This is a genomic window from Actinomadura fulvescens (assembly GCF_039533225.1).
GTDB classification, from domain to species: domain Bacteria; phylum Actinomycetota; class Actinomycetes; order Streptosporangiales; family Streptosporangiaceae; genus Spirillospora; species Spirillospora fulvescens.
Window position 1 is genome coordinate 169,715 of the sequence record NZ_BAAATD010000007.1, and the last position, 378,302, is coordinate 548,016.

350 protein-coding genes, 4 tRNA genes and 8 pseudogenes are annotated in these 378,302 nt (G+C 69.7%); 187 read left to right on the forward strand and 175 right to left on the reverse strand.

Annotated elements, in window-relative coordinates; all coding sequences use genetic code 11:
• The first annotated feature begins 8 nt into the window (after positions 1-8).
• The 5 genes from ABD333_RS25805 to ABD333_RS25825 all read left to right on the forward strand — a co-directional run bounded on the left by ABD333_RS25805 (position 9) and on the right by ABD333_RS25825 (position 5,729).
• Positions 9-242 carry a hypothetical protein gene (locus ABD333_RS25805; RefSeq protein ID WP_344544950.1) on the forward strand — a complete coding sequence of 78 codons (234 nt, stop codon included), beginning with the start codon at positions 9-11 and terminating at the stop codon, positions 240-242.
• 100 nt (positions 243-342) lie between these two features.
• Positions 343-1,362, forward strand: a complete 1,020-nt coding sequence (locus ABD333_RS25810; RefSeq protein WP_344544952.1) for a LacI family DNA-binding transcriptional regulator — start codon at positions 343-345, stop codon at positions 1,360-1,362.
• The gene (locus tag ABD333_RS25815; protein ID WP_344544954.1) at positions 1,359-2,900 is read left to right on the forward strand and encodes a sugar ABC transporter ATP-binding protein; all 1,542 of its coding nucleotides are present in this window, start codon (positions 1,359-1,361) and stop codon (positions 2,898-2,900) included. The genes ABD333_RS25810 and ABD333_RS25815 overlap by 4 nt, the downstream gene beginning before the upstream one ends.
• A complete protein-coding gene (locus ABD333_RS25820) occupies positions 2,890-4,824 on the forward strand; it encodes an ABC transporter permease/substrate-binding protein (RefSeq protein WP_344544956.1) in 1,935 nt (644 codons plus the stop codon). Before ABD333_RS25815 ends, ABD333_RS25820 begins: the two co-directional genes overlap by 11 nt.
• 20 nt (positions 4,825-4,844) lie before the next feature.
• Positions 4,845-5,729 carry a ribokinase gene (locus ABD333_RS25825; protein ID WP_344544958.1) on the forward strand — a complete coding sequence of 295 codons (885 nt, stop codon included), beginning with the start codon at positions 4,845-4,847 and terminating at the stop codon, positions 5,727-5,729.
• Between the two features lie 9 nt (positions 5,730-5,738).
• Here ABD333_RS25825 and ABD333_RS25830 read toward each other — a convergent pair whose 3' ends face one another.
• Positions 5,739-6,332, reverse strand: a complete 594-nt coding sequence (locus tag ABD333_RS25830; protein WP_344544960.1) for a TetR/AcrR family transcriptional regulator — start codon at positions 6,330-6,332, stop codon at positions 5,739-5,741.
• 76 nt (positions 6,333-6,408) lie between these two features.
• Here ABD333_RS25830 and ABD333_RS25835 point away from each other — a divergent pair, with 76 nt between their 5' ends.
• Positions 6,409-6,825, forward strand: a complete 417-nt coding sequence (locus ABD333_RS25835) for a VOC family protein (RefSeq protein WP_344544962.1) — start codon at positions 6,409-6,411, stop codon at positions 6,823-6,825.
• Between the two features lie 22 nt (positions 6,826-6,847).
• Here the strand turns inward: ABD333_RS25835 and ABD333_RS25840 are convergent, their stop codons facing one another.
• Positions 6,848-7,354: a DedA family protein gene (locus tag ABD333_RS25840; protein WP_344544963.1), complete on the reverse strand. Its 507-nt coding sequence runs from the start codon at positions 7,352-7,354 to the stop codon at positions 6,848-6,850.
• Between the two features lie 82 nt (positions 7,355-7,436).
• Positions 7,437-7,853, reverse strand: coding sequence for a PH domain-containing protein (locus ABD333_RS25845; RefSeq protein WP_344544965.1), 417 nt, complete (start codon positions 7,851-7,853; stop codon positions 7,437-7,439).
• A gap of 69 nt (positions 7,854-7,922) precedes the next feature.
• Between ABD333_RS25845 and ABD333_RS25850 the strand changes: the two genes are divergently transcribed.
• Positions 7,923-8,852, forward strand: a complete 930-nt coding sequence (locus ABD333_RS25850) for a Ppx/GppA family phosphatase (protein ID WP_344544967.1) — start codon at positions 7,923-7,925, stop codon at positions 8,850-8,852.
• A 111-nt stretch (positions 8,853-8,963) separates the two neighbouring features.
• A complete protein-coding gene (locus ABD333_RS25855) occupies positions 8,964-11,204 on the forward strand; it encodes a protein kinase domain-containing protein (protein ID WP_344544969.1) in 2,241 nt (746 codons plus the stop codon).
• 110 nt (positions 11,205-11,314) lie between these two features.
• Here ABD333_RS25855 and ABD333_RS25860 read toward each other — a convergent pair whose 3' ends face one another.
• The 5 genes from ABD333_RS25860 to ABD333_RS25880 form a co-directional block, all read right to left on the reverse strand.
• Complete coding sequence (locus tag ABD333_RS25860; protein WP_344544971.1) at positions 11,315-13,468, reverse strand: MMPL family transporter; 2,154 nt, start codon at positions 13,466-13,468, stop codon at positions 11,315-11,317.
• A 163-nt stretch (positions 13,469-13,631) separates the two neighbouring features.
• Positions 13,632-17,219 (reverse strand): error-prone DNA polymerase, encoded by a 3,588-nt coding sequence (locus ABD333_RS25865; protein WP_344544972.1) that lies wholly within the window; start codon positions 17,217-17,219, stop codon positions 13,632-13,634.
• Positions 17,220-17,260: 41 nt separating this feature from the next.
• Complete coding sequence (locus ABD333_RS25870; protein WP_344544974.1) at positions 17,261-18,823, reverse strand: DNA polymerase Y family protein; 1,563 nt, start codon at positions 18,821-18,823, stop codon at positions 17,261-17,263.
• A complete protein-coding gene (locus ABD333_RS25875) occupies positions 18,820-19,644 on the reverse strand; it encodes a hypothetical protein (RefSeq protein ID WP_344544976.1) in 825 nt (274 codons plus the stop codon). Before ABD333_RS25875 ends, ABD333_RS25870 begins: the two co-directional genes overlap by 4 nt.
• Before the next feature lie 693 nt (positions 19,645-20,337).
• Entirely contained in the window at positions 20,338-20,895 is a 558-nt protein-coding gene (locus tag ABD333_RS25880; RefSeq protein ID WP_344544978.1) for a hypothetical protein, read from the reverse strand.
• 189 nt (positions 20,896-21,084) lie between these two features.
• Between ABD333_RS25880 and mtnA the strand changes: the two genes are divergently transcribed.
• A complete protein-coding gene (gene mtnA, locus ABD333_RS25885; protein WP_344544980.1) occupies positions 21,085-22,107 on the forward strand; it encodes an S-methyl-5-thioribose-1-phosphate isomerase in 1,023 nt (340 codons plus the stop codon).
• 67 nt (positions 22,108-22,174) lie between these two features.
• Entirely contained in the window at positions 22,175-23,152 is a 978-nt protein-coding gene (locus tag ABD333_RS25890) for an NAD-dependent epimerase/dehydratase family protein (protein WP_344544982.1), read from the forward strand.
• Between the two features lie 484 nt (positions 23,153-23,636).
• Here ABD333_RS25890 and ABD333_RS25895 read toward each other — a convergent pair whose 3' ends face one another.
• On the reverse strand, positions 23,637-25,730 hold the full coding sequence (locus ABD333_RS25895) for a M28 family peptidase (RefSeq protein WP_344544983.1): 2,094 nt from the start codon (positions 25,728-25,730) through the stop codon (positions 23,637-23,639).
• Between the two features lie 176 nt (positions 25,731-25,906).
• Positions 25,907-26,962, reverse strand: a complete 1,056-nt coding sequence (locus ABD333_RS25900; protein WP_344544985.1) for a glycosyltransferase family 2 protein — start codon at positions 26,960-26,962, stop codon at positions 25,907-25,909.
• Positions 26,963-27,220: 258 nt separating this feature from the next.
• Here ABD333_RS25900 and recD2 point away from each other — a divergent pair, with 258 nt between their 5' ends.
• Positions 27,221-30,085 (forward strand): SF1B family DNA helicase RecD2, encoded by a 2,865-nt coding sequence (recD2, locus tag ABD333_RS25905; RefSeq protein WP_344544986.1) that lies wholly within the window; start codon positions 27,221-27,223, stop codon positions 30,083-30,085.
• A 19-nt stretch (positions 30,086-30,104) separates the two neighbouring features.
• On the opposite strand, the gene ABD333_RS25910 is transcribed toward recD2, so the two are convergent.
• Positions 30,105-31,637, reverse strand: coding sequence for a peptide ABC transporter substrate-binding protein (locus ABD333_RS25910; RefSeq protein ID WP_344544987.1), 1,533 nt, complete (start codon positions 31,635-31,637; stop codon positions 30,105-30,107).
• A 231-nt stretch (positions 31,638-31,868) separates the two neighbouring features.
• Here ABD333_RS25910 and ABD333_RS25915 point away from each other — a divergent pair, with 231 nt between their 5' ends.
• Positions 31,869-33,314 carry an LVIVD repeat-containing protein gene (locus tag ABD333_RS25915; RefSeq protein WP_344544989.1) on the forward strand — a complete coding sequence of 482 codons (1,446 nt, stop codon included), beginning with the start codon at positions 31,869-31,871 and terminating at the stop codon, positions 33,312-33,314.
• A gap of 284 nt (positions 33,315-33,598) precedes the next feature.
• Positions 33,599-34,711 (forward strand): M14 family zinc carboxypeptidase, encoded by a 1,113-nt coding sequence (locus ABD333_RS25920; RefSeq protein WP_344544991.1) that lies wholly within the window; start codon positions 33,599-33,601, stop codon positions 34,709-34,711.
• 108 nt (positions 34,712-34,819) lie between these two features.
• Here ABD333_RS25920 and ABD333_RS25925 read toward each other — a convergent pair whose 3' ends face one another.
• Complete coding sequence (locus tag ABD333_RS25925; protein WP_344544992.1) at positions 34,820-35,401, reverse strand: CGNR zinc finger domain-containing protein; 582 nt, start codon at positions 35,399-35,401, stop codon at positions 34,820-34,822.
• A 113-nt stretch (positions 35,402-35,514) separates the two neighbouring features.
• Between ABD333_RS25925 and ABD333_RS25930 the strand changes: the two genes are divergently transcribed.
• Together ABD333_RS25930 and ABD333_RS25935 are read left to right on the forward strand one after the other, a co-directional pair.
• Positions 35,515-35,700 carry a hypothetical protein gene (locus ABD333_RS25930; RefSeq protein WP_344544994.1) on the forward strand — a complete coding sequence of 62 codons (186 nt, stop codon included), beginning with the start codon at positions 35,515-35,517 and terminating at the stop codon, positions 35,698-35,700.
• 55 nt (positions 35,701-35,755) lie between these two features.
• Complete coding sequence (locus ABD333_RS25935; protein WP_344544996.1) at positions 35,756-37,270, forward strand: Nramp family divalent metal transporter; 1,515 nt, start codon at positions 35,756-35,758, stop codon at positions 37,268-37,270.
• A 13-nt stretch (positions 37,271-37,283) separates the two neighbouring features.
• On the opposite strand, the gene ABD333_RS25940 is transcribed toward ABD333_RS25935, so the two are convergent.
• Positions 37,284-38,723, reverse strand: a complete 1,440-nt coding sequence (locus tag ABD333_RS25940; protein WP_344544998.1) for a type I glutamate--ammonia ligase — start codon at positions 38,721-38,723, stop codon at positions 37,284-37,286.
• A gap of 91 nt (positions 38,724-38,814) precedes the next feature.
• Here ABD333_RS25940 and ABD333_RS25945 point away from each other — a divergent pair, with 91 nt between their 5' ends.
• From ABD333_RS25945 to ABD333_RS25980, 8 genes are all read left to right on the forward strand, one after another.
• Positions 38,815-39,978, forward strand: coding sequence for an amidohydrolase family protein (locus ABD333_RS25945; protein WP_344545403.1), 1,164 nt, complete (start codon positions 38,815-38,817; stop codon positions 39,976-39,978).
• A 46-nt stretch (positions 39,979-40,024) separates the two neighbouring features.
• Positions 40,025-41,419 carry an FAD-dependent oxidoreductase gene (locus ABD333_RS25950; RefSeq protein WP_344545000.1) on the forward strand — a complete coding sequence of 465 codons (1,395 nt, stop codon included), beginning with the start codon at positions 40,025-40,027 and terminating at the stop codon, positions 41,417-41,419.
• A 71-nt stretch (positions 41,420-41,490) separates the two neighbouring features.
• Positions 41,491-42,207, forward strand: a complete 717-nt coding sequence (locus ABD333_RS25955; RefSeq protein ID WP_344545001.1) for a PadR family transcriptional regulator — start codon at positions 41,491-41,493, stop codon at positions 42,205-42,207.
• A gap of 185 nt (positions 42,208-42,392) precedes the next feature.
• Positions 42,393-43,397 carry an ATP-binding cassette domain-containing protein gene (locus ABD333_RS25960; RefSeq protein WP_344545003.1) on the forward strand — a complete coding sequence of 335 codons (1,005 nt, stop codon included), beginning with the start codon at positions 42,393-42,395 and terminating at the stop codon, positions 43,395-43,397.
• Complete coding sequence (locus ABD333_RS25965) at positions 43,394-44,173, forward strand: ABC transporter permease (protein WP_344545005.1); 780 nt, start codon at positions 43,394-43,396, stop codon at positions 44,171-44,173. Before ABD333_RS25960 ends, ABD333_RS25965 begins: the two co-directional genes overlap by 4 nt.
• Positions 44,174-44,244: 71 nt before the next feature.
• Positions 44,245-44,583, forward strand: coding sequence for a nuclear transport factor 2 family protein (locus ABD333_RS25970; RefSeq protein WP_344545007.1), 339 nt, complete (start codon positions 44,245-44,247; stop codon positions 44,581-44,583).
• A gap of 93 nt (positions 44,584-44,676) precedes the next feature.
• Positions 44,677-45,063, forward strand: coding sequence for a DUF6325 family protein (locus ABD333_RS25975; RefSeq protein ID WP_344545009.1), 387 nt, complete (start codon positions 44,677-44,679; stop codon positions 45,061-45,063).
• The gene (locus ABD333_RS25980; RefSeq protein ID WP_344545011.1) at positions 45,060-45,251 is read left to right on the forward strand and encodes an SHOCT domain-containing protein; all 192 of its coding nucleotides are present in this window, start codon (positions 45,060-45,062) and stop codon (positions 45,249-45,251) included. The genes ABD333_RS25975 and ABD333_RS25980 overlap by 4 nt, the downstream gene beginning before the upstream one ends.
• A 17-nt stretch (positions 45,252-45,268) precedes the next feature.
• Here ABD333_RS25980 and ABD333_RS25985 read toward each other — a convergent pair whose 3' ends face one another.
• Positions 45,269-45,790: a TetR/AcrR family transcriptional regulator gene (locus ABD333_RS25985; RefSeq protein WP_344545013.1), complete on the reverse strand. Its 522-nt coding sequence runs from the start codon at positions 45,788-45,790 to the stop codon at positions 45,269-45,271.
• A 47-nt stretch (positions 45,791-45,837) separates the two neighbouring features.
• On the reverse strand, positions 45,838-46,398 hold the full coding sequence (locus tag ABD333_RS25990; RefSeq protein ID WP_344545015.1) for a hypothetical protein: 561 nt from the start codon (positions 46,396-46,398) through the stop codon (positions 45,838-45,840).
• A gap of 159 nt (positions 46,399-46,557) precedes the next feature.
• Here ABD333_RS25990 and ABD333_RS25995 point away from each other — a divergent pair, with 159 nt between their 5' ends.
• From ABD333_RS25995 to ABD333_RS26005, 3 genes are read left to right on the forward strand one after another with little or no spacing between them, the layout of a single operon-like run.
• Positions 46,558-47,736, forward strand: coding sequence for a hypothetical protein (locus ABD333_RS25995; protein WP_344545017.1), 1,179 nt, complete (start codon positions 46,558-46,560; stop codon positions 47,734-47,736).
• The gene (locus ABD333_RS26000) at positions 47,733-49,232 is read left to right on the forward strand and encodes a substrate-binding domain-containing protein (RefSeq protein ID WP_344545019.1); all 1,500 of its coding nucleotides are present in this window, start codon (positions 47,733-47,735) and stop codon (positions 49,230-49,232) included. Before ABD333_RS25995 ends, ABD333_RS26000 begins: the two co-directional genes overlap by 4 nt.
• The gene (locus tag ABD333_RS26005; protein WP_344545021.1) at positions 49,219-49,989 is read left to right on the forward strand and encodes a hypothetical protein; all 771 of its coding nucleotides are present in this window, start codon (positions 49,219-49,221) and stop codon (positions 49,987-49,989) included. Before ABD333_RS26000 ends, ABD333_RS26005 begins: the two co-directional genes overlap by 14 nt.
• A gap of 2 nt (positions 49,990-49,991) precedes the next feature.
• On the opposite strand, the gene ABD333_RS26010 is transcribed toward ABD333_RS26005, so the two are convergent.
• The gene (locus ABD333_RS26010) at positions 49,992-50,933 is read right to left on the reverse strand and encodes an MBL fold metallo-hydrolase (protein WP_344545023.1); all 942 of its coding nucleotides are present in this window, start codon (positions 50,931-50,933) and stop codon (positions 49,992-49,994) included.
• A gap of 122 nt (positions 50,934-51,055) precedes the next feature.
• Between ABD333_RS26010 and ABD333_RS26015 the strand changes: the two genes are divergently transcribed.
• Positions 51,056-53,032, forward strand: coding sequence for a hypothetical protein (locus tag ABD333_RS26015; protein WP_344545025.1), 1,977 nt, complete (start codon positions 51,056-51,058; stop codon positions 53,030-53,032).
• A 2-nt stretch (positions 53,033-53,034) separates the two neighbouring features.
• Here the strand turns inward: ABD333_RS26015 and ABD333_RS26020 are convergent, their stop codons facing one another.
• Entirely contained in the window at positions 53,035-53,427 is a 393-nt protein-coding gene (locus ABD333_RS26020; RefSeq protein WP_344545027.1) for a nuclear transport factor 2 family protein, read from the reverse strand.
• Positions 53,428-53,611: 184 nt separating this feature from the next.
• Between ABD333_RS26020 and ABD333_RS26025 the strand changes: the two genes are divergently transcribed.
• The 4 genes from ABD333_RS26025 (at position 53,612) to ABD333_RS26040 (ending at position 57,404) form a co-directional block, all read left to right on the forward strand.
• Complete coding sequence (locus ABD333_RS26025) at positions 53,612-53,785, forward strand: TetR/AcrR family transcriptional regulator (protein ID WP_344545029.1); 174 nt, start codon at positions 53,612-53,614, stop codon at positions 53,783-53,785.
• 206 nt (positions 53,786-53,991) lie between these two features.
• The gene (locus tag ABD333_RS26030) at positions 53,992-54,996 is read left to right on the forward strand and encodes an NADP-dependent oxidoreductase (RefSeq protein ID WP_344545404.1); all 1,005 of its coding nucleotides are present in this window, start codon (positions 53,992-53,994) and stop codon (positions 54,994-54,996) included.
• Positions 54,997-55,004: 8 nt separating this feature from the next.
• A complete protein-coding gene (locus ABD333_RS26035; protein WP_344545031.1) occupies positions 55,005-55,832 on the forward strand; it encodes an aldo/keto reductase in 828 nt (275 codons plus the stop codon).
• A gap of 114 nt (positions 55,833-55,946) precedes the next feature.
• Positions 55,947-57,404, forward strand: coding sequence for a beta-N-acetylhexosaminidase (locus ABD333_RS26040; protein WP_344545405.1), 1,458 nt, complete (start codon positions 55,947-55,949; stop codon positions 57,402-57,404).
• Here the strand turns inward: ABD333_RS26040 and ABD333_RS26045 are convergent.
• The 6 genes from ABD333_RS26045 to ABD333_RS26070 all read right to left on the reverse strand — a co-directional run bounded on the left by ABD333_RS26045 (position 57,392) and on the right by ABD333_RS26070 (position 65,527).
• On the reverse strand, positions 57,392-59,572 hold the full coding sequence (locus tag ABD333_RS26045) for a glycoside hydrolase family 15 protein (RefSeq protein WP_344545032.1): 2,181 nt from the start codon (positions 59,570-59,572) through the stop codon (positions 57,392-57,394). The genes ABD333_RS26040 and ABD333_RS26045 overlap by 13 nt on opposite strands.
• Positions 59,573-59,611: 39 nt before the next feature.
• Complete coding sequence (locus ABD333_RS26050) at positions 59,612-61,417, reverse strand: choline/carnitine O-acyltransferase (RefSeq protein ID WP_344545034.1); 1,806 nt, start codon at positions 61,415-61,417, stop codon at positions 59,612-59,614.
• A gap of 38 nt (positions 61,418-61,455) precedes the next feature.
• Positions 61,456-62,280, reverse strand: a complete 825-nt coding sequence (locus tag ABD333_RS26055) for a class I SAM-dependent methyltransferase (RefSeq protein WP_344545036.1) — start codon at positions 62,278-62,280, stop codon at positions 61,456-61,458.
• Between the two features lie 30 nt (positions 62,281-62,310).
• Positions 62,311-63,156: a HalD/BesD family halogenase gene (locus tag ABD333_RS26060; protein ID WP_344545038.1), complete on the reverse strand. Its 846-nt coding sequence runs from the start codon at positions 63,154-63,156 to the stop codon at positions 62,311-62,313.
• A 175-nt stretch (positions 63,157-63,331) separates the two neighbouring features.
• Positions 63,332-63,949, reverse strand: a complete 618-nt coding sequence (locus ABD333_RS26065) for an SAM-dependent methyltransferase (RefSeq protein ID WP_344545040.1) — start codon at positions 63,947-63,949, stop codon at positions 63,332-63,334.
• Positions 63,950-64,000: 51 nt separating this feature from the next.
• Entirely contained in the window at positions 64,001-65,527 is a 1,527-nt protein-coding gene (locus tag ABD333_RS26070) for a vWA domain-containing protein (protein ID WP_344545042.1), read from the reverse strand.
• 153 nt (positions 65,528-65,680) lie between these two features.
• Here ABD333_RS26070 and ABD333_RS26075 point away from each other — a divergent pair, with 153 nt between their 5' ends.
• Positions 65,681-69,007: a S8 family serine peptidase gene (locus ABD333_RS26075; RefSeq protein ID WP_344545044.1), complete on the forward strand. Its 3,327-nt coding sequence runs from the start codon at positions 65,681-65,683 to the stop codon at positions 69,005-69,007.
• A gap of 31 nt (positions 69,008-69,038) precedes the next feature.
• Here the strand turns inward: ABD333_RS26075 and ABD333_RS26080 are convergent, their stop codons facing one another.
• The 9 genes from ABD333_RS26080 to ABD333_RS26120 all read right to left on the reverse strand — a co-directional run bounded on the left by ABD333_RS26080 (position 69,039) and on the right by ABD333_RS26120 (position 80,859).
• Positions 69,039-69,701, reverse strand: coding sequence for an ATP-dependent Clp protease proteolytic subunit (locus tag ABD333_RS26080; protein ID WP_410556466.1), 663 nt, complete (start codon positions 69,699-69,701; stop codon positions 69,039-69,041).
• Entirely contained in the window at positions 69,691-70,941 is a 1,251-nt protein-coding gene (locus ABD333_RS26085; RefSeq protein ID WP_344545048.1) for a cation:proton antiporter, read from the reverse strand. Before ABD333_RS26085 ends, ABD333_RS26080 begins: the two co-directional genes overlap by 11 nt.
• Before the next feature lie 7 nt (positions 70,942-70,948).
• Entirely contained in the window at positions 70,949-71,431 is a 483-nt protein-coding gene (locus ABD333_RS26090) for a cation:proton antiporter regulatory subunit (RefSeq protein WP_344545050.1), read from the reverse strand.
• A 93-nt stretch (positions 71,432-71,524) separates the two neighbouring features.
• Positions 71,525-72,115, reverse strand: coding sequence for a hypothetical protein (locus ABD333_RS26095; RefSeq protein WP_344545052.1), 591 nt, complete (start codon positions 72,113-72,115; stop codon positions 71,525-71,527).
• Entirely contained in the window at positions 72,112-72,426 is a 315-nt protein-coding gene (locus tag ABD333_RS26100; RefSeq protein ID WP_344545054.1) for a hypothetical protein, read from the reverse strand. The genes ABD333_RS26095 and ABD333_RS26100 overlap by 4 nt, the downstream gene beginning before the upstream one ends.
• Positions 72,419-77,179 (reverse strand): HD domain-containing protein, encoded by a 4,761-nt coding sequence (locus ABD333_RS26105; RefSeq protein WP_344545056.1) that lies wholly within the window; start codon positions 77,177-77,179, stop codon positions 72,419-72,421. Before ABD333_RS26105 ends, ABD333_RS26100 begins: the two co-directional genes overlap by 8 nt.
• 84 nt (positions 77,180-77,263) lie before the next feature.
• Positions 77,264-78,349 carry a serine hydrolase domain-containing protein gene (locus ABD333_RS26110; protein WP_344545058.1) on the reverse strand — a complete coding sequence of 362 codons (1,086 nt, stop codon included), beginning with the start codon at positions 78,347-78,349 and terminating at the stop codon, positions 77,264-77,266.
• 124 nt (positions 78,350-78,473) lie between these two features.
• Complete coding sequence (gene glpK / locus ABD333_RS26115) at positions 78,474-79,991, reverse strand: glycerol kinase GlpK (RefSeq protein ID WP_344545060.1); 1,518 nt, start codon at positions 79,989-79,991, stop codon at positions 78,474-78,476.
• A gap of 37 nt (positions 79,992-80,028) precedes the next feature.
• Positions 80,029-80,859 carry an MIP/aquaporin family protein gene (locus tag ABD333_RS26120; RefSeq protein WP_344545062.1) on the reverse strand — a complete coding sequence of 277 codons (831 nt, stop codon included), beginning with the start codon at positions 80,857-80,859 and terminating at the stop codon, positions 80,029-80,031.
• A gap of 283 nt (positions 80,860-81,142) precedes the next feature.
• Here ABD333_RS26120 and ABD333_RS26125 point away from each other — a divergent pair, with 283 nt between their 5' ends.
• Positions 81,143-81,913, forward strand: a complete 771-nt coding sequence (locus ABD333_RS26125; protein WP_344545064.1) for an IclR family transcriptional regulator — start codon at positions 81,143-81,145, stop codon at positions 81,911-81,913.
• A gap of 32 nt (positions 81,914-81,945) precedes the next feature.
• The gene (glpK, locus tag ABD333_RS26130) at positions 81,946-83,457 is read left to right on the forward strand and encodes a glycerol kinase GlpK (protein WP_344545066.1); all 1,512 of its coding nucleotides are present in this window, start codon (positions 81,946-81,948) and stop codon (positions 83,455-83,457) included.
• 50 nt (positions 83,458-83,507) lie between these two features.
• Here glpK (ABD333_RS26130) and ABD333_RS26135 read toward each other — a convergent pair whose 3' ends face one another.
• On the reverse strand, positions 83,508-85,160 hold the full coding sequence (locus ABD333_RS26135; RefSeq protein WP_344545406.1) for a glycerol-3-phosphate dehydrogenase/oxidase: 1,653 nt from the start codon (positions 85,158-85,160) through the stop codon (positions 83,508-83,510).
• Between the two features lie 129 nt (positions 85,161-85,289).
• On the opposite strand from ABD333_RS26135, the gene ABD333_RS26140 reads away from it, so the two are divergent.
• Positions 85,290-86,057, forward strand: a complete 768-nt coding sequence (locus ABD333_RS26140; protein ID WP_344545068.1) for an IclR family transcriptional regulator — start codon at positions 85,290-85,292, stop codon at positions 86,055-86,057.
• Positions 86,058-86,080: 23 nt separating this feature from the next.
• Here the strand turns inward: ABD333_RS26140 and ABD333_RS26145 are convergent, their stop codons facing one another.
• A complete protein-coding gene (locus tag ABD333_RS26145; protein ID WP_344545070.1) occupies positions 86,081-86,485 on the reverse strand; it encodes an STAS domain-containing protein in 405 nt (134 codons plus the stop codon).
• Between the two features lie 200 nt (positions 86,486-86,685).
• Between ABD333_RS26145 and ABD333_RS26150 the strand changes: the two genes are divergently transcribed.
• Positions 86,686-87,915: a lipase family protein gene (locus ABD333_RS26150; RefSeq protein ID WP_344545072.1), complete on the forward strand. Its 1,230-nt coding sequence runs from the start codon at positions 86,686-86,688 to the stop codon at positions 87,913-87,915.
• Positions 87,916-87,955: 40 nt separating this feature from the next.
• Here ABD333_RS26150 and ABD333_RS26155 read toward each other — a convergent pair whose 3' ends face one another.
• Together ABD333_RS26155 and ABD333_RS26160 are read right to left on the reverse strand one after the other, a co-directional pair.
• Positions 87,956-88,771: a transporter substrate-binding domain-containing protein gene (locus tag ABD333_RS26155; RefSeq protein ID WP_344545074.1), complete on the reverse strand. Its 816-nt coding sequence runs from the start codon at positions 88,769-88,771 to the stop codon at positions 87,956-87,958.
• A 75-nt stretch (positions 88,772-88,846) separates the two neighbouring features.
• A complete protein-coding gene (locus ABD333_RS26160; RefSeq protein ID WP_344545076.1) occupies positions 88,847-89,533 on the reverse strand; it encodes a TetR/AcrR family transcriptional regulator in 687 nt (228 codons plus the stop codon).
• 145 nt (positions 89,534-89,678) lie between these two features.
• Between ABD333_RS26160 and ABD333_RS26165 the strand changes: the two genes are divergently transcribed.
• The 4 genes from ABD333_RS26165 (at position 89,679) to ABD333_RS26180 (ending at position 93,791) form a co-directional block, all read left to right on the forward strand.
• Positions 89,679-90,647: an AurF N-oxygenase family protein gene (locus ABD333_RS26165; RefSeq protein ID WP_344545078.1), complete on the forward strand. Its 969-nt coding sequence runs from the start codon at positions 89,679-89,681 to the stop codon at positions 90,645-90,647.
• 29 nt (positions 90,648-90,676) lie between these two features.
• The gene (locus ABD333_RS26170) at positions 90,677-92,203 is read left to right on the forward strand and encodes an FAD-dependent oxidoreductase (protein WP_344545079.1); all 1,527 of its coding nucleotides are present in this window, start codon (positions 90,677-90,679) and stop codon (positions 92,201-92,203) included.
• A gap of 560 nt (positions 92,204-92,763) precedes the next feature.
• Positions 92,764-93,321 carry an RlpA-like double-psi beta-barrel domain-containing protein gene (locus ABD333_RS26175; RefSeq protein ID WP_344545081.1) on the forward strand — a complete coding sequence of 186 codons (558 nt, stop codon included), beginning with the start codon at positions 92,764-92,766 and terminating at the stop codon, positions 93,319-93,321.
• A 95-nt stretch (positions 93,322-93,416) separates the two neighbouring features.
• Positions 93,417-93,791, forward strand: a complete 375-nt coding sequence (locus ABD333_RS26180; protein ID WP_344545083.1) for a hypothetical protein — start codon at positions 93,417-93,419, stop codon at positions 93,789-93,791.
• A gap of 28 nt (positions 93,792-93,819) precedes the next feature.
• On the opposite strand, the gene ABD333_RS26185 is transcribed toward ABD333_RS26180, so the two are convergent.
• Complete coding sequence (locus tag ABD333_RS26185; protein WP_344545085.1) at positions 93,820-94,167, reverse strand: YciI family protein; 348 nt, start codon at positions 94,165-94,167, stop codon at positions 93,820-93,822.
• Between the two features lie 213 nt (positions 94,168-94,380).
• Between ABD333_RS26185 and ABD333_RS26190 the strand changes: the two genes are divergently transcribed.
• Positions 94,381-94,830, forward strand: coding sequence for an NUDIX hydrolase (locus ABD333_RS26190; protein WP_344545087.1), 450 nt, complete (start codon positions 94,381-94,383; stop codon positions 94,828-94,830).
• A 584-nt stretch (positions 94,831-95,414) separates the two neighbouring features.
• Here the strand turns inward: ABD333_RS26190 and ABD333_RS26195 are convergent.
• On the reverse strand, positions 95,415-96,233 hold the full coding sequence (locus ABD333_RS26195; protein WP_344545088.1) for a hypothetical protein: 819 nt from the start codon (positions 96,231-96,233) through the stop codon (positions 95,415-95,417).
• Positions 96,234-97,378: 1,145 nt separating this feature from the next.
• On the opposite strand from ABD333_RS26195, the gene ABD333_RS26200 reads away from it, so the two are divergent.
• The 3 genes from ABD333_RS26200 to ABD333_RS26210 all read left to right on the forward strand — a co-directional run bounded on the left by ABD333_RS26200 (position 97,379) and on the right by ABD333_RS26210 (position 99,045).
• Positions 97,379-98,086 carry a hypothetical protein gene (locus ABD333_RS26200; RefSeq protein WP_344545090.1) on the forward strand — a complete coding sequence of 236 codons (708 nt, stop codon included), beginning with the start codon at positions 97,379-97,381 and terminating at the stop codon, positions 98,084-98,086.
• Positions 98,087-98,568: 482 nt separating this feature from the next.
• Positions 98,569-98,850: a hypothetical protein gene (locus ABD333_RS26205; RefSeq protein WP_344545091.1), complete on the forward strand. Its 282-nt coding sequence runs from the start codon at positions 98,569-98,571 to the stop codon at positions 98,848-98,850.
• 45 nt (positions 98,851-98,895) lie between these two features.
• Positions 98,896-99,045, forward strand: a complete 150-nt coding sequence (locus ABD333_RS26210) for a hypothetical protein (protein ID WP_344545093.1) — start codon at positions 98,896-98,898, stop codon at positions 99,043-99,045.
• A gap of 60 nt (positions 99,046-99,105) precedes the next feature.
• Here ABD333_RS26210 and ABD333_RS26215 read toward each other — a convergent pair whose 3' ends face one another.
• The gene (locus ABD333_RS26215; protein WP_344545094.1) at positions 99,106-99,936 is read right to left on the reverse strand and encodes an NAD(P)H-binding protein; all 831 of its coding nucleotides are present in this window, start codon (positions 99,934-99,936) and stop codon (positions 99,106-99,108) included.
• An 83-nt stretch (positions 99,937-100,019) separates the two neighbouring features.
• Between ABD333_RS26215 and ABD333_RS26220 the strand changes: the two genes are divergently transcribed.
• Positions 100,020-100,988: a helix-turn-helix transcriptional regulator gene (locus ABD333_RS26220; RefSeq protein ID WP_344545096.1), complete on the forward strand. Its 969-nt coding sequence runs from the start codon at positions 100,020-100,022 to the stop codon at positions 100,986-100,988.
• 108 nt (positions 100,989-101,096) lie between these two features.
• Here the strand turns inward: ABD333_RS26220 and ABD333_RS26225 are convergent, their stop codons facing one another.
• Positions 101,097-101,354 (reverse strand): DUF4873 domain-containing protein, encoded by a 258-nt coding sequence (locus ABD333_RS26225; RefSeq protein WP_344545098.1) that lies wholly within the window; start codon positions 101,352-101,354, stop codon positions 101,097-101,099.
• A gap of 370 nt (positions 101,355-101,724) precedes the next feature.
• Between ABD333_RS26225 and kdpF the strand changes: the two genes are divergently transcribed.
• From kdpF to ABD333_RS26255, 6 genes are read left to right on the forward strand one after another with little or no spacing between them, the layout of a single operon-like run.
• Positions 101,725-101,814: a K(+)-transporting ATPase subunit F gene (gene kdpF, locus ABD333_RS26230; protein ID WP_344545100.1), complete on the forward strand. Its 90-nt coding sequence runs from the start codon at positions 101,725-101,727 to the stop codon at positions 101,812-101,814.
• Complete coding sequence (kdpA, locus tag ABD333_RS26235) at positions 101,814-103,481, forward strand: potassium-transporting ATPase subunit KdpA (protein ID WP_344545102.1); 1,668 nt, start codon at positions 101,814-101,816, stop codon at positions 103,479-103,481. Before kdpF ends, kdpA begins: the two co-directional genes overlap by 1 nt.
• Positions 103,481-105,661: a potassium-transporting ATPase subunit KdpB gene (gene kdpB / locus ABD333_RS26240; protein WP_344545103.1), complete on the forward strand. Its 2,181-nt coding sequence runs from the start codon at positions 103,481-103,483 to the stop codon at positions 105,659-105,661. Before kdpA ends, kdpB begins: the two co-directional genes overlap by 1 nt.
• A complete protein-coding gene (locus tag ABD333_RS26245) occupies positions 105,661-106,578 on the forward strand; it encodes a potassium-transporting ATPase subunit C (protein WP_344545105.1) in 918 nt (305 codons plus the stop codon). Before kdpB ends, ABD333_RS26245 begins: the two co-directional genes overlap by 1 nt.
• Before the next feature lie 35 nt (positions 106,579-106,613).
• Positions 106,614-109,235, forward strand: a complete 2,622-nt coding sequence (locus ABD333_RS26250; RefSeq protein ID WP_344545107.1) for an ATP-binding protein — start codon at positions 106,614-106,616, stop codon at positions 109,233-109,235.
• Positions 109,232-109,909, forward strand: coding sequence for a response regulator (locus ABD333_RS26255; RefSeq protein WP_344545108.1), 678 nt, complete (start codon positions 109,232-109,234; stop codon positions 109,907-109,909). The genes ABD333_RS26250 and ABD333_RS26255 overlap by 4 nt, the downstream gene beginning before the upstream one ends.
• Before the next feature lie 10 nt (positions 109,910-109,919).
• On the opposite strand, the gene ABD333_RS26260 is transcribed toward ABD333_RS26255, so the two are convergent.
• Together ABD333_RS26260 and ABD333_RS26265 are read right to left on the reverse strand one after the other, a co-directional pair.
• Positions 109,920-110,408, reverse strand: coding sequence for a hypothetical protein (locus ABD333_RS26260; RefSeq protein WP_344545109.1), 489 nt, complete (start codon positions 110,406-110,408; stop codon positions 109,920-109,922).
• Between the two features lie 182 nt (positions 110,409-110,590).
• A complete protein-coding gene (locus ABD333_RS26265; protein ID WP_344545111.1) occupies positions 110,591-111,283 on the reverse strand; it encodes a TetR family transcriptional regulator in 693 nt (230 codons plus the stop codon).
• Positions 111,284-111,356: 73 nt separating this feature from the next.
• On the opposite strand from ABD333_RS26265, the gene ABD333_RS26270 reads away from it, so the two are divergent.
• The 3 genes from ABD333_RS26270 to ABD333_RS26280 all read left to right on the forward strand — a co-directional run bounded on the left by ABD333_RS26270 (position 111,357) and on the right by ABD333_RS26280 (position 113,689).
• Positions 111,357-112,232, forward strand: a complete 876-nt coding sequence (locus tag ABD333_RS26270; RefSeq protein ID WP_344545113.1) for an alpha/beta hydrolase — start codon at positions 111,357-111,359, stop codon at positions 112,230-112,232.
• A gap of 238 nt (positions 112,233-112,470) precedes the next feature.
• Positions 112,471-112,767 (forward strand): PadR family transcriptional regulator, encoded by a 297-nt coding sequence (locus ABD333_RS26275; protein WP_344545114.1) that lies wholly within the window; start codon positions 112,471-112,473, stop codon positions 112,765-112,767.
• Between the two features lies 1 nt (position 112,768).
• Positions 112,769-113,689 carry an HD domain-containing protein gene (locus ABD333_RS26280; RefSeq protein ID WP_344545116.1) on the forward strand — a complete coding sequence of 307 codons (921 nt, stop codon included), beginning with the start codon at positions 112,769-112,771 and terminating at the stop codon, positions 113,687-113,689.
• A gap of 56 nt (positions 113,690-113,745) precedes the next feature.
• Here ABD333_RS26280 and ABD333_RS26285 read toward each other — a convergent pair whose 3' ends face one another.
• Positions 113,746-114,183, reverse strand: a complete 438-nt coding sequence (locus ABD333_RS26285) for a MarR family winged helix-turn-helix transcriptional regulator (RefSeq protein ID WP_344545118.1) — start codon at positions 114,181-114,183, stop codon at positions 113,746-113,748.
• Positions 114,184-114,248: 65 nt separating this feature from the next.
• On the opposite strand from ABD333_RS26285, the gene ABD333_RS26290 reads away from it, so the two are divergent.
• The 5 genes from ABD333_RS26290 to ABD333_RS26310 all read left to right on the forward strand — a co-directional run bounded on the left by ABD333_RS26290 (position 114,249) and on the right by ABD333_RS26310 (position 118,891).
• On the forward strand, positions 114,249-115,349 hold the full coding sequence (locus tag ABD333_RS26290) for a substrate-binding domain-containing protein (protein WP_344545120.1): 1,101 nt from the start codon (positions 114,249-114,251) through the stop codon (positions 115,347-115,349).
• Positions 115,350-115,475: 126 nt separating this feature from the next.
• Positions 115,476-115,757, forward strand: a complete 282-nt coding sequence (locus tag ABD333_RS26295; RefSeq protein ID WP_344545122.1) for a zinc ribbon domain-containing protein — start codon at positions 115,476-115,478, stop codon at positions 115,755-115,757.
• Between the two features lie 14 nt (positions 115,758-115,771).
• The gene (locus tag ABD333_RS26300; RefSeq protein ID WP_344545124.1) at positions 115,772-116,401 is read left to right on the forward strand and encodes an AmiS/UreI family transporter; all 630 of its coding nucleotides are present in this window, start codon (positions 115,772-115,774) and stop codon (positions 116,399-116,401) included.
• Positions 116,402-116,479: 78 nt separating this feature from the next.
• Entirely contained in the window at positions 116,480-117,727 is a 1,248-nt protein-coding gene (gene fmdA / locus ABD333_RS26305; RefSeq protein ID WP_344545126.1) for a formamidase, read from the forward strand.
• A 150-nt stretch (positions 117,728-117,877) separates the two neighbouring features.
• On the forward strand, positions 117,878-118,891 hold the full coding sequence (locus ABD333_RS26310) for an alpha/beta fold hydrolase (RefSeq protein ID WP_344545128.1): 1,014 nt from the start codon (positions 117,878-117,880) through the stop codon (positions 118,889-118,891).
• Between the two features lie 59 nt (positions 118,892-118,950).
• Here the strand turns inward: ABD333_RS26310 and ABD333_RS26315 are convergent, their stop codons facing one another.
• On the reverse strand, positions 118,951-119,910 hold the full coding sequence (locus tag ABD333_RS26315; protein ID WP_344545129.1) for a TAXI family TRAP transporter solute-binding subunit: 960 nt from the start codon (positions 119,908-119,910) through the stop codon (positions 118,951-118,953).
• Positions 119,911-119,954: 44 nt separating this feature from the next.
• Positions 119,955-120,686, reverse strand: coding sequence for a FadR/GntR family transcriptional regulator (locus tag ABD333_RS26320; protein ID WP_344545131.1), 732 nt, complete (start codon positions 120,684-120,686; stop codon positions 119,955-119,957).
• Positions 120,687-120,813: 127 nt separating this feature from the next.
• On the opposite strand from ABD333_RS26320, the gene ABD333_RS26325 reads away from it, so the two are divergent.
• Genes ABD333_RS26325 through ABD333_RS26335 form a run of 3 tightly spaced genes read left to right on the forward strand, consistent with a single transcriptional unit; the run spans position 120,814 to position 123,692 of the window.
• Positions 120,814-121,803 carry a hypothetical protein gene (locus ABD333_RS26325; protein WP_344545133.1) on the forward strand — a complete coding sequence of 330 codons (990 nt, stop codon included), beginning with the start codon at positions 120,814-120,816 and terminating at the stop codon, positions 121,801-121,803.
• 34 nt (positions 121,804-121,837) lie between these two features.
• Positions 121,838-122,938 (forward strand): zinc-dependent alcohol dehydrogenase, encoded by a 1,101-nt coding sequence (locus ABD333_RS26330; protein ID WP_344545135.1) that lies wholly within the window; start codon positions 121,838-121,840, stop codon positions 122,936-122,938.
• 40 nt (positions 122,939-122,978) lie between these two features.
• On the forward strand, positions 122,979-123,692 hold the full coding sequence (locus tag ABD333_RS26335; protein ID WP_344545136.1) for a dienelactone hydrolase family protein: 714 nt from the start codon (positions 122,979-122,981) through the stop codon (positions 123,690-123,692).
• A gap of 48 nt (positions 123,693-123,740) precedes the next feature.
• On the opposite strand, the gene ABD333_RS26340 is transcribed toward ABD333_RS26335, so the two are convergent.
• Positions 123,741-124,367 carry a GntR family transcriptional regulator gene (locus tag ABD333_RS26340; protein ID WP_344545138.1) on the reverse strand — a complete coding sequence of 209 codons (627 nt, stop codon included), beginning with the start codon at positions 124,365-124,367 and terminating at the stop codon, positions 123,741-123,743.
• 158 nt (positions 124,368-124,525) lie between these two features.
• Here ABD333_RS26340 and ABD333_RS26345 point away from each other — a divergent pair, with 158 nt between their 5' ends.
• The 5 genes from ABD333_RS26345 to ABD333_RS26365 all read left to right on the forward strand — a co-directional run bounded on the left by ABD333_RS26345 (position 124,526) and on the right by ABD333_RS26365 (position 129,362).
• Positions 124,526-125,245 carry a PIG-L deacetylase family protein gene (locus ABD333_RS26345; protein ID WP_344545140.1) on the forward strand — a complete coding sequence of 240 codons (720 nt, stop codon included), beginning with the start codon at positions 124,526-124,528 and terminating at the stop codon, positions 125,243-125,245.
• On the forward strand, positions 125,242-125,943 hold the full coding sequence (locus tag ABD333_RS26350) for a 4-carboxy-4-hydroxy-2-oxoadipate aldolase/oxaloacetate decarboxylase (protein WP_344545142.1): 702 nt from the start codon (positions 125,242-125,244) through the stop codon (positions 125,941-125,943). Before ABD333_RS26345 ends, ABD333_RS26350 begins: the two co-directional genes overlap by 4 nt.
• Positions 125,940-126,932, forward strand: coding sequence for a PrpF domain-containing protein (locus ABD333_RS26355; protein ID WP_344545143.1), 993 nt, complete (start codon positions 125,940-125,942; stop codon positions 126,930-126,932). Before ABD333_RS26350 ends, ABD333_RS26355 begins: the two co-directional genes overlap by 4 nt.
• Before the next feature lie 3 nt (positions 126,933-126,935).
• On the forward strand, positions 126,936-127,898 hold the full coding sequence (locus tag ABD333_RS26360) for a VOC family protein (protein WP_344545145.1): 963 nt from the start codon (positions 126,936-126,938) through the stop codon (positions 127,896-127,898).
• Between the two features lie 261 nt (positions 127,899-128,159).
• Positions 128,160-129,362: an MFS transporter gene (locus ABD333_RS26365; RefSeq protein ID WP_344545147.1), complete on the forward strand. Its 1,203-nt coding sequence runs from the start codon at positions 128,160-128,162 to the stop codon at positions 129,360-129,362.
• An 80-nt stretch (positions 129,363-129,442) separates the two neighbouring features.
• Here the strand turns inward: ABD333_RS26365 and ABD333_RS26370 are convergent, their stop codons facing one another.
• On the reverse strand, positions 129,443-130,912 hold the full coding sequence (locus ABD333_RS26370) for an alpha/beta hydrolase domain-containing protein (protein WP_344545149.1): 1,470 nt from the start codon (positions 130,910-130,912) through the stop codon (positions 129,443-129,445).
• Between the two features lie 50 nt (positions 130,913-130,962).
• Here ABD333_RS26370 and ABD333_RS26375 point away from each other — a divergent pair, with 50 nt between their 5' ends.
• Both ABD333_RS26375 and ABD333_RS26380 read left to right on the forward strand, forming a co-directional pair.
• On the forward strand, positions 130,963-132,003 hold the full coding sequence (locus tag ABD333_RS26375; RefSeq protein ID WP_344545151.1) for an Lrp/AsnC family transcriptional regulator: 1,041 nt from the start codon (positions 130,963-130,965) through the stop codon (positions 132,001-132,003).
• Between the two features lie 54 nt (positions 132,004-132,057).
• The gene (locus ABD333_RS26380) at positions 132,058-132,297 is read left to right on the forward strand and encodes a hypothetical protein (protein ID WP_344545153.1); all 240 of its coding nucleotides are present in this window, start codon (positions 132,058-132,060) and stop codon (positions 132,295-132,297) included.
• Here the strand turns inward: ABD333_RS26380 and ABD333_RS26385 are convergent.
• The 5 genes and pseudogenes from ABD333_RS26385 to ABD333_RS26405 form a co-directional block, all read right to left on the reverse strand.
• Positions 132,243-132,977 carry a class I SAM-dependent methyltransferase gene (locus ABD333_RS26385; protein WP_344545155.1) on the reverse strand — a complete coding sequence of 245 codons (735 nt, stop codon included), beginning with the start codon at positions 132,975-132,977 and terminating at the stop codon, positions 132,243-132,245. The two genes, ABD333_RS26380 and ABD333_RS26385, sit on opposite strands and share 55 nt — an antisense overlap.
• 2 nt (positions 132,978-132,979) lie before the next feature.
• A complete protein-coding gene (locus ABD333_RS26390) occupies positions 132,980-133,435 on the reverse strand; it encodes a nuclear transport factor 2 family protein (RefSeq protein WP_344545156.1) in 456 nt (151 codons plus the stop codon).
• Positions 133,417-134,346, reverse strand: coding sequence for an aldo/keto reductase (locus ABD333_RS26395; protein WP_344545407.1), 930 nt, complete (start codon positions 134,344-134,346; stop codon positions 133,417-133,419). The genes ABD333_RS26390 and ABD333_RS26395 overlap by 19 nt, the downstream gene beginning before the upstream one ends.
• Positions 134,347-134,457: 111 nt before the next feature.
• Positions 134,458-135,477, reverse strand: a pseudogene (locus ABD333_RS26400) (type III polyketide synthase); the annotation flags it as partial.
• 185 nt (positions 135,478-135,662) lie between these two features.
• Positions 135,663-136,214: an EF-hand domain-containing protein gene (locus ABD333_RS26405; protein WP_344545158.1), complete on the reverse strand. Its 552-nt coding sequence runs from the start codon at positions 136,212-136,214 to the stop codon at positions 135,663-135,665.
• A gap of 319 nt (positions 136,215-136,533) precedes the next feature.
• Between ABD333_RS26405 and ABD333_RS26410 the strand changes: the two genes are divergently transcribed.
• Complete coding sequence (locus ABD333_RS26410; RefSeq protein WP_344545159.1) at positions 136,534-137,496, forward strand: aspartyl protease family protein; 963 nt, start codon at positions 136,534-136,536, stop codon at positions 137,494-137,496.
• A gap of 214 nt (positions 137,497-137,710) precedes the next feature.
• Here ABD333_RS26410 and ABD333_RS26415 read toward each other — a convergent pair whose 3' ends face one another.
• The 3 genes from ABD333_RS26415 to ABD333_RS26425 all read right to left on the reverse strand — a co-directional run bounded on the left by ABD333_RS26415 (position 137,711) and on the right by ABD333_RS26425 (position 140,316).
• Complete coding sequence (locus ABD333_RS26415; protein WP_344545161.1) at positions 137,711-139,015, reverse strand: right-handed parallel beta-helix repeat-containing protein; 1,305 nt, start codon at positions 139,013-139,015, stop codon at positions 137,711-137,713.
• A gap of 309 nt (positions 139,016-139,324) precedes the next feature.
• The gene (locus tag ABD333_RS26420) at positions 139,325-139,627 is read right to left on the reverse strand and encodes a hypothetical protein (protein ID WP_344545162.1); all 303 of its coding nucleotides are present in this window, start codon (positions 139,625-139,627) and stop codon (positions 139,325-139,327) included.
• Positions 139,597-140,316, reverse strand: coding sequence for a hypothetical protein (locus ABD333_RS26425; RefSeq protein ID WP_344545164.1), 720 nt, complete (start codon positions 140,314-140,316; stop codon positions 139,597-139,599). The genes ABD333_RS26420 and ABD333_RS26425 overlap by 31 nt, the downstream gene beginning before the upstream one ends.
• Positions 140,317-140,384: 68 nt before the next feature.
• On the opposite strand from ABD333_RS26425, the gene ABD333_RS26430 reads away from it, so the two are divergent.
• Positions 140,385-141,242, forward strand: coding sequence for an arginase family protein (locus ABD333_RS26430; protein WP_344545408.1), 858 nt, complete (start codon positions 140,385-140,387; stop codon positions 141,240-141,242).
• Between the two features lie 58 nt (positions 141,243-141,300).
• On the opposite strand, the gene ABD333_RS26435 is transcribed toward ABD333_RS26430, so the two are convergent.
• The 4 genes from ABD333_RS26435 to ABD333_RS26450 all read right to left on the reverse strand — a co-directional run bounded on the left by ABD333_RS26435 (position 141,301) and on the right by ABD333_RS26450 (position 146,057).
• Entirely contained in the window at positions 141,301-143,427 is a 2,127-nt protein-coding gene (locus tag ABD333_RS26435; protein ID WP_344545166.1) for an MMPL family transporter, read from the reverse strand.
• Positions 143,428-143,606: 179 nt separating this feature from the next.
• Positions 143,607-144,260, reverse strand: a complete 654-nt coding sequence (locus ABD333_RS26440) for a response regulator transcription factor (RefSeq protein WP_344545168.1) — start codon at positions 144,258-144,260, stop codon at positions 143,607-143,609.
• Complete coding sequence (locus ABD333_RS26445) at positions 144,257-145,414, reverse strand: sensor histidine kinase (RefSeq protein WP_425546937.1); 1,158 nt, start codon at positions 145,412-145,414, stop codon at positions 144,257-144,259. The genes ABD333_RS26440 and ABD333_RS26445 overlap by 4 nt, the downstream gene beginning before the upstream one ends.
• Positions 145,415-145,526: 112 nt before the next feature.
• Positions 145,527-146,057, reverse strand: coding sequence for a hypothetical protein (locus ABD333_RS26450; RefSeq protein ID WP_344545172.1), 531 nt, complete (start codon positions 146,055-146,057; stop codon positions 145,527-145,529).
• Positions 146,058-146,320: 263 nt separating this feature from the next.
• On the opposite strand from ABD333_RS26450, the gene ABD333_RS26455 reads away from it, so the two are divergent.
• The 4 genes from ABD333_RS26455 (at position 146,321) to ABD333_RS26470 (ending at position 151,242) form a co-directional block, all read left to right on the forward strand.
• Positions 146,321-147,199 (forward strand): glycerophosphodiester phosphodiesterase, encoded by an 879-nt coding sequence (locus ABD333_RS26455; RefSeq protein WP_344545174.1) that lies wholly within the window; start codon positions 146,321-146,323, stop codon positions 147,197-147,199.
• 800 nt (positions 147,200-147,999) lie between these two features.
• Positions 148,000-148,584: a dihydrofolate reductase family protein gene (locus ABD333_RS26460; protein ID WP_344545175.1), complete on the forward strand. Its 585-nt coding sequence runs from the start codon at positions 148,000-148,002 to the stop codon at positions 148,582-148,584.
• A gap of 140 nt (positions 148,585-148,724) precedes the next feature.
• On the forward strand, positions 148,725-148,889 hold the full coding sequence (locus ABD333_RS26465; RefSeq protein ID WP_344545177.1) for a hypothetical protein: 165 nt from the start codon (positions 148,725-148,727) through the stop codon (positions 148,887-148,889).
• Between the two features lie 1,171 nt (positions 148,890-150,060).
• A complete protein-coding gene (locus ABD333_RS26470) occupies positions 150,061-151,242 on the forward strand; it encodes a serine hydrolase domain-containing protein (protein ID WP_344545179.1) in 1,182 nt (393 codons plus the stop codon).
• Between the two features lie 462 nt (positions 151,243-151,704).
• Here the strand turns inward: ABD333_RS26470 and ABD333_RS47575 are convergent.
• Positions 151,705-152,070, reverse strand: a pseudogene (locus ABD333_RS47575) (IS30 family transposase); the annotation flags it as partial.
• A gap of 20 nt (positions 152,071-152,090) precedes the next feature.
• On the opposite strand from ABD333_RS47575, the pseudogene ABD333_RS26480 reads away from it, so the two are divergent.
• The 3 genes and pseudogenes from ABD333_RS26480 to ABD333_RS26490 form a co-directional block, all read left to right on the forward strand.
• Positions 152,091-152,280, forward strand: a pseudogene (locus ABD333_RS26480) (IS5/IS1182 family transposase); the annotation flags it as partial.
• A gap of 199 nt (positions 152,281-152,479) precedes the next feature.
• Complete coding sequence (locus ABD333_RS26485) at positions 152,480-153,322, forward strand: sulfotransferase domain-containing protein (RefSeq protein ID WP_344545181.1); 843 nt, start codon at positions 152,480-152,482, stop codon at positions 153,320-153,322.
• 83 nt (positions 153,323-153,405) lie between these two features.
• Positions 153,406-154,662: a glycosyltransferase gene (locus ABD333_RS26490; protein WP_344545183.1), complete on the forward strand. Its 1,257-nt coding sequence runs from the start codon at positions 153,406-153,408 to the stop codon at positions 154,660-154,662.
• A 467-nt stretch (positions 154,663-155,129) separates the two neighbouring features.
• On the opposite strand, the gene ABD333_RS26495 is transcribed toward ABD333_RS26490, so the two are convergent.
• The 3 genes from ABD333_RS26495 to ABD333_RS26505 form a co-directional block, all read right to left on the reverse strand.
• Positions 155,130-156,041, reverse strand: a complete 912-nt coding sequence (locus ABD333_RS26495; protein ID WP_344545185.1) for a sulfotransferase family protein — start codon at positions 156,039-156,041, stop codon at positions 155,130-155,132.
• Positions 156,042-156,120: 79 nt separating this feature from the next.
• The gene (locus ABD333_RS26500; protein WP_344545187.1) at positions 156,121-157,386 is read right to left on the reverse strand and encodes a beta-ketoacyl-[acyl-carrier-protein] synthase family protein; all 1,266 of its coding nucleotides are present in this window, start codon (positions 157,384-157,386) and stop codon (positions 156,121-156,123) included.
• The gene (locus ABD333_RS26505; RefSeq protein WP_344545189.1) at positions 157,352-157,597 is read right to left on the reverse strand and encodes an acyl carrier protein; all 246 of its coding nucleotides are present in this window, start codon (positions 157,595-157,597) and stop codon (positions 157,352-157,354) included. The genes ABD333_RS26500 and ABD333_RS26505 overlap by 35 nt, the downstream gene beginning before the upstream one ends.
• A 545-nt stretch (positions 157,598-158,142) precedes the next feature.
• Between ABD333_RS26505 and ABD333_RS26510 the strand changes: the two genes are divergently transcribed.
• Positions 158,143-159,246 (forward strand): SDR family oxidoreductase, encoded by a 1,104-nt coding sequence (locus ABD333_RS26510; protein ID WP_344545191.1) that lies wholly within the window; start codon positions 158,143-158,145, stop codon positions 159,244-159,246.
• Positions 159,247-159,882: 636 nt separating this feature from the next.
• On the opposite strand, the gene ABD333_RS26515 is transcribed toward ABD333_RS26510, so the two are convergent.
• Together ABD333_RS26515 and ABD333_RS26520 are read right to left on the reverse strand one after the other, a co-directional pair.
• Positions 159,883-161,073, reverse strand: a complete 1,191-nt coding sequence (locus tag ABD333_RS26515; protein ID WP_344545193.1) for a cytochrome P450 — start codon at positions 161,071-161,073, stop codon at positions 159,883-159,885.
• A gap of 345 nt (positions 161,074-161,418) precedes the next feature.
• Positions 161,419-162,060 carry a putative immunity protein gene (locus ABD333_RS26520; RefSeq protein ID WP_344545195.1) on the reverse strand — a complete coding sequence of 214 codons (642 nt, stop codon included), beginning with the start codon at positions 162,058-162,060 and terminating at the stop codon, positions 161,419-161,421.
• A 260-nt stretch (positions 162,061-162,320) separates the two neighbouring features.
• On the opposite strand from ABD333_RS26520, the gene ABD333_RS26525 reads away from it, so the two are divergent.
• Entirely contained in the window at positions 162,321-162,743 is a 423-nt protein-coding gene (locus ABD333_RS26525) for a hypothetical protein (RefSeq protein ID WP_344545416.1), read from the forward strand.
• Between the two features lie 66 nt (positions 162,744-162,809).
• Here ABD333_RS26525 and ABD333_RS26530 read toward each other — a convergent pair.
• Positions 162,810-163,516: pseudogene (locus ABD333_RS26530) on the reverse strand (IS256 family transposase); the annotation flags it as partial.
• A gap of 341 nt (positions 163,517-163,857) precedes the next feature.
• On the opposite strand from ABD333_RS26530, the gene ABD333_RS26535 reads away from it, so the two are divergent.
• The 4 genes from ABD333_RS26535 (at position 163,858) to ABD333_RS26550 (ending at position 165,159) form a co-directional block, all read left to right on the forward strand.
• Positions 163,858-164,085, forward strand: coding sequence for a hypothetical protein (locus tag ABD333_RS26535; protein ID WP_344545197.1), 228 nt, complete (start codon positions 163,858-163,860; stop codon positions 164,083-164,085).
• Positions 164,086-164,208: 123 nt separating this feature from the next.
• Positions 164,209-164,460 carry an ATP-binding protein gene (locus ABD333_RS26540; RefSeq protein WP_344545199.1) on the forward strand — a complete coding sequence of 84 codons (252 nt, stop codon included), beginning with the start codon at positions 164,209-164,211 and terminating at the stop codon, positions 164,458-164,460.
• Complete coding sequence (locus tag ABD333_RS26545) at positions 164,457-164,690, forward strand: ATP-binding protein (RefSeq protein ID WP_344545201.1); 234 nt, start codon at positions 164,457-164,459, stop codon at positions 164,688-164,690. The genes ABD333_RS26540 and ABD333_RS26545 overlap by 4 nt, the downstream gene beginning before the upstream one ends.
• Before the next feature lie 58 nt (positions 164,691-164,748).
• On the forward strand, positions 164,749-165,159 hold the full coding sequence (locus ABD333_RS26550; RefSeq protein ID WP_344545202.1) for an HIT family protein: 411 nt from the start codon (positions 164,749-164,751) through the stop codon (positions 165,157-165,159).
• A gap of 296 nt (positions 165,160-165,455) precedes the next feature.
• Here ABD333_RS26550 and ABD333_RS26555 read toward each other — a convergent pair whose 3' ends face one another.
• Positions 165,456-165,890, reverse strand: coding sequence for a hypothetical protein (locus ABD333_RS26555; protein ID WP_344545204.1), 435 nt, complete (start codon positions 165,888-165,890; stop codon positions 165,456-165,458).
• Positions 165,891-166,080: 190 nt separating this feature from the next.
• On the reverse strand, positions 166,081-166,386 hold the full coding sequence (locus ABD333_RS26560; RefSeq protein ID WP_344545206.1) for a DUF1330 domain-containing protein: 306 nt from the start codon (positions 166,384-166,386) through the stop codon (positions 166,081-166,083).
• 188 nt (positions 166,387-166,574) lie between these two features.
• Between ABD333_RS26560 and ABD333_RS26565 the strand changes: the two genes are divergently transcribed.
• A complete protein-coding gene (locus tag ABD333_RS26565; protein ID WP_344545207.1) occupies positions 166,575-167,477 on the forward strand; it encodes a LysR family transcriptional regulator in 903 nt (300 codons plus the stop codon).
• A 645-nt stretch (positions 167,478-168,122) separates the two neighbouring features.
• On the opposite strand, the gene ABD333_RS26570 is transcribed toward ABD333_RS26565, so the two are convergent.
• Together ABD333_RS26570 and ABD333_RS47580 are read right to left on the reverse strand one after the other, a co-directional pair.
• Positions 168,123-168,383, reverse strand: coding sequence for a hypothetical protein (locus ABD333_RS26570; RefSeq protein WP_344545208.1), 261 nt, complete (start codon positions 168,381-168,383; stop codon positions 168,123-168,125).
• Positions 168,380-168,787 carry a Tn3 family transposase gene (locus tag ABD333_RS47580; RefSeq protein ID WP_425546938.1) on the reverse strand — a complete coding sequence of 136 codons (408 nt, stop codon included), beginning with the start codon at positions 168,785-168,787 and terminating at the stop codon, positions 168,380-168,382. Before ABD333_RS47580 ends, ABD333_RS26570 begins: the two co-directional genes overlap by 4 nt.
• A 175-nt stretch (positions 168,788-168,962) precedes the next feature.
• Here ABD333_RS47580 and ABD333_RS26575 point away from each other — a divergent pair, with 175 nt between their 5' ends.
• Complete coding sequence (locus tag ABD333_RS26575; RefSeq protein WP_344545209.1) at positions 168,963-169,745, forward strand: DUF1963 domain-containing protein; 783 nt, start codon at positions 168,963-168,965, stop codon at positions 169,743-169,745.
• A 212-nt stretch (positions 169,746-169,957) separates the two neighbouring features.
• Here ABD333_RS26575 and ABD333_RS26580 read toward each other — a convergent pair whose 3' ends face one another.
• Positions 169,958-171,307 (reverse strand): Ig-like domain-containing protein, encoded by a 1,350-nt coding sequence (locus tag ABD333_RS26580; RefSeq protein ID WP_344545210.1) that lies wholly within the window; start codon positions 171,305-171,307, stop codon positions 169,958-169,960.
• A 357-nt stretch (positions 171,308-171,664) separates the two neighbouring features.
• Positions 171,665-171,865 (reverse strand): hypothetical protein, encoded by a 201-nt coding sequence (locus ABD333_RS26585; RefSeq protein WP_344545211.1) that lies wholly within the window; start codon positions 171,863-171,865, stop codon positions 171,665-171,667.
• A gap of 505 nt (positions 171,866-172,370) precedes the next feature.
• Here ABD333_RS26585 and ABD333_RS26590 point away from each other — a divergent pair.
• Positions 172,371-172,994 (forward strand): hypothetical protein, encoded by a 624-nt coding sequence (locus ABD333_RS26590; RefSeq protein ID WP_344545212.1) that lies wholly within the window; start codon positions 172,371-172,373, stop codon positions 172,992-172,994.
• A gap of 201 nt (positions 172,995-173,195) precedes the next feature.
• A complete protein-coding gene (locus tag ABD333_RS26595; RefSeq protein ID WP_344545213.1) occupies positions 173,196-173,573 on the forward strand; it encodes a transposase in 378 nt (125 codons plus the stop codon).
• A 190-nt stretch (positions 173,574-173,763) separates the two neighbouring features.
• On the opposite strand, the gene ABD333_RS47585 is transcribed toward ABD333_RS26595, so the two are convergent.
• Complete coding sequence (locus tag ABD333_RS47585; RefSeq protein ID WP_410556433.1) at positions 173,764-174,336, reverse strand: hypothetical protein; 573 nt, start codon at positions 174,334-174,336, stop codon at positions 173,764-173,766.
• A 378-nt stretch (positions 174,337-174,714) separates the two neighbouring features.
• Between ABD333_RS47585 and ABD333_RS26605 the strand changes: the two genes are divergently transcribed.
• Together ABD333_RS26605 and ABD333_RS26610 are read left to right on the forward strand one after the other, a co-directional pair.
• Positions 174,715-176,472: a serine/threonine-protein kinase gene (locus tag ABD333_RS26605; protein WP_344545409.1), complete on the forward strand. Its 1,758-nt coding sequence runs from the start codon at positions 174,715-174,717 to the stop codon at positions 176,470-176,472.
• Complete coding sequence (locus tag ABD333_RS26610; RefSeq protein WP_344545214.1) at positions 176,472-178,667, forward strand: FHA domain-containing protein; 2,196 nt, start codon at positions 176,472-176,474, stop codon at positions 178,665-178,667. Before ABD333_RS26605 ends, ABD333_RS26610 begins: the two co-directional genes overlap by 1 nt.
• Positions 178,668-178,719: 52 nt before the next feature.
• On the opposite strand, the gene ABD333_RS26615 is transcribed toward ABD333_RS26610, so the two are convergent.
• The 4 genes from ABD333_RS26615 to ABD333_RS26630 all read right to left on the reverse strand — a co-directional run bounded on the left by ABD333_RS26615 (position 178,720) and on the right by ABD333_RS26630 (position 180,985).
• A complete protein-coding gene (locus tag ABD333_RS26615; protein ID WP_344545215.1) occupies positions 178,720-178,920 on the reverse strand; it encodes a hypothetical protein in 201 nt (66 codons plus the stop codon).
• Positions 178,921-179,016: 96 nt separating this feature from the next.
• Entirely contained in the window at positions 179,017-179,835 is an 819-nt protein-coding gene (locus tag ABD333_RS26620; RefSeq protein ID WP_344545216.1) for a hypothetical protein, read from the reverse strand.
• A gap of 173 nt (positions 179,836-180,008) precedes the next feature.
• Positions 180,009-180,671 (reverse strand): fibronectin type III domain-containing protein, encoded by a 663-nt coding sequence (locus ABD333_RS26625; protein WP_344545217.1) that lies wholly within the window; start codon positions 180,669-180,671, stop codon positions 180,009-180,011.
• Positions 180,668-180,985, reverse strand: coding sequence for a fibronectin type III domain-containing protein (locus ABD333_RS26630; RefSeq protein WP_344545218.1), 318 nt, complete (start codon positions 180,983-180,985; stop codon positions 180,668-180,670). Before ABD333_RS26630 ends, ABD333_RS26625 begins: the two co-directional genes overlap by 4 nt.
• Before the next feature lie 52 nt (positions 180,986-181,037).
• Here ABD333_RS26630 and ABD333_RS26635 point away from each other — a divergent pair.
• Together ABD333_RS26635 and ABD333_RS47590 are read left to right on the forward strand one after the other, a co-directional pair.
• Positions 181,038-181,219 (forward strand): annotated as a pseudogene (locus ABD333_RS26635) (protein kinase domain-containing protein); the annotation flags it as partial.
• 39 nt (positions 181,220-181,258) lie between these two features.
• Complete coding sequence (locus ABD333_RS47590; protein WP_410556481.1) at positions 181,259-181,597, forward strand: STAS domain-containing protein; 339 nt, start codon at positions 181,259-181,261, stop codon at positions 181,595-181,597.
• Here ABD333_RS47590 and ABD333_RS26640 read toward each other — a convergent pair.
• Positions 181,591-182,427 (reverse strand): transporter substrate-binding domain-containing protein, encoded by an 837-nt coding sequence (locus tag ABD333_RS26640; RefSeq protein WP_344545219.1) that lies wholly within the window; start codon positions 182,425-182,427, stop codon positions 181,591-181,593. The two genes, ABD333_RS47590 and ABD333_RS26640, sit on opposite strands and share 7 nt — an antisense overlap.
• Before the next feature lie 58 nt (positions 182,428-182,485).
• Positions 182,486-183,160, reverse strand: coding sequence for a hypothetical protein (locus tag ABD333_RS26645; RefSeq protein WP_344545220.1), 675 nt, complete (start codon positions 183,158-183,160; stop codon positions 182,486-182,488).
• A 1,107-nt stretch (positions 183,161-184,267) separates the two neighbouring features.
• Here ABD333_RS26645 and ABD333_RS26650 point away from each other — a divergent pair.
• Positions 184,268-184,432, forward strand: coding sequence for a hypothetical protein (locus tag ABD333_RS26650; RefSeq protein WP_344545221.1), 165 nt, complete (start codon positions 184,268-184,270; stop codon positions 184,430-184,432).
• A gap of 96 nt (positions 184,433-184,528) precedes the next feature.
• Here ABD333_RS26650 and ABD333_RS26655 read toward each other — a convergent pair whose 3' ends face one another.
• Positions 184,529-184,852: a dihydrofolate reductase family protein gene (locus tag ABD333_RS26655; RefSeq protein ID WP_344545222.1), complete on the reverse strand. Its 324-nt coding sequence runs from the start codon at positions 184,850-184,852 to the stop codon at positions 184,529-184,531.
• Positions 184,853-185,578: 726 nt separating this feature from the next.
• On the opposite strand from ABD333_RS26655, the gene ABD333_RS26660 reads away from it, so the two are divergent.
• Together ABD333_RS26660 and ABD333_RS26665 are read left to right on the forward strand one after the other, a co-directional pair.
• On the forward strand, positions 185,579-185,932 hold the full coding sequence (locus ABD333_RS26660; protein ID WP_344545223.1) for an ArsR/SmtB family transcription factor: 354 nt from the start codon (positions 185,579-185,581) through the stop codon (positions 185,930-185,932).
• Positions 185,929-186,591, forward strand: coding sequence for an SRPBCC domain-containing protein (locus tag ABD333_RS26665; protein ID WP_344545224.1), 663 nt, complete (start codon positions 185,929-185,931; stop codon positions 186,589-186,591). The genes ABD333_RS26660 and ABD333_RS26665 overlap by 4 nt, the downstream gene beginning before the upstream one ends.
• A gap of 66 nt (positions 186,592-186,657) precedes the next feature.
• Here ABD333_RS26665 and ABD333_RS26670 read toward each other — a convergent pair whose 3' ends face one another.
• Positions 186,658-186,990 (reverse strand): hypothetical protein, encoded by a 333-nt coding sequence (locus tag ABD333_RS26670; RefSeq protein WP_344545225.1) that lies wholly within the window; start codon positions 186,988-186,990, stop codon positions 186,658-186,660.
• A gap of 93 nt (positions 186,991-187,083) precedes the next feature.
• On the opposite strand from ABD333_RS26670, the gene ABD333_RS26675 reads away from it, so the two are divergent.
• Entirely contained in the window at positions 187,084-187,230 is a 147-nt protein-coding gene (locus ABD333_RS26675; RefSeq protein WP_344545226.1) for a hypothetical protein, read from the forward strand.
• On the opposite strand, the gene ABD333_RS26680 is transcribed toward ABD333_RS26675, so the two are convergent.
• Together ABD333_RS26680 and ABD333_RS26685 are read right to left on the reverse strand one after the other, a co-directional pair.
• Positions 187,217-188,302: an FAD-dependent oxidoreductase gene (locus ABD333_RS26680; RefSeq protein ID WP_344545227.1), complete on the reverse strand. Its 1,086-nt coding sequence runs from the start codon at positions 188,300-188,302 to the stop codon at positions 187,217-187,219. The two genes, ABD333_RS26675 and ABD333_RS26680, sit on opposite strands and share 14 nt — an antisense overlap.
• A gap of 394 nt (positions 188,303-188,696) precedes the next feature.
• Positions 188,697-189,857 carry a GDSL-type esterase/lipase family protein gene (locus ABD333_RS26685; RefSeq protein ID WP_344545228.1) on the reverse strand — a complete coding sequence of 387 codons (1,161 nt, stop codon included), beginning with the start codon at positions 189,855-189,857 and terminating at the stop codon, positions 188,697-188,699.
• A gap of 113 nt (positions 189,858-189,970) precedes the next feature.
• Between ABD333_RS26685 and ABD333_RS26690 the strand changes: the two genes are divergently transcribed.
• On the forward strand, positions 189,971-190,555 hold the full coding sequence (locus tag ABD333_RS26690; RefSeq protein WP_344545229.1) for a TetR/AcrR family transcriptional regulator: 585 nt from the start codon (positions 189,971-189,973) through the stop codon (positions 190,553-190,555).
• Between the two features lie 9 nt (positions 190,556-190,564).
• Positions 190,565-190,816, forward strand: a complete 252-nt coding sequence (locus ABD333_RS26695; protein ID WP_344545230.1) for a hypothetical protein — start codon at positions 190,565-190,567, stop codon at positions 190,814-190,816.
• A 38-nt stretch (positions 190,817-190,854) separates the two neighbouring features.
• Here the strand turns inward: ABD333_RS26695 and ABD333_RS26700 are convergent, their stop codons facing one another.
• From ABD333_RS26700 to ABD333_RS26740, 9 genes are all read right to left on the reverse strand, one after another.
• Positions 190,855-192,354: an alpha/beta fold hydrolase gene (locus ABD333_RS26700; protein ID WP_344545231.1), complete on the reverse strand. Its 1,500-nt coding sequence runs from the start codon at positions 192,352-192,354 to the stop codon at positions 190,855-190,857.
• A gap of 192 nt (positions 192,355-192,546) precedes the next feature.
• Positions 192,547-192,621 (reverse strand) — tRNA-Val (locus ABD333_RS26705).
• A 20-nt stretch (positions 192,622-192,641) separates the two neighbouring features.
• Positions 192,642-192,712 (reverse strand) — tRNA-Cys (locus ABD333_RS26710).
• Positions 192,713-192,743: 31 nt separating this feature from the next.
• A tRNA-Gly gene (locus ABD333_RS26715) sits at positions 192,744-192,816 on the reverse strand.
• A 31-nt stretch (positions 192,817-192,847) separates the two neighbouring features.
• Complete coding sequence (locus ABD333_RS26720) at positions 192,848-193,813, reverse strand: CHAP domain-containing protein (RefSeq protein WP_344545232.1); 966 nt, start codon at positions 193,811-193,813, stop codon at positions 192,848-192,850.
• A 175-nt stretch (positions 193,814-193,988) separates the two neighbouring features.
• A complete protein-coding gene (locus tag ABD333_RS26725) occupies positions 193,989-194,804 on the reverse strand; it encodes a universal stress protein (protein WP_344545233.1) in 816 nt (271 codons plus the stop codon).
• A 75-nt stretch (positions 194,805-194,879) separates the two neighbouring features.
• Positions 194,880-196,079, reverse strand: a complete 1,200-nt coding sequence (locus tag ABD333_RS26730; protein ID WP_344545234.1) for a M20 metallopeptidase family protein — start codon at positions 196,077-196,079, stop codon at positions 194,880-194,882.
• Positions 196,080-196,143: 64 nt separating this feature from the next.
• Positions 196,144-196,668: a DinB family protein gene (locus ABD333_RS26735; RefSeq protein WP_344545235.1), complete on the reverse strand. Its 525-nt coding sequence runs from the start codon at positions 196,666-196,668 to the stop codon at positions 196,144-196,146.
• Between the two features lie 42 nt (positions 196,669-196,710).
• The gene (locus tag ABD333_RS26740) at positions 196,711-197,478 is read right to left on the reverse strand and encodes a maleylpyruvate isomerase family mycothiol-dependent enzyme (RefSeq protein ID WP_344545236.1); all 768 of its coding nucleotides are present in this window, start codon (positions 197,476-197,478) and stop codon (positions 196,711-196,713) included.
• 94 nt (positions 197,479-197,572) lie between these two features.
• Between ABD333_RS26740 and ligD the strand changes: the two genes are divergently transcribed.
• Positions 197,573-198,535 (forward strand): non-homologous end-joining DNA ligase, encoded by a 963-nt coding sequence (ligD, locus tag ABD333_RS26745; RefSeq protein WP_344545237.1) that lies wholly within the window; start codon positions 197,573-197,575, stop codon positions 198,533-198,535.
• Positions 198,536-198,576: 41 nt separating this feature from the next.
• Here the strand turns inward: ligD and ABD333_RS26750 are convergent, their stop codons facing one another.
• Positions 198,577-199,545: a GlxA family transcriptional regulator gene (locus ABD333_RS26750; RefSeq protein ID WP_344545238.1), complete on the reverse strand. Its 969-nt coding sequence runs from the start codon at positions 199,543-199,545 to the stop codon at positions 198,577-198,579.
• 71 nt (positions 199,546-199,616) lie between these two features.
• Here ABD333_RS26750 and ABD333_RS26755 point away from each other — a divergent pair, with 71 nt between their 5' ends.
• The 4 genes from ABD333_RS26755 to ABD333_RS26770 are packed head-to-tail and all read left to right on the forward strand — an operon-like array spanning position 199,617 to position 203,542.
• Positions 199,617-200,930 carry an MFS transporter gene (locus tag ABD333_RS26755; RefSeq protein ID WP_344545239.1) on the forward strand — a complete coding sequence of 438 codons (1,314 nt, stop codon included), beginning with the start codon at positions 199,617-199,619 and terminating at the stop codon, positions 200,928-200,930.
• Positions 200,931-200,939: 9 nt separating this feature from the next.
• On the forward strand, positions 200,940-201,848 hold the full coding sequence (locus ABD333_RS26760) for a Gfo/Idh/MocA family protein (protein ID WP_344545240.1): 909 nt from the start codon (positions 200,940-200,942) through the stop codon (positions 201,846-201,848).
• A complete protein-coding gene (locus tag ABD333_RS26765; protein ID WP_344545241.1) occupies positions 201,845-202,759 on the forward strand; it encodes a helix-turn-helix domain-containing protein in 915 nt (304 codons plus the stop codon). Before ABD333_RS26760 ends, ABD333_RS26765 begins: the two co-directional genes overlap by 4 nt.
• 45 nt (positions 202,760-202,804) lie before the next feature.
• Positions 202,805-203,542: a TetR/AcrR family transcriptional regulator gene (locus tag ABD333_RS26770; RefSeq protein ID WP_344545242.1), complete on the forward strand. Its 738-nt coding sequence runs from the start codon at positions 202,805-202,807 to the stop codon at positions 203,540-203,542.
• A gap of 24 nt (positions 203,543-203,566) precedes the next feature.
• Here ABD333_RS26770 and ABD333_RS26775 read toward each other — a convergent pair.
• Positions 203,567-203,641 (reverse strand) — tRNA-Gly (locus tag ABD333_RS26775).
• Between the two features lie 147 nt (positions 203,642-203,788).
• Here ABD333_RS26775 and ABD333_RS26780 point away from each other — a divergent pair.
• The 7 genes from ABD333_RS26780 (at position 203,789) to polA (ending at position 213,136) form a co-directional block, all read left to right on the forward strand.
• Complete coding sequence (locus ABD333_RS26780) at positions 203,789-204,865, forward strand: DUF6745 domain-containing protein (RefSeq protein ID WP_344545243.1); 1,077 nt, start codon at positions 203,789-203,791, stop codon at positions 204,863-204,865.
• A gap of 10 nt (positions 204,866-204,875) precedes the next feature.
• Positions 204,876-205,358 (forward strand): hypothetical protein, encoded by a 483-nt coding sequence (locus ABD333_RS26785; protein ID WP_344545244.1) that lies wholly within the window; start codon positions 204,876-204,878, stop codon positions 205,356-205,358.
• A gap of 116 nt (positions 205,359-205,474) precedes the next feature.
• Positions 205,475-206,311, forward strand: a complete 837-nt coding sequence (locus ABD333_RS26790; protein WP_344545245.1) for a metallophosphoesterase family protein — start codon at positions 205,475-205,477, stop codon at positions 206,309-206,311.
• A gap of 103 nt (positions 206,312-206,414) precedes the next feature.
• Entirely contained in the window at positions 206,415-207,233 is an 819-nt protein-coding gene (locus ABD333_RS26795) for an ABC transporter ATP-binding protein (protein ID WP_344545246.1), read from the forward strand.
• An 89-nt stretch (positions 207,234-207,322) separates the two neighbouring features.
• Positions 207,323-208,315, forward strand: coding sequence for an ABC transporter substrate-binding protein (locus ABD333_RS26800; RefSeq protein ID WP_344545247.1), 993 nt, complete (start codon positions 207,323-207,325; stop codon positions 208,313-208,315).
• Between the two features lie 6 nt (positions 208,316-208,321).
• Positions 208,322-210,385, forward strand: coding sequence for an iron ABC transporter permease (locus ABD333_RS26805; protein WP_344545248.1), 2,064 nt, complete (start codon positions 208,322-208,324; stop codon positions 210,383-210,385).
• Between the two features lie 51 nt (positions 210,386-210,436).
• Positions 210,437-213,136, forward strand: a complete 2,700-nt coding sequence (gene polA, locus ABD333_RS26810; RefSeq protein WP_344545249.1) for a DNA polymerase I — start codon at positions 210,437-210,439, stop codon at positions 213,134-213,136.
• Positions 213,137-213,148: 12 nt separating this feature from the next.
• On the opposite strand, the gene ABD333_RS26815 is transcribed toward polA, so the two are convergent.
• The 4 genes from ABD333_RS26815 to ABD333_RS26830 all read right to left on the reverse strand — a co-directional run bounded on the left by ABD333_RS26815 (position 213,149) and on the right by ABD333_RS26830 (position 219,141).
• Positions 213,149-214,570, reverse strand: coding sequence for a hypothetical protein (locus ABD333_RS26815; RefSeq protein WP_344545250.1), 1,422 nt, complete (start codon positions 214,568-214,570; stop codon positions 213,149-213,151).
• A gap of 59 nt (positions 214,571-214,629) precedes the next feature.
• Entirely contained in the window at positions 214,630-218,193 is a 3,564-nt protein-coding gene (locus ABD333_RS26820; RefSeq protein WP_344545251.1) for a protein kinase domain-containing protein, read from the reverse strand.
• 68 nt (positions 218,194-218,261) lie between these two features.
• Entirely contained in the window at positions 218,262-218,573 is a 312-nt protein-coding gene (locus tag ABD333_RS26825; RefSeq protein ID WP_344545252.1) for a MerR family transcriptional regulator, read from the reverse strand.
• 121 nt (positions 218,574-218,694) lie between these two features.
• Positions 218,695-219,141: an Hsp20/alpha crystallin family protein gene (locus ABD333_RS26830; protein ID WP_344545253.1), complete on the reverse strand. Its 447-nt coding sequence runs from the start codon at positions 219,139-219,141 to the stop codon at positions 218,695-218,697.
• A 199-nt stretch (positions 219,142-219,340) separates the two neighbouring features.
• Between ABD333_RS26830 and ABD333_RS26835 the strand changes: the two genes are divergently transcribed.
• The 3 genes from ABD333_RS26835 to menC all read left to right on the forward strand — a co-directional run bounded on the left by ABD333_RS26835 (position 219,341) and on the right by menC (position 224,860).
• A complete protein-coding gene (locus tag ABD333_RS26835; protein ID WP_344545254.1) occupies positions 219,341-220,624 on the forward strand; it encodes an APC family permease in 1,284 nt (427 codons plus the stop codon).
• A gap of 157 nt (positions 220,625-220,781) precedes the next feature.
• Positions 220,782-223,691, forward strand: coding sequence for a M36 family metallopeptidase (locus tag ABD333_RS26840; RefSeq protein ID WP_344545255.1), 2,910 nt, complete (start codon positions 220,782-220,784; stop codon positions 223,689-223,691).
• A gap of 68 nt (positions 223,692-223,759) precedes the next feature.
• Positions 223,760-224,860 carry an o-succinylbenzoate synthase gene (menC, locus tag ABD333_RS26845; RefSeq protein ID WP_344545256.1) on the forward strand — a complete coding sequence of 367 codons (1,101 nt, stop codon included), beginning with the start codon at positions 223,760-223,762 and terminating at the stop codon, positions 224,858-224,860.
• Here the strand turns inward: menC and ABD333_RS26850 are convergent.
• The 3 genes from ABD333_RS26850 to ABD333_RS26860 all read right to left on the reverse strand — a co-directional run bounded on the left by ABD333_RS26850 (position 224,857) and on the right by ABD333_RS26860 (position 228,293).
• A complete protein-coding gene (locus ABD333_RS26850) occupies positions 224,857-225,867 on the reverse strand; it encodes a GlxA family transcriptional regulator (protein WP_344545257.1) in 1,011 nt (336 codons plus the stop codon). The genes menC and ABD333_RS26850 overlap by 4 nt on opposite strands.
• 80 nt (positions 225,868-225,947) lie before the next feature.
• Complete coding sequence (locus ABD333_RS26855; protein WP_344545258.1) at positions 225,948-227,618, reverse strand: FAD-binding dehydrogenase; 1,671 nt, start codon at positions 227,616-227,618, stop codon at positions 225,948-225,950.
• 18 nt (positions 227,619-227,636) lie between these two features.
• Positions 227,637-228,293, reverse strand: coding sequence for a TetR/AcrR family transcriptional regulator (locus ABD333_RS26860; RefSeq protein ID WP_344545259.1), 657 nt, complete (start codon positions 228,291-228,293; stop codon positions 227,637-227,639).
• Positions 228,294-228,456: 163 nt separating this feature from the next.
• On the opposite strand from ABD333_RS26860, the gene ABD333_RS26865 reads away from it, so the two are divergent.
• From ABD333_RS26865 to ABD333_RS26875, 3 genes are all read left to right on the forward strand, one after another.
• On the forward strand, positions 228,457-229,719 hold the full coding sequence (locus tag ABD333_RS26865) for a YncE family protein (RefSeq protein ID WP_344545260.1): 1,263 nt from the start codon (positions 228,457-228,459) through the stop codon (positions 229,717-229,719).
• A gap of 75 nt (positions 229,720-229,794) precedes the next feature.
• Positions 229,795-230,007 (forward strand): hypothetical protein, encoded by a 213-nt coding sequence (locus ABD333_RS26870; RefSeq protein WP_344545261.1) that lies wholly within the window; start codon positions 229,795-229,797, stop codon positions 230,005-230,007.
• A 158-nt stretch (positions 230,008-230,165) separates the two neighbouring features.
• Positions 230,166-231,404: an MFS transporter gene (locus tag ABD333_RS26875; protein WP_344545262.1), complete on the forward strand. Its 1,239-nt coding sequence runs from the start codon at positions 230,166-230,168 to the stop codon at positions 231,402-231,404.
• A 5-nt stretch (positions 231,405-231,409) separates the two neighbouring features.
• Here the strand turns inward: ABD333_RS26875 and ABD333_RS26880 are convergent, their stop codons facing one another.
• The 3 genes from ABD333_RS26880 to ABD333_RS26890 all read right to left on the reverse strand — a co-directional run bounded on the left by ABD333_RS26880 (position 231,410) and on the right by ABD333_RS26890 (position 232,793).
• On the reverse strand, positions 231,410-231,814 hold the full coding sequence (locus ABD333_RS26880) for a hypothetical protein (RefSeq protein WP_344545263.1): 405 nt from the start codon (positions 231,812-231,814) through the stop codon (positions 231,410-231,412).
• A 2-nt stretch (positions 231,815-231,816) separates the two neighbouring features.
• Positions 231,817-231,972 carry a hypothetical protein gene (locus ABD333_RS26885; RefSeq protein ID WP_344545264.1) on the reverse strand — a complete coding sequence of 52 codons (156 nt, stop codon included), beginning with the start codon at positions 231,970-231,972 and terminating at the stop codon, positions 231,817-231,819.
• A gap of 536 nt (positions 231,973-232,508) precedes the next feature.
• Positions 232,509-232,793, reverse strand: coding sequence for a hypothetical protein (locus tag ABD333_RS26890; protein WP_344545265.1), 285 nt, complete (start codon positions 232,791-232,793; stop codon positions 232,509-232,511).
• A 188-nt stretch (positions 232,794-232,981) separates the two neighbouring features.
• Here ABD333_RS26890 and ABD333_RS47595 point away from each other — a divergent pair.
• Positions 232,982-233,575: pseudogene (locus ABD333_RS47595) on the forward strand (protein kinase domain-containing protein); the annotation flags it as partial.
• 94 nt (positions 233,576-233,669) lie between these two features.
• Positions 233,670-234,236, forward strand: a complete 567-nt coding sequence (locus ABD333_RS26900) for a hypothetical protein (protein WP_344545267.1) — start codon at positions 233,670-233,672, stop codon at positions 234,234-234,236.
• Between the two features lie 63 nt (positions 234,237-234,299).
• Here the strand turns inward: ABD333_RS26900 and ABD333_RS26905 are convergent, their stop codons facing one another.
• Entirely contained in the window at positions 234,300-235,862 is a 1,563-nt protein-coding gene (locus ABD333_RS26905) for a DHA2 family efflux MFS transporter permease subunit (protein WP_344545268.1), read from the reverse strand.
• 328 nt (positions 235,863-236,190) lie between these two features.
• Between ABD333_RS26905 and ABD333_RS26910 the strand changes: the two genes are divergently transcribed.
• Both ABD333_RS26910 and ABD333_RS26915 read left to right on the forward strand, forming a co-directional pair.
• Positions 236,191-236,790, forward strand: coding sequence for a superoxide dismutase (locus ABD333_RS26910; protein ID WP_344545269.1), 600 nt, complete (start codon positions 236,191-236,193; stop codon positions 236,788-236,790).
• A 214-nt stretch (positions 236,791-237,004) separates the two neighbouring features.
• Positions 237,005-237,973, forward strand: a complete 969-nt coding sequence (locus tag ABD333_RS26915) for an NAD-dependent epimerase/dehydratase family protein (RefSeq protein WP_344545270.1) — start codon at positions 237,005-237,007, stop codon at positions 237,971-237,973.
• Positions 237,974-237,976: 3 nt separating this feature from the next.
• Here the strand turns inward: ABD333_RS26915 and ABD333_RS26920 are convergent, their stop codons facing one another.
• The 5 genes from ABD333_RS26920 to ABD333_RS26940 form a co-directional block, all read right to left on the reverse strand.
• The gene (locus ABD333_RS26920) at positions 237,977-239,800 is read right to left on the reverse strand and encodes a TIM-barrel domain-containing protein (RefSeq protein ID WP_344545271.1); all 1,824 of its coding nucleotides are present in this window, start codon (positions 239,798-239,800) and stop codon (positions 237,977-237,979) included.
• A gap of 107 nt (positions 239,801-239,907) precedes the next feature.
• The gene (locus ABD333_RS26925; protein WP_344545272.1) at positions 239,908-240,723 is read right to left on the reverse strand and encodes a sulfotransferase; all 816 of its coding nucleotides are present in this window, start codon (positions 240,721-240,723) and stop codon (positions 239,908-239,910) included.
• Complete coding sequence (locus ABD333_RS26930) at positions 240,720-242,267, reverse strand: carbamoyltransferase C-terminal domain-containing protein (protein WP_344545273.1); 1,548 nt, start codon at positions 242,265-242,267, stop codon at positions 240,720-240,722. The genes ABD333_RS26925 and ABD333_RS26930 overlap by 4 nt, the downstream gene beginning before the upstream one ends.
• 45 nt (positions 242,268-242,312) lie before the next feature.
• Positions 242,313-243,299, reverse strand: a complete 987-nt coding sequence (locus ABD333_RS26935) for a TIGR03621 family F420-dependent LLM class oxidoreductase (protein WP_344545274.1) — start codon at positions 243,297-243,299, stop codon at positions 242,313-242,315.
• The gene (locus ABD333_RS26940) at positions 243,296-244,240 is read right to left on the reverse strand and encodes a phytanoyl-CoA dioxygenase family protein (RefSeq protein ID WP_344545275.1); all 945 of its coding nucleotides are present in this window, start codon (positions 244,238-244,240) and stop codon (positions 243,296-243,298) included. Before ABD333_RS26940 ends, ABD333_RS26935 begins: the two co-directional genes overlap by 4 nt.
• Before the next feature lie 262 nt (positions 244,241-244,502).
• Between ABD333_RS26940 and ABD333_RS26945 the strand changes: the two genes are divergently transcribed.
• The 6 genes from ABD333_RS26945 to ABD333_RS26970 are packed head-to-tail and all read left to right on the forward strand — an operon-like array spanning position 244,503 to position 250,484.
• Positions 244,503-245,450 carry a phytanoyl-CoA dioxygenase family protein gene (locus ABD333_RS26945; protein WP_344545410.1) on the forward strand — a complete coding sequence of 316 codons (948 nt, stop codon included), beginning with the start codon at positions 244,503-244,505 and terminating at the stop codon, positions 245,448-245,450.
• A 53-nt stretch (positions 245,451-245,503) separates the two neighbouring features.
• Entirely contained in the window at positions 245,504-245,902 is a 399-nt protein-coding gene (locus tag ABD333_RS26950; RefSeq protein ID WP_344545276.1) for a PPOX class F420-dependent oxidoreductase, read from the forward strand.
• Positions 245,895-247,259: a pyridoxal phosphate-dependent aminotransferase gene (locus ABD333_RS26955; RefSeq protein WP_344545277.1), complete on the forward strand. Its 1,365-nt coding sequence runs from the start codon at positions 245,895-245,897 to the stop codon at positions 247,257-247,259. Before ABD333_RS26950 ends, ABD333_RS26955 begins: the two co-directional genes overlap by 8 nt.
• A 12-nt stretch (positions 247,260-247,271) precedes the next feature.
• A complete protein-coding gene (locus tag ABD333_RS26960) occupies positions 247,272-248,828 on the forward strand; it encodes an amidase (RefSeq protein WP_344545278.1) in 1,557 nt (518 codons plus the stop codon).
• Positions 248,829-248,868: 40 nt separating this feature from the next.
• Positions 248,869-249,630 (forward strand): class I SAM-dependent methyltransferase, encoded by a 762-nt coding sequence (locus ABD333_RS26965; RefSeq protein WP_344545279.1) that lies wholly within the window; start codon positions 248,869-248,871, stop codon positions 249,628-249,630.
• Positions 249,627-250,484, forward strand: a complete 858-nt coding sequence (locus ABD333_RS26970) for an SDR family NAD(P)-dependent oxidoreductase (RefSeq protein ID WP_344545280.1) — start codon at positions 249,627-249,629, stop codon at positions 250,482-250,484. Before ABD333_RS26965 ends, ABD333_RS26970 begins: the two co-directional genes overlap by 4 nt.
• On the opposite strand, the gene ABD333_RS26975 is transcribed toward ABD333_RS26970, so the two are convergent.
• Positions 250,458-252,695, reverse strand: a complete 2,238-nt coding sequence (locus ABD333_RS26975) for an MMPL family transporter (protein WP_344545281.1) — start codon at positions 252,693-252,695, stop codon at positions 250,458-250,460. The two genes, ABD333_RS26970 and ABD333_RS26975, sit on opposite strands and share 27 nt — an antisense overlap.
• Positions 252,696-252,884: 189 nt before the next feature.
• On the opposite strand from ABD333_RS26975, the gene ABD333_RS26980 reads away from it, so the two are divergent.
• Both ABD333_RS26980 and ABD333_RS26985 read left to right on the forward strand, forming a co-directional pair.
• On the forward strand, positions 252,885-254,099 hold the full coding sequence (locus tag ABD333_RS26980) for a sensor histidine kinase (RefSeq protein WP_344545282.1): 1,215 nt from the start codon (positions 252,885-252,887) through the stop codon (positions 254,097-254,099).
• The gene (locus ABD333_RS26985; protein ID WP_344545283.1) at positions 254,096-254,794 is read left to right on the forward strand and encodes a response regulator; all 699 of its coding nucleotides are present in this window, start codon (positions 254,096-254,098) and stop codon (positions 254,792-254,794) included. The genes ABD333_RS26980 and ABD333_RS26985 overlap by 4 nt, the downstream gene beginning before the upstream one ends.
• Before the next feature lie 94 nt (positions 254,795-254,888).
• On the opposite strand, the gene ABD333_RS26990 is transcribed toward ABD333_RS26985, so the two are convergent.
• Both ABD333_RS26990 and ABD333_RS26995 read right to left on the reverse strand, forming a co-directional pair.
• Positions 254,889-255,569 carry a hypothetical protein gene (locus ABD333_RS26990; RefSeq protein ID WP_344545284.1) on the reverse strand — a complete coding sequence of 227 codons (681 nt, stop codon included), beginning with the start codon at positions 255,567-255,569 and terminating at the stop codon, positions 254,889-254,891.
• 384 nt (positions 255,570-255,953) lie between these two features.
• A complete protein-coding gene (locus tag ABD333_RS26995; RefSeq protein WP_344545417.1) occupies positions 255,954-256,244 on the reverse strand; it encodes a hypothetical protein in 291 nt (96 codons plus the stop codon).
• Between ABD333_RS26995 and ABD333_RS27000 the strand changes: the two genes are divergently transcribed.
• Genes ABD333_RS27000 through ABD333_RS27015 form a run of 4 tightly spaced genes read left to right on the forward strand, consistent with a single transcriptional unit; the run spans position 256,164 to position 264,895 of the window.
• Positions 256,164-259,514 (forward strand): amino acid adenylation domain-containing protein, encoded by a 3,351-nt coding sequence (locus tag ABD333_RS27000; protein ID WP_344545411.1) that lies wholly within the window; start codon positions 256,164-256,166, stop codon positions 259,512-259,514. The two genes, ABD333_RS26995 and ABD333_RS27000, sit on opposite strands and share 81 nt — an antisense overlap.
• Entirely contained in the window at positions 259,511-263,152 is a 3,642-nt protein-coding gene (locus ABD333_RS27005) for a type I polyketide synthase (RefSeq protein WP_344545285.1), read from the forward strand. The genes ABD333_RS27000 and ABD333_RS27005 overlap by 4 nt, the downstream gene beginning before the upstream one ends.
• On the forward strand, positions 263,149-264,618 hold the full coding sequence (locus ABD333_RS27010) for an amino acid adenylation domain-containing protein (protein ID WP_344545286.1): 1,470 nt from the start codon (positions 263,149-263,151) through the stop codon (positions 264,616-264,618). Before ABD333_RS27005 ends, ABD333_RS27010 begins: the two co-directional genes overlap by 4 nt.
• 22 nt (positions 264,619-264,640) lie before the next feature.
• Positions 264,641-264,895 carry a phosphopantetheine-binding protein gene (locus ABD333_RS27015; RefSeq protein WP_344545287.1) on the forward strand — a complete coding sequence of 85 codons (255 nt, stop codon included), beginning with the start codon at positions 264,641-264,643 and terminating at the stop codon, positions 264,893-264,895.
• Here the strand turns inward: ABD333_RS27015 and ABD333_RS27020 are convergent.
• Entirely contained in the window at positions 264,892-266,097 is a 1,206-nt protein-coding gene (locus ABD333_RS27020) for a metal-dependent hydrolase family protein (RefSeq protein WP_344545288.1), read from the reverse strand. The genes ABD333_RS27015 and ABD333_RS27020 overlap by 4 nt on opposite strands.
• 403 nt (positions 266,098-266,500) lie before the next feature.
• Between ABD333_RS27020 and ABD333_RS27025 the strand changes: the two genes are divergently transcribed.
• Entirely contained in the window at positions 266,501-267,709 is a 1,209-nt protein-coding gene (locus tag ABD333_RS27025) for a histidine decarboxylase (RefSeq protein WP_344545289.1), read from the forward strand.
• A gap of 209 nt (positions 267,710-267,918) precedes the next feature.
• On the opposite strand, the gene ABD333_RS27030 is transcribed toward ABD333_RS27025, so the two are convergent.
• Positions 267,919-268,641 carry a hypothetical protein gene (locus ABD333_RS27030; protein ID WP_344545290.1) on the reverse strand — a complete coding sequence of 241 codons (723 nt, stop codon included), beginning with the start codon at positions 268,639-268,641 and terminating at the stop codon, positions 267,919-267,921.
• A 189-nt stretch (positions 268,642-268,830) separates the two neighbouring features.
• Between ABD333_RS27030 and ABD333_RS27035 the strand changes: the two genes are divergently transcribed.
• Positions 268,831-270,084: an FAD-dependent oxidoreductase gene (locus ABD333_RS27035; protein WP_344545412.1), complete on the forward strand. Its 1,254-nt coding sequence runs from the start codon at positions 268,831-268,833 to the stop codon at positions 270,082-270,084.
• Positions 270,085-270,156: 72 nt separating this feature from the next.
• Here the strand turns inward: ABD333_RS27035 and ABD333_RS27040 are convergent, their stop codons facing one another.
• On the reverse strand, positions 270,157-270,939 hold the full coding sequence (locus tag ABD333_RS27040; protein WP_344545291.1) for an AfsR/SARP family transcriptional regulator: 783 nt from the start codon (positions 270,937-270,939) through the stop codon (positions 270,157-270,159).
• Positions 270,940-271,323: 384 nt separating this feature from the next.
• Between ABD333_RS27040 and ABD333_RS27045 the strand changes: the two genes are divergently transcribed.
• Both ABD333_RS27045 and ABD333_RS27050 read left to right on the forward strand, forming a co-directional pair.
• Entirely contained in the window at positions 271,324-272,097 is a 774-nt protein-coding gene (locus ABD333_RS27045; RefSeq protein WP_344545292.1) for a HisA/HisF-related TIM barrel protein, read from the forward strand.
• Positions 272,098-272,111: 14 nt separating this feature from the next.
• Positions 272,112-272,393, forward strand: coding sequence for a hypothetical protein (locus tag ABD333_RS27050; RefSeq protein WP_344545293.1), 282 nt, complete (start codon positions 272,112-272,114; stop codon positions 272,391-272,393).
• A gap of 269 nt (positions 272,394-272,662) precedes the next feature.
• On the opposite strand, the gene ABD333_RS27055 is transcribed toward ABD333_RS27050, so the two are convergent.
• A complete protein-coding gene (locus ABD333_RS27055; protein WP_344545294.1) occupies positions 272,663-273,520 on the reverse strand; it encodes a universal stress protein in 858 nt (285 codons plus the stop codon).
• A gap of 3 nt (positions 273,521-273,523) precedes the next feature.
• Positions 273,524-274,498, reverse strand: coding sequence for a zinc-dependent alcohol dehydrogenase family protein (locus ABD333_RS27060; RefSeq protein ID WP_344545295.1), 975 nt, complete (start codon positions 274,496-274,498; stop codon positions 273,524-273,526).
• 238 nt (positions 274,499-274,736) lie between these two features.
• On the opposite strand from ABD333_RS27060, the gene ABD333_RS27065 reads away from it, so the two are divergent.
• The 3 genes from ABD333_RS27065 (at position 274,737) to ABD333_RS27075 (ending at position 277,551) form a co-directional block, all read left to right on the forward strand.
• Entirely contained in the window at positions 274,737-274,913 is a 177-nt protein-coding gene (locus ABD333_RS27065; protein ID WP_344545296.1) for a hypothetical protein, read from the forward strand.
• 77 nt (positions 274,914-274,990) lie between these two features.
• Entirely contained in the window at positions 274,991-277,000 is a 2,010-nt protein-coding gene (locus ABD333_RS27070) for a S9 family peptidase (RefSeq protein ID WP_344545297.1), read from the forward strand.
• Positions 277,001-277,254: 254 nt separating this feature from the next.
• The gene (locus ABD333_RS27075) at positions 277,255-277,551 is read left to right on the forward strand and encodes a response regulator transcription factor (RefSeq protein WP_344545298.1); all 297 of its coding nucleotides are present in this window, start codon (positions 277,255-277,257) and stop codon (positions 277,549-277,551) included.
• Here ABD333_RS27075 and ABD333_RS27080 read toward each other — a convergent pair.
• From ABD333_RS27080 to ABD333_RS27090, 3 genes are all read right to left on the reverse strand, one after another.
• Entirely contained in the window at positions 277,500-280,583 is a 3,084-nt protein-coding gene (locus ABD333_RS27080) for an amino acid adenylation domain-containing protein (RefSeq protein ID WP_344545299.1), read from the reverse strand. The two genes, ABD333_RS27075 and ABD333_RS27080, sit on opposite strands and share 52 nt — an antisense overlap.
• A gap of 49 nt (positions 280,584-280,632) precedes the next feature.
• Positions 280,633-281,298, reverse strand: coding sequence for a hypothetical protein (locus ABD333_RS27085; RefSeq protein ID WP_344545300.1), 666 nt, complete (start codon positions 281,296-281,298; stop codon positions 280,633-280,635).
• Between the two features lie 65 nt (positions 281,299-281,363).
• Positions 281,364-282,056, reverse strand: coding sequence for a hypothetical protein (locus ABD333_RS27090; RefSeq protein ID WP_344545301.1), 693 nt, complete (start codon positions 282,054-282,056; stop codon positions 281,364-281,366).
• Between the two features lie 252 nt (positions 282,057-282,308).
• On the opposite strand from ABD333_RS27090, the gene ABD333_RS27095 reads away from it, so the two are divergent.
• Both ABD333_RS27095 and ABD333_RS27100 read left to right on the forward strand, forming a co-directional pair.
• Positions 282,309-283,616 carry an FAD-dependent oxidoreductase gene (locus tag ABD333_RS27095; protein ID WP_344545302.1) on the forward strand — a complete coding sequence of 436 codons (1,308 nt, stop codon included), beginning with the start codon at positions 282,309-282,311 and terminating at the stop codon, positions 283,614-283,616.
• 55 nt (positions 283,617-283,671) lie between these two features.
• Positions 283,672-284,442 carry a HisA/HisF-related TIM barrel protein gene (locus ABD333_RS27100; RefSeq protein ID WP_344545303.1) on the forward strand — a complete coding sequence of 257 codons (771 nt, stop codon included), beginning with the start codon at positions 283,672-283,674 and terminating at the stop codon, positions 284,440-284,442.
• A gap of 44 nt (positions 284,443-284,486) precedes the next feature.
• Here the strand turns inward: ABD333_RS27100 and ABD333_RS27105 are convergent, their stop codons facing one another.
• Positions 284,487-284,651, reverse strand: coding sequence for a hypothetical protein (locus ABD333_RS27105; protein WP_344545418.1), 165 nt, complete (start codon positions 284,649-284,651; stop codon positions 284,487-284,489).
• On the opposite strand from ABD333_RS27105, the gene ABD333_RS27110 reads away from it, so the two are divergent.
• From ABD333_RS27110 to ABD333_RS27120, 3 genes are read left to right on the forward strand one after another with little or no spacing between them, the layout of a single operon-like run.
• Positions 284,604-285,893, forward strand: a complete 1,290-nt coding sequence (locus ABD333_RS27110; protein ID WP_344545413.1) for an aspartate aminotransferase family protein — start codon at positions 284,604-284,606, stop codon at positions 285,891-285,893. The two genes, ABD333_RS27105 and ABD333_RS27110, sit on opposite strands and share 48 nt — an antisense overlap.
• On the forward strand, positions 285,890-288,991 hold the full coding sequence (locus ABD333_RS27115) for a non-ribosomal peptide synthetase (RefSeq protein WP_344545304.1): 3,102 nt from the start codon (positions 285,890-285,892) through the stop codon (positions 288,989-288,991). Before ABD333_RS27110 ends, ABD333_RS27115 begins: the two co-directional genes overlap by 4 nt.
• The gene (locus ABD333_RS27120; protein ID WP_344545305.1) at positions 288,991-289,743 is read left to right on the forward strand and encodes a thioesterase II family protein; all 753 of its coding nucleotides are present in this window, start codon (positions 288,991-288,993) and stop codon (positions 289,741-289,743) included. The genes ABD333_RS27115 and ABD333_RS27120 overlap by 1 nt, the downstream gene beginning before the upstream one ends.
• An 85-nt stretch (positions 289,744-289,828) precedes the next feature.
• Here the strand turns inward: ABD333_RS27120 and ABD333_RS27125 are convergent, their stop codons facing one another.
• On the reverse strand, positions 289,829-290,497 hold the full coding sequence (locus tag ABD333_RS27125; protein WP_344545306.1) for a hypothetical protein: 669 nt from the start codon (positions 290,495-290,497) through the stop codon (positions 289,829-289,831).
• Between the two features lie 568 nt (positions 290,498-291,065).
• Here ABD333_RS27125 and ABD333_RS27130 point away from each other — a divergent pair.
• Complete coding sequence (locus tag ABD333_RS27130) at positions 291,066-291,479, forward strand: nuclear transport factor 2 family protein (RefSeq protein WP_344545307.1); 414 nt, start codon at positions 291,066-291,068, stop codon at positions 291,477-291,479.
• 46 nt (positions 291,480-291,525) lie between these two features.
• Positions 291,526-292,038 carry a hypothetical protein gene (locus ABD333_RS27135; protein WP_344545308.1) on the forward strand — a complete coding sequence of 171 codons (513 nt, stop codon included), beginning with the start codon at positions 291,526-291,528 and terminating at the stop codon, positions 292,036-292,038.
• A gap of 95 nt (positions 292,039-292,133) precedes the next feature.
• Here ABD333_RS27135 and ABD333_RS27140 read toward each other — a convergent pair whose 3' ends face one another.
• Entirely contained in the window at positions 292,134-293,771 is a 1,638-nt protein-coding gene (locus tag ABD333_RS27140) for an amidohydrolase (protein WP_344545309.1), read from the reverse strand.
• Positions 293,768-295,231: an APC family permease gene (locus ABD333_RS27145; RefSeq protein WP_344545310.1), complete on the reverse strand. Its 1,464-nt coding sequence runs from the start codon at positions 295,229-295,231 to the stop codon at positions 293,768-293,770. The genes ABD333_RS27140 and ABD333_RS27145 overlap by 4 nt, the downstream gene beginning before the upstream one ends.
• A 102-nt stretch (positions 295,232-295,333) precedes the next feature.
• Here ABD333_RS27145 and ABD333_RS27150 point away from each other — a divergent pair, with 102 nt between their 5' ends.
• The 9 genes from ABD333_RS27150 to ABD333_RS27190 all read left to right on the forward strand — a co-directional run bounded on the left by ABD333_RS27150 (position 295,334) and on the right by ABD333_RS27190 (position 303,859).
• The gene (locus tag ABD333_RS27150) at positions 295,334-295,993 is read left to right on the forward strand and encodes a TetR/AcrR family transcriptional regulator C-terminal domain-containing protein (RefSeq protein ID WP_344545311.1); all 660 of its coding nucleotides are present in this window, start codon (positions 295,334-295,336) and stop codon (positions 295,991-295,993) included.
• Positions 295,994-296,087: 94 nt separating this feature from the next.
• Positions 296,088-296,768 carry a GntR family transcriptional regulator gene (locus ABD333_RS27155; RefSeq protein WP_344545312.1) on the forward strand — a complete coding sequence of 227 codons (681 nt, stop codon included), beginning with the start codon at positions 296,088-296,090 and terminating at the stop codon, positions 296,766-296,768.
• On the forward strand, positions 296,765-297,577 hold the full coding sequence (locus tag ABD333_RS27160) for a carbon-nitrogen family hydrolase (protein ID WP_344545313.1): 813 nt from the start codon (positions 296,765-296,767) through the stop codon (positions 297,575-297,577). The genes ABD333_RS27155 and ABD333_RS27160 overlap by 4 nt, the downstream gene beginning before the upstream one ends.
• Entirely contained in the window at positions 297,574-298,257 is a 684-nt protein-coding gene (locus ABD333_RS27165; protein ID WP_344545314.1) for a DUF2848 family protein, read from the forward strand. Before ABD333_RS27160 ends, ABD333_RS27165 begins: the two co-directional genes overlap by 4 nt.
• Complete coding sequence (locus ABD333_RS27170; protein ID WP_344545315.1) at positions 298,257-299,711, forward strand: 4-hydroxyphenylacetate 3-hydroxylase family protein; 1,455 nt, start codon at positions 298,257-298,259, stop codon at positions 299,709-299,711. The genes ABD333_RS27165 and ABD333_RS27170 overlap by 1 nt, the downstream gene beginning before the upstream one ends.
• Positions 299,712-299,725: 14 nt before the next feature.
• Entirely contained in the window at positions 299,726-300,070 is a 345-nt protein-coding gene (locus tag ABD333_RS27175; protein WP_344545316.1) for a cupin domain-containing protein, read from the forward strand.
• Positions 300,071-300,086: 16 nt separating this feature from the next.
• Complete coding sequence (locus tag ABD333_RS27180; protein ID WP_344545317.1) at positions 300,087-300,632, forward strand: flavin reductase family protein; 546 nt, start codon at positions 300,087-300,089, stop codon at positions 300,630-300,632.
• Positions 300,633-300,793: 161 nt separating this feature from the next.
• A complete protein-coding gene (locus ABD333_RS27185) occupies positions 300,794-302,122 on the forward strand; it encodes an MFS transporter (RefSeq protein WP_344545318.1) in 1,329 nt (442 codons plus the stop codon).
• 30 nt (positions 302,123-302,152) lie between these two features.
• The gene (locus tag ABD333_RS27190; protein ID WP_344545319.1) at positions 302,153-303,859 is read left to right on the forward strand and encodes an amidohydrolase; all 1,707 of its coding nucleotides are present in this window, start codon (positions 302,153-302,155) and stop codon (positions 303,857-303,859) included.
• Between the two features lie 71 nt (positions 303,860-303,930).
• On the opposite strand, the gene ABD333_RS27195 is transcribed toward ABD333_RS27190, so the two are convergent.
• From ABD333_RS27195 to ABD333_RS27225, 7 genes are all read right to left on the reverse strand, one after another.
• Positions 303,931-304,560, reverse strand: coding sequence for a hypothetical protein (locus ABD333_RS27195; RefSeq protein WP_344545320.1), 630 nt, complete (start codon positions 304,558-304,560; stop codon positions 303,931-303,933).
• 44 nt (positions 304,561-304,604) lie between these two features.
• Positions 304,605-305,207 carry a hypothetical protein gene (locus ABD333_RS27200; RefSeq protein WP_344545321.1) on the reverse strand — a complete coding sequence of 201 codons (603 nt, stop codon included), beginning with the start codon at positions 305,205-305,207 and terminating at the stop codon, positions 304,605-304,607.
• Complete coding sequence (locus tag ABD333_RS27205; protein WP_344545322.1) at positions 305,207-305,464, reverse strand: acyl carrier protein; 258 nt, start codon at positions 305,462-305,464, stop codon at positions 305,207-305,209. Before ABD333_RS27205 ends, ABD333_RS27200 begins: the two co-directional genes overlap by 1 nt.
• 116 nt (positions 305,465-305,580) lie before the next feature.
• Complete coding sequence (locus tag ABD333_RS27210) at positions 305,581-307,236, reverse strand: tannase/feruloyl esterase family alpha/beta hydrolase (protein ID WP_344545323.1); 1,656 nt, start codon at positions 307,234-307,236, stop codon at positions 305,581-305,583.
• 52 nt (positions 307,237-307,288) lie between these two features.
• On the reverse strand, positions 307,289-308,650 hold the full coding sequence (locus ABD333_RS27215) for an MFS transporter (RefSeq protein ID WP_344545324.1): 1,362 nt from the start codon (positions 308,648-308,650) through the stop codon (positions 307,289-307,291).
• Between the two features lie 169 nt (positions 308,651-308,819).
• Positions 308,820-309,461, reverse strand: coding sequence for a CoA transferase subunit B (locus ABD333_RS27220; protein ID WP_344545325.1), 642 nt, complete (start codon positions 309,459-309,461; stop codon positions 308,820-308,822).
• Positions 309,461-310,228 (reverse strand): CoA transferase subunit A, encoded by a 768-nt coding sequence (locus ABD333_RS27225; RefSeq protein ID WP_344545326.1) that lies wholly within the window; start codon positions 310,226-310,228, stop codon positions 309,461-309,463. The genes ABD333_RS27220 and ABD333_RS27225 overlap by 1 nt, the downstream gene beginning before the upstream one ends.
• A gap of 367 nt (positions 310,229-310,595) precedes the next feature.
• Between ABD333_RS27225 and ABD333_RS27230 the strand changes: the two genes are divergently transcribed.
• Both ABD333_RS27230 and ABD333_RS27235 read left to right on the forward strand, forming a co-directional pair.
• Positions 310,596-311,510, forward strand: a complete 915-nt coding sequence (locus ABD333_RS27230; protein ID WP_344545327.1) for a 3-hydroxyacyl-CoA dehydrogenase family protein — start codon at positions 310,596-310,598, stop codon at positions 311,508-311,510.
• 45 nt (positions 311,511-311,555) lie between these two features.
• Positions 311,556-313,439 carry a helix-turn-helix domain-containing protein gene (locus tag ABD333_RS27235; protein ID WP_344545328.1) on the forward strand — a complete coding sequence of 628 codons (1,884 nt, stop codon included), beginning with the start codon at positions 311,556-311,558 and terminating at the stop codon, positions 313,437-313,439.
• Between the two features lie 268 nt (positions 313,440-313,707).
• Here ABD333_RS27235 and ABD333_RS27240 read toward each other — a convergent pair whose 3' ends face one another.
• A complete protein-coding gene (locus ABD333_RS27240) occupies positions 313,708-314,664 on the reverse strand; it encodes an esterase/lipase family protein (RefSeq protein WP_344545329.1) in 957 nt (318 codons plus the stop codon).
• 414 nt (positions 314,665-315,078) lie between these two features.
• On the opposite strand from ABD333_RS27240, the gene ABD333_RS27245 reads away from it, so the two are divergent.
• Complete coding sequence (locus tag ABD333_RS27245; protein ID WP_344545330.1) at positions 315,079-315,474, forward strand: hypothetical protein; 396 nt, start codon at positions 315,079-315,081, stop codon at positions 315,472-315,474.
• Positions 315,475-315,625: 151 nt separating this feature from the next.
• On the forward strand, positions 315,626-316,324 hold the full coding sequence (locus tag ABD333_RS27250; protein ID WP_344545331.1) for a hypothetical protein: 699 nt from the start codon (positions 315,626-315,628) through the stop codon (positions 316,322-316,324).
• Between the two features lie 60 nt (positions 316,325-316,384).
• Here the strand turns inward: ABD333_RS27250 and ABD333_RS27255 are convergent, their stop codons facing one another.
• From ABD333_RS27255 to ABD333_RS27265, 3 genes are all read right to left on the reverse strand, one after another.
• Entirely contained in the window at positions 316,385-317,164 is a 780-nt protein-coding gene (locus ABD333_RS27255; protein WP_344545332.1) for an alpha/beta fold hydrolase, read from the reverse strand.
• Between the two features lie 49 nt (positions 317,165-317,213).
• On the reverse strand, positions 317,214-317,711 hold the full coding sequence (locus ABD333_RS27260) for a hypothetical protein (protein ID WP_344545333.1): 498 nt from the start codon (positions 317,709-317,711) through the stop codon (positions 317,214-317,216).
• A 349-nt stretch (positions 317,712-318,060) separates the two neighbouring features.
• A complete protein-coding gene (locus tag ABD333_RS27265) occupies positions 318,061-318,513 on the reverse strand; it encodes a VOC family protein (protein WP_344545334.1) in 453 nt (150 codons plus the stop codon).
• Positions 318,514-318,618: 105 nt separating this feature from the next.
• Here ABD333_RS27265 and ABD333_RS27270 point away from each other — a divergent pair, with 105 nt between their 5' ends.
• Positions 318,619-319,659 carry a helix-turn-helix transcriptional regulator gene (locus ABD333_RS27270; protein WP_344545335.1) on the forward strand — a complete coding sequence of 347 codons (1,041 nt, stop codon included), beginning with the start codon at positions 318,619-318,621 and terminating at the stop codon, positions 319,657-319,659.
• A 105-nt stretch (positions 319,660-319,764) separates the two neighbouring features.
• On the opposite strand, the gene ABD333_RS27275 is transcribed toward ABD333_RS27270, so the two are convergent.
• Positions 319,765-321,129: an aminotransferase class V-fold PLP-dependent enzyme gene (locus tag ABD333_RS27275; protein WP_344545336.1), complete on the reverse strand. Its 1,365-nt coding sequence runs from the start codon at positions 321,127-321,129 to the stop codon at positions 319,765-319,767.
• Positions 321,130-321,794: 665 nt separating this feature from the next.
• Between ABD333_RS27275 and ABD333_RS27280 the strand changes: the two genes are divergently transcribed.
• A complete protein-coding gene (locus tag ABD333_RS27280) occupies positions 321,795-322,436 on the forward strand; it encodes a Rid family hydrolase (RefSeq protein ID WP_344545337.1) in 642 nt (213 codons plus the stop codon).
• Positions 322,437-322,470: 34 nt separating this feature from the next.
• On the opposite strand, the gene ABD333_RS27285 is transcribed toward ABD333_RS27280, so the two are convergent.
• Both ABD333_RS27285 and ABD333_RS27290 read right to left on the reverse strand, forming a co-directional pair.
• Positions 322,471-322,809 (reverse strand): SCO4225 family membrane protein, encoded by a 339-nt coding sequence (locus tag ABD333_RS27285; protein ID WP_344545338.1) that lies wholly within the window; start codon positions 322,807-322,809, stop codon positions 322,471-322,473.
• Between the two features lie 43 nt (positions 322,810-322,852).
• Positions 322,853-323,425 (reverse strand): phospholipase A2, encoded by a 573-nt coding sequence (locus ABD333_RS27290; RefSeq protein WP_344545339.1) that lies wholly within the window; start codon positions 323,423-323,425, stop codon positions 322,853-322,855.
• Positions 323,426-323,489: 64 nt separating this feature from the next.
• Between ABD333_RS27290 and ABD333_RS27295 the strand changes: the two genes are divergently transcribed.
• Complete coding sequence (locus tag ABD333_RS27295) at positions 323,490-323,612, forward strand: hypothetical protein (RefSeq protein ID WP_344545340.1); 123 nt, start codon at positions 323,490-323,492, stop codon at positions 323,610-323,612.
• A gap of 808 nt (positions 323,613-324,420) precedes the next feature.
• On the opposite strand, the gene ABD333_RS27300 is transcribed toward ABD333_RS27295, so the two are convergent.
• The gene (locus ABD333_RS27300; protein ID WP_344545341.1) at positions 324,421-325,413 is read right to left on the reverse strand and encodes a M24 family metallopeptidase; all 993 of its coding nucleotides are present in this window, start codon (positions 325,411-325,413) and stop codon (positions 324,421-324,423) included.
• 164 nt (positions 325,414-325,577) lie between these two features.
• Here ABD333_RS27300 and ABD333_RS27305 point away from each other — a divergent pair, with 164 nt between their 5' ends.
• Positions 325,578-325,790, forward strand: a complete 213-nt coding sequence (locus tag ABD333_RS27305) for a hypothetical protein (RefSeq protein WP_344545342.1) — start codon at positions 325,578-325,580, stop codon at positions 325,788-325,790.
• A gap of 1 nt (position 325,791) precedes the next feature.
• Here ABD333_RS27305 and ABD333_RS27310 read toward each other — a convergent pair whose 3' ends face one another.
• Positions 325,792-326,640, reverse strand: a complete 849-nt coding sequence (locus ABD333_RS27310; RefSeq protein WP_344545343.1) for a helix-turn-helix transcriptional regulator — start codon at positions 326,638-326,640, stop codon at positions 325,792-325,794.
• Between the two features lie 138 nt (positions 326,641-326,778).
• Here ABD333_RS27310 and ABD333_RS27315 point away from each other — a divergent pair, with 138 nt between their 5' ends.
• Both ABD333_RS27315 and ABD333_RS27320 read left to right on the forward strand, forming a co-directional pair.
• Complete coding sequence (locus ABD333_RS27315; protein WP_344545344.1) at positions 326,779-327,558, forward strand: NAD(P)H-dependent oxidoreductase; 780 nt, start codon at positions 326,779-326,781, stop codon at positions 327,556-327,558.
• A 723-nt stretch (positions 327,559-328,281) separates the two neighbouring features.
• Positions 328,282-328,707, forward strand: a complete 426-nt coding sequence (locus ABD333_RS27320) for a VOC family protein (RefSeq protein ID WP_425546940.1) — start codon at positions 328,282-328,284, stop codon at positions 328,705-328,707.
• Positions 328,708-329,072: 365 nt separating this feature from the next.
• Here the strand turns inward: ABD333_RS27320 and ABD333_RS27325 are convergent, their stop codons facing one another.
• The 8 genes from ABD333_RS27325 to ABD333_RS27360 all read right to left on the reverse strand — a co-directional run bounded on the left by ABD333_RS27325 (position 329,073) and on the right by ABD333_RS27360 (position 338,268).
• Entirely contained in the window at positions 329,073-330,437 is a 1,365-nt protein-coding gene (locus ABD333_RS27325; RefSeq protein WP_344545346.1) for an ankyrin repeat domain-containing protein, read from the reverse strand.
• 297 nt (positions 330,438-330,734) lie between these two features.
• Positions 330,735-332,264, reverse strand: a complete 1,530-nt coding sequence (locus tag ABD333_RS27330; RefSeq protein WP_344545347.1) for an amidohydrolase family protein — start codon at positions 332,262-332,264, stop codon at positions 330,735-330,737.
• A gap of 730 nt (positions 332,265-332,994) precedes the next feature.
• The gene (locus ABD333_RS27335) at positions 332,995-333,582 is read right to left on the reverse strand and encodes a HEAT repeat domain-containing protein (protein WP_344545348.1); all 588 of its coding nucleotides are present in this window, start codon (positions 333,580-333,582) and stop codon (positions 332,995-332,997) included.
• Between the two features lie 117 nt (positions 333,583-333,699).
• The gene (locus ABD333_RS27340) at positions 333,700-334,392 is read right to left on the reverse strand and encodes a substrate-binding domain-containing protein (RefSeq protein ID WP_344545349.1); all 693 of its coding nucleotides are present in this window, start codon (positions 334,390-334,392) and stop codon (positions 333,700-333,702) included.
• Between the two features lie 117 nt (positions 334,393-334,509).
• Positions 334,510-335,784: a 3-oxo-tetronate kinase gene (otnK, locus tag ABD333_RS27345; RefSeq protein WP_344545350.1), complete on the reverse strand. Its 1,275-nt coding sequence runs from the start codon at positions 335,782-335,784 to the stop codon at positions 334,510-334,512.
• Positions 335,781-336,455 carry an aspartate/glutamate racemase family protein gene (locus tag ABD333_RS27350; protein ID WP_344545351.1) on the reverse strand — a complete coding sequence of 225 codons (675 nt, stop codon included), beginning with the start codon at positions 336,453-336,455 and terminating at the stop codon, positions 335,781-335,783. Before ABD333_RS27350 ends, otnK begins: the two co-directional genes overlap by 4 nt.
• Positions 336,452-337,282 (reverse strand): hydroxypyruvate isomerase family protein, encoded by an 831-nt coding sequence (locus ABD333_RS27355; protein WP_344545352.1) that lies wholly within the window; start codon positions 337,280-337,282, stop codon positions 336,452-336,454. The genes ABD333_RS27350 and ABD333_RS27355 overlap by 4 nt, the downstream gene beginning before the upstream one ends.
• A gap of 11 nt (positions 337,283-337,293) precedes the next feature.
• Positions 337,294-338,268, reverse strand: coding sequence for a phosphoglycerate dehydrogenase (locus tag ABD333_RS27360; protein WP_344545353.1), 975 nt, complete (start codon positions 338,266-338,268; stop codon positions 337,294-337,296).
• Positions 338,269-338,389: 121 nt separating this feature from the next.
• Here ABD333_RS27360 and ABD333_RS27365 point away from each other — a divergent pair, with 121 nt between their 5' ends.
• Entirely contained in the window at positions 338,390-339,073 is a 684-nt protein-coding gene (locus ABD333_RS27365; protein ID WP_344545354.1) for a GntR family transcriptional regulator, read from the forward strand.
• Between the two features lie 17 nt (positions 339,074-339,090).
• On the opposite strand, the gene ABD333_RS27370 is transcribed toward ABD333_RS27365, so the two are convergent.
• The 3 genes from ABD333_RS27370 to ABD333_RS27380 form a co-directional block, all read right to left on the reverse strand.
• Positions 339,091-339,369 carry a hypothetical protein gene (locus tag ABD333_RS27370; RefSeq protein ID WP_344545355.1) on the reverse strand — a complete coding sequence of 93 codons (279 nt, stop codon included), beginning with the start codon at positions 339,367-339,369 and terminating at the stop codon, positions 339,091-339,093.
• Between the two features lie 14 nt (positions 339,370-339,383).
• Positions 339,384-340,730 carry a TRAP transporter large permease subunit gene (locus tag ABD333_RS27375; protein WP_344545356.1) on the reverse strand — a complete coding sequence of 449 codons (1,347 nt, stop codon included), beginning with the start codon at positions 340,728-340,730 and terminating at the stop codon, positions 339,384-339,386.
• A 196-nt stretch (positions 340,731-340,926) separates the two neighbouring features.
• Positions 340,927-342,081, reverse strand: coding sequence for a PucR family transcriptional regulator (locus tag ABD333_RS27380; protein ID WP_344545357.1), 1,155 nt, complete (start codon positions 342,079-342,081; stop codon positions 340,927-340,929).
• Positions 342,082-342,183: 102 nt separating this feature from the next.
• Here ABD333_RS27380 and ABD333_RS27385 point away from each other — a divergent pair, with 102 nt between their 5' ends.
• From ABD333_RS27385 to ABD333_RS27400, 4 genes are all read left to right on the forward strand, one after another.
• Positions 342,184-343,059: an alpha/beta hydrolase family protein gene (locus ABD333_RS27385; RefSeq protein ID WP_344545358.1), complete on the forward strand. Its 876-nt coding sequence runs from the start codon at positions 342,184-342,186 to the stop codon at positions 343,057-343,059.
• Positions 343,060-343,084: 25 nt separating this feature from the next.
• On the forward strand, positions 343,085-344,251 hold the full coding sequence (locus ABD333_RS27390; RefSeq protein WP_344545359.1) for a PucR family transcriptional regulator: 1,167 nt from the start codon (positions 343,085-343,087) through the stop codon (positions 344,249-344,251).
• 96 nt (positions 344,252-344,347) lie between these two features.
• A complete protein-coding gene (locus ABD333_RS27395) occupies positions 344,348-344,917 on the forward strand; it encodes a CGNR zinc finger domain-containing protein (protein ID WP_344545360.1) in 570 nt (189 codons plus the stop codon).
• The gene (locus tag ABD333_RS27400) at positions 344,914-345,459 is read left to right on the forward strand and encodes a GNAT family N-acetyltransferase (RefSeq protein ID WP_344545361.1); all 546 of its coding nucleotides are present in this window, start codon (positions 344,914-344,916) and stop codon (positions 345,457-345,459) included. The genes ABD333_RS27395 and ABD333_RS27400 overlap by 4 nt, the downstream gene beginning before the upstream one ends.
• 120 nt (positions 345,460-345,579) lie before the next feature.
• Here the strand turns inward: ABD333_RS27400 and ABD333_RS27405 are convergent, their stop codons facing one another.
• The 5 genes from ABD333_RS27405 to ABD333_RS27425 form a co-directional block, all read right to left on the reverse strand.
• On the reverse strand, positions 345,580-347,172 hold the full coding sequence (locus ABD333_RS27405; protein ID WP_344545362.1) for a molybdopterin-binding protein: 1,593 nt from the start codon (positions 347,170-347,172) through the stop codon (positions 345,580-345,582).
• Positions 347,169-347,837 carry a hypothetical protein gene (locus ABD333_RS27410; protein WP_344545363.1) on the reverse strand — a complete coding sequence of 223 codons (669 nt, stop codon included), beginning with the start codon at positions 347,835-347,837 and terminating at the stop codon, positions 347,169-347,171. Before ABD333_RS27410 ends, ABD333_RS27405 begins: the two co-directional genes overlap by 4 nt.
• Positions 347,834-348,433 carry an RNA polymerase sigma factor gene (locus ABD333_RS27415; protein WP_344545364.1) on the reverse strand — a complete coding sequence of 200 codons (600 nt, stop codon included), beginning with the start codon at positions 348,431-348,433 and terminating at the stop codon, positions 347,834-347,836. The genes ABD333_RS27410 and ABD333_RS27415 overlap by 4 nt, the downstream gene beginning before the upstream one ends.
• 137 nt (positions 348,434-348,570) lie before the next feature.
• Entirely contained in the window at positions 348,571-349,248 is a 678-nt protein-coding gene (locus tag ABD333_RS27420) for a TetR/AcrR family transcriptional regulator (protein ID WP_344545365.1), read from the reverse strand.
• 43 nt (positions 349,249-349,291) lie between these two features.
• Positions 349,292-351,175: a bifunctional sugar phosphate isomerase/epimerase/4-hydroxyphenylpyruvate dioxygenase family protein gene (locus ABD333_RS27425; protein ID WP_344545366.1), complete on the reverse strand. Its 1,884-nt coding sequence runs from the start codon at positions 351,173-351,175 to the stop codon at positions 349,292-349,294.
• A 64-nt stretch (positions 351,176-351,239) separates the two neighbouring features.
• Here ABD333_RS27425 and ABD333_RS27430 point away from each other — a divergent pair, with 64 nt between their 5' ends.
• Both ABD333_RS27430 and ABD333_RS27435 read left to right on the forward strand, forming a co-directional pair.
• Complete coding sequence (locus ABD333_RS27430) at positions 351,240-352,136, forward strand: shikimate dehydrogenase (RefSeq protein ID WP_344545367.1); 897 nt, start codon at positions 351,240-351,242, stop codon at positions 352,134-352,136.
• The gene (locus tag ABD333_RS27435) at positions 352,133-353,548 is read left to right on the forward strand and encodes an Nramp family divalent metal transporter (protein ID WP_344545368.1); all 1,416 of its coding nucleotides are present in this window, start codon (positions 352,133-352,135) and stop codon (positions 353,546-353,548) included. Before ABD333_RS27430 ends, ABD333_RS27435 begins: the two co-directional genes overlap by 4 nt.
• A gap of 178 nt (positions 353,549-353,726) precedes the next feature.
• On the opposite strand, the gene ABD333_RS27440 is transcribed toward ABD333_RS27435, so the two are convergent.
• Positions 353,727-354,983, reverse strand: coding sequence for a PucR family transcriptional regulator (locus ABD333_RS27440; protein WP_344545369.1), 1,257 nt, complete (start codon positions 354,981-354,983; stop codon positions 353,727-353,729).
• A gap of 98 nt (positions 354,984-355,081) precedes the next feature.
• On the opposite strand from ABD333_RS27440, the gene ABD333_RS27445 reads away from it, so the two are divergent.
• Complete coding sequence (locus ABD333_RS27445; RefSeq protein ID WP_344545370.1) at positions 355,082-356,374, forward strand: MFS transporter; 1,293 nt, start codon at positions 355,082-355,084, stop codon at positions 356,372-356,374.
• A 22-nt stretch (positions 356,375-356,396) separates the two neighbouring features.
• Positions 356,397-357,698 carry an alkyl sulfatase dimerization domain-containing protein gene (locus ABD333_RS27450; RefSeq protein ID WP_344545371.1) on the forward strand — a complete coding sequence of 434 codons (1,302 nt, stop codon included), beginning with the start codon at positions 356,397-356,399 and terminating at the stop codon, positions 357,696-357,698.
• A 1,036-nt stretch (positions 357,699-358,734) separates the two neighbouring features.
• On the opposite strand, the gene ABD333_RS27455 is transcribed toward ABD333_RS27450, so the two are convergent.
• The 3 genes from ABD333_RS27455 to ABD333_RS27465 all read right to left on the reverse strand — a co-directional run bounded on the left by ABD333_RS27455 (position 358,735) and on the right by ABD333_RS27465 (position 361,066).
• Entirely contained in the window at positions 358,735-359,205 is a 471-nt protein-coding gene (locus ABD333_RS27455) for a DUF305 domain-containing protein (RefSeq protein WP_344545372.1), read from the reverse strand.
• Between the two features lie 185 nt (positions 359,206-359,390).
• Positions 359,391-359,924 carry a hypothetical protein gene (locus ABD333_RS27460; RefSeq protein WP_344545373.1) on the reverse strand — a complete coding sequence of 178 codons (534 nt, stop codon included), beginning with the start codon at positions 359,922-359,924 and terminating at the stop codon, positions 359,391-359,393.
• 698 nt (positions 359,925-360,622) lie between these two features.
• On the reverse strand, positions 360,623-361,066 hold the full coding sequence (locus tag ABD333_RS27465) for a peptidase inhibitor family I36 protein (protein WP_344545374.1): 444 nt from the start codon (positions 361,064-361,066) through the stop codon (positions 360,623-360,625).
• Between the two features lie 451 nt (positions 361,067-361,517).
• Between ABD333_RS27465 and ABD333_RS27470 the strand changes: the two genes are divergently transcribed.
• Positions 361,518-362,420, forward strand: a complete 903-nt coding sequence (locus ABD333_RS27470; protein ID WP_344545375.1) for an AfsR/SARP family transcriptional regulator — start codon at positions 361,518-361,520, stop codon at positions 362,418-362,420.
• A gap of 100 nt (positions 362,421-362,520) precedes the next feature.
• Here the strand turns inward: ABD333_RS27470 and ABD333_RS27475 are convergent, their stop codons facing one another.
• Complete coding sequence (locus tag ABD333_RS27475; protein ID WP_344545376.1) at positions 362,521-362,664, reverse strand: hypothetical protein; 144 nt, start codon at positions 362,662-362,664, stop codon at positions 362,521-362,523.
• A 190-nt stretch (positions 362,665-362,854) separates the two neighbouring features.
• On the opposite strand from ABD333_RS27475, the gene ABD333_RS27480 reads away from it, so the two are divergent.
• The 3 genes from ABD333_RS27480 to ABD333_RS27490 all read left to right on the forward strand — a co-directional run bounded on the left by ABD333_RS27480 (position 362,855) and on the right by ABD333_RS27490 (position 364,353).
• Positions 362,855-363,223 (forward strand): MFS transporter, encoded by a 369-nt coding sequence (locus ABD333_RS27480; RefSeq protein WP_344545377.1) that lies wholly within the window; start codon positions 362,855-362,857, stop codon positions 363,221-363,223.
• Positions 363,224-363,316: 93 nt separating this feature from the next.
• A complete protein-coding gene (locus ABD333_RS27485; protein ID WP_344545378.1) occupies positions 363,317-363,817 on the forward strand; it encodes a carboxymuconolactone decarboxylase family protein in 501 nt (166 codons plus the stop codon).
• A 62-nt stretch (positions 363,818-363,879) separates the two neighbouring features.
• Positions 363,880-364,353 carry a carboxymuconolactone decarboxylase family protein gene (locus tag ABD333_RS27490; protein WP_344545379.1) on the forward strand — a complete coding sequence of 158 codons (474 nt, stop codon included), beginning with the start codon at positions 363,880-363,882 and terminating at the stop codon, positions 364,351-364,353.
• A 333-nt stretch (positions 364,354-364,686) separates the two neighbouring features.
• On the opposite strand, the gene ABD333_RS27495 is transcribed toward ABD333_RS27490, so the two are convergent.
• Both ABD333_RS27495 and ABD333_RS27500 read right to left on the reverse strand, forming a co-directional pair.
• Complete coding sequence (locus ABD333_RS27495; RefSeq protein WP_344545380.1) at positions 364,687-364,845, reverse strand: hypothetical protein; 159 nt, start codon at positions 364,843-364,845, stop codon at positions 364,687-364,689.
• A gap of 35 nt (positions 364,846-364,880) precedes the next feature.
• Positions 364,881-365,369 carry a hypothetical protein gene (locus ABD333_RS27500; RefSeq protein WP_344545381.1) on the reverse strand — a complete coding sequence of 163 codons (489 nt, stop codon included), beginning with the start codon at positions 365,367-365,369 and terminating at the stop codon, positions 364,881-364,883.
• Between the two features lie 56 nt (positions 365,370-365,425).
• Here ABD333_RS27500 and ABD333_RS27505 point away from each other — a divergent pair, with 56 nt between their 5' ends.
• On the forward strand, positions 365,426-365,737 hold the full coding sequence (locus ABD333_RS27505) for a hypothetical protein (protein WP_344545382.1): 312 nt from the start codon (positions 365,426-365,428) through the stop codon (positions 365,735-365,737).
• A gap of 271 nt (positions 365,738-366,008) precedes the next feature.
• Here ABD333_RS27505 and ABD333_RS27510 read toward each other — a convergent pair whose 3' ends face one another.
• From ABD333_RS27510 to ABD333_RS27540, 7 genes and pseudogenes are all read right to left on the reverse strand, one after another.
• A complete protein-coding gene (locus ABD333_RS27510) occupies positions 366,009-366,176 on the reverse strand; it encodes a hypothetical protein (protein WP_344545383.1) in 168 nt (55 codons plus the stop codon).
• An 86-nt stretch (positions 366,177-366,262) separates the two neighbouring features.
• Positions 366,263-366,397 (reverse strand): hypothetical protein, encoded by a 135-nt coding sequence (locus ABD333_RS27515; protein ID WP_344545384.1) that lies wholly within the window; start codon positions 366,395-366,397, stop codon positions 366,263-366,265.
• An 80-nt stretch (positions 366,398-366,477) separates the two neighbouring features.
• Positions 366,478-366,765: a hypothetical protein gene (locus ABD333_RS27520; protein WP_344545385.1), complete on the reverse strand. Its 288-nt coding sequence runs from the start codon at positions 366,763-366,765 to the stop codon at positions 366,478-366,480.
• A gap of 119 nt (positions 366,766-366,884) precedes the next feature.
• On the reverse strand, positions 366,885-367,034 hold the full coding sequence (locus tag ABD333_RS27525; protein ID WP_344545386.1) for a hypothetical protein: 150 nt from the start codon (positions 367,032-367,034) through the stop codon (positions 366,885-366,887).
• 251 nt (positions 367,035-367,285) lie between these two features.
• Positions 367,286-367,546 carry a hypothetical protein gene (locus ABD333_RS27530; RefSeq protein ID WP_344545387.1) on the reverse strand — a complete coding sequence of 87 codons (261 nt, stop codon included), beginning with the start codon at positions 367,544-367,546 and terminating at the stop codon, positions 367,286-367,288.
• A gap of 320 nt (positions 367,547-367,866) precedes the next feature.
• Positions 367,867-368,034: pseudogene (locus ABD333_RS27535) on the reverse strand (chaplin family protein); the annotation flags it as partial.
• Between the two features lie 26 nt (positions 368,035-368,060).
• Entirely contained in the window at positions 368,061-368,210 is a 150-nt protein-coding gene (locus ABD333_RS27540; protein WP_344545388.1) for a hypothetical protein, read from the reverse strand.
• Positions 368,211-368,326: 116 nt separating this feature from the next.
• Between ABD333_RS27540 and ABD333_RS27545 the strand changes: the two are divergent.
• Positions 368,327-369,094 (forward strand): annotated as a pseudogene (locus ABD333_RS27545) (AMP-binding protein); the annotation flags it as partial.
• Between the two features lie 277 nt (positions 369,095-369,371).
• Positions 369,372-369,659, forward strand: a complete 288-nt coding sequence (locus tag ABD333_RS27550) for a thioesterase domain-containing protein (RefSeq protein WP_344545415.1) — start codon at positions 369,372-369,374, stop codon at positions 369,657-369,659.
• 545 nt (positions 369,660-370,204) lie between these two features.
• Here ABD333_RS27550 and ABD333_RS27555 read toward each other — a convergent pair.
• Both ABD333_RS27555 and ABD333_RS27560 read right to left on the reverse strand, forming a co-directional pair.
• Positions 370,205-371,338, reverse strand: coding sequence for a hypothetical protein (locus ABD333_RS27555; RefSeq protein WP_344545389.1), 1,134 nt, complete (start codon positions 371,336-371,338; stop codon positions 370,205-370,207).
• A gap of 1,038 nt (positions 371,339-372,376) precedes the next feature.
• Complete coding sequence (locus ABD333_RS27560; RefSeq protein ID WP_344545390.1) at positions 372,377-372,841, reverse strand: hypothetical protein; 465 nt, start codon at positions 372,839-372,841, stop codon at positions 372,377-372,379.
• Positions 372,842-373,095: 254 nt separating this feature from the next.
• Here ABD333_RS27560 and ABD333_RS27565 point away from each other — a divergent pair, with 254 nt between their 5' ends.
• Positions 373,096-373,527, forward strand: a complete 432-nt coding sequence (locus ABD333_RS27565) for an STAS domain-containing protein (RefSeq protein WP_344545391.1) — start codon at positions 373,096-373,098, stop codon at positions 373,525-373,527.
• On the opposite strand, the gene ABD333_RS27570 is transcribed toward ABD333_RS27565, so the two are convergent.
• Positions 373,495-373,806 carry a hypothetical protein gene (locus ABD333_RS27570; protein WP_344545392.1) on the reverse strand — a complete coding sequence of 104 codons (312 nt, stop codon included), beginning with the start codon at positions 373,804-373,806 and terminating at the stop codon, positions 373,495-373,497. The two genes, ABD333_RS27565 and ABD333_RS27570, sit on opposite strands and share 33 nt — an antisense overlap.
• 704 nt (positions 373,807-374,510) lie before the next feature.
• Between ABD333_RS27570 and ABD333_RS27575 the strand changes: the two genes are divergently transcribed.
• A complete protein-coding gene (locus ABD333_RS27575; protein ID WP_344545393.1) occupies positions 374,511-375,131 on the forward strand; it encodes a DUF6294 family protein in 621 nt (206 codons plus the stop codon).
• 209 nt (positions 375,132-375,340) lie between these two features.
• On the opposite strand, the gene ABD333_RS27580 is transcribed toward ABD333_RS27575, so the two are convergent.
• The gene (locus ABD333_RS27580; protein ID WP_344545394.1) at positions 375,341-375,991 is read right to left on the reverse strand and encodes a hypothetical protein; all 651 of its coding nucleotides are present in this window, start codon (positions 375,989-375,991) and stop codon (positions 375,341-375,343) included.
• Positions 375,992-376,606: 615 nt separating this feature from the next.
• Here ABD333_RS27580 and ABD333_RS27585 point away from each other — a divergent pair.
• The 4 genes from ABD333_RS27585 (at position 376,607) to ABD333_RS27600 (ending at position 378,160) form a co-directional block, all read left to right on the forward strand.
• Positions 376,607-376,870, forward strand: coding sequence for a hypothetical protein (locus tag ABD333_RS27585; protein WP_344545395.1), 264 nt, complete (start codon positions 376,607-376,609; stop codon positions 376,868-376,870).
• A 57-nt stretch (positions 376,871-376,927) separates the two neighbouring features.
• Entirely contained in the window at positions 376,928-377,242 is a 315-nt protein-coding gene (locus ABD333_RS27590) for a hypothetical protein (protein ID WP_344545396.1), read from the forward strand.
• Positions 377,239-377,472: a hypothetical protein gene (locus tag ABD333_RS27595; protein ID WP_344545397.1), complete on the forward strand. Its 234-nt coding sequence runs from the start codon at positions 377,239-377,241 to the stop codon at positions 377,470-377,472. Before ABD333_RS27590 ends, ABD333_RS27595 begins: the two co-directional genes overlap by 4 nt.
• A gap of 382 nt (positions 377,473-377,854) precedes the next feature.
• Complete coding sequence (locus ABD333_RS27600; RefSeq protein ID WP_344545398.1) at positions 377,855-378,160, forward strand: hypothetical protein; 306 nt, start codon at positions 377,855-377,857, stop codon at positions 378,158-378,160.
• The last annotated feature ends 142 nt before the right edge of the window (positions 378,161-378,302 follow it).

Below are 378,302 nucleotides of genomic sequence, written 5' to 3' on the forward strand. Positions count from 1 at the left end.
TTGATCTCATGGAGAGTGATCGGGGGCAGTCGCGCTGCTGGGCGGGTCCGGGGGCGTTACGGGTGACCGGTGTCCGCCTGGTGGGCGCGCACCGGGTCTGGGCCGACTTCGCGGGGATCTCGCCCGACGTGACGAGCGCGTTCCTGGTGACCGCCGAGGGCGGGCTCGTCGGGCGCGGCTACTACGCGTCCGTCGAGGAGCTGGCGGACGTCGTCGATCTCTCGGCGCTGTCGCCCTGCTGAGCCGGGTGGGACGGGGCGCACTTGCGGGATGAACGAGATGCGTGTAAACGTTTACACGAAGGACGATGTAATCGTTTACACGGCGGTCCGGGAGGTGGGGATGGCGAGCGTCAAGGACGTCGCCCGGCTGGCGGGGGTCTCCGTCGCCACGGTCTCCCGCGTCCTCAACGACAGCGCGCCCGTCACGCCGGAGACCCGGGACCGGGTCCTCGCGGCGGTGGCGGAGCTCGGCTACCGGCCGAACGCCGTGGCCCGGTCGCTGCGCACCGACGCCACCCGGACGATCGGCCTGATCATCGGCGACATCCTCAACCCGTTCTTCACCGAGCTGGCCCGGGCGGTGGAGGACGAGGCGCGCGGGCTCGGCTACTCGGTCGTGATCGGCAACGCCGACGAACGCCCCGAGCGCCAGGACCACTACGTGCGCACGTTGCTGGAGCAGCGCGTGGACGGCCTGCTGCTCTGCCCCACCGCCGAGATCACTCCGCTCGTCCGCGACATGGTGGGGGACGGCAAGCCGCTGGTGTTCCTCGACCGGACGCTGCCCGGGCTGGACGTGCCCACGGTGCGCGCGGACGGGACGGCGGCCATCGGCGAGCTCGTCGGGCATCTGCGGCGCCTCGGGCACCGGCGGATCGCGTTCATCTCGGGCCCGGCGTTCCTGTCCACCGGACGCGAGCGCACGGCAGCGTTCGCCGCCGCGCTGCGCGACCACGGGCTGCCGGTCCGGGACGAATACCTGGAGGCGGGCGACTTCCAGGCGGCGAGCGGCCGGGCCAGCGCGGCGCGGCTGCTCGACCTGCCCGAGCCGCCCGAGGTCATCGTCGCCGGCGACAACCTGATGGCCCTCGGCGCCCTCGACGAGATCCGGTCGCGGGGGCTCGCGATCCCGGGCGAGGTCGCGCTGGCCTCCTACGACGACCTGCCGTGGTTCACCCACGTCGACCCGCCGATCACGGCGATCGGCCAGCCCGTCCAGGAGCTCGGGCGCCGGGCCGTCCGCGGGCTGGTCGAGCGCGTCGGCGGCGGCGCGGGGGAGTCGGTGGTGCTGTCGGCACGGCTGGTGGTGCGCCGCTCATGCGGCGAGCACGACTCGATGGAAGGGAGCGGCCCGCAATGACGGACGAATCCACGACGCCGGGCGAGATCCTGCGGGTGCACGGCCTGCGCAAGGCCTTCCCCGGCGTGGTCGCGCTGGACGGGGTCGACTTCGACCTGCGGCCAGGCGAGGTCCATGTGCTGCTCGGTGAGAACGGGGCCGGGAAGAGCACCCTCATCAAGACGCTCTCCGGCGCCTACCGGCCCGACGCCGGACGCATCGTGGTCGACGGCGAGGAGACCGCGATCCGGTCGGCGCAGGACGCGCAGGATCTCGGCATCGCGACCATCTACCAGGAGTTCAACCTGGTGCCGGAGCTGACGGTCGCGGAGAACCTGTTCCTCGGCCGCCCGCCGCGCCGGTTCGGGCTCGTCGACAGGCGCGCGATGGACGAGCACGCCCGCGCGCTGCTCGACCGGGTGGGCGTGGACGCCGACCCGCGGCGGCGCATGGGCGACCTCGGCATCGCCCGCGCGCAGATGGTGGAGATCGCCAAGGCGCTCGGCCAGGAGGCGCGGGTGCTCATCATGGACGAGCCCACCGCCGTGCTGACCACGAGCGAGGTCGACAAGCTCTTCGCGATCGTCCGCCGGCTGCGCGAGCGGGGCGTGGCGATCGTCTTCATCACCCACCACCTGGAGGAGATCCCGCGGATCGGCGACCGGGTGACGGTGCTGCGCGACGGCCGGTCCGTCGCGCGGGTGCCCGCGGACACCCCGCGCGACGAGCTCGTCCGGCTGATGGTCGGGCGTTCGATCGAGCAGCAGTACCCGCGCGAGCCGACGGACGCCGGGGAGCCGCTGCTCCAGGTGCGCGGGCTCAGCCGCGCGGGCGCCTTCGCGGACGTCTCGTTCGAGGTCCGGGCGGGTGAGGTCGTGGGCCTGGCCGGGCTGGTCGGCGCCGGCCGGACCGAGGTGGCCCGCGCGATCTTCGGCGCGGACCGGTACGACGGCGGCGAGGTCCTGGTCGACGGGAAGCGGCTGCGCGGCGGCGACGTGCACGCCGCGATGGAGGCCGGGATCGGCCTGGTCCCCGAGGACCGCAAGGGCCAGGGCCTCGTGCTCGGCGCCGACGTCCGCGAGAACCTCGGCCTGGTGACCCTCGGGCGGGCCAGCCGCGGCGGGTTCGTCGACCGCGGCGGGCAGGCCCGCGCGGCCGGGGAGATCGCCGGGAGGCTGAACGTGCGGATGAGCGGGCTGGGCCAGGAGGCGCGCACGCTGTCCGGCGGCAACCAGCAGAAGATCGTGATCGGCAAGTGGCTGCTCGCCGACGCGAAGGTGCTCATCCTCGACGAGCCGACCCGCGGCATCGACGTCGGCGCCAAGGTCGAGATCTACCAGCTCATCAACAGGCTCACCGCCTCCGGGCACGCGGTGCTCATGATCTCCAGCGACCTTCCCGAGGTGCTGGGCATGAGCGACCGGGTGCTGGTGATGGCGCGCGGGCGGCTGGCCGGCGAACTCGCGGCCGGCGAGGCGACACAGGACGCGGTGATGGCGCTCGCCGTCACCGACGTGAACGGCGGCACGGCCGCGGTGGAGGGAACCGATGTCCACTGACACGCTGCGCAAGCGGCCTTCTTCGCAGAACGGCGGGTCCGGGCGGACCGCCGCGCGGCTGCTCGGCGAGAACGGGGCGCTGGCCGGCCTGGTCATCCTGGTGGTGGCCCTGGCCCTGCTGTCCGGCGACTTCCTGACCGTCGACAACCTGCTGAACGTCGGGGTCCAGGCGGCCGTGGTCGCCATCCTCGCGTTCGGCGTCACGTTCGTCATCGTCACCGGCGGCATCGACCTGTCGGTCGGCGCGGTGGCCGCGCTGTCGGCCGTCGTGCTCGCCTGGACCGCCACCGAACACGGCGTGCCCTGGCCGGTCGCGCTCGTCGTCGCCATCGCCGTCGGCATCGCCGCGGGCCTGGTCAACGGCGCGCTCATCACCTACGGCAAGCTGCCGCCGTTCATCGCCACGCTCGCGATGCTCGGCGTGGCGCGCGGCCTGGCGCTCGTCATCTCCGAGGGCAGCCCGATCGCGGTGCCGGACGCGGTGACCCACGTCGGTGACACGATCGGCTCGTACCTGCCCGTCCCGGTCATCGTCATGGCGGCGATGGGACTGCTGACCGCGCTCGTGCTGGCCCGCACCTACAGCGGGCGCGCGATGTACGCGATCGGCGGGAACGAGGAGGCCGCCCGCCTGTCGGGCATCAAGGTCTCCCGGCAGAAGCTCGTCACCTACGCCCTGTCCGGCGCGTTCGCCGCCGTCGCGGGCATCGTGCTCGCCGCCCGCCTCTCCTCCGCCCAGCCGCAGGCGGCCTCCGGCTACGAGCTGGACGCCATCGCGGCCGTCGTCATCGGCGGCGCGAGCCTGTCGGGCGGCAAGGGCAGGGCGTTCGGCACCCTCGTCGGCGCGCTGATCCTCGCGGTGCTGCGCAACGGCCTCAACCTGCTGTCGGTGAACGCGTTCTGGCAGCAGGTCGTGATCGGTGTCGTCATCGCGCTGGCCGTGCTGCTCGACACCCTGCGCCGCCGGGGCACCTCGTTCAGCCCGCGCCAGCTCTACGCCGGGGGAGGCGTCGTGGTCGCGGCCGTCGCCGCGCTGGCGATCGCCGTCGCGGTCAACGGCGGCGGCTCGGGCACGGGCGGTGGCGGCACCAAGATCGGCCTGTCGGTCTCGACGCTCAACAACCCGTTCTTCGTCCAGCTGCGCCAGGGCGCCGAGGCCGAGGCCAGGCGGCAGGGCGTCGACCTCACCGTCGGCGACGCGCAGAACGACGCGTCCCAGCAGGCCAACCAGCTGCAGAACTTCACCACCCAGGGCATGAAGGCGATCATCGTCAACCCGGTCGACTCCGACGCCGCCTCGCCCGCCGTCCAGGCAGCCAACAAGGCCGACATCCCGGTGATCGCGGCCGACCGCGGTGTGAACAACGCCAAGGTCGCCCAGCTCGTCGCGTCCGACAACGTCGCGGGCGGCCGGGACGCGGCCAAGACGCTGGCCGAGGCGATGGGCGGCAAGGGCGAGGTCGCCTGGATCCAGGGCCAGGCGGGCACCTCGGCGTCGCGCGAACGCGGTCAGGGTTTCGCGGAGGGCATGAAGGCCTTCCCCGGCATCAAGATCGTGGCCAGGCAGCCCGCGGACTTCGACCGAACCAAGGGCCTGGACGTCATGACCAACCTCCTGCAGTCCAACCCGGGCATCACCGGGGTCTTCGCGGAGAACGACGAGATGGCCCTCGGCGCGGTGAAGGCCCTGGGCGGCAAGTCAGGCGGTCAGGTCAAGGTCGTCGGTTTCGACGGCACCCCGGACGGCATCAAGGCCGTCCAGGCGGGCACGATGACCGCGTCGGTCGCCCAGCAGCCCCGGCTGCTCGGCCAGATCGCCGTGCGGAGTGCCATCGCGGCCGCGAAGGGTGACAAGATCGAGTCAATGCACGCCGTGCCGGTGAAGGTCGCGACCAAGGCCAACGCCTCCGAGTTCGCGTCCTAGTCCGACCAGTGGGAGTTCAGGTGACGCACGAAGTAGTCGTCGTGGGGTCGGTCAACGCGGACCTGGTGGTCAGCGTCGACCGGCGGCCCGCCCCGGGCGAGACGGTGCTCGGCTCGGACCTCGCCACCTATCCGGGCGGCAAGGGCGCCAACCAGGCCGTCGCCGCCGCCCGCCTCGGCGCCCGGACCGCCATCCTCGGCCGGATCGGCGACGACGGCCACGGCGACCTGCTGCGGGCCGCGCTCTCCGAGGCCGGGGTCGACCTGGGGCATCTCCTGGTCACCCCCGGTCCGAGCGGCGTCGCCCTCATCACCCTCGATCCGGACGGCGACAACAGCATCATCGTCTCGCCGGGCGCCAACGCCCGCCTGGCCCCCTCCGACGTCGACGCCGAGCTCCTGTCGGCCGCCGTCGTCTCGTTCCAGCTGGAGATCCCCCTCCCCACGGTCGAGGCCGCCGCCCGCGCCGCCGACGCGGGCGGCGCCCGCGTGGTCCTCAACCTCTCGCCGGCGCGGGCCGTTCCCGACGACCTGCTGGCGCTCTGCGACCCGCTGGTCGTCAACGAGCACGAGGCCGCGTACCTCCTGGGAGCCGGCGACGAGCCCGAAGCGATGGCCACGGCGCTCCTGGCGCGCGGCCCGCGTTCGGTGGTCATCACCCTCGGCGCCGAGGGCGCCCTCACGGCCGACGCCACGGGCGTCACCGCCGTTCCGTCGCCCAAGGTCGAGGCGGTCGACACCACGGGCGCCGGCGACGCGTTCACCGCCGCCCTCTGCCTCCGCCTCGCCCGCGGCGACACCCTCGCCGACGCGGCCCGCTACGCGGTACGTGTGGGCGCCGCCGCCGTCCGCAAACCCGGTGCGCAGAGCTCCTATCCGGCCACCGACGAGGACCTTCCCGTCTGAGGCCGACGCCTATGGCGCCGGTTGCGGGCCACTGCGGAGGGCGTCGAGCATCCGGGTGAGGGCGGCCCGAGTGTCGTCGAGGGACTCGGGGGAGCTCGCGAGCCATAGGGCCGCTTCGTTCATGGCGCCCGACAGCAGGTGGGTGAGCGGGGCGACGGGCTGGCGGGCGAGAAGACCGGCCTCGATCAGCTCGGCGAGCGCCTCGGCCAGGTGGCGGGCCGAGCCGGCCTCGTCCATGGCGCGCCACTCGGTCCAGCCGAGCACGGCCGGGCCGTCGATGAGCATGATCCGCTGGATGTCCGGGTCCGTGGTCGCGGTGAGGAACGCCTGGCAGCCCGCGGTGAAGCTGTCCCAGGGGTCGGTGCGCGCGTCGGCGGTCGCGGCGACCGTGCCGGCGACCTCGCGCTGGACCTCGGCCAGGACCGCGCCGAACAGTTCGGCCTTGCTCTCGAAGTGGTGGTAGAGCGCGCCCTTGGTGACGCCGGCAGCCCGGACGATCTCCGACAGGCCCACGGCGGCATAGCCCCTCGTCGCGAACAGGCGTCTGCCCTCGCGTACGAGCGCCCGCCGTGTCCGTTCCCGCTGCTCCGCTCTGGTCGCCATGCGCGCTCCCGTTGACATACCGATGGTAGGTCAACTAGCGTACTTCACATACCGCTGGTACGTGAAGGGAATCCCCATGAAATTGACCAGTTTCTATCCGGTCCTCGGCTCCACCCGGCTGGCCGAGTCCCGCGACTTCTACACCCGGCTGTTCGGGTTCGAGGTCACGTTCGAGGCCGACTGGTACATCAGCCTGCGGCGCGGGGGCGACCGGCCGTACGAGCTGGCGCTGCTCGACCACACCCACCCGACGGTGCCCGAGGCCTACCGCAGGCCGGTCCAGGGACTGCTGCTCAACTTCGAGGTCGAGGACGTCGACGCCGAATGGGAACGGCTCGTCGTCACCGAGGGGCTGACGCCCGAGCTCGCCATCCGCACCGAGGAGTTCGGGCAGCGGCACTTCATCGTCGCCGACCCGGACGGCGTGCTGGTCGATGTGATCAAGGAGGTTCCGCCCACCGGCTCGTACGCGGGCAACTACGCCGGTCAGTGACGTTCGATGAACCAGGTCGCCGTCAGACGTGTGCTCCGTCCTTGTCCGGGGTCTCGGCGGAACGTGCGTGACCGCGGCGCCGGTAGGCGAGGTAGGCGCCGAGGAGACCGAGCACGGCGACGCCGACGACCGCGGCGATGAGGGGAGAGCGGGCCGCGATCTCCAGCCAGCCCCAGACGAGCGCGTAGCCGCCGAGCATGACCATGGAGGTCCACAGGATCGAGCCGAGCGCGCTGGCGATCAGGTAACGGGGGAGCGGCATGCGCGTCCCGCCCGCGCAGATCGGGATCGCGTGCCGGAGCCCCGCGACCCAGTGGGCGGCGAAGACGGCGAGGGCGCCCCGGCGCGCGACCAGGGCCTCGACCCTGCGCAGGCGCCGCTCGCCGATCCGGCGGCCGGCCCGGGAAGTGTAGATCTTGGCGCCGAGCCCGCGGCCGATCCAGTAGTACGCCTGGCCCCGCACGAAGATGATCAGTATCGCGACGGCGAGCGCCGCCCACAGCGGCAGGCCAAAGAGATCGTCGGGCATGGCGCGGGCTGCCTCGTTTCGGTCGGCGGCGGCTCCTTCGAGCTTAGGTGACCCTAACTCACCGGCGGAAGAGCCGCCGCGGTCAGTCGCGGGCGCTGAGGCGCAGGAGTTCGGCCTCGACGTCGCGGACGTCTTCGCCCAGGTCGAAGGTGCTGAGCAGATGCAGGTCGTCCCGCGTCTCGATCTCCAGCAGGCGAGTGCGCATGAGGAGCCGCTGACGCTCGTCCACCCGGACCGCCGTCACGTCGGGCCAGGGTACGCGGCGCTTGCCCGCGTACCCGCTCACCACGGTCAGGCCTTCGGCGTCGGCCGTCAGGCGCACGGGGGCCAGCAGGTCGCGCAGGGCCAGCGCGCCGGCGCCGAGCGCGGCGATCCCGGCGAGGAAGACCAGCTGCGGATCGCCCGTCGACAGGACGGCCAGCGCCGCCAGCACCACCGTCGCGGCGCACTTCACCGCGGTCTGGGGCAGCGGTACGCGCCAGCTGCGCAGGTCGTTCACGCACGCAACGGTATCCGAGGCGGGTTCCGAGGCGGCCGACGGTGCGCCGGTTCGATAGCGTCATGGTCCATGCGACTGGGAGTGCTTGACGTCGGCTCGAACACGGTGCATCTGCTGGTGGTGGACGCCTACCAGGGAGCGCGCCCGCTGCCGGCGTTCTCGCACAAGGCCGAGCTGCGGCTGGCGGCCCATCTCGACGAGCACGACCGGCTCTCCACCGAGGGCGAGGAGCGGCTCGGCGCCTTCGTCGAGGAGGCGCTGCGGATCGCCGAGGACAAGGGCGTGGAGACCCTCGTCGCGTTCGCGACGTCGGCGGTGCGCGACGCCGCCAACGGCGAGGAGGTGCTCGACCGGATCCGGGAACGCTTCCAGGTCGACATCAACGTCCTGTCGGGCCCGGACGAGGCCAGGCTGACCTTCCTGGCCGTGCGGCGCTGGTTCGGCTGGTCGTCCGGGCGGCTGCTGGTGGTCGACATCGGCGGCGGCTCGCTGGAGATCGCGGCGGGCATCGACGAGGACCCGGACGTGGCGATCTCGCTGCCGCTGGGCGCCGGGCGGCTCACCCGTGACTGGTTCACCGCCGATCCGCCGTCCGCCGACGAGGTGCGCAAGCTCCGCCGCCATGTGCGCGCCGAGATCGCCCGCCATGTCGGTGAGGTGGCGCGGTACGGGGCGCCCGACCATGCGGTGGCCACGTCCAAGACGTTCAAGCAGCTCGCCCGCATCGCCGGGGCCGCGCCCTCGTCGGAGGGACCGTTCGTGCGGCGTACCCTCCGGCATGACGCGCTGACCGAGTGGGCCGACAAGCTGGCCAAGATCAGCCCGGTGGAACGTGCCGATCTCCCGGGCGTCTCCGAACGCCGCGCGGGCCAGCTTCCCGCGGGCGCGATCGTCGCCGACGCCGCCATGGACCTCTTCGGGCTGGCCGAGCTGGAGGTCTGCCCCTGGGCCATGCGCGAGGGGGTCATCCTCCGGCGCCTCGACATGATGGCGACCTGACCTGTCCTGACATCTGGCCTGAAAGGCGCCTCTCTGCCATCGTGTGGGCACGGGGTGGGGACCGCGGCGCCGCACGGGCGGGCGGCCCCCGGGGTGCAAGGGGTTGATGGCATGTCGGACCGGCGGTCTCGGCCAGGGGCCGGGTTGCGCGACCTGCGTTCCGACGACCCGACGCGGGTCGGACCGTACGAGCTCGAAGCCAAGATCGGCGAGGGCGGGATGGGCGCGGTCTACCTGGGCCGTGCCCCCGGTGGCCAATTGGTCGCGGTCAAGGTCGTCCGGCCGGAGCTGGCCGAGGATCGCGCGTTCCTGTCGCGGTTCAACGACGAGATGGCCAACGCCGAACGGGTCGCCTCGTTCTGCACCGCGCAGGTCCTCGACCACGGCGAGGACCTCGGCATGGCGTACATGGTCACCGAGTACATCGACGGCCCGTCGCTGCTCCAGCACATCCAGGAGGACGGGCCGCTGTCGCCGGGCCTGCTGCACGGCGTGTCGGTCGGCGTGGCCGCCGCGCTCGTCGCCATCCACTCGGCCGGGCTGGTCCACCGCGACCTCAAGCCGAGCAACGTGCTGCTGTCGATCTCGGGGCCGCGCGTCATCGACTTCGGCATCGCCCGCGCGCTCGACGCCGCCACGTCCCACACCAAGACCGGCCAGGTCGTCGGCACCCCCGGCTACATCGCGCCCGAACAGGTCCTCACCCAGCAGATCTCACCCGCGGTCGACGTCTTCGCGTGGGGGTGCCTCGTCGCGTACGCGGCGAACGGCCGCAACCCGTTCGGCACCGGCTCGTTCCAGATCATGGTGGGCCGTGCGCTGCACGCCGAACCCGAGCTGGGCGCCCTCACCGACCCGCTGGCCTCGCTCGTCCGGGCCGCGCTCCACAAGGAACCGGAACGCCGTCCCTCCGCGCGAGAACTGCTCCTTTCGCTGGTGGGCGGGACGGGCGGCGAGGCCGAGATCACCACCCAGCTGGGCGAGGCGTTCGCCGCCCCGCCCGAGCCGGAGAGCCCGCGGCCTTCTCCGGCGGCGACCGCAGGATCACAGCCGCCGCCCGCGCGACCGCCGGGTCCACCGCCTGCCGCCGAGCACTGGGCGAACGCGGCGGACGTCACCGAGGCGAAAGAGGCTCTTCCTGGAGCCAACGGCGCGCCCCCGGCACCTTCCCCGTCGTGGCGGGGCGGGCCTGAGCACACGAACCCCGCCGGGGAGACGGTGACCGATCCGGGGATGCGACAGCGTTCTCCGTTGCCGCCGCCCGGTCCGATGCCCGCGATGCCGCCCGGTCCGACGCCTGCGATGCCATCCGCTCCGATGCCCGCGATGCCGCACGCGGCCGAGGCGCCGACCGAACCGCCCGCCACACGGCCGGTCAGCGAGCAGCCGCGGACCCGCGCGGAACGGCCGAAGCGCCGTGGGCTCGTCGTTGCGGGCGCGGCCGTGCTGACCCTGGTCGCGGCGACGGGGGCCGGTGCCACGCTCTGGATCATGCAGTCGGGCGACAAGAAGCCCGGAGGTGACTCGGCCGCCGGACCCGCGCCGCTGCCGACCGCCGCGATGTACGTGCGTATCGACACCAAGAAGGGCTGGCCTGGCAAGTGCCACGGCGACATCGGCCGTTTCACGCCCGGGTCAGGGAAGGTCGAAACGCTGGTCGGCGGACCCCAGTGCGACATGCTGCCCGAACGTTCGCCCGTCGGCGACAAGGTCGCGTTCACCCGCAGGACCGCCGGCGGGCACGAGGCCTGGATCATGAACGGCGACGGGAGCGGCCGGCAGCGGCTGAGCACCGAGCTGGCGGGCGGCCGGCTGACCTGGTCGCCGGACGGCACCCGGCTGGCGGGCATGGGCGAGTACGACGGTCGCAAGCAGATCGTCATCATGAACGTCAAGGACGGGACGACCCGGCAGCTCACCACCGACGGCTCCGAGAAGGACGACCCCATGTGGTCGCCCAAGAGCGACACGATCGTGTTCTGGAGCAAGCGGGACGGGGATCAGGCGATCTACACGCTGAACGTCAACGACCCGGGCACGTGGACGAAGCTGAGCGAGGACAGGATCAGGACCAACGACCCCGAGTGGTCACCGGACGGAACGAAAATCGCCTACACGCGCGGTGAGTACCCGAACAGCGACATCTGGGTGATGTCCTCCGACGGCGCACAGGACAGCCGGGTCACCAAAGGCTCCGAGCACGAGATGGATCCGAACTGGTCCCGCGACGGCAAATGGCTCGCCTACGTGAGCGGCCCGTACAGCGTCCCCCGCATCCGGGCCGTCCGGCTTGACGGCACCGGCGACGTGGCCGTCACCGGCGACAGGGACATCGGTCACCCCAACTGGTAGCCCGGCCCGGCCGATGGGGTGTGCGAGAGGGGACGGCGCGCGCCGGGGAAGCCGTGTGGGACGGCGCGCGCCGTGCTCATCGGGAGACCGTGCTCATCGAAAGACCGCGATCAGCGGGGTACGGCAGCGGTCTCGTCCTCGGCGGTGTCGGCCGGGCGCGGCGTCGTCTCGCGGGCCAGGGCGCTCGGCCACCACATGCGCGGCCCCAGATCGAGGTTGAGCGCCGTGACCAGGACCGACCGCACGATGAACGTGTCGAGCAGCACGCCGAACGCGACGGCGAAGCCCAGCTCGGTGACGAACACCAGGGGCAGCGAGCCCAGCGCGGCGAACGTGCCCGCGAGCACCGCGCCCGCCGAGGTGATGACGCCTCCGGTCGCGGCCAGCCCGATGAGCGCGCCGCGCCGCGTGCCGTGCTGCTTGGCCTCCTCGTGGACGCGGGTCATCAGGAAGATGTTGTAGTCGGTCCCGAGGGCCACGAGGAACACGAACGCCCACAGCGGGAAGGACGGATCCGAGCCCGCGAAGCCGAAGAGGTGGGTGAACACCAGCGCGCTCACGCCGAGCGCCGCCGCGAACGACAGGACCACGGTCGCGACCAGGATCAGTGGCGCGACGAGGGCGCGCAGGAGCACCGCGAGGATTCCGAAGACGACCAGGAGCACGATCGGGATGACGAGGTTCTGGTCGTGCCGGGACGCGTTGTTGATGTCCAGGGTGACGGCGCTCGCGCCGCCGACCTTGGCGTCCGCGCCCGGAACCCGGTCGACCGCCGCGCGGGCCCGTTCGACGATCGAGAAGCCGGCCTGGGTGTCGGGTGGCGCGTTCAGCGTCCCTTCGAGGTAGACCAGCCCGTCCACGGGCCGGCCGGCCGGTTTGACGTCGGTGAGGTTCGGCACCCCGGTCAGCGCAGCCTGCACGCCGCTCGCCGTCGGCGCCTTCGCGATCACCTGGATCGGGGAGCCGGTGCCGGCGGGGAAGTGCGCGACGAGGACCTCCTCGCCCGCGACCGAGTCGGGTTTGCCGGCGCTGAAGGAGTCCTTCTGCGCCAGGTAGTCGGTCTTGAGCCCGGCCAGGCCGAGCGCCATGCCTCCGAGGACGACCGCGGTGACGAGCCAGGTCAGGCGCGGATGGGGGGTGATGAACGTGCCCACGCGCGCCCAGAACCCGCGTTCGGCCGGCTCCTGCGAGCCGTAACGCGGCCGGACCGGCCAGAACATCCACCGGCCGAAGATGACCAGGAGCGCGGGCAGCAGCGTGACCATCGCGGCGAGCGCCACCGCCACGCCGATCGCCATCACCGGTCCCATGCTCTTGGTCGAGTTGAGCATCGCCATGAGCAGGCACAACATGCTCAGCGCCACGGTGGAGCCGCTGGCGATGATCGCGGGTCCCGCGCGGTGCAGCGCGAACGCCATCGCCTCGTGCCGGTCGCTGTGCCTGCGGAGCTCCTCGCGATAGCGGGCGATGAGGAGCAGCGCGTAGTCGGTGCCCACGCCGAACACCATCACGGTGAGGATGAACGCGGCCTGCCCGTTCACGGTGAGCCCGGCGTGCTCGGCGAGCAGGTAGACCACCGCCTCCGCCGCCTGCAGCGAGATCGCCACGCAGATCAGCGGCACCAGCCACAGCACCGGGCTGCGATAGGTGATCAGCAGGATGACGATCACGATGGCCGCGGTGATGTAGAGCAGGGTCGCGTCGAAGCCGGAGAAGACGTTGCTGAAGTCGCCGCCGTAACCGGCCGGGCCGGTGACGTGCGCTTCGAGCCCGGCGCCCCCGGACTGGACGACGTCACGGAAGTCCTTGACCGCCGGGCCGAGGAGTTCCCAGCCGTCGTCGCCGACCTTGACGTTGACGATCGTCTGGAGCGCCTTGCCGTCCTTGGACGGCCGCGGCCCCTGCACGCTCTGCACGATCTTGCGAGCCGGGGCGTCGCCGGGCGGGTCGCCGGTCACCTGCGCCAGCCTGGCCGCGTCGGCCGTGGCCTTGGCGCGGTCCGCGGCGGTGATCGCGGCGCCGTCGCGGTGATGGACCACCACGGCGGGGAACGTGTCGCTCGGGACGAACTTCTCCGCCAGCTCGACGACCTGGGTGGACTCGGCGTTCTTGGGCAGCCAGGCGGACGCCTCGTTGCTCTGGGCGTCGGTCAGCTTGGACGCGAGCATGATGGCGGGGACGAAGAGCAGGAGCCAGACAACGAGGACGACCCACTTGCTGACCCGTCCGCACGGGATGGACGAGAACCGGTACTCGCCGAACATGGAGGTACTCCCCGGGGTGTGCGCCGCCGCCCGCATCCCCAGACCTACGTCCGCCCCCGGCCGTCGTCAAGACATATCGCGTTATTGGAAGTTTCGCCAAAAACGACATTCCATGCCAATGCCCAGGTCAGCGAGCATGCGACCGGATCCGGACACGGCGTCGTCAGTGGAAGTTGCGCGCCCGGACCCTGCCCGGCACCGGAAGCCGCCGCAGCCGCGTCGCCCGGACACTGGTCACCCCCTCGGCCTTCTCCAGGCGCCCGCTCACCAGCAACGCCTGGGAGTCGACGGCCAGCGCCCGGTAACGCTGGAACACCTGTGGCGGGCACGTCACGTTGATGATCCCGGTCTCGTCCTCCAGCGAGATGAACACGATGCCGCCCGCCGTCGGAGGCCGTTGCCGATGGGTCACGAGGCCCGCCACCACCACGTTGGTCTCGCCGGGCGCCGTCGCCAGCCGCTTGGACGACAGTGCGCCGAGCTCGTCCAGCGCCTCCCGTACGTGCGCCATCGGGTGGGTGTGCGAGACCCCCGTCGCCCACAGATCCGCCAGCGTCTCCTCGACCGGCGTCATCGCCGGCAACCCGGGCGGCGCGGCCGCGCCGGGCGTGACGCCTTCCAACTGCCCCGCCCCGGCCCCCGCCAAGGCCCCCGCCGCCCACAGCGCCTCCCTGCGGCTCAGACCCCTCCCTTGATCGCCAGCCTGCCGCCACCGCCGCTCGTCGTCGGCAACCCTTGGCTCATCTACCCGCTGCCGCTGGTCGTCGTCGGCAACCCTTGGCTCGCCCGGCTGCTGCCGCTGGTCGTCGTCGGTGAGCCTTGGCTTGTCTGCCTGCTGTGATCGGTCGTCTGCCTGCTTGAGGCCGTTCGGCTGCTGTTGCGGGTTGGTGTCGGCGGGCTTTGGAGCGGTGCCGCCGACCGCTGTGAGGGAGTCCTGGCGCCAGTGGGTTACGGCGTGTGCGGTGGGGGTGCGGACTCCGAGGTTGGTGAAGGCGCCCGCGGTGGCCAGGGACTCCAGGGCCGCCGACGAGAGGGGAACGCGGCGGGCCAGGTCCTCCATGCTCGCGTACGGGCGGCCGGCGGCGATCGCCTCCGCCACGTCGTCGCCCAGGTTGCGAATGCCGGTGAGGCCCATCCGGATCGCGGGCTGCGGCTCCCCGGGCGCGTGCGGGTGGTCGCTCTCGACCGGGACCGGCTCTTCGAGGGTCGGATGGGCGCCGCTGGCGTTGATGTCCACGGGGCGTACGACCACGCCGTGGCGGCGGGCGTCGGCGTAGAGCGACTGGGTGCTGTAGAACCCCATCGGCTGGTTGCGGACGAGCGCGGCCGTGAAGGCGGCGGGGTGGTGCCGCTTGAGCCAGGAACTCGCGTACACCAGGTGGGCGAAGCTCTGCGCGTGCGACTCGGGGAAGCCGAACCCCGTGAAGCCCAGGATCTTCTCGTAGATGTCCTCGGCGATGTCGGCGGGGATGCCGCGTTCGGCCATGCCCTCCAGGAGGCGGGTGCGCAGCCGTTCCACCCGTTCGGGCGCGCGTTTGGCGCCCATCGCCTGCCGCAGCAAATCGGACTCGGCCGGTGAGAAGCCCGCGCAGTCGACCGCGAGCTGCATCATCTGCTCCTGGAACAGCGGAACGCCGAGGGTGCGGGCGAGCGCGTTCCGCATGAGCGGATGGGGGCAGTGCGGCGGCTCGGCGCCCTTGCGGCGGCGCAGGTACGGGTGGACCGAGCCGCCCTGGATGGGGCCGGGCCGGATCAGCGCGACCTCCACGACCAGGTCGTAGAACTCGCGCGGCTTGAGCCGGGGCAGCGTCGCCATCTGCGCCCGCGACTCCACCTGGAACACCCCGACGGTGTCGGCGTCGCACAGCATGTCGTAGACGAGCGGGTCTTCGGACGGGATCGACTGCAGGTCGTAGCGTTGGCCGTGATGCTCGGCGACCAGGTCGAACGTGTCATGCAGCGCCGCCAGCATGCCGAGGCCCAGAAGGTCGAACTTCACCAGACCGGCCGCCGCGCAGTCGTCCTTGTCCCACTGCAGGACGCTGCGGTCGGCCTTCGTGGCCCACTCGATCGGGCAGACCTCGCCCACGGGCCGATCGGCGATCACCATGCCGCCCGAGTGGATGCCCAGGTGCCGGGGGAGCTTCAGCATGCGGCTCGCCAGCTCGGTCACGGCGGTCGGGATCTCGGCCTCGGCGCCGACGGGGTCGCGCGGGTCGATGCCCTTCGACCAGGCGTCCTGCTGGCCGGGGGAGAAGCCGAGCGCGCGCGCCGCGTCGCGGACCGCCATGCGCGGCCGGTAACTGATCACGTTGGCCACCTGCGCCGTGCACTTGCGCCCGTACTTGTCGTAGACGTACTGGATGATGTCCTCGCGGCGGCGGTGCTCGATGTCCAGGTCGATGTCGGGCGGCCCGTCGCGGCCCGGCGACAGGAACCGTTCGAAGAGCAGCCCGTGCTGGACGGCGTCGACGCCGGTGATGCCGAGGGCGTAGCAGACCGCCGAGTTGGCCGCCGACCCGCGCCCCTGGCAGAGGATGTCGCGGTCTTCGCAGGCCTTGACGATGTCGTGGACGATGAGGAAGTAGCCCGGGAATCCGAGCGCCTCGATGACGTCGAGCTCCTTGGCGATCTGGGCGTACGCGCCGGGTGTCTTCTCGCGTTCGGGCGGCCCGTACCGTTTGCGCGCGCCCTCGGCCACCAGCTGCCGCAGCCAGCTCGCCTCGTCGTGCCCCTCGGGTACGGGCCAGTCGGGCAGCTTCGGCGCCACGACCTTGAAGTCGAACACGCACGAGCGCGCCAGCTCGACGGTCCGTTCGCGCACGCCGGGGAAGCGGGCGAGCCGGGCCGCCATCTCCGCGCCGGTGCGCACGTGCGCGGTGCCGCCCGCGGGCAGCCAGCCGACCATGTCGTCGAGGCCGCGCCGCGCCCGCACCGCCGCGAGGGCCTGGGCCAGCCGGGCGTCGGGGCCGGGCGCGGCGAAGTGCACGTTGTTGGAGGCGACGACGCCGAGGCCGGTACGGGACGCCAGCTCGAAGAGCAGGTCGTTGCGGACGTCGTCGTCGGGCTGGTCGTGGTCGACGAGCTCGACGAACACGTTGTCGCGGCCGAACATCTCCGCCAGGCGGCGCAGCTCGCGTTCGGCCGCCGCCGGGCCGCCGGACTCCAGCGCCGCCGGCACCGCGCCCTTGCGGCAGCCGGTCAGCACCGCCCAGTGCCCGTCATGCGCGCTCGCCAGCTTGCCGACGTCGTAGACCGGACGGCCCTTCTGCCCGCCGTCCAGCTGCGCCGCCGTGATCGCCGAGCAGAGCCGCCCGTAGCCGGCGGCGTCGCGGGCGAGGACGAGCAGGTGTTCGCCGGCCGGATCGGGTTCGCCGGTCTGCGGGCCGGGCAGGCCGAGGCTGAGCTCCGCGCCGAAGATCGTGCCGACGCCCAGCTCGTTCGCCGCCTGGGCGAACTGCACCGCGCCGTACATCCCGTCGTGGTCGGTGATCGCCATCGCCTCCACGCCCAGCCGCGCCGCCTCCTCGGCCAGCGCGGCCGGTTCGCTCGCCCCGTCCAGGAAGCTGAACGAGGAGTGGCAGTGCAGCTCCGCCCACGCGATCTCAGGCTCGGAACGGCGGACGGCCGCGGCCCGAGCGGCCTCCGGGCGCTCCTCCACCTCGTCGCGGGGACGTTCTTCGCCGTCGGATCTCCAGGAGAGCCGTTTCTCGAAGTCCCGCCAGGAGATCGGCGGGTTATGCCATCCCACGGGACGTCCTCTCAGTCCTAGGCCGCTCAGTCCTAGGCCGCTCAGTCATAGGCCGCCTCCACCTGCCAGCGGCCGCCCTCCACGGCCAGCAGGAACGCGCGGCCGTCATCGGTCACCACCTGGAAACGCGCGCGCCGCCGCGCGCGGGCGGGGTCCCACCAGCGTTCGTCCACCGGCCACGGACCGGTCCAGGAGGTCACCGCGGCGGCCGGTCCGCCGCCGAACGAGACGAGCGCGGGCGGCGCCGACACGGTGCAGCGCGCGGAGACCACCACCGGAGTGCCCGCCGCGTCGGTGACCCGCGCGGCCAGGGACACCGGCGGCACGCAGGCGGGCGCGGGCGCGGGAATCGCGCCCGGCCACGGGCCGTCCGGGACGCCGCCGGGCACCAGATCACCGACCGGCACCTTCGTCACCCGCTCGCCCGGCCCCCGCCCGCCGGTCACCACCGGACGCGTGATCCCGCGGTGGCCGAGCAGCGCCTGGATCCGGTCGGCGGCCCGGGCGATCCTGTCGGTCACCGAACTCTGTCCCCAGAGCGCCTGCTGCCTGCCCTCGTCCGGAACGAGCTGGTCGGGGGTCAGCTCCAGCCACGCGACGCCGCCCCACACCGCCTGCTCGTCCCCGGGAAGCTCGATGCCGTCGGCGTCCGTGCCCGGCGTGGGCCGTTCCGACCGCCACGCCGACAGCTGCCACCGCACCCGTTCGGCGATCGCCAGCGTGGACAGCAGCCCGTCGTGCCGCCACAGCCGTTCCAGCACCTGCCCGTCCGCGAAGCCGATCTCCACCGCGAGCCGGACGCAGGTCAGCCCGCCCGCGCCGAGACCCTCGTGCAGCTCACCGGCCAGGCGCTTGGCCGCGAACACCACCTGCTCGGCCTGCGCGGCGGGCGGGTCGAACTCGTCCCGCACGGACAGGTCCACGGCCGAACGCCCCGGCGCCAGCGGCCGCGGCTCCTCGCCCCTGGCGAGCCGCTGGGCCAGCGCGCCATCGGCGCCGAACCGCCCCGCCACATGCCCGGACGGCAACGCCGCGAACGCGCCCAGCGTCCGCACGCCCAGCCGGTTGAGCAGGTCGGCGAGCTCCGGCCGGCCCAGGACCGACAGCGGATAGGGAGCCAGGAAAGCCGCCGCCCCGCCCTGCGGAACGACCGTCCCGCCGTCCTCGGTGCGGGCGGCGAGCTCGGCGGCGAACAGGCCGTCCGCGATGCCCGCGCCGCAGTCGAACCCGGCCTCGACCACCGCGTCCTGCACCATCACCCGCAGCGACTCCTCCCCGCCGTAGAAGCGCGCCGCGCCCCGGGCGGCGATCGCGCACAGCCCCGGCCGGACGACCTCCACCTTGGGCGTCAGCGCCGCCACCGCGTCCACGACCGTCTCGAACAACCGCCCCTCAGCGTCGGTGTCACGCTCACGCACGACCAGGTCAGGGCAGCGCCGCTGGGCATCCCTGATCCGCTGCCCCCGCCGTACGCCCACGGCCCGTGCCGCCGCCGTGCACGCCGCGACCTGGCCTTGCACGACCACGGCCCCGGCCGTGGCCGCCTCCACCCCGGCCGCCGTCACGGGCCAGTCCGGACACCACACCACCAACGTCCGGCTCATGCGCCCTCCGCCTCCGGCTCACGCACGACCTCCAATACCGGCCGCCCCCCGCCGTCGCCGGGCGGGTCGCTTGCGGTGCTGCCTGGGCGCAGCTCGCTTGTCACGCCGTTGGCTCGCAGCTCGACCGGATGCAGATGGCCGCCGGTGGACGCGGGCTCGTAGGTGGTCACTCCGCCGTCGGGGCCGGGCAGCCACACCCAGGTACGACGGCCCGTGCCCGGGGCCCCGCGCCCTTCGGCGACGATCTGCGCGCGGCGCCCGCGCAACCGGCCGTGCCCCTCGCCGAGGCCGATCCATTCGGCCTGGTCGACCCGCAGCCGGACCGCGGTGCCCGGCCAGTCGTGCCCGGTGACGGTGAGCACGCAGCCGTGCTTGCGCGCGAGCGCCGACAGGCGCCGTACGGGGGCGGAGCCGGGCGGCTCGGGCGGCCGGACCAGAACGAGATCGACCGCCTCGATCAACGCGGCGACCACGTCGGGCCAGCGTCCGTCCGGCTCGTCCACCAGAAGCAGCCGTTCGGGCTCGGCGCCCATCCCCACGGCGGCGGCGATACCGAACTCAGGCATCCCGACCACCGCGCACCACCCTCCCGTCCCGTTCTCCCCGCCGTGCCGGGAGACGCCCGCCACGAGCGCGAGCCCGAGGGAGGCCGCGCCCATCCCCGCCAGCCCCACGACCGACCCGGGCCGGAGCCCGGAGACCACCGGACGCAGGGCCGGAAGGACCGGCACGAGGTCGAGCCGGGAGGCGGTGTCGAGCCCGAGGCCTTCCAGGGCCGTCGCGTTCGCTAGCGTGGCCTTGGCCAGCGCCGCGTCCGCCACAGTGCCTCCCTACGACGTCGCTTCGAGCCCTCCTACAATCTCGAACACAAGTTCGAACATGTCAAGTTGTTGCAGGTCACAGCCTGGACAAGAGGGAGCGGATCGCCCGGTGCGAGGTGCCCGATCGCCCTGTGGCACAAGGGAATCCGGCCGATCCGAAGAAACATGATCACCCCCCGGCTTGGGGGTGCCAGGGCAGTCGGGCCGCTCGACCGGCGCCCGGTTCGAGCTCGTGAGCGTTGCGACGGGCGATCTTCGCGGTTCGTCTACAGGTTGTCCAGTTCGGCTACATCTTCGCAGCCGCCCAAAACCCACCTTGGGATGATCTTGTGAGTGGTGGGGCGGGCAGACCACCGGACGGCCGAACCACGACGGAAGCTGCTCGCTGAACGCCGCCGTCAAGAGCGGTATCCGCTTCCCTCGTTGGATGGTCGGTGTATCCGGTCTCGCCCATATACATCACGTGCCTCACCGGCACCGAGTTGAGCGGCGCCGACACGCAGCCGTTCACCCGGCTCCTTACTGCCGTCGGCGGGCGGCGCGCGACAGTCGTTCACCCGGCTCCTTGCCGCCCGCGGCGAGTGGCGCGCCGACAGTCGTTCACCCGTTTCCTTGCCGCCCTCGGCGGGCGGCGGTCCGCGGGCCACGGCAGCCGGGCTGCCGGTCTCGGCCGGTGGGGTGCTCCTGTGGCCGCTAGGGGTGGTCGCGGACGGGGGCGTTGCCAGGGAGCCCGAAGCTGCGGCGGGCGCGCTGGGAGAGGCCGTCGCGTTCGAACGGGCCGCCCGAGCCGATGAAGTCGAAGACCCTGCGTTCGCCCGCTTTGCTGAACATGCGGCTCACCGTGGGCCCGAATCCGGCTCCGTCCAAGGGCTTTTCGACCGACGCGACCGCTCCTGAGCGAACCGTGATCCGCATCGGTGAGACAAAGCCGGTCCCGGCCAGGAGCGAGGGGCCCATCCTGGCGAACTCCTGGCAGGCTGTGTAAACACCGGTCAGCAGGTCGGGACCGCGCCGTTCGGTCTCGATCAGTTCGAGGTCGCACAGCCATCGGCTCTTCAGTTCGGGCTGGTCGTTCAGGGCGCCGCCGAGGTCGGCCTTGGTCTCAAGGTGGGCCTGGATCAGCGGGACCAGTTGGGTGCGCAGTCGCCCGTCGACCGACGGCGGCCTCGGGTCCGGCCACGCCATGATCCCGGCGGCGGCACCACCGGCGACGAGCACCGTCCCGACGATGAGCCAAGATCGCCTGCGCATCGCACCACCTTAGGGCTGGAACACCGAATTGCGCCGCGTTCATTGCAAAAGCCGGACGTTCATGGTGAACAGGCCTTCCGGACATGACAATCCGCGCCGACGCAAATCGTTCTTTGGTAACAACGCATCCCTCCAGTCGTGCTTCGCCGCGACGGGGGCGGAGTGTGGTGGGATTCGTATGCTGCGGTCATGGCGGACGACGTGCGTGCGGTCGAGTGGACGGGGGAGGGGCTGCGGCTCGTCGACCAGACCCGGCTCCCCGGACGGCTGGAGTACCTCGACATTCGCGACGTCGAGGGACTCGTCGGCGCGATCCAGCGGTTGTCCGTACGAGGCGCCCCGGCGATCGGCGTGGCGGGCGCGTTCGGCGTGGCGATCGCCATGATCCAGGCCGCACGGGAGGGCTGGGACGGGACGGCCCTGGCGGCGGCCGTCGAACGGGTCCGGGATGCCCGGCCGACGGCGGTCAACCTCGCGGCGGGCGTGGACCGGGTGATCCCGTTCATGGCCGAGAGCCTGGACGCCGTGGTCGCCGAGGCGAAGGCCCTGCTCGACGAGGACGTGCGCGGCAACCGGGCCATCGGCGCGTTCGGCGCCGACTGGCTGCTGGAACGATCCAGCGACCGGCCCCTCCGTGTGATCACCCACTGCAACACCGGAGCGCTCGCCACCGCGGGCTGGGGGACCGCGTTCGGCATCGTCCGCGAACTGCACACCCGCGACAGGCTCGACGTCGTCTACGCCGACGAGACCAGGCCGCTCCTCCAGGGCTCGCGCCTCACCGCCTGGGAACTCGACCGCCTCGGCATCCCGCACTTCGTCCAGGCGGACGGGGCCGCGGCCAGCACCGTACTGCGCGGCCTCGTCGACGTCGCGATCATCGGCGCCGACCGGATCGCCGCCAACGGCGACACCGCCAACAAGATCGGCTCGGTCGGGCTGGCGCTGGCCTGCGCCGACGCGGGCATCCCCTTCATGGTCGCCGCTCCCTGGAGCACGATCGACCTCGCGACGGCCTCCGGCGCCGACATCCCCATCGAGGAACGCGCGGCGGAGGAGATTCTCGGCTGGGGCGACGTCCGGGCGGCACCGGCCGGCTCCCGCGCCCACAACCCGGCGTTCGACGTCACGCCCGCCCGTTTGGTGAGCGCGCTCGTGACCGAAACCGGTGTGATGGAGATCTCGGCGGGCGAGACCCCTGGTCAACGCTGACCGTTCCGGCCGCCTGCGTGTGGCGCGTCAGACTGCGGGCACATCCCGGCCGACGCGAGGAGAACCCATGGGACTGACGGTTGCGGTGACCGGGCCGACCGGTGAGATCGGCACGGCGGCGGTACGCGCGCTCGAGGACGACGATCGGGTCGAACGGATCGTCGGAATGGCGCGCAGGCCGTTCGACCCGGCCAGCCGGGGCTGGCGGAAGACCACCTACCACCAGGGCGACATCCAGGATCGTTCCGCCGTGGACGCGCTGGTGGCGCAGGCCGACGTGGTGCTGCACCTGGCGTTCATCATCATGGGCTCCCACCAGGAAAGCGAACGGGTCAACCTGGCCGGCACCCGCAACGTCTTCGAGGCGACCCAGGCCGCCGAACGGCCGTCGCGTCTCGTCTACACCTCGTCCGTCGCCGCGTACGGCTACCACGCCGACAACCCGGTGCCGCTGACCGAGGACGTACCGCCCCGGGGGTCGGACGCGCACTACTACTCCGCGCAGAAGGCCGCATGCGAGCACCTCCTCGCCGAGACCACCAAGGACCTGGACGTCTTCGTCCTGCGTCCCTGCATCGTCGCGGGCCCTGAGGCGACCCTCCTCCTCCGCAACCTGCCGTGGGAACAGGCCCCCGATCCGCTCCGCCGCCTCCTCGGCGCGGTGCCCGGCCTGCGTCCGGTCCTTCCCGATCCCGGGGTGCGCTTCCAGCTCGTTCACCATGACGATGTGGCCGCCGCGCTGGCCGCCGCCGTCGCGGGAGACGGCCCGCCCGGCGCGTACAACCTGGCCGCCGACGGCGAGCTGACCGTCGGCGACCTGGCCCGGGCCATCGGCGCCTACACGGTCCCCGTCCCCGCCGACCTGATAACACTGACCGCCGAGCTGATCAAGCTCCTGCCGCTCGTGCCCTCCCAAGCCGAATGGATCCACGCCGTCCGGCACAAGATGATCGTGGACACCGCCAAGGCCCGGCGCGACCTCGGCTGGACCCCGCGCCACAGCGCCCACGAGACCCTCCAGGCCATGGCCAAAGCCCACCACTGACCACCCCCATCCCGGCGCCGGACGAATGCCCGAACCAGCCGTAAAGGCCCGAAGTACCCCCCGGCAGCACACGCCGCCCGATCCACAACCACTCACGCAAAGTCGGCAGCACAGCCCCACACCGCGCCCAGGCCACGCCGCCGTCCGTCCGTATCGCCGGACAGGCCCCTCCGGGACCGAAGCGACAACACGATCCACTCGACGGCACTGCGCCTGTGCCACAGGCGCCAGCCAGCCGCAGCATGGGAGTGCTGCGGCGGTGACGGCGCGGTGGCCCGCTGCCGCGGGCGCCAGCGCGGCCTGTGGTGGCGCGGTGGCTTGCGTTGGGAAGCGGCCTGCATTGGGGAGCGGCTGGTGCCGCTGTATGGGGGTTGTGGTGGGGGCGGCACGGTGAGGCCGTTGCGGTTTGTGGTGGCTTGTGTTGGGGGTGGCCTGCGCCGCAGCAGTTTGGGGTGCTGCGGCGCAGGCCGCCTGGAGTGGGGTTTTAGGGGGTCAGGGTTCGGGTGGCGGCGCGGAGGCTTGTGTAGAGGTGGGCTTCGTAGGTTTTGGCCGTTCGGATGTCGTTGTTGAGGATCAGTGCGTCGTTGAGGGCGGGCAGGCGTTGGGTCGCGTAGCCGGTGTCGATGCCGGGGGCGTAGATCTGGTGCCGGTACCAGGGGCGGCCCGGCAGGCCCACCCGGGTGAGCAGGTCGCGTTCGGCTTGCATGATCTTGTCGTTGAGGCGGCGGAACGCGGCGGTGTCGCCGGTGCGGAGCGCGGCGTCGGCGCGGGCCTGGAGCGCCTGGGCGGCCCGCTGCCACGCCTTGGCCTGCGCGATGTCACGGGAGACGTCGACTACGACTCGCCCGTACTTCCGCCGTTGCTGCTCGGTGAAGTCACTCAGGTAGGTCGCGGTCTCCGACGCGTACGGCTGGTAGCGCATGGCGACGACATCGGCATTGGCGAGGCGGAGGACGGCGATCCCGACCAGCCGCGACATGGCCGCGTGGTATTCGAAGGACGGATCGCCGAAGCGGCTCGTCCAGTAGAAGTCGTCGCACGCGCAGTGGTAGCTCCCGGCCGTCCCGGGGCTGGCTGAGCCCAGGTCCATCGCCGGTACGCCGAAGCGCTGGAAGAACGGCTGGAAGTCGGAGCCGCCGCCGATGCGTTCGATGGGTGTCTTGCCGTTGTTCTGCTGTTTCCAGACTTCGTACAGGGATTTGCCGGTGCGGGGCCAGCGCACTTCCTTGGTGGCGTCGATGACCGACTGGTCGAGGGCGGGTGTCGCCGAGGCACCGAATTCTGAGCCGCCGGCGCCGTCCATGTTGACGTACGCCACGGCGTTGCGGAGTTGCCTGCCGCGTTCCTCGGCGTACTCGGTCGAGCCGTAGATGCCGTACTCCTCGCCGTCCCACGTGGCGAGAACGATCGTGCGCTTGGGGCGCCATCCCTTCTTGAGCAGCTGCCCCAGGGCACGTCCGATCTGCAGGACGTTCTCGGTGCCGGACAGGTTGTCGACGCTGCCGTACGTCCAGGAGTCGTGGTGGGCGCCGAGGATGACCTCCTGGTCGGGTCGCTCCTTGCCGGGAATCCGCACGGTCACGTCCCAGATCGGCTTGATCTTGTAGTCGTGCCGTACGTCCAGGCGCACCCGCGTGCCGCCCGGGCCGAATCTGTAGGCGAACGGCAGCCCGCCCTGCCACTCTTTGGGCACCTGATCGCCCTTGAGGCCGCGCAGCAACGGCTCCGCCGCGCCGTACGAGATCGGCGTCGTGGGCACGAGCCCGCGCAGCATCGGAGCCTCGGACGGCTTGAGCCGGCGAGCGTTCTTGGTCGCGACCCAGCCCGGCGTGAGCGGGTCACCCGCGGCGAGCATGATCTGCGCGACGCTGCCCCGCTGGATGCCGTCCGCCGCCCGCCAGGGACCCTGCGGATAGACCTTGCCCCGGGTGAAGCCGTCGTCGGCCGGGTCGGAGTAGATGAGCACGCCCTTGGCCCCGTACTTGGCGGCCTCGCGTGGCTTGACGCCTCGGAAGACCTGGCCGTAGCGGGCGAGGGCTATCTTGCCCTTGACCGAGATGCCCTTCTTGGCGAGGAGCTCGAAGTCCTGTGGCCGCCCGTAGTTGACGTACACGACCTCGCCCTCGGCCTTACCCGACGGCGACAGACCGTTGTGGCCCGGGATGACGTCCTTCCAGTGCTGCTGCCAGGGACGCCGCTTCTCCTTGATGGGCAGCACCTTCCGGCTCGGCGCCGTCATCTCGACCTTGAGCCGGTCAGGCAGCGACAGGTAGGTGTAGTACGTCTTCACCTCGGGCTTGAGCCCGTAGGAACGGAGCTCCCGGACGATACGTGCGACGCGGCGCCGGTCGCCGGTCGTTGTGGCGAGCCCTGGTTCACTCGCCAGCTCCGCGTCGAGCCGCCGGCCCTTCTCGCCGGACGGTATGGCGCTGAACAGCCTCTCCAGTTGCCGCTGCCGTTGCGCGTTGTCGGCGGTGAAGCCCGGGATGGAAACGGCGGAGGCCGCCGGGGGAGCGGAGACCAGAGTCAGGGCGGTGGCGACACCGGTCGCCAGCGCCAGGGAGCGGGAACGGAACATCAGCGAAACCTCCTGGCACTCGTGATGCGCGTGCGCCCGGACCGTACGTCGCGATCACGTCGAGATCCAGATCGCCTACCGGAACCGGCCACGGTGCCCCTCCTCGATGAGGCTATGGCTGTCGCCAAGGCGTTCCCCCGGGCCTTGCTGGTCCGGGGGATTGCTTTGGCTGAGGCTTAGGTTGCTCTGCCCTTCTCGTAGACGGTGAGGGTTTTGGCCAGGCCCAGGGGAACGAGGATCAGCTCGACCAGCAGGCCCTTCCAGGCGTAGTACGTGTTGACGGCCCTCGTCGGATATGCGAACGGGATGTTGGCCAGTACGCGGAGGACGGAGAGTCTTCGGCGGTGCGCCGCGTACACCAGTGTTGGAATGAAGAGCAGCAGCTCAGCGCCGAGCCACCAGGCGAGGGTCTCGGCCGCCGGGAGCTGCCAGACAAGGGTGAGGACCAGCGGGGTCGTCCACCACAGCGGGGCGAGGAGGATTTCGAGGACGGCCAGAACGACCCACAGGGCGAGCATGGGCTTGCGTCTCGCCATCGGGCGAAGGTGCAGGCGTACGTTCTGGAAGAACCCGGCCATCCAGCGCCACACCTGCTTGCGAAGGTAGGTGAGGGTCTCGGGGTCGGCCGCCCAGGCCACCGCGTCGGAGACGTAGACCGCCTTACGACCGCCGATCTGCCAGGACCAGGTGACGTCCATGTCCTCGACGATCGTCCGCTCCGGAAATCCGCCGAACGCGACGAGGGTCTCGCGGCGGAACGCCGAGCAGCAGCCGGAGCAGACCATCGGGCTCGCCGCCCCGGCCTGAATGGGCCGATGGAAATGAAAGCCGAAGAGGTACTCGATCGAACGGCCGCGTTCCCAGATCGTACGGGTGAAGCGTGTCTGCACGTTGCCCGCCGCGATCACGACGTCGGGATCGTCGAACGCGGGTTTCAGGCGTTCGACGTAGTCGGGTGCCAGGACGGTATCGGCGTCGACGGCCACCACTAAGTCGGTCTGGCAGTGGGGAAGGGCATGGTTTTGCGCGCGCGCCTTGCTGCCGAGATTGTGCTCGGGGCGCAGCACGGTGACGCCGTACGATCTGGCGACCTCTCCGGTGCGGTCGGACGAGCCGTCGTCCACGACGATGATTTCCTCGGCCGGCGCGGTCTGCCTGAGCAGGGACTCCAGCGTCGCGGGCAGCCCCCGCTCCTCGTTGTGCGCCGGAACGATGATGGTCACGGTGGTCATCGCCGCCCCCTCAGGCGGAGGAGCGCGCGGCCGCCGGTGGTGGCGAGCCAGACCGCGCCGTAAACGAGGGTGCTCAGCCCGAGCCCGGGCATTGCGCCATGCATTCGGTGCCCCTTTCTTCGTTCGGGAAGGCAATCGTGGGCTCGCCGGCCGGCTGAATTCCAGAGTCCGGCTGATCTGTGGATAACTCCGTCGCGGCGTTGTCCACAGATTTCAGTTGGCTTGGATGCCTCGGCGCGGAGCCGACATCATGGATCCATGACCCCGAAACCGGCGGTGCTGGAGGCCGTCCTCGAACGCGTGACCTATGTCAACGAGGACACCGGCTACACCGTCGCGCGCGTCGCCACCGAGCAGACGGGGCGCGACCTGCTGACCGTCGTCGGTGCGCTGCTCGGAGCCCAGGTCGGAGAGAGCCTGAGGCTCCAGGGCCGCTGGCGGTCCCACGCGAAGTACGGGCGGCAGTTCGAGGTCGAGTCCTACACCACCGTCCTTCCGGCCACCGTGCAGGGGATCCGGCGCTATCTCGGCTCAGGGATGATCAAAGGCATCGGCCCGGTCATGGCCGACCGGATGGTGGAGCACTTCGGGCTCGACATCCTGCGGATCATCGAGGAGGAGCCGGAACGCCTGGTCGAGGTGCGCGGCCTCGGCCGCAAGCGCACCCAGCGGATCGCCGACGCCTGGGAAGAGCAGAAGGCCATCAAGGAGGTCATGGTCTTCCTACAGGGAGTCGGCGTGTCGACCTCCCTCGCCGTCCGCGTCTACAAACAGTACGGCGACGCCTCGATCGACACGGTGCGCCGCGAGCCCTACAGGCTGGCCGCGGACGTCTGGGGCATCGGGTTCAAAACGGCCGACACCATCGCGCAGGCCGTCGGCATTCCCCACGACAGCCCCGAGCGCATCATGGCGGGCCTGCAATACACCCTGTCCGAAGCGGCCGACGCCGGGCACTGCTTCCTGCCGGAGCCCAACCTCATCACCGACGCCGAGAAGATCCTCACGGTCCCCCGCAGCCTGATCGCCCCCGCCCTCGACACCCTCGCAGAAGAGGGCCGGGTCATCCGCGAGCGCGTCTCCATACCGACCGCCGACCGCGCCGGCATCCCCGTACTCGAAGACGCCGACACTGCTGCCGCACCCTCCAGTGGCACACCGGAGCAAGGCCCGGCGATACCAGCGCCCCTCACGGCGAACGGTGACAGACCTACGCCAACCGTCGACTCCGTCCCAGCCCCAGACCGCACGTCCCCGGAGCGCACGTCGCCGGAGCGCACGTCGCCAGGCCGCACATCGTCTGAGCTGACGTCGCTTGAGCGGACGTCGCCGGGCCGCACGTCGTCTGAGCGCACGTCGCTTGACCGCACGTCGCTTGACCGCACGTCATCTGACCGCACGTCGTCTGAGCGGACGTCGCCGGACGGCACGTCGTCTGAGCGGACGTCACTGGGCCGGACGTCGTTTGAGCGGGCGTTGCCTGAGCGGGCGTTGCCTGAGCGGGCGTTGCCTGAGCGGGCGTCGTCTGACCGCACGTCGCCTGAGGGGGCGCCGTCTGACCGCACGTCGTCTGACCGCACGTCGTCTGACCGCACGTCGTCTGAGCGGACGTCGTCTGAGCGGACGTCGTCGGACGGCGCGTCGCTTGAATGCACGTCGTTTGAGCGGGCGTCGTCTGGGCGGGTGTCTGCGGAGCGCGTGTCGGCAGGCCGCTTGCCTGCGGGGGGCGTGTCTGTGGAGAGAGCGTCTGGGAAGCGGGCGTTTTCTGAGGGGGAGGTGACGGTTCCGGCTGTTTACCTTCTCCCGTTCTATCGGGCTGAGCGGTCGTTGGCTCGGGGGGTGCGGGAGTTGCTGGACGCCCGCGATGACCGGCTTGGGGCGTTCAAGGACGTTGACTGGGGCAAGGCGCTCGCCTGGCTCAGGCGGCGCACCGGCACCGAGCTGGCCGCTGAGCAGGAGGCGGCGGTCAGGCTCGCGCTGACCTCCAAGGTCGCCGTGCTCACCGGCGGGCCCGGCTGCGGCAAGAGCTTCACCGTGCGGTCCGTCGTGGAGCTCGCCGCGGCCAAGAAGGCGAAGATCGTACTTGTGGCGCCCACCGGGCGGGCCGCCAAGAGGCTGGCGGAGCTCACCGGGCACGAGGCGGCGACGATTCATCGGCTGCTCCAGCTGCAGCCCGGCGGCGACGCCAAATACGACCACGACAAACCCCTGGACGCCGACCTGGTCGTGGTGGACGAGAGCTCGATGGTCGATCTCGTCCTCGCCAACAAGCTGGTGAAGGCGATTCCACGGGGTGCTCATCTGCTCCTGGTCGGCGACGTCGACCAGCTGCCTTCGGTGGGCGCCGGGGAGGTGCTCGCCGACCTGCTCAACTCGGAGGTCGTCCCGCGGGTCAGGCTCACGAAGGTCTTCCGGCAGGCCCAGGAGTCGGGCATCGTCGTGAACGCCCACCGCGTCAACCGGGGCGAACACCCACGCGCGTTCAAGGACTTCTTCCTCTTCCCCAGCGACGACGCCGAGGAGACCGCGGAGCTCACCGTGGACGTCGTCGTCAACCGGATCCCGCGCAAATTCGGGCTCGACCCGCGGCGCGACGTGCAGGTGCTGACCCCCATGCATCGGGGTCCGGCCGGGGCGGGATCGCTCAACGGGCTTCTGCAGGACGCGCTGACGAAGGAAGAGGGTCCGGAAAAGCGGTTCGGAGGGCGCGTCTTCCGGGTCGGTGACAAGGTCACGCAGCTGCGCAACAACTACGACAAGGGCGAGGCGGGGGTCTTCAACGGCACCGTTGGCGTGGTCACGGCCGTCTCCGCCGAGGAGCACACGCTGACGGTGAGGACGGACGAGGACGAGCTCGTCGACTACGGCTTCGACGAGCTCGACGAGCTCACGCACGCGTACGCCATCACGATCCATCGGTCGCAGGGCAGCGAGTACCCGGCCGTGGTCGTGCCCTTGACGACGAACGCGTGGATGATGCTGCGGCGCAACCTCCTCTACACCGGCATCACCCGCGCCAAGAAGCTCGTGGTCCTGGTCGGCTCCCGGCGCGCTCTCGCCGTCGCGGTGCGCACGGCGGGTGCGGGCCGCCGTTTCACCGCGCTTGCCCACTGGCTGGCGTGACGCCGGCCGCGCCAGGCGGTCAGTCTCTGATCGTCAGGCGGTCCAGGCGGACGCCGGTGAAGGCGTCGGCGGTGACGCCGCGAAGGCGTTCCGACCAGACCAGGTGGTCGTGGAGGCTCCACAGCGGCACCGCGGGCATGTCGCGTAGCAGGGCGGTCTCCGCCAGCCGCGCGGGTGTCACGGCCTCGTCCGGCGTGGCCGCCCCTTCGGCATCGCCGATGAGGTCGAGGATGTAGTCCTCGGCATAGCCGGTGCGCGCGTCCAACAGCGGTGTCAGGGCCGCGATAGGAGCGGGGTAGGCGGGGGCCGCCTTGAAGACGAACGGCCCGTCGACCTTGCGATCCTCCAGCGCCGACCGGAGCTCTGCCGCGGGCACCGCCTTGGGCCGGGCGTCGAGCTTCAGCTGCTTGCGCAGTTGGTCCGCGACGGCCTTCACCCATGCGTCGTCGCCCGCGCCCGCCTCGTACCAGATCGGCAGCGGCCCGCTGAGCCCGCCGGCGCCGGTGAACGTGGCGGCGGAGGCCGCCGGGTCGTGGACGCACGGACGGCACTGGCCCTCGTCGCGGCGGCCGGGCAGCACTCCCGGCGGGACCAGGGCGTTGGCGGGGCTCGTCTGGTAACCGAGGGGGCCCTCCGAGACCGCCTTCCGGTCGATCGCCATGGACATGGCCTGCCGGATCGTCGGATTCGTGAGGCGCTTCTCCCACTGAGGGAACGCCAGGTACGTCATGGCCCGGCCGGGAACGATGAGGTGCCGGCGGCGGAAGTCGGCCTCCATCGACTCGTGCCGGTTCGGCGGCACCGCCGTGGCCAGGTCGAGGTCGCCCGCCTGCGCCGCCGCGTACTGTGCCGCCGCGTCCGGCATCGCCTTCACCACGATCGTGCGGGCGCCGGCGCGGTCGAGGACGGTCTCGCGCTGGTCGTGGGCGCGCACGCGGTACGGGCCGTTGCCGATCGGCCGTCTCCCGTACGAGGCCCAGTCGCGCGAGGCCAGCACGGAGTCCGGCATCGGCGCGAACGCGGGGTCGCCCAGCAGCGCGGGGAACCCGTTCAGCGGCCGGTCGAGGGTGACCTCGAACGTACGGTCGTCGACGACCTTGAGCCCGGCCACCCGTTCCCGCTTCACCTTGGCACCCTTGACGCGCGCCACCTCGGTGAACAGCCGCGCCCCGGCCCATCCCTCGCGCAGCACGGCGCCCCACGCGCCGGTGAACGAGCGGGCGGTGACCGGCGAGCCGTCGTGGAACCGGCCGCCCGCCTTCAGCCGGACGGTCCAGACCTTGCGGTCGTCGCTCGTGACGGACTCGGCGGCGGCGTTCACGGGCACGCCCGTACGAGGGTCGTACGCGACCAGGCCGGTCCAGACGGCAGCGGCGATCATGCGGCCCGTGCCGTCCCGGACATCGCCGGGCACGAGGGTGGCGGCGGGCGCCGCGCCGACCGAGATCCGCGGATCGGCCGGATCGCTGAGGGCTCTCATGGCGACGACCGGGCTCACGAGCATCACCACGGCCCCGGTGAGCAGTGCGGCGGTACGGGTGCTGCTCTTCACGCCGGTGAGCGTACGGCACCACCGCCGCCGAAGGCCACGAGCCCGTCGGCGGCCCAATGCGGCCATGGCCCGGCAGGGCCGAACGCGGGGCCGTCCCACCCCCTGGGGGCGGGCCTTCAGTCATCTGCTCACATGCGGGGACGGCTTTCCTTGTGACACTTAGCCCCTTGATCACCTTGATCGCCCAGTTCAGACTGGCCTGGGTGACATCCGCGTGACCTGGAGGCACGAATGTTGCACCGATATCGTACGAGGCGTGTCTTCTCCGGCAGCGTCGCCGTGGCGACCGCCGTGGTGCTGGCCGCAGGGACCGCATGGGCGTGCCCGCCCGACTCGGGCACCTCGAAGACGGGAGCTGCGCAGTCCGCCGGGGAGGGACGCGACCTCAACACCCACGCGGGACACGGCCCGGCCCCCGAGAAGGCCGGGACGTCCACCAAGGGCACCGACGCCGTCAAGGGCGTCGAACGGGTGGGGACCGTGCCGGGTGCCAAGGAGGGCACCTCCCTGGAGTTCATCGACTACGGCCGGGGCCGGCACAAGCGCACGATCATGTTCATCAGCGGCCGGTTCGGGCTCAAGGCCTACGACGTGTCCGCCGACCCGCGCAGCCCCAAGCTCGTCGGCAGCTTTGACCTCCCCGGCTTCTGGCAGGGCGAGGACACCGAGGCCGACCACAAGCGCAAGATCATCTACCTGTCCCGGGACCCGCGCGCGTTCGGCGCCGACGTGACGGTCGGCGAATCGGGCGTGTACATCATCGACGTCTCCAAGCCCGAGAACCTCAGGCAGCTCGCCTACCAGGTCCTCCCGGCGGGCCACACCACCTCTTGCATCAATGACTGCAAGTACCTGTGGACCGGAGGCCCGGCCAAGGCCAGCTGGATGCCCGCCGACTGGGGCGGCCGTCCTGTCTGGGTGACCGACGTGCGCAACCCGCGCAAGCCGAAGGTCTTCAAGAACCCGATCGACACCGGCCGCAACGACGGCAAGACCGACTACACCCACGACATCCAGATCGACGCCAAGGGCATCGCCTGGGCGTCCGGACGCGGTGGTGTACGCGGCTACTACACCTACGGCTACCGCTACGACCCGGTGCTGAAGAGGCGCCGTCTGGCGACCCCCTGGAACCCGGTCCCGTACGCGGGCGGCGGCATCGACGAGGCGACCGTCTTCTCCTCGTTCATGCACAACAGCTTCCGCCCGATCGGCCGCACCGCCGACCAGGGCCCGGACCCGCGCAAGTGGGGTTACGGGCAGACCATCCTCGTCACCGAGGAGACCTTCAACGACGGATGCAGCGCCGACGGGCTCCTGGTCATCGCTTCCCTGAAGGGCTCCTACAACGGCCAGGGCTGGCGCTCCACGCCGCAGAACCCCTTCCGCCTCCGCACGCTCGGCACCTGGGGCGCCGCGGGCAAGGAAGGCAGCGATCCCAACCCCATCAAGGACAGCTGCTCGGCGCACTACTTCGACGTCAAGAACGGCATTCTCGCCCAGGCGTTCTACCACCAGGGCACGCGGTTCCTCGACGTCCGCGACCCGACCAACATCAAGCAGGTGGCCTACTTCCGGCCGGACGACGCCCGCACCTGGGCCGCCTACTACCACGGCAAGTACGTCTACGTCGTCGACCACAACCGCGGCATCGACATCCTGAAGACCACGTTCTGAGCGTTCCACACGCCCGAAGCGTGAACGATCGAAGGGCCGCCCCTAGCCGGGCGGCCCTTCGCCTACGCGGCCCTTCGCCTACGCGGCCCTTCGCCTACGCGGACCCTTCCGCCACCGCAGCCAAATCGCATACAAATCACGCCCGGCTCCTGAACGGCACAAAAGGCAATTAAAGGGATGGGGGCGTCGCCAAACGGCAGTGCGATCGGATAGCGTCCGATCGAGATGATCAACGGGTCGCGCGGGGGAGACCCGGCCGTCACCGATGCCAATGGAGGCAGCTCGTGACCTCGCTCCCGGGCCGTACGGCCCGTCCTCTCGCCGGCCTCGCCGCGTTCGCGCTCACCGCCGGGGGCTTCGCCGCCCCGGCCCACGCCGCGTCCTCCGCCGCGCCTGCCGCCCCCGCCGCATCAGCCGCGTCCGGCGCGGCGACCGCACCTCAGCGGGCGGCGGCGGACCGCAACGGCGGCGTACGGCTCCACACCAATGCCGAGCTGGCCAAGGCCCTGAAGCGGATCGAACGCGCGAGCCACGGCCGGGTCCGCGTCCGCAGCGTCGGCAGGAGCAACGAGGGCCGCCCGCTGTGGTTCGCCACGCTCGGCAGCGGGTCCAAGCGGCTGATGTACGTGACGCAGCAGCACGGCGACGAGCCCCTCGGCACGGAGTCGGCGCTGAAGGCCCTCACCGCGCTCGGCGTCCGCAACGACCGTGACGCCCGCCGCGTGCGTTCGAAGATCACGCTCGGCATCCTGGTGCGCGCCAACCCCGACGGGCACCAGCGGCAGTGGCGCTACAACTACGACCCGGACGCCAAACCGGAGTACGGCGAGCCGGGCAAGGGCTACGACATCAACCGCTACCACAACCCCTCGATGCGCCCCGCCGACAACCCGGTGCCCGAGGCGGCCGCGATCCGCCGGACGTTCGACCGGTTCCGGCCGTCGATCATGGTCGACTACCACATGCAGGGCCGGTACGCGTTCCCGCCGCCGGACGGCCGGGAGATCACCACGTCGATCCTGTGGCCGACCAATACCACCGTCCCGGCGGGCGCGCTGCGCCGGTCCAAGCAGGTCGGCGTCCGCGTCTACAAGTCGTTCACCCGCGCCGGCGCGGTCGTCTCCCAGTATCCCGGCGGCGACTACGAGGGCATCGCCCGCAACGCCTACGGCATCCTCGGCGGCGCCTCGCTGCTCGTCGAGCTGAGCGACCTGCCGCCCGAGCGGCAGCGCTTCCAGGTCCACACCGCGTACGTGTCGATGGTCGATCTCGCGAGGGCCGCCGCGTACCGGCGGCTGGACGGCATCGACCCGGCCGCCGCGGACAAGATCCCGCTGCGCGGGCCCGAGCTGCCCGGCGCGAGGACCCTCCACGCCGAGCACGACCACGAGAGCTGAGCCCCGGCTCGCTCGCCTACCAACCGCCGCCTTGCTCGCCACGTCCGCGAGTCCGCGTCCGCGAGTCCGCGTCCGCGAGTCCGCGTCCGCGAGTCCGCGAGCGCGCCGTCAGCCGTGGCTGGTGCCCGGCTCCTGGCCGGCCTTGTCCGGGACGGTGCGCTTGCGGGCGCGGAAGGCGGCGACGTTGGTGCGGTTGGCGCACGCCTCCGAGCAGAAGCGCCGCCGCCCCGCCTTGGACGTGTCGGCGTAGACGTTGTCGCACCCGTCCGCCGCGCACACACCCGTACGGCCGAGCCCGTACTGGCAGACCAGCTCCGAGAGCTTCATGAGGGTCGCCGCCCGGAAGCGGTCCGGCAGCCGCGACGACGGCGGCGCGTAGTGCATGTGCACGCCGTGCGGCTCGTGGTTGGAGATGTGCGGATGCATCGGGATGCGCAGCATCAGGCCGTTGAGCAGCTCCGCGGCGTCCACGAGCTCCTCGGCCTCGAAGAACGGCCGCAGCGTCCGGCCCCACTCGCGGAGCGCCTCGACGTCGCCGGACTCCAGTTGCCGCCAGAAGAACTCGTTGGCGCGCAGGATCTCGCGCAGGGCGTCCTCGCTGTCGTCGCCCTCCGCCGTGGTGACCGCGTTCACCAAAGCGACCGCCGCGGCCACGGCCTTGCTCTTGTATCCGGTGATCTGCGTTGCCATCGCCCCGACTATCCCACATACGAACGATCGTAAGTGTTAATGTATGTACGGCTCTTACACAAGTTTACCCCTTACACCCCGGCAGGGCGCCCGGGAGAAGCGACGGGATCACGGTGGACGACTGCCCGCGGTGCGGCTGGCCCGAGGACGAGACCTACCAAGTGCTGTCGAGGCACCTGACCTCGGACGGCGTCGTCACCTACACGCGCTGTGCGTGCGGCGAGGTGCAGCTGCGCTTCCAGCCCTACGACCTCGGTCAGATCGTCTCCGCCGGGGGGTTGTCGCGGCCGTCCCCCTGACGGATCATCCGGGTGACCGATCGATTCGGGGGCCGGTACGACTGGGAGGCGATCCATGGCCGACCCCACCCCCGATGTCCCGGCGGCTCCCGCGACCCGTCCCCTCGGCGTCAGCCGTCCCGACCTGACCGTCGCCGACCTCCCCACCCCCGAGGAGGTGTTCGGCGTACGCCGGATCGGCCCGAAGGAGCTGTTCCGGTACGCCCTCGGCCCGAGCCTGATCGCGCTGGGGATCTCGGTCGGCAGCGGCGAATGGCTCCTCGGCCCGCAGGCGGTCGGCAAGTACGGCTTCGAGGGCGTCGGCTGGATCATCGTCGTCTCGGCCGTCCTGCAGACGCTCTACAACATCGAGTGTTCCCGGTACGTGGTCGCGACCGGCGAGGCGCCCGTCGTCGGCTGGGGCCGCGTCCCGCCCGGCTGGTTCCTGTGGGTGCCGCTGTCGGTCTTCGTCGTCATCTTCGCGTTCATCGCCGGTGGCTGGGCCGCCTCCGCCGGGCAGGGGATGTACGCGCTCGTGCACGGCGAGGTGCCCGGCAAGGACGCCGAGGAGCCGCGGCTCTGGGCGATCGCGCTGCTGGTGGTCGTCTTCCTCATCACCGCCGCCGCCCGCCGGATCTCCCGCGCGCTGGAGCTGGCCAACTGGCTGATGGTCGGCACGATCCTCGCCGCCCTGCTGCTCATCGACCTGTTCATCGTCCCGTTCAGCGGCTGGTGGGAGGGCATCAAGGGCTTCGTCACCCCGGCGGCGCCGCCCGACGGCATCACCGCGACCGAGCTCGGCGGGCTCGCCGGGTTCACCGCGCTCGCGTCCGGGCTCAACTGGTACGTGATGGGCCACTACCGCGACAAGGGCTACGGGATGGGACACCGCACCGGGTTCATCTCCGGGCTCCGCGGTGAGCGGGTGAAGCTGCTGGACAGCGGCGTGACCTTCCCCGACGACGAGAAGAACGCGGCGCTGTGGAAGCGCTGGTACCGGCTGCTGCGCACGGACATGTGGGGCATCTTCTTCGTCGGCGCCATGCTCGGCATGCTGCTGCCCACGATCCTGATGGCGCGCGCGGTCGAGCTGTCCGGCACGCGGCCGACGCAGGCGAACGTGCCGACCTTCGTGGCGGCGGCCCTCGACGAGGAGTACGGCCGGTGGCTCTTCTACGCCGCGCTGCTGCTGGGCGTGCTGATCCTCTTCTCCACCCAGCTCGGCATCTTCGAGGCGATGGTCCGGGTGACGACCGACGCCGCCCACGCCACCAGCCCGCGGTTGCGGGCGCTGCTGGAAGGCGATCCGCGCCGCTTCTACTACCCGTTCATGCTGGTCCTGCTGGTGATCATCTCGGTCATCCTGCATCTGGCGCTGCCGGTGAGCCTGGTGCAGTGGTCGGCGAACATGGTCAACCTCGGCGCCCTGATCTACCCGTTCATGCTCATGTACCTCAACACCAGGCTGCCGCGCGCCGCCCGGCCGAGGCTGTGGCACCACGTGGTCCTGGTGCTCAACTTCCTGTTCTTCGGGTTCTTCTTCGTGAACTTCGTCGCCGACTTCGCGGGCGACCCGTTGATCACGTTCTGATCCGCGCTCCGGGTCAGTGGCGCCAGCGGGTGGTCGCGGCGATCTCCTCCGGCGACGCGCCCTCGAACAGGGCGAGCTCGCCGCGCCGCACGGTGGCGATCGTGTCGCTGAGCGCTTCGCCGAAGGCGACCGGGAGCACCGGGTCGGACTCGAAGGCCGCGACCGACTCGGCCAGCGAGGACGGCAGCGCGCTGATGCCCAGATCGGCGCGTTCCCCGGGATCGAGCGTGGCCGGGTCGACGTCGACCGGCGCGGGCAGGGCCGCCTCGCCGGCGATGCCCGCGCGCCCGGCGGCGAGCAGCCCGGCCAGGGCGAGGTACGGGTTGGCGGAGGAGTCGAAGGGCTTGACCTCCAGATTGGCGGCCGAGGCGCGTTCGCCCAGCGCACCGGTGACGAAGCGCAGCGCTGCCTCCCGGTTTTCCAGGCCCCAGCAGGCGAACGCCCCGGCCCAGTGGGACGGCACGAGCCGCAGGTAACTGGCGACGGACGGAGCGCCCACGGCGAGCAGCGCGGGCAGGTGGTCCAGGATGCCCGCGGCGAACGCCTCGCCCGCCGCGCTCATGCCGTACGGGCCGTCGCCGCCCGACATCAGGTTGACCGGCCCCTCCGCGGGGTCGTCCCGCCACAGGCTCAGGTGGACGTGCCCGCCGTTGCCGACCGACCCCGCGAGCACCTTGGGGGAGAACGACGCGGCCAGCCCGTGTTCGAACGACACCGCGCGGATCGTCTCCCGTACCAGTACGGCGGTGTCGGCCGCGCCGACCGGATCCGCCGCGGCGACCGAGAGCTCCAGCTGCCCCTCGGCGTACTCGGGATGGATCTGGTCGACGGAGACGCCGGACGCCGCGAGCGCCTTGAGCAGGTCCCGCAGATAGCCCGACAGTTCGGAGATGCGCGTCATCCCGTACGCGGGCCCGTTGCACGCGGGGGTGAAGTCCTCCCCGTCCCCGCCGCTCTCGTCGTCGCCGTCCGACACCGCCCATTCGATCTCGAACGCGGCGCGGACCGAGAATCCCTGTCCGGCGAGCCGGGCGACCTCGCGCCGCAGCGTCGCCCGTGCGTCCACGGGATACTCGGCGCCCTCCTGGGTGAACCGGTCGGCCGGGGCCCACGCCCATCCCGGCAACGCCGCCAGCGGGACGAGACGGTCGAGATCGGGGTGCAGGCGCAGGTCGCCGGTGGGCCCGCCCACGTACCGGCCGGAGACGATCGAGTCGTCGAGCAGGAAGACGTCGAAGACCGGCGACATGCCGACGCCCCACGAGGCCGCGTGCTCCAGACGCGCCACCGGCACCGCCTTGGTGCGGGTGATGCCGCTGACGTCGACCCAGGTCATGGCGACCGCGACGACGTCACCGCGGTCCAGGTCCTTCGCCAGCTCCGCGGCCCGCGCACCGCGACCGGCGCGCTCGCCGGCGTCCAGGACGGGCTGGACGTCCAGGCTGGTCTCCATGTGCGCTCCCCGCTGGTGATCGCGTTGGGTAATCCTTCGGTACGGGCATCGTACGGAGACGACCGCCCCGTTTCACGGAGGAGAAGGCGTGATGCTGGAACGGCTGGAAGCACTGCGGCTGGTCGACCACCACTGCCACGGAGTGCTCGATCGCGACCTCGGGCCCGCGGAGTTCGAAGCCCTGCTCACCGAGGCGGACGAGGTGGACGAGGCGGGCATCGAGCTGCGCGGAAGCATGTGGGACACGCAGGCCGGCTTCGCCGTGCGCCGTTGGTGCGCGCCTGTGCTCGGCCTGCCCGCGCACGCCTCACCCGGCGCCTACCTGGCGCGCCGCGCGGAGCTGGGCGCGGACGAGGTCAACCGGCGGTTCCTCGCGGCGGCCGCCCTCGACGTCCTCTGCGTCGATACCGGCTTCACGCCCCAGGCCCTGCTGGAGCCCCCGGCTCTCGGCCGGCTGGCCGGCGCCCGTTCCTACGAGATCGTGCGGCTGGAACGGCTCGCCGAGGACGCGGTCGCGGACGGCGTCGGCGCGGCGGCCTTCGCGGGCGAGGTGCGGTCGCGGCTGAACGCGAAGGCACGCTCGCGGGACGTCGCCGGCTGCAAGTCGATCGCCGCCTACCGGGCGGGCCTGGAGCTGGCGGGGGAGCGGCCGGCGGCGGCCGACGTCACCGCGGCCGCCGGACGGCTGCTGCGCGAGGCCGAGCGTGCCATGGCGGGCCGCAGCGCGCCGCCGCGCGTGTCGGACGAGGTCCTGCACCGTTTCCTGGTCTGGTGCTCGGTCGACGAGGGGCTGCCGGTGCAGTTCCACGTCGGGTACGGGGACGCCGACGCCGATCTGCGGCGCGGGGACCCGCTGCTGCTCACGAGCCTGCTCCGGACGGTGGCGCCGACGGGCGTGCCGGTGATGCTGCTCCACAACTACCCGTTCCACCGGCAGGCCGGGTATCTCGCGCAGGTCTTCCCGAACGTGTTCGTGGACGCCGGGCTCGCCACCCACAACCTCGGCCACCGTTCGCCCGCGCTGATAGCCGAACTGCTGGAGCTGGCTCCTTTCGGGAAGGTCCTCTACTCCTCCGACGCGTTCGGGCTGGCCGAGCTCTTCCACCTGGGCGCGCTGCTGTTCCGGCGGGGGCTCGCCGCGTTCCTGGGCTCCGGTGTGCGGGACGGCGCGTGGACCGGGGAGGACGCGGTGCGGGTGGCCGAGCTCATGGCCTCCGGCAACGCCCGCCGTGCGTACCGTCTTCCGGGTACGTAGGATGCGGAGACCAAGATCGTTGACGGTTCAATGGGGAGACGATCGAATGAGTGATCACGGGGCGCCGCGCGGGCGCGAGCGGCTGGTCGTCATCGGGGGCGACGCGGCGGGGATGAGCGCGGCCTCCGCGGCCCGGCGCGGGCGCGGCCCGGGCGAGCTGGACATCGCGGTCTTCGAGCGCGGCGGCCACACCTCCTACTCCGCGTGCGGCATCCCCTACTTCGTCGGCGGCCACGTCGCCGCCGTGGACGACCTGGTCGTGCGGACCCCCGCGGAGTTCCGTTCGAAGCAGCACATCGACGTCCGCACGCGGCACGAGGTCACCGCGATCGATCTCGACCGGCGGGCCGTGCGCGTCCATGACCTCGACGGCGGAGCCGAACGCTGGGAGGGCTTCGACCAGCTGCTGGTCGCCACCGGCGCCGTCCCGCGCCGGCCCCGGCTGCCGGGGGCGGACGCCGAGGGCGTGTACGGCGTCCAGGTCCTGGACGACGGGATCGCGATCCGCCGTGCCCTGGACGAGGGCAGGCCGCGGCGCGCGGTCGTGGTCGGCGGCGGATACATCGGGCTGGAGATGGCCGAGGCGCTCGTTCAGGCGGGGCTGGAGGTCAGCCTGGTCGACGGCGCGCCGCAGCCGATGCGGACCCTGGACCCCGACATGGGCGCGCTCGTCGCCGACGCGCTCCGCGGTGTCGGTGTCAGCCTCTACCTGGGGGAACGGGTCGACGCGTTCGAGACCTCCGGCGGCCGTGTCCGGGCGGTCGTCACGCCGGACCGCACCCTCGACGCCGACCTCGTCGTCCTCGGCCTGGGAGTGCGGCCGGCCAGCGAGCTGGCGAAGGACGCCGGAATCGAGGTCGGCCCGACCGGCGGGATCGTCACCGACCGCCGCATGCGCACCCGCACGGAGGGCGTGTGGGCCGCCGGGGACTGCGTCGAGACACGCCACCTGGTGTCGGGGGAGCGGGTGGCGATCGCGCTCGGCACGCACGCCAACAAGCAGGGCCGCGTCGCGGGGCGCAACCTCGGCGGCGGGTACGCGACGTTCCCCGGTGTCGTCGGCACGGCCGTGTCGAAGATCTGCCATGTGGAGGTCGCCCGTACCGGGCTGAACGAGGCCGAGGCCGCCGCGGCCGGGTTCGAGGCGCTGAGCGTGGTGGTGGAGTCGACGACGCGGGCCGGCTACTACCCGGGCGCCACGCCGATGAAGACCAAGCTCATCGCCGAAAGGCGGTCCGGCCGCCTGCTCGGCGCGCAGATCGTGGGCGAGGAGAACGCCGCCAAGCGCATCGACGGCCTGGCCATCGCGCTCTGGAACCGCATGACCGTCGAGGAGATGAGCGGGCTCGACCTGGGCTACGCTCCGCCCTTCGCGCCCGTCTGGGATCCCGTGCTGATCGCTGCGCGCAAGGCCGCCGACATGGTCGAAGGGAACCGCTGAGCCACCCCGCCGGGAGGCTTGCCGGGCCGCGCCGTCCCATCGTATATTCGTGGACGAATATACGAGTACGGATGGACGGAACGATGCCGGGACGACGTACGAGCACGAGCCCGCTGGCCCTCGCCGTGTTGTCCACGCTGGTCGAGCGGCCGATGCATCCGTACGAGATCGCGCAGCGGCTCAAGCACCGCGGCAAGGACCAGAGCATCAAGATCCGGTACGGGTCGCTCTACACCGTCGTCCAGAACCTCGCCGACCGCGGGCTCGTCGAGGCCGAGGGAACGGCGCGGGCCGGGCGGCGCCCGGAGCGCACCGTCTACCGGATCACCGCCGCCGGCCGGGCCGAGCTGGTCGAGCGCCTGCGCGAGCTGGTCCGCACGCCCGCCAAGGAGTATCCGCTGTTCGAGGCGGCGCTCTCCCTGGTGATCGTGCTGTCCCCGGACGAGGCCGCCGGCCTGCTCTCCGAACGGCTGCGCGTCCTGGAGAAGGAGATGGCCGCGGCCCGTGCCGCGCTGGCCGACCTCATGGTCGCACAGGGCATGCCGCGGCTCTTCCTCCTGGAAAGCGAGTACGCCCTGGCGCTCAAGCAGGCCGAGGCCGGCTGGGTGCGCGCCATGGTCACCGAGCTGGCCGACGGCTCCTTCGACGGGCTCGCCATCTGGCGCGCCTGGCACGAGACGGGCGAGGTGCCCGCCGAGATGCGGCAGGCCGACTGGTTCAGGGCCGACCAGGAGCTGGACGGTGCCGGTCAGACGCCGCTCGACCAGGAAAGCGAGGACTCCGCCTGACGCGAACCCCCGCATAGACCAGAAATCCCCCGGCACGGCGCACATCTCCGCCAAGATCCGAGCACCGCGCCGGGGCCGCGACACCACCGAGCTCATCCGATGGCGTGCCGCTCCAGACTATCCGGGGGCGTCCTCCACCGGTGGCTCGATGTACCCACACCATCGAACGGAGCAGGGGCAGAGCCATGCCATCCTCAGCCGCCATCGAGGCGCGCGGCCTCGTCAAGACCTATGCCGTACGCGGTGACAAGGACGGCGTCCGGGCCCTCGACGGGCTCGACGTCACCGTCCCGCGCGGAACCGTCTTCGGGCTCCTCGGCCCGAACGGCGCCGGCAAGTCCACCACGATCAAGATCCTCACGACGCTCGCCCGTCCCGACGCGGGCACGGCTGCCGTCGAGGGCGTCGACGTGCTCCGGCGCCCCGACCGGGTCCGACGCGTGATCGGCGTCGTCGCGCAGCGTTCGGGCACCGATCCCGGAGCCACCGGCCGCGAGAACCTCGTCCTGCAGGGACGCCTGTACGGGCTCGGCGCGGCCGCGCCGTCCCGCGCCGACGAGCTGCTCGCCCGCTTCGGCCTGACCGACGCGGCCGGGCGGCTGGTGAAGACCTACTCCGGCGGCATGCAGCGCCGCCTGGACGTGGCTCTCGGGCTGGTGCACCGGCCCGAGGTGCTCTTCCTCGACGAGCCGACCACCGGGCTCGACCCGGAGGCGCGCGCCGCGATGTGGGCGGAGATCTCCCGTCTCGCCGGGGAGGACGGCATGACCGTCCTGCTGACCACCCACTACCTCGACGAGGCCGACCGGCTCGCGGGCCGCATCGCCATCGTCGACCACGGCCGCGTCGTCGCCGAGGGCTCGCCCGACGAGCTCAAGGGCGCGCTGCGCGGCGACGTCGTCCACCTGGAGCTGGCGGCGGAGACCGACCCCGCCGCCGCCCGTTCGGCCCTGGGAGATCTGCCGGGCATCCGGGACGTCGTCGTCGCCGGCGACGCCATCAGCGCCCGGAGCGACGACGGCGCCTCGGCCGTGCCCGGCATCCTCGCCGTGCTCCAGGCGGCGGGCGCGCCCGCCGCCTCGGTGACCGTCGCCCGCCCGTCGCTCGACGACGTCTACCTGCGCCTCACCGGACGCCGCTACGGTGACGCCGACGCCGGGGAACTCGCCGCCGAGGGGGCCACCCGATGATGACCTCGGCCCTCACGCACACCTGGTACCTCAGCGGACGCCGGCTGCACGCCATCGCCCGGCAGCCGTTCGTCATCGTGGGCAACGTCTTCCAGCCGGCGATCTGGCTGTTCCTGTTCGGCCAGCTGTTCGAGCGGGTCGTCGAGATCCCGGGCTTCGGCGGCGGCTCGTACCTCGACTACCTGATCCCGGGCGTCATCGCCATGAACGCGATGAACGCCAACATGTTCGCGGGCATGGGCACGCTGGACGAGATCGACCGCGGCACGCTCAACCGCTTCCTGGTCTCCCCGGCCAGCCGCGTCGCGCTGATGAACGCGAACGTGGTGGAGCAGGCCGTCACGACCGCGCTCCAGTCGGTCATCATCCTGCTCCTCGGTCTCCTCGCGGGCGCCGAGCTGCCGGGCGGTCTCGCGGGGTGCGCCACGGTCGTGGTGGCGGCCGTCCTGGTCGGCATCGTGTTCGGCTCGCTGTCGAACGCGGCGGGCATGCTGTTGCGGCAGCGCGAGGCCATCATCGGGATCTACATCGCCTTCATGCTGCCGGTCACGTTCCTGTCGTCGGCGTTCATGCCGACCCGGCTCATGCCCGCCTGGCTGCGGCACGTCGCCGCCTGGAACCCGCTCGACTGGGCGGTCCGCGCCGGCCGCTCGGCGCTCGGCGCCGATCCGGCCTGGGGTGAGGTGGCCGTCCGGCTCGGCGGGCTCCTGGCGCTCGCGGTGGTCTGCGTGGTCGTCTCGGTCGCCACGTTCCGCTCGTACCAGAAGAGCGTTTAGCCCGTCTGGGGCCGATGTCGGTAGCGCGGTCTAGCGTGCGGGGAGACGCGGAGGAACGAGGAGGTGCGCCCATGTCGAACGTCGACGTGGTCCGGGCGTTCTTTGAGAGCTACCTGAGCCAGGACCGGGAGGCCGCCGAGCGGCTGGTGGCACCCGGTTTCGTCTTCACCAGCCCGCAGGACGACCGGATCGGCCGTGCCGCGTTCTTCGAGCGGTGTTTTCCCACCACCGACCGTCTGGAGTGGCAGGAGCTCCTCCAGGTCGTGCCCGGCGAGGGCGATGACGTCTTCGTGCTGTACGAGTACGAGCTGACCACCGGGGAGCGCTACCGGAACGCCGAGGTGATCACGGTGCGCGACGGCGCGGTCGTGGAGACCCAGGTCTTCTTCGGCGGCCGCGCCCACGACTGACCCGCCGGCCCCCGCGCGGCGAAATGGGAGGTCGGCCCGCAGCCTTGGCCGGAGGATTTCCCTCCCTTTGCCTCGCGCGGGTACGTGACCGGCATGAGCTGGGGACCACTGGAATTCCTCGTGCTGGCCTTCCCGGGCTCCGCGCCCGGGAAGGCCGCCGCGGACGCCCTGGCGGTCCTCCACCGGCCCGGCGTCGAGATCGTCGACTCCCTTCTCGTGACCAAGGGCGCGGACGGCGCGGTCACCAGCACCGAGCTCGCCGATCTCCCCGAATTCCGCGAGGTCATGACGCGGCACGACCTGATCGCCGCCGAGGACGCCGACGAGGTCGCCGCGGGCCTCGATCCCGGGACCTGCGCGCTTGCGGTCCTCATCGAGCACGCCTGGGCCCGGCAGGCCGCCGACGCCGTCGAGCGCGCGGGCGGGCGCCTCGCCGCCTCCGTCCGCATCCCCGCCGACCACGTCCCGGAGGAGCCATGAGCCGACGCCGGGGAACGCCGCTCCTGCGCGGCGCCCTCACCACCAGCCGGGCGGCCGACGCACCCGTCCAGATCTCGGTCCGCACGGCCTCGCTCGCCGACCAGCTCCTCCAGCTGGGCCAGCTGATGCAGCAGGGCCTCCTGACGGAGGAGGAGTACGCCGCCGCCAAAGCAGACCTCCTGACCTGAATCGTTCGGAGGGCGGCTCAGGATGTTCCCTGGCGCAGGAAGCGCAGGAGACGACGGGTCTGGTCGGCGTCGGCGCTGGCCAGGGCTATTCCGTTCGCCATGGCGAGGAGGTCTGACACCGTCAGGTCCGCGCGGACGGCACCGGCGCGTTGCGCGCGTGTCAGCAGGGCGGAGGCGGTCGCGTGCATGGACTCGTGCCACTCGTCGAAGAGCCGTGAGCGCGGGCCGTCGCGGGTCAGGGCCAGCTCGCGCTTGGTGGCGACGTGCCTGATGAACGAGCGCAGCCAGCCGAAGAGCGCGTCGGCGGGGGACCGGGCTTCGAGGAGGGCCTCGCCCTCGGCGGCGAGCGCGGCCACCTCGTCGGCGTAGACGGCGAGGAGCAGGTCGCGGCGGGTCGGGAAGTGGCGGTACATCGTGGCGTTGCCGATCCCGGCGCGCCGTGCGACGTCGTCGAGCGGGGCGTCCGCGCCGAGTTCGTCGAAGACCTCGCGGGCGGCGGCCAGCAGGCGGTCGTGGTTGCGCCGCGCGTCCGCCCGCATCGTCCCTCCCGTACCAATCGGGGACTTCCCCGCTTAGCGTACAGGAGCTAGAGGGAGCTTGTCCCGCTTTGGGTGCTCGACCAGGGCCGGACGTGGTCCTTGTCCAGGAGGTCCGGGCGTTCGAGCCGGTCGAGCATCACGTGAACGGCCTGGCGCGCGTCACGGGTCCACGCGAAGCACTGCTCGGCGGACGTGCACTCGGTGGCCGCGCGCCGGCGGGCGGCTTCGACGATCTCGGGCGCGTCCGCGCGAATGTCCGCGGCGTCCCCGGCCGTGGGCAGGTCGGCGAGCCGGTCCTGGAGCCACTCCCAGGGGTCCTCCCGCAGGTAGTGGCGTTCGCTCGGCTCCGGGCCGGTGAAGTGCGGATGGAAGTGGGCGGCCGCGAAGTTGCCGGGCGGCCCGTCGAGCCGGTCGAACAGGTCGGCCCGCCAGAGCGGCCGGTCGATGACGATCTTCTGGGCGGCCGACTCGGTGCCGCGCCGCTCCTGCGGTACGAGCCGCCGCAGTTCCAGGCGGGCCCCGTGCTCCAGATGGCTGTCGTCCAGGTCGATCTCGAACCAGTGCCGGACGAGGATCGCCACCTCGTCATAGACGAACGCGTGCTGCACCGCGCCTCCTTTGATCGTTTGTGACGACGTCCGCATCTTAGGCGGGACGCACGGAACCGTAGGGAGGGGCCGGCCCTCTAATCGTTGGCCGAGATGCATGGATTCGTGGCATACGCGGCCTATAGCGTGAGCGGGCAGCCCTCGGCGCATGGAGGAACCATGGAACCGACGCTGAACGTTTCGCGCCGGCCGGGCCCCTCCTTCCTCCGGCGGCGCTTCCTGCTCAGATTCGCCGCCCTCGCGCTGGCGCCGGTGGTCGGGCTGGGCGTGCTCGGCGGGCACGACAAGATGTTCCTGCCGTTCGAGCGGATCGTCGTGATCAAGGGCAAGCTGGCCTCCAAGGGCGACTACTTCGAGGACGCGAAGGTCCAGCGAATCCTGATGCGGCGCGGCATCCGGGTGCAGATCACCAAGTCGTCCTCCCGGGAGGTCGCGGTCAACTCGCTCGGCGGGTACGACTTCGCGTTCCCCTCGGGGCAGCCGGCGGCGCGGCTGATCCTCGACCAGCGGAACGCGCGGGGCCTGCGCGCCAAGCAGTACCGGCCGTTCGTCAGCCCGATCGTGCTGGCGACGTTCCGGGAGTACGCGGAGACGCTGGCGCGCGCGGGCGTCGCGCGGCGCCAGGAGAGGGCGGGCCCGCTCTACTACGACCTCGACATGAGGGGCTTCCTCGACCTGATCAAGAACGGGCGGCGCTGGAACGACCTCGGCATCGGGCGGCACGGGATGGCGAACGGCAACCTCGTGCTCGCGCAGACGCCGGATCTGTGCGCGGCCAATTCGGCGGCGACCTACATGGGGCTGATCGCGTTCGTCGCGAACGGCGACAAGGCGGTCGGCAGCGCCGAGGAGGCCGTCGCGCTGGCCAGGCGGATCAAGCCGTTGTTGACCGAGCAGGGGCTGCCCACCTCGGAGATCTTCAAGACGTACGCCGCGCCCGAGGGACGCCAGATCGCCCCGATCATCGTGGTGTACGAGCACCAGTTCCTGGCCTACCAGCTCGATCGCCGCGTCGACGGCGACCGGGTGCTGATGTATCCGCAGCCGGGCTTCTTCCCGCTTCCGGAGCTCATCTCGTTCAACGACAAGGGCGACCGGCTCGGCGAGCTCATCGTCAGCGATCCCGAGTTGCGGCGGCGGGCCGTGGAGCTGGGCTACCGCCTGCTCGACGGCCCGGGCGCGCCGCCCGGCAAGCAGCTCGGGGCGTTCCTCGCCGAGAGACGGATCCCGGCGCCCGCCATGACGGCGCCGGACCTCACCAGGACCGTCCTGCCCTCGGTCGCGAACCTGGAGAAGATGCTCGTCGAGGTCGGCTGCACCGAAAGCAAGCCCTCGTGAGGGCGCGCCGGGGGTTTCTGGCCGCCTGCGTGCTGCTCGCCGGGTGCAGCCTGGGCGGTGCCTCCGACCGGACGGAGCTGACGGTGCTGGCTGGGTCGGAGCTCGCCGACATGGCGCCGCTGCTGGAGGAGCTCGACCGCGACACCGGCGTCAAGCTGCGCATGGACTACCGGGACGACACGCTTGAGCCGGGTCGCTATCACCACGATCTGGCCTGGTTGCCGTCCGACCGTTACTTCCGGCTCAGGATGAAGGCGGGGGCAGGCGGCGAACCGCCGCTCAGCACCAGGACGATGTTGTCGCCGGTGGTCATCGGGCTGAAGCCGGAGACCGCGGCGCGGCTTCCCAAAGACCCCTCGTGGGCCGACATCGCCGACGCGGCGGGACAGGGAAGGCTCCGCTTCGCGATGGCGGACCCGAGGACCAGCGGGAGCGGCCTCGGGGCACTGGTCGGGGTGGCGACCGCCGCGCGGGGCGGCGCCCTGCGTCCCGAGGACGTCACCTGCGACCGGCTCCGCGGCTTCTTCGCCGGACACACCCGTGCCGCCGGAAGCTCGCCGAAGCTGGTCGAGGAGTACGTGGCGAACCAGGACCAGACCGAGGGCCTCATCGCGCACGAGTCGACGTTGCTCTCCCTCAATGCCACGGGACGGCTGAGGCGGCCGCTGACGGTCGTCTATCCGCGGGACGGCATGGTGATGTCGGACTATCCGCTGCTGCTCCTGGACCCCGCCAAGCGCGCCGCCTACGACAAGGTCGTCGGCTGGCTCACGAGCCGCACCGGCCAGCAGAAGATCATGCGGCGGACGCTGCGCCGCCCGCTGGGACCGGACGTGCCACGCGATCCGCGGCTGCGGGCCACCGTCGGCAACGCGCTCTACTTCCCCGGCCAGAAGCAGGTGATCGACACCCTGCTGGCGAACTACGACGACCCGGCCGGACGCAAGCCGGACCGGGTGGTGTTCCTGCTCGACTTCTCCCGTTCCATGGCGGGCTCCCGCATCGCGGCCGTGAAGTCGGCCTTCGCCGGTCTCGGCGGCGCCGACGGCTCCTCGGTGGGCCGCTTCGTGCGCTTCCACACGTCCGAAGAGATCACGGTAGTCCGCTTCGGCGGACGGGTCCTCGGCAGGAAGACCTTCACTGTGGGCGCGCCCGGCGCGATGGACCGGCTGCGCGACTTCATCGCCCGGGACGACTTCGACGGTAGCACCGCCATCTGGTCGGCCCTGGACGGCGCGTACGCGCTGGCCGGGGACACCACCCGGCGGACGTCGATCGTTCTCATGACCGACGGACGCAACAACGCAGGCATGACCCTCGACGCCTTCCTGCGCCATCGGCGCCCGCGCGCCGTTCCCACGTTCACCGTCGCCTTCGGCGCCGCCGACCGGGCCGACCTGCGCCGGGCGGCGACCGCCACCGGCGGCCGGCTCGTCGACGGCGATACCCGGCCGTCCCTGCTCGAAGCCCTCAAGGAGATCCGTGGGTGTCGCTGACAGCCTGTGGCGGAGCATCCATCTGCCCTGGATGCTCGTATGGCTCGCCACGTTCGCCTCGCTCGCCGGCCTGGCCGTCTACGCGGCCGTGGCCTACCGGCGCTGGCGCCGGTCCCGGTCCGCGCAGAGCCAGGGCCTGATCGACATCTGCGTCTACCTCAACGCCCGTTCGGTGATGGGCATCTACCAGACCAGCCAGGCCCGTCCCGCCCTGGTCCGGCAGGTCGTCGAGCGCACGACCCAGAGCAGGTCACGCGAGGCCTGGGGCACGCTCTACGGCCTCGGCGGGGGCGGCGGCAAGGAGGTGAGCGACGAACGGCTCCTCAGCTACATCGAGGAGAAGGAGCCGATCAGCGTCATCTCCGAGGTCATGAGCCTGCTCGAAGAGCGGGGCGGCGTCGTCTACGCCGACCTCACCGACGGCACGATCCTGCCAGGCCCCGCCGTGACCAAGGTGCTCGGCGGCAATGCCCGCTCCCTCCGTCTCAGCGATCTGCGCGGCTACTACGTCTCGGTGACCGGCCTCTTCCAGCTGTCCGATCCGGCCGGCGACAAGGTGACGTTCCTCGCGCCGTACGGGACCGCCCCGAGCGGCGGCGAGGCTCCCGCGCACGTCAGGATGACCTGTTCGGCCGGCGGGATGCAGGACGAGGACGAACGCGTCGAACGATTCCACGCCCGCTGCCTCGGCAAGGTCAACGGCTGGGATCCCGAGACCCGCGTCCTCGACCTGCACCCGGTCGCGATCTTCCGCTGAGGTCAGGCGCGGCAGGTCAGCGGCCGTCCGCCGTTGAACGCGACCATGTCGTCCAGCGCGGCGACCAGGTCGATCGGCGCGCCCGGCGCGGCGCCGTCGAGCTCGGCGTAGGCGCGGTAGAGGTTGCCGACGATCCGTTCGGAGTCGCTGAGCTCCGCGTACGGGCCGAGGTCGGTCTCGCGCGCGAGCTCCAGCGGCGAGAGCCCGGCGGCCCTGCCCTTCTCGGCCGTGGCGAGGACGAACCGTGCGTAGTCCACGACGCGTCCGATCAGCTCGGGTCCGCCGACCGGGCCGTGGCCGGGCACGATCGTCTCCGCGCCGAGCGGCGCGACCACCTCGTCGAGCACCTTGATCGCTCCCGTCACCGACCCCTGCATCAGGAACGGCGTGCCCCCGTTGAACAGCAGGTCGCCGGAGAAGAGCACCCGCCGGTCCGGGATCCAGACGATCGAGTCGTTCGTCGTGTGCGCCGGGCCGCCCACGTGCCGGACCTCGCACCGCAGGTCGTCGACCCACACCGTGACCCCCTCGGTGTAGGTGAGGAACGCGGGCTCGATCTCCACCCCGCCCCATTCGACCTTGGTCCAGTACGGCTCGTCGAACGGGCGGCCCCACGCGATCGCGCCCTCGCGCGTGCCCTCGTGGGCGACGATGGTGGCGCCCTCGAAGAGGTAGTTGCCGAACGTGTGGTCGCCGTGGTGGTGGGTGTTGACGAGAGTCCGCACCGGCTTCGACGTCACCGAGCCGATCGCCGCCAGGTACGCCCGGGTCCGGCGCTCGGTGGAGCACGCGTCGACGCTGACCACGCCCCGCGAGCCGGCCAGGAATCCGGTGTTGTTGATCCACCAGGTGCCGTCCGGCTGGATGTAGCCGAAGACGCCCTCGCTGACCTCCTCCAGGCGAGGCGGTGCCGGGGTGGAGACGTCGTTCGCGGTACTGCTCATGGCCAGTGGTCCCCTTGCCAGAGGTGTCGTATGCCCCGCCAACCTACGCTCAGCGGGAGGGGGTACTAAGTCTGTCGTTCACGGCGATTGCACGGTTACTCCGGAGTCTGCATGATCCCGGCATGACACGGCTGCTCGCTGCCTTCGCGGTCCCGCTCCTTCTCGCGACGCTGGTCGGCGTTCCGGCACCGCCCGCGCGCTCGGCCGTGACGACCGGGCCGCCCGGCGGCTGCGACCCGATCGCGCCCGCCGAATGCCTGCTGCCGTTCCCCAACGACTGGTACACCCGCGCCGACAGTACGAGCGGCACCGGCCGCCGCGTGGCGTTCGGCCGTGACGTCATCCCGCGCCCGCTGCTCGGCGGCCCGGTCGATCCCGCACCCTGGAACCGCGCCGACGGGTTCTCGCCCGGCTCGGCCCTCATCGCGCAGGTGCCCGGGATCGACCTGACGGTGACCGGAGCCGCCCCGGTCACCGACATCGGGCGGTCGCTGCGCGCCGACGCGCCCATCGTGATCCTCGACGCGGCGACCGGTGAGCGATGGCCTCACTGGGCGGAGCTCGACGCCAACGCGCCGCGGGACGACCGCAGGGCGCTGCTGATCCGCCCGGCCCGCAATTTCCTCGACGGGCACCGGTACGTCGTGGCGCTGCGCGGCCTGAAGGACTCCGCGGGCCGGACGATCCCGCCGTCCGCCGCGTTCGCGAAGGTCGCCGGGGCGGATCTGGGGGAGACCGACCCGCTGTACGAGCGGCAGCGGCGGCTGAGGCCCGCGCTCGCCCGCCTCGCCGAGGCCGGGATCGACCGGGGATCGCTCACCCTCGCGTGGGACTTCACGGTCGCGAGCACCCGCGGCCTGACCGGCGATCTCCACGCCATCCGGGACGACGCGTTCCGGCGGCTCGGAGACCGTGCCCCGAGCGTGCTCATCACCAAGGTCACCGATGTCGCGCCCGAGGCCGACCCGCGCGTCGGCCGTGAGGTCGAAGGGGTCGTCGCCGTCCCGAGCTATCTCGACACCCCGGGCGGCCTGCCGGGTTCGAGGTTCCACCGGGACGCGAACGGCAGGCCGAGCCGCCTGCTTGCCAACACGCAGGCGGCGGCGTTCCGGTGCGAGATCCCGCGCCGCGCGTTCACCGAACCCTCCAGCCCGGCCCTCTACGGACACGGCCTCCTCGGCAGCCGCAACGAGGTCGGCGCGGGCAACGTCAAGGCGATGGCCGCCGAGCACAACTTCACGTTCTGCGCCACTGACTGGATCGGCATGGCGCAGGAGGACATCCCCAACGTGGTCTCCGCGCTTCTGGACCCCGGCCGCTTCGTCACGATTCCCGAACGGACGCAGCAGGGGATGCTCAACGCGCTCTTCCTTGGCCGGAGCCTCACCCACGCCAAGGACGGCCTGGTCACCCAGAAGGCGTTCCGCACGGCCGACGGCCGCCCGCTCATCGATCCCGGTCAGGGGCTGGTGTTCGACGGCAACAGCCAGGGCGGCATTCTCGGCGGCGCCCTCGTCGCGGCCTCCGACGACATCAGGCGCGGCGTCCTCGGCGTGACCGCCATGAACTACAGCCTGCTGCTCAACCGCAGCTCGGACTTCCCGGTGTACGGGCGGATCCTCGACGTGTCCCAGCCCGACAAGCTCCGGCAGCAGATCCTCCTGGGGCTCTTCCAGATGCTCTGGGACCGGGGAGAGACCAACGGCTACGCCAACCACCTGACCGACAAGCACGAGGTGCTGATGCACATCGCCTACGGCGACCACCAGGTGGCCAACGTCGCCGCCGACGTGCAGGCGAGGACGATCGGCGCGCGCCTGGTCGAACCCGCCGTGGTGCCCGGACGCAGCCCCGACCGCGTTCCGTACTGGGGCATTACGCCCGCCGGAGGGCTGCCCTACAGCGGATCGGCAATGGTCGTCTGGGACAGCGGCACGCCGTCGCCGCCGACCACCAACACCCCGCCGACCCAGGGCGAGGACCCGCACTCGGACCCGCGCAACATGCCGGAGGCGCGACGGCAGAAGGCCGTCTTCCTGCGCACGGGCCAGGTCATCGACGTGTGCGAGGCGGCACCGTGCAAGGCGGACCCGAGTTAGCGTCAGGCCACTCCGGCCTCGCGCTTGATGTCGTCGAACTGCGCCGTCATCGCCTCCGCGAGGGCGTTGGCGGCCGAGAGCGGGCGGACCATCACGCAGAAGCGGTCGATGAGCCCGTTCTCGTCCAGGTGCAGAAAGTCGCAGCCGTGCACCTCGCGGCCGTTGACCGTCGCCTTGAAGACCAGGTGGACGTCACGGCCGTCCGCGTCGTGGAGCTCGTTGACGTAGTGGAGGTCCTCGAAGACCCGCATGACCCCCCGCAGGATCGCGGCGACCATCTCCCGGCCGACATACGGCTTGAACGCGACGGGGCTCAGGAACTCGACGTCCTCGGCCAGCAGGAGCGGGAAGCCTTCGACGTCGCGGCTTTCCACGGCCGCCCGGAACGGGTGCATCGGGCCTCCTAGTCATATTATTGAATAGGTAAGGATGCTAGTCCCGGTGCCGGGACCTTGTCCAGTTCTCACCACGATGGCCCGGCTCGCAGCAGCTGATCCCGGACCACCGACACGTGCGGGTTGTCGTGGGCGCCCGCACGCCAGGCCAGGAAGCCCGTGTTGATCGGCGGATCGGACGACCATGGATGACATCGCCCGTGAAGCGGGTATCTCCCGGTCAGCGGTCTACCAGTACGTCCGCACCAAGGACGACGCCTTCCGCCGGCTCGCCGAGCGTCTGCACAACGACGCGTTCGACCGGGCCCGCGGGTCCGGCTGTTCGCGGACGTCTGCGCGCGGTTCGTCACCGAACTGAAGTCCCTGCTGGCCGGGGTGTTCGCCGAGGCGGGCGTGATCGGCTCGATCACCCCGGCGCAGGCCGCCGACATCTGCATAGCCCTCGTCATGGGCCTGGAGGCGCCGCCGGACGGCACCCGCCTCCTCCAGCCCGCCTCGGACGCGCTGATCAGCGGCCCGCTGACCGCCGGGGCGGTCCCCATCGATCTTCTTGGAGGTTCAGTCATGCCCGTCAGGAGCAGCGAGGTCCACCTGGTGGCCCGGCCCGAGGGAGAGCCCGAGCCGTCGGACTTCGCCCTCGTCGAGACGACCGTGCCGGATCCGGGACCGGACGAGGTCCTCGTCCGCAACGACTGGATCTCCGTCGACCCGTACATGCGCGGCCGGATGAACGACGCGGAGTCCTACGTCCCGCCGTTCGAGCTGGACGAGGCCATGACCGGCGGCGCGGTCGGCACCGTGGTCGAGTCCAACCTGGACGGCGTGCCCGCCGGGACGACCGTCCGGCACTTCCTCGGCTGGCGGGAGCACGCGCTGCTGGGCAAGGGGCGGTTCGAGGTCGTGGACGCCTCGATCGCGCCGCCGCAGGCGTACCTCGGCGTTCTCGGCCTGACCGGCCTGACCGCCTACGCCGGTCTCAAACGCATCGCGCCGGTCGGCGAGGGCGAGGTCGTCTTCGTCTCCGGCGCGGCCGGGGCGGTCGGCAGCACCGCCGCCGTGCTCGCCAAGTGCCTGGGAGCCTCGCGGGTCATCGGCTCGGCGGGCGGGCCGGAGAAGACCGGGCGGATCGTCGAGGAGTTCGAGTACGACGCCGCGGTGGACTACAAGAAGGGCGACGTCGAGGGGCAGCTCAGGGCGGCCGCTCCGGACGGCATCGACGTCTACTTCGACAACGTCGGCGGCGACCACCTGCGCGCGGCGCTGGCCGTGCTCCGCACCGACGGGCGGATCGCGATGTGCGGCGCGATCTCCCAGTACAACGCCACCGAGCCCGTACCCGGCCCGGACAACCTCTTCCTCGCCGTCGGCAAGCGGCTGACGCTGCGCGGCTTCATCGCGGGCGACCACGGCGACTTGGCGCCCGAATACACCCGGCTGGCCGCGAAGCTGCTGCGCGAGGGAAGGCTGCGCAGCGAGGAGACCGTGGTCGAAGGCATCGGCAACGCCGTGGACGCCTTCCTCGGCCTGCTCCGCGGCGCCAACACCGGCAAGATGCTCGTACGACTCTAAGGACGATCATGGAGAACATCGCTCTCAACAACGGTGTCGTGATGCCGCAGATCGGCTTTGGCGTGTGGCAGGTCCCCGACGACGAGGCCTACACCGCCGTCACCGAGGCCCTGGGCGCCGGTTACCGCAGCATCGACACCGCCCGGATCTACGAGAACGAGGAAGGCGTCGGCCGCGCCGTCGCCGCCTCGGGAGTGCCGCGCGACGAGCTGTTCATCACCACCAAGCTCTGGAACACCGACCACGCCCACGACGACGTGCTCCGCGCGTTTGACGCCAGCCTGTCCCGTCTCGGCCTGGACTACGTGGACCTCTACCTCATGCACTGGCCGGTGCCGAGCGAGGACAGGTACGTCGAGGCGTGGCGGGCCATGGAGAAGATCTACGCCGACGGCCGCGCCAAGGCGATCGGCGTCTCCAACTTCACCGCCGAGACCCTGACCCGGCTGCTCGACGAGACCGAGACCGTCCCGGCGGTCAACCAGGTCGAGCTTCACCCCTACCTCGCGCAGAAGGAGCTGCGCGTCCTCCACGCCGAGCACGGCATCGCCACCGAGGCGTGGAGCCCGCTCGGGCAGGGCAAGGGCCTGCTCGACGACCCGGCGCTCAGGCCGATCGCCGACAGGCACGGCAAGTCGCCGGCCCAGGTGGTGCTGCGCTGGCACCTGCAGAACGGCGAGATCGCGATCCCGAAGTCGGTGACCCCGTCGCGCATCAAGCAGAACATCGACGTGTTCGACTTCGAGCTGGACGCCGCCGAGATGGGGACGATCGACGCTCTGGACAAGGGCAGGCGCTTCGGTCCCGATCCCGCCACGTTCAACTGGATGGGCTGAGAAACACCTGGCAGGGCCACAACTGACGGGCCGCTCCCGATAGGAGGAGCGGCCTTCTGGTCAGTGGTGACCCAGCTTTTCATGACAAAGGATGCAGGGGTGGACAAGGTGAATGTGGTCCCTTCGCCCCGCACGATCGAATATCGGGGCGGGTCCGGGCCGTTCGGCGGGGAGGTCCGCGCCCGCGTCGACCCAGGGCTGGGGAACGAGGCGTACCGGCTGACCGTGGGAGCGGACGGGGCCGAGATCGTGGGCGGCGACGAGGCGGGGATCTTCTGGGGCCGCCAGACCCTGCGTCAGCTGCTCGGGCCCGACGCGTTCCGGCGGGCCGCGATCGGCGGGCCGCCGGTCGTCCCGTACGTGACCATCGAGGACGCGCCGCGCTTCGGGTGGCGGGGCTTCATGCTGGACGTGGCGCGGCATTTCATGCCCAAGGACGGCGTGCTGCGCTATGTCGACCTGCTGGCGGCGCACAAGCTGAACGTGCTGCACCTGCATCTGACCGACGACCAGGGGTGGCGCGTCGAGATCGAGCGGTATCCGCGGCTGACCGAGGTGGGGTCGTGGCGGCGGCGCAGCCAGCGCGGGTGGGGCTGGCCGGCCCAGTGGGACTACCGGCCCCACGGGGGCTTCTACACCAAGGACGACCTGCGCGAGATCGTCGCCTACGCCGCGCAGCGGCACATCACCGTGGTGCCCGAGATCGACATTCCGGGGCATTCGCAGGCCGCCATCGCCGCGTACCCCGAGCTCGGCAACGGTGACGTCATCGACGTGGCGGCCCTTGAGGTGAAGACGGACTGGGGCGTCAACCCGAACGTGCTCAACGCCGAGGAGCCGACGCTGCGCTTCTACGAGGGCGTGCTGGAGGAGGTCCTGGAGGTCTTCCCGAGCACGTTCGTGCACATCGGCGGCGACGAGTGCCTGAAGGACCAGTGGCGCCGGTCCCCGGCGGCGCAGGCGCGCATCGACGAGCTCGGAGTCGAGGACGAGGACGGCCTGCAGAGCTGGATCATCCGGCACTTCACCGGCTGGCTGGCCGGGCGCGGGCGCAGGCTCGTGGGGTGGGACGAGATCCTGGAGGGCGGGCTCGCCGAGGGCGCGACGGTCGCCTCGTGGAAGAACTACGAGGCCGGGATCATCGCGGCCGAGGAGGGGCATGATGTGGTGATGTGCCCCAGGAGCGCGGTCTACCTGGACTACCGGGAGTCCGAGGACCCCGGCGAGCCGGTGCCCTCGGGCAAGGTGACCACCTTGGAGGACGTCTACCGGTTCGAGGTCGTGCCGCCGCGGCTGGCGGGCACGCCGCATGCGGAACGGGTGCTCGGGGCGCAGGCGAACATGTGGACCGAGGTCGCCGAGACCCCGCAGCGCGTGGACTACCAGACCTTCCCGCGGCTGGTCGCCTTCGCCGAGGTCGTGTGGTCGCACGAGCACGACTTCGAGTCGTTCCAGCGGCGGCTGCACGCGGCGCACTACGCGCGGCTGGACGCCATGGGCGTCGACTACCGCCGCCCCGATGGTCCCCGGCCGTGGCAGTCCCGGCCGGGCATCCCCGGCTATTCGAGGTAGCGGCGGGCCACCACCGACGGTGTCTCGACAGGGCGTCCGGCGGTGATGGATTGCGCGAGGCGCACGTACTGTCCCTGGGCCCAGGCGAGGGGAGCGGCGGAGCCCGTCGGCCCGCCGAAGACGAACCCGAACTGGTCGGGCCGGTCCCACGCCTGCTCGGGGATGAGATGGCCCTGGTTCGCCGAGTCGGCCATGGCCTGCAGGTACGACCCGGCCGGACGTCCGGCGGCGAGCTCGTACTCGCCTCGCTCGCCCGAGAGAAGCGGCCAGACGCGGCCGGTGAGGCGGCCGTGGTTCGCGGGCCAGCCCGTTCCGTCGTCCTGGCTCTCGCCGTACGAATCGTGGTTGTAGCGGTGCCAGTAGACGGCGCCGCCGGGCGTCGTCACCGAGGTCACCCCGTCCAGCTCCGGCAGCGAGGCGGTCACCTTGTCGTGCGAGGCGGGACGGATGCCCAGCCGGACCAGCTCCAGGAAGCCTCCGTCGACGATGTCGCGCTCCCACCACGTGCCGTCGCGGAACGTGCGGGCGTGCGTGTCGTCCGGGTCGGTGCCGTGCTCGACGCGTTCGTAGTAGCGGTGGTCGCCGAAGTGTCCGGTGCTGGTGAACGTCCAGCCGTCGAGGCCGTCGCGCCAGGAGTCGGCCGTCGACTCGTAGCGGGCGGCGCTCGCGGTGTCGCCGTTGCGGCGCGCGATGTCGGCCGCGCAGACCAGCCCGGCGATCTCGGCGGCGACGGTCGAGGGCGAGATGCCGTCCTGCTCCTCCCAGCGTTCGCCCGGTGTGCGCGGCCCGATGTCCACGAGGTGGTCGGCGGTGAGCTTGATCCTGTTCCAGACGGCGGCGTCGGTGAGGCCGGTCTGCCAGGCGAGCACGATGGCGAAGGCGTCCTGGTCGAGCTGCTCGCAGCAGCCGAGCTGCCGCGGCGTCGCGCCGCCGACGCCGCTGACCGGCGAGTAGCGCGGGAACGAGCCGGGGCCGTACCAGACGCCGTCGCCCTGGGTCCACGCGGTGATCTGCTGCCGTTCCCACAACCAGACCGCCATGCGCCTGGCCTGGGCGGTGTCACCGGCCGCCAGCAGCGCGGTCGCCTGCTGGTAGAGGTCGCGGCCCCAGACGCGGTGGTAGCCGTCGTTGAGGGCGTCGCCGTTGACGTAGTCGCCCCACGGCGTGGACAGCGACGCGACGTTCGCGCCACGGTACGTCTTGTCTTCGGCGGCGTGCAGGCCCATGACGCTCACGTTGTACGTGCGGCGGCGCTTGGCGTCACCTGAGACGCTCGCGGGCACCGGCTTGGCCAAGCCGTCGAGGTAGCCGTGCCAGCCCGTCCGGTAGGCGGTCTCCACGGCGGGGAATCCGGCGTTGAGGGAGGCGGTGGCAGCGGCGGTGGCGGCGGCCCGGTTGGGGCCGAACCCCAGGGCGAGCGTGAACGTGCTGTCGGCGCCGACCGGGATCTGCGCGGTCTGGACGATGTTGCCGCCGCTCGTCGCGTCGTACTCCGCGGTCAGCCGCCTGTTGGCCTGCAGGTCGCGGTAGCCGTCGCTGGCCGTCCCGCTGTAACCGGTCGACCTGCGGGCGAATCCGGCCGAGGACTTCAGCGCCGCGGCGACCGTGCCGCCGAAGACCGGCCGCGGGTCGCTCGCCACCAGGGCGCCGTTCGCCGCGTCCCAGGCGCCGGTGTCGTCGCCGCCGCCACCGGCCAGCGACGGGTTGTGGAGCACGTACAGCTGGTACGAGCCGCCGTCGAGCGACTGGAAACGGGTCCGCACCAGCAGGGTGGAACGGGCGGGATCGGTCACGTAGGTGCTGGTGATCCGGTAGCGCCCGCTGCGCGCCGTGTTGGTCACCGTGTACTCCAGCGCCTTCTCGTCCGGCATCGACACCGCGTGCGCGGTCGCGTCACGTTCGAGGTCGGTGAACGAGGAGCCGTCCGTCACGACGTACTGCAGGTCCTGGACGTTCGCGACGTCGGCACGCGGATAGAACACCTCCGACGTGACGCCCTTGGCCACGGTGAACCAGACCTTGGAACCGGTCGTGGTCGCCGTGCCCAGGGCGGACTTGTCGCCGGTGGTCCACGACGAGGCGGCGCCGGGCGCCCCCGGCGCCTCCGGGGGCGCGGCCCACGCCGACGAGGGGACCACCAGCGGCAAGATCAGGATGAGCGCTGCCACCACCCGCATGCTTCGAGCTTCCTACAGCGCCGCGCGTGGTCAAGGGGTGGTGAGAAGCTCCCGGAGCTCGGCCACCGCCTCCCGGAGCCGGTCGGCGAAGGCGTGCATCGCGTCGGCGACCGCCGCCGGCGTGCTCAGGTAGACGTTGAAGCGGTCGGGGAGCAGGACGTAGCCGACCCCGATGCACTGGGTGCTGGTCGACCCGAAACCGAAGTAGCGGATGTTGGTGGACGGCGCGGAACTGGTGCTCAGGTAGTCGTCGCGCATCTTGACCCAGCCGGGGGAGCCGAACAGCGCCATCGGCTCGGTCACGCCGAGCTCCTCGCCGCGCCGCTTCTGGATCAGTTGCAGCTCCCAGAGGTGCTGCTCGGGCACCTGGCCCGCCTGGCACGCCTTCGCGCGTTCGACGTGCTTGTCGGCGGCGGCCCGGAAAGCCGCGCGGCGCGTGCCGGCGTCCGCGCCCGGGTCGTCCATGGCCTCGACGAACCGCAGCACCTCGGGCGTGACGACGCGCATCGCCTCGGTGCGCCCGCGCCGGTACTGGCGCGTGGCGATCGACTCGTACGTGGCGCCCACGAACCCCTTCGAACGCTTGTGGGCGAGCTGGTAGGCCAGCTGGACGAACGCGTCCGGCGACATGCGCAGCCGTTTGGCGTCACTGGCGCCGAAGTCGTCGAACGACACCGTCGTGGTGGCGGTGTCGGCCGCGTACCGCGCGAACGACGCGGCCGCCTCGCGCACGTCGGCGCGCAGCGCGTCGTCGAGGACGAACTCGATGGTGTCGACGGCGGGCGCGCCCTGCGACCGGGCCTCCGACTGCCGGGAGTGCTCCTCGGCCGGTTCGCCCATCAGCGCGTCGACGAAGCTCAGGATCGTGGTGCCGTCCAGTTCGCAGTGCTCCACGTTGATGCCCGCCGTGCCGTCGGCGAAGACGACGAACGACACCGCCTTGTCGAACCACCGGTTGCCGCTGTCGCCGTGCAGCAGCCGGTCGCACGCGTCGAGGTCGTCGCGCGGGGCGGTGTCCTCCAGGCAGACGCAGAACAGGGCCGTCTCGACGTCGTAGAGCCGCGCCGCGTTCCCGGGATCGGCGGCGAGCAGCGCCTCCCGGCTCGCCGCCCACTCCGCCCGGGCCTTGGTGGTCAGATGGCCGGCCGGGGCCGCCGCCGGTACGTCGTTCTTCATGATCTCGCCGAGCCCCGCGGCGAGCTCGTCGAGCGTGTGGGGCCGTCCGGCCGGGCCGATCACGTCCATGCGGACCATGTGGCCGCGGAAGAACACCACGATGTGGCGGGCCTGGGAGGGCCCGGGCCACTCGTCGGAGTAGGGGGAGCGCACGGTGTCCTGCACGGCGCCGGGGATCCTGGTCGTGGAGAACAGGAACTTGTTCTGCTCCATCGTGAGCGGCCGGCCACGCTGGACGATGGGCGGGACACGCTCATCATCCAGCCGTGCCTTGTAGTTGAGCGCCGCCGCGATGAGCCCGGCCGCCCGCTCGACCTGCCCCTGGCCGGACTCCCGGAACAGGAAGAAGAAGTTGGCGTTGAGCGCGATGCGGTCGCGGCGGCCGAGATACCGGTAGGGCCAGAACGTGTCGAGCCAGCTGTGCACGCCCGGGCTCGCGTCGTACTCCGCGAGCGCCTCGTGCAGCCTGCGGCCGGGACCGTCCGGGCGCAGGAACGCGGCCAGCGCCCGCTCGGTCTCCGCGAGCTCGTCCGGGGTGAGCAGCGGCGCGCACCACTCGATGAAGCGCCTGCCGCTGTCGTCGAGGGAGGGCAGCGGTACCCGCGGCAGGTGGTCCTCGTTGCCGAAGGTGCGGGAGGAGGTGCTCTGGCTGCTGGTCAACTCGGATCCTCGATCTGGGCTTGAAGGGTCGGAGGAAGTCAGGTGAACACGCGTCCGCCGCCGTCACGCGGACGGGACACGAAGAGCTCCGCGTAGAACCAGCCGTCGGTCTCCAGGCCCCGCGGATCCACGTCGATGCCGGCGAGCCTGTCCAGGACGAGGGACTGCTCTTCGGGCGTCGCGAAGCGCCGCTGCTTGAAGACACCCTCATGGCGGACGGTCTCGTACCCGGCCTCGGCCAGGACCTCGGTCACGGGATCGAACGGGAACATCCGCAGCACGAAGTGTGCCATCCACGGTTTGCGGCCGCCATGGACCGCGACGATGCGGGAGATGGTCCGCTCGGTGACATAACCCACGCAGCCGGTGGAGATGACCAGGTCCACCCCGGCGAGCCGTTCCCGCTCGTGCGGGGTCGGGTCGCGGGCCTCCAGGTCCGCGTGCATCGCGCCGTCGATGAAGCCGGCCTGCAGCGCGTACTCAAGGGCCTGGTACGAGGCGTCGAGCCCGAGGAACCGGGTGCGTTTCAGGCGATCATGCGAGTCGACGAGCTCGCGGTCGCCGGCCAGCAGCTCGCCCCGGTCGGCGTCCTCGGCGTCCCCGTACCGGTCGTACAGCTCCTTCATGGTCGTGTCGCATCGCAGCAGCGCGGCGTTGATGCCGTAGGAGCAGCCGATGTCGAGCACGGTCGGGATCGAGACGTCCCGGACGTCCCGGTATTCACCGATGAGCTCGGCGAAGAACGGTTTGGCGAGGTCAGGGATGGTGTAGCCGAGCCCGCGCAACGTGCCGAAGTAGGCGCGTGGGTCGGGCTGGGTGTAGATGTGGTCGAGTGAGATCTTCCCGGTGGTATCGACGCGCACGGCAGGTCCCCTAGTCCAAGAGTTGGCCGACTAGTCCAAGAGCTGGTCGACCCGTACGGTCCCGGCCTCCAGATGCACGGGCAGCACGCGCCCGAACAGTTGCCGCGTCCGCGCCACGCTGCCGATGACGCCGGGCCGCTCGCTGTAGGCGAAGATCGCTGAATGGCGGGCTCGCGTACCCTCGACTGCGCTCACGCGATGCAGCGAGTAGCGGCCCTTGAACAGTTGCAGGTCGCCCGGCCTCAGGGGCAGCCGCCGCACGAGCGGCTCTCCGCGCCCCTCCAGGACGCTCCGGACGTCGTCGAAGTTCTCGGCGTCCGCGGATCTGATGCCGGGGCAGTACTCGAAGACGCCGCCGGACTCGGGCTCCTGCGTGAGCATGCTGACGGTGAACTCGTTGGTGTCGAAATGCCAGGGGTGCTCCCTGCCCGGTTCGAGGACGTTCAGGCAGAGCCCCGACAGCGGGTCGGCGAGCTCGAAAACGCGCGGCAGGCCGAAGCACCTGGCGACGAACCGCTGAAACGGTTCGCTGGAATAGAGCTGCTGAATAACGGAGGCGGGGGGAATCCGGTCCCGGGCGACAAAGGCGTTCCCGCGCTCGAACGTCTTCCGTCCCGGGTGCCCTTCCGGGAGCTCGGAATCGACCGCGATGTTATAAACATTTACGGTCTCGACGTCATAGTGTGCCAACGGGGCGACGGCCGCGCCCTCACGGCCCAGGGTGTCGCGCACCGCGGGCCGGATGAAGTCGCGGAGCACACTGCACCCGGATTCCCGCAGGTCGGCCTGGACTCGGCGGACGAGTGGCGCCCACTGATCCGGTTCCGCCAGCGGATAGCGGGCCGTGTTGACCACCCGTTCGACCGATGTGCTCATGAAGACCCTCTCGCCCGGACCTGAGAAAGTCTTAGCACATCAATTAGTGCTAATTCATCGCAGCATTTACGGTCGTGCCTTATCGGCCGTCCGCAGAATTGGGGCGGTGACCTGCGCTTTTGATGGTCCTCGGGGGTGGTCGCACAACGGCCCCTTCGGTGTGGTGTGGGCCAGATCACGTCCTCCGTGCGAGCGTTCGCCGCTTGCCGCCCGCGACGTCCTCCTGCAGGACAACGGCGAAATCCCGGGGAAGCAGCGAAGCGGGCTGACCGGCCTCCAGGCACCATCGCGCCGGCAGGCGCGGCCGCTCGGCCCGGGCATCGAGCGTGAACGCCTCCCAGCCGAGTGCACCGCCGGGCGCGACGGCGTCCACCACGCCCTCGAACACGGCCCGATCCCAGAACCCGGTGCACAACACCACCGCGAAGGGCTCCTCCGCGCGCCACGTTCCCAGGTCGGCGTGCACGAGGGTGAGAAGCTCCCGGACGCCTCGCCGCCGCGCCTCCCGGTCGAGCAGGTCCAGCGCCACCTCCGAGACGTCCACCGCCGTCACCCGCCGCCCGTTCGAGGCCGCGAGCAGCGCGCTGCCCGAAGGCCCGCACGCCAGATCGAGCACCGGCCCCTCGGGCGGCGAGAGCGCCAGCGCCGCCTCCGCCACCGGATGCGCCCGGAAGGATCCGCCCGCGCCGTCCTGCTTCTCGGCGTTCTTGGCGTTCTTGGCGTACTTGGCGTACTTGGCGTTCCAGCGCAGCCGGTCCGGATGACCGCCCAGCTCACCTCCCAGTTCACCCATGCCGCGGACCCTACCCCCACCGTGCGCCGCGGTGGGGGTGCGTGAGGGCGGTCAGACCGTGGTGGCGCGGGACATCAGGTCGGCGAGCTCGCGGACGTCCCGGTCCTCGGTGGCGGAGCCGAGCGCGGTCACCTGGCGGATCAGCTCGGGAAGGTCGGCGACCTGCTCGCCGGGGACGCGGCCCTGGCTGATGAACGGGCCTTGCGACGGCGTGGTGTAGGGGCTCTGGGCGCCGTGGCCGGGGTCGCGGTCGCGGAGGTGCTCGGCGAAGTAGGCGGCGGCCACCGCGACCCGGAGCCGCGGGGTGCCGCTCTCCCACAGGTCGGGCGACAGGTCGCCGACCGTGATCGTCCGGCCCTGCTCGGCCGCCCGGCCGGAGTCCGGGTCCTGCCAGCGCACGGTGACGTCGGCGAGGTGACCGGAGGCGCCGGGACGCAGGCGCACCGCGTAGAGCGCGGTGACCGAGTGGCCCGGCCCGATCTCGCCGCCGTCGACGGAGTCGTCGCGCAGGTCCTGCGGGCGCAGGCCGCGGTTGTCGTAGCCGATCAGCCGGTAGGTGTCGACCTGCCGGGAGTCGAAGGCGACCTGCGCCTTGGCGTCGCGTGCCCGGACCTCGACCGTGGCCGGCAACTGCTCGACGAACAGGCGCTTGGCCTTCTCGGCGTCGGAGATGTAGACGGCCCTGCCGTTGCCGTGGTCGGCGAGCTCCTCCATCAGCTTGTCGCCGTAGTCACTGCCCACGCCGACGCACAGCAGCGAGATGCCGGTGCCCGCTTCCTCGCGGACCTTGCTCAGGATCGGCCGCGACGTGGTGGCGCCGGTGTTGGCCAGGCCGTCGGACGCGAGGATCACGCGGTTGGTCACGCCTTCGCGGAAGCCGCGGCGGGCCTCCTTATAGCCGAGCGTCATGCCCGCTTTGAGGTTGGTGCTGTCGCCGGTGTCGAGCGAGTCGATGGCGCGGTGGAGTTCGGCGCGGCGCGAGACCGGCGTCATCTCGCGGACGAGGGTCGCGTCGCTGTCGTAGGCCACGATCGCCACCGAGTCGCTCGGCCGGAGCCGGTCGATGAGCGCGTGCAGCGCGGTCTTCAGCAGGTCGAGCCGGCCGGGCTCGCCCATCGAGCCGGACGTGTCGACGACGAACGTCAGGTTGGCGTCGCGGCGTGCGCCCCCGGTGGCACGCCGGGTCTGCAGGCCCACGCGCAGGAGCCGGACGTCGCCTGCCCGGCCGCCATCGGCCGACACCGCGAAGCCATTGCCCTCGGGTTCGGCGTAGCCCTGCTTGAAGTGGTTGACGAACTCCTCAGGACGCACTGTCGCGGGGTCGGGGCGCCGCCCGTCGAGCAGCGCCCGGCGGGCGTAGCCGTAGGACGCGGTGTCCACGTCCAGCGCGAACGTCGAAAGGTAGGAGGAGGGCTGCTGTTCGAGGAGCCGGTCCTCCGGGACGGTTCCGGGGTGGGCACGGCCGATCGGTTTCTGGTTCCCGTCGCCCGCGGATTTCGATTCGCCGGCACTGCACGCGCTGGTCAGGAGAGCAACACCAAGTGCGGCCGCTGCCAGGGCTTTGCCTCGGTTTCTCATGACCGCGTAGACGGCCCCGAGGCAGGGCCCGGATCCGCATGCTATGCACCCGTGCCCCAACCGAGACAAACCGTTCATCTGGCATCGAATTGCCGAACCGTGCCACTATTGGCTGGCGCTGTTGGGAGAGGGGTGGCCACCGTGGTGAGAGCGGTGCGGGGGAGAGCGGCGTTCCGGTGGACCTGTGCCTCGATCGCAGTGATCGCGGCCGCGACCGTGTCCGGCGCGGGAACCGCCGTGGCGGAGCCGCCCGTACCACCGGACGCGACGGCCGCGCCCGCCGGGGCACCGCCGCGGACGGTCACCCTCGTCACCGGTGACCAGGTCACGGTCGTCCCGCGGACGGGCCGGCCGCCCTCGGTCTCCGTCACCTCCGGGCCGGGGCGCGCGGCGTCGTTCTCGACCGTGGTCACGAAGGACCGGATCACGGTGCGCCCCTTCGACGTCCAGCCGCTGATCGCCGCGGGCCGGCTCGACCCGCGGCTCTTCGAGGTGGACCGGCTGCTCGCCGAGGGGCATGACGACGCGCGCCGCGATCGGCTGCCGCTGATCGCGCGGCGGCCGGGCGGCGCGCTCAGGGCACAGGCGCGGTCCGCCCGCACGATCGCCGGTACGGGCCTCACGGCACTGCAGGCCGACAAGTCGAGGCTGCCCGAGCTGTGGCGGGACTTCGTCGCCGACCCCGACGCCCGGCTCTGGCTCGACGCTCAGATCAAGGTCGCGACGGACGGCAGCGTGCCGCGGATCGGCGCGCCGGTGGCCTGGCAGCGCGGCCTCACCGGCAAGGGCGTCAAGGTGGCCGTGCTGGACTCCGGCGTGGACCGCGCGCACCCCGACCTGAGCTCGGCCGTCACCGAGAGCCGCGACTTCACCTCGTCCGGGTCCGCCGACGACAAGGTGGGCCACGGTACCCACGTCGCCTCGATCCTGGCGGGCTCCGGCGCCGCCTCAGGAGGGAAGTACCGCGGCGTCGCGCCGGACGCCGAGATCGTCAGCGGGAAGGTCGTCGACGACGCGGGGCAGGGCCAGGAGTCGTGGGTGCTCGGCGGCATGGCGTGGGCCGCCCGGGAGGCCCGGGCCAAGGTCGTCAACCTGAGCGTCTACTGCTTCTGCGACTCCACCGCGGTCGATCCGGTCGAGCAGGCGGTCGAGGAGCTGTCGGCCGAGACCGGCACGTTGTTCGTCGCGGCCGTCGGCGACTACTGGTTCCCCGCGCCGGGGCTCGTGGGCCTGCCCGCCGCAGCCGGGTCAGCCCTGGCCGTCAGCAGCGTCGACCGCGAGGACCGCCCCTGGGTGACGGCGCAAGGACCGCGTCCCCAGGACTACTCGGTGAAGCCCGAGGTCCTCGCGCCGGGCGAGGGCATCGTCGCGGCCCGGGCGAAGAACACCCGGGCAGGCTCGCCCGTGGACGACCACTACACCCGCCTGTCCGGCACGTCGGCCGCCACACCGCACGTGGCCGGCGCGGCGGCGATCCTCGCGCAGCGGCACCCGGACTGGACGGGCGAACGCCTCAAGGCCGCTCTCATGGCCGCGGCCAAGAACCTGCCCGGCGTCGACACCTACACGCAGGGCTCGGGGCGGGTGGACGTCGCCAAGGCCGTCTCACAGGAGCTCACCACGTCGCCGGCGAGCGTGCACGCCACCGTTCGATGGAGTGACGCGGGCGAGGCCCCCGTGGTGACGAGGAAGATCACCTACACCAACGACGGGGACGCGCCGCTCGGCCTGACCCTCGGCGTGGCGCTGGTCGCGCAGCAAGGGGGCGCGCCGCTTCCGGCCGAGTCCGCCACGCTCGACAGGGAGCGGATCACCGTCCCGGCGGGCGGCCGGGAGACCGTCACGCTGACACTGCGCGGCCTGAGCGCCACCGGAGGGATCAAGGCCGGGGCGTTCAGCGGCTACCTCACCGCGACGGCCGCCGACGGCACACCGGCCCTCAGAACGCCGGTCGGCGCGTACGTCGAGCCGCCCACCACCTCGCTCAGGCTGCCGATCACCGACCGGGACGGCGATCCGGGCAACGCGGGCAACTCCTTCGTCACGATCGTCAACGTCCAGACGGGCGACTACGTCTACCCCCAGCCGGACGACGACGGCGTGGTGAGCGCGCGGGTGCCGGCCGGGACGTACCTGATCTCCGGCGCCGTGGACACCAAGGACACCTGGACCACCGGTTTCACGCAGGTGTACGACCTCGCGCCCGGAACCCGCGAGATCCCGCTCGACGCGCGGCGCACCGCCCCGGTCGAGCTCACCAACGACCAGCCGGACGCCGTGCTGACCGGAGCCGCGGCGCAGCTCATCTGGCAGCGCGGAACGGCGGGATCCTCGCTCCATCTTCGCGGGGACGCGCGGCGGCGGATCTCCGTGCAGCCCGCGGCCGGTCCCGGCCTCGGCTACGACGTCTCCACCCTCTGGGAACGCGAGGGTTCCGGCCCGGAGCAGCCGAGCCCCTACGTCTTCCGCGACTACAGGTACGCCGACGGCGCCATCCCTTCCGACCCCGGACTGCGCACCCGGCGGGCCGAGCTCGCGCGCATCCTCACCGACGTGCGTTCCCAGGGAGCCGCCACGCGGGGCTGGTTCCGGTGGTCGGCCTCACATCCCGGCTCGGGCCTGTTCGGCGGGGAGGCGATGGGGGTGACGCGGCCCGTGCCCGGGTCGTTCACCCTCTACCTGAGGGCGGGCAGGGACGTCGCCTGGCACACGAGCCTCTGGCAGTTCGAGAACGATCCCCTCGACGGCGGTATCCGGATCAGCCGGGGGCCGCGCAGCTATCGGGCGGGGCCGCAGGCCGACCTGATCAACGCGGCGGTCCTGGGGCCCGTGCCGGACGGCGGAAGCACCCGTACGGGCGACGCGCTGCGCGCCGAGACCGGCTGCCCGTTCACCGGCGCGCTGGACGGCTGCGGCATGGACGGCACGCTCGGCGGAACGCTGCGGCTCAGCAGGGGCGGCACGGTGATCGCCGAACGGCGTGTTCCACAGGGATGGAACTGGTACTGGCTCGACGCCACCCTCGCGCCGGAGGCGGCGACCTACACCCTCCAGCAGTCGCTGACCCGCGACGACCCGCTCGCGACGCTGTCGGCCAAGGTGGACTCGACCTGGACCTTCACCTCGTCCCGCACGGCGCCCGGGGAAAAGCGGGTGCTGCCGCTGTTGTCGGTCGCGTACCTGCCCACCGGCCTGAACGGGCACAACGCCGCGCCGAAGGACCGGGCGACCATCGTCCCGGTCTGGGTCAGGCGGAGTGCGGGCGCGCCCGGCGCCGTGCCGAAGACCCTCACGGTCGAGGCGTCGTTCGACGACGGTGCCACGTGGCGGCCGCTCCGGCTGACCGGCTCGGCGGTCTTCGGCAGCGTCACGATCCGGCCGCCCGCCGGCGCCGAGTACGTGTCGCTCCGCGCCACCGCCACCGACTCCGCGGGCAACGGCGTCGTGCAGACCGTCACCCGCGCCTACCGCCTCGGGTGAGCCCCGCGGGCGGCGTTGGATGCCCGGAACGTCACCTGCGGTTGGGGCTGGGCGGCCGCATCACGCGGTTGGACACCACGTCGTCGACGATCCCGTACTCCTTGGCCTCGTCGGCGCTGTAGAACCGGTGCCGTTCGAGGTCCGTGCGGATCTGGCCGACCGGCCTGCCGGTGTGCTTGGCGAGCGTGTCCTCCATCAGTTCCCGCATCCGCAGGATCTCGTTCGCCATGATCTCCAGGTCGCTGGACTGCCCGCGGGTGCCCTCGATGCCCGGCTGGTGCAGCATGATCCGGCAGTGCGGCAGCGCCAGCCGCTTGCCCGGGGTGCCGGCCGCGAGCACCAGTGCCGCCGCCGCGGCCGCCTGCCCGAGGCACACCGTCTGGATCTCGGGGCGGACGAAGTTCATGGTGTCGTAGATGGCGGCCATCGCGGTGAACGAGCCGCCGGGGGAGTTGATGTAGATGCTGATGTCGCGGTCCGGGTCCAGCGTCTCCAGGGTCAGCAGCTGGGCGATGACGTCGTTGGCCGACGTGTCGTCCACCTGCACCCCGAGGAAGATGATCCTTTCCTGGAAGAGCTTGTTGTACGGATCCATCTCCTTGACGCCGTAGGAGGTCCGTTCGGTGAAGGACGGCAGTACATACCGTCCCTGGATCTGCTCGGCGGCCCGCATACCGGCGACGCTATCTCTCATTTGGGATATCACCAAGTAGCGGCTGATCGTTCTGCTCGATGGACGGCGCCGGGCTCGGATCCAGGCGGCCGGCGGCCCGGCGTTCGCGCGCCGTCCGGAGGGACCGGGCCAGCGGTTCGGCCGTACGGGCCAGCAACGGGCCGGCGATGGCCAGGATGAGGACGTAGGCGGCGGCGAGCGGACCGAGCCTGGGATTGATCCCGGCGGAGACCGCCAGACCCGCGATGACGATGTTGAACTCGCCGCGCGGGACGAGCGCCGCCCCGGCGCGGAGCCGTCCGGTGGTGGCGACGCCCGCGCGGCGTGCGGCCAGCCATCCGGTGCCGAGCTTGGTGGCGATGCCCGCGGCGGCGAGCGCCGCCGCGATCCCGAGGACGGGCGGCAGGTCGGCCGGATCGGTGTGGAGCCCGAAGAAGACGAAGAACACGGCGGCGAACAGGTCCCGCAGCGGGGCGAGCAGGTCCCGCGCGGTGTGCGCGAGCGGGCCGGACAGCGCGATGCCGACCAGGAACGCGCCGACAGCGGCCGAGACCTGCAGCTGCTGGGCGAGCCCGGCGACGAGCAGGGTCAGGCCGAGTACCTTGAGCAGCAGGACCTCGTCGGTGGGGCTGGCGACGAACCGTTCGACCAGCCGCCCGTGCCGCAGCGCGATGAAAAGGATCACCGCGATCGTCAGCGCGGCGATGCCGAGCGTGGTCGCGCCCGCGAGCAGTGAGGCCCCGGCCAGGACGGCGGTGAGGATGGGCAGGTAGGCGGCCATCGCCAGGTCCTCGAACACGAGGATCGACAACACCGCCGGCGTCTCCCTGTTGCCCAGCCAGCCGAGGTCGCCCATCACCTTGGCGGTGATGCCGGACGACGTGACATAGGTGATGCCGCCGAGGGCGACGGCGGCCACCGGCCCCCAGCCGAGGAGCAGGGCCGCCAGCACGCCCGGTGTGGCGTTGAGCAGCAGGTCGGCCACGCCCACGGGGGCCGACGACCGCAACGTGCCCACCAGCTCGCCCGCGGTGTATTCGAGGCCGAGGGTGAACAGCAGCAGGATCACCCCGACCTCGGCGCCGATCGCGACGAAGTCCTCGCTGGCGCCCAGCGGGATGATCCCGCCGGAGCCGAACGCGAGGCCCGCCACGAGGTAGAGGGGGATCGCCGAGATGGAGAACCGGACGGCGACCGCGCCCAGCAGCCCGAGGACGAGGACGATGGCGCCGAGCTCGATCAGTTGGACCGCACCGTGCATCCGCCCGTCACCCGCTGGCCAGGATGTCGGCCACCGCCGCGGTGCCCTCGCCCGTGCCGACCGCGACCACGATGTCGCCGGCCGCGAAGACGAAGTCCGGCCGCGGGCTGGCGATCACGTTCCCGGCGCGGACCACCGCCACGATCGACGCGCCGGTGCGGGTGCGCGCCTGCGTGGCGGCCAGCGGCCGGCCGGCGAACGGCGATCCGGCCGCGATCGGGAGCTGCTCGGTGACGAGGCCCTCGACCTGCCGGTGCAGCTCGGCGAGCCGCTCCACCACCCGGTCGCTGTCCAGCAGCTCGGCCAGCCCGTTGGCCTCCTCGCCGGTCAGCGCGACCGACACCACGCAGGTGTCGGGATCGTCCTTGTCGTAGACCACCAGGTCCCGGCGGCCGGTGCGGTGCGACACCACTCCGAGCTGCCGCCCGCGTTCGGTGGTGAACACGTGCCGCAACCCGATGCCCGGCAATGAGGTCCGCTCGACGTCCATGACTCCTCCACTTCGCGACGATCACCATGATGACATGCGAAAACAGTACTTTCGTTCCCTATGTCCCTATCTGCAGCGACCCCGCGCACCGGGCTACTTGCAGGAGCGCACCGGCTTCATGGAGATGACCGCCGACAGGGGGACCACGGTCGGCGTCGCCGTCTTGATGATCAGTTGGCGGCCGTCGGCGCCGGTGATCTCACCGCACACGTGGCCCGCGTCGTGACGGACGTCCATCAGCGTGCCCGCCGGCCTGGCCTCGGGGCCGAGCCAGGTGAGGCCGATCGCCAGCGCCAGGCAGGCGATCGCGGTCGTCGCCAGCCAGGCCGCGAGGCGGATCGCGCCCGCGACCCGCCTGACCTCGTCGAGCGTCCACGAGCGGAGCGTTTCGCCGCTGAGCAGGATGTCCTGTCCCGGCCTGCCCGCCGCCGCGCGGACCGTGAGCAGCGTCGCCGCCACGAGCATGCCGAGCCCGGCGGCGAGGAGCAGGACGACGCCCCACCGGAACCCGGGGGTCAGCGAGCTGATGGTGTCGCGGCCCTTGACGATGAGGACCACGCTCAGCAGGGCGGTGAGGCCGCCGAGGCCCGTCCGCCAGCCGTCGGCCTGCTTGCGCGCCGCGTCGAGCTGGGTGAACTTCAGTTCCTGGGCGCGCTGCGCCCACCGCTTGCGGTCGATGCTCACTGGAGTTCGACGCTCCAGAAGGCGCCGCAGCCGTTGTCGGCGGCGTCCTCGGGACGGTCGGCGTGCATGTGCCCGCACACGCAGAAGACCGTCACGGTGCGCGGCGGCTCGGCGGCCCTGCGCGGACGGAACCAGCCCTTGGTGCCCTCCGGGCTGCCGCGTTCGAGCGTCAGGCGCGTCCGGCCGCCGCACGCCGGGCAGTTGCCGGAGATCTCAAGGCCGTCGGGACGCGCCGTGACGGTGAACGCCGTCTGCACGTCGAACTCGGTCTCGACGTAGCCGATCTCGCGGTGGTGGTCGATGTCAGGCAACGGGGGGCTCCAGGTCGAGGGCGAACAGCGGGGCGTAGTGACGCAGACGTTCGGCGATCCAGGCGGGGGACTCACCGGTCGCCTCGGCGGCACGCTCGACGTGGTCACCGGTCACCCGCCCCGACACGGCGGGCGCGTGCCCGTCCAGGTGCTCGGTCAGCAGCAGCAGGTCCTGCCAGCGGACGATCTCCGCGGGCGGCGCCGCGATGGGATAGTCCTGCCGGACGCCGATCGCCGTCAGCGCCGACAACCGCCGGTGGGTCTCGGCGGGCGTCCAGCCCAGCCGGCCGGAGATCTGGACGAGCCGGAGCGGATCGATCTCCGAGATGTAGAAGTCGTAGTTCATGTGGCCGGAGACCGTGAGCATGTCCTCGTCGTACTCGTCGGGGAACACCTCACCGAGCTGGGCGCGGACCTCGGCGGAGAGCTCGGGGACGGGGGCGCCGAGTTGGCGATAGGGCTCGATCATGCTGAGGAAATCGCCGATGGACCGTCCGAAGGACACGGCGCCGCTGACGATGTCGCCCGGCTCGATCTGCCAGGTCACCGGCCCCTTGCGTCCCCAGCGTGTCAGGTCCAGGAGGACCGGGGCGATTTCGAAGTGCGCGTAGAGGGACTCGCACGCCGGGGTGACGTCCGGCACGTCAGCCTCAGGGTAGGCGTCCAGCACGGCGTTCCGCGCGTCCGCGATGGAGCAGTAGTACTCCCGCGCCAGATTCACGAGTTCGGGGTAGGTGACCGGTTCGGTAGGCGACGCGAAGGGCACGAGAGCGGCTGCCCGTGCGATGGATCTCTGGGACGTGCGCCGCGCTTTGAGGATCATGGCGAGCCGGCCGCACGGCTTCTCGCGGATGAACCTGCGTCGGCGCAGTGCGGGCGTGTACTCCATCAAGTGCGTCTCGATGAAATCCAGGTCCTCGGCCTTCGGCGCGTAGTCCGGCAGGGCGGTGATGTCGGGGAGCCGCACCAGACCGAGGTCATCGAGCCTGCGCAGCCCTTGATGCGCGTCGGCCAGCGTCCCTCCTACCTTGGCAGCGACCATCAGAAGCTGGAGGGGCACCAGCGGCGTGCCCGGGGAGTACACGTGCCGGAGGGCCTCGATCTCCATGGCGGTCGGCTCCGCCGGGTACGCGTCGCGGGCCGCCACCTCGACCCCGAGAGGCGCGAAAGTGTCGCACATCGTCAACACCTGGCTGACCTCGCGGCCTGTGGCCGCGCTGGCCGCGACGATGTGCGAGGGCGTCAGCGGCTCCTCTGCCCAGGGCGGGATGCCGTCCAGGTCGGTCGAAAGGAGCTTCGCGTCCGCGCTGGTGCACGTGTACTCAGCGAGCGTGCCGAGCACGATGTCCGGGGCCGACCAGCCGTCCGGCATGTGATCGGAGGCCCGGGCGAGCACCTGACCGAGCGGCAGGTCGAGTTCGGCAGAGGCCTTGACCAGCCAGCCCGCCACCCGGCGCCGTGGCGGCGAACCTGGCGGTGACCAGGCGGCGAGGGCCCGGACCAGCGGGAAATCCTCCTTCTTCGCCAGCGTCAGCGCGACAGGGGGACAGGAACGAATCTCGCCGATGGGCAGTCCCGTGATGGCGAAGCGGCGAAGTCTGCGGAGCCGGTCCGACAGCGGCTGATCGGTGTGCACGGCCGCGAGCAGGAGCTCGTCGACGTACAAAATCCCGTCGTTGTGCAGGTGGTTCAGGTTGCTCAGAAGTTCCGCGTCGGTCGGATCGACGGCCGGCAGCCCTTCGCCGTTGACGACGTGCGGTGCCGTCATCGCATGGGGTCGGGATCCGACGAGCCGTGCCCAGCGGCCCGCACGCCAGGCGGAGAACCAACGGGCGTAATAGCGGGCCCAGTTCTCGGGGTTGAAGAGCTCCCCGTCTTTGGGAAAGCATCCCATGTCTCCCACGGCCACTCTGGCGCCGTGACCCCAGACGCTGCCGACCGGAATGGAGGCGTTCTCCCTCACCAGATAGTCGAAGATCTGCTGGGCGACCTCGGGCGCCGACTCGGTCACCTGCCACAACCAGGACAGCGTGAGCCCTGGCCAGTTGAGCAACTTGGGCAGGGACCTTTCGATGCAGGCCCGCACCCACTTCTTGTCCCAGTTGCGGAGCTTCTTGCGGTCGACGGTGAACTGCGGCCTGCGGGTGTCGCGCAGGTTGAGGATCAGGCCGAAGATCTCCTCGTTGGTGCGGATGCCGTCGGCGGCGAGCCCGCCCTCGTCCGACACCCACCACAGGTCCTCGCCGCACTTCAGCGACACGGCCGTCTCGTCCTGGTAGCGCAGCTCCCGGGGTTTCCAGACCTCGGTCGCCGAGTCGTGGGCCGTGACCTCGACCCGGTAATCGGAGATCCACAGCAGCTTGCGCATGGTCGTGAGGACGTTGACGCGCTCGTCGTTCGCCGTCATGTAGAGGCGCACGCGCGTGCCACCCGCGGGCAGGACGTCCGCGGTGGTGATCTGGAAGAGGCTCCCGTTGCTGGCGATGTCGACGCGGTGCGCCCGGTCGGACGCGATGCCGTTCAGGCCGACCGGCCGCGTCAGGACGGTGATCTCGTCGGCGAGCATGAAGTAGCTGAAGACGCCGACGCCGAACTGGCTGTTGGAGACCAGCTGCAGCGGCGGGTCGAGCTCCTGCCAGGCCGCCTGCTCGGCACGGAACGACTCGCGGTACACGAACCGCTCGCCCGCGCTCGCGAAGACCTGCTTGAGCGTCTCGGTGTCCATGCCGACACCGTTGTCCTCGCACTCGATGTACTCGCGCCCCTCCTCGAACCCCTGGCGGAACACGATCCGGCCGTTCCAGCCGCCTGGATCACGGCGGGAAAGGCGCAGGCCCTCCAGCCGGGTGTCGCGGTAGCGGCAGGCGTCCAGCGCGTTCTGGTAGAGCTCGCGGATGGCCAGCGCGGGGTCGTCGTAGAGCTGACGGCCCATCAGCAGCTCGCGGACCTTGTCCTCGGCGAGCCGGAACCGCGACAGCGGCACCTCGAAGGCGGCCGTGTCGTCGGGGCGCCGCTCCGGGCGCAGACCCCGGTCGGTGAAGCGGGCGGGCAGCGCGGCCGCGATCTCCTTGTCCAGGGCGAGCCCGGCGATCGTCGTGCGGGCGGCCGCGGCGCACGCGACGACGTCCTCGAACGCGGCGTGCTGCGCGGGATGGTCGCAGGACATCTGGAGTTCGAGGGCGTCCTCCCGGCGGGCCCAGGTCAGCCGGTCGGCCGCGTTCTTCATCGCCGACAGGGGCAGCTCCATGCGCGTGCCGATGTGGTCGGCGATGACCGGCGGCATCCGGCGCAGGTCCGCGGCCATGATGCCGCCCAGCCACAGCACGGCGGCCAGCGCCCGCCACCGGTCGTCCACGTAGGCGGCGCCGAGGCGTTCCACGACGATGGGATCGCCGGGCCGGGCGCCGACCGCGCGCAGGAGCGCCTCGGTGAGCTTGGGCAGCTCGCGGGCCGTCAGCCCGGTGGCGTGGCCGTCCAGCAGCCGGGCGCCGCGCTGGTAGCAGTCGGCCGCCGCGGCGCCGTGCCAGAGCGACTGCCGGGTCGCGAGCCACTGGTGCACCAGCCACATCGCCAGCGCGTCCCGTTCCTTGGTGAGCCCCCGGCGGTCCAGGCCCTCCGCACGGCGCAGCACCTGCTGGTGCATCTCGTGCGTGATCTCCAGGTCGGTGCGCGGGCCTTCCCGGTACGTACGGGTGAAGTCGGTGGGCGCGATGCCGGCGGTGAGCCGGATGCCCTCGGCGAGCACGACCTCGCGCAGGAACGGCGCGGCGATGAGGGCGGCGACCTCTGCCGGGCCCAGCCGGGTCGCGTCGCCGAGCAGCATCGTCATGCGCTCCAGCGTCCGGATCGGATGGTTCTGGTCGAACCAGGGATCGTCGATGCCGACCCGCTCGCGCAGCGTCCCGTACGCCTCGCCGCATCGGCGGGCCGATCCCTCGACCAGCGCGAGCACCGCCTCGCGGGCGGAGTCCTCCTGGTCGCAGCGCTGCCAGAGCTCGGTGTCGCCGGCGGCCCTCCGCCATGCCCCGGTCAGCTCGTCGCCGTCGCAGACGACGACGTCCTTGGCGTCCATGAGCATCGTGCGGTGGCGGACGTCGGGCGACTGCCGCAACGCCTCGTTCCGCGCGGCCCGCCGCCGGATCTCCAGCGAGACCTCGTCGATGACCTCCACGAGCGTGCGCGCGGGGTGCCGCCGGTCGAGCACCTGCGCCAGCGCCTGCGTGAAGACGCTCCCGGTCTCGGTGTAGTGACAGCGCTGGCCCGCCTCGCACCCGGTGACGAGCACGAACGAGCCGTCGGCCGGATAGGGGACGACCCCGCCGACCGCGCCCGGCTCGCGTTCCTGCGCCGGGTCGTCCCGGCAGGCGTCGACGAAGAAGACCACCAGCCGGGCGCGGCACTCGGCCAGGTCCGCCGGGACGACCGGCACCAGGTCGGCGGTGCCGCCGTCCCGGTCGGCGTCACTGGGGACCAGGTAGTCCTGCCCGCCGACGCTGACGCCGTGGCCGGAGAAGTAGAGCAGCAGCACGCCGTCGCGCGGCGCCTGCCGGCACGCGGTGTCGATCGCGCGCCTGAGGCGGGTGCGGCTGGGCTCCGGGCCGCCGTCGGTGCCGAACGTGGTCACCGAATAGCCGGACTGCTCCAGGGCCCGCCGCATGCTGCGGACGTCGTTGCGCACGACGTCGCCGATCTCGCTGAACCGGTCGTCGTCACACTGGGGGACTCCGATGAGCAGCGCATGACGCCCCGTCACAGCAACCCCCACAGCTCTTCGGTTTTCGGCATCCGTGGCACGACATTATCGACCAGTCTCGCCACTCTTCGCCGCAAACCTGACTCAGCGGGTGGCGGCCACCTCGGCGGCCGTGGCGCGCATGGCGGGGAGGGTCTCGTCCTCGTGCACGCTGTAGAGCGTGGTCTTGACGATCACGACGCGGTGCCTGGTCGAGACGTAGACGATCTGGCCGCCGAACCCGCCGTACCAGTAGCCGTCCGAGCCGTCGAGCACTCCGCCGGTCACGTCGTGGTCGGGCTGCAGGGGGTTGGGCGTGGAGGCGTAGGCCAGCCAGGAGGCGGGGATCACCTGGCGTCCGTTCGCCTGGCCGCCGCGCAGCAGCGTCAGGCCCCAGCGGGCGAAGTCGCGGTCGCGGGCGTAGTAGCAGCAGTAGCCCATGGCGTTGCCGTGTGAGTCGTTGCCGACGAACGCCGTGGAGGCCATCCCGGCCGGTCCCCAGATCTTGTCCTGGACGTACTGGTGGTACGGGCGGCCGGTCGCCCGGGCGAGCACCAGGGCCAGGACGGCGCTGTTCATGCTGTTGTAGTTGTACGTGGTGCCCTGCGGCACGGCGCTGGTCTGGGCGGCGGCGTACTTGAGGGTCGTCGTCCAGCCCATGCTGAGGACGACCTGGAGCGAGATGTCGTCGAGCTGGCCGTCCCACTTGATGCCGGAGGTCATCCGTAGCAGGTTGCGGATGGTGACCGGCCCGTAGGCGTGCCGGGCGAGCTCGGGCACGTACGTCGCGACCGGGTCGTCCAGTGAGCCGATCTTGCCTTCGGAGATGGCGATGCCGATCGCGTGGGCGGTGAATCCCTTGGCGATGGACCACGACTGGAACACCGAGTCGGCGGAGTAGCCCGGCGCGTACCACTCCTTGACGACCTGGGTGCCGTCCAGGACCACCAGGCCCTGCGCGGTCCGGTGGAGATAGTCCTGGAGGGTGTGCGTCTTCCCGTTGTGGGTGTAGCTGACGTTCAGCGGACGCGGAGAGCTCGTCAGCCGTACGGGGTCGGCCGACGGCTGGAGGCGGTCGAAGTTGGGGAGCGGGACGTCGGCCCTGGCGGCCGTCAGGTCGCCGGCGAGCACGGTGGCGAGCACGGTGGCGGTGAGGAGCAGCGACAGGAGGATGCGGCGCAGGTAGCTCACTCAAACAACGGTATCTATTTGCCAGCGCCCGCTTCCACTCCGCGCGTGACAAGGAATTCGCCAGTGCTGACGGAAAGGGCCGGGCATGATGCGGGGGTCCATGCCCGGCCCCTCTGCCGGCCCGTTACGGAACGTCCACCCAGTCCAGGGTGCGGCTGACCGCCTTTTTCCAGCCCGCGTAGCCGGTCTCGCGCTGGTCGCCGCTCCACTCGGGCTGCCAGCGGCGGTCCTCGTTCCAGTTCTGCTTGAGCTCGTCGGTGGACTCCCAGAACCCGACCGCCAGACCCGCCGCGTAGGCCGCGCCGAGAGCGGTCGTCTCAGCGACGACCGGCTTGGAGACGGGGACGCCGAGGATGTCGGCCTGCAGCTGCATGCACAGCTCGTTGGCTGTGACTCCGCCGTCCACGCGGAGCACGTCCAGGGTGACCCCGGAGTCCTGGCGCATGGCCTCGACGACGTCGCGCGTCTGGTAGCAGATGGATTCAAGGGTGGCGCGGGCGAGGTGGGCGTTGGTGTTGAAGCGCGAGAGGCCGACGATGGCGCCGCGGGCGTCGCTGCGCCAGTACGGGGCGAACAGGCCGGAGAAGGCGGGCACGAAGTAGACGCCGCCGTTGTCCTCCACCTGACGGGCGAGGGACTCGCTCTGCGACGCGCCGGAGATGATGCCGAGCTGGTCGCGCAGCCACTGCACGGCCGACCCGGTGACCGCGATCGAGCCTTCCAGGGCGTAGACGGGCTTCTCCGAGCCGAACTGGTAGCAGACCGTGGTGAGCAGGCCGTTCTTGGAGCGCACCAGCTCGTTGCCGGTGTTGAGCAGCAGGAAGTTGCCGGTGCCGTAGGTGTTCTTGGCCTCGCCGGGGGCGAAGCACACCTGCCCGACGGTGGCGGCCTGCTGGTCGCCGAGGATTCCGGAGATCGGCACCTCGCCGCCGAGCGGGCCGAGCCGCTGGGTGAGGCCGTACGGCTCGGGGGTGGAGGACGGCTTGATCTCCGGGAGCATGGCGCGGGGGACACCGAAGAACGACAGCAGCTCGTCGTCCCAGTCGAGCGTCTCCAGGTTCATCAGCATGGTGCGGCTGGCGTTGGTCGGGTCGGTGACGTGCACGCCGCCGTCGGGGCCGCCGGTCAGGTTCCACACGATCCAGGTGTCGGTCGTGCCGAAGATCGCCTCACCCGCCTCGGCGGCCTCGGCGACCCCCTCGACGTTCTCCAGGATCCACTGGATCTTCCCGCCGGAGAAGTACGTCGCCGGAGGCAGTCCCGCCTTGCGGCGGATGACCTCGCCGCGGCCGTCCCGGTCGAGGGCGGCGGCGATGCGGTCGGTCCGGGTGTCCTGCCAGACGATCGCGTTGTAGTACGGGCGCCCGGTCCGGCGGTTCCAGACGAGGGTCGTCTCGCGCTGGTTGGTGATGCCGAGGGCGGCGAGGTCGGCCGCGGTGAGGTCGGCCTTGTTGAGGGCGGTCTGGATGACGGCCCGGGTGCGTTCCCAGATCTCGGTGGGGTTGTGCTCGACCCAGCCGGCCTGGGGCAGGATCTGCTGGTGTTCGAGCTGGTGGCGGGCGATCTCGTTGCCGCCGTGATCGAAGATCATGAAACGGGTGCTGGTCGTTCCCTGGTCGATCGCTCCGACGAAGTCCGGCATGCGTGTCACCTTGTCTGATCGGGGTCGGTTGGCTGGTTCAGGCGGTCTTGGCCGCGGGCTCGGCGGGGACGGGCGCCGCCGGCTCCGGCTCCGGCTCGTCGGGCAGGAAGCGGCCGATGAGCGCCTGGTAGAGGCCCGCGCCGACCAGGGCCCCGATCAGCGGGCCGACGATGGGCACCCAGAAGTACAGTTCGCCGTACTGGTCTCGCCAGGCGCCCCCGTACCCGGTGATGAACGAGGCGAGCCGCGGCCCGAAGTCGCGCGCCGGGTTGATGGCGTAGCCGGCGTCGGTGCCCCATGCCATCCCGATCGCCACCACGACCAGGCCGATGAGGAACGGGGTGAGGTTGGCGAGCGGCGGCGAGTTGCGCAGGTCGGTGAGAACGAGGATCAGGAAGAGGAGGATGGCCGTGCCGATGATCTGGTCGCGCAGCGCGCCCCAGGTGTGGACGGGCAGCGTGCCGTTGCCGGGCAGGGTGGAGAAGACGCCCTGGGTCTTGATGGTGTGGCCGGGGTCGACCTTGGCGAGCACCTCGGTGTAGTTCCACCGGACGATGAGCGCGGCGACGAACGCGCCCGCGGTCTGGGCCAGCATGTACGGCAGCACCTTGCGCCACGAGAAGCCCTTGAAGACCGCCAGCGCGAACGTGACCGCCGGATTGAGATGCGCGCCGCTGAGCCGGCCCGCGACGTACACGCCGAGCGTGACGCCGAGGCCCCAGGCCCACGCGATGCTGTCGTGGTCGCCGATCCCGCCCGCCGCGACCTGTGCCACGACACCGACTCCGAACAGGATGAGGATCATCGTCCCGGCGAACTCGGCGGCGAGTTCCGCCGCGGGCCCCGGGATCTTCGGTCGCTCCGCCATGCTTCCTCCTCGACGTGACGGTCCCCGGCGCCGCACGCCGGGCGACCGGTCCGTGAGGTGGGGTGATCTGCCTCACGGCCGCACCCGGACGTTAGGTCGCCCCCTGGAGCCGGTCAAGGAACGAGTGTCGGCATTGTCGAACAAAGATCATCCGAGTATCACTTACCGAGACTGTTGTGGTGACCCACCTCACAGCTCAACGAACATTCGGGTCCCTTGTCTCGCTCCTGCCGGATGAATGCCGACATTGTCGAATGAACTTTGACGTGGTTAGGTGGGCGGCGTGCCGGGACCCGTGCAGTCGATCGAACGGGCGGCAGCCATCCTGCGGCTGCTCGCCCGCGGTTCCGGACGCCACAGCCTCGGTGAGGTCGCGGGCTCGCTGGGGCTGGCCCGCGGTACCGCCCACGGCATCCTGCGCACCCTGCAGGGAGTCGGCTTCGTCGAGCAGGACGAGGCCACCGGCAAGTACCAGCTCGGCGCCGCCCTGCTGCACCTGGGCACGAGCTACCTGGACGTCAACGAGCTGCGCTCCCGCGCGATCAACTGGGCGGACGCGCTGGCGGCGCGCAGCGGCGAGGCGGTCCGGATCGGCACGTCGCTGGACGGCCAGGTCCTGGTGGTGCACCACGTGTTCCGCCCGGACGACACCCTGCAGGCGCTCGACGTCGGCACGCTCGTTCCGCTGCACGCGACGGCGCTCGGCAAGGTCCTGCTCGCGTACGACACGAGCGTCGCGGCGGAGCTCGCGGCGAAGCCGGAGCTCACCGCCTACAGCCGGCACACGATCACCTCGCCGCCCGTCCTGACCCGGGCACTGAAAGAGATCCGGGACCGCGGGTGGGCGGCCGAGGCCGAGGAGTTCACCGTCGGCGACGCCGGCGTGGCCGCGCCGATCCGCGGTCACGGCGGCCTGGTGGTCGGTGCCATCGGCATCTCGGGGGCGGTGGAGCGGATCTGCGACGTCCGCGGCCGTCCCCAACCGAAACTGGTGACCTTCGTGCGCGACGCCGCGCGCGCGGTCTCCCGAGACCTCGGAGCCTCCCGGTGGTGAAGCCCACCTACCCTATGTGGGAGTAGGAATCCATGACAGAGCGTTACGTGATGGCCATCGACCAGGGCACCACCTCGACCCGGTGCATCCTGTTCGACCACAGCGGCCGGCTCGTGTCGGTCACCCAGCGCGAGCACAAGCAGCACTTCCCGCGGCCCGGCTGGGTGGAGCACGACGCCATGGAGATCTGGCGCAACGTCGAGCGCATCGCGCCCGAGGCCATCGCGCAGGCCGGCGCCACCCCGGACCAGGTCGCCGCGATCGGCATCGCCAACCAGCGCGAGACGACCCTGCTGTGGGACCGCCGCACCGGCGAGCCGATCGGCCGCGCGATCGTCTGGCAGGACACCCGCACCGACGCCCTGGTCGAGGAGATGGCCGCCGAGCCGTTCGCCGAGGAGATCCACCGCCGATGCGGCATCCCCGTGGCGACCTACTTCTCCGCCCCGCGCATCCGCTGGTTCCTGGACAACACTCCGGACCTGCGGGAACGGGCCGAACGCGGGGACGTGCTGTTCGGCACGATGGAGAGCTGGCTGATCTGGAACCTGACCGGCGGCCCGGACGGCGGCCGTCACCTCACCGACGTCACCAACGCCAGCCGCACCCTGCTGATGGATCTGGCGACGCTCGCCTGGGACGACGAACTGCTGGCCTACTTCGGTGTCCCGCGCGCCATGCTGCCCGAGATCTGGCCCTCCACGGCCGTCTACGGCACCGCCACCCGGGTCGTGCCGGGCGTACGGATCGCCGCGGCGCTCGGTGACCAGCAGGCCGCGCTGTTCGGGCAGACGAGCTTCGCCCCCGGCGAGGCCAAGTGCACCTACGGAACGGGCAGCTTCCTGCTCCTCAACACCGGCACCGAACCGGTCGTTTCGACGCACGGGCTGCTCACCACGGTCGGCTACCAGATCGGCGACGAGCCCGCCGTGTACGCGCTGGAGGGCTCCATCGCCATCACCGGCGCCCTGGTCCAGTGGTTCCGGGACGGGCTGGGCCTGATCGCCACCGCCCCCGAGATCGAGACCCTGGCCCGCACGGTCGACGACAACGGCGGCTGTTACATCGTTCCCGCGTTCTCCGGGCTGTTCGCGCCGCACTGGCGCAGCGAGGCGCGCGGCATCATCGTCGGCCTCACCTCCTACATCACCAAGGGGCATCTGGCCCGCGCCGTGCTGGAGGCGACCGGCTGGCAGACGCGCGAGGTCGTCGACGCCATGAACGCCGACTCCGGCATCGCCCTCAAGTCGCTCAAGGTCGACGGCGGGATGACCGCCGACAACCTGCTCATGCAGTTCATCGCCGACGTCCTCGACGTCCCGGTGGTGCGGCCGATGGCGGCCGAGACGGTCTCGCTCGGCGCCGCGTACGCGGCGGGCCTGGCGGTCGGCTACTGGCCCGACCTGGAAGGACTGCGCCGCAACTGGCACCGGGCCGGCCAGTGGCTGCCCGCGATGGACCCCGGGCACCGGGAGACCGAGTACGACAACTGGCGCCGGGCGGTCGAGCGCACCTTCGACTGGATCAGGCCCGGCAAGCACTAGCGCGGCGAGTCGTCCACCCATGGACGGTGGACGACTCGACGGCGGACGGGCTAGGCGACCTTCTGGCCGCCGGCCCGCATGGTCACCGCGGCCTGGTCGTCGGGCTCTTCCTCGGCGCGGCGGTCGGCCTCCACCTGCCGGACGTAGGCGGCGGCCTCGTCGGCGATCCGCTGCGCGTCCCAGCCGTGAACGCCGCCGATCAGGGACGCGGTCACCTCGGCGGACGCGGTGCCCCGGTCGCGGGACTCGATGGAGACGCGCGTCCGGCGGGCGAGCACGTCCTCGACGTCGCGCGCGCCCTCGTGCGTGGCCGCGTAGACGACCTCAGCCCGCAGGTAGGCGTCGCCGCTCGGCAACGGCTCGGCCAGCGACGGGTCGGCGGCGATGAACTCCAGCACCTCGTCGACCAGCGTGCCGTACCGCCGCAGGAGCTGCGCGATCCGGCGCACCGGGAGGCCGGCCTGCCGGGCGAGGGCCTCCCGGCGGTTCCACACCGCCTTGAAGCCGTCCGCGCCGACCAGCGGCACGTCCTCGGTGACCGACTCCGGCACGTCCTCGTCGCCGAGTCCGCGCACGGCCTCGTCGACAGCGTCCTTGGCCATCACGCGGTAGGTGGTGTACTTGCCGCCCGCGACGACGACGAGCCCGGGCACGGGCGTGCCGACGAGGTGCTCGCGCGACAGCTTGGCGGTCTGGTCGGAGGCGCCGGACAGCAGCGGCCGCAGCCCCGCGTACACGCCCTCGATGTCGTCCTTGGTCAGGGGATCGGCCAGCACGCGGTTGGCGTGCTCCAGCAGGTAGTCGATGTCGGCGGCGGTGGCGGTGGGGTGGTCCTTGTCCAGGTCCCAGTCGGTGTCGGTGGTCCCGACGATCCAGTGCCGCGCCCACGGGATGACGAACAGCACGCTCTTCTCGGTGCGCAGGATCAGCCCGCTGGTCGAGTCGATGCGGTCGCGCGGCACGAGCAGGTGAACGCCCTTGGACGCGCGGACGTGGACGCTGGCGGCCTCGGCCAGCGCCTGGGTCTCGTCGGTCCACACCCCGGTGGCGCCGATGACCTGCCGGGCCCGTACCTCGAACTCCTCGCCGGACTCCTGGTCGGTCACGACCGCGCCGACGACGCGTTCACCGTCGCGCAGGTAGCGCACGACGCGGGCGCGGTTGGCGACGAGGGCGCCGTAGGACGCCGCGGTGCGCACCAGCGACATGGTGTGCCGGGCGTCGTCGACCTGCGCGTCCCAGTACTGGACGGCGCCGACGAGGGAGTCGGGGTCGAGGCCGGGGGCGACCTTGAGCGCCCCCTTCTTGGACAGGTGGCGGTGGTGCGGCATGCCCCGCGAGATCCGCCCGGAGGCGCTCATCGTGTCGTACAGCAGAACGCCCGCCCCGACGTAGGGGCGCTCCCAGACACGGTGGGTCAGCGGATAGAGGAAGGGCACCGGCCGGACGAGATGCGGGGCGAGCCGCTGGACCATCAGGCCGCGTTCGCGCAGCGCCTCGTGCACCAGGGCGAAGTCCATCATCTCCAGGTAGCGCAGGCCACCGTGGATCAGCTTGCTGGCCCGGCTCGACGTGCCCGAGGCCCAGTCACGGGCCTCGACCAGCCCGACGTTCAGCCCCCGGGTCGCGGCGTCCACCGCCGACCCCGCGCCGACCACCCCGCCTCCGACGACCAGGACGTCGAGCTCCTGGCCCGACCCCATCTCACGTAGCGCTCGCGTCCGCTGGGCGGGCGACAGTTCGACCGGCTTCACCGTTCAGCTCCTCGTGCTCGGGGACGCTGTTGAATTGAGTATGACAATGTCGAACAATGTACACGCTACGCTATGGGGATGCCAGGGAGAATCCAATCGGTGGAACGGGCCGCGATGATCTTGCGGCTGCTCGCGTCCGGTCCCCGGCAACTGGGTGTGGTGGAGCTGGCCGAGGCCATGCAGCTGCCCAAGGCCACCGTCCACGGCATCCTGCAGACGCTGCAGCACGTCGGCTTCGTCGAGCAGGACAGGTCCGGCGGCAAGTACCGCCTCGGCGCCACCCTGCTCCACCTCGGCAACAGCTACCTGGACGTCAACGAGCTGCGGACCCGGGCGATCAACTGGGCCGACTCCCTGGCCTCACGCGCGCGTGAGAGCGTCCGGATCGGATCGCTCCACGAGGGCCAGGTGCTGATCGTCCACCATGTCTTCCGCCCCGACGACAGCCTGCAGACACTGGATGTGGGCGAGCTGCTGCCCATCCACGCCACCGCGCTCGGCAAGGTGCTCCTGGCGTTCGACCTGCAGTACGACGCGTTGCTGGCCGACGTCGACACCAAGAGCTACACCCGCAACACGATCGCGTCCAAGGACGATCTGGCCGCCGACCTCGACCAGGTCAGGGCGCGGGGCTGGGCCGCCGACATCGAGGAGCTCGTCCAGGGCGAGGTCTCCATCGCCGCGCCGATCCGTGACGACCGGACGGTCGTGGTCGGCGCGATCGGCATCTCCGGGGCGATCGAGCGGCTCTGCGACGCGGGCGGGCGTCCCCATGTCGAGTTGGTGGCCGCGGTGCGCGACGCCGCACGCGCCGTGTCCCGCGACCTTGGCGCACGCCGCTGGTGAGTGTTCGACAATGTCGAACGGCGTCAGGCGTGTTCTCCGGGCTTGAAGGCCAGCCGGCTCTGCCCGGTCTCCAGCCAGTCCACCGCGCTGTCGACGTCCGAGCGCACGAACATCTCCTGTTGCAGCCCGGTCATCGTGAAGACGTTCTCGACCCGGCCATGGAGCCCCGTCACCACCAGTGAGATCCCGCGCATGCGGGTCTCGCGGATGACGCGCGCGAACACGCGCAGCCCGGCGGAGTCGCAGAAGTTCACCGCGGCCATGTTCACGATCAACGCGACCCGGGTCAGCTCCAGCGCCTCGGTCAGCCGCTCGGCGAGCCGCTCGTGCGAACCGAAGTCGATCGCCCCCCCGACCGTCACCACCGCGTAGACCGAGAGCCGGTCGACCTGCACCGACATGCCGCCGGACGGCCCCTGGTGTGTCACGGTCCGACCCTGTCACACCCGGAGATCGCATGGCTAGCCGACCCCGCTCCCACCGGCTATGACGGTCGTCACCGCCGCACCGGTTTGTCAGTGATCTGTGGGTTGGGAAGGCGGGATGTGAGGACGCGGGTCTAGACCGGAGGATCGCGGCACGCCAGAGTTCAGGCGTCGAGACCGGATTCCCGCCCCTGGAGCCCCCGATGCGTGCTGTCCCGTTCCTCCGCCGGAGTGCGTCCGCGCTGCCGGTGGCCGCCCTGCTCGCGACCGTGCTCGCGGCGCCCGCCCACGCCGCCGGCCCGCCGCCGCCCGGGTCGGTCCCGCCCGACCAGGACCCGTTCTACGCCGCGCCCGCCGACATCGGCTCCTACCGGGCCGGCCAGATCGTGGGCAGCCGGAAGATCACGCCGAAGGTCGGCGACCTGGACTCCAAGGCCGACGTCTGGCAGCTCTCGTACCGCAGCAACGACTCGCATCTGGCGCCGCAGCTCGTGGTCACCAGCCTCATCGTGCCGAAGAAGGCCTGGACGGGGAACGGGGCGCGGCCCGTCGTGTCGGTGCAGGCCGCCGAGGACGCCACCGGCACCCAGTGCGCGCCGTCCTACGGGCTGACGTCCGGCAGCACGATCGCCGCGTGGTCCGCCGTGTGGTCCACGAAGCTGCTCGACAAGGGCTGGGCCGTCGCGCTGCCGGACCACGAGGGGCCCAAGTCGGTGTTCATGGCGGGGCCGCAGGCGGCGCACGCCGTGCTGGACGGCATCCGCGCGGTCAAGGACTTCACCGGCGCGCCGGGAATCGGCAAGGACAACCCCTGGACGCTCAACGGTTACTCCGGCGGAGCGCAGGCCACCGGCTGGGCCGCGCAGACGCAGCCGTCCTACGCGCCGGACGTCGAGCTCAAGGGCGCCGCCATGGGCGGAACCCCGGCCGATCCCGAGGCCGTGGCCCGCTTCCTCGACGGCGGCCCGTTCTCCGGCTTCGAGGCCGCCGCCGCTGCCAGCCTCGCCACCGAGTTCCCCGAGATGAACATCGACGCGATCATGAACGAGGCGGGCCGCAAGGCCATCGCCCAGGCCCGCGGCAAGTGCCTGACCGAGATCCTGGGAGCGTTCGCCTTCAAGAAGCTGTCGCAGTACAGCACCGTGCCCGACCCGCTGTCGGCCCCGACGGTCAGGCCCGTGCTCAAGCTCAACACGATGGGCGCCGCGGCCCCCACCACGCCGATCTTCAACTACCACGCCAACACCGACGAGATCGTTCCTGTCCGCCAGGCCGACAAGCTCGTCAAGGACTGGTGCGCGAAGGGCGCCAGGGTGCACACCGTCCGGTCGTGGATCGGCGAACACGCCCTGGAGATGCTGTTCAAGAACGGCGAGGTCATGACGTTCCTGGCCGACCGCTACGCGGGAAAGCCCGCCAAGAACACCTGCTGAGCCGGTATCAGTGACGGCCCCGCTCCCCGCGGCGGGGCCGTCACAGACAGCCCTCGAACTCCGGGACCTCGATGACCGACAGGTCCAGCCCCGCTCCCCCGAACCACTTGCGCATCAGCTTGGCCATCGTGCCGTCCTGGTACATCTGGGTGATGGCCTTGTTGACGGCCTCGCAGCCATCGGTGTCGTCGCGGCGCATCCCGATCCCGGTGCGCTGTTCCCCGAACTTCGCGTTCAGCAGGCGGAAGTCCTGGCCCTGCCGCAGCTTGATGCCCGCCAGGATCGTGTCGTTCGTAGTGATGGCGTCGATGTTCCGGCTCCGCAGCATGGCCGCGCACTCGTCGTAGGACCGCGCGGACACCTGCTCGGCGGCGACGCCGCGTTCCTTGGTCACCTGGTCGGCGGCCCCGGCTCCCCGGACGGCACAGATCCTGCGGCCCTTGAGGTCCCGCACACCGCGGATCGCGCGTTCGTCGGCGCGGACGAGGATGTCCTGGTACGAGGGGTAGTAGGGGCCGGCGAACGTGAGCCGCAGCTTCCAGTCGGGCCGCACCCAGAACGTGAGCACCAGGTCGGCGCGCCGCTCCAGCAGCAGCCGCTCACGGTCGGCGGCGAACGACTGGACGAACTCCACCCGCTTGCCGAGCCGCGCGCCCACCTGCCGGGCCACATCGACGTCGAACCCCGCGAACGCGCCGTCGTGGCCCTTCAGCCCGATCCCCGGCAGGTCCGGCCGCACCCCGGCGACCAGCGTGTCCTTGTCCATGATCGACGACTCGTCCGCGCCACCGCACCCGGCGAGCGCCGCGCACGCCACCATCGCCACGACGACCAGCGCGTTAGACGAAAACCTCATCGAGCCGCCTTCCGATACCGGCCGGCGTGCCACCGGCACCGAGAATTCTCCCCGATCAAGGCACGCCCCGGCGAGTCACTCTTCGGCTGGTGGCTGTGGTGGTGTGGTGCGGAGGTCGGCTACGGCTGTGAGGGCGAAGTCGAGGTAGGTGCGCAGGGTGGCGGGGTCGTCCAGGTCCAGCGGGCCTCGGATCAGGATGAGGGAGACCGCGACGCGGAAGAGGGCGTCGATGAGGAGCGGGAGGTCCACGGGTGGGATGCGGCCGGTGTCGATGTGCTCCTGGGCCAGTGGCGTGAGCAGCGTCGAGATCCGTTCGATGGTCTCGCCGGCGTTGACCGTGAAGACCGGGAGGATGATCTCGGGGATGTCGCGCAGGGCGGCCTGCAAAAGTGGGTGGGACCGGCCGTAGCCGACGATGAACACCAGCACGTCGACCAGGTCGTCGCCCGACCAGCCCGCGTCGCGCAGGCGGGGGATCAGCTCCTCGGCGAACGTCGTGATCTCGCGGCGGACCAGCGCCTCGCGGATGTCGTCGACGTTGCCGCCGTACTTGTAGAGGGTGGGGCGCGAGATCCCGGCGCGGCGGGCGATGGCCGACAGCAGGCGGCCGTTGGCGAAGCCGCCGTCGACCAGGCACTCGGCGGCGGCGTCGAGGATCAGGTCGTGGATCTCCTCGGCGGTGCGGCCCGCGGTGGTGCCCCGGGACCGGCGGGGCACGGCGGCCCGGTCCGGTGCGGCGGTCACGAGGTTCCCTGCTGTCATGCGCCTTCCCGGCGGCGGTGTATGGCGCATCCCACTATAGGAGCCATCGACCTTGACCAAGGGGTCACTTACTATTTACAGTCCAGGGCGCAATCGTAAATCATTCCGCGCCGCGGTGACGCGGAACCCCCGGAGGTGGCCACGCATGATCATCGACCAGGAGTACCGGGACCTGCTGCGAACCCTGTCCGAGGGTTCGGTCGCGCGCCGCTTCGACCCCTACCTCGACATCGACTGGGACTCCCCGGAGTTCCAGATCGACCCGAAGGACCCGCGGTGGATCCTGCCGGACGACGTCGACCCGCTCGGCGCGCACCCCTGGTACCAGGCGCAGCCAGAGGAGCGGAAGATCGCGATCGGGCTGTGGCGGGTGGCCAACATCCAGAAGGTCGGCCTGCAGTTCGAGAGCGTCCTGATCCGCGGGATGATGCAGTACGCGATGCGGATGCCGAACCAGTCGCCGGAGTTCCGCTACTGCCTCCACGAGATGACCGAGGAGTGCAACCACATCCAGATGTTCCAGGAGCTGGTCAACCGGACCGGCGTCGACGCGCCGGGGATGCGCGCGGACTACCGCGCCACCTCGCACTTCTGGCATCTGGCCGCGTACGCCCCGATCCTGTTCTTCATCGGCATCCTGGCGGGCGAGGAGCCGATCGACCACTTCCAGAAGGACGTCATCCGGCGCGGCGACGACCGTCCCCCGGCGCTGCTGCGCACGATGCAGATCCACATCGCCGAGGAGGCGCGGCACATCTCGTTCGCGCACCGCTTCCTCACCGAGCGCGTCAAGCGGCAGAGCAGGGCGGGCCGCGCGGTCACCTCGCTGGCCTACCCGATCGTCATGCGCTGGCTGGCCGGGGCGATCATGGCGCCGCCGCGCGACATGGCCAAGGAGTTCGACATCCCGCGCCAGGTGATGCGCGAGGCGTTCTGGCGCAACCCCAAGTCGCGGGAGCTGATGCGCAACTACTTCGGCGACGTGCGCATGCTCGCCGAAGAGCTCGGCCTGATGAACCCGGCCGCCCGCAAGGTGTGGAAGGCGCTCGGCATCGACGGCGACGTGTCCCGCTACCGCGGTGAGCCGCACCGCGTGGCCCAGCGCGCGTCCTGACATCCCGAGCACGAAGAGAGAACCCCCCGATGCCCCACGTGGTCACGCAGTCCTGCTGCAACGACGCGTCCTGCGTCCATGCCTGCCCGGTGAACTGCATCCACCCCACGCCGGACGAGCCGGACTTCGCCACCGCGGAGATGCTCTACATCGACCCGCGGACGTGCGTCGACTGCGGGGCCTGCGTGAGCGCGTGCCCGGTCGGGGCGATCGTGCCGCAGCACCGGCTCGGTGACGCCCAGCTGCCCTTCCTGGAGATCAACGCCGACTTCTACGGCGGTGCGCCGCGCGGCGAGCAGCCGATCCTGGCGAAGGTCCCGCCGCCGCTGACGGTCGTCCAGCGGCCGGTGCCGCCGCGCGTGGCGATCGTCGGGTCCGGCCCCGCCGCGATGTACGCCGCCGACGAGGTCCTGACGGTCCCCGGCGCGCGCGTGGACGTGTACGAGAAGCTGCCGGTGCCGTACGGCCTGGCACGAGCGGGCGTGGCCCCCGACCATCAGTCCACCCGCCGCGTCGTCACGCAGTTCGACACGATCGCGGCCCAGCCCGGTTTCCACCTGCACGCGGGCGTGGAGGTCGGCCGGGACATCTCCCACGAGGAACTGCTGCGCCACCACCACGCGGTCGTCTACGCGGTGGGCGCGTCGTCGGACCGCCGGCTGGAGGTCGAGGGCGCGGAACGCGCGGTGTCGGCGACGGAGTTCGTCGCCTGGTACAACGGCCACCCCGATCACGCGCACCGCACGTTCGACCTGTCGCACCGCCGCGCCGTGGTGATCGGCAACGGCAACGTCGCCCTCGACGTCGCCCGGGTCCTGATCCGTGACCCCGGTTCCCTGGCCGCCACCGACATCTCTCCGGCCGCCCTGGCCGCGCTGCGCGGCAGCGGGATCGAAGAGGTCATGGTGGTCGGGCGGCGGGGTCCGGCGCACTCGGCGTTCACGCTGCCCGAGCTGGTGGGCCTGGCGAACACGCCGGGCCTGGCGGTCTCGGCCGCCGAGGACGAGCTGGACCTGACCGGCGCCGACGAGTCCGACCACGCCCTGCGCCACAAACTGCGCCTGCTGCGCGAGCTCGCTCGCCGTGACGTCTCGGGAGCCGCCCGCCGCATCACGTTGCGGTACCTGCTGACCCCCGAACGCCTCACCGGCGACGGCGTCGACTTCGCCCGCAACACGTTGCGCGTGGACGACGGCCGGGTGTCGGCCGTCGCGACCGGCGAGGTCGAGCACGTCGAGGCGGGCCTGGTGCTGACGTCCATCGGCTACCGGGCGCTGCCGGTCCCGGGCCTGCCGTTCGACGAGGCGTCGGGCACCGTCCCGCACACCGCCGGACGCGTCGCCGGCCTGGCCGGAAGCTACGTCGCCGGCTGGATCAAGCGCGGCCCGACCGGCTTCATCGGCACGAACAAGTCCTGCGCGCGCGAGACCGTCTCCACCCTCATCCAGGACTACAACGAAGGGCGCCTCACCGATCCGTCCGCCGACGCGGCGGACCTGGAGTCGCTGCTGCGCTCCCGCCGCCCCGACGCGGTCCTCGGCGCCGCCTACGCCTGACCCGGCCGGCGGTGTGGCCTAGATCAGTACGGAACGCGCAATCGAGACGCCTTCGAAGCGGTGAACACCTACGACTGCCGCTGACGGCCAATACCGTTCACACCCTATTTGTAATTACCTATATGTGTTCGAGTGCGCTTTCTGCGTCCCCATGAACGGGTCAAGTCAGGGGCAAAGCGGGGGAACATCCCACTGCACCCATGCGCTGTACAAGGGGTGGACGTAAGGTTCAGGCACCGGTCAAGAGATTGACAAAGGCCGGGAACAGATTCGGACAGCGATTTGCTATACAAGTCCGGACGCTGGAGAGAACCGCGTTCGAGGTAGGCCGGGATCTTTTGATCTCCGCTTAGCCGCCGCCCTCCTGCCGGCCAGGCAGGACCCCCCTGTGCCGGGATTCGTGGCCGTCCCATGCAGCGGCCCACCGCGCACATGCCCTCCGCTCTGACGCGGATTCGGCGGCGGTATTCCCCGCATCACCATGCCCGTCCAGGTTCACGGCTGCGCCGTGCGCCGGGCGTGGGATCGGCAGCCCTGTTTTCCCAAGGAAGGACGTTCCCATGCGTAAGCGTGCGCTTAATCATGCCCTGACCGCCCTCACCGGTACCGCCATGGCCGGAATCGTGGTCGCCGGCGTGGCGGCCGCCTCCACCGAGGTCCCCGAGCAGACGGCCGCTCACCAGGCCGCCGCCGTGCAGCCGCACAAGAGCAAGGCCAAGAAGACCAAGTCCCTGTACACCGGTACGACCACCGCGTCCTACTTCTGGGACGACGGCTCGGGTGTGAACGGTGACACCGGCGCCCCGGCGGGTGGCAAGCCGATGCAGAAGGGCCTGTTCGCCTCGCCGTCGTGGCCGCTGCACACCAAGGTGAAGGTGACCTACAACGGTCGCAGCGTGACCGGGTTCGTCGGTGACCGCGGCCCTGGTGAGCCCTCGCACCGCGGTGTGATGCTCGACCTGGACACCTACACCTTCCGGTACCTCCTGGACGGTAAGAAGCCGGCCAGCAACTACGACACCGGCAGTGACGCCGGCCACATCAAGGGCGCCAAGTACGAGGTGCTGTCCTGGGGTACGGGCGCGGGCGAGCGCGGCGCCCCCCAGCCCCTGGGATGACCAAGGATTCCTGACTTCCGGCCGGGCTGCCGGATGCATGGGAACAGGGAACGCCCCGGCGATCATCGCCGGGGCGTTCCCGTACATTGGGGTGCGTGGTGGAGTTCCGACTCGACGGACGGCGGGTGTCCCTTGCCGCCCTGGAGTCGGGGTCGAGCGAGTTCCAGGTGCTGGTGGACGGCGTTCCGGTGCCCATGGACGTGGCCAGGACCGCGACGTACACCGGCAACGTCGGAACGCACACCCGGGAGGTCGAGCCCCGGCACCCCGCCCCGTCGATCCGTATCGAGGGCGATCCGCAGGAGCCCGACATCCGGGGCTCCCGTACCGTCTCCATCTACTTTCAGCAGCCCACCGGGTACGTCTACAACACGTCGGTGTGGCGCAGCGAGTCGGTGCGGCTGACGTTCGCGAGCGACTTCTCCCGCGTCGCCATCGACTGCGATCAGGCGATCGACACCTCGACCTGACCACCCCGCGCGGTCCTGCCGTCGAGGGTCATCCCTGCGTCCAGATCGGGCGAATCTCAATCGTTTCCGGAGTGGGCCACGATGAGGCGGCCTTGACCGCCTCTTCCATGGTCGCCGCTTCGATGACCGCATAGCCGCCGAGAGTCTCGTGTTCACCGGCGAACGGCTCATGGACGACCGAGACCTCACGGTTCGCGGTTTTGCGGACGGTCACCGGAGGAACCGATTCGGTCTCGAACGCCTGACCATCCACCAGAATCCCGGCTTGGCCCTGCTCGACCATCCAATCGGCAATGGCCTGACGATGGCCGGCCCGGTCGCGCCCAATGGCGCGCCGCGACTCGTCCGTTTCGATGATGACAAGCGCGTACTTCATGCTGGACTTCCGATGCGGTGAACGCGGAACGGCGTGACGAACGCGCCGCCTCTGCCACGTTCGATTTTGCCAGCGTGGATTTCGTCCCGGCAACGCTCGTTCGATGCGAAGAACGTGTCGTTCGATGCCGTCCTGGTTATCCCCTGAAGCCCTCAAAACCCGGGCACGGATACGATCCAGCTTGGCCGCATGCGCGAAGCGGGAGAGGCATCGATGACGAAGAAGACCGTCACGGACAAGGTGCTGTGTTACATCGTCGGTGACGGACGGTTGCTGGTCTTCCGGCACACGGACTTCAGCTATGAGCAGGTCGGGATTCAGGTCCCGGCCGGGAGTATCCGACCGGGGGAGACACCCGAGGAAGCCGCCCTGCGCGAAGCGCGGGAGGAGACGGGCTTCACCCGGTTCACGATCGTTCGGAAGCTGGGCGAGGCTCTCTACGACATCAGCCCCTACAGATTCGAGATCCAGCGCCGCCACGTCTTCCAACTGGAGCTCACCGAGCCCACCCCAGAACGATGGGCCGGCCAAGAGCGCCACGACGGCCAGCGAGAGCCCACGAACCTCGAATGCTTCTGGATCCCGCTGGAAGCCGGTCACGTCCTCCAATCCGGCCAAGGCGCACTGCTCGGCGCGCTCGACGTCGTTCAGAACGGCCGCTAGCGCTGCCGCCCGTGTGCGAGGACGGGAGCCGGGGCCGTGGTCATCGAGTCGTCGGCCGGGCGGGACCATGTCTCATCAAGCGCTCACGGTGGCAGGCGAGCGTGTTCCATGTCCTTGCCCAGGTCACGCAGTACCGTCAGCTCGTCCATGGCCGTTCTCCTCGCTCGGCAGGTTCAGGGCGGCGCGCAGCTGGCCGCAGGCGCGGCTGAGCTCAGCGTCGTTGGGCGCGAACGCGACGCCTCGCCATCGCACTCTGATCGGTTTGGGCCGACGGCCGTTGCAACGGAGAGTCACGGCACGCGCCTCCGAGACGCTGCGCAAATGTTTCGTGTCTCGTAAGGATTTTGCTCAAATGGTGCGTGACCCCAGGCGGTTAGATCCAGATAGATCCGTTCATCCCAAGGAGGTGCCATGGCCGGGCGCACGGAGCGTCATCAGGCTAGCCCTGACGAGTGGCCGGCAGCGGCTTCAGCCGTGCACCGGATACTGCTCACGCTACGCGCGCCGCGCTTCATGGCCGACTACTCGGCCGCGCTCCTGGCCGCCCATCTCACACAGCGCCGACGTCCACGCGAGAAATGAACCTACAGGTCATGGCCTCCTGGAGACTCCTCGCCGTGCTCCACCTGGGCGAGGGCGATGCGTTGCCACGCCGCTTCCCACTCGCTCAGCTCGTCACGGTGAGCGCCGCATGCGGTGAGGAACGACATGGCCAGGTCCAGGCTGGGCAACGTGGGGCGATTCTTCAGGCTGGAGAACGTGGTGTGGGCGTATCTGTTGCCGACGGCGGCCGACATCTTGCGGTAGGAGGGGTTGCCCTTGCAGACGCGGAAGTAGAACATCGCGGCGATGTACTGCTCTGGTGTGGCCGCGCTACACGGATCAGCGCGTCGCCTGCGGCTGTCGTTACCGTTGCGCGGCCGGGGAACGTGCGCGGCGGTGTCGCCGAGGCCTTGGGCGCTCTCATCGTCAGACCGTGGGGCCGGTGTGCCGGGCTTGGGCGGTTGGCCTTGGTCCTGAGCGGAGCGGTGCCGGGGATGTTCGCGGCGTGGGAACTCGGCGAACAGTTGCCCGGCCACCTCGACGGAGGCGGGGTCGGCGCCGCAGTCGACGAGCAGGGACTCCAGGACGTCCCAGCGGAACCCGAACTCCACGTCTCCGTGCAGGAACTCCTTGGCCTTGGCGGCACTGAGGTTGCGGCGGCGGGCCAGTTCGACGACCTCGTCCTGTTCGAGGCCTCCTTTCAGCAGCACATCGAGGATGACCAGTTTGAGCTTGTCCTGCTCACGTCCCGGACCGGGGTAGGCAAGCTCCAGGTGTCGCTCCAGCTTGGCTTTGGTGGGCACTGAACGGCTCTTGCGCTTCCAGAACCGCAGTTTTCCGCGCTTGCTCTTGTCGCCCATGGCAGGTCCGATTCAGATGGTCAGGGAGCCGGCCGGCCGGGGCGGGAGCGGTCGGCGGGAGCCGTCACCGGTGTGGGGTGTCGACCTGGGCGCGATGGCCGGCGCGGGTCCGGGCAGCCGCTGGGCAGCGAGTTGGGCCTGGAACAGGCATGCGGAGTAGGCGTCACTGGCCATCTGCCTTCTCTTCCGAGCGTGGGTCTAGGGGCGACCGTACGGATCTGGGGCCACCGCCCCGGATTGGCTGTCCTCGGGCGGCTAATACGAATCATGGCCCATGTGATCCCGAACATGAGGGGCTTTTTGCCGGACTCGTGGCTACATGTGCAAAAATGAACACTGCGCGGTATGAAACCCCTTCTCGTCTGACCTGTTGCAGGCCGTGTCGACACTGTTCAGACCGGTGGCAAAGCGTTCGGTTCCGTTCGGCCCCGTCCGGTGAGAATTCACGTAATAATCAGACGGGCGGGAAGCTGCGTCATGTGACACATTTCGCAGCTTCCCTGAAATGGGTCGATCCTCCGACCGGCGAACCGACCGGCGGCGGCGGTCCCTCGGCGCGACGAACCTGATGGCGGCAGGGCGACGAGGGGCCGTTGCCCCGGTCTGCCGCCTCGCCACGTCCTCGTATCCCTGCCCCGGGTGCAAACCCGGGCATTTCGGTCGTCGGCGCGTACGGCATCCGCCGATGAGTGGTGCAATGTGTCCAGCTTCGTTCAGTTGGCCATTCTCTTTGTCCGATTTTGGTGCAGGTGGCGCTTGGTCGCCGCGGACCCCCAATGATTTCTGGCGTGGGCGCTCTTCCGGCCGCCCTCCTTCGCACATCCACCCAGAAAGTCATTGCCGATCATGCCGATCACGTCTGCTCACTCCGCGCCCGCGACCAACGGACCCGCAATGTGGTGCGGAACGCCAGGTGGATCGGCGCCTTGGCGGCAAACGGCGGCCGGGCCTCAGCCCCCCATGCCCGGCCCGCGATCCGCTGACGAGGTGGTGATCGGGATGGTCCTGACGGTCACGTGGAGGCTGGTCACCGGCCGCCGCCTGGCGGATCCGGTCTCGCTCCTGCACGACCTGTCCTGTGACCAGCTCATCGACTTCTGGGCCGACGATCACATCGCCCCCCTCGTCCAGACAGGTAACCCACCATGGTCCCGATCAGCACGAGCGACGCACTCTGGTCCACCTCCGGTGCCCTGCACCATGCGATGCTGGCGGCCGACATCGTCGGATTCGGCAGCCACGACCCGGCAGTCCACTCCTATCTGCACACCGCGCTCTACCGAATCATCACCGAGTCCCTCGCCGAGATCGACGTTCCCCTGCAGCACTGCCACCACGAGGACCGCGGCGACGCCATCCTGGTGATCGCGCCCACCCGCATCAGCGTCGAACCCCTGCTCGGACGCTGGCCACACCACCTGCGCGCGGCCCTGCGCCACCACAACCGGATCTCGGCGGCCACGGCGCAGCTGCGACTGCGCGTCGCCGTCAACGCCGGCTACGTCCAGCGCGACGAACACGGCGTCGGCGGCCGCGCCGTCCTGCACCTGTACCGGCTCCTGGACACACCCGCGTTCAAGGCCGCCATCGACGACCACAGCGCCGACCTCGGACTGATCACCTCCCACTACCTCTACCAAGAGATCATCCGAGACGGCCCCGGCCTGATCGACCCCGCCACGTTCACCGCCATCACCGTCGACTCCAAGGAAACCCACGGCCCGGCATGGCTCCAGCTGCCCCCGCCCGCCTCCAGCCGCACACCATCCGCGCCGACGATCGTGTGCGCACCTCCCGGGCCTCGCGTTCCGCTCGGTCGAGAGCCGCGCAGCCGCAGGCCACACCGACAGTGAGAAGCCCGGCACGACCGCGTTCCCGGGACGCCGGTCGCGTGCCGCGTACGTTCAGCTGCCTGGCGGAGGTGACTTACATCGATGGATCGGGCCGAGTTGCCGTTCCTGCATCCAGAGGTAGCCGGGAGCATCCTTGGGGGTGAAGACCACGACCCAGCCTGGAGGGGCGGCCGGACGTGTGAGGACCTCTACGCGGTCGGTCTTCTCGTACGGCCGGCCGTGTCTCTGGCTCAGGGGGTTCCTTCGAGGAGTACATGCGCACATAAGTACCGGCCCGGAGGCCTTCAGACGACGGAAATTCACCAACTCGCCTTGATCGAGACCGGACGCCGCGACCTCGCCACCAGCCTCGGAGGGGAAGCGAGGGCTCACCCGGAGCCTCTCCAGACAGCAGAAAGACGATCGGAACATGCGCAGAGCGAAAGACCTCGCCGCCGTCGCGGTCGCAACGACTTCCCTGATGAGCCTGACGAGCCAAGGGCATGCCGCGCTGGGCCTTCTTGGGAACGTCCTGTCTGAAGGGCAACCCCTACCCGCCCGCCTCCAAGGACGGCCACGGCCGCGTCCGCAACCTGTGGGGTAAGGCGAGCCATGGCTGGCGGCACGTCTCGTTCGCCACCGCCAACCTGTTCCGGACCGGCAAGTTCAAGATCACAAATCGGTGCACCGGTCCCTCCGGCTGGATCTACGGACTCGACCTTCAGGCGAGGCGCTGGGGGTGGGTGAAGTCCAGCGCCCTGCGCGGCAACCCCTGCCACAAGTAGAGCTGGCCCCGCGAATCCGCACTGTGACAGCAGTGTCGAACGGGTGTGAGACAGGACCCCCGAGTCATTCTCGACGCCCTCTTCGACGGCTGGGCCAAGTCCGTAGGCGTGCCCGCCACCGCTCAGCAGATCACTGGACGACCGGCCCGCACGTTCGCGCAGTGGGCCACCGACCACGCCGCCGACTTCGCCTGACTGAAGGCGCGAGGACGCCTCGGCTTGGGCCGTGGGTACGGGCGGCCGGCGTCGGGTGGGTCAGTTCCAGTGGCCTGTGGCGGCGGTCTCGTCGACGTAGTCCTCGAACGGCCTGGGCGGCCGGCCGAGGGCTCGTTGCACGCCGTCGGAGAGCTCGGCGGCCCAGCCGTCGCGGATGGCCGCGTAGAGGCCGGTGAGCAGTCGCGCGCCGTCGCGTGGGACGCCTTGGGCGACCTGTCGCTCGACGAACTCCTCCGGGGCGATGTCGACGTGATGGATCGTGCGGCCGGTGGCCTTGCCGATGAGGTCGACCGCCTCGCCGAAGGAGATCGCCCGCGGGCCGGTCAACTGGTAGGTCCGGCCGCTGTGCCGGTCTTCGGTCAGCGCCGCCGCGCTGACCTCCGCGATGTCTTCGGCGTCGATGAACGGCGTGCGCCCGTCGCCGGTAGGCAGGGCCAGTGTCCCTTCCTGGATTCCCGGCAGGTAGAAGTCCTCGCTGAAGTTCTGTGAGAACCAGGTCGGTCGAAGGATCGTCCAGTCGACGCCGGATTCGCGCACGGCCTGCTCGGCGGCCTTGAGGGGGTGACGGTCGTCGGCCTCCCCGACACCGTGGGCCGACAGGAGCACCAGCCGCCGCACGCCGGCGGCGACCGCTTCGGTCACCAGGCGGGGGAGACGGTGATCGAGGTTCGCCAGCGGGTTGGGCTCCACCAGGTATGCCGCGGTGACACCGTCGAGCGCGGGCGGCCAGGTCGCCGGGTCGTCGAGGTCGAGGCGGACGTCACCGCTGGTGCGGGACGCGGTCCGTACGAGCCGGTCCGCGGCCCGCAGACGCCGGGCGATGCGGCGACCGGTCTTGCCGGTGCCGCCGAGGATGAGGATGTCGGTCATGCCGACGAGCCAACTCCACGGGTCGAAGATGATCCATGGGCGAACGTCACGAAGACCTTTGTGATCGTCTAACGTGCGGAGGCGTGGACGTCCTGAGTGATCTTCTGCAGCGGGCCCGCGCCGGCGATTCGCTGGTCAGGCAGCTGATCCAGCGGCCACCGTGGTCACTGACCTTTGCCGACGTCCCGCAGCTCACGGTCGTGGCCACGCTCGGCGGCCACGCGTCGATCCGGCTCGACGACGCCCACGCGAACGCCGGCGCAACGCAGGTGCGGCTGGCCGCGAGCGACATCGCCCTGATCCGTGGGCCCGGCCGTTACACGATCGCCGATAGCCCGGCCACGCCACCCCAGGTCATCGTCCAAGGGGGAAGGAAATACCGCGTCGGCGGAGGCGAGGAGATAGCGGGCACCCATCGGAGTCTGGCTCCCCGTACCTACGGCGACGGCCTGCCCGGCGCCACCACCATGCTCCGGGGCGCCTACGAACTCCGTGGTGACGTGGGCGACCGCCTGCTGGACCTGCTGCCGCGGCTGGCGGTCGTGCCCGGCGGGCCGCGGACCCGGCCGGCGCTGGATCTGCTCGCCACCGAGGCCGCCTGCGACGAACCCGGCCAGGACGCCGTCCTGTCCCGGCTGCTGGACCTGGTGCTCGTGCTGGCACTGCGGGCATGGTGCGCCCGGCCGGAGGCGACGCTGCCCGCGTGGTACCGGGCACTGGCCGACCCCGCGATCAGCGATGCGCTGCGCCGGCTGCACGACGATCCCGCACATCGGTGGACGATCGCCGAACTGGCCGCCAAGGTCGGCATGTCCCGCGCCGCCTTCGCGGCGCGCTTCACCGGCCTGGTCGGCCAGCCGCCGCTCACCTACCTCACCGGCTGGCGGATGACCTTGGCGGCGGACTTGCTCCATGACACCGAAGCCACGGTCGCCAGCGTGGCCCGTACGGTCGGGTACCAGGACGCCTTCGCCTTCAGCGTCGCCTTCAAACGCGCACGCGGCATCGCTCCCTCTGCCTGGCGCCGCCACGCACGAACACGGGCAAGCTGACCAGCCCGGCGAGGTCGGGCGGGACGGCGTGCGGGCACCCCAACGGGCTCGTTGCCGACGGCCGTGAGGTGGCCGTCGGCGTTCAAGCTCAGCGGTGCGGCGGTCTGCTCAAGGGAACGGCGGCGGGCCGGTTCCGACCAGCGTGATGACGTCGGACCCCGACCAGGCCGCCGAATCGCCGAGCGTGACCTGGGCCTCGCGGCCATCGGGAAACCGCAACGTCCGGTCGTCAAGACCGGTGCCATCGAAGTCGCCGATGGTCGCGGTCCCGGACCATTCCCGCTGCTTGGCGCGCAGATCGACGTAAACCTCGACCTCGGCCCCGTCACTGCTGATGAGCGTGGCCGGCCCCCGGTAGCGGCTCATGCCCGGGTCGTCTCATCGAAGCCGGTGTGAAGTGTGTTCATGAAGACGCACCATAGCCGTCAGGTCGGACGTTCCGCGCCGGGAGTCTGCGGCGGCCCCGCGTGACCGGGTCGGTTCGGTGCTCGGCGTTAGGACGGCGTTAAGCGCCGATCGAACGGCGCTAAGAAGCCGTCAAGACGACCCAAACCCCCATCTATCAGGCGCTTTACTTCACGCGAACCCCCGGGGAGGCGGGGTCGGGTGATGGACCGCCCTGGTCTCCGGCGAATCGACAAAAGGAACCGACAACGATGCACGACGTGGCGTTCGTCCTGCTGACAGTGGCGGTCTTCGCCCTGCTCGGCCTGCTGGTAAAGGGAGTGGAGAAGCTGTGACCGCCGAGAACGTGATCGGCTTGATCCTCGCGGCGGGACTGATCGGCTTTCTGATCGCCGCCCTGCTGTATCCGGAGCGCTTCTAGTGAGTACGACCGCAGCGGGGATCGTCTTCATCGGATCCCTCGTCGTCGCGGTGGCCGTGGTCTACCGGCCGCTGGGCGACTACATGTACCGCGTCTACAGCGGCACGTCGCACACCCGCGTGGAGCGCGTGATCTACAGGCTGGTCGGTGTCAAGCCGGACGCCGAGCAGACCTGGGGCGTCTACGCCCGCAGCGTGCTGGCGTTCTCTGCCGTCGGCATCCTGTTCCTGTATCTGTTCCAGCGGGTGCAAAACAAGCTGCTGTTGTCGCTGGGCTTCGACCCGGTCAAGCCTGACCAGGCGTGGAACACCGCCGTCAGTTTCGTGACCAACACCAACTGGCAGTCCTACTCCGGCGAGTCGACGATGGGCCATCTGGTGCAGATGGCCGGACTGGCGGTGCAGAACTTCGTTTCGGCCGCGGTCGGCATGTGCGTCGCGATCGCGCTGGTACGGGGCTTGGCCCGGAGGAAGACCGAGCACCTCGGCAACTTCTGGGTGGACCTGACGCGCGGGTCGGTCCGGATTCTGCTGCCTCTCGCGTTCGCCGGGGCCATCGTGCTGATCAGCGGCGGGGTGGTGCAGAACTTCTGGAACGCCCAGGACCACGTCGTCGACACGGTCGCGGGCGGGCGGCAGGCCATCACGGGCGGGCCGGTGGCGAGCCAGGAGGTCATCAAGGAGCTCGGCACCAACGGCGGGGGCTTCTACAACGCCAACTCCGCCCACCCGTTCGAGAACGGCACGTCCTGGACGAACTGGTTCGAGATCCTCCTGATCCTGGTGATCCCGTTCTCGTTGTGCCGCACGTTCGGCCGGATGGTCGGGCAGAACCGGCAGGGCTACGCGATCGCCGCGGTGATGGCCACGATCGCGGTCATCAGCGTCGGGCTGACCAACGCGTTCCAGCTGATGCACCACGGAACGGTGCCGACCGCGATCGGGGCCTCGATGGAGGGGGTCGAAACGCGGTTCGGGGTGGCCGGCTCCGCGACGTTCGCCGCGTCCACCACGCTCACCTCGACCGGCGCCGTGAACTCCTTCCACGACTCCTACACGAGCCTGGGCGGCATGATGACGCTGTTCAACATGATGCTCGGCGAGGTCGCTCCGGGCGGTGCCGGGGCCGGGCTGTACGGCATGCTCGTGCTCGCGGTGATCACAGTCTTCGTGGCCGGGCTGATGGTCGGCCGCACGCCCGAGTACCTGGGCAAGAAGATCGGCAGCCGTGAGATCAAGTTCGCGGCGATGTACTTCCTCATCACGCCGATCCTCGTCCTCGGCGGTACGGCGATCGCGATGGCGACCGGGAACGGACGCGCCGCGATGCTCAACGGCGGCGCGCACGGCTTCAGCGAGGTCCTCTACGCGTTCACCTCCGCCTCGAACAACAACGGGTCGGCGTTCGCGGGCCTGACGGTCAACACCGTCTGGTACGACACCGCGCTCGGCCTCTGCATGGCGTTCGGCCGCTTCCTGCCGATCATCTTCGTGCTGGCGCTGGCGGGCTCGCTGGCCGGGCAGGGCCGCACACCCGAATCCGAGGGCACGCTGCCCACCTACCGGCCGCAGTTCGTCGGCATGGTCGTCGGCGTGACGGTCGTCCTCGTCGCGCTCACCTTCCTCCCGGCGCTCGCGCTCGGGCCGTTGGCTGAAGGACTCCACTGATGGCAACACAGACGATGAGCCCCGAGCAGGCCTCGCCGAACCCGCCGGCCCCGAGGCGCGGCGGCACGGTGAGCGGCGGCCTGCTCGATCCACGGCAGCTGCTGAGGTCGCTGCCGGACGCGGTCACGAAGCTGAACCCGCGCACCCTGTGGCGCAACCCGGTCATGCTGATCGTGGAGATCGGTGCGGTGTGGACAACGATCCTGGCCGTTCTCGATCCGAGTGCGTTCGCCTGGCTGATCGTGGTGTGGCTGTGGCTGACCGTTCTTTTCGCGAACGTGGCGGAGGCGGTGGCCGAGGGCCGCGGCAAGGCGCAGGCCGACTCGTTGCGCAAGGCCAAGACCGACGCGGTCGCGCGTCGCCTGATCGGCTGGGCGCCCGGCCGCACCGGTCAGGCGGGCGAGGAGCGGGTGGGCGCGCCCGAACTGCGGCAGGGCGACCACGTGATCGTCGAGGCGGGGGAGATCATTCCCGGGGACGGTGACGTCGTCGAGGGCATCGCCAGCGTGGACGAGTCGGCGATCACCGGTGAGTCGGCCCCGGTCATCCGGGAGTCGGGCGGCGACCGGTCGGCCGTCACCGGCGGCACCAAGGTGCTGTCCGACCAGATCATCGTGAAGATCACGCAGAAGCCCGGTGAGTCGTTCCTCGACCGGATGATCGCGCTGGTGGAGGGGTCGAGCCGGCAGAAGACGCCGAACGAGATCGCGCTGAACATCCTGCTGGCCGCGCTCACGATCATCTTCCTGCTGGCGGTCGCGACGCTCCAGCCGATGGCGATCTACGCCAAGAGCGCCAACCCCGGCGTGGCCGACACCTCCGCACTGGGCTCCCACGGCGTCACCGGCGTCGTGCTGGTCTCGCTGCTGGTGTGCCTGATCCCCACGACGATCGGGGCGCTGCTGAGCGCGATCGGCATCGCGGGCATGGACCGGCTCGTCCAGCGCAACGTCCTCGCGATGAGCGGACGCGCCGTCGAGGCGGCGGGCGATGTCGACACCCTGCTGCTCGACAAGACCGGCACCATCACGCTGGGCAACCGGCAGGCCGCCGAGTTGCTCCCCGTCGAGGGTGTGACGGAGGAAGAGCTGGCGGACGCGGCGCAGCTGTCCAGCCTGGCCGACGAGACGCCCGAGGGGCGTTCGGTCGTGGTGTTCGCCAAGCAGCGTTACGGCCTGCGGGAACGTTCCGCGGGCGAGCTGACCCACGCCACGTGGGTGCCGTTCACCGCACAGACCCGGATGTCGGGTGTCGACCTTGACGAGCTCGGCGACGGCAAGCCGGACCGTTGGCTCCGCAAGGGCGCGGCCGGGGCGGTCGCGGACTGGGTGCGCGAGCAGGGCGGCACCGTTCCGGCGTCGCTCGGCCAGATCGTGGACGGCGTCTCGGCTTCGGGCGGCACGCCGCTCGTGGTCGGGGAGAAGTCGAACGGGACCGTGCGCGTCCTGGGTGTGATCCACCTGAAGGACGTGGTGAAGGCGGGCATGCGGGAGCGGTTCGACGAGATGCGCCGGATGGGCATCCGCACCGTCATGATCACGGGTGACAACCCGCTGACCGCCAAGGCCATCGCCGACGAGGCCGGGGTGGACGGCTTCCTGGCCGAGGCCAGGCCCGAGGACAAGATGGCCCTGATCAAGAAGGAGCAGGAGGGCGGCCGGCTGGTGGCCATGACCGGTGACGGCACCAACGACGCTCCGGCGCTGGCGCGGGCGGACGTGGGGGTGGCGATGAACACCGGCACCTCGGCCGCCAAGGAGGCCGGGAACATGGTCGATCTGGACTCCGACCCCACCAAGCTGATCGAGATCGTCGAGATCGGCAAGCAGCTGCTCATCACCCGAGGCGCGCTGACGACCTTCTCGATCGCCAACGACATCGCCAAGTACTTCGCGATCATTCCCGCGCTGTTCGTGACGGTGTTCCCGGGCCTGGACGCCCTCAACATCATGCGCCTGCACAGCCCGCAGTCGGCGATCCTGTCGGCGGTCGTCTTCAACGCACTGGTCATCGTCGCGCTGATCCCGCTCGCGCTGCGCGGCGTGAAGTACCGCCCCAGCAGCGCGTCCAAGCTCCTGTCTCGCAACCTCTACGTCTACGGCCTGGGCGGCATCATCGCGCCGTTCATCGGCATCAAGATCATCGACCTCATCGTCCAGTTCCTTCCGGGGATGTCCTAATGCGCCTGCCCGTCTGGGTCCGGCAGCACCTGGCCGCGCTCCGCGCGCTGCTCGTCTTCACCGTGCTGCTCGGCATCGTCTACCCGCTGGCCGTCTTCACGGTCGCCCAGCTCCCTGGCCTGAAACACAAGGCCAACGGCTCCATCGTCACGGTGAACGGCCGGGCCGTCGGCTCGTCCGGCATCGGCCAGGCCTTCACCGACGCCGACGGCGACCCGCTCAAGCAGTACTTCCAGAGCCGTCCCTCCAACGCCGGTGACGGCTACGACCCGACGGCCAGCTCGGCGAGCAACCTCGGCCCGGAGAGCATCGTCGACACCCTGCCCGACCCCAAGCTCGTCACTGCCGGCAAGGAGGACGAGAACGCCGAGCAGAGCCTGCTCACCCAGGTCTGTGAACGCAGCAAGGCAGCCGGTGAGCTCGACGGCGTGGACGGCTCCCGTCCGTTCTGCACCAAAGGGGGCGTCGGCGCGGTGCTGGCCGTCTTCGGTGAACGCACCACCGCCGGCGCCGTGCCGCACCCGACCCGCGTCGTCAGCCTGAACGAACAGGAAGGCGTGGTGAAGGCGCCCTTCGTCGCGACCTATCAGGGAGTGAGGGTCGAGCTGGCCAAGTTCGGTGAGGACTACGCCAAGGGTCTGCTCGTGCCGATCAAGGGCAACGCGCCCGCCAAGCCGGCCGTTCCGCCCGACGCGGTCACCGGCAGCGGCAGCGGCCTGGACCCGCACATCTCCCCGGAGTACGCGGCCATCCAGATCAAGCGCGTCGCCCAGTCACGCGGCATCTCGCCCGTCCAGGTCGAGAAGCTGGTCAAGGAGCACCAGACCGGCCGCGCCCTCGGCTTCATGGGCGAGCCCACGGTCAACGTCCTCAAGCTCAACCTGGCACTCGACAAGCAGTATCCGGTCCGCCGGTAACCGCTGCGATGGCGACACCCGACAGGGGAAGTGTGATGGGCCGAGGGCGGCTGCGAATCTACCTCGGGGCGGCGCCTGGGGTAGGCAAGACCTACGCCATGCTTGCCGAGGGCGCCCGGCGCCTGGCCCGGGGGACCGATGTGGTGGTCGGGTACGTCGAGACCCACGACCGTCCCAAGACCGCCGGGCTCGTAAAAGGCCTGGAGGTCGTGCCGCGCAAGGCCATGTCCTACCGGGGAACGGCCTTCACCGAGCTGGACGTGGACGCGGTCATCGCGCGCGCCCCTCAGGTCGCCCTGGTCGACGAGCTGGCGCACACCAACGTGCCGGGCGGCCGCAACGACAAGCGCTGGCAGGACGTCGAGGCGATCCTCGACGCCGGCATCGACGTCATCACGACCGTCAACGTCCAGCACCTGGAGTCGGTCAACGACGTCGTCGAGCAGATCACCGGCGTTCCGCAACGCGAGACCGTGCCCGACGAGGTGGTACGGCGGGCCGACCAGGTCGAGCTGGTCGACATGACACCCGAGGCACTGCGCCGCCGGATGGCGCACGGCAACATCTACGCCCCCGAAAAGATCGACGCCGCGCTCGGCAACTACTTCCGCGTCGGCAACCTGACCGCGCTGCGCGAGCTCGCGCTGCTGTGGCTGGCCGGCAAGGTCGACGACCAGCTCGACCGCTACCGGGCCGACCACGACATCCAGCGCACCTGGGAGGCCCGCGAACGCGTCGTCGTCGCCCTCACCGGCGGCCCCGAGGGCGACACCCTGATCCGCAGGGCCGCCCGCATCGCCGACCGCGGCAAGGGCGCCGACCTGCTGGCCGTCCACGTGACGCGCAGCGACGGCCTCACCGACGCCGACCCCGCCAACCTCACCCGCCAGCGAGCCCTCGTCGAAAGCCTCGGCGGCACCTACCACCAGGTCGTCGGCACCAACGTCCCGGACGCGGTCCTGGACTTCGCCCGCGGCGTCAACGCCACCCAGCTCGTCCTCGGCGCGTCCCGGCGCGGTCGCGTCGCGCAGATCTTCTCGCGCGGCGTCGGCGTCACCACCACCGCCCGCTCCGGGCCGATCGACGTGCACCTCGTCACCCACGAAGAGGTGAACCAGGGCCGCCGCTGGAAGGCGCTGCGTTCGGCGTGGGGTGTGCCCGCCAAGCGCCGGAACGCCGGGTTCGTACTGGCCGCCGTCCTGCTGTCGCTGCTCACGCTGGTCCTGGACCAGGCCCGCGGAACGGTTTCGCTGACGAGCGACATCCTGATCTTCCAGGCGGCGGTGATCGGGGTGGCGCTGGTCGGCGGGCTCTACCCGGCGCTGTTCGCGGCGATCACCGGCTCACTGCTGCTCAACTACTACTTCACCCCGCCGCTCCACACGTTCACCGTGCACGCCCCCGAGGCGTTCTTCCAGCTGGTGGTCTATGTGGTGGTCGGCGTCACGGTCAGCACGATCGTCGACCTCACCGCGCGCAGGAGCCGGCAGGTCGCCCAGGCCCAGACCGACTCCCAGATCCTGTCGACGCTGGCCGGCGACATCCTGCGCGGCGATTCGGCGACCGGCCGCGACCGCCGCGCCCTCGTCGAGATCATGGAGCGGCTGCGCGAGACCTTTGCCCTCGAAACGGTGACGCTGCTGGAGCGCGGCCCCGGCGAACCGGTCGCGCACCGCGGCCCCGGCTCCTGGCTCGTCGCCGCGAGCGTCGGCGGTGCCCCCTGCACCAGCCCGGACAAGGGCGAGTCCGACGTCCTGATCGACGACACCCTGGCCCTCGTCCTGCGCGGCCGTGCCCTGCCCGCCTCCGATCGCCGCGTGCTGGAGGCGTTCGCCGCTCAGGCGGCCGTCGCACTGCGGCACCAGCGGCTCGCCGAGGCCGCCGAACAGGTACGCCCGCTCGCCGCGGCCGACAAGATGCGCACCGCACTGCTCAACGCCGTCAGCCACGACCTGCGCACACCCCTCGCCTCGGCCAAGGCCGCCGTCGACAGCCTCCGCAGCCCCGACGTGAGCTGGAGCGAAGAGGACCAGGACGAGCTCGTCGCCACCGCCGCCGCATCCCTGGACCGGCTGGACCGCCTCGTCGCCAACCTGCTCGACATGAGCCGGCTCCAGGCGGGCTCGCTCGGCATGTCACTGCGGAAGGTGGCGGCCGAGGACGCTGTTCCCCGTGCCCTCGCCGACGTCGCGGACGCCGACGTCGAACTCCGCATCCCCGAAGGACTGCCGGAGATGGTGGCCGACCCCGCCTTGCTGGAACGGGTCCTGGTCAACCTCATCGCCAACGCGGTCCGCTACAACCCTGCCGGAACGCCGGTGCTGGTCACCGCGAGCGCCCATGCCGAACGTCTCGAACTGCGCGTCATCGACCGGGGCCCAGGCATCTCGCCCGAGGACCGCGACCGCGTCTTCGAGCCGTTCCAGCGGCTCGGCGATCGCGACAACCACACCGGCGTCGGCCTCGGACTCGCCCTGTCGCGCGGGCTCACCGAAGCGATGGGCGGCTCGATGAGGATCGAGGAAACGCCGGGCGGAGGTCTGACGATGGTGCTCGACCTGCCCACCCGCCAGCCCGAGGACGCCGGCCCGGCGATGCTCGACCGGGCCGCCGCGTGGCGAGACCCGATCGGTGCCGAGCAAGGAGAACGGCTGTGACCCGAGTGCTGGTGGTCGACGACTCGCCGCAGATCGTGGCGACCCTGCGCCTCAACCTGAAGGCCCGTCAGTACGACGTCCAGGTCGCGGCCGACGGCGGGCAGGCCCTCACCCAGGCCGCGGACTGGCATCCGGACCTGGTCATTCTCGACCTCGGACTGCCCGACCTGGACGGTGTCGACGTCATCCGCGGCCTGCGCGGCTGGAGCGAAGCACCGATCATCGTGCTGTCCGGACGGACCGGAAGCAAGGACAAGGTCGACGCCCTGGACGCCGGTGCCGACGACTACGTCACCAAACCCTTCGGCGTGGACGAACTGCTGGCCCGGATCAGGGCCATCACCAGACGCGCCCCCGCCGACGAGTCACCCCCCACCGTTCAGCTCGGCCCGTACCGCATCGACCTGGCACGCAAAGCCGTGACCGGAGCCGCAGGCACCACCGTCCACCTCACACCGACCGAGTGGGGCATCATCGAGCTACTCGTTCGCAACCCCGGCAAGCTGATCTCACAACGCCGGCTGCTCACCGAGGTGTGGGGTCCCCTCTATCTCAAGGAGACCCACTACCTGCGGGTCTACCTGGCCTCGCTGCGCCGGAAGCTGGAAGCCGACCCGTCCCGCCCCCGCCACCTCATCACCGAACCCGGCATGGGCTACCGCTTCGAACCGTAAGCGAGGGGGGTTACTTGCTGCACTTGACGCGGAGGTTGAAGCGGTCGGTGGTGCAGGCTTGAACATTGACGTTGCGGACCCCGCTGAAGCTGCCGCGGGAACTCCAGGCGCCACCGGCCTCCTGGCCCTTCTTCTTCGCGGTGGCGATGTACTTGCCCCACGACTCCGACCCTCCGGTGCGGGTGCGGTACTGATGGACGACTCGGAGGGCCGCGCGCTTGCTGTCGCCGGCGGTGTCCCACACGGTGCCGCCCACGGACGCGTGGTACCAGCCCTTGCGCTTGGTCGGCTTCCAGCAGACCCTCGCGCTGATTGACGCGCCCTTCACCGACTTACGCGCGTCCCAGCATCGCCAGCCGGCGGCGCGCATGGACGTATCGGCCTTTGCGGCCGCAGGGCGAGCGGTGTCGGCGGTGGCCGAGGCCGGTAGGGCCACAAGCCCCCCGGTGAACATCGTCCCCAGAGCACCGACCGCGGTCAGAGTCGTGAGCTTGCGCATGGAGTACCTCCTTGGATGGGGTAACGGAGTCAATCAAGGGGCCGTCTCCGCAACACCTCCAGATCATCTCCGCACCAGGTCATACCGAGATCGGCACGACCAGAGTGCCGACGGGGGAGCGGGCGCCATGATCATCCCATGGCACCCTGAACGGTCGTATTCTCACATCCTATGTCTCACAATCAGGTTTTGAGATTCCGGTAGACGGTGGCGCGGGAGACGCCGAAACGGGCGGCGAGGTCCTCGGCCCCGTGGCCCGTCGCGTGAAGGGAGCGCAGCCGTTCGGACTGCTCCTCGTTCAGTGCCGCCGGGCGCCCGCCGCCATGCCCGCGCGGCTGTGGTGGCGGCGCGTCCAGGAGGGCCCACGCGCCGTCCAGGATGAGCCGCCGGAGCTCTCGCGCCGGCACGTGATGGAAGGCGACGATCGGATCGCCCAGACCCGCCACCACCTGCGCGGCGCGGACACGCCGCTCCAGCCGCCGGTCGGGCCCGCAGACCAGGTCGTTGGCCAGCAGCAGGATGGCCTTGAAACGCTCGGCCACCGGGGCCTGGACCAGCAGTGTCATGTCCCGGACCAGCATGACCAGGGTGTGCCGGTGCCGGAGGCTGACGTCCACGTACCCCTCGATGGCCTCGCGCCGGACGGTCTCCGGGTCCTCGTGCCGCTCGGCTTCGGCGAGCACGGCCTCCAGCTCGTCCAGGACGGGCAGCGTCAGGTTCTGCAGGATCTCGTCCTTGGACGCGAAGTGGTAGTAGAGGGCGGCCTTGGTGATGCCGACCTTCTGCGCGATCGCCTGCATCGAGGTCGCGCGGAAGCCGCGTTCCGCGAACAGTTCGCCCGCCGCGTCCAGGATCCGCCGTGGCGTATCGTTCATCACTCTCCCTTACCGTGAGTCTAACGGAGCTGCTACTCTCCTTACCGGCGGTAAGTAGACGAAGGGAACGGTCATGGCCGATCACGTCACGTTCGGTGCCGGATGCGCGGGACGTCTGTTCCTTCCGGAAAGCGACAGCGGGCGTGTTCCCTGCGTGGTGCTCTGCCACGGGTTCAGCGGAACGATGGATCGTCTGTTCCCGCACGCCGAGGCGTTCGCCGCCGCCGGGCTGGCGGCACTGGTCTTCGACTACCGCAACTTCGGTGAGAGCGCCGGGGAACCCCGGCAGTTCGTCGACATCGACGGCCAGCAGGAGGACATCCGGGCCGCGGTCACATTCGTCCGCGGCCACGGGCGCGTCGACCCCGACCGCATCCTGCTTTGGGGAAACTCGCTGGGCGGAGCACACGCCATCAACGTCGCCGCCCACGCCCCGCACATCGCCGCCGTGGTCGCGCAGATCCCGTACAACGGCTTCCCGCGCAAGGTCGAGGGCCGGTCGGCCTGGGCCACACTCCGGCTCCAGGGCGCCATTCTCTGGGACGCCCTGCGCGGCCGACTCGGGCTGAGCCCGTACTACATCCCCATGATCGGTGCGCCCGGCGAGCTCGCCGTGACCGCGACGGCCGAGGCCGAACAGCACATCAGGACGCTCGCCGGAGAAGAGGCGCAAACCCTCTGGCGCAACGACGTCGCGCCGCGGGCATTCCTGCGCATGGCGCGCTACCGCCCGGCTCCTGAACGGCTGCGCGCACCGCTCCTGGTCTGCATCGCGGCCCAGGACCACGAGACACCGGAAGAGAAGACCCGCGTCCTGGCCGAACGCGCCCCCAACGGTGAGCTGAAGCGTTACCCGGGAACGCACTTCAGCTTCTACACCGACCCCGCGATCAGAGACAAAGCCCTGTCAGACCAGATCGCCTTCTTCGCCGAGTCCACCTCCGGTTGATCTGTCCCGGCCGCGGGATCAGCCCGGCCCGCGCCAGGGCCGGCCGAGGGCTCGTCGCTGGCATCGAAGAGCGGGTGACGGTGGCTCATGGTGTCCTTCGTGGCATTGGAGCGGCTGGGCTGGTGGCGAGGCTTGAGGCGGTTTGGTGCGCCGGGCAGGCAAGGGAGCGCTGACCGTTCGGTGACTGTCGGCCGTCCTCGCTGCCGGTGATACTCGACCTATGTCGGATAAGCCGCGTATGACGAAGCCGACGATCAAGGTCCTGGAGGCGTTGCTGGTCGATCCGGCGCGCGAGTACTACGGGCTGGAGTTGCGTACGGCCACCGGAGTCGGCAACGGGACGCTGTACCCGCGCTTGGCCGAGCTGGAGAGTTACGGCTGGCTGGAGAGTCGCTGGGAGATCCCGGAGGTGCCAGGCGGCCGGCCGCCACGGCGCTACTACCGGCTCACCGATGAAGGCGCCGCCCGCGCGCGCGCCGAACTGGCTCGTGTATCCAGGCGCACGGGACGCCTGCGCGCCCTCTCGGGAGGCTGAGATGGACGCCACGCTGGCCCCGCTGATCGAACGCTTGCGTGACCGCTTCTCCGAAGACGAACTTCGGCAGGTCGAACGTGCTCATGCCGCCGCAGCCTTCTGGCACGAGGGTCAGTACAGGCTGAGTGGCGATCCCTACATCACCCATGTCGTGCAGGTGGCGATCCTTGCCGCAGAGGCCGGAAGCGACCATCGGATGGTCTGCGCGGCGCTTCTGCACGACGTTCTGCAAGACACTGACATGGGCACGGCCGAGCTTCGCGCCCGGTTCGGTGACGAGATCTGTTACCTCGTCGAGGAGCTCACCCGGCACTCCAGCGCGCGGACGGAGCCGGTCGACGAGCGGGTGCTGCTGCTCCGGCTCCTGGACCGCCTGCACAACATGCGCACGCTGCAGTACCTGCCGGCGGAGAAGCAGCTCGCCAGGTCCGTTCACACTCTGGAGCGGCTGGTTCCCGTTGCTCGCAGGTCCTGTCCCGCCTGGGTGGCGGTCGAGCTCGAAACGCTCGCGCGCTCGCGGCTGCGGCCCGGTCTGGGCTTTCTGGTCGTGCAGGCCGCGTCCGTGATTCTGCCTGCCGGAGCCAGACGTCGTTACCTGAACGAGTGGCGCGCCGAGCTCGCGGCTCTGCCGCAGGGACGCCGCACCTACCTCGCCGAACTCTTCCTCGCCCTGCCGGCGCTCGCCTGGGTGCTGTGGCGTCCTGCCGCGGTGAGAGTGCTCGCCGTGCCCTTCCGTACGCCGCTGCGCCCCTGGCTGCTGACCTCCCCCCTGCTGGTGTGGCTCACCTGGCAGGCCGCGCGGTCGAGTCTGGCCGAGGCGCTCATGTTCGTGCTCACCGTCCCACCGGTGCTGTCCGCCGCCTTCTCGCGCCTGCGCGCCCGACTGGGCCTGGACCCAGGGTCGAACGGCTGCCAGAGGTAGGTGTCGGCGGCGCGGGTGGGATCGCTCAACGTGGACGTGCGGCCGCTGGTGCGGCGTCAGGGAAGCCGGCTGGCCAGGCGTGACAGGAGGACGCCGAGCAGGTCCATCTCCTCCCTGCCGACGACGGAGGCGAGCCGTTCCCACTCGTCGTCGATGGCGGCGGCGAGAGTGTCGTACTGCTCGCGCCCGCGAGGGGTCAGGAACACCAGAACGCGGCGGCGGTCGGCGTCGTCGACGCGGCGGTGGACCCGGTTGGCCGAGACCATGCGGTCGATCAGCTTGGTGAGGGTCGGGGGAGGCAGCAGCGCGTAGTCGGCGATCTCCGACATCGCGTGGCCGTGGCCGTCGGCCAGCAGCGACATCACGCGCCATTCGTCGAGCCCGCACCCGGCCGGGGTCAACGCCGCGGCCAGCCGTGCCGCCACACGCCGTTCCACCAGCGCGAGGAGCCGGCCGGGGTCTCGCTCGCGCCTTCCGGTACTCGTTGCCTCCATCGGTGCCCACAGGGTACCGTTCAGAACGGAAATATTCATCCTCACAGTACTCAGCGGTCCAAGCGATGGTCTCGTTGGTCGACGTCCAGACGGAAACCGGGCCGCCTCGGGCGGGGACGGCCGGCCTCCTCACGGTCGCGCTCGTGGTGCCGTTGCAGGGCCCCGCCGGGATCTTCGGCCCCTCGTGCGAGCTGTGCGCCGTGCTCGCCGCCGAGGAGGTCAACCGGGAGCGCGGTGTGCTGGGCCGCGAGGTACGCCTGGTGGTGGTCGACGGGGGAGCCGCCCCGGGGCGGGTGGCCGACGAGGTCGACGCCCTGGTGTCGGACGGGCTCGTCGAGGCGGTCACCGGCTGGCACATCTCCGCGGTCCGCGAGGTGCTCGCGCCGCGCATCGCGGGACGGGTCCCCTACATCTACACGCCGTTGTACGAGGGCGGCGAGCGGGCGCCGTGGGTCTTCCTCACCGGCGAGACTCCCAAACGGCAGCTGCGCCCCGCCCTGCGGTGGTTCACCGCCGAGGCGGGCGTGCGGCGCTGGGCGATCGTCGGCGACGACTACGTCTGGCCGCGCCGGTCGGCGCGGGCGATCCGTTCCTACCTCGACGAGCTCGGCGGTGAGCTGTGCGCGGAGTTCTTCGTCGGCCTCGGCACGCAGGACTTCGGCGACGTGCTGGCCCGGCTGGCCGGCCTGCGCTGTGACGGCGTGCTGATGCTGCTGGTCGGGGACGACGCGGTGGCGTTCAACCGGGCGTTCGCCCGCGCCGGGCTGGACCGCGAGCAGATCCGGTTCAGCCCGCTGATGGACGAGAACATGCTGCTGGCCACGGGCGCCGACAACACGCGCGGGCTCTTCGCCGCGGCGGGGTACTTCGAGACGCTGCCCACCACCGACAACCTCGACTTCAGCGCCCGCTACCACGGCCGTTTCGGCGCGGACGCCCCCATCCTCAACAGCCTGGGGGAGTCCTGCTACGAGGGCATGCGGCTGTTCACCGAGCTGGCGCGCCGGGCCGGAAGCCTGGACGTGCGCCGCATGCGGACGATGTCGGACGGGCTCGGTTACGACGGTCCGCGCGGCCCGGTCGAGATGCGCGACCGCCACCTCGCGCAACGGGTCTTCCTCGCGGCCGCCGACGGCCTGGAGTTCGACGTCATCCAGCGGCTCTAGCCCGACGAATCGTTTCGCTCGCCCCGCGGGGGCCGCCACGGTCACATCGAGGATTCCGGCGGCTTCCCATTGACGAATCCTTCCGTTCGAAATACTTTCTATAGAAAGTAAGTACGGAGGCCTGCCATGGTGACCTATCTGTACCGCTGCGCCCGCTGCGGCCCCTTCGACCTCGCGCTGCCGATGGGCGAGGCGCGTCCCGAGCGACCTTGCGCCCGGTGCGACGGCGCCGCCCGGCGGGTGTTCACCGCGCCGTCGCTCTCCCGCTCCGGCGATCCGCTGACCCGGGCCATGGACGCCCAGGAGGCCAGCGCGCACGAGCCGCGCCTGGTGACGGCGCCCCCTCCGGCGCGGCGCCGTCCCACTCCGCCCGCCGACCCCCGCCACGCTCTGCTGCCCCGGCCCTGAGAGGAGGGCACGCGATGGGAAGCGTGGGCCTGCTCTACGTCGGCGCCGTGCTCTTCGTCAACGCGCTGATGCTGCTGGGACGCGTCGAGGAGCGGTCGGCGGCGCTGCTCAACCTGTTCGTGGGGACGTTGCAGGTGGTGCTGCCCACGCTGCTGCTGGTGGCGGCGGGGGACGACCTCAAGGCGATCACCGCCGCGGCCGGCGTGTACCTGTTCGGGTTCACCTACCTGTACGTCGGCATCGGGCTGCTGGCCGGGCTCGACACCACCGGCGTCGGCTGGTTCTCGCTGTTCGTGTCCCTGTCGGCGATCGGCTTCGCCGCGATCAACTTTCTCGACGTCCGGGACCACCCGTTCGGGGTCATCTGGCTCTGCTGGTCGTTCCTGTGGTTCCTGTTCTTCCTGGTCCTGGGGCTCAAGCGGGAGGAGCTGGCCCCGTACACCGGATGGGTGACCCTCGTCCAGGCCGGGGGCACCACGACGCTGCCGGCGTTCCTGCTGCTGACCGACACCTACTCCACGTCCGCCGCGTTCGCCGTCGCCCTGGCGGCCTGTGCGGTCGTCTCCTTCGGGGCCCTGTGGTTCGTGGCCGGGCCGGGGCGCGCCCAAAGCCGCACCTCCTCCGAGCCCGCACCCGGCACCTGACCCGCACCCGCCTCCTGACCTCCGGCGGCCCGTTCGCCGCCGCCCCATCGATCCACCCGACAACTCACGGAGGCTCCAATGCCCGAAGTCGTCTTCAGCGTCGACCAGGCCCGGTCGATGCGCGAGCAGTCCGTTCCCGGCCACAACCGGTGGCACCCCGACATCCCGGCGGCGGCCACCGTCCGTCCCGGGGCCGAGTTCCGCGTGGAGTGCCGGGAGTGGACCGACGGCCAGATCGGCAACAACGACTCCGCCAACGACGTTCGCGACGTCGACCTGGCGCCCTGCCACATGCTGAGCGGCCCCATCGCCGTGGAGGGTGCCGAGCCCGGGGACCTGCTGGTGGTCGACATCCTCGACCTCGGCCCCGTTCCGCAGGCAACCGGCTCGGCTCCCGGCGAGGGATGGGGTTACACGGGCATCTTCTCGAAACAGAACGGCGGAGGCTTTCTCACCGACCAGTTCCCCGACGCCTACAAGGCCATTTGGGACTTCCACGGCCAGCAGGCCACCTCGCGGCACATGCCCGGCGTGCGCTTCACCGGCATCACCCATCCGGGACTGTTCGGCACCGCGCCGTCCGCCGACCTCCTGGCGCGGTGGAACGCCCGCGAGCAGGCGCTGATCGACACCGACCCCGACCGGGTGCCGCCGCTCGCGCTGCCTCCGCTGCCGGAGGGCGTCCTCGCCGGGACGCTCACCGGGGAGGCGCTGGCCAAGGTCGGCGCGGAAGGTGCCCGTACCGTCCCGCCGCGGGAGAACGGCGGCAACCACGACATCAAGAACCTCACCCGAGGCTCACGCGTCTTCTACCCCGTGCACACGCCCGGCGCCCTGCTCTCAGGCGGCGACCTGCACTTCAGCCAGGGCGACGGGGAGATCACGTTCTGCGGTGCCATCGAGATGGGAGGCTTCATCGACTTCCACGTCGACCTCATCAAGGGCGGCATGGAGAAGTACGGCGTGACGACCAACCCGGTGTTCATGCCCGGCAACGTGGAGCCGCGCTACTCGGAGTTCATGACGTTCATCGGCATCTCGGTGGACCACGGCACCAACACCAACTACTACAACGACGCGACCGTGGCGTTCCGCAACGCCTGCCTCAACGCCATCGAATACCTCAAGTCGTTCGGCTACAGCGGCGAGCAGGCGTACCTGCTGCTCGGAGCCGCGCCGATCGAGGGGCGCGTCAGCGGCGTGGTCGACATTCCCAACGCCTGCTGCTCGCTCTACCTGCCCACCGCCATCTTCGACTTCGACATCCGCCCGACGGCCGAGGGGCCGCGCCGCGCCGACCGCGGCCGGTGCGCCGTCTCGTCCTGACGGCTCCGCCGTACGGGGCGGGCCGTCATCGCGACGACCGCCCCGGACCATCGTGGCGGCCCGGCCCGCGCCTTTCGGCGCGCCCCACCCAGGCGTCCCGCCCCGCGCCGCCGGTGCCAGGGCCGGGCCGCCGCCTGCGAAGGGACACCAGTGAACGACCACGAGACCTTTGATCTGGGTGACTTCACGTTGCGCCATGGCGCGACGTTGCGCGGCTCCTGGCTGGCGTACAAGACGTACGGGACGCTGTCCGCCGACCGCGACAACGCCATCGTTTACCCGACGTGGTACTCGGGACGGCACTGGGACAACGAGTGGCTGATCGGCCGCGGCATGGCGCTCGACCCCGACCACCACTTCATCATCGTGCCGAACATGCTCGGCAACGGCCTGTCCAGTTCGCCCAGCAACACCGCGCCGCCGTACGACCGGGCACGCTTCCCCCACGTCACGATGGAGGACAACGTGGCCGCGCAGTACCGGCTGGTGACCGAGCGCTTCGGCATCGAACGGCTGCGGCTGGTCACCGGCTGGTCCATGGGCGCGGGCCAGACCTACCAGTGGGCGGTCAGCCATCCCGACATGGTGGAGCGCATAGCGCCGTTCTGCGGGTCCGCCCGGACCAGCCCGCACAACATCGTGTTCCTGGAGGGTGTCAAGGCGGCGCTTACCGCCGACGCCGCCTTCGCGGGGGGCTGGTATGAGACCCTCCCGGTCACGGGCCTGCGGGCGATGGCGCGGGTGTACGCGGGCTGGGGGTTCTCCCAGGCGTTCTACTGGGACCACCTCTATCGCCGGATGGGCTACACCTCGCTGGAGGACTTCCTCGTCGGCTTCTGGGAGGGCTTCTTCCTGGACGACCGCGACCCGAACAACCTGCTGACCATGCTTTGGACCTGGCAGAACGCCGATGTGGGACGGACGTCGGGGTTCGGCGGCGACACCGTGGCCGCACTGGCGTCGATCAAGGCCCGTGCCCTGATCATGCCCGCGGAGAAGGACCTGTACTTCCCGCCGGAAGACGAGCGGTGGACGGCCCAGCACATCCCCGGCTGCGAACTGCGCGTCATCCCCGGTGTCTGGGGCCACTTCGCCGGCGGGGGAGCGAACCCGGAGGACACCGCGTTCATCAACGCCGCCCTGCACGACCTCCTGAACTCCTGACCACCTGCTCCAAAGTGCGGCAGGCCCCAGGACACGGTCGGCTTGGAGCGCCGTCTGTTTTACGCGGTGTCCAGGGATCGGTAGTAGCGGGCGGCTCCGGGGTGCAGCGGGATCGGCGTCCTGCCCATTGCCGCCGGGTCGAGCGGGTAGGTCAGAGGGCTGCGGTCGGACGGGATGTGCCGGTACTGGGCCTCGATGGTCGCGCGGGTCTCGCCGAGGATCCAGGCGATCAGGTGGGCCAGGTCCTCGGGCAGGTCGGAGCGGGTCAGGACCAGGAAGTCGGAGAAGTCCAGGGTCTCGAAACGCGGGCATCCGGGGAAGTGCCCCTCCGCCACGGTCGCCGACGGCCAGCGGTAGTCGGTGTCCAGGCCGTCCAGTACGTGGCGTTCGATCGGCAGGAACGCCAGCCGGGAGCCGAAACGCTGCCAGGGCGGCAGCATGTACGCCTCGTGGACGATGGCGTTGGCCTCTCCGCTGATGACGCGTTCGAAGGTCTGCCGTGGCCGCTCGTCCGTCAGCAGCCGACCGCCCCAGCCGGTCACGTCGACCTGCGAGCGATGCAGGACCTCGTGGGCGGCCCAGCCGATGAGGTTGGTGCCGTCGTGCGGCCCGGTGGCCAGCCGCAGCCGGGGCTTGGCCGCCCGCAGTTCGGCGAAGGAGCTGATCCCGAGGGACTTGTCCACGCCGACCACCAGTCGGTCGCGCTGGGGGAGGACGCCCAGTGCGCACAGGTCGGGGACGGGTTCGGCGGCGAAGGGGCCCCGTCCGTCCACCGCGGCGGCGGCGAAGGCGGCGGGAGTGGTCAGCGCGATGTGGACCTGGCCGCGGCCGACCGCTCGGGCGGCGTCGGCGCCCCCGCGGCCGCTCCAGATGCCGACCCGGGTGTGCGGTCCGCAGCGATCGGTGAGCTCTTGAGCGATCCACCCGCAGACGCGGTGAAGGTTCGCGGTGCCCCAGTCACCTTGGAGGTGCAGGGAGACCGAACGGCTAAGGGAAGGTGCGGGCGGAGTCGCGTTCACGACGGCGACTCCATCACATGAATCAATAATAATCAATATAGGGCTCAGGTGGCGTTGTGCTCGCGCAGCAGGCGCGTGATCTCGTCGCGGTCGCGACGGTCCAGGGCGTCGACAAGGGCCGCGTGCAGTTCGTAACGCCGCTGCATGAAGCCCTCCTCCGGCTCGCCGTCGGGCATGATCGCTCGCGTGCGCGTCTCGATCACCTCCTGAGCGCGCAGGTAGCACTCCCGCAGCAGCGTTCCGGGGCTGATGGCGGCCAGCCGTGCGTGGAATCGCCAGGCGGCGTGCACATAGGCGGTGCCGTCCGTGCGGTCGGCGGCCTCGCCCATCACTCGCGTGAGCTCGCGTAGCTCGGCGAAGTCCGCGGGCGAACCGTGCCACAGCGCGTCCTCGATGATCAGCGGCTCGATCGCCTCGCGGACCCGGAAGGCGTCCTCCAGCGCGGCGGGCGCGTCCGCGTCCGCGTCGTGCGCCGTCCCGCCTCGCGCGGCCCCCGGGCGCGGGGGTTCGTCCGGGGCGAACAGCCCGCCTCCGGGGCCTGGCCGGACCGTGACCAGGCCGCGTTCCTGGAGTAGTCGCAGGGTCACGTTGAACGTGCCGACCGACACCCCGCACGTGGTGCGGACCTGCTCCTTGGTGCCCAGCCGGGCGCCGGGCTCCAGCCGTGCCAGCAGCCGGGAGACGTGTGCCGCCGCCTCCTCCGCACGACCGGACGGACGCCGCTCGTCTCGCTCGTTCCGCAGGGTCACCTTCGGGGCCACGGTTTCCTCCACCACGATCGATCGTCCTCGCCGCCTTGACGGCCCGGGCCGGCGCCGTCCATCCTACCCAGGAACATATTCATTATTATTAATTTCGCATCGTCGGCGTGCAGCCGCATCCCGAGATTGAGGAGTCCGTCCCGTGGGACTTGTCCATGAGATCATCGACGGCTTCGACGCCGCCGAGCCTGTCAGGCGAATCGCGCGGCGGGAGGAACTCCTGCTGGGCGCACCTCTGCCTTCGCCCAAACGACCACCGCGCTCCTACCGGCCCATCGAGGCCGTCCACTTCCCGGCGCACTTCGTGCCGCAGGGATTCGAGCCGCCCAAGGGCATCTTCGAAAGCGACCACCTGCGGATCGAACGGCAGACGATGGCCGGCTTCCGGCAGCCCTTCTACCACCGCAACTGCGACGTCGACGAGCTGTCCTACCAGGTGCACGGCACGCGCACGCTCATGACGGAGCTGGGCAGCCTCGACCTGGTCGCCGGCGACTTCTCCCGGATCCCGGTCACGGTCGCGCACGACAACCACGCCCACGACGACATCCACATCCTGTTCTACGTGCCCGCGCACGTGGCGGAGCTGCGTGCCCCCGTCCGTACCTCCGAAGTGGTGCTCCCACCGTTCCCCGGGTGGGAGTCCGAGGTGCGCAACCTCATGACCACCGAGTGCCTGGGCGGCCCCGAGCACGACATCGTCATGACGCCCGTCGATGAACAGATGCTGCTCGACCAAGCCAGAACGGAACCGGAACGCATCAACGTGCTCCGCCCGTCCGACGGGACCGACGAGACCGACTGGCTGTACCGCTCCGCGCAGATCAGGATCGGCCACACGGCGATCGACCGGTCGAACGGCCGGACGTACCGCACCCACCGCGACGCCGACGACATCCAGTACCAGATCAGCGGGCGGCGCCTGCTGGTGACGCAGCTCGGCGTGTTGGAACTGGAGCCCGGCGACTTCGTGCGCGTTCCCGTCGGTGTCGCGTTCACCAGCATCGTGACCGAACCGAGCACGCATCTCACCGTGCTGTCCGCGCTGACCGTGCCGCAGGTCGCCGAAGCCGACAAGACCGGGAGTGCGCTCAGCGTTCCTGAGCTCGACCGGCTGCGTCCCAGCGAATGACCGCCCGCCCACCGCGCATCGGAAGGACGCCGCCATGTCTGAGATGAAAGCCGCTCGCGCCCATCAGGGAGCTCGCGTCCTTCAGCTGGAGAGGGTGCCCGTCCCGCAGGTGAACGAGCATGATGTGCTGGTCCGCGTCGCTTCTGCGGGACTGGCGCCCAGCACCATGAAACTGCTCGCCGCCGGCATGTTCAGGCACCTGCCCACCGTCCCGGGACATGAGGCGGCGGGGACCGTGGAACAGGTGGGCTCCGGCGTCGACCCGGCCCTGCTGGGCAGGCGCGTCCGGGTCCACCCCATGCTGTCGTGCGGCGTCTGCGGGTACTGCGCCGGCGACCGCCAGCAGATGTGCGCCGAGGCGGCCATGATCGGACAGGGCGCCTTCGGCACCGGGACCCTGGAGCTGTACGCCCGCTATCACGACGGCGGACTCGCCGAGTTCGTCCGGGCGCCGCACTGGCTGATCGACGAGATCCCCGACAACGTCAGCTTCGATCTCGCCGCCAAGGTGCACGACCTGGGCAACGCCGTCCGAGCGCTCAAGTGCGCGGGTCCCCTCACCGCGGCCACGATGGTGATCACGGCGGCCACCGGCACCATGGGCACCGCCTCCATCGTGCTCGCCGAGCATTTCGGCATCGACCGCCTGGTCCTGGTGGGCCGGTCCGCCGAACGGCTCCAGGCCGCCCGCCGGCTCGTCCCCCACCTGCGTGCGGACACGATCGCGCTGGAGGAACTCGGCCCCGACTGGCAGACGGCCGGAGGGCTCACCGCCCGTATCCGCGCGCTGGTTCCCGCCGGACCCGAGGCGGTGCTCGACTATCTGCCCGAAGGCCCCGGCAGTGAACAAGCCTTCCGGTCACTGGCCAACGGGGGAGTATTCGTGCACATGGGCGGAAACCCAGCCCCGATCGCCATTCCCATGCGGGAAACGATGCTCGGCTGCTGGAGGTTCGTCGGTACCCGGGCCTGCACTCGTGACGACACGGACACGGTGCTGCGCTTGCTTGCCACCGGCAAGGTCCAGGCCGAGCGGCTGATCACCCATCGGTTCGCGCTCGACGACGTCAACGACGCCCTCACGGCCCTCGACGAACGCCACGAACCCATGTGGATGGGCGTCATCCGCCCTTGACCACATTTCCAACTCCGCTTCGCATCGGGAGCCTTGCCGTATGACCGAATGGATCACCGTACAGACCGCCGACGGACCGATGCGCGTGTACGTCGCGCGTCCGTACGCGCCGGCGACACGCGCCGTCGTCGTCCTGCAAGAGGCGTTCGGCGTCAACGACCACATCCAGGACATCGCCCGCCGTTTCGCCGAGCGCGGGTTCCTCGCCGTCGCCCCGGACCTGTTCCACCGCAACGGGGTGGGGGCGCTGGGCTACGACCGGCACGCCGAGGCGATGCCGCTGATCGGCGCGATCAGCGCTGATCAGATCGTCACCGACGTCCGCGCCGCGCTGGAGTACCTGGCGGGGGAGGACGTTCAGAACGGCAGGACCGCCGTCGTGGGTTTCTGCTTCGGCGGGCGCGCGGCGTTCACCGCCGCCACCGCGATCCCGGGCCTCGCCGCGACCGTCGTGTTCTACGGCCCTGGCATCGCCGGCGGGCCGCACGCCGTGCTCGATCGTGCCAAGGAGATCGACGCGCCGCTGCTGCTGCACGTCGGCGCCGACGACCCCACCATCCCGGCCGAGCAGGTCACAGCGATCCAGGACACACTCGTCGCGGCGGGCGCCGGCTTCGTCCAGCACGTCTACCCCGGCGCCGGCCACGCCTTCGCCTGTGACGCCCGTCCCCACCTGTATCACGAGGAGTCCGCCTCTCTCGCTTGGGCGCGCACCCACACGTTCCTCGACCGGCATCTGCCCGCAAGGCAGTGAGACGGACCGGCCCTGCGGCGGCGCGGCGGGCCGGTCGGCCGCCACGGCTCATCGGACGCCGGCCGCCAAGGCGTCGATCACGTGGCGCAGGTGGTCGCGCATCGCCGCCTCGGCCGCCGCGGGGTCCCCGGCGAGCACGGCCGCGACGATGCGCTCGTGCTCGGCCAGCGACCGTTGCGGCCGGTCCGGCTGCAGCACCAAGCGGAACTGGTAGCGGACGAGCTGGCCGCGCAGCCTCTCGATGGTGGCGACGGCCGTGCGCTGCGCGGAGATCTCAAGAACGCGGGCGTGCACCAGGTGATTGAGGTCGGAGTAGCCGATCAGATCGCCGGCCTCGACGGCGGTGCGCATCTGGGAGACCAGCCCGGTCAGTTCGCCCCGGTCGGCGTCGGTGACCCGTTCGGCGGCCTTGGCCGCGCACAGGCCCTCCAGCGCCATCCGGCATTCGGTGATCTCCACGGCCTCGGCGACGCTGACCACACGGACCCGCGCGCCCTTGTTGGGCACCCGCTCGACCAGGCCCTCGGCGGCCAGGTCGGCCAGGGCCTGCCGCACCCCTGCCCGGGTGGCGGCGAAGCGCTCCATCAGGTCGGCCTCGACCAGCCGCTGGCCCGGGACGAACTCGCCGTGCCGGATGCACCCGCGAATCCCGTCCAGAACCGCCATCTCAGCCATCCACCGTTCCCTTCCTCAGCCAGTTCGAACCGGTGTCCCGCGCCGCCCAGATTCTTGCGCATCCCGGACTCGCGGGATTGCATACAAGATTATTGACAATTTTGGCGACAGAATTCTAGAGTGCCCCGCGTACCTCGTCATCTGCGTGAGGAGCCGTTATGCCCGAAGGACCCGTACTGATCGTCAGCGCACACGCGGCGGACTTCGTCTGGCGGGCCGGTGGTTACGCCGCGCTCGCCGCCCGGCGCGGCACCGGCGCGCACGTGATCTGCCTGTCCTACGGCGAACGCGGGGAGTCGGCGGCGCTATGGAAGTCGGGCGCGTCGCTGGAGCAGGTCAAGGCCGCCCGGCGGGCCGAGGCCGAGGCCGCCGCACAGGTGCTCGGCGCGGAGATCACCTTCCTGGACGCCGGGGACTACCCGCTGCCGCGCGCCGACCGGGAGCTGATGGACGCTCTGGTGCAGCGGATCAGGACCGTCCGGCCCGGAGTGATCCTCGTGCACAGCGCCGCCGACCCTTACAACGCCGACCACCCGCGCGCCGCCGAGCTCGCTATGGAGGCCCGCATCCTCGCGCAGGCCGAGGGCTATCCGAGCGAGCACCCGATCATCGGCGCACCGCCGGTCTTCCGCTTCGAACCGCACCAGCCCGAGATGTGCGGCTTCCAGCCGGACGTCCTGGTCGACATCACCGAGGTGTTCGACGTGAAGCGCGAGGCCATGGAGTGCATGAACGCCCAGGAGCACTTGTGGGACTACTACACCGAGCTGGCTCGCCGCCGGGGCGTCCAGGCCGTCCGCAACGGCGGCGACCGGGCCATCCGCTACGCCGAGGCGTACCAGCGCGTCTATCCGCAGGTCGCCGGGGTGCTGGCATGACGCCGATCGTGGTGACCGGGACGCCGCGCGCCGCCGCTGAGGACGTCCGGGCGCTCGGCGAGCACGGCGTCGCGACCGTGCACGAGGCCATGGGCCGTGAGGGGCTGCTCGACCCGTCGTTCCGGCCGATCTACCCGGGGGCGACGCTCGCGGGCACCGCGGTGACCGTGCTGTGCCACCCCGGCGACAACCTGATGATCCATGTGGCCGTGGAGCAGTGCCGGGACGGCGACGTCCTGATGGTCGCCACGACCTCGCCGTGCACCGACGGCCTGTTCGGCGAACTGCTGGCCACTTCGCTGCGCGCCCGCGGCGTGTGCGGGCTGGTCATCGGCACCGGCGTGCGCGACGTGGGTCCGCTGACGGACATGGGATTCCCCGTCTGGTCCACGGCCGTCAGTGCCCAGGGCACGGTCAAGGCCACGGCCGGCAGCGTGAACGTGCCGCTCGTGATCGGCGGACGGCTGGTGCGTCCGGGTGACGTGGTGGTGGCCGACGACGACGGCGTGGTGGCCGTGCCCCGGTCGCGCGCCGCCGAAGTCGCGGCCGCCGCGCAGGCCCGGGCCGAACGCGAGGAGCAGACCCGGGCGGCACTGGCCGGCGGCCAGCTCGGACTCGACCGCTACGATCTGCGCCCCCTCCTGGACCGGCTCGGCGTGCGGTACGTGCCGTACACGCCGGAGGGAGAGGATCTATGATCCAGGCGGCCCTCCTGCGCGGCGGCACCTCCAAGGGCGTCTACCTCAATGCCGGTGACCTGCCCGCCGACCCGGCCGAACGAGACGACCTGCTGCTGCGGCTGCTCGGCTCGCCGGACGAGCGGCAGATCGACGGCCTCGGCGGCGGCCACCCCCTGACCAGCAAGGTCGCCGTGGTGTCCCCGGCCGCCGATCCGGCCACCGCGGACGTGGACTACCTGTTCCTCCAGGTGCACGTCGACCGGCCGCTGGTCTCGGCGGAGCAGCCGTGCGGCAACATCCTGGCCGGGATCGGCCCGTACGCCCGGCTGCGCGGCCTGGTCGCGCCTGACACCGGCACGGTGCGCATCCGTATGGTCAACACCGGCGGGCTGGTCACCGCGGTGCTCGGCCCCGGCGCGCCGGGCGAGGAGATCGAGGTCGCGCTGGAGTTCCAGGAGACCGCGGGGTCGGTCTGCGGCAGCCTGCTGCCGACCGGGAACGTCCGGGACGAGATCGACGGTGTCCCGGTGACCTGCGTCGACAACGGGATGCCGGTCGTCGTGGCCGCCGCCGCCGACTTCGGGCTCACCGGCCACGAGACGCCCGCCGACCTGGAGGCCGACGGCGACCTGGCCGCCCGCCGGGAACGGGTGCGCCTGCGGGCGGGCGAGCTGATGGGTCTCGGCGACGTCTCGGACACGACCGTCCCCAAGGTCACCCTGATCGCGCCGCCGCGCGGGGGCGGCACGCTGGCCACCCGCACGTTCATCCCGCACCGCTGCCACACGGCGATCGGCGTGCTGGGCGCGGTCAGCGTCGCGACCGCTGTAGGACTGCCCGGATCGGTGGCCGCGCCGTACGCGACCGGGAACGAGCTGGTCAGGCTGGAGCACCCGACCGGCCACTTTGACACCCGCCGCACCTCCTCCGGGGGCGCGGCCGTCCTGCGTACCGCCCGTTTGCTGTTCGACGGGACCGCCTTCCCCCGCCCTCTTCACCGGAGCTGATCCATGCCGCAGATCCCACCCGCCGAGTTCACCGAGCGCTGCCGTGACATCGCCCACGTCGGCTCGGTCGAGCTGTTCACCCCGGACGCCGAGGCCACCACCGCGTTCTTCACCGACCTCATGGGCATGGAGGAGGTGGGCCGCTCCGGCCAGTCCGTCTACGTGCACGCCTGGGACGACTACGAGCGGTTCACTGTCAAGATCACCGAACGTTCCCGCGCCGGGATCGGCCGCACCTACCTGCGGGCGGCCGGTCCCGACGCACTGCTTCGCCGGGCGGCCGAGCTGCCCGGCGGCCGCTGGATCACCGGCGAACTCGGCCTGGGCGACGTCTACCTGTGCCAGGACCCCGATGGCCACGAGTTCGGCCTGTACTGGGACACCGAGTGGTACCGGCCGACCGAACCGCAGCGCCCGGCGCTGAAGAACCAGGCCGCCCGATTCCCCGGCCGAGGCGCCAACGTCCGCCGCCTGGACCACGTCAACTACCTGGCCGCCGACATGCCGGGTGCCCGGGAGTTCCTGACCGAGCGGATACGGGCCAAGCCGACCGAGCAGATCATGCTCGACAGCGGCGAGGTCTCGGGATTCTGGACCACCGTCTCGGACAAGACCTATGACCTGGTCTACACGGGCGACTGGTCGGGCACGCCGGGCCGTCTGCACCATGTCGCGTTCGCCACCGACACGCGCGAGGACATCCTGCGCGCCGCCGACGTCTTCCTGGAGGCCGGCGTCCATATCGAGACCGGTCCTCACAAGCACGCCATCCAGCAGACGTTCTTCCTCTACGTCTACGAGCCGGGCGGCAACCGCATCGAACTGTGCAACGCCGGAGCCCGCGTGATGCTGGCGCCGGACTGGCAATTGGTCACCTGGACCGAGGCCGAACGGGCCAAGGGCCAGGCGTGGGGTCTGAAGACCATCGAGTCGTTCCATCGCCACGGCACCCCGCCGGTGGACTGACGACACGACCGGGCCCGCTCTGTAGCAAATCAGCACGTTCATTATGAACGTTCTTGGCCTGGCGCTCTTGACGACGGAGTGACGTCGTGAGCATTATCACTCTAATCATTATGGTTAATTGAAGGCAGCATGCAACGGCCCAGATCCTGTGCCGAGCTCCCGCCCGTTCCTGACACGGCTCCCCGCCCGCTCCACCCACCCCACCCTGGCCCAGACCGTGCCGGTACGGCACGGAAGCGGGCCTTCGCGTAAGGAGAACCCGTGACCGCGACCCTCGCGCCTCCAGCGACACGAACGCGAGCGGGCATGCTCGTCCTGGCGTGCCTCATCCTCTTCATCGACGGCTACGACCTCTTCACCCTCGGCACCATCGGCCCGAGCCTCCTGCACGACCGGTCCTGGGGCGCCGTGCCGTCCACCCTGGGCACACTCGGCAGCGTCACCGCCCTGGGCATGCCGTTCGGCTCCATCCTGGCGGGCTGGTCGGCCGACCGGTGGGGCCGCCGCACCCCGCTGGTCGTGTCCGTGGCCTGGATCTCGATGTCGATGCTGATCGCCGCGCTCGCCGGCGACCTCACCCAGCTGGGCGCCGCCCGGTTCTGCACCGGCATCGGCATCGGCGCGCTGGCACCGCTGATCTCGGCGCTGGTCTCCGACAACGCTCCGGCCGGACGCCGGACCCTGCACCTGGCCATCGCACTCGGCTCCATCGGCATCGGCGGCACCACCTCCGCCCTGCTCGGACGGTTCCTGCTCCCGGAGCACCACTTCCAGACCCTGTTCTGGATCGGCGTCCTGCCCCTCGTGCTCGTCCCGGTCATCTGGCTGATGGTCCCGGCAGGCCGGCCCGCATCAGCGAAGTCCGCCCGGCGCCCCGTCGCGGAGCTGTTCACCCCCGCCGCCCGGCGCGGGACGATCCTGCTCTGGCTGGCGACGTTCATGAGCATGGCGCTGATCTACAGCACGACCGCGTGGCTGCCGACGGTGATGATGAAGAGCGGCTACAACCTCGGCTCGTCCCTGGAGTTCATGATCGCCTTCACCATCGGGGCGAGCGCGGGCGGGCTGCTGATCTCCCTGCTCGCCGACCGCGGTCACCTCAAGCTCGTCACCATGGGCACCTTCGCCCTGGCCGCACTCGCCCTGCTCACCCTCAGCTCCAACCAGCCGCGCCCGTTGCTGCTGGTGGTGTCGGCCCTGGCCGGGCTCGGCTCGCTGGGGTGCCAGAACATGATCATCGCGTGCATGTCGGCCTTCTACCCGCCGCACCTGCGCGGCACGGGCCTCGGCGTCGGCCTGGGCGTCGGTCGGCTGGGCGCGATCGCCGGGCCGTCCTACCTGTCGGCGGCGACCGCCCTGGTGGTCTCACCGCGCGCCGGCTTCATCGCCTTCATGATCCCCGCCGTGCTGGGCCTGGCCATCGTGGCACTGCTGCCCCGCACGCTCTCCCAAGCACCGCAGTAGGCGACCGGACACGTCACCGGCGCAGGACCCGTCAGCATCCCGGGCTGACGGGCCCTGCGGTGATCGCGTTCATCGTCCTGTCAGCGTCCTACGTCGGAGTGAGCGGCCTCCCGTACCGTGATGCGGGCGTCGGCCGGGAGCAGGAAGCCCTGCTTCGTGGCGCGGGCCGCAGCGTGGACCACCTGCGCGACGTAGCGTCCGTGGGACGGGTAAAGCGCGTCGAGCGTGGCCTGGTCGAACGGTACGGACGATCCGTGGTACCAGCCGCCGCACTCCCGGTTGCCCAGGCCGTTGTAACTGGCCGTCGGCACCTCGATGAACGGCAGCCGGATCCCGCCGACAGCGTTGCCGCGGCTGTCACGCACCACGTCCGTCCCGGCCGCGTTGATCTCTAGTCGCGGGGCGCGCGGCGGAACGGTACGACCGGCGGCCCAGCTGTTCAGGTGCGAGAGCGCGGCGTTGACCGTCTGGTACGAGTCGCCTCGGTTGGGCGGCGTCGTGCAGGGCGCGTACGACCGGGGGATCCTGCCGTCGAACTCCAGGCTGTACGCGTCGTCGTGTGCTCCGCCGGCCACCTCCCACAGCCGGAACCGCGCGGAGTCCGGCTGCCGCGCCACGTGGCTGTTGAGGGGTCCGGCGACGTCGCCCTCGTGCTGCACGTTCAGAACCGGTGCCCCGAGGTCGGCGCGGATGTAGGCGGGCACGGGCGGACGCTGCCCGCCGATCGGCGCGCTGAACGAGCCGCGAGAGTGGACCAGGTAGCCGTCGAACACGTCATCGGCCTTGCTCAGCGTGTTCAGGTACGTGACGAGCCGCATGGCGGACTGCGAGTGACCGCTGGCCAGCACCGACGAGACCCGGCGACCGCCCAGCAACCCCGGGTGTTCGCGCACGGTCCGGCCGGCCTGGGCAAAGATGTCGTAGGAGTACTCGTCACCGGGATGGGCGAGCCCTCCGTAGCGTGCCGGGTTCCATGCCCGCAGGCCTGTCGTAGGCGCCGTGATCCCTGCGCTCTGAGCGTCCACGCCGACGTAGGCGTAGCCGCGGCGGGCGAGTTCCTCGAAGGTGTAGCTGAAGTCCGTCGCCAGATCGCTGCCGGTGGTGACGTTGAGCCACTCGACCAGCACGGTGCCGTTGAACCGCTTGGGGTTGGCGGGCCGCCGTACCAGGATCCGGCTCTTGTACGGCGCGGCGGCGGACTCGGCCACGGGCCACCTGCCGTCGGGTCCGAAGTCGCCCGCGCGCGCGTAGCCGCGCGCCGTGCCGAAACGAAATATTCGTTCTGGACGTAGCCGAGCTCCTTGAGCAGCGGCTGTACGTAGTCGTTGTACTGCAGCCCCTGCGCGTCGTAGGCGGCGCCAGGTCCGGTGATGGGGCCGCTCACCCGAGCCTTGGGCACTGCGCCAGATGCGGACGCTTGTCCCGACAACCCGCCCATGGCCAGCGCGGTCGTGGCGACGAGCGTGACCACCCACCGCCACGCCGAGCCGCTTCCCTTGCGTTTCATACCTGCCTGCACCGCCTTCTCGTTCATACGAGCTTTGGGGCATTCCTAGCGGTTCAGACCATGATGACCGTCTTGTTGCAGGATCATGCTCGTGTGAAGCCCGATCTGCAGGATTCCGGTCGCCTGGACGAGCTCGACCTCGCCCTCATCCATACGCTCCAGATCAGCCCCCGAGCGCCGTGGGCGGCCGTGGGGAAGGCGTTGGCGGTCGACCCCGTGACGGCGGCGCGGCGGTGGCAGCGGCTGACGGACTCCGGCGTCGCCTGGGTGACCACCTACCCGTTGCTGACGCCCGAGGCCTCACCGGCCATCGTCGAGTTCGAATGCGAGCCGGGCCGGGCCGAGGCCGTCGCCGAGGAGCTCGCCGCCGACCCTCAAGCACTGATCGTCGAGGTGACCAGCGGTACCCGGGACGTCCTCGCGACCGTCTGCGCGCCGACCGCGACCCTCCCCGGCTACCTGCTGCGCCGCGTCGGGCGGATCGCCGGTGTACGACGCGTCGCGCACTACCCCATCACGGCGGTGCACGCCGAGGGGAGCACCTGGCGGGTCGGCGCCCTCGACAAGGACACCGAGACGGAGCTGGGCAGTGGCGAGACGACCACGTCCCTCGTCCCTCCCCAGACGCCGCGACTCGACGACATCGACTGGGCGCTCTGCGACCGCCTGGCGGCCGATGGACGGCTCGCGGTCACCGAGATCGCCCGTTCCCTGGGGATAGGCGAGGCCACCGCCCGCCGGCACCTGAATCGCCTGACCAAGAGCGGCGTGCTGAAACTGCGCTGCGAGGTCGCACGAGCCGCCTCACCCTGGCCGGCCTTCGTCTGGTACCTGGCCCGGACCCGCGCGGAGGACCTGGCGAAGGTCGTACGGTCGCTCGCCGCCCGCCGGGAGCGGCTCTCAGTGACCCAGATCGTCGGCCCCGCGAACCTCCTGCTCGGCTTCGCGCTCAGACCCGCCGACCTGGTCGGCTTCGAAAGCCGCCTCACCGCACGGCTCCCGGCACTGGAGATCGTGGACAGACGGGTCGTCCAGCGGCAGGTCCGGCTCTTCGGGCGCACCCTGGACGCCCGCGGCTTCGCCGGCTCGGCAGCCTCAATCGACATCCGCCGAACACCACCGGCCCCGTCATGATCACGAACCCGGCCACCGTGGAGGCCACCAGAGCTGCCGCCGTAGTGTGGCGGTGTGACCGATGCAGCGTTGCCGCTTGTCGCCGACGTCTTTCCCGACCTGGCGGCAGACGTCGTTGAGCTGCTGCGTGCTGACGATGACCCGCTCGCGGAAACGATCGCCGGTCTGCCGTTCTATGGCGTGTGCACCTGTAGCTCGACCTGCCGCGCGGCGTTCCACCTGACCGGCGGATCCCGTCTTCAACGCCGGGTGACGCGGTGGGCCACCACGGTCCAGACGGGGATCGGGACGTAACCGTCATCGCCGATGGGCAGGGTGGATGCGTCCAGGTCGATGTCGGCCGCGGCGGCCGATTTCTTGAGCAGGTCCGGTGTCCAGTGGGTGAGGTAGTCGGCCGGTTGCAGGGACTCGATCGTCCAGCCGTGTCTGGGGAGCACCGTGTGAAGTTCCTCGCGGCTGATACGGGAGGGCCCTGGCATGGCCGGCGGGGCGGTGTCGGCGAAGCACATCATCAGCAGGCGCGCATCGGGTCGTGTCACCCGGTGCAGGCAGTCCAGGTACTGCTCGCGGGAGGCGGACTGGGGGAGGCAGTGGTACAGCGCGGCGTCCAGCGCTGTGGCGAACGGCTCGTGGTCTGGCAAGGTGAGCCGAGTGGCGTCCTGCCGGGCCCAGGTGACCTTCACTCCGGCGGCACGGGCTCGGTCACGGGCCTTTTCCAGGGCGACGGTGCTGTAATCCACGGCGGTGACCTGGTAGCCGTGCCGGGCCAGCCAGACGCTGATGCTGCCCGCGCCGCAGCCGGCATCCAGTACGGGACCGGTGATCAGGCCTTCCTCATGCCAGCGCCGCACCTGGGGCTGCACCCTTCCGATGTCCCAGACGGCGCCGATCCCCAGCTCGTCACTCTGGCGGTACATGGCGTCGAAGTCGGACGCGTCGAGCTCCAGCCGTCCACCGGAATCCATGGTGGCCATGATCATTCCCCTGCTTGCGCGTCGGCGGTGAGCCAGGGCGAGGCCGCGTCGAGGTCTCCGGACAGGAACGCGCCGAGAGCGGCGGCGTCGTAGGCGTTCTCCCAGTGCTCAAGGATCCGGCCGTCGCGAAAACGCCACAGGCCGCAGAACGGCATGGCGATCCGCCGGCCCTGCCGGTGGGCTCGCAGGCGGCCGGTCACCGCGCCGAAGTGGTCGTTGGCGCAGACCTGCTCGACGTCCATGACCAGCGTCCCTTCGGTCGCCCGAATGAGGGCGAGTTCCTTGTCCAGGACGGCCTGGCGACCGTGGTGGGTCGCCGTCATGCCGGCGATGGATCGTTCGGCGGCGTGCAGGACGACGTCGTCGTCGAGGTACCGTCCGATCGTGGACAGGTCCGCGTACACCGCGCGCAGCATCGTGGCGTTGGGGTGTTCGGCCATCATCGGGTCGGCCTCCACACCTCGATCCCGGCGGCGTCGACGGCTTCGGTGATGAACGTCAGGTCGTCGTCGCTGAGGTGCAGGTCGGCGGCGCGCATGTTCTCCTCCAGGTGGCTGATCGAGGTGGTACCGGGGATGAGGAGCGTGGCGGGCGAGTGGTGCAGCAGCCAGGCCAGGGCGAGCTGGGCGGCGGTGGCGCCGAACTGCGCGGCCAGTGGCGCGAGCGCGTTGCCGGGGCCGACCAGGCCGCCGTGCCCCAGGGGGAACCACGGCAGGAAGGCCATCGCGTGCGCTTCGGCGTGGCGCAGTGCCTCCTCGCCGGCGCGGTCGGCGACGTTGAAGAGGTTCTCGACGGCGGTGATGTCGGCGTACTCGGCGATCTCGGTGAGTTCGGCGGCGGTGACCTCGGGTTGTCCGGACACGCCGAGGTGCCGGATCTTGCCCTGCCGTTGCAGCTCGACCAGCTCGCCGAACTGGTCGGCGAGCGGGACCGCCGGGTCGATGCTGTGCAGCTGGTACAGGTCGATGCAGTCGGTGCCGAGATTGCGCAGGCTGAGCTCGACCTGCTGGCGCAGGTATTCGGGACGGCCGATCGGGACGATGTACGGCGGGCCCTCGCCGGTCCAGTCGTCCGGCCCGGACCGCAGCAGCCCGCCCTTGGTCGAGATGACCAGCCCGTCCGGATAGGGGTGCAGGGCCCGGCGGATGATCCGCTCGTTGTCGCCGGGGCCGTAGGCGTCGGCGGTGTCGATGAAGGTGACGCCCAGCTCGACCGCCCGGCGCAGCACCCCGATGGCCGTGTCCGGGTCGGCCGGCTCGCCCCACATGCCGGGGCCGGTGAGGTGCATCGCCCCGTACCCGAGCCGGTTGACGGTGAGATCCCCGCCGATGGTCAGGGTGGTGGGAACGCCGCTGCGTGTCACTGACATGACGCGACTCCTGTTCGTTGGCCGTTCGGATCCGGCTCTGCTCGTCGATGAGGTGGTGGCGGTGTCCGCGGGCCGCGCCGAGGCGGTCGTCCAGGAGCCCAAGGTGATCTCGGCGGTGATTCCGGGGCCGAATCCCGCGATGATGCCGCGTCCCCCGTCGCGCGCGGTTCCGTCCTCGAAGAGGCGGCGCAGCACGTCCAGTACGACCGCGGAGGCGATGTTGCCGTACTCGGTGAGGGTGGCCCTGCTGTGGGCGAAGCAGTCGACGCTGACGTCGAGGAACTTCGACAGGTCGTCCAGGATGCGCGGGCCACCTGCGTGGATCACGTGGAAATCCAGGTCTGTCACGTTCCAGCCATGTGCCGAGACCATCTGGCGCAGGGCCGGGGCCAGCTGTTCCATGGTCGCGGGCACCCGCCGGTCGAGCAGGAAATGAAAGCCGGTGGCCTTCACCGCGTAGGCGATCCAGTCCTCGGTGCCGGGAACCAGGCGTGATTCGTTGCGCTCCAGCCGGACTCCCTCCACGGCCGCGTCACCGCGTACGATCGCGGCGGCGACGGCGTCGCCGAACAGCCCGTTGGACAGCAGGTTCCCCACCTCCAGGTCGGTGGGCTGGTAGCACAGGGAGCAGAACTCGCACGCCACGATCAGGACGTTGGCGCCCGGGTGCGCGGCGCAGAAGTCGTGCGCGCGGTTGATCGCGGCGCCGCCCGCCGCGCAGCCGAGCTGAGCGATCGGGAGCTGCCGGGTGTCCTCACGAAAACCCAGATTGTTGATCATCCATGCGGTCGGGGACGGCATCGTGAAGCCGGTGCAGGACACGAAGACGATCGCGTCCACCTCGTCCGCGGCGAGGTCCGCGTGGGCCAGTGCCTGCGCCGTCACCTCGGGGATGCGGGCCTTGGCCTCCCGCACATAGGTCAGGTTTCGCTGCTCAAGGCCGGGATGCCGCAGCGTCACCTCCACGGGTTGTACGAGGTGTCGCTTGGCCACTCCGGTGTTGCGGATCAGCCGGGCCGCGAGCCGGTACTGCGGATGGTCGTGATGCAGGCGCTCCAGGAGTTCCAGCGTCTGGTCGAGTGTGATGACGTGTTCTGGAACCGATACCGCCGGGCGGCACAGAACCGCCATGACGCCTCCCGTGGTCCCCAAAGCGCGCAATCGGCCTGCCGGCCGGTCCCACCGAAACGACCTGTGATCGACATTCCCAGCGAGGCACACGGTGTGCCCGCCGGTGGATCACCTCGCGCGAGGCGATCCACCGTGCGGAAGGGGCACAATGCCTGATCCCCGTGCTGTGGGTCGTGCTCGCCGGCTCAGGCGGCGAGCTTCCCGAACAGGTCGTTTCCGGGGGCGTCGGGGTCGTCGCCGAAGAAGAACTCCTCCACCGCCTGGTGGTACTCCTCGTGGGAGATCGAGCCGTTGCCATCGCGATCGAGCCGGTGGAAGACCTTCGCGCAGTCCTCCTCCGAAGCCCGTCCGCCGACCCCGAAGATGTCCCGGAACTCCGCGAAGTCGATCGTGCCATCGCCGTTGGCGTCGGCCAGTTCGAAGTAGTGGTCGGCGATGGCCTTGATCTGCTTGGCGGAGTTGGCCCGGTCGGCCAGGGCGGCCTCGAACCCGGCGACCGTCTCGTCGAGATCCACCGTGCCGTCGCCGTCCCGGTCCATGGGGGCGATGACCTGGATCCAGAGACCGTCCATCAGGTCGTTGAGCCGCTGGGCGGTGGGGGAGTCGGGCGCCGCGCCCCTGGCGGAGATGAACCGCTCACTCATGAGCGTGGCGTCACGCCGGGTCAGGGTTCCGTCGCCGTCCACATCCGCGGCAAGGAACCATTGACGGTACTTGCGTTGCCTGAGACTACTCATGGTCCCAGAAGTAACTGATCGACCGCAGCCGTACCAGCGAAAACTACTAAGAGTAGCCATCAAGTAACTAACAGTAGTCCGCTGCGGCGGGGTGCTGCGGCTGCCCGGACCGGCCCGATACCGCCTCCAGTCTCCGCTCGGCACGTCGCTTCGCGAGGCGGATTCGTCCTCGCGCCATGTCGCAGTAGCGCGCCTTATCTACGGGCCGGACTTATGCGGTGGAAACGCACGCTCGTGTTACCTGGGCACCCGAGACCGGTAGCCGACTTGTCGACGGCGCCTTTCGCTATTGAGGAATGGCAGAAAGCGAGACCACGTCATGACGTTCGCGAGGCCGAGTGGTAATCCGGATGACCTGTTCAAGGCCGGTAGGTTCGCGAAAGCCGATCGGGGTTACTCGCAGATCCTCGCACGGGATCCGGACAACGCCCGCGCGAACGCGCAGCGTGGATATATCGCACTGCTGTCCAATAGGTTCGCGGTCGCCGAAAGGTATCTGAGCAAGGCCGTTCGCCTGGCCCCCGACGACGAGTTCTCGAAACAGCAGCTCGCGAACTGTTTCGTGCGGCAGGACCAGCTCGCCCGGGCCGCGCCGCTGCTACGGGCGGCCGGCATCGAGTCGTACGCCAAGCAATACGAGAGCGTGACCGGCACTCCGAACGAGGTGCGCGGACCACAGAGCACGAGGATTCCGTTCAACGCCCTCAATCCCGGGCCCACCATCGAGGCCTCGGTGAACGGAGCCAAGGCCGTGACGTTCGGCCTCGACACCGGTGCGCCACTGGCCTTCACGATGGAGACGGCGCAGAAGGCGGGTCTGCGTGTGGTGGCCACCAGCAGAGGCCGGACCAGCGAAGAGGTCTTCACCATCTATCACGGTGTCGTCGGCTCGTTGCGGATGGGCGACATTGAGATGCGCAATATACCGGTCGTCTGGCATGACGCCGAGATGCCGCACCCCCTGGGGGCCGACCAACCGAAAGGCGTCATCGGCACCACGATCTTCTACCACTTCCTGACCACGATGGATTTCGCGAACCAGGCGCTCGTCCTCAGGCGGAAGACGAAAGCGAAACTGCGGAGGTTCCGAGCCGAGGCCGAACGTGCGGGTGCCGAACGCCTGCCATTGTGGATGGCGGACACCCACATGCCGTACAGCTGGGCAGCCGTGCGGCCAGCGCGATCGTCGGAGCCGCACAACAAACCTACGCCGCGCTGCTGTCCCAGGCCCTCGCCGACACCCCGCTGCACATCGCCCACCTCGTGGTCGTCGGACCAGTGAGCCCAGGGCTCAAACACGAGCCCGAGACCGTCGCCAACCGCCTCTGGCAGCTCCACAACGCCACCGAAACCTACGCGGAGCTGACGTAGATGCGCGACATCGACCCGACCTTCGTGCTCGGAGCGGGCTGATGGCGAGGGCGGCGGCGGTATCCGCTGCGCCACTCAGCAACTCCTCAAGACCGCCTGACACAAGAGTGGCCGCCCGTCCTCGATCAGTAGGACGGCTCGCTGCATGGCACTGGCTGGGTGAACGCGCCCGTCGGCGTTGTGCGGTTTCCGCACACCGTGACGTTGGAGGTCACGATCTCGAACGGCTGGTTGGTGTTGAGAATGGTGTTGCCTATGACGGAGCCGCTCGACACCTTCGAGAACACGACGCCCTTGGCCACGGCGCACGGGACGCTGCGATCCACCTCGAAGGTGTTGTCGGCCACCTTCGCTTCCAGCGCGTGCCTGACCACGGCACCACCGGCCACGGCACGGATCCGGTTGCCGGTGACCGTCACCCCCGAAGCAGCGGAGCGATCGTCGCGGCCGATCACGATGCCGAACATGCAGAAGACCGGCGCGTCCGTCCGGACGTTGTCGCGCACCACGATCTGCCCGAGCGTCGACGGCGGGAGATTCGGGGTGACGACGACGACCCCGGCGTAGATGTTGCTGAACCGGTTGCGCTCAAGAACGAGGTCGCCGGTCCACGTCTTGGCCGAGATCTCGACGTCCACTCCCCAGTACCCGACGTTGGTGACGGTGTTGTCGCGGATGACGAAGTCCCTGCACCCGATGCAGGTGAACGCGTGCCGTCCCGCGGTGTCGACCGTCGAGTTCTGGACGGTGACGTTGCGGGGTATGAGAGCGCCGGTGCCGTCCCCGTCCCTGGCGTCGATCGGAGCCACCGTCACCGCGTCGTCCCACGCGTTCTTGAAACGCACGTTGTCGATCAGAACCCCGTCCGACCCGAACACGTGCAGATTGCCGTCGCCCTCGCGCAGGGCGTCGTAGCAGGAGTACTGCGCCGGAGGCGGCACGGCGCAGTCGGGAGTGAAGTTCGAGCCCTGCAACGTCACGTTCCGCACCACGAAGCCGCCACCCCGGACGAACCTCAGCTGCTGGCGAGAGACCTTCTGCACGCACTCTCCGGTGCCCGTGCGCGTGGTGTCCGTCGGGCAGCTGCCGTCCGGTTTGTTAGGCACGACGCAGTACCCCTTGGCGTTCCGCGTCGCGCCCGGGGGGCAGGCCGGCGCTCCCGAGGCCTTGATGGTCGCGCCATTACCGAGAATCGTCAGGTTGCGCCTGCCCACGAAGAGAAAGGTGCCATTGGACAGATAGCAGCCGTTGGCCGCCAAGGAGATGGTGGAACCGTCCGGCACCCCGGCCAGCCAGGAGTTGAACGCGCTGGTCACATCAGTCGAGCAGTCGGACGCCACAGGCGGCGTGACCACAGCGGCCGAGGCCGGGGGAGTCACGAGACCGATGAGGACCAACGCGATAGTGATCAAGCTGATCGCACGGCGCATGGCTCTTCCCTCCATGGAGACCCGGTGGCGAAGGGGTGCAGGATCACGGCACATCGCGCCATCTGCGCATTCATCGGGACATCGAACGCCACACCCTGTCATCGCATTGGATCACTCCGTCGCTACCGCCGCCCCAGACCGACGCTGTCGGCCGAAGCCTCTGGCGGGAGTACCCGGCAGTGAACGGCCTCTCTGACCGGCCGGTACCCAGCTCTCCTGGAGGGCTCTTGCGCCCTCCAGGAGAGCTGTGCGGCTGTGGGTTTCGGCCAGGACACGCCGGAAGGCCGTCAGTACGGCTGTGGGTTTCGGCTAGGACAGGTGGAAGGCGGTCAGCACCGCGGCGTGGTCGGAGGTCCAGGCGTTGGTGGTGTGGCCGGGGTAGGGGGCGGGTGTGCCCTGGACGACCGCGTTGGAGGTCAGGACGGTCACCGGCCCTTTGAAGTGCACGAAGTCGATGCGGTCCTGCGGTTCGGGCTCGCCTGTGTGGGAGCCGTAGCCGCCGGTGAAGGTCTTGTAGACCGGTGACCAGGTCGTGCCGGGGGAGATGGCGGGGTCGGGGTGAGCGGCGCGGTAGGAGTCGGTCAGCCGCTGACGGGAGTGCCGCCGTGCCACAGGTCGTAGGACAGCACCTTCAGCTCCGGCACCAGCGGTGCTCCGGCCGCTTGGACGCGGACGCCGACCGAGGCGGTCGCCTTCTGCCCGGCGCTGTTGGCGGCCTCGATGCCGATCGTGGCGGTCCCGGACGCGGTGGGCGTGCCGCCGACCGTGCCGGTGGACGACACCGAGGCCCAGCCGGGGCCGGAGGTCTTGCGGAAGCTCAGACCGGCGGTGTCGCGACGCACCAGCCCCTTGACCGTGGCGCTGTAGGCGCTGGCGACCTGGCCGTTGCGCAGGAAGAACGAGGAGGACGCCCAGCGCATCGGTGAGGCGTCGGCCAGCTTCAACCGCTGCGGCTGAGCCAGCCAGGTGTAGCCGTCGTCGTGAAGGAAGTAGGCGATGTAGTCGCCCGGCGCCAGACCGGTGGTCGACACAGAAGCGGTGCCGCTGCCGTCGGGCGCGTAGACCCATTTGGTGGACGGCCCCACGTACTTCTCATTGACCGGCCCGTTGCCGGGGTCGCTGTAGAGCCCGATCCAGTTCTGGCCGTCGGGACGCGGTGTGGAGTACGACACGGCGATCGGGTCGCCGACCGCCACGGTGGTGGAGGCCAGCGACAGTGTGCCGTCTGGCGTGGCTTGCACAGGACCGGCCCACGACAGCGTGGCCACGAGGCCTATCGCCAGGCAGAGGAATCGACGCACGACAACGGCTCAAACTCACCGCCACTCCATCGAGGTTCCACCGACGGGCATAAGCTTCGTTGATCATCGTGGAGGGGGAGATCTGCGTGTCCAGTCAGGTCGTGCTTGAGGTGGGGCAGTGGCAGGGGTCGGGGGCCGTGACGGCCGGTCGGTTGCGCAGTGGGGCTGCCTGGCTTGCCGAGTTGGTTCCCCACGGCCAGCGGTACACGGTCGCGCTTGACAGTGGGGTTGGGAACTCACGGGGCGGCGTACGGAACGCCGAGGTCCTGGAGCGCCACCTGCAAGCAGTGCGGGAGGCATTGGCCGAGATTCCGCCGGACGACCTGACCGTGACCATCGGCGGCGATTGCGGGGTCGATCTCGCTCCGGTCGAGGCCGCGCTCTCCGCCTTCGGGGACCGGCTGGCGCTGGTGTGGTTCGACGCGCACGCGGACCTCAACAGTGCGGAGTCGTCGCCGTCCGGTGCCTTCCATGGCATGGTGCTGCGCGCGCTCGTCGGCGACGGACCCGAGGGTCTGCGGCCTGTGCGGAGCCTGTCGGCCGACCGCGTGGTGCTGGCGGGCGCCCGGTCACTGGACCCGGCTGAACAGGACCTTGTCCACGGCCGCGGCATCCGGCACCTCAGCGTCGAGCAGCTCACCGGGCCAGGGCCGCTCCTGGCCGCAGTGCGCGCCACCGGCGCCGAGGCGGTGTACGTCCACATCGATCTCGACGTCCTGGACCCGCAGGTGTTCCCGGCCGTCGGTACACCCGAGCCCGGCGGCCTCGGCGTTGAAGACCTGATTGGAGCGGTGCGGGCGCTGACTGAAGAGTTCACGCTCGCCGGCATCGCCCTCACCGAGTACGAGCGGACGGAAGACACCGGTCAGGAGGAGGCTGTACTGCGGAGGCTCGTCGACGGACTGTTCGGATCCGAGCAACGCTGAGCGGTACCGAACCCATGGAGAGCCGCTTCTGGTGTTGGCAGAAGCGGCTCTCCCGGTGTCAGGCGTGAAGCAGTTGCTTGTCAGGTTCGGGGGCGGGTTCGTCGGGCGGGTCGACGGACAGGTGGGGAAGGATCCGGTCGAGCCAGGCGGGTAGCCACCAGTTGGCGCGGCCGAACAGGTGCATCAGGGCGGGGACGAGCATGGTGCGCAGGACGAAGGCGTCGATGGCGACGGCCGCGGCCAGGCCGATGCCGAACATGGCGACGGCGCGTTCGCCTCCGGCCAGGACGAAGGCGCCGAAGACGGCGATCATGATGGTGGCGGCGGCGGTGATGACGCGGCCGGTCTGGCCCTGGCCGACGATGACGGCGCGGGTGTTGTCGCGGGTGTGCACCCATTCCTCGTGCATGCGGCTGACCAGGAAGACCTGGTAGTCCATCGAGAGGCCGAAGAGGATCGAGATCATGATGACGGGGAGGAAGGCCTCGACCGGGCCGGGCGCGCCGAGGCCGAGTGGCTCGGAGCCCCAGCCCCATTGGAAGAACGCGACGACGAGGCCGAACGACGCGAGGGCGGCCAGGACGTTCATGACGGCCGCGGTGAGCGGGATCAGGAGGCTGCGGAAGGCGACGAGCAGCAGCAGGAATCCCAGCGCGACGATGACCGTGATGAACAGGGGGATCTTGCTGCTGAGCTCGTGGCTGAAGTCGTCGAAGATCGCGGTGACGCCGCCGACGTGCACCTGCATGGTGGTCCCGCGTTCGGCGGCCGGGATGACGTCGTCGCGCAGCGTGCGGATCAGGGAGGCGGTCTTCTCGTCCTGCGGTGAGGTGGTGGGGACCACTTGCAGGATGCCGACCTTCGCCCCGGGCGGTTGCGGCAACGTGACGACGTTCGCCACACCCGGGGTGCTGCGGATCGTCGCGGCGAACTCGGAGAACGCCGCGCGGTCTGTGCCGGACGGGGTTTGCGCGACGAGCTGGAACGGCCCGTTGAAGCCGGGGCCGAACCCGTCGGAGAGCAGGTCGTAGGCCTGGCGGGAGGTGGTCGAGGTCGGGTTGTTGCCCGCGTCGGAGCTGCCGAGCCGGATCGAGAGCACGGGCAGGCTGAGAGCCGCGATCAGGGCGAGCGCGACGATCGAGAGGGTCCTGGGCCGGCGCTGGGCGAACCGGGCCCAGCGATGAAAGACGCCGGGCTTGTCCGGTTCGGCCTTGCCGGCGATCAGGGCGCGGCGCTCCTTGCGGCTCAGCACCCGCAGCCCGGCGAACCCGAGCATCGCGGGCAGCAGGGTGATCGACGCGAAGACGGTGATCGCGACGGTGGTGATCGCGGCGATGGCCATGCCGTTGAGGAAGCTCATCCCGATCACGAACAGCCCGAGCAGAGCGATCACGACGGTGGCCCCGGCGAACAGTACCGCCCGGCCGGAGGTGTTGAGCGCGGTGACGACGGAGCCGTCGACCGTCCTTCCCGCCAGCAGGCCGTTGCGGTGCCGGGTCACGATGAACAGCGCGTAGTCGATGCCGACGCCGAGCCCGATCAGCGCGCCGAGGATCGGGCCGATCTGTCCGATGGTGAACACGTGACTGAGCAGGCCGATCGACATCAGGCCCGCGGCGAGCGCGATCACGGCGGTCAGGATCGGCATCAGCATCGCCAGCAGTGAGCCGAACGCGATGAACAGCACGATGGCGGCGGCCGCGACACCGATGAACTCGGCGGTGTTGGGAGGTGGTTGTTCGGCCTGTGCGATGGCGTTACCGCCCAGTTCCACCCGCAGGCCGTCGGTGCGGGCCTGCCGCGCGGTCTCGATCACCTTCTTGACGTCACCGGCCGGCACGTCCTGCGCCTGGGCGTCGAAGGTCAGCTGGGCATAAGCCGTGCGGCCGTCCTTGCTGACCTGCCCGGCGCCCTGCTCGACATAGGGGCTGGTGACCGAGGCGACGTGCGGCAGCTTGGCGACCTGGTCGAGCGCGGTGGTCATCCGCTGCCGCACGGCGGGGTCGCGCACGGAACCCGACGAGGTCCGCCAGACGATGGTGCCGGAGTCGCCGGATTGGTCGGGCAGGTTCTCCTCCAGGAGTTCGAGCGCCTTGGCCGAGTCCGTACCGGGCAGTGAGAACTCGTCGTTGTAGGCGGTGCCCGCCGCGCCGGTCGTCACCCCCAGCCCCAGTACGGCCACCACCCAAAGGAGGACGACGATGAACCGATGTCGAAGACACCACCGAGCGAGCGTGGACAAGGAAACCCCCAGTGAGAACCACCGATGACAGTGGTTCAACAGTTCCACCGGGCCTGCACCCACGCCGTCGGCCGCAGGGACCGACCTGGGCTACTGCATCCGCATTAGTGGCGGTAGTGCGTTCAGAGTCCCGGGCGTACGAGTCCGGTCTCATACGCCACGATCACCAGCTGCGCGCGGTCGTGTGCGCCGAGCTTGGCCATCGCTCGGTTGAGGTGCGTCTTCACGGTGTACGGGCTGATCCGCATCCGGTCGGCGATGTCGTCGTTGCTCAGCCCGCCCGCCACCAGCCGCAGAGCCTCGCGCTCGCGATCGGTCAGCTCGGCCAGGCTCTGGACGGGAACCTCGGCCGGACCGTCCAGGAACCGGCCGATCAGGGCACGGGTCGCGGACTGCGAAAGCAACGCGTCGCCCCGGGCGACCAGCCGGATCGCGTCCTGCACCTCTCGGGGCTCCACGCCCTTGCCGAGGAAACCGCTGGCGCCGGCCCGCAGTGCCGCGAAGATGTATTCGTCGATCTCGAACGTGGTCAGAATCAGCACCTTGGTCCGCGGCAGCGTCGCGGTGATCTGGCGGGTGGCGGCCAGGCCGTCGACGTCCGGCATCCGCACGTCCATCAGCACCACATCCGGTTCGAGCGCCTCGGCGAGCTTGATCGCCTCGCGGCCGTCCGCCGCCTCGCCGACCACCTCGAGATCGGCGGCCGTGTCGACCAGGATCTTGAACCCCGCCCGCACCAGCGCCTGGTCGTCGGCGAGCAGCACGCGCACGGTCATCGCGTCACCGGCAGTACGGCCAGGACCTGGAAGCCACCGTCCGGACGAGGCGCCGCCGCGAACGTGCCGCCCAGGGCCAGGGCACGTTCCCGCATCCCGACCAGGCCATGCCCGCTGCCATTGACCTTGCCGTTCCCGCGGCCCCGATCGCTGATCTCGACCGCGAGCTCGCCGGGCCGGTGCTCCAGCCTGACCGTCGCCTGGTCGGCCCCGGAATGCTTGGTCACGTTGGTCAACGCCTCCTGCACGATTCGATAGGCGGCCAGTTCCACCGGCACCGGCACCGGCGCCGGATCTCCGTCGGCTCGCATCCGCGTCTTCAGCCCGCACTTCTCGAACGAGGCGATCAGCTGGGGCAACCGGTCCAGGCCGGGCGCCGGCTCGGGTGGCTCGCCGTCCGGCCTGCGCAGCACACCGACCGTGACGCGCAGCTCATTCAGGGCGTCCTGCCCGGCCCGGCGGACGTGGCCGAGCGCCTCGTGCGCCTGGCCGACGTCATCCTCCAGAACGTGGGCGGCGACCCCGGCCTGGACGTTGATGACCGCGATGTGGTGCGCCAGAACGTCGTGCAGGTCACGGGCGATGCGCAGCCGTTCCTCGGCGACCCGGCGGCGCGCCTCCTGCTCCTTGGTCTCCTCGGCGACACGGGCCCGCCGCTCGACCTCGGTGAGATAGGCGCGCTTGTTCTGCACGGCCGCGCCGACCGCGGCGGCCAGCGCGCACTGCAGCACCAGGCCGACGTTGTCGGCAGACGCCCAATGGCCATCGGACCCGATCGTCCCCGCCGTGCCGAGCAGGACCGCCGAGCCCACGCCCACCTTCGCCACCACCAGCCGGCGGTCGATATTGGCGGCCACGGTGTAGACGCCGATCGTGGACGCGAGCATCAGAGCGCTCTTGCCGCCTCCCGTCAGCAGTTGCGTAGCCGTCACCCCGACGGTGACCAGCAGCACCGGGAACGGCCACATCCGCCGATGCGCCAAGGCACCGAACGCGACCAAGCCGAGTCCCGTACCGAACCAGGTAGGCGTCGGCTGCTCGCCGACCATGGGAGCCACCCACTGGAAGATGACGAAGCCACCTAGCGCCAGCAGCATGTCTGCGGCATAGGGATGACTTCTGCAGGCTTGTCGCGCCTCGCCCCAACCCGTCACGAACCCACCGTACGTTCTCCGCCGGGGGCCTGACCCAAGTCCACGGCACAGCAGAGACAACCAGACGCGCTGCCTTCACTCACGGCCACCTACCCACATAACCAGGCACCGCCTAAGGGGTGGCTTCCGCCGTCCGGTGTCGGGGGCCAGTCACGTTGCTGGTCTTGCCGCGCCGGGAGACGGCCAGCGTCGCCATGACCAGAGCCAGGAGCGCGTAACCGCTGATGATGACGATGCGGATCCAGTTGAGGTCCATGTAGTCGGTGTAGGCCGGGTGCAGGGTCCCGTCGGGCTGCCAGATGGATCCGGCCTCACGGACCTCATCGGCCCAGGCGCCCCACATGAAGACGCGGGCCACGAAGATGGACGCCTGCATGCACAGGCTGAGCCCGATCATCCACAGCGGCACGCCTCGTGGCCGCAGCAACAGCAGTGCCATGGCACAGACCAGTCCGGCCACCCCGGCCGGGATGACGGTCAGGTCCGACAGCTGCTCATATCCCTGGTCGTAGGCCGGCATCCGCTCCGGGTCGAGGTAGCGCAGGCCGCGGTGGTGCATATGCGTCATCCAGGTGATCCCGGCACCGAACGCGGCCAAGGTTGACAGGACCAGCAGCACTGGCAGCGCCAGCCGCTCTCGCAAGATTGTCGTCCGTGGTTCCATGCCCCCAGTCGAGCAGGGCGTTCTTCAGGTTCCTTTAGGCCGTTCTGTGAGGGCGCATAGAGTCCCGGACGAGTTCCGGGACCAGGGCGGGCGTGTCATCCCCGCTCGTACCGTCGTCGCCCTAGGGGATTGGACACATAAAGTCACCGCCAGTGCACGGGCTGCTATCGCGTTGCTACTTTGCCTCGACCAGACGCGTTGCGACGCTCGACAGGACGGTTCCCTGCCTGTTCGAGGTGACTATGTACCGACGGCTCGGTCTCCCTCTTGCCGCCGCCGTGGCGGTCACGACCATCTCGGTTCCGACCGCGGACGCCAACGCTCCCATCGCTCCTGAAAGAACGACCAAGGCCGCGCTGAAGATCGCCAACGTCGCGCATCGCGGTGCCTCCGCCGCCGCTCCCGAGAACACCATCACCGCGTTCAAACTGGCCCGCACGAAGCGCGCCGACCTCGTCGAGATCGACGTGCGGCAGACCAAGGACCGCAAGCTCGTCCTCATGCACGACACCACGCTGGCCCGCACCACCAACGTCGAGTCGGTGTTCCCGGGCCGGTCACCGTGGCGGGTCTCCGACTTCACACTGGCCGAGATCCGCAAGCTCGACGCGGGATTGTGGTTCGGCTCGAAGTACCGGCGCGAGCGGGTGCCGACCCTCGACGAGACGCTACGCGCCCTGAATCACAGCGGTCTCGGACTGCTGCTGGATATCAAGGCGCCCGACCGCCACCCCGGGATCGAACACCGCATCGTCTCCGACCTGCGCCGCAACCCGTCGTGGCTGCGCCCCGATCCACGGGAGCGGCGGCTCATCGTCCAGTCGTTCGATCTCTCCTCCGCCCGCCGCTTCAACCGGCTCCTGCCGCAGGTGCCGGTCGCGGCGCCCGGCAAGCCGCCTGCCGCGGAGCTGCCCGCGCTCGCCCGGTGGGCCGATCTGGTCAACCCGCCGCACGCGGAACTCACCGCCTCCTATGTCGCGAACGTCCACCGCCACAGGATGAAGGTCTTCACCTGGACTCTGGACGACCCCGCCAAGATGCGCAGCACCCTCAAGCTGGGTGTGGACGGCATCGTCACCAACAAGCCCGACGTACTCGACCGCGTGCTGCGCGAACGTTAGACCTCCAGCCGGCACCGAACGGGCTGCGGTGGCCCGGAGGACTTCCTCGCAGCCGTACGCAAGGCATTCCAACGGGTAGCCCGAAGATGTCGCCGCAGCCCCCACCGGATCTGAGCCCGCCACAGTCGCTGCTACCGAGGGCACCCCTCACTGATCCGTCACCCGCGCTGAGCCCTCCTCGCAGGAGTGCGACTTCGAGATCGGGCCTTCCAGAAACAGTCGGCAGCTGGGTTCACGGAAGATGGAAGTCGGCGCGCCCGTATCCGTCGCGTTTGATCCGCTTGCGTCTGCGGCTGTTGAACAGCCGTCACCGGCCGTCTCAGGGGGAAGGGAATTGATGCGGAACGCCACCGCGGTCCTGAGGTCGGGCGGGCTGGACACCGTGGTCACCGCCTGCCCGCTGACATGCGCTGGAACCCCCCTGTCGGGTGGAAGGACAACGTGAATCGGGTCGCTACGGTCGCGCCGCCGTCGGCACGCGGAAGCGTCGAGGAGGGCGGGGACGGCGAGGACTCCCGCGTCGCGGCCGCCGTCCGTTGCGCCGCCCTGGCTCGCCGTCTGCTGGCCCAAGCACGGGGAAGCTGAACGCGCGCGTGCGGGGGAGGCGCTAGAAACGCCGGAGACCCGGGTGCGCACTGTGTACACAATGACCTCCACGGCGGACGAGATCACCGGAACCAGCACACCGGCGGCTCCCGCGCAGTTGCCTGATTCCCCGGTGTCGGATGGAGCCGGGCCCGTTCGTAGTCAAGGTGAGAGGCCGGCACTCGCCGGTCGCCGCTTCAGGAGGAGAGAGCATCATGACCGCCACCTACACCTTCGACGTCTTTTCCAGCCTCGACGGTTACGGCTCCTACAGCAGCAGCGGCGACTGGGGCGGCTACTGGGGCAAGCACGGCCCGGAGTTTCTCGACCGTCGCCTCGCCTTGTACGGCCGTCAGCAACGAATGGTCCTCGGGGCGAATACCTTCCGGCAGTTCGTGCAGCTGATGGGCCCGAACACGGGGGAGCTGAAGGAGCTCGACCCGGTGAACACGCAGATGAGGGACATGCCGGCAACGGTGGTGTCCACGACGTTGGAAGGTCCCCTCGACTGGCCGGACGCGACCCTGGTGAGCGGCGACGCCGTCGATGTCGTCGCCCGGCTGAAGGAGGAGTCGAAGGTGCCGTTGCGCTCGCACGGCAGCCTGTCGATGAACCGGGCGCTGATGGCCGCCGGCCTGGTCGACCGCGTCCAGCTGACGGTCTTCCCCGTGATCACCGGTCAGACCGGAGCGGACCCGGTCTTCCAGGGGGCGGCCGACTTCGACCTGGAACTGATCGAGAGCCGGACGCTCGACGGCCACATCCAAGAGCTCACCTACCGGCCCACCCTGCACGTCTGAGCTCCGTCCCCGTTCACCCGGCCGGGCCGGGCCGGTGAGGGATGAGACACCTGCGCTCAGGAGCACGGTGGCGGAGCGCACTCTCGTGGCCGGTTGGCGGGGTTCTGATCCACTTGTTGTGGCTCGGTCGCGGAGCAGGGTTGGACCTCCGGGTAAAGGCGGGGCGGAGTTGGCCGCCCCGCCAGCACGCCCCGGCCGAGATGCGCGGCCGCCCCGCCGTCCGCCGCCTGGTCAGCCAGACCGTCGACCGTAACCCGCGCCTACCAGGCGTCCAGGAACTGGCCGCCATCATCGCCCGCGCCTAGCACCCGTCCCGTACGGGCGTATCCGGCCCGCGTCCGTTCGACCGCAAGTCACCGTCCCAGCGGCGGACGTTGCCGGGGCTCCCTGTCTCGCATGGAGAACCTGCCGGCACCGGAGGGGGCGGCGGGTCCCCCTGCCTGAATTCCTGGAGAAATTACGCCTTATGGAACACCAGGTCCTCGGCAGTGCGGGTTCGCACGGTCTGGTCGTCGATGTCGATCAGGGTGCTGAGGCCGGTGAACTGTCCGGCCGACAGCACCAGGACACGGTTCGTTGTGCTGATCGAGGAAGCCCGGGAAGGCGGCACCGGATTGCCTTCAGATCGCCGGTCACTGTCCCTGGTGTGCGGTGATTCTCGACGACGAACGGTGCGGAGCCGGTGTTCTGTCCGGTCACCGCGTCCGGCGGCGGCCCGGTCAACGGATGGCGGCGGGCCGCGTGCACGCCGCGCGGCGTTCCGTCGGCATGGTCGTGCCTGCCGGCCCGACACGGCCCGCCGCTCGCGGCGGTCAGCCTCCGCCGCTGGCCGGCAGTGCGTCGCTCACCTTCTGCGCGGCGTCCTTCGACGTTGGCCTTCAGCAGCGGCCTCATCACCTTTCCCAGCGCCTGCTAGAACTCGGGACTCTTACCCTCTGCCAGGTCCACGGCGAATGCGGCCGCGTACCGCGCATCGACGGGATGCAGGCGCCGCTCCGGTTCACCCCGGCGCGAGCACCCGGCCGCCGAGCTCCATCCGCCGTGGCTTCAAGCGCGAGAAGTGGACCCACATGTTGATCGATTGCCGAGATGGGTCTCCAGCGTTCTGGCCCCGCCCGGCTCTGTCAGGGAGTGGCGTCGGGGTGACGTTCATCCTGCGGTAGGAGACCGCGTTCTGCACCGTCGCCAGGTGGTATGGCCGGGGAGCCGTAGCCCGTAGTTCCGGGGCAACAGCTGCTGCCGCCGGGAGGCGGTGTCGTTCTTGTGTGAACGATGCCGGGTGCAGGTGTCGGAAGGCCTCGTCAAGGTGCGTTCCTGGTCGATGTACGGCCCCTGCAGACGGCGGGGATGTGGAACGCGGCGAGGCGACCTGGTATTACCGATCGTCATCACCTGTCCCCGTTCGGGTACCCCTGAGAACGATCTCCGGGGCGAACCCGATGGTGCGCGCGCCCCCGCGCCCGGTTGGCTCGCCACATGAACAACTTCCATTCAGCACGCCGCACGCTGGTCGTTGTGGCCTCGGCCAGCGCGCTCACCACGGCCGCGGCAGCCCCGTCCCTCGCCGACCGCCCCGCGGCTTCACCGCATGCCAAGACCCGGGCCGCGCTGGACGCGATCGTCGCGCATGGCACCCTCGGCGTGGTCGCTGGGGTGATGACCGGCCACCGAAGCTGGACGCACACGGCCGGAATTGCCGATCGGGACAGCAAACGCCCCCGCCAGCCCAATGAGAAGTTCCGCATCGCCAGCATGAGCAAGCCGTTCACCGCCACCGTGCTGCTCAAGCTCGAGGCCGCCGGAAAACTCTCGCTCGACGACAGCGTCGAGAAATGGCTGCCCGGGGTGGTCCGCGGAAAGGACTACCATCCCGAGGCGATCACCGTGCGGCATCTGCTCAACCACACCAGCGGGATCTTCAACTACAACAACGACGACGGCTTCCGCGCCAGGTACGCCGGGGACGCCTTCGACACCAACCGCTACCGCCTGGTCTCCCCGCGCGAGCTGACGAACATCGCGCTCGCCCATCCGGCGGTGTTCCAGCCGGGCAAGCCGCACCACTGGGAGTACTCCGACACCAACTACATCCTGGCCGGCATGGTCATCGAGAAGGTCACCGGCAACCGCTACGAGGACGAGATCACCAAGCAGCTCATCCAGCCCCTCGGACTGACCGACACCAGCGCGCCCGGCACCTCGCCCAAGGTGCCTGAACCGCATGCACGGCATTACTCCACGCTCTTTGAGGACGGGCCGGACGCCAAGGTGCGCGATGTCACCGAGTTCAGCCCCACGGTGGCCTGGTCGGCCGGACAAATCATCTCCACTACCGGCGACATGAACAAATTCCTGTCCCTGCTGCTACGCGGCAAGGTGCTACCTCCCCGACAGCAGCGGGCGATGTTCGACACCGTCCCGGTCCAGGGAAAGGACGGACATGGCGGCGCCGAGGAACGATATGGACTCGGCATCCGCAAGTTCAAGCTCAAGAAGGGCTGCTGGGTCTGGGGCCACGGCGGCATGCTGCCCGGTTCGGCGTCCCGGACCGCGGCCACGACCGACGGCCGGCACGTCCTGACCATGAACCGCAACGGTGACTGGGGCGACCAGAACCCCGAAGATGCCGTGGTGACAGCCGAATTCTGCGGACGGTGAGGCGCACAACCACGCCTAGCCTCCGCCGCGGGCGCTCTGACTGCCGGGTAGTCAGCCCGAAAAGCACGACCCGCGCGCGGCCGCTCCTCACCGAGTGGCGTTCGAGGACCTGCCGACGCGTGTCCCATCCCGAGGGACCACCGACCGCCACCCGCACCGAACGCAACCAGACCGGCTCTGCGAGGCGTCCGGGTGGAACCTGCCAACTTCACCCGGGACCGAGCCCACTCAGGCAGGACCGGACGGACGGCCTCAACGATCAAAGCCTCGACCTCACCGGCAAGGGACAACAACCAAGGAAGCGCCAGAGTCCCGAGGGTGGAGCCAAATCTCACGCGAACATGAACCCGCTTCACCGGGGCGGGACCATCGCAAGCTGGGCGGGTTCCAGCGATGTTCGCAACACGGCGTCATCCGACTGTTGCGACGAGCTTGCTGAAGAGGTCAGCGGGGGGTCTCCGGCTCGGCCGGCAGACCGGCGAAGGCGTGCACAAGTGCGTCACGGACGTGCTCGGCGGTGCGCCCGTGCGGCAGGTGCAGGAGCATGATGTAGCGGGTGGTGCGGTCGACCAGGGTGCCGATGGCGGACCGGTTGTCTGGCCAACGATGAGATCTCCCTCCCAGTGGCCGGGCACCTGGCAGTCGGCGGCGCCGGCGGGCCGCTCACTGATCAGCGTGCCGGGGTCGGTGAAGCGGATGGCGCGCTGGTCGCCGCAGCGCCGCGGCGCCGCGGTCGGCGGGCTTGGCGGCCGGTGTGCAGTACCGGGTCAAGCCATCGCGGTGCGGCAGGTAGATCGCCTGGTGGATGGTCTCGTGGGTCAGATGCCGTCTCAATGAACGCCTGCACCCGCGGCCTTCGCGTCATTAGGCGTCGCTGGGGCGTAGAGGAAAGCGTGGGCTGGGTCACGCTCCACCGCCGCTTGGCCCGCGACTACAACGCCGTCTCCGCCAGCGTCGAAGCCATGATTCGGATTGGCGCAATCGACAACCTGTCAGCGCATAACCGGCGAAAGCGCACCAACCTGGCGAGTTGCCTATTGGAGCATACGGAGCGATCAGCTGAGATCAATGGCTCTCAGATCCACGTGCGCCTGCTGCGACAACTGTTGTAGCTCGCGCCCTCTTCGATCGGCAGATCCGCAGGCCGGTCGTGGCCCCGAGGACGGAGCCTAAGGATTGAAGATTTTGCCCCTGGCAGATGACTCTCGACAGGTTTGACGCTTGCGAACGGATGGGCATGACCGTCAGTGATCACTCGATGACGAATGGTGTCGGTATGGCGCAAGAGCTTCCGAATGTCATGCTCCCAACACCGGTCCCCCTCCAGCCGGAAGGCTGGGTAACGGGGCCTCCGGACTTCGTTGGTGTCGGCGTGATGAAGGCAGGCACCACCTGGTGGTGGTCGCTGATCGCGGGCCACCCCGACGTTGCGCCTCCCCAGCTGCGCTCGTCCGAGGATCTGGCCGAGATGTACACGGTGAAGGAACGACACTTCTTTGCCCACTATGGTCAGGTCGAGGACATAGATCCGGCGGTCTACCACGCACACTTCCCCCGTCCGCCAGGCTTGATAACCGGTGAGTGGACTCCCAGCTATCAGTTCCATTTCTGGGTCCCCCCGATGCTGCAGAGATGTGCCCCAAAGGCCAAGATTCTGGTGATCTTGCGTGATCCTCTGGAACGTTTCATTTCGGGTCTCGCCCACCACGCCCTGTTTGGCTATGAAATCAACAACGCCCTGTTAATAAACAGTTTGCATCGCGGCTTCTACTGGCAGCAGCTAATGAACCTGCTGGAGTACTTTGACCGCGAGCAGGTCCTCGTCCTGCAATATGAACGCTGTTGCATCGATACAGTCGGCCAACTCCGGCGGACGTTCGAGTTCCTTGGCATCGATCCTGGTCGCTGGAACGGGAACTACACGGCCAGGGAGCATGTCGGCGTTTCAACCAAAGGCCATCGACTTCACTTCAATGAGGACACGATGCGGGCGGTCCGGTGCAGCTATGCCGCCGACACCCAACGACTGCTGGCCGATTTCCCCGAGGTGGACGGAGCGCTGTGGAGATCAGCGCCTTGATCGACCGATCGAGCCCCTGCTGAGTCCTGCATTCTATCGAAGTATTCTCGCATTTGCATGGCAATGTAGAAGGAGTGCGCTATATGCGAGTAGCGATCATGATGGCGGGGACCACCGGTGATGTCATGCCACTGGTTGGCCTTGGAAAGCGCCTATCAGAACGGGGACATCATGTCACCCTGGTCGCCCCACCGCATTTCACGCATCTAGGGAACCAAGCGTCGCTTCCTTTTCAGGTGATCCCCTTCGATCCACACGATTACATGAATATCTGGTGCCGAGGGCGCCCTCTCAGCGCGACCGGCCTGCTGACAGGAATGCCTCGCGTGGCCGCCTGGAACCGCAGGCACAGCCTGCAGATCACCAAAAGTCTCCTCGCGGTCGCAGATCAGGCCGACGTACTACTGCTCCATTACTTGGTCGCACCCATCGGTCACGCAATCGCTGATTCTCTCGGCATCCCTAGCATGGAGCTGCACCTGCAGCCCGGCCATCGTACCGGGGAGTTCAGCACACCCTGGGTCGGCGCACGCTCCATGGGCAACATGGCCAATCGGCTGAGTTGGCGGATTCAAGACACCTACTACAGCAACCTCATGTGGGGGAGGGCCACACGATGGCTGCACGCACGATCATCAGTTGAGCACGGCTTCGGCTCTCAAGAATGCAGACAGCGGTCTGACCGTCCCTGCTTTCATGGTTACAGTCCGTTGGTCGGCCCACGTCCCGCCGATTGGGGGCCCGGCCAGCAGGTCACCGGATACTGGTGGCCCTACGTGCCGTCCGGAACAGACCTTCCCGACGCGCTCCGCCGATTCCTGGATGCGGGCCCTCCGCCAGTCTTCGTCGGCTTCGGAAGCATGCCCCTGGCCGATTCGGCAAAGCTCGGTTCCTTGGCAGCCGGTGCCCTGCGCCGTGCCGGACTGCGAGGGGTCATTCAACGAGGCTGGGCGGGCCTGTCCTGCCATGGAAACGACGTGATCACCATCGCGGATACCCCTCATGAACTGCTTTTTCCTCATATGGCTGCCGTCGTTCACCACGCAGGCGCGGGAACCACGGCCGCCGCGCTACGCGCCGGCGTTCCATCGGTCTCGATTCCTGTCGCCTTCGACCAGTACTTCTGGGCCAGGCGGCTGGACCGACTAGGGGTGGCCGCCAGGCCGATACCGGCCCGCCGGCTGACCGAGAATGCACTCGCCTCGGCCCTGCGCACGGTCATGGCTCCGGCATACAGCGCACGCGCCACCGTCCTCGCCGCGCAGATCCGCGCCGAAGACGGGACCGCTCCCGTAGCGACGGCTCTGGATCACTTGTCGGTGCGAAGCATCAGACGGTGACGAGCCGTCGGCCATTGGCACATCAAGCTCCCGCCGCAGTTGTCGAGCCTGCGGCGAACCGACATCACGCACCGGCCGACTAAAGCAATGAATCGGCCGCGGCTGGGGCGATCGCCCCGACCGTTCCTCTTGGCGATCTATCTTTTGCGGCCCACTCGCGGCCGATGTCCTGCCCTTCGGCCGCCTCGGAGCCGAATCGGTGTAGCCACCAGCGCTCCTTCCGCTCACTGCACTTCGACAGGGCAGCGATCTGTGGCACGGGCAGCTCGCCCAACTCAGCGTCATGACCGACGTTCATCCGACCCATTCCGCCAGCGCATGCCGCGCCCGCGCGCCGGCTTCCTGATCTCCTCATCGGCATCCGTGGTGGACGAGTCCGAACAATCTTCGAAGCCGCGCACACCGCAGCTGCGGCGGTCTTCCATTCTCTCGCCATGTATGACAGCCAACCATACGCGAACGCAGCGCTAGCATCGTTGACTTGGATACCCGAGGATGGCGGAGATCCTGCGAAACTTCGCTATTTCCTTGAGAGGTTCCTGTGACCTGTCAGCAAGTATCCGGCCTGACCTTATTCTTTCGCTGGTGTCCCCAAGCCGGAGTCCGAAAGCTCCGTGCGGAACCCGGCCGTAGTTCAGCATCTGCGGCTCCCACGGAATATCAAGGTGTTTGCATACGGCCTGCATCGTTCCGTGAGGGTCCGTCGTGAGCTGTTCATATCTAATGGTTATTCCTGGAAGGGAAGCTCTCGCCTCGGCGAGATCCGTCAGTAGTGGGAGCAGCCAGTGATGCAGGTACTGCTCTTTCATCCAATGGTAGCCGCAGAGACGAGCACCGATTCGCCCGAGCCTAGATGGGCGCCCTCTCCAGTTTCGCATCGAGTCCAGAATGTTCAACGGGTTTCTCAGTAGGAATATGTAGCGAGCTTCGGGCCAGTGAGTGCTGATCCGACGCCACATGCGCACGTTGTCAGGTGTCTTCTCCACGAGAATCTTCTTGCCACTGCGGACTAGAGACCGATAGAGCAGCGCGTCCCATAGGAGGTTGTCCAGATCCTGACGTATCATGCCCATGGCCGGTACTGCATCTTTGGCGCTTCTGCCTGAGATGCGGACGTTCATTCCATCGAGATGCATTTCGGGCGGGGAGTGGACGCAAGAATGTGTGTCCAGTATGCATCTGAGCAGGGTGGACCCGGATCGAAATGCCGAGAATATAAATACGGGTGAACGTACCAGGCGCCTCGCGTCCTCATTGATCCCAAATTCCGCGTCGGTCGATGCAGGAGTCGCCAAGCCCTTTCGGAGCCGAGGTCGAAGTTGAGTGATCTCGGTCTCTCTGTCGGGCCTCTGGAAGAAGGGAGTCACTCTTCGCTCCACTGATCATTCATTGACCATCCTGCTGCGGAGATCGCGGTGGACAGTCGCGACCGGCGCGCTGTTCGCCTGTAAACCACCTTTACGAGGGAGGTGGGGTGAATACCAGGACGGCATTGTGCCCCCCGAATCCGAAGGAGTTGGATATCGCTGCCCCTTCGGCCAGTTCACGGGGACGTGTGACCACATCGATTTCGCAGTCGGGGTCCTGGGCGTGCAGGTTGGCGGTGGGCGGGATGGTCCGATGATGCAGGCTGAGGGCCACCACTGCGGCTTCCAGCGCGCCGGCAGCGCCAATCGTGTGGCCGGTGATGCTCTTGGTGGCGGTAACCGGGACGGTCCGCCCGTTCAGCAGGCCGGCGATCGCCTGTGCCTCGCACAGGTCGTTGAGTGGCGTCGAAGTGCCATGAGCGTTGATATGGACCACGTCGTCGACGCTGAGTCGCGCGTCGCCCAGTGCCTTCTGCATGCACTGTAGAGCGCTTTGGCCTCCCGGTCTGGGAGCGACCAGATGATAAGCATCAGAGTTATTGCCGAACCCTGCGAGTTCGGCGTAGATGCGCGCACCGCGACGTATCGCGCCGTCCATTGACTCCAGAACCAAAAATGCCGCCGCCTCTCCGAGGACAAACCCATCCCGGTCGAGGTCGAATGGGCGGGACGCGGTGTGCGGATCTGAGGTCCGCCGCGACAAGGCGCCACATCGGTAGAAGCCGAGGATGCTGTTCGCCGTGATGTTGGCCTCCGTCCCGCCGGCCAGAGCGAGGTCTACGGAACCGTCGCGCAGCAGCCGTAGACCTTCACCGACGGCGTGACCTCCGGACGCGCAGGAGGTGGACACCGTCATGGTGGGCCCGGTAAAGGAATGGCACATGCTGATCACCGCGGAAGCCGCGTTGGGCATCAGCATCGGAATGTGCAGAGCACGGATCCTACCGTGCCCTAGGTCATCGCAATGCGTCAGTGCGGATTCCAGGGTGTGGAGGCCCCCGAATCCAGTACCGACGATCACTGCACAGCGTTCCGGCGGCGGTGCGGGGCCGCCCGCGTCTTCGAGGGCGTCAGCCGCAGCGCAGGCTGCGAGCTGCGTAGTGCGGTCCGTTCGTCTTGCGGTCTTGGGATCCAGGCGAACCAGCGGGTCGAAGTCGTGAATCTCGCAGGCGAAGTCGACGGGTAGTGCCGTGGTGTCGAATGAGACGATCCGGCGAGCTGTGGACACACCCGTCAAAAGAACGTCCCACAACTCTTTGGGACTGTTTCCGGCCGGTGTGCGCACGCCCAGCCCGGTCACCACGGTTCGGCGCGGGTTCACGCTAGTCCCGGTTGTCGGGGGCCAACTGGAGCACATTGGCGATAGTGCGGGCCTGGATGAACAAGTCTGCGTTGAGGTTTCCCGCTCCCCAATGATCTATGAGGGCGGTGTACAGCTCGGCGAGGTCTATGCTTTCGGCTCCCAGATCCTCCCGCAGATCTGCACTGGGCACGACCGTGTCCGGATCGACTTGCAGAACTTCCGCGCACGCGGCGCGGACATTGTCCACGTCTTTGTCTGTGGGCATGGTCACCACTCCTGGGAAAGAAGACGGGGCCGACACACGAGATGGACGCCGATTGCAGGGCGTCCCTGGTTCTTCCCATGCCCTCAGATCACCATCAAGACGGCGTCTTCGATTAAAAGTTGATCAAAGGACCAGCGGTTGCCGGCCGTAACGCGGGTCCGACCCGGGATTCAGCGATGCCCTCGCTGACCGTAGTCGACCGCCGGTCCCGCCGACTTCATGACCGGCCGAGCCCAACAGCACGTGAACGAGAGGGGCTCGACAAATTCAGCCCTGTCTGCACAAATGCAGCCCTGTCGGCGTCAAAGCGGTCGCAAAGAATGTGTTCGCGATTCGAAATCGCTAGGTGTGCTCGACGTTCCCTGGGTACTCAGCGCGCAGAGCGCCCATGCTAACGCTCCCGATATAGAAGAAAGGCTCAAGCTACCAATACTATTTCGGCAAGTAATCATCGAAACTCAGGTTCTCCACTGCATGGAAACGTCCGCCGACACAGAACAGTTCCTTCGTCGACTTTACCCTATTAACATCTGAAAGAGTCAATTATGGCCGTTCTCATCACCGGCGCCACCGGCTTTCTAGGGATACGTCTGCTCGGTCTACTACTAGCCCAACAGAAGCCCATCATCGCACTGACAAATCGCCAATCCCGCACGCGCATTGAGGGCCTGCAACAGGCACTCCGCCAGACCGGACACCCGGAACCTCTGGTGAACTCGGCGGACCAGTGGGTCTCACTGATCGACATCGAGCTTGCCGAAAACCGCCTGGGCCTGGACCCCGACACCTACAACCGCCTTGCGAGTGAGACCGAGGAGATATGGCACTCGGCGGCATGTACCAGCCTTGCCCCGCGTTCCTCCCGCATCCACCGCATTAACGTAGATGGCACCCGCGCCATCTTGGCGCTCGCCACCGAAGCAGCCCGCATCAACGCGCATCCGCCACTCCTCCGCCACGTCAGCACTGCCTTCGTCGCCGGGGGCCGACGTAGCGGAGTCGTGACCGAGGACGAGCTCACTGATGCCTTCGGCTTCGTCAACGCCTATGAGGAATCAAAGTACGATGCCGAGCTCATGGTTCGGCAGTGGGCCGCGGCACGGGACGCATGCGCAGTGGTACTGCGCCCGAGCATCTTGGTCAGCGACCAGCCGGCACCCGGAGGGCACGCTCAACCACTGCATTTCATGATGGGCTTGGCCGCCCTCGCGATCGCCGCCCTTCAAAAGGGCACTTCTGCCCGCGCTTGCTTCCGCCTCCCCAGCTCGGCAGCAGCGCACATCAACCTGATGCAGGTTGACCACGCCGCCGAACTGATGGTCTCCGCAGCCGCCCACCAGACCGGCCCTGGTACGGCTACGTTCCACATCAGTCACCCCGACGAAGTTCCGCTGACCACCGTGACCGAGCTGGTCGAATCCGTACTGCCCCTAGATGTTCAACTCGTCCCAGAAATGCCGGACGTTCCAACCGACCTGGAACGCGTGGCGTACGACACCATTACCGGCTTCCTGCCGTACGCCTTCTTCCACCGCCACTACGACCGAACCGGCTTGCGCTCGCAAGGTCTGGACCGATCTCTGGCGCCGGTGACCGTGGAATACCTGCGTCGCGGCCTAACTCACCCCAACCAACAACCCGTGGGCTGACACCGACCACTCCTCGGCCCTTCACCAACATCGTCACTCAGTTCCAACACCAACTCGCACATCTCCAACCACCCTGAAGGCCGCGGTAGCAACACCGGGAGTGGACGTGAAGCCCGCCGGGGTCGGGTGAAGAGACTGTCCTGAAGATCGTGTGGATGGGGTGGTGATCCGGAAGGCTGGGGCGTCGCCCCGACAGAGAAGGACCATCTGTGACCAACGACGACAACGACGAGCGGTCGGCAAGCTGGATGTCCGGCTCGCCCAGGGCAGGACGATGTCGTTGCAGACTTCCATGACGGCGGGGTCCGAAGAGCATGCGGTGCTCGGGCAGCGATGGGGGTCGGCTAGTCCCACGCTACTGCCCCGTCGCGATGCTTTCGTGCGTGGGGTTCCTACGTCGTCGTAGCGCAGCTGCAGGGGCGCCGGCACGGTCCTGCTTCGCGGACGCTGCGGAGCACCTCGATCTTGTCTCCTTCTTCCAGTCGCGGGTGAGGTCGTCCGCTCACCAAGCCTGCAAAGTGCCACGATCGTGACGATGATGTGAGTGTCGCAGCCGGTACCGCATCATTCACCTTGCCCTAGGCGATCATATCTCAGTGCGGTCGCAGTCCCCTGTCCATAAGTGGATTCCTCGGTTCACCACGTCACCGGAAGCTTGGCCGGGGCCAAAAAGACCCTGTCGTTCCTGATCGTGAGCTCGCTTTCCGCGCACGCGAGTGCCAAGTTGGGAAAATGCGTCAATAGCGCCTTCAACGCAATTTGGAGTTGCAGGCGGGCGAGCCGGGCGCCTAGACAGTAACGGTAGCCCTTGCTGAAGGCCAGGTGCGGGTTCGGGGAGCGCCGGATGTCGAAGGTATCGGCGTCGGGAAAGACCGTCTCATCGCGGTTGGCCGACAGGATGGCTGGTATCACGGCCTCGCCGGCCCGGATGGTGACCTCGCCCAACTCGACATCCTCCAGCGCGATTCTCAGCACGGCGTTGCCGACCGCGACGGGATTCATGCGCAGCAACTCCTCCACGGCGCCGGGCAGCAGGTCGGGCTGCGAACGCAGCAGTTCCATCAGCTCCGGCTGCCGCAAGAGCCGCAGAATCGAGTTGACAATGGAGAACGTCAGCGGCCCTCGTCCGGCGAGCAACACCGACCAGCCGGCGTCCTTCAGTTCTTGCGTGCTTAGCCTGCCCTCATTGTCATGGGCACTGATCAGGCGGCTCAGCAAGTCGTCGCCGGGTGCCGTCCGCTTGGTCTCGATGAGCTCGGTCATGTAGGTGTCCAGATCGCCCCTGGCTTCCTTGATCTCCTCGGCCGAGTCGGGGGACACGCTGAGCAGCCGGGAGAACACCTCTTCGAGGAGGTGATGGTCATCTTGGGGCACGCCCAGCACGTCGAAGATCAGCGACCTCGGCAGCGGATGGGCGAACGCGGCGACCAGATCCGCCGGGGGTCCGGCCGCGGTCATGTCGTCCAGCAGGGATTCCGCTGTGACGGTCATCTTGGCACGCAGGCCTTGGACGGCCGATGCGCAGAACGCGGGTGCCAAGAGCTTGCGGAGGCGGACGTGGTCCGCTCCGTCCTTCTTCAGCACCGATTGGGAATCGGGGATGATGGGCCGCATGACGGGCGCGCCAGGCCTGTTGATGGCCGCGCGGCTGAAGCGTCGATCGGTCAGCACCTTTTGCACGCACTCGTAGGTGCTGACGAGCCACCCTGAGTGGCCGGTGGGAAAGATGACCCGGGTTACCGGACTCGCCGCCCGAAGCTCACTGAATTCTGGCGGCACTGTGAGGGGCGAGCCCGGACTGAAGGGAAACTGGAGTTCTTTTCGCACGCCATGTCTGTTCCCATCCGGTGTGAATGCTGCCGCTCCGTAGCGAATCTTGACCTTGCTATCTGAAGGTTTTAACGGACCCGCCCGCCCCGCCAGGCAACCTCAGCCGGACAGAGCGGAGGTTTCCCTGGCATCACCTCGCCCGCCAGGACGTGGACATCGTCTTCACCGAGCTGCTGACCACTCGCTGGAGACCGCCCGCCGTCACCCGCTGCCCACCCACGCCGATCAGCAAGCGGCCATCGATGGCCTCACCGTCGAGAATGATCAATGCCGAACGGTGCACGCCATTTCGGCATCGGTTGACCTGGCTTCGTCCGCACCCAGCGGCAACGTTTGGGCGTGTCACCTGACGTGCGGGTGCCAGGTTGATTCAGTAGCACCCAGGGCTCTGCGATGGGGAGTATCTGGTGTGTCACCCTGGAGTACGTGGCGCGGAGGTGCTGGCGTTTCCTCAGCGGGATGCGCGCAGGGAAGCGCGTCCAAGGCGCTCATGAGTCGCGCAACGCGGTCCTGTGCGGTGGATGCGAGAGGGTACCGGGACAGCACGGAGATCAGGGTCGGCGTGGCACGTTGCCGTGCCTGCTCGGTCCTCATGTCTCCGACCGAGGAGTCGTCGCCTGCGTTCAGCTCGGCGATGCGCGCGGCGCTCGCGGCAGCGCGCAGAATGTGTCCCACCTGGGCGGCGCGCGAGATCGGGTGCAGGTACGCGGCATCGCCGGCGGCGCGTGCGGCAAGACGTGCTGTCTCCGTGCCGGCTTCCTTCGCAGCTCGGTGCGCGTCCAGTGAGGTGACGCGCTGCAGCTTGGTCCTCTTCGCGCCGTTGACGAATGCCCATGCGGCATCGAGGGCTGCGCGCGGACGAGGATCACCGGGAACGGCCTCCTCGAACACCGGGAGGATGTCCTGAGCGCTCTCTGCCACGTAACGCGCAACGTCCCGCAACTCGTCCATGGTCAACTCGAAATCACCCGATACCGTTGCCATGAACTTGATCCTTCCACCGACGAAGAAACACGACGCGTACCTGATCGGTGCGACACGGACCTGCACGGCGCGGACCGCCGTGAATATCCGTCACCCCGGGCTCGTGCGAGCGATGAAAGGCGTGCCCCGGCCTCCTTTCCCACCGCTGGAAGGTGACCCTCGGCAACCCCGCCAAGAAGGCCGAGCGGATCGAAGGCCATGACGGCAGCACCAGCGACGATCACGAGCAACGGATAAGCCCAGCAGACAGGTGACCGGTCATGCGGACCTATCACTACAAAATCCAGACCAGCACATTCGGCCTGTTCGTCGGCATCACCGCCGAAGCCCTCCCATCCGACGCCCCGCCCGCGATCGGCGAACAGATCAGCGACCGGATCTGGCTGGACACCTCCCAGGTCAGCGACACCTTCCGGGACATGCCCTTGACTCTCAGCGAGAACGAGACCCGATGGCTGCGGTTCGGGCTGGAGAAGGTCGCCGACCAGATCGAGCATGCCGACGGCCGATACATCCGCATCGTGGTGCGAGCGCTTGAGATCGTCGAAGCCGACTACGCGGAAGCGACGCTCGCCCCGGCACTCGCCGGATGGGCAGCGGCCGAGTACGGACTCACGCCCCCAAGAGGCCACACCACACTCGACACAAGCACCCGACAACGCACCTTCCACTGGGATGACTGAACACCCAGTGCGGCAGCGCTGCCAGGCCGCGCCCGGCAGCGTGGATCCGATCGCTTCCACCAGGCCGCGATGGGCGTCGGAGACGACCAGCTGAACCCCCGTCGGGCCGCGCGCCACCAGAGCGCGCAGGAATGCCAGCCAGCCGGCGCCGTCCTCGGCCGAGGTCACCTCGACACCGAGGATCTCGCGGTGCCCATCGGCGTTGACTCCGGTGGCGACCAGCCCGTCCACGTTCACGATCCGGCCGCCCTCCCGCACCTTCTGCGTAAAGGGTCCACCCAGACGAACGAGTACGGACCGGCGTTCAGCGCGCGGTTGCGGAACGCCTCGACCTGCGCGTCCAAGATCTTGCTCATCTCCGAGACCTGGCTCTTGGAGATGTGCTTGATGCCCAACTGCTCGACCAGCTTGTCCACCCGCCGCGTGGACACACCCAGCAGGGAACTGGCGGCCACCACCGACACCAGCGCCTGCTCGGCGCGGCGGCGCCGATCCAGCAGCCATTCAGGGAAGTACGACCCCGGACCGCAGCTTGGGAATCGTCAGTTCGACGGTCCCGCCCGGGTATCCCACTTGCGAGCCCGGTAGCCGTTGCGGGAGTTGACCCGATCGACCGACCGTTCGCCACAATCGGCGCCGCAGGCGGCGTCGGCCTCAGCCGACATCAAAGCATTGACCATCGTGGTCACCATCTGCCGAAACAGATCCGGCTCACACGCCCCGATCTGCTCGGCCAACCAGCCCGCAGGGTCCACACTGTCGTTCACGGCCATCGCATTCGTTCTCCCTCCGTGGACGCAGCCCCGGGATCTTGAGCTTTAGGCAGAAACAAATGCCAATTCGATCTCTCGTATGGAGATGTCTATCCACCAGCGCGCACACGTGGCCGATGCTGAGCGAATTGCAAGCTCCGACATTGATGCCTGACGCTAGTGCTGAAAGGAATCGCACCATCATCCGAGACGGAGTTGCATGGGGGGTTAGCGGCCTCGGATGGGTCCTCACAGCGAAATGCAGGCGCTCTGCGGGCCGGTTCACCCCGGTGCACGACGCTTGGTGGGCGGCGGTCTGCAAGTCCCACGGGCACCAGGAGGGCACTCGGGCCCTGATCGAGGTGTTGCTGCTGGGCCGTCACCTCAGCCACGAGCACCTGTTCGCGGGCCTGGCAGTGGCGTTGAAGGCCGGCGCGATGACCTCCGACGCCGTCGCGTCGGAGGCGCGAAAGACCGCCGAGGCCGACCAGGGCGAACCCGCCAGCACCGATCCACCAGCCGATGAGACCGCGACATTGACGTTCCTGACCGAACGATACCCGGCCGCTGCCCTCGGTGAAGGTTTATGACCAACTGCTGTGCCGCCCCCGGTCCTGCTGCGGATCGTTCCGCCGAAGAATAGTCATGACCGAAAAGCGCCACCGTGGCCTGACCGAGCAAGCCGCCCAGACCGCGATCGACCATCCCGCAAGGTGCTGCGGCTGCCGACGATCCGCGGCCAGTTCGGTGACCTGGCCATCGATGCCGCCCGCGATCAGATGTCCTACCTGGGTCTTCTGGCCGAGCTGCTGATGGCCAAGTGTGCCGACCGCACCCGCCGCCGTTCCGAACGTCGCATCAAGGCCGGCGCGTTCCCGCGAGAGAAGTCGCTGCGCGCCTTCACTTCGACGCCAATCCCAACATCGACCCGGCTGCCATCCACACCCTGGCCACCAAGCTGGTGAACGAGTTGGTCGAGGCCGCCGACGATCTGCAACTCAACAAGACCATTGCCCGCTACGGCCGCGTCGACCTGCTCTGCATCGACGAACTCGGCTACATGGAACTCGACAGACGCGGCGCCGAACTGTTGTTCCAGGTCCTGACCGAACGCGAGGAGAAGAACAGCCTCGCCATCGCCTCCAACGACTGCTTCGGCAAAGCGCACACGTTCGCGCGAACGTGTCCGAGGTAGCGGCTGAAGTTGCACAGGTTGGTGTCCCGGGAGTGGGCGGGATGCGATCATAAGGTGGGTGAACGACTGCACCTTTTGCAAGATCGTTGCCGGTCGGTTGCCCTCCTACCGTGTCCTTGAGGACGAGCACACCGTGGCGTTCCTCGACATCGCCCCGGCCTCGCGGGGGCATACCCTGGTCGTCCCGCGCGAGCATGCGCCGGACGTGTGGGCGATCTCCGAGGCGACCCATGCGCATGTCGCCGGGATGGTGCGTCGAGTCTCCGCTTTGGTGAAGGCAGCGCTTGCTCCTGATGGGGTGAACATCGTGCATTCCACTGGCGAGGCCGCCTGGCAGGAGGTCTTTCACTTTCACACGCACGTGGTTCCGCGCTGGCATGGTGACGATCTGCGGCTGATGTGGAGTTCTCAGCCGGCTCAGGACCAGGAGCTCGAACAGACCTTGGAGCTGGTGGCTGCGGCGAGGTGACTTCGCGTTCAGGGCCTGTCTGCTGGCAGTGCGGTCTCGCCGGGTCGGATCGATGTAGTCGGCGAGGTAGATCATGACGGCATCGGGGTTCATGCGGCCGAACACAGGCCGAAGCTGGCGTGACGGCGAAGCTGCCCGCACTCGGCGCAGATCCGCGGCGGATCCTTGGGACGACGGGCCGTGAGCACGGTCCGCACCAACCGGTGCCGTCACGCAGATACCCAGGGCGGCCGCACCTCGGGCACGGCTGCTGGGTCGCCTTCTGGCGGGAACGGCGCGCGCAGGCCCGGCACAGATCAAGCTGACCACGCTGGCGGCGTTGTGCACCGCGCTGGAGTGGAGGTGTGAGCGCCCTTGCCGAAACGGACATGCAGCTTGCCGAACGGACCCCGGTCAAAGTGCACGTCCGGGAGGTCCAGCAGCGAGGCCTCCTCCGACCGCAGCCCGGCGTGATACAGCGTCCGGAACAACGCGTAATCCCTGGCCGCGGGAGCGTACTTGCGGGCGGTCGCGATCCGGGTCTTGAGGAACTCAAAGAACTCGGTGAGGCGTTCGGGCGTCGGCAGCTCGGCCGGTGAGTCGTCACCGACATGCCGGGAAGCATTGAACTCATCCACCGGACACACCAGCCGGACCCCGAACGCCGCCTCGATCTCGGCTGCCTTTCGGACCTGCAAGAACCGGTGGAAGCCCTTGAAGGTCTGCACATAGTCCCGCCGGGTCGAGGCCACACGACCTGCGACCGCAAGTCCCCGACGACCCGGTCGATGTCCTCGGGGGTCACCTCCCACGCCGGACGCCCCAATGCCGCCAGGGTCCGCTCCAGCAGCGGGGCGTGGCTTCGAACTTGTCTGGTGGGTCGTCGTTCAGCGCCGTGTGCGGATCAGGTGACGGATGCTCAGCGATCGCTGGGCCTGCCGGTCAGTCGATGCCTTCGATGATGCGGAAGTCGCGCTTGACGCCGTCGGGGAGGGCCGCCAGCGCTTTCTGGTATGCCTCGCTCTCGTATGCCGCGACGGCCTGTTCGAAGCTGTCGAACTCGATCAGAACGACGCGTTGCGTGATTCCGGCCTCGTGGGCGACGACTCGACCGCCACGGGACGGGAGGAGAGCCAGGTTGCGCCCGCCCCCCGCCTGGACAGCCGGACCGGCCAGCTTGTCGTAGGCAGTCAGCCCCTCAGCGTCGGAAATGGCGGGGTAGACACTGACCCAGTAGCCCTTAGCCATGGAAACCTCCTGTGTTCGGCCGGACACGTCCGACTTCGAATCGACACTCAGATCGATCGATCCCGGCGACCGGTACTGCGGCCGGTCGAATCGTCATATGCGCAGGTTAGGGCTTGATGTGCGGCCGAGGGAAAGACCGGTACGGGATAGACTCAGAACGGATCGTTATCAATCGGCAGGGAGGGAACGTGGCGCCGGATACGGTGAGCCTGCGGTACTTCCTGGTGCTGGCGCAGGAGTTGAACTTCACCCGCGCGGCCGCACGGATCGGTATCGCACAGCCCGCACTCAGCGCCCGGATGCGCCGATTGGAGGCCGAACTCGGTACGGCCCTGCTGGTCCGCAACACGCGTAGCGTCGTATTGACCACGGCCGGTGCGGCTTTGGCGGAGTCCGCGCCGCCCGCGCTGGCGGCGCTGGACCGGGCATGGGACACCGCCCGGAGCGCGGCGGCCGGTGAACTGGGCACGCTGCGCATCGGATACAGCCTCAGCGCCGGAGCCGAGACGGCACCGGCCCTGGTGGACAGGCTGATTCGCGGCAACAGCGGACTCCAGGTCGGCGCGGTCCCGATGGCGACACCGGAGATCTCCCCCGCGGTCGCCGACGGCCGCATCGATGCCGGGATCACCCGCGGTGAACAGCCGGGCCGTGGCGTGCGCCGGTTCCTGCTGCGGCGTGCGCGCATCGGGGTCCAGCTGGCGCAGCACCATCCGCTGGCCGAACACCCGGAGATCGAGATCGCCGACGCGGCCGCGTATCCGTTGCGACTCCCGGACCGGGCGGCCAACCCCGTGATCCACGATCAGCTGTCCGCACTGTTCCGAGACACCCGACCACACCCCCGATTCCACACGCCCGCAGTCTCTTTCGACATGTCTCAGCGCGACCTGCGCGACGGGGTCACCCTCGCCCCGGCCGGAGAAGCCGCGGTCACGGCACAACCGGCCGGTCTCACCTGGCGACCGCTGCGGGGCGCGCCCAGCCTGACGTTCCACCTGGTGCTCCCACGCGAGCAGTCGCCGCTACACCGCCGCATCCGTGCCGCCGCCAAAACCCTGGCGCACGAGCTGCACTGGCTGCCGGACTGACGCGCAAGACGGACGCCTGCGGTGGCGAGGCCGAAGACCTTGCGCCGGCCGACTTCGCGGTGATGACGACGGCGGTCTTGCTGAATGTCCGACACGACGTCGCTACGCCGGCGGATCAGCATCCGATGATGGCCCCGGGTCCGGTCCGAGTCGTACACCGCGGCGACGTCCTCGCCCAGCCCGAGATCTCGGCGGATACCGCGCCTTCGCCGACGCCGAACCGGACAGGCACCGGTAACCGGCGGGAACGCCCGCCGTCAACGGCGTCCATGACGTCGGTCAATGCCTAACGCCAACTACTGTTCCACTGCTCCCCGAGGCCGGAACAGAACACGAACTGATCCCCACCACACGCGATCTTCGGCCCGGGCTTCGCCCGGGCCGAAGTGGTGCTGAATCTCATCGACCCTTCTGGCCTGTTGATCACCAACTGGTGCCCGAACCCAACGAGATCTGGTGCTGGTTCTCGGTGACAGAGCCAGCCGCGTCCGCGACAACGACATGCCCCATGTCAAGCTCGGGCTGAAGTGCGCCCGCACCACCGCATGCGACGAAAACGCGACCGCCGGCGGCAATCGCCCTCTCGAAGTGGTGCACGGCCAACGGCACGCCACGCCGGGATGGAAGACCGCCACCGAGGTCCCGCTATGCGCCACTTGACAGATCTTGTGGCCGCCCATCTCGCACGATCACGTCGGTGCGGTGCGCGACCCGGCCGCGCAGCAGCGTCCAGGACGCCGGCGAGCGCGGGTGCAGATCCAGTGCGCGGCCCAGCTGGTCGTGCGGTGGACCGACGGTCACTGCGGCGCGTTCGGCGCCGGGCACGTCGAGTGCGGCAGCCGCCGCCCGCGCGACCTGTCGCCTGTTGCGCAGCCACCCTTCAGCGGTCTCGGGAGTGCTGGTCACCAGCTGGCCGTCGGGGCGGTAGGCGATGCGACTATCGGCGGTGTCGTGCAGCCATGCCAGGCGCGCGCCGTCGGCGAGCAGCAGGTGATCGTCGCCGTGCAGCCGCGCCAGACCTGGGTGATCCGCTCGCGTAGGTCCGGGTCGGACAGGTAGCGCAGGAGCGTGATCGTGCGTACGGTGCGGCCAAGTTCGCGGAAGGCGCGATAGAGGCGGTTCTTGCGACAGTGGTTGCCGAGCCGGCGCAGCAGGGTGACCGAGGAGATCCGGTTCTGCCGGATGGAGATCGGGGTGCTCAGCAGGTCGCTCCATTGTGTCTCGATCAGCCGCCAGTCGATCGCCTCGTCGCCGAACAGCGTGTCGATGTGTGCGTAGCGGGTGTCGGGGGTGGGGCGGTAGGAGATCAGGTCCGTGCCGGTTGCGGGTGCGGGGCGAGAGGTCGAACCTCAGCAGCACGGCGGGGCTGAATATCGGCAGCGACTGGTCTTGGGGGCCCTTATTCCGTACATTCCGCGACGCTCGGACCGCATTGCGGCAGCCTCACCAACGGGCCGAACCGGGTGACGGCCATAGGCTCTTCCCATGACCGATACGGAAACCATTGACGAGACCCCGGCGGCGCGGGCCGCCCGCTTCCGCGCGGAGGCCGCCGTACGGGGGATTCCGGCCGCCGAGGTGGAGGCGTACATAGGTACCGCTCGCCCGGCCGTCTACCTCGCACCGGACGGCCCCGGCCCGGTCGTGGCGCTGACCGGCGGGAACCCGACTCTGCCGGACGGCGTGCCCGCGTCGGCGGCGTCGTTCGTCGCGGTCGTCGACTGCGCGGCCCTGCCGCCCGGGGCGACGGATCTGCCGCTGCCCACCGAGGGCCGGCTGTTGTTTTTTGCCGACCCCGATCCGGGCAGCGGGGCGGTGGTCGCCGACGCCGTGCGGTACATGCCGGCCGGGACGCCGTTGGCAGAGCGTCCGGTCGATCCGGACGACGGTCCGGGCACCTACCGCCGGGCGCGGCTGGACTTCTGCTTCCACCAGTGGTCGTGGCCGTGGCGCGACGAGGACGACGACGAGGAGTCGCAGCGGGCGGCCGAGCTGGAGTCCGCCTGGTCGCACGTGGTCGGCTGGCGCCCGCACTGGCGCTTGCAGCTTGGCGGCGAGCCGGTCCTGTTCAACGATGATCCGGTCGAGGTGGCCCGGGACGAAGTGCCGCTGCCCGCGGACGGCGACGAGTGGACGCTGCTGGCCACCTGGCGTGGTGAAGACGACTGCGAGGAGCTGGAGGCGGGCCTGTTCCACTGGGTGATTCGCCGCGCCGACCTGGCCGCTCTCCGCTTCGACCGGGTGTATGTGTTCGTCGACGCCTTCTGATGGTCAAAGCATCCAGCCCTTCGAACGCGGGTGAGCTGCCGGCGGGCTCATGCGGACGAATCTGGTGGCTTTGCCCTTCCACGTGCTGTGAGCGACGACCGCGTGTCTCGGCCACCGTGATGCGGGTGGCGTACATCCGGTGAGTGGCCGGGGCCGATGGGGGACGGGTGCGAAGTTGCGCCGTCCCCCATCGGCTGTGTCCCGCGTGGTGGCTATTGGCCGGATCGCCAGGGCTGGACGGTGATGACGGGCGGTGGGCCGGAGGGACGTTGGGGGGCGGGCACGGCGTAGGTGTCGACGTAGCGGTCGTTCAAAGTGCCGGTTGCCCAGGTGTCGCGAGTGCCGGCGAAGATGGCGGCGAAGTAGCTGTCACCGTAGGCGCGGACCTTGGCGCTGTAGCGGCCCTTGCGGTCGGTCTTGACCCACTTGGCGTGGTACCAGGTCTTCTTGCCGCGGAACCGGAAGATGATGCGGACCTTCTGGCCGGGGAACGCGCCGAGGCCGTTCTTGGCGGGATACCAGCGGGACAGGGTGCCGGAGACGGCGATGTAGCGGTTCTTGCGGACGCGGGTGGGGGACGCCTTGAGCTTTGACATCCGGGTGGTCCAGCGCCAGGTCTTGCGTACCGGGCTGGTGGAGGGCTGCGCGGTGGTGTCTCCAGCGAACCGGGCCCGCCAGTAGCCGGAGTTGTTCACCTGGAACCTGGCGCTGAACTGCCCGTAGGAGATCTTCATCCTGCGGATGACCTTCCAGCCGGTCCGGCTGTTGGGGGAGTACTCCAGGAGCACCTGCTTGCCGTTCATGTCTCCTCCGGCGGAGGGCGCCTGCAGGCCGCCCGATGCCTGGAAGCGGCCGAAGGCGTCCATCGTGGCGGCCAGCGAGATCTTTGTCGCCGGGCGGACCGCGATGCGGGCAAGGGATGCGGAGGTGGCCTCGTAGAAGCCGCCCTCCGTGGAGTGCGCGGTGTAGCCGGCGGTGCAGGTGGGCTTGAACGTCCGGGAGAACCGGCCGTCGGCGTCGGTCTGCAGCTCCATGCGATACATGGGTGCCGAGCAGTTCCCGTGGCTGCCCGGGTCGATGTAAACCCTGCGCCACGACACCGGCTTGCCATGGTAGGAGAGGCTGCCGCTGAGGGTGAGCGGCCGGCCCTCGTCCAGCCTGGTCCGGTCGGCGACCAGGGTCATCTCCGGCCGAACACGAACGATCTTGACGATGAGGTAATCGGAGCGGATCTGGAGCGTGGGCACATAGGCCCAGACCGCCACCCCGCCGTTGCCTTCCCCGTTGGATCGCAGCGTCGCGGTGAAGGTTCCGTCGGTTTCGGTAGTGGCGTCGTTGATCTCGCCCGCGCCGCTGGACAGGTCGACCGCTACGCCCCCGGCGGGGGCCCCATCCGCGCCGACGACCTTTCCGGTGATCGTGGTGGTCGGGCGGTCGGGATCGACCGAATCCGGCGAGGCGGCGAGCGTGATCGACGCCTGCTCGTCGGCGTAGGCGGGAACGGCGGTGAGCGTGCCCAATAGCAGCGCGCCGGCGGCCCCGGTGGTGGTGATACGAAGCACAAGTGTCCCTTAGGTGCGATGACCGAGTATCCATCGGGACGTTCATCCGAATGCCCGGGTTGTCCGCGGAGACCTGATCGTGATCATCGAAGGTCCCGGTGAGTCCCGTTCCGCGGGCCCGCTACTCGGATCGGGCGAGCGCCTGGGGCCGGCCGCAGTCATGAGGTGCGACCTCTGCGCACGCCGGACGTATCAACCCACCACCTCTGACCGCCCTGCAGTCCATCAGGAGGAAGAAGTCCGAGCCCGTTCCGACGCGTGCCGGCACGAGCTGGCACCGCCCTCCACCGCCGGCCACGGAGGTCGCTGGCCACATCATCGCCAGATTCGAAGACGTCACAGACCGGGCACGTCAACCTAGGTGACGCGGTAATCCTTATCAGACCCCAACAGCAAGCCCCGTTGTGACGCCGTGGCCAGAGTCAATCCGGCAAGCAAGGGCTGTGTCTTCGCCGGCTTCACGCCCTCGCTAAAGGCGAACACCGCCAAATATCCGGCGGCAGCGGTGTTGTACTGGTTGTCGATGGAGTACTTGCCCAGCCATCCGGGCAGCCACAAGCACCAGCGACCGTTGCACCGGCTCGCAGACAAGACCGCACAAGAACAGAACCGCCAGAAGATGTGTGTGAACCCGACTGCCAAATGGCTGCCGCACCCCTCCACCCCGAGGCATCCTGCGACGAGTACCCATTCGCAGCCACCCGGGAGTCTGGAGGCCAAACTCTGCCATCAGGGATAGAGTGCGCCAGGTTCTACCCCTTCCATCTGGGGCCTGGGGGCCGACAACAGGTATCCCTACCCGTCGTGGAAGCAGATCTGCAGCCAGGGCAGCATCCCGCACGACCAGAACACAGGCGCAGGCGGCGGTATCGGCAGCCTGCCGGAAAGTGCGCGCGTGTTGGACGGAGACCCCTACTTTGTGGATCTTCCGGGCTTCGCGAACTGCAATGTGACTGTGTGCAGGCCCGCCCTGTAGCAACGCCTTGAGGAAAGGTAGCCGATGAGGTGTGCCGACGTCGGCACGCCTCATCGGCTACCTTTTTCGACATCACAGGAGGTGGATATGGTCGGCGACGGCCTTGCTTGGCTTGTAGATGGCGACAGCTACTTCAGCGACAGCTACTGGGTTCTGTTCGCTCGCGGGCTCAGCACCGAAGAACTGACCGCGAGGCTGCGCGGCGAACTGGTCTCTCAGCAGCCACTGACACTCAAACAGTTGTGGGCTCTGGAGGACTACCCGTCCTACGACAACCCCAACAGCTCCGACTTCCTGCGCCTCGGCACCCTTGGCGACTGGACGTTCGCCTTCGGGGAGGCCCATCCGGACAGCTTCTCCTCGACGGACGCGTGCAACGACGTTGCCCCCACCGAAACGGTGATCTACACCAGGAACGCCCACAAGGCGTCCACCTGGTTCATCTACGCAGACAGGGGGTCCGCGCCTGTCTGGCTCGCGGTCGGGGACAGTCATTTTCAACTCCCCGCGGGGATGGCGAAACTCCAGCAGCCATTGGCCGAAGCCGGACTACTGACCCAGAACGGCCACGGGAACCCGCAAGCGACCGATCGGCAAGCCCTGCGCTTTGGGGAGACCAGCTTCGGCCTGAGCCTTCCCCGCCATGACCTCGAGCGGGGCGCCCTGCTCGCGGCACGCATCGCCCGACAGGCACACGCCCCCTTAGCTTGACTCTGTCGGGAATAAAGGACCGGCATGTCGCGAAGGGTGACTGATCGATAACCGTGAGGCTTCTGGGATCGGTGAAGCCGCTCGTTCTCCCGAGGTGGTCAGGTGGTCCCTATCGGCTCGTCCTCGGTCAGCAGTGGAGGTCCCGGAGCTCACCGCGCGGATGGCTCGTGCGAGCAATCCGCGCGGTACGACGGCGAGTGGGTGCGTGATCGGCTGAACGGGCTGTGGCGCGATGAGGACTTCGCCGAGTGGTATTCGCGTGACGGGCGTCCGGGCCTGCCGCCCGCGCAGCTGGCCACCGTCTGTGTGCTGCAGGTCCTGCTCGACCTGTCGGACCGGCAGGCCGCCGAGGCGGTCCGCCGCCGGATCGACTTCAAGTACGCCCTGGCCATGGAGCTGGACGATCCCGGCTTCCACCACAGCGTGCTGGCCGACTTCCGCGACCGTCTCGCCAGGGCGATCGTGCCGATCGGCTGCTCGATCCCGCGCTGGCTCGCCTCAAGGACGCAGGGCTCGTGCGGGAGCGCACCACGCAGCGCACCGATTCGACCCATGTCCTGGCCGCGATCCGTGACTTGACCCGGCTGGAGTTGATCGCCGAGGCGGTTCGAGCGGCGTTGGAGGAGCTCGCCAGGACCGCCCGCAGATAGCACCGTCAACGAGCTCGCCCACGGACGCGGCATGCGCCGCTGCCGCTGCCGCTACCGCGGACAGCCCAAAGCCCACCCGCAGCACGTGTTCACGGCCATCGCCGTGAACGTCGAGCGCCTCAGCGGTCTGTCATCAGCCGACGAAACGTCCCTGCCCCGGCCACCAACAGCCTTCCAGGACTTCCTCGACCAGCGCGGAATCCCTCGCCCGAAGTCCTGGCGGACCGTGACCGGCCGACCTTGAGAGCTTCAAGATCCCCGACAGAGTCAAGGCCGCGGCCGAGCACTGGGGCGAAGAACAGGAGGCCCTCGTCCGCCGCCATACCTGGATCGATCCTGACGAGACTGATGTTGTTCGGAGTGTTCGCCGAGCAGTGGATGTCGGTCGCACGCTTGGCCATCAACACCGAAGCCGAGCACCGCTCAGCGTGTGAGCAGGGACGGAAACCGTTGTCGCTGGTCATCACCGCGCGGGCAGCGTGGGGCGCGCCGCAGTTCGAGGTGGTGATGGCCGGCATCCGGGTGACCCGCCCCGGCGGTGTGGCATCGCAGTCACCATCCCGGTGCCCGACGACCAGGCTGGGCATCGGACACGCCGGGGCGGCCGCGGCGGTCGGCCGCCTTCGTTCGACCCGGTCGACTACCGCGGCCGCCATGCCGTCGAGTGCGGCATCAATCGCCTCAAGCGCCACCGTCTTCCGGCCTGTCAGGCCGACCGGACATTCGCCCGCCAATCATGGCGGAGCTCCGCGCCAGAGTGTGCCGCGATCAGATGGAGGCTCCCATGTCCGGGGCGCCAAGGCCCATTCTCGTGATCATTCGCTTGTGTGCGTGGGGCGGGCTGGGCCCGGGACAGTTCCTTGGTGTGATTCGTGCCTTATTGACCGATAGATGCAGTTCGGGCCTTCGGGTCGACCGGATTTCGACAAATGGATGTTTGATCAGTTGCGGTTGTGTCGCGATTTGCCGCTTTATCCTTGAGCTCCCCGTTCTATGCCAGATGATGCTGAACGCTGCGCACGTCTAAGTCTCTGGGGGAACGCGTGAATCGTCCACTGGGCAGCAAATATGTGCTCGAATCCACGCTGGGGCACGGGGCCTCGGGAGAAGTGTGGCGAGGGCGGAGTCATGAGGGCGAGGAGTTCGCTTTCAAGATCCTTCATGACAGCCTCAGCCGGGATCCTGAGACCGTTCGGCGCTTTCTGCAGGAGGGTGATCTCCTCACGCGGATCACCCATCCGAACGTGGTGCGCGTGCATGGGCTGGTGGCCGAGGAGGACACCCTGGCCATCGTCATGGACCTCGTCCAAGGGCGGGACATGCGCATGGCCCTGGACGAGGGTGGCGCGCTGCCGCCCGGCTCGGCGTGCACGCTGGGCGCGGAGGTCGCACAGGGGTTGGCGGCGATCCACGACGCGGGTGTCGTTCACCGCGATGTGAAGCCGGAGAACGTCCTGCTCGACGAGCGGACCAGTCCGCCCAGCGTGCGGCTCGTCGACTTCGGCATCGCGCGGATCGCCGAGCAAACCGGCAGCAAGGCGACCAAGATGGTCGGGACGCCCGCCTACATCGCGCCGGAGGTGGCGGACGGGAAGCCCGCGACCGCGGCCAGCGATCTCTACGCGCTCGGGATCATGCTGTACGAGCTGTGCTGCGGGGTGACGCCGTTCGCCGACGACTCGGTGTACCAGACGCTGCAGAAGCACGCGCGGCACCTACCGGGCCGCCCGGACGGCATCCCGGATCCGCTGTGGGAGCTCATCGCGAGCCTGCTCGACAAGGATCCGGCGAAGCGCCCGAGTTCGGCGACGGCGGTCGCGATGAGGCTGTCGGCGCTGGCCGTGGACCTGGCTCCCGCCCAGGCCGCGCCGCGGCTGACGGCGCCGCCGCCGTCCATCGATCTCGTGCACCGGCAGATGACCGAGAGCACGCCGCATGGGGCGAGCACCTCGCCCGTGGGCCCGCCTGCCAAATCGGGCAAGGCCAGGCGTGGGCGCCGGGTGATCGGCATCGTGGCCGGGGTCCTGCTCCTCGCCGTGGTGATCGCGGGTGGCGCGTACGCGGCGCTCGGTTCCAAGGACGACCGGACGCCTCCTCAGCGGCCCACGACCCAAGGACCCGAGGCGGGGGAGCCGACGCCCACCGCGGCGCCCTCGTCCGCGCGGCCCAGCTATCCGCCGGACAAGCTGCCGCACCTGCTCGGGCTCAAGGAGCAGGAGGCGCGGGCGATGTTGTCACCGAAGATCCAGGTGCAGGTCATCCGGCAGCAGCCGAACGACGGCACGCCCGACGGTGTCGTGCTGGCGCAGGATCCTCAGCCCGGTTCCGACATCCCGAGCTCGCTGCAGTTGACGGTGTCGTCCGCCCAGGCCGTTCAATATCTGGCCGACATGACCCCTACGTCCGGCGAGACACTGACGACCGGGACCGAAACGGCGGGCTACCGGCTCTCCGGTCACCCGCAGTTGCACGCCCTGGGCGCGGCGGGCAACCCGTGCAACGCGGCGGGGATCGCCGAGTACGACCTCGGCCGGCACTTCGTCAGCCTGGCGGGGCTCGCCGGTCTGGACGACGCGTCCGAGTACGCCAAGACGGAGGTCACGCTGGAGGTCTACGGCGACGAGGTCAAGCTCAAGACGCTCACGCTGACGCTGGGCAAGCCCAAACAGCTCCAGGTGGACGTCCGCGGCGTGCTGCGGCTGAAGCTCCGCTGGGAGTTCACCAAGGGGGACGCCTCGGGATGCTCGGGCGGCACCCTGGTCCTCGGCAACGCGCATCTCGTGGCCGCCTCCGGCTTCGTGCCAGGCGCCACGCCCACCCCGAGCTGATGAACTCCGGCGAGCTGATCGTCGTGCTCGACGAACGCGAGCACCGCTTCGCGGCCGGCCGGCCGATCAGGATCGGCCGGGCCGAGGACTGCGACGTCGTGATCGCCGACACGCGGGTGTCCCGTTACCACCTGGAGGTGGTCGACGACGGCGGCTGGATCGTCCAGGACCTCGACACCGGCAACGGCACGTGGCGGGACGAGGTGCGGGTCACGGCCTGGCCCGTCGGAAGCGGTCTCGAGGTGCGGCTCGGCGATCCCGGGTCCGGGCCCCGGCTCGAACTGATCGCAGACGACTCGGGCCCGGCCGGCACCCAGGACCTGGACGGCGCGGGACGGCTCGAGTCGGTCGAGATCGGCGAGATGGTCACCATCGGCCGCGCGGACGACAACGACATGGTGCTGGACGACCTGCTGGTGTCGCGCTGGCACGCCCGGGTCGTGCGGACGGCACGTGGGGTGCTGGTCCAGGACCTCGGCAGTGCCAACCTCACGTTCGTCAACGGCGACCCCGTCACCGCCGCGGTGCTTGAGCCCGGCGGCATGCTGACCTGCGGGCAGACGCGGATGGTGCGGGTCGGTGACCGGCTGCACCGCCTGCCGTCCGGTGCCGGCGCGGGTCTCGTCGTCGAGGAGCTCGCGTTCGCCGCGCCCGCCGGCGGATCGCTGTCCTCCCGGCTGTCGTTCCATCTCACCGGAAGGTCCTTGATGGCGGTCGTCGGGCCGGCCGAGTCCGGTACGGGCACGCTGCTGGAGCTGCTCGCCGGTGACGTCAGGCCGACCAGCGGCCGGATCCGGTACCGGAGCCTCGACGTGCAGACCAACGCCGCCGTGCGGACGCAGATCGGGCTCGTTCCGGAGATGCCGGCGATCCATCCGCGCCGGACCGTCCAGCAGGCGATGCGCGACGCCGCCGCGCTGCGCCTCCCGCTGGACGCGACGCCGGAGGAACGCGCGGACCGTATCGCCGAGGTGCTGGCGGAACTCGATCTCACCGGCCAGCTGGGCGTGAGGGTCGCCCGGCTGCGGCCCGACCAGGTCCGGCGGCTGGCGATCGGCGTCGAACTGCTGGCCCATCCCTCGCTGCTGCTCCTCGATCGGCCCACGTCCGGCCTCGATCCGGCGCAGGCGCGCAGCGTGATGCTGCTGTTGCGCCAGTTGGCGGACGCGGGCCGCCAGGTGCTCTTCGCCACGAGCACCCCGGGCGATCTCGGCACGTGCGACGAGGTGCTCGTGCTGGCGCCGGGCGGGCGGCAGTTGTTCCACGGCGCCCCCGACGACGTCGTCATGCGGTTCGGCACCGACGACTGGGCGCTGATCTTCGAGCGCATCTCGGACCGGCAGGACGTTCCGGCTCCGGACGAGCCGGCCGCCGAGCCGCCGAAACGGACGGCGGGTCCCGCGGGCGCGGTGCTTACCAACCCAGCCGTTCGGCGCCTCGCGTTCCACCAGGCCGGAGTCGTCGCGCGGCGACAGGCTCAGCTGCTGGCCACCGACGTGCGGCAGTCCGTGCCGTCGATGCTGCTGCCGCTGGTGGTCGCCATTCTTTGTGTCGCCGCCGCCGAGGGCGATGGGCTGAACGGGCATGCGGCGACACGGCCGTTGACGGCCCTGATCATCGGCATGCTCGCGCTCGGTGCCCTGCCGCCCCTGCTCAACCTGCCCGACGAACGTCCCGTTTACCTGCACGAACGGGCCTCGGGCCTGCTCCCTGAGGCGTATCTCGCGGGCAAGTTCGGGGTGTTCGGCGCGCTCGCGGCCGGCCAGGGCCTGCTCACGTGCCTGCTCGTGACGGTCGCGTTGGAGGGGTCCGCCGACGCGGTCCTGCTGGGGTCGCCGTTCCTGGAGCTGGCAGTGGGCCTGACCGCGACCGCCGTGGCCGGAAGCGCGCTCGGGCTGGCGATCTCGGCGCTCGCCCGGACGCGGGATAATGTCGCGCTGACCACGCTCGTGACGATGACCCTTCAGCTGCTGCTCTGCGGCGGGCTGGTGTCGTTGGCAGGGCGCCCCTTTCTTGCCGTGTTCGCCCTCTTGACCCCGGGGCGATGGGCGTACGCGGTCACGGCCTCGACGTCGAACGTTCCCGGCGACGTGCTCTGGGCACATCGACCGGGAACCTGGGCGTTGGATCTCGGGATGGTCGTGCTGCTGACCGCGGGCCTCATCGGCGTGACGCTCTGGCGCCTGCGCCGATGAGGCCCTTGGCGGACGTTGGCGCCGCGGGTGCGTTCTGGCGGCGTCCGGCGTGCTAACGACGGTTGATCTGGACCTCGATCCGGACCGCCGCGCGAACGCTGACGAACACCCGGACCAGGGCGGCGGCCGCGAACACCGCCCCGACGCCGTACACCGGCAGCTCCGGCAGCGGGGCCCGCAACGCGAGCGCCGCCACCAGGGCGAGCGCACACAGGATGGGCGGGGGATCGATCGGACGGAGAAGCACTGTCATCACCTCGGTTCTCGTGACTGTGCGAACACGTCCTACGATCCCGATCGGGCATGACCACGAATATCCACGAGCTCGGGGGTAGTGAAGAGGCCCAGGTCAGATGCTCCCCCACCACTTGTTCTCCTGGGCGTTAAGCCACTCCGTGTCGGTCAGCAGCCGCAGGTCGTTCCGTGTGATCACGTCGTAGTAGAGCAGAGCCGCCGCCAGGTTCTCCTGGCCCAGCCGCGTCCGGCCGTCCACGAGCCGATGGGCGGTCAGCTTCTCGCGGAGCCCGCGCAGCGGTGTGTGCACCTGCTCCTGGATGCGCGCGCGGGCCTTCGGATCGGAGGCGAAGACGTCGAGCTCCCGCGCGGCCGAGGTGATCCGCAACGCTTCCTCGGCGATCTCGGGCGCGGTGGGCAACGGGGCCAGCCGGGTCGGGTCGTTCAGCCACGGGCGGCACAGCAGCAGCGCGACCATGAACTCCTTGGTCTCCCGGCTCAGCCGCAGCCGCGGCTGCGTACTGATCTGCTGGGTGCGCAGCCTGGGGTCGGGCGCCGGGGGAACGGGCGGTCCCCAGGCCTGCGCGAGTTCGACCCGCACGGGACGGTCATCCGCCAACATCGCGGCCGTGCCCAGCAGCGAGGCACCCGCGGGCAGCACGTACCCCCCGGACATGCCCGCCGGGAGGGCGATCGCCTCGTCACCGCTCTGCACATGGAGCGTGTGCCTGCGGCTGATGTTGCGGACGCGCACCGAGTCAGGGCCGACCTCGAGTTCACCGAGCCGCCGTGGAAGCCACGGGTCCTCGCCGAGGTCCAGGTCCGCCTCCGAGCCCCGGCCCATCACCAGTCGTTCTCCGACGCGCAGCGGGCGGGGCTGCGACGGCATCCCCCCGGCGTCGTTCACCTGAACCGAGCCGGCGTTCGTCGTCATCGACCCATCATCGGCCGGGCACGCGACGCCCGGCGGCCGAATCGCCCGCCCGCGCTGGCCACATCTGTCCGGGCCGGCCCACGACCGAGCTCCGCGAGGTCAGGTCGGGCGTGATCACCCGGCGGCGCGGAGGGGGAGGCGGGTTACGGGGCGTTTGGCCCCGGATTCCTAGGTCAGGTGCAGCTGCCGGTTCGCGATGCATGCCGGTAGTAGATGACGTAGCCGTCGGCTCCGGAAAGGCCCTTCCAGGACACCTTCACTCCGAAGAGCTTGGACGCGACGGTGACGCCGGAGACCCCCGGCGGGCGGGGCAGCGTGACCCGCGCGACGTTGGAGTAGTTGCCTCTCTGCATCCCGCTGACCGCTTGGAGCCTGAACTCGTAGGTGTCGCCGGGCGTCATGTACGAGGACGTCCACGGTCCATTGGAGACCGGATAGGGCAGCTCTTTGAAACCCTCGCCCTTGGAGACGTTGCGGATGTGGATGTAGTAGCCGGTGGCCGTGCTGGAGGTCGACCACCGCAAGGTGCTCGTCCCGAGCCGGCTGCCGCGTGCGGTGAGGTCGTCGGGACCGCGCGGTGTCGGGCCCTTCGGCGTCACCGAGACCACGTTGGAGTAGCCACCCGGCTGCATCCCGTCCACGGACTGGATTTTGAACTCGTACGCCGCTCCGTTGACCAGGAACCCGACGGCGAAGGTGTCGTCGTTGACCGGGTAGGGCAGTCGCTTCCAGTCCTTGCCGAAGGTGACCTCACGCTGCCAGATGTAATACCCCGTCGCGCGCGAGGCCAGGTCCCAGCTGAGCGTCGCCTTCTGGTTGCCGGCCCGGACGCTCAACCGTCGGGTCCGGCGACCGGCGGGCCGGTCGGCTTGACCGCGACCGATCCGCTGGTGCGGCCGGGGATCAGGTCGTTGTAGGACTGCACCTTGAACTCGTACGTGGCACCGTTGACCAGGCCACCGAACGTGAAGGTATCGTCAAATACCGGATATGGCAGTTTCGTGTGTGCGCTGTCGCCGGGGCCCTTCATCCAGATCGCTACACCGGTGGCGTGGTCGGGCAGATCCCAGGTCAGCACGGCCTTACGGTTGCCGACCTTCCATTTCAGTGTCACCTCGGCGTTCCCGTTGACCACGCGCAGGTCGTTCACGCCGACCGGGAACGGCAGGCGGGTGAAGGACGCCTCGCCCGCGATAGATGAAATAGCCGGCATCACTGCGCTGGCGGCGATCCTCCGCGCCGGGGTGGTGCACCGTGACTTCAAGCCGAGCAACGTGCTGCTGGCGGCTGACGGTCCCCGGGTGATCGATTTCGGGATCGCGCGGACGCTGGACGACGCGGCGATCCCAGCACCGTCGTGGGCACCCCCGGCTACATGGCTCCCTAGCGGCACCTGGTGCTGGGTCTGCATCAGGTCGCGTTCATGGCTTCGGCCGGATTGAATCTGCTGGCCGGGCCTGTACCGGGTGCTGCGCCGTGTAAGGGGTCGTCGGTGCTGGTCGGGGTTCGCCCGGACCTGCGTGGTCTGTTGCGCATCACTGGCCTGACGCGGTTGTTCCCGATCTACCGGACGGTGGGCCGGCGATGTCGGCGTACATGGCCGATCAGGCCGGCCACCTTCCCCGCAGCTGCCCCGGCGTCTCGGACCGCCACCGCGACGGAGGCCAGGACGGCGCCGTGCTGGACGCGGGCGGTCGCGGGTGCGTGGGATCAGCGATCGGGGATGACCAGTTGCCTGAGAAAGCTCCCAACTCGTCAGTAGCAGCCGAGCGATTCGAGTTTGGGCTTGAAGCGGGTCGACCAGTCCTTGTACACCTGCTGCACGTGGGGAAACCACGTGTTGAAGTTGAGTTCCCAGGTGTTGTCGGTGAGGAACGATCTCACCAGATTGAGTACCGTCTGGCAGTCGGTGCCGTCTCCTGGCTGGAGGCCGACCATCCATTTGTTCGACGCTGTTGCCGGGACCTCTACTGGCCTGCTGGTCCGGTCCAGGGCCACCGCAAGTTTCGGTGAGGTGTGCTGGAATCCGTAAAGGATGAGCAAGTCTGTGCTGACGGCGTTAACCTGCTTGCCCTCCAGTTGCTTCACGCATTCCTCGAAGCGGTCCTGGGTGGAGATATGGATGCCCGCGCCCTTGAGTGCGTCCAGCGACGTGGAGTCGGTCGTTGTGCAGACGCTTTTGCCTTTCATCTCGGCAAAACTTCTGATGCTGGTATCTCCGGCACGAACGAGTATCCCCTGGGGCGTCACCATGTAGGGCCCTACCAGCTCGGCCTTGGTTCGTCTTTGCGGGGTGTCGGAGTAATTCGCGACGATCATGTGGAGCTGCCTGTTGCTCAGCCTGGAGTCCCGGTCGGCAGTGACCACCGGAGTGTAGATTGGATTGGAACCGGTCTTCGTGGCCAGATAGTCAATGAGCCGAATCTCGAATCCGTCCCACCTCGAGCCGTTCTGCTGACTGAGCTGAGGCTGGTCCGGTTTGACCCCTACCGTGATCGTGCGGTCACGACCGAGAAAGGGGCCGATCTGCGGTGGTGCTGATTTTTGTACAGGAGGCTTGCCTGTACAGGATGCAAGGGTGAGCAGGAGCATTGAGCACACCGCCAACCGGCCAACACGAACGTTAGTCATTGTCCACTGCTTCCTTTGTTCAGTTGTGCAGCTTCCCCCACGCAGAAAGCCGGAACGTACATCCGGTCGTGGCGCCGTCAGTGCTCTCCACCGATAGAAGCAACTGCCGCACGCCGTGAGGTAGCGGTCCGAGCAGGACGTCCTGCGGCTGGCCGGGCCGCAGCTCCGTCAGGTCATCTCGCCAGGCCGGGCGTACTTTGAAGCGGATCTCATCACTGCACGTGGGTGCGTCCACGTTCTCCTGGTTCACCCCAAGGCCCAATCGCACGTACTTCTTCTTTGCCGACGATGTAATGGTCAAAGTCAGCGCCGAGCCGGGCCGGACTCCCGCCTGTTCCTTCGGCGCCAGTGCGGCATCGGTCGCGCCGTACCGGGCCTGGAACGCAGCCACCGCTATCACTGGCAGCGACACGGCCGTCATGCTCCACAGGACGCCGATGGTTATTCCAAAATGAAGGCCGCGCTTGGCAAGACTTACCACAGCGAATATCAGAGCGCCGAGCGCACTGATGATGGTCAGCAATCTGGTGCCGGTGCTTCCAGTGACCAGGAACGCAACCGATGTCGCGGCGAGGCACATGAGTGCCGCCACCGTGGGATGTTTGTCCCGTACCTGCTCTTGCCGCTCGTCCTGAGACCGGGCGCCCGTCCCCTCTACCTGACGGTCGTTCTCGGCGGCGGGCTCATCGGTCACAAATAGTCATGATGCTGGATAGCGAGTACCCGGGGGAGCACAATCAGCGGCTTGCTTCCGGGCCACTATCGGACATCGCACCACAACTGCACGCTACGGTGCACCTCCAGCGGCTGGCAGCCAAGCAGACCCTCCGCGGCGTTCCAACAAGGCGGCCGAAGCCGCGGCCGGCATACCAACCTGTACTGCGCGCTTGGAGTTGGACATGACCGGCCACCTCGGCGGCCTGCCGACCGCGCAGGCCCCTGCCAATGGGCGAGGTGTGACAGCCCCCGGCCCACACGTCAGCCGTGCACAGGCCCTAACCATCCTCTACGTCGTAGCGGGGGATCGTGTACGTCGTGCCGGGGGGCGACGAGATGACGCGACCGTCGTGATGAACGGCAAGCGAGGTTCGCGCGTCTTGATGCCGTGTGGATGAAGCGAAGCCCGTGCCATGGGGAGCGCAGTAGACCCTGGCGGCGTCGGTCACGTCTGCACGGCGCAGGAGAAGGGAGTCTGGATGATGGACCTCACGATCCGTCGCAGTGCCGGACGATCAGCGAGCCGGGGATAGGGTCGAAGGCCAGGTGCTGATCGGGGTGGTGGAAGTAGTGCCAGATCCGGTCCTCGATGGGATGGTCGGCGATCCGGCCGGACCGGTAGTGGCCGCCGACGGCGATCCAGTTCTCCGGGCCGGTGCCCTGCCATTCGATGTAGGAGCCGCAGCCGTCACTGCCGGTGGTGGCAATGGCGCTGGCCAGGATTGCCCCGCGTGACTGCCCCGCCCCCTTGGGGAGGCGGCCATCTCCATTGGCCCGCCACCGTCGTCGCCCACCTGTTCATCGCCGAGCACCTGGCACTCACTCCCGCTGCGGCCGCCGGGCTCATTGGCCAGCCTGACGTCGGTGACCCACTCCTTGTCCAAAAGGGGGGCTGCGGCGCCCCGGCGTCGACCGCTCGATCCGTCCGCATCAGCTGATGCCGACGGCCAGCCTGCGCGGTGAGCTGGACGGATGCCTCGACGACATCTGCGACGACCTGTAGGGCCGCCCGCCTCGCGGATCTGTCACACCGCTGCCCGATGACCAGGTCCGGGCGTTGGACGGCCGGATCAAGGCGGCCGGCATGAGGAGCGTCCTGGTCGATGACCGGCCCTGCGTCCGCCGGCCGGGCACGGTCGCCTCCGCAGTGTTGCACCCATACGAGATCGCGGTCCTGGAGCAAGCCGCCGCCGATCTCGGTCAGGCACATGACGACCTGGTCGTCCGAAGTGGCCCCGACCAGCGGTAGACCGGAAGTGGCAGGCTTCGCACGGCCACTGTGCTCCTGAGCGCAGGTGTCTCATCCCTCACCGGCATGGCCGGGCCGGGTGAACGGGGACGGAGCTCAGAGGTGCAGGGTGGGTCGGTAGGTGAGCTCTTGGATGTGGCCGTCGAGCGTCCGGCTCTCGATCAGTTCCAGGTCGAAGTCGGCCGCTCCCTGGAAGACCGGGTCCGTTCCGGTCTGGCCGGTGATCACGGGGAAGACCGTCAGCTGGACGCGGTCGACCAGGCCGGCGGCCATCAGCGCCCGGTTCATCGACAGGCTGCCGTGCGAGCGCAACGGCACCTTCGACTCCTCCTTCAGCCGGGCGACGACATCGACGGCGTCGCCGCTCACCAGGGTCGCGTCCGGCCAGTCGAGGGGACCTTCCAACGTCGTGGACACCATGAGCCCTCCGACACCAAGGAATCAGGCGGCTGCGCGGGAGCCGCGGACGTTCTGGTTCCGGTGATCTGGTCCGCCGTGGAGGTCATTGTGTACACAATGCGCACTCGGGTCTCCGGCGTTTCTGGCGTCTCCCTCGCGCACGCGCGCGTTCAGCTTTCCCGTGCTGGGCCGGCAGACGGCGAGCCAGGGCGGCGCAACGGGCGGCGGCCGCGGCGTGGGAGTCCTGGCCGTCCCCGCCGTCCTCGACACTTTCGCGTGCCGACGGCGGCGCGGGCGGCGCGTCTGCGGCTGCTGAACAGCCGTCGCCGGGCGGCTCAACGGGGCGTCCTTGTTCGGCGGAGGGAGTCCGTGGCGGCCCCCTGCTGCGGGCGTCGGGGAGGAACTGCGCGGGAGCGCTGGTCAGGTGCCGGGGTTGCGTCGGCCGGGCAGTCGGCGCGAGCAGGCGGGGAAGATACTCCGCCACGTGGCGCGGGACATCGCATGGCGACATGGGTGGCCAACGTGAAACCTCTGGTTCAGCGGACCTGATCGTGGCAGACCTGTTCCTATCAGGGGCTTTGCCCTCTCTGCGGTGCGGGGGAGTCTGCTTGATCCGACCTGATAGGAGCTTCGCGTAGATCATTTTGCCGAGAACCTCACTGCCCATCGCGCCGCCCACGAAGCCGCCGGGTCGAAGGCATCGATTCAGCATTGGCTTATATAAGCTGTTGTTGATATCTTGTGGCCGTGCACGCGTTCGACGTCCTAGGCGATCCGGTCCGACGGCGGATATTGGAGCTGTGCGCCGACGGGGAGCAGCCGGCCGGCGCGGTCAGCGACGTCATCCAGGAGGAGTTCGGGATCTCCCAGCCCGCCGTCTCCCGGCACCTGCGCATCCTGCGGGAGGCCGGGTTCGCCACGGTCCGCGTGGAGGGCGCCCGCCGCCTGTATGCGGTCGATCCGGCGCCGTTGCAGGACGTCGACCGCTGGCTTGCGCGCTTCCGCCGGTTGTGGAGCCAGCGCTTGGACGCGCTCGACACAGAGCTCGCGCGCGGCAGACGACAGACGCCGGTCAAGCAGGAGAAGAGGGACCAGACGTGACCGATATCCCCCATGAGTTCAGCGCCGTCCACCGGGAGATAGGTGACTACCCGGTCGCTACGGGCGCAGGCCGCTCGCTGATGCTGCGCCGCCCCTACGACGCCCCCATCGAGGACGTGTGGCACGCCTGCACCACCCCCGAGCGGCTCGGCCGCTGGCTGGCCCCGGTCACCGGCGACCTCGCACCCGGCGGCACCTTCCAGGTCGAGGGCCAGGCCAGCGGCAAGATCCTCACCTGCCAGGAGCCTCACCTGCTCAAGGTGACCTGGGAGTACGGGCCGGACTCGGTCACCGAGGTGGAACTGCGTCTCGCCGAGAACACCGACGGCGGCACGATCCTGGAGCTGCGGCACACCTCGCCGACCGAGACCGTCGACGAGATCGTCGCCAGGATGGGCCCCGTCGGCCCGATCGGCATCGGGGGCGACTGGGACCTGGCCCTGCTCGGCCTGGGGCGCCTCCTCCTCAAGCCCGACTTCGACACGACCCGGTGGCGGGAGACGCCGGAGGCCAGGGAGTTCGCCATCCGTAGCTACCACGCCTGGGGAGCCGCGAGCCAACCCGTTTGGGGAATCGACGACGACGACATCGCCACGGTCGTCAACTTCGCCGTCCAGCAATTCTCACCCGGGCCCCAGAACAGCCCGACCGATCGCTGAGAAAACCTCAGTGGCCGGCGCGCCAAGCCGAGCAACACAGGGCCTTCGCCGGGCGACAACACCTTCTCACTGGGCTTGGGCGCCCGGGACCACCTCGAACCGGCGGTGCAGCCGGGCCAGTTCCTTGGGGGTGAACCCCAGCTCCTCGGCGATCCGCGGCCGCGCCTCCTGCAGATAGAGCTTGACGCGCTGATAGTTGCCGGTGAAGCCGTACTCCTCCACCAGCCTTTCGTGGATGACCGTGGCCTTCAGCAGCAACTCGGCCCGCAGCCACGCGTCGATCACCGGGGCATACGAAGTGATCACCTGGCTCCGGCGGCTCGGTCGCGGGGCCGCCACTGCGAGGGCGTGCGTGGGGTACCGCTCGATGGGCACGCCGCGCCCGTCGGGAAGCGTCACGCCCTCAGGTCACCTTGAACGTCAACTCCCAAGGGAGGACTGTTGCCACTACTCGCGGTTTCAACGCCAGACCAGGCAGCGAGGAGCAACAGCATGGTGGCAGATCTCCGCCCTAACTGGACGAGTGTTGTCTGGCGGTCGATGGTTGTTGTCGATGTGCTGCTCATCGCGCTGTTCGGGATCATCGCCGCCGTCGATCCCGAGCACGCGCTCGACGTCGCCGTGGTCAGTTCGGTTTGAAGTCGGGGTAGTAGGCCGCGGCTGCGGTGGCGGTGGCGATGTTCCGCGGGAAGAGCGCGGCTTCGTAGGCGCGGATGGCCGCGTCGATGTCCTCGGGCTGTTCGGCGATGGCGTTGCCGAGCTGGCCGGCGTCGAAGAGCGCCCAGTTCGCTCCTTCGCCGTCCGGCGGTGCCAGGTGGGCGGCGTCTCCGATGAGCGTGACCCCGGGTACATGTTCCCAGCGGTGCCCGATCGGTAGCCCGTACAAGGGCCGGAAGATCGGCGGGATGTCGCTGTCGGCGACCAGCGCGACGAGCTCGGGCGCCCACCCCTGGAACATCGCCGCGACCGTGCGGGCGGCCGCAGGGCCGTCGTTGAAGTCGATGCCATCGAACCAGTCGAGCGGCTGGTCGAACATGGCGTAGGCGTGCAGGGTGTCCGCGCGCTCGCGCTGCACGCCAAGGCCGATGCGGGTGGTCTCGTCGTAGGCGGTCATCGACCCGCCGCCGACCAGCGCCAGGGTGGCAGGGTGCCGGGTGTCGCTCTCATACAGGTACGTCTCGACCATCGAGCGTCCGGCGTAGGCGGGCCTGGCATCAGAGAGCAGTGGCCGGACCTTCGACCAGGCGCCGTCGGCGCCGATGAGGATGTCGGTGACGATCGTCGATCCGTTGGCGAAGGTCACTTCGTGACGGCCGTCCTGTAGGGTCCGAACCTTCTGAGTCTTGTGGCCCCAGACGACCCTGTCGGCAGGCAGGGATTCCAGCAGCAACTGTCGGAACTCGCCACGCTGCACCTCGGGGCGGCCTCCGGCGGGGTCGTCGGGCTCGTCCGCCAGGACGGTGCCGTCAGGTGCCACGTCGCGGGACGCCTGGCGACCTTCGAGGATGAGGGATCGGAAGCCGTCCATCAGGTCGGCGGCACGGATCCCGTGCTGTCCGTTGTAGTCGTGGATATCGAGCATGCCGCCTTGGCCTCGGGCCTGCGCAGACCCCTCCGCTTCGTACACCGTGGAGGGGATTCCGTGCACCGCCAGGGTCCGTGCCAGTGTCAGCCCGGCAAGACCGGCACCGATGATCGTGATCTGAGTCATGAAGGCGTTCCTTGCTGCTGGTGGATGAACGGTTCGTGGCCACCGCGCGAAGTGGCAGGGCCGGGTCAGGGGAGCTGGGTGGCTCAATCCGGGATGCGAGCTGCTCCAACAGGTCGTGGAGCCGCGCCTGCCCTGCGGCGCCCAGCGGCGCGAGGATCGACTCCTCGACACGGTCCATGGCCTCTTCGAAACCCTGGATCAGCTCCGAGGCCGCTGCCGTGACACGCACCCGGCGGCTGCGCGTGTCGATGGGGTCGTTGGGGCAGGTGCTGGTGAGCGTGGTCAAGGTGCCCTTTTCGGCCTGGTCGGCGGTCAGGCGCCACCGCAGTTTTCTGATGGCGGTCCATTCGCAGGACCCGGGGGAAATCCATGATCCCAATCTGCCGCCCCCGGGTCAGGGGGCGAAGGCGCCGCTTTCGGACTCGAAGACGAGTTCGGCGAAGCGCTCGCCGATGCGCACGTGGCCCGCGGGCGAGGGGTGGACGCCGTCCAGCAAGGGCAGTTCGGCGTAGTCTGCCTCGCCGTAGAGGGCGCGTCCGTCGAGGTAGTGGAGGTTGGGGTCGTTGGCGGCGCGGCGTGCGGCGATGGCGGCCAGGGCGTCCCTGATCACGGTGAGGGTGAGGCGTCCGGCGGCGACGTCCGCGGGATCGCCGAGGGCCTTGAACCGCAGCGTCGAGGCCCCGTAGTCGGGGGCGATGGGTCCCGGGTTGTCCTCCTGGATGGGGCACAGGACCGGCGAGACGAGCAGCAGCGGCGTGTCGGGATGGCCCTCGCGGATGGTGTCGAGGAAGCCGTGCACGGCGGGCGTGAAGGCGCGCAGCCGCATCGCGTCGGCGTTGGCGATGTTGATGCCGATCTTGAGGCTGATCAGGTCGGCGGGGGAGTCGCGCATGGCGCGCGCGGTGAACGGGTCCAGCATGGCGTTGCCGCCGAACCCCAGGTTGATCAGTTCCACCCCGCCGCGGGCGGCGGCCACGGCGGGCCAGGTCGCGGTGGGGCTCGCGGCGGTGGAGCCGTGGCTGATCGAGCTGCCGTGGTGCAGCCATACCCGGCGGCCCCGGTCCGGGAGGGGTTCGACGGGCGCGTCGGTGCGCAACGCGATCAGTTCGGTGTTCTCGTCCTGCGGCAGCCAGATCTCCACGTCCTTGGCCTCGGCCGACAGGCCGCTGAAGCGGAGGGTGCCGGGCTCTCCGGGCCGGGTTTCGGCGGTCTGGGTGGCCATGTCGATGACGGCCAGGTTCCCGCCCGGGACGGTGGCCTGGCCGGCCGGGCCGCCGTCGACGACCAGGTCGTAGCGGCCGTCCGGCTGCGGCGGGCCGTTGCCGTAGGCCCGTTTGGTGGGGAGGACGTCCAGTTCCACGGCGGTGGCGCGGGTACGGAACGCCAGCCGCACACCCGACGGCTGCTCTTCCGTCCTGGCCAGGTACTCGTCCGGGAACTGCGCACGCGCGGCGGCGGGCAGCCGGTGCGGCACGATCCCGCGGCCGGTGCGCTCCAGTTCGAGCGCGCCGCGCAGGACGCGCATGTCGATCGGGGTAGGGATCCACTCGGTCATTTCGGCCTCCCAGCAGGGGTTATCACTCTCCGTGACGGGACTTGACGAACCTCAGAGTAGTGCGCCTAATATAATTAGGCAAACAATGTATTTGTCTAGCTTCGGGAGGTCCCATGGCGCGCGCGGGCATCACCGCCGAACGCATCGCCCGGACGGCGGCGGACCTGGCCGACGAGATCGGCTTCGACCGGCTGACCGTCTCGGCGGTCGCGCGCAGGCTGGGCGTCAAGGACCCGAGCCTGTACGCGCACATCGAGAGCGCGCGGGACCTGAAGGCCCGGGTGACCCTGCTGGCACTGGAGGAGCTGGCCGACAGGGTCGGGGTCGCGCTGGCCGGAAGGTCCGGCAAGGACGCGCTGGTCGCGTTCGCCGGGGCCTATCGCGCCTACGCCAAAGAGCACCCCGGCCGCTACGCCGCGGCCCGCTTCGAGCTTGATCCGGAGACCGCGGCCCGCAGCGCCGGCCCCCGGCACGCGGCGATGACGCGGGCGATCCTGCGCGGCTACGACCTTCCGGAGCCCGACCAGACCGATGCCGTCCGATTCCTGGGCGGCGTCTTCCACGGATACGTGAGCCTGGAGATCGCGGGCGGCTTCCGGCACACGCCGCGCGACGCCGACGCATCCTGGGCCTGGGCTCTGGACACCGTCGACCTCGCGCTCAGGAATCACCCTGCCCGCGAGGCGAAGGCCGAGTAAGGCGCGAAGATGTCACGTGGGCCAACGGAGCCCACCACTCCTTCATCCGAGAGAAGCTGGGGCCGAGCTCGAGGTGGGCGTCCCTCCGCCCTGGCCGACCCGGACGACGGCTCCCTCCACGAGGTCCGTTCCGAGGTCTACACGGCCCGCGCCGACGCCGAGCCGTCCATGATGGCCACCGGCGTCTACAGCTGGTCGGCCAACGAGTCCCGCCGCCTCGCCGGAAGGCCGAGGACGACCGCACCGGCCTCCCGCGCCTGATCTCCTAACCGGACGGTGAGCCGGCCGCCTCGGCTGGCTCACCGCGCCCCGGTGCTCCGGACGGGCAGCGGTGGGATGGCGGACAGGCAGGAGGTGTCACCGATCCGCAGGTTTCGGATGAAGCCGCTTTCGATGCCCGCCACACAACCGCTCGGCTCCTTCTCCGGTATGTGACCCACGTTGGGGACTTCCACCACGGCGGCACGGCGGAACTGGCGGGCGGCCAGCCGGCCCTCCTCGGTCGCCGTGTTCGGGTCCAGGTCACCGGACACCACCAGCACGGGCACGTCGGGGAACGGGCCGCCGGTCGGCTGGACCGGGCCGTTCTGGTCGGGCCACCGGATGCAGGCATTGCCGTTGGCTGACGAGACACTGGTCCACGCCCGCTTGCCGAACGGCCAGAACGCCTTCTCAGGCAGTGCGGCGCGCTTGGCACTGAATTGCCGCAGCCGGGTACCTACCGACGCCTTTCGGTCCCAGAGCCTCGGATAGTCGTTGCACATCACGGGTGCGGCCTGGTTGGGGTTGAACGGCTGTTCTTCCCGGGCCGTTGAGCCGCTCATCGGGCTCAACCGCCGGGCCGCCTCGATCAGCCGGCCGGTGTCGCCGCGAAGCGCGGCCCGCACCATGGCGGGGATCTCGCCGAGTCCCTTGGAGGGACTTGTGGCCAGGTCGTGCACGATGATGGCCAGCGAGGTGTCGTCCAGCCGCCGGTTCTCGCCCTCCACGGTGTAAGAAATCGGCTGCTTGCCTAGCCGCTGGGCGAGCCGCGAGATATCGCGCAGCACCTGGCGCCCGTCACAGGCACCCGCACTGCGCTCACACATCAGCTGGATCGCGCGGCGCGCGGCGCGGGCACCGGGGCGGGCCCACATGTCGAAGGCGAGCGGGTACGCGCTGGACAGGACCATCGAGCGGACCCGGGCCGGGTGCCGTTGCGCGTAGACCGTCATGAGGTAGGTCCCGTACGACTGCCCGAGCAGGTCCAGGCGGCCGATGCCCAGCTTGGCCCGGATCGCGTCCATGTCGTCGGCGATCTCGGCCGAGGTGTAGCCGCGGGCGCGCGGTCCCAGGGTCTTGCCGCAGTCGCCGATCATGCGCACGAAAGCGTCCCGCGTGGCGGGCAGGCTGGTGATCCCGCAGTTGGCCGGATCGGACCGGTTGACCCCCCGCGGGTCGATCAGCAGCAGGTCGGAGTTGTCGAGAAGGCCGCCGAACTTCTGGACGTACATCGCGGCCTGCGCGAACGCCGAGTCACCCGGGCCGCCTGGATTGACGGCGATCGTCCCGGCCGCGGGCCGTGAGGTGTTCCGGCGCCGGATCACCGCGTAGGCGACGCTGGTGCTGCCCTGCTCGGGATGCGCGCGGACCAGCGGTACCCGCAGCGTTCCGCACTCGGCGCGCGGGACCGGCAGGCAACCGGCCGGCTCGTCGGGCGAGGACTCGGCCCTCAGCGCCGGCGTCGCCGCCACGGCGGCGGTCGCGGCGACCGTGACGGCGGTCGCGAGGACGATCGGCCTCCTGAAGATCTTTTTCATGGTGCGAGCCTCGTCCGCGTGCGGCCGATCGCACATCAACCCGCAGCGGGAGCCGGCTGCCGAGACCCAAGAGGGATGCCTGTGACGATCGGTGCTTGAGTTCGATGAATCGGCGCTGAAACATCTGCAGCCTGTGGCGTCCAAAGACGATCAAAGCCCCGGTCCCTGGTGTGGGATGGGGCTGTGGGTTTGTGGTGGGCGATACTGGGATTGAACCAGTGGCCTCTACCGTGTCAAGGTAGCGCTCTCCCACTGAGCTAATCGCCCTTGCCGCGACATGCGCGTTGAGGTGGAGACGGGATTTGAACCCGTGTACACGGCTTTGCAGGCCGTTGCCTCGCCTCTCGGCCACTCCACCGAGCGAGGCGTTGCGCCGCAATGCCTCTCAGAGCGGACGACGGGATTCGAACCCGCGACCCTCACCTTGGCAAGGTGATGCTCTACCAACTGAGCCACGTCCGCGTGCCGCTTCCTCAGCGGCGCAGGGTTGAGTTTAGCGGAATCCCGGAGTGCTTGCGTACTCGCCGCGGCTGGAGAGGGTGCTCTCGGCGTGCAGGGAATCCCAGAACGCGAGCTCGTCGTCCTCCTTGAGAGGGGCGATGCGGCCCCAGAACTCGCGGTCCTCGGCCTCGTGGGCGGCGGCGAGGGAGAGCGCGGGCATGATCGTCGTTGCGGTGTCGGCGGCGTCCAGGTCGGCGGGGGTGACCTCGGCGGGCAGTTGGACCGGGGTGGAGGGGCGGTGGTGCTTGCCGCGCTTGCGGACCCGGACCGGGGGAGAGGTGGGCGCCATCGCGGCGGCGGCCTTGCCGGCGGCCAGGGCGACGGTGCCGCAGAGGATGAACGCGAGGAGGCCGCCGAGGATCACTTCCTGGGAGGGGAGGGGCGACTCGGGGACGTTCTCCTTGTGGAGGTTGCCCGTGGTGCCGGTGTCGGGGGCGAGGTTCTGGACGGAGGGCGCGGGGGCGGCGTGCTTGGGGGTGTACTTGGCGGCGGTCTTGACCTTGCCGGGGAAGCCGTAGCCGACGACCTGGTCGACGGAGCGCTCCATGCGCATGAGCTTGTAGCCCTGGGCGTTGGCCTCGATGGTGTGCAGCGTGTCGCCCTCGACGCGTTCGACGATGCCCACGTGGTCGATCTGGTCGATGTCGCCGGACCCGGACCAGTCGAAGAAGACGATGGCGCCGGGCTCGGGCTTCTTGCCCCAGGCGTCCTGCTTCTTGAACCACTTGGCGTGGTCGACGGTGGCGGCGAACTGACCCGCGGCGTCGGTGACCCCGGCCTTGTCGGCGGCCCACGCGAGGAACATGTCGCACCACGGCGCCGTCTTGAAGTACGAGTCGTGGTCGCTGTCGACGTTCTTGGCGTACCAGTCGCCGAACTTGGTGTAGCCGTCGCCCTTCTCGGTATAGCCGAGCTCTTTCTTGGCGATGTCGAGCAGCTTTTTGCCGACCGGGTCCATTTCGCTCCTTGCAGCCCCTGCCGGATCGGCTGAGGGCCCCGACCCGGGTCGGAGCGCCCTGGGAGGTCACGCTCCGATCTCGGTGGAATGTAGCCGAGGTAAAGAGCAGGGGGCAAGCGCTATCGGATGAAACGGTCGATCTGGACTAGTAAGGCAGTAGTCGGGCGTGACTATGTCAGGAGTAGCCCCTCGGCAGCACGGTCACCGGACACGGCGCCGCGCGGAGCACCTTGAGCGCCACCTCGCCGAGGAACACCCGGTGCGCGCCGGCGTCCTCGCTGCTGGCGCAGACGAGCAGTTCGCCCTCCGGCCAGTCGACGTCGTCCAGGGCGTCGGCCACGTCGTCGCCCTCGGCGAGCTCGGCCGTCACGGCTTCGGCGGGCAGGCCGGACGCGTCGCGGGCGAGCCGGATCGCCAGGGCCAGATCGTCCCGCAGCGGGTCGGGGCGCGCGTCGTCGACGTTGAGCGTGAGCAGGCGCAGTGGCACGTCGAGGGCGAGGGCGGCCTGGGCCGCCCTGATGACGGCTTCGTCGCACTGCGGGCGGCGTACGTAGGCGACGGTGATCCGGCTGAGCTCTTCTGGCGGCGCGTAGCCCGCGGGCGGCAGCATGACCGCCTCGGTGGACGCGTGGAGCAGGTGGTCGGCGGTGCTGCCCACGTTGATCCGGCCCCGGGCGCCGCCGCTCGTGGAGCCCACCACGATGATGTCGGCGCCGATCCTGCTGGCCAGGACGGACAGGCCGCGGCCGACGCTCCGGCTCTCGTGGACGGCCGCCTCGGCGGGGATTCCGTCGAGGACGTCCAGGGCCTGGTCGAGGAGCGTGTGGGCCTCGCCCGCGGCCGCCGGGCGGTCCGGCGCGTACACGCAGGCCACCGTGAGCTTGCCGCCCGTCAGGCCGACGATGGCCTGGGCCAGCTCCAGTGCCTCTCGCCCGCCCGTGTCGCGGGCGTAGCCGATGAGGACGTGCTCCCCGATCATGTCGATCGTCATTCCCCGAAGCGAGGGGTTGTCACTTCGCGCGCCGGGTCAGTATCAGGCGGCGGGCGTTCCGGGCGGCAAGGCGGCTCAGGCTGAAGCCAGGCGGCGGGTGGCGAGCTCGGCGTAGAGGGCGGCGCCGTCCGCCAGCACTCCGTCGTCGAACGCGGCGTCGGGGGAGTGGTTGAACGCCGCCTTCCCCGGATCGCGGTCAGGCGGGCACGCGCCCATGGCCACGAACGCCGACGGGATCTCGTCGCAGACGAACGAGAAGTCCTCTGACGCGGGCAGCGGGTTGGGCGCGGTGAAGTAGCGCTCCTCGCCGAACGCCTCCCGGACGGTGTCGCCGACGAAGTCCGCTTCGCCGTGGTCGTTCACCGTGACCGGGTAGTCCTGGAAATAGTCCACGTCGGCCTTCAGGCCGTGCGCGGCGGCGATGCCCTTGATCACCTCGACCGAGCGGTCCTTGAGCCGCTCGTGCGCGGCGGCGGAGAACGAACGGACCGTGCCCGCGAAGTGCGCCTCGTCGGGGATGACGTTGTCGGTCGTCCCGGCGTGGAAGGTGCCGATGGTGAGGATCACCGGGTCGAACGCGTCGAAGTCGCGGGTCACCATCACCTGGAGCGCGGTGACCATCTCGCAGGCGGCCGGAAGGGGGTCCTTGGCGAGGTGCGGGGTGGAGCCGTGCCCGCCGGCGCCGCGCACCGTCACCCGCAGCCGGTCGGCCGCCGCCATGATCGGGCCGCGCCGGCTGACGAAGATCCCGGCGGGGAGGCCCGCCGACAGCACGTGCAGCGCGTACGCGGCGACGGGTCGTTCGCCGGCGGCGTCGAGCACGCCCTCCTCGATCATGATCCGGGCGCCGCCCGCGCCCTCCTCGCCCGGCTGGAACATGAAGACGACGTTGCCCGCGAGCTCGTCGCGCCGCCCCGACAGCAGCCGTGCCGCGCCCGCGAGCATGGTCGTGTGCAGGTCGTGGCCGCAGGCGTGCATGGCCCCGGGCGTACGGGAGATCAGCTCGGCGTCGCCGCGTTCGGTCACCGGCAGCGCGTCCATGTCACCGCGCAGCAGCACCGTCGGGCCCGGGCGGGAGCCGCGCAGCACCGCCGTCACCGATGTGAGGCCCTTGCCCGTGGAGACCTCAAGCGGGAGGCCCGCCAGTGCCGCCAGGACCTTCTCCTGCGTGCGCGGCAGGTCCAGTCCGAGCTCGGGCTCCTGGTGCAGGGACCGCCGCAGCCGGACCAGCTCCTGCTGAAGGTCCGCGGCGGCGTCGCGCAGCGATCGGCTCATGCGCCCTCCTTGATCGAGGTTCGTGCGGCCTCCGCACGGGCCCGGCGCGTCCGGGACAAGGATCTCACTCGCCGATCATGCCGTCCATGAGCTCGCGCGTCACGTCGAGATGGCCGACGTGCCGCGCGTACTCCTGCAGCACGTGGAACAGGATCCACGCCAGCGACGGGACGGGCCCCGAGCCGTCGAAGCGCCCGCCCGTGGCGGCGAGGTCGTCGAGCCGCGCCGCCGCGACGATCTCGCGCGACCGCGCACACGCCGCGGTGAAGGCCGCCTTCACGTCCTCGGCCGACCTGCCGTCCGGCACATGCCACCGGTCGTCCGGGCCGTGGTCGCCCCAGGGTTCGTCGACCGGCTCGGCCGCGAACCCCCAGCTGAGCCACCGCGTCTCCACGTGAGCAAGGTGGTTGAGGAGCTCCAGCGGCGTCCATCCGGACGGCAGCACGCTGGTGCGCAGCCGTTCCTCCGGCAGGCCGTCGAGCTTGCGCAGCACCGCGTCCCGGTAGAAGTCGAGGTATCCCAGGAGCAGCTCGCGCGGGTCGGTGAGCGACTCCGGCGGCTCGGGCGGGGGCTCAACGGGCGTCACCATGTCCGTGACGTTAACACCACCCCTAGTCACTCCCAGCAGCCCCTATCCGGCGCCGTCGAACGCGGTGTGCTCCAGCCAGTGGTCGAGGAGCGGGCGTTCGCCGATCACCTCGACCCGCAGGTCGTCAGGCGGGAGGCGGCGGGTGATGACCAGGAGGAGGTCGGTCACGCCGCCCGACACGACGACGTTCGCCGCGCCGTTCCCCCGTTCCCAGGTCACGCCGGTGGGGGTACGGGTGATCACCCACCCGTCGATGCCGGCCTCGGCCGCCCGGAGCGCGAGCGCCTCGCCGCCGCCGCAGAGTGCCTTGAAGTTGGGATTGAGCACCTCGGCCTGGGGAGACGAGAGCAGGTCGAGGCCCTCGCAGATCGCGTCGGCGGCCAGGTCGGGTGCCGGCTCGTAGGGACGGCCGAGGGCCAGCGCGGCGTCAGCATGGTGAACGGACGTGTCGTGCAGCATCCGGCGGAGCCAGAACGCGGCGGGCCGCGGCCCAAGGAACGTCCACACCTCCACGTCACATCCCTGGACGGCCGTCGTGAGGCGTTCGGCCTGGGCCCGGAGCCATTCCGGCCAGTCTCCCGCGTCCAGGCCGATGACGGGTTCCAGCGGCACGGGCTCGGCGGCGCGTTGTTCCACGAGCGCCGCCGCCCAGCGTTGTGCCTGGCCGACGTGTTCGACCAGCTCGCGCAGCGACCATTCGGGGCAGGTGGGAATCCACGTGCCCGGGTGCGCGTCCGTCACGGCCTCCGCGAGACCGGCCGTCTGCAGCAGCAGTCCCTCGGTGAGCCGCCGCGCGTCAGGTGCCCTCATATACTCCTCCTCAAGTCGTGCTCGTAACGTAGGAGCTCCAGTCGGGTGGAGGTTCAAGTGACTGTGACCCACGGCATACTCCGCGAGCGGCCCGATGGCCGGCGGTGAGGAGCGCGCGGGCGTTCCGCTGAGCAACCTGGACCAGCCTCTGTTCGACGGGGCCGAGGCGACCAAGCGTGACCTGGTGGACTATCTGGACACCATCGCGGACCGGCTCGTCCCGGAGCTCGCGGGCAGGCCGCTGTCGGTGATCCGCGTGCACCGCGGCGGGGAGCCGTTCATGCAGAAGAACGTTCCCAAGTACACGCCGCCGTGGGTGCGCACCGTGACGCTCTGGGCGGAGTCGTCGAAACGCCAGGTGTCCTACGCGCTGTGCGACGACCGGCGGACGCTCGTCTGGTTCGCCAACCAGCGCGCCGTCGAATACCACCCGACGCTGATGCTTGCCGAGGAGCTGGACCGGCCCACCCATCTGGTCCTGGACCTCGACCCGCCGTCCGGGGACACGTTCGAGATGGCCGTCCGGGCGGCGCATCTGGTGCGGCAGGCCCTCGCCGACTCCGGCCTGGAGGGCGCGGTCAAGACCAGCGGCGCGAAGGGCGTGCACGTGTTCGTGCCGATCACGGGAGTGGGAACGGAGGACGCGGCCGCCGTCACGCGGGCGATCGCGGCGCGTGCCGAACGGCTCGATCCGTCCTTCGCCACGACCGCCTTCATCCGGGAAGACCGCGAGGGCAAGGTGTTCATCGACTCCACCCGCGCCGGCGGGGCCACCGTGGTCGCCGCCTACAGCCCGCGGACCCGGCCCGGCACGCCCGTGTCGTTCCCCGTCGCCTGGGACGAGCTGGACAACGTCGGCCCGCGCGACTTCACGCTCCGCACCGCCGGGCAGCTGATCGCCGAAGGCGACCCCTGGGCCCGGCTGATGCCCGCGCCGCAGCGGCTCGCCGCCGAGCTGATCGAGGAGGGGCACGGCATTCCGATCGCCCGCGTGCAGGCGATGCACGAGGGCAAACGGCGGGCGCGTGCCCGCCGTGAGCAGGCTCCCGAGTCCTAGGGCGGCCGGAGCGTGCCGGCCTTGAGCGGGGCTTCCGTGCCCTAGGGCGAGCCCTGCCCCCGCTGGGTGAACGTGGCGCGGTAGGCCGTCGGGGTCAGGCCGACCTGGCGGACCAGGTGGGCTCGCAGGGAGTCGGCGCTGCCGAGCCCGCTGGCCCGGGCCACCTCGTCGATCGGCAGCGCGGTGGTCTCCAGGAGTTCCCGCGCGCGGTCGATGCGCTGGCGCAGGAGCCACTGGAGGGGGCTGAGCCCGGTCTCCGACCTGAACCGCCGGGTCAGCGTGCGGCCGCTCGTCCGTGCCTGCCTGGCGAGGTCGTCGATGGTGAGGCGGCGGTCGAGCCGTTCCAGTGCCCACGCCTGCGTGTGGGCGAGACCGTCGCCGTCCGCGCGGCTGGAACGCGGCGCGGTGATGAACTGGGCCTGGCCGCCGGAACGTACGGGCGCGACGACCACGCGGCGGGCGGCGGCGTTGGCGACGGCCGCCCCGTGGTCCTTCCGGATGATGTGCAGGCAGAGGTCGATGCCCGCGGCCAGGCCCGCCGAGGTCAGGATCTGCCCGCCGTCGGTGTAGAGCACGCTCGGATCCAGGTCCACGGCCGGATAGCGCGCCGCGAACTCCTCCGCCCGCCGCCAGTACGTCGTCGCGCGGTGCCCGTCGAGGAGCCCGGCCGCCGCGAGCACGAAGGTGCCCGTGCAGATCGACACGATGCGGCGCCCGTCGGCGGCGGCCCGGCGCAGCCCGTCCAGGACGCCCGGGTCGATCGGCTCGCGGGTGTGCGTCCCCGGCACGACGATCGTCTCGGCCGTCTCCAGCACCTCCAGGCCACGGGAGACGGCCAGGCCGTAGTCGGCGGACGTCTTGATCACCCCGGGCGCGGCGGTGCACATCCGCACGTCGTACAGCCGCCGCCCCTCGTGCTCCGATCCTCCGAGCACCAGGTCCGGAATCGAGACGTCGAAGGGCACGACGGGCGGCACGGCGAGGACCGCGACGCGGTGCGGACCGCTCATGGCCGAATCCTCCGGAACATTGGCAATCCAGCCAGTGTCGCATACCGGGGCAGGTCAGGCACAGTGTGCGGGTGCTGAATACCTCGCAGGACCGTGCCCGCAAGCCCGGGCCCCGCCGCGGGTTCCGCGTCCACCGGGCCTGGCCGGTGGCCGCCGTGGCCTTCGTCGCCCTGATCGGCGCGGCCGGATTCCGGGCGACGCCGGGCGTGCTGATGGTGCCGCTCCAGGACGAGTTCGGCTGGTCGCGCGCGACGACGTCGCTGGCGGTCTCGGTCAACCTCGTCCTGTTCGGCCTGACCGCCCCGTTCGCCGCCGCGCTGATGGAACGGTTCGGCATCCGGCGCGTGACCTCGGCCGCGCTGACGCTGGTGGCGGCGGGCAGCGGGCTGACCGTCTTCATGGAGGCCAGCTGGCAGCTCGTGCTCTGCTGGGGCGTGCTCGTGGGCATGGGCACCGGGTCGATGGCGATGGTCTTCGCGGCGACCGTGGCCAACCGCTGGTTCACCCGCCATCGGGGGCTCGTCATCGGCGTGCTCACGGCCGGGGGAGCCACCGGCCAGCTGATCTTCCTCCCGGCGCTGGCCTGGCTGGTGGAGCAGCACGGCTGGCGTTCGGCGTCGGTCACCGTCGCGGTCGCCGCGCTCGCCGTCGTGCCACTGGTCGTCCTCGTGCTGCGGGAACGCCCCGCCGACGTGGGGCTGCTGCCGTACGGGGCCACGGTCGCCGAGCCGGAGCCCGAGGTGAAGGGCGACGCGGCCCGCGTCGCCCTCGGCGCGCTGCGGGACGCCTCGCGCACCAAGGAGTTCTGGCTGCTGGCAGGCGGTTTCTTCATCTGCGGCGCCTCGACCAACGGCCTGGTCGGCACCCACTTCATCCCGGCGGCCCACGACCACGGCATGCCCGAGACGACCGCCGCCGGACTGCTCGCCCTCGTGGGGGTCTTCGACATCGTGGGCACCGTCGCCTCGGGCTGGCTCACCGACCGTGTCGACAGCCGGGTCCTGCTCGGCTGGTACTACGCGCTGCGCGGGCTGTCACTGCTGGCGCTGCCGGTGCTGTTCGGCTCGTCGATCCACCCCAGCATGGTGGTCTTCATCGTCTTCTACGGGCTCGACTGGGTCGCGACCGTGCCCCCGACCATCGCGCTCACCCGGGAGGTGTTCGGCGCCGCGCGCGGCACCATCGTGTTCGGCTGGATCTTCGCCGCGCACCAGCTGGGCGCGGCCGTGGCCGCCGCCGCGGCGGGCGCGCTGCGCACCTCGTTCGGCACGTACACGATGGCCTGGTGGGGCGCCGGCGTCATCTGCCTCGTCGCGGCGGCCATGTCCTTGTCGGTCTCCCGGGCGGGCCGGTCCCACGGGCTCCCGGAAGGAGCGAACCCTTAGGCTCGTGGGGTGAGCGAAACGGTGGCGATGGGAGGACCGGGACCCGTGGGCGATCCGGTATCGGTGGGGCTGGTCGGGGCGGGTCCCTGGGCGGGCTTGGTGCACGCGCCCGGGCTGGCCGCGGGCCCTGACACGCGGCTCGCGGGGATCTGGGCCCGGCGTCCGGAGGCCTCGGCGGAGCTGGCCGCCAAGTACGGCGTGCCCGCCTTCACGCGGATCGAGGAGCTCTTCGACGCCTGCGAGGCGGTCGCGTTCTCGGTGCCGCCCGACGTGCAGGCCGAGCTCGCGGCGAAGGCCGCCCGGGCGGGCAGGGCGGTCCTGCTCGAAAAGCCGCTGGCCATGGACCTGGACGGCGCTCGCCGCCTCACCGACGCCGTCGACGAGGCCGGAGTGGCCTCCCAGATGGTCTTCACGATCCGCTACTCCGGCGCCGCCCGGTCCTACCTCGCCGAGGTGCCCGGGCTGGAGCCGTTCGGCGGGTACGGCTCGTTCGTCTCCTCGGTGCTCGCCGGCGGGCCGTTCGCCACGCCGTGGCGGCTCGAACGCGGCGCGCTGCTCGACCTCGGCCCGCACATCATCGACCTCCTCGACGCCTCGCTCGGCCGCGTGACCGGGGTGCGCGCGCACGGCGACCCCCTCCGCTGGGTCGGCCTGCTGCTCGAACACGAGAACGGCGCGGTCAGCGAGGCCTCGGTCTCGATGGCGGGTGTGGGGGAGCTGCCGCCCGCGCGCGTCGAGGTGTACGGGCGGCGCGGCAACGCGCAGCTCGACTGGTCGAAGGTCGGCGAGGACGCGTTCACCACGATGATCGCCGAATTCGCCGCGACCGTGCGCGCGGGCGGAGGCCATCCGCTCGACGCCCGGCACGGCCTGCGCATCCAGGAGCTCCTCGCCGCGGCGGAGGCCCAGTTGCGATGAACGGTGATCAGTCCCTCGGCATCGGTGAGCTCTCCCGGCTCACCGGCGTGCCGGTGCGGACGATCCGGTTCTACTGCGACGAGGGCATTCTCACCGTAGGACGCAGCAGCGGCGGGCATCGCCGGTTCGATCCGGACGCGGTCGAGCGGCTGTGCCTCGTCCGCAGGCTGCGCGGTCTCGGCCTCGGCCTGCCCGCCATCGCGGGCGTGCTGACGGGCCGGCGTTCGCTCGACGAGGCGATCTCCCTCGAACGCGCCGCGCTCGACGCCGAGCTCGCGTCCCTGGCCTGGCGCCGCGCCTCCCTGCGCGCGGTGGAGCAGGCGAGCCCCGCCGAACGTGCGGCGCGCCTGGAGCTTCTCGCCCACGCGCAGGGTCCGGCGGCCCGGAGCGTCATCGTCGACTTCTGGGTGCGCATGGTCCGCGCGCACGTGAGCCCGGAGATCATGGAGGGCCTGGTGGACCTGGCCGTCCCGCGAGCCCCGGCCGACCCGACTCCCGGGCAGGTCGTCGCGTTCGCCGAGATGATGGCCCTCGCCCGCGGCAGCTCGTTCGGCGACGAACGCCGCGTGCGCCAACGCATCGCCGAGGCGGAGATCTCTGACGAGGGCACGCTGATGCTCGGCGTCGCGGAGGCGTACGCGCTGGCGGCCCCCGCCGTGCTGGCCGGGGAGCCGCCACGGCCCGGCGCCGCGCTCGACCGCTTCGTCGAGGCCCACGCGTTCGTCCGGCGCGATCGCAAGGACACCCCGGAGTTCCGGCGTTACCTGCATCGGGAGCTGCTCCGCGACCATGATGCGCGCATCGACCGCTACTGGGATCTCTTCAGCGAGGTGACCGGCACGTCCGCCTCGTTCGGCCAGGGTCACCGCTGGCTGCTCGACGCCCTCGGCAAGGCCTTGCGGCTCGCCTAGCCGGCGCGTGGTCCGGCCGAACTCCGAGCGAGGTATAACATTGTCATGGCCGAACGTCCAGCGGAGGGACCGCGCGAGCGCCTCGTCGACGCCGCCATCCGGCTCCTGGAGCGCGACGGGCCCGAAGGCCTGAACGCCCGCGAGCTGGCAGGCGCGATCGGGGCGTCCACCATGGCCGTCTACACCCACTTCGGCGGGATGGCGGGCGTCCACGAGGCGGTCATGCGCGAGTCGTTCGTGCGGTTCGGGCGGCGGCTGCGGGACGTGCCGCGGACGGACGACCCGGTCACCGACCTGCTCGCGCTCGGCCTCGCCTACCGGGAGTACGCCCTGGCCCGCCCGCAGCTCTACCGGTTCATGTTCGGGATCACGGCACCCGGGGCCGGGCCGATGATCGGGCACGACCTCACGACCGAGGGCACTCCGACCGAGCTGGCCGAGGTCAACGCGACGTTCGGGCAAGTGGTCGAGCTGGTGCGCCGCGCCATGGACGCGGGCCGGATCCGCTCCGGCGAGCCCGCCACGATCGCCGGGCAGGTGTGGAGCATGATCCACGGTTATGTGCTGCTGGAGATCGTCGGGGTCTTCGGCGACGACGGGCGCGGCGTCACCGAGATTCTGGCGCCGCACGCGGCCAACCTGCTGGTCGGCCTAGGCGATCGGCGGGAGGCGGTCGAACGTTCGGCGATGTCCCTTGCCGCCGTGCCGATGGCGTCGCGTGCGCCGAGGCCCGCCACGGCCGTCAGGGGACCGCGTCCGGGCCCCCGCCCCAACAAGAAATGACCCAGGCTGAGGCCTGGGTCATGATGGAGCGGAAGACGGGATTTGAACCCGCGACCCTCACCTTGGCAAGGTGATGCTCTACCCCTGAGCCACTTCCGCTTGCGCTGCGCGGGCCTTCCGGCCTCCGCGGCGACAAGGGGACTCTAGCGTGTTCTCATGGTGGACCGGAAATCGCTGGACGGCCCGCGCGGGTTCTGCCACCATGGCGGGCATGATCATTGAAAGGGGCGTCGACGCCCTTCTCCGGTGAGCGACCCGGTGCAGCGGGAAGCTGCCGAAATCCGCACCGAATGGCTGGGCCACGCGCTGTCGACGCGGCCCGCCGACCGTCCGGCCGCCGAAGCGGCCCTCATTGAGCTGTACGGCCTGATCGGCCTGGCGCCACCACGTTTCCACTGGGCCTCGTCCCCGGTCACCGCGCTCGCGACGGTCCCGCTGGGCGCCCGCAGGTGGGAGACCATCGAACTCTTCGCCGAATGGCCGCTGCCACACCAGCTCTCAACGTTGAAGTACACCCTGTGCAGGCGGCTCGACGAACAGGTCCGGCCTACCCAGCGGTCCATGGAACAGCTGATCCGCCGCGAAGTGAACGCACCGCTGGTGCGTTCCGGGAACAGCACGCTGCACGCGATACTGCGCGCGGCGCACGACCGCCAGACTCGGATCCCCACTGCCTGGTCCGGTACGCAATGCGTGTCATGGGTGGCCCACTACGAAGCGCTGCGCAGGGCCGCCGGCGTGACGTTCACCTCCGAACAGCAGCGGCTGCTGGAGCTCTGGGCGGTCGTGGCACGCTCATGCGGCTGGTGGTGGCCTCGCGAGGAAGTGTGCGTCGTCTCAGAGCGTCCCGCCGAACTGCGCACCGAGGTCTCGGGGGACAACGGCGAGGTCAGGCTGCACCGCGCTGACGGCCCGGCGGTGCGGTACGCCGACGGCTGGGACCTCTACGCCTGGCACGGCGCCCAGGTGCCCGCGTGGGTGGTGACCGATCCGTGTGTCGGCCGCATCGAGCGGGAGCGCAACGTCGAGGTGCGCCGGTGCGCGATCGAGCACATCGGCTGGCCCGCGTACATCGAGCAGGCCGGGCTCAGCCTGGTCGCGGTGGCGCCCGACCCCGGCAATCCCGGCTCGGAGCTGCGGCTCTACGACCTGCGCAGGAGCACCAGGGTGCTGCTCGCGGTCAACGGTTCGGTCGAGCGGGACGGGCGGCGCCGCAGGTACGGGCTGACCGTGCCGGGCTTCCTTGACGACCCGATCGCCGCCGCTGCCTGGACCTACGGGCTCTCCGCCGAGCAGTACTCGCTCCTGTCCCGCCGAACCTGAGGTGACTTCCATGACTGAGACTTCCATGACCGCGACTCCGATGACCGCGACTTCCCAGACGGTGACCCTCGCCTCCCTCTCCGAGCAGACCGGTCTCGCCGTGCTCGACCATCTTGAGCGGTCGGTGAGCATCCCCGTCGTCGACGGCCTCCAGGCCCAGGGCGACCTCATCGTCGTCCCGCACTCCCTCCTCGCGTCCGCCGTGCGCTTCTGGCCGACGACGTCCTGGAAGGACGTGCCCGCCGAAGGCGTCGAACTGCTCCGCGGCGAGGCCGGGGGCAACCCCCACACCCTGGTGGGAGATCCCGGAACGGTCCGCTGGACGACCGGGGTGTCCGACTCCGACGGCCTGGCCATCGGCGTCTTCGAGGCCTCGGCCGTCGCCTATCTGCTGCACCCCGAGCACGGCGCGTCCGGCTGCGCGCCGGGCACGTACGTCGTGCGTCGCCAGCGCGAGTCCGAGGGAGGCAGGGGACGGCTCGTCGCCGACTGACCGTCGACCGGCCGGGGTGCGGCGGCGGCACGTTCGCCGTGCGTCCCGGGACTCCTCGCGAGTGACCCAGGTCACTCGCGAGGATGAGCCGTCCCACGGTCGCTTAGGATCCGCGCATGGGCGGTCTCTACGCGATCAGCGACCTGCACGTGGGGTTCGATGACAATCGGGCGTTCGTGGCCGGCCTCCGGCCGGTCGACGAGGACGACTGGCTCATCGTCGCGGGCGACGTCGCCGAACAGGTCGCCGACATCGAGTGGGCGCTGCGCACGCTGCGGGAACGGTTCGCCAAGGTGATCTGGGCGCCGGGCAACCACGAGCTGTGGACGACGAGGGACGATCCCGTCCAGCTGCGCGGAGACGCCCGCTACCGGCACCTGGTCGAGCTCTGCCGGAGCATGGACGTGGTCACGCCCGAAGACCCTTATCCGGTATGGGAGGGGCCGGACGGGCCGGTGACGGTCGCGCCGCTGTTCCTGCTGTACGACTACACGTTCCGGCCGGAGGGCGCGTCCAGCAAGAAGGAGGCGCTGGAGATCGCGTACGCGGCGGGGATCGTGTGCACGGACGAGAAGCTGCTCCACCCCGACCCGTACCCCACCCGCGACGCCTGGTGCGACGCGCGCATCGCCGAGACCGAACGCCGGCTGGCCGCCCTCCCCGAGGGCACCCGTACCGTCCTGGTCAACCACTTCCCGATGACCCGTGAACCCACCGAGGTCCTCTGGTATCCCGAGTTCGCGCAGTGGTGCGGCACCGAACGCACCGCCGACTGGCACGTCCGCTACGGCGCGGTGGCGGTCGTGTACGGACACCTCCACATCCCGCGAACGATCTGGAGCGACGGCGTCCCCTTCGAGGAGGTGTCGGTCGGCTACCCCAGGGAGTGGCGCAAGCGGGGCAAGACGCCGACGGGACCGCGCCGCATCCTGCCACCCGCTCAGAACGGGTAAACCGCCCCCCACCATCGAACGCGAGTTAGGTCTGCCTTACCTTTTCTCTGTATGGTGACCCGAACGCGATCAGGAGGGGACGCTTGACCAGGAAAGTCGCCCGTTGACCGGGACAGGCGCCCGGCTGCAGGCGCGGGCGCTCGACGTCGGCCACGCGGGCACGCGCGTGCTCGGCGCGGTGGACCTGGCGCTGCGCGCCGGTGAGGTGACCGTGCTCGTCGGTCCCAACGGCTGCGGCAAGTCCACGCTCCTGCGGACCGTGGCGGGGCTGCAGCCGGCGCTCGGGGGCGAGGTGCGCATCGACGGCGAGCCCTTGCGTTCGCTGTCGCGCCGGACGCTCTCGCGGCGGCTGGCGTTCCTGCCGCAGACGCCGCTCGTCCCCGCCGGCGTGACGGTCCGCGAGCTCGTCCGGCACGGCCGCTACGCCCACCGCGGCGCGTTCGCCCGGCACACCCGCGAGGACGCCGAGTCGATCGACTGGGCGCTGTCGGTCACCGACGCCGTCCCGCTGGCGGGCAAGCGGCTGGACGAGCTGTCCGGTGGCGAACGGCAGCGCGCCTGGCTGGCGACCGTGCTCGCGCAGCGCGCCGACATCCTCCTCCTGGACGAGCCGACCACCTACCTCGACCTGCGGCACCAGTTCGAGGTGCTCGACGTGGTCCGCCGGCTCGCCGCCGACCACGGCATCGCCTGCGGCGTCGTCCTGCACGACCTGATGCAGGCCGCCGCCTACGGCGACCAGATCCTGGTGATCGCGGACGGCCGGGTGACGGCGACCGGGCCGCCCGCCGAGGTCCTCACCCCCGGCACCATCGGCCGGGCCTTCGGGTTCGAGGTCAGCGTCGTGCGCGACGCCGAGTCCGGATACCTGGCCTGCTTCCCGCGGCGGCCGGCCCCGGAGGCGGACACCGCCGCACGGTAGCCCTGCCGCCGCCCGTCCCGTTCCCCAGCCCTTCTCATCAGGCCGTACCTCCGCACCACAAGTACCCCCGCACCACAAGGAGTTCCCCCATGCGAAGCCTCTTCCGCGCGCTCGCGATCGGCTGCACGGCCGTCGTCACGCTCAGCGCCGCCGCCTGTGGCGGCAGTGTCGACGACCAGAACAAGGGCGGCTCGGGCGGTGACGGCAAGAGCGGTGGCGGGAGCCTCACGATCTCGACGGCCCGCGGCCCGGTGACGCTCGCCAAGCCCGCCACCAAGGTCGTGTCGCTCGAATGGGTGCACACCGAGGAACTGCTCGCACTCGGCGTGACCCCCGTGGGGAACGCCGACAGCAAGACCTACGGCGCGTGGGTGACCGCTCCCGGCGCCCGGCTCCCGTCCGGGGTCACCGACGTCGGCACGCGCCAGGAGCCGAGCCTGGAGAAGATCCGGGCGCTGTCCCCGGACCTGATCGTGGTCGACGAGGCGCGGTCCAAGGCCAACTACGACCAGCTCAAGGCCATCGCACCGGTGCTGTCGTTCACCTACACCGACAAGCCGCAGCTCCAGCACCTGAAGAGCACGTTCACCGAGCTGGCCAAGGCGGTCGGCAAGCAGGACAAGGCCGCCGAGGTCTTCTCGAAGATCGACACCACGGCCGCGGCCGTGAAGGGCCGCCTGGAGAAGGCGGGCAAGGGCGGCGCCGAGTACGCGCTGGCCATGGGCTTCAGCGTCAACGGCACGCCGACCGTCCGCCTCCTCGGCGACGACGCTCTGGCCGCGCAGGTGCTCAACCTGGCCGGGCTCAAGAACGGCTGGAAGGGCAAGCCCGACGCGTGGGGGATGACCACCGTGGGCGTGGAGGGCCTCACGAAGGTCCCGGCGTCGGCGACGTTCCTCTATACCGCCAGTGCCACGGACAACCCGTTCACCGGCAAGCTCAAGGACAACGCCGTCTGGAAGGACCTCGGGTTCGTCAAGGCGGGCAGGGTGACGCCGATCGACCCCGGCACCTGGTACTTCGGCGGCCCGCTCTCCGCCGTCCAGCTGCTCGACGAGGCCGCCAAGGCGTTCAAGGCCTGACGCTCCATGGCATCCGCTGGATCGACGACGGAGACGGCGGCCGCTCCGGCACCCGTACGCCGCTCACCGGCCCTGCTGGTGGGCGGCGCGGTGTCGCTCGCGCTCATCGCGGTGGTCTTCGTGCACCTCGGGCTGGGAGCCGCCGGGGTGGGCACGGGTGACGTCCTGCGCGCGCTCATGGGCGACGCGGACGAGCACACCAGGGCCGTCCTGACCGGGAGCCGGATCCCGCGCACGCTCGCCGGGCTCGTGGCGGGCATCGCGCTCGGCGTCTCCGGGGCGCTGATCCAGGGGGCGACCCGCAACCCGCTCGCGGCACCCGAGACGCTGGGCGCCAACGCCGGCGCCTACCTCGCGGTGACCGCACTGGCGTTCACCGGCGCGAGCGCCGGGCTGCTCGGCTCGGGCGCCACCGCGTTCGCCGGCGCGGTGGTCGCGGTCGGGCTGGTGTACGTACTGATCGCCGGCAGCGTGGCGACGCCGGGCCGGGTGTTGCTGGCGGGCGCGACCGTTCAGCTGGCCGCGACCGCCGTGGCCGAGTTCCTGCAGATCCTGGACGAGAAGAAGACGCAGGGCGTGTTCTTCTGGGGGAACGGCACGCTCCTCCAGGCCGACATGGACCGGCCGCTGCTGGTCGGCGCCGTGGTCGCCGCCGCGGTGCTGGCCGCCCCGCTGCTGGCCAGGCCACTGGACCTGCTGGCACTCGGCGACCAGACCGCCGAGGCGCTCGGCGTGCGGGTGCGCCGCGTCCGCCCGGCGGCGCTGCTGCTGGCGGTGCTGCTGGCCGCGGCGGCCGTGACGGTCGCCGGGCCGATCGGCTTCGTCGGGCTCATCGCCCCGGTCACCGCGCGGCTGCTGGGCGTCCGGGCGCACGCGGCGCTGCTCCCGGTGGCCGGGCTGATGGGCGCCGCGCTCCTGCTCGGCGCCGACGCGGCCGCGCAGCTCGTCCGGCCGCCGTCGGCCGGATACAGCGAGCTGCCGGTCGGCGTGGTCACCGCGCTGGTCGGCGGCCCGGTGTTCATCGTGCTGGCGCGGCGGGTGGCCACCGGTGACGCCGACACGGGCGCCGCCGTCACCGCCGCGCGGCCCGGCCGGGCCCGCTTCCCGGTGGCCCTCGCGCTCGGCGTCGTCGTGCTCGCCGGAGTGATCCTGGCCGGGCTGCGCGTGGGGGACGTCGGTGTCAGCTGGGGCCAGCTGGCCGCCGTGCTGACCGGTTCCGGGGAGACGATGGCGGAGTCCGTCGTGTCCTACCGGCTCCCGCGCATCCTGGTCGCCGCGATGGCGGGAGCCTGCCTGGCCGTCGCGGGCGCCGCGGTCCAGTCGGTCGTCCGCAACCCGCTGGCCGAACCCTCCCTGGTCGGCGTGACCGGCGGCGCCTCGGCCGGCGCCGTGCTGGTCATCCTGGTGATCCCGGCGGCTCCCGCGATCATGCTTCCGATCGCCGCCGCGATGGGCGGCACCCTCGCCCTCGCGCTCGTGGTGCTCATCGCCCGCAGCGGCGGCGGCCTCGACCCGACCCGGGTCGTGCTGGTCGGGATCGGCATGGCGGCCACCACGATGGCGCTGGTGTACGTCATGGTCAGCAGCGCCCAGATGAACATCGCCTCGGCGCTGACCTGGCTCGCGGGCAGCACGTACGCGCGCGGCTTCGACTCCCTGGCCTGGCTCGTCCTGCCGGCGCTCGCCGCCGTCGCCGTGGCCGCCTCGGCCCGGGCCGTCGACCTGCTCGACCTCGGTGACGACCTGCCGCGTTCGCTCGGCCTGTCGCTCGGCCGGACCCGCCTGCTGCTGCTGGGCGCCGGCGCGGTGCTCGCCGCCGGGACGGCCGCGGCGGTGGGCGCCATCGGCTTCGTCGGGCTCGTCGCGCCGCACCTGGCGCGGCGGATCGCGGGCAGCGGTACGGCCCGCGTCATCCCGATGGCGGCGGTCCTCGGCGCCTGCCTTGTCGTCGCCGCCGACGCGGTGGGCCGCTCGCTGCTGGCCCCCGCGGAGATCCCGGTCGGGATCGTCACCGCCGTGGTCGGCGCCCCGTACCTCGTCTGGCTCCTGCGCAGGACCCCGCACGCCTAGCCGCCGACCGGAGATACCCGCATTGTCCGAGGTAGCTGCGAAGATGGCAGCATGACCGACCGGCCCCGCCTGCTGCTCCTCGACGGCCACTCGCTCGCCTACCGGGCGTTCTACGCGCTGCCCGTGGAAAACTTCACCACCACCGCGGGCCAGCCCACCAACGTGGTCTACGGGTTCGCCAACATGATGGCCAACGTGCTGCGGGACGAGCGGCCCACGCACGTCGGGGTCGCGTTCGACGTCTCCCGGCAGACCTTCCGCACCGAGGCCTTCCCCGACTACAAGGCCAACCGGTCGCGGTCGCCGGACGAGTTCCACAGCCAGATGAAGGTCCTCGGCGAGCTGCTCGCGGCGATGAACGTGACCACCCTGCGGGTCCCCGGCTACGAGGCCGACGACGTCATCGCGACGCTGGCCGCGCGGGCGGAGGCGGCGGGCCACCAGGTGCTGATCGTCACCGGTGACCGCGACGTGCTGCAGCTGGTGAGCGACGACGTCACGGCGCTCTACTTCTACCGGACCGCGGCCGAGATGATCCGCTACACCCCGGCGGCGGTCGAGGAGAAGTACGGCCTGACCCCGCGGCAGTATCCCGACTTCGCGGCGTTGCGCGGCGACCCGTCCGACAACCTGCCGAGCATCCCCGGCATCGGGGAGAAGACCGCCGCCAAGTGGATCCGCGAGTTCGGCTCGCTGGCCGCGCTGCTGGAGCGGGCCGACGAGGTCAAGGGCAAGGCCGGCGACAAGCTCCGGGACGCGCTGGAGACGATCCGGCTCAACAGGCGGCTCACCGAGCTCGTCCGCGACGTCGAGCTGCCGGTGGAGCTCGACGATCTGCGGCGCCGGCCGTACGACCTCCCGGCCTTCACCAGGCTGCTGGACGAGCTGGAGTTCCGCAACGCGAGCCTGCGCCAGCGGCTCTTCGCGGCCGACCCGGGCGACGGCAAGGCCCACGAGGGCGCCACTGGCGACACCGGAGCCGCGGGCGGCGGCGGCCCGGCCGAGGACACCTCGCCGCTCAAGGGACGCGAGCTGGGTCCCGGCGAGCTGGCGGAGTGGCTCCGCACGCGGGCGGGCGCCGGTCCGGCGGGCACCGGGGCCGCGCCGGTCGGCCTCGCCGCCGAGACCACCTGGGTACGCGGCGCGGGCGACGTCCTGCGGATCGCGCTCGCGACCGGCGACGGCTACGCGGCGGCCTTCGAGCCGGCAACGCTCACCGAAGCCGACGAACGCGCCTTCACGAGCTGGCTGGCCGACCCCGACCGGCCCAAGGCGTTGCACGACGTGAAATCGCTGCTGAGGTGTTTCGCCGAGCGCGGCTGGCAGGTGGAGGGCATCGCCACCGACACCGCCATGGCCGCCTACCTGCTGCTGCCCGGCCTGGCCGCCTACGGCATCGCCGACCTCGCGGCCCGCCACCTCGGCTACCGCCCGCCCGCGGACGGCGCCGCCGGGCTCATGGTCGAGGCGCGCGCCGTTCTCGACCTGGCGGGCCGGTTCACCGCCGAGCTCGGCACGACCGGCATGGCCGGCATCCTGCACGACGTCGAGCTTCCGCTGTCGGCCCTGCTCGCCCGGATGGAGGCGGCAGGGGTCTTCGTCGACGCGGCGCTGCTCCGCGAGCTGGAGCGGCAGTTCGAAAGCGCGATGGAACGCGCGGCCGAGGACGCCGCCGAGATCGCCGGGCACCCGTTCAACCCGGGATCGACCAAGCAGCTGCAGGAGGTGCTGTTCGGCGAGCTCGGCCTGCCCAGGACCAAGAAGATCAAGTCCGGTCACTCGACCGACGTGGACGCGCTGACCTGGCTCGCCACCCAGACCGACAACGGGCTTCCCGAGCTCCTGCTGCACCACCGCGACCAGTCCCGGCTGCGGATGACGGTGGCCGGGCTGATCCGCGAGATCGGCGCCGGCGGCCGCATCCACACCACGTTCCAGCAGACGGTCGCCGCGACCGGCCGGCTCACCTCCATCGAGCCCAACCTGCAGGTCATCCCGATCCGCACGGAGGAGGGCCGGCGCATCCGGCGGGCGTTCGTGCCCGGCGAGGGCTACGAGGCGCTGCTGACCGCCGACTACGGCCAGCTGGAGCTGCGGATCATGGCGCATCTCTCGCAGGACCCGACGCTGCTCGCCGCGTTCGAGTCCGGCGAGGACCTGCACACCACGATGGCCGCGCAGGTCTTCCGGGTCGCGCCGGAGGCGGTCACCGCCGACCAGCGGCGCAAGATCAAGGCCATGTCGTACGGCCTGGCCTACGGCCTGTCGGCGTTCGGGCTGGCCAAGCAGCTCGGCATCGCGGTGTCCGAGGCCAAGCCGCTGATGGACGCCTACTTCGAACGGCTCGGCGGCGTGCGCGACTACCTCGCCCACGTGGTCGAGGAGGCCCGCCACACCGGCTACACGCAGACCATCCTCGGCCGCCGCCGCTACCTGCCGCATCTCGGCAGCGACAACCGGCAGCGCCGCGAGACCGCGGAACGGATGGCGCTCAACGCCCCCATCCAGGGCTCGGCCGCCGACCTCGTCAAGATCGCGATGCTCCGCGTGGACGGCGCCCTCACCGCCGCCGGACTGCGCAGCAGGCTCCTTCTCCAGGTCCACGACGAGATCGTCCTCGAAGTCGCGCCGGGGGAGCGCGAGCGGGTCCGGGAGCTCGTCCACGCCCAGATGACCACGGCCTACCCGCTCACGGTGGGCCTGGAGGTCTCCCTCGGCGCCGGCCGCGACTGGGACGAGGCCGCTCACTGACCACGTGCCGCGCTACCAGCCGGGCTTGCGGATCATGCGGTAGTGGAGCACCAGGAACGGGATGCCGAAGACCGAGAAGGCGTGCTCGGCCCGGAGCTCGCCGTCCCGCACGTGGACGTCGAGGCGTTCGGTGAAACCGTGCACCGCCAGCGTCGAGAGCTCCCGCGTCTCGGCGTCGATGTAGGTCAGATAGTGACCGGGCTGGTCGAGGTCGCTCTCGCTCGTGAGGACCAGACCGCCGCCCGGCCGGGCCCGCGGCAGCAGCGTGGCGGTGAAGCTCGCCTGCGGCAACGGGAAACCGACGCTGACATACCCCCGGCCGTCATGCCGGTAGGTCGTGTAGACGCCCACGTAGATGGGCTCGTCCGTGTCGGCGAAGGAACGGATCCAGCCGCGGACGGTCACCACGTCGCTCTGGTCGGGGACGATCGTGTCGATGCGGCTGCGCATCCCGCGCTGGACGTCGCGCTGGTTCATGGGCACGTTGGCCTGGCCGAGCGGGCGCGCGAGGAACGTGCGGTAGAGCAGGTAACCGGGCCGCACCCACAGCCGCCACTCCGGCACGATGTCCAGCGTGAACCGCGACGTGTGCTCGTAGAACTCCCGTACCAGCGGATCGACCCCGGCCGGATCGAACTCGGGCCCGGCCAGCTCGTCGAGCGAGGCGACGATGCCGACGTCCGGGGTGTCCGGCGTGTAGGCGCCGCCCATCACCTTGGCCAGCTCCCGGATGTAGGACGTGCCCACGTACCGCGAGCGTGCCTCCAGAGGAACGACGAACGGCAGGTCCTTCACCCGTTCGGCCACCAGGCTGACCTGCGCGTCACGAAAGAGCAACGCCGAAAGCACACGGAACGAGACCACCGCAGTGACAGCCGCCGCCGCCCCGGCGGCGCCCGCCGCCCCAGCGCCGCGACGTCCAGTCGTTCCAACGCCACGGCGCATGCTCGTTCCAACGCCACGGCGCATGCTCGTTCCGACGTCACGGCGCGCGGTCGTTCCGCCGCTGCCGTGCTCCGCCGCCCCAGCGCCGTGATGCCACTTGGCGCAGGCGCCGCCTACGGTTGCGCCGACCAGCGGGCCTAGCGCTACCTTCTGCGGCCGGACGCCCAGTGCGCCCGCGATCGCGCCCGCCGCGGTCCCCACCGGCAGCGGCCCCGCCCCGAGGCGTCCGGCCGCCCAGCCGAGCGGCGCGCTCAGGGCGCCGCTCATCGCGATGCGCTGCCACAGCGCGGGAATCTCGCCCGGACGTTGCCGGGCCCGGGCGACGGCCTCCGCCGCGCCCAGCCCGAGCGCCCCGGCGACCGCGCCGGCCAGTGCGGCCCGCGGTCCGCGATGTCCCGTCAGCGCCGCTCCCGCGACCCCGCCGACGGCGCCGGCGATCGCGGCCTGGGTCCACAGGTCGCCGCCCTCGCGTGATCGATCGTTCGCCACAGCCGCAACCTACTACTCCCTGATGTCCCGATCGCGCCGGTTCGGGCGTCGTGCCCTCGTCAGCAGGTCTTGCGGTACGCGAGATCGGGAACGTGGGCCGCCCATTCGCGCGCGGACAGCGGGCCGGTCTCCCGGCAGAGGGTGTCCTTGAGGAGCCGGGGCGCGACGATGTGGGTGACGAGCCTGCCGTCCTCGCCGCTCACGCTGTGGACCCGGGTGCCGTCGGCGCTGAAGGCCAGGGCGTGGATCTCGATGTCGATGGAGACGCCGACCCTGGTGTGGCCGGTGAGGGCGAGCCCGATGCGGCGCTGGTTGCGCACGTCCCAGAGGTCGATGTTCCCCTTCTTGTCGGTGGTGGCGAGCAGGCGGCCGTCGGGGGAGATGGCGGCGATCGGCGACTTGCTGTCGGGGGTCGGGACGGGGTTGCCCTTCTGCTGGAGGGTCTTGGCGTCCCAGAAGCTGATCGAACGCCGGTCGACCCTGTCCTGGACCGTCGCCAGCGTGCCCTGGGGGCTGAGTGCCTGAACTGTGGAGACCAGGGGATTGGGCGGCACGAGCTGCTTGCCCGACGGGAACTCGACGACGCCCAGGTCGTTGGTGGAGATGACCGACTTGCCGTCGGCGCTCCAGGCGATCTTCGCGGCGGAGCCGTCGGCCGAGAAGACCTTCTGCTTGGGGCGTGCCTCGCCGAGGAGCCGCCCGGTGGAGGCGTCCCAGAACTGCAGGAACGTATTTTTGGGAGTGTGGGTGGCCAGCGCCTTGCCGTCCGGCGAGAAGGACGGCAGGGGCCGTCCTCCCAGCGGAACAGGACCGGGATTCACGGTGGTCCGTTTGGTGCGCGAGCGGACGTCCCAGATGTCGACCGCACCGTCGCTCCGGCCGTGGGCGAGCAGCCGGCCGTCCCGCGACAGGGACAGCTGGTCGCCCTGGTACCCGCGCTTGTACGGGATGGGAAGCGTTTCGCGCCGGGCCCTGGCGCCGGTGTCCCAGAGCTGCACGTTGCCTGCGTCCCGCTCGGCGACGGCCAGGGTGGACCCGTCGCCGCTGATGGCCGCGTCACTGGAGTTCTCGCGCGCGACCCTGGAGGGGCGGACGAACGCGCCGACGTCGATCGACCGGACGCGGTCCTGGGAGTCGACGCAGCGCAGGCTCGTGCCGTCGGCGCTGAACCGGGTGGAGCGGCAGTTGTCGTCGGCCTGGTAGTGCAGGAACGGCTTGGACGAACCGGGCTCCGTGCTCCACAGCGCCATCTGGTAGGCGAAGTGCTCGCCGTCCGGGCTGAAGACCATGTCGGTTTCCAGGGCGAAGTCCTTCGGCACCGCCAGGGTCGTCCGCAGCTCGCGCGTCTTGGCGTCGATGATCAGAACCTCGCCCATGTGCTCGGCGGCCACGAACCGTCCGTCGGGGCTGAAGACGAGCGCCCTCAACTCCTCGACGTAGGAGAAGTTCGGCACGGGGACGGGCAGCCGCTTGGAGGTCTGCAGGTCCCACCAGTCCAGCTTGTCGCGGGACTTGCTCTTCGTGCGCCCCGCGAGCAGGTACCGCTCGTCCGGGGACATGGCCGGATCCCAGACGTGGTAGGGCTGCTTGGACGTGAACACGATCTTCCCGGTGGCGTCCACCACGTGGGTCTGGCCCTTGTGCCGCACGAAGAACCGCGAGCCCGTGGGGCTGAACCAGACCTCGGATCCGTTGACGTACCGGTACGCCGGCCGGGTGCTCGCACCCGTCGTGGTGTCCCAGATCAGCATCGTCCCGTCCTTCTGCAGGGTCAGCAGGCGCTTGCCGTCGAGGCTCTGCTCGATGCCGGCGATCGGGCTGCCGGGGACGGTGAGGGTCCGCCGCACCTGCCGGGCGCCGGGGTCGGCGACGATGAGGGTGTTCTGCTTCCACCAGATGTACGGGCCGCCCGTGGCAGGGCTGTTGACCTCCCACGTGGTGTCCTTGACGGCGTCCGGGCGGTAGATGTCCTGCTCCCACTGCGACGACAGGGTGAGGAGCGCGTGCTGCGCGTCGAGCGTGTCGCCGGCGAGGGCCCCGGCGGCGACGGCGAGCCTGCGGGCGAGCACGGGATCGGTCCGGCGGAGCTGAACGGCCTGCGCCGCGAGCTGCTTGCCGACGGCCGTGTCGCGTTGCTGGGCGACGATCGTGTTGGTCTTCCGGAGATCCTGGCTCTGGACCACGGCGGCGCCGCCGGAGCCGGTGGCGATGACCAGCAGCACCGCCAGCGCGGCGGTGACGACGGTCCTGCGCCGCGCGCGGCTGCGCGTCTGATTGACCGAGGCGTCGAGGAAGGCGCGTTCGGTGAGGTTGAGGGTGAGCTGCCGGCGGCCGGTGGAGGCCCACGCGACGGCCTCGTCGAGGAACGAGCCCTGATAGAGGTCGGCCTGCTTGCGGCCATTGCCGTCCCAGACCCGGGCGGCGGCGGCGAGGGCGTGGTGCGTGCCCAGCCCCTCGCGTTCGGAGTCCACCCAGTCGCGCATCCTCGGCCAGGCGCGCAGCAGCGCGGGAGTGCTGATGGCCACGACCGGTCCGCCGCCGTGCAGCAGGCCGGCCTTGCCGAAGCCGTCGAGCACGCGGTGCACGGTCCGCTCGTCGGTGTCGCCGTCGGCGAACTCGCCGACGTTGACGTTGACGAGCGCGCCCTGGGCGTCCGGGCGGGCGGCCACCATGCGGAGCAGGATGCGGGGCACGGCCTCCTGGGCGTGCGGGTCGAGGCCGCCGTACACCCGCTCGGCGAGCTCGGCGAGGGAGGGCGGCAGCGCCATCGACGGCCGGGAGCTCTCGGAGGCGGCCCGCGTGCCCGCTTCGAGCGGGTCGCGCGCCCCGCCGCCGATCAGGCCGGTGAGGATCTGGTGCGGGGTCGGGCGCTTGGCGGGGTCGCGGTCGAGGGCCGACTCGACCAGCGTCCGGAGCGGCCCGGTGAGGACGTCGGTCTCCGGCGTGTCGTTGAGGACCTGGTGCATCAGGGTCGGCAGGCTGTCGCCGTCGAACGGTGGCCGCCCGGTGGCCGCGAACAGCACGATCGCCGCCCAGGCCCACACGTCGACGGCGGGTGTGGCGGGCCGGCCCTTGAAGATCTCGGGCGCCATCCAGCGGGGCGTGCCCTTGAGCTGGCCGGTCGCGCTGCGGGTCATCTCCTCGGACTTGGCGATGCCGAAGTCGATGACGCGCGGCCCGTCCGGGCCGAGCAGCACGTTCGCGGGCTTGAGATCGCGATGGATCACGCCCGCCTGGTGGATGGACGACAGCGCGGTCGCGATGCCGATGGCGAGCCGGTAGAGCTCGTCCGGGCCGTAGGCGCCGTTGCGGTCGACCCAGCTCTGCAGATCAGGCCCGGGCACGTACTCGCTGACGATGTACGGGGGCGGGTTGTCGAGATCGGCCGCGATGATCCGTGCCGTGCAGAACGACGCGACGCGCTGGAGCATCGCGACCTCCTTGCGCAGCCCGTTGCGGAAGTCGGCCGAGACGGCGTCGGCGTAGAGTGCCTTGACCGCCACACGGTTGCCCTCGGCGTCGTAACCCTCGTAGACGACTCCCTGGCCACCCGCGCCCAGTCTGGCCGCGAGCCAGTATCCGCCGAGCTGTCTGGGGTCGCTGGGCTGCAAAGGGGCGGTCATGTATGCGCGTCCTCGGGAAGGGGGCTCGGACAGCGCCAGCATACATAGACACGATCGTCTTTTTGTCTTCAGGTGCCTTCCAGGCGGCGCCGCAGCTCGTCGCGTTCACGGGTGAGCCGCGCCAGCTCGTGCTCCAGCTCGATGATCCGGCGGATCGCGGTCAGCGTCATGCCCTCGTCCATCATGGTCACGACCTGCTGGACCTGCCGGATCTCATGGCGGCTGTAGCGGCGCTGGCCCCCGGCGGAACGGCGCGGCGAGACGACCCGGTGGTCGTCGATCCTGCGGAGGAACGCCTGGCGCACGTCCAGCATGTCGGCGACCTGGCCGACGGTGAACATCGGCGCGTGCTCGTCGTCGAGCGGTGCCGGTCCCGGCATCGGGTCTCCCTTCGGCATCGTCAACGGCCGTGAACGTCCGGAAAGCCGAGACCGGCGGGCGGACGACTCCGGTCGCCCCGCCCGCCGGCCCGGACCGTTCGGCAGGCGCCTGACCGTCCCGTCAGGCCTTGATCGCCTTCTTCTCGCCGTGCTTGATCTCGACCTTGCGCGCGCGGGCCTTCTCCAGGACGGGGATGCGCACCGCCAGGACCCCGTTGTCGTAGGCGGCCTCGATCGCCTCGGCGTCGAGGTGCTCCGACAGGTAGACGCGCCGGGTGAAGGTGCCCATCGTGCGTTCGCGGACGAAGAGCCGCTCGTTGTCGCCGTACTCCTCCTCGCGCCGGGCCGACACGCTCAGCACGCCGCGGTCCACGGTGACCTCGATCGAGCCGGGGTCGATGCCGGGCAGGTCGAACCGCAGCACCACGTCGTCGTCGCGGCGCAGTCCGTCCATCGGCATGACCGCGCCGTTGCCGTGGCTCCCGGCCTGACCGAACGCCTGCCGGGCGATCCGGTCGAACTGCCGCTCGAACTCCTGGACGAAGGGATCGATCGACGTCAGCAACATCGTGCAACACCTCCGGAAGAGACTCTGAGGACCTCGGCCTGTTCCTCTCCGAGTTGGAAGGAACTTCTAAGCAAAGTTGTAAGTTTGTCGCGCGTCCTTGTCAAGCCCTGGACGCGAGCCCTCGCGGACCACGGTGTGACGGCCCGGCGCAGATCACACGACCGCGCATGAAACGCGACGTCAGGGCAATGATCCGCGCGTGACGACTTCTCTGCGCAGGACGCTGACCACTCCGCTGCTGTTCCTGTTCATCCTCGGGGACGTGCTGGGCGCGGGGGTCTACGTGCTGGCCGGGCAGATGGCGGCCGAGGTGGGCGGAGCCGTGTGGATCCCGCTGGTGGTCGCGCTGTGCCTGGCGCTTCTCACCGCCGCCTCGTACGCGGAGCTGGCGACGAAGTATCCCCGTGCCGGTGGAGCGGCCCACTACACCAATCTCGCGTTCGGGCCGTTCGTGGGCTTCGTGATCGGCTTCTGCATGCTGGCCGCGGGCATCGTGTCGGTCGGGGCACTGGCCCGGGCCTTCGGCGGCCAGTACCTGGCGGAGTTCGTGACCGTGCCCGTGGCGCTCGCCGCCGTGCTCTTCCTGGCGGCACTGGCGCTGCTCAACATCCGCGGCATCCGCGAGTCGCTGCGCGCCAACGCCGTGGCGACGCTGGTCGAGGTGAGCGGCCTGGTCATCGTCGTCGTGCTCGGCGCCTGGGTGGTGCTGCGGGGGGACGGCGACGTGGGACGGCTCGTCCAGGTCGGCACGGCCGAGCACGGGCCGCTCGCCGGGATCCTGGCCGGGACGGTGCTGGCCTACTACTCCTTCGTCGGCTTCGAGACCTCGGTCAACCTGGCCGAGGAGACCAGGGATCCGCGGCGTACCTATCCGCGCGCGCTGTTCGGCGCGCTCATCTGCGCGGGCGTCGGATACGCCCTCGTGGGCGCCGCGGCCAGCGCGACCGTGCCGACCGAGCGGCTGGCCGGGCCGGACGGTTCGCTGCTGGACGTCGTCAAGATCGCCGGCGGGGTGCCCGAGTCGGTGTTCAGCGTCATCGCCCTGGTCGCCGTGGCGAACGGCGCCCTGCTGACGGGCATCATGTCCTCGCGCCTCGCGTACGGGATGGCCCGCGACGGGCTGCTGCCGGGCGTGCTGGCGCGCGTCCTGCCCGGACGGCGCACGCCGTGGGTGGCGATCGTGGTCACGACGGTCCTGTCGATGTCGCTGGCGCTGACCGGCGACGTGGCCACCCTCGCGGCGACGCTCGTGTTGCTGCTGCTGGTGGTGTTCATCGCGGTGAACGCGGCGGTGCTGCGGCTGCGGAGCCGGGAGGGCGAGGAGGCCGACCACTTCCGCACGCCCGCCGTGGTGCCCGTGCTCGCCATCCTCTCGTGCCTGATGCTGCTCACGCGGATCGAGGGAGAGGTCTGGCTCCGCGGCCTGCCGGTGCTCGCCGTCGGCGTCGTGCTGGGCCTCGTCAGCGCCGCCAGGCTGCGGTAGGCCACGCGGAGATACCGCAATCCTCTCTTTCCGGCCATTTCTGGTCATCTATCTCTATAGCCACCCACCTTCCCAGGTGCTTGCCTCAACGACGTCGCGAGACCACGCGACCGAGTCCGAGACCGGGCCCACCGGCCCGTTTCGCTGGAGGTTCCAAGTGCCCACGACGAGGTGGATTCACGGGGTCGCGCTGGCGACCACGGGGCTCCTGCTATCGGCCACCGCGGTCGGGACCGCACGGGGCGAGTCCCGTGCCGCCCAGCCGAAGCCCCCTGACATCCAGGCCGAACACACGATGAAGCCCGACAAGGACACCCGCTCCGGCCGGATCGGCCCGACAGCGGCGCAGCGGGGAGCGACCGAGGGCGCCGTCGTGCGCTGGAACCGGCTCGGCACCCCGGCGACGGTCACCCGGGCGGGCGCGCCGCTGGCGGCCGGCCTCCCGAACGACGCCGAACGCGCCGCCCGCGCCTATCTCGCCGAACACCGCGACCTGTTCGGGCTGTCCGAGCAGAGCGTGGCGGCGCTGGAACGCGTGGCGGTCAACCCGATCGGCAAGGGCGCGGCCGTCCTGCTGCGCCAGCGTTTCGGTGACCTCCCGGCCGGTTACGACGGGCAGGTCGCGGTCGGCGTCGCGGACGGCAAGGTCGTCTCGGTCTCGTCGACCCTCGCCCGCGACGCGGCGGCACCCGCGCCCGCGACGCTCGTCCAGGACCAGGCCGTCGAGTCCGCTGCCCGCGACGCCGCCATGACGGTCGCCGCCGCGGAGACGAAGCGGGCACGGCTGGTGGCGGTGCCGACCCCGGCGGGCGTCCGCAGCGCGTACCAGGTCACGCTCATCGACGCGGGCGGTTCGGGCGGCGAGCCCGCCGCGGTCAACTCCTACGTGGACGCCAGGACCGGGCAGGTCCTGATCCGGGAGAACCTCGTCGACCACGCCGACGATCCACGCTGGGACGTGTTCCCGGCGGCGCCCGGCAACTCCTCCAGGGACACACGCGACACGTGGTGCTTCCGCCCCGCCCGCGGCTGCGACTTCGTGGTCGGCGGCGACCCGGCGACCGGCAAGGCGTGGGACATCGACCATGCCACCGGCGCGCCCACCCACACGAGCCTGGGCAACGCGGCGCGCACGTACGAGAACCGCGCCAGCGGCGACCCGTTCACCGTCGGCACCCGCACCAACGCGCCCAAGGCGGACCGGCGCTACTCCTACCCGTGGACCGACCAGTGGCGGCGCGAGAAGTGCGACCCGGCGACGCTCGACAGCCCGCGGGAAGCCGACCTCGAAGCGGCGATGTCCAACCTGTTCGCGATGCACAACCGCATGCACGACTGGTCGTACCGGCTCGGCTTCACCGAGACCGCGTGGAACATGCAGTCCGACAACGGTGACCGGGGCGGCCGGCCGGGCGACCCCGAACAGGGCAACGCCCAGGCGGGCGCGCGGGTCGCCAGCGTCCGCAACAACGCCAACCAGATCACCCCGCCCGACGGCGTCGCGCCGATCACCAACATGTACATGTGGCAGCCCTTCGCGGGCGCCTTCTACGCGCCCTGCGTGGACGGCGACTACGACATGAGCGTGATCGGCCACGAGTACACGCACGCCATCTCCGGGCGGATGGTCGCCGGGCCGGACGCCGGCTGGAGCGGGCCGCAGGCCGGCGCGATGAACGAGAGCACCTCCGACCTGTTCGCGATGGAGTACCTCAACGAATACGGTTTCCGGCCGCCCGGCGACACCCCCTACGTCACCGGCGCGTACGTGACCGGCGACCGGCGGGCGGGCATCCGCAACTACGACATGAGCCGCAGTCCCCTCAACTACAGCGACCTCGGCTACGACCTGGTCGGGCAGCAGGTGCACGCCGACGGCGAGATCTGGACGGCCACGCAGTTCGACGTGCGCCAGGCGTTCGTCGACCGGTACGGCAAGGGGAGCAAGGCCCGCAACCGTGCCTGCGCGGACGGGCGGATCCCGGTCGGCCAGTGCCCGGGCGGACGGCGCTGGGTGCAGCTGTCGTTCGACGCGCTGCTGCTGATGGCGAGCGGCGCGGTGGACTACGTCGACCACCGTGACGCGCTGCTGGCCGCGGACACCATCCGTTTCGGCGGCGCCAATCACACGCTGATCTGGAACGCGTTCGCCCAGCACGGTCTCGGTGAGGGCGCGGCCAGCAACGGGCCGGCCGACGCCGACCCGGTCGCGAGCTTCGCCTCGCCGCGGGCGCGCAACGCGACGGTGAGGCTGCGGCCGTCCGGCGACGCGAAGGGCGCCGCGGTCCGGCTGTACGTCGGCGACTACGAGGGCCGGGCGACGCCGGTGGCCGACACCGACCCGGCGACGCCGCTGGGCGACATGTTCAAGATCATCCCGGGGCGCTACGGATTCGTCGCGGTGGGCGCCGGGTTCGGGCACAAGCGCTTCAACGCCTCGATCGGCCGGTCGACCACGAACCTGCCGGTCGCGATGACGCGCAACCAGGCCGCGGCGGCCAACGGCGCGACGGCGGCCGGCGACGGCGTCGACCACGCCAGGCTCGTCGACGAGACCGAGGCCACCAACTGGCAGTCGCTGACCGCGCCCGTGGCGGGCCGGCAGGTGACCGTCGACCTGGCCGGGGACTCGGCCGTGCGGATCGGGCGCGTGCAGGTGAGCGCGATGCTGCGTCCGGCGCAGCCGGGCGACCCGGAGCACACGCCGACCGGAGGGGCGCAGAACCGCTTCACCGCCCTCCAGCGGTTCGAGGTCCTGGCGTGTGACAAGGCGAAGGCCGACTGCTCGCAGGACGGCTCGTTCACCCGTGTCTACACGAGCCCGGCCGACGCGTTCCCGGCCCGGCGCCCGCGTCCGCGAGCGCCGGAGCTCATCCTCCGCTCGTTCGACCTGCGCGACACCACCGCGACGCACCTGCGGCTGCGCGTGGTGTCGAGCCAGTGCACCGGCAACCCGGGCTTCGCCGGTGAGCAGGACGCCGACCCGCGCTCGACCACCGACTGCACGGCGGGCAGCCCGCTCGCCGGGCTGGTCCGCGCCGCGGAGTTCCAGGCGTTCACCCGGTAGCGGGCGTTGCCGCCACGGCACCCGCCCCATATTGTTTGACTCAGTCAATGATATGGGGCGGGTACGCCATGAAGATCGAGAAGGTCGAGCTCCGCACGGTCGCGTTGCCGTTGAAGACCCCGTTCCGGGCCTCGGTCACGGAGTTGCGCTCGCGCGACGTTCTCCTGGTCAGGGTCGTGACGCCGGACGCGGAGGGCTGGGGCGAATGTGCGGCCCTGCCCGACCCCCGCTACAGCGCCGAGTACGTGGACGGCGCGGCCGACGTGCTGCGCAGGTTCCTGGTGCCGGCACTGCCGGAGAACGTGGAGGCGCACGAGGTGGGCCCGGCCCTGGCGCCGTTCAGAGGACACCCGATGGCCAAGGCCGCGCTGGAGATGGCGGTGCTGGACGCGGGGCTGCGCGCGGCCGGTGAATCGCTCGGGCACTACCTCGGCGCGGTCCGCGAGCGTGTGCGCTGCGGTGTCTCGGTCGGCATCCACGGTTCGGTGCCCGAGCTCCTGGACGTGGTCGAGGGCTTCGTCGCCGAGGGGTACACACGGATCAAACTCAAGATCGAGCCGGGCTGGGATCTCGAACCCGTCCGCGCCGTCCGCGAGCACTTCGGCGGCGAACTGCCGCTTCAGGTCGACGCCAACGGCGCGTACACGCCGGCCGACACCCCGCACCTGGCCCGGCTCGACGCGTTCGGGCTGCTGCTGATCGAGCAGCCGCTGGCCGCCGGAGACCTCGTCCGGCACGCCGCCCTGGCCCGCCGCCTCACGACGCCGATCTGCCTGGACGAGTCGATCGAGTCGGCCGCCGACGCCGCGGCCGCCATCTCCCTCGGCGCGGCGTCCATCGTCAACGTCAAGCCCGGCCGGGTCGGCGGCCACCTCGAAGCCCGCCGCGTCCACGACCTCTGCCAGGCGCACGGCATCGCGGTGTGGTGCGGCGACATGCTCGAAAGCGGCATCGGCCGCGCGGCCAACCTCGCGCTCGGCGCGCTCCCCGGATTCACCCTCCCCGCCGACACCTGCGCCGCCGACCGCTACTTCGCCGCCGACGTCACCGAGCCGCTCGACTACGCGGACGGGCACCTGACCGTGCCCACCGATCCCGGCATCGGCGTCACGCCCGTCCCGGAGCTCCTCGACGACCTGACCGTCCGCGCCGAGTGGATCGACCGCTAGGCCCCGCCGGAGCCGAGCCCCGCGGGATCGTTCGCCGCCCGCGCGGGTGCCGTGCACGAGCGGCCGTAGGCGCTGCGGTAGGCACGCGGCGGCATGCCGCGCCGCTTGACGAACTGCTCGCGCAGGACGGTGGCGTTGCTGTAGCCCGCCCGCCGGGCGATCTCCTGGATGCTCAGGTCGGTGGTCTCCAGGAGTTCCTCGACGTGGTCCAGGCGCTGGTTGAGGAGCCAGGCGTGCGGGGTGGTGCCGGTCGCGGTCTTGAAGCGCCGGGCGAAGGTGCGCGGGCTCATCAGCGCCCGGGCCGCGAGGTCGTCCACGGAGAGGGGATGCCGCAGGTTCTCCCGGGCCCAGGTGAGCACGGCCTGGATGCGCTCGGGGTCGTGGGCGGGGACGGGGGAGCGGACGTACTGGGGCTGGTCGCCGACGCGGTGGGGAGAGGCCACGACATCGCGGGCGACCATGTTGGCCAGCGAGGAGCCGTGCTCGCGCCGCAGCAGGTGCAGGAGCAGGTCCAGACCGGCGGCCGCGCCGGCGCCCGTCACGAGCCGCCCCTCGTCCACGTACAGGGCGTCGGAGACCGTCCTGACCGCCGGGAAACGGGCGGCCAGCGCCGCGGCCAGGCTCCAGTGGGTGGTGGCGCGCAGCCCGTCGAGCAGTCCGGTGCCGGCCAGCAGGTAGGAGCCGCCGCCGTGGCCGGCGATGATCGCGCCGCGCGCGTGCGCCGCCCGCAGGGCCGCCGTCGCGGCGGGCGTTGGGACGGGGAAGTCCTCGCCGGGCAGGAGCAGGATCAGATCGGCCGTCGCGAGCCGGTCGAGGCCGTGCTCCACCTGCTGGACCAGGCCGAGGTCGGTGTGCACGGGCCCGGGCTCGTCCGTCGCCACCGTGAAGTCGAAGCACGAGACGCCCAGCTGCGAGCGACCGGAGAAGACCTTGACGGCCATGCCGAGGCCCAGCGTGCTCAGGTGCTCCGGCGCGTACGCCACGATCGAGCGGAAACCCATGGTCATGCCGTCACGTTCCCAGGCCGATGTGAACGAACCGTCCGTGCGCTCTCATCATGACGGGGCTCATCATGACGGGGCTCAACCTAGCCGACCTGCTGGGCGGCGGCTCGTCCGGCGGCCCTTCCGGAGAACAGGCAGCCGCCCAGGAACGTGCCTTCGAGCGCGTTGTAGCCGTGGACCCCGCCACCGCCGAAGCCCGCGACCTCCCCGGCGGCGTAGAGGCCCTCGACCGGCCGGCCGTCGAGGCCGAGGGCACGGGAGTCCAGGTCGGTCTGGATGCCGCCGAGGGTCTTGCGGGTCAGGACGTGGAGCTTGACGCCGATCAGCGGACCGGCGGCCGGGTCCAGGAGGCGGTGCGGGGCGACGGCGCGGCTCAGGCGGTCGCCCAGATAGCGGCGCGCGTTGCGGATGCCCTGGATCTGGGAGTCCTTGCTGAACGGGTTGACGACCTGCGAGTCACGGGCCTGGATCTGGCGGCGCAGCGACGCGGCGTCGAGCAGGGGGTCGCCGTTGAGGGCGTTCATCTTGCCGACGAGCTCGTCGAGGTTGTCGGCGACGACGAAGTCCGCGCCGTGACGCTGGAACGCCTCGACCGGGCCGGGCGCGCCTTTGGTGAGGCGCTCGCGAAGGACGGCCTTGCGGTCGCCGCTGGTGAGGTCGGGGTTCTGCTCGGAGCCGGAGAGGGCGAACTCCTTCTCGATGATCCGCTGGGTGAGAACGAACCAGGAGTGGTCGTACTCGGCGATGTCGGGGGTGGTGCGCAGGTACTTCAGGGTGGCGAGGGTGTCGTAGCCGGGCAGGCACGGGTCGGGGAGCCGCCGCCCCAGGGCGTCGAACCACATCGAGGACGGGCCCGGGATGATGCGGATGCCGTGGCCGGGCCAGACCGGGTCCCAGTTGCGCAGGCCCTCGGTGTAGTGCCACATCCGGTCGCGGTTGACCAGGCGTACGCCCGCCTCGGCGCTGATGTCGAGCATCCGGCCGTCAACATATGCGGGAACGCCGGTGACCATGTTCGCCGGCGGGGTGCCCAGGCGCCGGGGCCAGTAACGGCGGACGACGTCATGGTCCCCGCCGATGCCGCCCGAAGTGATGATCACGGCCTGCGCGGACAGCGTGAACTCGCCGATCGCGTCGCGGTTGGAGGGGGCTCCGCGAGGGGCGTCGTCGGGCGCGAGGACGGTGCCGCGCACGCCGGTGACGGTGCCGTTGTCGACGATGAGCCCGTCCACCCGGTGGCGGTGGTGGAACGTCAGGCGCCCCGCGTCCGCCGCCTCATGGGCGGCGGCGGCGAACGGAGCCACCACGCCGGTGCCCGTGCCCCACGAGATGTGGAAACGCGGCACCGAGTTGCCGTGACCGTCCGCGCGCAGGCCGCCCCGTTCGGCCCAGCCCACGATGGGCGTGAACGAGATGCCATGGCCCGCGAGCCAGGAACGCTTTTCACCGGCCGCGAACTCGACGTAGGCGCGGGCCCAGCGCACGGCCCAAGCGTCCTCGTCGTCCAGGCGGTCGAAGCCGGCGCTGTTCTGCCAGTCGCTCCAGGCCAGGTCGAACGAGTCCATGACGCGCAGGCGGCGCTGCTCGGGCGTGTCGACCAGGAAGAGGCCGCCGAGCGACCAGAACGCCTGCCCGCCCAGGTTCGCGGCGTTCTCCTGGTCGACGAGCGCGACCGTGCGGCCGCGCGAGGTGAGCTCGTACGCGGCGACCAGGCCGGCCAGGCCCGCCCCCACGATGATGACGTCGGCGTCCATGGGATCCTCCTCGGGTCGTCAGGTGCGCGGGGCTGGGGAGACGTGCAGGCGGTCGAGCAGGATCTGCAGAAGCTCGTCGATGATCTGGTCGAGGGTGGCGTCGACCCAGCCCACGGCCCAGTCGTGCATGAGGCCGTTGATCGCCCCGATGAACGCGGCGGCGGTGACGCGGTAGTCGCGGGCGGGGATCTCGCCGCGCTCGGCGGCCTCGCGGGCCTGTTCGCCGAGGAAGTCGATCCAGCGGGCACGCCGGTCGAGACGCTGGCGGTCCAGCCGGGGACTGACGCCGATGATCTCGACGAAGGCGATGCGGGTGTGCCGGGGGTCGGCGGTGGCCCCGGCGGCGTACGCGCGGAACAGCCGGGTGTAGCGGTCGGCGGGGGAGAGGTCTTCAAGGCCGGGGAGCACGGCCAGGACGGACTGCTCGGCGATGTCGTTGACGTAGAGGTGCAGCTCGGCCAGCAGGTCTTCGAGCGTGCGGTACTCCTCGTAGAACTGCCGCGTGGAGAGCCCGGCGGCCTTGCAGACGTCGGTGATCTTCGTGGCGCGGTAGCCGGGCCCGGCGCCGAACAGGTCCAGGCCCGCCTCCTGGAACCGCCTGCGGCGCTCGGCCTGCCGCTCGTCCGCCGACCTGCCCCCGTACCGGCCGGGAGCCGGTGTGATCCGTCCCGCCACGCGCGTCCTCCGTTCCGCCTCTTCCTGATTTTCCCCGATCGGGCCTTGTGGTGGGCCTCCCGCCTGCCTACCATCCAGTAACCAAGTCTGAATATGGCGATATTCAGAGTTGGCGGGGACGCCCAGCGTTCCTCCCTCCACCCCCCACGCCCTGGAGGAACCCATGCTCTCCTTGATCCCGGCACGTCGGCGCAGATCCCTGCTCGCAGCCGCCGCGGCGGCCGTCATGGCGACCGGCGCCGCCGTCTCCGTGAGCTCCGCGAGTCCCGCGGCCGCGGCACCGCTGCAGGAGGTGATGCTCGTCGGCAACAACTGGGAAGGCACCGCCGACGTCATCAGGTCCCGCGGGGACTTCGCCAAGCTCGGCCGCATCAACCTCGTCCCCGACAAGAACGACCGGCTCCGCGAGATCTACCTCAACCCCGTCCGGCTGGCGTTCTTCCTCGGCATCCGCCAGACCGTCGGCGAAGGGCACGACCAGTTCGTCGACGACCTGTACACCACGCCCGACGGCTCGGCGATCGTCGTCTCGCGGCCGAGCTTCGCCGACGTGGCCTCGATCGACACGGCGACCGGCGCGCTCAGGTGGCGGTTCCCCGTCTCGGGTTTCCGCTCCGACCACATGGCCGTCTCTCCCGACGGTGAACGGGTGGCGGTGTCGGCGTCCACCGGCAACACGGTCCACGTGCTGAACATCCGGACCGGTCAGCAGGTCGGCTCGTTCAAGACCGGCGACAAGCCGCACGAGAACGTCTTCACGCGCGACGGCAAGTACCTCTGGAACATGTCGATCGGAGAGGTCAACAACGACTTCGACGCGCCCTGGCAGGACTTCCTCAAGGGCGACCGTAAGATCACGATCGCCGACGCCGCCACGTTCAGGCAGGTCAAGGTCATCGACATTCGGCAGCGGCTGGACGCGTTCGGCCGCAAGGACTTCTCGGACGCCGTACGTCCCGTCGCGTTCACCCCCGACGAGTCCAAGCTGTACTTCCAGGTGTCGTTCTTCAACGGCTTCTTCGAGTACGACGTCGCCGCCGACAGGATCACCCGGGAGAAGGTGCTGCCGAAGAACGCCGGCACCAGCGACGACCGGACCACGTTCGTCAACGACTCCCGCCACCACGGCATGTCCATGAACCCGCAGGGCACCAAGCTGTGCGTCGCCGGGACCATGGACGACTACGCCACGGTGGTCGACCGCTCGACCCTGCGGGAAGGGCCGCTGGTGCGCGCGGCCAAGCCGTACTGGGCCACCGTCAGCGGCGACGGCCGGGCCTGCGTCATCTCCGAGAGCGGCGCCGACCAGGTCACCGCGATCGACTTCGCGACCGGCCAGAAGATCACGTCCGTTCCGGTCGGCGACCACCCGCAGCGCGTCCGTGTCGCCCGGCTCCCGGCGGACTGGACCGGCCCGACCGGCTGACCCCGAGGATCCCACCCCCGCCCCGGCCCGCCCCGCGGGCCGGGGCGCCCTGGTCCGCACGGTAACAATGGAGTCATGAGCGACCTCGTCGATGACAGCGGCCCCCAGACGATCCAGCCCAACACCTGGACGCCCCTTCTCGGCACCGACGCCGAACTGCTGGTCGACGGCATCACCGAGGCCGTGCAGGTGGAGACCGAGACCCTGCGTTCGAGCAACGGCGACGTCACGATCCAGTTCACCCTCTCCCTGAACGGCGTGCACCTCGCGCTGCGGGCCCCGGGCTGACTCTTCCCAGAATCAGCAACAGAAGTTGTGCGTGCGACACCACCAGCTCCAACGTGGGGCCACCATCACGGCGGTCCAGTTGGACAGGGAGAGTCGCACATGTGCAGTCCCGAGCGGGTTCCAGCAGCGTCACGCGCGCTCACCGGAGGTCAGGGCCGGTGAGCGCGTCCAGCACACGGCAGGTTCGCGGCAGGCTGCCGCTCGGGGTGTACCTGCTCGCGTTCAGCCTCTTCGCGATGGGCAGCGCGGAGTTTCTGCTCGCCGGGGTCCTCCCCGCGATCGCCGACGACCTGGGCATCACGTTGTCCTCCGCCGGCGCGTTGATCTCGGCGTTCGCGATCGGCGTGGTCATCGGCGGCCCGCCCCTCGCCGTCATGACGCTGCGCTGGCCGCGCCGGACGACACTGGTGACCACGCAGGCCGTCTTCGCCGCGTCGGTGGCGGCCGGGCTCCTCGTCGACGACTACGCGGTGCTGCTGGCCACCCGCTTCCTCTGCGGCCTCGCCTACGCCGGATACTGGGCGGTCGCGGCGGTCACCGCGATCGGGCTCGTCACGCCCGACCGCACGGCCCGTACTTCCGGCGTCGTCGTCAGCGGCCTCAGCCTGGCGATGGTGGGCGGCGGGCCCGCCGGCGCGCTGCTCAGCCACTTCACCGGGTGGCGGGGCGGCTTCTGGGCCGTGGTCGTCCTCACCGCCGTCGGTGCGGTCCTGACACTGGTCGCCGTGCCCGCGACCAGGACGGGCCAGGAGCCCAGCGTACGGCGGGAGCTTCGCACGATGCGGCGTCCGCACCTGTGGGTCGTCTACGCCGCCACCATCCTGAGCACCGCCGCGTACATGATCACCTACAACTATCTCGCCGCGTTCCTGACCGATGTCACCGGCTTCGGCGCCGTCTGGGTCCCGGTGATCCTCACGCTGTTCGGCGTCGGCGCGTTCGCGGGCCTCTCCATCGGAGGCAGGATCGCCGACCGGCGTCCCCATGCCGCGCTCCTGGCAGGCGCGATCGGTATCGCGGTGAGCTCCGTCGTCCTCTCCATCGCCGCCGGGCACGCCGTGGCCGTCGTCGCCCTCGTCCTGCTCCTCGGGGTCGCGGGGTTCGTGCTGAACCCGGCCATCTACGGGCGGGTGTTCTCCATCGCGTCACAGGCGCCCACGCTCGCCGGTGCCACCGCCGTGTCGGCGTTCCAGCTCGGCATCAGCCTGGTCCCGGTCCTCGCCGGAGGAGCACTCAACCTCGGCGCCGGCATCTCCTCCGTACCGTTGATCGGCGCCGGCCTGGCACTCCTCACGATCCCGGCCGTCCTCATCGACCGCACGGCCCGTCGCGACGGCGTCCGCGACGACGCACGGCCACCTTCCGTGGAGCGCTCGCCCGACAGGACGCGGTCATGAGGCCCTCAGTCGCCCGGCTCGGTGACCCGGCGGTTCACCTCTTCGCCCAGCCGGTCAAGGGACTCTTCGAGCGAACGCTGCGTCTCGTCCCGGCGCGGCCGGTCGCCGTCCCAGCAGACATGGAGCACGACCTCGCTCGTGCCGCTCGCCTGGTCGGTGACCTGGAGGCGGCTGCTGCACTCCGGATGATCGTGGCTGCACCACTCCAGCACGAACCGTTCGGGCGGGGGACCGCCCGTGGCGCGCTCGGTGCCGTCCCTGTTGGCGATGAACGAACGGGTCTCCGCCTCGGCCATGTCCGGCACCACCTCGCCCGGCAGCCAGCGGTGCAACGTCGTGGGATCCGCGGCGATATTGAAGACGATCCGGCACTCCGCGGGCATCGTCCGCCTCGCCTCGTACTCCATCATGATCACTCTCGGGTCAGATCGCCGCTGTCCTGCCCGGCTTCCTCCATCGCGTCCCGCAGCGCCGCTCCGACGGCGGGGAGGCGGTCGGGACGGGGTTCCTGCCGCGGGGCCTGATCGGTCGCCTCGGGTCGCGAGCCGTTGTCCTCTGGCGTGGTCATCACCGGTTCCTCCGTTCGACGTTCCGTCCTTGATCGGCTACCCGGTGGAGAGGTGCGCTAACACGAACGCACGGCGGCTCTCACCTGCGGCGGCAGGGACATCGCCGACCATTGCGAGTCCGCCGAGCCGCCGTCGGCCGTCATCGCGTACGCGTCTCGTACGCGAACTCGGCGACGATGACTTCGGGATCGGTGGTCTCGTGGACGACGACATCCACGACGCGCCTCTCGGCAAGGAGCCGCGAGCCTCGGGCGGGACGGTGAAGTGCTCCCGGAGCGCGTTCCGGCTCGTCAACGGCTCGGACTCCGGCGTCGCCATCGGGTGCCGTACATCGGTGACCTCGCCGTACAGGTCGGGCAACGCGTCGAAGTCCCCGTCGGCGACCCCATTGACGAGCCGGAGAAAGTCCTCGCGCGGACTCATACTCATAAGACCCTCCACACGCACAGAGCACCTGTGATCATCCTGGCACGACGGCCGGATCTCACGTCGGTTTTGGGGTCCGCACGCGGGCGACACAGGGCCCTAGGGGTGATCAGGTGCGAACGCAGCCCCTGGCATCGAACTCGGCCATCATGGGGGAGAACCACACCTGGCGGCACAGGTAGTTGCCTGCCGCCGGGCCGGACCAGACATGCACCGGAACATCGGAGAAGCCGGAACCGGTGCAGCCTGTGTTGGACAACGCGTACGTGTCCCCGGTTTGAGTCGCTGTGGCCGTCAGGCAGAACCAGCCGGGCTGGGCTTGAGCCGGGGATACCAGCACAGAGGTCGTCAGCAGGGCCGTTGCGACCAGAACGGCGGCGCGTTTGAGGGCCATGCCCCGACGGTAGGCGCCGTTCGTTCAGGTTGCCACAGCCGCCGCTTCACCATCTCCCGTGAAAATCTCACGGGCTCCGACAAGACCCGGAACGTCTTTGGAACGTGCCCATAGTTCAAGCTGCTGTCGACTCATGACTCCGGGTGCCCGTCAGCGCTACGATGCCGAAACTTGAGATTTGAGGCGTGATGGCACCCGGAGACGAACACGTGACCATTGGCACGGCCCTGTGCCCCGAGGACCCCAAGGCGATCGGACCATATAAGCTTCTGAGGCGGCTTGCTCGCGGAGGCGAGGGCTGGACCTATCTCGCGCTGTCCCCTCACGGGCAGAAGGTGGCGGTCAAGCTCATCGAGAATTTCCTGCGCAGAGAAAATGTCGGCCCCGCAGAGATTCTCCAGGATGAACTGGCCTTGGCCGCACGCCTCAAGGGCACTAGGGTCGTCGGCTGCGTGCTGGACGCGAACCTGCACGATGGTCGGCCATATGTGGTCACCGAGTTCATCAAGGGCCGCAATCTGAGCGACCTGATCCGGGACGGCCTCGATCGAGTGGAGATCGAGTCGATAGCGGTCTGCATTCTGACTGATCTCGTCATTCTCCATGAAGCGGGCGTGGTCCATCGGGACATCAAGCCGGTCAACGTGATGGTCGGTCACGCGTACGCCTGCGTGATCGACTTCGGCACGGCGCACCTCCTTGAGGAAACCCGGGTGGCCAATGCCGGCTCGCCCGCCTACATGGCACCGGAGCGATGGAACTCGTCGGGCGCCGGCACGGAGGCGGTCGACATGTGGGCCTGGGCGGCCACTGTGGTCCACGCCGCCACGGGTGGCCCGTCCGAGTGCGAGAGAGGCCCGGACCTATATAACGGACGTGGCCTACCAGACCTCCAGCGAGGAGCTCCTCGAACACAGCACGACCAAGCTCCTGGCCATTACACCGAGGTTGCAGCAATTCGAGGCCGCAAGGACGGAAGACAAAGACGCGACGCGCGCCAACCTGCCGGGACTGGCCATGCTGGCATTCGTGGTACTCGTCGTGGTGGGCGCGGTCGTGTGGGCGGTGAATTCCCTGCCGGCCGAGTCGGATTCCGCCAGAGTTCCGCAGTCCCTGCGAGGCAATTGGGTCGGGGTGCTGACCAAGACCCAGCCGCCCAACGAGTCCGTGCGTCTAGAGACCAATCAGAATGGAATCACGGCTCGGCAACGGTTCTTCACGGACGATGAAGGCAGCCAACCCGTACCGGGGGGTGCCTGGAACGAGAACCTGCGAGCGGTCCGCGGCGATGGCGGGTCCGCCACTCTGGAGACGACAGGGGGCGTCTTCCACATCAAGATCTTCCGACGCGGTGACAGCGTTGTTTATGAATGGAAGACGGGCCCTGCCGATAACTCCAACGCGCCGGTCAAGCATGGCGGCATCCTGCACCGCGACTCATGAGCTGGATCCGGACGGATCAGACTCCGTCCGGACCCAGCTCCATTGACGTTTCAGCCTGCTGGCTTACTCCTGCGGTGTGGTCTCGGCTTTCCGGTCTTGAGCGGGCGTGGTCGTCGGCTTGTCGCGTGGGCTGAACAGCAAACAGAACAGGGCGGCCGCGATCAGGACCACGGCACACGCCACGAGGGTGGTCTGCATGGCGTCAACGAAGCCGGTGGCGAACGTGTCGGCGGCGACCCGTTCGTACAGGCTGGTCGTGGCGGGGTCCAGGCCGCCGGGCGGCGTGGGGGGGCTGTAGTCGTGCGCGGCGCCGGCGCTGTTGTCGACGAACTGGGCGCGCAGGCTCTCCGGCAGCCGGCCGGCACGCTTCTCGGCCTCGCTGTGCAGGGTCGCGGACAGGCGGGCCGACAGCAGCGCACCCAGAAGGGCGGTGCCGAGGACACCGCCGACCTGCCGGATGGTGCTGGAGACTCCCGATGCCGCTCCGGCCAGCCTGGGGTCGACGCCGTTCATGGTGGCCTGCTGCAACGGCGCGAACGTGGCGCCGCTGGCGACCCCGATGATGATCAGGCCGGGCAGCAGACTCCACGCGCTGCTGGTGGGCCCGGTCATGGCGACCAGCACCAGCAGGCCGACGGCCAGCAGGGTGAGCCCGGTCATCAGGATGTACTTGCCACCGAACCTGTCCGACAGCCGCCCGGCGTACGCCGAGCCGACCGCGGTGAGCACGGCGTTCGGCAGCACCACCAGGCCGGTCTCCAGCGCCGAGTACCCGCGTGCCATCTGCAGGTACAGGACCAGCGCGAACATGATGCCGATCATGCCGAGCTGGAAGACGAACCCGACCCAGTTACCGACCGCGAAGTCGCGCGCGCCGAACAGGGACAAGGGCATGACGGGCTCGCCGCGCTGCCGGTGCTGCCAGAGGACGAACACCGCCAGCAGTACGACGCCCGCGACGATGACCGCGGGGATGCTGATCGGCCCGGTGATGGTGCCCCATGCGTAGCGTTCGCCCTCGATCAGCCCGAACACGATGCCGCTCAGCCCGGCGGTGGCCAGCGCGACGCCGAGCAGGTCGAGCCGGTGGGTGCGGCCCGAGCGCATGGGCGGCGCGAACCGCAGCGCCAGCACGGCGGTGACGATCCCGATCGGGACGTTGATGAAGAAGATCCAGCGCCAGCTGAGATGGGCGAGCAGCAGGCCGCCGATGACCGGGCCGGTGATCGGCGCGAAACCCACGATCGCGCCGAACAGGCCGAACGCGCGGCCGCGCAGCTCCGGCGGGAAGATCGTCAAGATCGACGAGATGACCTGCGGGAACAGCAGCGCCCCGCCCAGGCCCTGCAGCAGCCGGGCGACCAGCAGCCAGGCCGGTGCGCCGGCCAGGCCGCAGAGCACCGAGCCGACGGTGAACGTGATGATCCCGATCACGTACAGCCGGCGGTACCCGAACAGGTCCCCCAGCCGTCCGGTGGTGATCAGCAGCACCGAGAAGACGAGCAGGTAGCCGTCGATGATCCACAGCACCTGGTCGTACGAGGCGTCGAGGTCGTGGATGAGGGTGGGAACGGCGACGTTGACGATGGATCCGTCGAGCAACGACATGAAGAAGCCGATGGACATGATTGCGAGAACCAGCCATGGATGACGCGTGGCTGATCGTTCTGCGGACTTGACTTCCGGCACTCCGGAGACCTCCCTGAGGGAGCTGCCTGCGGGGTGGTGACGTGGGGCTCCGGAAGAACCGGAAGGGTCGACGCGCGTCGCCACCACCACAGGACATCCTTTCCAGGATGTGGTGAGTGACCTCCACCTTCTCCGTGTCATCGGGACCCGGGTGAAGCTGGTTGGCGAGGCGCAATGCCCAACGGTGAGAAGTCGGCTCGCAGCCTAACACGAGCCTCTGCTGCATGGTTGATGCAACTGCGAACTGTTTGCAATAGTGGCCCGTATGACCTACACGCTTCCCGACCTTCCTTACGACTACGCCGCTCTTGAGCCCGCCATCACCGGCGAGATCCTGGAGCTTCACCACTCCAAGCACCACGCCGCCTACGTCAAGGGCGCCAACGACACGCTGGAGAAGCTGGAAGAAGCTCGCGGCAAGGAGCAGTTCGGCGGCCTGGTCGGCCTGGAGAAGACGCTGGCCTTCAACCTGTCCGGCCACGTCCTGCACACCATCTTCTGGGACAACCTCTCGCCCGATGGCGGCGACCGTCCGGGCGGCGAGCTCGGCTCCGCCATCGACGAGCACTTCGGCTCGTTCGACGCGTTCAAGAAGCAGCTCACCTCCGCCACCGCGACCGTCCAGGGCTCCGGCTGGGGCGTCCTGGGCTGGGAGCCGCTGGGCCAGAGGCTGATCGTCCAGCAGGTGTACGACCACCACGGCAACGTCGGCATGGGCTCGGTGCCACTGCTGGTCTTCGACGCCTGGGAGCACGCCTACTACCTGCAGTACCGCAACGTCCGTCCCGACTACGTCCAGAAGCTCTGGGACCTCGTCAACTGGAACGACGTCGCCGCCCGCCTCACGGCCGCCAAGAGCGCCTGACGGCGGACCGGGCCCGCCGACCGCGGCGCCCACCAGACCCGGATCATGCTCAGAACACGGTCCCTCGGGGTGTGGTGGGCGCCGCTCCGCATTCCGCCCCTCCCGAAAAGCGGAGTCCGGGTCGAATGTCGCCTGGCTTCTTTGGTAACGATTTCGATCGACCACAAGCGGTCGATCGGTAGGGCGAGATAATTGCGCTGTTATCGTCGATGGTATGAGGCTGCCTTTCCGGCGTGCGGTCATCACCGGCGGTGCCGGTTTTCTCGGCTCGCACCTGTGCGGTGCGCTGCTGCGCCGGGGGGTGGACGTTGTATGCGTGGACGATTTCTGCACCAGCGCACCGGAGAACGTCCGGCATCTGAGGCCTGATCCGGGCTTCAGTCTCGTGCGGAATGACGTCAGCGTCGCCCTCGACGTGCCTGGTCACGTGGATCTGGTGATGCATCTGGCCTCTCCCGCCTCGCCGGCGGACTATCGGCTGCTGCCGATCGCGACACTGCGCGCGGGCAGTCACGGCACCACGAACGCACTGGAACTCGCCGCGCGAAAACAGGCACGGTTTGTGCTCGCGTCGACCTCGGAAGTCTACGGGGATCCGCATGAGCATCCGCAGCGAGAATCGTATCCTGGAAATGTCGATCCGGTAGGGCCTCGCAGTTGTTATGACGAGGCCAAAAGGTTCGCCGAAGCCCTCACCACGGCCTATAGGGATAATCGCCGGGTCGACACCGTCATCGTCCGCATCTTCAACTCCTATGGCCCGCGGATGCGGGCCGGCGACGGCCGGGTGGTGCCCACCTTCATCTGCCAGGCCCTGGCCGGGAGCCCGCTCACGGTCGCCGGGGACGGGAGCCAGACCCGGTCGTTGTGCTTCGTCGACGACACGATCGACGGGCTCCTCGCGGCGGCGACGCGTGGCCACCGTGGCCCGGTCAACATCGGGAGCCCCGAGGAGGTCGAGGTGCTCGCGCTCGCCAGGCGGGTCAAGAAGCTGACCGGGTCGGCCTCGGCCATCGAGTTCGTCGAGCGGCCTCCGGGTGATCCGGAACGACGGCGTCCGGACACCACGCTGGCGGGCGAGTTGCTGGGTTGGCGGCCGCGGGTCTCGCTGGATGAGGGGATCGGGCGAACGGTCAGCTGGTTCCGCCGGCACCGCGGCACTCGTCCGGAGGTCATCGGCTGACCGTCAGGGTGACGGCCACGAGGCTCGGACCAGCGCGAAGTCGGATTCGTCGAGGGCCTCACCCGTGGTGTCGAGATGGGTCGCGTAGTAGAGACCGGGAACGCCGAGGCGCGGCTGCTCCGGCACGTACTCGCGGAACGCGCGCCGCGACGGCATGGGCCAGCAGCCGGTGTCGAGGAGCCAGCCGTCGTCGGCGGCGCGGAACATCTCGGCGCGGAAGGTCATCTCAGCGAGGACCGAGTCCGGGTTCCGGGTGTAGGTGTCGCCGAACCGGATCATGTCCTGGACGCCCGCGAAGTAGGGGTGAGGTGACTGGCCGCTGATCAGTGCGTCGGGCTTGACCTCCTTGGCCGTCTCGTAGAGCAGCGCGTGCAGGTTCTTGAGCGCCTCGACGCCGAGAAGGCGCCCGCTTCCCTCCGGGAAGGCCAGGCCGTAGATCGCGGGCGTGGCGGACACGTAGTCGATCTTGAAGCCGTCGGCGTCGTAGCAGTCCGGCCCGGCGCCGAGGAGCCTGCGGACCTGCGCGCGGATCCGGTCGCGGACGGCCGGCAGGGTGATGTCGATCGCGAGCTTCTGGCCGGGTACGGGCATCCCGAACTTCTCCAGCCTGCCGGGCTCGTTGCGCAGCCCGTCCACCGGTGGCTCGTAGCGGACGCACTGCTCGGCGGGCACGCCCTCGGGGTCCCAGGCGCCCCACCACAGCAGCACCCGCTTGCCCCTGGCGTGCAAGCCGTCCACGAAGCCCCGCAGGTCGGGCCAGCGGCCGATGTCGACGTCCTTCAGGCCGCCGGCCATGAACCAGCGGATATCGATGATCACCGTGCCCCAGGGCACCCCGCGGGCGTCGATGCGTTCCAGGAAGTCCAGATAGGACGCCTGGGTGCACATCATGTAGGTGGCGTTGTCCTTGCGGCGCTCGCGCGGGCTGCGGATCCTGAACAGGTCGGCCTTGTAGCACTGGTGTCCCCAGCCGGAGAGGATGGGCGCGTCCCACCAGGCCGCTTGCTCGCGCCGGACGCTGGGTGCCGCTCCGGAACGGCGCAGCACGCCGACGTAGCCGCGCAGTGCCGCGTCGAGCGTCCTCCCCGGCACGAGGACGATGCTCGGAAGGTGCAGCGAGCCGTCGACCGTCCGGGCGCCCCAGCATTTGAGCGTGAGCCCGAACTCCTCGCCGCCCACGTACTCGTAGTCGGTGAACAGATGCTCCCCGGGCGCGGCGTGGACGCCCATGGCCAGCCATTCCCGCCCCTCGTCGGCCGCGACGGCGAAGCAGGTGAGCCCGGGGTTGACGATGAAATGCCCGCCGTGGTGCCCCATGTCCGTGGTCACGCTGACCACCGCGTACTCGTGCGGCCGGAAGTACTGCTTGGCGAAGCACGTCGGCTCAGGGCAGAACACGGTGCGGAAGGCGGCCGGCGAGCCGGTGGCGTACTCCTTGTGGGGCGTGCGGCCGCCGCCGCCCAGGTAGTACTTGAGCAGGTCGAAGTCGGGGCGGAAGCCGTGGTCGTCGATGCCCTCGAAGTAGTGGACGGTGTCGACGGTTCCGTGCCCGGCGACCTCGTAGTGGTACTCCAGGTGGCCGGCGTGGACGTCGAGGTGGAACCTCTTGTCCCAGAGGGTGCTCTTGGCCGTCCAGGTGACGCGTTCGAAGCGGTCGTGCCGCTCGATCGTGCGGTCGGTCAGCGAGACCGTCCTGTCGTACTCCGTCAGCGTGTCCAGGCCGGACGTCACGAGCAGCGGCTGGGTGAAGGTTTCCAGGTCCAGGTGGACGTAGGGGTCGTGTGGCGCGCCCAGCCGCAGCTGGAACGCGGCCCGCTCGATGCGCACGGCCTTCTCCTTAGCTCGGCCCGCCGGGCCATCCGCGCGGGGTCGGTCAGGTCGGTCGGGGTCGGTCGGGGTTGGTCGGTTGGCCTGGGTTGGTCGGTTGGGCTGGGTTAGTCGAGGGTGTAGCCGAGGGCATGGGCGGTGGTGCAGTGCGTCCGGACGAGATCGCGGACTTCCGGCGCGTCCCCGCCCCGCGGACGGCGCAGCCGTACCAGACCAGGGGCCAGCTCGACGCCGAGGAACCCGGCCACCTCATCGACTAGCGCGTCCGGCTCGGAGTACCAGCGCTCGTGCCGCACCGGTAAGACGTTCCGGCGGCCGAGGTGGCGCAGTATCTCGGCGTTCACCGCGTCGTACAGCTTGACCCGGCGGACGGCCGTGTCGGGGTGTTCGGCTAGCCGGGCGTTGAGGGCGCGGTTGAACGCGGTGTCGTAGTCGTAGCCCTCGCGCAAGGTGGGGCTGGAGTATTCGAAGGAGTGCACCACTTCGTACGGATGCCGCAGACAGACCAGAAACTTGGTGTCCGGCAGAAGAGGGAGGTAGCGCCAGAACGCCGGCCACTTCACGCCCAGCAGGTGCCCGTCGTCCACCATGACGCGTACCGGACGCTCGCCGTCCTCGGTCCAGCGCACCTCATGCTCGGCGAGGAGGTGCGGCACGTCCAGCCGGCCGCGGCCGAGCCGTCCCGTACGCAGTTCCCGGCGCAGCGAGCCGAACAGGGTGGCGGGAGGCATCCGCATGCCGTCCCAGGGCTCGGAGCAGACCACGACGCGAGGCGGCTGCCACAGCGTGGCCGCGAGCAGGGTCGTCCCGGTCTTCGGGCATCCGCAGATGACGAAGTCGCGCGGCCCCGGGGGCGGCAGTGGGCGAGGCAGAGTCTCTGGGGCGAGGGGTAGCCCGGCGAGGAACTCCGTCCGGCCGCTCACCGGCGCGAGTACCGGACGTCGTCCACGACGATCTCGTCGATGCCTCGCAGCTCGCAGTAGGCGACGAGCTCGGACATGGTGTTGACGAAGCCGCGGCCCTGGAAGTTCAGGGAGGTGTTGCACAGGACCCCGTAGCCGGTCGTCCGCCGGAACTCCGTGAGCAGCCGGTGCAACGCCGGCTCCTGCGCGGCCCGCACCGACTGGACGCGCGCGGAGCCGTCCACGTGGGTGACGGCGGGAAGCGCGGAGGTGCGGACGGGGCTGACGTACAGCATGTAGGGATCCTCGATCGCGTCGTCGAACCATTCGTGGAGTTCCTCGTGGCGGCAGCAGGGGCCGACGGGCCGGTAGTCCTCGCGGCCCTTGATCCGGTTGAGCACGTCGCGGCTGCGGGCGTCGAACGGCGCGGCGAGCAGCGACCGGTGCCCGAGCGCCCGCGGACCGATCTCGTAACGCCCCCGGACCCAGGCCACCACGGCGCCGGCGGCGAGCGCCCGGGCGACCTCTCCGTGGACGAGGCGCCGCGTCCGCCACCGTTCGGCCGACGGCTCGACGTCATGGTGGAAGGCGTCACCGGCGTAGACGTCCCATTCCAGGCGGCACGGGTCACCGAAGAACACCGCGGCGTCCATCGCCGTGCCTATCGCCGACCCGGAGTCGTTCGCGCAGGGTGGAACGAAGACGTCGCTGAACAGGCCCGATTCGCGCCATCGCCGGTTCCACTCGCAGTTGAGGCCGCAGCCACCGGAGATCACGAGCGGAAGGCCCCTCGGCAGCTCCCGTACCGCGGCCTCGTGGTAGATCGCGAAGATCCGATCGGTCAGGTAGCGCGCGGCGGCGTGTGTCACGGGGGTGTGGACGCCGGCGTTGTAGAGGCGGCTGCCGCGGAAGGCGCCCTTGTTGAACGGCGGCACCTCGATCCGCAGCAGTTCCTCGACGGCCCCCCGTTCGCGGGGGTCCAGGTCCTCGGTCGCGTAGGCCGCCAGTGCCATGAGCTTCCCGGCGAAGGCCGGGTCGAACTCGGTACCGTGGTCGGGATAACCCTCGTCGGCGAGCGCGAAGAGCGCGGCGTACCTGGCGCCCGGCCGGTCGAGCACCTTGACGGGGATGATGTCCGCGCCGTGGTCGCGCCACAGGTAGAACGCCCCGATCCTGCCCTCCCAGACCAGGACGGCGCAGTCACGGAGGGGCGCGCCGGGCGCCATCGACACGGCCGTCAGGATGTGCGAGCGCTCGTGCGTGGAGGTGAACATCGTGACCGGCTCACCGAACAGGCGTCCTTCCCGGACCGTCCCGGGACGCAGGCCGTAATAGCCCGCCCCGATCTCCGCGCGCAGGCCCGGCAGCGGCTTGTGCCAGCCGCCTGTGGCGATCACGTCCGGAAAGCCGGGAGCCAGTTCCAGGGCCCGGGTGATGGTGCGCTCGGTCACCGGGGCGTAGCGGGGGAAGGAGTCCTTCTCGCCCTCAAGGGAGAACACCAGTCTGCCGTCGTCGACGTAGGCGATGGCCCCGTCGTGGCCGGGTTTGAGTGCCAGCACCCTCATGGCCGTTCACCCGCGCCGTCGTCCATGTCCCGCCTTCCTGTGCCGTCAGCGCCCCGCGAGGAGTTCCACGATCGGTGCGAAGGCCTCCATGTCCTGGTCCGGCACGACGTAGTAGGAGATCCCGTACCGGTCGCGCCGCTCGCGCATCTGTTCGGCGACGTCCTCCTCGGTGCCGAAGAACAACGAGGGCATGTCGAGCACCAGGTCCGTGGCGGAGGCGCCCCATCCGCGTTCGGCCGCGAGCCGTTCGGCCGCTACGCGGCGGTCCGTGACAAGGTGCACCGTGGCCGGAAGGCACAGCTCGATGTCGGCGAACCGGCCGCCGGCCGCCTCCCTCACCCGGGCGACCTTGCGCGCCACCCCGTCCGCCGACCGCTCGCGCGGATCGTTCGACAGCGTGCCGTCGGCCAGCGCGGGCGCCGCGATCGCGACGATGTCGGCCTCGCGGCCCGCGAGGGCCAGCATCCGGGGACTTCCGGCGCCCACCAGCAAGGGCGGGCGGGGGCGCTGCACCGGGCACGGGAAGTTCCGCAGGCCGTCGATCGTGTAATGCCGCCCCGCGAAAGACGTGCGGTCGCCCGACAGGAGCCCGCGGAGCACCGCGATCGCCTCCTCCAGCCGTTCCACCCGCACCCCGGCGCGGTCGAACGGGATACCGGCCTCGGCGTACTCGGAGCGCATCCACCCGGCGCCCAGGCCGAGCTCGAACCGGCCTTCCGACAGCACGTCCAGGGTCGCCGCCTCCTTGGCCAGGACGGCGGGATGACGGTGGTCGTTGTCGAGGACGAGGGTGCCGACACGCAGCCTCCGCGTCGCGCACGCCGCGGCCATGAGGGCGGTCAGGGGCGCCAGGCTCCTGCCCAGGGAGCCGGCCGAGAGATGGTCGCGCATCAGGAGCGTCGAGTATCCGAGCTCCTCGGCTCTGCGCGCGCCGGCGGCGAGCCGCGCCGCGGTGTGCAGGTCTCTGGCGATCACACCGAAGCGGAACCGCCGTCCGCCTGCCGCGTCGTTGACCCCGGCCGGGCCGGTCATGTGGCGGGCGGAGCGTGGAGCGACCCCTCCCACAGAACGGGGCAGAACTCGGGATCGGCATAGTCCGGGTGCCCCTCGGGAGTCTTTCTGACGAGCACGTCATGGTTGTAGGTGAGCGAGCGCCCGTCGGCCAGGCGATGTTCACGCCAGCGGTTGTCGCGGTCCTGCAGGTGGAGGCCGACCGACATGCGCGGCCGTGAGCTGTAGTTGGGGCCGCTGCCGTGGTAGAGGCGGCAGTGGTGGAACGTCATGTGGCCCTTGGGAATGTGGACGGGGATCTTGTGCACTTCGGCGCCGCCGGCCCGCGCGCCGTCCTTGAGCATCTGTTCCAGGGCAGCGTGATCGCGTTCGCTGAAGTGCCTGCTGCCGTCGTCGTTGGGGGAGTAGGGCCACCTGTGGCTGCCGTCGACCATCGTGAGCGTGCCCATTTCCTCCGGGCAGTCGTGCAGGGGTACGAAGGCGGTCAGCAGTTCGCCGGAGGTGTGGTTCTGCCAGTAGTCCTTGTCCAGGTGCCAGGGCACTGTGCCGGTCGGCTCCTCGGGGAGGGGCGGCTTGTACCAGAGCGTGCTGTTCAGCAACCTGATCTGGGTGGTCCGGGCGAGCCGCGCGGCGACGGCTCCGATGATCGGCGTGATCAGGATGCGGGCGATGGTGGCGCTCTCGTAACAGATGTAGTCGTTGTTGCGGAAGACGTCACCGTGGGCGGGCTCCCAATAGGTGAGGTTGGGAGGGCGGCGAGGCAGTGTGCGATCGCGGTGGCCCGCCCAGAACGCGGTGGCCGCCTCCGCCAATTCGTCCACTTCGCCATCGGAGAGCAGTCGCTTTGACAGATACCAGCCATGCTCACGATAGAAGGCGACATCGCGTTCGCCCGGCAGTAGTCGTTCGTCCTCGGCACTCAACTTCATGGCCTTGTTCTCGGACGCCGGCACGAACGCCATAATCAGCCTCCCCAGTAGTTCTGTGTTTCGGTATGACCGAATAGATTCCGGTACCACGGGTAAGGTTGTTTAGGACACGGTCAAATACGGTAATTAACTCTGTGAAGTCTATCTTTGGCATGCTCATCAGTCCATGTGGCTTGCGTGTGAGTGTCCGCTGCCGGACATGCCGGTTGTCCCTCTCTGAGGCCACTTGCCCCTGTCATGGCGATGTGTAGACTCCAGCGATTACAGCGACCAAAGCGATGAAGGGCGAATCGCCGTGAGTGGCAAAGATTCCCCTGCGCTCCTCACGCAGGAGGAGCGCGTCCACTGGGACTCCAACGGATACCTGCAGATCAAGTCGGTCTTGACCGACGCTGAGGTGATGGAGTTGAGGGAGGCGGTCGACGGACTGAGCAGCCACTTCTCCCGGCTGCCGATATCCGAGCGCAGGCGCTATCTCGGATTGTCCGGCAACCAGCGCGACCTGATGGTCAAGCAGGCCATTTCCTTCACGCCGGCGATTGATCGTCTACTCGACCACCCCGGCGTCTTCGGGCGGCTCCTGGGGTTGATGGGCCCCTACCTGCAGGTCGTCGGCACCGAAGCGTTCGTACGTTATCCGCACCCCGGCGCGCTGCTGCGCCTGCACACCGACGGAGGCCCGGGGTTCCGCCGCTTCCTGCCGCACGCGGACGAGCCGGTGCTCCAGCTCAAGGTGCAGTTCTTCCTGACGGACGTGGCCGGCCCCGACTCGGGCAACATGGTCGTCGTGCCCGGGAGTCACCGGCGCCGGTTCCCCGACGGCGGGCCCGACGCGGCGGCAGGTCCCCGCCGGCAGATCCTCGCCGCCGCCGGCGACGCGCTAGTCTTCCCCTGGTCGCTGTGGCACGCCGTGGCGCCGAACCTGTCGGGCCAGATCAGGCGAAGTGTGATCATCCGGTATGCCCAGCTGTGGTGCCGCCCGCAGGATTACGCGCGGCTCGACGACGAAACGCTCAGCCGCATGTCGCCGCGGCGCAGGTTGCTGCTCGGCGTCCTTCCTGGAAACGACGGTCAGTACGACGACCTGTATCGCTATTACCTACCGCCTTCTGGTGAGCACGTTCGCGTCATGTACGGAGCTGAATGGTCTGACTCCGTGGAAGCCGCCGAGTACGCGGCCACCGAGGCCGCGGTGCGCAGCGGCTACTCCGCGAAAACTCGCGGAGGCAGCGGTCTTCGCTGACGCGCGCCCGCGGAACACGCCCCATGCCCCCGCACCCTCTATGAGGCAACGAAATGGTCGTGCGATTTTCGGAGGAAGTCAGGCCGCTGCTCGACGGCGCCAACTACGGACACCTGTGCACGCTGATGCCGGACGGCTCGCCACAAAGCACCGTCGTCTGGGTGGAACGCGTCGCCGACCGTGTCCGTATCAACATGGCCAAGGGGCGCGTCAAATACCACAACGTGCTGCGCGATCCCAGGGTCGCGCTGAGCGTGCGCGACCGTGACGATCCGTCGACCTATGTGCAGATCCGTGGCATCGGGCGGCTGATCGAAGACGGTGCGGTAGAGCATGTGCACCGGCTCTCCCGTAAGTACGTCGGCAGAGACTATTCGGATATCGACACCGACCCGCCACGAATCATCTTGGAGATAACCCCGCTCAGCGTTCACTACCACCACCATGACTGACTTCCTGCGGCACCGCCTTCGCCATGCGCGCCTTGACTCCGGGAGAGTGCTCGGGGGCGGGGTGAGCCCGCATCTGACGCGTGGACGCTCGGCCGGGCTGACCGAGAGCCGCCATCTCGTTCTCAAGAGGTTGATGGCCTCGCGGGCACGGACGCGGGGACGCGAGTTCCTGGACGCCGGCACCGACTCCACCTACCCGTTCTTCGACGGTTATGGCCCTACGGAGTCCGCGCTGGACGCGATGACCGCCTCGGCCGCCGCCGCGCGCAACTATCCCTCCTCGTTCGGGCTCCTGGAGCTCCGCGAGGCGATGGCCGGGCTGCTGGCCAGGCAGTTCGGCGTCGAGGTCGACCACCGGACCGAGCTGATGATCACCAATGGGGCGTCGCAGGCGTTCGACGCGCTGTCGCGCAGCTATGCCGGCGAGTACGTTCTGCTGCCCGAGCTGGCGCTCAGCACGGTCGAGAGCATCAGCGTCGGCAACGGGGCCGCCCCGGTGCGCGTGCCGCTGGGCCCGGACCACCGGCTTGATCCGGCGGCGCTGGAGGAGACCATCGACCGGCTGGGTGAGCACCGGCTGCGGTTCCTGTACCTCAACTCTCCCGCCAATCCGACCGGCGTCGTCTACGGGCGCGGTGAGCTGAGCCGGATCGTGCAGATCGCCAGGGCGCACCGGGTCCTGGTCATTCACGATCACGACAGCTGGTTCACGACGCACCAGGGGCACCGGTCGGTCAGCATCCTGGAGATACCCGGCGCGCAGGAGATCGCCGTGGCGGTCCTGTCGCTCTCCAAGGAACTGGGGCTGCCGGGTCTCCGGGTCGGCGCGGTGGCCGGATGCGCCGAGGTGGTCAACACCCTGCGCGTCCACAACTCCCTGTTCAGCGTGATGATTCCTGAGTTCTGCCAGCGCGCCGCCTCGGAGGCGTTGCGGCGGTTCCGCCCTGACGCGGCCCGGGAACGGCTGCAGAAGGAGATCGGGAGCTCGCTGCGGGTCGCGCTGCAGGGGCTGCGCGAGCTGGGCTGGCCCGAGCAGGCGGTGCTGCCGCCCAGCGCCGGCTACAAGTTCCTGTTCCGGCCCCCGCCCAGCTTCTCTTTCACCGGAGATCCCAGCGGTGTGGAGCTGTTCGACTTCCTGCTGGCCCGCGACGCCTCCGTCAAGCTCTCCACCTCCCGCTCCTTCAACCACGAGGACCAGGGATGGATGCGCATCATCCTCATGCAGACCGAACAGAGGATGAAGGAACTGTTCTCCCGGCTCCACGAGATCGGCGTCAGCTACACCATGCCGATGCCCGCAGGGCTGGTCGACGACTACCGCACCGTCATGTCCGGGCACGACCTCTCGAATCTGTAAAGGAGCGCCAGCATGCCGGTGCACCCTCCCGCGGCCGACCAACTGCGGCAGATCGCCGAGCGATGCGGTCTCAGTCTGTCCGAGGAGGACCTCTCGGCGTACCGGAACCTGATCCTCGATCTGCTGCCCGCGTACACCCAGGTCGAACGCATGGCCGCGCCCCGTCCAGCCACCAGCCGTCCCCGCACCCCCGGCCACCGGCCCGCGCCTGAGACGAACCCCTTGAACGCCTGGTACTGGCGGTGCTCCCTGCGAGGCGCGGACGACGGTCCGCTCGCCGGGCGGACGGTGGCGATCAAGGACAGTGTCGCCGTGGCCGGAGTCCCGATGGCCAACGGGTCACACCTCCTCGAAGGACACGTTCCGGACTTCGACGCCACGCTCGTCACCCGGGTGCTCGACGCCGGCGGGCACATCGTCGGCAAGGCCGCGGGGGAGGACCTCGGGTTCTCGGGCGGCAGCCACACCTGCCACACCGGTCCCATCCGTAACCCCTGGAATCTGGCCCGTTCGGTCGGCGGCTCCTCCGGCGGCAGCGCGGCGCTGGTGGCGCACAGGGACGTGGACCTGGCCGTCGGCGGCGACCAGGGTGGATCGCTGCGCGAGCCGGCCTCCTGGTGCGGCATCGTCGGCCTCAAGGGCACCTACGGGCTGGTGCCCTACACGGGCGTCTTCCCATTGGAGATCACCCTGGACCACATCGGCCCGATGGGACGGGACGTCGCCGGGGTGGCCGCGCTCCTGGAGGCCATCGCCGGTACCGACGGGTTCGACCCGCGCCAGCCGCCCGGCCTGGTCGCTGAGCCCTACACCCGCTCTCTCGCCGAGCCGCTGGGCCAATGCCGCGTGCTGATGGTCGACGAGGGTTTCGGCTGGCCCGCGGCCTCGCAGGACGCCGTCGACGAGGCGGTGCGGGACGCGGCGTACCTGCTGGAGAAGGCAGGCGCGTCCGTCGAGCGGGTCTCGATTCCACCGCACCGCAGCGGATACGACATCTGGACCGCGATCGCCTACGAAGGCGCCGCCCAGCACATGTTGCGCGGCGGCACCTGCGGTACGAACTGGAAAGGGTATTACGACACAGCGCTACTGGGACGGTTCACCGGTGCGCTCCGTACGCGGCCGCAGGATCTGCCCAGTACCGTCAAGCTGCTGTGGCTGATGGGCGAGTACCTCACTGAGCACTACCACGGGCGCTATTACGCGCTCGCACAAAACCTGGTCCCCGTGCTCGCTCGCGCCTATGACGACGCACTTGCCGAAGCGGACGTGCTGGCCATGCCCACCGTTCCGATGACGGCCACCACGATCCCTCCGCCCGACGCCTCCCTCGAAGAATCCATGGCCGCCACCATGCGCATGGGCGTGAACACCGCCCCGTTCTCCGTCACCGGGCATCCGGCGGTCACCGTGCCCTGCGGCGTCTGTGACGGGCTGCCGGTCGGGCTGATGCTCGTCGGCAAACGCTGGGACGACGCCCGCGTCCTGCGGGTGGCCCGCGCCTTCGAGGAGCGTGTCGGCGGCTTCCCGACGCCGCCCGCCCCGATCTCCGACACCGCCCGCCCCTGAATCCGACACACCGCCCCTGAATCTGGCACACGAGGCGACCATGGACCCCGAGCAAGCCCAGCGGCGCGACGACCCCTTCGGCCGGCAAATGCTGGATTACCTGGAAGACTGCCACACCTGGGAGATCATCGAACGGGATGACGGCCATGTGAGCCTGGGATCGGGACCGGCGCGGTTCTTCGCGCCCTACGACGAGTGGTGTCAGGCGGAACGCGAAGCCATCAAGCTCGCCCATGGCCGGGTCGTCGACATCGGATGCGGTGCCGGCAGGCACTCCCTCTACCTGCAGGCGCAGGGCATCGACGTGATGGGAATCGACGCCTCGCCCGGAGCCGTGGAAGTGTGCGAGATTCGCGGGTTGCGCGAGGTGCGGCAGCTGTCTCTGGAAGGTCTGGACGACCGGTTCGGAAGATTCGACACGGCCCTCCTGCTCGGCCTGAGCTCCGGCTACCTCGGCACTCCCAAGGGCGTGGTCGCTTCGCTCCAGCGGCTCCACACGCTCACCACACAGTCCGGGGTGATCCTGCTGGGGAACGGCGGAGCGGACGATGTCATGGACGACGAGTCCAGCAGGGCGTACCTGCGCCGCAACATCAACGCCGGACGCTACGCGGGCTATCGCCGGATGCGCATCCGTTACCGCGGGCACACCACCGAGTGGTTCGACTTCCTGCGGCTGACGCTCCCGGAAGTAGAGGAACTCCTCAGCGAAACGGGATGGGAGATCGACCGCCTGTTCCAAGAGCGTGCGTCCTACTACGTGTGCGCCCTGCGCAAACGCGGCCCGAACGGCAATCGATGAGCACGCCGCTGACGGGCCAGGTGGCGCTGGTCACCGGCGCGGGCCGGGGGATCGGACGAGCCTGCGCGCTGCACCTGGCCCGCCTGGGCGCCCGCGTCGCGGTGTCGGACCTGAACCTGAACTCCGCGGCCGAGTTCGGCGAGAAACTGTCCGCGCCCACAGTCGTCGACGAGTGCCTCGCCTACGGCACCGAGGCGACCGGTATCGAGGCCGATCTGACGATGCGGAACGAGGCCGAAGACGCCGTCAGGACGACCGTCGCCGTCCTCGGCGGCCTGGACATCCTGGTCAACTGCGCCGGTGGCACCGCGGCTTCGCCCGGCAACGCACCGCAAGACGAAGGCGGCTCACAGCCCTTGGACACTCGCGCCTCCCGGATGCCCGAAGACCATTACCGGCAGCAGTTGAGCGGCAATCTCACCACGACGGTGTTCACGTGCCAGGCCGCGGCCGCCGTCATGCGAGAGCGCGGGCGCGGGCGCATCGTCAACATCAGCTCGCAGGCGGCGACCCGGGTTCACCCGTCGGGAAGGCTCGCGGCATACAGCATCGCCAAAGCCGCCACCAGCCACTACACCCGGGTTCTCGCCGCCGAGCTGGGCCCTGACGGCATCAGGGTCAACGCCATCGCGCCGGGCTTCATCGTCACCCACCGCACCGTCGTCCAGCTCGGAAGCGGCTTCGAATCGTGGCGCGACGCGACCGCGGCGCACGTTCCGCTCCGCCGTATCGGCACTCCCGAAGACGTCGCCAAAGTCACCGAATTCCTGGTGAGCGAGCAATCCGCCTACATCACCGGGCAGGTCATCACCGTCTGCGGAGGAGGGTCACTGTCCGGAGTCGACCGAGCTTGAGGCGCGCCGGTCGGCTGTCCGGAGGTCCGGTTCGTTGCGGGCCGGCGGGCCGGCGGCTCCTTCCACGGACACAGCGGCTCCTTCCACGGACACATGGGGGAGGAGCCGGTCAATCGCCTTGGGCAGGTACCAGTTCCACTTCCCGAACAACTGCATGACCGCCGGGACGAGGATCGTGCGTACCACCAGGGCGTCGAGCAGGATGGCCACGGCCACGCCGAGGCCGAACTCGGCGATGGTGCGCATGCCGGCGAACACGAACGCCATGAACACACAGATCATGATGATCGCGGCGGCGGTGATGATCTGCCCGGTGGCCGCCTGCCCGCGCCGGACGGCGAGGTCGTTGTCACCGGTGTGCAGCCATTCCTCGTGGATACGGCTGACCAGGAACACCTCGTAGTCCATCGAGAGCCCGAACAGCACCGCCAGCATCATCGCGGGCAGGAACGACTCCACCGGACCGGCCGAGCCCGCGTCCAGCGCCTCCGAACCCCAGCCCCACTGGAACACCGCGACCACGACGCCGAACCCGGCACCGGTCGACAGCAGGTTCATCACCGCCGCGGTGAGCGGCACGACCAGGCTGCGGAACGCGAGCATGAGCAGCAGGCACCCGAGCAGGACGACGATCGTGACGAACAGCGGCATCTTCGCGCCGACCACGGACGCGAAATCCTTGAAGACGGCGGTCTGGCCGCCCACGTACACGGTGAGTCCGTGCTTCTCGTAGCCGGGAATCACGTGGTCGCGGAGCGTATCGATGAGGTCGGACGTCTGCTCGGAGTCCGGCGACGTCGTGGGCGTGACCTGCAGCGTTCTCACCGTCGCGCCGGGAACGGCCGGCCCGGCCTGTACCGACGCCACTCCCGGGACGTTCTTCAGGGCCTGCTCCAGCCGGGCCAGGCCGGCCGCGGCCTGCGCGGACGGCGCCTTCGCCACGAGCTGCAGCGGGCCGTTGTGACCGGGGCCGAACCCTTCGGCAAGCAGATCGTAGGCCTTGCGCGTCGTGGTGTCGGCCGGGTTGTTGCCCGCGTCGGAGGAGCCGAGGCGCATCGAGAAGAACGGGATCGTCAGCACCACCATGATGAACGTCGCGACGAACGTCAGCGATACCGGCCGCCTCTGCACAAACTCCGCCCAGCGGGCCCATCCGTCCGATGAATTGACGGCCCTCGGCCCTTCACGCCGGAGCCGGGCGCGCTGGCGCCGGCTGAGCACCCGCGTCCCCAGCACCCCGAACAGGGCCGGCAGCAGGGTCGCGGCGACGGCGACGGCGAACGCCACCATGATCGCCGCCGACAGCGCGATGCCGGACAGTACCCCGACCCCGAGAACGAGCAGGCCGAGCATCGCGACCGCGACCGTACCGCCGGCGAACACCACCGCCCGGCCCGAGGTGTTCATGGCCACCACGGCGGCCTCCTCCGGCACGAGCCCGGCGCGGATGCCGTTGCGGTAGCGGGCGACGACGAACAGGGCGTAGTCGATGCCGACGCCCAGGCCGACGAACGCGGCGATGATCGGGGCAGTGGTGCCGATGTTCATCGCGTGGGTGAGCAGATCGATGCAGAAGAGCGCGCTGCCGAGGGCGAGCACGGCGGCGACGAGCGGGATGGCCGTCGCCAGCAGCGACGCGAACGCGAACAGCATGACGATCGCCGCGGCCACGATGCCGACCAGTTCGGCGGTCGACGTCGAGGGCTTGTCGAGCCGGCCGATCGCCGCCCCGCCGAACTCCACCCGCAGCGTGTCGCTGCGCAACGTCGAGCCGACGTCCACGACCTTCTGGATGTTCGCGGTGTCAAGGCTCTGACTCTGCGTGGTGAACGTGACCGTCGCGTACGCGGTCCGCCTGTCAGGACTGATCTGCGCCGATCCCCGCCGGCTGAACGGACTGACCACCGCGCCGACCTCGGGCACCTTGGCGATCTGGGCCAGCGCGGCGTCGACGCCCGCCCGGACGGCCGGGTCGGTGACCGTGCCGCCCTCGGTGTGCAGCACGATCGTGTTCCTGTCGCCGGAGCTGCTCTGGAACTGCGTCGCCAGCAGTTCGGTGGCCTTGGACGATTCGGTTCCCGGCAGCGAGTACCTGTCCGAGAACGTCGAGCCGACCGAGAGAGCGGTGCCCCCGAGAGCCGCCAAGAGCAGCAGCCAGGCGCCGATGACAATGGAGCGGTGCCGGAAGCACCACCGGGCGAGCACGCTCATCAGGCTCCTCACAGGCTGGATTTCGCTCAGCAAGCCTGCCGTCGAGGGGACCTGAGGTCGTCAGGCTGCGGGATGGAACCGGGCGTCAGACCAGAGATGTAGCGCGCGGCCACGTACAGCCGGAGATGTACGCGGCCGGCGCGCCTGTGACCTGACGACCGCGCTTCTTCCCGTGGGTAGCCTGACGGGGTGTCCGGCACTGCCCTAACGCGACCGGTTCAGCGATTCGTCACCAGGCGACCCCACCCTCTGATCCTCCTGGACTTCGCTCTCGCCGCCCTGCTGTGCGTCGGCGTGCTCATGGCCGACGCCCGCAGCGGCGTCCACCACGCCGCCGCGGGCGAGTCCGCGCTACGGGCCGGAGGCATCGTCCTCGCCGCTCTCACCGTCGCTGCTCGCCGGCTCCATCCGCGCTGGTCGTTCGCCGTGGCGACGCTCTGCGCGTTCGTGGTCACAGCCGTCGGCGGCGCACCGCAGATATCGGTCTGCGTCGCCGTCACCGCCTACACCGCCGCCGAGGCGGGGGAGTACGTGTTCTGGTGGGCCCGCCCTGGCGCCGCCGGGCTGCTGACCGCCGCCGGGGTCGCCCTCGGACGTGCCGCCGCGAGCTGGCAGGCCGTGCTCGTCGCCGACGTCGCGATCATCTGCGTCGGATGGTTCGCCGGCCTCGCCGCCCGGGAACGCCGGAAACGGATCATCGCCACCGCCGAGCGGCAGACCGAACGCGAACGCCGGCACGCGGCCGCCGTCCACCAGGCCGCCCTCGACGAACGGCTGGTCATCGCCCGTGAACTGCACGACATCGTCGCGCACTCGATGAGCGTCATCGCCGTACGCGCCGGTGTCGCGCGCATGGTCATGAACAACGATCCGGCGCAGGCGGAGGAAACCCTCGGCATCGTCGAGACCACCACCCGCCAGGCGCTCCACGAGATGCGGCTGCTGGTCCAGGTGCTGCGTCACGAGAACGCCCTCGACCCCGCACTCGCTCCCACCCCTGGGCTGGCCGACATCGCCTCGCTGGCCGATCAGGTCCGTTCCGCCGGCGTCGACCTGCGCCTCGACGTCCGTGGCACGGCCCGCCCGCTCCCCACCGGAGTCGACCTGTCCGCTTATCGCATCGCCCAGGAGGCCCTTACCAATGTCGTGCGCCACGCCGGGCCGGTCCAGGCGACCCTCCGCATCGAATACCGCACCGAGGACGTGGTCATCGACGTTACCGACAGCGGCCCCTCCGGGCCGCGCCGACCAGCGATCCACGAGCCGCACGCCGCCGGTCACGGGCTGATCGGCATGCGCGAGCGAGCGGCGTTGTACGGCGGATACCTGCGAGCCGGCCGCCATGGCGGCGGTTTCCAGGTGCGGGCCCTGCTCCGTACGGACGACACGGGAGACCGGTCATGACGATCCGGGTGGTCATAGCCGATGACCAGGTGCTCGTGCGGGCCGGCTTCAGCGTCCTCGTCAACGCCGCGACGGACATGGACGTCGTCGCCGAAGTCGGCACCGGCCCGGACGCCGTCGCGGCCGGGCGGCGGCATCTGCCCGACGTCATCCTGATGGACATCCGGATGCCCGCCATGGACGGCATCGAGGCGACCCGGCAGCTCCTTGGCGACCCGGCGACGACCTCCATCCGGATCCTCATGCTGACCACCTTCGACCTCGACAGTTACGTTTTCGGTGCTCTCAAGGCCGGCGCCAGCGGGTTTCTCCTCAAGGACACCCCGCCGGAGCTGCTGCTGGCCGGCATCCGTACCGTCGCCGCCGGTGACGCTCTCCTCGCTCCGAGCGTGACCCGGCGTCTCATCCGCGACTTCGTGAACCGCCCCGCCACCGACCATCGGGCCTTGCCCGCTCTGCTCGATTCCCTGACGGCACGGGAGAAGGAGATCCTCCTCCACGTCGCCTCGGGCCAGTCGAACACCGACATCGCCGGACAGCTCGACATCAGCATCGCCACGGTCAAGACCCACGTCAGCCGCCTGCTGACCAAGCTCGACGCGCACGACCGCGCCCAGCTCGTCGTCATCGCCTACGAGACCGGACTCATCCAGCCGAGTTCGAGGGGGCAGCCCGCGGACCGCCATGGCCAATGATCCGAGATCGTTCGCTCAGGGAGTTTCCACCATGACGATGTTCGGCGAGGAACGCCTGATGGTCGGAGCCATCGGCCGCAAGCCGTAGCCGTCCTCACGGCGGGCCGGAGGCTCGGGCGGCCGCATGCCAGTAACCGCCGATGGCCTCCTCCATTTGGCGGGCCGCGAACAGGGCGGCGTCCGCAGACTCGCCTTGCTCGAATCCTTCCTCGGCGACCAGCAGTGCCTGTTGTTCGAGATCGTCGGACTGGCCTCCGCCGTAATAGTTGAAGACCTCGTCCGGCGCCGCCAGCCCCGAGGATTTCAGCCGCCGCAGCATTTCGTCGCTGTCCGGGAAGTAGTTCACCATGTCCCAGTAGAGCGCGAGCGCGGCCTCGGACCGGTTGCCGAGCCAGGCGAGCCTGCCCCATAGCCCGGGAACTTCCCAGGCGAGAGCGTCGGCCGGCCACCGTGCCAAGGATTCCTCGGTCAGGCCCAGCGCATGGATGGCGCGACGCAACTTGGGGCGAGCCCGGTTGATGAGCCTGACCATGTCTCCCATGAACTCGACATTTCGTTGCGTTGGAAAGCGGGCCATCAAGGTCGCGAAGGCCGTGATTTCCGCGGGATGGCACTTGCGGGTGACACCCACCAGCCCGCGGACTCCGGCCATCGTGAGCGTCCCCTCGGCGAGTCGTTCCAGGAACACGTTGGGGACCGGCTCCTTGGCGGCCATTTCCCGAAGCCTCTCGACGACCGCGCCGGCTCGTGGAGTGGTGGTGAAGTCGGTGAACATTCACCCTCCGAACGTGATCGATAGTCGTGTGGTATTCCAGTGTCCTGGTCGCGACTTACCGGGCGCTGACAACATTCTGACAAATAACTGACTCGTCAATATATCTTGGTTCTCTGGCTGTTATCGACCCTTTCTCGGGTATGACCCGCCTGGTTCAGTGCACCCGGATGCGAAGGAGCTGTCCCCGTGGGATGGGATGTCTTTCTCGCGGACCTCGCCGGTTCGGACGACACGCGCTCGCAACCTGGAAAGGTCGAGGTCCCTGTCGCGATGGAGCGGGACCCGTCCGCACGAGGCCACGACCTTCTGACCGGCTTTGCCGCGCTGTTGTGCTGGTGCGGCGCGGAGGGAACGGCGACTCTCCTCGTGGAGACGACCGTCGCGTCAGGCGGTGAGCAGCGGTTCGTGCGACTCCCCGTGGAAGCCGGCACGCCGCTCGGCGATCTTCGCCGCCTCGCTGCCCGGGACTGCCCGCCTCGGCGGCACGCGATGGTGGCGCGCCTCCTGCCGGCCGGTTCTCCGCCGGCGCGGCCCGGCGGGACGCCCTCGCTTTACTTGCGAGAAGAAGAGGCTCACGACGGGCGGGCCGGTCAGGTGCACCTGGGAGTCGAAGGCGCCCGCCCCGACCAGCGCCGCCTCCAGGAACTGGCGGATCGGCTGGGAGCGTTCACGCACTTGGCGCGGACGTCGAACGGTGCGCTCGGTGACCTGGACCCTTTCTCCGCCGGCCAACGCGCGGGGACGCCGAACCGCTGGAACCGCCCCCTCGCCTCCTGGCCGCCGGTCACCGTCCCAGAGTTGATAGCCCAGCACGCCGAGAGCCACCCCACCGCCCCGGCTCTCACCCATCGAGGCCGGTCCATGGACTACCGCACCCTCTGGCGGTCCGCGGAGCGGCTGGCGCGGGGACTGGTCGAGAACGGGGTCGGCCCCGGTGACCGGGTCGCGTCTCTCCTGTCCACCGGACCCACCGGCGTCGTCGTTCTCCTCGGGACGCTGCTCGCGGGCGGCTGCCACGTACCGATCGACGTCCGGCTGCCCCGCGTCCGGGCGTCGTTCATCCTGAGGGACTGCGGGACGCGGCACGTGATCGGAGGGAAGGGGACCGCCGACCCCGGCGTCTTCGATGCCGGCGGCTCGGACGGACCTGTCCGGTTCCTGGACCTGGACGTCCTGGCCGGAGATTCTGCCGACGTCGAGCTTCCGCACGTCCGGACGACCGACCCCGCCTACATGGTCTACACCTCCGGGACCACCGGGCGGCCCAAGGGCATGACGGTCTCACACGAGAACCTGGTCAGTCTGCTGGCCAGCTCACGCTTCCCATATGACTTCTCCGATCGCGACGTATGGTGCCTGTTCCACTCCTACGCCTTCGACCTCTCGGTCTGGGAGATCCTCGGCTGCCTGGTCTACGGAGGCCGGCTGGTCGTCCCCGACCAGATCGAGATCGATGACGCCCGGCGGTTCCGCCGGCTCCTCGCCACGGAGGGCGTCACCGTTCTCAACCAGACCCCTTCGGCCTTCGCCCGCCTCATCGCCGTCGACGAAGCCGAGCCGCTCCCCTTGCCCCGCCTGCGCTATCTGATCTTCGGAGGCGAGCGTCTGGACCCCCGGTCGCTGCTCGGATGGCGCGCCCGGCATCCAGGAGTCCGGCTCGTCAACATGTACGGGATCTCAGAGGCGACGATCCACTCCACGTTCCACGAGCTCACCGACGAGGACCTGCGGCGCGAACGGAGCCCGATCGGGGAGCCCCTGCCCTCGGTCGTGCTGCACCTGATGGATCCCCGGACCGGCCGGCGGCCAGTGCCCGACGGCGCGCCCGGCGAGATCTGGCTGGGCGGCGGCGGTGTCGTCGCCGGCTACCACGGGCTGCCCGAGCTGACGAAGGAACGCTTTGTGACAGGACCGCTCGGCGACGGAACGTTTCTGCGCACAGGCGATCTCGCGCGGCGCGGCCGGGACGGTCAACTGGAGTACCTGCGCCGTATGGACGACCAGTTCCAGTGGCACGGCTACCGCATCGAGCCGACCGAGATCACCGGCGAGCTGCGGGGGCATCCGGAGGTCGCCGAGGCGGCCGCAATCCTGTCCGGCGGTGCCACCGGACGGATCGTCGCGTTCGTGGTGCCGGTCTCTGGAGCCCGGCCTTCACCGCAGGCTCTGCGCGGCCACCTCACCGAGCGGCTTCCCCACTACATGGTTCCGCACGTCATCCGGCTGCTGCCGGACTTGCCCTTGACGGGGAACGGCAAAGTGGATCTGGCGGCGCTGGCGGACCTGGAACACGAGGGAACCTCCGGTGGACCGGACCCGGCGGTGGAGTGCCCTCCGCTCTCGGCGACGCAGCAGCGGATCTTCACGGCGGACCGGCTGACGGCGGAGCGAGACGCCTACGCCGAGACCGCCGCGTGGCGGGTCACGGGTGACCCGCTGCACGTGCCGGCGTTGCGTTCGGCACTGGCCGAGCTGACCCGGCGTCATCCGATCTTGCGGACCTCCTTCGTTCTCGACGGCGGCCGCGCCTGCCAGCGAATCGGCCCCGCCTGGAACCCGCCGGTGGAGGTCGTGCCGGAAGCGCCGGATCCGGGGGACGGGCAGCGCGTCCTGGCGGCTGCCGCAGCCGCCGTCGACCTGGACACCGTGACCGGGCGCGTACTCGGCGCCGGGGTCCTGCGTTCGGCGGGAAACGACGATGTGCTGGTCATCCGCCAGCATCACCTGGTCACCGACGAACGGTCGGTAGACGTGCTCATGGCCGACCTCGACCGGTGCTACACCGCCGCCAGGCGAGGAGAGCCGCCACCTCCATGGAAGAGCCCGCAGTTCCACGATCTGCTCGCCGAGGACGGCGGCGGGGAGGTCCCGCGTGCCGAGGCGTTGCGCCGATACCGCGCGAGGCTGGCCGACGCCCCGGTCTCCGTCCTGCCCGCGCCGCCGTCCGTTCCCGAACCGGACGGTCTGCTGCCGGTGAAAGTGCCGCTGGAGAACGGGGAACTCGGCGCTGTCTGTCGTGCGCATGGCGCTACCCGGTTCACTCTGGAGGCCGCTGCTGTGGCGGCGGCCCTGCACCGCTGGCTCGGCCGGCGAGAGGTGACCTTCGGAGTCACCGTGGCCGGCCGTGGCTCCGCCGATCTCGACAACGTGATCGGGCCGCGGGTGGACCTCATGGTTCTGCGTTCGCGAATCGACGCCGGGACCACGACGGCGGCGCTCGTGCGCTCACTCCGGGACCAGGTCGCCCTCGCCTTCGGGGAAGGGCATGTCGCCTACGACACCCTGATCGAGGAACTGCGTCCCCGAAGGCTGCCTGGCATCGCCCCCTTCTGCGAGGTGCTGCTCAGCGCCGCCGGAGATCCGCAGCAGGTCATCGAGCTGGGCGGGCACCGGCTCCACCGGCTGCGGCTCCCGGCCACCGCCCGCCGCACCGGCCACCCCGTCATGATCACGGCGCACCCCTGCCGCGAGACCTTCGACTGCGACCTCGGCTACCAGGGCGATCGGCTCACCAGTGCGGACGCCGAGGCGCTGGCCGATCGCCTCGCCGAAGCGCTGACCCGCATCGTGCGCGGCGGTGAAGACGACCGCTTCGACATCACCCCCGGCACACGGAGCTCCACCGCACCTCCCGCCGCGCAGGCCACCGCGTCTCCTGCCACCTCCCTTGCCGAAACCGCTCGCGCGCTCGATGGCACAGGGAACGACGAGCTCGGTGATCGGATACTGCGGATCTGGCGCAAGGTCCTAGGGACCACACACGTCGGGATGGACGACAACTTCTTCGACCTGGGCGGAGACTCGGGCGCTCTCGTGCTCGTGCATACCGAACTGGAGGCGCAGTTCAGTTTCCCGGTGCCCGTGACCGACCTGTTCGCGTGCCCCACGGTCCGTTCGCTGGCCGACCGGCTCGCGACAGCTGGAACCGGGGAGGACTCCCGATGACCGTCCCCGTCGTTCCGGTCGCCGTCGTCGGCTTCGCGTGCCGCTTCCCCGGCGCGCCCGGCGCGGAAAGCTTCTGGCGCAATCTCCAGGAGGGGACCGACACCATCACCCGGGGACCGGCTGTCTCCGGCGCCGACGGAGCGCGCCGCGTCGCCGCCTACGGCGCTCTGGACGACACGTGCGACTTCGACTGGAGGTTCTTCGGCTACAACCGGGCCGATGCCGCACGGATCGACCCGCAGCAGCGCCTCTTCCTGCAGACCGCGTCCCAGGCCCTCGACCACGCGGCCATCGATCCGGCACGCGGGGAGCACGTCATCGCCGTGATCGCGGGATGCGATCCTCCCGCCCTCATCGCCGACCAGGACGAGACCGCCTGGGACAAAGATTTCCTGTGCAGCCGTGTCGCCTACAAGCTCAATCTGAACGGTCCTGCCCTGACGGTGCAGACGGCCTGTTCCACGTCCCTGGCCGCGGTCCATCTGGCCTGCCAGAGCCTCAGGGCCGGCGAATGCGATGTCGCCCTGGCCGGCGGGGTACGGGTCGCGCCAGACCCGACGGGCTACCGGCACGTCCAGGGCGGGGTGCTCTCCCCGGACGGATTCTGCCGGCCGTTCGACACCGCCGCGGCCGGGACGGTCCCCGCCGAGGGCATCGGGGTGGTGGTACTGCGGCTGCTCAACGACGCGCTGCGCGACGGGCACGACATCAGCGCCGTCATCCACGGCTCGGCCGTCAACAACGACGGTGCGGACCGGGTGGGCTTCACGGCCCCCTCGGTCGAGGGGCAGCGCGAGGTCATCAGCCGAGCCTGGAAGCTGTCCGGCGTCGGGCCGGGCGTCATCGGCCACGTCGAGGCCCACGGCACCGGTACCGCGCTGGGCGACGCCGTCGAGGTCGCGGCGCTCATCGAGGCGTTCGGCGGACAGACGTCCGGCGGACCTGACGGGGCCGGCCCGCTCTGCGGCCTCGGTTCGGTGAAGGGGAACATCGGCCACACCGGTGCCGCCAGCGGCGTGGCGTCGCTGATCAAGACAGTGCTGATGCTCCGGCACCGGACGCTCGTACCGACCGCGCACTTCACCGAACCCAATCCCCGGCTTCGGCTCGACCAGAGCCCGTTCTTCGTTCCTACCGAAAGCCGTCCCTGGCCACGTCCCCCGTACGCCGGGGTGACCTCCACCGGCATGGGAGGCACCAACGTGCATGTGGTGCTGAGCGGTCCGCCCCGTCACGAACAGGAGCCTCCCGGAAGGCACCGGACCGATCGCACATCGCCGGCCGGCCCGGGGCCGCGAGTGCTGTGCCTGTCGGCGCACACCTCCTCAGCCCTGCAACGGTACTGCCACGAGATGGGGGCGGCGCTCGGCGGCGCCGCGCCCTCGCTGGCGGACGTGGCGTGGACGCTGGCGGCAGGGCGGAGGGAGCATCCGGTGCGCCGGGCGGTGGTGGCACGGACCGTCGAGGAGGCGCGCCACCGGCTGGACCAGGCCGTCACGGCCGTCGAGGCCGCCGCGGACCCGGAACTCGTCCTGCTCTTCCCGGGGCAGGGGACCTGGCAGCCGGGGTTCGGACGCATCGCCCGACGCCTGCTCCCGGAGGTCGGGGCCGCCGCCGAGCATGCGCGGGAGTCCCTGCGCGAACGGTTCGGGCTCGACTTGGCGGAGCTGTCCGGTAAGGAGAACGACACCATCGCCCAGCAGGTGAACCTGTTCGTACTCGGCTACGGCCTGGCCCGTCAGATGCAGGCCTGGGGCTTCCGGCCGACCGCGGCCCTCGGGTCGAGCCTGGGCGAGTACACCGCCGTGACAGCGGCGGGGCTCTGGACCTTCGACGAAGGGCTCGACATCGTGGTCCACCGCGCGGCCGCCATGGCGGAGTGCCCCTCCGGCGGCATGCTGGCGGTGGACCTGCCGGCACACGCGCTGCAGGCCCTCGACCCGGAGCTGGCGGTCGCGATCCAGGACGTGGGCCGGACCGTGGTCTCCGGCACGCGCGAGGCCATCGCACGTTGTAGCGAGCGATTGCGCGCACGCGGAATCGCGGCGGTGCGCCTGTCGACGAACCTGCCTTTCCACTCACCGGTCATGCGCCGGACGGGACCGGCACTCGAACGGGCGGTAGGCGCGGTCGTCCCCGGACGGCCGGGTTTTCCGGTGCTGTCAAATCTGGAGGGCGGCGTGCTGGACGAGCGCCGTGCGGCCCAGCCGGACTACTGGGCCGACCAGTCGTGTCAGACCGTGCGGCTGGCCGACAACATCGGCCACCTGCTGTCCCAAGAACGACACACACTGTTCGCTGAGCTCGGACCCGGAACATCACTGCTGGGCGCGCTGTACCGACACCCCGCCTGGGGAACCCAAAGGCGTGGCGTTGCCTTGCTAGGACGAGACGCCAGGCGCGAAGAGCTAGGTGTGCTGGAGGCCGTGGGAACGCTATGGGAGCACGGCGGGAGAGTCGACGTGGCCGCCCTCCACGGTGACCGCGCACCTTGCCGTCTCCTGTTGCCCGGCCCGCCCTTTGACGCCCTGTCCTGCGAGGAGACCAGCGATCGTCCACCGGACGCGTCTGGTGGCAGGTCTCAAGACGCGCGCACGTCCACGAATCCGGAGGCGGACCCAGACCCGGACACCGGCCCGGCTCAGACGCTCGTGGCGATCTGGCGGGAGTCGCTCGGTACTGACTCGGTGTCCGAGGACGACGACTACTTCTCGCTCGGCGGCGATTCGCTGGGGCTGACGCGCCTGGTCGAGCGTGTCCGTGAACGCCTCGACGTGAACGTCCCGGTGAGCGAGCTCTCTGCCGACGCCCGCTTCGTCCGCCTGCGTGAGCTGGTCGACGACCTGAGGGAGGCGCCTCCTGCCCACCGGCCTGCCGCCACCCGCCGGATGTCCCGAGGCCCCGTGCTGCTACGGCGCGGCGGTGACACGCCATTGTTCTTCGTGCCCGCGCTGACCCGCGGACCCATGGCCTACCGGCGGCTCGCCGACGAACTGGAGCAGTGGACCTGCCACGGCCTCACTCCTCCCGGATCGGCCGACGCGGGGCGTCCGGCGACGGTGGAGGACCTCGCGGCGTACTACCGCGACGAACTGGCGCGCGCCGCGAGCGGTCCCTATCTGCTGGCGGGCTGGTCGCTGGGCGCCGTCGTGGCCCACGAGATGGCCAGGCAGGCGAACCCGGGACACCGCCCAGACCGTCTGCTGCTCATCGACGGCCACCCGTCCCCGCGCAGGGTTCCGGCGGCACTGTCGCCGGCTCACCTGGTGTCGGCGGTGCCGCAGTGGCGGGAACTCTCCGGGATCGCGCGCGGCGGTCGGCCCCGCAATCGGCAGGGCACGGACGGTGCCGCTCCCTTGGCGGAGGATCCCGCGACGGCCCGGGCGGCGCTGAGCGATCTGCGCGCGTCGCTGCGGCACCGCCCGGTGCCGGTGCCCGTCCCTGCCGTGGTCCTCCGTGCGGGCCTGTCACCGCGACGGTGCCGGAGGCTGGCCCGAGCCTTGGCGCGCCTGTATCCCGCGGGAGTCCAGGTCCGGTCGTGGGACGGAGACCATTGGTCCTTGCTCTCCCAGGCGGGCGCCGCGGAGATCGCCCGCCTGCTCCGCTCGGCCGTCTCGACCTCCGAGGAGACGGCGTGAACGTCGCGGAACGGGTGCTGCGACAGGCCGCGCGGACACCGGACCTGATCGCCGTGGAGGACGAGGACGGCGCGCTCAGCTACGCGCACCTCGTTCGCCAAGCGCGGCGCGGCGCAGGACTGCTGACCCGCGAGGGGCGCCCCGGCTCGCCGGTCGCCGTCCGGGTCCCTCGCGGACGGGACCTCATCGTCGCCGGGCTGGCGGCGATGCTGGCGGGCCGCCCCTACCTGCCCCTGGATCCGGCCGAGCCCGCCCGCCGGGCACGCGCCTTCCTGAAGACCGCGGCGATCGACACGGCGGTGGCCACCGACCTGGACAGCCCCGGGCTGTGCACGTTCGCGCCCGCCGAGCTGGAGGGCGCCCCGGCCGAGGCGACGGTCGCCTCCGAGGCGGCCTATGTCGTCCGCACCTCCGGGTCGACAGGCATCCCCAAGGGGGTCGTCGTCGGTCACGCCGGCCTCCTCAACCTTGTGGACTGGCACAACCGCACCTACGGCGTGGGGCCGGGGCTCCGGCACCTGCAGACCGCCAACGCCGGGTTCGACGCGGCGGTGTGGGAGATCTGGCCCTGCCTGTGCGCGGGCGCGACGGTCGTCGTCGCCCCGATCGAGGTACGGCTGTCGGCCGCCGAGATCGTCGACTACGCCCGCGCTCGAAGGATCAGCACGCTCTTCGCCCCGACGCCGGTCGCCGAAATGATCGTGGAGCTCGACAGCGATGACGCGATCACCTGGCGCACCCTGCTCACCGGTGGCGACGTGCTGCGGCTGCGGCGTCTGCCGCGCGGCTGGACGATCGTCAACCACTACGGCCCCGCCGAGGCGACCGTCTGCACGACCTGGCACCCTGTGACGGCACTGCCTCCCAACGGACGGCCCGCCATAGGACGGCCCATCGACGGCGTCCTGGTGGAGGTTTGCGACGACGATGGCGTGCCCGTCCCGCCAGGTGACACCGGCGAGATCCGGATCGGTGGGCGCGGTCTCGCGCTGGGCTACCTCCGCCGGCCCGAGGAGACCGCGCGCCTTTTCGGGCCGCTGCCGGGCCGCCCCGGCCGCTGGTACCGGACCAGCGACCTGGCCGTCTACGACGAGCGGGGCGACCTGCACTTCCGGGGCCGCGTGAGTGACGACCAGGTCCAGATCAGCGGAGTGCGCATCGAGACCGGAGAGGTCGAGGCGGCCCTGCTGCGCCACCCCCGGATCCGCCGGGCCGCGGTCGCACCGGTCGGCCCTCCCGGCTCCGCACGCGTCCTCGGTGCGCTCGTCGTCGCGGCAGGACCCGGACCGACCCCGGCGCAACTGCGGCAGGACCTGGCGGCGGATCTACCGCCGCCCGCGATCCCCACCCGCCTCGTTCCCGCCACCGTCATGCCGCTCACCCCCAACGGGAAGATCGATCGCGCGGCGGTCCGCCGCGCGCTTGAGGCCGCCGACCAGGCGGCACAGCCCGAGCCCCGCCGCTAGGACGACAGGAAGGAAGCCGCAGGTGCACGAACGGATCAGCGTGGCGGCCATGACCGAGGTCTGGCGCGACGCGCTCGGCGTCACCGCTGCCGGGCCGGGCGACAACTTCTTCGACCTCGGCGGCCAGTCCATGGCGGCGGCCCGCATCGTGCAGCGGGTGGAGGACCTGGCGGGCATCCGGTTGCCGGTCCCCGCGGTCTTCGACCATCCGACCGCCGAAGCGCTGACCATCCTGGTCAACGAAAGTACGGACGGCACCGCGGGCCTGGAACGCTAGGCGCTGTCTGGGTGGCGGTGGACGATGCCGTCTTTCATGACGAAGTTGACGTGGCCGAGCACGTCGATGTCCAGGAAGGGATCGCCGGGCACGGCGACCAGGTCGGCGCGCGCACCAGGTTTGATGCAGCCGATGTCGTCGCGGCCCAGGACGCGGGCGGCGACGCTTGTCGCGGCTTGCAGGGCCTTGTAGGGGCTGAGGCCAGAGGCGACCAGCGTGGGGAACTCGCGCCAGTTGTCGGCGTGGTCGACGGTGCCCGCGTCGGTACCGAAGACGAGCTGCGCGTTGCTGCGTACCTGGCGTTTGAGTGCGGTGCGCAGGTCTTCGGCGTGGCGCTCGACCTGCCGGCGCACATTGTCGGGTTTGTCGGCCCAGAATCCGTCGTCCTCAAGCTTGTTCACGAAGACGGTGGCCGAGTACTGGGTCGGGACGAGAGGGATGTGGCGGTTGGCGAGCAGCTGCAGAGTGCTCTCGGAGGCCAGCAGGCCGTGTTCCATCGTCGTCACTCCGGCCAGCGCCGCTCGGCGCACGCCGTCGTCACCCATGGCGTGGCAGGCGACGGGCAGTCCGTGGTCGCGGGCGGTCGTCACCAGTGCTCGCATCTCTGCTTCGTGATAGCCGATCGCAGAGGGGTCGTCCACGCTGGTGGCGAACCCGCCGGTGGCCGCGAACTTGATCCAGTCGGCTCGCAGCCGTACCTGCTCCCGCACCAGCCGAATGATCTGGTCGGAGCCGTCGGCGAGCGCGCCGACCTCGCATTCGCACCCGGAGGTGTCGCTCGTCTGATCGCCGTGACCACCGCGGCCGCTGATGATCCGGGGGGCCACGATCAGGCGAGGCCCTGGGATCAGCCCCGAGTCCACTGCCTGGCGCAGCTCCAGGTTCACCGGCTCGGGAGGAAAGCAGCCCAGGTCCCGGACAGTGGTGAAGCCGTTGTCCAGCAACGCGCGAAGGGCCGGCAGCGCCCGCAGTGCCGCCTGCGAGGACGAGCCGGCTCCCGACACCGTGTGGACATGGCAGTCGATGAGTCCAGGCAGCAGCGTGACGTCACCCAGCTCCAGCACCTGGGCCTGGGCCGCCCGGTCAGCGCGGTCCTGACAGGCGACGACGCGCCCGTCACGCACGACGATCTCGGTGTGCCGGCGCGGCTCAGGCGTAAGCCCGTCCCAGACATGTTCCGCAACGATCACGGTTTCCGTCACTGAGCCACTTCCTCGATCCGGGGACTCACCGCACCACCGGACGAATAGCGCATCGGCCACCCGGCGATGACGATCTCAATCCTCATCTTTACCCCACTTCACCGACTCTCTTCTGCAAGCCCTGGATTGCGCGGTCCAAATCTCGTTTTCAGTGTCGACCTAAAGGTATTCGCGCCTCGGCGGACATCGGACACCTCAAGGCACAGTCCTCTTTCCAAGAGGACAGATCAGCCTTCCAGTGGATGAGTAATATACCTATTTGGTTGATGACTATTGCGGACACCGTCTGCCCTGGGGGAGGGGTATCAAGAAAGGCTTTGGGGGGACCGTATTTACCTCCTGAGTTGACCATCGATTCTGAGACTTGTAAACCTAAGAAAAGGATCACAACGTCAGGACGACCATGGACACCTCACGCCGCGCCGACTTCGCCGATCCCGCATCTCCCACCACCGTCTCCTTCCGCCCTGGAGACCTGGAGATCGGCGACGGACCCCGCACTGAGGGCCCCAGCGGCCAGAACGACGACGAACTGGTGCGCCTTCTGGCGCAGTGGGGCGTCGACCAACGCCAGTGGATGGTGGGGTTTCCGGTGAACCTCGACTTCGACTACCGGCCGCTGGCGGACTTCCTGGCCGTTTCTCTCAACAACGTCGGCACGTCGTACGGCCCCGCCGGCTACAACATCTCCACCAGGCCGTTCGAACGCCAGGTGCTGGAGTTCTTCACCAGGCTCACCGGCGGCGACGTCGACCAGGTCGCCGGTTACATCACCAACGGCGGCACCGAGAGCAACATCTTCGGTATCCACCTGGGCATGCGGCGCTACCCCGACGCCGTGCTCTACACCTCCGCCGACTCCCACTACTCGGTCGATAAGATCACTTGGCTGCTGAACCTGGACACCGTCAAGATCGACGTCGACGACAAGGGCGAGATGAACCTCGACGCCCTCGTCGAGGCGTGCGTGTCCCGCAGGGACCGCCCGGCGGTGGTGCAGGCCACGGTCGGCACCACCATGACCGGTGCCGCCGATCCGGTGGCCGCCATCCGCGGACGGCTCGTCGACGTCGGCATCGAGCGGGTGCATCTGCACGTCGACGCCGCGTTCGGCGGGCTGATCATCCCGTTCATCCCCGACCACGGACCCTGGGCCTTCGACGCCGGCGCCGACAGCCTCGCCATCAGCGGCCACAAACTGGTCGGCCTGCCGATACCGGCCGGCATCGCCCTGGTCCGCCGCGAGCACCTCGAAATGGTCGCCTCCCATGTCACCCAGGTCGACGCCGACGACTTCACGATGATGGGCTCACGCGACGGGCTGAGCCCGCTCATGCTGTGGTGGGCCCTGCGAAGGCTGGGCCGCGACGGACTGGCCCGGCGTGCCCGGCACTGCCTGGACATCGCCGAGTACGCCGAACGGCGGCTGGGGGAATGCGGCGCCGAGCCCCAGCGCATGCCGAACTCCGTCATCGTCAGCTTCCGTCGCCCCTCCCGTGCGGTGCTGGCCACATGGCACCTTCTGGACTCCGGCGACCGCACCCATGTGATCGCCATGCCACACCTGACCAAGGATCACATCGACCGTCTCTGCCACGACCTGCAAGGCTGACTCCCGGCCGCCGCGACGGCCGGCCGACGACGGAAACGACGAGCGATCAGCCATCCGGCCCCGGCCTCGCGCAGCGGCCCAGCGGACAGGACGTCCCGCGCCGCTCCCGGGGACTGCTGTCCCGATGGAGAAGACTCCGCAGATCTGGGCGCGCCAACCCGCTGTGAGGCGGCTTCACCCCGGTCAGCCAGATCACGAGGAAGACGACTTCACGGTGTGTCGTCGTAGGAGCCGGCGGCGGCTTTCCACAGCAATGCCATGTACTGGTCGCAGAGCCGACCCGCGTCGAGCGCGGCGACAGGATCGTCGCCGTTGTCGAGACCGGCTTGGGCGACCGCCAGAGCCTCGTCGTTCTGCTGCTTTGAGGGCGTCCCGGTGTAGTACTCGACGAACGGGTCGGGCAACTCGTAGCCACGCTCACGCAGACCGTTGACCAGGGCCCTCGAACCTCCGTAGTAGATGCCATCAGGGTCGGAGTACAGGGCCAGCCCCATTGCTGCCTGGCTCCCGTTGAGAGCCAGCCAGGAAACGTACGAGCAGAAACCATGGGCGGTGATGTCGCGCCGTATGCCGCTCAGAGTAGGGGAACAGGCGCGCCGTTCGGCATCGGGTTCGGCATCGGGTTCGGTGTCGAGGCTTTCGGCCACGGTCGCCAGCCGTGTCCGGGCATCCTGCACGACGCGGGCGACCGCGATGATGAAATCACTCGCCGGCGAATGCGGAAATCGCGAAAGCAAGGTCCCGTAGGCGACGAGTTCGGCACCGTGGTACCGCTCCTCGATCAGTACGAGATTGCGAAGGTGCGACGGAGTCACCAGGCCGTTCTGCGCCAACTCCAGAAGCGGATTGTCCAAGGGAGCGACGGCGCGCAAGCGTGCCAGCTCCACCGCGAGCTCGTTCGCGGTTCCGTGTCGTCCATCGGGCTCACGCATTCTCTGCTTCTCCTCGCTTCCCTTCGACGGCGGCCGCCTGGCTGACGTGGCTTTACCCCTTCGCGGCCGCTGATAGCCGGTACGTATTACCCAGGACGGGATGACCATCATCGATGGTGATGTTCTTGGTTATGCTGCAAGCAGTGACAAGCAGTGATCCGACGATGCAGGTCACATCTTTAGGACGTGATGACGATGCGCGTTGGCATAGTGGGCGGCGGAATCGCCGGTCTCACAACGGCATGGCTGCTCGGAGACCGGCACGAATGCGTCCTTCTTGAGGGGCGAACGCGTATCGGCGGGAACGCGAGGTCCTATCCGGTGCGGCTTAACGATCACTCGGTTTCGCTGGAGCTCGGATCTCAGGACATCTCCGCGGGCCTGTTCCCCCGGCACCGCCGGCTTCTTTCGCTGCTCGGCTACACCGACGAACACCTGCGTCAGATTCCCGCCTCCCTTTCCGTGGTGCGCGAAGCGGACGCGGCACCGTTCCTGGTGACTCCGGCCGACGGGCAGTCGGCTCACCCCCGTACCACGCGTCTTGGATCGGCGTGGGACGGCCTGAACCTTTTTCTCGCCAGGGCTTCGGAATGGGAGGAACGTGATGTCGACTGGTGCGTTCCACTCGCCGAGCTGGTGGAGCCTCTACCGGTGCCCGAGCCCATCAAGCGCGACCTGCTCTATGCGCGGCCCGCATCGTTGTTCTGCTGCAGTATCGAGATGGCCAAGCAGCTGTCGGCGCGGGCGGCGATCGGGTTCTACGCCGGGATGGCCGAGAGTGCTCACTGGCAGCAGCTGACGCTCGGTCTGGAGGGCCTGGCGTGGGCGCTGGCGGCTGACACCCCTCGTCTGCGCGTCAAGACCGGGGCTCTCGTGGAGGAGGTCCGGCGTGACGGAGAGCGATACGAGCTACGCGACTCCGCGGGAGAGTCCCACCTGGTCGACCAGCTGGTGATCGCGGTCCCGGCTCCGGCGGCGATCCCTCTGCTGAAGTCCTTGGCCGGCACCGGTGAGCTGCGCGCCGTGCTCGGCTCGTTCCAGTACGTCGACACCACCTATGCGCTGCACCTGGACCCGCTGTACATGCCGGCGGATTCGGACCAGTGGGCGACGACCAATCTCACCGTGCGCGATGGCTGGTGTGAGAGCTGCGACTGGTTCGGTCCCATTCATGGTGTCGATGTCTTCAAGAGTCAGATAACCCATCGTGACGAACTCCCTCGCCGGCTGCTGGCCCGCGCGGATTTCCAGCATCTGTACATTACGCCCGATGCTGTAAGGGCGCAGCGCAAACTGGCGGCGCTGCAAGGGCAGGAGAGTCTGTACTTTGCCGGAAACCATACCAACTGGGTCGCCAGCCAGGAGTCCGCCGTCGTGTCGGCGATCGAGGTGGTGCAGCGGATGTCGCTGGACGGCGAGCGGCTGCCGATGTTGAACCAGTGACTCTCGACCCGGTCTTTTCTGGGCCTTTTCAGCCCGTTTTCTTTTCAGCCCGGTTTCGGCCTGGGTGTCTTTTCAGGTTCGTTCTGTCGCCTCGTCACCCTGTGCGGATGCTTCGAGAATGGCGCGCATGCGGCGCTGAAGGGCGGGCGATGGGGACAGTCCCGCCTCCTGCGCCAACGACAGCCGGGCATGCTGGTAGACCTGCAGGGCGTCCCCGGTGCGACCGGCCCGCGCGAGGGCGACCATGAGCTGGGCGTAGAGGCGTTCCTCCAGCGGGTGATCCAGCACCAGCTGCTCCAGGTCCGGAATGATCTCCAGATGCCGCCCTATGGCGAGGTCGAGTTCGGCCAGGCCGGCGACCACCATCAGGCGCTCCCGTGCCAGCCGCCCCCGTTCGGCGTCAGTGATCGGCCCAGGAGGCACGTCCTGGAGCGCGGGTCCGCGCCACAGCGCCAGCGCCGAGCGGTACAGCGCGACCGCCTCTTCGGGACGGCTGGTCTTGACGGCGTGCGCCTGGGCGTAGCGGTGACGGAACTGCCAGATGTCCACCGACCGTTGTGGCACCTCGAGTACATAACCCGGATAGCGGGTTCGCAGGTACACGCGCGCCTGCGTTCGTTCCCGCCATTCAGACAAACTGGATCGAATGCGGGATATGTGGGCCTGAAGAGCGTTCTCCGCGCCCGGCGGCGGCTCGTCACGCCACACTTCAAGTGCCAGCTCCTCAAGAGGAACAATCGAATTGCTGCGGACTATCAATGCGGCCAGCACGCTACGCCGTTTCAAGCCTTCAATTGAAAGCTCCGCCTTTCCGCTGCAAATGCTCAGAGTGCCCAGTAGTTTAATCTGCAACACTGCGCGTTCTCTCATTCGAGGGGCGGGATGCTCCGGCGATCCCGGATGAGTATTCACCGACGCTAACATTTCAGCAGTGACCTTGACAAGTACAGGTTCCTTTGGTCATGAATCCTGTGGTGTATGAGGGGGCCGTAACCCGTGCGACACACACCGCCGCTGTCACGCCGATCAGTCCCGGTATGGGCATTCATTTGTTACGCGAAAGCCCGCCGGTCCTGTCGAAGCGATATCAGTCGCGTGTCAGAAAAACGTCATTGCTGTGTCAGATCCAACGGGCAGGGACGGACCGAAGTTGAAAATCCCGCCGACGGTCATCGCCCGGCCGGGTGCCGGCGGACACCGTTCCCGCGTCGGCGCACGACTGCCCAACAGGAGGCGACCATGCCGCAACCGACCGACCACGCTCAGCATTCGCCGATCATTCCGACGATCGACATCTCCGGCGGGCGGACCATCGAACCCGCCGGCATCCCCGGTCTCGCCGATCCCTCCGATCCCCTCGGGGTCATCGAGTGTTACCGCGGACAGGGCGCCACCCGCGTCTTCCTCGACGTACAGGACTCCTGGACGGACAGCGCGGCCAGCCTGGAGGTCATCCGGCAGGCGCGAACGGCCGGCGTCTCCCTGTGGGTCACCGTCGCCAACGGGCTCGCGCCATCGATCGAAGAACTCGAGCGGCTCATCGAGCTCGGGGTCGAAGCGGTGGGGCTGAGCACGACCTCGGTCGAACGGCCCTCGGTGCTGCACACGGCCGCTCAGCGGTTCGGCGCCGACCGCGTCCTCGGCGTCATGAACGTGCAGCGGGCGGACGACGCCCGATGGAACGTCGTCATCCAGGGCGACGAGACCGAGACTCCGCTGGACGCGGTCACCTGGGCGCAGATGCTCACCGATCTGGGAGCGGGTCACATCCTGCCCAACAGCCTGGACCAGGAAGGCACCGGAGCGGGGTACGACCTCGACCTGGTGCGCGCGATGGTCAAGGCGGTGCACGTCCCTGTGATCGCATCGGGAGGATGCGGCACCTTGGAGCATCTGCGTGAGGGCCTCGCGAACGGCGCCACCTACGTCCTCACTCAGAAGATGCTCCACGACGGCAGCCACACCGTTGACGACGCCGACTCCTACATCCGCGCCGAAGCGTCCGGCGCCTGAGGGAGGTGCGACGAATGACCGTCACCGACTATGTGAATTCGGTCGACACCGATCCACAGAGCTTCCTGCCCGAGAACAAGTTCTCCATGCAGGTGCGGCAGGGCGCCTTCAACGAAGAACAGCTCCAGCGACTGGTGGCCGCGAAGTACCGGGCGCTGTTCGCCGAACTCGCCGCGCACGGGCTGCTGATCGCACGCCACCCGCATCCGGTGCCGGCGGGCCTGTTCTCCTTCACGGTCCATTGGCTGGCCGAGTCCTATGACAGGTTGCCGGTCGCCGGCCGCTCCTTGGGCTGAACGTGGAGGAGCTCGCCCCGGCATCGCCCGATCGACTACCTGGAGTCCGAGCGTGACGCGCCCCGCCCGATCGTCGACGGCGCGCTCCCGGTGATCGAATACGGCCTGGCTCACGGCGAGTCCGGTGACCGGATCGCCGCGAGCGCGCATCGCGTCCTGGAGGCGCAGAAGTCCTCCTGGGACTATTTCAGCGAGGCCTGACCGCCGAACAGGCGCCCGCAGGGGGTTCCCGCGGCCACACGGCGGACCGCGGGGACCGTGCTGGGTCTTCAGAAGGCACCGGGACCGAGGCCCACCAGCACCAGGGGGCAGTGGGCGCGGCTGACCAGGTCACGAAGCGACCAGCGGATCTCTATCGCGGGGCTCTCCGCTGGCATGGGTCCGCCGATCACCAGCAGGTCCGCTTCCAGTGAGGCGTCGATGAGAGCCGAGGTGACGACGCCCTGCACCATCTCGGCCTGCGTGCGTACGGAGGGGAAAGAGACGGACCAGGGAGCAAGCGACCGCTGGAGCGCGTCTCGCGCACCGTCGAGCAGAGGTGCCGCCTCGCGCTCGGGTGGCTGGTCGAGGACGCGTGAGAGGGGCACGACATGCAGGGCACATAGGCGGCAGCGGTACGCGGCGGCAGTCTGGAACGCGTAGGCGAGCCGCGCGCTCGAATCGGTCGCCAGGTCGACCGCCACAACGATCCTTTCGCATCGCGGCCGGGGTTCACCGTGCACGATCACCACCGGGCAGTGGCCACTGGCCTCCAGCCCCACCGAGCCGAACATCAGATCGGCCAGTCTGCCGTGGCCGGGGTGCCCTACGACCACTTCGAAGGCGTCCTGTGACCGCTCTCCCAGAGCCGCGGGGGCAGAGCTGGGCGAAAGAGCGCCCGACACGCTGAGGCCCGGGTAGGAATCGCGCACGAACGCAACGGCCTCCGTGAGGATGCGCTCGCCCGCTTGGCGGAGGAGGTCCCGAGGTGGCAGCACCGCCGGCCAACCGCGAACGTAGCGCCCCACGTGCATCGCGTGGACGATGCACAGGGGAACTCGACGAGCCCGCGCGTCGGCCGCCGCCCACTCCACTGCCGCCCACGCAGAGGGCGAGCCATCGGTTCCGACGACGACCGGCCTGTCCACGGCTCAGCCCGCCAGCAGTATCTTGCCCGAACGGTCGGACTGTCCGTCGTGGGCGAGCGCCCTGTCGAAGTCGGCCAAGGAATAGACCGCCTCGATCGGTGCCGCCAGGTCACCCGACTCCAGACGCCGCAACACCGCCGTGGCGAGCTCGTCGCGCTCCTCACGCGACAGGCGGCCGAGCCGTTCGGGCAGCCAGAAGCCCTCGACGGTCACAGTCCGGAAGACCAGGTCGGCGGGCGCGACCGGAACGGGCTCCCCGGACAGCATGCCGTACACGATGAGCCTTCCCCCGGAGCGGAGACAGCCGGTAAGCCGAGCCCCGAGCGGACCGCCGACCGCGTCGAGCGCGACCGCGGCGCCCTCTCCCTTGGTGGCCTCTCTCACCTGTTCTGCGAACCGCTCGCCCGTCCCGTGGACGACCTTCGCTCCCAGGTCCGCGAGCTCCTCGGCATGGCGCCCATGGCGCACGACGCTCACGCAGCGCGCGCCACGCTTCGTGGCCTCCTTCAGGACCATGCGGGCCACGGCGGAGGCGCCTGCGGACAGCAGCAGCCAATCGCCGGGCGCGAGGTTCGCCGCGCGCAGCAGCAGCAGTGCCGTGAACGGGTTGATCATCATCTGGCAGGCGGCCTCGTCGGTCACTCCGGCGGGCAGCGCGACCACCGACCCCTCCGGCACCACGGCATAGTCCTGCCAGGTGCCCAGCCCATCGAGCGCGACACGGGTCCCGGGCGTCAGCGTGACGCCGGGCCCGCAGCGGTCGACCACACCCGCGGCCTCGAAGCCGACGGGGGAGGGAAATCGGGCGCGGCGGCCATAACGCCCCTGGACGAACAGCACGTCCGCGGGATTGATCGGCCGGAGCGTTATCCGAGCGCGCACTTCCCCAGGTCCGGGCTCGGGATCGTCGAGTTCGACCATGCGCAGGACGCCGCCGGGGTCGCCGTACTCGTCGAACTGGACCGCCCGCATCATCATCTCCCTCTCGCTGATATTTGCGCTTAGGTACCCGTGCGGACTCGACGGGACGCTGGGACAAATTTCCTGGGAAAACTTTCCCGCTGACGTCCATAGGAGCATCGGCCCAGGCACGAGGAAGCAGCGGGGTGGTTGGAAGTCAGCGTGGTGTCATCACCACGTCAGAACGAGGGGGAAGCCTGAACAGAGAAGCAAGGACGCCTTGTTTCTGTATATCCCGGTCAGGAAGGAGCGCAGTATGGCCAAGCCCGCCAAGGAAAAGAGCAAGGACAAGATGGAAGGCGCCGAGTTCAAGGACGCGACCAAGGACAAGCTGGAAGCTGCCGAGTTCAAGGACGCGACGTTCAAGGACGCGACCAAGGACAAGCTGGAAGCCACTGAGCTCAAGGACAAGTCCGAGTTCAAGGACAAGTAGGAATCAGGTGCTGGGGATGGACGGGTGACCTCCATCCCCAGTCGCCATTTCATTCTGCCCACCCAGATGGAGCATTCGTGAGCTTCGACGACGCGTGGGATTTCATAGCCGTTCCGAGGGTGTCCGATCTCGTCGTCTCCCGTGACTCGGATCGGCTCGTGGCGTGTGTGGCCTCGCTGAGCCCGGAACGCGACGTCTACCTTCCCGCTCTCTGGGAGTTCGTGCCGACCGCCCGAACCTGGCGGCGCCTGACACCCACACGGTTCCTCGCCCGTTCGCCCGCGTTCCTGCCCGACGGCTCGCTGGTGTGCCTTGGCACCCCCTATGAACTGGTCCACGACTCGGTCACCCCAGACGAGCCCTACGCCCTGTGGCTGCTGCCGGCGGACGGTTCGGCGCCGACCCGGCTGATGAGATGGCCGACGGGGATCAGCCGGGTCTACGCCTCGGCCGACTCGGGCGACGTCCGCGTCGCCGTGCGGGCCATGCCCGGGGCGATCAGCGCGGAGGACGAGGAACGCCTGCGAGCCGAGCGCAAGCGGGCCGGACTGGTCGGTGCCCTCCTCTACGAGCGGTTTCCCGTCCGGGTATGGGGCCGCGAGTACAGCCCGGGCCGCCTGCGGATCATGACCGCCGGGACGATGCGTCCCGACGGGACCTGGCGGCCGGACCAGCGCGACCTGCTTCCGCGCGTTCAGGACCAGGTGGGGGAGGACATCGTGATCGCGCCGGACGGCTCGCGGCTCGTCGTTCCCCTGCGCGTCGAGGAATCCCGTGGCCGCCAGCGCTGGTCACTGTCGGTCGCCGACGACGCGACGGGTGAGATCGAGCTGATCGCGGACGAGCCCGGCGTGGACCACCACATGCCGGCGATCGGGAACGCGGCGCGCGAGGTCGTCTGCGTCCGCCGCCGGATGGAGACCCGTCATGACCCGCCCGACGTCGGCCTGTGCCTCATCGACCTGGAGACGAAGAAGACGCGCGACCTGACGTCCGGCTTTCCGCTGTGGCCCCGGGACCCGGTGTTCTCACATGACGACGAATCCGTGTATTTCGTGGCCGATGAGCGAGGCCGCGCGCCGGTCTTCCGGGTGCGGCTCACGACGGGTGAGATCACGCGCCTCACCGGCTCGGGAGCGAACCAGACCTTGCTGCCCGGCCGTTCCCACCTGTACGCGCTGCACTCTTCCATCGACCGTCCGCCGGTTCCCGTCCGGCTCAATGTCACGGAGGCGGAGCAGCGGCCCGTCACCTTGGACGTCCCCGGCACGGCGCCCCGCCTGCCCGGCGAGGTGACCGAGGTCGGGGCCGTCGGCGAGGACGGTGTCCGCCTGCGAGCCTGGCTGGTCATGCCGCACGGTCCACGGCCACCCTTCCCCCTCGTGGTCTGGCTCCACGGCGGCCCCATGGCGTCCTGGAACGAGTGGTCCTGGGTGGCCAATCCATGGCTGCTCGCCGCCGAGGGATACGCGGTCCTGCTCCCTGACCACGCGCTCTCCACCGGTTACGGTCGTGATTTCGTCCGCCGCGGCTGGGCGGCGTGGGGCCACGCGCCGTACGACGACGTGATGGCGCTCACCGACGCGGCCTGCCGCCGTCCCGACATCGACGAGACCGCCTGCGCGGTGATCGGAAACTCCTTCGGCGGCTACCTCGCCAACTGGATCGCGACCAGCACCCGCCGTTTCAAGGCGATCGTGAGCGGCGCGAGCGTCTGGCATCTGGAGTCCTTCATCGCCACCACCGACGAGCCGTGGGCGTGGGCTCGGCAGTGGGGCGAGCGGGACGGGTCCGCCGCCCAGCGAGAGAACATCCTGCGGCACTCACCGCACAGCCGGGCCGACCGCCTCGGCACCCCCATGCTCGTCATCCATGGGGACGAGGACTACCGCGTACCGATCAGCCAGAGCCTGCACCTGTGGTGGGATCTCATGCGCCGCGACGTCGACGCCAAGCTCCTCTATTTTCCGCAGGAGGACCATAGCGTCCTGACTCCTGCCCTGGCCCGGATCTGGCACGAGGTGGTTCGCGCATTCCTCGACCATCACCTCAAGGGGAACGAATGGGACCGCCCAAGACTTCTGTGACCGCGAAGCTTCATTCCCCGTCCGCGCCGTCCTCGCCGAAGGCGTCGTCCGGGGGTGAGGCCGGCCCCGTGGCCTGCTGCGGCGACCACGCCGAACAGCTGGCCCAGATGGGCGACGTCATCAGGAGCCTCAGCGACAGCCTGCGGTTCCATGAGCGCTTGGTCGACGTGCTGAGGAGCGCATGTGAGGAACTCGCGGCCCAGTGTCCACGAAGACCGCGAAGGCCCGGAATTGAGAATCCCGGGGGCGACCCGATGCCGACCCCGCAGGCGGCGAAGTATCGGCTGACCGCCCGTGAGAGTCAGATCCTGGAACTGGTCGCGGTCGGCCTGACCAACCGCAAGACCGCCAGCCTGCTGCACATCTCCGAGAGGACAGTGCGCAACCACCTGCACTCGGTGTTCGGCAAGCTCGGCGTGCACAGCCGTACTGAAGCCGCCATGGTCGCGGTACGGGAGAATCTTCTGGCGGCTGAAGGTTCCAGCGAGGCTGCGATCTTTCAGGATCGCGACGCGGTCGCCGGCGTGAGAAAACCGGAGGCGAGGAAGTAGTCCAGATACCGGTCGAGCAGGTCGGCATCGACGGGTGGACAGGCGAGTCCGGTGCCGTCGAGCGCTCGCCGCGCGTTCGTCTGATCGAGCTCCGGCATATTGCCTGAGAAGTGTGCCTCGAACACCGAGAGCCCTGTGCGCTCAGACCTTTCGGTGAACATGGGGAGGTAGTTGGCAAGCGCCATGTCCGGGTCGCGCTGCACAGCCTCCTTCATAGCCCGGCACCATTCGTCATAGGGCACTTCGCGAACTCCGTAGCCGAACGCGCGGAGCCGTTCCACCAGGAGCGACAACGGCGCTGGTGCCGGATTGCCGAGATGGTAGGCGCGGCCGTGCGGGGGCTCGCGGAGCAGCAGGTGGGCCAGCGCCGCAGCGGCGAAGTCGACCGGGACGAGGTTGAGGATCATCGGTACCTGGGGAGCCAGCCCCGTCTCGGCGACGGCCTTGATGAACGCGCTCATCATCGTGTCCGTGCTCTGGATCCCGCGGTCCCGGGTGCCTGTGATCTCGAAGGGCCGGTAGAGGCTCACGGGCAGTCCCCGGCCCGCCGCCCGGCCGAGCAGGGATTCGGCCACCCATTTGGTCTCGGCGTATCCCTGTGCCAGCACCTCGGGGTCGCCCAGCGGGTCGTCCTCGTTCATACGGCGGACGCCGGTCGCCGCGAGCCCCGCGAAGACGTCGATCGACGAGACGTAGTGGAACGGCTTGAGGGGACTGGTGGCGGCGAAGCGGATCAGCTCACGAACGCTGCCCACGTTGGCGGCGGCCAGCCGGCGATACGGATACAGGAAGTTGACGTGCGCTCCGTTGTGCAGAATGAGGTCGCTCTGGGCGGCCAGGTCCGCGAACCGCTCGTCCCCTAGGCCGAGGCCGGGTTCGCCCAGATCCGCAGGCAGGGCGGTCACCCGTTGGGCGAGACCGTCGAGCGGTAGCCCCCAGCGACGCAAAGCGGCCTCCACCCGCCGCAGGCCGTCGTCGGCGTCACGCGCTCGGACGGGGCACACCAACCTGGCTTCGGTGGTCTTCATGAGCTCGTGGACGAGGAACGCGCCCAGGAACCCGGTCGCACCGGTGAGCAGGATCGCCCGTGGAGGCTCCAGGCCGGGCACGGGCCCGGAGTCGAAGCGCACGGCCCGGTCCAGGTCGGCCTCTTTGCGGAAATCAACGCGATCGCTGCTCGCCGTGCCTTCATGCCGTGCGTCGTCGATGGAGGCGGCGAACTCGTGCAGGACAGGCTTGTCGAGCACCATGCCGATCAGCGTGCGATCCGGCAGGTGTTCCAACCGGTCGAGGCCGTCGCGCAGCGCGGCGACCAGTCTTATCAGCTGGAGTGACTGTCCGCCCAGGTCGAAGAAGTCGTCGCCGCGGCCGACGGCGTCCACGCCGAGCAGTCCGGTCCAGACGCGCGCGACGACCCGTTCGGCCTCGCCACGTGGCGGCTCGGAGGTCTTCTGCTTCGCCGTCTCCTCGGGCGGGAGGGCGGCGGCCGGAGGGGCGCCGACCTTGCCGGTGCGGCCGAGCGGCAGCCGGTCGGTGATCGCGAACCGCGAAGGCACCATGAACCGGGGGAGACGGTCATGGAGGAACCGGCGCAGCCGCCGTACGAACGAGTGCCGCTCCTCTTCGTCGATCGTCTCTCGTGGCGCGGCCCACAGCACCAGCGACTTGTCGTCGCCGGACCCCTCGACCGCCACCTTGACGTCATGGATGTCGGGATGGGCGACGGCGGCGGTCTCCACCTCGCCCGGCTCCACCCGGTAACCCCGGATCTGCACCTGGCGGTCCCGCCGCCCGAGGAACTCAAGGACGCCGTCCGGCCTCCACAACCCCAGATCGCCGGTCCTGTACATGCGGGCTTCCGCCGTCCCGATGAACGGGTCGGGCATGAAACGCTCGGCCGTGCGCTCCTTGTCACCGAAGTAGCCGAGCGCCACACCGTCACCGCCCACGTACAGCTCGCCCTCCTCTCCTGGATCGCATGGGCTCCGGTCGTCCCGCAGGACATAGCACGTGGAATTGGCGATCGGCCTGCCGATGGGCACGGTCTGCGCGGTGGGGGACAGCTCCGTCAGCCGGTGAGTCGTGGAGAACGTCGCGTTCTCGGCGGGGCCGTAGCCGTTCATCAGATTCGCCGGAGGACCGGCCCGCAGGATGGCGCGCATGCACTCGGGACTGACGGTGTCCCCGCCCGCGATGAGCACCCGCAGGCTCGCGAACATGTCCGGGCGGGCGAAGCCCATCTGGTGCAGCAGACCGGTGGTGAGCCACATGATCGAGGCGCCGCTTCGCGTGATGTCGCGGGCCAGGTCGGCGGGGGCCAGGAGGGTCTCGGGCTCGGGCAGCACGAGCCGCGCGCCGTGGAGGTGCGCTCCGAAGATCTCGAAGCAGGAGACGTCGAAGACGGGGTTGGTGGTGGCGAGGAACACGTCGTCCGGCCGGATGTCGATGTAGTCGGTGTTCATGACGAGCCGTACCGCTCCGCGGTGGGGCACCACGACGGCCTTCGGCGACCCGGTCGAACCCGAGGTGAAGATGATGTAGGCCGGATCTGTGGGCGCGGCGGCCGCAGGGGCGAGCGGTGAGCCGGGCGGGGGCGGGTCTTCCACCGTGAGGGCTTCCCTTCCCGGCAGCCGGTCGCGCCAGCGGTCCCGTGTGATGACGCACCGGACGTCCAGCCGGTCGGCCATCTCCTTCAGGCGTGCGATCGGCTGGTCGGGGTCCAGGGGAACGTAGGCGCCTCCGGCCTTGAGTACCGCCCAGATGCCGATCAGGACCTCTGGAGAGCGCTCCAGCAGGAGCGCCACGGGATCGCCATTCCGAACGCCATGGTCGTCGCGCAGCACCCGAGCGAACGCGTCCGCGCGCTGAGAAAGCTCCCGGTAGGTGAGCGTGGTCGCCCCGGCGGACACGGCCGGCGCGTCCGGCGTGCGCCGGACCTGGGCTTCGAACAGCCGCGGCAGCAATGCGTTCCGCGGGTATGCGCGAGCCGTGTCGTTCCATCGTTTCAGGTGGTCGGGAACTTGCTTCGGCATTGCGTCAGGTCTCCCTCGGTCCCTGGCCGATGAAGGCGTGAGCTCGCCCTCAGTCGTCAGCCGCCGCCTGCCAGAACCGGCCGATATGCTCATCCGTCAGACGGGCGCGTTCGAGAGCGATGGCGGGGGCCTCCCCCTGGGCCAGGCCGAACTCGACCACGTCGAGGGCTTTTTGGATCATCTCGTCGGGAGCCTCGCCCCTGTAGTAGTCCACGAACTCATCCGGCATTTTCAGATCGGTCCCGCCCAGCCGGTCCAGCAGCTTGACGCAGTCGGGAAAGTAGGTCGTCATGTCGGCGTACATGGCCAGCGCGTTGTCCGCCTGGCCGCCGTGCAGCGCGAGCCAGGAAATGAGGCCGCTGAAAGCGTGCGCCGAAGGCCCTGACGGCCACCGGTAAATGCGCTCTTCGGGTATTCCCATCACGGTCGCGCACTCGCGGAGCTTGAAATGCGCCTCGTACACCAGGCGCCCGAGGTCGAGGTAGAGGCCCGTCGTCGGATGGTGCGGGAAGCGCGAGATGATCGTCCCGTAGGCGGCGAGCTCGGACACATGGCACTGCAGTTCGATCCCCACGAGTCGGCGCAAGTGTTCCATGGTGAGGCGGCCCTCACCCGCGAGTGACAGCAGGTCGTTGCCGACCGGCGACTCAGCCCTGAGTGTCACCAGGTCCTCAGCCAAGGCCGCCGCCCGGAGGTGCCGCACATCCTCGGTCACTGCTCATCCCTTCCGTCGTTCGCGCGTGTTATGCCGAGCCGGAACGCTGCTCGCTGGAGCCCTGCTCATGGGCCGGCTTCCCCTGCTGCCTGATCCACGCTCGAAGGCGGCACGGCCGCCTGCCAGTACAGCCCGACCTTCTCTTCCATGACCCTGCCCGCCGCCAGGGCCTGCCCGGGGTCGTCGCCTCCGTCAAGGCCGTCCTGGGCGAAGTCAAGCGCCTTGGTGCAGAGGTCTTCCGGCACACCGTCCGTGTAGTACTCGATCAGTTCGTCAGGTGCGTAGCCACCGGCCGCGCGGAGTTCCTCGGCGACGGCCAGGCCGCCGCTGTAGTACCGGTCCAGGTCCGCGTAGACCGCGATGCCGGTCTCAGCGCGGCTGTGATGAAGCGCCGTCCAGCACAGGTAGGCCGGGTAACTGAACGCCGTGGCCTGCCACGGCCTATGCATGCGCTGTTCCTCACTGAGCCCGATAATGCGGGCCAGCGCAGGGAGCTTTGCCCGGGCGCTGTGCACCATCGCGCTGAGGTCGGTGAAGATGGCGTGCCGGTGGCGGTACAGCGCGATGCCGTAGGCGGACAGTTCCGCCTCCGCTGCAAGCGTCTCTATGCGCAGCAGCCAGCAAAGATCTTCGCGGGTCGGACGCCCTGCTTTGAGGTGTTCGACGAGCCCGTTGCCGATAGGTGCCGTTCTCCGCCTGGCGACGAGTTGTTCGGCGATTCCCGCAGCGCTGTTGACCTTGAAGGTTTCTTCGATCATTCTTCCTCGTTCACTCGGGGTCGGCTCGCTCACCGCTGCGCGGAAGTCCCCAACGACTCGGTCGCTCCGTACCCGTGGCATTCGGCCGGAATCTGGTACATATCACCCAGTACACGAGGGGAAGGTCAGGGACCTTCTCGGCGAAGATGCCTGATGGCGCAGGTAAAAGCCGCCGCCTGACCATTGTCAGCGCGATGTCAGCGTGCTGTCCGCGCCGCGTCAGGGACGCAGGAAAGAGACGAGAGGGAGGAAGTGGGCAAGCGGCTCTCATCGACCTGGATGGATCTCTTTATGCGCATCGGCATCGTCGGGGGCGGCATTACCGGCCTGGTCACCGCCTGGCTCCTTGACGGCTTTCACGACGTCCTCCTTCTGGAAAGAAATAGACGTATCGGCGGCAACGCACATTCGGTGTCGGTGCGGCTGCCCGATGGAGAGCTGACAGCCGATTTGGGGGTGCACAGCTTCTCTCGGGGGCTGTTTCCCACGCACGCACGGTTGCTGGGCCTGCTCGGCCTGCGCGAAGACGATCTCATCGACGTTCCGATGTCATTGACCATGTGGCATGCCGGACGCCCGGAGCCGACCTTGGTCACGCCGCACCGCCGGGACACTGACACGCCGGACCGCGCGGTCCTGGGCCCGGCGTGGAAGGCCGTCGGCGCGATGCTTGAGCAGGGAGCGCAATGGCAGAAGGACGACGTGGGCTGGAACGAGCCGTACGGGAACCTGGTCGAGTCACTCGCCGTGCCGGACGCGATGAAACGGGACGTGCTCTACCCATGGCCGGCCTCCCTGTTCTCCTGCGAGCTGGACCAGATCGGGCACATGTCGGCCCGGGCGGTGCTCGACTTCTTCCTGGAGCCGGAGGAGCCGCCCGCCGACGAGGCCGTGCGATGGCAGAACCTGCGTGGCGGCGCTGAGACGCTCGCTTGGACCCTGGCAGCGGGAACGCATACCGCCGACATCCGCACGAGCGCCGGCCTGCGAACCCTCCGCCGCACCGGCGAGGTCTTCGAGCTGGGAGACAGCGCCGGAGGCCGGCACGAAGTCGATCATCTGGTGCTGGCCCTGCCCGCCGACGTGGCACGGACCGTTCTCGCTCAGCTCGCCGGAACGGAGTCCTTGCGCGAACTGCTCGGAGCCTTCACCTATGTCCCCATCACCGTGGGCGCCCACACCGACACCTCCTGGATGCCGGCGCGGCGGGAGCAATGGTCGACCGACAACATCATCGTCCAGGACGACATGGCGGTCAGCACGAGATGGTGCGGCCCCGCATACGGCATGGACTTCTTCGTCACGAGGCTCCGCGGTGATCGGCTTCCGGCCCGTGGCGTACTGGCCCAGACGAGACTGCGGCATATGCAGCACACCACGGAGGCCATGCAGGCCAAGCACGGGCTGAGCGCCTTCCAGGGCCTTGGCGATGTCCACCTCGCCGGGCCCTATCTACAAGGCGTCGACAGTCAGGAGAACGCCGTCCGTTCCGCTGTCGACGTCGCCCGCAGATTTGTGCCCGACACCTCCGATACGCGGCTGGCAGCACTGCTGCCTTGAGCGAGCGGCGGCCCGCGCATCCGGCGAGACGATTTCGACCGCAGGGGAAGCACTCATGAAGGAACCACAGGCGCCTACCGCCGCTCCTGTCGTCCCATGCCTGGAGGTCCACGAAGGGCGGACCACCGAGCCGTCAGGAATCCCCGGGCTCACGGACCCCTGCGATCCGGTCATGATCTGTCGGCACTACCGCCGTCAGGGCGTACAGACGATCATGCTCGACATCCTCGACGACTGGGACAGGCATGAGCGGTTCGTACGGCTGATCAAGCGCGTGGCCGACCTCGTTCCGACCCTGTGGGTCGCGGTGGCCACAGGGTTCGCCCCGAGCCTGCGGGCGGCGGGCGCGCTCCTCGGCGCAGGCGCCGACATGATCGGTCTCAGCACGACCTCCGTCGAGAACCCCCAGGTGATGCGGGAGGTGGCCGACCGGCACGGCTCCGAGCGCGTTCTCGGCATGATGGACGTCCGCCGGGTCGGACCCGGGCGCTGGAACGTGTTCATCCGGGGAGGAACGAAGAGGACCGGCCTGGACGCCATCACCTGGGCCGACATCCTCGTTGAGCTGGGCGCCGGGCTCCTCCTGCCCAACAGCCTCGACGGAGAAGAAGGCGGCGAAGGATACGACATCGATCTGTATCAGGCCATCGCCGACACCGTCCAGACTCCGCTCATCGTCGGAGGCGGCGCTTCCACGCCCGAGCACCTGTACGACGGTCTGAGGCAGCCACACGTCCTCTTCGCCGCCGTGGCGAAGGCCACTCACTCCGGCGCGATGTCGATTACTCAAGCGCACGATTACCTGCATGAACGAGGTCTTGTCTAAACCCGTGCCCCGGCGGACGCGAGAGTCGCCGGCCGCTTGTCAGTTCAAATGCGGATCACGTTGATGGGGAGGAAGTTGACTCCATGGCCGACGACGATCTCATTCGCCGCCACCAAGCGTGTTTTCCTCCCTGGATACCGACCTTCTACGAGCGCCCATTGGTGATCACTGGCGGCGATGGGCGTCGATTGACGGATGCCGAGGGTCACAGTTATCTCGATTTCTACTCCGGAGTCGCGACGAGCATTCTCGGCTACCGAGTGCCGGAAGTGTGGGATGCGGTGGCCAAGCAGCTTCGCACCGGGGTGGTGCACATCTCTCCGTACTACATAGATGAAACGCGTGTGGTGCTGGCCGAGAAAATCGCGGAGCTCTCTGGCATCCCCGATGCCAAGGTGGTCTTCACGCTCACCGGAAGCGAAGCCGTGGACCTCGCGCTCTCGCTGGCCGCTCTGCATCGCCGCAGCAACCAGGTGCTGGCACTGCGGCACGCCTTTCACGGCACCTCGTACGGGGCCATGGCGGTCACCGGTGATCGCCGGTGGGTGGGCATGGGGCTCGCTCCGTTCCACGTCAGTCACGTTCGCGGTGGATACGACCGCTACCACGGCGTCTACCGGGAACTGGACGACGCGGCCTACACCGAGGCCTGCACGCGGGACCTGACCGAGGTGATCGGCGTCAGCACGGCGGACCGCGTGGCGGCGATGATCTTCGAGCCGGTCCAGGGCGTGGCGGGTGGTGCTCCGCTGGCCGCCGGCCTGTTGCGCGCCTACCAGCCGATCCTCCGGCAGGAGGAGATCTTGCTGATCAGCGACGAGGTGCAGACCGGCTGGGGCCGGACGGGCCGCCACCTGTGGGGCTACCAGCACCATGACGTCGTCCCGGACCTGCTGGTGTTCGGCAAGGGCACGGGGGCCGGCTTCCCCATCGGCGGTGTGGTCGGGCGCGCGGAGGTCCTGGAGTCGATGTCGGGGATACGGATGTCGGCGACCAGCGGCGACCCGCTTTCCGTGGTCGCCGCGAGCGTCACGATCGACTACGTCCGCTCCCGTGATCTGCCCGCCAACGCCGATCGTGTCGGGAGTCTGCTGCTGGAGGGACTGCGGAGGGAGGTCCTCGGCAGCGCCATCGTCGCCGACGTGCGAGGACAGGGATTGATGATCGCCATTGAGCTCGCCGATCCCGCCACCGGTGATCTGGCTTCTGAGGTTGCCGTACGGGTCCAGGAGACCTGCCGCCGCAACGGGCTGCTGGTGGGTCTGGGAGGAACCGAGGAGCAGTGCGTGAGCCTCCTGCCGCCCTTGACGCTGACCGAGGCGGAGGGACGCGAGGGACTCGCGGCCATCGTGTCGGCGGTCCGCTCGGTCGAGCATGAACGGGTCCGTTCCGTGGAGCCTGACCGGCCGGAGACAGGCGGCGCAGCACCGCGGCCCAAGGCGGCGCCGTGACCTCGTTTCCGATGACCCCGGTCCAGGAGGCCTACTGGGTCGGGCGGCAGGCCGGACAGCCCCTGGGCGGCATCGCGTGCCACATGTACTTCGAGTTCGAGGGCGCCGCTGTGGACCCTGTCCGGCTGGAGCACGCGGTCAGGACCCTCGCGCGGCGGCACGCCATGCTGAGGGCACGGTTCACCGACGCCGGAGAGCAGTGTGTCGACGCTTGTCCGGTCTGGCCCGGTCCGGCAGTTCACGATCTGAGGGGGCTCGCCCCGGCCGATCGCCGGGAACGGCTGGCGCGGCTCCGCGCGGAGCTGTCCCACCGCGCGCTGGACGTGGGCCGCGGCCAGGTGTTCGACGTGCAGCTGTCCCTGCTGCCCGAGCGCAGGACACGGCTGCACGTCGACATCGACCATCTGGTGGCCGACCCTGCGAGTATCCGCCTGCTGCTATCCGAGCTGGCCGCCGCCTACGCCGGCGATCCCGCCGTGACGACGGCACCGCCGTACGACTTCCAGCGGCACGTGGCCGCGCGACGCGACCAGGAGGAGTCCGAGGCGGCTCGCCGTCATTGGGAGCAGCGACTTGCCGAAGGCACCGGCCGTGCGCCGCAGCTGCCGTCGCGGGTAGAACCGACAGCGGTGAGCGGCGCGCACTTCTCCCGCCGCGAAGCCTTCCTGTCCGCGGCCCAATGGCAGGGCCTTCGGACGCGGGCGGAGGCGTACGGCGTACGACCCGAATCGGTGCTGCTCGCCGCCTACGCTCACACCTTGGGACGGTGGAGCGCCGAACCGCGGTTCGCCGTCAGTGTGCCGACCTTCCCCCGGCATCCCGCCCACGCCGGTCTCGGCCAGGTGATCGGTGACTTCACCGCGCTCACCGTCGTCCCGTTCGAAGACGGGCCCTTTCCCGACTTCCTCGCGCTGGTGCGCAAGGTCGACCACGAGTACGGGCGCTCCGACGAACACAGCATCTATGCCGGGGTCCGAGTGTTGAGCGACCTCGCCCGCGCCGACACCGCCTCCTCGTTCCAAGGTGCCGCGGTCTTCACCTCGCTGATCGACCAGGAGTGGCTCGACGCCCGGTTCGCGCGTCTGCTGGGCGAGCCGGTCTGGGCGCTGACCGAGACACCCCAGGTGCTGGTGGATTTCCAGGTCTACGCACGCAACGGCGGCCTGCACCTGGTCTGGGACGCTCCGGAGGAGGTGTTCTCAGCGGGCGTCCTCGATGAGATGACCACGGCACACCGCGACCTGCTGACGCGCTACGCCGATGCGGACTGGAAACACGCGCTGCCCAGAACCCTGCCCGCCAGGCAGGCCGTTGTCCGCTCCCGGGTCAACGCCACCTCCCGACCGCGCAGCGGACATCTGCTGCACCAGCGCTTCTTTGAACTGGCCGGCCAGGCACCGGAACGGCCGGCCGTGATCGGCTCCACCGGAACCCGGACACGCGGCGAACTGTCAGAACGGGCACGGCGGCTGGCCGCCGCCCTGATCTCCCACGACCTGCGACCCGGCGACCCCGTGGCCGTCTCGTTGCCGCCGGGGCCCGAGCAGGTGGTGGCGGTCATGGGCGTGCTGGCCGCCGGCGGCTGCTACGTTCCGGTGGGCCTCGACCAGCCCTCCGCCCGCCGCGAACTCATCTATCGCACCGCCGGAACCCGCCTGCTGATCGGCTCCGGCTCCGGCTCCGGCTCCGGCGAAGACCCCACCCTCATTTCTCTGGCCGGCTCGCGAGCACACGCGCCGATTCCCCGTCCGGTGCCTCGTCCGGAGTCCGCCCTCGCCTACGTGATCTTCACCTCCGGGTCCACGGGAACGCCCAAGGGAGTGGAGGTCGAGCATCGCTCCGCGGTGAACACCCTGGACGACATCAACGCCCGATGGTCGGTCGGTCCCTCCGACCGAAGCATCACGATCTCGGCGCTCGATTTCGACCTGTCCGTCTACGACATCTTCGGCCTGCTCGGCGCGGGCGGTTCGGTGCTGGCCCTGGACGAGAGTGAACGACGTGACCCCGAGCGCTGGCTCGACCTCATGGCGCGGCACCAGGTGACCGTCTGGAACTCGGTTCCGGTGCTCGTGGACATGTTGGTGTCGGCCGCCGAAGCGGCCGGCCCGCCCGCGAGCCTGCGGCTGGTCATCACCGGCGGCGACTGGATCGGACTGGACCTGCCGGGACGGCTGCACGACCTGCTGCCGAACGCCACGTTCGTCGGCAGCGGCGGGGCCACGGAGGCCGCCATCTACTCCAACCACATGCAGGTCCAGCGCGCCGACCCGGAATGGAGATCGATCCCCTACGGGCTGCCGCTGGGCAACCAGCAGTTCCGCGTGGTCGATCAGCTGGGCCGGGACTGCCCGGACTGGGTGCCGGGTGAACTGTGGATCGGAGGCGCGGGCGTGGCGCGGGGCTACCGGGGCGACCCGCGGCGCACCGCCGCGCAGTTCGTCACCCGCAGGGGGCGCCGCTGGTACCGCACCGGCGACCGGGCCCGCTACTGGCCGGACGGCCTGGTGGAGTTCCTCGGCCGCGAAGACCTTCAGGTGAAGATCAACGGGTATCGGATCGAACTGGGCGAGATCGAGGCGACGCTGACCGCCCACCCCCGGGTCGCCCGCGCCGTGACCGTCGTCACCGGTACCGGTTCGACCAGGCAGATCACCGCCTTTGTGACCTCTGACCGGGAGGACCTCGACATCGCCGATCTCCGGGAGCACGTGGCGGCGCACCAACCCGAGTACTCCCGGCCGGCCCACTACTTTCAGCTGCCCGAGCTGCCGCTCACCGCCAACGGAAAGATCGACCGGCGCGCCTTGGCCCAGTGGAGCGTCCCGGCCCCGGCCTCCGCGTCCAACGAACCGCCGACAGGCGTACTGGAGCGCGAACTGGCCGAACACTGGCGGCGTCTTCTCGACAAACCTGTGCAGGCCCGTGACGTCAACTTCTTCGAAATGGGCGGCAACAGCATCCTCGGCATGCGCCTGGCAAGGGAGCTCGAAGAGCGCTATGGCCGCCGTATCGAGATGCGGACTCTGTTCGGGGCGCCGACGATCGCCGCCCTGGCCCAGGTCCTGGAGGAGGCGGCGGGAGGGGGGACCCGGTGATGGCAGCCTCGGCCCCGCCGTGGAAGCTCTGGCTGCGGCGGATCGCCGGACACTCCAACCCCGCCCGCAGGCTGATCTGTTTCCCGCATGCCGGTGCCGGGGCGAGCGCCTTCCACCCCTTGGCCGAACATCTGCCCGCCGAGATCGAACTGTGGGCCGTCCAGTATCCCGCTCGTGAAGATCGCAGTTCGGAAGCGGCCCCCACTGACCTCATCGCGATGGCCGGCGAGGTCGGCTATGCGTTGCAGTGGCTGCGTGATCTGCCGTACGCCTTCTTCGGACACAGTATGGGGGCGATCGTCGCCTACGAAGCGGCCCGCCGACTGCCGAAACTGGGAATCGACCTGCCTGTCCGGCTCTTCGCCTCCGCGTGTGCCGCGCCGAATGTGTTCGCACTCGAAAGCATGCCCACCGGGCGGGTCGAAGATCTGATGCGGCACCTTGGCCGTGGCGTCTCTCTGCTGGACGACCCCGAGGCGCGCAGGATGCTCGTCTCGACCGTCCAGAATGATCTGCGCATGATCGGCCGCTACGTCCTCGCCGAAGACGGCAGGCTCGCCTGTCCCATCACCGCTTGCATCGGTGTGGCCGATCTCGAAGTGCGGCACGTTCAAGCCGTGGAGTGGAACCGCTTCACCACCGGGTCCTTCGAGCTGGAGAAGTTCGACGGCGACCATTTCTATCTGCTCGACAGGCCCGCCGAGGTATGTTCGATGATTGCGCGCCATCTGGATCGGGACGCGGTTTCCTGACCGGCCTGGTATGCCACTCAAGACGTGCTTCGTGCAGGCAAACCGGGACCTGGCCGACGCCAGGTCCCGGATCGCGTTCCGCCGCTCAGAACTCGGCCAGGCTCGGCCATTCGTCGAACGTTCCGGGTCCGCGGACGACGGTGTCGGGGTGTGGTTCGCCGCCGCCGATGGCGATGCGGACGTAGCGGTTGCCTGACAGCATCCAGAATTGGCTGTGCTGGTCGGGTACGGGCACTACGGCGTCGATGTGGTCGAAGCCTTTCAGGCTCGGCCATTCGTCGAAGGCGCCGGGGCCTCTGACGACGGTGTCCTTGTGCGGCTCGCCATCGGCGATGGCGATGCGGACGTAGCGGTTGCCCGACAACATCCAGAACTGACCGTACTGGTCAGGCACGGGCACCACCGCGTCGATGTGGTCGAACCCTTCCAGGCTCGGCCATTCGTCGAACGTTCCGGGTCCGCGGACGACGGTGTCGGGGTGTGGTTCGCCGCCGCCGATGGCGATGCGGACGTAGCGGTTGCCTGACAGCATCCAGAATTGGCTGTGCTGGTCGGGTACGGGCACTACGGCGTCGATGTGGTCGAACCCTTCCAGGCTCGGCCATTCGTCGAAGGTGCCCGGACCCCTGACGACGGTGTCCTTGTGCGGCTCACCGTCGGCGATGGCGATGCGCAGGTAGCGGTTGCCCGACAACATCCAGAACTGACCGTACTGGTCAGGCACCGGCACCACCGCGTCGATTGTCGAAGGCATTTCCGTCCCTTCCGTCCCCGGAGCAGCCATGCCGCTAAATCCGCCTCGGACCGAAATGGGATAGGAAACAGCATGACGCCACCGGGCGACAAGGTCAAGCGAGCCTCGCGCCCGCTGCTCTTGATGTCTATATGACACTTTAGTCAGATTTCAAGTCGAAATCCCTAGCCACAGCGAGATATTTGCGTGGCAGAACTTTGGTGATGCGCATCCGCTTCCGTGATCTACGCGGGCACGTCAAATGAGAACGCGCTCGACGTGCTGCCGAACTTCTCTTGCCGGTGCGCTCCGAAGGCGATGAAAAGTAAACCCTGCACCGCGACCGTGCCGCGCACGCGCCACTTTCAGGAGACACCTGCTGGCACTCTTTGTGGCTGATCGGAATATCGATGCAAGCCATCCAGCAGGGAGGGCAGAGGTCAACGCGAACTCATCATCAGAATGGTGAACATGATCGGATTGCAAGGCCGTTAAACCCCTTATGGGTGACCGCAAATGCTGGCTATGCAACAACCGCCCGCAAGGCTATGGTGAGGAAAACAGGGCGCTCAATTGACCAGGAGGAGTAGTGGCTCGATCGAACACTCCCTCGCAATCTCGCCGTGAGCTGTTCGCGCTCCTTGAGGACGTCGATACCGTCGACGACTTCTTCGCGCGGTGCGCGGAAAACGTGCAATGGTCACTGTTCGGGCAGCATCCTTTGGCCGGGCACTACAAGAGCAGGGACGAGTTCATCCCCGCCACGATCGGCCAGATCCGTCCGCTCCTGTCGGGCGGACTGCACTTCCGCGTCAGGGGACTGTACGGCGGAGACGAAATCGCGATCGTCGAGATGGACGGTGTCGCCACAGCCCACGACGGCGAACCCTACGATCCCTTTTACGTGTGGATCTGCTGGTTCGAGGGTGACGAGATCGTCAAGGTGCACGCCTACGTCGACTCCCTCGTCGTGACCGAGATCCTCGACCGGCTGGCATCCTGACGATCAGGGTGTCCGTTCGCGCGACGCTCCACCTGGCGGAGAAACGGTGACCAGCGACAAGACCGCAAAACCCGACCTGACGGCAGAGCAGTGCCTGGCCATGCTGGACATCATCGGCGCGCGGTCGCCTGATGCGGGCACCAGGCGACCGTCGTTCCTGATGGGGATACTGCTGTGCTTCCTGGAGAACGGACTGCACGGCCTGGACCGAACCGAGCTGAGATTGGCCGCAGCCGGTTACGCCGATGCCGTAGTCGAGCTGACCGGAGGACAACCCGCCCAGGCCCGGCGAGGGTGGGCGGTCCTGATCAACGCCCGGTTGAACCGGACCGCCATCGAACTCCAGGAGGCCACCGAAGGCACCGGCTCCATCTTCGTGGACGTCGCAGGGCCGGCGATGCTGGTGGCCTCCAACCTGATGAACGTGCTCAACCACCGCACGCTGACCGAAGAAGAGATCCGCGCCACCGTCGCCACCGCCGAGGGCAACCTGCAGACGCTCCACCGCAACTTCGACCTGCTCAAAGACACGCTGCGTGACCGCGGCGTCCAACTCTGAACGCCTGGAGCAAGCCTCGCAGGACGACACGCCATGCCTGCCAGGTGTGGTCATCCGCCGTTTCCCGCCCGCGGATCAGTGTCGTCATCGCGTTCTCAGGAGTCGTGGACGATCCGGCCGGCGGCCACGGTGGTGACGACGCGGACGGTGTGGAGTTCCTCAGGGGGGAGCGCGAAGGGGTCGCGGTCAAGGACGGCCAGGTCGGCGTGCTTGCTGGGGTCGAGGGTGCCGGTGCTGGCGTCGAGGTGGTTGACGTAGGCCGAGCCCAGGGTGGCGGCGCGCAGCGCGGTCTCCAGAGTGAGCCGCTGGTGCGGCAGGAACGGCTGGTCGGCGTACCGGGCCGGATCGGTGCCCGGCCGGTAGGTGGTGCGGTTGACCGCGACATGGATGCCGAGGATCGGGTCGGCCGAGGAGACGGGCCAGTCGCTGCCCATCGCCAGGCGCGTGCCGTGGTCGTGCAGGGCGGCGAACGGGTACTGCCAGCCCGCCCGTTCCTCGCCGAGGAACGGCACGGTGAGCTCGGTCATCTGGTCGTCGTTGTACGCCCAGAGCGGCTGCATGTTCGCGGCGACGCCCAGCTCGGCGAAGCGGGGCACGTCGTCCGGGTGCACGATCTGGAGGTGCGCGAGGTGATGCCGCAGGTCACGTGGGCCATGCCGATCGAGGGCCGCGGCCACCGCGTCGAGCGCCTCGCGCACGGCCCGTTCGCCGATGGTGTGGAAGTGCACCTGGAGGCCGGCGCCGTGCAGGCGGGTGACGGCCTCGGCGAGCTCGCCGGGCTCGAAGAACGAGATGCCGCTGCCGTGGCCGCCCAGGTAGGGCGTCAGGGTGGCGGCGGTGAAGTTCTCGCAGACGCCGTCCTGCATGATCTTGACGGCGTCGAGCGCCAGCCCCGGCCGGGCGTTCGTGCGAAGGTGCAGCAGGTCGTCGAGCTGCTCGACGCCGCGGTCGCGCCGCCACCACAGGCAGCCCCGTACGCGGGCGGTGAGCAGGCCGCGGGAGATCAGCTCGTGGTAGACGCGGGTGGGGTCGGTGGTGCCGGGATAGTCGCCGACGATCGCGTCCTGCCAGGCGGTGATGCCGAGGGCGTGCAGGTGGCGCTGCGCGGTGAGCATGGCATCGACCTGCTCGTCCAGGGTCGGGGCCGGGACGAGTCTCTGCACCAGGCGCATGGCGCCCTCGTGCAGGACGCCCGAGGGCGCGCCGCGTTCGTCGCGCTCGATCCGGCCGTCCGCGGGATCGGGGGTGGACGCGGTGATCCCGGCCAGCTCCAGCGCGCGCGAGTTGACCCAGGCCCCGTGGTGGTCGCGGTTGGGCAGGAACACCGGCCGGTCCGCGACGATCGCGTCCAGGTCGGCGGCGAGCGGGGTGCCGCCGGGGAAGGCGTCCATCCGCCAGCCGCCCCCGGTGATCCAGGACGCGCCGGGGTTGCCGGCGGCGTAGGCCGCGACCGCCTCCAGGACCAGGTGCCGGTCGTCCAGGTCGGTCAGGTCGCAGCGCAGCATCTCCAGCCCGCCGGTCAGCGGGTGGACGTGCGCGTCCTGGAACGCCGGGATGACCGTGCGTCCGCCAAGCGGCCGCACGTCCGTGCCGGCGCCGATCAGGTCCCGTACCTCCGCGGCGGCGCCGACGGCGACGATCCGGCCGTCCGCGATCACCACCGTGTCCGCCTCCGGTCGGCCCGGCAGCCGGGCGTCGGTCAGTACGAGGTCGGCGGTCCCGCCCATCGTCATACGGTTTCCTCCAGGCGTTCGACGTCGGTGGTGGTGAGCCGCGCGTACGCGGCCGGATCGGCGCGGCGCAGGCGTAGCGCGGCCAGCACGCCGATCAGGAAGACGACCGGGAGCGGCAGGACCAGGATCAGGTTGGTGGCGGTCCCCGCCGTGGTGAGCAGGTCCATGTGGGACACCGCCAGCCAGCAGGCGGCGGTCAGCGCGGCGCCGCCCAGCAGCGGCGCGACCAGCCGGGTCCACAGGCCGCCCGGCAGCCCGGGATTGCGCAGGTAGAAACCGGCCACGGCGAACGAGCATAGGGCCTGCAGCGCCATGATCCCGATCACGCCGGGAGTGTTCAGCCAGATCAGCAGCTTCAGGAACGGGTCGAGGCCGGCCAGCGCGAAGCCGGCGACGACCCCGGCCGACAGCGCGGCGGTGACGGCGCCCGCCACCCACGGAGACCTGGTGCGCGGGTGGACGCGTGCGAGCGCGGCGGGCAGCACGCGCTCCCGGCCGAGCGCGAAGAAGTAGCGGTTGGACGCGTTGTGGAAGGCCAGGATCGCGGCGAAGGAACTGGTCACGATCAGCACGTTCATGACGTCCACGGCGAGCCCGCCCACGTACTCGTCGGTCGCGCCGAACACCAGTGCCGACGGGTCCCGTCCAGCGGCCGCGCGCACCGCGCCCGGTCCGAACGCGGTCACCACGATCCACGCGACGAACGTGTAGAAGAGCGCGAGGAACCCCACGGCGACATAGGTGGCGGTGCGCACGGAGCGGGCGGCGTTCCTGACCTCCTCGCCGTAGATCGCCGTCGCCTCGAAGCCGATGAACGCGCCGAAGGTGATCGCCAGCGCTCCGGAGAACCCGCCGGTGAAGACCGTGTCCGGTGCGAACGGGGCCAGGCTGAACCCCTCGGGCCCGCCCTGGACGAGCACCGCGACCGCCAGCACCACGAGCACCAGCACCTCACCGAGCAGCGCGACGCCGAGCACCTTGGCGCTGAGCGTCACCTGGCGGAAGCCCAGCAGCCAGACCAGCGCGACCGCGGCCAGCGCCCAGACCCACCACTTCAGATCGATGCCCAGAAGGTCGTCGGCGGTGGTGGCGGCGAAGAAGCCGAACGCTCCGTACAGCCCGATGCCCACGCCGTTGTACGAGACCACCGCGACCAGCGCCGCCCCCACGCCGGCGGGCTTGCCCAGCCCCTTGGCGACGTAGGCGTAGAACGCGCCAGCGTTGCTGATGTGCCCGCTCATCGCGGTGAAGCCGACGGAGAACAGCACGAGCGCCAGCCCGGCGACGAGATAGCCGGCGACCGCGCCGGGCCCGGCCACCGCGAGGCCGATCGGTGCGGTCCCTGCCATCACGGTCAGCGGCGCCGCCGCGGCGACCACGAAGAACACCAGGTCCCAGGTGCCGATGGCGTTTCGTTTGAGGGTTCCCCGGGCTTGCTTGGCGGATTCAGAAGTGCGCATGGCTGCCCTCCGCTAAAACTTCAGGCTGAAGTTTTAGGGAAGGTAGCGCACGCCGGGGCGCCGCGGAAGGCCTGTCTTCGGCGCTCTACGATGGGCGGTGAGATGGAATCCAGGAGCACCAGGCGTGCGGGCCGCCCCAGCCGCCCGATCCTCACCGCCGACGCGATCCATCGGGCCGCCCTCGAACTGATCGACAAGAGCGGGGCCGACGACTTCAGCCTCGCCAGGCTGGCCCGCGAGCTGGGCGTGCGGATGCCCTCGCTCTACAACCACGTCAGGAACCGCGACGACGTGATCAGCGGCATGCGCACGCTGCTCGCCGCCGAGATCGACTCGTCGCCCTTGCGGAAGCTGCCCTGGGACGAGGCGCTGGCCGCTTGGGCACGGTCGTACCGGGACGCGTTCGCGCGCCACCCCAACACCGTGAAGCTGCTGGCCACCACCGCCGTACGGACCCCGGCGGTGCTCGACATGTACGAGGACTTCGTGCTGGCGCTGGAGGACGCGGGCTGGCCCACCGATCAGACGATCGGGCTCCTCACCGCGCTGGAGTCGTTCGTGCTCGGCTCGGTGCTGGACATGGTCGCCCCGGAGCAGATGATCGACCTGTCCGCCGACGCCAGCCGGCACCCCCGGCTGGCCGCCGCCGTCGCCGTCACCCCGCGGGTCGACCGTGCCGACGAGGCCTTCGAGCTCGGCCTCGCGGCCATGCTGTCCGGAATGCGGCGGCGACTCGACGAGATCGCGGCATCCGCGGAGTAAGGCGAAGTAAGGCGCGTTAAGGCGTACCAAGACCGATTCTCGCCCTGGAACAGACCCTTGCCGACCTTGTGGGCGTCATGTATACAAGCTACCTATGAGTGGTCTACGAGACGATTCCGCCCAGGATCTGGCGTACCGGTGGCTCAAGCAGCACATCGCGCGTTTCCCGCGGCACGAGGGGACGTTCTTGAGCGAGGCGGAGGTGGCGCGGGAGACCGGGACGTCGCGGACTCCGGTGCGCGAGGCGCTGCTGCGGCTGGAGGCCGAGGGCTTCCTGCAGATCGTGCCGAAGAAGGGCGTCTTCGTGCCGCCGATCACCGATGGCGAGGTGCGTGCGGTGATGCAGGCGCGTGAACTGGTCGAGGACTGGTGCGTCCGGCAGGTCGCGCCCGCGAGCGAGGGCCTCATCGGCGAGCTGGAGTCGTTGCTGGCCGAACAGGAACGGGTGATCGGCGATCCGGTCACGTTCATCGAGCTGGACCGCGTGTTCCACCGGCTGATCGTGCGCCGGGCCGGCAATCCGGTGCTCGCCGAGTTCTACGAGTCGTTGCGCGACCGGCAGGTCCGGATGGGCATGTACGCGGTGGCGAACGAGCCGGACCGGTCGCGCGCCGTGCTCGACGAGCACGCCGCCATCGTCGCCGCGCTCAGGACCGGGGAGGCGGCGGCAGGCGCCGCGGTGACCGCGCATCTGTCCAGCACGATGGCGGCTCTGCACCTCCCTGACGTCGCCGGCTGGGACGGTACGCAGCACTCGGTGGTGGGCCTGACATGAGGGTCGCGCTGGTACAGGTGGCCAGCCCGCCGGAGGAGGCGCCGGCCGAGCGCCGGGAACGGGTGGGCGCCATGGTGGCCCAGGCCCGGGGCGCCGACCTGGTGGTGCTGCCGGAGTTGTGGGCGGCCGGCTACTTCGCGTTCGACCGCTATGACGAGCGGTCCGAGCCGCTGGACGGCCCGACGGTGACCGCCGCCGGCGCGTGGGCCAGAGAGCTGGACGCGTACGTCCATGCGGGCAGCATCGTGGAGCGGGACGGCGCGGGCCGGCTGTTCAACACCGCGGTGCTGGTGGCGCCGGACGGCCGGATCGTGCACACCTATCGCAAGGTGCACGTGTTCGGGTACGCCTCGCGGGAGGCGGAGCTGCTCACCCCAGGTGACGCGCTGGAAGTGTGCGCGACCCCGTTCGGGCCCTTGGGCGCCACCACGTGCTACGACCTGCGGTTTCCGGAGTTGTGGCGGGACCTGGTCGACCGAGGCGCGACGACGGTGGTGGTGCCGGCGGCGTGGCCGGAGGCGCGGCGCGACCATTGGCGCCTCTTCACCGCCTGCCGCGCCGTGGAAGAGCAGGTGGTGCTCATCGCGTGCAACGCGGTCGGCGTACAGCACGGTGGGGCCGTGCTCGGCGGGTACAGCCGTGTCGTCGACCCGTGGGGGACCGTCCTGGTCGAGGCGGGCACCGCCGAGGGCGTCACGTTCTGCGACATCGACCCGGCCGTGGTCGCGAAGGTGCGCGCCGAATTCCCCGTGCTGGACGACCGCCGGTGGCCGGCCGCCGCGCACAGCACGCAGCGGAGGACATCATGACGGACCGTTCCACGTCGGTGACCGTTGACGTCACCGGCACCGGCGAACGACTCACGGTCGTTCCGGACAAGCTGATCGTCGCCGGATACACCGCACGCGACGAGGCGGCCGTCGAGGCCCACATCGCCGAGCTCGAAGCGATCGGGGTACCGCGTCCGGCGAGCGTGCCGGCCTTCTACGACCTCGACACCGCACTGCTGACCACCGCCCCGGTGGTCGAGGTCGACGGCGCGGCGACCTCGGGGGAGGTGGAGCCGGTGCTGATCCGTGCGGGCGGGCGCTACTTCCTCGGCGTGGGATCCGACCACACCGATCGTGAGCTGGAGCGCACGGACGTCGCCGAGTCGAAGGCCGCCTGCCCCAAACCGATCGGCAGCACCGTCGTCGAACTCGACCCCGCCCTGTCGTCGCCGGACTGGGACACGTTGATCGCCGGCTGCGCCGTGGACGAGACGTCGTACCAGCGGGGGAGCGTGTCCGCGCTGCGGCATCCCGCCCAGCTGCTGGAACGGCTGGCGGACGCGATCGGCGCCGTTCCGCCGAACGTCGTCCTGTTCTGCGGCACGCTGCCGCTCCTCGACGGGACCTTCGTGCACGGCAGCCACTGGCAGGTCCGCCTGGAGCTCCCCGGGGGAGAAGCACTGACCCACGCCTACGAGATCAAACAGAGGAGCTTGTGATGCGCACCGGATCCGACTACCTGACCTCCTTGAAGGACGGCCGCCGCATCTACGTCGACGGTGAGGCCGTGCAGGACGTGGCCCACCACGGGGCGTTCGCGCCCATCGCGCGTACCATCGCCGAGCTTTTCGACATCGCCGCCGATCCCGGGTCCGGCCTGACCTGTACCGACCCGGACACCGGCGCGACCGTGAACCGCCTGTTCACAGCCCCGCGCAGCCGGACGGACCTGACCGCGTTCCGCGAGGCGGCCACCACCTGGGCGCGCCACACGCATGGCTGGGTGGGACGCAGCCCGGACCACGTCGGCGCGTTCCTGGCCGCGTTCGCCGCACACCCGGAGGCCTTCGCCGGCGGCGATCACGACCTCGCCGCCAACGTCGCGGCGTACCAGCGGCGGCTCGTCGAGGAGGACCTCTACGTCTCCTATGCGATCATCCCGCCGCAGGTGTCGCGCGGCACCACCGCCCACGCGTGGGACGGTGAGCTGATCCAGGTCGGCGTGGCCGAGGAGCGTCCGGACGGCATCGTCGTGCGCGGTGCGCAGATGCTGGCCACCGGTGGCGCGGTCGCCGACGAGATCCTCGTGTCCTGCATCAAGCCGCTGACGCCCGAGGACACCGACTTCGCGATCAGCTTCGCCGTGCCGGTGGCCGCCGACGGGCTCAAGCTGTACTGCCGCCGCCCCTACGCGCCCGCGGCGACCAGCCGCTACGACTATCCGCTGACCACCCGGTTCGACGAGACCGACGCGCTGGTGGTGTTCGACGACGTGTTCGTCCCATGGGAGCGGGTGTTCGTCTACCGGGACGTCGCCGGGCTGCGGCGGCAGTTCTTCGACACCGGTGCCCACGCGCTGGGGAACTGGCAGGCGCAGATCCGGTTCTCGGTCAAGCTGCAGTTCCTGGCGGGGCTGGCCCGCAAGGTCGCCGCGGTGAACGGCGTGGACAAGTTCCCCGGCGTGGTGGAGAAGCTCGGCGAGATGGCCAGCCTGGTCTCTCTCGTCGAGGCCGCGGTGATGGCCGCCGAGTACACCGCGGCTCCCGACGAGCAGGGCATGTGGCGCCCCGGCGCGCGAGCCCTCTACGGGGCGATGGGCATGCAGTCCGAGCTCTACCCCCGCGTCCTGGCGATCCTGCGGGACCTTGTCGGCGGCGGCGTTCTTCAGGTTCCGTCCAGCGTCGCCGACATGACGAACCCGGAGACCCGCGCCGACATCGACCGCTACGTCTTCAGCCCGAACGCGCCCGCCGAGGAACGGGTGAAGCTGTTCAAGCTCGCCTGGGACGCCATCGGCAGCGAGTTCGCCGGACGCCATCACCAGTACGAACTCTTCTACGCCGGCGCGCCGTTCGTCGTGAAGGGCTACGCCTTCCGCAACTACGGATTCGACCAGTCCGTGGCGGACGTCGAGGCCTTCCTCGCCGCCTACGACGTCGCCGACCGCGCCTGACACCGAGGAGCGCCATGAGCAAGCCCGAGCACGAGTTCTTCCCGGTCACCGACGTGGACTTCACCGTCTGCCCGGGGGACGACCCGAAGATCGTCGAACGGATCCTCGCGGCGGACCCCGAGACCGGGGTCGCCACCCGCATCCTGCGCTACGAGCCGGGAGCCGACTCCACCCCGATGGGCGTGCAGAAGCACGACTTCTGGGAGGAGGTCTACATCCTCGAAGGCTCGTTCACCGACCTCACCCTCGGCAAGACGTTCGTCAAGGGCATGTACGCCTGCCGCCCGCCGGGCATGCCGCACGGCCCCTGGCGCACCGACGAAGGTGTGCTGACCTTCGAAGTGCGCTACCGCGCCTGATCACCTTGGAGGCCGCATGCCTTCCGCCGACCTCGCCGACATGAACGCCGACATGAACGCCGCCGTCGACCCGCTGACCATGCGCCGCACGATGGGCCGCTTCGCCACCGGCGTCGCCGTGGTCACCACCAGCGCTGACGGCACGCCGCACGGCATGACGGTCAACTCGCTGACCTCGGTCTCGCTCGACCCGCCCCTGCTGCTGGTGTGCCTGACCATCGGCGCGCGCAGCACGGACGCGATCATCCGCGCCGGGCGGTTCGCGGTCAACATCCTCTCCGCCCGCCAGGAGCAGCTCGCCCTGCGCTTCGCCCGCCGGGGAGAGGACCACTTCGCCGGCCTCGACGTGACCCACGAGCGGCACGACGTGCCGGTGATCCCCCATGCCTTCGCCCACCTGGAATGTGAGGTGGAACGGCACTTCGTCGCAGGCGACCACGTCGTCGTCATCGGAGAGGTCCGCGCCGTCTGCGAGCGCGAAGGCGAACCCCTCGGATTCCTTGGAGGCAGGTTCAGCGACATCGTCGACCGCGGACACGAACCCGTCCACTGGACCTTCTAGCCAGTCCACCGGACCTTCCAGCTCCCGAACGATCAACGCCGATCCCGCGAAACCCCGGCGGCTGCGCACACAGCCGCCGGGGCCAGTGGGCATCGATCCGCGCCCTCCCACCAGGGCCTCGTCACCACCAACTCGTTCGGACTCGACCGCAGGAGGTCGACATGACCAATACCGCTGTCCAACCTAGCAAGCGCAAAGCGCACACGAGCCTGCCGCTCATCGCCGGCTCCAGCCTCGCCGGCACCGCTGTGGAGTGGTACGACTTCTTCCTCTACGGCACGGCCTCCGCCCTCGTGTTCAACGAGCTCTTCTTCCCCGACGCCGACCCGCTGGTGGGCACCATGCTGGCGTTCGGCACGTACGCGGTCGGGTTCGTCGCGCGCCCCATCGGCGCGGCTGTTCTCGGCCACTACGGCGACCGCCGGGGACGGCGCGCGACCCTCATCGCCAGCCTGCTGCTGATGGGCACCGCCACGTTCCTCATCGCGCTGGTCCCGCCCTACTCGGCGATCGGCGTGGCCGCACCAGTCCTTCTGGTCGTGCTCCGGCTCGTCCAGGGGTTCGCGCTGGGCGGCGAGTGGGGCGGCGCGGTTCTCCTGGTATCCGAACATGGCGACCCGAAGCGCCGGGCGTTCTGGTCGTCGTGGCCCAACGTCGGGCCGCCGCTGGGCAATCTCATGGCGGCCGGCGCCCTGGTCGCGCTCGGCGCGGTCATGTCCGAGGAAGCCTTCCTGGACTGGGGCTGGCGCATCGCGTTCGCGCTCTCCGCACTGCTGGTGATCATCGGCCTGTGGCTGCGGCTGTACGTCACCGAGACCCCGCTCTTCCAGCAGGCGGAGGCGGCCCGAGCCGACGAGCCGCGGCGCATGCCCCTCGGCGTGGTGATCCGCGACCACTGGCGGCAGGTGATCCTCGCCGCCGCCACCCGCTTCGGGGAGAACGCCGGCTTCTACATCTACTCCCTGCTGGTGATCACCTACGTCACCAAGATGCTCGACCTCGACAAGTCCGTCGGGCTCGCCGCGGTCATGATCGGGCAAGGCGTCGCGGTGGTCGCCATCCCGCTGTTCGCCATCCTGGCCGACCGCAGAGGCCGCCGGCCCATCTACCTCGCCGCCTCGGTCGCCACCATCGTCTGGAGCTTCGTCTTCTTCGCCCTGCTCGACACCAGGAACACCGGCGCCATCATCGTGGCCGTCGCCGGCGGGCTGCTGATCTTCGCCGCCTACAGCTCGGTCATCGGCGCGTTCTTCTGCGAGCTCTTCCCCACCGAGGTTCGCTACTCCGGCGTCTCGCTGGCGTACAACCTCGCGTCCGTACTCGCCGGCTCACTGGCACCCATCATCGCGGTCGCCCTCTATGGCTGGTTCGACACCGGCTACGCCATCGGGGCCTACCTCGCCGTCATGGGCGCCATCTCCCTGGTCGCCACGCTGGTCGCCCGCGAGACGCGGACCGTCGACCTGGCGAACGTCGACGGGCCCAAGTAGCCGCTCTCACCTGTCAAGGAAAGGTGCGCGATGGTCAGCAGATTCAGATCCTTCGTTCTGGCAACGCTACTCGCGATCTCGATGGCCGCCGGCTTCGGCGTCGCCTCGTCCGCTTCGGTCCGGTCGGCGGACCTGGTCCTGCGGAACGGGCAGATCTACACGGTGGACAAGGGCAGGCCCTGGGCCCAGGCCGTCGCCGTCAAGAACGGTAAAATGGTCTACGTCGGCGGCAATTCCGGCGCCGCGATGTTCACCGGCCCGCGTACGCGGGTGGTCGACCTCGGCGGCCGAATGATGATGCCCGGATTCGTCGACGGCCACAATCACGCCTACCTGATGGCCGAGAGCCTGTTCTGGCTGAGCCTGAATCCCTACGGCACCGTGGAGGAACGGCAGGCCGCGATCCGGAGACACCGAGCTCAGGACCCGGAAGCCCAGCAATTGCGGGGCGTCGGCTGGGACGACGTCTCAAGGGACGCCAAGGCCGCCGGCGTGATGCCCAAGGAGCTTCTGGACACGGTCGTGTCCGACATCCCCGTAGTGATCATCTCGAACGGGCACCACAGCCTGGTGGTGAACTCCAAGGCCCTCGAACTCGCCGGCATCACCAAGGACACGCAGGATCCGCCCGGCGGCACCATCGAACGGGACGAGAAGACCGGTGAACCCAATGGGATCGTCCGCGAGTTCTCAGCGCAGAACCTGGTGATCAACGCGCTGCCGCAACCGGACTTCACGGTCGACCAGTACCGGCAGACCATCGAGAAGTGGCAGCGGGTCGCGGCCGCGGACGGCATCACCTCGACGTTCGTCCCGGTGCACTACCCGACGGTCAACCTCCTGAAGGCGTTCGAGGCGATGGACGACGCCGGCGAACTGACCGTCCGCTTCGACCTCGGGCTCTGGGCCGACGAGAACCGGGGCACCGAGCAGGTCGACGACCTCGCCGCGCTGCGCGACAGGTACCAGGGCGAACGCTACAAGATCGACACCATCAAGATCTTTTCCGACGGCGTCGGTGCCGGCCAACTGGTGTGGGACCAGAAGGTCCTGGAGAAGACCGTCGCCGCCCTCGACAGGAAGGGTTTCCGTGTCTACGTCCACGCCATCGGAAACCCGGACTTCTACCCGTCGGGCAACGCCCTGGACGCGTTCGAGTACGCCGCCAGGAAGAACGGGAAGCGAGATTCCCGCCATGTGGTCACGCATGCCGACTGGGTCAAGCGGAAGGACGTGCAGCGGTTCAAGAGGCTCGGGGCGATTCCGGTCCCGCAGCCGCCGTGGTTCGGCAAGGACTGGTACGACGACGCCCCACGGAACAAACTGGAGAACCTCAACCGCTTCAAGAGCTACGTGAATGCCGGTATCCCGGTCGTCTCGTCGAGCGACTTCCCCTCAAGCGACACGTTCGAACAGGACATGTACCCCCTCACCGGCATCGAGGTCGGCATGACCCGGCTGGACCCGAACACGACCCGTGAAGGCGACCTGGACCAGGCGGCGTGGCCGAAAGAGCGGGCGTCCCTGAACGAGATGATCGCCAGCTACACCCTCAACGGCGCGCACATGATCTTCGCGGAGAACGAACGGGGATCGATCGAGGTGGGCAAGAAGGCCGACCTCGTCGTCGTCGAGAAGAACCTCTTCGCCACTCCGATCACCCAGATCAGCGAGAAAAAAGTGATGTTGACGCTATTCGAGGGCAAGGAAACCCACCGCGACCCGTCCTTCAAGTAAGCCAGACCGACAACGGCGGTGGCGACCCTCCAGCCGCCACCGCCGTTAACGTCCGAGGCGGCTTCCGCCGCTCACAGGTGCTCTTTCAGCCGCCGCAGCGCGAGCTCCGGAAAGCCGCCCTGGTCGCTCTCCCCGCAGGTGATGACCACCAGTACACCCCGGTAGGCGAACACCACCGTGATCGTCGCCTGCAGGCCCGGGTCCCTGTGCGTCGCCCAGATCCGTCCCCCGTCACCGAGATCGAGCGGCCGGTCGGTGACCGTGTGGCTGATCTTCGAACCCTTGACGTCGAGTTCGTAGTGCCGGCACCGCTCCGGCAGCGGCGCGCGTACCGCCTGCTGGGCCCCTCCGCCCGGCAAGGCGACGAGCCACTGCAGGATGCGGGCGTCGTTCGGCCCCCTCTGCCAGCCCCGTAGCGCGGCAGGAGCCTGGGCTCGCGTGTCTCCGGACGCCCGCACGAACCCCCCGGCAGAAAGCCGCATGGCGCACTCGGTCGCACCGCCCGGCCATGGCTGGCCCGCCATCAGCCGGTCCTCCACCTGCTGATAGTGCGGCTGGGCGTCAACAGTTCCCGGCGTCATCCCCGGATAGGAGTCCAGAAGGGCCGCCCGCAGCCGAGCAGCGTCCAGCCCCTCACTCTTCTCACCGCCCCAACCGCACGCCGAAACGCAGAGCAGAATGATCACGATAAGGCGACGCATCGCGCGATGATAGGGCAAGCCTCAGGACACCGCAGCCGCTTGGCTTAGAGCGAGCCGCGCTGCCTGCGGCCGGATATGGCCTTGCGAGGACTCCGAGACCATCTGTGCAGGGCTCGGATGTTGAGGTCCTGGTTGATGACGTGCAGGACGCGGCGGGCCTGGTAGTTGATCGAAGCCGCCCGGCGGATCATCGGGTCGCTGCTGGCGAGCGGTAGCAGGGCGTAGTGCTTGAAGTTGCCGAGCAGCGAGATCTCCTGGATCAGCGCGGCGGTCTCGGCCTCGTCGGCGAGCCGCAGATTGTCGTCGCGGATGACGTAGATGCGGTTCTCGCGGTCACCGAGGCACGCGTACAGGCAGTTGAGCTCCTGCAGCACGCGCTTGGGCGTGAAGTCATAGAAGCGGTAGTACAGGTGGGAGATGGCGTCCTGCTTGGCGGCCAGGTCCTCGACGGCGGGCGCCGCTCCGACGCGGAGGCTGGCCAGAGTGGCCACTTCGGCGCACAGTTCCTTGCGCAGCTCCAGATAGCCTTCGATGATCTTTGTGGCGATGCCGTTCGCCTGCCGGCGGCTCTCCAGCACGATGCTCGAGACGAAGCCGAGCCCCGCGCCGAGCGCCAGTGTCGCCAGGGGCAGCACCACAGCGATCATCAAGAGTGTCTCCGCATCGAGGACCGGACGAACGCGTGCAACTGGCCAACGGTCGGGGCCTCGAACAACGTCGCCAGCCCTTCGCCCATCGCGATCGCGATCCGGAACCGGGCCTCCAGCCAAGCGAAGATCTCCACAAGCGCCAGGGAGTCCAGCCCGAACTGGAGGAGGTCGGTATCGTCCTGCAGCCGCCCGACGTCGATGGCCAGGACATGGGCGACATGGGTCCTTATCGCCGCGAGATCCTGCTCCGCCACCCCAGCCCCCGCTACATTCCGACTCAAACCACCCCGCATCGTAACCCGGCACTAGCCGCCCAGGCTCACTCACCCTAGGGAGCCGATGGCCGCGAAGACCATTGCGTGAGGTGTGTTCAGGGTTGGTGGCAGGCGAAGTTGGCCGCGTGGTTGGGGTCACCGGTCATTCTGTAGCGCGGCCAGGCCGGGTATTCGCACAGGGGCCGGGTGCGGCCTGCGGCGGTGGGGTTGAGGTCCTTGACGATGGGGTGCTTGGGCGGGGTGGCGTTCTCCACCCAGCCTTCCAGGGCGGTGAGGGAGTCCCAGCTGGCGGCGAACGCGGGTTTGATGTTGGCGTGGTTGGCTCCGGGCACTGTGTAGAACCGGGCGAACCGCGCCGTTGCCTGTGTTCCCATGGTCGCGCGGATTCTGTTGAAGTATTGGGCGGTGGAGCGGTGGCTGACCAGTTCGTCGGCCAGGCCGTGGATGATGAGGAGACGGCCGCCGGTGGCGGCGAAGGGGCGCAGGTCGGGGTTGTTGACGTCTTGCAGGGCTGACAGCCGGCTGATGCGGGTGCGCCATTTGCCGGGGTGGCGGGGATCGATCGCCAGCGGGCTGTACGTGGCGTCCCTGGTGACGGCGTAGCGGATCCATTGGTCCCAGAACTGGACGCCGTAGCCGCTGGTCTTGGGCATCGGATCGGCCGGCGCGGTGGTGCCCATGCCCAGCAGCGGGGTGGTCATCGCCGCGCCCGACAGGAACGGGAAGCCCGGGTAGCCGGTTTCGCCGCTGGCGATGCGGTAGGGCAGCCGCAGCGGCGAGGACAGCGCGCGGACGGCGCGGATCTGCCGGTTGGTCAGGCAGGCGCCGTCGCTGCTGGGGTGGGGAGTGGCACAGCGCAGGACGCGGGGATCGAAGTGGCAGCCGCGCTCGTTGGAGACGACACCGTCGCGGACACCGTCCAGGCCGTCGCACGCGTTGATCACGCTGCGGTGCAGCAGCTCTTGCTGGGCCGGGCCGGGGAACGCTCCGGGCCGCGACAGCAGCTGGGCCTGGTATCCGAAGAACAGGTCCAGGGTCGCGGCGTTCCAGGCGGGGTAGACGGCGATGATGCCGTCGAAGTCGCGTGGCCAGCGCTGCGCCACGGCGAGTGCTTCGCGTCCTCCTGAGGAGCCGCCGGCGAAGTAGCTGTGGGCGGGCCGGACCCCATACCGCTGGCCGATGAGGTAGGCGGCGGCGTCGCGCGTCTTCTTGAGTGCGTCACCGGCGAAGTTACGCAGAGCCTCGTCGTTGGTGGCGAACGAGCCGTCCAGCGAGGGGGTCGGCTGGAAGTCGGGGGCGGCCTGGTGCCCGGAGTCGCTGGCGAACGTGACGTAGCCGCGGCCAAGGGGAGTGGGCTGGTCGGCGGGGCCGTAGGGCACGTTGCCAGCGATGTTGGGGATGGTGCCGTCGTATCCGCCGCCGCCGAACATCATCGTCTTGCCATTCCAGACCGTAGGCAGCGCGACTCTCATCAAGATGTCGGGCGCGGTGGGATCGACCGGGTGCAGGGCCGCGTCCACCCGGCAGTGCTCGCCAATGGCGGAGGCACCCTGCCCAGAGGCCGGGACCAGCGTCGCCTGGCGAACGTGCCCGCCGGTGGTCGGGAGGCCGATCGCCGACGCGGGGATGGCCAACCCGGCAAGGTCCGTACAGGCCTTGCCGGCGGGCGGCACTGACGCTTGCGCGGGGAGGGCCGCCATTCCGGACAGCGCCACGGCGCCTCCCGCGACCAGGGCTTTGTATCGGCTCATGACGACCTTCCTCTGAGCGAGATCCTTGATGGGCGAAGGACGGGAACGGACCTCATACGCCCGGCACCGGCTCCTTGGCGAGCGGGGCATCGTCTCCGGTCAGCGGGCGGGCCAGGTCACGGCCGCGGGTCTCCTTGATCAGCGCGACGGTGACGGTGGTGACGACGGCCGCGAGGCACACGTACAGGGCGATGGGGGTGGCGGAGTCGTAGTCCTTCAGGAGTTCGACCGCGATGATCGGGGCGAGCGCGCCGGCGATGATGGAGGCGAGCTGGGAGCCCATCGACGCGCCGGTGTAGCGGACGCGGGTGTCGAACATCTCGGAGAGGAAGGCGGCCTGCGGACCGTACATCGCGCCGTGCAGCAGCAGCCCGACGGTGACCGCCAGGGTGATGACGGCGAACGACCTGGTGTCGACCAGGGAGAAGAACGCGAACGCCCACATCGCCATGCCGATCGAGCCGATCAGTGTGACGGGACGGCGGCCGATGCGGTCCGACAGCGCCCCCCACAGCGGGATGGTCACGAAATGCAGCGCCGAGCCGATCAGCACGGCGTTCAGCGCGGTGCTCTTGCTCAGGCTCAGGTGGGTGGTCACGTAGACCAGCAGGAACGAGGTGAGGATGTAGTAGGAGATGTTCTCCCCGAACCGGGTCCCGATGGCTCCCAGAACCTGTCGCCAGCTCGTTCGCAACACCTGAACGACGGGTGCCGCCTCCGTCTCGGTGGCGTCGGCGCGGGCCTTGGCCTCCAGGAACACCGGGGACTCCGACACCGACATGCGGATCCACAGGCCGACCAGGACCAGCAGGCCCGACAGCAGGAACGGGACGCGCCAGCCCCAGGCCAGGAACGTCGCGTCGGACTGGACGGCGGCCAGCAGTGCCAGCACACCGGTGGCCAGCAGGTTCCCGCCGGGCGCGCCGGACTGCGGCCAGGAGGCCCAGAAGCCGCGCCGCTCGGCGCCGCCGTGCTCGGAGACGAGCAGCACCGCGCCGCCCCACTCGCCGCCGAGCGCGAAGCCCTGGATCAGACGCAGGACGGTGAGCAGGATCGGGGCGGCGACGCCGATGGTGGCGTAGGTCGGCAGCAGCCCCATGGCGAAGGTCGCGCCGCCCATCATCACCAGACTGACGACCAGCAGCTTCTTGCGGCCGATCCGGTCGCCGAAGTGACCGAACACCACGCCGCCCAGCGGCCGGGCGGCGAACCCGATGGCGTAGGTGACGAACGCGATCAGGGTCCCCACCAGCGGGTCACTGGTCGGAAAGAACAGCTTGTTGAACACCAACGCGGCGGCGCTGCCGTACAGGAAGAAGTCGTACCACTCGATCGTGGTCCCGATCAGGGACGCGCCGACGACGCGGCCGATGCCGCCCGGCCGGGACGTCGAGTGCGCAGGGGTGTGGGGCATGGAATCGCTGCTTCCGGGTGGTGGGTGTTCCGGTGCGCATATGTGGTGATCTGCGACACACGCACCGCTGTGACAGGGAACGTTAGGTGATGGCCTGCACGGTCGCTATGTGAACGGCATCCACACTTCACCGGCGGTTCGGTGACTGACGCACACACGCGTCGGCGGGTCAGGCTCGTTCAGGAACGATGACCGGTGCGGCGGTCGCGGCTTCCACATCGCCGGCGCGGACTCCGGGTGCGGTCTCGACGAGCCGCAGTCCGCCGGGCGTGACGTCCAGGACGCACAGGTCGGTGATGATCCGCTGGACGCATCCGCGGCCGGTGAGCGGCAGCGTGCACTCGGACACGATCTTGGGGCTGCCGTTGCGTGCAATGTGCTCGGTCAGGGCCAGGACGCGGCGGGCGCCGTGGATCAGGTCCATCGCGCCGCCCATGCCCTTGACCATCGAGCCTGGGATCATCCAGTTGGCCAGGTCGCCGCGGGCCGAGACCTGCATGGCGCCCAGCACGGCGGTGTCGAGGTGGCCGCCGCGGATCATGCCGAACGACAGCGCGGAGTCGAAGAAGGCGGCGCCCGGCAGGACGGTGACGGTCTGCTTGCCCGCGTTGATCAGGTCGGGGTCGAGATCGTCGGCGGCCGGGAAGGGGCCGGTGCCGAGGATGCCGTTCTCCGAGTGCAGGACGATGTGCACGCCGGGCGGGAGGTGGTTGGGGATGAGGGTGGGCAGTCCGATGCCGAGGTTGACGTAGCTGCCGTCGGTGAGCTCGGCGGCGGCGCGGGCGGCCATCTGCTCGCGGTTCCAGGCCATCAGCGCGCGCTCCTTTCGGTGACGGTGCGGTGTTCGACGGGTTTGTCGGCGGCCTGCTCGGGGGTGAGCGCGACGACACGCTGCACGAACACGCCCGGCAGATGGACCTGGTCGGGATCCAGCTCTCCCGGCTCGACCAGCTCCTCGACCTCGGCGATGGTGACGCGTCCGGCCATCGCCGCGGGCGGGTTGAAGTTGGCGGCCGAGCGGCGGAAGACCAGGTTGCCGTGCCGGTCGCCGCGGGCGGCGTGGACGAGGGCGAAGTCGCAGGTGATCGCCCGTTCCAGGACGTGCCCGCGGCCGTCGAACACGCGGGTTTCGCGGGGCGGGGAGGCCAGGGCGACCGCTCCGTGGGCGTCGTGGCGCCACGGCAGGCCGCCGGCGGCGATCTGGGTGCCGACGCCTGCGGGGGTGTAGAAGGCGGGGATGCCCATCCCGCCGGCGCGCAGCCGTTCGGCGAGCGTGCCCTGAGGGATCAGCTCGACCTCCAGTTCACCGGCCAGATACTGGCGGGCGAACTCCTTGTTCTCACCCACGTAGGAGGCGGTGACGCGTGCGACGCGGCCCGAGGCCAGCAGGATGCCCAGGCCCCGGCCGTCCACGCCGCAGTTGTTGGAGACCAGCCGCAGCTCACCGCAACCCTGCTCATGTACGGCGCGGATCAGCGTCTCGGGAATGCCGCACAACCCGAATCCGCCCACCGCCAGAGAGGCCCGGTCCCCGATATCGGCCACCGCTTCGGCAGCGCTCGCAACCACTTTGTCCATGCAGAGTTCTCCATCTTTTCGGCCGGTCAAGCATTGAGACGCCGACCATTACAGAGCCCGGCCTCCGGGACCTTCCATGGCGTTGATCCACACAATTGAAGGTTTTGGGTGGGTGCGGTCCACGGCTCGGGGCCGCGACGTCCGGGGGAGTACGGACGGCAGCCGGACCACACGAACCATTCGCCGGAATGGCGGGTGCCCTCTCACATCCCTGCGGGAAATCAGTGTGAACGTTCCACATTGAACCGCCGGCGCGCTGAACCTAGCGTTTGGTCCGCAGGGCGCCGCACGCCGCGGTCCGCGCCGTGAGGGTGTGGCGGACCTGGGGTTCGGCTCCGTTATCGGTCAATGGAATGGGGCTTGGCTCATGACTCGGTTCGGCATCGTCGGCGGCGGACTCATGGGCCACGGAATCGCCGTGGCATTGGCCCGGGCCGGCCATGACGTCGCCGTCTACGACGTGGATCCCCGGACATTGGCCACCTTCCATTCCCGAGTCGGGCAGGCACTGGCGCAGTGCGGGATCACAGGGGCCCAAGCCGAACGGATCAGCGCCCACGTCACCACCGTGCCCGCGCTGAACGACGTAGCGCGCGAGGCGGACGTCATCGTGGAGGCGGTCCCCGAACGGCTGGAGGCCAAGCATCGGGTACTGGCGCAACTGGAGTCGGCCGCAGCGCCCGCGACGCCGATCTGGACCAACACCTCGGTGCTGTCGATCACGCGGGTGGCCGAGGGAATGGTGCGTCCACGGCGGCTCGCCGGGGTGCACTGGTGGAACCCGCCCTACCTCATTCCCCTGGTGGAGGTGGCGCCGGGTGCCCGCACCGAGCAACGTGTCGTCGACGACGCCTGCGAGCTGCTCACCGCGATGGGCAAGACGATCGTCCGGCTGCGGCGCGACGTTCCCGGCTTCGTCGGCAACCGGCTGCAGTTCGCGCTGCTGCGCGAGGCATTGCACCTGCTCGACCAGGGCGTCTGTGACCCGGCGACCATCGACACCGTGATGCGGTCCAGCCTGGGGCTCCGCTGGGCGTCGGTGGGCCCGATGGAGAACGCCGACTACATCGGCCTGCGGCTGACCCGCGACATCCTGCGCAACCTCGCCCCCCATCTGTCGACGGACAAAGAGGACTTTCCCAGCATCGATAAACTGTTGGGCGAAGGACACCAGGGACGTTCCTCGGGCACGGGTCTGCTGACCTGGCCGCCCGGGCGCGAGGCCGAAGTCAGACAGCGCCTGGACGAGGGAATCCGCCGCAATCTCACCACCACCCCCTGACGACCACCGCACCATCCAACCCGACTTCACGATGAGGTGACGGCGGTGCCTGACAACGAGTCGTTCCTCCGCCTGCTGGTCGAGGACGCCGACGTCGCCACGTTCGATGCGCTGGTGGAACGCGCACGGGCGGCGGGCGCTCCGGCCGAACGGCTGACCTACCTGGAGCAGGAGCGGGCCATCGCGCTGCGGTTGCGCGAACTGCTGGCCAGACACCGGCGCAACGAGTCGGAGTTGCAGCTGCTCAACGACACCGCCAACGACCTGGCGTCCATGCGCGATCTGGACTCGATCCTGCAGGCGATCTCCGACCGTGCCCGCCGTCTGCTGGACAGCGACCTGGCCTACATCAGCCTCAGCGACCGCGACCGCGGGGACTGCTACATCAAGGCGGCCTCGGGCAACATCTCCGGGCTGCTCCACGGCCTCCGCCTGCCCGCCGGCACCGGCGTCGGCGGTCTGGTCGCGCGCACCGGCAAGCCCTGCAGCGTCTCCTCCTACCGGGACGACACGTCGATCATCCGCACCCCGGAGATCGACCGCACCGTGTTCGCCGAGCGCATCGAATCCCTGGTGGGCGTGCCCCTGAAGATCAAGCACGAGGTCATCGGGGTGCTCCTGGCCTCGCACCGCAGCATGCGCGAGTTCAGCGGCCAGGACATCAGCGCGCTGACGATGCTGGGCGCCCACGCGGCCGTGGCGATCGAGAACGCGCGGCTGCTCACCGCCACCCGGTCGGCGGTCGAGGACCTGCGCGTCGCCAACGCCACGATCGGCTCCCACGTGGAGGACCTGGAACGCGCCGCAGACATCCATGAGCGGCTCACCAAACTGGTGCTGCAGGGCAAGGGCGTCGACGACGTCGCCCAGGCGACCGCCGACGTCCTGCCGGGCGAGGTCGTCGTCATCGACGAACACGGCGGCGTGGTCACCGCCACCGGCGCCGTCACCGCCACCTCCGTCCAGGACCTGGCCGCCGCCGGCGCGCAGGCCCGCACGTCGGGTCACACCCTCGTCCGCCCTGACCTGTGCGCCGTCCCCATGATCACCGAGTCGGAAGACCTGGGCGCCGTCCTCCTGCTCGGCGAGGTGGCCATCGGCGACACCGACCGCCGCATCCTGGAACGTGCCGCGCTGGTGGCCTCGCTGGTCCTGGTGACGCGCCGGCGGCTCGCCGAGGCGCAGGCCCGGGTCGGCGGCGAACTGCTCGCCGAGCTGCTGGCCGGCGAACCCCACGACCACGACCTGCTCCAGCACCGCGCCCGCCTGCTGGGCGTCGACCTGGACGCCTGCCACACCATGGTCGTCGCCCAAACCGACGGGACGTTCCACGGCGGCGTGCACGCCCAGACCGCCGCCCTGGCGCGCCGCCAACGGGGTCTGGCCACCCACCATCAAGGGACGGTGGTCCTGCTGCTGCCCGGCGACGACCCGCGTGCCGTCGCCCGTACCGCCGTCCGTGAACTGGCCCGCGCCTGCCACCACCCCGTCACCGCCGGCACAGCACAGGCGGCCCACGTCACGCAGATCGCGGCCGCCCACGACGAGGCCGCCAGGTGCATGCGCACACTGCTGGCGCTGGGCCGCGTAGGCGACCTCGCCGACGCCCGCGACCTGGGCTTTGTGGGAACGCTGTTCAACGGGCGCCCCGACATTCCCGCGTTCGTCCACGCCACGATCGGCCCGGTCATGGAGTACGACCGCCTGCACCGCTCGGAGCTGCTCCACACCCTCGAAGTGTTCTGCGCCAACAACCAGAACACCCGCAACACCGCCCAAGCCCTTCACCTGCACGCCAACACCGTCACCCAGCGCCTGAACCGGATCACCCAGCTCCTAGGCGAAACCTGGCGCCAAGCCGACCACCTGCTAGAAATCCACATAGCCCTACGCCTGCTCAAAGTCAGCAGCCAAGACCCCCAGCAGTAACCACGGCACAACCTCCTCGTCCCTCCCACGACCAAGCGGGCCGCTGTGCCCGCCGTATAGGTGGGTGGTGAGGCACACCAACAGGCCGCGGACCGCCAACCGGCAGTTCGGTGCCGAACCTCCGCTCTGCAACCACACGGCCCGGGACCGAGGTGCCTGCTCTGGCGGATCGAGTGTCCTGCACAAGTGGTCTGCGGCCGGACCGGGGCAATCACCACCCGGCCCGGCCGCAGGTCTGTCACCGTCCAGCGGGATCCGGCGGATGCGATCAGGTGCAGGTGTTGTCAATCACGTAGTAGTTCGCGGACTTCTCGCGGAGCTTGGTCGTGATGTAGGCCGAGTTGTAGCCCATGTACTGGTTGGAGCCGTTGGCGTAGACCTGCCCGAAGTTGGCGCGGGCCCGCCCTGCCTGAACATGGCTGGAGTTGCTGGCCGTGTAGCAGGCGCCCGTGGGCGGTGTGGTCGGCGGGTTGGTGTCCTCGTGCTCGACGATGAACTTGCGCATCTCCGCCAGCGCGGTGGTGTTACTGATGATCGTGAAGTGGGTGGGCGCCATGGGGCCGGACATCAGGTAGTTGTGGTGCGCACCCTCCAGCTTGGCGGTGTCGTAGGGGGCGGCGTTGATGTCGTTGACCGACCGCACGGTCATGTAGAAGACCTTGTCGCTGTGGGGTACCTCGGTGCCGGAGTTCAGCGCCCGCAGGAACGGGGTGTTGGCCGAGGCGAACTGCTGGCACGACACGTAGATCTGGCAGCCGTTGTTGGTGGTGCCGTGCTGGGGTCCGGCGAAGCCGATGTACTGCGACACCTTGTCCTGGCCGCCGAGGTTCTTGACGTAGTAGCGGGCGGCCAGGGTGGAGGCCGACCAGGTGGCCAGCACGACCCGGGAGGCGCCGGTCTGGGAGCGGACCTGGTCGACCTTGGTGCCCAGTTCCTTGGCGGCCACGGCCAGGTCCTGGGTCATCTTGCTGCTGTCGGTCCAGGTGAACAGGCGGTCGGCCGGCCAACCGTTGGACTGCAGGTTGGACTTCATCGTGGCCATGTTGCCGACGTCACCCGTCATGCCCGGAATCATGATCACCGGGTCGTGGACGGCCGCGGCGGTGGCCGGGCCCGAGGGGAACGCGATCAGGACCGCGGCGGTCAGCGCCGCCACGACCGCGGCGATCATGCTGCGGTAGTGGCCGGGCCGCTGCACCATCTCAGCGGGGGTGGGGTGTGGCATCGATGCCTCCTATCCGTCAGCCCCCGCATGAGCAGAACGGCTCAGGAGGCTCGGTCGAGCTGACGGAAGACGGGGGGTGGGACCGAGGTGGCTCCCAATTAGAAAGCCGACCGCCACGCACTGCCTATGGGAACCAAGCCCACTGTTTCGCGCCGTGAATGTGCACCATGCCGGTTCGAGATCCACCGACACTTCCTGACCGCTATCGGGAACTGGTCAACCTCCGAGCGCACAATGCCCGCCTGGCCCAGCCCATCGCTATCCGCTGCTCAAGATTCGTGGGGGCGCGCTTATACAAGGCTTCGCGGTGGACACGACCGCGCGTGCCACGGATAGGCGGTTCCGGCTGCACGAACTAACTCACTTTGCTCTTGGCCGAGCCATGGGAGTCTGAGGCGGGTTAGGTTCGGGGGCATGCAGTGGTGGCAGGCGGCGTTGTGGGGGCTGGCCGGCGGCGTGTGCGTGGAGGCGTTGGAGCTGTACGCCCACATCCGGTCGCGCCGCCGGTGGAGTTGGCGCCGTCCGATCCCGCAGGGCATGGCGGCCTTTTGGGTATCGGTGCTCATTCGGGTCGGGGTCGGTGGCGTGGTCGCCGCCGCGATGGCCCACGACGGGCAGGTCGCCGGTGCGGTGGCGGCGTTCGGGCTGGGGGTGGCGGCCCCGCTGGTGATCGAGAAGCTGGCCCGGTTGGTTCCGCTGAACCTGGATGTGCCGGCTGCCCTGGAGTTGCCACCGGACCCTGCGGCTACGCCCGCTCCCACTGGGCAGTCCGGGCAGCCGGCCGCGGGAGGGAGCGGCAATGCGCCGTAGCAGAGCGGCCAGTGGGCTAATGGCCGCATTGGCCCGTCCGCCCGGACCACAGCGTTCCTCGCCGCGCGGCATCCCCGTCGACAGCACCTTCGGCAGGCTGGTAGCAGCGCTGGCCCGGTATCCGGCAGTTCGCAGTCCTGTCGCCCCGGCCGTGCCGACCATCGATTCGTACGGCCAGGCCAGCGCGGCGGGGGAGACCGGCCCGCCAGTGGCGGAAGCGGAGCCACACAGGCTCGGCCCCGAGACGCTGGATCAGACGTCGCTGTCGTTCACCGAGGAGATGAAGGGCTTCATCACCTACGGGGTGGACGATCCGCGTTCCGGTGAGCTGGACGAGGGCAGGGAACGGTTGTCCTTCCGCCTCACCATTACCGTCGAGGACGTGGACCGGTTCCTGACCGAACCACAGCACACCGCACGGGTCGAAGGATGGGTGGACAACGCCCGCCAGGGAGGCCGGCGTCCTGTCCAGCGCGGCTGGTTCAATCTCGTCGCGCCGACCGGCGCCCAGGACCAACAGTTGACGTACCGTCTTCACTTCACGGACGGCCAGAGGCGCCCTCGCACACTCACCGGGGAGAAATCCGTCCCGCACTTGCCGCCCGTCAGGGCCTGGCCTGAGTTCTCCACCTTGTATGTGCGCCTGCTGGACGGCCACGTGGAGGAGGACGCCGACGCCACGGCCCCGGTCATGGGGGCGGGCGTACTGCACATCCAGCTCACCGACTTCGCCCGTCAGCTCACCACCTTCCATGCCTCAGGCCCGGGTGGCCCGAGCGCTCTCGTTAGGTTCGGTCGGATCTTTGCCGGTGAACTGTGGGATGCCTACGCCGAGCAAGACGACGGATGACCGCCACTGCGCTGGCCTTGCAGCGAGGCCTGACGAACCAGCCTGCTGTTCCTGGATTTCTCAACCCCACTCCGGCCGGAATCCCAGCACGGCTTGGGCGATCTGCTCGGGTTGTTCGGCGACCATGTTGTGACTGGCGGCGAGTTCGAGCACGCGCAGGTGCGGCCGGGCGGCGGTGAGGGCCAGCAGGTCACGGCGGATCCCCGCACGCAGCGCCGGCATGAGATCGCCGATGCGGCCTGGCAGACCGGGCAGGTTCTCGGTGGCCAGGACGAACAGGGCGGGGCAGCGGATGTCGGCCACCGCCGCGATGCTGTCCCGGAAGTACGGGTCGTATCTGATCTGCCTGGCCAGCGCGGCGTCCGGTCGCACGTAGACGCCCTCATCGGTGGTGTGCAGCGCCCGCTGGGGATGCAGGGCGGCGTGGGTCTCGGGCAGCGGCCGCGCCATCGCCTCGGCCTGGGCGTCGAAGACGGCCTTCAGCTCCGCCAGAAGCGCGGTCAGGTCATCGTGCCCGATGCCCGCGTAGTGCTGTGGCGCGGTCTCGGCCGAACGCAGGCCGTCGAGGTTGACGATCCCGGGGCCGTCCGGATGGCGCAGCGCCCATCGCACCGCGACCATGGCGCCGAGAGAGTGGCCAACGACACGGGGAGCGTCCAGGCCGAAATGGTCGATGACCGCCTGCACATCGTCCAAGACCGCCTCCCACTCCCACGGTCCGTCGCCGGACAGTCCATGGCCGCGCAGGTCCATCGCGACGACCCGGTGCGCGCCGGTCAGCAGCGGCGCGACCGCGTCCCAGTGCAGGAGAGTGCCGCCCAGGCCGTGAAGAAGCAGCACGGGAACTCCGTGGCCGCCGTGGTCGCGAACGGCCACAGGGACCGGACGATCATCGATGATCACTTCTTGTGGTGGCACGGATGCTCTCCTGAGGGCGGTTGAGCCGGTCACGGATGGAGGAGGAGGTGACGCCACCATGGGGATCCCGGTCGAGCTTGCCGCGTTTGACCAGGTCGTGGACGCCTTGCCGGGTGATGCCGAGCATCGCCCCCGCCGTGGAGTACGACACGGCCGCCGCCGCGGGGTGGCCGGTCGTGCGGGCCACGGCCCGTCCCAGCGCGGTACGCCACCATGAGGCGGGCGGGTCGAACGGCGCGTCGCCGGGGAAGAACACCCCGATGAGCCGGGCTGCGGTCAGGGTGGCCCGCTCCCGGTCGGCGCCGAGCAACTGGGCCGCCCAGACCTCAGCCTCGACGCGCAACCGTGCCCTGATCGGCCCGAGAGGCTCGCCGGAGGTCAGCAGGATCTCCAGAGGGTCGAGAATCCGCGTCTCCAGCATCCGGACCAGCTCGTCCACCAGTTCGATGTGGTCTTCCGTGGTCGTCACTTGACGGACGATAGCAAGTACTTGCTATTGAACGTCAAGTAGCAGATCTGGCGCGAGCCAGCCCAGATCAACGACGGTCTGGCTTTGGCGTCTGGCCAACGCGGCTACTACTTCGGTCACGGCGGGTGTCTGGATCCCATATACGGCCACCATCGTCTACGCCTCGGCCGCAACCGGACGGCCTGAGGGATGCGTGCTCGCCCACGCGGGGTCCTGCCCTGCAGGTGACGTTCACGGCTTGTACGGGTAGGGACGGATGGCCTGAAGTGGGCCATCGGACCCCGGGGAGACGACCAGCCAGGGCCGGTCGTCTCCCAGCGTTCGCGCCGTGGTCGGCGATCCGGAGGGGTCAGTACGCCGCCGCCACGTCGAGGATCCACGTGATGCCGAAGCGGTCGGTGAGCATGCCGAACGCCGGCGCCCACGGGACGGGGCCGTACGCCTCGATGATGGTGGCGCCATCGGAGAGCTTCTCCCAGAACGCGCCGACCTCGTCGACGGTTTCGCCACGGACGGAGAGGAAGAACTTCTCCGTGGTGATCGTCATCCCGTTCTGGCGGGTGGTCTTCCCGGCCGGAACGTTCCCGTCCTGGCCGGGCACGTCGTAGGCCATCACGCGGAAGCCACTGTGGCCGATGACCTGGCCGAACACGACGTTGTCGGCGCCGGGCACGTCCTTCGGCATGCCGAAGTCGCCGTAGGTGGCGATGGTGATCTCGCCGCCGAAGACCGACTGGTAGAACTCCAGCGCCCGGCGCGCCTCGCCGTGGAAGTTCAGGTGGGCGACGGCGTTGACTGCCATGGTCAGCTCCTTGATCGTTGCTGGCCGGACCGTTCCGGCGACAAGAGAGACAGTCGCACCAGTAGAGGTCAGATAGTGTCCGCTTCTTGCGGCATCCTCGATGACATGGCGACCGATTCCGCTCCGTCCGCGTCACGACGGCTGCTGTCACTGCTGTCCCTGTTGCAGGTGCGCCGTGATTGGCCGGGTGCCGTGCTCGCCGAACGTCTGGGCGTCGCTCCGCGCACGGTGCGACGCGACGTCGACCGGCTCCGCAGCCTCGGTTACCCCGTCCGGGCGACCAAAGGTCCGGACGGCGGCTACCGGCTCGACGCCGGCGCGCACCTGCCGCCATTGCTGTTCGACGACGAGCAGGCGGTCGCGCTGGCCGTGGCGCTGCGAGGCGCCGCGCTGATCGGCGCCGGGATCGAGGAGCCTGCCGCCCGTGCGCTCGCCACCCTGCGTCAGGTCATGCCCGCGAGACTGCGCAGCCGCCTCGACGCGCTTGAGCCGGCCGTTGTTGATCGGCCGGAACGCGCCGGTGACGCTCCGGTCGACACCAGCGTCCTGCTGGCCATCGGTGCCGCGATCCACGCCCGCGAGGAACTGCGGTTCGACTACCGGTCGGTGCCGCAGGCGGAAACCGGCGACGACATGCCGCCACCGCCTCGTCGAGCGCAGCCGTACCACCTGCTGGCCCGCGCCGGACGCTGGTACGTGGTCGCGTGGGAGCCGGTACGCGAGGACTGGCGTGTCTACCGTGCCGACCGCATGACCCCTCGCGTTCCCAACGGGCCTCGCTTCACCCCGCGCGAGGTCCCCGGCGGCGACCCCGCGACGTTCCTTGCCGCACGGTTCAAAGGCTCCGATGGGCCCGACACGTGGCCTTGCCACGCTGAAGTGATCCTCGACCTGCCCGCGGACGAAGTCGTACCGTTCGCCCGGGACGGGGTCGTCGAACCGCTCGGCCCGGACCGCTGCCGCCTCCGGATCGGCTCGTGGTCCTGGGCCGGCCTGGCGGCCATGCTCGCCCGCTTCGACGCCGACATCGAAGTGGTCGACTCTCCTGAACTGCGTGCCGCGTTCCAGGACCTGGCCCGGCGAGCCGCCAAAGCCGCCGACCGCGGAACCGGGGGACCGGCGGCGAACCGTTCACCCCGAACCTGACCGACCAGGCACCGCGGCCACCGACGGTGGCGGTGGGGGCCGGGGCGGCGGCAATGCCGAAACGGCGGTGCTAGGGCCCGACAGGCCCCGGGATACGACACTGCCTCATGGCCGCAGGTCACGGACGGCGCGCAGGAATCGGTCGACCTCCGCCGGCGAGTTCATGATCCCCGTACCGATCCGGGCGTACGAGGGCAGGTACGGCGTGGCCGTCGCGCGGATACGCCGTTCGGCCAAACGGGCGACGACCTGCGCCGGTGTCATTCCCGCGACCTCGAAGCAGACGAGGCCGGAGGCCAGGGCGGGGTCCAGTGGCGTACGCAGCGTCACGCCGGGCATGCGGGCCAGCTCGGTGCGGGCGTGGTCGGAGAGCTGGTGGATCCGGGCCTTGATCCGGTGTGGGCCTATCCGCCGGTGGAAGGCGATGCCCGCCGGCATGGCGAACTGGTATTCGTAGGCGAAGGTCCCGCCCGGCGAGACGTACGACGCCCGCGTCGGGGGCAGCGGGCGCCGCTTCAGCCAGGCCTCGTCGACTTCGGGGGTGAACTCGAACGTCGGTATGGTCGGGTGCAGGTGCGGCCAGAGCTCGGCCTTGCCCCAGAGCATTCCGGTACCGCGCGGGGTGAACAGCCACTTGTGCGTGCCGGCCACGACGAAGTCGGCCCCCCACCGCGCCGCGGCCACGTCGTCTACCCCCAGACCGTGGACCGCGTCGACCAGCAGCAGGCAGCGGTCGGATTCGGCGCGGCCCTGGTTGGCCTCGGCCACCGCGTCAACGATCGGTGCTAGCGGCAGCCTTACGCCCGTGCTGGAGTGCACCCAGGTGACAGCCACGGCACGGGTCTTCGGCCGGATGCTCCGGCGCAGCCGTTCGACCATCTGGGCGCCCGACGCCTTCGCCGGATCGTCGTACAGACGGACGAAGCGTACGGTCGCGTCATTCTTCTCGGCCGCCCGGCGGGCCGACTCGTGCAGTGAGTAGAAGTCGTGTTCGGTGGTGAGCAATTCCTGGCCCGGTCGAATGCGCAGGCCGGCGAAGAACATGGCCAGCCCGATAGTGGTGCTGGGCATGAGCGAGATCTCTTCTGCCCGGCCACCGATGTAGTCGGCGAGTACGGCCTTGATGCCGGTACGGATGTCCTGGCCGGGCGTGAAGAGCTGTTCGTCGGCCCATAGCGGGTCGGCGTCGATCTTCCGTTGGTAGAACTCGATGGCCTCGCGTACCGGGCGCGGGTGAGAAGCGATCAGAAACAGGCCGAAGTGCGCCCAGCGCGGATCGAGCCGGAACTCGGCGCGTACCGCCTCCCAATCGACGGTGCCGTTGGCGTCGACCAGCTCGGGGCCCTGGTAGGTGAGCGCCGCCGCGTCGGAGCCCGGCCCGGTCGCGGAGGCCGCCGGGTGTCCTGGCAGGCCGACGGCCGCTGCCGTCCCCACTCCGACCATGAACTGTCGCCGATTGGCCGTTGTCATGAGCGCCCCTATTTCCGCAGGAGAGAAGTCGGCCATATGTCGGCCGAGACCGCGCCCCATGTCCGGAAACGCGCCCAGCACATTGGTTCATTGGACAGGATTCGTCCGAACTAGTCAACGCCTTGGTAGGAGAACCTCTATTCGTGCACGTAGTACATCTGGTCGGACGCATCGCGCCCACAAACGGTAAACCCCGTTTAAGCTCGGGGGTGGATACGGATGTGTTTGAAACGGTATTTTGGCAGAGCCGATCCGGCGCCGGCGATGGTGTCCAGCCGTTGGCCGGTCTGGTGTCGTTCGGCTGAAATTCGTCAGGATGTGCCGGGATTTGGGCATCCCGCTGGAGGTCTTCACCAACTCCGACGCCGGGGCCTTTCGCTATAACGAGTCGGCCGGAACGAAGGCTCCGCCACCGACCTGGACTTTCTCCATGACGGCTACCACGGGCGGCGCCCATTGCCTGGAGCCGCCAGCGGAATATCGAGGGCGGCTGGGCCTTCTGGCCCAGCCGCGGGGCTGAGTACAATCCGCGCTGCGGGCGGCAGGGCAGCTTCCATTACGCCGGTGATTGGCCCATCTATGAGTTCGCCTGCCAGCACGGCTTGTTCGAGTCAGCCCGCAAGGTCGTCACTGAACTCCCACCAGCGCGTCCTGAAGGGATGACCATGCGAAGGATCGTCATCGGAGGCCTCGTCACCGCCACCGTGGTCGTCGCCGGGGGAGCGGCCTCCGCCGCTCCCGAAAGACCTGTACGCCCGCCCCGCCCCACCGAGGTGCGCGTGGCGCTCCCACCCGGCCAGACCTTCCCGCACATCGCCAACGGCGTCGCGACCGGGGCATTCGTCGCGACGTACACCTCCAGTGGCCTGGGCGCCAAGGAGGCCAACTTTGCCGCGCCCGCCGGCACACCCGAGCGCTACATCGATTTCCCCGGCGGCACTCTGCCCCCAGGAGTGACAATTACCGAAGCGCAAGCCATCAACGCTCTCAAGCAGATCACCGAGAATCTGAAGGTGCAGGGACTCACCCCCAAGGACGTGATCTCGATGCGGGCGTTCCTGGCCAACCCGCCCGGTGCGACGGTCGCGGATTTCGCCGGCTGGAACCGTGGGTACCGGCAGTTCTTCGCCAACACCGACCTGGCGACCGGCAAGCCCGTCGACGTCCCCCTCGGCACCGCCCCGCCGGCGCCCCCGATGCTCGTCAACCCAGCCCGTCCGGCCCGCGTGAACTTGGAGGTTGAGAACCTTCCCCTCCCGGGCTGGCTGGTCGAAGTAGAGGTGGTTGCCGCCTTCCCCCGTAGGTGATGCGCCGGGGGCGCCCGGAAGCCGGGCGCCCCCTTCACCCCCCGCGTTCCTCGCCCACACCGGCGGCGCCGGAGCTCCGGCGCGGGCCCCGCAGTACGCGCCACAGGATCCACGCCTGCAGAAGGCCCGCCGCAACGAGGGCCACGAACGTGACCAGGCCACCCGGAATCGGCGCCAGCAAGACCACGATCGACAGCGGGAAGGTGATGGCGAACAGCCACACCCCAGCGAAGCTGTCCTCGGTCACGAGCAGCGTCACACCAACGCTGGCCGCGACGATGAGCATCACGGCGGCGTATCCGACGGCGATCCACGCCGCGACTCTTCCGTTTCGGAAGTCCACCGAGCGGCCCAGGTTCCTGACGATTTCCACAACGAACCTTTCACTGGTCAGCGGGGCAGAGCATGGCTGCTGCCTAGCCGAGCTTCCGGACGGCCTTGTAGTAAGACCACGCGTACTTGCGGCAGATGGTGCCCTTGTGGCGCTTGTAGCGGGCACAGGTCTTGTCCTTGAGAGTGGTGTAGAAGACGGCGTCGACCGCGCTCTTCTTACCCCTGAGCTGACCGTTGCGGCTGTGCGTCAAGGCGCGCCCGTAGTCGTGCATGGCGCACCCGGCACGGAAGTCGTAGCCGTCGGGCTTGTCCGGCGACTTGGTGCAGTAGTCGTAGTAGATGCCGACCACCGGAAAGCGGTTCACGGTCTTCAGCCAGTACACCGCTCGCCACTGCTTCTCGTAGTAGACCCTGCTGTGCCTTGGCCAGCAGTAGTCACGACCCCACATCCACTGCGACGCGTAGGCGCAGCCCTTGCGGGCGACGGCGGCGGAGGTGCTCGTCTGGCTCACCATCCGCCCTTCCCTGTCACGCCCGAACGACCAGCCGCCCCGTTCGGCGGACGCCAGGGACGCCAGCCGGCCGCGCCCGTCGTAGCGGTAGGTCTCGTGTCCCTCAAGGCCACCCGCGGCATTGTCGACGGCCTCCCGCAACATGCCGGATGCGTCGTAGGTGTACCGGACCGCAACGGCAGAACCTTTTCCGGACGCGGGCCTGAAGATGATCTCACGAAGTCGCCCCGGGTGGGCATCGCCCGCCGCGCTCGCGTACCGCAAGGCGATCGAGGCGCTTTTGCTGGACGTCGAGGAGGTGATGTGGGAAATGCGGCCGCTCCTGTCGTAGCGAACGACCGAGGCCTCCCCAGCCGCGCCGACGGCCGTCGGAACCCAATTGCCGCGAACGCGCGACCACTCGAAAGTCAGCCCCGCCCGATCCCGCTCGACCAAGTGGCCCCGCTTCCTCACAATGGTCGAACCATCCGGCGCTCGGTAAACGTTGCCGGACACGCGTTGGAAGCGAACCGTCGATTCACCATTTGGAGCCGTGACGTCAAAGCCCCGGCCGGCCTCGCGCAATCGGTAGCCGACCATGCCCCCAAGGAACTCGGGGCGCCATCCGGGCCCGAGCACCCTCTGGTCGGGCCGGTCGGGCAGGGACCGTCGTTCGGTGTAGCTTCGCTGAACCAATAGTCCAGCCTCCGCCATGTCCACGGCCTCAACTGTAAGGCCACGGGTGTCAGCGTTCACGAACGCGGGAGCAGGTCCCGCGTCGACCCTCGCATCGGCACCGGCCGGGGCCGCCCGGGCAGTTTCAGCCTCGGCTTGAAGATATGCCGTTGTCGCCAGTGATGCCGTCGCCAATATGACAACGCTTCGCGCAAAGTGTGACCGATCCAGCCGCATCCGATCCCCTTTTTCCAGCCTGAACAGGCGTCTTAAGGGATGGAACGTATTCAGTCGGCGTCTCCCGAACGCCTCCGGCGCGTCTCCACGACGTCTCCACGGCGGATTCACGGCAGGTCAGAAACGGGAACCTGCTGTGGATCGCAAAGCTCAAGGCGTAAGCGAAAACAGACAGGCATTTCGCCGACGAGCCAGAGCTGGCGACCACACCGAGCCGGAGGGCGGCTGCTCCGGGCCGTCGTCTGGATCTAGCCGAGGTATTCGGCGACGGCGGGGGTGATGACCTCGGGACCGGTGCCGGTGATGATGACGTCGTCCTCGTAGTTGACTCCGCCGAGAGCGGGCACGGCGATCCTGCGTTCCAGCGCCAGGCACATCCCTGGTTCGAGGACGACGTCGGCGTCCGCGCCGTCGATCGTCACCCAGGGTGGCTCGAACGACAACCCCAGGCCGTGGCCCCAGGCGCCGCCCATCTGCGACGCGGGAACTCCGTGCCGGAGGGCGAACGCCGAGCCGGCCATGACCTCGTCGCAGCGGCGTGCGATGTCTCCCAGCCGTTGCCCCGGCCGCAGGAGTTCCGTCCCCGCGTTAACGCTGTCTCGTACCGCGTCGAGCATCTCCTGCTGCGCCGAGGCCGGGGTGTCGCCGACCACACGGGTGCGGGCGAAGTCGAAGAGATACCCCTCCAGCGAGCCGTACATGTCGATGCGCAGGAGGTCGTCCGCCTTCAGCCGACGTTCAGCCGATGCGGTGCCAGGACCCGAGGGTGCGAAGGTGTGCGACGTCTCTCCGGAGGACAGACCCATGCCGTAGTAGGCGCCGCCCGCGCTCACGATCTCAGCGATCGCCGTCGCGGCCACCTCGGCCTCCGTCGCTCCCGGCATGGCGGCGGCCATCGCCGCGTCCATGGCCTGAACGCCGATCGCGCCCGCCGCCCTCAGCAAGTCCAGCTCCGCCGGGCTCTTGATGCGACGCAGCCGCCATCCGAGGGCGTCGGCGTTGACCAGCTCATGGTCGGGCAAGGCCGAACACAAGCCCGCCCACCAGGGCCAGGCCATCGTGGCGCAGCCGAGCACGCCGACCCGACCTCCGCCGGGCACCGACGCCCTGACCTCCTCGGCCAGCAGGCTCACCAGGTCGGCGCCGACCCTGATCCGATCCGCCGCGGGTTGCGGATCTTGAACGATTCCGGCGTCCATCAGCAGGACCGCGGATTCCTGGACGGGCAGCACGAAGGCCACACGACCAGGCCGTCCAAGCCCTCCTCCGCCGCCAGCCGTCTGCCCGCCTCCTGCCGTGCCAGGAACTCCTCAGGACGAATCGACCGCATCACCAGCCCCCTTGATCAATCTCCCTCGGCCCGTTCCCTCCCTCACGGATTGAAACGCGCATCAACCCGGTCGGCGTGAACGGCGCCAACTCGCCCGACTCGAACTCCAAGGTCGCGCTCAAGGCACTGCTGACCTGCTTTCCGACCCTGGCGCTCGCACGCGACGACAGCGAATTCGACCTGGAAGAAGACGAGCTCATGCATCGCCTCACCAAACTGCCGGTGAGATGGTGCCTGCGGCGCGGGCGCTGGCCGATGCCTGAGCTCCGCCCGGGTCACGTCCCGTGAGTTACTCGCGGACCTGAGCTTTCGCCATGGGGTGCGCGTCACGGCTGTCCGCGCCCAGGCCCGCGAGCAGGCGCAGGCCGTCCTCGGTGGGGCTTCCGGGGGCCGCGGACAGCACCAGTAGCTCCACGCCTGATTCGTCCGGTAGCGCGAAGTTCTCCTGGTGCAGTTCAAGGAGCCCGACCAGCGGATGGCGGAACGCCTTACGTCCATGGGTGCGGGCGCGCACGTCCGCGCGGGCCCACAGGCGGCGGAAGCGTTCGCTGCCCATCGCCAGCTCACCGATGAGCGAGGCCAGGCGGGGGTCCTCAGGGTATTTGCCGGCGGCCAGACGCAGGTGCCCGACCACGTCGAGGGTGCATTTCTCCCAGTCCACGTACAGGCCGCGCTCGGCCTCCTCCAGGAAGATGTGCCGGGCGGTGTTCAGGCCCGGCATCGGCCGGCCGTAGAGAAGCCCGGCGAGGCGGTTCGCGGCGAGCACGTCCAGGCGGTGGTCCATGAGCAGCGCGGGTGCGTCGGTGACCAGGTCGAGGACGCGCAGCAGCTCGGGCCGGACACGTCCGCCCGGCGCCTTCGCGCGGCGGCGGCGCTGCCGCGCGAGCCGGTGGAGGTGCCCGCGTTCGATCTCGTCGAGGCCGAGAACGCGGGCCAGCGCGTCGAGGACCTGCTCGGAGGGCTGGGTCGCGCGGCCCTGCTCCAGGCGTACGTAGTAGTCCACGCTGACCCCGGACAGGTGCGCGACCTCTTCGCGACGCAGCCCTTCGACCCGGCGGCGGCTGTCGGCGGGGATGCCGACGGCGCCCGGGTCGACCCGGGAGCGCCGGGTCCGCAGGAAGCCCGCGAGATCGTCCATGCCACCAGTATGGCCTCGGTGTTGCTCGTGAAGGTGGTCCTGCCATTACCAGGAAGTCCCGTCCGATGGACGAGGCGTCCCTGAACGCCGGGCGCCGCGCCGTCCAGGATCGAACGCGTCCGATCCGAAGGAGTTCCCATGAAGACGCTGATCGTCTACGCCCACCCGGAGCCGAAGTCGCTCAACGGCTCGCTGAAGGATCTCGCGGTGTCCACGTTGGAGAGCGCCGGGCACGAAGTACGGGTGAGCGATCTCTACGCGATGAACTGGAAGGCGGTCGTGGACGCCGCGGACTACGGCCCCCACGCCTCAAGTCCGCTGAGAGTCGTCCTGGACTCGGGCCGGGCCTTCGAAGCCGGGACGATCGTCCCGGACGTTCGCGCCGAGCAGGAGAAGCTGCTGTGGGCCGACACGATCATCTTTCAGTTCCCGCTGTGGTGGTACACGATGCCCGCGATCCTCAAAGGCTGGGTGGACCGGGTGTTCACCTACCGCTTCGCGTACGGCGTCGGCGAACACAGCGACACCAAGTACGGCGAGCGCTTCGGCGAGGGCACTCTCGCGGGCAGGAAGGCCCTCCTGTCGGTGACCATCGGCGGCCCGGAGGCGCATTACGCCGCTCGCGGGATCAACGGGCCCATCGACGACCTGCTGTTCCCGATCCACCACGGCATCCTCTACTACCCGGGCATCAAGGCGCTGCCGCCGTTCGTGCTGTACGGCGCCGACCGGATCAGTGACGAGGACTACCCGGACGTCGCCAAGTCCTGGGAGCAGCGCCTGCTCACTCTGGAGTCGACCGAGCCGATCGCGTTCCGGCCGCAGAACTTCGGTGACTACGAGATCCCCTCGCTGCACCTGAAGGAGGGACTGGAGGCCCCGGGTCGTACGGGTTTCGGGCTGCATGTGCGCGGCTGACGGCTTGAAAGCCGTTGTCGAACGTCAGGCGATCTCCTCCGCTCCGGCTTCGTGTCGGTGGAGCCGATGCGTCGGCAGCCAGAAGGCAAGCGCATCCGACCAACTGGTGCAGCCGTTGAACCACATGTCACGGACCAGGAACGGCCGGCCCGCACTAGCCGTGCAGTTCCGTGTGTTGCTACACCAGGCGTATCTTCTTACCTTGCGACCGCCCTGGCGCTGGCCTTCCGCCTTCGCTCTGATCGAATACATCCGCTTGCCGCAGGCGGTGGTCGCCGACCCGCGAAGGCGACCGTTCCCGCTCCGACAAGCATGCGCTGCATGAGATGCCCTTCTTGTAGTCACCAGGACTGTCTTCATCCAAGAGCGGGCAAGGTTGAAAGTCGTCAAATGACCAGCCGAATGATGTCTCTACCCAAAGCGGTACCGGACCGCAACGCGTGAGGCAGCTGATCCCGAACGGCTGGTGGCGGTCGTGGGGCGGCGGTGTTCTTGGCTGATCCAGATCGCAAGTAGCGCGCCGCGGTGTCGATGCAGGCATGACCGAGCAGCGCCTGACCTGGGCGGCGTTGCCTTCGGGTCGTCGTAGAGCGCCGTCCCCTGAGAAAAACCGGGACCTGGCCCGCGATCCGTGTCGAGAATGTGGCGATGGCTCCGTCCTAGCTACACCAGTGGCCACGAGGGCCGCGCGACCAGGAAGGAACGACCATGACGATTCGCCGGATGGACAACGTCCTCATCGTTGTCGAGGATCTTGAGGCCGTTACCGCGTTCTTCGTCGAACTCGGTATGGAGCTGGAGGCTCAGACGACCGTCGAAGGAGAGTGGGCCGGCCGTGTCATCGGGCTCGAAGGCGTCCGTACCGACATCGTCATGTTGCGGACCCCGGACGGCCACGGGCGGGTCGAGCTGAGCAAGTTCCACTCGCCGAAGGCGATCAGCAGTGAGCCGCAGCCCGCACCGGCGAACACGCTGGGCATACGTCGCATCATGTTCAATGTCGAAGGCATCGAGGACGTCATCGCCCGCCTGCGCACGCGCGGCGCCGAACTGGTCGGCGAGGTGGCGCAGTACCAGGACAGCTACCGGCTCTGCTTCGTCCGCGGCCCCGAGGGCATCATCGTCGGGCTGGCCGAGGAACTCGGCTGACGTTCGTCGGACGGCGTTCTCAGGACACCCTCACCAGCAGAGCGCGCGGCGCTCAGGCCTCGGCCATGTCCATCCCGAACCGCAGCGGGCGCGAAACCAAGGGTCTTCGAGGCCGCGGACTGGCTGCACCCAAGGGCGACCGGACAGAAACCCTGCATCCTGCCGAGCCTCTGAACCCCGCTGTCCTCGCAGGCCAGCGCGATGGAGGCCCTGGCGGAGCCAATCCAGCCTCCACTCTGACACCGCCATCCACAGCCGAGATCCCGCGTGGCCCGGCCGGGGCGCAAAACTCCGGCGCCCCGGCTCCCACGGCGACATCAACGCCCCGACCGTACGGGTTGATCGCGGCTGGGCAGCGCGGCAACTCAGTGCGATCGAGACTCGATCAGATCGTGGAGCCGCTGAGTCACGGGATCGCTCGGACGAGCGGCGAAGGCTATGCGCAGCCAGCCATCGGCGTCGGTTTGGAGGAGGTCGTCGCGGATGGACGGGTCGGCACCGCGCTCCAGCAGCAGGCGGATCACTTCGAGACGACCGCCCGGGATCGCCCAGTGCAGGCCGGTCCGCCCGAGGTAGGGCGCGACGTCGGGATGGACGCCGTGGTCGAGGAACCAGCGCACGACCTCCAGCCGGCCGTGCTGGCAGGCATGGACGAACGCCTCTCCTACGATCTCCTCCGGATCATCGGTCGGCGGCATCCGGGACGGAAAGCCTGCGCCGGTGTCGGCGAGGTCAGGACGCGCCGACGCGGCGTCCGGCCGGAGACTGCCGTCCGCGCCGAAACAGGCCCGCACCAGGTCCAGCCGGCCGCAGGCGGCGTACGTCCAGAGCGCCCGCGGAACGATTCCGTGCTCGGCGAGCAGATCGACGACCTTCGTGTTGTCGTGGTAGATGGCGTTCTCCAGCGGGGTGATGCCCCATCTCCGGACGCCAGGGTCGGCGCCGGCGTCGAGCAGCAGCCGAACGTATTCGACCCGGTTGAAGCGGGCGGCCCGGGTGAGCGGGAGATCCAGGTCGGTGGCCTTGCCGAGCACGACATCGACTGCGGCCCGTGGCGCGCCGAGTCCCTTTCCGAGCCGGACACCGGGGATCATCTCGGAGCCCGCGAGCATGTGCAGCAGGGTGTCGGCCTGCTCGGCGTTCAGAGCGGCCAGTCGATCGGTGTCGCCGCCCAGCAGGGCTTCGGCCTCGCGGTGCAGCTGCCGCCGCCGCTTCCGGCGTACGTCGAGCTCGCGCCGGGATTTCTCGGTGAACGACACGAGATCCTGCCAGGTCGGGAAGCCGAGCTCCCGCGCGATGATCAACCGCGCGTCGCGAGGCTCGGCGGTCGCGGCGGAGGTCGCGGTGGCGTGCCGGGGCACGTAGGCCCGCAACCGTCGCAGCGCGCGCGGATCGTCGCGGTGCAACTCGACGAGGAGGGTGTCGGCCATCGAGGCGTAGATGTCCGGCCTGATTCCCATGAGACGGGAGACCGGCCGTTCTTCGGTGGCGCTGCGGCTTTCGACGTGGGAACGAAACTCGGCCCAGGTCCGGAATCCGTGTTCCTGAGCGAGCACGAACTGGGCGTCGCTGAGCAAGAACCGCTCGGCGGCTCGATCGCTTAGCACGTCGGCGACCCGGGCTTCGGCCGCCGTATCGCCCGCCGTGTACGCGTGATGCAGGTGCTTGGCCTGCTTGCGGTAGTACTCCAGGTTCAGCTGGACCAGCAGCTCGAAATGACGATCGGACATCGAGACCTCCTTCGTCGCCGAGGTCCGCTCACCCGGCCGGAAAGAGGTTGGTCTTATCCGATGCGTTGACGTGCTGATCGAGGTGGGAAAGTCCCTGCCCGCGGACTGGCAGCGCCCTCGCACGCTCCTTTCAGAGTAGTGATCGGCTGAGCGACTCGCTGCCTCTCGGTGGTGCTCACCGGGATTCTGCACCGGCGTCGCGTCACGGGGACCCTGTCACGAAGGCCGCGTCGCGACGGGTGCCAGGGCCGACCGGCGGTCCAGGCCGAACGGATACGCAACCGTCCGTTCCAGGATCTACGGTTGAGGCTGTTCCCACATCCGTAGATAGACCTCGGCGCCCAGGGACAGATCGCCGATTATCTCGGCTCCGGAGCGGTTGGCGATGTCGGCCATCCAGTCGGCGACCAGGCCGTAGTTGGCGACGCCCTCCTTGTTCAGATCCCAGGTGCGTTCGCCGGTCGTCAGCCGGTCCATGGTGACGGACGGGTCGAAGGGCGACGTGAAGGGGTACTTCAGGTCGCCGCCGGGGCGGGGGTTCGGGAGAGTCGCGACCCCGTTGGCGTCCAGGCCGTAGCCGTAACCGTAGAGCCGGTTCGGGTCGCGGGAGGCCTTGTCTCTGCGCCACTGCGCGGTGAAGCCGTCGGCGGAGTCGCCCATGGCGGTGATCATGCCGCCGAGCTTGTAGATGCGCTGGGCGTACGAATCGTCGGACCAGCTGTGACCGGAGATCACCCCGGAGTAGCCCGCCTGCTCCAGCAACGTGAGCGTCCGGTCGGCGGCCTTCGCGCTCATGTGGTCCAGCTCGATGATCATGCCGCGTTTCATCATGCCCTTGACCATGTACTCGCCCAGCGTGGTCAGGCCGTTGAGGTTGCAGTGCGGTGGCTTAAGGAAGAGCGACGGGATCGTGTTGTCGTGCACCGGCCCCTTGCAGGTCTCGGCCTGCCAGTTGTGACCGGAGCTGAGGATGTTGCCGCCGTTGAGGGCCAGTCCGAGCATGCCGGAGTCGAACCGGACGCCGCACAGCGCGTTGTCGAACTTGTGGCACAGGAACATGGAGCTCACCCCGAGGTCCCGCATTTCGTCCAGGCCCTTGTCGATCTGCGCACGGGTGCAGCCGGGGAACAGCTGGCTGCCCCTGCAGCCGAACGGCTCGGAGGTCTCGATGCCGAGCACCACCGCCAGCTTGCCCTCCTGGATGACCTTTCTCGCGGCGACCGGGTCGCGAACGACACGGAACCAGCCCTTGCCTGGGCCGCCGTACTCCTTGTCGATGTAGTCCTGCAGCTCGTACGTGCGCTTGGCCTGCAGCCGGATGGAACCCATCTCGTCGCACGGGTACTTCCTCGCCGCCGCATAGATCTCGCACAGGACCCGGTTGGTGACCAGCTGGTTGACCAGGATCCGCTGGCCCGCCCGCCAGGATCGCTCAAGCCACTTGTAGTAGACCTGCTGATGCGTGGCCGTCCGGTTGTTGGGCCAGTACTTGAAGGTCGGCCAGCCCTTGGGGTCGTGTGTGCCGAACGGCGACCCCTTGGTGGTGATGTTCTCGAACAACGCCAGCGCACCGTCGGGCTCGTGGTGCGGGCAGTCGCGCAGCGCCTTCTCGATCCCTTCCGGATGGAACGGCGCCCCGCAGATGATCTCGCCGCCGAAGCCTTCGTAGGACATGAGATGGGTGTGCCCGTCCACATATCCGCGGACCACCTCGGGCCCGGCGGTCACAGATGGCGCAGGTGGCGCCGCGTCGGCGGGCAGCGGCGCGGCACCGACCCCCAGCAGTCCCAGCAAGATCAGCAGTAGTACCGGTGCTCGGCGGGGCATGGGGGGTCTCCTCTCACGAGTCGTGTATGTGAGTTTGACCCTGTTCGCCCTCAAAGTCTTATAAAGAGTTTCACGTTTTTGGGGCGCCGATGTGGGTCCGCAGGTGGCCTGTCGCAGTTCCGCCGGAACCGGCCAACCTGCAGGAGTGGACGAGGGCATCCGCGACAACGGCACGCTCGCACCCGGACCCGACAGCCCCCCTGGAGGATGTGGCAGGCCGCCCGGGAAGGGACCCCGCGCAGGAGTCATCAAAGCGATGCCTCTCGCCGCGGCGGCGTGGCGCGCCCCAGACCGTACGGTCGACTACGCCCTCACGGCCGCAGAGGAGCCCAACGGCGGCGGGGTGTCCCCTGAGCAGCGGCTGATCGCGGCATGAGCACGGCGTCGCGCTGTGCCCGAGTTGCAGGGCAGGACGAGTGGCTCCCACAGGGTGCCGGCACCAGGACGAGCCCGAGCTCGACTTGGCCGCCGTGGTCGACCACCACACCGCCGACGAGCTTCCTGGTGGTCGATTTCGGGGACCCGGGTGAGCTGCCGCCTCAGATGCGTAAGACCGGGCGTCTGCCGCCTCACTCCCTCTGCTCCTAGGCGGTTCTGTCGCACGGGATAACGGCGTCAACAAGGGCCGATACCCTCCGCGGCCAACACGCCCGGGATCGCGCGTCGGTTGAAACGCGACCGCCTCGCTCGCGGTCGTCGGCGGTAGCGCTGCCCACTGGGCGCCAACGCTCTAGGAGCGGCGGTAAATGGTGCCGCCCGGCGCGTACCAGCCCGCCTTCTTACGCACGGCAGGAGACGGATCGGCCTCCCGGGCTCGAACGAGCGCGGTCTCGGCCTCCGTGCTCGCGTGGACGAAGCGGCCGACCAACTCCACCGCCATGGCCCGCACGTGCGCATCAGGGTCGTGGCGCAGCAGCCGCAGGCCCGGTGCCAGCACCATGGCCTCGGTCGGCCGGCATGCGTCAGTCTTGCAGCGGTCGCACGACAGCGCGTGGACGGCGGCCACCCGCACCGACGGGATCGGATCGTCCAACATGGCGATCATTTCCTCGACCGCGTCCTCCACCAGGAGGTGGTCGAGCAGCTTGCAGCACTGCTCCCGGACGGTCGGACTCCAATGACGCAGCCCCGCCCGGATCGCCGGCACGGCCGCCCGGCCACGGGCGAGCAACTCGCGGTAGGCCGAGCTCGTCCGAGGCGCGCTGCCGAGAGCCTCCACCACGCGTTCGTCGCTTCGATCCGCCAAACCCAGCATGCACACCATGCGATCACCATCGGCGCGTGCCCGGCAACGGGATTTCCTCAGCCATTCGACCACCAGGCCGCAACAACCGCCCGCACATCAGCGCAGAGCTGAGCTGCTGCTAAGGAGGGGGCAGAACGCGCCCCAAACCATAGCCTCGGTCGACTCCCGTTTACGGTGCTTCTGTGGACATCAGAGAGCTTCGAGGCCGGTTTGCTCGTAGGCATCTCTCGCTGTGTGCGTGGTCAGGAAGTCGACGAACTGCCTGGCCGCGTCTCCGGCGTCCACGCCGAGTACCGCTGAGAACTCCGAGTAGTGCTGCACCTCGTCGGGGAACGGGCCCACGATCTGGGCCTCCGGGACGAAACGCAGCTCGCTCAGCTGCTGGATGGCGATGTCGGCCCGGCCGTCGAGGACGGCGTGCGCGATGAAGCCCTTGTCGATCAAGGTTGCCCGCGCGTTGACCTCGTCGAAGATGCCCAGCTCCCGGATCAGCCCGGCGAAGTAGATGCCGCTGGCCCCGGTGCGGGAGTAGGCCACGGAACGGGCGTTCAGCAGGGTCGCCTTGAAGGCCTCAACGGTGGAGATGTCGGGCGGTTCGGCGCCTGGGGGGACGGCGAGCCCGACCCCGGTCCTGGCCACCGCGACCCGCTGGTTCACCTCCAGCACGCCCAGCTCGCGCAACTCGCCGAAGGACGACGTGACGGCGATCATCACATCGGGACGCTCCCCGTTCCGGACGCGCAGCAGCAACTGGGTGGTCGGGTCGTAGACGCCGTCGACCTCGATGCCGGTCCTGTCCTTGAACGCCGCCAGCAGCACATCGTCGAAGGCCTTGCGCACCGCGAGGGTGCTGAACAGCTTCACCGGGGTTTCGTTGGGCATGGTTTCCTTCGTTCGTAGGTTCAGTGATCGATGCTGAGCAGGTCGCGCCGCTCGCGGCGGGGGCCTGCCCCGCAGGAACGAGACAAGCCTTGACCGTCCGGAACAGCGACCCGGCGATCATCTGCTGTCGGGCTGCTGGGCCGAGGCGTTGAGGAGGAGGTCCGCCTCGCCGAAATTTCCGGACTTCAGCAGCAGCGTCACCCCCGGCGCGAAGATCCAGGGAACGCCGCGCGCCGCTTCGGCTCCGATCAAACCGCCTGTCACGCCGAGTGCCTTCACCACGGCCCCGGACGTCTCGCCGCCTGCCGCGATCACGCGGGTGACGCCGTGCCGGGAGACCAGCGTCCGCGCGACGAGCCCGATGGCCGTCTCCATGATCGTGGCCGACCGTTCGCGCCCCAGTGCCTGCTGCACCAGGCGCAGCCGCGACGGCTCCAGCGAGGAGTAGATCAGTGGCGCGCCCACCCCGCCCGGCAGCCCGGAAAACCAGTCGAGCGCGCCCGCGGCCAGTGACTCCGGGTCCGGATCGGCCAGGGCGTCGAGCCGGTAGGCGGGACGTCCGGCATCGATCATGGCCTTGAGCTGTGCGAGCGTACGCGCGGAACAGCTCCCCGCGAGCACCACGGCAGTGCCGGACATGTCCACGGTGTCCGCCTCGGGAGCCGTCTCCGAACCGGCGGTCGCGGCAGCGAGGCCGCCCGCGAGTCCGGCTGCCCCCGCGACGAGCGGCTCCGTAGCGAGCGCCTGCCCAGCCGTCGCCAGATCCCCCTGGTCGACGGCGTCTACGAGCGCGTAGCGAAAGCTTTCCGTGCGTAGCTCGGCCAGCCGCCGCTGGACGGCCGCAGGTCCGTCGCGGACTTCTCGCAGGGGCACGACGCCTGCCCGGTGGGCGCTCTGACCGGCCAGCACCCGCGGCAGGTACGAGTCGGTCATCGGAGTCAACGGGTGATCCCGCATGTGCGACTCGCTGAGCAGCACGTTCCCGACGAACAGGTAACCCTGGTACTGGGTGCGCCCGTGCTCAGGCGAACTGGGCGTCATGGCCACCATGGGCACGTCCAGGGCGTCGGCGAGCGCGTCCAGGACGGGGCCGATGTTCCCCGCCGAGGTCGAGTCGAACGTCGAGCAGAACTTGAGGTAGATCTGCCCGGCTCCGCGCCGCCGCAGCCAGTCCAGGGCCGCCAGCGACTGCGCGACCGCCGCGCTCGGCTCGATCGTCCGCGTCTTCAACGCGATCACCGCGGCCTCGTACTCCGATGGCCCGGTCTCCTCCGGCGAGATCTCCCCTGGTGGCGGGGTAGCGAAGTACAGCACCGTTCGGAGCCCGCCCCGCCGAAGGGCGACCGCGACATCGGTCGCGCCGGTGACGTCGTCCGCGATGACACCGATCATCGGGCCCGCCCATCCCGTACGTCGAGCGCCGGGCCGGCGATGGCCGTCCTCAGCCGGGCCGCCGCCGCCTGCGGTCCCGAGACCACCGGCCTGTCCAGCGCCTGCGCGAGTTCGTCCGCGACAGGCGCCAGGGAGTACTGCGCGAGCAAGAACGCTTCGCTGGACGAGTCGCGCACTGTCGTGAGCAGTGCATCCAGCAGCGCCGGGCGATCAGCGCGCTTCGCGGCCTCGAACGCGCCCGGACAGACCACGCCGTCGACCGCGACCGCCGGGCCTGCCGCCCGCCTCAGCCGCGATACGGAATCGGCAAGCGCCGTTTCGAGGCTGGCGACCACCAGCACGTGGCCGTAGCCGCCGCCCGCGACGGCGGAGAAGGCCGCCTCGTCGGGGGCGAGCACAGGGATGCCGGTCTCGACCGTTCCGGTGACGGCCCCGTACATGGAGCAAGTGAGCAGGATCCCGTCGGCGCCGCCGGAGACGGCGTGGTGGATGAGCCCGCGCATCCGCTCGCACAACCGTTCCGTCAGCCCGCCAGCGGCGTCGGCGTCGTCGAGGAGCTTGTCGTCGAGCAGGTTCCACACTTCGGCCTCGGGGAACGCCTCGGCCAATCCGGCCATAGCCGGGCCGATCGCCGCCGGAGTGGCGCTGATCAGGGCTATGCGCGGCCTCATCGAGCCAGCTCCTCGATCCAGCCGAGCCCGGCGACGGTCTCTCCGGCCGGCCGGTACTCGCACCCGATCCACCCGTCGTATCCGCCGGCCCGGATGGCCGCGAACAGGTTCCGCCAGCCGATCTCCCCGGTTCCCGGCTCGTGCCTGGAGGGCGGATCGGCGACCTGGTAGTGGAACGTGCGCGGCCGCAGCGCGGTCACCTTGGTGATGAGATCGCCCTCGTCGATCTGGGCGTGATACACGTCGAACATGATCCCCACGTGATCGGTGTCCAGCGCTTCGACGACGGCCGCCGCGTGCTCCTGGCCGTCGAGGACGAACCCGGGGGAGTCCCGCTTGTTCTGCGCCTCGATCAGCAGCCGGACCCCGGTTCCCCGTGCCTGTTCGGCGGCCCAGGCGAGGTTGGTGACGAAGTGGGCGAACGCTCGGTCCCGGCTGACTCCGGCCGGCCGTCGCCCGCCCATGACATGGATGAAGTCACTGCCCAGCCCGACCGCGTACTCCAGCGCCAAGCTGAACCCGGCGCGAAACTCGGCCACCCGGCCGGGGAGACAAGCGGGCGCGCCGGCAGGGGTGTTGATGAGCACCTGTTCGAGTCCGGCGTCGTTCAGCCGACGCGCCAGCTCTGCCGCCGGGTACTCGTACGGGGAGGAATACTCGACCCCCCGGAAACCGGCCGCCGCCGCGGCATCGAAGCGTGCCTCGAACGGCAGCTCGGTGAACAACCACTTCAGGTTCGCGTCGAAGCGCAGCTCGGCGGTGGCCTCTTCTCCGTGCGTTCCGGGAGGCACGACGGTCGGCTCCGCTCCGCGTGTTCTGGGGGGCATGAGGGCTCCGTTCACCGGGCGTAGCCGGGGTTGACCACGAACTCGGGGGTCCGCCCGTTCAGCACGTCGATGACCGCTCGGGCGGCCATCGCGCCGGAACGGGCCCGTGACTCGCGGGTCGCCGCGCCGATGTGGGCGGTGACGATGAGGTTGTCCAAACCCCGCAGCCGGCTCCCGGCGGGCAGGGGCTCGACTTCGACCACGTCCAGCGCGGCGCCCGCGAGCGCTCCCCGCTCCAGCGCGTCGGCGAGCGCGTCCTCGTCCACCACCCCGCCGCGGGCCGTGTTGATCAGGTACGCCGAGGGCTTCATCAGGGCCAGCGCGGCGGCGTCGATCAGGTGGTGGGTGGAGCCGTCGAGCAGCAGGTGGAGGCTGACGAAGTCGGATCGGCGCAGCAGTTCCTCCAGGCCGACGCCCCGGACGCCGTGCCGCTCGGCGAAGGCGTGATCGAGGTCGGCGTCGAAGGCGAGCACGTCCATGCCCAGGGCGCCGCCCAGCCTGGCGACCAGCTTGCCGATCGAGCCGAGCCCGACGATACCGAGCGTGGCCCCCTCCAGCTCACGGCCGCCGGCCTGGTCCCAGCCGCCTTCCTGGACGGACTTGAGGTTCTGCGGGATCAGGCGGGCGCAGTTCAGCATGAGCGCGAGCACGTGCTCGGCGACGGAGCGGCGGTTCGCGCCGGGGGTGGGGCACACGGCGATGCCGCGCTCGGTGGCGGCGGCCACGTCGATGTTGTCGTAGCCCGCGCCCGTGCGGCCGAAGACCTTCAGGTCCTCGGCGGCGGTGATCACCTCGCGGGTGAACGCGTCCGTGCCGGCCACGATGCCGTCGACGCCCTTGACCGCCTCCACCAGGCTTTCCCCGGTGTTCTCGCGGTCCTTGGACGAGGAGTGCACGACCTCGAAACCGGCGTCCCGCAGCAGCCGGTCGACCTGGTCGTCCGGCCTCAGCCAGGCCGTGGTCACCAATACGCGCTGGGCGGTCATGTGTTCATACCTCCATATGAGCCTTCACTATACTATAGCGACGACTTCTGTAGCGGACGGACGGCAGGGCGGCAGGGTGGCTTGGCACGGATGCGAGCCGCCGCCTGGGATACTCGGTCTGATGAGAGGGAGAGCGATGCCGTCCGAGGCCCACAAGAAGAAGCGGCCCCTTGCCGATCAGATGTACGACGTACTGCTCGATCAGTTCATGGCGGGCAAGCGGGCTCCGGGTGAACCACTCAACATCGGCGCTCTGTCTCGCGAACTGGAGGTGAGCCAGACCCCGCTCAGAGAGGCACTGGCGCGTCTTGAGCACACCGGTCTGGTCGTACGCGAGGCGCTCAAGGGTTACCGCGTGGCTCCCATGTTCAGCGAAAAGGAAATCGACAAGCTGATGGACGCCCGCATCGTCCTGGAGCCCGCGCTGGCCTACGAGACGTGCCGGCGGACCACTCCGGAATTCCTCGACGAATTGCGCCAGGCGGTCGACGAACTCGCCGACTCGGCCGATCTGGCCGACACCGAGTCGCGCTCGTTCCGCTCCTACTGGGCGGCCGACGACCGTTTTCACGCGCTCATCGCCCAGCAGTCCGACAACCAGTTCCTGGAAACGGCCTACCGGTCGCTGAACGGGCAGATGCAGCGGTTCAGGCTGTTCTCCAAGCTCGGCAACACAGGGGCCGGGCACGCCGCCAAGGAGCATCGAGCCGTCTACGAGGCGCTCGTGGAGGGAAATCCGGAGATCGCCGCCATCAGGATGCGCGAGCATCTGCAGAGCGCCAACCGCCGCAGAAAGCAGCGATAGCCTGGCCGCCGGTGTCGCTAACGTTCCGGCGCCGCCTGCGCCACCTCCTCATCGCCTGCCGCGCCCAGCGCGGCGGCCGCCGCGCGCCCCTGCGGCGTGTAGAGCTGCAGGAACGAGAAGACGCCGGCCAGGCCCGCCACCACGCAGACGGTGTCGGCGAAGTCCCCGCCGAAATAGTTGATCATCGCGGGATTCGCCGTCACGATGCCGACGATCTGCAGAACGGTGACCGCCGTGCCGCCGGCGACGAAGGCGATGAGCGTCACCCGGAACGCGTTGAGCAGGAATTCGTACATGTCACACCCCTGACTTAGAACGGGATCCAGACCAGGCTCATGGCCACGCCGATTCCGGCGAGAAAAGACGGAACCAGGTAGTAGCCGATCACCGGTTTGAAGATTTTCACCGGGTCGCAGTTCGCGATGCCCGCGGCCACGTACAAGGGCGGGGCTCCTGGGGGAGAGCAGCCCTCCGCGCTCGCCCACACGATGATCGCCGCGTAGGCCAGGTGCGGGGTGATGCCGGCGCTGGTCAGCGCCAGGAACGCGACGGAGCCCACCGCGGCCAGCGTGGCGGTGGTGCTCAGCGGGCCCGAGACCAGCAGGATCACGAGACCGACGATCACCACCATCACCAGCGCGGGCACGCCCCGCATGTTCTCGATGAACGGTGCGAGCTCCTCGCCCAGCCCGAGCGCCGACAGCACGTTGGACGCGGCGAACGCGGAGATCATGGTGAGGCCGACGATCGCGAACTTCGGGCTGATCGCCCCGATCATCGTCCACCAGTCGCCCGCGCGGCGCGGCAGCCGGCGATATCCCACGATCATGCCGACGACCAGCATGAAGATGGGCAGCCAGAACAGCACGGGGATCGCGTCCGCGGCGTCCTCGCCGATGCGCCGCACCACCCAGTCGGCGGTCGGGCCCGCGGTGGCCAGGATGGGGATCGCGACGGCGAGCAGCACCAGCAGCGACGGCCAGCCCGCGCGCACGGTCGAGCCCAGGGGCTTGACGTCGCCGGGAGCCATCCGGCCGACCCCGCGCCGCATGACGATCACGTACGCGATGGCCAGGCGCATCACCACCGTCCACGAGGCCACGACGAACATGGGGACGATCATCTGATCCGCCGTCAGCGCCGGCGCGACCGTGGGCGCGGCCAGCATCAGGAAGAACGCCCCGCTGAACGGGAAGATGGCGCCGACGCCGGCGTTGCCCGAGATGACGAGCGCCGCGGTCTCGCCGTCCGTCTTGGAGCGTTTCATCCACGGAATGGCGATGGAGCCGATGGTGGCGGCGATGGCGGCGCCGTTGTGCGCCACCGCGCCGAACGCGCCGGAGCCGACCGTGGCGGCGTACATGGCACCACCGCGACGGCGGCCGAGCATCGAACTGAGAATGTCGATGAGGCGCCCGATCAGCCCGATGCTCATCAGCAGCTCACTGACGAAGACGAAGGCGAGCGCGGCGAACGTGACCTCGGATTTCAACCCGTCGACCAGGCTTTTCCACCCCACGGTGAACGCGTCGGTCCCCGCGAAGGCCGCGCATGCCAGGAATCCGACGAACATCGATTCGGCGATGTTGCGCTTCAAGAGCACGTTCCAGACGACGATGACGGCGATGAACGCGACCAGGGCCAAGATGGCGTTCACGTGAGGCACCGCCGGGGAGTTTCCCCGCCGGACATCTCGGTGTTGCAGCACACAGGGGGCCTCCTCGGTAGCGCCGCGGACGTGTCTTCCCGGAACGCGGAGGGGTGGAATAGTACAGTCGCGTCACGGAAAAAATACTATAGTGATGCCTCTCACGAAGTGTCCATGGGTGGTTCCCGTGCCGACTCGATCGGGGCTACCGGGCGAGCGCCCGCGCGGTCACCGCGGCGTCGAGCAGGCGCAGGCCCTCGGGCCGGGTCAGGTCGATGCCGGTCATCTTGGCGACCTTCGTCAGGCGGTAGTCGAGGGTGTTGCGGTGGACACGCAACTCGGCCGAGGCGTGACTGCGGTTGTGTCCGTGCCGGACGAACGACTCGACGGTCGCGAGGAGGTCGGGGCGGCTGTCCAGGGGGTCGAGCTTGGCGGCCAGGCCGGTCAGGGCGCGACCGGGGCGGGCCAGCTGGTACTCAAGCAGGACGTCTTCCAGCCGGTAGAGGCCGGGTGGCCGGTTGAGGCGCGCGACGAGGTCGGCGACCTGCTTGGCCTCGGCCAGCGCGGCGGGGATGCCGGCGTGGTCCGGCGCCGCCGACACGCTGGCGGTGACCGGCCGTGCCGTCGCGGCCGCCACCTGCGTGACCAGGTCGGGAAGGGCGTCCATGGCGTGGCCGTCCGAGTCGGCGGGGAGCAGCACAGTGCCGCCTTCGGCGGTGAGAGTGGCCAGTACGTCGGTCCGCTGGTGCGCGTCCAGGGCCGTTTGGACGTGCCGGACGGTCTGCCGGGAGTCTCCGGGGCCGGGACCCAGATGGAGCAACAGCACCAGGTAGGCCGGAGCGAGCCGGACGCCGCACTGCGCGGCCAGCTCGGACGCGGGCTCGCCGACCAGGAGCGCGAGGACCAGTCTGCTCCGCTGGTCGCGTCGCTGGCCCTCGATCTGCTGTTGCTCGTGCAGGTGGGCGAGCGCCACGGCGGGGATCACACTGGCGAGGTACCGCAGGGTGTGCGCTCCGTAGCGGCGCATCTCCTCCGGTGTGGCGTCGGCGGTGAGCAGGTCCCAGCACGCGGTCGTTCCGACCATGTAGGCCGCGAGCGCGGCGTCCAACGGCAGTCCGTCGGCGGCGCGCCGAGCCGACCAGTCGGTGATCACTGCGAGCTCGGTGGCGTTCAGCGCGCGGTCCTCCGACAGGGTCTGCGTGTGGAGCCTGATCGCCGCGGCGAACGCGCTGCTCACATCACCGTCGAGGAGCTCTTTGGAGATCGTTCGGTAGTAGGGGACCTCGGCGGCGCACCGCTCTACCGCCGCCCGGACCAACTCGGGCAGCCGGGTCAGCGCGCGCTCGGTGAATTGGAACATTGCCCAATGCTCGCACGCAACCTTGCCGCAGATGCGCAGAGACAGCACTTCGGTCGCATGGCAGATTGTGCCTCCACCCAAACCATCGCTTCAGGAGGATCTATGCGCCGGTGCTTCCCCATTGCCGCCAGCGTGACCGCCGCGGCGGCGGCGGCGCTGTTGGTCTCTCCCTTGCTCGCCACGCCGAAACCCGTTCCCGCCCGGACCGTCGCGGCGGACGCCGCGCCGTCCCCCGACCGGTGGGCGGCGCCCGGTCCGCACGGCGTCACGGTCACGAAGGAGAGGGTCACGACCTTCTACTTCCCGAGCGACATCGGCTCCAGCGCCCGGCGCTTCCCCGTCGTGATCTGGGGTAACGGCACCGGTGCGGTGCCGAGCAACTACCACGGGCTGCTGCGGCTGTGGGCCAGCCACGGCTTCATCGTCGCGGCGGCGAACACCAGGTACGCCAACAGCGGCAACCAGATGCGCGCCGGCCTCGACCGGCTCGCCGCCCTGGACCGCACCGACGGCAGCCCGTTCGAGGGCCGGGTGGACCTCGCGCGTGTCGGCGCGGCCGGACACTCGCAAGGCGGCGCCGGAGCCATCAACGCCAGTGCCGACCAGCGCGTGGACACCACGGTGCCGATCCAGCCCGGGCCGCTCGCCTCCGCCTCGTCCCTCCACGGCCCCGCCCTCTACCTGGCGGGGGAGAAGGACACCATCGTGGCGCCGGCGCGTGTCCGCACGTTCTACAACGCCAGCGGCCACGTGCCCGCCATCTACACCGAGCTCGCGGCCGCCACGCACTTCACCCCTGCGGGCAACGGCGGCGGCTTCCGTGGCATCACGACCGCGTGGTGGCGCTTCCACCTGGCCGGTGACGAGCAGGCCCGCGGCGTGTTCTTCGGTGACGGCTGCGGCATCTGCTCCGGATCCCCGTGGCTCCACGCCGCGCGCAACTCCAAGGCGCTTCAGATTCCCGGCCCGAACGCATAACCGCCCACGCCAGGAGCTGGTTCCCGTGCGGCTGGTCAGACCTCTCCCAGAGGTCGACGACGAACTGCTCGTCAGACTACGTAAGCGCGTCCCTGCCGTCGCCCGGGACGCCACCCGGCGGATCGAGCGAGAAGTCCCCGCCTACGCCCGCGCCCATGACCCCCGCTACGCGAAAGTCCTGGCCTGGACGACCGAACACGCCATCGGGCACTTCGTCGACCTGCTCAAAGACCCGGAGCTGCCCTCAGACTGGATCCTCGACCACTTCCAAGGCGTCGGCGCAGGCGAAGCCCATGAGGGCCGGAGCATGGAGCCGCTCCAGGCCGCACTCAGGACCGGTGCGGGCGAGGCGGTCCGCCGGCTCGCCGAGGAGGCGGAGAGCATGGGCGGCTGCGTCCCGCCAACGGTCATCGCCGGCGTGACGCACGCGGCCTTCTCCTACATCGGCCACCTCGCCAAAGCCGCGGCCCAGGGACACGCCGACCAGCATGCCCAGGCGGCGGGAGCGCTCAGGGCCAAACAGCGCCAACTCCTGGATACTCTGCTCGATCCCGGTCACGACCCGCGCGTTCTCCGTACCCAGGCGGCCGAATGCGGCTGGTCACCGCCGCACACCATCGCCGCGGTCGCGCTGGACGGGCTCCGCCCACGCGCCACCCGACCATCCCTTCCCCCAGGAACCCTGGTCGGATTCCATCTGGCCGAACCTTGCCTGATCGTCCCCTCCCCAGAAGACGCCGACCACCTGAGCGCCTTGCGGAACGCGCTCGACGGCCACCACGCCGCGATCGGCCCGACCGTCCCGATCGGGGCCGCCGCCTCGTCGCTGCGGCTGGCCCGCCAGGCGCTCGCTCTGTCGTCCGGCGGCGTCATCGTGGCTGCCGAGCACCTTCCGCTCCTGATCCTGCGGAACGACCGTGAGCTGACCGCACTCTTGATCGACCGCAGGCTCGGACCGCTGCTGCGCACCCGCCCACCCGTCCGGACGAAGCTGGCCGAGACGTTCCTGGCGTGCATCGAATGTGACTTCAACGCCACCGAGGTCGCCAAGCGCCTGGACGTTCATCCCCAGACCATCCGCTACCGGTTGCGGCAGTTGGAGGAGCTGTTCCCCGACACCGTCTACGCGTCGACCTATCGCCTGGAATACCACCTGGCCCTCCTCGCGTGGCTCACGACCGAGGCGGCCTGAGCCGGTCATCGGCGGCTTTCGGCACGAGGGCCTGGACGCGGTGGCAGCGCTTCCCGTCAATGCTGACGGTTGGAGCGGCGTGCTACCGTCAGTCTCATGGACGATCCGGACTTCCCGTTCCTCGGCACGGAGCCCATGGCGGTGGAACTGGCCAACACCCTCTACGGCCAGGGAGAGCAGCAGATCGACTTCCTTGGGTCGCCGGAGTGGATCGACCGCTGGTTCGCGCTGGTCGGCACGGAGCACGGCCTGGCCGTCCCGGTGGACGTGGGCCGCGACGCCGGGCGCGTACGGGCCCTGCGCGACTGCGTCCATCACCTGCTGTCGGCGGCGGCCGACGCGAAGGCCCCGAGGACCGACATGCTCGACCGCCTCAACGAGTTCGCGGCCACCACACCGACCCACCCGCGGCTGGAGTGGGCCGCGGACGGCACGCGCCGACTGCGGCGCGTCGGCCTCACCACCGGCCTTGGTCACCTCGCCGCCGACTGCATCGAGGTGCTCACCCGACCGCCCGCCCGATCCCCTCGGCGGTGCACGGGGCCCGGCTGCTCGATGCTGTACGTCAGGAACCACCCACGCCGCCGCTGGTGCCATCCCTCGTGCGGGCACCGTGACCGCCAGGCCCGGTACTACCGGCGCCAACGCCTCCCGGAGGCACCATGATGATCACCTGGCGCCGGCTCGGCGAGCCGGACTTCCCCTTGCTCGGCCAGTGGCTCGCCCAGCCCCACGTGGCCCGCTGGTGGTACCAGGAGCACTCGGCCGAGGCCGTCAGACGCGACTTCGGCCCCGCCGCAGCGGGCCTGGACCACAGTGAGGACCATCTCGCGTTCCTGGACGGCCGGCCGTTCGGCCTGGTTCAGCGCTGCCGACTGGCCGACGAGCCCGTCTACCTGGCGGAACTATCGGCGTTGACGGACGTCCCACCGGGGGCGATGACGATCGACTACCTGATCGGCGACGCCCGCCTTGTCGGCCAGGGCCTGGGCCCGCGCATGATCGGGTCGATACTGCGCAAGACCTGGACCGACCACCCCGAAGCGACCTGCGTCCTCGTACCGGTGGTGGCGGCCAACCGCGCGTCCTGGCGTGCGCTGGAGAAGGCGGGTCTCACCCGGATCGCCCAGGGTGACCTGGAGCCGGAGAACCCGATCGACGACCGCCTGCACTACGTCTACCGCATCGATCGCCCCGCACGACCGTAGGTGCTGTTGTGCTGCTCGATGAACGGTTGTTCGTGGGCGGCGGAAAGGGAACATTCTCGGATGGAAACTGATCCGGTGCCGCCCGCGGCAGGCGTGCGGCAGTCCTAGTGGAGGCCGCCCTCAGGTCAGGCGGTATGCGCGGATGATGGTCAGTCTGGTGGCGTTGCCGGTGGTGTCGGTCGCTTGGGCGCGCAGTGAGACCCAGCCGCTTCTCGGGTGCCTTAGCAGGGCTGCCCAGTGCTTGCCGCGTCTGATGACGGGGGTCTTGCGCCAGGTGGCACCGTCGTCGTAGGACACCTCGGCTTGGGGGATGGTGACGGCGGCTGGGGCCGCGCCGGGGTTGCGGTGCACGGTGATGCCGGCCAGGTAGGGGAAACCCCCGGGGGCAGCGTTGGTCTCGTCGAGCACCGGGGAGAACCGGATGACCTGAACCGGTAGCGCGGTCGGCTTGCCTGGGGCCGTAGGTCCGCTGTATCTGAAGGTCCACTCGGCCCTGATGGTCGTGGAGGTCGGATTCAGGCTCTGCTTGAGTTCGGTGGTGATCCGGTAGCGGCCCGGCTTCGGCTTCCCTTCGAGGTGGCAGGAGGCTGCGTCGTCCGAGCGGCCGACCTTGGCGCCGTCGCGGTACACCACCGTGTGCGCCTTGCCTTTGATGGAGCCGCTGGTGTCGGCGGTGGCGCCGTAGATGGGAACTCGCATGCTCAGGGCTTTGGCGCTGGCGCCGGCGTACCCCTCTGGCTCTGCCGGCGGCAGGGACGGGCCGAACACGCCTGCGCCGTTCCAGACCTCGTAGTAGCGGCGGCCGGCCCGGTAGGTGCGCGACGGCACCTGCTGGTCCCAGTCCGGCAGTGGCTTGGACGCGTCGAAGGCCGGTTCCACCCCGAACGACCAGGTGAGGTCCCGGACGTTGAAGTACTCCGTGCGGGTGCCGGGCAGCCGCACCGGCAACTGGGTGGCGAAGGGGACGCGAGCGTTCGGCATGGGCGCGTATGTCGCGAGACTGAGCTTGCCGGCCGAAGTGTCACGGCCTTGCGGCCGGTAGCGGGCTCGCACCTTGGCGAGCTCTGCGCGGCGCACGGTGTGGGAGCCGGTGTAGGGACGGCCGGGGGTGAACCAGGCCAGGGTGTAGGAGTACGGCGAGTCCACGGCCGCGCCGGGCGCGACGAGGGTCACCTGCATCGAGCCGACGAATCGCCCGCGCGGAGCGTTGGGGCCGACCTGTGCCGTGCCGAGCTTCGCGAAGTCCGCAATGGGCAGGCCCGGGATGACGACGGGCCGGAGCCCCTTGCGGACGATCATGTCGCCGTTGAGGACGCCGTCGAAGAGCCGGGCGTCCTTGTGCGGCACCGTGACGTTCACGGGGGTCGTGGTCCGGGCGTCGAGAGTGATCGCGGTGTCGCCGTTCAGCGTGAGCCACGGCGCCGTCACCCGGTCGGTGCGGCCCCCGGCCCTGATCGATCCGTGCAGGTAGTAGCGGCCGCGCGGCACGCGCACGCGGACGCGGCCGTTCGGGCCGCTCGGCGTACGCTCCGTCGCCCTGTCATAGCTTGCGAGGAAGAGCCGGTGGTCTTTGGCCGGCTTGCCGTCGCGGCCCAGAACGGTGATGGTCAGCTGATGATCCCGCTCACCCGCGGCGGCCGACACCCAGGCAGTGGACAGCGCCACAGCCGCAGCGATCGCGGGCGCGGCCACCACGAGCGCCCGCCGCCTCATCGCTGTCCTCCAGAGTGGTGCGTCGCGGTGTCCTCGCCGAGCCCCGGGGGAGTGGTTTCCGCATCGACGGGCTCGCACGGTGATACCGCGCCCTGGGCGACACTGGCCTGCAGGCCGGTCACACCCTCGCCGCCCGTGCTCTCGATCACCAGCGACCGCTCCTTGGTGAAGTCGGCAGGCTGAAATGTGAAGATCGCTGTCGGACCGCCGCCGCCGTCGCCGGGGCTTCGCAGCTCTACCCCGGAGGAACCGCCACCGCTGGGAGCATCGCCGGCCGGGACGAACCGGGGTTGCCGGCAGGTCTTACCGGTCGGGAGATAGTCCACCGTGGCCGGAATGCCCGCCCGCTTGAGGTCACGTTCGAGCCGGGCCGCATCCCGCGGCTGTTTGATCTCCACGCGGACCGTACCGTCGCCTTGCGGCTCGACGGCGTACGCGGCAGGAGCGCCGCCGGGCACGAGCACCGGTAGGACAACCGCCGCGGTCGCCGCCAGCGTGGCGGCACCCACCGCCGGCACCAGCCACCGCCGCCGAACGAATCGCCGCGCCGCCGTGCTCGTGATGCGGTCCGGGACATCCGCCGCCCGTTCGTCGACGACCTTGAGCAGTTCGGCGCGGAGACGTTCCTCGAACGGCACACGGGGCCGCTGGTCGGTCGTATTCATTGCGCCACCTCCAGAGGCGTGCGGGTGGTTTCCATGGTCTCGGCCGTTGACTGGGCGAGGTGATCTCGCATGCGGCGCCGGGCCCGCAGCAGACGCATCCGGGCGGCTCCCGAACGCACCCCGAGAACCTTGGCGGCCTCCTGGACCGTCAGGTGTTCCAGCGCGACGAGTTCGAGTACGGCCCGTTCGGCGTCGGGAAGCTCACTCATCGCGTGATAGAGCCGGCGCGCCTGGGCCTCGGCGTCGAGGCGTTCCTCCAGGACGGCGATGTCGTCGGCGTCGACGAGCGCCCTGCCGACGATCCGGCTGGTGGCCCGCCGGCCCCGGGCGCGTCGGCGAAACTCGCCCGCGACGACGTTGCGGGCCACGCCGTACAGCCAGCGCACCGGATCTCCCTGATCGGCCCGGTAGGTGTGCGCGGAGTCGATGACCGCGAGGAACACGTCCGCGGTCAGGTCCGCCACCAGATGCGGGTCGTCGACTCGTCGGGCGATGAAACGCTGCACCAGCTGCAGGTGTTCGCTGTAGAACGCCGCGAACGCGACCCGGTCGTGCCCGATTCGCTCTATCTCTTCATGGTCTGACGCATCCGACATCCATTCACCCCTTCGCCGCGATCGCTCCTCACACACGTTCTTGGTCAGACCCGGCCGCCGCGTCACATTCGGAGGGACTGGCCACCGGCGTCCGCGCCGGACGGGCCGGCGTCCGCGCCGAACGGACCCGCGTCCCGTCAGCTCGTGCCGTGATCCCGGTCGCCGGCCCCGGTGAGGTAGGCGACGACCATGTCGCCGACCATCCGCCGGTGCCGGCGGCGGTGCTCGGGGGACATCAGGTCGCGGCCGAACAGCGCCCCGAACGTGTACTGGTTGGCGACGCGGAAGTAGCTGAACGAACTGATCACCATGTGCACGTCGACGGCGTCGGCGTCGGCGGCGAAGTCGCCGCGGGCGCGCCCGGCCTTGAGGATCTGGGAGATCAGCCCCGTGGCCGGGGTGCCGAGGCTGGTCAGCACCTGTGACTTGCGCAGGTGCTCGGCCTGGTGGATGTTCTCGATGGCGACGAGCCTGATGAAGTCCTGGTGGGAGTCGTGGTGGTCGAAGGTCAGCTCGGCCAGCGTCCGGATCGCCTCGACGGGAGCCAGATGGTCGACGTCGATGGCCGCCTCGGCGGCCCTGACCTCGCTGTAGGCCTTCTCGAGAACGGCGATGTACAGCTGTTCCTTGCCGCCGAAGTAGTAGTAGATCATTCGTTTGGTGGTGCGCATGAGCGCGGCCATGTCGTCCACCCGCGCCCCCGCGTACCCGCGCCTGGCGAACTCCCGCTCCGCGACGTCCAGGATCTCCGCCCGGGTGCGTTCACGATCGCGCCGGCGTCGTTGAGGTGCGGACGGGGCGGACTCGGGCGACATGCGACTCCACGGGGCGGGACGGCCGGTGGCGGACGTCCCAATCCTAGGGCGAGCGCGACGTCCCTCCATGATCAGCTCGTGGAGCGTGCTGGGCGGCGAGCCGCACCGGGGCGTTGACCGCGCCGTACCCCTGATATCCGCCGATGCGCTGGACGACCTCGAAGAACACACGTCCGCTGGTGGCGGTGTAGAAGTGCAGGAACTCGCCGTGCTCGTCCTTGTCGTACAGCAGGCGGAGCTCGCGCAGCAGCCGGTGGCGCTCGGCGCCGAGGTCGTGGCGTGCCTCCAGATCGTCGTAGTAGTTGTCCGGCACGATCAGCTGGGCGGCGCCCGCGGCGCGGAACCGGCGTACGGTGGCCACGATGTCGGTGCTGGCGAGCGCGGCATGCTGCCACGCCACGTCGGACGTGCCTTCGTGCGGGCCGACGTGGCCGACGTGGGCGACGTTGACGGCGATCCGTACGCGCTCGTCGGCGGTGGAGACCGCGCGGCTGCGCAGGAGCCCGTAGGGGTCGGGCAGCTCCAGGCTCTCGTGCGGGCGCAGGCCGAGCACGCTGCGGTAGAACAGCGAGGCCTCGTCGAAGAGGTGCCACGGCTGGGTGAGCGCCACGTGATCGATGTGGGTGATCTCGCCGTGGCCCGGGTCTCGACGGTCCTCGGCGAAGTCGTCGGTCCAGCTGGGATGGCCGGGGCACGCGGTGCGGCAGAAGAACAGGTCGGTGCCGTCGGGCGCGGCGACGGCGTCCAGCGGCGCATCGTGGGGGTCGCGCCACCGCGGCAGCACGGGCGAGAGCAGCGCCTCGGCGCGCTTGACCGAGGCGGCCGGATCCGGGGTCTCCAGTCCGATCGCCGCCAGCGCGGGGCCGTCCTGGCTCTCGGCGTTCCCGGTGTTGAGCAGGATGCGGGCGGTGTTCTGCTGCCAGAGCTCGACGGGCTTGTGCGTATGCACGCCGGCCCGCCGGAAACCGAGTGCGGTCAGCAGCTCGCTCAACGGGCCGGTGCGCGGGGCGGAAAGTTCGGCGAAGGCGAAGCCGGTCGGGCTCACCGGAGGCGGCGGGGGGACGAGGGACGCCGGGCGGGACGCCTCACCGAGGCGCCTGGCGGCCTCACCGAGGCGCCCGGCGGCCGCCTCCTCCAGGAACACCAGCGAGCGCATGGCGTCGCGGGCGGTGCGCATGGCGGCGGCCTGGCGGAAGACGTCGTTGAACACCTCCAGTGACAGCGGCCCGTCGTAGCCGGTGCGCAGGACGTGCGCGACCAGGCCCGCCACGTCGAGGTCGCCCTGGCCGGGGAAGCAGCGGTAGTGACGGCTCCAGTAGAGGACGTCCATCGGCAGCCGGGGGGCGTCGGCGAGCTGGAGAAAGAAGATCTTCTCGGCCGGGATGGTCTCGATCGCGTACGGGTCGGTCTCCCGCGACAGGATGTGGAAGCTGTCCAGGCACAACCCCAGAGCGGGGTGGTCGGCCATGCGCACGATCCGCCAGGCGTGCAGGTAGTCGTCGACGTTGCGGCCCCAGGCCAGCGCCTCGTAGGCGATCCGGACACCGTGCCCGGCCGCCCGTTCGGCCAGCAGGCGCAGCTGCTCGGCCGCCAGGGCGTCGTCGTCGATCGAGTGCGGCGAGACGTTCGAGCAGACGAGCAGCAGTGTCGCGCCCAGCCGTTCCATGACCGCGAACTTGTGCTCGACGCGGCGCAGGTTGCCGGCGAGCAGCGCGGGCGGCACGGCCTCGAAGTCGCGGAACGGCTGGTACAGGTCGATGCCCAGCCCCAGGTCGCCGGCCCGGGCGCGGATCTCCTCGGGACTCGGTGCCCCGGCGACCAGGTCGTTCTCGAAGATCTCCACGCCGTCGAAGCCGGCGGCGCCGATGGCGGACAGCTTGCCGGTCAGCGGCCCGCTGAGCGACACCGTGGCGATGGACCTGCGCATGTCCCGTTCCCTTCGATCGCCGGGGGGTTGTGTAGGTACGTACTAGTTCGTACATTAAGTCGCTGTGAGCCACGCCACAACCTGCCGGTACGGGCTGATCGGTTCGGGCATCGAAATGTCGCTGTCGCCGTCCCTGCACGAGGTCGAGGGCGCCCACCACGGCCTCGATCTGGCCTATGACCTGATCGATGTCGATCATCCCGGTACACCGGCCGACCTGGGCCGGTTGCTCGGCGACGCCGAGGCCGCGGGTTACGCCGGCCTCAACATCACCCATCCGTTCAAACGGGAGGTCATCTCCCATCTCGACCGGCTCTCCCCGCAGGCCGCCGACATCGGAGCGGTAAACACCGTCGTGTTCGACGGCGGGCGCAGGGTCGGCCACAACACCGACGCGGTGGGGTTCGCCGAGTCGTTCCGGGCCGGATTGCCCGGCGCGCCGACCCGCCATGTCGTCCAGCTCGGCGCGGGCGGTGCCGGGTCCGCCTGCGCCTACGCCCTGCTCTCGAACGGGACCGGGCGGCTGACCCTCGCCGACCCCGACGCCGCCAGGCGCGCGGAACTGACCGAGGCCTTCGCCGCCAGGTTCGGCGCCGACCGGATCACCGGCGTCGCGCCGGACGACCTCGGCGAAGCGCTCGCCTCCGCCGACGGCGTGGTCAACGCCAGCCCGGTCGGCATGCACTCACACCCCGGGACGCCGATGCCCGTCGACCTGCTGTTCCCCGGGCTCTGGCTCGTCGACATCGTCTACATGCCGCTCGACACGCCGCTGCTGCGCGCGGCGCGCTCCCGGGGCGTCCGCGCGATCGGCGGTGCGGCCATGTGCGTGTTCCAGGCGGCCGCCGGCTTCGAGCTGATCACCGGCCGGACCCCCGATACCGGCCGCATGCTCGAACACCTGCGGAGGCTGCTCGCCAAACGGTCCGGCCACCCCACCACTCCCCGGAGGGTCACATGAGCCAGCACATCCAGCCCCCAGGCCCCACCGCGTCCGCCGACGCCGTCCGCGACCTTCCCGAGCCCATGCCGCTGCGCCGGATGATCGGCCCGGGCATCGTGGCGGCCGGGATCGGCCTCGCCGCCGGTGAGATCATCCTCTGGCCGTACCTCACCTCGATCGGCGGGCTCGGGCTGCTGTGGCTGGCCCTGATGGCCCTGGTGATGCAGTTCGTCATCAACATGGAGATCGAGCGCTACACGCTGGCCACCGGGCAGACGGCCGTGGCCGGGTTCTCCCGCTGGTGGAAGGGCTGGGGCATCCTGATCTGCCTGGCCGGGGCGTTCCAGTACGTCTGGCCCGGCTGGGCCACCAGCGGCTCGACCGTGTTCACCTACCTGGTCGGTGGCGGTGACCCGGTCTGGATCTCGGTGGGCGCCCTCGTCGTGATCGGCCTCCTGCTCACGTTCTCCAAGGTGATCTACAAGACGGTGGAACGCGTCGAGATGGTCAAGGTCGCCCTGACCCTGTTCTTCCTCGCCGTCGCCGTGGTGTTCGTGATCTCCCTGTCCACCTGGGGAGAGGGCGCGGAGAAGACCGTGACCGGGTTCGGGCGGAGCCCCGACGGCATCACCTTCACCATGATCCTCAGCGGTCTGGGCGCGGCCGGCGCGGGCGGCGTGCACAACCTCGTCCTGAGCAACTGGATCCGCGACAAGCGCTACGGCATGGGCGCCCACGTGCCACGACTGATCTCCCCGATCACCGGCCGCGAAGAGGCCTCCGGCGCGGACCGCTACGGCTTCGCCGAGACCGAGGACAACCTCGCCCGCTGGCGGATCTGGTGGAAGCGCGCCAACGTCGAGCACCTCGCCACGTTCGTCGCGGTCTGCGTGGTCACCATCGGCGTCATGAGCCTGCTGGCGTACGAGACGCTCTTCGGCCGCGGCGACCTGAAGTCCGACCCGTCGTTCCTGCGCATCCAGGGCGACATCTTCGCCGCCGAGGTCGGAGAGTGGCTCAAGGTCCTGTTCTTCGCCATCGCAGCGGTCTCGCTCTGGGCGACCGCGATGGGCCTGCTGGACGTCATCGGCCGGGTCGCCTCGGACTTCCTGCGCCGCAACTATCTGATGAACTCGCCCCGCTGGACCGAGGCCCGCCTCTACCTGGCCGTCGTGTGGGCCGAGATCGTGCTCGGCTCGATCATCCTCCTGTCCGGATTCGACCAGCCCCTCGGACTCCTCATCGTCTCCACCTGCGCCGCCTCGGTCGTCACCCTGCTCTACTCGATCCTGCTCGTCCGCCTGAACACCAAGGACCTGCCCCGCCCCATCCGCATCCATGGCGTACGACTGGCGACCCTGGTCATCGCGATCGCCTTCTACGGCTTCTTCGCCGCGGCCATGGTGATCACCCAACTCCAAAACCTCTGAAGTGCCCACCCCCGACGAACTGCATCGTCGGTAGCCAAGGGGACGGCTCCTTGGCTGAGCCGCCCGATACCGTACCCGCCACGTGCGGGGCCGTCTGGATCCGATAGCGCAGCCTCAGTAGCCATTCAAATGGCTTGCCGAACCGCCCTTTCAACTACTGGGCGTGTGGCGGTGCGGCTCAGGTCAGGCGACGGAGGGTTAGGGCGGCAGCGCAGAGCAGGAGTCCGCGTGTTGTCTGGGTATCGACGCCCAGGAGCGAGGACACCCGCGCCATGCGGTTGTCGACCGTGTTGGGATGGACGGCGAGCGCTTGGGCCGTCCGCCGCCGGTCCATGTCGTGATCGAGGAACGCGCGCAGTGTTTCCAGCAGCTCCGGATGAGTCTCCAGCGGCGCTAGCAGGGCGGTCAGTTCGCGGCCGCTGTCGGCGGGGCCGCTCAGGTGGTAGTCGAGCAGGACGTCCGCCAGCTGGTAGACGCCCGGCGGGCGGCCGGTGGTGTGCGCGAGGCGGGCGATCCGTACCGCCTGCTCGGCGGCGCGCGGCACATCGGTGGTGTCCTGGGTGCGCGCGGCACCGGCGATGATCTGCTCACCGCCCGGTCCGGTGTCGGTGAGGAGCCGCGCCAGCTCGGGCATGCGGTCCGCCGCGTTCAGCGGGAGCAGCACATGGCCGCCGCGCGCGTCCAGCAGCGTCAGCGGGGTGCCGTCGGTGAAGCCCTCAAGGTTGGCGCGGACGCGGCGCAGGACCCGCCGTTCGATCACGTTCACGTTCGGTACGTCGTCCGCGATGAGGAGGTTGAGGACGAGATAGGCGGGGGCGAGCCGGATCCCGGAACGCGCCGCGGTGGCCCCCGCGGGCTCGCCCGCCAGCAATGCCCGCGCCACCTCCTGGTAGGCCACGCGCTCCTCGGCGAGGATCGCCGCCCGCTCGGCCTGGTACGCCTCGGTGACCGCGGCGATCATCCGGTTGAGGCCGCGGAGCTGGTGCCGGGCCAGCCAGAGCAGCGCGGGCTCCTCGCCTGGGCGGGCGCCGGCGCGGAGCGCGTCCCAGACCACCTCGGCGCCGATGAAGTACGTGCGCAGGAGGGTGGTCAGCTCGATGCCCTCCTCGGCTCGCTGTGCGGCGCGTTCGCGGAACGGCCGGAAGTCCTCGTCGGCCGGCCGGACGCCCGCCGCGCTCTGCAGGAACTGCCGGATCGCCCGGCGCGCGGTCGTCGCCATCTCCAGGTCGCGCATGTCCTCGGGCAGCGACTCGTAGTCAGGGATCACAGTGAAGTGGCGCTCGGCCAGCTCGCGGGCCAGCCGGTTGACCTGGCTCTCGCAGCGGCGGGCGAGCTCCGCCGCCATGGCCCTGACCTGCTCGTCCGCGATGATCGTGCTCCTCGTTTCGGTGCGGTGCCACCAGGGGCCAAGCGTACCGGCGTTGTGACATGTCACAGCCTTTCCGGTCGAACGCGCGGGAAGAGCCCATTGTCGGTGGTTTCCGGTGGAGGAAGGGTGATCACACCACCCCGCGGGCGATCGGAGCGAAACGTATGGGAGCCTCGGCCTCCTCCCGGAGGGCCTGGACGGTCGTCGTCCTGCTGTTCTGCTTCATGTTGATCAACTTCATGGACAAGACGGTGCTGGGCCTGGCCGGCAAGCACATCAAGGAGGACCTCGGGCTCTCCGACACCCGGTTCGGCGCGATCGGGAGCGCGTTCTTCCTGCTCTTCAGCGTCTCGGGCGTCGTGGTGGGCTTCCTGGCCGACCGGGTCCCCGCCAAGCGCCTGCTGACCGGCCTGGTGCTGCTGTGGAGCGTGGCCCAGCTCGCCGTGGCCCTGCCGGCCTCCGGCCTGGCCGTCCTGGTGGGCACGCGCGTGCTGCTGGGCGCCGCGGAGGGGCCCGCGTTCCCGCTGGCCAACCACACCGCGTTCAGCTGGTTCCCGGACCGGGAACGCACCTTGCCCAGCAGCCTGCTCTCCGTGGGCGGCGCGACCGGCGTGGCGGTCGGCGGGCCGCTGCTGGCCGTGGTGATCGGCCAGCTCGGCTGGCGCGCCGCTTTCGCCGTCACCGGCGTGCTCGGTCTGCTCTGGATGGTGGCTTGGCTGGCCCTCGGTGGCGAGGGCCGCTACTCGCCGCGCACCGCCGTTCAGGACGGCGACGAGGGCGAGGCGCGCGTTCCGTACCGGCGGCTGTTCACCCGCGGGACCGTGCTCGGCGGTCTGGCGGCGGGCTTCGCCGCGTTCTGGATGATGGCCGTCGCGATCACGTGGCTGCCGCAGTTCCTCCAGCGCGTGCACGGCTTCAGCCTGGAACAGGCGAGCCTGACCGCAGCCGGGACGCAGGTCGTGGGCATCGTCTTCATGCTCGCCATCGGCGGTACCTCGCAGCGGATGATGCGCAACGGCACCTCCAGCCGGATCGCCCGCGGCGTCGTCGGCGGTGCGGCGGTCGTGGTCTCCGGCCTCGGCGTCCTGCTGTTCACGAGGGCCGGCGGCGGCGCGGCGATGGTGCTGGTCATGCTGCTCGCCTTCACCGTGGGCAACTCGTTCTTCGGGCTGATGTCGGCCTCGCTCGCCGAACTCGCCCCCGCCCGCCAGCGTGCGGCGCTGCTCGGCACCGTCACCGCGCTCGCCTCGTCCGCCGGTGCCTTCGGCCCCGCCGTCACGGGAGCGTTCGCGGACGCCGCCGGCGACGCGGCACAGGGATTCCAGCACGCCTTCGATCTGGCCGGCGGACTGATGATCGTGGGCGGCCTGCTCGGTGCCGCGCTGATGCGTCCCGGCCGGGACCGCGCCGCGCTCCTGGACGGCACCGCTCCCGAACCGATCCCCGCCTCCCGCTGAACCATCACCGAAAGGAACTGTTGTGACCATCGACATCAAGAACTACGCCGACAAGGTGTGGCGTGGTGAGACCGACGACAGCATCGTCCACACCGGGATGGGCGGCTCCGGCGTCGTCGAGCTGGCCGACGGGCTCGGCTGGCAGCCGGGGTTCGGCAACGTCATCGGGTTCCGTACGGCGGGCGAGCTGATCCTCTTCGACACGGGGAACCCGCACACCGCCGGGCTGCTGCACGAGAGCCTGCGCCGATGGACGAGCGACCCGCTGACCACGGCGTTCTACTCGCACGGCCACATCGACCACGTCATGGGCGTCGGCCCGTTCGACGCCGAGGCGGCCGCCGCCGGGCACGCCCGCCCGCAGGTGGTCGCGCACGAGGCGGTCAAGGCGAGGTTCGACCGGTACGTGCTGACCGCCGGTTACAACTCGGTCATCAACCAGCGGCAGTTCCAGGTGCCCGACCTGCGGTGGCCGACCGAGTACCGGCATCCGGACGTCACGTTCCGCGACGCGCTGACCGTGACCCGCGGCGGCCTCACGTTCGAGCTCTTCCACGCCAAGGGCGAGACCGACGACGCGGCCGTGGGGTGGGTGCCCGAATACAAGCTGCTGCTGCCCGGCGACCTGTTCATCTGGCTCACCCCCAACTGCGGCAACCCGCAGAAGGCGCAGCGCTATCCGCGCGAGTGGGCGTACGCGCTGCGCCGCATGGCCGGTCTCGGCGCTGAGATCATGGTGCCGTCCCACGGTGCGCCGATCTTCGGCGCCGAACGGATCCATCAGGCGCTCACCGAGACCGCCGAGTGGCTGGAGAGCATCGTCGAGCAGACCCTCGGCCTGCTCAACGAGGGGGCGCGGCTGGACGACATCGTGCACGCGGTCAAGCCGCCCGCGCGCCTGGCCGACCGGGTCTACCTGCAGGCGAAGTACGACGAGCCCGAGTTCATCGTGCGCAACCTGTGGCGGCTCTATGGCGGCTGGTACGACGGCAACCCCGCGAACCTCAAGCCGGCGCCCGACGCCGAACTCGCCCGCGCGGTGGCCGAGCTCGCGGGAGGCGCCGCCAAGCTCGCCGCCGCCGCGCGCAAGGCCGCCGACAGCGGTGACCTGCGTCTGGCCGCCCATCTCGCCGAAATGGCGACCCAGGCGGAGCCGAATGACGTGGACCTGCACGCAGTCCGTGCGGAGGTCTACGCGGCCCGTGCCGAGGCGGAGCCGTCCCTGATGGCCACCGGCGTCTACACCTGGGCCGCCAACGAGTCGCGGCGCCTGGCCGGTGCCGCCGAGGACGACGGCACGAGCCTCCCGCGCCTCATCGCCTAGGCATCCCCGCGGATGGTCTCCAGTTTCCTCCTGGAGACGGCGAAAGCCTCGCCTCACTTGGTGTGAGGCGAGGCCAAAGGTGGTGGGCGATACTGGGATTGCACCAGCGGCCTCTACCGTGTCAAGGTAATCCGCGATCATCCCTGACCTGCGCTGTGAGATATCTGTGCAGCTCACAAGGCTCCGTTCAACTCCGTTCAGCGCCGTTGAGCACCCTTCGGCGCAGAGATGATCTCCCGTCCCTCTCCAGATCTTGGAGAGAGTCAGTCTCACTGTCCGTAACTCTCGGCGATCTGCGAGGTGACCGTTGGTGGGCTGTGGCTCCAGCTCGACGGCATCGTGCGCTCCAGGCAACAAAGCCAGTCGATCTACGTTGGTCTGATCTAGTTCCCGTCAACGATCTTGGCAAGGCTAGGAGACCGGGAACCGGGCGCCGAGAATGACGTCCGCTTCTGCCGAGGAGCGTACGTTAGTCCGCGAGGCCGTGCCGAGTCGATCGCCCCTAGGCGGTGGCCCAGCCGCTCTCATTCAGGTCGGGGACGATAGTCGTGAGCACGGCGCGGATCCGGATCCGGCGTTCTTCCCGTTTCGTCAACGCCCGCTTCCGAGTGCACTCCATTACCGGCCAGCTCATAGGCCACGACGGCGCCCGCCCATCGCTCCAGCACGACCAGTTCGTCGAAGGGTGGCACCGGATCGCGGCGAGCGTCCCGGCAGTGTGGAGCCGGGCGGAGGCGAACGCGAGGGTCTCGGCGTCCGCGGTCAGTCCGGTAGCCGCCATGATGGCGGTGGGATCATGTCGCCGAACGGAGTCGCAGGAGCACCTCGTCGCTTTGGTGGAGACGTTCAGACGGTCGGGCGCAGAAGACGGCAGCATCTTTGAGTCGCAAGGCGTCCAGGTCAGGCTCTTCTCGAGCTCGGTGTGGCCGCACGTTCCTTCTCTGGCTCCTGCCTCCCACACGCCCCACCGACGCCGCCCACCCGAAAGGCGCCGTCTCCCGAAAACGGTTCACCCGCTTGATCGGATGATGCCGGGCTACTTCACGAGCTTCCGGATGTTGGGGATCACAGCGGTACCGGTGGCCGACACGGAGGCGGCGAACTGGCGGGCGGGTCCAAAGGTCCCGCCAGCCTGCTCTTCGGTGGCCAAGCGCAGGGCGCCCTGCTGGTTGCGTAGGAGCAGCCGCAGGTACTCCTTGTCGAATGCCTTCCCGGAGAGCTTCTGCAGACCGGCCATCTCTTCGGCCGACACGGCCTGTTCGACGCCCGTTCCTGCGGCGATCCGCTTCTGGTCAGGGGCGGGCTTCCCCCACGAGGCGAACCAGCCCTCGATCTGACGCGTCCGGGCCGCCTCCATGGTGCGCATGCCCGCGGCCAGCTGCTTGACCTCGGCGCTATCGGCATGGGAGGGGGCCATCTCGGCCATCTTCACCGCCTGCATCCGGTGCACGTACAGGCCCTCGGCGAACCTGAGATCGACCTTGTTGAAGGTGGCCGGAGAGCTCATCTCGTTCACCTTCTCCGGCGGCCCGCTCTTCACCGGCACCGCGCCTGAGGAGATGGGCGTCGTCGACCCGGGGCTCCCGGAGTCAGGGCCATTGTCACCGCAGGCGGCGACGCCAGCGCCCAGGAGGCAAAGCACGGTCAGCAGCCCGGCGGCGCGCCTTCTCCTGTCCATGAGAACCCCCGCGATCACTTTGTGACGATTGGATAGAGGTCATCGGGCTTGCCAGTGGGTTCACGCCACAAGCCGCCGAGGTCGTGGCACGCACCCTCGGTACGTATGGTCACCGCGTTCTCCTGGACGTCGGTGTTGTGCGTGATGCCCTGCCGGATGTCCACCTTGAGCTCGCCTTTCGTTGCTGTGGTGTTATCGATCCGCCACCCCTTCGACTGCAGGCGCAGGGTCGCCGCGATCAATACGGCGTCGACGTTCTGGTGTTTCGACCGGCCGCCCGCGACGACCGTGATTCCGGCCTCGTACAGGTATTTCCTCTTTGAGTTCCCACATCGCGTGTAACGACCGAAGGGCGTGATGAAACCATCGGTGGACCGCTGGTCGATGCGAAGAACCGTCACCGTTCCCTTGAGGTCGGTCGCAGCCTGCCGGAGGGAGGCGATGGCGTTTTCGCGTGACTTCTGCAGGCGCTCCAGGTTCGGCCGGTCGTCCGGGCTCTCACCACCGCCGCAGGAACTTGTCGCGCAGCCCAGCACGAGCACGAGCATCGCTGCACGGCGCACATACGTCCTACGGTGGTTCATCGCCTGTTCCTCTCGCGGGGGGTGCCACTAGCGGTGGTTTGTTGAATCAAGGCCCGGTGCGGGTAGGTGTTGTGGTGGCCGCGCCTTGGCCTTGTGTGGAGTGAGTGTGGTGACCAGGCTGAAGTCGTGTTCGCCGGCGCCGGGGCCGTTGGAGGGGTATGCCGCTCGGTTCGATGATCTGTTCTGGTGAATGGTGTCGCGGCAGGACGGACAGACCGCCCCGTGGCGCATTGAACTGCGCAACCGGCTGGCGCGTGGTCGCTGTCCCGGTGGCCGTGGGAGTGACCGTGCGCGGTCGCGGGAGGCGTAGCGGCTAAGAGGACACTCCGGCCCCGGTGGCGACCCTTGCCTTGGTGTTGGGGGATAGTCTGGACCTGTCGTTAAGGAAACTGCCAGGAAGTACACGCGAGCTCTGTTCGCCCAGGTCAGTGCCTTCTGAGAAGTCCGTGTTCTCGGAAGCTCCCTGGCCTAGGACTTCCGAGAACGGGGGCCGGGCCGTGCCGTACGGCCAGCTCAGCACTTCCGAGAACACTGGCGTGTGCCTGGTGACACCGTCCTTCACGACAGGCTAATTGCCACCGATCGCCCCCATTGATCAATAATGGCCGGCGCGGCCGGCCTCGTTCAGAACAAGGTCGGCCGCGCCGGGGCTCATAACAAACTCAAGGGCAACCGAGATAACTCAGCGCCGATGCGGTGTTGTTGTAGCGCCCGGTAAGGTTGCCGGAGGTGTTATTCGGCGTGCTGTTGTCCCAGCCGCCGCCTCCAACGTGCTCGGATATGCAGTACTTGTGGCCCGTGTTGTTGTTATGCCAGGAAGACGCGTCGTCGTTGAAGTCGCCATTCGTGCAGTATTGGGGCGGGCACTGGATTTTGGTGAAGTCGCCATCTGCCGAGCCGGCAGGCCAGCGTACCATCACGCCTGTGAAATTCGGTCCGGTGTAGAGACACATATATCCCGCGGGGCAGGCGATGCGGCTACCGTCGGCCTGCCGGTAGACGATACTGGGTCCTTCCTTGGGAGGTTCGGTGGAGGCGGCACCTGGCACTGCGGTGCCGGCCACCAAGGCGGCGGCGGTGCCGACAAGTACGCCGAGAGTTCGCATGGACAACTTCCTTTCGTGACTGGGCCGAAGCCACCAGGCCGCGGTGACAGCGAGCGGTGGATCGGCCAGACCGCGACCATATTGCCCCCTTGCAAAATGGTCGCAAACGGTGCAGTTCGGCAAGCGCGTGCGCACCCTGTCACAGCTCCTTCCCGTTTGGAAATGTTCGGGCGGATCGCCATATCTGTGTGTACCAGGTCCCGCCTTAATTTCTATTTCATGTCTGTTTCATGACTGCTTCACGGCTGGGCGGGATCGTCGAGTCGAACGGGACGGGGCCCACTGTCAGGACGGGAAGTGCCGCCGGGCCCGTCGTCCCGGCGGCTTCGGCTCTCGGCTGATGTACTGCGTCGGTGGCAGGCTCGTCGGGCGGTTCTGCGGCCGGTGGCGTAGACCGTTGGCCGCCAACGGGCGGATGCGGGAGCCGGTACCGGCGGGTGACGGTGATCCGGTGAAAGATTCAGGACTGACCGTCGCTCTGTTGGGGCCGCTGGAGATGCGGGACAGTGGCACCTCGATCGAGTTGACCGCGGGACGGCTGCGGTCGCTGCTGGCCGCGCTCGCACTGTCGGCGGGCCGGACGTTGCCGGTAGAGCACCTGGCCCAGGTCATGTGGGGGCATGACGTGCCGGTCAACGTACGCCGAAGCGTCCACACCAACCTCACCAGGCTGCGCGGCGTCCTCGGCTCCGAGGCGGTGCGCACCCTGCCCGGCGGATACCGGCTGGACATCGCGCCCGATTCGGTCGATGTCCTGCGTTTCCGCAGGCTGTTGACCGAGGCGGCCCGGGTCCGGGATACCGCCGCGGAACACCTCTTACTACGGCAGGCTCTGGAACTCTGGCGCGGCTCGCCTTTCCAGGGAATCGACATGCAGGAGCAATGGGAAGCCGAATCGGCGTACCTGCTGGAGTCATATCTGAGTGCGGTCGAACGACGGATCGACCTGGATCTGGCCCACGACCGCCACAGTGATGTGATCGCGGAACTGAAGGAACTGACCGTCCGCCATCCGCTGCGCGAATCACTGTGGGCACGCCTACTGGTCGCGCTCGGGCGCAGCGGCCGACGCGCCGAGGCCCTGGCCGACTACCAGCAACTCCGCGAGCGCCTGGCCGACGAACTGGGCACCGAGCCCGACGCCGAGATCCGTCAGATCCACACCTACCTGCTGCGCACCGACACGCTCCCACGCTCCTTCACACCGCCGACAGCCGAGCCGTCACCGCCGACGGCGAAGGCCTTCATCGGCCGCGCCATCGATCTGTCGCCGACGGCGTCGACCCTGGAAAGGCAAGGCACCGGAATCCGCTCGGCCGCAGCCGTCGCGGTCGTTGTGTGGGTGCCCGCGTGATATTTCGCGCGGCGGGCGCCGCGACCGGCCCGAACAGGCCGCGCGGCGGGACCAATCCCCGGTTTGCCCGACCAGCCGCGTGTACCTGGTAACAGCTTCCTTAACGACAGGCGTCATAGGGCGGCAGGATGCCGCCCAGCGCGACGGCCTTGTCGACCTGGACGAGCGTAAAGCCCAGTGCCTGGGCGAGCTGGCGATGATCGTGGGCGGTGGTTCGTCGCGCCGCCGGCGCGGTTCCAGTCATCGACGAATCCCTTCCGGCTGCAAGGTGGATGGAGCGCAGACTAGGGGCGGGCACCGACGATGCGAGCGACATCGCCGGCACCGGGACTGCAGCGGCAGATCGGCCCCGGGCTGGGCGAGGGCGCGGGATGTCGGGCCGGTCATCGAGCATCTCCGGGTGAGGTCGGCGCGGCGGCCGGGGGCGTCGTTGGGTGCGCGGGTTAGAACGGCGGCTGATCGAAGAAGGGTGGGCCTTCGGCCGCCGCCGGCTGTTCCAACCCGGGCTGGTGGTGTTCCTGCTGGCCTCCCTGCTGGGCGGGGTGGCGCAGAGCGGCGGCGTGCTCATCGCCGCCCGGGTGCTGCAGGGGGTGGGCGGCGCGATCATCGCCCCGGCCGCGCTGTCCCTGCTGGCCGACACCTTCCCCGCCGGGCCGCGGCGCAACAAGGCGCTGGGGGTGTACGGGGCGATGGGCGGCCTGGGATCGGTGGTCGGACTGCTGCTGGGCGGCGCGCTGACCGAGTGCCTGGGCTGGCGGTACCGCCGGCCTGCTCGGCGCGGGCAGCTCTCCCGTGTGACCTGACCGCCCACACATTCGGACTCGACCACCGGTCACATCCGCAGCTCACCATCCGTCAGACAAGCGACACATCACTGAAGATCGAAAGGAAACATCATGACCGCCACCACCGGCCAGGAGACCTCCCAGTCACGTCTGCCCAATCCCGCCGCGCTCGTCCCCGAGCTGGGCGAGATCGGCCAGGCCCTGTTCAAGGCCACGGGGAACGACTCGGTCCCGCAGGCCACCATCAGCCTGGTGCAGCTGCGCGCGGGCCAGATCGTCGCCAGCACCTATTTGACCGTCCTGCACACCGGCAACCTCCGCAAGGCCGGGGAGTCCGAGGAGCGCATCACCGCCGTGGCGTCCTGGCGGGACGCGCCCTTTTTCACCGACGCCGAGCGGGCCGCGCTGGCGCTGGTGGAGGCCGTCCTCACGCCTAACCCGCACGGCGAGCGCGTCTCCGACGAGCTGTACGCCGCGGCGTCCGCTCACTACGACGAGAAGGCCCTCGCCACGCTCACCCTGGCGATCGGCCAGATCGGGTTCTTCATCCCCCTCGCCCTCATCGGCAAGCCCCTCCCCGGCGTGGCACCCGCCCAGCAGTGGAGGCAGTAACCCGACCGGACCGGGGTGAGGACGCCTCACCCCGGGACCACCGACCACAAGGAGAACCCACCATGCAAGCGCGAATGGGCAACCCCGCCTACCTGGTGCCGCCCGCGGGCGAGGCGATCGGCGCCCTCATGCAGGCACTGCAGCACGATATGGACCAAGGCATCGTCCCAGCCGCCACGCTCATGCTGGCCGGCGTGCGCGGCAGCCAGATCAACGGCGGCAGCGCCTGCCTGTATGCCGACGCGGCCGAGGCCCGCAAAGCCGGAGTCACCGACGACCAGATGACCGCGGTCGCGGCATGGCGGCAGTCGCCGTTCTTCACCGACGCCGAACGCGCCGCCCTGGCACTGGCCGAGGCCGCCACCCGCATGAACGACCGGTCCGGCGACGCCATCTCCGACGCGGTCTGGGACGACCTCGTCAAGCACTACGACGAGCGACAGCGCGCGACACTGATCCTCTGGATGGCCACCAGCAACCTGTTCAACACCATCAACAACATCATCAACGACCCTGCCGGCACCACCTGGAACTAAACATGACTGCCCAACAGCCCCACAAGCCAAGCAACGAGCGCACTGCCGCCCTCGCCGCCGGCATGCTCTGTCGCGGTGCGCTCGGCGACCGTCAGGGCCCGGACCTGCACGGGCAGGCGCCGACCAGTCGACCAGGGCGCGCAACAACTCGGCGTGCGCGGCGGTGCTCGCACGACGCGGGCCGGGCCGGACGCCCGGGTGGCCGGCCAGCGGGAGCGCCCGGGTCTCCACCTCGATGACGCCGACACGTCCGCCGGCGCTGACGCCGTCCTCGTCGCTCAACCTCCGCACGTGCCAGCCCATCGCTTCGGCGATGGTGGGCACGACGCCGCGCTAGACGCCGCCGGGCAACGTGAGCGAGGCGGGCGAGATCGTGACCGGCGGCAGCACGGTGGCCCGGTCGCACGTCACGGTGACCGGCGCGATCTCGCCGGTGCGTTCCAGCACCGCGGCGGCGGCAGTGAGCATCTCGGGCAACTCGATGCCGGCCATGGAGGTCTCCGATCGGGACGGAAGGCAGGCGCGGCTCAGGCGGCGTTCATATCATGGACGATGGTCTCGGCGGGGTCGCCCCACAGCGGGCCGGGGGCGGCGAGCAGGGTGTCGATGGCCTCGGTGCGGGTGGCGGCGCGGTGCACCAGGACGCGCTGGCGGCGGTCGGGGGTGGTGGCCTGCCAGTGCCGGCCGGTGCGGCGTACGTGGCCGAGCACGACGCGCTCGCCGTAGTCGTCGACGACCACGGCGTAGCCGCCGCCCTCCAGCCGCGGCGGGTCCAGGGCGGCAGCGGCGATCTGGGCGGCGGTGTAGGGGCGCAGGGGCCGTTCACGTGCGGGGCGGGCGCGTGGCCGCCGCGGTGTGCGGGCGTCGGGGCCCAGGTCGGGCAGCGGCGCGGGTGCATACAGCGCGGCGAACAGGGCCATGACGGCCTCGACCACCGTGCTGGCCGGGTCGGGGACGGGGCCGTCCAGGGTGCAGGCGACGTGGCGGCCGCGGGTGTCGCGCTGCAGCCAGCCCACGCACCGGCCCCGCACGATCACGTCGGTGCGCCGCGCGACGCGGCACCGGGCGGCCGGTGACGGTCGAGCAGCCGGGCAGCACGTCCGCGGGCGGCGTCGCGCGCGGTGTCGCGGGCGGTGACCGGCAGGCCGCCAGGTCCACGGCCAGATGCCGCTACGCCAACCACGATCAGCACACGCACCGAATTCTGCTGGTCGGTCTCATGTTCCAAGACGGGGCGAGCCGCCCTGTGGTGGGCGGCTCGCCTGGTGTCCTGGTCTGGTGGAGGTTGGTGCGCTCCGGGCGGCTAGAGGAGGTTAACGCCGAGGTCGAGGTCCATGTCTTTGACCTCGTCGAGGTCCAGACCCAAGGCGGTGGCCAGATCTGATGTCAAGCGGGTGAGTGTGGCGGGCATGGCGGTCGGGTGAGTCCGGATAATAGGCGTCGCTGGGCCGGCGGCGGTCCTGCTCTGCGGTGAAAGTCCGGAGATCCAGCCGGAAGTGCAGTGGTTACGTACGTCAAGCCGGACACACTCAGTCCTCCTTGGCGAGCCCATACACGGACTTCGCTCTTTTTCTCCGCAGGTCGCCCACCATCGCGGCTTGCCTGCCCTGCCACTTCCGGGAACCTGCTCTCTAGGTGCTGGCGTCGCGTCCCCGTCAGACAAGGGTGTCGTAGAGCTCATTGACCAGACCACCGACCTGATCGACCAGACCAGCGACCAAGCCCTCACCAACTGGTGCTGCCAGGGCAGAAGTCGCGGTCACCGCGACCAGTGTGAGCGCGGCACCGCAGATGGCGAGCATCCAGCGGCGTGTGGGTTCCATGATCAAGGCTCCTCGGTGTGGTAAACGGTGCGGGCGGTGCTTTCACCAAGCTGTTCTGCGGCCGTGTCGCACCGTGTCTTTGACCGTCAATCATCCCCAAGCAAGTTGTAACTGAGTTCGAGCTCGTCGAGTACTTTCTCGGCTTCTGCGATTTTGCGGCAAAGGCGGCTCAGCCCTGTCACGTCTTCCACGACATCTACCGCCTTGGCCTCGCAGACCATCTTCGCCGCCCTTGAAACCCACTCGGCCCCCGCGCCCTCAGGGCGCGCGCCCGAGCGCGCCCCCGGCCCGGGGACGGCGATCAGTCGACGAGATCCTCTGCCACATCCGCCACAGTCTTTCCGCCCTTCCCCAGAATTTTCTTGAGGATGGGGCCGATCGTGGCCGGTGTGCGCTGGGCGGCAGCGGCCCGAGCGGCGGCGGGGGCGGCGGCCGACGACGCGGCCACGACGGCGGGCACGGTGGTGGGCGCGGTGGTGGGTGCGGCGGCGTGGGCGGTGCCGGTGAAGGCGGTCAGGGCCAGTGTGGCGGCGGTGGTGGTTGCCGTGGTGACGGCGGCGGTCCGGATCAGGGTGCGGGGCGTGGTCATGAGAAGGCTCCGATCGGTGTGCTTGGGGTCGGTGGCGCCTGGCCTGCCGGGCAGGTCTGGTGTGCTTGACGGGTGGGGCATGGCGGCCCGGCCGGTCGGTGAGGGCCGGTGCAGGAAGGTCAGCGGGGCAGCAGGGTCTTCAGCCGACTCAACACAGCGGTGTTGTCGCTGTTGAGGTTGTCCAGCGGCTGGTCGATGATGAGCGTGGAGTGGCAGCTGCTGCCGTCGATGCGGGTGTTGGCGAAAGGATCACCGTGTGGCTCCCGCATTCGACGCTGCCCTGGGGATCGGTGTTGTTGGTGCCATCGGCGCGGGCCGCGCCAGCGAGCGTGGTCGCGGTGAGCGCGGTGGCGGCCGTGGTGACGGCAGCGGTCCGGATCAGCGTGCGGGGGGTAAGCCGCGCAGGCAGCGGCGGTGGCCACGCCTGTGCGTAGGGGCGTAGGCACGCTGGCGGGTGTGGGCACGGCGCGGTTCTCCCCGGGTTCGGTACGGCGGGTGGTGTGCGGAGGCGGTGCGGTGGCTAGAAGCGCAGGGTGCTGAGGAGTCCGCCGACGGTGGAGGATTTGTCGGTGTCGTGCTTGAACAGTTTCTGCCCGAGCACGGTGGCGGCGGCGCACTTGCTGGCCTCCACGTAGGCGCCGGGTGACAGCAGCACGGTGTGGCCGCACTCGGCGGTGGGTGTGGATTCGGGGTCGTTGTCGGCGTGCGCGCTGCCCGCGGTGGTGGTGGTGGTGAACGCCGCCGTGGTCAGCACGGCGACGGTGAACACGGACTTGACCATGACGTGTGGCGACCTTCCGGTAGCGGCCCGGGCGGGCATCAGGAGACCAGACAATGATGATCAACTAATCTAGCGCCCTGAACCCACATGATTACTGATGGTGATCAGCGTGTTGGATCTTGCCCCGCGCCACATCGGGCGGCCCGCACCCCTGGCCGCGCTACCCGCTTGGACAGTTATCGGACTGAACACCCTGGCGTGGCACCTGGAAGCCCGCCGCACTGGCAGCGGCCGATGGCTTGTCGTGCCCTGCTCCTTGTGCGTGGCCACGGGCGCGGTGGGCGGTGGAGCCTGACCAACGGGCCGGTCGCGCTCCCGGGCTAACCGAGCTCGCGCTCCAGGAAGCGGCTGGCGGCCTCACCGGTGTCGTCCAGGTCCTCAGCGCTGGCGCAGACGGCGCTGGCCGTGAAATTGAGCGTGGCGACGACGTCGACGGTGTTACCGCAGACGTTCACAGGTAGGCCGGTGGCTGTTTGGACGACGTTGCCGGCGACGGTACCGAGGTTTCACAAAGTCAGCCGTCGGCGTCGGCGTGAGCAGCAGAGGCCGGAGCGGCCAGCAGCGCCAGGCCGATGGCGGCCGCGATCAGGGCGGTGGCGGCCAGACGCGGCCGGGCGGTCAGGCGGCGGTGACGCACAGCAGCGAGGGCGGTTGACCGGTCCACGGCGGCGTGGTGGACCCAGTGAGATGTCGGGAACCTGCGCCGCGGCGGCACTCCTGCAGTGGTCGAGGTGGCAGTGTACGAGGTGAGTCGTACGGACGTGACCATGCGCCGCCGCGTACGGCACCGAGGAGCAGAAGGCGGAGTGGCTGCCGCGGCTGGCGAGCGGTGAGGCGCTCGGGTGCTTCGCGCTGACCGAGCCGGGCGCCGGGTCGGACGCGGGGTCGCTGATCAGCCGGGCGCGCCGGGCCGAACGGCACCTGACCTGCCCCGGTACCCCTCGCAGCGAGGACCAGCCGGCATACGTCGTCTACACCTCCGGTTCGGCGGGCACACCCAAGGGCGCCCTGGTCTCGCACACGGCTCTGCTGAATTCCACGGCAGTGGGTGTCGACCAGTTCGGCGCGGCCGGCCAGGTGCTCCTGCTGCATTCGCCGGCGTCCGACCTCACCACCAGTGTTGTGTTCTGGACGGTGCTGACCGGCGGCACACTGATCATCGGGGCGTGTGGTCTCGCCGCGACCATCGACCTGGTCCACCAGCACCGTTCCACACACCTCATCTATCCGGCATCGCTGTACAGCGTGTTCCTGGATCGTGCCTCCGAGCGGCCGCCCACCACGCTGCGGGCAGTTGGCATCGGCAGCGAGCGGTGGAGCCCCGCCGTGATCGAGCGGCACGCCCGCCTGCTGCCGAACACCTCCCTGCTCAATGAGTACGGGCCGACCGAAGCGTGTGTCTGCTCCAGCTACGGCCTGGTCTACGACGCCTCGAACGGCGGGCAGGCGCCGATGAGCATCGGCCGGCTGGTGCGCAACACCGGCTATCTCCTCCTGGACACAGGCGGCCGCCCCACCACCGGCACCGGCGAGTGCAGGCGGACCTGATCATCGAGCAGAACGCGACCGCCAAGGGCGACGTCAACGTAGTGTGCGTGCCCGACCTGCAGGAGAAGCGGGCCCGGCGGGATGACCATCCTGTGGGAATACGACACCGACCTGTTCGGCTCCGGCACCGCGAGGCGCAGCGGGTCGCGGACCGGTTCTCCGCAGGGCTGAAGACCGCAGCCCGGACGGTCCCGCTTGCCGTCGCTCCGATCGCCCGCCCTGCGCGCACGCTGTTCGCGATCCACCCGGTCGATGGCGGATCGACTGGTACACGCCGCTGGCCGCCGCGCTTGGCCCCGGCTGGGACTGCTACGGCCTACCGCACGACCTCACCTGCGACGACACAACAATGAACGCTCTGGCCCGACGGCACCTGCGCCAGATCCGGGCAGCAAAGCCCTCAGGCCCATACACCATGGTCGGCTGGTGCATGGCCGCGCCACTGGCCCACGAGATCGCCCGCCAGGCATTCGCCGACGGCGACCGCATCGAGGATCTGATCCTGATGGACCCGCCGCCCGTCGCGCGGCCCGCCAACCCCGATACCGCCCTGATCGGTCCCTGACGGTCGACATCCCGCACCAGACCGAACCCGCCATCGCCGATGCGATCACCGAGACCCGGCACCTTCCGATCCCCGATCGTGCCGCAGCCCTCGTCGACCTCCTCGGCCCCGCCGGTCCGGGCGCTCCCGACCACCCGCTGCTCGGCAAGGTACAGATGCGGTTGAGACTGTCGCGACGGGGCCTGGATCCCGCCCACCATCCGCAGCCAACCGGGAAGCGCTTGGGTGCTTAACGCCCTTCCCGGACTCATCAACAGGCCCACTGGCGGTTCGTCACCGTGATGATTCCTCCCGCCAACGGCAGCGACCCTGGATCAGCACGGTGATGGCCTCACCAGGACGTCGATCACAACTGCGAACAACGCCCATGGAACTGGTGCTCCCTCCCGTATTTCCTTGATCCGCTCCTTGGCGGGACGCCCCGGGGTCAGCGGCTATCGACGAGGGCGTTTGCGGCCCCCGTCGGCCATTGGCGCCGAAACCTATAGCGGTAGCGCCATTTCACATCGCGGTCCAGGAGCGGGCGTCCCACCATCCCAGATGCGTTAAATTCGCTGAGCTTCTCGCTGGAGAGCCCACACATAGTACCATTTATTGTCTTTGAACTTACTTTTCGGGCTATTTTGGGCCATGGCGTTGAGGATGCCCCAGGCCCCGCCCGAGGCTCCAATCATTTGTATTACCTCCTGTAGGGCCGGGCCGTAGACCGCCGCGAGAATCGCGGAAACCGTCCCAACACCTGCAGTGGTTGCCGCCACAGCTCGATTCCGTCGTACGCCATTCATCTCCGCAGTGATTGCGTGAATCTGGTCAAGAATCTCTACAGAAATCCGGTCCAGTGCCCGCTGAGATTGTGTGGCATTCATGCCCTCTTCGAGTTCCAGAAACTTGCCTCGGAGGAAGTTGCGGAACCCAACATAGGAGTTGAATTCGTCAACGGTAATCTTGGCGAAGGTTGGCAAGTCCACTCCATCGATGAACGGAAGCTCAACCTCAAGAATCGGGCGGACAATCTGACTTTTCTCTGGAGAAGCGCCGGATGCATCCACTGCTCGACCATCTGCGATGAGATAGTCGACAGCTCCAGCCATTTCTGATGGCCCGTAGGCGCTCCACTCCGAGGCAGTATCATCCTCCACGCGCTGCCTGGCAGTGAAGTATCGCGGAAGATACCAGGCCAAGCCCGCCCGCAACAAAGGTTCTGCGTCCAGAATCCACCTTCCCAGCTCCGCTAAATCGGAACAGGCCATAGCCACACGCCTATTGGTATACCTATCGGGACCGTTGGCAAAAGATTCTAGGGCGAACTCGTTCATTACGCTAACACCTGTTACCCGATCGTCGGAACTTTCAAAAAGGACATGGAGGTCATGAGATTTGTCGTCCGTGAGCAGCAAAGTATCCGTGATCAGTGTCGCACGCTTCGAAAGTGCAGACAATCCGATGGTGTCGCTAGAAAGCCCAATATAGTAGCGAGAGCGAGTGATCTTCTTTTCGTCCCTGAGTCTCTCGCTCCGCAAGAATCCCGAGCCATGGAAACCCGTAAGATACTTGGCATAGACCTTGGCTGCCGACTCATGATCCTCCCGCACATCCCGAGGAAGGTCATTGAAGAAGTGTCGCATCTCTTTTGCTACGAGCTTGTTCTGAATCTTCTTGTCCCCGTGGCGAGAAAGCATGAAGCAATGATAGGTCGCGGGCATCTTTGCCGGAACACTCGGAGTTGAATCTCAGAAGGATTCATGGCCGGTTGTGGTCTGCGACGTTCCGGGCAGCGCCAGGCCCCCGTTGGCGCGGCCCGTCCCTGGGGTCGTCCAACTGGCTTTCACCTTCCGTGCACACAAGCCCCTCCGACCTTCTCGACGCCAACCCGATGGACCGGATCGCCACCATCAAGGTCCCAAGAGAGTGCCCCGACCCGCCTCCGCCGCCGACGTGGCCAAGGTGCTGAGCACGATCTGCTCACGGCGGCCGCGCAAGGACGTGCCGATCGACCCGCCGCGGTCGGGGCTTTGAGGTGTGGAAGGTCGATCGGGCAGTTCTTGGGGCCGGTGACGGTGCATGGGAGCGGGGCAGGAGTCTGCTGGGTCGAGGTTCAGCCTGGTCGGGGAGCGTTCAAGGTGGTGCGCCATGTCGTCGAAGACGTGGGAGGCGGGCCCTTCGTTGATCTTTGGGAGTTCCCTGCGCCGGATCCGGACGAGGAACTCGACCTCCCAACCATCCCAAGGCGGACGACCACCACCGGCCGCGCGCTGAACCGCCGCACCACCACCTACACAACCCGCCCGGCACCGCAAGACCCTGCGCCTCCCGCGCCCGGTCTTCCGCGCGCCCGCAACGAACCGACGGCGCCGGCCTTTCCGCGACCGCCCGGCACACGCCGCCTGGGCCTGGCCAGCGATCACAACGCCTGCGAAACGACGAAATCCCGCCCGATCACAAAGATCAGACGGGATCCCGTCATCCGACCTAAGGCCATTTCAAGAACGGCCCGGGGAACAAGGCCGGTGTGTTCAACGCGATCGCGGCGTTGGGTGACATGGGCGCGGAACTGCACGGCGCCGTGCAGACCGCCCAGAGTGAGGCCGGCGACGACGAGGCCGAACAGAGTGACGACGCACTGCAGCGCGCCGGTCCTCTCAGTCGTTCCTCGTTCGCGCCGCTGAACGAGTGGTTCACGCCGAGCGGGAGTAGCCCGCGTGGGCGTGCACGCCCGGTCAGACCTTCACTGAGAAGGTGTCCAGGTGGAGGTAGTAGCCGCTGTGCTGGCCCAGCCACAGCACCGCCTCGCCTTCGAGTGTCTCGCTGGTGAGGGGGTAGCGTTTGCTGGCGGTCTCGACCGTGACCTGGACGCGTTCGACGCACCACTGGTCGCTGGTGCGGGGGGCGAAGCGGATGTAGCCGGGGTAGCGGGCGATCGCGGCCAGGTCGAGGGTTCTCGGGTCGTTGGCCGGTGCGTTGTTGGCGGTGGCATCGTCACCGAAGACGATGGTGTCGGTCTTGCCGGCCGCCATGCTGCGCGGGGCGCACCAGAACTCGCGGCCGGCCAGGCCCAGGTAGATCCAGGAGTCGTCGCCGGCGATGGGGTTGTTGTCGCCCTGGGTCTGGGGGGCCCGCTCGGGCGTGGCGGTCTGCAATTCGACCTTAATGCGGCTGATCTTCTCGTTCGGGATCGCGTTCATGGGGATTCCTTCCGTCCGGGGGAGCGAACACACCTCTTCCCATACCTGACGGTCCGGGATCAATTCATCACGCGGCGTAGATAGTTGGGAGATCGCGGCGCGGGCTGGCGTGACAGGCCGGGCTGTAGCGAAGGAGGAAAGGGGGAGGGTCTTCTCCGTGCTGGCCTCGATCACGCGTGAGACCATGAGGCCGCACGCCTGACAGCGTCCCGGGCCTGACGACAGGAACGGGGAAGCGGACGAGGGGCCTCGTGATGACCGCATTCTCCGGCGCGGCGCCCATGAACCCGTCGCCCGCCGGCGACCGGCCGCGCCGGGCAGTGGCGCCGCCGCTGCTGACCATCACCTCCGGCCGCCACGGCCAGTGGTACATCCTGACTCTGGTCGGCGAGCTCGACATCGCCGGCGTCCCCCAGATGCAAAGCGCGATGGACTCGCCGCTGGCCACCATGGACCCGCCGTACATTGCGCTGGACCTGGCCGACCTGAGCTTCTGCGACTCCTCAGGCCTGAACGTCATCCTGCGGGCCTGGAAACGCGGCGCCCAGCAGGGCGGCGAGCTGACCCTGCTGGGCCCTCACCCCCGCGTTACCACCGTCCTTCAGCGGACCGGCCTGGACCAGTACCTGACCGCCGCCTCCCGTCCGGCTGGATCACTTGTGCCTCCGGTGGCGCTGGAGCAGTAGAGGAGCCGCCAGGCAGAAAGCCCCGGCTGTGCGCGTTTCACGGGTGGGTGTGCTGGCCTGGTAGATCAGGTGTCCAGTGGTGGCCTGGCCGTGTCGGCAGGCGGTGGTGGCGGCGGCGCGGTAGGCGGCGGCCGCCTGGTGGTTGCCGGCCTGTTGCAGGTGGTCGGCGGTGTAGGTCAGGTAGGTGCGTAGCCAGTGGCGCGCGATCAGCTGGTGCCAGTACGGCAGCCCGAGGGGGTGCGGGGTCACCGCGGGCGCGCTGGTGTCGATGCGGATCACCTGGAACACCACGCGGGGCGCGGCGGGTGTGGCAGGCGGACCGGGCGGATCGTGGCTGGCGGGTGAGGTGTCGGGCGTGGTCGGCGCGGGGTCAGGGAGCGGGGGCTCCGGCCAGCGCGGGCGGGGTGGCGCTGGTCGGATACGTCGATGGTCTCACCGGCATTGGCGGGAGGCCAGCATCCTCGCGCCTAGCGGCGCGATCAGCCGGGCGCGGCGGGCAGCTCGGGCAGAGTCTGGCAGAGCTGGAACGGCACCCAAGTGCAAACCGACCAGATCAACCAACTGGCCCGAATGCTGGGCTGGGCAGTCGAGGCTGACCTCGGGGCACCTGGTCGCCGTCATCGAGGAACAGCGCCGCTGGGTCCACAACGAGTTCGGCGGTCCCACCCGCTACCTGTTTGTTCAGCGCAAGGCCAACGCCCACGGCACCAAGGCATTCCCGCGCGGCACCTACGCCGACGTCCTGGCCGAGTTCAGCGAGCTGGCTCAGATCACCGACAGCACCGGCCGGCCCGTCAAGCTCAGCCACACCCACCGGTTCCGGCACACCAAGCTGGCCCGCCTCGCCGATTCTGTGAAGCCGTCACGGTGCGTGAAAGCGGGTCTGGGGCAGTCGCACGGCCGCCATCGAACGCGAAGCGTTGACAGCTCATTGACGGGTCACGCACCTCGTGGTTCACTCCGTCCGTCAGACCTCGGTCACATTGATCAGCCAAACCCGGCTCGTGCCGGGCATCGCGATCGCTCCCCGCAACCCCGTGTCGTTCACCACGTCATGGCACCGTCAGGCCACGCTCCAGGCGGGGAAGGGGGCCCCAAAAGTGTTGCGGCTTCGAAAGTCAATTCTCAAGGCAGGTCTGGGGATAGTGATCTCCACCGGGTCGGCCCTGTCCATCGTCACCCCGGCCGGCGCACAACCCTCCCCACCCGCCACCCCCAAGGCGACCTCCGCTGCAACGGGGAAGGTTGTTGCCGGTCAGAACGCCGCAGGAGCCTGGAAGAGCTGGACCTGGGGGTTCCAGCACGTCGGTGACTGCTCGATGTTCGAGGGCGCGACGTGGACGATCAACGATGACGGGACGGCGCACTTCGCCGGCTGGGTGACCAGCAGTGACACCAACGACACATGGCGTATGAGGCTCGTCCTGCTCGACGGTTCCGGCCGAGAGATCGACACCCTCATAGGCGGTCCCCCGGATGCCCCTGAATGGTTCTCGCTGAGCTTGCCGGATCCTCGCTATCGCTACCACTGGGGAGCCTGGGGCTCATACCGAGGGAGCCTCTTTCCGGCTGTTCAGGGAATGCGCATGTATTCCAGGTGTTGAACCAGACCCGATACCAAAGCGGCATGCACCACAGGCCGTCGGGTCCATGACGGATCCGAGCCCCTCACCGCCCACGTTCTCCCGCCGGTTCGCCACCAAGCGTGACCGCTTCACGCACTTTGAGCCAGCCCCGGTTCTCGCAGGCATAGCCGATTGGCGCATGGGTCACGGCAGCCCACAGGCGCGGCCCGCGGAGGCGGCTGCGGGCCTTACTGTCGCGTGACCTTGATGCTGTTCCATGCGGCCTCGAGAGTTGCGCCTTGGGTGTTCATGTTCACGCTCTGGTGGCCTTGGCCGCACGTGGTGTCTGTGTAGGCGTGCAGGACGCCGGTGCCTGCTCGGTAGACCTCGGCCTTGAAGAAGGATCCCTGCTGCAGCGAGGTGAGGTCGATGCACAGATCCAGGGCTGGTCGGGCGGTGCGGGCGACGACATCGCTGTGGTTCCACAGTTGCACGGCGCCGGTGCTGCGCTTGGGTGGCGTGGAGGTCAGTTTGCCGCTGGGGGTGAGGGCCGGGGGGGTGTGGGTCAGCCGTATCGACCGCCAGTCCGGTGTCGCGACGAGCTTGCCGGTTTTGGGGTCCGGTGGCAGGACACGGACCGGTCCGCTGCACTGGTTCTCCTTGTAGAGGACGGCCTGCCGGTCGCTGCGGTTGCTGGCTGCGTTGAGATGCTGCTGGCCATTGGCCTCAGCGAACCCGAAGCAGTCTTCGGTCTGCAGCCTGCCTTGGAGCAGGACGCTGCCCTCGGAGCCGGTGACCTTGCCGTTGCTGTCGAACCGTGCGCCGGAGGTCCCAGTGATCACGGTGGTCTCCGCGCCGGCGTTGACCGGTGGCGCCGCCAGGACGCAGCTCGCCGCCACCGCGACGACCGTAGGCCCGGCAACCTGAGTGAGACTGCCGCCAGAGATGAACACTTCGACCCCCCAAATAACTGATTGTATTCCTTTAGATACTTAAGGTTACATTGTGTGATGTTGGCGCTCCGACGCGCCTGCAAACCTCTGCGATGTCCCTCTCCGTCGCCCCCTGTTGCGGTGATCCCGGCCCTTACTGCTGTCGGCCTGCCGGAGGATCGCCGACGACGTCGAGGAGGCCGGTGAGACCGTCAGTGGCTTCGCCGAGCACAGCCTCAACTAGCCGCGGCACCGCCGGCGATCCGGCTGGCCGACCTCCACTGCCGACCGCGACCGCAGCCGCGCCGACGATGCGGGCGCCGCACACGCCACGTGCCGCTGCCAGCGGCCCGGGCCTTCAAGGTGCCACGCGAAGGTGTGCTTCGAGACCTCTCGCAATTGGGTCAGTAGCGGGTCAGTGCGGGCAAGGTGTGCGCGGGCGGTCGTGGCCGCCGGCGTCAAGATCCAACACGCTGATCACTATCAGTGATCGCATGGGCGCCGTTGGCTAGTTTAGTTGATCATCATTGTCTGGTCTGGCGAGGCCGCCCGGGGCCCGCTGCTGAAAGGACACCACACGTCATGGTCAAGTCCGTGCTCACCACCGCCGTGTTCACTACAGCGGCGTTCACCGCCACCGCCGTGGCTGCCGCCAGCGCGCACGCTGACAACGATCCGGAGTCCACGCCCACCGCCGAGTGCGGCCACACCGTGCTGCTGTCGCCGGGCGCCGAGGTGAGGGGCAGCAAGTGCGGCGCCGCCGTCATGCTCGGCCAGAAGCTGGTCAAAACCGACACCGACAAGTCCTCCACCCTCGGCGGGATCCTCAGCCGCCTGGACTTCTGACCCGCCGCCGCGATCGGCCTTTCACGAGCCTTCGCGCCTGACCTCACCGGAGCACCCGTGCCCACCACCCTCGCCCGCCTGACCGCCACCGCCGTCGCAGCCGCTATGGCCGCCGCGGGCGTGGCCCTGACCGCCACCCCGGCCAGCGCCGATTCCGGCTTCGACATGAATTTCAAGCTCTTTGGCAGTGCCGGCCGCCTGGTTAAGGATGCGAGCGGCGCCATCTGCGACATCAGCGACATCCGCAACCCCGTCGACGAGATTAGGGGCGTGCCGCTGGACGAGTACGTCTGCGCTACTGAGCACTTGGGTGCTGTAGCCATGGAGGCGCTCAACGACACCACCGACAAAGTCGACGATCTCACCGAGTGACCGTTTGGAACCGCCCGCGGCCAGCCCACGCCGACACCGACAGCCTCGGCACCGTCGCCGGCCACACTGTCGACACAGTCGCTGACCTGCCTGCGAACGCCTGCAGCAACAGCCCCTTTGTGGAGCTAATCGACTGGGCTGCTCTACGCCGCCTCTGCGGGAAGACCGCAGAGGACCTCGAAAGGACCGGCAAGGCCTTCAGTGGCGTCCTCGAACACAACCTCAAGTGACAGCCGCGCCACAGACCGGCCCGCGTGGCTGATGCGACGGCCACCGGCGATCACCGTCAAGTGACCACAGGGCGGGCGGCCTTGATGGGCCCGATCGATGTAGTCGATACATACGCAGTACAAGTCACCCATCAGGAGGCGCAGCACTAGCAGCTGATCGCCAAAGCTCGACCGGCGCGTCCGGAGTACGTGCACCCAGTGTTCAGCCCGCGCTACTCACAGAGTGAGGGCAGCAACCGCGGCACCAGCTCCATTCTCGCGCCACAGCCGTTCACCACCGACCTGTCCTTCACCTGGACCAGCCCACACAGCTCGGCCTTTGACCGTCCGCCGTCACCGACGTGCGCCCGCGCTTTGCGGCCACGACTCTTCCGGAGAGCCCATGCCCACCACGCTCGTACGCATCACCACCGTGATCGCCGTGACCGCAGTTTACGCGGCCACCCCGGCCCCAGCCCGGGCCGACAACTTGGACACCTTGGAGGCGTTCGCTCACATAGTCGGAGGCGATATCAGAAACGTCTGCAACCTCGACTTCACCATGGATTTCGAGCACATTGACCTCGTCGATTGGGTGGATAAGAAGCGCTTGGAATTGCCGAAGAAGTCCTGTCAGGAACTCGCAGACGGCCTGCTCGGGGAGGGCGCGGAGACGGTTGGCGACCTCGCTGACGATCTTGTCGAGTGACCGGCTCGCCTAGGGCGTGTTTCGAAGTGCGTGTAGCCATTCGTTGATGGCGGCGACGTGGAGTGTTGCCTGGTAGCGGACGGCGAGCTTTTCGTATCGGGTGGCCATGGCGCGGTGGCGTTTGAGCCGGTTGATGCCGCAC

Bases quoted from the DNA above. Each gene is read 5' to 3' on its own strand.
- ABD333_RS25805 (WP_344544950.1), top strand. From the start codon at position 9: ATGGAGAGTGATCGGGGGCAGTCGCGCTGCTGGGCGGGTCCGGGGGCG.
- ABD333_RS25810 (WP_344544952.1), top strand. From the start codon at position 343: ATGGCGAGCGTCAAGGACGTCGCCCGGCTGGCGGGGGTCTCCGTCGCC.
- ABD333_RS25815 (WP_344544954.1), top strand. From the start codon at position 1,359: ATGACGGACGAATCCACGACGCCGGGCGAGATCCTGCGGGTGCACGGC.
- ABD333_RS25820 (WP_344544956.1), top strand. From the start codon at position 2,890: ATGTCCACTGACACGCTGCGCAAGCGGCCTTCTTCGCAGAACGGCGGG.
- ABD333_RS25830 (WP_344544960.1), bottom strand. From the start codon at position 6,332: ATGGCGACCAGAGCGGAGCAGCGGGAACGGACACGGCGGGCGCTCGTA.
- ABD333_RS25835 (WP_344544962.1), top strand. From the start codon at position 6,409: ATGAAATTGACCAGTTTCTATCCGGTCCTCGGCTCCACCCGGCTGGCC.
- ABD333_RS25840 (WP_344544963.1), bottom strand. From the start codon at position 7,354: ATGCCCGACGATCTCTTTGGCCTGCCGCTGTGGGCGGCGCTCGCCGTC.
- ABD333_RS25850 (WP_344544967.1), top strand. From the start codon at position 7,923: ATGCGACTGGGAGTGCTTGACGTCGGCTCGAACACGGTGCATCTGCTG.
- ABD333_RS25855 (WP_344544969.1), top strand. From the start codon at position 8,964: ATGTCGGACCGGCGGTCTCGGCCAGGGGCCGGGTTGCGCGACCTGCGT.
- ABD333_RS25860 (WP_344544971.1), bottom strand. From the start codon at position 13,468: ATGTTCGGCGAGTACCGGTTCTCGTCCATCCCGTGCGGACGGGTCAGC.
- ABD333_RS25870 (WP_344544974.1), bottom strand. From the start codon at position 18,823: ATGAGCCGGACGTTGGTGGTGTGGTGTCCGGACTGGCCCGTGACGGCG.
- ABD333_RS25880 (WP_344544978.1), bottom strand. From the start codon at position 20,895: ATGCGCAGGCGATCTTGGCTCATCGTCGGGACGGTGCTCGTCGCCGGT.
- mtnA (WP_344544980.1), top strand. From the start codon at position 21,085: ATGGCGGACGACGTGCGTGCGGTCGAGTGGACGGGGGAGGGGCTGCGG.
- ABD333_RS25890 (WP_344544982.1), top strand. From the start codon at position 22,175: ATGGGACTGACGGTTGCGGTGACCGGGCCGACCGGTGAGATCGGCACG.
- ABD333_RS25895 (WP_344544983.1), bottom strand. From the start codon at position 25,730: ATGTTCCGTTCCCGCTCCCTGGCGCTGGCGACCGGTGTCGCCACCGCC.
- ABD333_RS25900 (WP_344544985.1), bottom strand. From the start codon at position 26,962: ATGACCACCGTGACCATCATCGTTCCGGCGCACAACGAGGAGCGGGGG.
- recD2 (WP_344544986.1), top strand. From the start codon at position 27,221: ATGACCCCGAAACCGGCGGTGCTGGAGGCCGTCCTCGAACGCGTGACC.
- ABD333_RS25915 (WP_344544989.1), top strand. From the start codon at position 31,869: ATGTTGCACCGATATCGTACGAGGCGTGTCTTCTCCGGCAGCGTCGCC.
- ABD333_RS25925 (WP_344544992.1), bottom strand. From the start codon at position 35,401: ATGGCAACGCAGATCACCGGATACAAGAGCAAGGCCGTGGCCGCGGCG.
- ABD333_RS25935 (WP_344544996.1), top strand. From the start codon at position 35,756: ATGGCCGACCCCACCCCCGATGTCCCGGCGGCTCCCGCGACCCGTCCC.
- ABD333_RS25940 (WP_344544998.1), bottom strand. From the start codon at position 38,723: ATGGAGACCAGCCTGGACGTCCAGCCCGTCCTGGACGCCGGCGAGCGC.
- ABD333_RS25945 (WP_344545403.1), top strand. From the start codon at position 38,815: ATGCTGGAACGGCTGGAAGCACTGCGGCTGGTCGACCACCACTGCCAC.
- ABD333_RS25950 (WP_344545000.1), top strand. From the start codon at position 40,025: ATGAGTGATCACGGGGCGCCGCGCGGGCGCGAGCGGCTGGTCGTCATC.
- ABD333_RS25955 (WP_344545001.1), top strand. From the start codon at position 41,491: ATGGACGGAACGATGCCGGGACGACGTACGAGCACGAGCCCGCTGGCC.
- ABD333_RS25960 (WP_344545003.1), top strand. From the start codon at position 42,393: ATGCCATCCTCAGCCGCCATCGAGGCGCGCGGCCTCGTCAAGACCTAT.
- ABD333_RS25965 (WP_344545005.1), top strand. From the start codon at position 43,394: ATGATGACCTCGGCCCTCACGCACACCTGGTACCTCAGCGGACGCCGG.
- ABD333_RS25970 (WP_344545007.1), top strand. From the start codon at position 44,245: ATGTCGAACGTCGACGTGGTCCGGGCGTTCTTTGAGAGCTACCTGAGC.
- ABD333_RS25975 (WP_344545009.1), top strand. From the start codon at position 44,677: ATGAGCTGGGGACCACTGGAATTCCTCGTGCTGGCCTTCCCGGGCTCC.
- ABD333_RS25980 (WP_344545011.1), top strand. From the start codon at position 45,060: ATGAGCCGACGCCGGGGAACGCCGCTCCTGCGCGGCGCCCTCACCACC.
- ABD333_RS25985 (WP_344545013.1), bottom strand. From the start codon at position 45,790: ATGCGGGCGGACGCGCGGCGCAACCACGACCGCCTGCTGGCCGCCGCC.
- ABD333_RS25995 (WP_344545017.1), top strand. From the start codon at position 46,558: ATGGAACCGACGCTGAACGTTTCGCGCCGGCCGGGCCCCTCCTTCCTC.
- ABD333_RS26010 (WP_344545023.1), bottom strand. From the start codon at position 50,933: ATGAGCAGTACCGCGAACGACGTCTCCACCCCGGCACCGCCTCGCCTG.
- ABD333_RS26015 (WP_344545025.1), top strand. From the start codon at position 51,056: ATGACACGGCTGCTCGCTGCCTTCGCGGTCCCGCTCCTTCTCGCGACG.
- ABD333_RS26020 (WP_344545027.1), bottom strand. From the start codon at position 53,427: ATGCACCCGTTCCGGGCGGCCGTGGAAAGCCGCGACGTCGAAGGCTTC.
- ABD333_RS26025 (WP_344545029.1), top strand. From the start codon at position 53,612: ATGGATGACATCGCCCGTGAAGCGGGTATCTCCCGGTCAGCGGTCTAC.
- ABD333_RS26030 (WP_344545404.1), top strand. From the start codon at position 53,992: ATGCCCGTCAGGAGCAGCGAGGTCCACCTGGTGGCCCGGCCCGAGGGA.
- ABD333_RS26035 (WP_344545031.1), top strand. From the start codon at position 55,005: ATGGAGAACATCGCTCTCAACAACGGTGTCGTGATGCCGCAGATCGGC.
- ABD333_RS26060 (WP_344545038.1), bottom strand. From the start codon at position 63,156: ATGAGCACATCGGTCGAACGGGTGGTCAACACGGCCCGCTATCCGCTG.
- ABD333_RS26065 (WP_344545040.1), bottom strand. From the start codon at position 63,949: ATGGGTGAACTGGGAGGTGAGCTGGGCGGTCATCCGGACCGGCTGCGC.
- ABD333_RS26070 (WP_344545042.1), bottom strand. From the start codon at position 65,527: ATGAGAAACCGAGGCAAAGCCCTGGCAGCGGCCGCACTTGGTGTTGCT.
- ABD333_RS26080 (WP_410556466.1), bottom strand. From the start codon at position 69,701: ATGAGAGATAGCGTCGCCGGTATGCGGGCCGCCGAGCAGATCCAGGGA.
- ABD333_RS26085 (WP_344545048.1), bottom strand. From the start codon at position 70,941: ATGCACGGTGCGGTCCAACTGATCGAGCTCGGCGCCATCGTCCTCGTC.
- ABD333_RS26090 (WP_344545050.1), bottom strand. From the start codon at position 71,431: ATGGACGTCGAGCGGACCTCATTGCCGGGCATCGGGTTGCGGCACGTG.
- glpK (WP_344545060.1), bottom strand. From the start codon at position 79,991: ATGCCGGACTTCGTCGGAGCGATCGACCAGGGAACGACCAGCACCCGT.
- ABD333_RS26120 (WP_344545062.1), bottom strand. From the start codon at position 80,859: ATGGCGGAGCGACCGAAGATCCCGGGGCCCGCGGCGGAACTCGCCGCC.
- glpK (WP_344545066.1), top strand. From the start codon at position 81,946: ATGACAGAGCGTTACGTGATGGCCATCGACCAGGGCACCACCTCGACC.
- ABD333_RS26135 (WP_344545406.1), bottom strand. From the start codon at position 85,160: ATGGGGTCGGGCCAGGAGCTCGACGTCCTGGTCGTCGGAGGCGGGGTG.
- ABD333_RS26140 (WP_344545068.1), top strand. From the start codon at position 85,290: ATGCCAGGGAGAATCCAATCGGTGGAACGGGCCGCGATGATCTTGCGG.
- ABD333_RS26150 (WP_344545072.1), top strand. From the start codon at position 86,686: ATGCGTGCTGTCCCGTTCCTCCGCCGGAGTGCGTCCGCGCTGCCGGTG.
- ABD333_RS26155 (WP_344545074.1), bottom strand. From the start codon at position 88,771: ATGAGGTTTTCGTCTAACGCGCTGGTCGTCGTGGCGATGGTGGCGTGC.
- ABD333_RS26160 (WP_344545076.1), bottom strand. From the start codon at position 89,533: ATGACAGCAGGGAACCTCGTGACCGCCGCACCGGACCGGGCCGCCGTG.
- ABD333_RS26165 (WP_344545078.1), top strand. From the start codon at position 89,679: ATGATCATCGACCAGGAGTACCGGGACCTGCTGCGAACCCTGTCCGAG.
- ABD333_RS26170 (WP_344545079.1), top strand. From the start codon at position 90,677: ATGCCCCACGTGGTCACGCAGTCCTGCTGCAACGACGCGTCCTGCGTC.
- ABD333_RS26175 (WP_344545081.1), top strand. From the start codon at position 92,764: ATGCGTAAGCGTGCGCTTAATCATGCCCTGACCGCCCTCACCGGTACC.
- ABD333_RS26185 (WP_344545085.1), bottom strand. From the start codon at position 94,167: ATGAAGTACGCGCTTGTCATCATCGAAACGGACGAGTCGCGGCGCGCC.
- ABD333_RS26190 (WP_344545087.1), top strand. From the start codon at position 94,381: ATGACGAAGAAGACCGTCACGGACAAGGTGCTGTGTTACATCGTCGGT.
- ABD333_RS26195 (WP_344545088.1), bottom strand. From the start codon at position 96,233: ATGGGCGACAAGAGCAAGCGCGGAAAACTGCGGTTCTGGAAGCGCAAG.
- ABD333_RS26200 (WP_344545090.1), top strand. From the start codon at position 97,379: ATGGTCCCGATCAGCACGAGCGACGCACTCTGGTCCACCTCCGGTGCC.
- ABD333_RS26205 (WP_344545091.1), top strand. From the start codon at position 98,569: ATGCCGCGCTGGGCCTTCTTGGGAACGTCCTGTCTGAAGGGCAACCCC.
- ABD333_RS26215 (WP_344545094.1), bottom strand. From the start codon at position 99,936: ATGACCGACATCCTCATCCTCGGCGGCACCGGCAAGACCGGTCGCCGC.
- ABD333_RS26225 (WP_344545098.1), bottom strand. From the start codon at position 101,354: ATGAGCCGCTACCGGGGGCCGGCCACGCTCATCAGCAGTGACGGGGCC.
- kdpB (WP_344545103.1), top strand. From the start codon at position 103,481: ATGGCAACACAGACGATGAGCCCCGAGCAGGCCTCGCCGAACCCGCCG.
- ABD333_RS26245 (WP_344545105.1), top strand. From the start codon at position 105,661: ATGCGCCTGCCCGTCTGGGTCCGGCAGCACCTGGCCGCGCTCCGCGCG.
- ABD333_RS26250 (WP_344545107.1), top strand. From the start codon at position 106,614: ATGGGCCGAGGGCGGCTGCGAATCTACCTCGGGGCGGCGCCTGGGGTA.
- ABD333_RS26260 (WP_344545109.1), bottom strand. From the start codon at position 110,408: ATGCGCAAGCTCACGACTCTGACCGCGGTCGGTGCTCTGGGGACGATG.
- ABD333_RS26265 (WP_344545111.1), bottom strand. From the start codon at position 111,283: ATGAACGATACGCCACGGCGGATCCTGGACGCGGCGGGCGAACTGTTC.
- ABD333_RS26270 (WP_344545113.1), top strand. From the start codon at position 111,357: ATGGCCGATCACGTCACGTTCGGTGCCGGATGCGCGGGACGTCTGTTC.
- ABD333_RS26275 (WP_344545114.1), top strand. From the start codon at position 112,471: ATGACGAAGCCGACGATCAAGGTCCTGGAGGCGTTGCTGGTCGATCCG.
- ABD333_RS26280 (WP_344545116.1), top strand. From the start codon at position 112,769: ATGGACGCCACGCTGGCCCCGCTGATCGAACGCTTGCGTGACCGCTTC.
- ABD333_RS26285 (WP_344545118.1), bottom strand. From the start codon at position 114,183: ATGGAGGCAACGAGTACCGGAAGGCGCGAGCGAGACCCCGGCCGGCTC.
- ABD333_RS26290 (WP_344545120.1), top strand. From the start codon at position 114,249: ATGGTCTCGTTGGTCGACGTCCAGACGGAAACCGGGCCGCCTCGGGCG.
- ABD333_RS26295 (WP_344545122.1), top strand. From the start codon at position 115,476: ATGGTGACCTATCTGTACCGCTGCGCCCGCTGCGGCCCCTTCGACCTC.
- ABD333_RS26300 (WP_344545124.1), top strand. From the start codon at position 115,772: ATGGGAAGCGTGGGCCTGCTCTACGTCGGCGCCGTGCTCTTCGTCAAC.
- fmdA (WP_344545126.1), top strand. From the start codon at position 116,480: ATGCCCGAAGTCGTCTTCAGCGTCGACCAGGCCCGGTCGATGCGCGAG.
- ABD333_RS26330 (WP_344545135.1), top strand. From the start codon at position 121,838: ATGTCTGAGATGAAAGCCGCTCGCGCCCATCAGGGAGCTCGCGTCCTT.
- ABD333_RS26335 (WP_344545136.1), top strand. From the start codon at position 122,979: ATGACCGAATGGATCACCGTACAGACCGCCGACGGACCGATGCGCGTG.
- ABD333_RS26340 (WP_344545138.1), bottom strand. From the start codon at position 124,367: ATGGCTGAGATGGCGGTTCTGGACGGGATTCGCGGGTGCATCCGGCAC.
- ABD333_RS26345 (WP_344545140.1), top strand. From the start codon at position 124,526: ATGCCCGAAGGACCCGTACTGATCGTCAGCGCACACGCGGCGGACTTC.
- ABD333_RS26350 (WP_344545142.1), top strand. From the start codon at position 125,242: ATGACGCCGATCGTGGTGACCGGGACGCCGCGCGCCGCCGCTGAGGAC.
- ABD333_RS26355 (WP_344545143.1), top strand. From the start codon at position 125,940: ATGATCCAGGCGGCCCTCCTGCGCGGCGGCACCTCCAAGGGCGTCTAC.
- ABD333_RS26360 (WP_344545145.1), top strand. From the start codon at position 126,936: ATGCCGCAGATCCCACCCGCCGAGTTCACCGAGCGCTGCCGTGACATC.
- ABD333_RS26370 (WP_344545149.1), bottom strand. From the start codon at position 130,912: ATGCCCCAAAGCTCGTATGAACGAGAAGGCGGTGCAGGCAGGTATGAA.
- ABD333_RS26385 (WP_344545155.1), bottom strand. From the start codon at position 132,977: ATGGCCACCATGGATTCCGGTGGACGGCTGGAGCTCGACGCGTCCGAC.
- ABD333_RS26395 (WP_344545407.1), bottom strand. From the start codon at position 134,346: ATGTCAGTGACACGCAGCGGCGTTCCCACCACCCTGACCATCGGCGGG.
- ABD333_RS26405 (WP_344545158.1), bottom strand. From the start codon at position 136,214: ATGAGTAGTCTCAGGCAACGCAAGTACCGTCAATGGTTCCTTGCCGCG.
- ABD333_RS26410 (WP_344545159.1), top strand. From the start codon at position 136,534: ATGACGTTCGCGAGGCCGAGTGGTAATCCGGATGACCTGTTCAAGGCC.
- ABD333_RS26415 (WP_344545161.1), bottom strand. From the start codon at position 139,015: ATGCGCCGTGCGATCAGCTTGATCACTATCGCGTTGGTCCTCATCGGT.
- ABD333_RS26440 (WP_344545168.1), bottom strand. From the start codon at position 144,260: ATGACCGTGCGCGTGCTGCTCGCCGACGACCAGGCGCTGGTGCGGGCG.
- ABD333_RS26455 (WP_344545174.1), top strand. From the start codon at position 146,321: ATGTACCGACGGCTCGGTCTCCCTCTTGCCGCCGCCGTGGCGGTCACG.
- ABD333_RS26460 (WP_344545175.1), top strand. From the start codon at position 148,000: ATGACCGCCACCTACACCTTCGACGTCTTTTCCAGCCTCGACGGTTAC.
- ABD333_RS26470 (WP_344545179.1), top strand. From the start codon at position 150,061: ATGAACAACTTCCATTCAGCACGCCGCACGCTGGTCGTTGTGGCCTCG.
- ABD333_RS26485 (WP_344545181.1), top strand. From the start codon at position 152,480: ATGACCGTCAGTGATCACTCGATGACGAATGGTGTCGGTATGGCGCAA.
- ABD333_RS26490 (WP_344545183.1), top strand. From the start codon at position 153,406: ATGCGAGTAGCGATCATGATGGCGGGGACCACCGGTGATGTCATGCCA.
- ABD333_RS26500 (WP_344545187.1), bottom strand. From the start codon at position 157,386: ATGTGCTCCAGTTGGCCCCCGACAACCGGGACTAGCGTGAACCCGCGC.
- ABD333_RS26505 (WP_344545189.1), bottom strand. From the start codon at position 157,597: ATGCCCACAGACAAAGACGTGGACAATGTCCGCGCCGCGTGCGCGGAA.
- ABD333_RS26510 (WP_344545191.1), top strand. From the start codon at position 158,143: ATGGCCGTTCTCATCACCGGCGCCACCGGCTTTCTAGGGATACGTCTG.
- ABD333_RS26520 (WP_344545195.1), bottom strand. From the start codon at position 162,060: ATGGCAACGGTATCGGGTGATTTCGAGTTGACCATGGACGAGTTGCGG.
- ABD333_RS26525 (WP_344545416.1), top strand. From the start codon at position 162,321: ATGCGGACCTATCACTACAAAATCCAGACCAGCACATTCGGCCTGTTC.
- ABD333_RS26560 (WP_344545206.1), bottom strand. From the start codon at position 166,386: ATGGCTAAGGGCTACTGGGTCAGTGTCTACCCCGCCATTTCCGACGCT.
- ABD333_RS26575 (WP_344545209.1), top strand. From the start codon at position 168,963: ATGACCGATACGGAAACCATTGACGAGACCCCGGCGGCGCGGGCCGCC.
- ABD333_RS26590 (WP_344545212.1), top strand. From the start codon at position 172,371: ATGGTCGGCGACGGCCTTGCTTGGCTTGTAGATGGCGACAGCTACTTC.
- ABD333_RS26610 (WP_344545214.1), top strand. From the start codon at position 176,472: ATGAACTCCGGCGAGCTGATCGTCGTGCTCGACGAACGCGAGCACCGC.
- ABD333_RS26615 (WP_344545215.1), bottom strand. From the start codon at position 178,920: ATGACAGTGCTTCTCCGTCCGATCGATCCCCCGCCCATCCTGTGTGCG.
- ABD333_RS26620 (WP_344545216.1), bottom strand. From the start codon at position 179,835: ATGACGACGAACGCCGGCTCGGTTCAGGTGAACGACGCCGGGGGGATG.
- ABD333_RS47590 (WP_410556481.1), top strand. From the start codon at position 181,259: ATGGCTTCGGCCGGATTGAATCTGCTGGCCGGGCCTGTACCGGGTGCT.
- ABD333_RS26640 (WP_344545219.1), bottom strand. From the start codon at position 182,427: ATGCTCCTGCTCACCCTTGCATCCTGTACAGGCAAGCCTCCTGTACAA.
- ABD333_RS26650 (WP_344545221.1), top strand. From the start codon at position 184,268: ATGAGGAGCGTCCTGGTCGATGACCGGCCCTGCGTCCGCCGGCCGGGC.
- ABD333_RS26655 (WP_344545222.1), bottom strand. From the start codon at position 184,852: ATGGTGTCCACGACGTTGGAAGGTCCCCTCGACTGGCCGGACGCGACC.
- ABD333_RS26675 (WP_344545226.1), top strand. From the start codon at position 187,084: ATGGTGGCAGATCTCCGCCCTAACTGGACGAGTGTTGTCTGGCGGTCG.
- ABD333_RS26680 (WP_344545227.1), bottom strand. From the start codon at position 188,302: ATGACTCAGATCACGATCATCGGTGCCGGTCTTGCCGGGCTGACACTG.
- ABD333_RS26685 (WP_344545228.1), bottom strand. From the start codon at position 189,857: ATGACCGAGTGGATCCCTACCCCGATCGACATGCGCGTCCTGCGCGGC.
- ABD333_RS26690 (WP_344545229.1), top strand. From the start codon at position 189,971: ATGGCGCGCGCGGGCATCACCGCCGAACGCATCGCCCGGACGGCGGCG.
- ABD333_RS26695 (WP_344545230.1), top strand. From the start codon at position 190,565: ATGTCACGTGGGCCAACGGAGCCCACCACTCCTTCATCCGAGAGAAGC.
- ABD333_RS26700 (WP_344545231.1), bottom strand. From the start codon at position 192,354: ATGAAAAAGATCTTCAGGAGGCCGATCGTCCTCGCGACCGCCGTCACG.
- ABD333_RS26720 (WP_344545232.1), bottom strand. From the start codon at position 193,813: ATGGACCCGGTCGGCAAAAAGCTGCTCGACATCGCCAAGAAAGAGCTC.
- ABD333_RS26725 (WP_344545233.1), bottom strand. From the start codon at position 194,804: ATGACGATCGACATGATCGGGGAGCACGTCCTCATCGGCTACGCCCGC.
- ABD333_RS26730 (WP_344545234.1), bottom strand. From the start codon at position 196,079: ATGAGCCGATCGCTGCGCGACGCCGCCGCGGACCTTCAGCAGGAGCTG.
- ABD333_RS26735 (WP_344545235.1), bottom strand. From the start codon at position 196,668: ATGGTGACGCCCGTTGAGCCCCCGCCCGAGCCGCCGGAGTCGCTCACC.
- ABD333_RS26740 (WP_344545236.1), bottom strand. From the start codon at position 197,478: ATGAGGGCACCTGACGCGCGGCGGCTCACCGAGGGACTGCTGCTGCAG.
- ligD (WP_344545237.1), top strand. From the start codon at position 197,573: ATGGCCGGCGGTGAGGAGCGCGCGGGCGTTCCGCTGAGCAACCTGGAC.
- ABD333_RS26750 (WP_344545238.1), bottom strand. From the start codon at position 199,545: ATGAGCGGTCCGCACCGCGTCGCGGTCCTCGCCGTGCCGCCCGTCGTG.
- ABD333_RS26765 (WP_344545241.1), top strand. From the start codon at position 201,845: ATGAACGGTGATCAGTCCCTCGGCATCGGTGAGCTCTCCCGGCTCACC.
- ABD333_RS26770 (WP_344545242.1), top strand. From the start codon at position 202,805: ATGGCCGAACGTCCAGCGGAGGGACCGCGCGAGCGCCTCGTCGACGCC.
- ABD333_RS26785 (WP_344545244.1), top strand. From the start codon at position 204,876: ATGACTGAGACTTCCATGACCGCGACTCCGATGACCGCGACTTCCCAG.
- ABD333_RS26790 (WP_344545245.1), top strand. From the start codon at position 205,475: ATGGGCGGTCTCTACGCGATCAGCGACCTGCACGTGGGGTTCGATGAC.
- ABD333_RS26800 (WP_344545247.1), top strand. From the start codon at position 207,323: ATGCGAAGCCTCTTCCGCGCGCTCGCGATCGGCTGCACGGCCGTCGTC.
- ABD333_RS26805 (WP_344545248.1), top strand. From the start codon at position 208,322: ATGGCATCCGCTGGATCGACGACGGAGACGGCGGCCGCTCCGGCACCC.
- polA (WP_344545249.1), top strand. From the start codon at position 210,437: ATGACCGACCGGCCCCGCCTGCTGCTCCTCGACGGCCACTCGCTCGCC.
- ABD333_RS26820 (WP_344545251.1), bottom strand. From the start codon at position 218,193: ATGACCGCCCCTTTGCAGCCCAGCGACCCCAGACAGCTCGGCGGATAC.
- ABD333_RS26825 (WP_344545252.1), bottom strand. From the start codon at position 218,573: ATGCCGGGACCGGCACCGCTCGACGACGAGCACGCGCCGATGTTCACC.
- ABD333_RS26830 (WP_344545253.1), bottom strand. From the start codon at position 219,141: ATGTTGCTGACGTCGATCGATCCCTTCGTCCAGGAGTTCGAGCGGCAG.
- menC (WP_344545256.1), top strand. From the start codon at position 223,760: ATGAAGATCGAGAAGGTCGAGCTCCGCACGGTCGCGTTGCCGTTGAAG.
- ABD333_RS26850 (WP_344545257.1), bottom strand. From the start codon at position 225,867: ATGACCATGGGTTTCCGCTCGATCGTGGCGTACGCGCCGGAGCACCTG.
- ABD333_RS26855 (WP_344545258.1), bottom strand. From the start codon at position 227,618: ATGGACGCCGACGTCATCATCGTGGGGGCGGGCCTGGCCGGCCTGGTC.
- ABD333_RS26865 (WP_344545260.1), top strand. From the start codon at position 228,457: ATGCTCTCCTTGATCCCGGCACGTCGGCGCAGATCCCTGCTCGCAGCC.
- ABD333_RS26870 (WP_344545261.1), top strand. From the start codon at position 229,795: ATGAGCGACCTCGTCGATGACAGCGGCCCCCAGACGATCCAGCCCAAC.
- ABD333_RS26880 (WP_344545263.1), bottom strand. From the start codon at position 231,814: ATGATGGAGTACGAGGCGAGGCGGACGATGCCCGCGGAGTGCCGGATC.
- ABD333_RS26885 (WP_344545264.1), bottom strand. From the start codon at position 231,972: ATGACCACGCCAGAGGACAACGGCTCGCGACCCGAGGCGACCGATCAG.
- ABD333_RS26890 (WP_344545265.1), bottom strand. From the start codon at position 232,793: ATGGCCCTCAAACGCGCCGCCGTTCTGGTCGCAACGGCCCTGCTGACG.
- ABD333_RS26905 (WP_344545268.1), bottom strand. From the start codon at position 235,862: ATGTCCATCGGCTTCTTCATGTCGTTGCTCGACGGATCCATCGTCAAC.
- ABD333_RS26910 (WP_344545269.1), top strand. From the start codon at position 236,191: ATGACCTACACGCTTCCCGACCTTCCTTACGACTACGCCGCTCTTGAG.
- ABD333_RS26915 (WP_344545270.1), top strand. From the start codon at position 237,005: ATGAGGCTGCCTTTCCGGCGTGCGGTCATCACCGGCGGTGCCGGTTTT.
- ABD333_RS26930 (WP_344545273.1), bottom strand. From the start codon at position 242,267: ATGAGGGTGCTGGCACTCAAACCCGGCCACGACGGGGCCATCGCCTAC.
- ABD333_RS26935 (WP_344545274.1), bottom strand. From the start codon at position 243,299: ATGACCGGCCCGGCCGGGGTCAACGACGCGGCAGGCGGACGGCGGTTC.
- ABD333_RS26940 (WP_344545275.1), bottom strand. From the start codon at position 244,240: ATGGCGTTCGTGCCGGCGTCCGAGAACAAGGCCATGAAGTTGAGTGCC.
- ABD333_RS26950 (WP_344545276.1), top strand. From the start codon at position 245,504: ATGGTCGTGCGATTTTCGGAGGAAGTCAGGCCGCTGCTCGACGGCGCC.
- ABD333_RS26955 (WP_344545277.1), top strand. From the start codon at position 245,895: ATGACTGACTTCCTGCGGCACCGCCTTCGCCATGCGCGCCTTGACTCC.
- ABD333_RS26960 (WP_344545278.1), top strand. From the start codon at position 247,272: ATGCCGGTGCACCCTCCCGCGGCCGACCAACTGCGGCAGATCGCCGAG.
- ABD333_RS26965 (WP_344545279.1), top strand. From the start codon at position 248,869: ATGGACCCCGAGCAAGCCCAGCGGCGCGACGACCCCTTCGGCCGGCAA.
- ABD333_RS26970 (WP_344545280.1), top strand. From the start codon at position 249,627: ATGAGCACGCCGCTGACGGGCCAGGTGGCGCTGGTCACCGGCGCGGGC.
- ABD333_RS26975 (WP_344545281.1), bottom strand. From the start codon at position 252,695: ATGAGCGTGCTCGCCCGGTGGTGCTTCCGGCACCGCTCCATTGTCATC.
- ABD333_RS26985 (WP_344545283.1), top strand. From the start codon at position 254,096: ATGACGATCCGGGTGGTCATAGCCGATGACCAGGTGCTCGTGCGGGCC.
- ABD333_RS26990 (WP_344545284.1), bottom strand. From the start codon at position 255,569: ATGTTCACCGACTTCACCACCACTCCACGAGCCGGCGCGGTCGTCGAG.
- ABD333_RS27005 (WP_344545285.1), top strand. From the start codon at position 259,511: ATGACCGTCCCCGTCGTTCCGGTCGCCGTCGTCGGCTTCGCGTGCCGC.
- ABD333_RS27025 (WP_344545289.1), top strand. From the start codon at position 266,501: ATGGACACCTCACGCCGCGCCGACTTCGCCGATCCCGCATCTCCCACC.
- ABD333_RS27030 (WP_344545290.1), bottom strand. From the start codon at position 268,641: ATGCGTGAGCCCGATGGACGACACGGAACCGCGAACGAGCTCGCGGTG.
- ABD333_RS27035 (WP_344545412.1), top strand. From the start codon at position 268,831: ATGACGATGCGCGTTGGCATAGTGGGCGGCGGAATCGCCGGTCTCACA.
- ABD333_RS27045 (WP_344545292.1), top strand. From the start codon at position 271,324: ATGCCGCAACCGACCGACCACGCTCAGCATTCGCCGATCATTCCGACG.
- ABD333_RS27050 (WP_344545293.1), top strand. From the start codon at position 272,112: ATGACCGTCACCGACTATGTGAATTCGGTCGACACCGATCCACAGAGC.
- ABD333_RS27060 (WP_344545295.1), bottom strand. From the start codon at position 274,498: ATGATGATGCGGGCGGTCCAGTTCGACGAGTACGGCGACCCCGGCGGC.
- ABD333_RS27065 (WP_344545296.1), top strand. From the start codon at position 274,737: ATGGCCAAGCCCGCCAAGGAAAAGAGCAAGGACAAGATGGAAGGCGCC.
- ABD333_RS27075 (WP_344545298.1), top strand. From the start codon at position 277,255: ATGCCGACCCCGCAGGCGGCGAAGTATCGGCTGACCGCCCGTGAGAGT.
- ABD333_RS27080 (WP_344545299.1), bottom strand. From the start codon at position 280,583: ATGCCGAAGCAAGTTCCCGACCACCTGAAACGATGGAACGACACGGCT.
- ABD333_RS27090 (WP_344545301.1), bottom strand. From the start codon at position 282,056: ATGATCGAAGAAACCTTCAAGGTCAACAGCGCTGCGGGAATCGCCGAA.
- ABD333_RS27100 (WP_344545303.1), top strand. From the start codon at position 283,672: ATGAAGGAACCACAGGCGCCTACCGCCGCTCCTGTCGTCCCATGCCTG.
- ABD333_RS27120 (WP_344545305.1), top strand. From the start codon at position 288,991: ATGGCAGCCTCGGCCCCGCCGTGGAAGCTCTGGCTGCGGCGGATCGCC.
- ABD333_RS27125 (WP_344545306.1), bottom strand. From the start codon at position 290,497: ATGCCTTCGACAATCGACGCGGTGGTGCCGGTGCCTGACCAGTACGGT.
- ABD333_RS27140 (WP_344545309.1), bottom strand. From the start codon at position 293,771: ATGACGATGGGCGGGACCGCCGACCTCGTACTGACCGACGCCCGGCTG.
- ABD333_RS27145 (WP_344545310.1), bottom strand. From the start codon at position 295,231: ATGCGCACTTCTGAATCCGCCAAGCAAGCCCGGGGAACCCTCAAACGA.
- ABD333_RS27150 (WP_344545311.1), top strand. From the start codon at position 295,334: ATGGAATCCAGGAGCACCAGGCGTGCGGGCCGCCCCAGCCGCCCGATC.
- ABD333_RS27155 (WP_344545312.1), top strand. From the start codon at position 296,088: ATGAGTGGTCTACGAGACGATTCCGCCCAGGATCTGGCGTACCGGTGG.
- ABD333_RS27160 (WP_344545313.1), top strand. From the start codon at position 296,765: ATGAGGGTCGCGCTGGTACAGGTGGCCAGCCCGCCGGAGGAGGCGCCG.
- ABD333_RS27165 (WP_344545314.1), top strand. From the start codon at position 297,574: ATGACGGACCGTTCCACGTCGGTGACCGTTGACGTCACCGGCACCGGC.
- ABD333_RS27170 (WP_344545315.1), top strand. From the start codon at position 298,257: ATGCGCACCGGATCCGACTACCTGACCTCCTTGAAGGACGGCCGCCGC.
- ABD333_RS27175 (WP_344545316.1), top strand. From the start codon at position 299,726: ATGAGCAAGCCCGAGCACGAGTTCTTCCCGGTCACCGACGTGGACTTC.
- ABD333_RS27180 (WP_344545317.1), top strand. From the start codon at position 300,087: ATGCCTTCCGCCGACCTCGCCGACATGAACGCCGACATGAACGCCGCC.
- ABD333_RS27185 (WP_344545318.1), top strand. From the start codon at position 300,794: ATGACCAATACCGCTGTCCAACCTAGCAAGCGCAAAGCGCACACGAGC.
- ABD333_RS27190 (WP_344545319.1), top strand. From the start codon at position 302,153: ATGGTCAGCAGATTCAGATCCTTCGTTCTGGCAACGCTACTCGCGATC.
- ABD333_RS27195 (WP_344545320.1), bottom strand. From the start codon at position 304,560: ATGCGTCGCCTTATCGTGATCATTCTGCTCTGCGTTTCGGCGTGCGGT.
- ABD333_RS27200 (WP_344545321.1), bottom strand. From the start codon at position 305,207: ATGATCGCTGTGGTGCTGCCCCTGGCGACACTGGCGCTCGGCGCGGGG.
- ABD333_RS27210 (WP_344545323.1), bottom strand. From the start codon at position 307,236: ATGAGCCGATACAAAGCCCTGGTCGCGGGAGGCGCCGTGGCGCTGTCC.
- ABD333_RS27215 (WP_344545324.1), bottom strand. From the start codon at position 308,650: ATGCCCCACACCCCTGCGCACTCGACGTCCCGGCCGGGCGGCATCGGC.
- ABD333_RS27220 (WP_344545325.1), bottom strand. From the start codon at position 309,461: ATGGCCTGGAACCGCGAGCAGATGGCCGCCCGCGCCGCCGCCGAGCTC.
- ABD333_RS27225 (WP_344545326.1), bottom strand. From the start codon at position 310,228: ATGGACAAAGTGGTTGCGAGCGCTGCCGAAGCGGTGGCCGATATCGGG.
- ABD333_RS27230 (WP_344545327.1), top strand. From the start codon at position 310,596: ATGACTCGGTTCGGCATCGTCGGCGGCGGACTCATGGGCCACGGAATC.
- ABD333_RS27240 (WP_344545329.1), bottom strand. From the start codon at position 314,664: ATGCCACACCCCACCCCCGCTGAGATGGTGCAGCGGCCCGGCCACTAC.
- ABD333_RS27245 (WP_344545330.1), top strand. From the start codon at position 315,079: ATGCAGTGGTGGCAGGCGGCGTTGTGGGGGCTGGCCGGCGGCGTGTGC.
- ABD333_RS27265 (WP_344545334.1), bottom strand. From the start codon at position 318,513: ATGGCAGTCAACGCCGTCGCCCACCTGAACTTCCACGGCGAGGCGCGC.
- ABD333_RS27270 (WP_344545335.1), top strand. From the start codon at position 318,619: ATGGCGACCGATTCCGCTCCGTCCGCGTCACGACGGCTGCTGTCACTG.
- ABD333_RS27275 (WP_344545336.1), bottom strand. From the start codon at position 321,129: ATGACAACGGCCAATCGGCGACAGTTCATGGTCGGAGTGGGGACGGCA.
- ABD333_RS27280 (WP_344545337.1), top strand. From the start codon at position 321,795: ATGCGAAGGATCGTCATCGGAGGCCTCGTCACCGCCACCGTGGTCGTC.
- ABD333_RS27290 (WP_344545339.1), bottom strand. From the start codon at position 323,425: ATGTTGCGGGAGGCCGTCGACAATGCCGCGGGTGGCCTTGAGGGACAC.
- ABD333_RS27295 (WP_344545340.1), top strand. From the start codon at position 323,490: ATGATCTCACGAAGTCGCCCCGGGTGGGCATCGCCCGCCGCGCTCGCG.
- ABD333_RS27310 (WP_344545343.1), bottom strand. From the start codon at position 326,640: ATGGACGATCTCGCGGGCTTCCTGCGGACCCGGCGCTCCCGGGTCGAC.
- ABD333_RS27315 (WP_344545344.1), top strand. From the start codon at position 326,779: ATGAAGACGCTGATCGTCTACGCCCACCCGGAGCCGAAGTCGCTCAAC.
- ABD333_RS27320 (WP_425546940.1), top strand. From the start codon at position 328,282: ATGGACAACGTCCTCATCGTTGTCGAGGATCTTGAGGCCGTTACCGCG.
- ABD333_RS27325 (WP_344545346.1), bottom strand. From the start codon at position 330,437: ATGTCCGATCGTCATTTCGAGCTGCTGGTCCAGCTGAACCTGGAGTAC.
- ABD333_RS27330 (WP_344545347.1), bottom strand. From the start codon at position 332,264: ATGCCCCGCCGAGCACCGGTACTACTGCTGATCTTGCTGGGACTGCTG.
- ABD333_RS27340 (WP_344545349.1), bottom strand. From the start codon at position 334,392: ATGCCCAACGAAACCCCGGTGAAGCTGTTCAGCACCCTCGCGGTGCGC.
- otnK (WP_344545350.1), bottom strand. From the start codon at position 335,784: ATGATCGGTGTCATCGCGGACGACGTCACCGGCGCGACCGATGTCGCG.
- ABD333_RS27350 (WP_344545351.1), bottom strand. From the start codon at position 336,455: ATGAGGCCGCGCATAGCCCTGATCAGCGCCACTCCGGCGGCGATCGGC.
- ABD333_RS27355 (WP_344545352.1), bottom strand. From the start codon at position 337,282: ATGCCCCCCAGAACACGCGGAGCGGAGCCGACCGTCGTGCCTCCCGGA.
- ABD333_RS27360 (WP_344545353.1), bottom strand. From the start codon at position 338,268: ATGACCGCCCAGCGCGTATTGGTGACCACGGCCTGGCTGAGGCCGGAC.
- ABD333_RS27365 (WP_344545354.1), top strand. From the start codon at position 338,390: ATGAGAGGGAGAGCGATGCCGTCCGAGGCCCACAAGAAGAAGCGGCCC.
- ABD333_RS27370 (WP_344545355.1), bottom strand. From the start codon at position 339,369: ATGTACGAATTCCTGCTCAACGCGTTCCGGGTGACGCTCATCGCCTTC.
- ABD333_RS27380 (WP_344545357.1), bottom strand. From the start codon at position 342,081: ATGTTCCAATTCACCGAGCGCGCGCTGACCCGGCTGCCCGAGTTGGTC.
- ABD333_RS27385 (WP_344545358.1), top strand. From the start codon at position 342,184: ATGCGCCGGTGCTTCCCCATTGCCGCCAGCGTGACCGCCGCGGCGGCG.
- ABD333_RS27395 (WP_344545360.1), top strand. From the start codon at position 344,348: ATGGACGATCCGGACTTCCCGTTCCTCGGCACGGAGCCCATGGCGGTG.
- ABD333_RS27400 (WP_344545361.1), top strand. From the start codon at position 344,914: ATGATGATCACCTGGCGCCGGCTCGGCGAGCCGGACTTCCCCTTGCTC.
- ABD333_RS27405 (WP_344545362.1), bottom strand. From the start codon at position 347,172: ATGAGGCGGCGGGCGCTCGTGGTGGCCGCGCCCGCGATCGCTGCGGCT.
- ABD333_RS27410 (WP_344545363.1), bottom strand. From the start codon at position 347,837: ATGAATACGACCGACCAGCGGCCCCGTGTGCCGTTCGAGGAACGTCTC.
- ABD333_RS27415 (WP_344545364.1), bottom strand. From the start codon at position 348,433: ATGTCGGATGCGTCAGACCATGAAGAGATAGAGCGAATCGGGCACGAC.
- ABD333_RS27420 (WP_344545365.1), bottom strand. From the start codon at position 349,248: ATGTCGCCCGAGTCCGCCCCGTCCGCACCTCAACGACGCCGGCGCGAT.
- ABD333_RS27425 (WP_344545366.1), bottom strand. From the start codon at position 351,175: ATGCGCAGGTCCATCGCCACGGTGTCGCTCAGCGGGCCGCTGACCGGC.
- ABD333_RS27435 (WP_344545368.1), top strand. From the start codon at position 352,133: ATGAGCCAGCACATCCAGCCCCCAGGCCCCACCGCGTCCGCCGACGCC.
- ABD333_RS27445 (WP_344545370.1), top strand. From the start codon at position 355,082: ATGGGAGCCTCGGCCTCCTCCCGGAGGGCCTGGACGGTCGTCGTCCTG.
- ABD333_RS27455 (WP_344545372.1), bottom strand. From the start codon at position 359,205: ATGAGCTCTCCGGCCACCTTCAACAAGGTCGATCTCAGGTTCGCCGAG.
- ABD333_RS27460 (WP_344545373.1), bottom strand. From the start codon at position 359,924: ATGCTCGTGCTCGTGCTGGGCTGCGCGACAAGTTCCTGCGGCGGTGGT.
- ABD333_RS27465 (WP_344545374.1), bottom strand. From the start codon at position 361,066: ATGCGAACTCTCGGCGTACTTGTCGGCACCGCCGCCGCCTTGGTGGCC.
- ABD333_RS27475 (WP_344545376.1), bottom strand. From the start codon at position 362,664: ATGACTGGAACCGCGCCGGCGGCGCGACGAACCACCGCCCACGATCAT.
- ABD333_RS27485 (WP_344545378.1), top strand. From the start codon at position 363,317: ATGACCGCCACCACCGGCCAGGAGACCTCCCAGTCACGTCTGCCCAAT.
- ABD333_RS27490 (WP_344545379.1), top strand. From the start codon at position 363,880: ATGCAAGCGCGAATGGGCAACCCCGCCTACCTGGTGCCGCCCGCGGGC.
- ABD333_RS27495 (WP_344545380.1), bottom strand. From the start codon at position 364,845: ATGGCCGGCATCGAGTTGCCCGAGATGCTCACTGCCGCCGCCGCGGTG.
- ABD333_RS27510 (WP_344545383.1), bottom strand. From the start codon at position 366,176: ATGGAACCCACACGCCGCTGGATGCTCGCCATCTGCGGTGCCGCGCTC.
- ABD333_RS27515 (WP_344545384.1), bottom strand. From the start codon at position 366,397: ATGGTCTGCGAGGCCAAGGCGGTAGATGTCGTGGAAGACGTGACAGGG.
- ABD333_RS27520 (WP_344545385.1), bottom strand. From the start codon at position 366,765: ATGACCACGCCCCGCACCCTGATCCGGACCGCCGCCGTCACCACGGCA.
- ABD333_RS27525 (WP_344545386.1), bottom strand. From the start codon at position 367,034: ATGCGGGAGCCACACGGTGATCCTTTCGCCAACACCCGCATCGACGGC.
- ABD333_RS27530 (WP_344545387.1), bottom strand. From the start codon at position 367,546: ATGGTCAAGTCCGTGTTCACCGTCGCCGTGCTGACCACGGCGGCGTTC.
- ABD333_RS27555 (WP_344545389.1), bottom strand. From the start codon at position 371,338: ATGCTTTCTCGCCACGGGGACAAGAAGATTCAGAACAAGCTCGTAGCA.
- ABD333_RS27560 (WP_344545390.1), bottom strand. From the start codon at position 372,841: ATGAACGCGATCCCGAACGAGAAGATCAGCCGCATTAAGGTCGAATTG.
- ABD333_RS27565 (WP_344545391.1), top strand. From the start codon at position 373,096: ATGACCGCATTCTCCGGCGCGGCGCCCATGAACCCGTCGCCCGCCGGC.
- ABD333_RS27585 (WP_344545395.1), top strand. From the start codon at position 376,607: ATGGTCAAGTCCGTGCTCACCACCGCCGTGTTCACTACAGCGGCGTTC.
- ABD333_RS27600 (WP_344545398.1), top strand. From the start codon at position 377,855: ATGCCCACCACGCTCGTACGCATCACCACCGTGATCGCCGTGACCGCA.